Source organism: Kosakonia sp. SOY2, assembly GCF_027109175.1.
Classification (GTDB): Bacteria; Pseudomonadota; Gammaproteobacteria; order Enterobacterales; family Enterobacteriaceae; genus Kosakonia.
In genome coordinates this window covers 57,672-512,716 of record NZ_JAPVXH010000002.1, presented here as the reverse complement: position 1 = coordinate 512,716, position 455,045 = coordinate 57,672, and the positions used below count along the sequence as shown (strand labels likewise).

The window sequence follows — 455,045 nt, the reverse complement described above, 5'->3', positions numbered from 1 at the left end:
CTGACGGCGGGTAACCGTCATACCTTTCGTGTTGTTATCACTCATGCCACCCTCGCGCTGCTCACCGTTGTGGGATGCAAAAAAAAACGGCGTCCATAAGCCTGTGCAAAGCTGCACGCTTATGGACGCCGTTGTCCGCTTAACGCTAAACCGACCGCCGTTGGCCGGGTGCGCGTTGTGATTTTTTCTGTCCGGGAAGGTTAAAGCAAAGGCTGTGCCAGAATTGAAAGCGGCGGATTTCGCGGCACATTGCCGCTAACAACCCAGCGCGGCGCACTGCGGAAGGGCACTTTTCGCACTGGCAATGTGCAGCTACTCCTTAAGGGTTAGCCTGAAAAACATCGGCCACCGCCAGCATGGCGCTGGCGATTTCTATCAGCTTTTTGTTCTGGTTCATCGCCATACGCCGCAGGGTTTTGTAGGCCTCTTCCTCGCTGATTTGCCGGTGCTGCATCAACATGCTTTTCGCGCGCTCAATCTGCTTGCGCTCGTTGAGCGTTTCGCGCAGCGCCGCAAGCTCAGTGTCCAGCGCCTGCAAGCGCCGAGACTGCTGCTGCACCAGCACCAGCAGTGAACGGCCAAGCTGCGGGCGAACGCCGCCGCTCTCCAGCCAGCCGTGGGCGTCGCTAAAGACCGAGTAACTGCTCTCTTCGTTCTCGTATGCGGGCATCAGGCTTTCGATATCGGCGAGTTGCTCATTATTGGCCTGCTCGGTGGCGGCAATGCGTGCCCGGCAGTGCGCCATCAGCGTTTGCGCCAGCGCATCTTCCAGCGTTTTCATCTCGTCAATGCGCTGGGTGGCAAGGGCAAACCAGCGCAGGCAACTGTCGGCGTCGTAAAGCTCACGCCCGGTGCAGGCAATGCGCCGCAGCCGTTCAAACTGGCTGTCGGTCGCCATCTGCTGCCAGCGCAGGCGGTGTTCATCGTCGGCGAAATCGGTGAAGGTGGCGAAACAGCGCTCCTGCCGTTCAATCAGGCTGAGCAATTTCTGCTGCGTCTCTTCGCTGAATGTACCAGCGGCAAAGGCCGCCGCACCGGTCGCCCGCTCCTGGCCTGCGTACTCTTTGCCCTGCATAAAGCTGAACATGGCGATCAAATGCCTGGAGATGGCCGGTTCGGCGGCGGTGTCAGACAGCTCAAACACCAGCGACAACAGATGGCGAATGATGTCGTTAAAGAAGCTCATCGCCTGCGGTAAACGCAGCGTGCGCTGGCGGATTTGCTGGCGTAACGCAGGCAGCAAACTCAGGGCGTACACGACACTGGCGACGTGGCTGAACAGACGGCTGGCCTGCGGCAGCGCGGCAATCTGCTGCTCCAGCGTGTCGAGTTGCGCCATCAGCGGTGCTTGTGCCTGCGCCACCTCTTGTTCGCGCAGGATCAACTCATCAGCAAATTGCCCCTTGCTTGCGCAGAGGAACATATTGGAGGTTCCGCGCTCGCGTTGCAGCATGTGCACAAGCTGGCTGATCTTGCCCACCAGTTCGCCGCTTTGCAGCAGATAACGCAGGCTGTTGAGCTCACACTGGCGCGAGGCGAGCAGGAAACGGATGGTGGTCGATGAATTGGCTATCATGCGTATGCTCCAGGGAAGTCCTGCTTCCCTGATGCAAGGCGCGCGCCAGGTAGAACGGCTTTAGCCGCGCGGCAGCGTCGCCCGAACCATGGCGATGATGACCGCACAAAGTTCCTCTTTCGCCTGCGACTCGCTAATCGCCCCCTGCACCGCCGCCCAGGCGAGCCCTTCGGCGGCACCCAGCATGGCCCACAGCGGCGCATCGCGCAGCGGTTCACCGCAAAATGGCGCAAACAGAGTGCGGCACTTGCCGATGAAATCGACGGCGTATTCGCGGCGGATAGTTTCCAGCTCCGGCGTACCGGCGAGCGCCGCCAGTAAACTTGGCATTTCGCGGCCCTGAAACAGCACGCACTCAATATAAGCGATGGCGATAACCGACGCGCGCGCGGCAAGTTCCGGCGCGGTCTTTGCCAGCGCATCATCCATTTTGCGGTTCTGGCGTTGATCATATTCGCGATAGAGCGCCGCCAGCAGCCCGGAACGGCTGGTGAAATGATCGTACACCACTGGCTTTGTGACACCGGCTAGCTCCGCCAGATGGCCGAGCGTCAGCGCTTCGGTGCCCTCTTCGCGAATAATGTGCCACGCGACATCCACAAGCTGCGAATAGCGATCTTCCCGCGACAAGCGCTGACGCACACGCGTTTCCGCCATGATGTTTCTCCCTTGACAGGCTTATATACTAAAAGTAACTTACTAATGGTAGGTTACTGTTCGTATATAAGACTACGTCCGTTAACGGCGGATGGCAATCCAGGAGGTTCAGATGCATGCGTTAATCGTGATTTCGCACCCTTTAGCAAGCTCGTTAACCCACAGCGTGGCGAAAGCTGTTGCACAGGGGATAACGGATAAAAATGGGGAAAATAGCGCAGAATTTGCCGATCTGACGCAAGAAGGCTTTAACCCGGTGTTTAATGCGGCAGATTACACCGCCTTTGCCGAAGGCGCGCCACTGCCCGCCGATGTGCTTGCCGAGCAGGCGCGCATTGAGAAAGCCGATGCGCTGGTGCTGGTGTTCCCCATTTACTGGTGGACCATGCCCGGCCAGTTAAAAGGCTGGATTGACCGGGTGTTTTCCAACGGATGGGCCTATGAAGAGGGCGCAAACGGCAAGGTCTCCGGCAAACTTGGGCATTTACCTGTCCACCTTATCGCCCTGGGCGGCGCAGACATGAAAACCTTTGAAAAGCATGGCTATGCACAATCCTGGAAGACGCAGATCGCCCACGGCATTTTTGATTATTGCGGCGCGCCTGTGCTCACCAATGCCACGCTGATGCTGCCTGATTTCGGCACACCGGAAGCGTTACTACGTGAGGCGCAAAAAATTGGCGAGCGGATATTTACTCACCAGCAGTAAAACTCACACTTTACCCTTTTAAACCCGCCATCCAGGCGGGTTTAAAAGGGCACCGTTATCCACGCACTGAAGAACCAGCACTGCGTTACATTGCTTTTTATCGACCTTAAGCAAAATAGCCATGCCGGTACGCTTTATTAGCGGTTATTTCTCTTTTTATCCTGCCGAACAAAGGCGGAAATAATGCCCGACGGCGAAACTATCGCCACCGGCAATTATTTGCCGCCGCTTACTGACCGGAAAAGTAGCGGCGACGCAGGGCGCGGTCGCTACCGGCGACAAAATACCCGGAAGCGGCATCAATCCACTGCGTGGTTTCGTAAAGGTATTTTGGCGACACCGCGCCTGCAACGATGCGTTGTTGCGAGCGCGCCACCGATTCACGAAACGCATAGTGGGTGAACAGACGCATAAACTCCCCAAGATAAACATCTGCCACGGCAGCGTTGCCCTTGATCACCAGCATGTTTTCATCATTGGTGTCGGTGGACGCGGCGGAAAAATTCGCCGAACCGACAATCACAATCGGCTCCGGGCCAAGCGGGTCGATCAACAAATATTTGGTGTGAATGTACGTGACGTGCGTCTCTTCTACCGGGCTTTCGATCTCTTTCAGCCAGCGGTCAAAGGCGTTCAGCACCAGGTTCTGCCCAACGGCGATGGTAACATTTGGATGTTTGCGGATACGGTCGATTTCCGCCGCTTGTTGCTTGTACTGACTGCCGGAACCTTTTTTCTCCAGCAAGGCGAAGCGTAACACCTCGTCGGTGCGATCCCAGGCGGGGACAAACAGTTTGTTCATGCCGAAAGCGAAAGTGCCGAACAACGCGCGTTGCGCGCCCGCAGCCAGTTGAGCGTACCACTCCAGTGCGGTGAGCGAGGTGCGCGGCGAAAAGACGGTGCTCACTTCATCGCGCCACGGAACCGGCGGCGCGGCGGTGATCGTTTCGACTTTTTTCGCCGTTGGCGCGCGGGTTAAATCCTGCAACAGCAGTTGCCAGTAGGTTTCGTACTGCTCCGCCACGCGAGGATCGCGAACGATGTGCGCATTATTCGAGTGACCGAAAATGCCGTTTTCGCTGAGATTAGTGGAACCGGTCCAGACCTGCTGCGACACACCCTGGCGCCGCAAAACAAAGAACTTGTTATGCATATAGCGACCGGAGTGGATGCGCGGGTGCGTCAGCGCCTCGATGCCGCTGTGCGCCAGATGTTTTTCATTGGACTCACGCTGCGAGTCGCCGTCGTAAATCACGCTCACGGTCACGCCGCGCGCGGCAGCGCTTTTTAACGCTTCATAGATGCGGCTGTTTTTGAATTCAAAAATGGCACCGTGCAGCTCATCACCTTTATCAGCCTGGCCGATAAACCGCTCCAGCCCTTCCAGCAGGCCGCGCGACAGCCACTTCCAGGCCGCATCGCCAATCTCCGCCGGGCTGGCATTGTGAAAGCGCCGGGCATACTCCTGTGAGGCAATCGCTCCACGGTTGAAGAAAATCGCGTGCTCGCCGTTATCCACCGGCTCGGTTAGTACCGTCAGTTGCACCGCATCGCCCGGCGTTAACGCCCCGGCAGGCCCGCGCATGGCGACAATTTCGTAGCGATATTCCGCGTTGGGCGCAACGCTGTAATCAGACCATTGAAAGGTCTGGAAAGGGTGTCTGAACGAGGAGACCGGCACGCCCGGCGCGGGCGTCGGCTCGACGCTGGCGAAGGTTTTCATACCGTTTAGCCAGATAACCTCCCCGTCGCTTTTTCGCGTGCGCTGAATGGCGAAACCGAGAATATTACCGGCGAGGATATGCTGCTCGGGCATATCCCAGCCCAGCAACACCACATAGCTGCCCGCCACCGCTAACGCCGTTAACTCACCTTGCTGCCCGCTAACACGCATGGTTTACCCTCCGCCGAATCAGAGACTCACACTCCCGCGACACGCCGTATCAAATTATAAACCGGATGTATGACGTAACGGTGATGTCGCCAGCATCAGCAGCGCCTGGCGGGAAACGTGATTTTTTTCGAATAGAAATCGCCATTGCGGCGTTAACTCACTACTCACGCTACCGAAGGAACTCAAAATGAAAACGCTCGCCCCGCTGTTGCTGTCGCTATTTTTGTTGCCTGCCGCGCAGGTTTTCGCCGCCGGAGACGATAATACCAACAGTAAAACGCCAGACTGCCCGAGCGGGCAGGTTTATGACAGCACGCTCAAACAGTGTGTGGCGGAAAAAAGCAGCCGCCTCAGCGACGACGATAAAACCCATTACGCTTATCATCTGGCGAAAAAAGGGGAGTATCAGGCGGCGCTGAATCTGCTGGATACGCTGAAAAACGCCAATACCGCCGAAGCCTGGAACTACCGGGGTTACGCCACGCGCAAACTGGGTCGCACCGATGAAGGCATTGGCTATTATCAGCGTTCGCTGGCGCTCAACCCGCAGTATGCGAAAGTGCGGGAATATCTCGGTGAAGCGTGGCTGGTGAAAGGCCGCCCGGATCTGGCAAAAGAGCAACTGAAAACCATCGCCACGCTTTGCGGTGTGCAATGCGAAGAGTATCGCGATTTGCAGGCGGCGATTAATGGTCACCCTGAGTCCTGACGACCGGAGCGAGGAGCGCAAAATCACCACCAGTGACGTTCGCCAGCAACTTGCTGCACATCTGACACGCCTGTGGCGCTATGGGCTGGTTCTGTCGCGCAACCGCGAGGTTGCCGAAGAACTGGTGCAGTCGACCTGCGTTCGCGCACTCGAAAAGAGTGCGCAATTTACCCCGGGCACGCGCATAGACAGCTGGCTGTTCGCCATTCTGCACTCGATCTGGATCTCCGATCTGCGCGCGCGTCGTGTGCGGATGGGGCAAGGTTTTGTGGAGAGTGATGAACTGCTGGCGGCGGATACCCACGCCCAGGATGACGCGCGGCGGCATTATGCGAAAGTTATGCAGCACGTCAGCGCGCTGCCGGAGGCGCAGCGCAATACCGTATTTCTGGTTTATGTCGAAGGGTTTACCTATCAGGAAGCGGCAGACACGCTCGCAGTGCCTATCGGCACGATCATGAGCCGGCTGGCGAGCGCACGCGCGACGCTGGCGAAAAAAGCCACTACGCCGCCAAAACCCCAGGAGAAACGCTCGTGAAACCCAGCATGTTTACACCGCCCTATCAGGATGACGCGATTGTCGCCTGGCTCGATGGCGAGATGAGTGAAGCGGATGCGCAACAATTTGAGAGCCAGCTTGCACAAGACGAACAGCTCGCCAGCCGTACCGAGGCGCTAAAACAGGATCGTGCGGATTTCGCCGAAGCCTTCGCACCGCTGCTTCATGAAGCTCCCGAAGCGCGCATGCAGGCGCGGTTGAACGAGCTTCTGGCTTCGCCCCGCTCATCCACCGGCATCAGCCGCCGTTCGCTGATTGCCGCGTCGCTCAGTTTTCTGATCATTGGCGGCGGGCTTGGCTATTTCGCAAGGCCACTGGCGCTGGCGCGTAATGAGAGCGAGAAAATCCGCGATCTTGAGGCGCAATATATGTCGCTGTATAGCGCGGAAACGCTGCTGGATGCAGACAGCTCGCCCACGGCATTGCAACGCGGGCTGGCGCGCACAGCGCAGGATATTGGCTTAAACGTGAAGATGGCGCAACTTGCCCTGACCGGCGCAGAACTGAAGATGGTGCGCATGCTGCGTTATGACAGCACCTCAATTGCGCAAATCGCGTGGATGGATGCGGAATATGGCCCGATGGCGCTGTGTATTTCGCCTGAACGACATGCCCAAACGCGCGCCTTAACGCCTGAAAATCGCCACGATATGCACCTCGTCTGGTGGCAACAACGCGGCTATCAATTTGTGCTGATAGGCCGAAACCCACCGCCGCAATTGTCCCTACACGCGCAGGCGCTGCACGCTGCGCTGTCATAAGTCGCGCCCGCTACGGTTTACGCTGGCTGGCGGGCTTGAGCCTGGGCTTGAGCTTGGACTTGAGCCTGGGCCTGGGCCTGGGCCTGCGCATGGATTTCAATATTTATCGTTACCGTGTCGTCCACCAGCATGGCGAACTTATCCATGTTAAATGCCGAACGGGAGATCGCGGTGGTGGCATGGAGTGACAGTTGTCCCGAATCCGCCCTGCCCTGTTTTTGCAGCGTGGCGTCGAGGATCACCGGGCGGCGAATATTTTTTACCGCCAGGGAGCCAAAAACCCGGAAATGCCCGTCGCCTAAATCCACCACCCGGCTACTGCTAAAGGCGATTGTCGGGTAGTGCTCCGCATCAAAAAACAGGCTGCTTTTCAACTGGTAAGTCAGCAAGCTGTTAGAGGCGATAAGTGTCGCAACGGGGATCGTCACGTTGATGCGATCCTCCCTCTCCTGCGCCGGATTCAGCGTTACGTCGCCACTTACGCCATCAAGATGCGCCTGTGACACGCCGCCAAAGGCGTGCCAGGAGAGCGCAACCGTGGTTGCCGGCGTGGCGATACGGTAGCTGAGCGGCATCGCCTGTGCTCCCGGCGCGCTTAAAAGGCCAATCATCATGGCTGGAATGATGCGTTTCATAAATGGATTCTCCGGATTGCAGATATCCCGTAAACGCACCAGGCGGGAATTTTATTCGTTATAACGTCTTTTGCTTACAAAATTGTCAGTTAACGGTCAGGCAATTGTTAGCGGCAACGCTTTATATTATTGACGTCAGTTATAGGTAATCATCAGGGCCTGGGTCATGAAACTCCTTTTAATCGAAGATGAAGAGAAAATTTCGTCTTACATCAACACCGCGCTTCGCGAGCAAGGTTACAACGTCGATGTCTGCGCCGACGGGCGCGAAGGATTATTCCTGGCAACGGAGATGGACTACGACGCCATTATCCTGGATGTCATGCTGCCGTCGATGGACGGATATGCCGTCATCACCAGCCTGCGCAAACTGAAACAGACGCCGGTGCTGATGCTTTCCGCGCGCGGTTCACTTGATGAGCGGGTTAAAGGGCTGCGACTGGGCGCGGATGATTACCTGACCAAACCGTTTTCGCTGATTGAGCTGGTGGCGCGCATTCAGGCGCTGCTGCGCCGCCGACCGACCGATGGGCTTGATATTTCACAGTTGCAGGTCCACAACCTGCAGCTCGATCTGCTCGCGCGCAAAGTGTACCGCAACGGTACGCGCATCGACCTGACGCAAAAGGAGTTTGCCCTGCTAAGTCTGCTCGCCAGGCACCAGGGGGAAGTGCTGTCGAAAATGATGATTGCCGAGCAGGTCTGGGATATGAACTTTGAAAGCGACGCCAATATTGTCGAAGTCGCGATCAAACGTTTACGCGCCAAAATCGACTCCCCGTTTGAAGAGAAGCTGCTGCACACCGTGCGCGGCATGGGTTACATCCTTGAGTATCGCGACGAAGATCCCGGCAAAATGAGTGCGTATGTTTAAACGTTCTATTTCCCGCAAACTGGCGCTGACGTTTGCGGTGGTCACCTTATGTATTGCCCTCGCCTATGCGCTTTGCCTGCGGGAATCGCTGCGCGAATCGCTGAATAAACAGATGCATAACGAGTTGATGTTCCGCTACTCACTGGTGGAGCCGTTGATCGTTTCCAAGTTTAATCACCATGAACTCGACGAACTCAAAACCAAGCTGATGAGCCTGAGTAACTCGGAAGGCGGGCGTGTTCATTACTGGATTTTAAGCAGCGATCCGGCGCTACAAGTGGGTGGCGAGCCGCCAAAAGAGATCGATCTCAACGCCCTTACCGATGGCTTCAGCCGCATTAACCGGGAAAAAACCGACCAGTGTCCGCTGTTTATTCTGACGAAAACCATTCGCTACCGCGATGGCGTGACGCCGCTGCATTTTGTGGTTTCTATCGACTCCACGCCGTATATGGGCACGCTGAATGAATTTACCCAGGTGCTGATTTTTATCACCACCATGGGCGTGCTGTTCGTGACCTTTTTAGGCTTTGTTATCTCCCGCCAGGGGATGCAACCGGTGGAACTCCTCAGCCAGCAGGCGCGTGAACTTGCGCCAGGGATTGACGGCCAGCGGCTGGACGCCACCGCGCTACCGCAGGAGTTGCAGGGTCTGGCGGAAGCCTTTAACGGCGTGCTCGCCCGCCAGCAAATTGCATGGCGACAACTGGAAAGTTTTAACGCCGATGTGGCGCACGAGTTGAGAACGCCGCTCTCGAGCATTCTCGGCCAGACGCAGCTAGCCCTCTCGCGCAAACGCAGCCATGAGGAACTCGAAGCCTGCCTCGAATCAAACCTTGAGGAGGTAAACCGCATGACGTCGATCGTCAACGACATGCTGTTCTTGTCCCATGCGCAAACCGGCAAACATCCGGCGCAGCTTGCGGAAGTGTCGCTGCGCGAGGAGGCGTTAAAAACGGCCGAATATACCGAACCTTCATTCACCGATCGCCATTTGCAATTACTGATCGAAGGTGATGTGACGATCTGCGTCGACAGGCGCTTATTTACCCGCTCGCTCGCCAATTTGCTGGAAAACAGCGCACGCTACGCCTACGAAAATAGCCAGGTCACGGTCACGTTGAGTCGTAATGATCAGCATGCGACGGTGAGCGTTAAAAATTACGGCGATGCCATTGAAAGCCACCATCTGGAAAGATTGTTTGAGCGCTTTTACCGCGCCGATCACGCCAGAACGCAAAGCGATACCAACCACGGGCTTGGGCTGTCGATTGTCAAAGCGGTGGCGCAAATGCATGGCGGTGATGTCTTTGCCACCAGCCAGAATGGCGAAAATACCTTTGGCTTTACGCTGGCGCTAAATAAATAGCGCCAGCTATTCCCTGACAACTTTGACAGAGTGGTGTCATTCGGCCGTCAGGGTTCCGCCAATATACTGCTCATGCCCACTCATTGGTTTTTTCTTCTTCAAGGAACCACGCATGAACAACCACACTATTATTATCATTGCCCGTATCTTAATCACCCCGCTGTTTTTATATAGCGGCAGCGGGAAAATAATCAACTTCACCGATAACGTGTTAAAAACGCCGTTTGGCGATATGCTTATTGGCAGACTGATGATTATTTTTGCCATTGCCATTGAGCTGGGTGGCAGCATTGCATTTATTGTTGGTTATCGGGTAAAAGAAATATCGCTGTTATGGATCTTCTATATTTTTCTCACCAGTATTATGTTCCATCAATTCTGGGCGGCAAGTGGCCCCCAGCAAGCCGGACAAGTGATTCAATTCACCAAAAACATGAGTATTTGCGCCGGTCTGCTCTGTTTCTACCTGCTGGCGCGCGAACCACAAAAATCATAGCCAGCAAAAAGCCGCCTTGCACGGCGCCTTTTTCAATATCTGAATAATTACCCCCGGTCTTTAGCGAATGAAAGATCGGGGGTTATTGCACGCGATTATTTATACAGAATCGCATTACCATAAATATACTCATCGCCACCGGCGGAGATGATTTTATAGTATTTCGCATTATCTTTTTCAGCGGCTTGCTGAACTTGCGCTTCGAGATCCGCAACCGTATCGGCTTTGGCAATTGAAATGGTACCCATCGGCACCAGGCCACTATCGTCGGTGACCGGTTGCGCGGCATACGCGCCGAAAGAGATAGCACTAAACAGTGTTGCAGCAAGCACGGTGTTAATAATGGTTTTCATAATAAAGCTCCGCATAAAAGAGGGGGGGATAATGATGTTTCAACGTAAGCGATATTACGCAGCGCATGCTGACCAGCGGCTGACAGTTTTATAACAACTTTGTCAGACTGGCGTTATTTACAGGATTAGACATTTCTTTGAATAAAAGAAAAAATGGACCGCAATGCATAATCAAACATTCACCCACAGCGAAACGAATTAAAGAAAATAATTTGTGGTGTAGTGACGTGTAATAAAGTGTGAATGCTGTAACGCTTAAGCCTGGAGTTTTCCGACAATCCCGGTAAAGCCGATATTCATCGCTATGCTTACTGAACGACTTTTTCATTCAGTATGGCAACGGTAATGCCGCTGATAACGCATCACGACGGAGGTAACATGAAAATAGTAATGGTGCTGACATCCCACAGCGAACTGGGTAATACCGGTAAAAAAACCGGTTTCTGGCTTGAAGAGTTCGCCGCCCCTTATTACGTATTCAAAGACGCGGGCGCCGAGGTTGTGCTCGCCTCGCCCGCCGGTGGTCAGCCACCGCTCGATCCGAAAAGCGATCTGCCGGATTTTCAGACCGAACTGACCCACCGTTTTAAAGCCGACCCGGCGGCCCAGCAGGCGCTGGCTAACACCGTTAAACTCGATAGCATACGCGCCGGGGATTTTGACGCTCTCTTTTACCCCGGCGGCCACGGCCCGCTGTGGGATCTGGCCGAATCCGACACCTCGATTGCGCTGATTGAAGCATTTGAACGTGCCGGTAAACCGGTGAGTTTTGTCTGCCACGCGCCGGGCGTGTTGCGCCATGTGAAAACCGCCGCCGGCGATCCGCTGGTGAAAGGACGTAAAGTGACCGGCTTTACTAACGGCGAAGAAGCGGATGTTGAGCTGACCAACGTAGTGCCGTTTCTGGTGGAGGACGAATTGATATCGCTCGGCGCGAAGTATGACAAAGGGCCGAACTGGGCACCGTTCGTCGTCGAAGACGGGAAACTGATCACCGGGCAAAACCCGGCCAGTTCCGAAGCCGTGGCGAAAGCGTTAGTCGCCATGCTGAGATAATGCGTGTTGCCGCCATTACCCGCAGCGTAATGGCGGCGCCTCACAGCCCCTTTTTGCGCAGCTACGCAGTGCCATCCAGAAATAGTTGAACCGTACTTATCCCCGCCTGCCCCACCTCTTTAACGATAAATTGCCCAAAATGTGAAGGCCCGCAAAGCACCAGGTCAACCAGAGACAATTTTGGAGCCTTATGAAATACCCGCACCGATAACCCTCCCGTATACTTGTTTCAACCGAAGAAAAAAGTCATTTTGGTTAGGCGCACCGCCAGTACGAAGAGAGAGAAACGAGTCCGGCTGGCGGATCATCGGACAATGAGGGTCGTTTTTATGGAAAAGAAACATATTTACCTGTTTTGTTCTGCGGGCATGTCGACATCATTGCTGGTGTCGAAGATGCGCACCCAGGCGGAAAAATATGAAGTCCCGGTCATTATTGAAGCATTTCCCGAGACACTCGCAAGTGAAAAAGGCCCGCAGGCCGATGTTGTTTTATTAGGTCCACAAATCGCCTGGATGTTACCGGATATCCAGCGTCTGCTTCCCAATAAGCCTGTCGAAGTGATCGACGCCTCGCTGTACGGCAAAGTCGATGGTTTAGGTGTTCTGAAGGCCGCCGTGGCGGCAATAAAAAAAGCCGCCGCCAACTAAACGTTTTGCGTTCGCTTATCACACAGTGATCCCACACATTCACCGCGATGTTGCATTGCGGTATTTAAGGGTATTTTTCTATGAGTAATGCCATTGCTTCACTTGAAAAGATACTGGTGCCTTTTGCGGTAAAAATCGGCAAACAGCCACATGTTAACGCCATTAAAAACGGCTTTATCCGCTTAATGCCGTTGACCCTCGCCGGGGCGATGTTTGTCTTAATTAATAACGTGTTCCTGAGTTTTGGCGAAGGATCGTTCTTTTATTCGTTGGGCATTCGGCTGGATGCCTCGACCATTGAAACGCTGAACAGTTTTAAAGGCATCGGCGGCAACGTCTATAACGGCACGCTGGGCATTATGTCGCTGATGGCCCCCTTCTTTATCGGCATGGCGCTGGCGGAAGAGCGCAAAGTGGATGCGCTGGCCGCCGGGTTGTTATCGATTGCCGCGTTTATGACCGTCACACCGTATAGCGTCGGTGAATCTTACGCCGTTGGCGCCAACTGGTTAGGCGGGGCGAATATTATTTCCGGGATTATCATTGGCCTGGCCGTGGCGGAAATGTTCACCTTTATCGTGCGACGCAACTGGGTGATCACCTTGCCAGACAGTGTGCCAGCTTCGGTGGCGCGCTCGTTCTCCGCGCTGATCCCCGGTTTTATTATTCTGTCGATTATGGGGATTATCGCCTGGGCGCTGAATCACTACGGCACCAATTTCCATCAAATTATCATGGACACCATCTCCACGCCGCTGGCTTCGCTGGGCAGTGTGGTCGGCTGGGCATATGTACTGTTTGTGCCGCTGCTGTGGTTTTTCGGCATCCATGGTTCGCTGGCGCTGACCGCGCTGGACAGCGGCATCATGACACCATGGGCGCTGGAAAATATTTCTGTCTATCAACAATATGGCTCGGTTGAAGCGGCGCTGGCAGCGGGTAAAACGTTCCATGTCTGGGCGAAACCGATGCTCGACTCCTATATCTTCCTGGGCGGCAGCGGCGCAACGCTGGGGCTGATTATCGCCATCTTCCTCGCTTCACGTCGCGCAGATTACCGCCAGGTGGCGAAGCTGGGTCTGCCTTCCGGCCTGTTCCAGATTAACGAACCGATTTTGTTCGGCCTGCCGATCATCATGAACCCGGTGATGTTTATCCCCTTCATTCTGGTGCAGCCGATACTTGCCGCCATTACGCTGCTGGCCTACTACACCGGCTTTATTCCACCGATCACCAACATTGCACCGTGGACAATGCCAACCGGGCTGGGCGCATTCTTTAACACCAACGGCAGTATCGCCGCGCTGCTGCTCGCGCTGTTCAACTTAGGCATTGCAACGCTGGTTTACCTGCCGTTCGTGATGGTCGCCAACAAAGCGCAGAACGCCATTGAGCAGGAAGAGAGCGAAGAAGATATCGCTAATGCACTGAAATTCTGACCGAACCCGGCGGGCCCCCCGCCGGAAACCACGCGAGGAGCAACGATGTTCGAATTCGATACCGTCCTGGAGAGCACCACCCCGGCCGATGAGCTGGAAGAAGTGGTGATGGGCTTAATCATTAACTCAGGGCACGCGCGCAGCCTGGCCTACACCGCGCTGAAACAGGCTAAACAGGGTGATTTTGACGGCGCAAAAGCGCTGATGGAGCAATCAAGGCTGGCGCTCAACGAAGCACACCTGGTGCAGACTAAACTGATTGAGGGCGATCAGGGCGAAGGCCGGATGAAAGTGAGCCTGGTGCTGGTGCATGCGCAGGATCATCTGATGACATCAATGCTGGCGCGCGAGCTGATAACGGAACTGATTGAGCTTCACGAAAAACTGAAATAACAAGGAGTGAATAATGCAGCCTTCGATCAACACGCTGGGGATCAAAACCGTTCACGAACAGCAGTTGTTTAACGGTAAAAATTTCCATGTGTTTATCTACAACAAGACGGAGAGCGCCAGCGGGCTGCATCAGCACGACTACTACGAATTCACGCTGGTATTAACCGGCCGCTATTACCAGGAGATTAATGGTAAGCGCGTGCTGCTTGAACGCGGTGATTTCGTTTTTATCCCGCTGGGCTCGCACCACCAAAGTTTCTATGAATTTGGCGCGACGCGGATACTCAATGTGGGGATCAGTAAACGCTTTTTTGAACAGCATTATCTTGCCCTGCTGCCATTTTGTTTTGTCGCCTCGCAGGCCTACCGCGCCAGCAGCGCTTTTCTGAGCTATGTGGAAACCGTTATCGCCTCACTCAATTTCCGCGAAACCGGGCTGGACGAATTTATCGAGGCGGTGACCTTTTATGTCATTAACCGCCTGCGCCACTACCGTGAAGAGCAGGTGGTGGATGACACACCGCAGTGGTTAAAAACCACCATTGAGTCAATGCACGATAAAACGCAGTTTGGCGAAAACGCGATGGAAAATATGGTGCAGCTGGCGGCGAAATCGCAGGAGTATCTGACCCGCGCCACCCGGCGTTATTACCGCAAAACGCCGATGCAGATCATCAATGAAATCCGCATTGATTTTGCCAAGAAGCAGCTGGAAATGACCAACTATTCGGTCACCGATATCGCTTATGAGTCGGGTTACAGCAGCCCAAGCCTGTTTATTAAAACATTCAAGAAAATGACCTCATTCACCCCCAATAGCTACCGAAAAAGGTTAACGGAAATCAACCAGTAACGGCGTGCGGGCTGAACGTTTTACACCACCGTGTCTGACACGAAGGGAGAAATCATGAAGCAGAAATTAAAAGTCGTCACCATCGGCGGCGGTAGCAGCTACACCCCGGAATTACTGGAAGGGTTTATTAAGCGCTACCACGAACTGCCGGTCACCGAATTATGGCTGGTCGATGTAGAGGACGGAAAAGAGAAGCTGGATATTATTTTCGAACTTTGCCAGCGCATGATTGATAAAGCCGGCATCCCGCTAACACTGTTTAAAACGCTGGACCGCCGCGAAGCGCTGCGCGAGGCAAATTTTGTCACCACGCAACTGCGCGTCGGCCAGCTTAAAGCCCGTGAGCTGGATGAGCGTATTCCGCTAAGTCACGGTTATCTGGGCCAGGAAACCAACGGTGCGGGCGGGCTGTTTAAAGGCTTGCGCACCATTCCGGTTATCTTCGACATCATCAAAGATGTCGAGGAGATCTGCCCGGATGCGTGGGTGATTAATTTCACCAACCCGGCGGGAATGGTCACAGAAGCGGTGTATCGCCACACCGGTTTTAAAAAGTTTATCGGCGTGTGCAATATTCCGGTCGGCATGAAGATGTTTATTCATGACGTGCTGGGTCTTAGCAGCAGCGATGATGTTGCCATGGATCTGTTTGGCCTTAACCACATGGTGTTTATTAAAGATGTGCTGGTTAATGGTGAATCGCGTTTTGCGGAGCTGCTCGACGGTGTGGCCTCCGGCAGGCTGAAAGCCTCCTCGGTGAAGAATATTTTTGACCTGCCTTTTAGCGAAGGGTTGATCCGCTCACTCAACCTGCTGCCCTGCTCTTATCTGCTCTATTACTTTAAGCAAAAAGAGATGCTGGCGATTGAGATGGGCGAGTACTACAAAGGCGGCGCGCGGGCGCAGGTGGTACAGAAAGTCGAAAAACAGCTATTTGAGCTGTACAAAGATCCTGAGCTGAAGGTGAAACCGAAAGAGCTTGAGCAGCGCGGCGGCGCGTACTATTCCGATGCGGCCTGTGAAGTGATCAACGCTATCTATAACGACAAGCAAACCGAGCACTATGTGAATATTCCGCATCACGGGCATATCGACAATATCCCGGCGGACTGGGCGGTAGAGATGACCTGTACGCTGGGGCGCAACGGCGCAACACCGCACCCGCGCGTCACCCACTTTGATGAGAAAGTGTTGGGGCTTATCTACACCATTAAAGGTTTTGAAGTGGCGGCCAGCAAAGCGGCACTCAGCGGCGAGCTGAACGATGTCTTGCTGGCGCTGAGCCTTAGCCCGCTGATCCACTCCGATCGCGACGCGGAAATTCTGGCGCGTGAAATGCTGCTCGCCCACGAAAAATGGTTGCCAAACTTTGCCAGTACCCTTGCGCAACTGAAAGCTGAACATCATTAACCGGGACGGGCTATGGAATGCTTATTGATTGTTAACGCGGATGATTTCGGTCTCAGCAAAGGGCAGAACTACGGCATTATCGACAGCTTTCGCCATGGTGTTGTCACCTCAACGACCGCGCTGGTCAACGGCGATGCGGTGGAGCATGCCGCCGGGCTGAGTCAGCGCGAGCCCTTGCTCGGCGTCGGCATGCATTTTGCGCTGACGTTAGGTAAACCGCTGACGCCCATGCCCGGACTTACGCGTGACGGGCAACTGGGGAAATGGATCTGGCAGCTGGCGCAGGAGGATGCGCTACCGCTGGAAGAGATAGCCGGTGAACTGGAAGCACAGTATCAACGGTTTATTGCCCTGTTTGGCCGGGAACCGACGCATCTGGACAGCCATCACCATGTGCATATGATCCCGCAGATCCTGCCCATCGTCGCAGCGTTCGCCGCACAGCGCGGCGTGGCGCTGCGCATCGATCGCCCCGCGTTGCCGCCAGATTTCGGGCTACCCGCCACACTGCGCACGCCCCAGGGCTTTAGCAGTGCGTTTTACGGCGAAGCGATTTCCGAAGCGCTCTTTTTACAGGCTCTGGATGCATCTAACGCACGAGGAGAAAGCTCGCTGGAGATCATGTGCCACCCGGCGTTTATCGATAACACCGTGCGCCAGAGCAGTTACTGTTACCCGCGCTTAACGGAACTGGACGTGCTGACCTCGGTGTCGTTGAAATATGCAATTGCCGAGCGCGGCTACCGGCTGGGGAGCTTTCTCGATATTTAACCCACGCGTTGCGGTGCACTTTTGCGCCGCAACGTTGAGCTGTTACCACCACACTTCGGCCTGAACGCCCACCGCCAGTTGATCTTTTTTCTGGTCACCAAACTGGAAATGGCTGATGCCGTTATCCTGCGCGCGAAGATACGTCGTATAAAAACGGATCTCCGGTCGCGAAGCCAGCAGGCTGGTGTCAACTTTCAGCGCGTGGTAGAGCGTGGTTTTATAACCCTGCTCATGATAGTTCACGCCCTGCTGCTTGTTGGTCTGCGTAAACCATCCCAGCTCCACCCCGGTCTGGTTATAGCTGTCCCAAATCCACGCCGGGCGCACCACCGCACGGAAGCTGTGATAATCCGTATGCGCGCCGGTATCGTAACTGTAAATATCGTTACCCGCCGAGTAGATCAGCGCATGCGCCATTACCACATGGGAGAACGGGTACGCTTCGCCCTGCGAGATCAGGCGAAACGCTTTACCGTAGCTGTGCTCGCCATAGTAGTTGTCGCCATAACCATACGTTGGGCTGGGGCCAAATGGCTGAGCAAAGCCGCTGGCGAGCGAGTTATCCGCCGCCTGTACGGTAAACTCCTCAAAACCGCCCGCACTAAGCGCCTGGCGAACAACCATACCGGCCAGCCACGCGTCTTTAATGCTGTAGTAACTGCCGTTATCCTCACGGTTTTTATAAGTGTCGGATTTGTTTGCCACCGAATAACGGGCAAGCAGAGCCAGCGTCGCGTTATCCCACAGCGGGATATTGTTGTAGCGCACATCGAGCGTATTGGTATTCACCTGCAGCGCCTCGCTGGCGGCAGGATAGTTCACCGCATGGGCATTCAAATCCTGACGCACCAGCGCGGCATTGATCTGCCCTACGCCAAGTTGCCAGTTTTCAATGCCCACACCCGCGCCGCTCTCGGTGAGGTGGCTTTTCCAGTCCAGCATCTGGATTTCATATTTCGGTAAGTTGTGTTTACCGACCCAAAAGTCCGCTTCCGGCGCAAAAGGGAGAAACCCTTTGGTGGTCAGATAAATATCAGAAAATTGCAGTCGGCTTTCTGCATCTTTATCAAACCAGGCGTCGCCATATTGCTCACCCACATTGCCGTCGAACAGCACCACCGCATGGGCTGTTTTTCCATTCTGGTCGTAGACGCGTTGTTTGAATTGCAGATCGAACCACGAGGAATATTCATTCCCAAATCGTCCGACGGATCCAACGGCATAAGGTTGTGGCGATCCATGACTGGCAGCGCCCCAACCGGAACGAAGATAGCCGGAATAGGTAAAACCGATATCTTCTTTGACAACGTTGCTAATCTCTTTCAGCGTTGGCGCTGTTTTTTCCGCTGCGGCATTGTTTGTGATTTGTTTATTAACGACCGTCGTTACAGGTTTATTACTTTTATTTTCGGATTCAGTTTCCTGATACTGTTTTAATGCCGCTTTGGTCTGTGATAATTCAACGGCATTTTCCTGTAACTGTTTTTCCAGCTGTGCCAGGCGCTGTTCAACCGTCAGGCTTTGCGACCAGGCACTACCGCAGATGGCCGGGATAAACAGCACAAGCAATGTTTTCTTCATTGAAAATTCCCTTTGTAAATAGCAAGCAAATAAGTGAGTGGCATGCGTTACGTGAATAAATCCGCTTCTTCATAAATAAAAACCATGAAGAAGCGGGAGAACGCTTAATAAGCAAAATTCTAATTATTATCTCAAATATTCCCTGGAGATGACGCAGAGGTGCTACATCGATAACAATAGTCATGCAGAGCGAATATGGGTGTCCACTGTGAATTCCACTCTATTTGATCTATCTCGCAAAATTAATGCGAAAACAAAAGGATATTACATTGTTCTGTAAACGGCATTCCTAACAGGAAATAATATAATCCTAAAGTTTTATTTTATTATTAACCTGTCATTTAAAAGACTCAGCTAATAATAGTGATAAATGGATTACGTAACGTGAAGGATTTATAGAGGCTTTATGAAATATCAGGAAATATAAGCAGCGTACTGGAATAAAAAACAGGGATAACTGCGTTGCGGCCAATATAACCATCCTGAAAAAATCCACGTGCCACCGTGGATTTTTCGCCAACGCTTAAATCCAGTCCTCTACCGCGCCATCGAGCGGACGCAGCGGCGGCGTAATCCGTTCAATCTCCTCTTCAATATCAAATTCTGTGAGATCCTCCGCCGTGGCTAACAAAAAAGTCTGGCCTTGCGGGGAGATCCATTCAGAGATGAAATATTGCTCCTTGCGTGACAGCTCGATTTTCTGCTGCCCTTCCCGGTCGAAAAATTGCCCGTAACGCTCATCATGCTTTGATAAGTTCAGCCCCATGGCCGGGTAAACACCGCGCCACACCTCGCCATGATGCTTACCGCCCAGCACCAGGTACTCCTGCATAATCTTCTTGCTCATCCGCGCTCCTCACCATGCTGTTTCTTTTAAGCGTAGACAACTCTCCGCCCGCCCTTTGAAAAGCGCACGCGACAAGCCTGAGGCTTACAGTGAAAACAACACGGCGACAGACGTCACCAGATGTCCCAAATCACGCCTATAAACGTCATTTAAGACATGCAGGGTTTGCTTATGATGCTTCCATCGCATTCATTGCTGAACCCAAGGAGTCTTGCATGACCATCGCTACACAACCGCACAAAGGCACGGCTGTTATCACCGGCGCATCAACCGGTATTGGCGCGATTTACGCCAACCGCCTGGCCAGAATGGGCTATGACCTGATTATCGTCGCCCGTAACCAAAACCGCCTGAACCAGATGGCCAGCCACATCACGGCGGATACCGCCCGCAATGTGGAAGCCGTCGCCGCCGATTTAAACGATGCCCAACAACTGCGGGCGCTGGAAGCGAAGCTGCGTGAGGATGCCAGCATCACGCTGCTGGTGAACAACGCCGGCGTCGGGACACACACGCCGCTGTTATCCAGCGATGTCGATCAGATGGAGGCGATGATTAACCTCAACGTTACTGCCCTGACCCGCCTCACATACGCGGTCGTTCCCGGTTTTGTGGCACGCGGCGCGGGCGCCATTATCAATATCTCCTCGATTGTCGGCATCGCACCGGAACTGCTGAACGGGGTCTACGGCGGGACGAAAGCCTTTGTGCTGGCGTTTAGCCAGTCGCTGCATCATGAACTGGCGGAGAAAGGCATTCAGATCCAGGCCGTGTTACCCGGCGCAACAGCAACGCCTTTCTGGGACAACGGCGGTTTGCCGCTGGAACAGCTGGATAAATCCATTGTGATGAGTGCTTACGACCTGGTCGACGCCGCACTGGTTGGCTTCGCCCAGGGTGAGCTTGTCACCATCCCCTCACTGCACAACGACGCGGACTGGCAGGCAATGGAACAGCGCCGACAGGCCATGCTGCCCAATCTCTCCAGCAACGTACCGGCTGAGCGCTACCGCCCGGCTACCACGCACTGAACATCCATTTCAAACAGAGGGCTTTCTTTATGAAACTGACAGGCAATACGATTTTTATTACCGGCGGCACTTCAGGCATTGGCCGTGCGATGGCGGAAAAATTTCACCAGTTGGGCAATAAAGTGATCATCTCCGGGCGGCGAAAAGCGCTGCTGGATAACGTCACAGAAGCCAACCCAGGCATGGATTCCGTGGTGCTGGACGTCACGCAGGCCGCAAGCATCAAAGCGGCGGCGCATGAGGTGCTGTCGCGCTACCCGGCGCTGAACGTGGTTATCAACAATGCGGGCATTATGCCGTTCGACAACCCCGCCGGGGAACTTGATGACGCGATGGCCACCACGCTGTTAGACACCAACTTGTTAGGCCCGGTGCGGGTAAGCGCGGCGTTTATTGAGCATCTGAAAAAGCAGCCGGACGCGGTACTTATCAATAACAGTTCGATTCTGGCGTTCTTACCTCTCGTCAGTAACGCACTCTATTCAGCGACCAAAGCCGCGATCCACTCCTACACCTTGTCCCAGCGCTTCCTGTTGAAGGATTTTGGCATCAAGGTTATTGAAATTTCGCCGCCGTGGGTGGATACCGACCTGATCTATAAAAGTGGCGACACCCGTGCGATGCCGCTGCCGGACTTTATCCAGCAGACCTTCGACAAGCTGGGCACCGATACCATTGAAGCCATTGTCGATAGTGTGCTGCCCGCGCGCGCCAACCCTGGTGCGAATGAACATGAGATGGTCAACGCCTTTAACCAGGCGATGGTGGACAACCCGATCCCTGTGGCGTAATCGAATTGCGGGGCCTGGGCCCCGCAGCAGGAGTGAATGATGAATAATCGGTTATCTCTGGCGCAACGACGCGCGCTGTGGGCGCTGAGCCTGGCGTATTTTATTCAGGCCACGGGGGCGCTATCGGTAGCGGGCAGCCTGAGCGCCATCTCCCATGAATGGGGGTTAAGCGATGGTCAAAGCGCGCGTTTACTCGCTATTTTCGGCCTGACCTTTGCCATCAGCGCACCGCTGGCGCAGGTATTTCTGGGTCATATGATGCGCAAATACCAGGTGCTGGCCGGGATGCTGGTGTTCGGCCTCGGGGCGTTTATTTTCGCCATCGCCCCCGATTACACCGCGCTGGTTATCTCCCGTGTGGTGATGGGGCTGGGCGCATCGCTGATTGGCCCGGTGCTGGTGGCGCTCGGCGCGGAACTCGTCACGCAACATGAACGCGGCAGCGCTATTGCCACGATCCTGCTCGGCGTCTCCATGGCGAGTATGGTCGGCATTCCGCTGGCGGCGTGGATCGCAAATGGTTGGGGGGCAAGAACGTTATTTGCCCTTGTCGCGCTGGTGAGTGTGCTGACCGCGCTGGCCGTCTGGTTCTCGGTGCCGAACATCGTTAAAGGGGTGGACATCCGTTTACGCCAGGTGGGACAGGTATTAATGGATGGCAAATCGCTGGCGGCATTTTTGGTGGTCTTTTTCATTACCTCCGGCGTGTATGACATGTATGCCTTTATTTCGCCGATGATCCGCGATCGCTGGCAGGGCGATACCGCCAGTGTTTCGGTTGCGCTGACGGTGATTGGTGTTGCCGGGATTTTGGGGAACTTGTTTGTTGGCCGCGCCGCACGCCGTTATAGCGCCGAACGGTTACTGGTCACTGGCATCACTATGCTGGTGCTGGATATGCTGCTGCTTATGATCCTGCCCGGTAAGCTGGCGCTGCTCTATTTGTTACTGGTGCTGTGGGCGTTTTCTACCGATCTTCTGTGGCCAACCCAGCAGCGGCGGATTGTCGAGATCGCGTCGGCGGCGACACGCGGGATCTCGCTCGCCCTGACCAGCGCATTTATGTTTTGCGGCATTGGTTTTGGCTCGGCGGTCGCTTCATGGCTCTATCCGCTGTTCGGCTTTTATGGTGTGATGCTAAGCGCAGTCCTGTTTTTACTGTTGGCGCTTATCAGTTTATGGATCTCTGAACGATTACGCGTTCGGAGCCAGGCTTTGCAGGCCGCCAGCGCATGTTAAAGGGTGTCGCGATGCACAAAATTGGATTACTTATTTCCGACCATTTTCAGATGCTGGCGCTGTCCACCTTGACGGTGTTTGAGTTCGCCAACATGGTTGCCGGTGAAGCATTTTATCAGCCAACGGTCTACTCAGAATTCGGCGGCACTGTTTATTCCTCATCCGGTATTGGCGTCGAGTCCCGAGCGCTGGAAAGCGTCACGCAAATCGACACCTGGCTGGTCGCGGGTGTGCTGTCGCCCGTGGATGAACCGGCCAGCGCTGGCATTGTTCACTTTCTGCAAACCACCGCGCTACAGGCGCGCCGCATCGCGGGGATCTGCACCGGCGCATTTGTGCTGGCGCAGGCAGGTTTGCTGGAGAAAAAGCGCGCCACCACGCACTGGGCGCATGCCCGAAGCCTGGTGCTGCAACATCCTGACGTTCAGCTTGAAGACGATCGTATTTTTATTATTGATGATCGTATCTGGACGTCCGCCGGAATGACGGCCGGGCTGGATATGGCGCTCGGCATGGTGGAAAAAGATCTGGGTGCCGAGGCAGCCCGTGTCGTCGCGCACCGGCTGGTGATGAATCAACGCCGCTCCGGCGGGCAGACGCAGCACTCTGAAATGCTGGCGCTGGCACCGCGCTCGGATCGGCTGCAAAGCGCGCTGGAGTACGCCCGCAATAATCTGAAAAAAGCGCTGACGGTGGAACTGCTGGCCGATGCGGTTCACGTGAGCGCCCGCCAGCTCAGCCGCCTGTTTCGCCAGGAGACGGGCAAATCGCCAGCGAAAGCGATTGAAGGATTACGGCTGGAAGCGGCGAGGCTGATGATTGAGCAAAGCCGGCTTTCGCTGGATACAATTGCCCGTGAAGCCGGTTTTCGCGATCGTCGCCATATGCGGGAAGTTTTCGTGCGTGGTTACGGTATCCCGCCGCAGTCGCTGCGCACCGGTCGCTGAGGTTTCATACCGATTTTCATTCCTGCGGTGAAAGAGCTAATGCCAGAAATGGGTTTTTTATGCTGGCAGGCGGCGTAGACTAACCTGAACTTTCTCATGAAATCAGGAGCATAAAATGAACGATACCGTAACGGTTGTTGCAACCATTACCGCCCATGCCGGTAGCCGTGAAAAGGTGGCCGGGGCGCTTAAAACCGTTGAACGCGATGTGCAGGGCGAACCGGGTTGTCTCTCTTATCAGCTACATGTCAACCGTGAAAACGACCACCAGTTCGTGATGATTGAGCGTTGGGCATCGGCAAAAATGCTGGAGCAACACAGCCAGGCCGCGCCATTCAGGGCGTTAGTCAGCGCCATTGACGGGCTCGCCGATCTTAACGTCATGACCCTGAGCAGCGGTGCTTAATCATTGATGGTTTTCAGTGAGCAAAATCTTTAAACGGGTTGGCGATTTTTGCCAGCCCGTTTTTGCATGCACAGCCACTATGGCTGAGGCGTTTGCAGATGGGTTCGGCTTTTTCGGTATTGCGCGGGGCTCACACCATACAGCCGCTTAAACCCTTTCGAAAACGAGGACAGCGAAAGAAACCCGCATCGTTCGGCGATGGCGTCGATAGTTAAACCCGCGTGCGTAATGAGTAACTGCGAGGCCATCGCCATACGCAACTGGGAAAGCCACGCCTGCGGCGTAAGCGGATAGCTGCGGGCAAAATAGCGGGCAAATGTCGCGCGGGATAAAAAACATCGTTCGGCCATGGTTTCCAGCGTCCACGGGTGCGCAGGATCGGCGATGACGGCCAGCAACGCGGGAGCAAGCCGTTTATTGCTCATCAGCCTGAGCAGACCGGCGGGCGGCTCATGTAGTGCGAGCAACAGACGCAAGATCAGCGCCAGCAGCGTATCGGCCAGCCCTTTGGCAATCGTCGCATTCCCCGGCAACGAACCGAGACTTTCCCGCACCAGCATCATCAGCAACATTTCCAGTTCAGGACACGCCTGCCAGTGGTTTGTTTGCAAATGAATAAGGCGGCTTTCATGGGCAAACAACCAGCCGCTGTGCGGGCCAAAATCAAATTCACCGCACAGCACTTCCACCGCTGCGCCCTTCGCCGGGCTTCGGACTTCTGTCAGGATGCCGTTGTCATGCTTTAGCGCCGGAACAATCTGCCCCCACTCGACCAGGCTCTGAAGCAGATGCGGCGAACCGTGGGGAAGCAGGAGCACATCACCTGCGCACACATCCACATTTCTGCCTTCTACCACCAGCCTCGCTTCGCCGTGCAAAACCACATGCCAGGGCACCACGCCAGGCGCGAGTTGTTGATGGTCGGCTTCCCACCGCCCGGCAAAGCGGCAGTGGAGGTTTACAGCGCATAGTGGCGCCAGCATCGCAAGCAGTTGGCTGAGGCTATCCACACTTCCCTCTGAGACGATAAGACAAAAAATAGAGACGATGTATAACAGTTACCCGCAAGCTATCTCCCTATGATGAGCACATCGCCGATACGGCGGAACCCATACACTGACAGGAGATAATCATGAGCCGTTTAACATCCATTCAACCCGAAAACGCTACCGATAAAACCGCCGATCTTTTCGGTGCCATTAAGAAAGCGATGGGTAAAGTACCTAATGCCTACCAGACCATTGGCATTGCCCCGGATATGCTTGCTCAGGCGTTACAACATAATGCCGCACTGGCAAAAAGTTCGCTGAATAAAAAAGAGCTGGAAGCAATCAACTTACTGGTCAGTGAAATTTCCGGCTGTGACTACTGCCTGGCCGCGCATACGTTAACAGGAAAAATGGCGGGTTATAGCGTGGAACAAACGCAACAGCTGCGCCGTGGCGAATTCCCTGAAGATGCGCACATTGACGCGCTGCTGAAATTCGTAAAAACCGTGGTCACCACGCACGGTACGCTGCCGGCAGAAAAAGTTGAACCTCTGCGCAGCGCCGGTTTCGCGGATCGTCAGATTGTTGAGATAATCAGCGCTATCAGCGCCATTCTGTTTACCAATATGATTAACCGCGTCAACGACACGGTTGTGGATTTCCCGCAAGCCGCCGCACTGTAACGCTCCGCCAGGCCTCCCCATTTGCGGGAAGCCTGGTTTTTCCTTCCCGTTTCCAGGCCCCCATACGTCGTTATCATGCCGCCCTGGCAGAGCGATCGCGAACCACAACCACAAAAGACTCACTCATACCTTTCGCGATAATGAACATCCCTGACCAATGAGCACGATGTACGTTATACGATCATCTGCTGAGTGCAAAAACGCCCATGACTAACGCAACGGCGAGTTAAAAAACCGGGAGCTGGTCGGCGAGTTTTACTCATTTTCCAGCCAGTCAATGAAGAACTGGGTAAAGGCGGTAACCGGCAGCGGCTGCAACCGTCGCTGCGGATAGACAAATTGCAGCCCGACATTTTTTTTATCAAAGCGGCTGAACCCAATAAAACTTTCAGCAAACAGCAGGTGCAGCCTCCCCTGTTCCACATCGCGCTTTACATCCCACCATGACTTGCTGGCAATCCCCGCATCCGCCAACACCCACTGGCGGAGTAGCGCGCCATCGTCGCATACCATGGCTGGGGTAAAGCGTACTGCGCTCTGTTTACCGTCATGCTCAAAACGCCATTCGTTCATGACCATTCCGCGCAGTTCCAGCGCAAGGCATCGGTGGTTGTGCAGATCCTCAATGGCCGCTGGTGTGCCTGCCATCCGGAGATAGTTAGTGGAAGCGACCAGTACCCTGTGATTCGGGCGGATATTTCTGACGACCAGGCTGCTGTCTGGCAGGTTTCCGAAGCGAATGCTCATGTCCAGACGATTGGCGACCAGATCGGCGACATTTTCGCCCAGGTATACCGAGCTTTTCACTGCCGGATGCAGCCGGGAAAAATCAAGCAGGGCCGGGCTGAGATACTGTCGGCCAAAATCGGAGGGGGCCGAAATGCGAATATTACCGCTGAGCACCCCTTCTTTTTGTGTAAGCAGCGACTCAGCATGGTTCATTTCATCCAGTACGCGCAGTGCCGCGTGATAGAACTCCTCACCCGCACGCGTCATGGTAATAGCGCGGGTGGAGCGGTGGAATAGCCGGGTCTGATAACGCTCTTCAATCGCCTTCAGCCTTGCGGTCATGGTTGCCGGCGAAAGCCCCATCCGGCGACCGGCGGCCGAAAGCCCGCCCGCCTCCACCACGGCAACCAGCAGTGCCATATCTTCAAGCTTTCCCATTATTCAGTAATCCTGAAAAGAGAATCATATTTTAATGCCATTATCAAAATATCTGACGCCGCGTAAAGTGCTTTTAAAGATTCATTACGGGGGACAGAAAATGGGAAATCGTACACTTTTTGAGAGCTACCACCTGAAGGCGCTCAGCCTGAAAAACCGGATCGTGATGGCGCCGATGACGCGGGCGCGGGCGTTACAGCCGGGAAACGTTCCTTCCGCATTAATGGCGGCTTACTACCAGCAGCGTGCCAGCGCGGGATTGATCATTACCGAAGCCACGCAGATTTCACCTCAGGGGCAGGGGTACTCCTGGACACCTGGTCTGCACTCCGCTGAGCAGGTTGAAGGATGGCGGCTCACCACCGAAGCCGTTCACCGTGCAGGCGGGATTATCTTCTCCCAGCTCTGGCACGTTGGGCGCATGTCATATGCGGGTTTCCATAAAGACGGCAAACCGGTCGCGCCGTCTGCGCTCGCGCCCGATGCCCAGGTATGGGTGGTGGATGAGCAGGGTGAAGGACATATGGTCGACTGTCCGGTGCCGCGGGCACTTGAGCATGCCGATATTCAGCAGATCATTGCTGATTACCGGCAGGCCGCAGTAAACGCTATTAACGCCGGTTTTGATGGTGTTGAGGTGCACGGCGGTAATGGTTATCTGATCGATCAGTTTCTTCGCCGGACATCAAACAAACGTACCGATGAGTATGGCGGCAGCCTGGCTAACCGGATCCGTTTCGCACAGGAGGTGCTGGAAGCCATCAGCGACGCTATCGGCAATACGCGCACGGGCATACGCCTTTCCCCGTTCATCACCCAGCGCGGAATGAACGACCCGCAGGTGACTGACGCGATCCTCGCGCTGGCGGCATGGTGTGAAAAGAGAGGTATCGCCTATATCCACCTGGCAGAGGCTGACTGGGACGATGCCCCGCAGGTGCCTGATGATTTTCGTCAAACATTACGCGCCACCTTCAGCGGCACGCTTATCGTCGCCGGAAATTATACCCAGGACAAAGCGGACAAACTCCTTAAGGCGGGTCTGGCCGACCTGATTGCCTTTGGCCGCCCGTTCATTGCCAACCCTGACCTGCCGTACCGGCTCAGGAATCACCTTCCCTTAGCGACCGTAAACAATCCCGCCACGCTCTTTGGCGGAAGCAGCGCAGGCTATACCGATTATCCGTTCTACAAAACCGACGAGGCGTAAAGTGATGGCGAAAAAAACATTAATCATCGGCGGGGCTTCCGGTATTGGCTTTGCTGTGGCCCGCGCGCTGGCTGAACAGGGAGGAAGCCTGATCCTTGCCGGAAGGAACAGTGAAAAGCTGGCGCGAGCCAGAGAGTTGCTGAGCCAGAAAAGCGCATCTGTGGATACTGTCGTCCTTGATATCAGCAAAGAGGAGGAGGTGATCCAGCTTAGCCAGACGCTCGGAGAGGTAAATAACATTATTGTGACGGCGGGATCGCATGCACCAGGCGGGGTGCTCACGTCACTGAATCTGAACGAGGCCCGGCTGGCTTTCGACACCAAATTCTGGGGCAGCATCCATGTTGCCAGGCATCTGAGTAAAAATATCCATGCCCGGGGCACTCTGACGCTGACCAGTGGCTTTGTTTCCCGCCGCACTGTTGCGGGCGCTATCGTCAAAACCACCATGAACGCGGCTCTGGAGTCAGCCGTTAAGGTGCTGGCGAAAGAGCTTTCTCCGCTGCGCGTAAATGCGGTGAGCCCGGGGCTGACAGATACCGAGGCGCATGCAGGCATGGAGCCTGCTGCCCGCGAAAAAATGTTGCTGTCTGCCGCTGAAAATCTGCCGGCAAAAGCCTTCGGGCGGGCAGAGGACATCGCAAAAGGCTATCTGTTCGTGATGGACAATCCCTTTGTCACCGGAACCCTGCTGGATATCGAAGGCGGCGCGCTAATTAACTAAACCTCACGTTTATCTGCGGGCGGCTGAAATGCGCCCGGATCACCTGTTTCTCTGAGGCTAAATAAAGGATCTTTTTATGAATAAGTTAAGGTTTTACTCTTTCCGGCTGGCGACGCTTATGCTGCTTCCTGTGACCAGCGCTGTGTTTTCTGCACCGCTTGAGCTGGTGAAACCCCATGAATTGATTGCGGAAAGCCACTTATCATCCGCCCACGTAGCTGCACTTGAAACCGTCGCAAGGCGTTACGCAACATTCTGGGATACCGGCGATGAAGCCCTGGCCCGTGAGGCGCTGGCCGATAATTTTGTCGACAAGACACCGCCTGAAGGCCGCAAACAGGGGCCGGAAGGCGCGCTTCTGGCTTCCCGCGCCTTCCGCACCGCCGTCCCGGATCTGCGTTGCGAGGTTGAGCAGATGATCGTTGCAGGCGATCGAGTCGTATCGCACCTTCATTTCCGCGGACATTTCACGGGAACCTTCGGCAAACTGAAAGGTAAAGGCCAGCAGGTGGATTTTATCGCGACGGATATCTACCAGGTCAGGAACAATAAAATTATCGCGAACTGGCATCTTGAAGATAATCTGACCCTGATGAAACAACTGGGTGCGTTGTAAATGGCTGCCGGGGAAGGATGATGCTGTCAGGCAGTAGGGCAAGGGTTGGGATATTTCATTAAACACCAGCACTTATTTTAAGCCTGCCGGAAATGGCAGGCGAAGCCGGTTATTCCTGATGATGCCTGAATAAGCTGCGGGTGCAGAGGCGTGCCGTGAAAACGATGCCGCCTGTTAAAGCCGGGCTACTGTCACCCGTAGGTTCAACGGGCTTCACCGACTACTCACTTTTGTGCGCTTCACGGATACTGCGAGCCGGTGGCTGACCGAACATGCGCGAATATTCACGTGTAAACTGCGTCACGCTCTCATAGCCCACGCCGTGGGCAGCGGTGCTGATCGCAGCGCCTTGCGCAAGCATACGTCTGCGAGCTTCAACCAGACGCAACTGTTTTTGAAATTGCAGTGGAGTGAGCGTCGTGACGTTGCGAAAATGCGTGTGAAATACCGAGATACTCATCCCCGCAGCATCGGCCAGTGTTTTGATTCGCAACGGCTGATCGTACTTAGTCCGGATAATCTCGATAGCCCGGGCGATCCGGCGGGCATGGCTATCAATATTTCCCAGGGCGCGCATAGATTTGCCATAGCGGCCGGACAGCAGCCAGTAATGCAACTCGCGCACTAACTGGCGACCCAGCATTTTCAACGCGTGCGGTCTGTCGAGCAATTTCAGCAGGTGTAACGCAGCGTCTGCAACATCCTCTTCGATCTGGTCAACCCTTACAGGCAAATCCGGCATTACCTCCAGTTTTTCCATATCGCCAACCAGTTCGGTAATCACAGCGGCGTCAAGTTCCACGACCAGTGAATAATATGGGGCGGCAGCGCTGGCGGTGATAACCTGGCTGACTGTCGGCACATCCATAGTAACCAGCAAAGACTCCCCCGCGCCGAAATCGAACGTATGACTGCCCATCGTCACGCGCTTGCGCCCTTGCAGCACAAGTGCGACCAGCGGCTTAGTAATAGCGAACTGCAACAAGGAAGGTGCGGCTTCGCTTAAGATAAACACCCCCGGAATGGGGGTTGTTGCCACACCGTCTTTATTGAGGTGCGCGTCGGCATATTTCCGCGCTACCCGCAGGAGCGCCGCCGTCGTCTTTGCTCCGCCAGATTCGTCAGTGCCAGAGACGCATTCTTCAGGTAATCGGGTCATCGCCGTCATATTTTTAGGCTAATAAATGTTATTAGATCGTGCGCTAATCTTAGTGCAGTTCTGACTGAAGAGAAAATTCAAAATTATCAGGCAAGTTTTCGCGATTATCGGGCAACCTAAAATGCGCTGTGATGGATAGTATTTTATCTCCACATATCAGGAGATATTTTATGACAACCATTTCTCTTGTGACCGGTGCCAGTCGGGGCCTTGGTCGTAATACTGCACTGAACATTGCCCGCCATGGCGGCGATGTGATCATCACCTATCGTAATGGTAAAGAAGCTGCGGATGCCGTGGCGGCTGATATCCAGTCCCTTGGTCGTAAGGCAATGACCCTTCAACTGGACATGCGCGACGTGTCCTCCTTTCGCGATTTCGTGGCCGCCGTCAGCGCAGCATTGAAAGACACCTGGGGGCGCAATACGTTCGACCATCTGATCAATAACGCCGGGCATGGTGAAATGGCCGACTTCGTGAATACGACAGAAGAGCAGTTTGACGCGCTTTTTGATGTCCACGTGAAAGGCGTATTTTTCCTGACGCAGTCACTTCTGCCGATCCTGGCCGATGGCGGACGGATCATCAATTTCTCATCGGGTCTGACGCGGGTGTCATTCCCTGGGTTCTCGGCCTACTCGGCGGCTAAAGGCGCGGTGGAAGTGCTCACCGTTTATATGGCTAAAGAGTTGGGCAGCCGCGGCATTACCGTCAATGCCATTGCACCAGGTGCTATCGAAACGGACTTCCTGGGAGGCGCTGTACGTGACATTCCCGATTACAACAAAGCCTTTGCAGGCATGACTGCGCTGGGTCGCGTGGGACTGCCTGATGATATCGGTCCAATGATTGCCAGCCTGTTGGGTGAGGACAACCGATGGGTCACTGGACAGCGCATTGAAGTTTCCGGCGGGCAGTCGATTTAATCTCACGGGGATAGATTCCACTCCGGGTGGGATCTATCGTTTCGCCTGTCTGTCATCAGCATTTTTTAATACCTGAATCGATTATTGGCTCTCTTGCGGTGACGTTTGCGAATGCCTGGTTATCAAGCGTCACGCTATCTGAAAAACCATCCTCCAGAACCCGTAAACACCGCAAACGCCATAAGCCCCACCCACTGGCATAAAAACAGGTTACTCAGCTTTGTTAATTGCTGATAGCGGGTTTCGCTGCTGAGGTTCAGTTCAGTCTTATGAAAATATGCGCGAATAGTCGCTTCCCGCTCATAGCATGCATGATGCTTTCCAGTCGATCGCTATGCGCCGCGGATAGCGAAAAAGTTATGGCATGAACCGGACAGAGAGCTAAAAGCACAAGATCTGCCTGGGCGGGATACATACCGTACGGCTGGCGACACGTAAATCACGATTATCGCCAATATCTACGTTATCTTTGTCACCTGGTTTCATCATTTCTATCGCTTTAAACGACAGTGGCTTTGCCTCTTGTTTTCCTGCCATAAAGACTCCGTTATCATGCTCCCCACGCCTTTATGAAGCGAAATGCAGGATTTCATGAGATCCAATGAGACAAAGTGAAACTCAATGAGAACAACAAACATCACTAACTCATTAAAATTTAAGAAAATGGACATCATAAACCGATGAGTACACTAGAGAATTTCGACGCGCATACGCCAATGATGCAGCAGTATCTGAAACTGAAAGCACAGCACCCGGATATTCTGCTGTTCTACCGTATGGGCGACTTCTACGAGCTGTTTTACGACGACGCCAAACGCGCCTCGCAACTGATGGACATTTCACTGACCAAACGCGGTGCGTCTGCCGGTGAGCCGATTCCGATGGCAGGTGTGCCGCATCATGCGGTGGAAAACTATCTGGCGAAGCTGGTGAGCCTGGGTGAATCGGTGGCGATTTGCGAGCAGATCGGTGATCCCGCCACCAGCAAAGGGCCGGTAGAACGCAAAGTGGTGCGCATTGTCACACCTGGCACCATCAGCGATGAAGCGCTGTTGCAGGAGCGCCAGGACAACCTGCTCGCCGCCGTCTGGCAGGACAGCAAAGGCTTTGGCTATGCGACGCTGGATATCAGTTCCGGGCGTTTTCGCGTTAGCGAACCAGCGGATCGCGACACCATGGCCGCCGAGCTGCAACGCACCAATCCGGCGGAATTGCTCTATGCGGAAGATTTCGCGGAAACCGCGTTGATTGAAGGCCGTCGTGGTTTGCGCCGCCGCCCGCTATGGGAGTTCGAAATTGACACCGCGCGCCAGCAATTAAATATGCAGTTCGGCACGCGGGACCTGGTCGGTTTTGGCGTCGAGAACGCACCGCGCGGTCTGTGCGCCGCCGGTTGCCTGCTGCAATATGTGAAAGACACGCAGCGTACCGCCCTGCCGCATATTCGCTCCATCACCATGGAACGCCAGCAGGACACCATCATTATGGATGCGGCGACGCGCCGAAATCTGGAGATCACCCAGAACCTGGCGGGCGGTGTCGAGAACACGCTGGCCTCGGTGCTCGACTGCACCGTCACGCCGATGGGCAGCCGTATGCTCAAACGCTGGCTACATATGCCGGTGCGCGATACGAAAGTGCTGACCGAGCGCCAGCAAACCATCAGCGCGTTGCAGGAACACACCAGTGAGCTGCAACCGGTGCTGCGTCAGGTGGGCGATCTGGAACGTATTCTGGCGCGTCTGGCGCTGCGCACAGCCCGTCCACGCGATCTGGCGCGCATGCGTTACGCTTTTCAGCAATTACCGGAACTGCGCAGCCAACTGGCGGATATCGACAGCGCACCGGTACAGGCACTGCGTGCAAAAATGGGCGAATTTGTCGAGTTACGCGAACTGCTGGAGCGCGCCATCATTGAAGCGCCACCGGTGCTGGTGCGCGACGGCGGCGTGATTGCGCCGGGCTATAACGCCGAGCTGGATGAGTGGCGCGGGCTGGCAGATGGCGCGACCGATTATCTCGACCGCCTTGAGATCCGCGAACGTGAGCGGCTGGGGCTGGATACGCTGAAAGTGGGGTATAACGCGGTGCACGGCTATTTCATTCAGATCAGCCGTGGGCAGAGCCACCTGGCACCGATTCACTATGTGCGCCGTCAGACCCTGAAAAACGCTGAGCGCTACATTATTCCGGAACTGAAAGAGTACGAAGACAAAGTTCTGACCTCCAAAGGCAAAGCGCTGGCGCTGGAAAAACAGCTGTATGACGAACTGTTTGATCTGCTGATGCCGCATCTGGCGGATTTGCAGCAGAGCGCCGCCGCGCTGGCCGAGCTGGATGTGCTGGTCAACCTGGCGGAGCGTGCTTATACCCTGAATTACTGCTGCCCGACCTTCAGCGAAAAACCGGGCATTCGCATTAGCGAAGGCCGCCATCCGGTGGTGGAGCAAGTACTGAAAGAGCCGTTTATCGCCAACCCTCTGAACCTGTCACCGCAGCGCCGGATGTTGATCATTACCGGCCCGAATATGGGCGGTAAAAGTACCTATATGCGCCAGACCGCGCTGATTGCGTTGCTGGCCTATATCGGCAGCTTTGTTCCGGCGCAAAAGGTGGAGATCGGGCCAATCGATCGCATCTTTACCCGCGTCGGCGCGGCGGATGATCTGGCCAGCGGGCGTTCCACGTTTATGGTGGAGATGACCGAAACCGCTAACATCCTGCATAACGCCACGGAAAACAGCCTGGTGCTGATGGACGAAATTGGCCGCGGGACATCAACGTACGATGGCCTGTCGCTGGCGTGGGCGTGTGCGGAAAATCTGGCGAATAAGATCAAAGCGCTGACGCTGTTTGCCACCCACTATTTCGAGCTGACGCAACTGCCGGAAAAAATGGAAGGCGTGGCGAATGTGCATCTCGATGCGCTGGAGCACGGCGATACCATCGCCTTTATGCACAGCGTGCAGGATGGCGCTGCCAGTAAGAGCTACGGCCTGGCGGTCGCCGCGCTGGCGGGGGTGCCAAAAGAGGTGATCAAGCGCGCGCGCGGTAAATTGCGCGAGCTGGAAAGCCTGTCGCCGAGCGCGGCAGCCACGCAGATCGACGGCACACAAATGTCGCTGCTGGCGGCACCGGAAGAGACAAATCCGGCGGTTGAAGCGCTGGAAAACCTCGATCCGGACAGCTTAACGCCGCGCCAGGCGCTGGAGTGGATCTACCGTCTGAAAAACCTGCTGTAACCCCTCTTCCCTCTCCCGCTCGGAGAGGGATTTTCCCTTATTCGCCAGCCACGCCGACATCTTCGGTGCAGTATCAAACCTTAGCTGTGTCATGCAAAACACGCTTGTGCAACGGCGCAGCGGTTCGCGATGACCATGCATTCAGCCGCCTTTTGTCGGTAATCACTCGCCTGGATGGCCATAGGGTGTCTCGCACTTTATTAACGGTGCCGGTCCGTTTTCCGCACAGCCTCTGGATGCCACATTTTCAGGTCGTTTAAGTGTGCCTGATGAGCTAAAAAGCCGGGGCAGCACTAAGCCAGACGAGCACGCAAAAAATCCACAAACGCGCGGACTTTGGCCGGCTGATGCTGCGCATCCGCATACACGGCATAAACCCCCTGCTGCGCGAAGCGGTATTCCGGCAACAGATGAACAAGCCGGTGACTGTCCAGCGCCGTTTGCACCAGCCATAGCGGTAGCAACGCCACACCGCAACCGACCAGCGCGAATGCCATTAACGCCTGCGCGCTATCGGCGGATAACCGCGCTGGCGTGGTGATTTCCAGCGTTTCGCTGCGCCCGCTGGCATCGGTAACCTGCCAGCGCAGCGGTGTGTTTAAGCGCTCATGAATGATCCACTCCGCCTGCGCCAGCGATTGCAGCGAGGTCACAGGATGGGCGCGCAGCCATTCGGGCGTTGCCACTGGCACAATCGCGAAGCGTGAAATCAGCGCGGCGTGGTAGCGCGAATCCGCCAGCGATCCTAAGCGGATCGCCACATCAAAACGTTCTGAAATCAAATCATTATGCTGAGACGAGGCCACATGGCGGATGCGTAAACCGGGATGATCCTGACCGAACGCCGCCAGCACCGGAACCACAACCTGTGCGCCATACTCCGGCGTGCTGGTGATCCGCAGCTCACCGCATAAACCTACGTGGCTTGCCCGGACGTCATCTTGCAAGGACTCTGCGGCATTGAGCAACTCAACGCCGCGCTGATAAAACACACGCCCCGCATCGGTTAGCGTTAACCGCCGCGTTGAGCGCAGCAGCAAGGTTACGCCGAGCTCATTTTCAAGCTGGCGGATATTAAAGCTGACCACCGCTTTGGTTTGCCCAAGTGCAACGGCAGCCGCGGTGAAACTGCCGGTATCGACCACGGCAACAAAGATAGCCATACGCGATAAATTGAGCATCGGGGTTCCATCATTGTAAAAATAATTTTGACAGTATATCGCCCGGCGCGCCGTTTATCCCGCCCCATGGCCCCGTTACATTACGCCTCCACACAGGAGGGCAGAAAATGGTGTATCGCAACAGGGTCGCGGTGGTATATCTGCTGGGCTTTTTTCTCGACTTAATCAACATGTTTATTGCCAGCGTAGCGTTTCCGGCGATGGCGGTTAGCTTGCAGGCGTCGGTTTCTGCGCTGGCATGGGTCAGCAACGGCTATATCGCCGGTTTAACGCTGGCAATACCGTTTAGCGCCCGGCTAACCAGACGTTTTGGCGCTCGACGCGTCTTTATCTTTTCACTGGTTGTATTTAGCGCAGCGGCGATGGCGGCAGGTTGCGCTAACTCCGCTGGCAGCCTGATTTTCTGGCGCGTGCTGCAAGGCACAGGCGGCGGGCTGCTGATCCCGGTGGGACAAGCGTTAACCTGGCAACAATTTGAGCCTCATGAACGCGCCAAAGTCTCTTCCGCCGTGATGCTGGTCGCACTGCTGGCTCCCGCCTGTTCGCCCGCGATCGGTGGCGTGCTGGTACAGTCTTTTAGCTGGCGTTGGATTTTCTTCGCCACGCTGCCTGTTGCGCTGCTAACGCTGCTGCTCGCGAGCCTGTGGCTAAAAGACGAGCCTGTGGCAGGCGGGTCGTCGCGCCTGCTGCATTTACCCTTACTGCGCAATTCGCTGCTGCGCTTCGCCATGCTGATTTATCTCTGTGTGCCGGGGGTGTTCATCGGTGTGAGTGTGGTGGGCATGTTTTATTTGCAACGCATCGCCGGGATGTCGCCAGCAATGACCGGCGCGTTGATGATCCCGTGGTCGCTGGCGTCTTTCGCCGCGATCTGTTTTAGCGGCCGTTATTTCAACCGCCTTGGCCCGCGACCATTAATCATCACCGGCTGTTTATTGCAGGCTGTCGGAATGCTGATGTTGACGGGCGTTACGCCAGAGACGCCTGCCAGCGTCGTTACCGCAGCATTTACCCTGATGGGTGCGGGTGGGAGTTTGTGCAGCAGCACCGCGCAAAGCAGTGCCTTTTTGACGATTCCCCATCATGAGATGCCCGATGCCAGCGCGCTATGGAATCTTAACCGGCAACTGAGCTTCTTCCTCGGGACAACCTTGCTGGCGTTGGTGTTGAGCGCGTTACAGCATCTGTTTTCCCCTTTGCTGGCCTGGCGCGGCACATTTATTACCGCTGCCGCCTTTTCCTTGTTACCGCTGGTGGCCGCCCTGCGACTGAATAACCAACAAACTCTGCACTATCTGCATCAGGAGAAACCATGAAAGCCTATATTACTGAAATTATTGACGCGCATATCGCCATCGAAAACTGGCTCAGCCGGGGTGAAGGTGAGCTGGAGGCATTGATGGCGCGCTTTGCCGAAAACTTTTCCATGGTGACGCTTTCCGGCGCATCTCTGGACTACGCGGCCCTTGCCGGTTTTTTCCAGGCGCAGCGCGGTAGTCGAGCAGGGCTGAAGATCGTGGTAGATAACATCGAACCGCTGGCGGAGTGGGAGGATGGCGCGGTAATAGGCTACCGGGAAACGCAGGGTGAGCATGTGCGCTGGTCGACAGTGGTGTTTCAATTTCAGCAAGGACGCGTGTTGTGGCGTCATTTGCATGAAACGGCGCAGGCAGCGTGACGGTGGATTGAGAACAAAGAAAAAAGGCCGCGTCATCTGCGAGCGGCCTTTTTGTCGTGAAATGGTGCTTATTCGCGGAACAGCGCTTCGATATTCAGCCCTTGCGTTTGCAGGATTTCACGCAGACGACGCAGACCTTCAACCTGAATCTGGCGAACACGTTCACGAGTGAGACCAATTTCGCGGCCCACATCTTCCAGTGTTGCAGCTTCATAACCCAGCAGACCGAAACGACGCGCCAGCACTTCACGCTGTTTGGCGTTCAGTTCGAACAGCCATTTAACGATGCTTTGTTTCATATCATCGTCTTGCGTGGTGTCTTCCGGACCGTTGTCTTTCTCATCGGCCAGGATATCCAGCAGCGCTTTTTCAGAATCACCGCCCAGCGGCGTATCAACTGAGGTAATGCGCTCGTTGAGACGCAGCATACGGCTGACATCATCAACAGGTTTATCCAGCTGTTCGGCAATCTCTTCCGCGCTCGGCTCGTGGTCCAGTTTATGGGACAACTCGCGAGCAGTACGCAGATAGACGTTCAGCTCTTTAACAATGTGGATTGGCAGACGAATCGTACGGGTTTGGTTCATGATTGCCCGTTCAATGGTCTGACGGATCCACCAGGTGGCATATGTTGAGAAACGGAACCCACGTTCAGGGTCAAATTTCTCAACGGCGCGGATCAGCCCCAGGTTACCCTCTTCAATCAGATCCAACAGCGCCAGACCACGATTGCTATAACGACGGGCAATTTTCACCACCAGACGCAGGTTACTTTCGATCATGCGACGGCGAGAGGCTACATCACCACGTAGCGCACGGCGTGCGAAATAAACTTCTTCTTCGGCCGTTAAGAGCGGGGAGTACCCAATTTCCCCAAGGTACAGCTGAGTCGCGTCCAAAACACGCTGGGTTGCACCCTGCGACAACAGCTCCTCTTCAGCCAGGTCGTTATCACTGGGTTCCTCTTCTACTAAGGCTTTCTCATCAAAAGCCTCTACTCCGTTCTCATCAAATTCCGCGTCTTCATTTAAATCATGAACTTTCAGCGTATTCTGACTCATAAGGTGGCTCCTACCCGTGATCCCTGGGCAAAGCACCTGAAGACTACTCATTTTGCCGGCTGCAGCGGCATCTGCGCACGCTGCAACGACTCAAATGGGGAGCACTTCATTCACTTTGCACCGATTTATCGCTGCGGCAAATAACGCAGCGGGTTTACGGATTTCCCCTTGTAACGAATTTCAAAATGCAAGCGTGTAGAACTGGTTCCGGTGCTACCCATGGTAGCGATTTTCTGCCCCGCCTTAACTTCTTGTTGTTCCCGGACCAGCATTGTGTCGTTATGGGCGTAGGCACTCAGGTAATCATCGTTATGTTTTATGATGATCAAATTACCGTAACCGCGCAGTGCGTTACCGGCATATACAACGCGCCCATCTGCGGTCGCGACGATAGCCTGCCCTTTACTGCCCGCAATATCGACGCCTTTGTTGCCACCTTCGGTCGCAGAGAAGTTGTCGATAACGTTGCCATCAGTCGGCCAGCGCCATGAAGCAATTGGCGAGCTGGTTGAGGTACTGCTGGCAGTCGGTTCGGTTGAGCTTACAGAAGGAGCCGTAACAGGCGCTGTGACGATAGTCGCAGGCTTATTGTTCGGCAACATTTTGTTAGCACTTTGTTCACCTGAATCTTCAGAATACGTAATTGTCGGTTTCGAAGCAACCACTACGGTTGAATTTTGTGCAGGTTTTGAGACGATTCCTTGCGCAGAAGCATCAGCCTGAGTTATGGCGTTACCACCAGTGATTGGCGTACCGGATGCATTGCCAACCTGCAATGTTTGTCCGACTTCCAGACTATACGGCGCGGCAACGTGATTACGCTGCGCGAGGTCACGGAAATCGTTCCCGGTGATCCACGCGATATAAAACAGCGTATCACCACGTTTAACAGTATAGGTGCTGCCACCGGTGTAGCTGCCTTTAGGAATATTGCCATACTGGCGGTTATAGACGATATGGCCGTTCACCGTCTGAACGGGCTGCTGTGCGACGGGCTGGATCTGCGTCGGCTGAACGGCAGGACGCTGTACCGGCTGAATCTGCGGTTGCTGCGCGGACGTGCCAAGTTTTGGCGGCGGCGTGATTAACATACCGGAACTGGAATTATTACTGCTGGCGCTCTTCATGCCGCCAACGGAACTAACCGGGGCCGGAGCATTAGTGGAATTTGAACACCCTGCCAGCCAAAGTGAAACCAGTGATAATGCCGCAACACGGCTTACGGTTAATTTTGGGCTTCCCGCGCTCATTTATCCCCCAACAATATGTAAATTACCAATGACTTAAAGATAACCGTGAACGTTTACGGCAAATGTGCTCACCATACGCTGTTATTGCCTGAAAAACCCAGGAAAACTCTGTTTCTCAGGCCAGTTCGCCTTTCACCAGCGGCACAAAGCGTACGGCTTCAACGGTATCGATAATGAATTCGCTTCCCCGCCGACGAACCCGCTTTAAATGCTGGAGTTCATCGCCCACGGGCAAAACGAGAATACCGCCGTCATCAAGCTGCGACATCAGCGCAGCCGGGATTTCCGGCGGTGCAGCGGTCACGATAATGGCGTCAAACGGCGCACGAGCCTGCCACCCCAGCCAGCCATCACCATGACGCGTAGAAACATTATGTAAATCAAGCTGCTTCAGGCGACGACGCGCCTGCCATTGCAACCCTTTGATGCGTTCAACCGAGCAAACATGATGCACCAGGCGCGCCAGAATCGCGGTCTGATACCCCGAACCGGTGCCAATTTCCAGCACCCGCGAGGCTGGCGTCAGCTCCAGCAGCTCGGTCATTCGCGCCACCATGTAAGGCTGCGAAATGGTTTGCCCTTGACCAATAGGCAACGCGACGTTATCCCACGCTTTGTGTTCAAACGCCTCGTCAATAAATTTCTCGCGCGGCACTTGTGACAACGCCTCAAGCACCTGCTCGTTTTTGATGCCCTGCGCGCGTAATTGATTGAGAAGATCTTGTACGCGTTTGCTTACCATTGCCTGTTCACCCCGGCACGATCCAACCAACCCGACACCACATCATGCGCGCTGTAAGCGGTTAAATCTACATGTAGCGGCGTCACGGAAACATAGCCTTCATCAACGGCGGCGAAATCAGTATCCGGCCCGGCATCGCATTTCTCACCGGGCGGGCCAATCCAGTACAGCGTGTTACCGCGCGGATCTTGCTGTGGAATCACCTGATCCGCCGGATGGCGGCTACCACAACGCGTAACGCGGATGCCTTTGATCTCATCCAGCGGCAGATCCGGGACGTTAATATTCAAAATACGGCCCGTTCGCAGCGGTTCGCGGCTTAACGCGCGTAAGAGGGAACAGGTGACCGCTGCGGCAGTGTCATAATGCGTATGGCCGTTAAGCGACACCGCCAGCGCCGGGAATCCCAGGTGTCTCCCCTCCATCGCAGCGGCAACCGTACCGGAGTAGATAACATCATCGCCAAGGTTCGGCCCGGCATTAATACCAGACACCACCACATCCGGGCGCGGGCGCATCAGCGCATTTACGCCCAGGTAAACGCAATCGGTCGGTGTGCCCATCTGGACGGCGATATCGCCGTTTTCAAACGTAAAAGTACGAAGCGAGGATTCAAGCGTCAGTGAATTAGACGCGCCGCTGCGGTTACGATCGGGAGCGACGACCTGAACGTCAGCAAACTCTCTAAGAGCCTTTGCCAGCGTCTGGATACCCGGCGCGTGGATCCCGTCATCGTTACTCAGCAATATTCGCATAATCACCCGATGTGTTGATAAGTTCCCTGACGACACTGGTGGCAAAGCTGCCCGCCGGAAGCCAGAACCGTAATTCGACGGTGACGTCATCCCACCAGTTCCAGCTCAATTTTTGCGGGTAGAGCAGCATCGCGCGGCGCGCTGCTTCGACTTTCTCCCGCACCAGCAGCGCCTGTAGCTGCGGCGCATCCGCAAGCGCCTGTTGTTCAAACGCCAGCGCGTCACGCTGTGTGCCCCACTCACCGCTGCCTGGCAGCGACGCGGTAATCATCAGCGTTTTCGCCTCAACGCGCGTTTGCAGTTCCGCCTGCTCTTCACGGGTTGCAACAAACCAGCTGCCGCGCCCCGCTAATTGTAGCGCATCGCCGTCAACAACTTGATTAAAGTCTGTTTTTTTCAACCGCTCGCTGACGATTTGATTAAACAACGCGCTGCGCGCCGCCGACAACCAAAAACTGCGCTTGTTACGGTCGCGCACCGGCGCATCACTCTGCGCCCAGCGAAGCGCGCCTTGCAGGTTGCTGCCGCCGATGCCAAAGCGCTGAGCGCCGAAATAATTCGGTACACCTTTCTCCGTGATGGCCTGCAAACGCGCCTCAACATCCGCACGGTTGCTAACTTCGCGCAGTACCAGCGTAAACGCATTGCCCTGCAGCGCACCAAGACGCAGCTTGCGCTTGTGACGGGCATATTCCAGCACTTTGCAGCCTTCAAGCTGGAATGCGCTGAGATCGGGCATCGCATTACCTGGTACGCGGGCACACAGCCACTGCTCAGTGACAGCGTGTTTATCTTTTTGCCCGGCAAAGCTCACTTCACGCGCGTGGATTTTAAGGAATTTGGCCAGCGCATCAGCGACAAAACGCGTGTTGCAGCCATTTTTCAGGATGCGCACCAGAATATGCTCGCCTTCGCCATCAGGCTCAAAGCCAAGATCTTCCACCACCACGAAATCTTCCGGATTGGCTTTCAGAACGCCGCTTGCCCCCGGTTTGCCGTGCAAAAATGTCAGGTTCTCAAAATCTGTCATTTTGCCGCCTTCACCAGCAACGCCACCGCTTCACAAGCGATACCTTCGCCGCGGCCGGTAAAGCCCAGTTTCTCGGTAGTGGTGGCTTTGACGTTGACATCATCCATATGGCAACCGAGATCTTCAGCGATAAACACGCGCATCTGCGGAATATGCGGCAGCATTTTCGGTGCCTGAGCGATGATGGTGACATCGACATTGCCAAGCGTATAGCCTTTCGCCTGAATGCGCCGCCAGGCTTCACGCAGCAGCTCGCGGCTGTCTGCTCCTTTGAACGCCGGATCGGTGTCCGGGAACAATTTGCCGATATCGCCAAGCGCCGCCGCGCCCAGCAGCGCGTCGGTCAACGCATGCAGCGCAACATCGCCATCAGAGTGAGCCAGCAGGCCTTTTTCGAAGGGAATGCGCACACCGCCAATGATAATCGGGCCAACGCCTCCAAAGGCGTGTACGTCAAAACCGTGTCCAATGCGCATTATGCTTTCTCCTGGAGGTCTGCATGGGTCAAGTAAAATTCTGCAAGTCGTAAATCTTCGGGTCGGGTGACTTTAATATTATCCGCGCGTCCGGCGACCAGCTCCGGGTGAAAACCACAATACTCCAGTGCTGAGGCTTCATCAGTAATGACAGCGCCTTCGTTCAGCGCGCGGGTCAGGCAGTCGTGCAGCAGCGGCAACGGGAAAAACTGCGGCGTTAGCGCATGCCATAAATCGTTGCGCTCAACGGTGTGAGCAATCGCGGTTTTACCGGGTTCGGCACGCTTCATGGTGTCACGCACCGGGGCGGCAAGAATTCCGCCCACGCCGCTGGTGTCACTCAGCGCCAGCAGGCGGTTTAAATCATCCTGATGGAGACAAGGCCGTGCGGCATCGTGCACCAGCACCCACTGCGCGCCTGAGGCGGCCTTCAGGCCCGCCAGCACAGAATCCGCACGCTCTGCGCCACCGTTTACCACGGTGATTTGCGGATGGCTGGCAAGGGGTAATTGCGCGAAACGTTCATCGCCAGGGCTGACCGCGATAATCACGCGACTAACGCGCGGATGGGCGAGCAACGCGGCGACCGCGTGCTCAAGAATGGTTTTATCACCGATGGAGAGATACTGCTTAGGACATTCCGTTTGCATGCGGCGGCCAAATCCGGCGGCCGGCACCACGGCACAGACGTCCGGGATCATTGCTGACATGTCGTGAGTCCGGGATTATTTAAGGTCTGTTCTGCGTATTTTGTGTATTTTGCGTGTTTTGCGCTGAGCCCGACGCGCGCTTTGAGGCGTCCGGCACCAGACGATAAAATGTTTCGCCCGGCTTCGTCATGGTTAATTCGTTGCGAGCGCGTTCCTCAATCGCTTCCTGGCCACCATTGAGATCGTCAATTTCGGCGAAAAGCTGATCGTTACGCGATTTTAATTTGGCGTTTGTCGCCTGCTGTGCCGCCACATCTTCGCTGACGCGGCCGTAATCATGCAGACCATTCTTGCCGAACCACAGCGAATACTGTAGCCAGACCAGCAAAGCCAGCAATAGCAGCGTTAGTTTACCCATCCTGCCCCCTGAAAAACGGCATCATCATCCCATAACTTTTCGTCAGACTCCACTCCAGCCGGGTGATGCCGCACAAGCGCCAGACTTTACCATAAATGTCTGTCGATCCGTAGCCGGACACATTGCCTTAATGAGCGTTACGGTTTGACGTAGGGATTGCGTTAACCCATCAGCCACATAAACAACACGCCGAACATGGCGATCACCGTCAACAGTGTCGCCACGCTGCTGTAAACCAGCTTGCCATCGAGGAGCGAATGCAGCGCAATGCCGACCACAACGGATACGGGCATCAGTGCGAGAAAAAAAGGCCAGGTGTAGAGAAAGAAAAACAGCGTATTGGAGCCGTAAATCATGAACGGGATGCCGAGCGCCAGCAGCCATGCGACAAAACCCACAACCGCTCCAGGGAACGACCATGTTGTGGCTTCATCGGTGGTGGTCGTCATCGACTGCGACCGTGGAATGGTGATGTTCTGACTGTTGCGCATATCTGATCCTGTTGCCTGTACGACCGGTAACGGAAATACACACCCTCGTTCAGGTGGCGCCAACATTAACGCCGGGAAACCTGAAGATGGCGTGTATCGCCAGTACCGTCTCAGGATCTGATAATATCGCCCTGCCGGAGGAGGTCTAATAATTGGCTGACCAAATTTGTTACCAATTGTTCGCCGTCCAGATGCACTTCCGGGGATTGCGGCGCTTCGTATACCGAATCAATGCCGGTGAAGTTGCGAAGTTCACCCGCACGCGCTTTCTTATACAATCCCTTAGGATCGCGCGCTTCGCAGATCTCCAGCGGCGTATCAACAAACACCTCGATAAACCGCCCTGCTCCCAGGCGCTCGCGCACCATTTGCCGCTCGGCGCGGTGCGGCGAAATAAAGGCGGTGAGCACGACCAGACCGGCTTCAACCATCAATTTAGCCACTTCGCCGACGCGGCGGATATTCTCTTTACGATCGGCGTCGCTAAAGCCTAAATCGCTGCACAGCCCGTGGCGCACATTGTCGCCATCCAGCAAATAGGTGCTGACACCCGCGCGGTGCAGCGCCTCTTCCAGCGCCCCCGCGACGGTCGATTTCCCCGAACCGGAAAGGCCGGTAAACCACAGCACAACCCCACGGTGACCGTGAAGTTGCTCACGCGCATCAGGCGTCACCGGATGCGCGTGCCAGACGACGTTTTCGTCATGCTGCGCCATTACTTGCCCCCCAGCAGATCGCGTGCACCCCAGTGCGGGAAGTGCTTACGAATAAGCTGATTCAGTTCCAGTTCGAATGCGCTGAACCCGGATGTAGTGGCCTGCTGCTGAATATGAACGTCACGCACCATTCCTGCGCCAACGGTCACGTTACTCAGGCGATCGATAAAGATAATGCCGCCGGTCACCGGGTTCTGCTGATATGCATCCAGCGTCAGCGGCTCGTCAAACGTCAGATCCACCAGCCCAATACCGTTAAGCGGCAGCGTATCCACCTGGCGCTGCGTCAGGTTATTGATGTCCACCTGGTAGTGGATGCCATCCACACGGGCGCGCGTTTTTTTGCCTGCCACTTTGATGTCATAGCTCTGGCCTGGCTGCAACGGCTGTTCCGCCATCCACACCACATCCAGCGATGCGCCCTGCACGGCAGGCAGCGTTTCCTGCGCATCCAGAATCAAGTCGCCACGGCTGATATCGATCTCATCTTTCAGCACCAGCGTAATCGCTTCACCCGCTGCGGCTTCCTGTAAATCACCGTCAAACGTCACGATGCGGGCAATAGTCGATTCGACGCCAGACGGCAGCACTTTGATGCGCTGACCAACTTTCACCACGCCAGAGGCGAGCGTGCCGGAGAAACCACGGAAATCGAGGTTCGGGCGGTTAACGTACTGCACCGGGAAGCGCATCGGTTGCGTATCCACCACGCGCTGGATTTCAACAGTTTCCAGCATTTCCAGCAGCGTCGGGCCGCTGTACCACGGCATTTTCTCGCTCTGGCTGGCAACGTTATCCCCTTCGAGCGCCGACAGCGGCACAAAGCGGATATCGAGGTTGCCCGGCAGTTGCCCGGCAAAAGTCAGGTAATCCTGACGAATGTTGTCGAACGTCTCTTCGCTGAAGTCTACCAGGTCCATTTTATTGACGGCCACGACCAGGTGTTTAATGCCGAGCAGCGTGGAGATGAAGCTGTGGCGGCGGGTTTGATCCAGCACGCCTTTGCGCGCATCGATCAGCAAAATCGCCAGATCGCAGGTCGACGCGCCGGTCGCCATATTTCGGGTGTACTGCTCATGCCCTGGCGTGTCGGCAATGATAAATTTGCGTTTTTCGGTAGAGAAATAGCGATACGCCACATCAATGGTAATGCCCTGTTCGCGCTCCGCTTGCAGGCCATCAACCAGCAGCGCAAGGTCGAGCTTTTCGCCCTGGGTGCCGTGCCGTTTGCTGTCGTTGTGCAGCGTGGAGAGCTGATCTTCGTAGATCTGGCGGGTATCGTGCAGCAGTCGGCCAATCAGCGTACTTTTGCCGTCATCAACGCTGCCGCAGGTTAAAAAGCGCAGCAGGCTTTTGTGCTGCTGGGCATGCAGATACGCTTCGACGCCGCCTTCATTGGCAATCTGTTGTGCAATCGTGGTGTTCATGGCGGCTCCTTAGAAGTATCCCTGACGTTTTTTCAGCTCCATGGAGCCGGCCTGGTCGCGGTCAATCACGCGCCCCTGACGTTCACTGGTCGTTGAAACCAGCATCTCTTCGATAATCTCCGGCAGCGTTTGCGCGTTTGATTCCACCGCGCCGGTCAGCGGCCAGCAGCCAAGCGTACGGAAACGCACCATCCGTTTTTCGATCACTTCACCCGGCTGCAGATCGATACGGTCATCGTCGATCATCATCAGCATGCCGTCGCGCTCCAGCACCGGGCGTTCCGCCGCCAGGTACAACGGAACGATGTCGATATTTTCCAGGAAGATATACTGCCAGATATCCAGCTCAGTCCAGTTAGAGAGCGGGAACACGCGAATACTTTCGCCTTTGTTGATCTGGCCGTTGTAGTTGTGCCACAGCTCCGGGCGCTGGTTTTTCGGATCCCAGCGGTGGAAGCGATCGCGGAAGGAGTAAATGCGCTCTTTGGCGCGCGATTTCTCTTCGTCACGCCGCGCGCCGCCAAATGCCGCATCAAAACCGTACTTGTTCAGCGCCTGCTTCAACCCTTCGGTTTTCATGATATCAGTGTGTTTGGCGCTGCCGTGTACGAACGGGTTAATGCCCATCGCCACCCCTTCCGGGTTTTTATGCACTAGCAACTCACAGCCATAGGCCTTTGCGGTACGGTCACGGAATTCGTACATCTCACGGAATTTCCAGCCGGTATCCACGTGCAGCAGCGGAAACGGCAGCGTACCTGGGTAGAAGGCTTTGCGTGCCAGATGCAGCATCACGCTGGAATCTTTGCCGATGGAGTACATCATCACCGGGTTGGAAAATTCGGCGGCCACTTCGCGGATAATATGGATGCTTTCCGCCTCCAGTTGTCGCAGGTGAGTGAGTCGTTTTTGATCCATAACCATTCCTTAAGCCAGATTAATCACGGAGGCGTCGAACGCCTCCGTCGCTGTCGTATGCCAGAACCAGGCGAGTTCGCGATGCAGCCCGACCACCTCGCCCACCACCAGCAGGGCAGGCATCGGTGCGGCTTTCGCCAGTTCCTCAAGTTGTTCTAATGTGCCGGTAGCAACGTGTTGATCCACGCGCGTACCGCGGGAAATCACCGCCACCGGCGTGGTTTTGTCCCGCCCGTGGGTAATCAACTGTTCGCTGATTTCGGCTGCCTTCATCGTGCCCATATAAATCGCCAGCGTCTGGCGGCTCTGCGCCAGTTGCGACCAGTCAAACGGCGCGCTGTCGGCTTTATAATGGCCGGTAACAAAAGTAACGCTCTGGGCAAAATCCCGGTGCGTCAGCGGGATGCCGGCATAGGCTGTCGCACCCGATGCTGCCGTAACGCCCGGCACCACCTGGAAGGGAATGCCCGCTACAGCCGCCGCCTGCAGCTCTTCGCCGCCGCGTCCAAAGATAAACGGATCGCCACCTTTCAGGCGCACCACCGTTTTCCCCTCGCGCGCCGCGTCCACCAACATGCGGTTGGTATCATGCTGCGCCACCGCGTGCGAACCAGCGCGTTTGCCCACGCAGATTTTCTCTGCGTCCCGCCGCACCAGTTCCAGCACCGCATCACTCACGAGGTGGTCATAAAACACGACGTCTGCCTGCTGGATAACCTGCAAACCCCGCAACGTCAGCAATCCGGCATCGCCTGGCCCGGCACCAACAAGAATGATTTCACCGCCCCCGGAACCCGGTTGCGCTAACTCTGCTTCCAGCGCTTTTTCCGCTGCCGGTTCGTCGCCCGCCGCCATCAGGCTGGCAAAACGCCCGCGAAAAGCCGTTTCCCAAAAACGACGCCGCTCATCGGTAGTACGACGAAACGCCTTGATGCGTGTCCGCCAGCGCCCGGCAACTTCCGCCATGCGCCCGAGATTACCCGGCAGCAGCGCTTCAATCTTTTCACGCAGTAACCGCGCCAGCACCGGCGCGTTACCGCCAGAAGAGATAGCCACCAGTAACGGTGAACGATCCACAATCGACGGGAAAATAAAGGAGCACAGCGGTTGGTCATCGACAACATTCACCAGCCGATGACGCGCATTGGCGGCGTCAAACACCCGGCGGTTCAGCGCCGAATCGTTGGTCGCGGCAATCACCAGGAAAACCGCGTCCAGCTGTGATTCGTCAAACTCGGTAGCCAGCCAGTGAAGAGATTGCGCATCGGCAAGTTGCTGCAACTGCGGCTCCAGCCGTTGCGCCACCACCTGCACGTGTGCGCCAGCGCGACGCAAAAAAGCAATCTTGCGCGCGGCGATTTCGCCGCCGCCAATCACTAAAACGGGGCGGTCTTTTACAGCAGCAAATAACGGCAGGTAATCCACAACGCGGTAACTCACTCAAGGCCAGCAATAGAGGGACTATAGGGGGCGGTTTAGAACGAATGAAATTACGAATTGGAATGAGTAGTTCCGCAAAGGAATAACGCTTGTGCAAAGCAAATATCAAAAAGTGCTTAACATCAACATTTTCGGAAGGTTAAGAAGAAATGAAATTGTGTAAAGCGGGTCACAGTTTCATACTAAGCGCGGTAAAAATTCTGCTGCTTAAAGGACTCCCTATGTTTTCCGCATTGCGCCTCCGTACCGCTGCCCTGGCGCTCGGCGTATGCTTTATCCTCCCGGTTTCTGCCCGGATCTCTCAACCCGGCGACTTTGCAACTGAGCAGGCTCGTCACATTGCCACCCTGTTCCCGGGACGAATGACCGGCACCCCCGCTGAAATGCTCTCTGCGGATTACGTTCAGCAACAATTTGAACAAATGGGCTACCAGAGCGATATCCGTAAATTCAAAACCCGTTACCGCTATACGGCGAAAGATAACCAGCAGAACTGGCAAAACGTTACCGGCAGCACGGTGATTGCCGCGCATGAAGGCAAACTGCCGCAGCAGATCATTATTATGGCGCACCTCGATACCTACGCACCGCGCAGCGATGCGGATGTCGACAACAACCTCGGCGGTTTAACGCTGCAGGGTATAGATGATAACGCGGCGGCTGTAGGCGTGATGCTGGAACTGGCGCAAGCGCTGAAGCAGACGCCAACGCAATACGGTATTCGTTTTGTCGCCACCAGCGGCGAAGAGGAAGGCCAGCTTGGCGCAGAGAGTTATCTTGCACGAATGAGCGAAAAAGAGCGCAAAAACACGCTGCTGGTGATCAATATGAATAACCTGATCGTCGGCGACAAGCTCTACTTTAGCAGCGGGAAAAACACCCCGGCTTCAGTGCGCAAACTGACGCGGGATCGGGCACTGGCCATTGCCCGTTCGCACGGCATTCAGGCGCTGAGCGCCCCGGTCGCAGCCACCAAAAGCAACCACAGCGCTAATGATGCGCAGGTGTTTGATCAGGCCTCTATTCCAGTGCTGTCGGTGGAAGCGACAAACTGGTCGCTGGGTCTGAAAGACGGCAACCAGCAGCGCGCCAAATCCAAAACCTTCCCGGAAGGCGTAAGCCACCATAATGCCCGGCTGGATAACCAACAGTATATCGATCAGGCATTGCCGGGACGCATTGAGCGGCGCAGCCGCGACGTGGTGCGCATCATGCTGCCGCTGGTGAGCGAACTGGCGAAAACCACCAAAAATTAACGCCAGCATGGCTGGCGTTATCTTGCAACTCCCCCGAACCCGACCGGTGTGCAAAAACTGAAACGAAAAGATTTTTGCGCACGTCCGGGTTCAGTAGAAGTGATCAACCGGCGGCTAGCGTTCGTCGCGACGCCCGCCTACCGCAGCCCACATTCTGCGCACATGTACCGTCACTTCTTCACGGTCATGATAGAGCTGCCGCGCCTGAATCTGCGCGGCAACGTTATGCTCATCCAGTTGCGCCTGAATATACGCCAGGTTGTTCGACACCTCTTCGTAACGCTTTTTCATCGGCAGCTTGAGGTTGAAAATGGTTTCCCGGCACCAGCCATTAGTCAGCCACTGCGCCATCAGCGCGGCGACTTTCGCCGGTTTCTCCACCATGTCGCACACCATCCATGAGATGTTGTTGCGGTTCGGTCGATAGCGGAAACCATCTTCACGCAGCCAGGTCACCTGGCCGGTATCCATCAGGCTTTGCGCCATCGGGCCGTTATCCACCGACGCTACCCACATGTTGCGTTTCACCAGCTGATAGGTCCAACCGCCAGGGCATGCACCGAGATCCACCGCGTACATTCCATTTGCCAGGCGCTCGTCCCACTCATCTGCCGGAATAAAAACGTGAAACGCCTCTTCCAGTTTCAACGTTGAACGGCTTGGCGCATCGGACGGAAACTTCAGGCGCGGGATGCCCATATAGAACGGCGAGTTGTTAAAAGAGTACGAATAACCGGTGTAGCAACAACCCGGCGCAATAAAGAACACGTGAACGACCGGGCGCTTCGCTGAATCACTACGCGCCAGGATACCCGCTTCACGCAGCGCGCTGCGCAGCGGAACGGTAAACTTGCGGCAGAACTTCATCAGCTCTTTACTTTCGTTGGTATCGGCCACTTCTACACGCAAATCGCCGCCTTTATCCACGACGCCCTGCAGCATGCCGACGATCGGCGTAATGCGATCTTCCTGCGGTAAGTCGCGCAGCAGCTCGCCGACGACAAACATCTGGCGGGCAAAAATCAGCGAACTGAACGGCAGCTCGCGCGCCAGTTTGTCAGCGTCGTCTTGCTGGTAGCATTCAAACACAACGTAACCCGCGTTCTCTTTCACACGCGCGAAACCGAACACCTCAAGGCGACCGGCTTTATCGGTAATTTCTGCTGCGCACTCTTTCTCAAAACCCGGGCGGCACAGCAATACCACTTTATTCATGAACAACGCCCCTACGTTTCAGACGAATTGCGCCAACTAACATTAGTGCCCAGCCGATGAGAAAACAGACGCCACCGACCGGCGTAACAAACGCCCACAGGCGTAAATGTGAGAGCGCCAGGCAATAAAGGCTGCCGCTAAACAACACGGTGCCGAACGCCAAAAAAACGCTGCTCCAGTAAAACCAGATGCTGATGCGGCGCTGCATCGCCACCGCCAGCCCAAGCACCGCGAGCGTGTGGAACGCCTGATATTCGAGCCCGGTCTGGATCCAACTCATCTCCACCACGCCCAAAGATTTACGTAACACGTGCGCGCCGAAAGCCCCCAGCGCGACAAACACAAAACCGCTTACCGCGGCAAAAATCAGCATAAAACGGCTGGTCATGTGAGTACCCTAAAAGTCATACGCGCCATACGCGCGCGAATTATTGTTCGTAACGGAAACGGAACTTTTCCTGTTCGCTGGCCGCTTTTGCCAGGATCCACTGACGAAAGGCGGCTATTTTACCCAGTTCTGCCTGGCTGTCATGACAAACCAGATAAAACGCGTTCTTACTGACCAGAACATCATTAAACGGGCAGACCAGACGACCTGCCTCAATTTCGGACTGTGCCATTACATTGTTGGCCAGTGCGATCCCCTGTCCGTGGATAGCGGCCTGCAGCACCATAGAGCTGTGGCTGAAAATAGGTCCCTGCTGAACATTAAGATTAAGACCTAACTGGCGCGTATAAGTTTGCCAGTCGCGCCGGGAAGCGTCATGCAGCAAGGTGTGATGCGCCAGATCTTCAGGCTTTTTCAATGCTTTATCGCCAGTGAGTAATAATGGCGAGCAGACGGGTAGCAAGTATTCTGCGTACAATTTTTCAACACGCAGCCCTGGCCAGTTGCCGCGACCGTAAAAAATCGCCACGTCGACATCGTCCGCCAGTTTGTCCTCTTCGCGGTCAACCGCCTGGATGCGCACGTCGATTCCCGGATAAGCTGAGTTAAAGCTAGAGAGCCTCGGCACCAACCATTGAATGGCAAAACTGGGCAATAAACTAACAGTGAGCGCGCCTTTTGCACTGCGTGCTTGTAGTTTTCGCGTGGCCTCATTGAGCTGGGAAAATATCTCTTTGATATCCTGAAAATAACTCTGGCCTTCCTCGGTAAGCAGCAGCGAACGGTTGCGTCGACGGAACAGTTTCAGGCCAAGAAAATCCTCGAGAGACTTGATTTGGTGGCTTACTGCGGCCTGCGTCACAAAAAGCTCATCGGCGGCGCGCGTAAAACTCAGATGGCGGGCAGCGGCATCAAAAACACGTAATGCATTCAGTGGTGGTAATCGCTTGGACATGGTTATCAGGCTTAGATATAAAGGCAATTTAACAAACAGGAAACAGTGTTTAACCTATTAGTTTTTTTTATCTGAGCCATTATAAATTGTCCGTTGAGCTTCTACCAGCAAATACCTATAGTGGCGGCACTTCCTGAGCCGGAACGAGAAGCTTTTTTTGGAATGTGTGTTCTGAAGGGCTTTTGGCTTACGGTTGTGATGTTGTGTTGTTGTGTTTGCAATTTGGTCTGCTATTCAGACCCCGGTAGCGACGCTACCCCTTTTTCACTTCCTGTACATTTACCCTGTCTGTCCATAGTGATTAATGTAGCACCGCAAGATTGCGGTGCTTTTTTTTACCTGAAATCAGGGTTATTTATCCAGCGCGACCATCTCTTTAACGTCGGTACGGTTGATTTGTTGCTCATTACCGTTGGCGTCTTTATAAGAGATCATGCCGGTCTGATCGTCGGTTTTCGGTTTACCTTCCGAAATAATCGTACGACCATCGTTGGTGTGTAATGCATAGTTCGGGCTGGAACAAGCGCTCAGGGCAAAAGCAAAAGCACATGCAGAAATAATTGCGGCAGCCTTTTTCATCTTCTTCTCCTTCTGGCAATTAATGCTGTGAAATACTCTTCACGGAAGAGTCTCGAACGATTAACTAACACTATTCAGCATAACCTGCTTACCGGACTCTGCCAGGACAAACAGACAATTCCGATGGTTATCAACTGCCTTGCTACGACCGAAAAATTGCGCGACGATCTGAGTAATAAGATGAGGAATCGCATGAACGCATTTAACCCAGCGCACTTTCGCGCGCAGTTTCCGGCGCTTGCCGATGCGGGCGTCTATCTCGACAGCGCCGCTACCGCCCTGAAGCCGCAAGCCGTGATTGACGCCACGCAACAGTTCTACAGCCTGAGCGCTGGCAACGTGCATCGCAGCCAGTTCGCGCAGGCGCAACAGCTTACCGCCCGGTATGAAGCGGCGCGCGAACAGGTTGCCGCCCTCCTTAACGCGCCCTCCGGGAAAAATATCGTCTGGACGCGCGGCACCACAGAAGCCATCAATATGGTCGCGCAATGCTACGCCCGCCCGCGTCTGCAAGCCGGGAATGAGATCCTCGTCAGTGAAGCGGAACACCACGCGAACCTGGTGCCGTGGCTGATGGTCGCGCAGCAGACCGGCGCAAAAGTGGTGAAATTACCGCTGGGGGCCGACCACTTACCGGATATCGCGCAGTTACCACAATTAATTACTCCACGTAGCCGGATTCTGGCGCTCGGACAGATGTCCAACGTCACCGGTGGCTGCCCGGATCTGGAACGCGCCATTACCCTGGCGCATGCGGCAGGCATGATCGTGGTGGTTGACGGCGCACAAGGCGTGGTGCATTTCCCGGCGAACGTTCAGCGTCTGGATATCGATTTTTACGCCTTCTCTGGCCACAAGCTGTATGGACCAAATGGCATCGGTGCGCTGTACGGCAAAGCGGAACTGCTCAATGAAATGACACCGTGGCTCGGCGGCGGCAAGATGATTACCGAAGTGACGTTTGATGGCTTCACCACGCAACCGGTGCCGTACAAGCTGGAAGCCGGGACGCCTAACGTCGCAGGGGTGATTGGTTTAAGCGCCGCGCTTGAGTGGCTGGACACGATGGATATCGTTCAGGCGGAGAGCTACAGCCGTGGGTTAGCCACGCTTGCTGAGGAGCAACTGGCACAGCGTCCGGGTTTCCGCTCTTTCCGCTGCCAGGATTCCAGCCTGTTGGCTTTCGATTTCGACGGCATTCACCACAGCGATATGGTGACGCTCCTTGCCGGTTACGGTATCGCGCTGCGCGCCGGGCAACACTGCGCGCAACCATTGCTGGCGGCGCTGGGGGTCAGTGGTACGCTGCGCGCTTCATTTGCCCCATACAATACGCAACACGATGTTGATGCGCTGATAGTCGCTGTTGATCGCGCACTCGACATTCTGGGGGATGCATGACCAGCCCTGCTTTTGCCGGACATCCGTTCGGCACGGTGGTAACCGAAGAGACACTGCGCCAGACATTTGGCGCACTTAATCAGTGGGAAGAGAAGTACCGCCAGTTGATCCTGCTCGGCAAGCAACTGCCTGCGGCGACGGACGAATTAAAAGCGCAGGCGCGGGAAATTCCCGGCTGTGAAAATCGTGTCTGGCTGGGTTCCACGCTCGGCCTGGACGGAAAAATGCACTTTTTTGGCGACAGTGAAGGCCGCATCGTGCGCGGGTTGCTGGCAGTCCTGCTCACCGCTGTAGAAGGCAAAACCCCGCAAACGCTGGTGGAAAACGATCCGCTGGCGCTGTTTGATGAGCTGGGCTTACGCGCCCAGCTTAGCGCGTCTCGTAGCCAGGGGCTGGCGGCGCTGGCCGCCGCCGTGCAGGAAGCAGCCCGTCAGGCGCTAGCCTGACGTTCCGCCTTCGCCATCAGTTTTTTCAGAGCATGGGAGACCGCGATAAAGCCAAACGTCGCGGTCACCATGGTCGCCGCGCCGAAACCGGCGGCGCAATCCATGCGTTTTGGCCCTTCCGCCGTGCTTTTCATCGCACACACCGAGCCATCCGCCTGCGGGTAAACCAGCGCTTCGGTGGAAAACACGCAATCCACGCCCAGCTTGCCTTTGCTGTTCTTGACTACGCCAAAATCGCTTTTTAAGCGCTCGCGCAGTTTCGCCGCCAGCGGATCCTGAATGGTTTTCGCCAGATCGCTCACCTGGATCTGGGTCGGATCGATCTGCCCACCCGCGCCACCGGTCGTTACCAGCGGGATCTTATTGCGTCGGCAGTAGGCAATGAGCGCCGCTTTTGGGCGCACGCTATCAATCGCATCAATCACATAGCTGTAATCACGGTTCATTAACTGTGCGACGTTATGGGCAGTGACAAAATCATCAACCACCGTCACCAGGCACTCCGGGTTTATCTGGCGAATACGCTCCGCCATCACCTCGGCTTTCGCCAGCCCCACATTTTCACGCAGCGCGTGGATTTGCCGGTTGGTGTTCGTCACGCAGACATCATCCATATCAATCAGCGTGATCGCACCAATACCGGTGCGCGCCAGCGCTTCTGCCGCCCACGAGCCGACACCGCCAATGCCCACCACGCAGATATGCGCGTCGGCAAACCACTGCAGCGCTTTTTCACCATACAACCGCGCGGTGCCGCCAAAGCGCTGGCGCCAGGCGTCACTGATTACTGCTGACATAAACAAACCTCAAGATGAAACGAAAGACCCTCTTCCGGAGCCGGAAGAGGGTGCGAGTGTAGCACACTCAGCCGCTGAACACGCCGCCGCCAGCGCCGGTTCCGGGGGCGGTTTTCAACACCCAGACGCGGCCATAATGGTTGTACCATCCGGCGCGATGACCCGCATCCGGGCCAATACCCTGATAAATATCGAAGTGCTGGCCTTTGATTGCGCCACCAACATCAAGCGCCACCATCAGGCGCAGCTCATATTTACCGTTGAACTTGCCGTTGTTATCAAGCTGCGGCACTTCCGCCAGCAGCGTCGTGCCCGGCGGAATAATCGTCCGGTCGGAAGCGACAGAAGCACGGCCAATCAACGGCACCGCGCTGGCACCTTTTACCGGTGCCCAGGATTGCGGTTTAAAGAAGACGAACGAGGCGTTCTCTTCCAGCAACGCGCGAACTTCCGCTTCACTGTGTTTTTCGCCCCATTCGCGAATCGCCTGCATCGACATATCTTCGCGCTTCACTTCACCACGATCGATCAGCACTTTGCCGATGCTGCGGTAAGCGTGGCCGTTTTTCCCGGCATAGCTGAAGAAGTTAAGCGGGCTGCCGTCGCCAAAATCGATATAGCCGCTGCCCTGCACATCCATAATGAAGTTGTCCATCAGCGAGTTGCTGTAGGCCAGCACATAACTGTCACTGAGCGCACCGGCGTAGATTTCCGCGCGGGATGGCAAGCGACCACGTTTAGGCGGCATACGGTAGATGGGGTACTGGAACTCGCCCTGGCGGGTATGGCGCGCCTGCACAACTGGCGTGTAGTAACCGGTGAATTGCACGTTGCCATAGTTATCCGTGCCTTCCATTTGCCAGGCGTCGAGGCCAAACTGGCGCAAATTACGCGTATCGCCGCCGGACATCAGCCACGACTGAATCGCGTTATAGACGCCGCTCTGGCTACCGTAGAGGCGCGGTGAGGCGCTGCGAATTTGATTAACCTGCTCGGAGAAATCTCCGGCGTTGATTGGCGCCCCTACGGCGTCAGGTTGATTGACCAGGGAAAAAGGCTGGGAAAATTTTCCGTCTTTATACTGTTGACCGCGATCGGTCGGTTTTGAAGAGCAGGCCGCGAGAATTGCCACCATTGCGCCTGTGAGTGCGAACTTAACCCAACGTCCTTTCATTATCTCTCATCTTCTGATTAACCCGGAGCGGGGTGAAGATAACAAACCCCACCCGCTAATGAAATGCGCTATCACTACCCGGCGCTAATTTAGTGCAAAAAATAAACGGATTGTGTTGTTTTTACACATAATCCCGCCAATTATGCGATCCAGGCAAAAAAAAGGTTGCATCAAAACGTTTGCAGAGTATAGTGCGCATCCACGGACGCGGGGTGGAGCAGCCTGGTAGCTCGTCGGGCTCATAACCCGAAGGTCGTCGGTTCAAATCCGGCCCCCGCAACCAATTAAAATGTGAAGAAAAAAGTTTACATGACGGAAGTGTAAACAAGACGGACGCGGGGTGGAGCAGCCTGGTAGCTCGTCGGGCTCATAACCCGAAGGTCGTCGGTTCAAATCCGGCCCCCGCAACCAACACAATAAACACCTTAACGGGTGTTTTTTTGTTTCTGTGGTTCGCAAAAAAAATGGCGCTGTTCAGCGCCACTCTGTTATCCCCTTCTCGCCAGCGTCGCGCCATCCGCGAAGTAGGCTTTAATCCCTGCCAGAATCGACTCCGCCACTTCCTGCTGGAATTTCGCCGTCTTCAGCTTACGCTCCTCTTCCACGTTACTGATAAACGCGGTCTCCACCAGAATTGACGGAATGTCCGGCGCTTTCAGCACCGCGAAGCCGGCCTGTTCAACCTGGTTTTTATGCAGGTTATTAATATTGCCAAGTTTATTGAGCACCGCTTTGCCAAACTTCAGGCTGTCGTTAATGGTTAACGACTGCACCATATCGAACATGGTGTGATCCAGATAGCGATCGCCGCTCTTGCTCACCCCACCGATTAAGTCGGACGCGTTCTGCGTTTCCGCCAGATATTTCGCGGCGGTACTGGTCGCCCCTTTGGTCGACAGCGCAAAGACAGAAGAACCGCTCGGCTGGCGGCTGCTGAAAGCATCAGCGTGAATCGACACAAACAGGTCTGCGCGCTGTTTCTGCGCCTTGGCAACGCGCACTTTCAACGGAATAAATACATCCTCGTTGCGCGTCATATAGGCTTTCATATTGCTCTCTTTCTCGATCAGCGCATGCAGCCGACGCGCGATTTGCAGCACCACATCTTTTTCCCGGGTGCGATATTTCCCCATCGCCCCCGGATCTTCACCGCCGTGACCAGGATCGAGCATGATCACAATTGGTCTGTCACGCCCGGCTTTCCCCGGCTTCGGGCCGCTCTCTGCGGGCGGCACCTGCTGCTCAAGATCGCCTTTGTTGTACTCTTCAAGCAGCGCCAGCAGCGGGTCCTGCACATCTTTCGCATTGGCCGGGTAGAGATCCATCACCAGACGCTCTTTAAAACCGGCCACCGGCGCCAGCGCGAACAACTGCGGCTTCACGTCCTGTTTCAGCTCAAACACCATGCGCACGGTCTGCGGATCGAACTGCCCTACCCGCGCGGATTTGATATAAGGATCGTCGCCACGGATCTGCGCGCCCATGCCTTTTAACACGGAGTTCAGATGCACACCTTCAAGATCCACCACCAGCCGGTCGGGATTACTCAACGCGAACTGCTTATATTTGACGACATGGTTCGATTCCACCGTCACGCGCGTATAGCTTGACGCTGGCCAGACACGAACCGCCACCACCTGGCTGACTGCGGCCAAACCAATTTGGCTCACGCTTAATAACCACATGGCCCCCGCGCCTTTTAAAAATCTGCGGCGGCTCAGCGCTGATTGACTTCCCGACATGCTTCTCCCGAGCAATTTTTATCTACGTAATAATATTCGTCAAAATTGACGGAAAACTTTAACGAATGATGCATAAACTGTCATCTATTAAAGGGTAAACATATGTCTGCCCGCGGGCTGCGGCGAGGAACATTTGTTATACGACAGCAAAATTTGCACTTGCACGCGGCGGCAGAAAAGAATAAAAATACACAATTTACGAATAATCATGCATTGAGGACAGGCCGTGGTAAAAGAGCGTAGAACCGAACTGGTGCAGGGATTTCGCCACTCCGTTCCCTATATTAATGCCCACCGTGGCAAGACATTTGTCATTATGCTCGGCGGTGAAGCCATTGAGCATGAAAACTTTTCCAGTATTGTCAATGACATCGGCCTGCTGCATAGCCTGGGTATCCGGCTGGTGGTGGTCTACGGCGCGCGTCCGCAGATCGACGCGAATCTCGCCGAACACAACCATGAGCCGATTTACCACAAACATACCCGCGTTACCGACGCGAAAACCCTTGAGCTGGTTAAGCAAGCCGCCGGGTTGTTGCAACTGGATATCACCGCACGTTTGTCGATGAGCCTCAACAATACGCCGCTGCAAGGCGCGCATATTAATGTCGTTAGCGGCAATTTTATTATCTCTCAGCCACTGGGCGTGGATGATGGTGTCGACTACTGCCACAGCGGCCGTATTCGTCGTATTGATGAAGAAGCGATTAACCGCCAGCTTGCCAGCGGCGCGATTGTGCTGATGGGGCCGGTGGCAGTTTCGGTCACTGGCGAAAGTTTTAATCTGACCTCGGAAGAGATTGCCACTCAGCTTGCTATCAAACTGAAAGCGGAAAAGATGATCGGCTTTTGTTCATCACAAGGTGTGATGAATGATGAAGGCGAAATCGTTTCTGAGCTGTTCCCGAATGAAGCGCAGGCGCGCGTCGAGACGCTGGAAGCACGTGGCGATTACCACTCCGGCACCGTTCGTTTCCTGCGTGGCGCGGTCAAAGCCTGCCGCAGCGGTGTGCGCCGCAGCCATTTAATCAGCTACCAGGAAGACGGCGCGCTGTTGCAGGAACTCTTCTCACGCGACGGTATCGGTACGCAAATTGTGATGGAGAGCGCCGAGCAGATCCGCCGCGCCACTATCAACGATATCGGCGGGATCCTGGAACTTATCCGCCCGCTGGAACAGCAAGGGATCCTGGTACGCCGCTCGCGCGAACAACTGGAGATGGAGATCGACAAGTTCACGATCATCGAGCGCGATAACCTGACCATCGCCTGTGCGGCGCTTTACCCCTTCCCGGAAGAGAAAATTGGGGAGATGGCCTGTGTCGCGGTTCATCCCGATTACCGCAGCTCATCGCGCGGCGAAGTGCTGCTGGAGCGCATTGCCGCTCAGGCGAAGCAAATGGGACTGAGCAAACTGTTTGTGCTGACCACCCGCAGCATTCACTGGTTCCAGGAGCGCGGTTTCACGCCAGTGGATATTGATTCCCTGCCGGAAACCAAAAAAGAGATGTACAACTACCAGCGCCGGTCAAAAGTGCTGATGGCCGATCTCACCTGAGCTTTCGCCCCCGCCTTCTGCGGGGGGCTTTTTACATACGCGAACGAAAGAGTGAATCCAGCCCGCTGCGCCGTTCAGTGCGCGTCGCGATCGCCTGCCCCAGCACGCGTTCGTCGGCATACACCGACAAGCGATTACGGGCGCGGGTTATCGCGGTATAAACCAGTTCACGCGTCACCACCGGTGCAATCTGTCCCGGAAGGATCAGCGCGGCATGATCAAACTCCGACCCCTGCGATTTATGCACCGTCATCGCCCACGCGGTGTCATGCTCCGGCAAACGGCTAGGCAATACCGGTTTGATTTCGCCGTCCGGCATCGGAAACCAGACGCGGATCCCCTGCCCTTGATCCAGCGCGATGCCGATATCGCCGTTAAACAACCCCAGCGCCGAATCGTTACGCGAAATCATCACCGGTCGCCCGTGATACCAGCGCGAATGCGCCAGCCGGGTGATCTGGTGCTGACGCACCAGCGCCAGTTCAAGCCGCTCATTCAGCCCGCTGACGCCAAACGGCCCTTCACGCAAGGCGCAGAGTAGCTGATATTCGCCAAAGGCGGCAATCACCTCTTTCGGCCCGGCGTGGCTTCGCACCAATGAGAGAAAGCGCGCGTAACCCGCCAGCGCATCGTCAATCATGCCCTGATACTCTTCCGCGCTGTTCAGGGGCTTACGCTCAATGTCCGCAAAGCCCTGGCTGAATACCGCTTGCATCGCGCGTTTATCGCCCCGGTTGACGGCGGCGGCGAGTTGGCCAATCCCGGAATCACTGCCAAAGCGGTAGCTTTTTTGCAGCAAACAGAGACTATCGCGCAAGCTGCCTGCCTCGGCGATACCTTCGGGAACCTGAGCGCCCGTCAGACGCGACAACTGCGCTGCGCGTTCAGCGCTATACCCGGCATTGACCCACGCGCAGATATCGCCCAGCACCGCGCCGGCCTCCACCGAGGCCAGTTGATCTCGATCGCCGAGGAAAATGACCCGGGCGCGCGAAGGCAGCGCATCAATCAAGCGGGACATCATGGGTAAGTCGATCATTGATGCTTCATCGACGACCAGCACATCCAGATGCAACGGGTTACCCGCATGGTGACGCATGCGCTGGCTGCCGGGCTGCGCGCCAAGCAACCGGTGCAGCGTGCTGGCTTCATCTGGCAACATCGCTTTTTGTCGGGCATCCAGTTGCAACTGGCGTAGCGCACTGCCCAGCGATTCGGTCAGGCGCGCGGCAGCTTTACCGGTTGGCGCGGCAAGGCAAATTCGGCACTTGTCGCCGTCCACCATCTGCACCAGCGCGGCAAGCAGTTTCGCCACGGTTGTGGTTTTGCCGGTTCCTGGACCACCGGAAATCACCGAAATCCGCCGGGTAAGCGCCACGGCAGCGGCCACTTTTTGCCAGTTGATTTCAGTTTCCGACGAGGAGGGAAATAGCGTCTCCAGCGTCTGCGCCATTCGCGTTTCATCGACATCCTGCAGTGGCGCTTGTGCGGCAAAAAACGCGGCAACCCGCCGCTCATGACACCACATGCGGTTCAGGTAGAGGCGAGAATCGGTGAGGATCATCGGCGTCGCGGCTTCACATTCGCTCACTGCGGGCGAACGCAGCAAGACGTTACGCCAGTCATCCGGGTTACCGGCGAGGGCGAATAACTCGCTAAACAGCGGTGAGTCGTTACCGTATGTCTCAGGCGTAAGACGCGCGAGCGGCAGGCATACGTGCCCTTCACCAGTATCATGGCTGAGCAGCGCTGCAGCCAGCATCACGGCGGGTTCCTGTTCCGTGGCGACCGTCAGCGCAAACTGCACATCCAGCGCACGCAGCAACTTCTGCTCCACCGCTTCCTGTAGCAAACTTTGCATACTCATGGCGCAACCTCCGGCGCAACGCCTGCGAACAGGTCGTCCATTTGTGTAATTAATTCAACATCAGGCCGGATAGTGAAAATCCCCTGCTGTGGGTTTTGCGCATCCACGCCACGCAGGAACAGATAAATCACGCCGCCGAAATGGCGTTCGTAGTCATACCCTGTAATGCGATGACGCAAAAAGCGGTGCAATGCCAGGCTGTAAAGCTGGTACTGCAAGTCATAACGGTGCGACTGCATCGCCGCCGCCATGGCTGCTTGCGTGTAGGCTTCTGCACTCTCGCCCAGCCAGTTAGATTTGTAATCCAGCAGGTAATAGCGCCCGTTGTGGCGAAACACCAGGTCGATAAAGCCTTTCAACATGCCGCGCACATCGCGGAAATCAAGCGGCGGGCAGCCAGCCGAGAGCGGATCATAACGCCGGATGAGTTCATCCAGCGCCTCCGCGCTCAGCGTGGCGCTAATCGGCAGATAAAACTCCATCTCCACCTGTTTTTCTTTGTTCGTCAGCTGGCTCAGCGAGATGCCCGTTTGCGCCAGCGGCACATGCAGCACGCTTTCCAGCCAGCGACTTAGCACCGGCTGCCAGTGTGCTTCGTAACCGCCCGCCAGTAGTTTCTCTGCAACCCAGGTGTCAGCTATCGGCTGCGTAAAATCCAGATCCTCAAACAAGCTGTGCAAAAATGTCCCCGGTGCCGCGCCGCGCGGAAACTGATGCGGCGTTAATACCGGCTCCTGCAACGCTTCTCGCTCTCCGGCTGCGTCAATATCCAGACGCGGCAGCAGATCCTGAGCGATGCCATGAGCCCGCTGCTGCAATCCGGAATAGCTGGTGACACGCCAGTCATCGCTGATGCGCCGCGTGATTTCACGCACGCTCAGCGTCGGTGGTTCCGTTTGCGGCAGTTGCCAGCGCCCGGCGTCCGGCAGTGAAGGAATGCAAAGGGCAATATCGTCATTGCACAGTTGCTGCAAAACGTTACGCAACGCGGCGGCATCCAGCGCTTCGCCTTTCTGCAAAAGCCGCCCTAGCGCGCTCTGGTGAAAATCACTGGCTCCGGCTTTTTCGCCACGGCGACGAAACAGCGGGGCAACCCCCAGGCTGCAATGCCAGACAGAACGCGTCAACGCCACGTACAGCAAACGCAGGTCTTCGGCCAGACGCTCTGCTTCCGCCAGTGCGACACTCTCTTCGGCATGGCTGAGATCGAGCACGGCGGCAAAGGAGTCACGATCGTGGTAAAAGCCCTGATCCTGAATGCGGAAATTGGCGATAAACGGCAGCCAGACCAGCGGATACTCCAGCCCTTTCGATTTGTGGATGGTGACAATCTGCACGAGGTGTTTATCGCTCTCCAGCCGCAATTGCTCGCTTGATGCATTAGCGTTCGGCTCGGCAATACGCTGCGCCAGCCAGCGGGTAAGTGCGTGTTCACTTTCCAGTTGCGTCCCCGCCTCCTGCAACAACTCGCTGATGTGCAGGATATCCGTCAGCCGTCGTTCACCGCCGGGGGTCGCCAGCAAGTTTTCCGCCACATGTCGCGCACTCATCAGTCTGCGCAACATCGCCATCACACCGCGTTTTTGCCACAGCTCGCGATAGCCAGAAAACTCTTCAACAATCTCATCCCACGCCAGCTCATTCTGGTTGAGCGCATCAATATCCAGCGCAGTAAGCCCCAGCAAGGAGGTCGCCAGCGCACTGCGCAGCGTACTTTCGCGCTCCGGCGCCAGCACCGCCTGCAATAGCCACAGCAACTCCTGCGCTTCCGGTGTTTCAAAAACGCTGTCGCGGTTGGAAAGATACACAGACGGAATATTCAGTAACGTCAGCGCATCGCGAATAAGTGAGGCTTCATGGCGGCTGCGCACCAGCACGGTAATATCCGAGGCTTTTACCGGCCGCGCGTTTTCCCCTTCATACAGCAGCGCTTCGCCCCGCAGCCCGGCGCTCAGCCAGTCGCGGATTTGCGCTGCGCATAACTGCGCCATAAATCCCTGATAATCCCCGACGCTTACGCCGTCGCCCTCCATCAGCCACAGCTTCATCGCTGGCTGTGTTTCCCCCTGATACGCAAAACGTAAACCTGCGTTTTTGGCGGCTGGTTTTACCGGCTGGAACGGGATCTGACGGAACATGAAAGCGTCGTCCATCCGGCTGAAGAGCTGGTTGACGCTGGCAATCATGCCAGGCGACGAGCGCCAGTTGGTATCCAGCGTATAGCGGGCACTCACTTCATCGCGCGCTTTCATATACGTGAAAATATCCGCGCCGCGAAATGCGTAAATGGCCTGCTTTGGATCGCCAATCAGCAATAAACCGCAATCCGGCTGTTTCAACCAGATGCGGCTAAAAATACGGTACTGCTGCGGGTCGGTATCCTGAAACTCATCGATCATCGCAACCGGGAAACGGGTGCGGATTGCCGCGGCCAACGCTTCGCCGCTCGGGCTTCGCAGGGCATCATCAAGGCGGCTAAGCATGTCATCAAAGCCCAGTTCGCCGCGCCGACGTTTCTCTTTTGCCACCGTTTCACGAATCTCACGCATCGCGCTGGTCAGCACCAGATCGTTAAGCGTCAATGACTGCGCCAGCAAGTTTTCAATGGCGACGAAAAGCGGGTGTTCTGGCACAACGCCGTCAGGTTTTGTGCGTTCAGTAAGAAAGGACTGAGTGAATTTTTCCAGCGCGTCCGGCAACAGGTAACTACGGGTCTCTTCCTGCGCCCAGGTGGAGATTTTCTCGATCCATTTCGCCTGGTTGCCACGGTTAAATTTACGTCGGTCAATACCGGAGTTTTCGAGCAGTGGCTCGATTTCATTGACGCAAGCGCTCCACTGACGCTTCACCTCACCAATCTGCGCAATAATTTGCTGATGGCGCGAGGCCAGCGTTTCGTCTGCTGCGGGCGGCGTTTTAATTTGTGGCGCTTCCCCTTGCAGATAACGATCGATCGCTTTCAGCAGATCCTGCGGTCCTTTCCACGAAGCATGGATAACTTCAGCAATTTCACGCGCTAGCGGGTAGCAGTGACGACGCCAGAAATCCGCACAGGCCTGGTAACGCAGCAGCGACTCATCTTCCAGCAGTTGCAGTTCAAACAGCATGCCGGATTCGAAGGCATTGAGGCTCAGCATGCGCTGGCAAAAACCGTGGATCGTAAAGATTGCCGCTTCGTCCATTTGCCGCTCTGCCAGCAGCAGCCACTGCGCCGCCTGTTGCTTATCGGCAATCTCGTCCAGCAGGCGTGCGTATAGCGGGTTATCGCTCGTTTCGCGCAGACAAGCAATGCGCAACTCATGGATGTTACTGCGAATGCGGCCGCGCAGCTCTTCTGTCGCAGCCTCGGTGAAAGTCACCACCAGCAGTTCTTCAACGCTGAGTGGGCGCGGGTAGGCGGCGCTGCCGCCTAACCCTAATAGCAGCCGCAAATAGAGCGCGGCAATGGTAAAGGTTTTACCGGTACCCGCCGAGGCTTCAATCAGGCGCTCGCCGGTGAGCGGCAAGCGCAGGGGATCAAGGGTCTCAGCGGTCGTTTCTCTCATCTTTCTCGGTCATCTTCGGTAAGGTTTGCTGCAACGCGCTGGTGCTATCCCAGACCTTCCAGCCTTGCGGGCGGGCATAATCTGCTTTACCGCTCTGGCTACCGGTGATCTGCGACAGGATCGCCATACCTTGCGGCTCTACCACCGCCTGATGGAAGAAATCGGCAAGTTTTTGCGGCGTCAGCAGTTTTATCTGAGCGACTACTTTATCACGCGAATCGAAGCGCATATTGCCACGATCAAAATCTTTGCTGAGTTTGGAAGCTTCTTCACCTAACGTTTGCGGCGCTTGCGTAAGTTGCGCGATGACGCCCTGCTGAAGCTGCGCAAACTCTTCCGGCTTCATTGCCCGTAATTTCGCTTCTGCGGTGGGGAAGAAAGCCTTGTAGCGCTCCCAGAGATAGGCTGGCTGCTTATCATTGCTTTGCAACAAGAACCCCATACCCCACTGGCGACCTACGCTCATAGGGAAGGCGAACACGGCATACCCCAGTTGTTCTTCTGTACGCAGTTGGTTATAGAACCACGGCTGCACGATTTGCCCTAACATCGCGCTGTATGCCGAACTGCTGAACTCATCAAAACCGGTAGGTACGAACACCGCCGCGAGTGCGGAGTCTGTACTGTTGCCCGCTTTTTCAAAGCTCACATTCTGCTGCTTGTCCACCACGACGTTCTGGTTTCGGCACCACACCGTACCGTTAGCGCCAAGCTGTTTTTGCACGTCATGAGCGAGATCTTTCGTCTGCTGTTCGCTCAGGTTACCCACCACCAGGAATTCCGGACGCGCATTATCTTTCAGCGCATCGCGGTAGTGCAAAATATCCTGCAAGGTAATAGACGGCAGCAGTGCGCGACGCTCTTCACGCTGGAAATAAGGCACCTGTGACAACATCTGGACCGGCATAATTGCCTGATCGAACGCTTTGCCTTTTTCGGCAGAATCCATCATCTGCGCATACCAGGATTTGGCCTGGGCAAGCTGTTCTTCCGTCGGCGTATAGCTGAAATAACCCGCCAGCAGTGCCTGGAAAAGCTGCGGCAAACGCTGGGTATAACCGTTGGCGTTGAGCATCAACCCGTTATTGGCGTTGGTGGAAAAACTGATGCCACCGACCGCCGCCTGATTGCTGAGCTGATCGAGTGCCAGCCCCGCCAGATAATCATTAAGGGCAAATATCACCTGGTTTTTTGCGCTATCCATCGCCTGCGGGTTACGCAGCACCACGCTGACATCCGCTTTGGGCTCATTGGCGAAATACTGGCTTGGCATATACACCACGCGCAGCGTCGGCTCATCGATAATCAATTCAGGGTGTTCGTACTGCTTCGCCGGTTTTATCAGCGAGAAGTCATCCGGAATGTAGGGGTTCAACTCCGGGAATTTCAGCGCAATACGACTCTGACGCGTCTGCCAGTCGGCATAGGTTTCCGGCGTAATCTTATTCACCTGGTAAGGCGCTTCAACAAAATAGGCCGTTTTATTGTGCGGTTCATCCGGGCTGATGTACCAGATACGCGCATTTTGCGGCGTCATCTCATCAAGACGCGCCTGTACCGCTTTGGCATCGAACCGATCGGCAATGTTCACCGAATCCAGCGTATGGGCGACAGGTACGCGGATCATGGTATCCGCCAGCCACTCGACGTAATCCATATCGCGGGTAATAGAGGGATAGCGGAAATCGAGATCAAGAATATGTGCCAGCTCGTCGAAATAGCGTTTATCAACGCCTTTTTCGCGCAGCAGTTGCAGATAGCTGAAAATAGCAGCCACGACTTCATCACGATTGGCCTGGCCTTTATCGGTCAACGTTGCAGAGATGGCGAGCACGCCACTGTTGCCGTTCACTACCGGATCGGAATCACCGCGAATACCTTCTACCAACCCCTGACTTTGCAGCCAGTCCGAGAGCGTGCCCGGGCTGCGGTTACCAATTAAGTAGGTTATAAGCTCGTCCGTTTTACTGCGAAAAGCGGCGGTATTGTTATCGATACGAAATTCCACACGCAGCACTTTACGCGGCACTGCCGGGACATAATGGATAATGATGCCTTTCTGCGCATCGGTCACCACGGGAACCGTGATGTCCGGCTTGTCGATATTCTTATTCGGCACACGGCCATACGTTTCGACAGCAATTTTCGCCAGATCCGCTAATGGGCGGTTACTGTAGATCACCGCTTTCATCAGGTTGGCCGAATAGTATTTATCGCGAAATGCCAGCAGCGCGGCATGAACAGGGCTGCCCGGCTTATCGCTGAGGGTTTCGAGATTACCGCCGGAGAAGCGCGCGCCGGGATGCGCCGGGTTGATGGTTTCCGCGCTGACCTGCGCCATACGCATACCGTCACGCGTGCGGGCCATTGTCAGTTCGGCGTTGACCGCGTTGCGCTCACGTTCACCATATTTTTTATCCAGCATGGGGGCGGCAATGGCATCGGCTAAGCGATCAACAGCCCCTTCCAGCGCATTGTTCTCCACTTCCAGATAATAAGCGGTGCGATAAGGCGCGGTGCTGGCATTGTGGCTGCCGCCATGCAGTTTCAGGAATTCGGCCAGGCTATCGGGCTGAGGGTATTTTTTGGAACCCATCAGTGTCATGTGCTCAAGATAGTGAGCAAGGCCGGGATGCGCATCCGGATCTTCAAGCGATCCGACCGGCACCACCAGCGCGGAGAGCGATTTTACCGCCTGCGCGTCGGACACCAGCAACACAACCATGCCGTTATCAAGGCGTATCGCCTGATATTGCCGGGTATCTTTGTCGCTCTTACGGATAGTTTCCTGAACAGGTTGCCAACCGTTGTCTGCCTGACTGAATGAAGCCCAGAGGGCAAAAAACAGGACGAAAGCTTTGAACCAGGTGCTGCGGGGCATTCACGAACCTCATCATTAACTTTTCCGGCTCGCCCAGGGAGAATGGAGAAAGCCGGGTAAACCTGTGCTGGCTGAGCCAGCACTCTTGTTATATCAGTCCGTGACCGTCGCGCATGATAATGGATGCAACCATTTCGCGCAATTTTTATACAATCAATCGGACTGGTTGTGTCGATAAAGCGGTAACAGAAAACGCTGCGCTTGTTTGGTAATTTCAGCGTAGTACTCAGGTTCAAGGGTTCGCCACAGGCGCTGATACCAGACATCATCGCCTTCACCGCGCACCACCATGTTGCCTTCGTACGCCTGCAGGAATTTACTCTGCGCTTTTTGTAACGTCTCTTCGTCCTTTAACATGGCATCATTTGCCGCGTCATAACAGACTTTTATCCATGCGCCGCCGCTTTCCGGCAATAGCAGGAGCGGTTTAACCATGCCTTCCCGATAACCTTCAATCAGCGTTGCCAGATATTCCCGCGCCTTATCAGCGGGTAGCGGGGGAAAACACCATTTACCCTCTTTGCGCACGAACAAGCGGCTGGTGCCGGTGCCACCGCTGGCACAATAGACAAGATGTTCCAGCCAAAGTTGCAGGCCTTGTGAAACGTTCAACAAGGCCGGACGCCAGCGCAATAGCCCGTCTGGCTGCACACGAGGCAGCCATCCGGTGAGATGAACGCCTGCACAATGTAAGTCAATTTCAAGGCTGTCAGAAGGCTGGCGATATTCAATAACGCGGTCAGCCAGCTCCTGCATCTCCTGACATTGGGTTTCCCAGATGATTTCGCCAAACGCCCCATAAGGCAGTACACCAGCCGCGCGGTAGCGGCGAAACAGTTTCTCTGCGTCTTGCTCTTCAACCAGCGTATTTAATATCTCCTGATTGAGCTGGTAACGGCTCAGGCCATCAAGGATAAACGGCTCTGCATCCGGGATTTCACTCTCTTCCGGGCGGAAATTAACGCGCAGGCGCATCTGGAAAAAAGCGCGCACCGGATGCGCCCAAAAACGCTGGAGCTGATCAAATGTGAGCGTTTCAAGCGGCACGTCATCCAGCGATTGAATAAACTCGGCATGCGCCTGCCCCTGCGAACTCGCGGCAGGTAGCCAGTCGCGGACATAACTTTGCCACTCATCAGCCGTATAGTTTGCCGGATCAAACGGCATACGAGTATGCAGATGCGTAATATGTGCCTTTACCCGCAGCTCGCTTTCATCGCAATTAAGCAAGGCATCGCCTGGCAAGTAGTGGCTCTGCCCAATGTAATCCACCAGTTCCTGTACCAACACCGAGGGAAAACGCTCTTTGTTATCCTGGATAGACCGGCCGATATAGCTGATATAGAGCTGCTGTTGCGCTGAGTTAAGCGCTTCGAGGAACAAGTAGCGGTCATCATCCCGACGGCTGCGGTCGCCTCGCTGCGGTTTCTGGCTCATCAGGTCAAACCCCAGCGGAGGCAGTGCGCGCGGGTAGACACCATCGTTCATGCCCAGCAAGCAGACCACTTTAAACGGAATAGAGCGCATCGGCATCAGGGTGCAGATATTCACAGGCCCCGCGAGGAAACGCTGACTGATACGTTCCTGATCGAGGCGCTGAGCCAGCTCGTCACGCAGTAGCGAAAGCGGGATCGCGTCGTGGTAATTTGCACCAATTCCCTGCGCGATAATGTCCTGCCACTGCTGTTCAATCAGGGCCAGCGCGGCTTCTGTGTCCTGGTCTGGCAGGAAAAAGTCATTAAGCATGTCGCGGCAAACCGGGAGCCACTCTTCCAGCGGTCGCGCCTCAGACAAGCCGCGACGCCAGATATTAAGCTGCATCAACAGCTCCGCCAGGTGGCCAACTAACTCCGCGATAAGCCCGCTGGATTCGTCATACGGTAAAATCGACTGCCACTCACCCTGGCGGCTTTCCATCGCATAACCGAGTAGCATTCGCGTCAGGCCAAATTGCCAGGTGTGCTGCCCGGTCGGGGGTAATTCAAGTTCGCGAACGTTGTCGTCGTCCATTCCCCAGCGAATGCCGGACTCATTGACCCATAAACGCAGGTAACGCAGCCCCTCTTCATTGATGTTGAAACGCGCCGCCAGCACCGGAACATCCAGCAGCGCCAGCACATCTTCACTCACAAAGCGGCTGTCCGGCAGGGAGAGCAAACTGATAAAGGCCTGCAGCGCCGGATGAGCCTGCCGCGCGCGGCGGTCGGAAATAGCATAGGGAAGATAACGCTCACCAGTGGCGCTCCCGAAAACCGCCTGAATATACGGGCTGTAGCTGTCGATATCGGCGACCATGACCACGATATCGCGAGGCGTCAGTTCAGGATCCTCTTCCAGCATCGTAAGCAGCCGGTCATGCAGGATCTCTACTTCTCGCTGCGGGCTGTGGCAGATATGCACCGTTACGCTGCGATCGTTGGGATCAAGCAGACGTTTTTTATCACTGCGGGAAAACTCTTCTGCCGTTACGCCCGCCACCGCACCATTTTGCAGTTCCAGGATGTCGTACTTCAGATTTTGCAGCAGCGAGCCGGGCGTAATGTCGACGAAAGCATCCAGCTCTTCATAGCGCTCCATGCCCGCCAGCAGGAAAATGTTGTCCCGTCCCAGCTTGCCCCATGAAGCCAGCAAAGGGTTACCAACATCCTGCTCGCCATCGGCATTGAACAGACCTTCGGCATGTTGCGTATCACGGAACAGCGGAAACTGCCGGTTTTCCCGGTGATGTCGACGATTACGGGTGATCAGTTTCGCCAGAAACGCCGGATCTTTAATGTCGCCCCAGTAGTAACGGCAGGGATTCGTAAACAAAAGATGGACATCAATATGCTTACCCAGCGCCTGAAGCGCTTGCAAATAGATGGGCGGCAGCGCGGAAATCCCACAAATAAAGACGCGCGAAGGCAAACCGGCGGGCCGCTGCTCAGCCGATTCAAGCTTATCGATAAAACGCTGGTAGAGGTTGGCACGGTGCCAGTGTGGCTGCCCCAGCGCCGCGGTATGTTCCACCAATGCGCGCCACAGCGGTGCTTGCCAGCGCTGCGCTTCATCCAGCCCGTCAATCTGTTCACCCGCTTCCCATCGTGTTAGCCATTCCGGGCGGTAAACCAGATATTGATCGTAGAGATCCGCTACGCGTGAAGAGAGCTGGAAGAGTTTACGCTTGTCATCGTCGTCATTCAGATAATGGCGCAGCATGGTGAACGCATCTTGTTCCAGCATGTCGGGCAATAGCGACATCAGCTTCCAGCTCATACTCTGTTTGTTAAATGCGCTCTCTTTCGGAATGCCGTCCAGTACGGTGACGAACATTTCCCAGATAAAACTCGCAGGTAGCGGGAAGGTAATATTGGCGGCAATACTAAACTTCTGCGCGAGCGTCATTTGCAGCCATTGCGCCATGCCGGTGCTCTGCACCAGCACCACTTCTGGCTCAAAGGGATCGTCGAGCCTGTTATGCTCAACAATAAACTCCATCAATGCTTCCAGCACATCCAGACGATTGGAGTGGTAGACCCTTAACATAAGCGCTCCTGACTACTGACTGTTCGGGCAAAATAATCGCGTCATTTGCCCCTGCCTGCCCGCTGGCGAACTAACGGTAACGTTGATGCTGACACATCCCCCGGTGGTTGTCTGCCCCCGCTGAACCTGCCAGCCTGGCGGTAACGATGATACTTCTGGTTGCGCCTGTTCCCAGGCGTAGCGCCATAGCTGTCGCCACTGGCTGGTGGATACAAACCCCGAGGCCAGCGCACGATGATAACCGCCAAGCGCGGTAACAACCATCACCATTAACACCATAGCCAGCAGAACTTCGGTAAGGCTAAAACCCCGTTGTTTGTTTACGGCGACCGGCATAGCGCTTCCTCTTTTAGTGGACAAAAATCACTCCAGCCATGGGGCAAAAAACGTACCTGCGCCCCCTCCACGCGCCCCAGATGCCACAGCGCTGCTTCAGCATTAGCGACAATCAGCAGCGCGGCCCCATCGGTGAAAATGCGTAAGCAGCTTCGAACATTTTGCCCGGCGCTTTGCTGGCACTGTAGCGCGGGCTGGGCAGGCCAGGTTTGATGACGCGCCCACTCCATGGCTGAAGCAATTTCCGCAGCATTACGTATCCCCTGATTTTCATTGTTCACGCGCCAGATATGGCTGCTCAATTGCAGGTTTAAGCCGTGTAACATCAGGCTCCCCAACAGCAATAACAGCAAAACCAGCGCCAGTGACGACATCCCTCGTTGCCGGTTCATAAGTTGTACCCGATCACGCTTAAATCAGCGGTAAAGGGTTGCCCGGCATTACCCGGAACACGAGCCGAGAGTGTGATCGCGAGCTGTGGTGCAAACCCCGGTCTTTGATGCTGAGCGACATGAAAACGCTCAATACTCATTTGGGCAGGATCGGTAATTTTTTCCCAGCCCCGACCACCGCAGGATGTGGCTCCGCGCATGATTTCCAGCGCACCACTTTGCAGCCGAAAGCCGGTTTGTTCCGGTTCGCTGCTTCCCGATGACTCCCAGCGTCCATTGCTGTTGGCGTCCCACTGAGCAATAACACAGTCGCCAGTGCTATTGATAACCAACGGCTGGCCGCTACAGCTGCCATTGCAATATCCCGCTCGCTGGAGATGTTTTGCGATGCCGCGCAGTTGCAGCCAGAGATCGTCTTCCACCGTCTGGATACGGGTGTGCTGCGTTACCGCCAGCTGTAGCGCCGGTAAAAAACGGGCAGACGCCAGTAACAGCACGCTGCCAATTGCCATCGCCAGCACGGTTTCCAACAGTGAAAACCCTTTTTGCCTGTCTAACATAGATTCTCCGCTGATGGCTGACACATTCTGATGCGCCCCCATGCTGAAACCACTACCCGCCACTCCCCTGCACTGCTACGTAGCCGAATACTGCCGGGCCAGGCAGTGTTGCGCAGCCCAAAGAACCCCAGCGAAGGTGTCACATCAACCAGCGTGACGTCCGGCCAGCGAGGCTGCAGTGAGAAAGCATTCTGTGCAGCGCAGTTTTGCGACGGCGAATTCACCAGGCACCAGTGTTCGCCATCCCGAATGCCATATACCAGCTGTGAACGGTTGTGCCAGTTGGCATCATCACGCAGACGCTCAAGCAAATGCCGCACCTGCAACGCGGTTTGCCACAGCCGCTGCTGCGCCTGCCAACTTTGCCAACCAGAGATTCCCGCTCCGCTCAGGATAACTATCAGCACCATTGCGACGAGGGTTTCAATCAGGGTGAAGCCATCTTCTTTTTTCATGGCGGCAGTGTGTCGTCACTACGCATTCAGGTCGAGGTGCAAACAGAGAGGTTACGAGGCAGCACGAAAGAAATGCACTATGTTGCAGTAAGTTGCAGGCGGGGTGGAAGCAGGGCCGAAGAAACGATTATCGGGTAAAAAAAACCGGTACGTTGCCGCACCGGTTATGACATGTTGATAGAAGTCAGATAGCGACAGGCGCTTTGATGGCCGGATGCGGATCGTAGCCTTCGATTTCGAAGTCTTCAAAACGGTAGTCAAAAAGCGACTCAGGCTTACGTTTGATAACCAGTTTCGGCAGCGCGCGCGGTTCACGGCTTAATTGCAGACGCGTTTGTTCCAGGTGATTGCTGTAAAGGTGGGTGTCGCCACCGGTCCAGACAAAATCGCCCGGTTGCAGATCGCACTGCTGAGCCATCATATGCACCAACAGCGCATAGCTGGCGATGTTGAACGGCAGACCAAGGAAAACGTCGCAGGAGCGTTGGTAGAGCTGGCAGGAGAGCTTGCCGTCCGCCACGTAGAACTGGAAGAACGCGTGGCAAGGGGCCAGCGCCATTTTGTCCAGCTCACCTACGTTCCATGCGGAGACAATAATGCGGCGTGAATCCGGGTCGTTTTTCAGCTGGTTAATCACTGTAGTGATCTGGTCGATATGGCGGCCGTCAGGCGTAGGCCACGCGCGCCACTGCTTGCCGTAAACCGGGCCAAGATTGCCCTCTTCGTCGGCCCATTCGTCCCAGATGGTGACTTTGTTTTCGCGCAGATAGGCAATATTGGTGTCGCCCTGCAGGAACCACAGCAGCTCATGAATAATTGAACGCAAATGGCAGCGCTTGGTGGTCACCAGCGGAAAGCCGTCCTGCAGATTAAAACGCATCTGATGGCCAAAAATAGACAGCGTGCCTGTCCCGGTGCGGTCGTTTTTCGGGGTGCCTTCATTCAGCACCTTTTGCATCAATTCTAAATACTGTTTCATGGTTCCTCAGGAAACGTGTTGCGGCGAACGATGGCGGTACGCCCAAATCATCATGATTGCGCCTGCAACGATCATCGGAATGGAGAGGATCTGCCCCATGCTGATGTATTGCACCCACTCGCCGGTAAACTGCGCGTCGGGCTGGCGGAAGAACTCAACGATGATACGGAACGCGCCGTAGCCAATCAGGAACAAGCCGGAGACCGCGCCCGTCGGGCGAGGTTTGCGAATAAACAAGTTAAGGATGATAAACAGCACAATGCCTTCCAGCGCCAGCTCGTAAAGCTGAGACATATGGCGCGGCAACATGCCGTAAGTATCAAAAAGCGATTGCCACTCCGGATGTGAAGGCAGCAACGCCATATCTTCCGCGCGTGAGCCAGGGAAGAGCATGGTATAGGGAAATGACGGATCAACACGTCCCCACAGCTCACCGTTGATAAAATTACCCAGGCGCCCTGCGCCAAGGCCAAACGGGATCAGCGGGGCAATAAAATCAGAAACCTGGAAGAAGCTGCGTTTGGTGCGTCTGGCGAAGATAATCATCACCACAATCACACCAATCAAACCACCGTGGAAAGACATGCCCCCGTCCCATACGCGGAACAGATAAAGCGGATCGTCCAGGAAAACCGGGAAGTTGTAGAACAGCACATAACCGAGACGGCCGCCGAGGAAAACACCGAGAAAGCCCGCATAAAGCAGGTTTTCAACTTCGTTTTTTGTCCAGCCACTGCCAGGACGATTCGCCCGGCGCGTTGCCAGCCACATCGCAAAAACGAAGCCCACCAGGTACATTAATCCGTACCAGTGGAGAGAAACCGGTCCAATGGAGAAAATCACCGGATCAAAGTCCGGAAAATGCAGATAGCCACTGTTCATCTGTCACCACAACTTGTTGTTATTCCGCCGAAAGTGGACAGCGGTTCACCTACGCGACCGCAATTGCTGGCCGCTCCAAAGCTGCGAATCATAGCATAAGGCACCGCGAGCGGGTGGCGGCGAAGTTGTAAAAGTTATGTATATCCCTGAGCCAGCTAAATTCCGCCGCGAATCAGACCGCCCAGCCCACGGCGTTCCATAAATGCGGCAATTTGATGACGCACTTCTGTCGCCAGTTGCGCATCCAGCGTACGTCTCGCCAGCGTTTGCGCCTCTTCACAGTCAATGCGCCGCAGCAAATATTTAATGCGCGCCACTGAGCGTCCGTTCATGGAAAGATGGCGGTATCCCAGACCAATAAGCACGGCGACGCACATCGGATCACCGGCCATTTCGCCGCACAAACGGATATCAATGCCTAAGCGTTCTGCTTCACTGGCAATCATCGCCAGCGCCCGCAGCACCGCCGGGTGCAAGCTGTCGTACATATTTGCTACACGGGTATTGTTACGATCGACGGCCAGGATGTATTGCGTCAGGTCGTTGGTACCAACCGAGATAAAATCGACGCGGTTCGCCAGGTGCGACAACATAAACACCATTGACGGCACTTCCAGCATCACCCCGATACGCGGTTTAGGAATGGCGTAACCAATCATCTCTTCGACTTCACGACCGGCGCGTTCAATCAGTCTGCGCGCTTCATCGATTTCGTCGATGCTGGTGATCATCGGCAACAGAATGCTGAGATTCCCGGTAGCCGCATTGGCACGCAGCATGGCGCGCACCTGCACCAGGAAGATTTCCGGCTGGTCGAGGGTAATCCGAATACCGCGCCAGCCAAGGCAGGGGTTCTCTTCGCTGATGGGCATATAGGGCAGTTGCTTATCCGCGCCGACATCCAGCGTACGCAGCGTCACGGGCTTGTCGTTAAACATCTGCAACATGCCCTGGTATTGCGCCACCTGTTCCTCTTCGGACGGGAAACCACTTTGCAACATAAACGGGATTTCGGTGCGATAAAGCCCAATACCGTCAATGCGGCTGCCCAGTTTCTCTTCATGTTCCGGGCTTAAACCCGCGTTCAGCATCACCTTCACCCGCTCGCCGCTTTTAAGCTGCGCGGCCAGGTTCACATCATCTTCCGCAAGGCGGCTGAGTTCATTCTCTTCACTGATAAGGCGCTGGTACTCCTGCAACAGCACCGGTTCAGGATCCACCAACAACTCGCCGCGATAACCGTCCACCACCAACATGCGACGTTGCAGCACGGCGGGCTGGATATCTGCCCCCATTACCGTCGGGATGCCAAGCGCACGCACCATAATTGCCGCATGCGAGTTTGACGCGCCATCGCGCACCACCACGCCCGCCAGCCTGTCGTGCGGCAGCTCTGCAAGTGTGGTGGCGGAGAGTTCCTCGGCAACCAGGATAAAGCGCTCCGGCCAGCTGTTTGGCCCCGAAATAGAGTCATCGAGGTGGAATAACAAACGCTGGCCCAGCGTGCGCAAATCCCCTGAACGCTCTTTCAGGTAGCCATCGCTGAGCGCAGCGAACTGTTCGGCAAAACGCTCAATAACGGTTTTGACCGCCCATTCCGCCACCACGCCTCTATCGACTTCCTCAAACAGATCACGGCGCAGGCGCGCGTCGGAAAGCAGGTGCGAATAGAGATCGAAAATTGCCGCCGTCTCTTTTTGCGCCCCGGCGGCGAAACGTTTGCTGTAACGGCGAAATTCGTTGGCGGCCTCTTCCAGAGCCGCCGTGAGCCTTTCGCGCTCAAGCGAGGTATCAAGCGTCGAAGCCGGATAAACCTGCTCCATTAACGGCAGCGTTTCGTCAACCCAACCTTCAGCGATAGCAACACCAGGTGCTGCCGGTAAGGCGCGAATTCGCGTCTGCCGATACTGACCAAACAGCGCGTTTAATTGTGACTGGGAGAGAATGGCCGCCATCTGGGTGGCGAGCGTAACCAGAAAGGACTCTTCGCTTTCATCGTACTGGCGTAGCTCACGCTGTTGTACCACCAGCACACCAAGCAACTGGCGGCGCTGAATAATAGGTACGCCAAGAAAAGCGCGAAAGCGCTCTTCTTTTACAGCGGGAATATATTTAAAACTGGGGTGTTTTTGTGCATCCGCCAGGTTGATGGGTTCCGCCAGCCTGCCTACCAGACCGACAATCCCCTGATCGAATGCGAGCGTGACAGTGCGACCACGCGGCTTTTTTAAACCGCGCGTCGCCATCAGGTAATAACAACGCCGGTCGTGATCTGCGAGATAGACCGAGCACACTTCGGTTTCCATCGCCAGACAAACGTCGGTAACCAATATTTCCAGCGCTTCATTAAGGCGTGGCGCGCTGGCGACTTTCTCAACTATTTCTCGCAGTCGGGTGAGCATAATATGGGTGGCTTAACCTCGTTTACGTCGCCAGGCAGGCGCGCTTTGCGGCTTCGGAGGCGTTTCCTGAAGCGACATCACCGCGCTTGCAAACTCTTTCATCACCCGCCGGTAGACATCGCGTTTAAACGACACTACCTGGCGAACAGGATACCAGTAGCTCACCCAACGCCAGCCATCAAATTCGGGCGTACTACTGGTCTGCATGTTGATCTCACTGTCGTTACCTATCAACTGCAAAAGAAACCATTTTTGTTTCTGGCCGATACAAACCGGCTTTGTGTCCCAACGCACCAAACGTTTCGGTAACTTGTAACGCAACCAGTTACGCGTAGAAGCAAGGATACGAACATCTTTACGACTTAAGCCTACTTCCTCGAACAGTTCCCGGTACATTGCTTGTTCCGGGGACTCGCCAGGGTTAATACCCCCCTGGGGGAACTGCCATGAGTGCTGTCCAAAGCGTCTGGCCCACATGACCTGACCTTGTCGATTACAGATTACGATTCCCACATTTGGGCGGTAGCCATCGTCATCAATCACCGGACTACCTCAAAAAAAGTCTGAATAAAGCGATTGTTTCACACTCCCGGAAAACGGTAAACCACTCTATGACAGGGATACGAACGAATAACATTTGAATAACTCACAGTAATCATCAAAGTTATAAACAGAAAGCGATGCTGACGACGGTTTTTATTCACCTTTTCTGTGGATAGAGTTGTGAAAAAGTATGGAATTACCCAGGGAAAACCCGGAACAGTCTGAATAGCCCCGATTTACATCAAAGAAATAACATACAGCAATTCATGCAGTTAAATAGCTTTTCAACCGATAACAGCCCCATAATGTGACGATCATCACCTTAAGGATCCTGGCGCTGATGAAAGATCGAACAGAGCCGAATTTATCCACAGATTATGCCAATAAGTTAGGCACATTTTGTGCAGAATTTCGATTTTCATCGCACGTCAAGGCTGTAAATCGAAACAGTAGTGGCACTTTTCCCCAGTTATCCCACTTTTCTGTGGATAACATGGTGTAAGATCCTGTTTATTGTCAGTGACCAGATTTGGAAAACCCGGCGCACAGTTGCGCAACTCATCAAAACTCTCGTTAAATTCCCTTATAAATCATCTAATTGCGCATACAGGACAGAAAAAGGTACACTGCCTGGCTACGGTGCAAAACTAGCGGTTATTTTTTAGACAAAAGGTTTTTAACATGTTCGCGTTGGCTCCTTTCACTTCACCGCCTGAATCAGAAGCGCAATTGCTGGCCCAGGCGCAGCGCCTGGCGGGCTACACGCTCGGCGAACTGGCCACGCTGGCAGGCTTGCCCGTTCCGCGCGATTTAAAGCGTGATAAAGGCTGGACGGGTGTTCTGCTGGAGCTGTGGCTCGGCGCCAGCGCAGGCAGTAAACCCGAGCAGGATTTTGCCGCGCTGGGCGTTGAGCTAAAAACCATACCGGTGGATAACCAGGGACGCCCGCTGGAGACCACGTTTGTTTGCGTGGCCCCTCTTACCGGCAACAGCGGCGTCGTGTGGGAAACCAGCCATGTGCGGCATAAGCTCAAGCGCGTCTTATGGATTCCGATTGAAGGTTCACGCGAGATCCCGGTGGCGGATCGCCGCGTCGGTTCGCCGTTGCTCTGGAGCCCGAATGCGGAAGAAGAACAGCAGTTACGGCTCGACTGGGAAGAGTTGATGGACTTGATTGTGTTAGGCCAGGTCACCCGCATTACCGCCCGTCACGGCGAAGTGCTGCAACTGCGCCCGAAGGCGGCCAACAGTAAAGCGCTAACCGAAGCCATTGGCGAACATGGCGAAACCATTCTCACGCTGCCGCGCGGTTTTTACCTGAAAAAGAACTTCACCGGCGCACTGCTGGCGCGCCATTTTTTGCTCTCACCCTATTAATTTTTTGCCTACTCCACAGCGACGCTTATAATTAGCGCTTCTTTTTTTGGCAGGACTTTATAGAGATGTTATTTGCATGGATAACCGATCCCAACGCCTGGCTCGCGCTCGGTACGCTGACGCTGCTGGAGATCGTTTTAGGGATCGACAATATTATTTTCCTCTCTCTGGTGGTCGCGAAACTGCCTACCGCGCAGCGTAATCACGCTCGTCGGCTAGGTCTGGCTGCGGCGATGATCATGCGACTGTTGCTGCTGGCGTCTATCGCCTGGGTGACAAGGCTGACACATCCGCTGTTCAGCGTGTTTGATCACAGCGTTTCCGCCCGCGATTTGATCTTGTTCCTCGGCGGTCTGTTCCTTATCTGGAAAGCGAGTAAAGAGATCCACGAATCGATCGAAGGCGAAGAGGAAGGATTGAAGACCAATGTGCATTCGTTCTTTGGCGCGATTGTGCAGATTATGCTGCTGGATATTATCTTCAGTCTCGACTCGGTGATCACCGCGGTGGGGCTGTCCGATCATCTGTTCATTATGATGGCGGCAGTGGTTATCGCCGTTGGCGTGATGATGTTTGCCGCGCGTCCGATTGGCGAGTTTGTTGACCGCCACCCGTCGGTCAAAATGCTGGCGCTGTCGTTTTTGATCCTCGTTGGCTTTACGCTGATTCTGGAAAGCGTCTCCATTCATGTACCGAAAGGTTATATCTACTTCGCCATGTTCTTCTCCATCGCGGTTGAAACGCTCAACCTGATGCGAAATAAGAAGAATCCGCTGTAAACAAAACGCTTCCTCAACCGGGGAAGCGTTTTTTATCTTTGATCTGCCTTTAACAACTTTTTTCAGATTATCCTGCTTTTTCGTCTCCAGACAGCAAGTTATTACTAAACTTGTTGTCAGACGCATGCCACCAGAGGATCAGAATGATGAAGAAATGGGCAGTGATTATTTCCGCAGTGGGGTTGGCTTTCGCCGTTTCCGGATGCAGCAGTGATTACGTGATGGCGACAAAAGACGGCAGGATGATCCTGACCGACGGTAAACCGGAAATTGACGATGATACCGGGCTGGTCAGCTACCGCGATCAGCAGGGCAATAAGATGCAGATTAACCGCGATGACGTATCCCAGATTATTGAACGCTAAGAAATTGCTATAAAGGTCAGTTACCTGCTGGCCTTTATTTGATTTTTCTCTTTCCCTTTTTCCTCCCCTCTGCCATGTTTATATTCCTTTGTCAGGTCAACTGACGTTGTACTTTTAAGGAAGCCGGCTATGCAGTATCACCGTATCCCCCACAGTTCGCTTGAAATAAGCACCCTGGGGCTGGGCACTATGACGTTTGGTGAACAAAACAGCGAAGCCGACGCCCATGCACAGCTCGATTACGCCGTCAGCCAGGGCATCAACCTGATTGACGTTGCAGAGATGTACCCTGTTCCGCCACGTCCGGAAACGCAGGGTTTGACGGAAACCTATGTCGGCAACTGGCTGGCGAAACGCGGCAACCGTGAAAAACTGGTTATCGCCTCCAAAGTCAGCGGCCCAAGCCGTAACAACGACAGCGGTATTCGCCCGAACCAGGCGCTGGATCGCAAAAACATCCGCGTGGCACTGGACGATAGCTTAAAGCGCCTGCAAACCGATTATCTCGATCTTTACCAGGTACACTGGCCGCAGCGCCCGACCAACTGCTTTGGCAAGCTGGGTTACAGCTGGGTTGATAGCGCGCCGGTCGTGACGCTACTGGAAACACTGGAGGCGCTGACCGAGTGCCAGCGCGCCGGGAAAATCCGCTATATCGGCGTTTCCAACGAAACGGCGTTTGGCGTGATGCGTTATCTGCAACTGGCCGAGAAGCATGAGCTGCCACGCATCGTGACAATTCAGAATCCGTACAGCCTGTTAAACCGCAGCTTTGAAGTAGGTCTGGCGGAAGTGAGCCAGTATGAAGGCGTCGAGCTGCTCGCATACTCCTGCCTGGCGTTTGGGACGCTAACCGGCAAATATCTCAACGGTGCGAAACCCGCTGGCGCGCGCAACACGCTGTTTAGCCGCTTTACGCGTTACAGCGGTGAGCAGGCGCAAAAAGCGGTCGCGGCGTATGTGGATATTGCGAAGCGCCACAATCTGGATCCGGCGCAAATGGCGCTGGCTTTCGTGCGGCGTCAGCCCTTCGTCGCCAGCACCCTGCTGGGCGCGACGACGATGGAGCAACTGAAAACCAACGTGGAAAGTTTGCATCTCGATCTCAGCGCAGAGGTGCTTGCTGAGATCGAGGCGGTGCATCAGGTTTACACCTACCCCGCACCGTAACGGTTAACGGCGGCGCTGCCAGATCCACAGCGCCGCAATCGCCAGCGCAAAAATCACGCCAAAGCCAACGCCGGTGCCAATTACCGGCACACCCGCTTTCACCGCCAGCGAGTACAGACCGAGCATCAGCAGCATGGCCATGTTTTCGCCGAGGTTCTGCACCGCAATCGCATTACCCGCGCCAACGGATTCTTTGCCAATGGCTTGCAACAGCGCATTCAGCGGCACCACAAAGAAACCGCCCAACATGCCGATCAACATCAGTACGGCGTAGGCTGGCAGTAATGCGTGTTGCAAGGAAAACAGCACCACCGCCACGCCAATGAGAATGCCGGCAGGCATACATCGCGCCACGGTTTCCAGCGTCACCAGCTTCGCCGCCAGCCCGGCACCGGCAACAATCCCCACGGCGACCATCGCGTTAAGATACGTTGGTGTCGCGTTATCGGTGATCCCGAGCGCCACCGGCACCCACAGCACCAACAGGAAACGCAGCGTCACGCCTGCGCCCCAGAACAGGCTAGTGCCGACCAGTGAGAAGCGCGTTTCACCGTTGCGCCACAGGCTTTTACAGGCGTTGAAGAAGCTGGATGTCATCGGTGTAAAGCGCCAGGATTGCCCCGGACGCGCAGCAGGCAACTTCGGGATCAGCAGATTGGCGATCACCGCTCCGGCATACACCAGCGCACAAACAGCAAGCGCCGCCAGCACATGCCAGTCGGCCAGCACACCGCCAGCCATCGAGCCGAGTAAAATGGCGGCAATGGTCGACGACTCCATCAGACCATTCGCTTTCACCAGCTTATCGCCGGTCGTGATTTCGCCAAGGATGCCGTACTTCGCCGGGGAATAGGCTGCCGCGCCCACACCTACCAGCAAATAGCCAACAAAGGGATTGATGCCGACGCAAATACTCGCCGCGCCAATCAGTTTCAGGCCGTTGGCAAACATCATCACCCGCCCCTTGGCGAAGCTGTCGGCGACCTGCCCGACAAAGGGCGCGAAAAGAATGTAAGCGCCCACAAACACCATCTGCAAAATCGGCTGGCTCCAGTCGGGATAAAACTCCGCTTTCAGCAGCGCCAGCGTGGCGAACAGCAGCGCGTTGTCGCCAAACGCCGAGAGAAACTGCGCGGCAATCACCGCCATCATCCCGCGCGACCACAGCGAGGAGTTAGTGCTTACTGACTCATGCATGTGTCGATTCCGCCTCTTCAATCATGCTTTTCAGGGTCACAAAATCAGGTTTGCCGCTGCCCAGCACCGGCAGTTGTTTCAGGAAGCGAATATCGCGCGGCACGGCAAGCTCCGGCACACCCTGCGCCCGCGCCTGCTGCTGCAGCTTATCGCGCGTCAGTTCGCTGTCGGTAGTGAACATCACCAGCGCCTCGCCTTTGCTGGCATCGCTCTTGACCACCGTGGCGTGCAGTTTCTCCGGCGACACCGCCAGCGCCAGTTGTTCGACAATCTCCAGCGAGATCATCTCCCCGGCGATTTTGGCAAAACGCTTCGCCCGCCCCTGAATCTGCACAAAGCCCTGCTCATCAAAACGCACGATATCGCCGGTGTCATACCAGCCCGCTTCCATGTCGCCATTGATATTTTCCGCGGCTGGCGCTTCCAGCACGCCAGGGTTTTCCACCCGCAGATAGCCGGTCATCACGTTGGGTCCTTTTAATTGCAGACGACCGCCGTCTTCAATGCCCGGTACCGCCATTAAACGCGCATCCATCCCCGGTAAGATCCGCCCGACAGTGCCGGGTTTTGCCGCCATCGGCACGTTAATGGAAACCACTGGCGCGCACTCGGTCACGCCGTAACCTTCGAGAATGCGCAGGCCGAATTTGTCCTGCCACAACTGACGGGTACTGTCCTGCAATTTTTCAGCACCGGCAACCACATAGCGCAAGCGGAAGAAATCATACGGGTTGGCGAAACGCGCATAGTTGCCAAGGAACGTCGAGGTGCCAAACAGCACGGTGCAGTTACGGTCATACACCAGTTCAGGAACAATGCGGTAGTGCAGCGGGCTCGGGTAAAGAAACACCTCCGCGCCGGTGAATAACGGAGTGAGTAACCCCACCGTTAAGCCAAACGAGTGGAACAGCGGCAGCGCCGACATAAAGCGGTCGTTGGCGGTGAAATCCGCAATGGTTTTGATCTGCTCAACGTTCGCCAGCAGGCTTTTATGGCTATGCACCACCCCCTTCGGATTGCCCTCAGAACCGGAGGTGAAGAGGATCAGCGCCGGATCTTCCGGTTTTTGCGGCAGCTGCGCTTTTAATGGCGTCAGCAGATGGCGGAAAATCCACAGCTTGTCTTCCCAGGTGACATCGCCTTTCAGATCTTCCAGGTACACCCAGCGCACCTGCGTAAGCTGCTCCGGCAGGTGCCACAGCTTGCCTTTATCCATAAACGTACGGGATGTGAAGATGGTTTTGATCTGCGCCGCCGTAATCGCACTACTCAACCCTTTGACACCGGCGGTGTAGTTCATCATCGCCGGGATGCGCGCACGCGCAATCGCGCCGAAAATCACCGCCGCGCTGATCCCGGCGTTTGGCAGCATCAGGCCGATTTTCTCGCCCGGCGCGCTGTATTTATCCAGAATACGGGCAACAAACAGCGATTTAGTCAGCAGCTTGCGGTAGCTATCCGGGGTGAAATTGATGTCTTCAACACAGTGCTTATTGGCGCCATAGCGATACTGCGCAGAAAGCAACGCTTCGAACAGGGTTTCACGCGGACGCACGGCCATGCGCGCTTCCATCATGATTTGATGCAGCATTTCGCCCGCCAGCTTGCGACGGTCACGCGCACGCGGCGCATCCGGCATCGGTAAATGCGTAGGGGGCAGGATATGCAAAGTAATACGCGGGAACAGGCGCTGCTTGACCAGCCCTTTCAGGCGGCTGAAGTAGGTTAGCTCCGCGCCATCGATACGCAGTGGAACCACCGTCGCGCCCGATTTTGCCGCCACGAACCCCGCACCGTCGTAAATTTTCATCAATGATCCGGAAACCGAAATGCGCCCTTCCGGGAAAATCACCACCGGACGCCCCTGTTCCACCAGCCGAACCAGGTGTTTAATCGACATCGGCTTGGTCGGGTCCAGCGGGACAAAATCAATAATCGAGCTTATCCAGCGCATGTACCACTGGGTGCTGATGGAGGTGTAGACCGCGAAAACCGGGCGTACTGGCAGAAACAACGCCAGCAAAATGCCATCAATAAAAGAGACATGGTTAGGGGTAATAAGCACACGTTCGCCGTGCAGCGCCTGCGTGTTGCCGGTCAGTTGTACGCGAAACAACACACGGAACAGGCCGCGGAAAAAGCCCAGTAGCATTTCAACTCCTTTTGCCAGTAAATTAAGGACGTTATCAAATTGTGGCAGATTACATGAGAAGTGCGGCGGGTTAAAACGCGGGCGAAAAAAAACCTGCGCGTCCGCGCAGGTTGGTGCAAGAAATGAGTACGAAAAGCGTACCGAATAAATCACCAATCAATACCTCTGGGACCTTGATTGTCGCGTGCGGCACCGCGCCTCACCAGCGGGAAAAAGCAAGAGAGTGAGCCGAAGTGAAACGAGGTGTGTCCATTAGCGATTACTGTTACAGACTTAAGGTAAAAAAAAAACCTGCGCATCTGCGCAGGTTGGTGTAATTCGAGTGTGCAACCCTGGGGGCCGCGTTCACCTATCAATACCTCTGGGAGCTCTACTCTGTCACGGGGGGATATCTGCCACCAGCGGACAATCGAAACAGCCCTTCGCAAAGTGTAACTAAAGGTTGTGCCTGAATTACTTTGCAATTTCCCGCGTGTAACGGTTTCACTGATTTCCTTCGCGTCAGCTCACGTTTGCAGACACCTGCCGGGTAGCTTCCTTGATTACACATCTCTTTTCCGTAACACTATGCAGCGTGTAAACGCTTACCCAAAGGAAGGTGCGTAATGGCGACTATCAAAGATGTCGCGCGGCTGGCAGGAGTTTCGGTCGCAACGGTTTCTCGCGTGATTAACGACTCGCCAAAAGCGAGCGAGTCCTCGCGCCTGGCGGTGCAAAGCGCAATGGATGCGCTCAATTATCACCCGAATGCCAATGCCCGCGCGCTGGCGCAGCAGTCCACCGAAACCGTGGGTCTGGTGGTGGGCGACGTGTCCGATCCCTTCTTCGGCGCCATGGTAAAAGCTGTTGAGCAAGTCGCCTCGGCTACCGGAAATTTCCTGCTGATTGGCAACGGCTACCATAACGAAGAAAAAGAGCGCAAAGCCATTGAGCAACTGATTCGCCACCGTTGCGCAGCGCTGGTCGTCCACGCCAAAACCCTTCCTGACGATGAACTCGCCTCGCTGATGAAACAGATGCCGGGCATGGTGTTAATCAACCGCATTTTGCCGGGGTTTGAACAACGCTGTGTGGCGCTGGATGACCGTTACGGTGCCTGGCTGGCTACGCGCCATTTGATCCAGCAAGGCCACACGAAAATTGGTTACCTCTGCTCCAACCACGCGATTTCTGATGCGGAAGATCGCTTGCAGGGCTATTACGATGCGCTGAAAGAGAACGGTTTGCCCTGCAACGACCGGCTGGTGACGTTTGCCGAGCCGGATGAGAGCGGCGGCGAACAGGCGATGACCGAGCTGCTCGGCCGCGGGCGTAACTTTACCGCCGTCGCCTGTTATAACGATTCGATGGCCGCAGGTGCTATGGGTGTGCTGAATGACAACGGCATTGAGGTGCCGCGTGAGATTTCCCTGATTGGTTTCGATGATGTGCTGGTGTCGCGCTATGTTCGCCCGCGCTTAACCACCGTGCGCTACCCGATTGTCACCATGGCAACACAGGCCGCCGAGCTGGCGCTGGCGCTGGCGGAAAACCGCCCGCTGCCGGAAATCACGCACCTGTTTAACCCAACGCTGGTGCGTCGTCATTCGGTGATTGCGCCGCAAGAGTAGCGATAGAGGTGCACGGTCTTGTCCGGATAGTCGAGACCGTCGCCAATGTAGTGCCAGCCAAAACGTTCATAAAAATCGCGACACGCCGAATAAAGATGCAGCTCCTGAAAACCCATCGCTTTCGCCTGCTCGATAACATGGCGCTGTAACTGCCCGGCCAACCCCTGCCCACGAGCGCTCTCTTTCACATACAGCGCCGCCAGCCACGGGAACAGATCCTGGCGGCTGATTAAATCGCAGCGCCACAGCCCAACGGTGCCCAGCAGTTGCTCCCCATCAACCAGAACAAACGTCAGCGGCAACTGCCCGGGCGTCTGGCTGTGCGTGATAATAGAGGCGAAGAAATCACGCGGCAGCGAGTCGCCAAACTCACGCCATAACCAGTCCACCACCTGCTCTGCAAAGTGTGGCGCGTCGTAAAGGGGAATAATTTTCATACGATCTTTCCCTGAAAAATCGGCACTGATTCAAACAGGTAGCCGTCAAAATCAGGCGCATCCTCGTCGGAAAGCTCCAGCAGGCTCTTTTTGACATTTTCCAGATGCTGCCACATCGCCTGCCAGGCTCCCATCACATCGCGGCGACGTAGCGCCGCCAGCAGGGTCTGCCGGTCGCCTAACCATTTCAGGCGATAGGGCCGGCTGGCAATATGCACGTTGAATTGTTGCCACAGCGGGCTGCTGTCCATGTGGTGCCAGATACTCTCCACCGTCGCCAGCAGCATCTGGTTTTGCGATGCGCCCGCCAGTACCAGGTGGAACATTTTGCTGTTGTCCTGCGAGGTGTCGTTCATCGCAATGGCGCGCTGCTCTTGCTCAAGAATGCGCCGAAGATTATCGATATCCGCGCGCGTCGCCATTTTGGCGGCAAAGGCAGCGATATTGCTCTCCAGCAGTTGGCGCGCCTGTAAGATCTCAAAGGGGCCAACATCGCTACTCAGAAAGCGCTCCTCTTCGTTCTCGTGCTCCTGCGGAATACGCATCACATAGACGCCGGAGCCCTGGCGAATATCTACCGTGCCTTGCAGTTCAAGCATCAACAGCGCTTCACGCACGATGGTGCGGCTAACGCCATATTTTTCGGCGATATTGCGCTCCGGCGGCAGGCGGGAACCCACGGGGTAATGCCCCTGGATTATCTGCTCGCGTAAATCTTCGCCAATCTCCTGGTACTGTTTTTTTTCCGGCGGGACGACGGCCTTCTCCACAATATCACCTGCAAGTCTGAGTTATCGCGCAGGCCGGGCGCCCCGGCCTGTCGGCGCTATCTTACCAAAGCCAGCGCCTGATCGAGAACTTTCGCGCCGTTTAAGGTGCCATAAGCCACCGAATCGATCACATCAATCGGAATGCCGTATTCGTCAGTTAACTTTTTATTTTCCGCCAGTTTAAAGCGCACCTGCGGCCCCAGCAGCACGGCGGTTATCTCGGTGGCATAACTTTGCAGCTCGTCACGCAGGGATTGCTCGGCAATGGCGTAGATCTTCAGCTCAAGACCGCGCTCGGCCGCCGCTTTTTCCATTTTGGTCACCACCAGCGATGTGGACATCCCGGCGGAGCAGCACAACACAATACGTTTCATGGTGGCTCCTTATTTCCATTCGTCATCAATAGTCAGGGTAAGCTGGCGTTCGTCGCACAGCTTGCGAAACCAGCCGGCAGACTTTTTCGGTCTGCGGTCGCGGTTGTTTTGCAGGTCAATCTCAATCAGGCCATAGCGGTTTTTAAACGCGTTCATTGGCGAGACGTTATCGGTAAACGCCCACAACATGTAACCCTGGCAGTTCGCGCCCGCTTCCCTGGCGCGCAGCGTCTGGTATAAATGCGCGGCAATAAAATCAATGCGGTAATCATCCTCAATGGTGCCCGCCGCGTTGCGAAACTGCCCTTCGTTCCCAATGCCCATGCCGCTTTCGGCAACAAACCACGGAATGTTGCCGTAGTCGTTTTTGATGCGCATCGCCATGTCATAAATGATCTCCGGCAGGATCTCCCAGCCGCGAGATTTGTTCATTTTTCTGCCCGGCAACTCAAACGGCTCGTAGTAGTACGCCGGGTGGAAAGGTGTCTCCGGGTGCCAGGCACGGGAAGGCGCTTTTACCCGGTGCGGGTAGTAAAGGTTAATGCCCAGCTCATCCACAGTGTTATCGCGGATGATCGCCAGCTCTTCCTCGCTGTAATCCCACGCGACCTGGTGTTTTTCCAGCAATGGGAACAGCTCCGGTGGATAGTGGCCTTTCACCATCGGATCAAGAAAAACACGGTTATAAAAGAGATCGTAGCGTTCGGCGGCCAGCACATCGTGCGGTGCGCGCGAGCGCGGATAGGTGACTTCCGGGTTGAGAATACAGCCCACGGTGCCCTGATAACCCTTCTCACGAAACAGTTTCACCACTTTCGCGGTGGCCAGGTTTTTGTGGTGATTCCACTGCATCCAGGTACCGGTGTTCTGCTCATAAGGCCAGCGCAGCGCGTCAAGGTAGACACGGGTTTGCACCACAATTGGCTCGTTGAAGGTGAACCAGCGGGTCACTTTTTGATGAAAGCGCTCAAACACTTTTTCGACATACAACAGGTACAGCTCAACCACTTTTTTTGACGCCCAGCCGCCGTAAGTTTCCAGCAAATAACCCGGCAGTTCGTAATGTTCCAGGCAGATCATCGGCACAATGCCGTGGCGCTGCATCTCGTCAAACAGTTCGTCGTAATAGGCGGCATAGCGTTCATCGACCACGCCGTTTTCATAATCGGTGAGAAAGCGTGACCAGTTGATCGAGGTGCGATAGTGGGTTAGCCCCGCCTGTTTCATCAGTTGCACATCTTCACGAAAGCGCTGGTAAAAGTTGGTCGCCACCGCCGGACCGTAGCCGTCGTGCCAGACGTGACGATCGTTTTTGTACCAGAGATCGGGCCAGGAATCCTGGCCCTCCCGCTTGTCTATCCAGCCTTCGGTTTGCCAGGCTGAGGCCGCCGCGCCCAGAATAAACGACGGCGGTATCGCAATTGTTTTCGTGCTCATTACATCCTCAGGCGTTGTTCGTCGCTTCGGCTTGCAGTTGCGCTTGTTCGGCGCGGCGAGAAGCAATTTTCACAAACGGCAGATAGATAATGACGGAGGTGATAATGCAGATAAGCTGCGTCACTACCGCGCCCATTGAACCGGCAGTCGACAGCCAGGCGTTGATCAACGGCGGCGTCGTCCATGGCACCATCACCACCGCTTTGCCGGCAAAACCGGTCACCGTGGCGAAATAACCGATCGAGCCGGTCACCAGCGGAGTGATGATGAACGGGATCGCGAGGATCGGGTTGAGCATGATCGGCATACCGAAAATCACCGGCTCGTTAATATTAAATACCCCCGGCCCGATAGAGAGTTTGGCGATCTCTTTCATCTCTTTGCGTTTGGTAGCGATCATCACCGCGATCAGCAGACCGATGGTTAAACCCGAGCCGCCGATACTCATATAAACATCCCAGAACGGCATGGTGATGATGTTCGGCACCTCTTTGCCCTGCTCAAAGGCGCTCATATTGACGGTGATCGCGCCCAGCAGCAGCGGTTCGCGGATAGGCTTAATCATCTGGTTGCCGTGAATACCAATAACCCAGAACAGTTGCGCCACAAACATCAGCAATAAAATGCCCGGCAGGCTTTGTACCACGCGCTCCAGCGGCTGCTGCACTACCTGGTAAACGGCGTCATACAGGTACATGCCGGTCACCTGGTGGAAAACAAAACCGAAGGTGGCAATCACGGTGGTGGTGATGATCGCCGGGATCAGAGCGGAAAACGACGCGGAGACGTTAGGCGGCACGGTGTCCGGCATTTTGATCTTCAGCCCGTCGCGGTTTTCCAGCCAGCAGTAAATTTCCACCGACAAAATAGCGATAAACATGCCGAGGAACAGGCTACGGGTATCGGAGAACTGGCGCAGCAACACGTCTTTCACCACGTGCATTTGCCCGTCTACCAGCATTTCCACGGTGGTTGGTGTGACGCAGATAAAGCAGATCACCGCCAGCAAACCAGGAAACAGCGTCTTAATGCCGTTGATACGCCCCAGTTCAATACCGATTAAGAACACCGCGCCAATGTTGAGAAAGTTGAGCGTAGCGTAGTTAATCGCGCTGGTGATCGGCTTTAGCGCGGCAAGGAATGAGAGTGACTGGAAGCTGGCGAGGCCGTTTTTCGGATCCAGCACCATGTTGGAGATCAGGACGGAGAATGCGCCGACGATGATCACCGGCATCAGGGTAATGAACGAGGCTTTGATCGCCATGATATAGCGATAGCTGTTGAACTTTGTCGCAAAACTACCCAGAGAATCGATGAGCTTTTCTTGTAGGGCCATGAGTTAACACCTCAGTAAAGGGGCTTTTTTATCGATGCAGGGATACAGCACAGTCCCATTTGGCATACCAAAAATAGCGATGCGTGGCGGAAAGTTCTGTGACGAGACTCGCAACCCGCTTACTGGTATTCCAAAACGAGACGGATGACAACATTGGCATACCACCTTGCGCTTCGCAGGGATTTCCAACACTTAGCGCAAACCGTTACCGCTGGCCTTAACCCGTGAAATGAGTGTGGTAAACTGCGTTTCATTACGCGAAACGAGAACTCGTCATGGTCACAATGCTGGATGTCTCACTGCGCGCGGGCGTTTCGAAAGCAACGGTTTCCCGCGTGTTGAATGGTACGGGTCAGGTCAAAGAGAGCACCCGCAATCAGGTTTTTAAGGCGATGGAGGAGCTGGATTATCGCCCCAACTTTCTTGCCCGCTCGCTGGCAAACCGCACCAGCAACAGCATTGGCCTGGTGGTGTCCAGTTTTGACGGTTTCTATTTCGGCCGCTTATTGCAGCAGGCGTCGCGTCAGGCGGAATTACACGGCAAACAGCTGATTGTCACCGACGGTCACGATACGCCCGAACGGGAAGAGCTGGCGGTGCAGATGCTGGCGGACAGGCGTTGCGACGCCATTATTCTTTACACCCGTTTTATGAGCGAAAAAGCGATCTTAACGCTCATTGACGCCACGCCAATGCCGCTGATTGTCATCAACCGCGAGCTGTTTCAGGCGCATGACAAATGCGTGTTCTTCGAGCAGCAGGACGCGGCGTTCCAGGCGGTAGATTACCTGATCACACAACACCACCGGGATATTGCCTGTATTACCGCGCCGATCCATACACCAACCGGTAAAGCGCGGCTGATGGGCTATCGCAAGGCGCTGGAAAAACACGGCATTCCCTGGGATCCGCACAGAGTGAAGTACGGCGACTCGACCATGACGCGCGGGTATGAGCTGTGCCAGCAGATGTTGCAGGAAGGGGTGAAATTCAGCGCCCTGTTCGCCTGTAACGACGATATGGCGCTGGGTGCCTCAAAGGCCATCTGGCAGGCGGGTTTGCGTATTCCGCAGGATATTTCGCTGTTCGGCTTTGATGACGCACCAAGCGCCCGCTGGCTGGAGCCGGGCCTGTCGACGGTCTATTTGCCGATCGACAACATGATCACCACCGCGATTGATCAGGCGATCAAACTGGTGAACAACGAACAGATCGCCGCGATCCCACCGTTTACCGGCACACTGGTCTTGCGTGAGTCGGTAGCGGCGGGACCGGGCAGCAAGGCTTAGAACTGCTCCAGACCGATCAGTTCTTCGATGGTCTGGCGGCGGCGAATCAACCGCGCGACGCCGTTATCGAACAACACTTCCGGCAGCAGCGGGCGGCTATTGTAGTTTGATGACATCGATGCGCCATACGCGCCGGTGTCATGCAGCACCAGATAATCCCCGGCTTTCACTTCCGGCAGCGCGCGGGTTTCCACTTTCCCTCCCTCCTGCTGGGTAAAGACATCCCCGGATTCGCACAGCGGGCCGGCAACCACGGTATCAATCAATGGCGCATGGCGAAGATCGCGGCCGTCGGCGGCCAGCGCCGTAATGTGGTGATAGCTGCCGTACATTGCCGGGCGCATCAGATCGTTAAAACCGGCGTCGATCAGCACAAAGTGGCGGCTGCCCATGTTTTTCACGCTACGCACTTGTGAAACCAGCACGCCAGATTCCGCCACCAGGAAGCGCCCCGGTTCGATCTCCAGTTTCACCGCATGCCCCAGATGTTTGGCGATTTGCTCACGCGCCGCATTCCACAGCCCGTAATAATGCGCGGTATCCACCGGCTCTTCCCCTTCGTGATAGGGGATCGACAAACCGCCACCCGCGGAAATAGCATGCAGATCCTGGCCGAAATCGACCACCTGGCGCACCATCGCCCCGCACACCTGCTCAAGATGACCATAATCCACGCCGGAACCGATATGCATATGAATGCCCGCCAGTTTCAACTGGTAGCGCTGCATTACCGCCAGCGCATCGGCCAGATCGCTGTACCAGATGCCATGCTTGCTGTTTTCGCCGCCGGTATTCGTTTTCTGGCTATGCCCATGACCAAAACCAGGGTTAACGCGTAACCAGACGCGATGGCCAGGCGAGACCGCGCCAAGCTGTTCCAGCATATCCACCGAACCGGCGTTTACTGCGATACCCAGTTCGCTTACCCGCGCGATGGTCGCCTCGTCCAGCACATCGGCGGTAAAAACGATATCGTCCGGGTGCGTTTGCGGATCGTAACCCGCTGCCAGCGCACGTTCGATCTCACCGAGCGAAACGGAATCGACTTTCACGCCCTGCTCGCGCATCAGACGCAGAATATGAATATTCGAGCAGGCTTTTTGCGCAAAGCGCACCACGTCGAAGGCGCGCAGTTTGGCGATTTGCGCGCGAATGATTTGCGCGTCATAAACCCATACCGGGCAGCCAAATTCAGCAGGTAAGCGCAGCAGATTAGCGGCGTTAAGGTCGGTTTCAGTCTGGTGTAATGAGCGTGGCATGGTGACTCCGGGCAACAAAATTTTTACTGATTACGCCACAGCGCGAAGAGAATAAAAAATATCGTTTTATCGCGACTCTATGCAAAAATGATATGGATAACCTGCTGAAACTGGATCTGCCGATGCCCGCTGTCAATCTGCGCCATATCGAAATCTTTCACGCTGTAATGACCACCGGCAATCTGACGGAGGCCGCTGCACTGCTGCATACCTCGCAACCGACGGTAAGCCGCGAGCTGGCGCGCTTTGAAAAAGTGCTGGGGCTGAAACTGTTCGAGCGCACGCGCGGGCGTTTACAACCCACGGTGCAAGGCTTGCGGTTATTCGAAGAGGTGCAGCGCTCCTGGTACGGGCTGGACCGGATTGTCAGCGCCGCCGAAAGCCTGCGTGAGTTCCGCCAGGGCGAGCTTTCCATCGCCTGCCTGCCGGTATTTTCACAGTCTTTTTTACCACTGCTGCTGCAACCGTTTCTGGCGCGCTATCCGGATGTCAGCCTGAATATCGTGCCGCAGGAGTCGCCATTGCTGGAGGAGTGGCTGTCGGCGCAGCGCCACGATCTGGGCTTAACCGAAACGCTCAGCACCCCGGCGGGCACCGAGCGCACGCCGCTGCTCACCTGTAATGAAGTCTGCGTCATGCCACAGGATCACCCGCTGGCGCGCAAAACCGTGTTAACACCGGCAGACTTTCAGGGCGAGAAGTACATCAGTTTGTCGCGCTCCGACAGCTACCGACAGTTGCTGGACGCGCTGTTTAATGAACATCAGGTGAAGCGGCGGATGGTACTGGAAACGCACAGCGCCGCCTCAGTGTGCGCGATGGTACGCGCCGGGGTGGGCATTTCGGTGGTGAACCCGCTGACCGCGCTGGATTACGCGGCCAGCGGTGTCGCCGTGCGCCGTTTCAGTATTGATGTGCCGTTTACGGTGAGCCTGATCCGTCCACTGCACCGCCCCGCTTCCGCGCTGGTCGAGGCGTTTACCGCCCATTTGCAGGCAGCCATGCCGCTGGTTAGCGGGCCGCTGGCTGCCATGCTGGGCGAACGTTAAGAGAGCATAAAGTCCACCGCATCGGCGGCATGCAGCGCCGCCGTATCAAACACCTTAATCGGGCAATGCGTTTCCGGCAGCAGCAGGCCGATCTCGGTGCAACCGAAAATCACCCCTTCCGCGCCTTCGCCAGCCAATTTCTTGATTAAATTAACAAAATAGTAGCGAGACTCATCGGTGAACGTTCCCAGACAGAGCTCACTAAAGATGATGTCGTTAATGCGCTCGCGATCTTCCGGGCCCGGCACGGAGGTTTCGATGGCAAACTGTTTTTCCAGGCGGCCACGGTAAAAATCCTGCTCCATGGTGTAGCGCGTACCCAACAGCGCGACATTGCGCATGCCGGCGTTTTGAATCGCCCGTCCGGTGGCGTCGGCAATATGCAGGAACGGAATATGGCAGCGCTCTTCAATTTGACCGGCGACTTTGTGCATGGTGTTGGTACACAGCACAATCGCCTGCGCGCCCGCCTGCTCCAGACCCGCCGCCGCCTGGGCTAAGATCTCACCGGCTTTGTGCCACTGCGCTGTCGCCTGGCAGGTCTCAATTTCATGGAAATCCAGGCTGTGCAGAAGCAAGCTGGCGGAGTGCAAGCCGCCGAGACGAGCTTTCACGCCCTCATTAATCAGGCGGTAATAAGGAATGGTCGATTCCCAGCTCATACCGCCCAGCAGTCCTATCGTTTTCATCGCTTGTCTCCGTCTGGTTTAGCGCTCAGTCAATCAAAGTTGTGATCGACTTTCAACTTCTCTGGCCTCGCGTTTATTTTTATAGAACGCTGAGATAAGTTATTTTGAAACAACGTTTCATCATTTACTCTGTCGTAATCACTAACGATACCTACTACAGGACACTCCGATGTTTATCTTCCATAAAGACACTCAGCTTGAAGACCTGGGCAACGGCGTCAGCCGCCGTATTCTTGCCCATAACGGCAAAATGATGGCGGTCGAAGTTATGTTCGAACAAGGCGCCATCGGCCCAATGCACAACCATCCTCATGAACAACTTACGTACGTTTTATCCGGCGAGTTCGAATTTACCATTGGTGATGAGAAACATATCGTCACCGCAGGCGATACACTTTATAAGGAACCGCACATTATGCACGGATGTGTGTGTTTAAAAGCCGGAACGCTGCTCGATACCTTTACACCGGTACGTGAAGATTTTTTAAAACGTTGATCGCGCCCTAAAATAGTTAACGCCTCCCATAATTAGGGGGGCGTTTTTATTTCCCGGCCAATAAAAATAGTTCGCCGGATAATCGTTTTAATTTCCAATGATTTCATTTCGCAATTTTTAATACCTTAGGCTGTTACTTAAATCTTTACGCTTATTGGCTTTAAACCCGCTGTTTTTCGGCAAAAATGACACCCACCTCACTTTATTGAAACATCGTTTCGACTTCGATCACATTTCACGAATTAATCGAATGACGCCAATTCAAAACGCAATAAAATATTTTAAAACGACGTTTCACAAACCAAGAACGCAAGTTCGCAGGATTTTAAAACCCGGAATATCGTGAGTAATTTCCGGTGGTTAAAGTTTCAAAACGTATTGATTCAATTGATTATTGTGATCAAGCGCACGCGCAGAGCCTGTTTTAATCCCCGGACGCCCATGCGGCGGGGGAAAAAAGTTAATCTCCGAATCCGTATTACACATTGTTCGCCAGGTAGGTATGTATGAATGAAAACAGACTACTGGGATTGGCCTGGATATCGCCCTACGTTATTGGGTTGATAGTCTTTACGGCTTTCCCATTCATCTCATCGTTCTTTCTCAGTTTTACTGAGTATGACCTGATGAGTCCGCCGGTATTTAACGGCATTGAGAATTATCGCTACATGTTTACCGAAGACACGCTCTTCTGGAAATCAATGGGCGTCACCTTTGCGTATGTATTTTTGACAATCCCGCTGAAGCTCGCCTTCGCGCTGGGGATTGCCTTTGTGCTCAACTTTAAACTTCGCGGCATCGGTTTTTTCCGCACGGCTTACTACATTCCGTCCATTCTCGGTAGCTCTGTGGCGATCGCCGTACTGTGGCGCGCACTGTTCGCTATCGATGGCCTGCTGAACAGTTTTATCGGCGTGTTTGGTCTGGATCCGATTAACTGGCTTGGCGAACCGTCGCTGGCGCTGATGTCCGTCACCTTGCTGCGCGTCTGGCAGTTCGGCTCCGCGATGGTCATCTTCCTTGCTGCGCTGCAGAACGTACCGCAATCCCAGTACGAAGCAGCGATGATCGATGGCGCCAGCAAATGGCAGATGTTTATGAAAGTCACCGTGCCGCTGATTACGCCGGTTATTTTCTTCAACTTCATCATGCAGACCACCCAGGCGTTTCAGGAATTTACCGGCCCGTATGTCATTACCGGCGGCGGCCCGACCTATTACACCTATCTGTTCTCGCTCTACATCTACGACACCGCCTTCAAGTATTTCGACATGGGCTACGGCGCGGCGCTGGCCTGGGTGCTGTTCCTGGTGGTGGCAGTCTTTGCCTCCATCGCCTTTAAGTCTTCGAAATACTGGGTGTTCTACTCTGCCGATAAGGGAGGCAAAAATGGCTGATATCCAACATCTCACGCCGGGCATGAAAGAAGCCGAACGTGAAGTGGCGCGCACGCTGCGCCGCGAGAAAATCAGCGCATGGATCCGCTATACGATCCTGCTTTTTGTCGGCCTGTTAATGCTCTACCCGCTGGCGTGGATGTTCTCGGCGTCGTTCAAACCGAACCACGAGATCTTCACCACGCTGGGGCTGTGGCCCACCCACGCCACCTGGGACGGCTTTATTAACGGCTGGAAAACCGGCACCGAATACACCTTCGGTCATTACATGCTGAATACCTTTAAGTATGTGATCCCGAAAGTGATCCTGACCATTATCTCTTCCACCATTGTGGCTTACGGCTTTGCCCGCTTTGAGATCCCATGGAAGAACTTCTGGTTCGGTACGCTTATCGCCACCATGCTGCTGCCAAGCACCGTGCTGCTGATCCCGCAATACCTGATGTTCCGTGAAATGGGCATGCTCAACAGCTACATGCCGCTGTATCTGCCAACGGCGTTTGCGACACACGGTTTCTTCGTCTTTATGTTGATTCAGTTTTTACGCGGCGTACCGCGCGACATGGAAGAAGCGGCGCAAATCGACGGCTGTAACTCCTGGCAGGTGCTGTGGTATGTGGTAGTGCCAATCCTGAAACCGGCGATTATCTCCGTGGCGCTGTTCCAGTTCATGTGGTCAATGAACGACTTCATCGGGCCGCTGATTTATGTCTACAGCGTGGATAAATACCCGATCGCACTGGCGCTGAAAATGTCCATCGACGTCACCGAAGGTGCGCCGTGGAACGAAATTCTGGCAATGGCGAGTATCTCCATTCTGCCGTCCATCATTGTCTTCTTCCTGGCACAGCGCTACTTCGTACAGGGCGTGACCAGCAGCGGAATTAAAGGTTAAGAGGGAAGTATCATGGCTGAAGTTATTTTCAACAAACTGGAAAAGGTTTACTCCAACGGCTTCAAAGCGGTACATGGTATCGACCTGAAAATTGCCGATGGCGAATTTATGGTGATTGTCGGCCCAAGCGGCTGCGCCAAATCCACCACGCTGCGTATGCTGGCAGGTCTGGAGACCATCAGCGGCGGCGAAGTGCGCATCGGCGAGAAGATCGTCAACAACCTCGCGCCAAAATCACGCGGTATCGCGATGGTGTTCCAGAACTACGCGCTCTACCCGCACATGACGGTGCGTGAAAACCTCGCGTTCGGCCTCAAGCTCAGCAAAATGCCGAAAGAGGAGATCAACAAACAGGTTGATGAAGCGGCGAAGATCCTCGAACTGGAAGAGTTGATGGACCGCCTGCCGCGCCAGCTTTCTGGTGGTCAGGCGCAGCGCGTGGCGGTTGGCCGCGCGATTGTGAAAAAGCCGGATGTGTTCCTGTTTGACGAACCGCTGTCGAACCTGGACGCCAAGCTGCGCGCCTCAATGCGTATCCGTATTTCCGACCTGCACAAGCAGTTAAAGAAATCCGGTAAACCGGCGACCACCGTTTACGTCACGCACGATCAGACTGAAGCAATGACCATGGGCGACCGTATCTGCGTGATGAAACTCGGTCATATCATGCAGGTGGATACCCCGGACAACCTCTACCACTTCCCGAAAAACATGTTCGTGGCGGGCTTTATCGGCGCGCCGGAGATGAACATCAAACCGGCGAAAATCGTGAAAAAAGCCGACCAACTGCACATCACCGTTGGTCATGAAACGCTGGCGCTGAACGCTTATCAGCAGGAGAAAGTCGCCGATTACGCCGACAAAGAGGTGTTTTTTGGTGTGCGCCCGGAGTTTGTCTCCGTTTCAGATGAGCCTTACAGCGACGATTGCGGCTCCGGTGAGCTGGTGCGCGTCGAAAACATGGGTCACGAGTTCTTTGTTTACCTGAAAGTTGGCGACTACGAACTGACCGCCCGAATCCCTTCTGATGAAGCTAAGCCAATGATTGCAAAGGGGCTTCACCGGAAGGTGTACTTTAAGTTTGATATGAATAAGTGTCATATTTTTGACGCGAAAACAGAACAGAACATTTCCTTATAACGACGAAATCATTCGCGATGCCCCGGCGCGGCAAGTCGTTGTCTCCCGGCGCTTACGCAAGTAAGTCGCCGGCAGACATCAACGCAGCCACCAAAGGGGCAGCCTGAAGAATGAAATTTAACTAAACGTTGGAGTATAACAATGAAAAAAGTGCTTACCGGCGCCATCATCTCCGCAACTCTGGGCATGTGCGCTGTACCCGCAACCGCCGCTGATAATGTTGATCTGCGTATGTCCTGGTGGGGGGGCAACGGTCGTCATCAGGTCACCTTAAAAGCGCTGGAAGAGTTTCATAAACAGCATCCGGACATTACCGTTAAATCCGAATACACCGGTTGGGACGGCCATCTCTCCCGTCTGACCACGCAAATCGCGGGCGGCACCGAGCCGGACGTGATGCAGACCAACTGGAACTGGCTGCCGATTTTCTCCAAAAATGGCGACGGTTTTTACGACCTGAACCAGGTAAAAGACATTATTGATTTAAGCCAGTTCGACGCTAAAGAGCTGCAGTCCACCACCGTTGACGGCAAGCTGAACGGCATTCCAATCTCCGTCACCGCGCGCGTGTTCTACTTCAACGACGAGCAGTGGAAAAAAGCGGGCGTCGCCTTCCCGAAAACCTGGGATGAGCTGTTAGCCGCGGGCAAAACCTTTGAAAGCAAGCTCGGCAAACAGTACTACCCGGTAGTGCTGGAGCACCAGGATACGCTGGCGCTGCTAAACTCCTACATGGTGCAGAAATACAACATTCCTGCCGTGGATGAAAAAGCGAAGAAATTCAGCTACACCAGCGAGCAGTGGGTCGAATTCTTCCAGATGTATAAAAAACTGGTCGATAGCCACGTGATGCCGGACGCTAAGTACTACGCGTCATTTGGTAAGAGCAACATGTATGAAATGAAGCCGTGGATCGAAGGTGAATGGGCCGGTACTTACATGTGGAACTCCACCATTACCAAATACTCCGACAACCTGAAGCCGCCAGCCAAACTGGTGCTGGGTGACTACCCGATGCTGCCGGGCGCGAAAGACGCGGGCCTGTTCTTCAAACCGGCGCAAATGCTGTCGATTGGTAAATCCACCAAGCATCCGAAAGAGGCGGCCCAGGTGATCAACTTCCTGCTGAACAGCAAAGAAGGCGCGGAAACGCTGGGTCTGGAGCGCGGTGTGCCGCTGAGCAAAGCCGCGGTGCAAACGCTGACAGCCAATGGCGCGATCAAAGAGGCCGATCCGGCGGTTGCGGGTCTGCGTCTGGCGCAGTCTCTGCCGACCAAACTCTCGGTATCGCCTTACTTTGACGATCCGCAGATTGTTGCCCAGTTCGGTACCGCAATTCAGTACATCGACTATGGCCAGAAATCCGTTGAAGAAACCGCAGCCGACTTCCAGCGTCAGGCTGAACGTATTCTGAAACGCGCCATGCGCTAAGGTTTTACCGCAATGACATACCCTGCCCGTTCGCGGCAGGGTATTTTTTTATCTAAGGAGCAGGTAATGGCAAAGGGGAAAATAGTCTCTCTCACCTTCCGCAGCCAGAAAGACGACAAAACCGGGCATGAAGTTATCCGGCTGACGCCGCCGCATATTATTTGTCACCGTAACTACTTCTATCAAAAATGCTTTACCCGCGACGGCGAGAAACTGATTTTCGGCGGCGCGTTTGAAGGCCACTGGAATTACTACTTGCTGGATCTCGCTAACCGCGAAGCGACACAACTCACCGAAGGCGCGGGCGATAATACCTTCGGCGGCTTTTTATGCGCCGATGACAGCGCGCTGTGGTATGTGAAAAATACCCGCGAACTGCGCCGCGTGGATTTGCAGACGCTCGAAGAGCATATCGTCTACGAAGTCGACGATGAATGGGTGGCTTACGGCACCTGGGTCGCCAACTCCGGTTGCACAAAACTGGTTGGTATCGAAATCAAGAAAAGTGACTGGCAGCCGCTTACCGACTGGCAGAAATTCCGCGATTTCTACTTCACTCATCCGGAGTGCCGCTTGATCCGCATTGATCTGCAAAGCGGTAAACGTGAGACCCTGTTGCAGGAAAAACGCTGGCTTGGCCACCCGATCTATCGCCCGTTTGACGATAACACCGTGGCGTTTTGCCACGAAGGCCCGCGCGATGTGATTGATGCACGTATGTGGCTGATTAACGAAGATGGCAGCAATGTGCGCAAAGTGCGCCAGCACAAGCCAGGAGAAAGTTTTACCCATGAATTCTGGGTGCCGGACGGCTCCGCGCTCTATTACGTAGCGCACCAGGAAAACGATCCGCGCCGGTATCTCTACAGCGCGGATCCGAACACGCTGGAAAACCAGCAGTTGATGGCGATCCCGCCCTGTTCGCACCTGATGAGTAATCAAGACGGCAGCCTGGTGGTTGGCGACGGCGCGCCGCATCACACCGGGGATATCCACCTCAACGATCCGTTTATCTGGGTATTTGATATTCATAGCGGCGAACAGAAAGCGATTTGCCAGCATAACAGTAGCTGGAAAGTGCTGGATGGCGACCGCCAGGTCACTCACCCGCACCCGTCTTTCTCGCCAGATAACCAGTGGGTACTCTACACCTCCGATGCCGAAGGCATGCCCGCGCTCTACCTGGCGCGGGTGTAATTTTGCCCTCTCCCGCCAGGGAGAGGGATGTTGTTACACGCCGATATTACGCAGTTTTTCACCCGACATCAGACGGCGCTCGATATGTTCCAGCGTGACGTTTTTGGTTTCCGGGATCAGCCAGAAAGTGACACCGACAAATGCCAGATTCAGCGCGGTATAGAGCCAGAAGGTGCCCGCCGCGCCAATCGCGTCCAGCAAGGTCAGGAAAGTCGCGCCGATAATCATGTTCGACACCCAGTTAGTGGTGGTCGAGCAGGTGATACCGAAATCGCGGCATTTCAGCGGCTGGATCTCAGAACACAAGATCCACACTACCGGCGCGGCGCTCATTGCATACCCGGCAATACAGATCATCGTCATACCAACGGAAAGCCAGGATAACCCGCTCGACGCAGTGCCGTTATCAAACTGCATCAGGCAGTAGCCAAGGATCAAGGTGCCAATTGCCATCACGCTGAAACCAATTTTCAGCGCCGGTTTGCGCCCAGCTTTATCTACGGTAAACACCGCGATAAAGGTGGCAAACATAAAGGTCAGCCCCACCACCAGCGTGGCGATCATCTGCTGTTCCGTAGTAGTAAACCCGGCCATTTTGAAGATGCGCGGCGCGTAATACATGATGATATTCATGCCGGTGAACTGCTGCATCGCCTGCAATAACATGCCGAGGAAAACGGCGCGGCGCACGTTGCGGTTAGCTTTAAACAACTGGAAACCGCCCTGTTTCAGTTTCAGGCTTTCGCGGATTTCATTAAGTTCTTCGCGCGCTTTTTCCGAGGTATCGCGCAGCATACGCAGCACCTCTTCCGCTTCAATATGCCGCCCTTTTTGCGCCAGCCAGCGCGGGCTATTAGGCAGGAACACCACCAGAATAATCAGCAACACCGCTGGCAGCGCCAGTACGCCGAGCATTGCCCGCCAGTTGCCGCTGTAGCTAAACGCGGTATCCGACAGGAACGCCAGCACAATGCCCAGCGTGACCATTAACTGGTACATGCTTATCATCTTGCCACGCACGTTTTCGCTCGCCATTTCAGAGAGGTACAGCGGCGCGGTGTAAGACGCAATGCCGACCGCAACCCCGAGCAACACGCGGGAAAGCAGCAGCACTTCCACACTGGCGGCAAACGCGGAACCGAGCGAGCCGGCGACAAACAACACCGCGCCCGCCATTAAACTGTATTTGCGCCCAAGGCGGAAAGAGAGCCAGCCGTTAAACAGCGCACCCAGCGCCGCGCCCAGCATCATGCTGCTCACCACCCACTCCTGCAAACGGCTGGATAAGGTGAAATGGTCGGTGATAAACGGCAGCGCGCCGGAAATCACCCCAATATCGAGACCAAACAACAGCCCGGCAACCGCTGCCGACACCGAGACAAACAGATTCATACGCCGGGTATCACGCAGGGCGCGCGGTAAAGCTACGGAATCATTACTGATAGAAGTCATTTTTTCCTGCCTACACAGAATAAGACGTCCTATGAAAGTAAGTCAGCGACGGGTCAAAGCGTCAGTGCTGAAAACGCGAAGATATGGATAAATGCGCTGTGGCATGGTGTTTTGTGATGGAGTTTACAATTTTGAAAATATAGTTTAAGCACTAAACTAATTTTAACTTACTTATTTTTAACGATTTTTAATCAATAGCCTGCGAATTAAGATAAAAGGATATGGATTTTTCTATTCATCAGATATGGACAATTAATACGCAGAGATAAAAAAACCTGCCCGCAGGCAGGTTTTTTATGCAGCTAATGCCAGGCGAATTAACGTGCCAGCCAGCCGCCGTCCACCGCAATGGTGTAGCCGTTGATGTAGTCAGACGCTTTTGATGCCAGGAACACAACCGGCCCCATCAGATCGCTCGGCAGCCCCCAGCGGCCCGCCGGGATGCGATCGAGGATCTCGGCGCTACGCTGCTCATCGGCACGCAGTTGCTGAGTGTTGTTGGTCGCCATATAACCCGGCGCGATAGCGTTAACGTTGATGTTGTGTTTCGCCCACTCGTTCGCCAGCAGACGCGTCACGCCCATGACGCCGCTTTTTGACGCGGTGTAAGACGGTACGCGGATGCCGCCCTGGAAAGAGAGCATCGACGCGATGTTGATGATCTTGCCGCCGTTACCCTGCGCGATGAAGTGTTTTGCCGCCGCCTGGGACATAAAGAATACGCTCTTGATGTTCAGGTTCATCACGTCGTCCCAGTCTTTCTCGCTGAAGTTGATCGCGTCTTCGCGGCGGATCAAACCGGCGTTGTTTACCAGAATGTCGATTTTGCCGAACTCAGCAACCGCACGCTCCAGCAGAGCCGGAATGCCGTCGATCTGACGCAGATCGGCAGTCAGGCTAAGAAAACGACGGCCCAGCGCGGTCACGCGCTCGATGGTTTCTGTTGGTTCAACAATATTGATACCGACGATATCGCAGCCCGCTTCCGCCAGGCCCAGCGCCATACCCTGGCCCAGACCGGTGTCGCAACCGCTGACTACCGCAACCTTACCTTGAAGAGAAAATGCATCCAGAATCATGTTTATTCCTTAATCTATCAGCGCCTGTGTTGGACAGGCATGGTTTTATGCTGCCCGCTATTAGCGCAGATCTTTTACAGCGACGTGATCCATGTCATCAAAGACCTGGTTCTCACCCACCATCCCCCAGATGAAGGTATACGCACGCGTACCAACGCCTGAATGGATTGACCAGCTGGGAGAAATGACCGCCTGCTCGTTATGCATCACAATGTGACGCGTTTCCTGCGGCTGCCCCATCATATGGAATACGCAGGCGTCTTCTTCCATATTGAAATAGAAGTACACTTCCATGCGGCGCTCATGGGTATGGCACGGCATAGTGTTCCACAGGTTGCCCGGCGCAAGCTCGGTCAGCCCCATGCTTAACTGGCAGGTTTCCAGCACGTCCGGCACAAAATATTTGTTAATGGTACGACGGTTACTGGTCAGCGGATCGCCAAGCGTCACTGGTGCGACATCGGCTGGCGTCACTTTTTTCGTTGGGAAGGTGGTGTGTGCGGGTGCGCAGTTGTAGTAAAACTTGGCCGGTTTCGCGCTATCTATGCTGGCAAAAACCACCTCTCTGGCGCCTTTTCCGACATATAACGCATCGCGATGACCAATTTCATAACACTGACCATCAACGGTGATGGTGCCCGGGCCGCCGATATTAATCACGCCCAGTTCGCGGCGCTCAAGGAAATAGCTCACGCCAAGCTGTTTACCCACTTCGCTACCGACAGAAACGGTTTTATTCACCGGTTTAATACCGCCGACAATAATGCGGTCGATATGGCTGTAAACCATGGTGTATTCGTCATCAGCGAATATTTTTTCGACTAAAAACTCATTGCGCAGGCCCTGGGTATCCAGCGTTTTCGCATGCGCACTGTGGATGCTTTGTCTGACTTCCACAATAACCTCCGAAGTAAATTTTGACCGAAACGTCACTCAACGAAACGCAGAAACAGTGTTCCGTTTCTTCATTAGGCGCATCTTATCCCGGCTAAAACATGTTTTCAATCTTGGATAAAACAACGTTTCAATTTTTCTGCGACTTATTATTAAATCTGTAAGTCCGATCACGATTGTTTGGCGTTGACAGTGCGTCATTACCGGTTAGGCTATGAGAGTAAATTTAAATAAATCATAGCAAACAATAAGTTAAGATCGTCTTTGAGTTTTGACGGCTAATCAGTAATTTTTGTGTGTAAAATCAAAGCCCGCTAGCACAAACGCTTTTTCACCTCGCATTTATCCGGCTCGCAGACGTTGTTTTCTTATAAAGTGCGTCAGCAATCACACATATTGAAACGTTGTTTTGATAAATTATTACTCTATTTTTAAACTTGTAATCATCTGTGGTCATCATTGGGGGCGCAACTTTCCCACCGGACCATCTAAAGGAGTGAAATATGGCGAAAGGCATGCGGGTAAAACTCAATTACGCAATCAGCCGCGATCCGGATACCGGCGCGGAAGTCACCCGCTTAACACCACCGGAAGTGACCTGTCACCGGAACTACTTCTATCAGAAGTGTTTTTTCAATGATGGCAGCCACCTGTTGTTTGCCGGTGAATTTGATGGCCACTGGAATTATTACCTGCTGGATATCGCGAAAGCCGAAGCCGTGCAGTTAACGGAAGGCGCAGGCGATAACACCTTTGGCGGTTTCCTCTCGCCGGATGACAGTGCCTTATATTATGTGAAAAATGATCGCACGCTGCGTGAAGTGAATTTACAGACGCTCGCCGAGCGCGAAATTTATCGCGTACCGGATGAGTGGGTCGGCTACGGCACCTGGGTGGCAAACAGCGATTGCAGCAAACTGGTTGGGATTGAGATCGCCGCCAGCGACTGGACGCCGCTCAATGACTGGAAATTGTTCCATGATTTCTTTCATAAAGGCCCGCACTGCCGTCTGCTGCGCGTGGATCTGCAAAGCGGCGAAAGCAGCGTGATCCATGAAGAGAAAAACTGGCTGGGGCACCCGATCTATCGCCCGTTCGACGATAACACCGTGGCGTTTTGCCACGAAGGCCCGCACGATCTGGTGGATGCGCGGATGTGGCTGGTCAATGAAGACGGCAGCCATGTGCGCAAAGTCAAAGATCACGCCGAAGGCGAAAGCTGTACCCACGAATTCTGGGTGCCGAACGGTTCCGCGCTGGTGTACGTCTCTTACCTGAAAGGTCAACAGGGGCGCATGATTTACAGCTTCAACCCGGATACCGGCGTGAACGACGCGGTGATGCCGATGCCTGCGTGTTCACATCTGATGAGCAACTTCGACGGCACATTACTGGTCGGCGATGGTTCCGGCACGCCGGTGGATGTGAAAGATACCAGCGGTTACACCATTGATAACGATCCGTATTTGTATGTTTTCGACGTGGCGAAAAAAGCCTATTTCCGCGTGGCGCGCCACGATACCTCCTGGGCAACGGTTGCCAACAGCCGCCAGGTAACGCATCCGCATCCGTCGTTCACACCGGACGACAGTGCGATTCTGTTTAGTTCCGATAAAGACGGTAAACCGGCGCTTTATATCGCCAAACTTCCTGAGCAACGCGTAATGTTGCAAGCGTAAACTTTGAGTTAGTGTTTCTGTAACTGGCCTTGCCCTCCTCCTGGGGGGCTTTTTTTTGTGCCGTTCTTACTTGTCATACTTTGAGCCACTGGTGTGCTGGCTGCCTTACTTTTCGCTACAGGTTCGTTACTTTCTTTGGACTTTTGGAGAGTGCTTTTTGCATTTGCTCAGGTCTGCCCTGAATCATTTGAGTCACAGGAAGGCGGCAACGCAGCGAGTTTCCGGGAGCTAACTGAAGTAAGTGATTGCGGTGAATATGGCGGGCATAAATATAAAAAACCCCGGCCAATGGCTCCGGGGTTTTTGTGAGGGTAACACAGGTAGTTCAGACAATCAGAAAGAGTAAGCTACACCGAGGCGGAAACGGGTCTGGCGTTCGTCGGTGCTTTTCACACCCACGTTGCCCACTTCCACATACGGGGACCAGTTTTTATCCAGTTTGTACGCCACCTTGGCGTTATATTCGTTGGAATAGGTTTTGTTGTTTTCACGAATAACATCTTCGGTGCTCTTCGCGTAAACATAGTTCAGCTCAATACGGTAGTCGCCCATCGCCCAGCCGACCCAAGTATCAAATTTATTGACCTTGTTATCAACGGTATTGGAATCCGGGTTACGTGTGTATTCGTAGCGATAACGACCGGCAATATAGACGCCGTTATCAAAGCTGTATTGCACATGAAGATACGGTTTATAGATGGAGTTGGTATCTTTACTTTCGATATTAAAGCCCGGTGTTAACGCAAAATTCTGCGTCGCAGCCCAGCGCCAGTTAATGGACTCTTCGTGGCCGTTACCCACGATTTCCGTTAACGGTTTGTCGGCGTCATCGCCGCCAGATTTCCATTTCGCTTCAACACCGAAACCTAAGCCATTATCGAAACGGTGAGAAACCGCTACGCGATCGGCGTTGGAACCGCTGTCGATATATTCATGACGTAAATCCACGGTGACGGCTTGTGAAGCAAAGGAAGCGCCAAGGAGTGAAGCAAGAGCCAGAGTTTTCTTAAACATGAGATTACCTCAATAATTAAAATTATGTTCCATTTTTATGGAATTTCATTTTATTTTTTTGGTAACTTTATTTTAGTGATCGCGATCGTAAATATTTGTATGGAACGGAACTATGTATAACGGCGTGATGAATATCAATATATCCCCCCAAAAACGGCGGATTAATATGATAAAGATCACACCAATTTTCTATTAACTGTTAACTTACAAATTCAAATACAAATTAAAAACATAAAATAAAACAGATACCTACAAAACAAAATCATTAATAATAAGCACGCTTATCGCTTGCAGACATAATGATCACGCAGGGTACGATATTAATAATCAGCGCTGAAGAAGTAATTTTGAATAAGTCAGGAAAATTATTAGCGGGAAAGGTGTAAGTTTTAATTAAATTGAAACGCGAGCGGTAATGGGTGCCAAAAATAATAAAACCTTCCAGCCGGAAGGTTTTATTTAACTTAAAGTCAGATTAATCGCGTTCGATTGCCAGCGCCACGCCCTGGCCACCGCCGATGCATAAGGTTGCCAGTCCTTTACGGGCCTGCCGTTTTTGCATTTCATGCACCAGCGAAACCAGAATACGACAGCCGGAAGCGCCAATCGGGTGGCCCAGCGCTATCGCCCCGCCATTGACATTCACCCGCTTCTCATCCCATTCAAGGATTTTACCGACCGACAGCGCCTGCGCCGCATAGGCTTCGTTCGCTTCAATCAGATCGACATCATCGAGCTGCCAGCCCGCGCGCTCAAGGCAGCGGCGCATGGCATAAACCGGCGCAATGCCCATTAACGCCGGGTCGACGCCGACACTGGCAAACGCGCGGATGCGCGCCAGCACCGGTAAATTCAGTTCCTGCGCTTTTGCTTCGCTCATTACCAGCACCGCCGCCGCACCGTCATTGATCGGCGAGGCGTTACCGGCGGTGACGGAGCCGCTTTGTTCAAAAGCGGGGGCGAGTTTCGCCAGCGCTTCCGCGCTGGGGTCGGTACGCGGTTGTTCATCGGTATCGATAACCTGCGTCTGGCCTGCTGCATCCAACGCACTTACCGGCACAATTTCATCGCGAAAACGCCCGGAATCGATAGCGACACGCGCTTTATGCTGCGAGCTTAACGCCCATTCATCCTGGCGTTCACGGCTGATGCCATATTCACGCGCCAGGTTTTCCGCCGTTACGCCCATATGATAATCGTTGAAGGCGTCCCACAACCCGTCATGCACCAGGCTATCAATAAGCTGACTGTTGCCGAGCTGCGCGCCGGTGCGGCTGTCGGTCAGTACATGCGGCGCACGGCTCATATTCTCCTGCCCACCGGCGATCACCACATCGGCTTCGCCGCACTGGATCGCCTGAGAGGCCAGGTGCAGGGCTTTCAGCCCGGAGCCGCAGACGTCATTAATGGTGATTGCCGAAACCGTATTCGGCAGGCCGCCTTTGATCGCCGACTGCCGCGCAGGGTTTTGCCCGGCGCCTGCTGTCAGCACCTGGCCTAAAATCACTTCGTCGATATCTTGTGGCTGCACGCCGCTACGCTCAATCAATGCGCGCACCACCTGGCTGCCCAACTCAACGGCAGAGAGGCGTGACAATGCGCCCTGAAAACAGCCGATAGGCGTGCGAACCGCGCCGACTATCACGACATCTTTCATCTCTACCCCCGCAGTTGTTCAACCCGGCAATAGTAGTGCATTGTTAACAAGTATTAACTCGATTGTTTAAAATTGGTGAGATTAGTCACAGCGAAAGTCAGAGGCGGGAAAGCAGCGGCAAGTTGCGCGGCCAGCAAGGCCGCGCAGAAGGGGAAAATCAGTTGTTAACCGGGATCACCGCGCCTTTATATTTGGTGCGGATCCAGTCCTGAATCTCTTTGGAGTGCAGCACGTTTACCAGCGCCACGATATCTTTTTTCTTCTCGTCGCCACGGTGTACGGTGATGATATTGGCATACGGGTTGTTTTCACCGCTTTCCACCGCGATCGGATCGTGAACCGGATCCAGACCGGCATCAATCGCATAGTTGGCGTTGATCACCACCGCATCGCCTTCATCATTGTTGTACATCTGCGGCAGCAGCGCTGCTTCGACGTTCGGCAGGAACTGCAGTTTTTTCGGGTTATCAACGATGTCATCAATACGCGCCGTCACTTTGTCGATACCCGGTTTAAGCTTGATGACACCCTCTTTTTCGAAAATAGAGAGAATGCGCCCCTCTTCAGACACCGCATCACGCATGATGATTTTGCCGCCCTGCGGCAGATCTTTCAGCGATTTGTATTTTTTGGAGTAAATACCAATCGGCTCAATATGGATAGCGCCTGCGCTGACAAAATCATAGGTTTTGTCGCCCGCGTGGTCTTTGATAACGCTGTTCAGGTACGGAATGTGCTGGAAGTAGTTGGCATCCAGTTCACGGCTGGCCAGCGCCGTGTTCGGCAGGATGTAGTCCTGGAATGGTTTAATTTCCAGATCAATTCCCTGTTTCGCCAGAATCGGTTTTGCCTGCTCAAGGATTTCGGCGTGCGGCACGTTTGACGCGCCAACGGTCAGCGTATCCGCCCAGGAGGAGAAGCTCAGCACGCTGAGGGTGGCTGCGGCAATCAGTGTCAGTGTTTTTTTCATGATGTTGGTTTCCAATAATTATCGTTTATCTAACAGAGAAGTAATCACGTCGCCGCAGAACTGGATGATGAAGACGATGATAAGAATGGTCACCGTCGCCACCAGCGTGACGTCGTTATGGTTCCGCTGGAATCCTTCCAGATAAGCAAGATTGCCCAACCCGCCAGCGCCGATAACGCCGGCCATGGCGCTGTAGCTCACCAGCGCAATCAGCGTCACGGTAATCCCGGACACCAGCGCTGGAGATGACTCGGGCAGTAACACCCGAAATACCAGTGTGCTCAACCGCGCGCCCATCGAACGCGTCGCCTCAATCACCCCTTTATCCACTTCGCGCAGCGCAATCTCGACCAGGCGCGCATAAAACGGCGCGGCACCAACGATTAGCGCAGGCAGCGCGGCGTTCGCGCCAAGAATGGTGCCAACGAGGGTTTTGGTAAACGGGATCAGCAGCACAATCAAAATGATGAACGGAATAGAACGGAAGACGTTCACCACAATCGAAATCACGCTGTACAACGTGCGATTCTGGAACAGGCCGCCGCGCGCGGTGAGAAACAGCGCCAGACCGAGCACGATCCCCAGTACAAAAGTCGCCGCGCCCGACAGCGCTGTCATATACAGTGTCTCTTGCGTCGCCGCCCAGAGTTGCGCCCATTTCAGGTGCGGAAAGAGAGATTCAGCCATGTGTCACGACCTCGCTTTCAATATCCGTCTTGCTCAGGTCTGCAAGGATATTGTTCAGTTGTTCCGGGGTCGCCTTCACGTTCACCCATAATTGTCCAAATACGCCGTGCGCGGTTTGCGACATCTTGCCGTGCAAAATGTTAAACGGCAGACCATAGCGCAGCGTCAGTTCGCCGACGATCGGCTGGTGTGTGCTGTGGCCGGTAAAGGTCAATTTAATAACCGTACCGTCCAGATCGCTGTTCAGCTCCGGGTTGAACGCCTCTTCTTCTTTATACTGGCTCACCTGGCGCACAAACTGTTTGGTGATCGGCTGCTGCGGATGGGTAAAGACGCTCAGCACATCGCCCTCTTCCACCACTTTGCCGTTCTCCATTACCGCCACGCGGTCGCAAATCTTGCGCACCACATGCATTTCATGGGTGATCAACACAATGGTCAGTTTGAAACGGCGGTTAATATCGAGCAGCAAATCGAGGATCTGATCGGTGGTTTGCGGATCCAGCGCCGAGGTGGCTTCATCGCACAGCAGCACATCCGGGTTATTCGCCAGCGCGCGGGCAATGCCAACACGCTGTTTCTGCCCGCCGCTAAGCTGCGACGGATAAGCCTTTTCGCGCCCTTTCAGCCCGACCAGCTCAATCAGTTCCGCCACGCGGGCATTAATCTGCGCTTTTGGCGCACCGGCAATTTGCATCGAAAACGCAATGTTTTCGCTCACCGTGCGCGACCACAATAAATTGAAGTGCTGAAAGACCATACTGATCTTCAGCCGCGCCTGGCGCAACGTTTCTCCGCGCGCGGCGGCAATGTCCTGACCATTAATCACAACGCTGCCGGAGGTGGGTTTTTCCAGACCGTTCAGCAAGCGAATCAGCGTACTTTTCCCGGCGCCGCTGTAGCCAATAATGCCGTAAATCTGCCCCTGCTCAACCGTCAGATTGACGCTGTCGACGGCGGTAATCGATGCCTTTCCCTGGTCGAAAATCTTGGAGATATTCCTGAGGACGATCATTCGTTGGTGTTTCCGTTTGGCAGTTTAGCAGTATGGATGTCCAGAAGATAATAATCAGCCGTAGTTATAATTCAAATAACCAAATAGACATTACTTATAACTAAACACGCTAACAGCGGTGGAACAGGGGTTTTGACGATAAGACTTTATTTCGCATTGCATTGCCGGAAATTGCATAACTGCGATGGAGAGAAGAGGAAAAGTGTCTGAAATCAGCGCTAAAACCCGCTTTTCTGGCAATCGATCCATCCGGACGACTGTATGGCTCGCCGTCCTGATGGCTAAACAGAGGTTTATATTTCCAATCGCTCTAAACGCCGAATAAAGGTTATTTAAACAGGCAAAATGACAGACCTATCATCCGATCATCACGAATGTTAACGGGTGAATCTACAATGTCAGTCTTCCATTCTGTAACCGAATTGATCGGTCAAACACCGCTGTTGCAGTTACATAAACTGGCGAGCGGGCCATGCGAATTATTTCTCAAACTGGAAAACCAGAACCCTGGCGGTTCGATTAAAGACCGGGTCGCGCTGTCGATGATTAACGAAGCCGAACGCCTCGGTTTGCTCGCACCCGGCGGGACGATTATTGAAGCCACCGCCGGTAACACCGGGCTGGGACTGGCGCTGATCGCTGCGCAAAAGGGTTATTCACTGGTGCTGGTAGTACCGGACAAAATGAGCCGCGAGAAGATTTTCCACCTGCGCGCACTGGGCGCGAAAGTGGTGCTCACCCGCTCAGACGTGAACAAAGGCCATCCGGCTTACTATCAGGATTACGCGCGCCGCCTGGCGCAAGAGACGCCGGGCGCGTTTTACATCGACCAGTTCAATAACGACGCTAACCCGCTGGCGCACGCGTCGACAACCGCGCCGGAACTCTTTGAACAACTGGACGGCAAAATCGATGCCATCGTCGTTGGCGTGGGCTCCGGCGGCACGCTTGGTGGACTGCAAGCCTGGTTTGCTAAACACTCGCCGCACACCGAATTTGTGCTGGCCGATCCGGCCGGCTCGATCCTCGCCGATCAGGTGGAACATGGTCGTTACAGCACGCCAGGTTCCTGGCTGGTTGAAGGCATTGGCGAAGATTTTATTCCACCGCTGGCGCACATCGACGGTGTGCGCAAAGCCTTTCGTATTACCGATCGCGAAGCCTTCGCCACCGCCAGAGAACTGCTGCAACAGGAAGGCATCCTGGCGGGATCGTCCACCGGGACGCTGCTCAGCGCCGCCCTGCGTTACTGCCAGGCGCAAACCGCGCCGAAACGCGTGGTGACGTTCGCCTGCGATAGCGGCAACAAATATCTGTCGAAGATGTTTAACGATGACTGGATGCGCCAGCAAGGGTTGCTCACGCGCCCTTCTAACGGCGATCTCACGGATTTTATCGCCCTGCGCCACGACGAAGGGGCCACCGTCACCGCTGCGCCAGAGGATAGCCTCGCCGCCGTGCTGGCGCGCATGCGTCTGTACGATATCTCGCAACTGCCGGTGCTGGAAAACGGTCAGGTGGTGGGGATTGTTGACGAATGGGATCTGATAAGACACGTGCGCGGCGACAGTGCGCGTTTCGCGTTGCCGGTAAAAGCGGCGATGACCCGCAACGTGGAAATCCTCGATAAACACGCGCCGGAAAGCGCGCTGTACGCCATTTTTGATCGCGGCCTGGTCGCGGTGATCGCCGACAACGGCCACTTTGTTGGCCTGATCACCCGCAGCGATGTGCTGACCACCTGGCGCAACCGTCTTGAACAATAAGGGAAATAAAATGAAAACACTGGCAACGCAGAGCGTCCACAGCGGCGCATTCAACGACCAACACGGCGCGGTGATGCCGCCGATTTACGCCACCTCCACTTTCGCACAGCCTGCGCCGGGCCAACACACCGGCTACGAATATTCGCGCAGCGGCAACCCGACACGCCATGCGCTGGAAACGGCGATTGCCGAACTGGAAGGCGGCACGCGCGGTTACGCGTTTGCTTCCGGCCTCGCCAGCATCTCCACGGTGCTGGAACTGCTGGATAAAGACAGCCATCTGGTGGCGATTGATGATGTGTACGGCGGCACCTATCGCCTGATTGAAAATGTGCGCCGCCGCAGCGCCGGATTACAGGTGAGCTGGGTAAAACCGGACGATCTCGCAGGTCTCGAAGCTGCCATTCGCCCCGACACACGGATGATCTGGGTGGAAACGCCAACCAACCCGTTACTGAAGCTGGCGGATCTGGCGGCGATTGCCGCCATCGCCAAACGTCATAATATTCTCAGCGTGGCGGATAACACCTTCGCATCGCCGGTTATCCATCGCCCGCTGGAGTTAGGGTTTGATATCGTGGTGCATTCGGCCACGAAATACCTGAACGGGCACTCGGATGTGGTTGCCGGCTTGGCCGTGGTCGGTGATAACCCGGCGCTGGCCGAAAAACTCGGTTATCTGCAAAATGCCGTCGGCGGGGTGCTCGATCCGTTCAGTAGTTTCCTCACCTTGCGCGGCATTCGTACGCTTTCCCTGCGCGTGGAGCGCCACAGCAGCAACGCGCTGGCGCTCGCCCGCTGGCTGGAACAACAGCCGCAGGTGGAGAAAGTGTGGTTCCCGTGGCTGGAATCGCACCCGCAGTATCAGCTGGCGCGCAAGCAGATGGCGCTGCCGGGCGGCATGATTTCAGTGGTCATCAAAGGTGATGACGCGCGGGCGACAGAGATTATCAATAAGTTAAAACTGTTTACGCTGGCGGAAAGCCTCGGCGGTGTGGAGAGCCTGGTCAGCCAGCCGTTTAGCATGACTCACGCGTCAATTCCGCTTGAACAGCGCCTGGCAAACGGCATCACACCGCAGTTGATCCGCCTGTCGGTGGGCATTGAAGATGAACAGGATCTGATTGCTGACTGGAAAAACGCGCTGGCGTAAGCACATAAATCGGGGAGCCATCAGGCTCCCTGCGATGTTAACGGGTTGTCCCACGCCGATACCACCTGGTTGCGGCCCTGTTTTTTCGCGGCATACAGCGCCGTATCGGCCCGGTGAATAAGACCGCTGGCAATCATATGCAACGGTTTATCTTCAAAATGCACTTGCCCCGTTTGCAGTGTCGCCACGCCGATACTGATGGTCAAAAAACCGGTCGGGCTGGCCGCGTGCGGTACGCTAAGCGCGTTGATATTGCCGCGCACATCTTCGGCGACATTCATCGCCTGCATCAGGTTGGTTCCCGGCAGGATAATCAGAAACTCTTCGCCACCGTAACGGCTGACGTTATCGCCGCTGCGCAAGGGTAACGAGGTGAGCGTGCGGGCAACCAGGCGCAGGCAATCGTCCCCGGCCTGATGCCCCTGGGTATCGTTGTAGTTTTTGAAATAGTCGATATCCGCCAGACAGACCGACAGCGGGAAATCCTCCTGCAAAGCGCGGGAAATCTCGCTCAGCAGACACTCATCCATATAGCGCCGGTTAAACAACCCGGTCAGGTGATCGTGTTGCGCGTACTGTTGTAACACTTTATTCGCGCTGGCGAGCTTGTGCTCTGCCTGGCGACGTTCGGTGATATCGACCCAAGTGACCGACAGCCCCACCACCATATCCATGGCGTCATGTACCGGTACCGCCTGAATATCGTAACAGCGATCGCGCCAGCCCAACTCGCGTGACGGCAACGCCTCGCCCTTATCCGCCAGCGCGAAATCCGTCAGGAAAAAGGGCCAGTAATCAGGCATCAAACGCTGAAAGTGATCCTCTGTTTCCAGCGCCTCACCCAGCAATTTCGCCATCGCCTTGTTGGACATCACCAGACGCCCGTGGCGGTCAATCATACACAGCGCCACCGGCGTGGTTTCGTAAATGGTCTCCAGTTGCAGCACCCGTTCACCGAGGTTGGAGATATTGCGATCGATACCGCGATAACCGCGCAACTCACCCTGCTCATCAAACAGCGGGATGCCGCTGGTTTCCAGCACCACAATGCTGCCATCGGCGCGTTGATTACGGTTGACCAGGCCAGAAAACGCACGCTTCTCCGCCACAATGGCACCAAACGCGCCCGCCACGCGTTCCGCTTCGCCCGGCGGCATAAAATCAAAAGGGGTTTTGCCAATCACCTGGTCAGGCGGTACGCCGAGCAATTCCGTTACGACGTCGGAAGACCACGTATAACGTCCCTGCGCGTCGACTTCCCACACCCAGTCAGAATTGTTGTGCAGCAATTCGAAGAGATGTTTGGCATCTTCTTCCCGGTGATCCAGCCGTTTTTTGTCATTATTCATGGTTTCTGTTCCGCATGGCCCGCTATGCGCGCAACAACTTGCCTGGTCAGCGTGGTGAAGGCAAGAAATATTCACCACAAAAATATATCTATCTGTTTTGCTAAGCTGCGCCTTAACCCAATGAAAGTGAATAAGATTCATACTTACTTTGGGCGTTTTTTTCTGCAACATCTCTGCTTCGAGATGTCGGTTTTGCGTCTGCTTACCCTGTTTTCAATCACCAGAAGTAATAATAGCCACACTGTACACGATTTCGTCAGACTTTTTCATGCAGCTTATTTTTTTATCTCTCGGCAACGTGGCCAGAACCTGCAATTTATTTATCGTCACCTTAATTACAATAAGAAATTATAGATCGTATCTATTTAAAGTAATTAATTTACCTTAAGGCAAATAACTCATGGATTTTTTAAATTTTCCGGTTAATATATTTTCTCTTCGTCGATTATCGCCATCGATATTTATCACGCAAGACAATAGCTATATATAAAGACGAATTAATTAATACTATCTATAAAATAAAAATAACGTTACCGCATTTACTTTGGCGGTACAGCCACAACGCTTTACTCATCACGCACGCCGCGCCGCAAGGCCTGGCGCGGATTTGTTATTAGTGCAGGGTTATAAAAACAATGAATAGCGATAACCGCAAAAATAAAACCACCAGCGTCAACCCGGCGCGCCAGGCGCACCGCCAGATGTCGTGGGGAATGTTATTCTTTTGCTTATTTCTGCTGGTATTGAAGTTTTTTAGCTGAATCGGCGAGATGGGTATTAAAACAATAAAATAATCCCCCGATAACGGGGGATATATTCCGGCTCGCACTCCTTGCGGGCCTGGGCCACTGCTGCTACCTTGCAAACTCACTTCTTTTATTATTGCGCTGCATGTCGGCTTTGTAACCACCCTGCCAACGCCGAGGCATTTAACGCCCGGGAATAGAGATATCCCTGAGCGATATCGCACTGCAAATCCCGTAGCTGATTACGCTGCTGTTCGGTCTCCACCCCTTCGGCTACCACCGTCTGGTGCAGGCTTTGGCCGATTTTCACCACCGTGGTGGCAATGGCTTTCATTTTGCTGCCTTCGCTGAGATCGCGCATAAAACTTTGATCGATTTTCAGCTCGGTCATAGGCAGGTGCGCCAGGCGTGACAGGCAGGAGAAACCGGTGCCGAAATCATCCATCGACAGGCCAACGCCGAGCTCGCGCACCGCACAAATCACTTCCATCGTTTCCGGGCGCTTATCCATCATCACCCCTTCGGTGATCTCAATGGTCAGGCTGCTGGCTGGGATCCGGTACTGGCGCAACAGATAGTTGATGTAGTGCGGCAGGCTACTGTTATAGAAGTTAATTGGTGAAAGATTTACCGACACCACCGGCACGTGAATACCGTTGCTGCGCCACTCCGCCATCTGGCGGCAAGCTTCATGGAGTGTCCAGCGGCCAATGGCTTCAATCTCACCGGTCTCCTCGGCCAGGGCGATAAATTTTCCGGGGGGAATATCGCCAAGAACCGGATCTGTCCAGCGCGCCAGCGCTTCAACCCCATAAAGCTCGCCATTCTTCAGCCATATTTGCGGTTGATAGTGCAAATGCAGCAGGTTACTGGCGATAGCGAGCTTTAACGCCGCCGCCAGTTTTAAACGTTCCTGATCGACCTGGTTCATCTCCGGGCTGAAAAACAGATAGCCGCCGGAGGCCGCCGCTTTCGCCAGATGCGAGGCGTGGTTGGCATGTTTAAGCAGGCCATCGCGCGAGGCGCCGTGATCCGGGTAGACGCTGATGCCGGTACTGACCGTCACATTCAGCGCCAGATCGGCGACATTGAACGGCATACGGAACAGGGCCTGGATCTTCTGCGCAATGCTGGTGGCACGCGTGTAATCACAATCCGGGATCACCAGCACAAAGGCGTCGCTATCGGCGTGGCTGACAAAGCCCTGACGTGAAAATTCACTCAGCAGACGCTGCGCTATCGCCACCAGCACGTTGTCCCCGGCGGCGTAACCAAGCGCATCATTCACATCTTTAAAATGGTCGAGATCGAGAAAGAAAAACGCGGCGCGCTGATGAATGTCGCCTGCGATCATCTGATCAATATAGTGATGCAGCGCGCTGCGATTGGGCAGCCCGGTTAAACGATCAAACGTGGAAAGCTTAGTGACGCGCTCCTGATCGATATGCACCACGACGCGGCAAGGCGCACGGTCACCTCTAGCGCCTTCATAACTGATGGTCGCTGCCAGCGAGGTCTCCTCGCCGGTAGAGGAGATCACCGTCAGCGCACGCTCACTTTCCATTTCGCCGGGCAGCATATCCAGCGAGCCGAATAACGGAATGGCCGAGGCCTTACAGCCCAGCACTGAAATACGTGGATAGCCCCATAATTTCTCTGCCGCGCGATTAAAGAAAAACACGGTTTCCGTACTGTCCAGCAGTACGACAGCATCGTGAACATTTTCGAGTGCGGCAAGCATATTCTCAGAGCCGAAAATATCATTTTCAGAATGCATAATCTTTTTTCTTAAAGAAGAGTTCGGCAACATCCTAATTGAAAGTAATAACAGGTTCAATATCACCCAGCCGTAATATTATGCAGCCATATCATTTATAGAGAACCTCAATAAATAAACAGTTATTTATCGTTAAAGAAACCTCAGCAGATGCCGATTAATTAAAAACGATCAAAAAACGAAGAATTGTGGAGTAATTATGGAGATTTTAATTATACGTGCTTATCAATAAAAATACTGACGTAACGCACAGCGATAATATTTACCTCTTTCCCCTCGCCATCCCGCGTACTTAGCGGCCCCGACGCGATGCACAGCAATAAATAAACGTTGCATTCATAGATGCATTTAATAAGTGTCTGGCTATTTATCGATAACGTCACTTGACCTTAACTGACCGCCACCGACAGTATATAAGGAAATTCTCATTTAAAGCGGAATACGGAAATTAATATTAAGACATACCGTCCGCTTTAGCGCGTAACCTTTGTTCGCGAATAAAAGAGAAAACAACCACCACGTGCTTATATTAGCGCATATTCAACACATCGGAGTCAGGCAAATACTATGTATGATGATTTAGGTTCTTTGGCTGAAAAACTGAAGATGTCCGGTGTTTCTTTCCAGGAAATGAGTGATGAAGATGGTGCAACAATGCAAGCAGTAACCACAACGGCAGTCACATCCGAGGTCAAAGACGATATGCAGGCCGCCGCGCTTGCAACAACGCCGGCGAGCCACAAGGAGGCTAACCAGGCCAGCGCACCGGCAGGCATCCCGGCTAACACCCTTTCCTGGCCTAAAAATAAACCGGTACCGGTCCCCGCGCCTGACGCCTTTAGCGCACCGGCTAACGGTATTCTGCAGAGCGTGGCCGCCCTTCACCGCCCGGCGGAGGTGGACGTTCGCGAGCGCAATCCAGTTCGGCTGGATATGTTATTTTCCGTTATTGGCAAATAATATCGCTCTGCCATGTGAAATCTTCACCTGGTAATAATAACGCACGATTTTTCTTGGCCTGCGGCCCGGTAAACAGTAACGATTTTAACTGGCCGGATAAATCCGTCTCGTCACGAATTTTAACTGGTAACCGGAAGACATTGTCCCGCCGGTATGCCTTTATTCTTTTCTGTGCAAGATGATAACAACATGAAAAAAATCATCGGAATTATTTTCACGCTGATACTGCTGTTATTATCGCTGCTGGTAGTGATTACTCCCATGAGCAGCGATAAACAATACCTTTTTGGCCTTAGCGTGATGGCAGTGGTATTTATTCTGGGAAGAGTAAAAAGCAAAAAAGCCGTACTGGCAATGCTTTCCCTCTCCGTATTGATGTCGACACGTTATATTTGGTGGCGCGCCACAACAACGCTGCATTTTGATTCAACGGTAGAAATGCTGCTCGGCAGTTTACTGTTTGCCGCAGAAATTTACTCGTGGACGATTTTACTGCTGGGTTATATTCAAATGGCGTGGCCATTAGAACGCCCGATTGCGCCTTTACCGGCAGATAAATCAATCTGGCCGACCGTCGATATTTATGTCCCCTCTTATAATGAAAGCCTTGAAGTTGTTCGCGATACGGTTCTGGCCGCGCAGTGTATCGAATATCCGCAAGATAAAGTGAAGGTGTATATTCTTGACGATGGAAAGCGCGACGAATTCCGTGATTTCGCCGCTGAAGCGGGCGTTGGGTATATTACCCGCCCGGATAACAGCCACGCGAAAGCCGGTAATCTCAACCACGCGATGACCATTACCCACGGCGAGCTTATCTGCGTGTTCGACTGCGACCACGTGGCAACGCGCGTATTCCTGCAAGCCACGATTGGCGAGTTTTTCCGTGACGATAAACTGGCGCTGATCCAGACGCCGCACCACTTCTATTCGCTCGATCCGTTTGAGCGCAACCTGACAGCGGCAAAGCGCGTTCCGCACGAAGGGGCGTTGTTCTACGGCCCGGTGCAGCAGGGCAATGACAACTGGAACGCCACGTTCTTCTGCGGCTCCTGCGCAGTGATCCGCCGTAGCGCGCTCAATGAAGTTGGCGGCTTTGCCGTGGAAACCGTGACCGAAGATGCGCACACCGCGCTGAAATTACAGCGTCGCGGCTGGAACACCGCGTTTCTGGATATTCCGCTGGCGGCGGGACTGGCAACCGAACGTCTGGCGCTGCACGTTAACCAGCGTATTCGCTGGGCGCGCGGCATGACGCAGATTTTCCGTATCGACAACCCGCTTTTAGGACGTGGTCTGAAGCTGACGCAGCGCATCTGCTATCTCAACGCCATGTTGCACTTCCAGTATGGCCTGCCGCGTGTGGTGTTCCTGACCTCGCCGCTGGTGTTTATGTTATTCAATCTGAACATTATTTCGTCGTCGGCAACGCTGATTTTCGCCTATGTATTGCCACATCTGGTGCTGTCGACAATGGTCAACTCGCGTATTACCGGGCGCTACCGCTACGCGTTCTGGGGCGAAATTTATGAAACGGTGATGGCGTACCACCTGATTCTGCCGACGCTACTCAGCCTGATTTCACCGCGTCTGGGCAAGTTCAACGTCACCGATAAAGGCGACCTGACCGACCGCGATTACTTCGATGCCCACACGGTACGCCCCTTGATCATCACCACCCTGTTGATGGTGGGCAGCATGATCTGGGTTGGCGTACGTTATTTTATGCATGATTACGCCGGTATCGATCCGCGCGTGATCCTGTTCAACATCGCCTGGGGCACGTTCAGTACCATTATTTTGCTGGCCTCTATTGCAGTGGCGAAAGAGACCAAGCAGATCCGCAAAACCATCCGTATTTACGCCCGCTTGCCGGTCACGGTGCTGTTCTCTGACGGTTCAAAAATGCAGACCCGCACCTTTGACATCTCGATGGGCGGCGCGCGCGTGGCGCTGGTGAAAGGCGAAGATATGAGCCACAAAACCCCGGTACAAATCGAGCTGGGGCTGGGCGGTGAAATCGCCCATGTACCGATTCGCGCCGCCGGGACTGGCGTGGGCGATCTCCGTCTTGAGTTCGACACCGTGGCGCTGAGCGAACGCCGTAAGCTGGTGCGCGTGGTGCTCTCCCGCGCCGACGCCTGGTATCGCCCGCCGCATGCGCCAGACCGCCCGCTGGTGTCGTTTATGGGAATTTTGCAGTGCGTGTATGAGCTGTTCTTCGGCCGCAAAAAAACCGTGAGTGGCTTTAATAGCCAGATGTCCGCCGTGGCGAAAAAACAGGAAGAGGTTAACAATGCGCTTTAACCCCTTCACTTTGACCGCCTTACTGGTGGGCGGCTTTAGCCCGATCTGCGCCTTTACGGCCCAGAACGACGCGCTGCCGGAATTACCGCTGCCGGTCACGCTGCAAGGCGCAAAACCGCAGCCGCAACCTGCACCCGTTGCGGGCAGCAGCAACCAGGATATTGCCAGCACGCTCAGCTTTGGCGATATGGGCGCAACCGGCGGTTTAACCCTCAGCGGCCAGCAGTTACAAAACGGCGTGTCGTTCAACCTGCCGGGCGATCTGGTGGTAACCAACGCGCATATCAATTTGAATGTGCAGGTTAACCGCAGCGATGTGAGCGGTGAAAATCTGCAACTGATGCTCAACGGCCAGCCGCTCGGCGCGATTCCGCTCGATCAGTTGCAGCAGGATAAAGGGGCCTGGAGCCTTGATGTACCCGCGTCGATGATTGCGTCCAGCAACAACCTCAGCTTCCAGCTAAAAACCGGTGACGACATTATCAATAACGTCTGGAGCTGCCAGCGCGCGCTGCCCGCCGATTACAACGTGACGTTACAGCCGGAATCGTCGTTGAATTACCAGGGATTATGGCTGAACGTGCGCAAAACCCTCGGCACATTCCCGCGCCCGTTCTTCGATGTGAAGCAGACCAAAGACCAGACGATTAGCATTGCTTATCCGGCCTCGCCGGATGCGGATGTACTCACCGCGTCGGCAATTGTCGCCTCGCAGTTTGGCGCATTGAGTAATGGCAAACCCAGCCGCTTTGAGGTGCAGTACGACACCCTGCCTGCGGGCAATGGCATCCTGATTGGCAAACCCGGCCAGACCATCGGAGGCGTTACCATTCCGCAGAGCAACGGCGCGGCATTGCAGGTTATCGACAACCCACAAAACCCGGCATACAAGCTGTTGATCGTAAGCGGTCATAACGACATGCAACTGCGCCAGGCCGCCTGGCGGCTGAACATACCGGGGCTGCCGGACAGCGACACGCTGGATGTGCCGCCCCTGAAAGTGGCGCAACGCGCGGCCTGGGATGCTCCGCGCTGGATCAATACCGAACGTCCGGTGGCCATACGCTCTTTGCTCAGCGATGAAGGCGCGCTGGTGGCGCACGGCGTCTGGCACGGCGAGAATCAGTTGCCGTTTCGCACCGCGCCGGATCTGTTCTTATGGGATGGTTCTGCCGTTCCCCTGCACCTGAACTACAGCTTTGCGCAGAAAAACTGGCTCGACGATCAGGCATCGTTCCTCAATGTCAGCCTGAACGGTGAGTTCCTCAAACGCCTGCCGGTAAGTAAAGAGGGATTGCTGGCGCCTGTGCTGGCGACATTCGGTCTGTCGCACCGCCAGCAAAGCGCGGTGGTGAACATTGACCCACGGGCGCTCCTCGGCAACAACCAGCTTGGCTTCTGGTTTGGCTTGCAGGCGCAGAAAAATGCCCCGTGTAACGCGCTGGCGGATGAGAACATTCAAAGCCGCATTGAAGGTGATTCGACGCTCGATTTCAGCCGCGCCTGGCACTTTGGCAAGCTGCCCAATCTGGCCTGGTTTAGCAGCGCCATGTTCCCGTTCACTCGCCATGCCGACCTGGCGCATACCACGGTGCTGATGCCAGCACGCCCGTCCGCCGAGGATATTGCGTTGCTGCTAAACCTGATGGCGCAAGCCGGGCGCGATACCGGCGTAAGCGTCAATTATCTGCACCTGTACACCGGCATGCCGGGGCAGGAAGAGGCACAAGCGCAGCTTGCTGACAGCGACATTCTGGCGATTGGCAGCCTGAGCAACCGTGAACTGCTCACGCCCCTGCTGCAAAGCAGTGCTTTTACGCTCAACGAAAACACGCTCGAAGTAATGACCGCCAGCGTGATCAACCGGATGCTGTCTCTGCTGAGCGGCGACCAGCCACGCACAGACATGGACGCCGCCGAATACCTGCTTGATACCAACCAGTGGCGTGGCCTGCTGAGCCTGCGCTCGCCGTGGAACGCACAACGCGTCGTGGTCATTGCCACCGGCACGGACAACCAGCAACTGGCCTTACTGCCAGCGGACATGAGCAAACCGGCATTTCTCGCCAATGCCGGCGGGGACTTCACCGCCATCACCAATGCGGGAGACGTGCGAAGCTGGCGCGTGGGCGAGCAGTTCACCAGCGGCAACCTGCCGGGCTACATGAAAATTTTGTGGTTTGCCAGCGAGCATATCTTCTGGCTGGTTGCCCTTACCTGCCTGATTGCCGCCGTCACCGGCCCGATGTTGTTTAACGCGTTACAGCGCCATGCCCACCAACGCTTGCAGGATAAGACGAAGAAATGAATACGCGTAAACCACTGACGCACGCCTTTTATCTGCTCTGCCTGCTGGGAGCTTGTCACCCGGCTGCAGCGACGGAAAGCACGGATGCGAACGCCAATGACACGGCGGTGAAAAAACTGCTGGCGCAGGCCAGTTACTGGCACAGCAAAGCCCACGACGAAATGGCTATCGACGCGCTGCAAAAAGTGCTGGCGGCGGATGACAAAAATATCGACGCCATGTATCTGCTGGCGCTCTACTCGTTGCAGCAAGGCAATGTTCAGCAGTCGGAAATCTGGCGGAAAAAAATCGCCGAACTTTCACCGCAAGATCCGCGCCTCAACGCGCTGAACAGTGCCAGCACGCTGCGCAGTATCCCGCAGGACAAGCTCACTGCGGCCCGCCAACTGGCAAGCCGTGGGCAGATTAAAGAGTCGATTGCCGCCTGGCGTGCGCTGTTTAACGGCAACCCGCCGCCGGACGATGTGGCGCTGGAGTATTACCAGACGATGGCAGGCGACAGTGCCAGCTGGTCAGAAGCGGTTGCCGCGATGCGCCAGCGCGCCAGCGTGATGCCGGATGATGTGCCGACCAGACAGGCGCTGGCGATGGCGCTCACCTACCAGGAGCCAACGCGCCGGGAAGGGATCGCACAGTTGAGCCGCCTTGCGCCGGACGATAAAAACGCCGACAAAGCGCTGCAACAAGCGCTGCTGTGGCTCGATGCCAAAGTGGGCGATCTCCCGGCCTACACCGCGTATGCGCAGCGCCACCCGGACGATAGCGCGCCGATGGATCACTACCGCAAAAGCGTGGAAGGCGATGCCACCAAAGCCGGGTTCGACGCGTTAAACAGCGGCGACTTAGGCGGCGCGAAAGATAAGTTTGCCGAAGCGCTGCAAACCCGCGCCAATAACGGCAACGCGCTGGCCGGGATGGGTTACGTCGCGCTGCGACAGAATAATTTCAGCGATGCGGAAAAATTTCTGCGCCGCGCCGCCCAGGAGGACACCACTAATCCGAACAACGTGCAGTGGGCGAAAGATGCCGATAACGCTCGCTTTTACGGTGCGCTCGGCCAGGCGCGCAGCCTGAGCCAGAAAGGCAGCTACGATCAAGCGCTGGCAAGCCTTGAAGGCAGCAACACTCAAGACGACAGTCAACAACTGGCGGCGGAGATGCTGCGCGCCGACATCCTGCGCCGCCAGGGAAAATTGCCGCAAGCGGAAGAGATTTATCGCAAGCTGCTGGCTGAACGTCCACAAAACACCGATATCCGCACCGGCCTGTGGTGGGTGTTAAAGCAGCAAAACAAGCAAAGCGAAGCGGACGCCATGCTGCGTACCCTGCCCGCCAGCCTGCGCACCCGCTTTGCCGCTGTTGGCGATAACGGCGACGGCGAACGCAAAGCCGCGCAGTCAGCACTGGAGGCGGGCAACAGCTCACGCGCGATGCAAATTTTACAGGCGGCGTCCGGTAAATATCCGCAAAACGTCTGGCTGCAACTCGACTATGCGCGCGCTTTACGCAAAGCCGGACAGAAACAGCAAGCCGCGACGGTAATGACCGCCGTTACCACGCGCAGTAATACCAGCAAAGAAGCGCTGTATGCCGCCGCGGTTTTCGCCGCCGAAGAGAACGACTGGTCACGCGCGCAAAGCCTGCTCGCCCGCGTACCGCGCAGCAGCTACAGCGCCGATATGACAGCGCTCAGCACGCGCGTGCAGACCAACCAACAACTGGATATTGCCCGTAACTATTTACGGCTCGGCAATGCCGCCGCCGCGCGCAACTCGCTGCTGGCGCTGCAACGTAACCCGCCGCAAACCCCGGTCGATGTTGGCCGTCTGGCAGAACTGTTAATGCAAAGCGGTGACAGCAGCGGCGCACTGCAATTAGTGCGGGAAAACCAGGCGCAGGGGCTGCACGGTTCGGTGATCGATTACGCCGGGCAGATCCGCGTACTCAATCAGGCCGGTCAGTTCGCCGAAGCGGAGAGCATTCTCAACGCCCCGGCGCTGCAAAACGGCACCAGCCAGCAGGAGATGAACGATATCCGTACCGGCAGCCTGATCGCCCGCGCCGACCGCCTGCGGGAAAAAGGACAAATTGGCAAAGCGTGGAATCTGCTCATGCCGGAGCTGCAACGCAACCCGACCAATACGGATTTACTGCTGGCGGTTGGGCGCATTTACCAGGCCGATCACATGGACGACAAAGCCACCGAGATCTACCAGTACGTGCTGCGCAAATCCCCGCGCGATAAACAGGCGCTGACCGGGCTGGTAAACCTGGCGCTGGCGCGTGGCGATAACGATGCGGCGCGCCAGGCGTTCTCTACGCTTGAGCCGAGCCAGGATGCCGATTACATGTTGCTGGCGGCGCGTGTCGCCGCCGCTAATGGTGAAAACCAGCGCGCCATGTCGCTGCTGCGCACTGCCCAGTGGCGTCTGCAACAGGGAGATGAGAACGACAACGACGAACTCAGCGCCGTGATGTCCCTGCCCTCGCCGACGCGCCAGGCGCAGTTAACGGCAATGAGCGGCATCAACAGCATGATGCGCGATTTGCAGGAAAAGAGCGCTACGTGGACCAGCGCGGGCGTCTCGCTGCGTAGCCGTAATGGCGAGTCCGGCCTTGGCGCGCTGGATGAAGTGCAGGCGCCGATGATCCTCTCCGGTGCCATTGGCGACGCCACGCGCCTGAGCCTGAATATCACACCGGTGTCACTCAATGCCGGGGAGATGTCTGGCGAAGCGGCGAACCGCTTTGGTTCCGGGGCGCTGGAGCATGCGGAAAAACTGGCGCAAGCGGCGGCAAGCACCTCAACCACCACCAGCTCGACGAATGCCACTTCGCAAGGCAGCCAGCAGGCAAATGGCGTTGCCGCCAGCCTCAGCATGAGCGGCGACAACTATAAGCTGGATATCGGCAGCACGCCGACCGGCGGCGAGTTCACCCGGCTGGTGGGTGGTGTGGAGTGGAACCCGAAACTGACACAAAACAGCTCGCTGAACCTGAAAGCAGAACGCCGCGCGGTGACCGACAGCCTGCTCTCTTATGTCGGCGTGAAGGATAAGAGCACCGGTGAGAGTTGGGGCGGCATCACCCGCAATGGCGTGTCGGCGCAATTCGCCTGGGATAACGAGTTAATCGGGCTTTACAGCAAATTAGGTTTCGACACCTATGTTGGCACCAACGTACCGACCAACCACGCGGTGAGCGCGCAGGCGGGCAGCTATTTGCGGCCGTGGAAAACCGCCGACAGCGAGCTGAAGGTCGGGGTTAACGTCAACTACATGAACTTTGACCGTAACCTCAGTTACTACACGCTCGGCCAGGGCGGTTATTTCAGCCCGCAGGATTTTATGGCGGTTTCGCTGCCGGTCACGCTGACGCGCCATCTTAATGACTGGGATCTGACGCTCAACGGCGCAGTGGGTTACCAGTCCTACAAACAGAGCAAGAGCGACTATTTCCCCGGCCACAGCAGCCTGCAATCGCAGTTAAACAGCTACGCCAGCGACGATGACGATGTGGATGCGGTTTACAAAGCCACCTCGAAAAACGGCATTGGCTACACGTTGGGCGTGGATGCGCGCTACCACCTCAGCGACAACCTGGCTCTGGGTGCGAACTTAGGCTATGACACCTTCGGCAGTTATAACGAAGGTAAAGCGTTGTTTTATTTCAAATATTACGTCGATCAAGATAAATAACCCGTGGGACAGATGATGTTTAGCAATCAGGACACTTATTTACAACGCAATTATCAGGCTGGCTGGCATGACCTGGTGTATCTGTTTTTTAACGAATACACCGAAGGCCGTGGCGATAAAGATCCCGACGCCCTGAGACGCATCGGCCAGATGATGGCTCAGTGGTATCCCATTGATAACGCCACCACGGTGAGCGAACTGGAAGCCAGCATTAACCGGGTGCTGGAGCTGTTCAACTGGGGTTTTGTGAAAATGGCACCGGCGCAGCGCGAGCTGATCTTGCTGCACTGCGCCTGGCCGCACGCGCCGGAGTACCGCGATGAAGCGGGCTGGCGTCGTGCCAGTGCGTATGTGCTGGAAGGGGCTTACTCCCAGTGGCTGGTATCGCAGGGGGCGGGCAACCAGGTTCCGGTACGCTGGAAAGACAACGCCACGGAAGATGTACTGATTTTCCGCTACGCCATCGGCGAATAAGTACACAAAGGCATGAAAACTCTATATCAACGATCAGGTGATCATCATGGTGAATGAAATTATGGTTTCAGGCAGGAAACTTGAAATCGAAGCCGTTAATTATATGGAGGATAATGCCTTTGTTTCGCTGGTGCTCGACACCGCCGGGCGGCTGATTCACGCCAGCCCGTTCTTTTATCAGCTCACCGGCTTTACGCCGGATGAGGTGACAGGCCAGGTGCTGTTTCAGACCGCGGACGACGACACGGAAATCTCACTGGCGGCGGCGATAAATATCGCCAAAACCACCGGCGATAATTGGCAGGGAGAAATATCCCAGCGTAAAAAGAGCGGTGAAATTGTCTGGCTCGACACCCGCTTAATGCCTAAGCGAGATGAGCGTGGTGAAATATTCGCGTTTATTTTGTTAGGCTTTGATATTACCCGGCACATGGCGATTCGCGAGAAATTACATTTTCGCGCTCACAACGATGCGTTAACCAAAACGCTGAATCGCCAAGGCTACTATATTCGCAGCCGCAAGAAAATCCGTGCCGCCAATGCGCGCGGCGCGCAGATTGTGGTGGCGATCCTCGATCTCGATAATTTTAAAAACATTAACGACGACCTGGGTCACGCCGCCGGTGACGAGGTGCTGCGCTGTTTTATCAGCCGGGTGAAACAGTGCATTTCTCGCGGCACGCTGCTTGGCAGGCTTGGCGGTGATGAATTTGCGCTGACGTACATTGAAGGTGTCGATGAACCTGCCGGGCGTGGCGTGTTGCAATTAATTGTCGAAGCCACCCGCCAGCCGATGTATTTGCAGTACCTGCAACAGACGGTGGAATTATCGGTCAGTATTGGCGTCGCCAGTTATCCCGAACATGGGCCGAATTTTTCTTCCATTTTAAAAGCCGCCGATACCGCCCTTTATAAAGTGAAGGCGCGAGGCGGTGATAATTATATTAACTACCAGGTTCCGGGCATTAATGAATCGGGTGGCATCATTAACACCGTTGTGTGTTGATATTTAAACAGCAATAAAAAAACAGGAAATAACTATGTTAAAGGCTGTAATCCCAGTGGCAGGCCTCGGCACGCGTATGCTTCCGGCAACCAAGGCTATTCCGAAAGAGATGTTACCCATCGTCGATAAGCCGCTTATCCAGTATATCGTGCAGGAGTGCTACGCCTGCGGGATCCGCGAGATCGTGCTGGTGACGCACTCGTCTAAAAACGCCATAGAAAACCACTTCGACACCTCTTTTGAGCTGGAGTCCTTGCTGGAATCGCGCGTGAAAAACCAGCTGCTGGAAGAGGTGCGCACCATCTGCCCGGCGGGGATGAACATTATGCATGTGCGCCAGGGTCACTCGAAAGGCCTTGGTCACGCGGTGCTGTGCGCCGAGCCGCTAATTGGCGATAACGATTTTGTCGTCGTGCTGCCGGACGTGCTGATCGACGATAGCCAGTGCGATATGGCGCAGGACAACCTGGCGGCGATGATCAATCGCTTTACCCTCACCGGCGCCAGCCAGTTAATGATCGAGCAGGTTAATCACGACGATGTTTCGCGCTATGGCGTGGTGGATTGCGGCGGTGAAAACCTGCCCGCCGGTGGTTTCGGCCAGGTACAGGGCATGGTGGAGAAACCGCCGGTCGAGGAAGCGCCATCCGATATGGCGGTGGTGGGTCGCTATGTGTTGTCGAAAGCGATTTGGCCGCTGCTGCATAAAACGCCGGTTGGCGCAGGCGGCGAAATTCAACTGACCGATGCGATCGCTATGCTGCTGGCGCGTGAGCCGGTTGAAGCCTATGCGCTGACCGGCAAGTCACACGACTGCGGGGACAAAATTGGCTATATGAAAGCGTTTGTGGAGTACGGCCTGCGCCACGGCGCGACCGGCCCGGCTTTCCGCCACTGGCTGCAGCATGAACTGGCGCTCAAGCCGGTGGCTGAGGTCGTAGAACGTATCGCTGAAGCGGTGTAACGCCTGGGCAGGTAACTGCCCTATCTCTACCACAGGAAATCTCATGTTAAGAACCACCTGGCTCATGCCGTGTTTGTTACTGTCGCTGGCCATGACCGCTTTTTCAGCCCACAGCCAGGACAGTAACTGGGTGCTATTTAAGCAGAATTACCTGAGCCAGGATGGCCGCATTGTTGACCATGAAAATGGCGATATCAGCCATTCGGAAGGTCAGGGATATGGCATGTTACTGGCCGTACTGAATGACGATCCCGCCACGTTTGAAAAAGTGTGGCGCTGGACGCGCAACACCTTATTACGCCCGTCACTGTGGCTGTTTGCCTGGCGTTACGATCCGAAGACGCATAACGTGACGGACGAAAATAACGCCAGCGACGGCGATACGCTGATTGCCTGGGCCTTATTGCTGGCCGGTAATAAATGGCACGATCAGAGTTACCTGGCGGCTTCGAATAATATTCAGGATGCGCTGATCAATTGCCTAATTATTGAGCAAGATTCCCGCCTGCTTTTGCTGCCGGGGCTGAGCGGTTTTACCAAAGACGACGGCTATATTGTTAACCCCTCTTATTTTATTTTTCCGGCGTGGGAGAGCTTCTGGCGGCAGCGGCATAATGAGATTTGGCTTAAGTTAAAAAAGTCGAGCCTCGAATTGCTCAATAAAGCGCGCTTCGGTAAGCCGCAACTGCCCAGCGACTGGATTTTTATTAAGAATAGTGGTGAAGTCATGCCTGCCGAAAACTGGCCGGCGCGATTTGGTTATGACGCGATTCGCGTTCCGCTGTATTTAAGCCTCAGCGATACGCAAGCGCATTCGATGGAGAATTTCCGTCATTATTGGGCTAATTATGCCCGCAGCACGACGCCTGCGTGGGTGAGTGTCTCCGGCGACGAACGGGCGAGTTACGCGATGTCCGGCGGCATGCTGGCAGTGCGTGATTTAACGATGGGCGACTATCAGCAAATAGAGACATCTGTGCTACCGGGCGAAGGTTATTATTTGTCCGTTTTGCACATGTTGTCGCTTTTTGCCGTCTCATTAAAAACGAAATAGTAGTAAAGCAACAATGCCGGCGCGGGATTGCGCAGGAGTCAGGCAGGAAGCTTCAAGCGCGAAATGAATAATAAAAACCATCAAATCTCATGTGCAAACATGAGGGGGAAAACCTGATGACTGAGTTGAAAACAATCACACGTCATTTGCACAGCATGTTGTTACAGGCGGGTTCTCAGCAGAACGGAAACTTGCGCCCCGGGGAACACAATGAACATCCGTAATCTTGAGTACCTTGTCGCGCTGGCGAAACATCGCCATTTTCAGCGCGCTGCCGAAGCGTGTAATGTCAGCCAGCCAACGCTCAGCGCCCAGTTACGCAAGCTGGAAAATGAGCTGGGCTTGCAGTTACTGGAACGTACCACGCGTAAGATCCGCTTCACACAAACCGGGTTGCGGCTGGTTGAGCAAACCCAGGTGGTGCTGCGCGAAATTGAAGCGCTGAAAAATATGGCCAGCAGCAGCCATTATCAGAACCTGATGCAGACGCTGGATGTCGGTATTATTCCGACGCTCGCACCCTATATTTTTTCTCATCTCAATACGGTGTGCCGCGAGAATTTCCCGGAAATCGAGCTGGAAATTCACGAAGCGCAAACCAACCAGTTGCTGCATATGCTGGAGTCGGACACCATTAAATGCGCGATCATGACTTCCAATAAAGACACCAGCAAATATGTCGAGCTGCCGCTGTTCGACGAACCGCTGGTGCTGGGCGTGAGCCACCAGCACCCCTATTCGCGAATGAGCGAAATCGATATGGGGCATCTCAAGAATAATAAGATTTTGATGGTGGATGACGGCAACTGCCTGCATAGCCAGGTACTGCGTTACTGCTATCAATTTGAGCTGGAGCCGGATTCGCGCTTTGTCGCCATGCATCTGGAAACCCTGCGGCGCGGTGTGGCGTTTAATCGCGGCGTCTCTTTCTTTCCGCTGCTTTCCACACAGCAGGGCGGCAACGAGAATATTCGTTATATTCGCTGCGTTAGCCCGGAGCCAAAACGTAAAGTGGTGCTGATTTTCCACCGCAGCGATCCGATGCGCAAGAAATATGAAATTCTGCGCAACGTTATTGCCCGTTATATGGAACGCTACCTTCTCGATTACAACGTTATGGCGTGAACTTAATCGTGCGGTTGTGGAATATTCTGCGTGCAGCCGTTTTCATTTTCACGACAATCACGCAAATGCGTGGTTGTCGTTTTTGCCATTAATCCCTGCATAATCTCGTCCGGCAATAACTTGCCCCGGTGATACATCTCTTCAATAGTAAGCCACAGGCTGACCAGCATAATCGTATAGTCGGCAATCGGCGCAGGCGCATTCAGTTCCGCCATAAAAGGAAAGCGTGCGAGTAGCTGTTCTCTGTTTTCCGCCGTCACCGCACCGTGATAATAGGGTGCCGCGAGCAGGCGATACGCTTCCGATTCAGCAACTGATGAGGCCCAGGATAAACGCACCGCAATGGTCTCGACAAAAGGTGGGATCGGGATATTTTGCGTCGCCTGCGGATCCGGGTGCAAAGGCAGGTCCTGACCGAATGATTGCGTTTTCATTTTTTTCCTCGATGCCTGGCGAAACTCTATTCATCGACCAGTCTGGAAAATACTTTAGGAATATTATTTAAAATAAAGAATAACAGGAAAATTAGCTATGCGGATCGTCTTAAAACGTTAAAAAAATCATATAAAGCAAAAGGTTAATTCATGATCAATTATTGACAGCATCGATCTAAATATCCATTTTTCATTTATTTCATAAATTAAACGCCGCCTTACCCAGGTTATTGTTGAATAATATTGAGCTTATTTCGCCTGTAAGATGAAAATCTATCACCTAAAAGGGAAAGGTAAGGTTCAGGATTATCTCAACAGCCTCGTCCTTTTCCACATCATCACGAGAGTGGTGCCGTGACACCTCTTTTTTTGCGCCAAATACCACGCTTTCTTTCATCTATTTGAAGGATGGAAATGCTCTGGCCTATGCTCTGATAATGACACTTTTAACCCCACTGACGCTCATGACAGGAGCCGCACCTGATGGATCCGTTTCAGCAAATATTAAAATCAACGCTCGCCCGCACCGATGACGCACCACCTGCCATCAAGCCTCAGGCATTGCTGGAAGCGGAGTTAAAACCGAGGATTGCTCACGTTGCGGTGGACGACTTCCTCTCGCTCGCTAAAGCGCGCAGAACCATTTATACCCTCGGCAAAGATTTGCCCATCGCCGAAGATGAGGTGGTTGACATCATTAAAGAGGCCATCCGCCAGGCGCCGTCGGCGTTTAACTCGCAGAGTTCGCGGGCGCTAATCCTGCTCGGTAAAGAGCACGATCGTTTCTGGGAGATGGTGCGCGAGCAGCTGCGCAAAGTGATCCCGGCGGAGAGCTTTCACGCCACCTCCGATAAACTCGACGGTTTTGCCGCCGCCGCTGGTTCCGTGCTGTTTTTTGAAGATCAGGAAGTGGTCACTCACCTGCAGCGTCAGTACATCGCTTATGCCGATAATTTCCCCGTCTGGTCAGAACAGAGCAGCGGTATCGCCCAGTACGCGGTGTGGCTGGCGCTGGCGGAAAAGAGCATTGGCGCGAATCTGCAACACTACAACCCGTTAATCGATCTTGATGTTCGCACCGCGTGGCAGATCCCGGAAAGCTGGAAGCTGCGCGCAGAAATGAATTTTGGTTCGATTGTTACAGCCGCTGATGAAAAGAGCTATATCGACGACGATAAGCGCTTTATCGTCGCGAGATAACGATATTGATAAAGATATTGCCCGCTGAGCGGGCAATTCTTTTTCTCCGCCACGTATTGGTATTGTACAAATTTTGGCTAGATGGCATGCAAACACCTGCGTATACTACACACATCTATACACAGGAGGGGGACGTCATGCCTGCTACTGCACCTAAACAGCGAAACAAGCAAAATGTCAGCGTGACCGTCGAGCGCGAGCTACTGGAACAAGCGCGCAAAGAAGGCATCAACCTTTCGCAAACACTTGCGACCGCCTTGCAAGGTGAACTGCGCAATCTGGCAGCTGAGCGCTGGAAGCGCGAAAATGCCGCCGCCATTGCCGATCTAAATGAATTTATTGCCGAACGCGGCCACTTCTCGGATGAACACAGGAAGTTTTAATCCATGCAATATTCGGTTTATCGGAACAAAAGTAACAGCCGGGATTTCCCGTTTCTGCTGGATGTACAGAGCGATATTATCGGTAGCATGAACTCGCGGGTGGTGATCCCGCTCTGCCCACTGGCGGATTACAAAGATCGCCGCCGGGTTGAGCGGTTAAATCCGGTACTGGAGATCGAAGGGAACTCGTATTTGTTACTGACCCACGATCTTGCAGGCGTCAGCCTGGCGATTTTGGGTGAAGAGGTTTGCAGTATGCGCGCGCAGCGCGAGGTGATCCGCAACGCGATGGATTTTATTTTTCACGGGATTTGAAGTGACTGAACACCATAAATGCTCAGTCACTTTATTGCTGGAAACACGAACAAATTTTACTCGTCGAAGTACCAGTAACCCTGATTCACCAGATCGGTCAGCTCTTGTGCAAAAGCCGGGTTATCCAGCGCGTTGCCCAGTTCTTTAAGGCCGATAATGGTGTAGCGGCACAGCGCATCGGCGGCCTGCGCATCGGCCGTGTCCAGATATTCGCTGTTGATAAAGACGCTGCCGTCAACGTTCAGCACACGTAAACCGCTAAGGCGCGTCAGCACCTGCCCCTCTTTTAGCGCATCGACAATTTCCTCAACGCGGTAATCGTCCGGCTCCGGTGCGACATCCAGTTCGTGGCGCGGCGTGGAAATAAAGCTACCAAACCACTGTTTGAAATGCTCCGGCTGGCTAACCAACTCGATCATCATATTGCGCACGCGCTCCAGCTCGTACGCTTCTACCCGGCCCGGGTGTTCGCGGCAGGTTAAATCCGGGTCGCTGTAGTGCTCGTTCCCGAGATCGTTTTCCAGCGCGTAGTCAGCAAAACTGCTGATCAGATCGCGGCCGTTCGGCCCACGGAAACCAATTGAATAGTTGAACGCTTCCTGGTGTGTAAAACCGTCATGCGGGAATCCTGGCGGAATATAGAGGATGTCGCCCGGCTCCAGATCTTCATCAATGATCGGCGGGAACGGATCAACATGCAGCAGCGCCGGGTGCGGGCAGAACTGACGCATCGGCAGTTTATCGCCCACGCGCCAGCGACGGCTGCCCATCCCCTGAATAATAAACACATCATACTGGTCGATATGCGGGCCAACGCCGCCACCCGGCACGGAGTAAGAAATCATCAGATCGTCAAAACGCCACTCCGGCAGCACGCGAAACGGCTTCACCAGCTCGGCAGAGGGCATATGCCAGTGGTTAACCGCCTGCGCCAGCAGCGACCAGTCTTTTTCGCCTAAATGATCAAACGATTCAAACGGGCCATTCCACGCCTGCCACTGACCATTCACATGGCTGACAATGCGGCTGTCGACTTCCGGCTCCATCGCCAGCCCGGCCAGTTCGTCTGGCGTAATCGGGTCGACAAAATCCGGGAACGCGCGTTTCAGGACAACAGGTTTCTTTTGCCAGTATTTTTCAAGAAATTCCGGCCAGTTGAGGTTGAGTTGGTAAGCCATAAATCACACCAGTGAGAAGGGAAACGGGGCTGATTATAAAGAGAGTCCCTACCCACCCGCCTTGTCATTGGTCAAGTGCTGGTGCGGCAAGCGGCGGAGAGATCTCCAGCGCGCCGAGCGCCATCAGTAACGCGTCCACTTTTGGTAATAGCTGCTTGCGGCGCGGCCACACCAGTGTGAGCGCCAGCCCGTGCGGCTGGCATTGCGGCATAATTACCTGCAACTCGCCGCGCTGCACGTGCTCATGCACCAGCCAGGTCGGCATCTGCCCAACGCCCAACCCGGCGCAAAGCGCCTGCACCTGCGCATCGACATCGCCGAGCGCCATGCGATACGGCACGCGGCGCCACTCCGGGTGCCCGTCGGCGGTGGTAAATAACCACGGCTTGGTGCTGCCATCCACCCGCTCATAAAGAATAGCCCGGTGCTGCATCAGCTCCGCCTCATGTTGTGGCGTCCCGGCGCGTTGCAGGTAATCGGGCGCGGCGCAAAACACCATCTTTTCACGACCAATTTGCCGGCACCCCAGCGATGCGGGTAGATCGACGGTTTGCCCGATGCGTACAGCAACGTCGATCCCCTCATCGAACAGATCCACAAAACGATCGGAGAAAGTCAGGCTAAGATCAATTTCCGGGTGTTGCTGACAAAACGGGATCAGCAGCGGCATCACGCCCAGCCGCCCGTAGGTGTTTGGCACGGCGAGACGCAACCGCCCGGACGGAATGGTGCGGTGTGCCGCCAGCACCGACTCGGCTTCCGCCAGCTCCTCCAGGATACGAATGCAGGTCTGGTAATACGCGTTCCCGGCATCGGTGACTTCAAGACGACGCGTGGTGCGCTCCAGCAAACGCGAACCCAGCCGCGCTTCCAGACGGGCAACGCTTTTACTCACCGCCGAGCCGGTCAGATGCAGGCGTTCCGCCGCTGCGGTAAAACTCCCCTCTTCAACGCTGGCAACGAAGGGGACGATATCTTTCAGACGTTGATCGCTCATGGCATTAGTGAATTTAAGTTACGAATGATGTGAATTAATACCAGAGATAAGAAATTAATTCTCTATTAGCCTGTGAGGTAGACAAAACCCAGAGGAATATCTCATGCAGAAAAAAGCATTAATTGTCGGCATCAGCGGCGTGATTGGCCGGGCGCTGGCGGAGAAACTGCTGGCAGACGGCTGGCAGGTTACTGGTTTATCACGCGGGCGCGGCGCGGTTCCGGCGGGCTGCACCAGCCTGACGGCGGATTTAACCGACGCGGCGGCGGTCAACGAGGCGCTGAAAAACGAGAAACCCGATGCGCTGTTCTTTAGCGTCTGGGCGCGCCAGGAGAATGAAAAAGCCAATATTCGCGTCAATGGCGCGATGGTGAAAAATGTCATTGATGCGCTGGGCGAACGCCTGGCCGGGGCGCATGTCGCGCTGGTCACCGGAATGAAACACTATCTTGGCCCGTTCGAAGCCTACGGCAAAGGCAATGTGCCGGTCACGCCTTTTCGCGAAGAGCAGGGCCGCCAGAACGTGGATAACTTCTACTATGCCCAGGAAGATGAAGTGTTCGCCGGGGCGAAAAAATACGGTTATCGCTGGAGCGTACATCGCCCGCACAGCATCATCGGGTATGCGCTCGGTAACGCCATGAACATGGGGCAGACGCTGGCGGTTTACGCCACGTTGTGCCGCGAAAAAGGGTGGCCGTTTATCTTCCCCGGCTCACCTGAGCAGTGGAACGGTGTCTCCGATGTGACCGACGCCGGTTTACTGGCAGAGCAGCTGAGCTGGGCGGCGGTGAGCGACGGTGGTGCGAACGAAGATTTTAACGCAGTGAATGGCGATGTGTTCCGCTGGAACTGGTTATGGCCGCGGCTGGCGGCTTATTTCGGCATTGAAGCGGCCGCCTTCCCGGCGAGCATGATGCCGCTGGAAGGGCGCATGCAAGAGGCGCAAGCCGCGTGGACAGAGATCGCGGACAAGTATCAACTGGCAGAACCAGACATCGGTAAACTGGCCTCCTGGTGGCATACGGATGCCGATCTTGGTCGCCCGATGGAAGCTTTCGCTGATATGAGCAAGAGCCGAAAAGCCGGGTTTACCGGTTATCGCAGCACGCTGGATTCCTTCACCGCGCTGTTTGACCGCCTGAAAGCGGAAAACATTATCCCACGCTAAAGCAGTATTTGCCCGGCAGCGCTGACATGCCGGGCAATTCCTCAATTTAGGTTCAACGCCGTCTGCGGCATTGCCCCTTGCTGCGCCTCGCTATGCACCGCATTCCCCTGCCGGTTCACATACCGTAGTTGGCGGCGATATTGTTGTGCCGCAAAGTGACATTTTGCGCGGCCAATTCCGGCAAACCGCTAACGATCGTCGCGTCACTGGCGTTGGTGGCGGTGAGATACTAAATATCGACGCCGTTGATTTTCGGCGTTGCGGCAGCGCCTTGCGCATTTTCAAGTGGCGAAACCCGCATTGCCGGAAAAATATGCTGGTAGAAAACTCGTTGGCGCGGCCTGCGCCATAAAAGAGCCAACAGCGTCGCAGCACCAGCACCAGCACCAGCACCAGCACCAGCACCAGCACCAGCACCAGCACCAGCAGAGATTGATTCATTAGTCCTCAAACTCTAAGCAAATTTATAACAGCGACTTATGCGCAAATTTACTTTCTGGCAGCCACTGCGCGAGGTCTATGGTGCCAAAGTGTTTATGTCACCGCGGCTTATTCACCATTGGGTCACGAATTAATTACTTTTGGCGCGAAATCTGGCCACTTTTGCCCGGTTGCCGCACAGCGCCATGCTGCACCAGCGGCGGCGATGCGCTTTGGTCTTATCGTAAAACCACAGTGTGCAATCCGGGTGTTCGCACTGGCGGATATAGTCAAACTGCCCGTTTGCCAGTAACGCTGCCGCCTGTTCTGCGACCGGTGCCAGTGCTTGCTGCGGCGAATCAAGCAGGTATACGCGCTGCGTTTGCAGCGCGCCTTGCTCATCGACCACGAGGCGTAAGTGGCTTTGCGCCTGCGCCAGCCAGCCGTTCAGCTCATCCAGCGACAGTTCCCGCCCGTGCTTTTTCTCTTCGACAAGCTGGCGGATCAACGCACGCAGTTTACGCGCCTCAGCCAGCAACTCTCCCGGCTTTGCCATCGCGTTAACCTGCAACCCGACATGCTGTAGCCACTGGCGCACATCGTCATCGGACTGCCAAAAGTCATGCGGCGATTTTTCCGCCATCGCCAGCGTGTTGATGAAATCCAGCGCGTGGTCTTCGGCTATGAACCACGGGCCTTCCGCACCGGGTAACGTGGCTGCTGTCATCGTTGCTCTCCCCTGTTTCTCATTCTTCCGCACATTGTAACCGATAAAATATATTTTACACAGTTACATGCTTTCGCCATACTCAACCCTGAAGTAACCCTATAAATTAATTTTTAACGGTTTCAAAAGAGGTGACGATATGGCTGCCAATACGCATTTCCCGGTTCGCTATCAGTATGCAGACGCCGATGGCGTCAAGGTGTTTTACCGTGAAGCCGGTAACCCGGAAAACCCGGTATTACTGCTGCTGCACGGTTTTCCCAGCTCTTCGCATCAGTTTCGCGAACTGATCCCGCTGCTGGCAGATAAGTTTCACCTTATCGCCCCGGATCTGCCCGGCTTCGGCTTTACCGAAGTTCCCGCTGAGCGCGATTACCGCTATAGCTTTGATGGGCTGGCAAACACGCTGATTGCCTTTGTCGATGCGCTGAATCTGCAACGTTTTGCCATGTATGTTTTTGATTACGGTGCGCCGACCGGATTGCGGCTGGCGCTGCATTATCCGCAGCGGGTGAGCGGGTTTATTTCGCAAAATGGCAATGCGTATCTGGACGGTTTAGGCGACGCATGGGCGCCGGTACAGGCTTACTGGCACGCGCCGACCGCGGAAAACCGGCAGGTCGTTCACGATGCGATCCTCAATCTGGAAGGGACAAAATGGCAGTACCTGCACGGTGTGCGCGACCCTGAAACTGTCGCCCCGGAAGGTTATCAACTGGATACATTACTGATGGAGCGCCCCGGAAATAAAGCGATCCAGCTGGATCTGTTTCTTGATTACGCCAGCAACCTGAAACGCTACCCGGAGTTTCAGGCCTTTTTCCGCACCCACCAGCCACCCGCGCTGATTATCTGGGGCGAGCACGATCCGTTTTTTATCCCGCCAGGCGCGCACGCTTATAAACGCGATAATCCAAATGCGGTGGTCGAGCTGCTTGATACCGGGCATTTCGCACTGGAAACCCATGTTGGCTACATTGCCCAACGCATTCGTGACGTGATCGGTAACGCGATTGGCTAAGAAACCGGTGCGCCCCGCGTGGTGGGCGCACCGATTTTGCTTACGCACGTGTCTGAAACATCAGTGTGTCGGAAGTAAACGAGCCATCGTCGCCAATAAGAAAATGCGCTTTCACCTCGTCGGAGGTTTGGTTTTGCAGGTAGCGGATCGCCGCGCGCAATACCTCCGGCGTGTTCATGCGTTCCACCCAGGGCTGATATTCCAGCGCCAGTCGATCAGAAACCATCTTCTCAACCTGCATGCCGCTTTGCTGCGTCATTTGCAGCCACTCGGCTGGCGAGTAGTTACGTACGTGGGACGGATCGCGAAGCACTTCAATGGTTTGCAGCCAGATATCCAGCACCGGGCAGCCAGGCGAAGCGATATCCATCAGGATAAATTTCCCGCCGGGTTTCAGCACACGTTTTACTTCGCGCAGCGCCAGTGCGACATCATGCCAGTGGTGCGCCGAGTAGCGGCTGATTACCACGTCAAATGTATTGTCGGCAAAGGGCAGCTTTTCCGCCGCGCCGTGTGCGGTGGTGATGTTGTGTAACTGACGATCGCTCGCCGCCTGGCGCACTACCGCCAGCATTTTTTCCGATAAGTCATACGCTGTTACTTCGCGCACCACGCCTGCGGCGGCAAAACTGGCATGCCCGGCACCGCAGCCTAAATCCAGCAGCGAGGCATCCGCATCAGTACTCAGCCACTCGACCAGACGCACTAAATCTGCGCCTTGCGCATGCACCTGGCTTGTCAGGTAGGCCTGGGCCTGGTCGCCAAACTGCTTTTTTGTTAACTCATGATGATTAACCGACATTCTCTTTTTCCTTCTTTAGCACGACAAAAAGTTGCTCTTTGGCGACTATACGACCGCCTTTATAGGGGTACAATATGTGTACTTATACTGGTATTAATGAGTACCCCCATGGAAAGTACCTTATTTGCCGGGCCGAAAACCCTTGGCGCTTTTTTGCGATCGCAGCGGGAAAATACCGCGCCTGCGGATATTGGCTTGCCGGCGCAAGGGCGGCGTCGCACGCGTGGATTGCGGCGGGAGGAAGTGGCGCAACTTAGCGGCATCAGCACCACCTGGTATACGTGGATTGAACAAGGGCGGGATATTGTTGTTTCGCCGCAAACCCTGTCGAATATCGCCAACGTGTTAAAAATGAGCGCCGCAGAGCGCAAGTATTTGTTTCATCTGGCGCTGCAAAACGACCCGCAGGAAGAGCACGTCATTACCGTCGAACCTGCTGTGCTGGCCACGGTGAATCAGATGGCCTGCCCCTGCTATTTGCTGGATTTGACCTGGAATATGCTGGCGTGGAATACACCCGCTGAGACACTGTTCAGCGGCTGGCTGGATAAGGATACCCAACCGAATATGATGAGTTTTATGTTTCGCCACCCGCTGGCGCAAACGCTGGTTGTCAACTGGGAAACGCGCGCCAGCCGGATTGTCGCCGAGCTACGCGCGGACGCGATGCACTACCCGCACGACAAAGGACTGAACCAGTTTGTGCAGAGTCTGAGTAACGACAGCGAACTGTTTCGCGCGTTCTGGTCGCGCCAGCAAGTGGTGGTGCGTGAGGGTGGCGAGCGCGTTTTTCATCATCCGCAACAAGGCGAGTTGCACTACCGGCAGATGACCTGGCAGCTAACCAGCAACCGTTCGATCAAAATGATTATGTTAATGGACGAGTAATTCGGGCGCGGATTCTGTATATCGCAGAAAAAAATGAAGTTTATTGCTCGACATAAAAAAACAGGCCAGAAAACTGACCTGTTTTTTTATTATTTACGGAATTCCAGTGGCGCCTGGCTGGCCTGAACAAATGCGGCGATATTATCAAATGTGGTCATTGCTGATTTGCAAAAAATACATTTGGCACCTGCCGGATTTTTCTCAGTTATATCAAAGCTGGAAATTCGGTATTGCGACCCGTGACAGCACGGGCAGCGAAAATGAATACGATTAATAATTCTAAATCCTTAGCGCGGAACCACGTTGGCCGCAGCCGGACCTTTCGGGCCGTTCTCAATAGTAAACTCAACCTCTTGATTTTCTTCAAGAGTACGGAATGCATTGCTCTGGATAGCGGAGAAATGTACGAATACATCTTTGCTGCCATCTTTCGGAGTAATGAAACCGAAGCCTTTCTCAGCGTTGAACCATTTAACGATACCGTTCATTTTAGTAGACATGCTTATTACCTTCTTTTTGTTCGCCGAATGCGGCAGTAATGGTCTGAGACATTATTTTTTATCAGAGTGTAAAGCGAAGACCCAAAAAGAAGTAGCAAGGAGGTACTTAGAGATGAGAAAGACTTTAGTGAACTGCTGGAGATAATGATTTATCAAACCGACGACGCATTAACGCATGGTTGCTTTGACAGCGCAAGCACTATTTTAAAAATATTTGTCAGTAAAACGTTATCAGCAGATTAACGTGCTGTTCTGTTTGCTTCTCAGGGATTCAATCCTGGCGAAGGGGTTTGTGTGAAGTGGATCGCACAAATGCGCTTACCATCCGGCTATTATCAATACTAGTATGGTAGTTAAGCAAAACGTTTAAGGGTGGTAATGAGCATGCAAATGACAATGCGCTGGTTTGGTCCAGTTGAAGACAAAATTCCGCTGGAGCACATCCGGCAAGTTCCCGGCGTCGAAGGTGTCGTTGGCGCGCTTTATGATGTTCCGGTTGGCGACGTGTGGCCTAAAGAGAAAATCCGCGCGCTTGCCGATCAGGTTCATCAGGCTGGTTTAAAAATGGAAGTCATTGAAAGCGTTAACATTCACGATGATATCAAAATTGGCCTGCCCAGCCGCGAGCAGCTAATTGCCAACTACCAGCAAACTATTCGCAACCTGGCGGAAGTCGGCGTCAAGGTGATTTGCTATAACTTCATGCCGGTTTTCGACTGGATGAAAACCGACATGAACTATGTTCTGCCAGACGGTTCACTCACCATGGCGTTCGAGAAAAAAGGTATCGATAAAACTCTTGATGAAGTCGTGAAAGAGGTGCTGGAGAATTCCAACGGTTTCGCCCTGCCCGGCTGGGAGCCAGAAAGGCTGGCAAAAGTGCAGGAGCTGTTTGCCAAATATAAAGATGTCGACGACGCGAAATTGCGCGAAAACCTGGTGTATTTCCTTAAACGCATTATTCCGGTGTGTGAAGAAGTCGGCATAAAAATGGCCATTCACCCGGACGATCCGCCGTATTCTATTTTTGGGCTGCCGCGTATTGTAAAAAACCGCGACGATCTCGACTGGATTTGTAATGCGGTGGATTCAGAAGCCAATGGTATTACATTATGCACAGGCTCCATTGCTGAAGATCCGGATAATAATGTCTACCAAATCCTCGCAGAATTTACCCGCCGCAAACGTATTCACTTTGCCCACGTTAGAAATATTAAACTCATTAAAGATAAAGATTTTTATGAGTCTGCGCATTTATCCCGCTACGGATCGCTGGATATGTTCCAGATAATGAAATCACTTTACGATAACGGCTTTGATGGTTATATCCGCCCCGACCACGGGCGCTTTATCTGGGGCGAAACCGGGCGTCCGGGCTACGGGCTTTACGACCGCGCCCTCGGTGTCACCTACCTGCACGGTTTGTGGGAAGCACTCGAAAAACAACATTAATAAAATGTCATTCAGGCCGGTGGCTCCACCGGCTTTCATGTAAGGCAAATCCGAAAGGTATTCTCTATGTCCCCGTTGTTAGCGCTATTTTGGGTGCTGGTTGGTATTGCGCTCCTGGTCGTTATGAATCTTAAATATAAATTTCACAATATTTTCGCCTTGCTGATTGCGGGGATATTTGTTGCGATCATGGAAGGTATTCCGCTGGATAAAATTGTCACGGTTATTCAGGACGGACTGGGAAGTATTCTCGGCCATCTTGCATTGATTATTATATTTGGCGCTATCATCGGTAAATTCATGACCGAATCTGGTGCCAGCCAGCGTATTGCGGATAGCGTTATTGAACGCTGCGGAACGCGTTTCCTTTCGGTCGGGCTGATGTTTATCGGCGTTATTTTTGGCATCGCCATGTTTTATGAAGTGGCATTTCTTATTGCAATGCCGCTGATGCTGAATATCGCTAAAAAAGCCAATATTCCGTATATGAAATTAGTGGTGCCCACCGTGGTTGGCGCGACCATGGGACACAGCCTTTTCCCGCCGCAGCCCGGCCCGGTCGCGCTCATCAGCGCATTCAACGCCGACATTGTGCAGGTCTATCTGTACGGCATTTTAGTGATTATCCCGGCGCTGTTTTGCGCGGGCATTCTGCTGCCCAAATACCTGCCGGGTATTAACGCGATTCCGTTGAATTCGCTACTGAAACCGGTCGAAGAGAAAACCGCGCAGGATCTGCCACCGTTCAGCATCAGCATTCTGATCCCGCTGATCCCGGCGGTGCTAATGATTGTCGCGTCGATTATCAAAGGGTTAATGCCCGCAGGCTCGGAGCTGGTAAAAGTCTGCACCTTCTTTGGCAGCGCGGAAATCAGCATGCTGTTAGCCACGCTGGCGGCAATCTGGTTTCTTGGCATCAAGCGTGGGATGTCAGCGGAAGGCGTCACCCACTGCGCCAGCGACGCGATTGCGAAAATCGCCAATGTGCTGTTTGTCATCAGCGCCGGCGGCATTCTGAAACAGGTGATTGTAGTTTCCGGTGTGGGGAACCATATCGTGGACATTATGAGTCACGTCCCACTGTCGCCGTTTATCGTGGCGTGGATAATCACGGCGATAATCCGCATTCTCACCGGACAGGGCGCCGTCGCGGCCATCACCTCGGCGGGTATCGTTGCGCCGATGGTCAGCGCGTTTCACCTCAATCCGGCACTGATGTGCCTGGCCGTTGCCTGCGGCAGCAACACCATCACACTGATGTACGACGGCGGTTTTCTGCTGTTTAAAGAGACGTTCGGCATTTCGATGAAAGACACCTTCAAAACCTGGGGGCTGCTGGAGTTAATAAACTCGGTGGTCGGCTTAGGTATGGTTCTGCTGCTCAGCCTGTTTATCGCGTAGCGGATGAAAACCGACGGGGACAAGGATGTGCCCGCCCCCTTCTCTTTCGAGAAAAGTGATGCTAGGTTTACAGATCTCTGCAATTCATCAGGCTCGCCAATGTAACGACATTTTCTTTGTGAACATACCTTTGCACCGTGCGCTGTATGCCGCACGCGGTTTTCTGTTTACGTGAGAATGTCGACAATGAACACATTATTGATGGTTCTGGTGCGCGCGCTGCGCCAGCACCGCTGGCTGTGCTTGTTTGGTAGTGCCTATCTTTTTTCTTCTATCGGCAATGGGTTAACGCAAACCCTGATCCTTGGTCAGTTATTACGCTGGCATGCCTCCCCGGCAACGCTCACGCTGAGCTATATGCTGGCTACGCTACCCGGTTTTTTTGGCAGTTTATTAGGGGAATACGGGTGCCGGCGTGTTTCGCCGCTGCGCTTACTGTTGCTGTGTGAGCTAATTGGCCTTGCCGGGCTGCTTTTCCCCCTCTACGGCTTGCTGGCGCACAGCATTCCCGCGCTGCTTGCAGTGCAATCACTCGAAGCATTTGCCGCCGGGTTATCCTGGCCTGCCATGAGCCTGGTTTTTAAACGGGGTTTAAGCGCAAACGAACTGCCGGCGGCGACCAGTATGGAAACCGTGATTTTCGCCTCTCAGGTGTTGTTGGGCGCAGGCGCTGGCGTGGTGCTTTTTGACCGGGTATCACCGTTGTCACTGCTGTCAATCGATGCCATCAGTTTCGTGTTGTCTACGGTGTTGCTATGCGCCACGGCACGTTACCTGCCGCAGGTAAGCCACGAGGATCGCCACGAAAAGAGGGTGATCCTGCGCTGGCATCATTTACCGGTCATTCAAAAACGCAGCTTGTTGTTGTTACCAGCGCTTGCCGCCGTTGGCGCACCGGCAATGGCGTTGCTGCCGGCGCTGATACAGCAAATGCGTCCCGCTGAAACCACTGAGCTTGCACTGCCGCTTATCTTTGCGCGCAGCCTGGGCCAACTTTGTGGCCCGCTGCTACTAAAGGCCGATAACCTCGAACGCTATGCCAGCCACAACCGGTATCTCGTCGGCTGTTTACTGGCCTTTCTGGCGGCTTACTGTGTGCTGCCGGGTTTAACATCCTTTCCTGAAATCGCGCTGCTCATCATCTTTGCGGCGCATCTGGCGTCGAATATGGTCTTTGCCGTCGGGACATTCGGCTTGTTGCACAATTTCCATGCCGATACCGTTCCCACCGCCACGGCAAAAGTATGGCGCTGGCAATCGTGCTGTGCCGCCGTGGCGACACTGATTGCCGCCTTACTGGCGGCAGAATGGGGGGCAGCGCAGGCGTTATATACAGTTTCATTCAGCACGCTGGCGCTGGTGATGATGGTGCTGCTGCGCTATCGCAGCTGATTTATGTGAGCACAGCGTCATTCTGGCTGAGCTGCCATCAGATAAGGCGTGTAGTGAGGCTGGCTATTGTATTTCGGCTGGATAAGCAGCCTGGCGAAACCTGAACGTTGTCTGCGTTTCGCTCCCTGCGTTTTACGCGGCGCAGGGAGCGGATGGGGGAGTTAATACGGGTTTTGCAGCCCTCCTGCACGGTCAGTGGACTGACGGCGTTTTTTTCTGCTCATCAAGGGAAAAGAACGCCACAACATCGGCCAGCTGCTGCGCGTACTGATCCATGCTTTGCGCGATTCCCGCCGACTGCTCGACGAGCGCTGCATTTTGCTGCGTGGCTCTATCCATCTCGTTGAGCGCAACTGCCACCTGGTTCACACCGGTGCGCTGCTCTTCGGAGGAGTGGGTAATCTCATTCATAATGGCGCTAACTTGCGATATTGAATCCACCACGTTTTCCATCGCTTTCGCTGCATCCTGAACTTGATTCGCGCCAGCGCTGACATCGTGCATTGAGCCCTGGATGAGCGAATTGATCTCATCGGCGGCTTCAGCGCTTCGTCTCGCCAGGCTACGCACTTCGCTTGCCACCACGGCAAACCCTCGCCCACGCTCCCCGGCACGTGCTGCCTCTACTGCGGCATTCAGCGCCAGAATATTCGTCTGATGCGCGATACCATTAATGACATGGTTAATCTCTGCAATATGCGCCGTGCTTTGTTCAATTTTTTTCATCCCGGCGATCACGATCGACATGGACTGTGCGCCAGCTTGCGCGATTTCATTGGCTTTTGCCGCTAACATATTCGCCTGATGAGCATGCTCGGTGTTACCGACAACGGTGGTTTTTATCTCTTCCATGCTGGCGGCGGTCTGTTGTAAAGCGCTGGCCTGCTGTTCAGTACGTGAAGCGAGATCGTGATTGCCGCTGGCCATTTCGCCGGAGATTAATTTTATCTGCGCGGCCGATGTCTTAAGCGAAGCGGTGATTTTTGTCAGCGATGCTCTCATTCCATCAAGTTCATGGTGCACCCCATTAATATCGCCACCGCTATTATCAGCGTCGTGATGCAAATCCCCTTGCGATATCCTATGAATATTCTTTTTGATTGTATTGGTAATACTCAAAAATTCATTGCGCAATATAAAGAACAAAATCACTGATGCAATTAAAAACGCAGATAATGTGGTTATGATAGTGATAACCGTAAATCTATGGGCAGAAGCTACATAATCCTGTGTACCCTGAACATCATATTTGACGATTAATCCACGAAAATTCCTGGCCAGCTTATTAAACGTATTAACATTTTCACGCGTTGGCTCTTGTTTAATCGACTCAATAGCTGAGGTGAGTTCCCGCGTCATTTTCACGCCACTTTCGGTCTTGACCGGCGCAACCTGAAGAAAACCGTTATAGGCTCTGGCAACCTCTGCCAGCGCCGCACTTCTCTGGGTCGCTGTCAGGCCTTCGAACTGCAAACGTCCACTCGTCTGAGCAAGCGCATCATATTGATAAAACCCGAGAGCTAAGCCCCTCACGCTCTCTTTGATATTGTTCAGAGCGAGCAGCGAATAGCCCGAAACAAATAAAAGCGAAGTAAAAAGAATCACGTAGGAAAATATAACGGTATATTTTAATCTTCCCTTCTTTACAGACATACCCCATCCTTGATTCATCAAGTAAATTTCAATTTGTTTCACCATGAATAAAGCACAAGGAAAAACGCATACTGCAACGATAAACGCAGTCTGCGCCCAATGGGTTATTCAGGATTATTAGCAACGCTAACATATACTCCTTCACCCATAAGGAAACAACTATTTTGCCAAAAATGAATAAATTCTGAAAATGCGAATTAATAAAGCGAAAAAATCAAAAGCTATTTACTGGATTGCATATCAAAAATACCGGCGTTGCCGGTATTTTTATTTACGCACGGATATCGTCATATTCGCGAGTGTTGTCAAACTCGTGTTTGGCAAAGGGACACAACGGGATGATTTTACGGTTTTCCGCACGCATTTTTTCCACCACTCGCGCGACCAGCTGCTTACCTACGCCTTGCCCTTTAAGGCTCGGATCCACATCCGTATGTTCAATAATGCTTAAATGCTCGCCGGTGGGAACGAAGACGATTTCAGCAACCTGCGTTCCCTGGGCGTCATTAACATAAAACTTGTTGTGGCCTTCCAGAATTTCCATGGTTTTCTCACTTAGTTGTGGCGGTACTTCAGCGCACCGCTCGGGCAGGTATCAATGACTTTCACCACCGTTGCGACATCCACTTCATCGGGAATGATCCACGGTTTGCGTTTCAGGTTAAAAAGCTTCGCGCTGCCGCGTACGCAGTTTCCCGCGTGCTGACAGACCGCAGTATTGAAATAAACGTCAATCTTTTCACCGGTATAGACGCGGTAACCCGCGTCCAGCAGTTCCTTATCCATGACATTGCCCCTGTTCTTTTTGGTGTTGGAAAAGTAAGCATAGCCGCTCTACTTTTACGCACCCTCCGGCGTTTAATCAATAACGAACGATACGAAACCCTTCTTGTTCAGTCGGTTCGACAAAGTAGCGGGTAATAAGCGCAAACTGCTCGTCGGTAGCGGCAAAATCGTGGTCGCCTGCGGCATTTCGCTGGCGTAAACGCGCCTTGCAAATCTCATCGCTAACCGGCAAGTAGTGCAACAAATGCGGCGCGCCGGATTCGTTAACGATCGACATCATCCACTGCCGACTGGCCAGCGTGTTGGCGGGAAAATCGAGAACCACATTGACGCCTGCACGCAGTAGCGCGATGGCATGCGGCTTGATGGCGGATTTTAATTTTGCCGAGTAGAAAACGTAGTCCTCAACGGTGGTCATCGCGTCCTTAAATAACAACGATAACCAGCTATCTTCGCTCAGCACCACCGTGCACGGCGCTTTTGCCAGCTCGCTGGCAAGCGTCGATTTACCCGATGCGATTTTGCCGCACAGAAGATGGAGTGTTGCAGAAGAAGCGGAACAAACATTCATAACATCACCTCGCAGGTTGCTGCCAGCAAGGCCCCGCCGTGCTGGCGGGAAAAGGACGAACGTTATCCCACCGGTCGATTGACAGTGCGAATAATGCTCGCAATAGATAAATAGGATGAATATTTAACAGGCATGCTGGCAACGTAGCAGCAAACCTGCTCCGTTGCCAACGGTTTGTATGGGTGGGGCTTATAGCCAGCCCCATCGTGGTTAGCCGATCAACAGCAGGCAGGAGAGATCATCGCCACCGTTTATCGTATCGATCGCGGCATCCATGCGTTTGTTGATGGTGCTGTTATGCATGGTTTTTTCAGAAAAACTGGCGATCGTTTTCATCACCAGTGGCTGGTCTATCTCAACATGCAGCGACTGTACGCTGAGGAACGTTTTGAGATAAAAATAGTCCATAACGATGCGATAAAACTGGCGCAATATTGTCGCCGTATTCGTGCCGGGAAAATCGCTTTCATAAAGCTTATACAGTAAGTAGTTTCGCAGCACATGCGGTTCACCCAGACAGGAATGCTTGCACAATTGCTCCCACTGCTGATCAAGAGCGGCAAACTTCTCACTCAGCGCCGACGCTTTCGTCTCTGGCGTAATTGCCAGATATTCAGCAACTTGAAGGTGCCCTTGTGATATCAGCGGATCGCGCGAAGCGTATTTCGCCACATGTTTACCCATCACGGTTAACGCATCGACTTTCATACTGGCCGCGCGAACGGTATTTTGCGCACGAAGCAGCGTTCGACCGTTCTGTAGTTCATCGATCAGCCCTGCATAAAAGTTTTCCACTTCAGCCAGATTATTCTGCAGATCAAAGTTGAGCATTTGCAGATAGAGAATAAATTGCGCCAGCGCCATCAAATTCTCTTCAATATTGTTGCTCTGCGCCTGAACCAGATTCCAGGCGAAAAGATGTATCAGATGGCCCACCTGGTCTCGCGGCTTTTGCTGCTGCAGTAATTTTACTTTTGAGCGGGCAACCAGCGTGCTTTTCTCTTGCAGCAGCATGCTTTGCGGGTCGAAAAGCACCTGGCGTACCACTTCCGGGCAGGAGAGCGTCATGCTAAAGCGTACTTCATCGGCATATTTGCGTACACCACGCGGATAGGTTGAGCATGTAGGGGATAACGCTTTTTCACCTAAATCACGGTGAACCATGCAAAGTCGGTTTTCATCAACAAACGGGCACTGCTTATCCTCATTCAATTTAATGACCGAATATTCATTTTTGCCGTTATGAACCGGGATTAAATTCTCTTTCGCAATGGCTGCAATAACAGGATTGGATGAGGACAGATAACGTTGATGCGTTTTCTTATCAATATTTATTTTCCAGCTACGGCAGCAGGAAATTAAACAATCCGGGCCAACGCATTTGAATTTATCAAAGAAAACAGGTGTCACTGTTTTATGGTGTCGCATAATACATTCTTTATAAATGAAAAGCAGAAAGTTACACGACAAAAGTGAATATCAAAAGTTGCATAAGCGCGCACAACATTCAGCATTTCACCACATGGTTCCGCGCGCTTAAAATCCTGGAGTTAGCTCCATCTGCGAAATGATATTTCCACTGCCGTTAAGATTCTGCTCAACAGAGGCAACATCGTTGCGCTCATTGCCAGACGCTTTTCCCTCTTCCCGCATTTTGCTTTTAATCAGCGACAGCAGCGATTTTAGCTCCCGGAGCGCTTCTTTCAGGGAACGGGCATCTTCCTGACGCTGGCTGGCGTTTTGTAGCGTATTGATAACGTTATCGATAGTAGATTGTACGCCCGCGATCTCTGCCGACTTTTCTTTTCCGGTCGGATTTTCTTCGTCGCTCACTTCAGCGTCAGAGGCGGCCTGCGCTTTTATGGCAGATTCATCGCTTTCACCGGTAGAAGCTTGTGCTGCGTCAGAAGCGTTAGCATCGGCACCATTGCCTGCACCAGTGTTATCACTCTGACCTAGCTGGGAAGCGAGTTGTCCAAGCTGAGATGACAGCTGTTTGAGCTGTTTCATAATGTAGCCCCCGGAGCCGCCAAACAACATGGCCAGCGCTTTCAGGCGGGCGATTTCCCGTTTCAATGCCTCAAGCTTTGCGCGCGCATTCGCTTTACTGTTCCGGGCATTTTCCTGCGTAAAGCGATTAAGCGTAGTGAGGTTTTCCTGCAAATTTTCGTAATACTCTTTCGCCTGCGGGCTGAGCGTCACGATGCTGGCAGGCGTGGGGTTAACTGCACTGGTGCGGGTGGCCTCCTGAGTACGAACCGTTCCTCCTTTGGCGGAAGAGGATACGTAAAGATCGAGAGAGCCAGTAAACGTGGGGCGAAGCATGCGCAATACTCCTGAAGTCCATTGCTCATATTAACGGCAGCAGGGAATAAAACTTTATGCGTAAAAACGTGATGACAGGCCTTCATGCTCTAACAGAGAACCTCACGCAACACCTGAAATGCCTCTTCTGATGCTATTTAAAAATCAGAATTTAACGTAAGCATATTCTCTATAAAAATCAGGATACGTGTTTGTAGAATAATCCCCCGGCAGGAGAGTGAAAAAACCAAACTCAGAGGAGAGAAATATAAATTACTGGCGATATGCGCCTCTATTTATGATTCATCAAACTGTTATGCGGGCAGCATAATTAGTGATTATTGAATGGTCAGGATGAAAACAACAGGTAAATCGAAATGCTTGCGTAAGTATCTCTGTAAATAAAATTTATTAAGGATGATTCTATGCCAACGGGTTATTTTCTACGTCTTGGCGATAAGACAACATGCGGCGGCCGTATTCTTTCAGGCTCTCCGCGCCATAGCTTTGGCGGGATGGCGACCGCAAGGAATGGTGACTCTGTATCGTGTGGTAAAGATGGAAAGATCTACTACATCGCGGGTGGCATACCCGATTACTGGATTTATGGCGTTGCAGCAGCAGGGACGTTGCATAGCCGAAGCACATGTCCCTGTAGAGCAAAATTTATTTCGTCATTTCCAAATGCCTCTTATTGGCTTGAAGAAGCAAAACCAGTTAAAGCCATTCCTGTCGCTGCCCCGCCAGTTGCAAACGCTCCTCCTCAACCTGCAAAAATTGCAGAACCTGAACAATATGCACAAGCGGCGAAGAAGAAAAATAACTTTGCGGACACCTGTGGGCCCGAAGATAACCCGCTATTGAACGGCGTTTATATCTGGACTGAAATCAAAAGAGCAGGTCACGTTTTCGTTTCGGTACATGAGAACAACACTGTCTCCCTTTACACATACGGGCGATACGGTAGAACCGATCCCGGAGGTTTTACGGGAGACGGTATTCTTAACTTCCTGCAAGATGAAGACGCAAGGGATTACTATAGGGTCGAGCTATATCGGATGGGCGCAAGAGCATTCCGTATAGGTGACGCTGACCCGACGAAAACGAGGCAATTTTTTGAAGATCTTTGGAACAAAGGCGAACCAGCGATTCAAACATCTAAGATGGAAGAAAAAATCAAGCGAAGAGGCCACACCATCGATGAGTACGACGTAACAGGAAATAATTGTACCACTCACTCTGTTGAGGGAATTAAGTTTGCCGGGTCGATGGTATTCGAACATAGCTACACATCCACCACGACTCAGATTCCTATCGAGTTAGAAGAAGATTTCACCATTCCTCTCTCATTGCAGCGTTATCTTGAGATCAAAAGTTCTGACTTCTCATCAATGACGGTCATTGAAATGACGGACGAGTTTAAAAAACTCTATTCCAATAAGGATAATTTATCGCCCTATCAAGAGTCACCAAAAGGGAAAATTCAGCATATTGCGGCGGGGTTCGCCGCTACTGGTGATTCATTATCACAATATTCCAGCGGTACTTTTGGCGGTGTATTAGGTGGATCTTATGACGTTGACGAGTAGAACTAAAACCATTCTCCGATGGGGAGGGATTTGTATTGTCTGCCTAGGTTACTTCCTTGGGTTGTTTGTCGCCTCACAAGCATTCGCTATTTTCTCTGAAAATCAGACCCTTGTTTCAAACCCTGTTCCATTAAAAGAGTATTACCAGGCGATTGATTCACTTATGCAAGCTACAAACGGCATTTATAACGCCGCCTTCTTTGGCTTTGCGATCTGTGTGCCGCTCATCTTACTTATCTTTAAAAAGGTAAGATGATGGATAAGAAGTACTGGATCAGGTGGGCGTGTATCGCGCTTATTTGCGTTGCTTATTACGTTATCGTGATTTGCTTCGAGCTTGTATTCGCAGTGAACTTTTCAGAAACAGTAATCCATGGATGGGATTTTACAACGTCTCAGTTGGCCAGGTTTGTTATGGGGCTATCGCAAAATCCCCAAGATTTGGCGTTAGCCTTTATTGTGGGTTTCGCTGTCTGCATCTCATTGTTCTTTCTCATCTTCAAGAAAATGAGATTGAGATGTCCTCAATGCTTGTTGTAGAGATGATGGTTGTGTTCAAAGAACAGTATCCAAATTCGGGTCATTTGCAACCATACCAGTAAACTCCCGGCGGCGTAGTTGAGCATGTTTTAGCAGAAGGTGCAGCCACAGGAGATTCATTATCTCCCTATTCCGGCGGTACTGTAGGCGGTGTATTAAGGGGATCTTATGACAATGAAGAATAGAGTTAAAACCATCCTCCGATGGGGTGGAATTAGCATAGTATCACTTTGCTACTTTATTACATTGATAGCATCAACATTCGCTTACAGTGCATTCAGTGAGAGTGAAAGTATGCGTTTTTCTGGCCCAATCCCATTAAAAGAATACAAAGCATCAATAGACTCGCTCATGCAAGCCACTGATGGCGTTTTTAGTGTTGCCTTCTTTGGTTTTGCGATCTGTGTCCCGCTGATCTTAATTATCTTTAAAACGGTACGATAATGAATAAGAAGTACTGGATTAGGTGGACGAGTATCGCGCTCATCTGCGTTGCGTATTACGTTATCGTGCTTTACTTCGATCTTGTATTCGCAGTGAACTTTTCAGAAACAGTAAGCCAGGGATGGGATTTTACGCCCTCTCAGTTGACCTGGTTTGTTATGGAGTTATCGAAAAATCACGTTGATTCGGCATTAGCCTCTCTTATAGGTTTCGCTGTCTGCGTTCCTCTGATCTTGCTCATCTTCAAGAAAGTGAGATGACCGCCAAAGGCTGGAGAGATCCAGCCTTTCCCTTTCTTTTTATTAAGACAATACACGCCGAATACCCGTTGGTGGTTCGTCGTTGAATGTCAGAACGTTCAAAAACAACTTTCGCATAGTAAGCTTCTGAAACTAAACACATATAAACCAATTTCGGCGGTGTTTTATGAGAAAGAAGAAGGGAATTCTGGAGCGGGCGAAGGGAATCGAACCCTCGTATAGAGCTTGGGAAGCTCTCGTTCTACCATTGAACTACGCCCGCATTGAGATGCGACAGGCATTATAACCTCTTAGCGCGTGAGAGCAAGGCGAGTTTGCGGGTAACCGCTGGAGTTTTAAGCAGTTAATCTTCTCTGGTATAGCGCCGTCATTTTGTTGCGAAAATTAGGACAACATAACCTCCCGCGTTACGCTTTCAGGCATAGCATAGCTCCCGTAGTTCCCACTCATTTTCAGAGAATCGCTATGAACGCTAAGCCGTTGGTTTTGGGATTTATTATTTTTGCGGGCTCGTTGAATACTGCACTGGCGGATAGTTGCCAATCGAACATTTTTGGCGGCCAGGATTGCCGCTATGACGATGGCACAACATCCAGCAGCCAGGCCAATATTTTCGGCGGGCAGGATACCAGGTACAGCGACGGAAGAACCACAACCAGCCGAGCCAATATCTTTGGTGGGCAAGATACAACGTCCAGTGACGGTAAATCATCCAGCAGCAGAGCGAATATCTTTGGCGGCCAGGACACCGATTACAGCGACGGTAGCCATTCCAGCAGCCGGGCCAACATTTTCGATGGCCAGGATACTAGCTACAGCAACGGTAAGTCCTCAACCAGCCGCGCAAATATCTTCGGTGGCCAGGATACGCAAAACAATTAATTCCAGACAACTATTCGAGCTAACAGGCCGGGCGACCGCCTGTTAGCTTTACTCATCAGCATTTCGGCGGGCTGCCCTGAGGCGGTAAATAACGCAGCGGATCGATAGCTGTCGCCTTATAGCGCAGCTGGAAGTGCAGGCGCACGGAATCCGCGTCACTGCTGCCCATGGTGGCGATCTTCTGCCCCGCTTTCACACTCTGCCCGTTATTGACCAGCAGCGTATCGTTGTGCGCGTAAGCGGTAATGTACTCTTCGCTGTGCTTAATCATGATCAGGTTACCGTAGCCGCGCAGCTGATTGCCGACATAGACCACCTTCCCGGCGCCAGAGGCATAAACCGGTTGGCCGCGTGTACCAGCGATATCAATGCCTTTGTTCCCGCCATCAGAGGTGGAATAGGTCATGATGACTTTTCCGGTTGTCGGCCAGCGCCAGCAGCGTTGCCCTACCGGCGGCCACGACGAGAGCGGAACCTGCGAGGAAGGCACCACTTTCGCAGTCTTAGTACCGGATTTTGTCGAGGATGAGGTGGTTTTCGACGAGCCATTCACTTTCAATCGCTGCCCCACTTCAATGGTATACGGCGGTGAAATACCGTTCATGCTGGCAAGATCTTTTACGCTGGTGCCGGTAATACGGGATATGCGGTACAGGGTATCGCCCCGCTTCACCGTATAAACGGAGCCGGAATAAGTAGAGTTACTACCGGCGCAGCTCGCCAGCAGCAAACTGATTGCCAGGCAAATGACAATACGAAACGGGCTTTTCGTCAGGCATCCTGCGCGCAAAACAGATCCTCGAATAGAATAAATGGCGACATATCATACCAGCCACTCGCCGGTTGCTAAACCCTTCAAACGGAGTTGCGCGGAATCGGGTAACCCTGCGCGATAATTTCCATTATCTCCGGCAAAAAAGGTGTGGAGGGCATCTTCACCAGCGCCGGATAAAATACCTGCGGTGAGGGAAACACATCCACCACATGGCAATGGCTGAGTTTACAGGCGTCGACTTCCGATGACGGCAGCAGCGTTGCCGCGGCAAGGCCAGACTCCAGCCACTCCAGAATCACCCCCGGCTGGGTGATGTGCATAATCACCTTCGGGTTACCACCCGCTTTACGAAACAGATCGATCAGCATCTCGTAAGTACCCGCGTCTTTTGCCCGGTGCAGCACCACCAGCGGGAACGCCGCCAGCGCCTGGTAATCAAACGGGCTCACAGGGGCTTGCGCCAGGCACTGCTTACTGATCACCGCCACCAGCCGCACCGGATCAAAAGACACATAATCGAAGCCTTCGCTGCGATAAGGCCGCTGGATCATCGCCAGATCGATCGTGCCTTCATTGAGCATGGTTTCTAAGTGGCTGGAATCGGTAACGGATATATTAATTTCAGCATCGGGGTGGCGCTTATAAAGCTCCAGTAATAACGGTTTAAAATAGCATTGAAAAAGATGGGTTAAGCCGAGTCTTAGCTGGAATTTTTCTTTATTGGCAATTGCTACAGTTTCCCGTGCCGTATCTTCAACCTGACGTAATATTTCACAGGCTTTACGATAAAGAAAATAACCGGCTTCTGTGGGTTCAATTCTGTTTCCCTGACGCGAAAATAAGGAAACCTGTAACTCTTCCTCCAGTTCCTGGATCCGTTTACTGAGCGGCGGCTGCGCCATATTCAGCACTTTCGCCGCCTGGCTTACGGAGCCCTGCTCTACCACACGGCAAAAATAACGCAATCTTTTCAAATCCATACCGCTTTTCTCCGCTATACCTGAGCGCTCAGTATCACACCTGGCGTAAAAAAGGAAAAGCACGACATTTTATGTCATTTATCAACCTGAATTTAACATTCTTATAAAGAGTACTTTTTTGATCTGGTCTGCCTCAGGAAAACGGTATTTGTTTAATCACCACAGGAAAAATAAGGTAACGGCAGTCAGTAAATTCCCATCTGAAAATGGAAAAGACCATGTCAAATAGCAAAAATAATAATGCCAGCGGCGTTTGCGATTTACGTTCTGCTCTTGAATTACTCAAAACATTGCCCGGCGAATATGTGGAAACCGACACCGAAGTGGATCCACACGCGGAACTCTCCGGGGTTTATCGTTATGTTGGCGCAGGCGGAACCTGCCAGCGCCCGACGCGGAAAAACGGCCCGGTGATGGTGTTCAACAAGGTAAAAGATTTTCAGGATATCAGCGTCGCCATCGGCCTCAACGGTTCCCGCAAACGCGTCAGCCACTTCCTCAACTGCGCGCCGGAAAAACTTGGCCACCTGCTGAAAGATTCGGTACAAAACCCGATTCCGCCAGTGCTGACCCAAGACCACGCGGTGTGCCAGGAAGTGGTGCATCTGGCGAGTGATGCGAATTTCGATCTACGCAAATTGCTACCTGCGCCAACGAACACCGAAGAAGATGCTGGCCCCTACATCACCATGGGTTTGTGTTACGCCTCTGATCCAGAAACGCGTGAATCCGATATCACCATTCACCGCCTGTGCGTGCAGAGCCGCGATGAACTGTCGATGTGGCTAACGCCGGGTCGCCATATCGACGCATTTCGCATGAAAGCGGAAGCAGCGGGGAAACCGCTGCCGATCTCCATCAGTATCGGTGTCGATCCGGCAATTGAAATTGCCGCCTGTTTTGAGCCGCCGACCACACCGCTGGGTTATGACGAACTGAGCGTTGCCGGTGCGCTACGCGGGCACGCCGTGGAAATGGTGCAGTGTAAAACCATCAACGAACGCGCCATTGCCCATGCGGAAATCGTTATTGAAGGCGAACTGCTGCCGCACGTGCGTCTGCGTGAAGATCAGAACACCGATACCGGCAAAGCGATGCCTGAGTTTCCTGGCTACACCGGCGAAGCCAAAGAAGCCCTGCCAGTTATCAAGGTGAAAGCGGTAACCCATCGCTATAACCCGATCTGGCGTACCACGGTTGGGCCGGGCGAAGAACACGTCAACATGGCGGGTATTCCGACAGAAGCCAGCATTCTTGATATGGTGGGGCGCGCCATGCCGGGTAAACTGCTTAACGTCTTCGCGCACTCAGCGGGCGGCGGCAAGCTGCTGGCAGTGATGCAATTCAAAAAATTCTCGCCTGCGGATGAAGGTCGTCAACGCCAGGCCGCGCTGCTTGCATTCTCCGCGTTCCCGGAACTGAAACACGTGATTCTGGTTGATGAAGATGTCGACATTTTCGACAGCGACGATGTGCTGTGGGCGATGCAAACCCGTTATCAGGGCGATGTCGATACCGTCACCATTCCCGGCGTACGTTGTCACCCGCTCGATCCATCGCAGGTGCCGGAATACAGCCCGAGCATTTTGCAGCAGGGCATGTCCTGCAAAACCATTTTTGACTGTACGGTGCCGTTCCATCTGAAAAGCCACTTTGAACGCTCGAAATTCAAAGCGGTGGATGTGAAACGCTTCCTGCCAGATTTCGAATAAGGGGGCCGGTGTGACCACATTGCAACGCATCATTGTTGGCATCAGCGGCGCTTCCGGTTTTCAGTATGGCGTGAAAGCACTTGAGCTTTTGCGCGGGCAGCCCCTGGAAGTCCATTTGGTTGTCTCGAAAGGGGCGGAAAAAACCTGTGCGCTGGAGACGGATTATCAGCTAGATGAGGTGATGGCGCTTGCGGATGTGGTGCATCCTGTCGGCAATCTTGGGGCTGCCATTTCCAGCGGATCGTATAAAACCATGGGCATGCTGGTTGCGCCCTGCTCCATGCGAACGCTGGGATCTATCGCCAACTGCCTGACGGATAACCTACTCACCCGCGCCGCCGACGTGGTGCTCAAAGAGCGCCGCCGTCTGGTGCTGCTGGCGCGCGAAACGCCGCTTCATCTCGGGCATATTCGCAATATGCAGGCAGTGACCGAAATGGGCGGGATTATTTTCCCGCCGGTCCCGGCGCTCTACCAGCGTCCGCAATCCACTGATGAGATCATTACCCACAGCGTCAGCCGTGCGCTGGATCTGTTTGGTATTGATGTGAAAAATCTCCCGCGCTGGGGCGAGGGAAACCTCGCTCATCACGCGTAACGTGCAGGAAACATTATGTTAATCGGTCCTTATGTGAACGGCGCCGCCGTCATTGTTGGTGGTCTGCTCGGTTCACTGGTTGGTACGCGCATTCCCGAACGTGTGAAAGTGGCGCTGCCGCTGACATTTGGTTTGTGCTCTGTTGGTCTGGGTATCAATCTCGTTATTAAAGTAAAATTTATGCCCGCCGTGGTGCTGGCGATGGTAATCGGCGCGGTGATCGGCGAAGCGTTTTTCCTCGAAAAACAGATCGGCAAAGCGGCCGGCACCACGCGTGGTTTAATCAACCGTATTTTCCCGCCGGTTCAGGGTCTTACCCATGATGAATTCACCGAGAAGTTCGTCGCCATTCTGGTGCTGTTTTGCGCCAGCGGCACGGGGATTTTCGGTGCGATGCATGAAGGCATGACCGGCGATCCCTCGATTTTGTATATCAAGACGGTGCTGGATCTGTTCACGGCGGCGATTTTTGCCACCATGCTCGGCTTCTCGGTGATGACTATCGGTATTCCGCTGATCATCGTCCAGGTGACGCTGGCTACGCTCGCGGTCTTTATCCTGCATATGATCACCCCGGATATGATGGGCGACTTCTCCTGCGCGGGTGGTTTAATCATGGTGGCGACCGGGCTGCGAATCTGTAATATCAAGCCCTTTCCGGTGGCGAACATGCTTCCCGGTCTGGTACTGGTGATGCCCTTTTCCGCTCTCTGGGCCACTCTTTTTGCCTGAGCCTCGGATATACTAGCGTTTGCCCGGTGGCGCTGTGCCTGGCAGGTCCGTGAGATCGCGTTCTTCCGGTAAGTCAGGCATAGCGCCACCCGGCGTTGTTATGTTCGGGAGTCGTTATGGTTATACAAGAGCACGTTATTTTAGTTAACGACCAGGGAGAGGTACTCGGCACAAAGGAGAAATATGCCGCGCATACCTCACATACACCGCTGCATCTGGCTTTCTCCTCCTGGCTTTTTCGCCCGACAGGCGAATGTCTGGTTACCCGCCGCGCCATGAGTAAAAAAGCCTGGCCCGGCGTCTGGACCAACTCCGTTTGCGGCCATCCGCAAATGGGTGAAACCATTGAGCAGGCGATTGTCCGCCGCTGTCGCTACGAAGTGGGAGCCGAAATCGCCGCTATCACCACTATCGCACCGGGTTTTCGCTACCGGGAAACCGATCCTTCAGGCATTGTCGAAAATGAGATCTGCCCGGTCTTTGCCGCAGAGATCGTATCGCCGCTTAAAATAAACAGTGATGAAGTGATGGAATATCAGTGGGTTAAACTGGATGCGTTGCTGCACGCGCTCAATGCTGCGCCCTGGGCTTTCAGCCCGTGGATGGCGGCGGAAGCCACAAGCGCGGAAAAGCAGTTACGACAATTTGCCGCAGAATTAGCGCAATAAAAAAGCCCCGACGCGACAAACGCCGGGGCTTTTTTTATCGCTGAGCGATTATTTCAACGGACGCATCGCCGGGAACAGGATCACATCGCGAATGGTATGGCTGTTGGTGAACAGCATCACCATACGGTCGATACCGATACCCAGACCGGCAGTCGGCGGTAAGCCGTGTTCCAGCGCGGTCACGTAGTCTTCGTCGAAGAACATTGCTTCGTCGTCGCCCGCTGCTTTCGCATCGACCTGATCCTGGAAGCGCTGCGCCTGATCTTCCGCGTCGTTCAGCTCGCTAAAGCCGTTACCGATTTCACGTCCGCCAATGAAGAACTCAAAGCGGTCGGTGATTTCCGGGTTCTGATCGTTACGACGCGCCAGCGGCGAAACTTCCGCCGGGTATTCGGTAATGAAGGTCGGCTGGATCAAGTGCGCTTCAGCCACTTCTTCGAAGATCTCCGTGACAATACGGCCCAGGCCCCAGCTCTTCTCAACCTTGATACCGATGCTGTCAGCAATTGCTTTCGCGCTGTCGAAATTATCCAGATCCGCCATGTTGGTTTCCGGACGGTATTTCTTGATCGCTTCGCGCATGGTCAGTTTTTCGAACGGCTTGCCGAAATCAAACACTTCGTCGCCGTACGGCACTTCGGTTTTGCCGAGGATGTTCTGCGCAAGCGTACGGAACAGAGATTCGGTCAGCTCGATCAGATCTTTATAATCCGCGTACGCCATATAGAGTTCCATCATGGTGAACTCAGGGTTATGGCGAACGGAGATACCTTCGTTACGGAAGTTACGGTTGATTTCGAACACGCGCTCGAAACCGCCAACCACCAGACGTTTAAGGTACAGTTCCGGCGCGATACGCAGGTACATGTCGAGATCCAGCGCGTTATGGTGGGTGACAAACGGACGCGCAGACGCACCGCCCGGGATCACCTGCATCATCGGCGTTTCCACTTCCATAAAGTCGCGGCCTACCATGAACTGGCGGATACCGGCCAGGATCTGCGAGCGCACTTTGAAAGTGTTGCGGGATTCATCATTCGAGATGAGATCCAGGTAACGCTGACGATAGCGCGCTTCCTGATCCTGCAAACCGTGGAATTTGTCCGGCAACGGACGCAGCGCTTTAGTCAGCAGGCGCAGCTCGGTGCAATGGATAGAGAGTTCACCGGTCTTGGTCTTGAACAGCTTGCCGCGCGCGCCGAGGATATCGCCGAGATCCCATTTTTTGAACTGCTCGTTGTAGACACCTTCCGCCAGATCGTCACGAGAGACATACAGCTGAATGCGGCCCCCCATGTCCTGCAAGGTTACGAAAGAGGCTTTACCCATGATGCGGCGGGTCATCATACGGCCCGCAACGGCGACTTCAATGCCCAGCGCTTCCAGCTCTTCGTTCTCTTTGGCATCGAATTCCGCATGCAGCTTGTCAGAGGTCTGATCGCGACGGAAATCGTTCGGGAACGCCACGCCCTGCTCACGCAGTTGCGCCAGCTTCTCGCGGCGAGTTTTCAGTTCATTATTAAGATCGACTGCCGCGTCAGCGCCTTGTGCTTGTTGTTCAGACATGTTGGTTCCTCATAACCCTGCTTTCAAACTTGCTTCGATAAATTGATCCAGGCTGCCGTCCAGCACCGCCTGCGTGTTGCGGGTTTCAACCCCGGTGCGCAGATCTTTAATGCGGGAATCATCCAGGACATAAGAGCGGATCTGGCTGCCCCAACCGATGTCCGACTTGGTGTCTTCCATCGCCTGTTTCTCAGCATTTTTCTTCTGCATTTCCAGTTCATAAAGCTTCGCCTTCATCTGCTTCATGGCCTGGTCTTTGTTCTTATGCTGGGAGCGGTCGTTCTGGCACTGCGTGACCAGCCCGGTTGGAATGTGGGTAATACGCACCGCGGATTCCGTACGGTTTACGTGCTGACCGCCCGCGCCGGATGCGCGATACACGTCAATGCGCAGGTCCGCCGGGTTGATTTCGATATCAATATCGTCATCCACTTCCGGGTAGACAAACGCGGAGCTAAACGAGGTGTGGCGACGTCCGCCGGAATCGAACGGGCTCTTACGCACCAGGCGATGAACGCCGGTTTCGGTACGCAACCAGCCGTAGGCGTAATCACCCATGATCTTAATGGTGACAGATTTAATGCCGGCAACTTCACCTTCGGACTCTTCAATGATCTCGGTTTTAAAGCCGCGCGCTTCCGCCCAGCGCAGGTACATGCGCATTAACATGCTCGCCCAGTCCTGCGCTTCGGTGCCGCCGGAACCCGCCTGAATATCCAGGTAGCAGTCGGCGCTGTCGTACTCGCCAGAGAACATGCGGCGGAACTCCAGCTGCGCCAGTTTCTCTTCCAGCACATCCAGTTCGGCGACCGCTTCGTTAAAGGTTTCTTCGTCTTCGGCTTCAACCGCCAGATCCAGCAGGCCGCTGACATCTTCCAGCCCCTGACGCATTTGATCCAGCGTATCAACGATAGCTTCGAGTGAGGAACGCTCTTTGCCCAGCGCCTGTGCGCGCTCAGGTTCGTTCCACACGTCCGGCTGTTCCAGCTCGGCGTTTACTTCTTCCAGACGCTCTTTCTTGGCGTCATAGTCAAAGATACCCCCTAAGAACGTCGGAGCGCTCCGTGAGGTCCTGAATACGATTTTTTACCGGGTTAATTTCAAACATGGTCTGATTTCTTTTAATGGACTAGTCAAAATGCGGTGATAAGGGCGGAAGTTTACCGGATTCCCGCCCTGTTTTATAGCGAATACTGGCGCTAAAGTGGCCAGAGATTCTCGATGATCAGCTGTACGCTACGATTGCCGCGAAACTCGTTCACATCCAGTTTATAAGCAATATTTACCTGCCGCACACCGTTGTCCGGCCAGCAGGAGGTATCGACGTTAAAAGCGATACCATCAAGCAGCGGACCGCCGCCAACCGGCTCCAGCATCACCTTGAGATGACGCTCACCCACCAACCGCTGCTGCAGGAGGCGAAACTCACCGTCAAACAGCGGTTCCGGGAACATTTGCCCCCAGGGGCCAGCTTCCCGCAGCATCTCCGCGACTTCCAGCGTCATCTCCTGCGCCGACAGCGGGCCGTCAGAGACAATCTCACCTTGTAATAACGCCGGATCCAGCCATTCGGTCACCAGCTCGCCAAAGCGCTGGCGGAACTCTTCAAAACGGTTTTCTTCCAGCGTCAAACCGGCCGCCATTGCGTGACCGCCGAATTTGAGCATCATGCCAGGAAACAGCATATCCAGACGCTCCAGCGCATCACGCATATGCAGCCCCTGAATCGAACGCCCCGAGCCTTTCAGCACCCCGTCTCCGGCTGGCGCGAAGGCGATCACCGGGCGGTGAAAGCGCTCTTTAATGCGCGAAGCGAGAATGCCGACCACTCCCTGATGCCACTCGGGATGGTACATCGCTAAGCCGCCGGGCAACGTTTCACCGCTGCGTTCAAGCTGCTCGCACAGCGTCAGCGCTTCTGCCTGCATCCCCTGCTCAATCTCTTTGCGCGTCTGGTTCAACGCGTCAAGATCGCTGGCTAACTGGCGCGCTTCGCCAAGGTTATCGCACAGTAACAGCGCAACCCCTACCGACATATCATCCAGCCTGCCTGCCGCGTTAAGGCGCGGCCCGAGCGCAAAACCGAGATCGCTTGCCGCCAGCTTTTGCGCGTCGCGGTTGGCAATTTCCAGCAGCGCCTTAATGCCCGGACGGCAGCGTCCGGCGCGAATACGGCTCAGCCCTTGCCAGGTCAGAATGCGGTTATTGGCATCCAGCGGCACCACGTCCGCCACCGTTCCCAGCGCAACCAAATCAAGCAGTTCCGCCAGATTTGGCATCGCCAGGCCGCGCGCCTCAAACCAGCCGTTGTCACGCAAAAAGGCGCGCAGCGCCAGCATCAGATAGAACGCGACGCCAACCCCGGCCAGCGACTTCGACGGAAAATCACAGTCGCGCAGATTCGGGTTAACAATGGCTTCGGCATCCGGCAGCGTGTCACCCGGCAGGTGGTGATCGGTCACTACCACCGGAATGCCGAGTTCATGCGCCCGCGCCACGCCGGCATGTGAGGAGATGCCGTTATCCACCGTCAGAATAAGCTGCGCACCGCGCGCATGCGCTTGATCAACCACTTCCGGGCTCAGCCCATACCCGTCGTCAAAACGGTTCGGCACCAGGTAACTGACGTTTTCGCAACCGAGCGCGCGCAATGCCAGCACGCTAAGGGCGGTGCTGGTTGCGCCATCCGCATCGAAATCGCCCACCACAATAATGCGCAGCCCTTCACGTAAGGCGTTATAAAGCTGCGCCACTGCATCATCGATACCGGTAAGTTGTTGCCACGGCAGCATGCCTTTAACACTGCGTTCCAGTTCACTGGCCGTGCGCACACCGCGGCTGGCGTATAAGCGACGCAGCAGCGGCGGCAAGTCTGCGGCCAGTTCTGCTGCGTCATCCACCTCACGGCGGCGAAGTTGTATCTGAGCTTTCACGCGAATTATTTACCGCCGGTCGCTTTTTGATGTTGATCGAGGAAGGCTTTCATTTCCGCCGGAGCCTGATACCCCGGAACGAGGTAGCCGTCATTCAGCACGATGGCTGGCGTGCCGTTGACGCCAAACTGCACGCCCAGCGCGTAATGGTTGGCGATGTCGATATCGCAGCTGGCGGGTTTCACCTCTTTACCTTCCATCGCATTATCGAAGGCTTTTTTAGGATCTTTTGCACACCAGATAGCCTTCATCTGGTTTTCAACTTCGCTTGGCACACCCTGACGCGGGAAGGCAAGGTAACGCACGGTGATGCCGAGCGCGTTGTAATCTGCCATTTCGCTATGCAGTTTCTGGCAGTAGCCACACGTGATATCTGTGAACACGGTGATGACATGTTTTTCCTGTGGCGCTTTGTAGACAATCATCTCTTTTTCCAGCGCGTTCAGATGCGGTAACAGCATCTTCGTGGTGACGTTCACTGGCTGCGCGCCGCTGACATCGTACATCGGGCCCTGGATGATATGTTTGCCGTCTTCGGTTACATACAGCACGCCGCTGTTGGTCAATACGGCTTTCATTCCGGCAACAGGTGCGGGCAGCACTTCACCACTTTGTACACCCAGTTTTGCCAGCGACTGTTTGATAGCCGCATCATCGGCATGCGCCGCGCCGGTAAACGCCGCCAGCAGGGTGAACATCACTAAACCTTTTTTCATAACACATCCTTAGATTGTCAGCATTCACGCCCGCGGGTGATGCTGTTGATGAAGCTTGCGCAGTCGCTCGGTAGCGACATGCGTATAAATTTGCGTGGTCGATAAATCCTGGTGGCCTAAAAGCATTTGCACCACGCGCAGATCCGCGCCGTGGTTCAGCAGATGAGTGGCAAACGCATGGCGCAAAACGTGGGGCGAGAGCTTTTCACTGTCTATGCCCGCAAGCGCCGCATAGTGCTTGATGCGGTGCCAGAAAGTCTGGCGCGTCATCTGCTGCGCGCGCTGGCTGGGAAACAGCACATCAATTGAGACACCGTTTAGCAGCCAGGGGCGACCATGCTCCAGATAGTTTTCGACCCAGTACACCGCCTCTTCGCCCAGCGGCACCAGGCGTTCTTTATTGCCTTTACCAATCACTCGCACCACGCCCTGGCGCAGGCTGATATCACTCATCGTCAGGCCAACCAGTTCAGAGACGCGAAGGCCGGTGGCATACAACACCTCAAGCATCGCTTTATCGCGTAACTCCAGCGGTTGGTCAACCACCGGCGCCTGCAAAAGCCTGCCCACCTGCGTTTCACTCAAGTCTTTCGGTAAACGTTGCGGCAATTTAGGTGATGCGAGTAAAGCGCTGGGATCGTCGCTGCGTATTTTTTCCCGATAAAGGTACTGAAAAAAACGCCGCACGGCGCTAAGCAAGCGCGCCGAGCTGGTGGCCTTATAACCACCGCTCACCCTTTCAGCTAACAGCGCTTGTAAATCATCGCTTTGCGCTTTTTCAAGACTGCTGGCGTGGTGGTGCAGCCACTCCACCACGCTTTTCAAATCGCGGCGGTAAGCGTTTAGCGTATTTTCCGCCAGGTTGTTCTCAAGCCAGAGAGCATCGAGAAACTGTTCGATACGTGCGAGATCCTGTTCCATCCAGCGTCTCCTTTACTCAAACGCTGCATTATGCCTGATTGATGTACGATTCTGGTACACTGCGTGAAAAGACACATCAAGAATCGAGAAGTTTACGTTATGAATATCGGTCTGTTTTACGGTTCCAGCACCTGCTACACCGAAATGGCGGCAGAAAAAATTCGCGATATTATCGGCCCGGAACTGGTGACGCTGCACAACCTGAAAGACGATGCTCCCGCCCTGATGGAACAGTACGATGCGCTTATTCTGGGCATTCCAACCTGGGATTTCGGCGAGCTGCAGGAAGATTGGGAAGCGATTTGGGATCAGCTTGATAACCTCAATCTCGACGGAAAAATCATTGCGTTGTACGGCATGGGCGATCAGCTCGGTTACGGCGAATGGTTCCTCGATGCACTCGGCATGCTCCACGACAAACTGGCCCCCAAAGGCGCGACATTCATCGGTTACTGGCCGACAGAAGGCTATGAATTTACCAGTAAAAAACCGGTCATTGCCGACGGGCAGCTCTTTGTCGGGCTGGCGCTGGATGAAACCAATCAGTACGATTTAAGCGATGAACGTATCCAAGGCTGGTGCGAGCAAATACTGACGGAAATGGCGGAACGGCTCGGCTGAGCCATCCCCCACCTTAATGCAGCCCCTGCGCCGGATTTTGGGTGATCATCCGGCGTAGATCGCGCCACTCCTGCGAATCCATACTGTCTGCCGCCAGCCATAAATGCTGGCGCCGCCCATCTTCCGCACGGCGTAAACGCAACATCATGCCACCGCGGATCATCCAGGGCGTACCGACAATATCCCACTCCACACCTTGCCAGCGCAGGCGGGAATCCATCAGCAATTTGATCTCGCCGTGGCAAGCGTTGATCCGCCGCTGGCTGCGCACGCAGTCAAAAACCACCAGCGACAGCAGTAAAAGCCACAGCGGCGTATAGCTCAACGGCCAGGGCATAAAAAGAATGAACGCCGCCACCAGCCCGTGCAGTAATAACGAAATCCATTGTGCGCGCCATGAGACGCGTAAATCAGATTGCCACAGGACCACGATCCCGATTCCGTGTCTGAATTAACTGCACCATTCGCTGCAACTCCGCGTCCTGGGGTTTGCCATGATTCATCAACCAGTTGAATAAATCCGGATCATCACTCTCCAGCAGACGCACAAACAGATGCTTGTCATGGTCACTGAGCGAGTCGTACTCGTGTTCGAAAAAAGGCATGATGGAGATATCGAGTTCGCGCATTCCGCGGCGACAGGCCCAATGGATACGGGCTTTATTATTAATATCCATGTTCTTCTCCCTTCATAGGCATGAAGGCCTATTGTAACGTGTTTTTAATATTCCTTTTGCGGAATATTTCGCTTCCCGGGCCAGCTTCCAGAATAAATCGCATCGTCTGCAAAATTATCACTGTGCTGCGTAGCGCCTCGCAATGCTCGCACAATGGCACAAATCGCATGCTTTATCGCTTGCATTGAACAATGGCTCTTTTACCATTAAGTACCAACACAGCGTTAAGCTAATCAGGACATTATTATGGCTTTTACTCCATTTCCTCCGCGTCAGCCGACCGCATCTGCCCGTCTGCCGCTGACGCTTATGACGCTCGATGACTGGGCGCTGGCAACCATTACCGGTGCGGATAGCGAGAAATATCTGCAAGGCCAGGTTACCGCTGACGTATCGAAGATGGCGGCGGATCAGCATCTGCTGGCGGCGCATTGCGATTCTAAAGGCAAAATGTGGAGCAATATGCGGTTGTTTCACTATCAGGAAGGGTTTGCCTGGATTTTGCGCCGCAGCGTGCGTGAATCGCAGTTGCGCGAACTGAAAAAGTACGCCGTATTTTCAAAAGTCACTATCGCCGCAGATGACGAACATGTGCTGCTGGGCGTTGCTGGTTTTCAGGCTCGCGCCGCGCTGGCTAATCTCTTCACAACCCTGCCGGACAGCGAAAAGCAGGTTGTACAAGACGGTGAAACAACCATTCTGTGGTTTGAACATCCGGGCGAACGGTTCCTGCTGGTTACCGATGTCGCAACAGCAGAACAGGTGACGGATAAACTGCGCGGTGAAGCACAGCTTAATAACAGCCAACAGTGGCTGGCGCTGAATATCGAAGCCGGGTTACCCGTAATTGACGAGCCAAACAGCGCACAGTTTATTCCGCAGGCGACCAACCTGCAGGCGCTGGGTGGCATCAGCTTCAAAAAAGGGTGCTACACCGGGCAGGAGATGGTTGCTCGCGCGAAATTCCGCGGAGCCAACAAACGTGCGCTGTGGTACCTGGCAGGCGCTGCCAACCGCACGCCGGAAGCAGGTGAAGATCTTGAGCTAAAAATGGGTGAAAACTGGCGTCGCACCGGTACGGTGCTGGCATCAACTCAGTTAGATGATGGCCGCGTGCTGGTTCAGGTTGTGATGAATAATGACATGGAACCAGACAGCGTGTTCCGCGTACGCGACGACGCCAATACGTTAAGCATTGAGCCGCTGCCCTACTCGCTGGAAGAAGAATAATCCGCGTTAACACATCCGCGCATGCTACAGCCGGGCCGGCAAAAGCCGCCCGGCGCTACCGTTTAAACTTGTCCGACGTACAAATAGATTGCCAGGAAGTGACACACACTGCCGCCCAGCACAAAGCCGTGCCAGATCGCGTGATTGTAGGGGATACGTTTACAGACGTAGAAAATGACGCCCAGCGAGTACACCAGCCCGCCGACAGCCAGCAGCGTCACGCCGCCCACTGATAACCGCGTCGCAAGCTGATAAATCACAATCAACGACAGCCAGCCCATCGTCAGGTATGTCACCAGCGACAGCACTTTGAACCGGTGCGCAATGGTGAGCTTAAACAGGATCCCGAGTAAGGCGAGGCTCCAGATAACAATCATCAACCCACGCGCCAGCGGTGAATCCAGCCCAACCAGTAAAAAAGGCGTATAGGTTCCGGCAATCAGCAGATAAATGGCGCAGTGGTCAAATTTCTTTAACCACACTTTTGCGCGCTGATGGGGGATCGCATGATACAGCGTGGAGGCCAGAAACAGCAGGATCATGCTGCCGCCATAAAGCGCGTAGCTGGTAATCGCCGTCACACTGGCGTTGCTGTCTACCGCCTGCACCAGCAGCAGTACCAGGCCGACAATACCGAACACCAGCCCGATGCCGTGGCTGATGCTGTTGGCAATTTCCTCTGCCAGTGTGTATCCCTGTGCGATTAAAGGTTTCTTAACCATGGTAACTCCGGGAAAACTCAAAAAAACGTCGCAACACTAGAGTAACTGAGAATGATTCCAGTGCACACCTGTACGCTAAAATAAATATCGTTGATGAATGTTTCATGACGCGGGCTGCCCCCATGAATGCAAAAGTCAGGGAAACGGCGCCGGAGTTATGGCAGCATGTGAGCACGCAAAAAGCCTGCCGGGTTGCATTGGGCTACGTTTACAGCAAGCAAAGGATATCGCCGTGACAATGTTTACTCACTCCGCCATCGCCAGCCTGAATACTCTGGAGATGTTGGTTTACAACTTTGTCATCAAAAATCGCGACAAAGTGATGTACATGACCATTCGTGAACTGGCCGATGCGGCGGGCGTCTCCACCACGACCGTGTTGCGCTTTTGCCGCAAGCTCAACTGCGAAGGCTACTCTGAATTTCGCGTACGTTTTAAATTATATTTAGAGCAAAATGAGCCGCCGCAAGCCAATTTTGGCGCCAGCGAAGTGATCAGCTTTTTTAAAAGCGTCAACAATGATGAGTTTGATAAATTATTAGATAACACCGTTGAGATGATATTATCTTCCGAGCGTATTATATTTGTCGGCGCAGGCACATCGGGTGCACTGGCTAAATATGGTGCAAGATTCTTCTCAAATATCGGTAAGTTCAGTAACCATATCGACGATCCTTATTTCCCGGTTACCAATGATATGGCAAAAAATGCGCTGGCAATTGTCCTTTCAGTTTCTGGCGAGACGGAAGAGATCCTCCGTTTTGCCAGCCAGTTCAGCCTGCACCACTGCAAAGTGCTGTCGATCACCAGCCACGAACACTCCCGCCTGGCAAAACTGGCGGACTTTAATATCTCCTGGCATGTGCCGCAAATGCGCATTAGCGGCGGCTACGATATCACTACGCAAATCCCTGTTATTTATATTCTCGAGTCGCTGGGACGTAAACTGGCGAAGAAAATAGCATAAAAAAACAGTATGTTTTTTCGGTGTAACAAATTACCCCAGCGGCAATTTGTTATATCGTGACATTTAATTCGCCTTTGTTAGACTCGTTATCAGCCAATATAACGGGAATAGCAACAATGAAAAAATTGACCTTACCGAAAGACTTTTTATGGGGCGGCGCGGTTGCCGCGCACCAGGTTGAAGGCGGCTGGAATAAAGGCGGCAAAGGCCCGAGCATTTGCGATGTTCTGACAGGCGGCGCGCACGGTGTTCCACGTGAAATCACGCAGGAAGTCGTCGCGGGCAAATATTACCCGAACCACGAAGCCGTTGATTTTTATGGTCACTATAAAGAAGACATCAAGCTGTTTGCCGAAATGGGCTTCAAGTGTTTTCGCACCTCCATCGCCTGGACCCGCATCTTTCCGATGGGCGATGAGCAACAGCCGAATGAAGAAGGGCTCAAGTTTTACGACGACATGTTTGATGAGCTGCTGAAATACAACATCGAGCCGGTCATCACGCTGTCCCACTTCGAAATGCCGCTGCACCTGGTCCAGCAATACGGCGGCTGGACCAACCGTAAAGTGGTCGATTTCTTTGTACGCTTCGCCGAAGTGGTTTTCGAGCGCTACAAGAATAAGGTCAAATACTGGATGACCTTTAACGAAATCAACAACCAGCGCAACTGGCGCGCGCCGCTGTTTGGCTACTGCTGTTCCGGCGTGGTCTACACCGAACATGAAAACCCGGAAGAGACCATGTATCAGGTGCTGCACCACCAGTTCGTTGCCAGCGCCATGGCGGTGAAAATCGGCCATCGTATTAACCCGGAAATGAAAATCGGCTGCATGCTGGCAATGGTGCCGCTGTATCCCTTCTCCTGTAAGCCGGACGATGTGATGTACGCGCAGGAGTCAATGCGTGAGCGTTATGTCTTTACCGACGTGCAACTGCGCGGCTACTACCCTTCTTATGTACTGAACGAATGGGAACGCCGTGGTTTTACCATCAACATGGAAGCCGGTGACGAGGCGATTCTGCGCGAAGGGTGCTGCGATTACCTCGGTTTCAGCTACTACATGACTAACGCGGTGAAAGCGGAAGGCGGTGCTGGCGATGCGCTCTCCGGTTTCCAGGGCAGTGTCCCTAACCCGCATGTTAAAGCGTCTGACTGGGGCTGGCAGATTGATCCGGTTGGCCTGCGCTATGCATTGTGCGAGCTGTACGAACGCTACCAGAAGCCCCTGTTTATCGTGGAGAACGGGTTTGGCGCGTACGACAACGTCGAAGCTGACGGCAGCATCAACGACGATTACCGCATTGATTACCTGCGGGCACACGTTAAAGAGATGGTCAAAGCGGTGACCCACGATGGCGTGGATCTGATGGGTTATACACCCTGGGGCTGTATCGACTGCGTCTCTTTTACCACCGGCCAGTACAGCAAACGCTACGGTTTTATCTACGTGAACAAGCACGATGACGGCACTGGCGATATGTCGCGTTCCCGTAAAAAGAGCTTTAACTGGTATAAAGAAGTGATTGCCAGCAACGGCGAAAATCTTTGACGTTGTTAACTCCTCTCCCTGGCGGGAGGGGAGTGCTTATCTGCCACCGGCTAAATCCAGAAAACTGCCGGTAACATACGACGCTTTGTCACTTAACAGCCAGACAATTCCCTGCGCCACCTCTTCCGGTTGCCCACCGCGCCGCATCGGGATCGCGCTGCTCACCCGGTCCACACGCCCGGGCTCGCCGCCGCTGGCATGCATCTCTGTATAGATAAAACCCGGACGCACGCCATTCACGCGGATGCCATCCGCCGCAACTTCCAGTGCCAGCCCGGTCGTTAGCGTATCGACCGCGCCTTTGGAGGCCGCATAATCCACATATTCACCGGGCGAACCGAGGCGCGCCGCAGCCGAAGAAACATTAACAATCGCGCCGCCGTGCCCACCGTGTTGGGTGGACATCCGTTTGACCGCTTCGCGACAGCAGAGGAAATAGCCCGTCACGTTGGTCGCCAGCACGCGATTAATACGCTCTGCGCTCAGTTGCTCCACCCGGCTTTGCTGAAACAGGATCCCGGCGTTATTGACCAGCGCGGTAAGCGGTTCCGGTTTTTCATCTATACACGCGAACATGGCCTGTACCTGCGCTTCATCGCTGATATCGGCCTGCACCGCGAACGCATGACCACCCTGTGCGATGATTTCCGCCACCACGCCGTCGGCAGCGGGCTTGTTGCTGTGGTAATTAACCGCAACGGTGTAGCCTTCCTGCGCCAGCAGCAACGCGGTCGCGCGACCGATTCCCCGGCTGCCACCGGTGACTAATGCAATCGCCATCTGTGTCTCCTGAAAAGTAAAAGGGCGCCGAAGCGCCCTTAAAAGATAGCTTAATCAGTGTATTACTGATATTCGCTCATCGGTACGCAGGAACAGAACAGATTACGATCGCCGTACACATCGTCCAGACGCTTCACGGTTGGCCAGTATTTGTTGGCAAAACCAGCCGGGAACACCGCCAGTTCGCGGGTGTAACCGTGGTTCCACTCAGCCACCAGCTCATTCTGCGTATGCGGAGCGTTAACCAGCGGGTTATCTTCCAGCGTCCACTCACCCTGTTTCACACGTTCGATTTCCGCGCGAATCGCCAGCATGGCATCGATAAAGCGATCCAGTTCGACTTTGCTTTCAGATTCAGTCGGTTCCACCATCAGCGTACCGGCAACCGGGAAGGACATGGTCGGCGCATGGAAACCGTAATCAATCAGGCGCTTAGCGATATCCAGTTCGCTGATGCCGGTCTCTTCTTTCAGCGGGCGAATGTCGAGAATACATTCGTGCGCGACGCGACCATCGCGACCGGTATACAGCACCGGGAAAGCCTCTTTCAGACGGCTGGCGATGTAGTTGGCATTAAGGATCGCCACCTGGCTCGCTTGTTTCAGCCCTTCCGCGCCCATCATGCGGATATACATCCAGCTGATTGGCAGAATCGACGCGCTGCCAAACGGTGCCGCAGAGACCGCGCCCTGACGGGTGAGCATCCCTTCAATCTGCACCACGCTGTGACCCGGTACAAACGGTGCCAGATGCGCTTTCACGCCAATCGGCCCCATGCCCGGACCGCCACCGCCGTGCGGAATGCAGAAGGTTTTATGCAGGTTGAGGTGTGACACATCCGCGCCGATAAAGCCCGGTGACGTGATGCCCACCTGGGCGTTCATGTTTGCGCCATCCAGGTAAACCTGGCCGCCGAACTGATGCACCACTTCGCACACTTCGCGAATTGTCTCTTCATACACACCGTGGGTGGACGGGTACGTCACCATGATGCAGGAGAGATTGTCGCCCGCCTGCTCTGCTTTCGCACGCAGATCGGCCAGATCGATGTTGCCGTTTTTATCACAAGCAACCACCACAACCTGCATCCCCGCCATCTGCGCCGATGCCGGGTTGGTGCCGTGCGCAGAGCTTGGGATCAGGCAGATATCGCGGTGACCTTCATTGCGACTTTCATGGTAGTGACGGATCGCCAGCAGGCCTGCGTATTCGCCCTGCGCGCCGGAGTTCGGCTGCATGCAGAGCGCATCATACCCTGTCAGTTTTACCAGCCAGTCGGAGAGCTGGGCGATCATCTGGTGATAACCTTCTGCCTGTTCCGGCGGACAGAACGGGTGCAGTTCGGCAAATTCCGGCCAGGTGATCGGGATCATTTCCGCCGCCGCGTTCAGTTTCATGGTGCAGGAACCCAGCGGGATCATCGCCTGGTTCAGCGCCAGATCTTTACGCTCCAGCGAATGCATGTAACGCATCATCTCGGTTTCGCTGTGATAGCGGTTAAACACCGGATGCGTCAGGAAAGCGTCTTCGCGCAGCATGCTCTGCGGGATAGAACGGCTGTCGAGCGCGACCTCTTTATCCAGCGCATCAATATCGAGGCCGTGTTTATCGCCCAGCAACACGTTAAACAGCACCTGCACATCTTCACGCGTGGTGGTTTCATCCAGCGTGATGCCAACGGCGTTGAGAATGTCGCTACGCAGGTTGATCTCCTGCGCTTCGGCGCGGGCCAGCACGGCGGCTTTGTCCGCGACATCAACACACAGGGTGTCGAAGTAGTGCGCGTGGCGCAGTTTCAGGCCGCCACGCTGCAAACCGGCAGCAAGAATATCGGTCAGGCGATGAATACGTCCGGCAATGCGTTTCAGCCCGGCCGGACCGTGGAACACCGCGTACAAGCTGGCAATGTTGGCCAGCAGCACCTGCGAAGTACAGATGTTGGAGTTGGCTTTCTCGCGGCGAATATGCTGCTCGCGCGTCTGCATCGCCATGCGCAGCGCGGTGTTACCGGCGGCATCTTTCGACACGCCGATAATGCGGCCTGGCATGGAGCGTTTGAATTCATCTTTTGCAGCAAAGAATGCCGCGTGCGGGCCACCGTAGCCCATCGGCACGCCAAAGCGCTGCGCGGAGCCGAACACAATGTCGGCACCCTGTTTGCCCGGCGCAGTCAGTTGCACCAGCGCTAGCAAATCAGCGGCGACACTAACCACAATTTTGCGGGATTTCAGCTCATTAATCAGCGCGCTGTAATCATGCACTTCGCCCGTGGTACCGACCTGCTGGAGCAGTACGCCGAACACATCCTGGTGATCAAGAACTTTGGCCGCGTCATCAACAATCACATCAAAACCGAAGGTTTCGGCGCGAGTGCGCACGACATCCAGCGTTTGCGGATGCACGTCGGCGGCGACGAAGAAGCGGTTGGCACCTTTCAGTTTGCTGACGCGCTTCGCCATGCCCATTGCTTCAGCCGCTGCGGTGGCTTCATCCAGCAGCGACGCGGAAGCGATATCCAGCCCGGTGAGATCGAGCGTAACCTGCTGGAAGTTGAGCAGCGCTTCAAGGCGACCCTGCGACACTTCTGGCTGATACGGGGTGTAAGCGGTGTACCAGCCCGGGTTTTCCAGCATGTTGCGCAGAATAACTGGCGGCAGCTGCACGGCGGTATAGCCCATGCCAATGTAAGACTTAAAGCGCTTGTTGCGGCTGGCAATCGCTTTCAGCTCGGCCAGGGCCGCGAACTCAGTGGTCGATTCCCCAACCTGCGGCGGTGTTGCAAGCTGAATGTCTTTTGGCACGATCTGGCCAATCAGTGCGTTTAACGAATCCGCGCCAACTGTGTTCAGCATCTCCTGCTGTTGCTGAGCATCCGGCCCGATGTGACGTCCAATGAAAGCGCCACGGTTTTCAAGCTGGCTTAAAGTCTGTGTCATGAGCGATGGTTCCTGAAACGTGCAGTGAATCGATGTAGAAATTACCTGAATACGCTGAACCCTTCGCGTTGCAGGAAGGCGGCGACGCAGCATATCCCCAGGCGCAGACATCAGTAAGCAACTGGGGGGAGCGAGGAAGCCAACGCGTCTGCCACGCGAAGGATAAGGCGTATTTACTCGTCTTCGAGCAGTGCGGCGTAGGCTGTTGCGTCCAGCAGGGCGGCAATTTCTGCTTCGTCGCTGGCTTTAATTTTGAAGATCCAGCCTTCGCCATACGGCTCGCTGTTGACCAGCTCTGGTGAATCCGCCAGTTGGTCGTTGACTGCCACGATCTCACCGCTGATTGGCGCGTAGATATCAGAAGCCGCTTTTACCGATTCGGCAACGGCGCAATCATCGCCCGCGCTAACGGTCGCGCCCGCTTCCGGCAGATCGACAAACACCATATCGCCCAGCAGTTCCTGTGCGTGTTCGGTGATGCCAACGGTGTAGGTGCCGTCCGCTTCTTTGCGCAGCCACTCGTGTTCTTTGCTGTATTTCAGTTCGCCTGGTACGTTGCTCATTTCATTCTCTCCAGATAAAAAGGTTACGCGACAGCTTTGCCAGCGCGTACAAAAACAGGTTTAGTGACTTTGACCGGCATTTCACGGTTGCGGATCTGTACAACGGCATTTTCGCCGATCCCCGCGGGAACACGCGCCAGTGCAATACTGTAGCCGAGCGTAGGCGAGAACGTACCGCTGGTGATCACGCCTTTTTGCACATTGCCATGCGCATCGGTGAAGTGCACCGGCAGTTCATTACGCAATACGCCTTTTTCCGTCATCACCAGGCCAACCAGCTGTTCGGTGCCTTTTTCACGCTGCAGTTCCAGCGCGTCGCGGCCAATAAAGTCTCGCTCCTGCGGCTCCCAGGCAATCGTCCAGCCCATGTTGGCGGCCAGCGGAGAGATACCTTCATCCATCTCCTGACCGTACAGGTTCATACCCGCTTCCAGACGCAGCGTGTCGCGCGCGCCCAGGCCGCAAGGTTTCACGCCCGCATTGACAAGCGCCTGCCAGAAGCCGGGCGCCTTTTCGTTAGGCAGCGCAATTTCATACCCTGCTTCACCGGTATAACCGGTGGTCGCAATGAACAGATCACCGGCTTCAACGCCAAAGAACGGTTTCATACCTTCAACGGCGCGGCGCTGCTCGTCTGTAAACAGGCTGGCGGCTTTCGCCTGCGCGTTCGGGCCTTGTACCGCGATCAACGACAAATCATCACGGACGGTGATGTCGATGGCATAAGGTTCAGCGTGTTGGGAAATCCAGGAGAGGTCTTTTTCGCGGGTGGCGGAGTTTACAACGAGGCGGAAGAAATCTTCGGTAAAGTAATAGACGATTAAGTCATCAATTACGCCGCCCGAGGCATTTAGCATACCGGAATAGAGTGCTTTACCGGGCTTCGTGAGTTTTGCGACGTCGTTTGCCAGCAAATAACGCAGAAACTCCCGGGTGCGGCTGCCTTTGAGATCGACGATGGTCATGTGCGACACATCAAACATTCCGGCATCGGTGCGCACCGCATGGTGCTCGTCAATTTGCGAGCCGTAATGCAGCGGCATCATCCAGCCATGGAAGTCCACCATGCGGGCGCCGTTTAGCGTGTGTTGTTCGTATAAAGGGGTCTGCTGAGCCATCTTTTCCTCGTCGAATAAGCTGAGCCATCACGTTTTTCGGCGGCGTGATTTGCGCCAAAACAACTGGTGCCGACACCGTTTTACGACGTCGACGCAAACGTTCTCTTTGGCCTGAACTTATCACCGAAAGCAGTGCTTAACCATAAAGAAAAATGGTCCATCACATTAGCTTATGACCCGTCACGCACAAAATGCCATCAGAGTATTATTCTGATGAATAACGTCTCACGCTTCATAAAAAATCAGCATTAACGACAAAACAGAAGAGATTGCAGCATTTCACTCTGTAAAAGAGTGGATTTTCCCGAAAAGAAAAAAACGCGACATGAGAAAATCTAATCCGAAAAATGAGGTGAAATTAGAATATTTCAAATGAGGAAGAGGCATCCCTTCCCGGGACCGGGAAGGGAAAGTGTGATGCAGTTAACGTAACCACTCAGGCAGATCGTTAAGACCCATCGCCTGGCGTAACAACCGCGTTTTTACACCGGGAAGGGTATCTGCCAGTTTCAGGCCGATATCGCGCAGCAGTTTCTTAGCCGGGTTTGCACCTGAGAAGAGTTCGCGAAAGCCCTGCATCCCGGCCAGCATCAGCGCCGCGCTGTGTTTGCGGCTGCGCTCATAGCGGCGCAAATAAAGATGTTGACCAATGTCTTTACCTTCGCGACTCAGCCGCTTCAGCTCGGTGATCAACTCAGCGACATCCATAAACCCGAGATTAACACCCTGCCCCGCCAGCGGATGAATAGTGTGCGCTGCATCGCCAACCAGCGCCAGACGATGCCCGGCAAACTGGCGCGCATAGCGGCCGGTGAGCGGATAAACCTGACGTTCGCTCTCAACGCGGCACAGCCCAAGGCGGTTATCGAACGCCACGCACAGCGCCTGGTTGAATGCTTCATCACTCGCCTGCTGCATAGCTTTCGCCTGCTCTGGCGGCAACGACCAGACAATTGAGCACAAATGCGGATCGCTAAGCGGCAAAAATGCGAGAATGCCGTCGGCGTGAAACACCTGACGCGCCACCGCCTGATGCGGCTCGTCGGTGCGAATGGTCGCCACGAGCGCATGATGATGGTAATCCCAGAACGTCAACGGAATGTCGGCCTTGTTGCGCAACCAGGAGTTCGCGCCATCTGCGCCAACCACCAGCCGTGCAGTAAGCATGGTGCCGTCTTTTAAGGTCAGAAACGCGTCGTTTTCGCCCCACGCCACCTGCTGCAACTCAGCCGGGGCCAGCAGGGTGACATCCTTGCATTGGCGGGCTTTATCCCACAGCGCCTGGTGGATCACCGCGTTTTCGATAATGTAACCAAGATGGCTGTAGCCCATGCTCTGGTCGTCAAACGCGATGCGGCCAAAACTGTCTTTGTCCCACACTTCCATGCCGTGATAGCGCCCGGCACGCTGGGCAATAATGTTTGACCAGACGCCAAGGTGCGTCAGTAACTTTTCGCTGGCAGCATTGATCGCTGACACGCGCAGCGCCGGAGGCGCATCCTCCGCCAGCGGTGTCGGTTCATTCTGCTCCAGCACCGCCACGCGCAACCCACTGCCCTGTAAACCACAGGCCAGCGCCAGCCCGACCATACCGCCGCCGACAATCGCAACATCAACACTCTGCACTCTTCGCTCCTTTTGTCTTTAACGGGCAACCCAACCGAGGGTACGCTGCGCCAGCGCATCGCGCGCCGGAGTAAATAATTCCATCGCCATCAGTCCGGCATTCCGCCCGACGACCAACGGCATCCAGTGATTGGCAAACAGATGCACCAGCCCATCGGTGACGCCGATAGTGGCTTTTTTGTCCGCATGGCGGCGATCGCGGTAGCCCGTCAACACGGGATAGTAGCCAACATCTCGCTGCGCCGCCCACGCCTCAGCCAGCGTTTCCGCCAGCGTCATCACATCGCGCATGCCGAGGTTAAAACCCTGTCCGGCGATAGGATGCAGCGTTTGCGCGGCATTACCGACCAGCACCGCGCGGTGCGAGACAGGCGAAGAGGCCGCGGTCAGCGTCAGCGGGTAAACGCTGCGTTTGCCCACGTGCAGGATGCGCCCAAGCCGCCAGCCAAAGGCTTTTTGTAACTCGTGGCAGAAACGTTCGTCAGACCAGGCGGCAATCTGCTGCTGTTTTTCCAGCGGATGACACCACACCAGCGAACAGCGACCTTGTGACATCGGCAACATTGCCAGCGGGCCATGTTCGGTAAAACGCTCAAACGCCCGCCCCTGATGCGCCACAGAGGTGGTGACGTTGGCGATGACCGCCGCCTGGTGATAAGGCGCTTGCTGCCAGTCCACACCCAGTTGCTCACCAATGCGTGAACGGGAGCCGTCTGCCGCCACCAGTAACTGACCAGTAATCGATTCACCACTTTCCAGCGTTACGCTCACCTGCCCTTCATCACGGGCAACCGCGCTGACTTTCGCCGGGCAATGCAGCGTCACGCCGGGCGCGTTTTGCAGTAGCGTGAACAGCCGCTGCCCAACGTCGTGCAGTTCGACAACGTAGCCAAGCGCATCGATGTGGTAATCCTGTGCATCCAGCGTGACAAAGCCTGCATGGCCGCGATCGCTGACATGAACCGTTGAAATTGGCGTTGCGCAGGAAGCGATGGCTTGCCAGATGCCGATACGCGCCAGCTGCTGGCACGTGCCTGCCGCTAACGCAATGGCGCGGGCGTCAAACCCCGGATGCGCGGATGCGCCGGGAACGCTGGCTTCTACCAGATGAACAGGTAATTTGCCGTGAGTAAGATGAGAAATCGCCAGCGCAAGCGTTGCGCCAGCCATGCCACCGCCAACGATAATCACACTCATGAACGTGATGCCGCCATCAGCGCTTCAATCTCATCAGCGGTTTTCACGACGCTGGCGGTCAGATTTTCGTTGCCGTCTTCAGTGATGACGATGTCATCTTCAATACGAATACCAATACCGCGATACTGCTCCGGCACATCGGCATCCGGCGCGATGTAAAGGCCTGGTTCAACCGTCAGCACCATGCCCGGTGCCAGCTCACGCGAGCGGTCTTTGCCGTAGACACCGACATCGTGCACATCCAACCCGAGCCAGTGGCTTAAGCCGTGCATAAAAAACGGGCGGTGGGCGTTTTTTTCCACCAGTTCATCGACTTCACCTTTCAGGATGCCGAGCTTCACCAGCCCGGTAATCATGATGCGCACCACTTCGCTGGTCACTTCCTGGATGGACGTGCCTGGGCGGAAAAGCGCAAGGGCTCGTTCCAGCGAGGCCAGCACGATATCGTAGATTTCACGCTGCGCCGGGCTGAATTTACCGTTTACCGGGAAGGTGCGGGTGATATCACCGGCATATCCTTTGTATTCACAACCGGCATCAATCAGCACCAGATCGCCGTCACGCATCTGGCTCTCATTTTCCGTGTAGTGCAGAATGCAGCCGTTGACGCCGGAACCCACAATGGTGTTATAGGAGGGAAAACGCGCGCCGTGGCGGTTAAACTCGTGCTGAATTTCACCTTCAAGCTGATATTCAAACATCCCCGGACGGCAAACCTGCATCGCGCGGGTATGCGCCAGCGCGGAGATCTCCCCGGCGCGACGCATCACGTCTATCTCTTCGGCAGATTTAAACAGGCGCATTTCATGCACCATCGGCCGCCAGTCGGTTAACGTTGGCGGCGCAAGCAGATTCTGACGCGAGCCTTTGCGCAACTTATCCAGCGCAGTGAACACAATGGTGTCGGCATAGTCGAATTCACCCTGCGCGTGGTACACGGCATCAAGACCGTTAAGTAATTGATAAAGATGTTCGTTGATTTCCGGGAACGCCAGTGCGCGATCGACGCCCAGCTTTTCCGGCGCGGCTTCCTGACCCAGGCGACGACCAAACCAGATCTCGGCGGTTTTGTCGCGCACGCGGTTGAACAGCACGCTGTGGTTGTGGGTGTCATCACTTTTGATCAGCACCAGCACCGCTTCCGGCTCGTTAAAACCGGTGAAATACCAGAAATCACTGTGCTGGCGGTACGGGTATTCACTGTCTGCGCTGCGGGTGGCTTCCGGTGCGGCGAAAATTAGCGCCGCGCTGCCCGGAACCATCTGCGCCAGCAATGCCTGGCGGCGACGGAGAAATTCAAGCTGTGTCATGACACCGACTCCCTACAAGGTGAATTAATGTAACGTGGGCTTACGCACTTCCGGTGCGGTAGGCTGCGGGCGAGTGAACGTGTCGTGGCACAGCAGCGCCGCGACGCGGACGTACTCGACGATCTCTTCGAGCGACATTTCCAGCTCTTCTTGATCTTCGTCTTCGTCATAACCCAACTGTGCAATATTGCGCAGATCGTCAATCGCTTCGCCGGTTTCACCCGTCACTTTATCGAGCTTCGGCTGGGTGACGCCCAGCCCCAGCAGGAAATGGTTCACCCAGCCCGCCAGCGCGTCGGCGCGGTCGAAAACGCTAACGTCGTCGCCATCCGGCAGATAGAGCTGAAACAAGAAACCGTCATCTTCCAGCGAGTCGCTGGTGGCTGAATGCATGTTGCGCAGCGCTTGCGCCAGCTCGTGACCGAATGCCAGACCGTCGTTGGTTAAATCATGCAGCAACGGCTGCCAGGAACTATCGTTGTTACCGCCGCAGAGGATCCCCGCGATAAGCCCGTGCATTTCAGCAGGAAGTAATCCCACGCCCTGTTGGTTGAGTAGCTGGGCTACATCGTTGTAACCAGGTATTTCGTTCTGTATAGACATGCGCATTCGTCGTCGTTGGGGGGAATATTCATGATATGCTACCACTTTGGCCCCTGGTGATATACCCGTGATGCTTCACGTTCCATGCGTTTGCATGCACACCGAATCATTAAGGTATAGACGCAAAAAGCTTGAAAGCGCGCGCCGGGGTAGCTTATAGTGTCGCCCCTTCGCAGCCCAGGGCTCGGATGCGAAGGCAGAGCGCAGTCAAACAGCAGGAAGGTGGCATGTCTGCACAACCCGTCGATATCCAAATTTTTGGCCGTTCACTGCGAGTGAATTGCCCGCCTGAACAGAGGGATGCTCTGAATCAGGCCGCGGAGGATCTGAATCAGCGGTTGCAAGATCTGAAGGTTCGCACTAGAGTCACAAATACTGAGCAGTTGGTGTTTATCGCCGCGTTGAACATTAGTTACGAGCTGACTCAGGAAAAAGCAAAGACCCGCGAATACGCAGCCAGCATGGAACAGCGTATTCGGATGTTACAGCAGACCATCGAACAGGCATTGCTTGATCAAGGTCGCATAACAGAAAGACCGGGACCAAAGTTTGAATAACGCTTCAGGGTCATCTGTGTTAGAGTGACCGTGAAGCCAAAAAATATCTCTGAGATGTTTGCAAGCGGGCCAGTCCCCTGAGCCGATATTTCATACCACAAGAATGTGGCGATCCATGGTTGGTGAGCATGCTCGGTCCGTCCGAGAAGCCTTAAAGCTATGACGACGCATTCACCTTGAACCAAGGGTTCAAGGGTTACAGCCAGCGGCGGCATCTCGGAGATTCCCTTCTTTTTTTACAACCATCATGACGCAACTTCCTGATTTTCCTTCGTCACGACAAGAAATCCGCAAAATTATTCGCCAGCGCCGGCGTGAACTCACTCCTGAACAACAAACGCACTTCGCCCAGCAGGCCGCGACACGCATGATGGCATATGCGCCGGTTGTGATGGCACACAGCGTAGCGTTGTTTCTCTCTTTTGATGGTGAGCTGGATACCCAACCGTTGATTGAGCAACTCTGGCGTAGCGGTAAACGGGTTTACTTGCCGGTATTGCATCCCTTTAGCCCCGGTAATTTGCTGTTTCTGCATTACCATCCGCACAGCGAGCTGGTGATTAACCGTCTGAAAATTCAGGAACCGAAGCTGGATGTGCGTGATGTGTTGCCGCTCAGCCAACTCGACGTGCTGATTACGCCGCTGGTCGCCTTTGATGAACAAGGGCAACGCCTGGGCATGGGCGGTGGTTTTTACGATCGCACGTTACAAAACTGGCGTGAGTATGGCCTACAACCGGTGGGTTATGCGCATGACTGCCAGGGTGTGGAGAAGCTGCCAGTAGAAGAGTGGGATATCCCGCTGCCTGCGGTGGTTACGCCATCCAGAATATGGCAGTGGTAACTTTCCCCTCCCTTGCGGGAGAGGAAAGCGCAACGTTTAAAACAGCAGACGGGAACGAATGGTGCCCGGAATCGCTTTCATGCTCTGCAACGCTTTCTGCGCCACATCTTCATCCGCTTCAATATCAATAACCACATACCCCATATACGGCGTGGTCTGCAGGTACTGCGCGGCAATGTTGATATTCTGGCTGGCGAAAATCTGGTTGAGCGCGGTCAGCACACCAGGGCGGTTTTCGTGGATGTGCAGTAAACGACGGCCACCGTGCAGCGGCAAAGAAACTTCCGGGAAATTCACCGCAGAAAGCGTCGAACCGTTGTCGGAGTACTTGATCAGTTTACCGGCCACTTCCAGACCGATATTTTCCTGCGCTTCCTGCGTGGAACCGCCAATGTGCGGCGTCAGCAGGACATTATCGAATTCACACAGCGGAGAGTCGAACGGATCGCTGTTGGTCGCCGGTTCAGTCGGGAACACGTCGATTGCCGCGCCCGCCAGATGTTTACGCTTCAGCGCATCGCACAGTGCCGGAATATCCACCACCGTGCCGCGTGCGGCGTTGATCAGCAGTGCGCCCGGCTTCATCAGCGCCAGCTCTTCCGGCCCAATCATATCTTTTGTAGAAGCGTTTTCCGGCACATGCAGGCTCACGACATCGCTCATATTCAGCAAGTCGGAGAGATGTTGCACCTGCGTTGCATTGCCGAGTGGCAATTTGCTTTCGATATCATAGAAATAGACGTGCATCCCCAGCGATTCCGCCAGAATACCGAGCTGCGTGCCAATATGGCCGTAACCGATAATACCGAGTTTTTTACCGCGCGCTTCATACGAACCAACTGCCAGCTTGTTCCAGATACCACGGTGCGCTTTGGCGTTCGCTTCAGGAATCCCACGCATCAGCAGCAGCAGCTCGCCAATGACTAACTCTGCCACCGAACGGGTGTTGGAGAACGGCGCGTTGAATACCGGAATACCGCGCTTCGCCGCCGCATCCAGATTCACCTGGTTGGTACCGATACAGAAACAGCCGATAGCCACCAGTTTTTCCGCCGCAGCGATGATATCTTCAGTCAGTTGAGTACGGGATCGCAGGCCGATAAAGTGGGCATCACGGATGGACTCTTTCAGTTGCTCGCTATCCAGCGCGCCTTTGTGAAACTCAATGTTGGTGTAACCCGCAGCGCGAAGGCTATCCAGAGCTTTCTGGTGCACCCCTTCGACGAGCAGAAATTTAATCTTGTCTTTCTCCAGTGATACCTTTGCCATTTACCCGACCCTGTTTTTTGTCTTGACTGTGATGTTGTGCAGATTGCAATCCGCGTTAGTCAACATATCAAAAAAAACTATCGCGGCAATATGAACGTTTGCGTCAGGTATCTGAAGAAATGTCATACAGCGGGAAATGGCAGAGAAAAATGCTAAAAAACAAGACGCAAGCGGCAGGTAACGCATGACGAGGGCGAAAACGTGACAGATATCACCAAATTTGCCCATTGCAGATTTTTTACAGGGAGGCATGCGCCTCCCTGTCAGATCATTTCACGATAGTTTTCACGCCATCAGCGGTGCCGATCAGCGCCACATCCGCGCCACGGTTAGCAAATAACCCTACAGTCACTACGCCCGGCAACGCATTGATGCTGTTTTCCAGCGCAATCGGGTCGATGATCTCAAGACCGTAAACATCCAGGATGACGTTGCCGTTATCCGTCACCACGTTCTGGCGATATTCCGGGCGACCGCCCAGCTTGACCAGCTCACGGGCAACAGCGCTACGCGCCATCGGAATCACTTCCACCGGCAGCGGGAATTTGCCAAGGATATCAACCTGCTTGGAGGCATCCGCGATGCAGATGAATTTATCCGCCACCGAGGCGATAATTTTCTCACGCGTCAGCGCCGCGCCGCCGCCCTTGATCATCTGCATCTGGCCGTTAATCTCATCCGCGCCGTCCACATAAATGCCAAGCCGGTCCACCTCGTTGAGATCGAACACGGTAATGCCAAGGCTTTTCAGTTTCTCGGTGGACGCGTCCGAGCTGGAAACCGCGCCTTCAATCTGGCCTTTCATCGTGCCCAGCGCGTCAATAAAATGTGCAGCGGTAGAGCCGGTGCCAACCCCTACAATGGTGCCAGGTTCTACATACTTCAGCGCTGCCCAGCCCACTGCTTTTTTGAGTTCATCCTGCGTCATGGTCGTTTGCCTGTGGTGTGAAATTTCAGGCGCATTATAGACCAGCGTTACCCAAAATGTCCCTGTGACCAGTGTCACATTACGCGAGGTCCAATTTCGTCTGTACCGAACAAAAAATTATGTCATAGTGCTGAGTACGATTTTTTCAGGAGAATGCCCGAGCAATGAAACGTCCGGACTACAGAACATTACAGGCGCTTGATGCGGTTATTCGTGAGCGCGGATTTGAACGTGCCGCACAAAAGCTGTGTATTACCCAGTCCGCCGTGTCGCAGCGCATTAAGCAACTGGAAAATATGTTTGGTCAGCCGCTACTGGTGCGTACCGTTCCACCTCGTCCCACCGAGCAGGGGCAAAAGTTGCTGGCGTTGCTGCGCCAGGTCGAGCTACTGGAAGAAGAGTGGCTTGGCGACGAACAAACCGGCTCCACGCCGCTACTGTTATCGCTGGCGGTCAACGCCGACAGCCTGGCGACCTGGCTGCTGCCTGCATTAGCCCCGGTACTGGCCGACTCACCAATTCGCCTGAATCTGCAGGTGGAAGACGAAACCCGCACTCAGGAGCGTTTGCGTCGCGGTGAGGTCGTTGGCGCGGTGAGTATTCAGCCACAGGCGCTTCCCAGTTGCCTGGTCGACCAACTTGGCGCGCTGGATTACCTGTTCGTCGGTTCGAAAGCGTTCGCCGAGCGCTATTTCCCGAACGGCGTCACCCGTTCCGCATTGCTCAAAGCACCGGCGGTCGCGTTTGATCATCTCGATGATATGCATCAGGCGTTTTTACAGCAGTATTTCGACTTACCGCCGGGCAGCGTGCCTTGCCATATCGTCAACTCTTCCGAAGCGTTTGTTCAACTGGCGCGCCAGGGGACGACCTGCTGCATGATCCCACATCTGCAAATCGAAAAAGAGCTGAACAGCGGTGATCTGATCGACCTGACGCCCGGTTTGCTGCAGCGCCGGATGCTGTACTGGCACCGTTTTGCGCCGGAAAGCCGGATGATGCGCAACGTCACGGACGCGCTGCTGGAATATGGGCATCGGGTGTTAAGGCAGGATTAATAAAACGCCCTCTTCCCGGCCGGGAGAGGGCGAAGAGGATTACTTCGCCGGTGCCGCAGTCTGCGGCTGGCTCTGAGTCGGTTCCAGCTGGAATACGACATCTACCTGATCAGCAAACTGAATCGACGGTTGCTCATAGGTTTCCTGTGCGGCTGCGGCTTCTGGCGCATCCGCTTTCATCATGCGTACCATCGGGCTCGGCTGATAGTTGGACACATGGTAGCGCACGCTGTAGATCGGGCCGAGTTTAGCGTTAAAGCCCGCCGCTAACTGCTGCGCCTGGTGCGTTGCATCATCGATAGCCGCTTTGCGCGCTTTATCTTTGAAAGACTCCGGTTGCGCAACGCCCAGCGATACAGAACGAATTTCGTTCAGCCCCGCTTTCAGCGCGCCATCCAGCAATGAATTAAGTTTATCCAGCTCACGCAGCGTGACTTCCACAGTACGCACTGCGCGGTAGCCTTTCAGAATACTTTTGCCGTTCTGGTAGTCATAATCAGGTTGTGTGCGTAAGTTCGCGGAATTAATGTCTTTCCGGGCAATGCCGTTTTGCTCAAGAAAGCTAAGATATTGCGCAACACGGTCATCGGCCTGTTTTTTGGCTGAGGCAGCGTCTTTCGCGGCGACATTAACCTCAATCGCCAGCGTGGCGATGTCCGGGGTCGCGTCCACGCTTGCCGTACCTGAGGTGACAATATGCGGGCCGTCCGGCAATTCGCTCGCCTGTACCGCCATCCCGCTGAAACCGACCATTGCCGCCAGGGCCATCACTTTAAATTTCACAGTTGCTCCTCCATGGTGCTTTTGTTACGCCCAGAATTGCAGGACGCCTGGCAGCAAGCTTAGCGGCTAAGCGTGAATTGTCCATCGGACTTACCTTAACTGAATAATCCCTGCATATGGTGCACGCCTTCGCGCGCCAGCTGGAAAGCGATAAACCACATCACCAGCCCCACCAGCGTGTTAATCACCCGCTGTGCTAGCACTGTGCGCAAACGTGGAGCAAGCCAGGCCGCAAGTAAAGCAAGGCTGAAAAACCACAGGAAGGAGGCGCTCACCGTGCCCAACGCAAACCAGCGTTTTGGCTCCGCATCCAGCTGGCCGCCCAAACTGCCGAGCACCACAAACGTATCGAGGTAAACGTGGGGGTTCAACCAGGTAACCGCCAGCATCGTGGCGATTATGCGCCAGCGCCCCTGGCGCATTGCTTCAGCATTCGCCAGTTCAATAGTGCTACCGAACGCCGTTTTCAGTGCACCAAAGCCGTACCACAACAGAAACGCCACGCCGCCCCACGTCACCAGTGCCAACAGCCACGGCGACTGCATCAGCAATGCGCTCCCACCGAAAATACCCGCACAAATCAGTAATACGTCGCTGAGCGTGCAAAGCGCTGCGGTCATGATATGGAACTGCCTGCGGATGCCCTGATTCATGACAAAGGCATTTTGTGGCCCAAGCGGCAGGATCAACGCAGCCCCAAGCATAAGGCCTTGAAAATAATAAGATAGCACGAGGTGATTCCATCAGAGTTGTTTCGAACACTGACTATAGCGCGGGACAATCATTAGATGAAATGGATAATACTAATCGTTAATAAGCTTTCCTAATAACGAAGAGCACAAATAAGGCCGGAACCCCGGCCTTGATGTTTACTGCTCTGTGGAATTTTTCACGCGTTTGAAATTCACGTCCATCTGTGGATACGGGAAACTGATACCGTGTTCGTCAAAACGGCGTTTGATAAGTTCCAGCACATCCCAATAAACGTTTTGCAGATCGCTGCTCTTGCTCCAGACGCGGACTACAAAATTGATCGATGAAGGTCCTAATTCATTGAGGCGTACCGTCATTTCGCGATCTTTGATAATGCGTTCGTCAGCCTGAATAATTTCAGTCAGGATGCGTTTCACCTCATCAATATCTGAATCATACGCCACGCCAATAATAAACTCGTTGCGCCGCACCGGTTCACGGGAGAAGTTAACAATATTCCCGGCGATGATTTTGCCATTCGGTATAACCACAATACGTCCATCGACAGTGCGCATGGTGGTGGAGAAAATCTGCACCTGCAATACCGTACCGGCCACACCACCCAGATCAACATACTCGCCTGAGCGGAACGGGCGGAAAGTTACCAGCAGCACGCCAGCAGCAAGGTTAGAGAGCGAGCCTTGCAACGCCAGACCGATGGCCAGACCGGCGGCGCCAAGAACCGCGATCACCGAGGCGGTTTGCACGCCAACGCGCCCCAGTGCGGCAATCAAAGTGAACGCGATAATACCGTAGCGCACCAGCGCGGAAAGGAAATCCGCCACCGTCGCGTCAATGTGGCGCGCCACCATCAGGCGGTTAACAGTATTCGAGACAATGCGCGCCACAATCATCCCGACAATGATGATAGCAATAGCCGCCACGATATTAACGGCATAGCTCAATAGCAGCGCCTGGTTGTTCACCAGCCATGAACCTGCATTATTAATGCTGTCGACAACGTCAAGATCTTCCATTCGAGCTTCCTTATGTTGTTCCAAAACGGGAAAACCACCCCTTCCAGCAAGGAGAGATCCCTAAAGGGTAAACAATAAGCCGCCATTTCGCCAAGTTGATCACATTTTGTGTTCGCAGGCATTTTGTTGAATTCACAATAAAAAAGGCCCGCAAAATGCGGGCCTTTTCAGACAGAAGCAGTGTAAATTACAGAACGTCTACCGCGTTCAGCTCTTTGAAAGCCTGCTCCAGACGAGTCACCATGCTGGTCTGCGCAGCACGCAGCCATACACGCGGATCGTAGTATTTTTTGTTCGGCTGGTCTGCGCCTTTCGGGTTACCCAACTGGCCCTGCAGATAGCCTTCGTTTTCTTTGTAGTACTTCAGAATACCTTCCCAGGTTGCCCATTGGGTGTCGGTATCGATGTTCATTTTGATAACGCCGTAGCTTACGGAGTCTTTGATTTCCTGAGCGGAAGAACCGGAACCACCGTGGAATACGAAGTTCAGGCTGTTGTGCGGCAGGTTATGTTTCTTAGAAACATATTCCTGAGAGTCGCGCAGGATAGTCGGGGTCAGTTTCACGTTACCCGGTTTGTACACGCCGTGTACGTTACCGAAGGAAGCGGCGATGGTGAAACGCGGGCTGATTTTGTTCAGCTCGGTGTATGCGTAATCAACGTCTTCCGGCTGGGTGTACAGTGCAGACGCGTCCATATGGCTGTTGTCTACGCCGTCTTCTTCACCACCGGTGCAACCCAGTTCGATTTCCAGCGTCATGCCCATTTTGGCCATACGCGCCAGGTATTTGGAGCTGATCGCGATGTTCTCTTCCAGAGACTCTTCAGACAGGTCAATCATGTGAGAAGAGAACAGCGGTTTACCGGTAGCTGCGAAGTGTTTTTCACCCGCGTCCAGCAGGCCGTCGATCCACGGCAGCAGTTTTTTCGCGCAGTGGTCGGTATGCAGGATAACCGGTACGCCGTAGTGCTCTGCCATCTGGTGTACGTGATGCGCACCAGAGATAGCACCCAGAATTGCCGCGCCCTGAGGAACGTCAGTTTTCACGCCTTTACCCGCGATGAACGCTGCGCCGCCGTTAGAGAACTGAACGATAACAGGCGCTTTAACTTTCGCTGCAGCTTCCAGAACAGCGTTAATGGAGTCAGTACCTACGCAGTTAACCGCAGGCAGAGCGAAGTTGTTTTCTTTAGCTACCTGGAACACTTTCTGAACGTCATCACCAGTGATCACGCCAGGTTTTACGAAATCAAAAATTTTAGACATGTTACGTAGTCCTGTATCTTCGGCCGTTGTACACATCATCCTTCAAGCTGACTCGGCGCTGGCTGCCTTCGCTTACATCAGAGACTTATTGCAGTCAGTTCCTGATGATTCACTCCGTTGCCGCCTTGATGCAACTTGAATGATTTTGTGTAGAGAATTAAAGCGAGCCCGAAAGCGCGCTGAAAACAGGGCAGGTTTCCCTGCCCTTGAATGTCTTACTTCTTAGCGCGCTCTTCGAGCATGGCTACTGCCGGCAGTACTTTGCCTTCCACAAATTCGAGGAACGCGCCACCGCCAGTGGAGATGTAGGAAATCTTGTCAGAGATACCAAACAGGTCAATCGCCGCCAGAGTGTCGCCGCCGCCTGCGATGGAGAACGCGTCGCTGTCTGCAATCGCGTTAGCCACAATTTCGGTACCTTTACGGAAGTTCGGGAATTCAAACACGCCAACCGGACCGTTCCACAAAATAGTTTTGGCGTTTTTCAGGATTTCAGCCAGTTTTTGTGCAGAAACGTCGCCCAGATCCAGAATTTGCTCATCATCTTTGATGTCAGAAACAGATTTCAGGGTTGCAGTTGCGGTTTCAGAGAACTCAGTCGCAACGCGAACATCTGTCGGAACCGGGATATCGCAAGTACCGAGCAGGCGTTTGGCTTCATCAACCAGGTCAGCTTCGTACAGGGATTTGCCAACATTGTGGCCTTGAGCAGCAACGAAGGTGTTAGCGATGCCGCCGCCAACAATCAGCTGGTCAGCGATTTTGGACAGAGAGTCCAGAACAGTCAGTTTAGTGGAAACTTTAGAACCACCCACGATAGCAACCATCGGACGAGCCGGTTCTTTCAGCGCTTTACCCAGCGCTTCCAGTTCGTCTGCCAGCAGCGGGCCTGCGCAAGCGACATCAGCAAATTTACCGATACCATGCGTAGACGCCTGAGCGCGGTGCGCGGTACCGAATGCGTCCATCACGAACACGTCGCACAGTGCAGCGTATTTTTTAGACAGTGCTTCGTCGTCTTTCTTCTCGCCTTTGTTAAAGCGAACGTTTTCCAGAACGACCAGCTCACCCGCAGCAACTTCTACGCCGTCCAGGTAATCTTTAACCAGGCGAACCGGGTTGGACAGTTTGTCTTTCAGATAGTTAACAACCGGCAGCAGAGAGAATTCTTCGTTGTACTCGCCTTCGGTCGGACGACCCAGGTGGGAAGTCACCATTACTTTCGCACCCTGCTTCAGCGCCAGTTCAATGGTCGGCAGAGAAGCACGAATACGCGCGTCGCTGGTCACTTTGCCATCTTTAACCGGCACATTCAGATCAGCACGGATGAAAACGCGTTTACCAGCCAGATCCAGATCGGTCATCTTAATTACAGACATGGTGAATCCTCTCAATGATTCTTAAAGTTTTGCGAGCGCTGTTGCGCCCTACCTGAAACCAATAGCCGCCATTGCTAACGTCGTGTCGAGCATTCGGTTAGCAAAGCCCCATTCGTTATCGCACCATACCAGGGTTTTAATCAGGTGCGCACCACTGACCCGTGTCTGCGTGCCATCAACAATGGCACTATGCGGATCGTGGTTAAAATCGGTTGAAACCAACGGTAATTCCGTATAGTCAACTATACCATGAAATGTTCCCTGCGCTGCTTTTTGCAGCAACGCATTGACTTCACTGGCTTTTACCGGTTTCTTCACCGTTACACTCAGATCGATAGCGGTGACATTAATTGTCGGCACACGTACCGCTATCGCTTCAAATCTGTCATTAAACTGCGGGAAAATTCTCGTGATGCCTGCCGCCAGTTTTGTATCCACCGGGATGATGGACTGACTGGCCGCGCGCGTACGCCGCAAATCGGGATGGTAGGCGTCAATCACTTGCTGGTCGTGCATCGCCGAGTGAATCGTTGTCACGGTTCCTGACTCAATGCCATACGCATCGTCGAGTAGTTTTATGACCGGAATAATACAGTTTGTCGTACAGGACGCGTTAGAAACCAGCAGATCGTCGGCTCGTAGCGTGTTTTGATTGACGCCGAAAACGATAGTTGCATCAAGGTTGTGGCTGCCAGGATGGGAAAAGAGCACTTTTTTTGCCCCCGCCGCCAGATGCGCCTCGCCATCTTCACGGTTGCCGTACACGCCTGTACAGTCGAGCACCACATCAACGCCTAACTCACGCCACGGCAGCGCGTCGATAGCACGCTCATGCAGGATGCGAATAACGTCATCGCCGACTATCAGTTGTTCACGCTCCTGGCGAACATCCCATGCGAAACGCCCATGGCTGGTGTCATATTTCAACAAATGCGCCATGCCCACGGCATCGGCCAATTCGTTGATTGCCACCACGGTGATTTCCGCCCGACGCCCGGATTCGTACAAAGCACGAACCACATTGCGCCCGATGCGACCGAAACCATTAATCGCTATGCGTACGGTCATAACTCTCCTGCAAGGCTAGCCAGCCTGAAGTGGATGACAGAGTAATCCAGCAACCACAGAAGGGGAATCCTCGCCTGCTTAAACTGCGTCTGTTTGATTATTTGTCGAACATTTAGCCGACTGAAACGCTTCAGCTAGAATAAGCGAAACATGGAATAAAAGGAATGATTGTCCAGACGGTTTCGCCAGTAATCTGACCTGCATCACATTTTCACTGGAATAATTGGCGCGCCAGAAGGGCTTTTTGCTGAGGTTAAGAATTAACAGAAAGGGGAACAAGCGCAACAACGCATCCCTGCGTGATGTGTTGATAAAGGAAGATTGATTCCGGCAAAACGCTTTACTGGGGATGATTAAAACCAGCTACGTTCCGCTGTTTTTGGTTCGGTGCGCTCTGCACGCGGCATCTCAACCGGCAGCGAGGAGAGTTGTTTAGCCCACAGATCGGCTACCCACTTCACGCCCCTGGCGGTAAAACGCGCCTGAGACCAGCTACGTTTGTTTTCCCCTACGCCGCCGTGGACGGTAAAGTAGCCCGCATCGATATGGTACTGCGGCGGCATCAGCGCACCGTCGACGCGCTGCATAATGTTGCGCTCAAGCAAAAAGCTCCGGAACAGAGACTCTTTCACCCGCAGCATTTTACAAAGCTGCCGGAAACCAAGCGACTCCTCAACCCTGACATACCGGTCAAAGAACTCCGCTTTTGGGGCAGAAACGGCAAGCAGCGCTTCCGCACGCTGACGCTTTTCGTACTGTTCGGCCCATGCGCGCGCCGCGGCTGCGGGATTAGTGAAATCGGGCAGGCTGATATTCTTTTCTTTCTCCTGCCAGCGATCGAGCATCTCTGCAGTAAAGCCTGGCGAGAGGCGCGAAACCGTCAGCAGTGAGTCCCGCTTATTGAGCAAAAACTCCTGTCGCATCTCACCTTCCCGCTCATACACATGTTCGTTCACCGGCTGGGAGAGTCGTTGCGCAGTCTCCAGGCTTTTCACCATCCGTTTCACTTCGGTGTGAGTCAGGCCTGTCAACTTCGCGATTTCGCGGCTGCTGACCGTCGCCAGAGCCTGTTGGGAATTGAAATTTTCACCAGGAATTACCATAGGTTCACTCCTTACACATACTCACCCTGGATAATCTGTAGAATTATTATACGACTTACTGTACAAATATCCAGTATATTTTTTATGCACAAATCAACGGCGTAGAGGTTGTTCTGTAAAAAGAGGGCTAAAAATGGGAAGTAAACGGCTGGAGACGCTAACGCAGCGGTATGGCTGATTGAGGGGGATAGGGGTGGATAAAACTATGTTTAGCTGGCCTGCAAATCTGTGGCCTTGATAAAACCCAGGCACAATGGGAAATGGTGGTCATGCTGGCCCGGCAGGACTTGCGCCGCCGGGCCAGAGGATGATTACAGCAGCGCTTTCGCTTTTGCTACAACATTCTCGACGGTGAAACCAAACTCCTCGAACAGCTGCTCTGCCGGGGCGGACTCACCAAAGGTGGTCATACCGACGATAGCGCCGTTCAGACCGACATATTTATACCAGAAGTCAGCAATACCGGCTTCAATCGCCACGCGAGCAGAGACCGCTTTCGGCAGTACGGACTCACGGTAAGCCGCATCCTGTTTGTCGAATGCGTCGGTGGACGGCATGGAAACCACGCGCGCTTTCACGCCTTCGGCAGAGAGTTTTTCCCATGCCGAGACAGCAAGCTCAACTTCTGAGCCGGTGGCAATCAGGATCAGTTGCGGCTGACCTGCGCAATCTTTCAGTACGTACGCACCGCGGGCGATATCTGCCAGCTGCTGCGCGGTACGCTCCTGTTGCGCCAGGTTCTGACGGGAGAGGATCAGCGCAGTTGGGCCGTCATGGCGCTCAACACCGTATTTCCACGCCACCGCAGATTCTACCTGGTCACACGGACGCCAGGTGCTGACGTTCGGAGTAACGCGCAGGGAAGCGACCTGCTCTACCGGCTGGTGAGTCGGGCCGTCTTCGCCCAGACCAATCGAGTCGTGGGTGTAAACCAGCACCTGACGCTGTTTCATCAGCGCTGCCATACGCACCGCATTACGGGCATATTCAACGAACATCAGGAAGGTGGAGGTGTACGGCAGGAAACCGCCGTGCAGAGCGATACCGTTAGCAATCGCGGTCATGCCGAATTCGCGCACGCCATAGTGAATGTAGTTACCGGCAGCGTCTTCGTTAATCGCTTTCGAACCGGACCAGAGGGTCAGGTTAGAAGGTGCCAGGTCAGCGGAACCGCCGAGGAATTCCGGCAGCAGCGGACCGAAGGCTTCGATAGCATTTTGAGAGGCTTTACGGCTGGCGATTTTCGCCGGATTGGCCTGCAGTTTTTCAACAAACGCCTGCGCTTTAGCATCGAAGTCAGACGGCAGCTCGCCCTTCATACGGCGGGTGAATTCAGCCGCTTCCTGCGGGAAGGCTTTCGCGTAAGCCGCGAACTTGTCGTTCCATGCCGCTTCTTTCGCCTTGCCAGCTTCTTTTGCATCCCACTGAGCATAGATTTCAGACGGGATTTCAAACGGTGCGTATTTCCAGCCAAGCTGCTCACGGGTCAGCGCGATTTCCGCATCGCCCAGCGGCGCACCGTGGGAGTCGTGGGTACCGGCTTTGTTCGGCGAACCGAAACCGATGATAGTTTTGCACATCAACAGGGACGGTTTATCCGTCACGCTACGAGCTTCTTCAACGGCGCGTTTGATAGCATCCGCGTTGTGGCCGTCAATGCCGCGAACCACGTGCCAGCCATAGGCTTCAAAGCGTTTCGCCGTATCATCGGTAAACCAGCCTTCCACGTGACCGTCGATGGAGATGCCGTTGTCATCATAGAACGCCACCAATTTGCCCAGCTTCAGCGTACCGGCCAGCGAGCAGGCTTCGTGGGAGATGCCTTCCATCATGCAGCCGTCGCCCATAAAGGCGTAGGTGAAGTGGTCAACAATGTCATGCCCAGGACGGTTGAACTGCGCTGCGAGAGTTTTCTCCGCAATCGCCATACCTACCGCGTTGGCAATGCCCTGGCCCAGCGGACCGGTAGTGGTTTCAACACCTGCGGTGTACCCCACTTCCGGGTGACCTGGCGTTTTTGAGTGCAGCTGACGGAAGTTCTGCAGCTCAGACATCGGCAGATCATAGCCGGTGAGGTGCAGCAGGCTGTAAATCAGCATTGAGCCGTGGCCGTTAGACAGCACAAAGCGGTCACGGTCAGCCCAGGCCGGATTTGTCGGGTTATGGTTCAGAAAATCACGCCACAGCACTTCGGCGATATCGGCCATCCCCATCGGGGCTCCCGGGTGACCGGATTTGGCTTTCTGTACCGCGTCCATGCTCAGCGCACGAATAGCATTAGCAAGCTCTTTACGTGAGGACATTTTGACTCCAGATCGGACTGTTAAGGGCTGTTCCCGTAACGACTTGACGACAGCGCGTTTTGGGCTACGCCGGAAAAAAGTGCCAACAATGTAACCCAAGCGACAAGTCATGTACATGGAGCATCCTTTTGCCGATTCAGAAATCTCTGGAAGCTGCTCGCATGTTGCGCAATCTCCTCGCCCGCCTTCTGTTCTGTTCCTTATACTTAGGCTCACCACCGGTTCGCCTGAATTGGTGTATGAACAGAATAGCTATCCAATCATTGCGGAAGAGAACAAATGAAAATTCGCCCAGCCCTGCTTGCTCTGGGAATGACCACCCTGCTTGCCGGGTGTCAGAACATGAACTCCAACGGTTTTCTCAGCTCAGGAGCGGAAGCGTTCCAGGCCTACACGTTGAGCGACGCGCAGGTAAAAGCGCTAAGCGATGACGCCTGTAAGCAGATGGACAGCAAAGCGACTATCGCCCCGGCGAGCAGCCCGTACACGCAGCGTTTGAATAAGATTGCCACCGCACTGGGTGACAACATCAATGGCCAACCGGTGAACTACAAAGTTTACGTGGCGAAAGACGTCAACGCCTTCGCCATGGCGAATGGCTGCATCCGTGTTTACAGTGCGCTGATGGACATGATGACCGATAACGAAGTTGAAGCGGTGATTGGCCACGAAATGGGCCACGTGGCGCTAGGCCATGTGAAGAAAGGCATGCAGGTTGCGCTCGGCACCAATGCGGTGCGCGCGGCGGCGGCCTCCGCAGGCGGGATTGTGGGCAGCTTGTCGCAGTCGCAGCTTGGCGCACTGGGCGAGCAACTGGTTAACTCCCAGTTCTCTCAGCGCCAGGAAGCCGAAGCGGATGACTACTCTTATGACCTGCTGCGCAAACGCGGCATCAGTCCAGCCGGGTTAGCCACCAGCTTCGAAAAACTGGCGAAGATGGAAGAAGGCCGTCAGAGTTCGATGTTTGACGATCACCCCGCCTCGGCTGAACGTGCGCAGCATATCCGCGATCGCATGGCGGCAGATGGCATTAAATAATCCAGTGGGAGGCAATCTTGCCTCCCTTTTTTTCTATGGCTGAAACCGCCTCTCGCTGAACGACGCAGAGTAACTGCCACATGCGCCGTTACCACAGGATCACTACACGTTGTTCCTTCCCGGCCTCTTTGATCTATCTGCGGCGATGCAAAGGAAGCAGATCGCGAGTAACACCGCTTTCGCGCAACGCTTCTGGCATAGAGCCCTAGATAAAAAAATCCCTTCCGCACCGTGCTGGCGAGGAAGGGATTCAGTTCGTTACCGGTCAGACGCTATAACCTGCGTTATTCGTCTTCCAGATAGGTGTAGCCGTAAAGCCCAGCTTCGAACTCTTCGAGGAACTGCTGTTGCAGCGTCTCATCAAGCCCGGTCTGTTTCACCTGATCGCGGAACTGCGTCAGCAGCGTGTTCGGATCGAGCTGCACGTACTGCAGCATATCCGCCACGGTGTCGCCTTCATCAGAAAGCTCCACTTCAACGCTACCATCCGGGAAGACAAACACGTCCACCGCTTCGGTATCGCCGAACAGGTTATGCATGTTACCGAGGATCTCCTGGTAAGCACCGACCATAAAGAAGCCCAGCATCGGCGGGTTCTCCGGATCGTATTCCGGCATCGGCATGGTGGTCGCAATCCCGTCGCCATCCACGTAGTGATCGATAGCGCCATCGGAATCACAGGTGATATCCAGCAGCACCGCACGACGTTCCGGGGCATGGTTCAACCCTTCCAGCGGCAGAACCGGGAACAGTTGATCGATCCCCCACGCATCCGGCATCGACTGGAACAGCGAGAAGTTGACGTACATTTTGTCCGCCATGCGCTCCTGCAACTCATCAATGATCGGACGATGCGCGCGGTTGCTCGGATCGAGTTGCTTCTGCACTTCGTGGCACATATTCAGATAAAGCTGCTCGGCCCACGCGCGCTCTTGCAAACTGAACGTGCCGGAGGAGTAACCGACATGGATATCGTGCAGATCCATCTGGCTGTCGTGCAGCCATTCGCGTAGCGAACGGCGGGTACCCGGTTCATGCATCTCCTGCCAGGTTTCCCACATGCTCTGCAATGCGCGCGGCGCGTCTTCAGCCGGTGGCGTCGCTGGCGTGTATTCGTTACGCTCAACGCCAATAATGTTGGAAACCAGCACGGTATGGTGCGCGGTGACGGCACGGCCAGACTCGGTGATCACCGTCGGGTGCGGCAGACCATGCTCTTCACAAGCATCGCCAATCGCCCAAATGATGTTGTTGGCGTATTCATTCAGGCCATAGTTTACTGAACAATCGGACTGGGAACGCGTACCTTCATAGTCCACGCCAAGGCCGCCGCCCACGTCAAAGCACTGAATATTGACGCCAAGCTTATGCAGCTCAACATAAAAGCGCGCCGATTCGCGCACGCCAGTGGCGATATCACGAATGTTCGCCATCTGCGAACCGAGGTGAAAATGCAGCAGTTGAATGCTGTCTAAGCGTCCGCGCTCACGCAGGATTTCCACCAGTTGCAGTACCTGGGTCGCCGCCAGACCGAATTTGGATTTTTCGCCACCGGAGGACTGCCATTTACCGGAACCCTGCGATGCCAGACGCGCACGCACGCCAAGACGCGGTACCACGTTCAGGCGCTCGGCTTCTTCCAGCACAATGGCGATTTCGGTCATTTTCTCAATCACCAGATAGACCTTATGGCCCATCTTTTCGCCAATCAGCGCGAGGCGAATGTATTCACGGTCTTTATAACCATTACACACAATCACCGAACGGGTCATGCCCGCATGCGCCAGAACCGCCATCAGTTCCGCTTTGGAGCCCGCTTCCAGCCCCAGCGGTTCGCCGGAATGGATCAGGGACTCAATCACGCGGCGATGCTGGTTCACCTTGATCGGGTAAACGAGGAAATAGTCACCGTTGTAACCGTAGGATTCACGCGCACGTTTGAAAGCGGCGTTAATCGAACGCAGACGGTGTTGCAGGATCTGCGGGAAACAGAACAGCGCGGGCAGACGTTGCCCCTGCGCTTCACGCGCTTTTACCAGCTGCGCCAGGTCGACACGGGCTTGTGGGACGTCCGGATCCGGGCAAACGCTGATATGGCCCAGCTCGTTGACGTCGTAGTAATTATTGCCCCACCAGGCAATGTTATAAGTACGAAGCATCTTGCTGGCTTCCTGGGAGCTCATCGCAACCTCCTGCATGGAACGTAGTACACCTTGTTCGCCTGCTGACGAAGGCGAAACCGAAGACATGTCGTCAGACATAACGAACCTCAATAGATGAAAGTGTATACCCTGTGCACATCACGACGCCCAAAGGCGGCCGCGCAAAAATGCATACGGATAAAATAGTTGACTACTATCGCAGTGACACATAGCGATAACAACCCATAAACAGCCTGACTTTTCAGCGCAATATGCTGAAGCACCGACTGTGCGACCGGTTTCTTATTCATATCATTGTAAAACACATATCGGGACTCGAGTATGACAGCCCGGCGAAACCACGAGAAAACCCCTGATCTAACAGGAGAGCCCTTGTTCAGTTATCACAATGCCTTACCGGCTCTGGAGTCCTGAGAAGCGCCGAAATGGGTATAACATCGGCAGGTTTGCAGATTTGAAATGCAGGTTGCGGGGAATAAACGCACGTCAGAACGACGCGACAGGTCCTGTAGAAAACAGCGCTTCATTATCTCTTATCACCTCCACGCAAGCCGTTAAGACCCGCGACAAGCCAAAGCCATTAAATTCACTGCTTAACCCGGCTGGAAGTGGCGACACAGCGTTTCTGCCGTGCGCTTTTTTAATGAGCCGCGCGCGGCGTTTTATACCGAGAACGGGGTGAAAATGCAAAATAAAAAAGCTGTGTTTGCCGCATTGCCAGGAAAATTTTCCGTCACTATTTGTGACAGGTTGTGGCGAGCATCAAAAAACGCTGGCATTAGGGTCAAGAGTTAACCTAGAATAGCCATCCAGATGTTAATCCGTCCATACGTGAAGAATGTATGCGCAGACCGATTAACACGCAGACTTCATGTGTCACCTTCTGCAGTCCGCGTCCGCCAGACGCGAAGACCTCCGGACACAGAATTCGAGCTAACCGTATTACTCCAGGGTGAAAACTTACTATGGCAAAACACCTTTTTACGTCCGAGTCCGTCTCTGAAGGGCATCCTGACAAAATCGCTGACCAAATTTCCGATGCCGTGCTGGACGCTATCCTTGAGCAGGATCCGAAAGCACGCGTTGCTTGTGAAACCTACGTCAAAACCGGCATGGTACTGGTAGGTGGTGAAATCACCACCAGCGCGTGGGTAGATATCGAAGAGATCACCCGAAACACTGTCCGTGAAATCGGCTATGTGCATTCTGACATGGGCTTTGACGCGAATTCCTGCGCCGTACTGAGCGCAATTGGTAAACAGTCTCCGGATATCAACCAGGGTGTTGACCGTGCAGACCCGCTGGAACAGGGCGCTGGCGACCAGGGCCTGATGTTTGGCTATGCGACCAATGAAACCGACGTGCTGATGCCAGCACCGATCACCTATGCTCACCGTCTGGTTCAGCGCCAGGCTGAAGTGCGTAAAAACGGCACGCTGCCGTGGCTGCGTCCGGACGCGAAAAGCCAGGTGACGTTCCAGTATGACGACGGCAAAATCGTCGGCATCGACGCGGTAGTTCTGTCTACTCAGCACGCAGAAGAGATCGATCAGAAATCCCTGCAAGAAGCGGTGATGGAAGAGATCATCAAACCGATCCTGCCGACCGAATGGCTGAACGCCTCAACCAAATTCTTCATCAACCCGACTGGCCGTTTCGTTATCGGTGGCCCAATGGGCGACTGCGGTCTGACCGGGCGTAAAATCATCGTTGATACCTACGGCGGCATGGCTCGTCACGGCGGCGGTGCATTCTCCGGTAAAGATCCATCAAAAGTTGACCGTTCTGCGGCATATGCTGCGCGTTATGTGGCGAAAAACATCGTTGCGGCTGGCCTTGCCGATCGTTGTGAAATCCAGGTTTCTTACGCTATCGGCGTGGCTGAACCGACCTCCATCATGGTGGAAACGTTCGGTACGGAGAAAATTGCCATCGAACAGCTGACGCTGCTGGTGCGCGAGTTCTTCGATCTGCGTCCGTACGGCCTGATCCAGATGCTGGATCTGCTGCATCCGATCTACAAACAAACCGCCGCATACGGTCACTTTGGGCGTGAAACTTTCCCATGGGAAAAAACCGACAAAGCGGCGCTGCTGCGTGAAGCTGCCGGTCTGGAATAATTCTCTGGCCGCGTTGCTGTTCAGGCCAGCCTTGTGCTGGCCTTTTTATTTTTGACACCGGTTCATTCCGCCGCGATTTTTTCCAGCGCCTATACTCACTTATCCCGCACCGCATTTATCTGAAAGCGATTACACCGCTGCGCTTCGCTGATTTTTCAGACTTTTCCTTTTGAAAAACGAACATAACATGACTGTTACATTCCGTTTCGGTTTAGTCTGAAACTCACCGCGCCCCCTCTCCTTTACCGCCCAACAATTCTATAATAATTAACACTTTTATTTACATTGACGGCCTTATTGCAATGTAACCGATTACACTCATGTGATGTAAATCACGTATTTTTAGTGATGAGTGGCCTACCTTTACATCGAAAAAACCAATGACATGAATGGAGGGCATAATGCCTGACAATAAAAAACAGGGGTATTCAAACAAGGCAATGACCTTCTTTGTTTGTTTCCTCGCTGCACTGGCAGGACTGCTTTTTGGCCTGGATATTGGGGTAATCGCTGGTGCGTTGCCCTTTATTACCAAAGATTTTCAGATTAGCGCACACACGCAGGAGTGGGTGGTCAGCTCAATGATGTTCGGTGCCGCCGTTGGTGCCGTCGGCAGCGGCTGGCTCTCCTGGCGCCTGGGGCGTAAAAAAAGCCTGATGATTGGCGCGATCTTGTTTGTCATCGGTTCGCTCTGTTCTGCGGCCGCACCAAACGTGGAAGTGCTGATTATTTCCCGCGTACTGCTCGGTCTGGCGGTTGGTATTGCCTCTTATACCGCGCCGCTGTATCTCTCTGAAATCGCGCCGGAAAAAATTCGCGGCAGCATGATTTCCATGTATCAGTTGATGATCACTATCGGGATTCTGGGCGCTTATCTCTCTGACACCGCGTTCAGCTATAGCGGCGCATGGCGCTGGATGCTGGGCGTTATCATCATTCCGGCGATTTTGCTGCTGATTGGCGTGTTCTTCCTGCCGGACAGTCCGCGCTGGTTTGCCGCCAAGCGCCGCTTCCATGACGCCGAACGCGTGTTGTTGCGCCTGCGCGATACCAGCGCCGAAGCGAAAAACGAGCTGGAAGAGATCCGCGAAAGCCTGCAGGTAAAACAGACCGGCTGGGCGTTGTTCAAAGAGAACAGCAACTTCCGCCGCGCGGTGTTCCTTGGCGTGTTGTTGCAGGTGATGCAGCAGTTCACCGGGATGAACGTCATCATGTATTACGCGCCGAAGATCTTTGAACTGGCGGGCTACACCAATACCACCGAGCAGATGTGGGGCACGGTGATCGTCGGTCTGACTAACGTACTGGCGACCTTTATTGCCATCGGTCTTGTCGATCGCTGGGGACGCAAACCCACGCTGGTGCTGGGCTTCCTGGTGATGGCGGCTGGTATGGGCATTTTGGGTACCATGCTGCATCTGGGTATCCATTCGCCATCGGCACAATACTTTGCTGTTGCCATGTTGCTGATGTTTATTGTTGGCTTTGCCATGAGTGCCGGTCCGTTGATTTGGGTGCTGTGTTCCGAAATTCAGCCGCTGAAAGGCCGCGACTTCGGTATCACCTGCTCCACCGCGACCAACTGGATTGCCAACATGATTGTCGGCGCAACCTTCCTGACCATGCTGAACACGCTGGGCAACGCCAACACCTTCTGGGTCTACGGCGGTCTGAACGTCTTGTTCATCGTGCTGACGCTGTGGCTGGTGCCGGAAACAAAACATGTTTCGCTGGAGCACATCGAGCGTAACCTGATGCGTGGCCGCCCGCTGCGCGAAATTGGTTCTCACAACTAACCTTAAAGGCTTCCTCTGCGGAGGAAGCCTTTGCTTTTTGCCTGTTGCACTCCAGCCCCGCCCCACCTATTCTCTGCACTTATGAAAACTCCCCGTCTTCCAATCGCTCTTCAGCAAGCCGTGATGCGCAGCCTGCGGGATAAACTCGCGCAAGCGAACCTGAAACTGGGGCGCAACTACCCGGAACCGAAACTGGTATATCAACAGCGCGGCACGGCGGCAGGCACCGCCTGGCTGGCTGATTACGAGATCCGACTTAACCCCGTATTGCTACTCGAAAACCAGCAGGCGTTTATTGAAGAGGTGGTTCCTCACGAACTGGCCCACTTGCTGGTGTGGAAGCACTTTGGTCGTGTCGCGCCGCACGGTAAAGAGTGGAAGTGGATGATGGAGAGCGTGCTCGGTGTGCCCGCTCGCCGCACACATCAGTTCGAACTGGAATCTGTGCGGCCCAATACTTTCCCATACCATTGCAAATGCCAGCAGCACCAGTTAACGGTACGACGACACAATCGCGTGCTGCGCGGCGAGGCGGTTTACCGCTGCGTACACTGCGGCGAGCCGCTGGCTGCTGGCGCGAGTAACTGAATCCATTAAGAAGTTTTCCGCGCGAACTGATTGCATCAGGCAACAGCTTCCGCTACGTTGCGAACTCGTTTTGACAGGGAGTTCGCCATGTTTCGTTTTATCTCACTCTTCTTCGCGCTGATAGCAGTTCCCGCCTTCGCAGCGGACGGCATCAACAGTTTTGCCCAGGCCAAAGCAGCGGGCGTCAAAGTTAACGCCGATGTGCCGGGAGATTTTTACTGCGGCTGTAAAATTAACTGGCAGGGTAAAAAAGGGGTTATCGACCTCGCGTCTTGCGGCTATCAGGTACGTAAAAACGAAAACCGTGCCAGCCGGGTCGAATGGGAACATGTCATGCCAGCCTGGCAGTTCGGCCATCTGCGCCAGTGCTGGCAGGATGGCGGGCGTAAAAACTGCGCCAACGATCCGGTGTACCGTAAAATCGAAAGCGATATGCACAACCTGCAACCCGCCGTCGGCGAGGTAAACGGCGATCGCGGCAACTTTATGTACGGTCAATGGAACGGCGGTGAAAGCCAGTATGGCCAGTGCGGCATGAAAATCGATTTCAAAGAAAAACTCGCCGAGCCGCCGGAACGCGCTCGCGGTGCGATTGCCCGTACCTATTTCTATATGCGTGACCAGTACCAACTTAGCCTTTCACGCCAGCAAACGCAGCTTTTCACCGCCTGGGACAAGCTTTATCCGGTAACCGACTGGGAGTGCAAACGTGACGAGCGCATCGCCAACGTGCAGGGCAACCATAACCCTTACGTGCAGCGCGCTTGCATGGCGCGAAAGAGCTAACCTACACTAGCGGCATTTGTTACAGTCCGCCCCGCCCGTTAATTCCGGCCGGGGCTGCAACCTAAGCGGATTCGAAATACCATGCGCATTCCCCGCATCCACCACCCAGAACTTATCCAGCCAGGCCATGATATCGCCCTCAGCGAAGATGCCGCTAACCATGTCGGCCGCGTGCTGCGTATGGGGCAAGGCCAGGCCATTCAGCTTTTCGACGGCTCCAATCAGGTGTTTGAGGCCGAAATTATCCGCGCCGATAAAAAAAGCGTGGTGGTGAAAATTCTTGGCAGTGAAGTGGACGATCGTGAATCGCCGCTGCATATTCACCTCGGCCAGGTGATGTCGCGTGGTGAAAAAATGGAATTCACTATCCAGAAATCGATTGAGCTTGGGGTAAGCCTCATTACGCCACTTTTTTCTGAGCGCTGCGGGGTTAAACTGGATGCTGAACGCCTGAACAAGAAGCTTCAGCAGTGGCAAAAAATTGCCATTGCCGCTTGTGAACAGTGCGGCCGCAACCGGGTGCCGGAAATACGTCCGGCCATGGATCTCGAAGCCTGGTGCGCCGAAGAGGAAACAGGCTTAAAGCTGAACCTGCATCCGCGCGCCAGCCAGAGCATTAACACGCTGCCGCTGCCCGTTGAACGCGTGCGCTTACTGATTGGCCCGGAGGGCGGGTTATCCGCCGACGAGATTGCGATGACCGCGCGTTATCAGTTCACAGATATTTTGTTAGGCCCCCGTGTGCTACGCACAGAGACTACGGCGCTTACCGCCATCACCGCGCTTCAGGTGCGCTTCGGCGACCTGGGTTGAAAGGAGAAGCAGAATGATCAAGCTCGGTATCGTGATGGATCCCATCGCGGACATCAATATCAAAAAAGACTCCAGCTTCGCCATGCTGCTGGAAGCTCAGCGCCGCGGCTACGAGCTGCACTATATGGAGATGGCAGATCTTTATCTGATTAACGGTGAAGCCCGCGCCCGTACCCGCACGTTGTCCGTCGAACACAATTACGACAAATGGTATGAATTCGGCAGCGAACAGGATCTTGCTCTCGCTGAGCTGGACACCATCCTGATGCGTAAAGATCCGCCGTTCGATACCGAATATATTTATGCGACGTACATCCTTGAACGCGCGGAAGAAAAAGGCACGCTGATCGTTAACAAACCGCAGAGCCTGCGCGACTGCAACGAAAAACTGTTCACCGCCTGGTTCCCGGAGTTAACCCCGGAAACGCTGGTTACGCGCAACAAAGCACAGTTAAAAGCCTTCTGGCAGAAGCACACCGACATCATTCTTAAGCCGCTGGACGGCATGGGCGGTACCTCAATTTTCCGCGTTAAAGAGGGCGATCCAAACCTCTCGGTTATCGCCGAAACGCTCACAGAGTTGGGCAGCCGCTACTGCATGGCGCAAAACTACCTGCCCGCCATCAAAGATGGCGACAAACGTGTGCTGGTCGTTGATGGCGAACCGGTGCCTTACTGTCTGGCGCGCATTCCGCAGGGCGGTGAAACTCGCGGTAACCTCGCCGCAGGTGGACGCGGCGAACCGCGTCCGTTAAGCGAAAGCGACTGGGCTATCGCGCGTAAAGTCGCGCCGGTGCTGAAAGCCAAAGGGTTGATCTTTGTCGGACTGGATATTATCGGCGATCGCCTGACTGAAATTAACGTCACCAGCCCAACCTGCATTCGCGAAATCGAAGCGGAATTCCCGATCTCCATTACCGGTATGTTGATGGACGCTATCGAGAAACGCCTCGGAAAATAACTGTCATAGAAAGGTGCGGGACGGATCCCGCCCCTCGCCAGCTTTGGCTAGTGACAGCACTCCGCTTTCCCCCCATACTAGGCTGTCGCTTTTTTGAACCAGGAAACAGAACCTCTGACAATGAATTTACAGCATCACTTTCTTATTGCCATGCCTGCTCTTCAGGATCCCCTCTTTCGTCGCTCCGTGGTTTACATTTGCGAGTACAACGATGAAGGTGCGATGGGGCTGATTATTAATAAGCCTCTGGAAAACCTGAAAGTGGAAGGTGTTCTGGAAAAACTCAAAATCCAGCCCACAGAACGCGATCCGGCAATCCGCCTGGATAAACCGGTGCTGCTTGGCGGCCCGCTGGCCGAAGATCGCGGTTTTATTCTGCACACGCCACCAGCGGCATTCTCGTCGAGCATTCGCGTGTCGGATAACACCGTGATCACCACCTCGCGCGATGTGCTGGAGACGCTTGGCACGGCAGAGCAACCGAGCGAAGTGCTGGTAGCGCTGGGTTATGCCTCGTGGGAGAAAGGGCAGCTCGAGGAGGAGATCCTTGATAATGCCTGGCTCACTGCGCCTGCGGATCTCAACATTCTGTTTAAAACGCCGATCGCCGATCGCTGGCGTGAAGCGGCCAAACTTATCGGTATCGATATCTCAACCATGCCTGGCGTGGCAGGGCACGCCTGATGAGCGGAACCCTGTTAGCCTTTGATTTCGGTACCAAAAGCATTGGCGTTGCCATCGGGCAGCGTATCACGGGCACCGCTCGCCCACTCAGCGCGCTGAAAGCGCAGGACGGCACACCGGACTGGAAGCTTATCGAAAAGCTGTTAAAAGAGTGGCAGCCCGAGTCTGTCATTGTGGGTTTGCCGTTGAATATGGACGGCACCGAGCAACCCCTTACCGCCCGTGCCCGTAACTTTGCCAATAAAGTTCATGGCCGTTTTGGCGTGCAGGTGACGCTGCATGATGAGCGTTTAAGCACCGTAGAAGCCCGCGCCGGGCTGTTTGAACGCGGCGGTTTTCGCGCGCTCGACAAAGGAAGTGTCGATTCCGCTTCCGCAGTCATCATCCTTGAGAGCTACTTCGAACAACATTTCTGAACCTGTCCCGACCAGCCGTTCTCCCTGTTCCTGACCCGACGAAAGCCGCGACCTGTTCGCGGCTTTCTGCCGATCGTTCTCACAGTTTCTGGCTGTGCTTTTTGCATTTCATCGCGTGTTTCTATAAAAGAAACATAGTGGCGTTAGCCAGCGTCAGGATTTTTCCGTCAGGCGTTCGACCAGCGCGTGAAGTGCCTGCAGCCGTGTGTCCACTACCGTGTCGTCAACGTGCCACATTCCGGCAAAGGCAAGTGCGGCGGAGTGCGCACCAAGCGGTTTTGCCATCGAGACTTCTCCGTCATCATGGTGCCAGACCACATGGCCGCGCTCGCGTTGCTCGGCAACATGCGGACCAAGCAGTCGCCACTGCTCTTCGCTAAAGCGCTGTTGCAGGGTTTCATCACTTTCTGCCGCCAGTAAGGCCATGCCGATGACAGACTGCCAGGCCGGAAGCATATGAAAACCAGCCAGCGCCTGGCTGACCTGGCTACCGGGCTCGGAGTGATAGATATAGATCACCTGATCCTCCCAGAGCACGCCCATTGCCACCACGATATCTTTCGGGGCATGGCTTTCCAGTAGTGGCAGCGCCTGGGAAAACAGTGCCGAACCACGAATAGCCTGCGCTGCCAGCGCATGGATACCGGGACCGGGCAGATAGCGGCGCTGTGCGTCCTGCATCGTCAGGCCAATAGAAGCCATGGTCATCAACAACCGGTTTACACGGGTTGTGTTAATGCCCATCAGGCGAGCCAGTTCGCGACAGCCAATGGCGCGATCGCTGGAAACCAGATACTGCAGGCAGCGAATGCCGTCGATCAGGCTTTGATTGGGTTGTGAAGACATTGCAGGTTCACTTTTCAGGTTGCTCGAAAAACCGATTTTACCGCCAGTAAAGAAGGAAACAAGGTTATGAAAATCTTTCCTCAAACCGATGCCAGAACATTTCCAACGCAGCAACTGCACGCAGACCTGTTAGTTGCGGGTGGCGGGCTGGCGGGGCTTTGCGCCGCGCTGGCGGCAGCGCGAGACGGCTTGCAAGTGGTGCTTGTTCAGGACAGACCGGTGCTTGGCGGAAATGCCTCCAGCGAAGTGCGTCTGTGGGCCAACGGCGCAACCTCCCATATGGGTAATAATAACCGTTGGGCACGCGAAGGCGGCATCATGGGCGAAATCATGGAAGAGAACCTCTGGCGGAACAAAGAGGGAAACCCGGTGATGTTCGACCTCGTGTTGCTGGATCTTGCCAAAAGCCAGCCGGGGCTGACATTGCTGCTCAATACCGCCGTCTTTGAGGTCGAAAAAACGGAAAATGCCCTCACTGCGGTAAAAGCCTTCAACCCGATTAACGAGACCTTTTACAGCGTAAGCGCCGCGCAGTTCTGCGATGCTACCGGCGACGGCGTGCTCGGTTTTCTGGCGGGCGCAGAATACCGTGAAGGCGCGGAAGGAGAGGAAGAACTGGGTGAAAAAATGGCGCCCGGTGACAATTTTGGCCATAAGCTGGGCCACTCCATCTATTTCTACACGAAGCAAACCGCCGGGCCGGTCAACTTTGTTCCCCCCTCTTTCGCCCTGAGAGATATCACCGCAATCCCGCGCTACAAGCGCCTGACGTCAACGCTGAACGGCTGCGATTTATGGTGGCTGGAATGGGGAGGCCGCCTCGATACCGTGCACGAAAGTGAAGAGATCAAATGGGAACTGTGGAAGATTGTCTGGGGCGTCTGGGATCATATTAAAAACTCTGGCGAATTCCCTGAAGCTGCCAGTATGACTATCGAATGGGTCGGCGCGATCCCCGGCAAACGCGAAAGCCGCCGTTTCCTTGGCGATCATTTGCTGTGCCAGCAGGACATTATTGAGCAACGCGATCACTATGACGCCGTGGGTTATGGCGGCTGGTCGATAGATTTGCACCCGGCTGATGGCGTGTACAGCACCCACGACGGCTGTCGGCAGTTTCACAGCAAAGGCACCTACACCATTCCGTTTCGCAGCCTCTACAGCCGCTCGCTCGATAACTTATTGCTTACCGGGCGGCTCATCTCCGCCTCGCATGTCGCCTTCGGCAGCGCCCGCGTAATGTGTACCTGCGGTCTGCTGGGCGAAGTTGTCGGACGCGCCGCTGCGCAGTGTAAAGCACTTAACCTGCTGCCGCGTGAGCTGGCGCAGCGGGAGCATATCAGCGCTTTGCAGCAACATTTACAGGCCACTGGCTGTTATATCCCACGCCAGTGGCTGAACGACCCGGCGCAAGGCGCCACCGTCAGCGCCAGCAGCGAATACCAACTGAGCGAGCTGGAACCCAACGGCAACTGGCAGTCGCTTTCGGAGCGCATGGCGATACTGTTACCCGTACGCGCAGGCGCGCAACTGCCCGAAATGACGCTGCGTTTACGGGCATCAACACCGCAGCCACTGGCGGTTTCGCTGCTTGGCAGTGCACGCGCCGGGAACTTCACCCCGGACTATCAATACGACGAAAACGTGCTTCAGGTCTCCGGCGAAGCAGAGCACACCCTGGCCTTCCAGTGGCAAAGCGATCGCGATCAGTACGTATTTGTCGCTTTCGAAGCGCAGGAAAATATCGAAATTGCGCTCACGAATACCCACCTGCCAGGCCTTATGACGGTCTTTAACAGCCTTAACGCCCGTGTGGCAAAACACACCCGGCAGGTCGCAGATGGCGATTATGGCGTCGACGAGTTCGATTTCTGGCTGCCACGCCGCCATCCGCAGCAGATCTTCCCCGCCCTGCGTTTCAGCCAGCCACTGAATGGCTGGTGTGCGCAGAATGTATTAAATGGCCGCTTGCGTCCGGAGCAGCAAATCAACGCATGGACACCGGCCACAGATGATGTCGCCCCGGAGATCATCTGGCGCTGGGCGGAGCCGCAAACGCTGCGGCATCTGACGCTGGTGCAGGACAACGACTTCGATAACGCGATGGAGTCGGTCCAGATGGGCCACCACTATGCTGTAACGCCGCATTGCATCACCCACTACCGTCTGTGGGCCGATGAAGAGCCCCTGGCCGAGGTAGAAAATAACCACCACTCGGTGTGCCAGCACAGGCTGGAAGTACCGCTGACGGTGCGAAGCGTCAGGCTGGAGATCCTGAAAACGGCGGGCGCGCTGCCTGCGGTTTACTCGCTAAACATCCGCTAAAGCCAGCCTTGCAACACTCGCTGTTGGTGGCTTTGTGCAAAGGTTTGCATCCCCGCCTGTTGCCCGGTTTGCATTACGCCGGGCAACTGGTGGGTTTTGCCTTCGCGGATCAGGCTCGCCACCGCCGGAGAGGTGATCAGCAACTCGAATAATGCCACTCGCCCTCCCCGCTTGTCCGCCTCAAGTTTTTGCGCCAGCACCGCCTGCAGGCTTCCCGCCAGTTGGCTGCGCACAGGATCTTTTTCTTGCGCCGGAAAGATATCGACCAACCTCTCTACCGCTTGTGCCGCACCGCGCGTATGCAGCGTCGCCAGCACCAGATGTCCGGTTTCTGCGGCGGTCAACGCCAGACGGATGGTCTCGCTGTCGCGCAACTCACCGAGCAGGATCACATCCGGATCCTCACGCAGCGCCGCGCGCAGGCCGTCGGCAAATGACATGCAATGCAAACCCACTTCCCGCTGCTGAATCAGGCAGCGGTTGCTGGTGTGAACAAACTCGATCGGATCTTCCAGCGTCAGAATATGCGCATCGTTATGCTGATTCAGATAATCCACCATGGCTGCCAGAGTGGTGGATTTGCCGCTGCCGGTCGCGCCCGTCACCAGAATCAGGCCGTTTTCCCGCCCAAGTAATTCGCTCAGGGGCGCAGGGGCGTCCAGCTCGCTGAGCAGTGGGCAGCTTTGCGGTAGCAAGCGTAACGCCAGCGAAACACCTCCGTGACGCGTAAAGGCTCCTGCCCGCAGCCTGTGCCCCGCGGCTGTCGTCAGGGCAAAATCGACCTGCCCCCGCTCTCGCCACAGACGCTGCTGAGCCGTATTGAGGTGCAAATCAATCAGCCCGGCGAGATCCGCTATTTCAAACGGCGCAGGTTCCAGACGGCCTTGCTGCCGCCAGCGCGGCACAGAGCCACTGCACAGGTGTAGATCCGAGACATTATGCTTTACACTAAGCGCCACTATTTCTTCTATATCCATATAGCCATCCTGGAATCATGAACGATATTGCGCATAACCTGGCACAGGTCCGGGACAAAATCTCAGCCGCCGCAGCGCGCTGCGGCCGTGCTTCAGAAGAAGTGACATTGCTTGCAGTGAGCAAAACCAAACCTGCGAGCGTTGTCGCAGAAGCGATCGACGCCGGGCAACGTGCTTTTGGCGAAAACTATGTTCAGGAAGGGGTGGATAAAATTAACCACTTCAGGCAACTGGGCGTTCAGGGTCTGCAATGGCACTTTATTGGCCCGCTACAGTCCAACAAAAGCCGTCTGGTGGCGGAGAACTTCGACTGGTGCCACACGGTAGACAGGTTGCGTATTGCCAGTCGTTTAAGCGAGCAGCGCCCGGCAACGTTAGCGCCGCTGAATGTGCTTATCCAAATCAACATCAGTGATGAGCAGAGCAAATCCGGTATCGCGCTCAGCGAGCTGGATGCGCTGGCCGCTCAGGTAGCCGAGCTACCCGGCGTTTGCCTGCGCGGGTTGATGGCGATACCTGCGCCGGAAACTGATTACGAACGCCAGTTTGCCGTGGCACGGCAAATGGCTGTAGCATTTGAAGCGTTGAAAACACGCTATCCGACGGTGGATACCCTGTCGTTGGGCATGTCCGACGATATGACCGCCGCCATTGCGGCGGGAAGCACGATGGTGCGCATTGGTACGGCCATTTTTGGTGCGCGCGATTACACGAAAAATTAAGGAAAACTGAGGAACGCCATGAAGACGTTGACTTTCCTGCTCTCGACAGTGATTGAACTCTACACAATGGTTCTGCTGTTACGTGTCTGGATGCAGTGGGCACGCTGTGATTTTTACAACCCGTTTTCGCAGTTCGTGGTCAAGGCCACGCAGCCGATTGTCGGGCCGCTGCGCCGCGTGCTGCCCGCGATGGGGCCGCTGGATAGCGCCTCGCTGCTGATTGCTTTTGTTCTGTCGTTTATTAAAGCGATACTGATCTTTATGGTCATCACCTTCCAGCCGATTATCTGGGCCTCCGCCCTGCTGATTTTACTCAAAACCATCGGCTTGATGATTTTCTGGGTGCTGCTGGCTATGGCCATCATGAGTTGGGTCAGTCAGGGACGCAGCCCGGTGGAGTATGTGCTCATGCAGTTGACCGAGCCGCTGCTGCGCCCAATCCGCAGTCTGCTGCCGGCCATGGGCGGCATCGATTTTTCACCGATGATTCTGGTGCTGCTGCTGTATGTTCTGAATATGGGGATTGCGGAATTGCTGCAATCTACCGGCGATATTCTGCTGCCGGGGCTGTGGATGGCACTATGAGTGCCGTTGTTACCTGTGAAGACGGGCTGGTGTTGCGGCTATATATTCAGCCTAAAGCCAGCCGTGACGCCATTATCGGGCTGCATGGCGACGAGTTAAAAGTCGCCATCACCGCCCCGCCAGTGGACGGCCAGGCCAATGCGCACCTGGTAAAATTCCTCGCTAAGCAGTTCCGCGTGGCGAAAAACCAGGTCGTGATTGAAAAAGGCGAACTGGGCCGCCACAAACAGATTAAAATCTCACATCCGCAACAGATCCCGACGGAAGTCGCGGCACTGATACATTAGGATCCGCTATGCAAAAAGTTGTCCTCGCTACCGGTAATGCCGGTAAGGTGCGCGAGCTGGCCTCGCTGCTGAATGATTTTGGCTTTGATGTTGTCGCACAAACTGAGTTGGGCGTCGAGTCCGCCGAAGAGACCGGCCTGACGTTTATTGAAAACGCGATCCTCAAAGCGCGCCACGCAGCGCAAGTTACTGGCCTGCCTGCGATTGCCGACGATTCAGGCCTGGCTGTCGATGCCCTCGGCGGTGCGCCGGGCATTTATTCCGCCCGTTATTCCGGCGTTGATGCCAGCGACCAGCAGAATCTGGAAAAACTGCTCGACGCGCTAAAAGATGTGCCGGACGCTGAGCGCAAAGCGCAATTCCATTGCGTACTGGTCTATATGCGTCATGCGGATGACCCGACCCCGCTGGTGTGCCACGGCAGTTGGCCTGGCGTGATTACGCGGCAGCCTGCCGGTAACGGCGGCTTTGGCTACGATCCGATTTTCTTTGTCCCTGCTGAGGGCAAAACCGCAGCGGAGCTCACCCGCGAAGAAAAAAGCGCGATCTCCCACCGTGGACAAGCGTTGAAACTGTTACTGGAAGCACTGCGTAATGGCTGATTTGCCGCCTCTGAGCCTTTATATACATATTCCGTGGTGCGTACAGAAATGCCCGTACTGCGATTTCAATTCCCACGCATTAAAGGGCGAAGTGCCACACGACGACTACGTTCAGCATTTGCTTAACGATCTCGATGCCGATGTCGCCTACGCGCAGGGACGTGAAATAAAGACCATTTTTATTGGTGGCGGTACGCCGAGCCTGCTCTCTGGTCCGGCAATGCAAACATTGCTGGACGGCGTACGTGCGCGTTTGCCGCTCGCACTGGATGCAGAAATAACCATGGAAGCCAACCCCGGAACCGTGGAAGCCGACCGCTTTGTCGACTACCAGCGTGCCGGCGTGAACCGCATTTCCATTGGCGTACAAAGTTTTAGCGAAACGAAGTTACAGCGCCTTGGGCGTATTCACGGCCCGCAGGAAGCCAAACGCGCCGCGCACCTGGCGAGCGGGCTGGGGCTACGCAGCTTTAACCTTGATTTAATGCACGGCCTGCCGGATCAGTCGCTGGAAGAAGCGCTGGACGACTTGCGCCAGGCGATTGCGCTCAACCCGCCGCATCTGTCGTGGTATCAGCTCACCATTGAACCTAATACGCTGTTTGGATCACGCCCTCCGGTGCTGCCAGACGACGATGCGCTCTGGGACATTTTCGAACAGGGCCACCAGATCCTTACCGCCGCCGGGTATCAACAATATGAAACCTCGGCTTACGCGAAACCTGGCTACCAGTGTCAGCACAATCTCAACTACTGGCGTTTTGGCGACTATCTGGGGATTGGTTGCGGTGCGCACGGTAAAGTGACGTTGCCGGATGGGCGTATCCTGCGCACGGCAAAAACCCGTCATCCACGCGGTTATATGCAGGGCAATTACCTGGATAAGCAGCACGATGTGGAGACGCAAGATAAACCGTTTGAATTCTTTATGAACCGTTTCCGCCTGCTTGAACCCGCACCGCGTGCAGATTTCTCACGCTATACCGGCCTGGATGAGCGCGTTATTCGCCCGCAAATTGAGGAAGCACTGAAGCTGAATTATTTGACGGAAAGTGAAGAGAGCTGGCAGATAACAGAACACGGTAAATTATTTCTTAATTCCATGCTGGAACTATTTCTTGCCGAATAATTCCGGTGCTGGCTGTTCGGTTATTGGAATAGCCAGCCAGATAATTATCAGGCAATTCCAAAGAATACCCTGTCACCACAGAACATAATCCCGCCGCTCAACGCCGTCAGGATGAAGGCACAGCGAGAAAGAGTGGCGCGGAAGGTAAAAAAACACAGCCTTCGTACAAAGAAGGCTGCTGATTGCGGTTACTTAAGTCCTGAGGTTAACGCCTTCCGGCTCTCTTCCAGCGTCACTACACGCTTACAAACATCTTTCCCGAACTGCTGGAAATCCGCTTCCTGGTTTTTCCACTCGTTCTGGATAGCGGTCTGTAAACCGCCGAGGCTGCCTAAGACGTTTTGTAATGGGTTACCGCCGCTTTTCAGCACCGCTTTCGCGCCCATTTCATTAATGCTGTCCTGCAGAATGCCGCCCATCGCCTGGTTCACCAGTTGCTGGCCGTCCGCACGCACTTGCTCAATCGCTTTATAGTGGAAGGTCAGGCCATCGCTACGATGCTCAATAATGCGATTCATCTGCTCTTTTAATTGCGCATCTAGCTTGGTCAGGCGATTACGCATGCTGCTGCTTTCACCGACCTCTTTGACGATGATTTTATCCAGCGCAATGCGGTTTTTCTCCACGCGGCTACGCGCACCATTGTCAATCCACGGCAGCGCGCTGCGCAGTTCTGCCTGGTAATCTTTTGCCTGCTCGCGCTGAGCGGCGCTAAGGGTCGGTTGTTTGCCGTTGAACATCACGTTGCCATCCGGTGTGATAACCAGATTGCCGTTCTCGCCTTTCACCTGCACGGTTTGCGGATTGATGATCACATCGTCACGCGGCGTGACGCTACATTGATAGTCGGCCTGAGCCGCGAATGCTGTAAGCGTTAGAGCCGCCGCCAGTAGCGTTTTGCGCATCATAAAAACTCCTGTAGAGACAAAACGGGCCAGCAAATGCTGGCCCCTTATGTTTTAGTTAGTCCCACCAAACGTCGAAAAGTTCGCTCACGCGTACCTCAGTCAACTGGTGTTCTTCAAGCCATTTACGCACGATGGCCTGATGCTCTTCAGTACATTTGCCAATCTCTTGCAGGCAAATCAGACCATCCCACGCCAGATAACCGCTACCGTCAAACGCCAGCTTGTTCGGCTCAATCACTTCCTGAATAAAGTCATCAACCGTTTTATCAATCTGCTCTTCGCTGGTGCCTTCCGGGAAGCGCCATGCAACAGAAAAACCCAGTTCCTGAAATTCATCGATATGCATTTTTTTACGCAAACGACGGCTGCGGTTTGTTGCCATTATTTCACCCTCTCGAACATTAAGTCCCATACGCCGTGACCAAGACGATGGCCACGCTGTTCAAATTTGGTTACCGGGCGCGACTCTGGACGCAGCACAAAGTCGTTTGTCGCCGACAGGTTTTTGTAACCGTCGATGGAAGTCATCACTTCCAGCATATGCTGCGCGTAGGCTTCCCAGTCAGTCGCCATATGAAACACGCCGCCCAGCTTGAGCTTGCTTTTCACCAGTTCAGCAAAGGGTACCTGAACGATGCGGCGTTTATTATGACGCGCTTTGTGCCACGGGTCAGGGAAAAAGAGCTGCACCATATTCAAAGAATTGTCAGGGATCATCTTGTGCAACACTTCTACAGCGTCGTGGCACATTACGCGCAGGTTTTCCACGCCCTCTTCATGTGCGGAGGAGAGGCAAGCGCCAACGCCCGGCGAATGTACTTCAATGCCGAGGAAATCCTGCTCCGGTCGCGTTTTCGCCATTTCAACCAGCGACGCGCCCATACCAAAACCGATCTCCAGCGTGACAGGAGCTGTGCGGCCAAACAGCGTGGCGAAATCCAGCGGCTGCTCAGTGAACTCAACGCCCATCACCGGCCAGTAATTATCCAGCGCGTGTTGCTGCCCTTTCGTCAGGCGGCCCTGGCGACGGACAAAGCTGCGAATGCGGCGCAACGGGCGGCCGTTTTCATCAAATTCCGGTGAAATGACGTCGTTATTCATAAAGTGATCTGCTTGTGAGAGTGTTCAGGAAACGGGCATTATCCAAAGTTCATCGCCCGATGCAAGCACCGGAAAGTTCCGGTTTACAGCTCAGCGCCTCTGTGCTGCAATCTTCGCCCCTGATTACGTGATTCTGGTGACCATGCAAGCGTCTCAATTTTCAGCCCAGGTGCTGGGCTGGTACGACAAATACGGGCGAAAAACACTGCCCTGGCAAATTGAAAAAACGCCTTACAAAGTATGGCTATCGGAAGTGATGTTGCAACAAACGCAAGTGACAACCGTAATCCCCTACTTCCAGCGCTTTATGGCGCGTTTCCCAACCGTGAGCGATCTGGCGAATGCACCACTGGATGAAGTGCTGCATTTGTGGACTGGTCTGGGTTATTACGCGCGAGCGCGCAACTTACATAAAGCCGCGCAGCAGGTGGCTAACCAGCACGGCGGGCGCTTCCCGGAGACCTTCGAAGAAGTCGCCGCGCTGCCGGGCGTTGGCCGCTCGACCGCGGGCGCTATCCTCTCTTTGTCGCTGGGTAAACACTTTCCCATTCTCGATGGCAACGTGAAGCGCGTGCTGGCGCGCTGTTACGCTGTCGGCGGCTGGCCCGGAAAGAAAGAAGTGGAAAAACGGTTGTGGGAGATCAGCACAGACGTCACACCGGCTCAGGGCGTCGAGCGCTTTAACCAGGCGATGATGGACCTGGGCGCGATGGTTTGCACCCGTTCGAAACCGAAATGCGAGCTCTGCCCGCTGCAAACGGGCTGTGAAGCTTATGCTTCCGGCACCTGGGCGCAATATCCGGGTAAAAAACCGAAACAGACGCTGCCCGAGCGCACCGGATATTTCCTGCTGATGCAGCATGAAGGCGAAGTATATCTTGAGCAGCGCCCACCGAGCGGGCTGTGGGGCGGGTTATTCTGCTTCCCGCAGTTCAGCGATGAGGCCAGTCTGCGGGCCTGGCTGGCGCAGAGGAAGATTAGCGCCGATAATCTCAGCCAACTTGTGGCGTTTCGCCATACATTTAGCCATTTCCATCTGGATATTGTGCCTATGTGGCTTGGCGTGTCCTCGTTCTCGTCTTGCATGGATGAGGACGCAGGTCTTTGGTATAACTTAGCGCAACCGCCATCCGTCGGTCTGGCGGCTCCCGTGGAACGCCTGATACAGCAATTACGTGCCGAAGTCCGTTAGGCGCGCAAGCAAAGAGGATTATGTTATGAGCAGAACTATTTTTTGTACCTTCCTGCAACGTGAAGCGGAAGGACAAGACTTCCAGCTCTATCCGGGCGATCTCGGAAAACGCATTTATAACGAGATCTCGAAAGAGGCCTGGAAGCAGTGGCAGCAGAAGCAAACCATGCTGATCAACGAGAAAAAACTCAACATGATGAACGTCGAGCACCGCAAACTGCTGGAAGAGGAGATGGTGAATTTCCTGTTTGAAGGTAAAGACGTGCATATTGAAGGCTATACGCCGCAAGAAAAAAAATAAGCCGCTGTTCACGCGCAATCACTGGTAATGCTGCGAAAGCATGGGAAGGCATTGCCAGTGCGCAGAGACACCGGCGCTAACACACCAACACAATTGCATCCCGGAATGATGAAAAAATATTTAGCGCTAGCGATTATTGCGCCGTTGCTGATTTCTTGTTCCAGTTCGAATAAAACAGGCGACGACTACAACGAAGCCTGGATTAAAGACACCAACGGTTTTGACATCCTGATGGGTCAATTTGCCCATAATATTGAGAATTTATGGGGATTTAACGAGGTTCTGATTGCAGGCCCGAAAGACTACGTTAAATACACCGACCAGTACCAAACCCGCAGCCACATCAACTTCGATGAGGGGACGATCACCGTCGAGACTATCTCCGGCACCGAACCTGCGGCACATTTGCGCCAGGCGATTATCAAAACCCTGCTGATGGGCGACGATCCGGGTTCAATCGATCTTTACTCCGATGTCGATGATATTCAGATCTCGAAAGAGCCGTTCCTCTACGGCCAGGTGGTGGATAACAACGGCGAAGCCATTCGCTGGCAATGGCGTGCAGCGCAGTTTGCGGACTATTTGCTGCAAACACGTCTGAAAAGCCGCAGCAACGGCTTACGGATGATCTACAGCGTGACCATTAACCTGGTGCCAAACCACCTGGATAAACGCGCGCATAAATACGTCGGTATGGTGCGCAAAGCGTCGCATAAATATGGCGTCGACGAATCGCTGATTCTGGCGATTATGCAAACCGAATCCTCCTTTAACCCATACGCCGTCAGCCGCTCCGATGCGCTCGGTTTAATGCAGGTTGTGCAGCACAGCGCCGGTAAAGATGTGTTCCGCGCGCAGGGAAAATCTGGTACGCCCGATCGCAGTTATCTGTTTGATCCGCAAAGCAACATCGATACCGGCACCGCCTATCTGGCGATGCTGAACAATATTTATCTCTCCGGTATTACTAACCCTACATCGCGGCGCTATGCGGTTATTACCGCTTATAACGGCGGTGCCGGCAGCGTGTTACGCGTCTTTTCCGCCGATAAAGTGCAGGCGGCAAATATCATCAACACCATGACGCCGGGAGATGTGTACCAAACCCTGACCACACGCCACCCCTCGGCGGAATCCCGCCGCTATCTCTACAAAGTTAACGCTGCGCAGAAAACTTACCGTCGCAACTAATCTGCTGCCTCTTTCGTCTGTACCAACGAAAGAGGCATAAGGTATTCATGTGAGTGATGCAAACGGTTGCGCTAAAGTGTGAGATACGTCACCATATAAAAATGCAATCAGAGGAAGTTTGCATTTTTATGTCGGGCATAACAAATTCGCCACCCCGTAGATGGTAGAATCCTGACACATAACAAACGCAATTGTGCCCATTCCAACATCTATCACTCTCCTTTGTGAGGAAATTAGCATGAATCTTAAGCTGCAGCTGAAAGTCATTATCTTTCTGCAGTTCTGCCTGTGGGGAAGCTGGCTGACTACGCTTGGCTCTTATATGTTCGTTACCCTGAAATTCCAGGGCGCGGAAATTGGCGCGGTATATAGCTCGCTGGGTATTGCATCACTGCTGATGCCAACGCTGCTCGGTATCGTTGCGGACAAGTGGCTGAGCGCAAAATGGGTGTATGCTCTGTGCCATCTGGTTGGCGCGATCACATTATTTATCGCCGCAGGCGTCACCACGCCAGGCGCAATGTTCGCTATCATCCTGCTTAACTCGCTGGCCTACATGCCAACGCTGGGCCTGGTGAACACCATTTCTTACTTCCGCCTGAAATCCGCAGGCCACGATATCGTGACCGATTTCCCACCGATTCGGATCTGGGGCACCATCGGCTTTATTCTGGCGATGTGGGCGGTGAGCTTCTCCGGTTTCGAACTGAGCCACATGCAGCTCTACATTGGCGCGGCGCTGTCGCTGGTGCTGAGCCTGTTCTCTCTGACGCTGCCGCATATGCCGGTTGCTAAAAGCAAAGAGAAACAGACCTGGGTGGAAATGCTGGGCCTGAACGCTTTCGCGCTGTTTAAAAACAAGCGCATGGCGATCTTCTTTATCTTCTCGATGCTGTTAGGCGCCGAGTTGCAGATCACCAACATGTTCGGCAACACCTTCCTGCACAGCTTTGACGCGAACCCGATGTTCGCCAACAGCTTCATCGTGACACATGCGTCGGTGATGATGTCGATTTCGCAGATTTCCGAAACCGCATTTATCCTGGCGATCCCGTTCTTTATGAGCCGTTACGGCATCAAGAACGTCATGCTGATCAGTATCATCGCCTGGGTGCTGCGTTTTGGTCTGTTTGCTTATGGCGACCCGACGCCGTTCGGTACCGTACTGCTGGTTCTGTCGATGATCGTTTACGGTTGTGCATTCGACTTCTTCAACATCTCCGGTTCGGTATTCGTGGAGAAAGAGGTGAATCCGGCTATCCGCGCCAGTGCGCAGGGTATGTTGCTGATGATGACCAACGGCTTCGGCTGTATCCTCGGCGGGATGGTGAGCGGCAAAGTGGTGGAGATTTACACCACTGCGGGCATCACCGACTGGAAAACCGTGTGGCTGATTTTCGCTGGTTACTCACTGGTGCTGGCCTTCGCCTTCGTGATGCTGTTTAAGTATAAACACGTGCGTGAGCCAGAAGGCGTGGCGCAGAAAGCCTGAAACTGATAACCATCTCCTGAAGGTGGTTAACGATGCAAAGACAAAACCCGGCCTGAGCGCCGGGTTTTTTGTGACCATTTGACCATCTCTTTTTGCGAAGGTGGTCAGCAACAGGCGTTGGCTTATTAACTTTTGCTTTAAATCGTGCAGAACAGGCTGAGGCTTTTATTAATGCTTTTAGCGCTCGTCTCCTGGGCGCGATCAATACCATCTGCTATACAGATGATTTTTTATAACCTACTTACAGCCCGGCAAGAACCCAGGCTACCGCCAGCAGATCGGCACTCCCGCCGGGGCTTAACCGACGAGCCATTAACGCCTTATCCATATCGCGCAGCGTGTCGCTATCCCAGCCAGTTACCAGCAACCTCGCCGCATAATCCTGTACGTAGTGCAGCCCTTCAATACCACCGCGAGATACCAGATTGCTGTCGCGGTTCGCGGCCATCAGGCGCAGCAGCGCATTGTGTAACCGCCGCTCCCCTTGCTCCTGATGCCAGAACGGCAACACCGCGCGGCGCACAGTGATAAACCCCTGCTCGGCTTCACCGCGTGCCCCCGTCAGCCCATACTGGCGAAACTGTTTTTCACCCGCCGTGATAGCCTGTGGGCGACCATCAAGCTCACGCGCCACTAATCCACAGCAGATTTCACTGACCTGCTGGCAAAGCGCGTCAGCGCTAACCCTGCGCCCTTGTCCCTGCAAACGCCCGGCGGCGAAACAGAGCAGACCAAGCGAAAAAATGCCGCCCTTATGGGTGTTCACGCCCCCTGTCGCCGTGAACATCGCTTGCTCGCAGGCGATACCCATCGGGCGCAGCAGCCGTAGCTGCTCGCTGGCCGATTTCTGCGCATGGGTTTTTCCTGCTTCGGCAAAGACCCTGAACCACGGCGTAATCGCCGCAATACTCTTTAAAAACAGCGCATGATCCATATCCTGGTGCGAGCCGTTATTGGCTCTGTCCACCAGCCCCGGTTTGGGGGTTAAATCCAGCTCAAGACGCAACGCCTGCGCCGCAAGCTCAGGCACATCAGCAATGGCGGATTTAGTCGCGAGCAAACCAGCCATCAATTAATTTCTCCACGCGAGCCACTACATCTTCTAACGAATGGCGACGCGAACGGGCGCAGCCGTGTGCAGGTTCATCACATACCAGACAGCGGCGAGTATTTAGATCCAGCGAATGCCGCCCCACCTGCCCTGCTTTCGGGCAAAACACATCGAAATCCCACAATCTGCCAAGCGGATGGGTCTGTTCCATCTCCACGCACTGCGCTTTGATTTCCACCGCCGGGTGCTCCACGCACCACAACGCTTCTGCGCCGGTTGGCAGCCACAATACCTGCCTGTCCAGCACGCGCCAGCGGTTTTGCCACAACAACTGGTCGCAGGCCTGGAGTGCCACGCCCATGGTATTGCGGTAACGAATACTGTCTTTTACCGCTCCGGGGGTAACCAGCGTCAGCGAAATAACGGGTTGTTGATAATGAGTGAGCCAGTCAGCCTGACGCGCCGCGCGGCTATCTTTCGCCGCCAGCAGCGCTTCGAGGCTGACGCCCGCTCTCACGGGCGTCAGTGTGGTCATAGATTGTCCTCTTTAACCTGACGAACCACATCGATCACGCTGCCGTCGCGATAGCGGATTACACCAACAATGCGGTCAGTAAAAGCGATCGGTTTCGGTTCGCCGGTCAGTGAAATCGCACGCTGATAAAGCGCTTCGATGTCGACGATTTTCAGGCCCGCCGCCAGCAAACGCTCGCGGATATCCGGACGCGCCGGGTTAACAGCAATACCATGATCGGTGACCAGCACGTCGATGCTTTCCCCTGGCGTCAGCAATGTGGTCACGCGTTTTACAACGGTAGGAATGCGGCTGCGTAGCAAAGGAGCCACGACAATGGTGAGGTTGGCAGCTGCCGCGACATCGCAGTGACCGCCGGATGCGCCACGCATCACGCCATCAGAACCGGTGATAACGTTAACGTTGAAGTCGACATCGATCTCCAGCGCGCTGAGGATCACCACATCCAGTTGATCGCAACTGGCAGCTTTACCGCCCGGGTTGGCATAGACGTTAGTGGAGATCTCGACATGATTCGGGTTACGGCGCAGCGAAGCCGCCGCTTCGCCATCGAAACACTGCGTATCCAGCAGTTTTTCAATAAGCCCTTTCTCATGCAGATCCACCAGGCTACCGGTGATGCCGCCAAGCGCGAAGCGGGCTTTCACCCCGTGGCGCTCCATTTTTTCTTCCATGAAGCGCGTCGCTGCGGTCGCTGCTGCGCCGGAGCCGGTCTGCATGGAGAAACCGTCTTTGAAATACCCCGAATGTTCAATGACATCTGCCGCGTAGCGGGCAATCATCAGCTCGCGCGGATTGCTGGTGACGCGGGCCGCACCGACGCTGATTTTCGCAGGATCGCCCACGCTTTCTACCTGCACGATCAGATCAACCTGATCCTGACCAAGGCTCGCAGGCATGTTCGGGAACGGCACCAGCTCTTCGGTCAGTAACACCACTTTTTTGGCGAACTGCGCATCCACCATCGCGTAACCCAGCGAGCCACAGCAGGATTTCCCCTGAGTGCCGTTGGCGTTACCGAACTCATCGCTGCACGGCACGCCGAGGAAAGCGACATCAATGTTCAGCTCGCCATCCTGCAACAGCTTCACGCGGCCGCCGTGTGAGTGGATCTGAACCGGTTCCGCCATCAGGCCGTGAGAGATTGCATCCGCCAGCTTGCCGCGCATCCCGGAGGTGTAAATGCGTGAGATCACACCATTCTGAATATGCTCGATCAGCGCATCGTTGCAGGTCATCAGCGAACTGGAAGCCAGCGTCAGGTTTTTAAATCCCAGACGCGCCAGCGTTGCCACGACGTTGTTGATCACACGATCGCCTTCGCGAAATGCATGGTGGAAAGAGATGGTCATGCCGTCTTTCAGACCACTGCGGGCAATCGCGTCTTCCAGCGTCGCGCACAGTTTGCGCGTGTGTTTGGTGTTGATATCCGCCAGCCACGGTGTTGCCGCATGCGCGCTTTCAAAGGGTTTTAAATCACGCAGATGGGGAAAATTAACGTGAAGAAGCTCTGTTTGATTCATTGTTCTGTCCTTAACGACGCACGCCGGACGCAGCTGCACGTTCCAGCACCATCTGCGCGTGATTAATAATCGGGGCGTCAATCATTTTGCCGTTCAGCGAAACCACGCCGAGGCCATTGCGTTCGCCCTCTTCCGCCGCTTCGATAACCACTTTCGCGTGGTCAACTTCCTGCTGGGTTGGCGCATAGGCGTTATGCAGCAGATCGATTTGGCGTGGGTTGATCAGCGATTTGCCGTTGAAACCCATTTTGCGCACCAGATCGACTTCACGCAGGAAACCGGCTTCATCATTGACGTCTGACCACACCACATCGAACGCGTCAATTCCGGCGGCACGCGCGGCGTGCAGTACAGCGCAGCGCGCGTAGAACAGCTCGGTGCCGTCGCCACGTTCGGTTTGCATATCCATCACGTAGTCAAACGCGGCCAGCGCGATACCAATTAAGCGCTGCGAACTACGTGCAATCGCAACGGCGTTAATGACGCCAACCGCCGACTCAATCGCCGCCATTACACGGGTCGATCCCACTTCACGCCCGCAAGCCAGTTCAATACGCTCCAGGTGACGTTCCAGCTCGTAGATATCTTCCGGGGTATCGGTTTTCGGCAGGCGTACCACATCAACACCGGCGCGCACTACCGCTTCCAGATCAGGCAGGCCAAACGGCGTGTTCAGTGGGTTAATACGCACCACGGTTTCCATATCCTGATACATCGGGTGTTGCAGTGCGTGGAACACCAGCAGGCGCGCGGTGTCTTTTTCACGCAGCGCTACCGCGTCTTCCAGGTCGAACATGATCGAATCAGGGCGGTAGATAAAAGCGGTGGAGAGCATGGCGGCGTTGGCGCCTGGCAGGAACAGCATGCTACGACGTAGTTTTTTCACAGCAGTTTCCCCCAGTCGATTTCGGTGCCTTCGGCGGCGCGCAGAATGGCGCTTTGCAGACGGGCTCGGATTACGCAGTCCAGTGCGCCTTTGTCTTCAATGATGATTAAGCCCTGGCGGATCTCCATCGCGCGCAGCGTGGCATCCACCACCTTGCGGATTTGATCGCCAAACTGCTTCATCACCTCGCTATGGATAACAATATCCAGCTCGCCTTCTGCGGGGGCTATTTTCACCATCAGGTCGCTGGACTCCATCGTCCCGGCCAGCGCCTCCCTTACAATTTTCATAGTTATTTTCCTGATTTTTAAGCGACTTCCGCGCTGTAATGAGACTCAAGGTGCGCAAAAGTGGTATCCGGTACAATTTCCCGAATACGGGAAAACTGGTGTGTTTTAAGTAAACGGCGTACTTCCGAAGCAGAGATGGCGGTGCCGGTCGCTTTAATGCGCGGAACTTCCACCACCTCGACTGAACCTGCCAGCAACTGATGCATAGTCTGGTTGTACTGGCGGGTGATATCGCAAAACGGCTCGCTGCCGATAAAGCGGTGGGTAACACCGAGCGCCGGGGCAATATGGTTACGGAAGATGAGCAGGTCGATTTCGCTCCACGCCTGCTGCACTTTGCCGGTCTCTTTGAGGAAATAGGCCGGAAAGGTAGCGCGGGAAATAATGTACTGAGAGCCTTCGTGAACCGTGACATTAGGCAGATGCGCCACGCCCGCCTTCACCATTTTCAGCCGTGCGGAGAAAGGAAAGAACGAGGCATCTTCCCGCACCACAAACAGGTGCAGCCAGTCGCAGGCCTGTGCAGCCTGCTCCACCAGATGCCGATGGCCAAGCGTGAAGGGATTGGCATTCATCACAATAGAGCCAATGCGCTTTCCGGCAACGCGGCGCGCCTGCAACGTGCGGCAGTAACGCTGAATGCCAGACGGCGTATTTTCCATCAATATCGCATTGTTGCCGCTCTGGGCAACCGGCCAAAAGCCGCTGTGCTGGAAACGCTCACGATTGCAAGGGCGCGTGCACAGGAACAGATGAAAATGTCCACGCGCCAGCGCCAGATGCTCAACTTCTGCCAGCAGCCGCGCACTGAGGTTTTCGCCACGCAACTGCTCTTCAACCGCTACACACTTGATGACGTTGGCGGCGAGACCTGCACAACCCACCAGCCGGTTTCCCGACCAGGCTTCAACGAAGGTGGTGATATCGCTGTCCATACCTAAACCACTGTCAGCGAGCAGCGCGCGGATAGAGGCCAGCCGTTGAGTATTGCCGTTGACTTCCGCAACGCGGAAGTCGATGGAGGGTCGTGCTTGCATTGTATTGCCTTCGTCCTTAGTGCGCTGCTGTCAGCGCATGGGCTGGCGCATCAATGATCACATTGCTGAGGTGACCGATATTTTCGATCTCCACTTCGATGCGATCGCCTGCTTTCATAAACAGCGGTGGATTGCGTTTTTTACCAACACCGCCCGGTGAGCCGGTGATGATGACGTCGCCCGGCGTCAGGCTGGTAAAGGTACTGATGTACTCGATAAGCTCGGCGACCTTGTGGATCATGCTGGCGGTGTTGTCGTCCTGCACCATGCGGCCATTCAACCACGTGCGGATCGTGAGCTGATGCGGATCGGGGATCTCATCAGCCGTGGTCATCCAAGGGCCGAACGCGCCGGTTTGCCGCCAGTTTTTCCCGGCGGTGAACCAGGTGTGCTGCCAGTCACGCGCAGAGCCATCCATATAGCAGCTGTAACCTGCGACATGGCTTAACGCCACGTCACGAGAGATGTTTTCGCCACCCTTACCGATGATCACTGCCAGCTCACCTTCGTAGTCGAATTCGCTGGAGTGGCGCGGTTTCAGCACCGGTGCGTTATGCCCGGTTTGCGAGTCGGCGAAGCGCACAAACAGCGTCGGTGCCGGGTTATGTTGATCGAACTCTTTGCGTTTTTCGGCGTAGTTCATGCCGACGCAGAGAATTTTCCCCGGGTTTTCAATAACCGGCAGGAAGTTGAGATCGTCAAAGCGCAGATCCGTCGCTTCACCACTCAGCTGTTGTGCCTCACTCAGCGCGTCGGCCGCGAGCAACGATTTCAAATCACCGTAGCGGTCTCCCAGACGCTGACCCAGATTGATAACGCCATCAGCCTTGACGATGCCGTAGCTACGGATCCCCTGATGGACAAAGCTTGCGAGTTTCATATCAGTTCCTGTAGTGCTTAATCAGACGAGGAAATTGCCAAGAACCAGCAGCGATACCGACACGTTGATCGCACCGCCAATACGGGTGGCAATCTGTGCAAACGGCATCAGGCTCATACGGTTACCGGCAGTCAGGATGGCAACATCCCCTGTACCACCCTGGCCGCTCTGGCAGCAGGAAACGATGGCGACATCAATCGGATGCATGCCAATCTTTTTACCTACGAAGAAACCAGTGGCAACCAGTGCGGAAACGGTACTCACGATCACCAGCAAGTTATCGAGAGTGAAAGCGTGAACCAGCTCTTCCCACGGCGTAATGGCAACGCCCACGGCGAAGAGGATTGGGTAAGTCACAGAGGTCTGGAAGAATTTGTACACCACCTGAGAACCTTCCAGCAGGCGCGGAGAAACACCGTGCGCCAGCTTAACCAGCACGGCGGCAAACAGCATGCCGACCGGTGCAGGCAGGCCAATCAGTTTGTGGCCGAGCATGCCGATCATGTACAGCAATACTGCCAGCAGTGCGCCCGCCGCGATGGTAGTAACATCAGTTTTACCGGAAAACGCAGGGGCAGCCGGTGCTTGCTCATCACCATTGCTGCGGTTAGGCATCAGTTGGCCTTCGCCAGTCAGATGCGGGAAGCGTTTACCCAACTGGTTCAGGCAGCCGGAAATAATGATTGCGGTCAGACCGCCCAGCATCACCATCGGCAGTACACGGCCCAGCGCGACGCCCTGATCCATGTGCAGCAGCGTGGCGTAACCAATGGAGAGCGGAATCGCACCTTCACCTACACCACCCGCCATAATTGGCAGAATGATAAAGAAGAAGATCTGGAACGGTTCCATACCCAGCGCCAGGCCTACGCCCATCCCCACCAGCATGCCAACCACTTCGCCGCAAACCATCGGGAAGAAGATACGCAGGAAACCCTGAATCAGGGTGGTGCGGTTCATGCTCATGATACTGCCGACAATGATGCAGCAGATGTAGAGATAGAGGATGTTGGTTGATTTGTAGAATTTCGTTGTGGACTCGACCACCACGTCCGGCAGCAAACCGTAATAAACCATTGCTGAAGGAATAAAGGTGGCACAAATCGCCGCTGCGCCCAGTTTGCCGACGATCGGCAGACGTTTGCCGAACTCACCGCAGGCAAAGCCGAAGAACGCCAGCGTCGCCACCATCACGACGATATCGCTCGGCAACTTGCCGCCAAGACAATCGATAGCAATTAACGCACCGGCCAGCAGGAATAATGGCAGTGGAATAATCCCAACTTTCCACGTATCCATAATGTGCCACCACTTATCCTTCAGTGATGTTTTTTGAATCGCCAGCGATTCAGAGGTAACAGAGAATGAATCGTCAGTTGTGCTCATAATTAAGCCCCTTGGTTATTTTGTGCCTGTAGAGTAAAGGGCTAAATGCGTACTTTATGTGAGGAATAGCATATTAAAACCGGAGTTTTAATGGCTCCTATGGTTTTTATGGTTTCTTTTATTTTGTGTGATTTACGCCTTAATTATTGGCGTGGTTTTTATGGTTTTTTTAAATAGAAACACAAGTTAATAACATTTCCAAAAAAGAATATTTAACAGACCATTTTTCCGCTTCAGCGCTGGCTGTGCAAGGGATCACAAGTTTCCAGTAAACTGCGTACGCGTGCGCAAAAAGATGCTACATTGGCGCTTTGCTGGCTGCTGTGCGAACCGTCATGAAAGTCTCTTTCCAAATCAAACTTTTTATTTCGCTGGTGCTTTTTTTCTCCGGTTTGTTCGTTCTGCTTGGCGTTTATTATTATAAGGATGTCGGCCGTCAGCTATATCAGGAAATGAGTGCCCGGGCAAAAATACAGGCTGAGGAAATAGCGATTATTCCGAATTTACGCCAATCGGTTGCCAATAAAGATATTCGAGCCATCGCGCAATTTATGCATAAAGTGGTGGCGCATAGCGACGCAAGCTTTATTGTTATTGGCGATGACAAAGGCCTGCATTTATTTCATTCAGTCCATTCTGATGTGGTCGGAAAAACATTAGTGGGTGACGATAATACCGAGGTGTTGCACGGGAAAAGCATCACCACTATCCGTAAAGGCGGGCTGGGTATTTCGTTACGTAGTAAAGCGCCGATTTTTGATGATGCCGGGCGCGTTATCGGGATTGTGTCAGTGGGGTATCTGACCAGTTATCTCGATACCATCACGCTCGGTAAAGTGATCAACATTTTTATTGCCGCTGTATTGCTGCTGGCAGCGCTGTTTATTTTTTCCTGGTTCTTTACCCGCAGCATTAAAAAACAGATCTTCTCCCTTGAGCCGCGGGAGATTGGCCTGCTGGTGCGCCAACAAAAAGCGATGATGGAATCGATCTACGAAGGGGTGATTGCTATTGACAGCGAACTGCACATTGAAGTGATCAATCAGGCCGCACGCAAACTTCTGGGGTTAAGCCAGCCAACGCGCGAGCTCCGCGGGCAAACTATCGATGAAGTCATTGCCCCGGTGCCGTTTTTTGACCGTTCGATGATGCTGGAAAACGATACGCATGATGAGATTTGCCGTTTTAATCAGTTAACGGTGATTGCCAGCCGGGTACGCATCATGCTGGAGAATAAATTGCAGGGTTGGGTGATCACCTTTCGCGATCGCAACGAGATAGACACGCTGAGCGCGCAACTCAGCCAGGTGAAGCGCTACGTTGATAACCTGCGCATTATGCGCCACGAGCAACTCAACCGCATGAACACGCTCTCTGGCCTGCTGCATATGGAGCGCTACGATGAAGCCGTGCGCTACATTCAGGCGCAGTCAGAGCACGCGCAGGAGTTGCTGGATTTTATCTCTTCGCGCTTTAGCTCGCCGACGCTGTGCGGTTTGCTGCTGGGGAAAGCGGCGCGCGCCCGTGAAAAAGGTGTCGAACTGGCCTTTGATCCGCTGTGTCAGATGGAGAGAGCCTGCCGGTTGTTGGGTGAAGCGGAGCTTATCTCCATCATCGGTAATCTGTTAGATAACGCGATTGAAGCAACCCAGCGCGCCACGCTGCCTCACGAACCGGTTGAAGTGCTGATTTTGCTGAACGAACGGGAGTTGATTATTGAAGTGGCGGATCGCGGTATCGGCATTGATCCGGCGATTCGCGATCATATTTTTGAACGCGGGATGACCACCAAGCGCAGTGGCGATCATGGCATTGGTCTGTACCTGATCGCCAGCTATGTCACGCAGGTGGGCGGATCGATTGAAGTCTCCGCTAACACGCCTCGCGGCACAATTTTCTCTTTGTTTATTCCTGAAACGGGTAACGTACCGTGTCCCGTGCCGACCCTGGAAGATCAGAATTATGCAACATGAACTGATAGACGTGCTGATAGTAGAAGATGAAAACACGCTTGCGCAGCTTAATGCGGAACTGGTCAGCAAACACCCGCGCCTGCGCCTGGTTGGTATTGCCTCGTCGCTTGCCGAAGCGCGCGAGTTATTGAGCAACATGCAGCCGCAGTTAGTGTTACTGGATAACTATTTGCCGGATGGCAAAGGCATTACCCTTATTAACGATCCGCAGATTATTCGCGCGAACTGCTCGGTGATTTTTATTACCGCCGCCAGCGATATGGACACCTGTAGCCAGGCAATCCGCAATGGCGCGTTCGACTATATCCTCAAACCCGTGTCGTGGAAGCGGCTGAGCCAGTCGCTGGAGCGCTTTGTGCAATTCGCCGAGCAGCAACGCGTGTGGAAAATTGTCGACCAGCAGAATGTGGACTCACTTTACCAGTTACAGGCAAAAAATTTCCGCCAGGATAACGGCAGTAAAGGCATTGAAGAGAGTACGCTGGCGCTGATTCAGAAACTGTTTGCCGACGAGATGGCGCGCTGTTTTTCCGTCGATGAAGTGGTGAGCGAAACGGGGTTGAGCAAAACCACCACCCGGCGCTATCTGGAACACTGCGTGGAAGCCGGGTTTCTGGCGGTGGAGATGCAGTACGGGAAAATTGGCCACCCGAGGCGCATGTACCGCCGGGTGGCTGCGTGAGATGGCCCCTCACCGTGCGGTTGAGGGGCTAAAGTCTACTTCAGTACATAGCCGTACAGGCGTTTGATGCCGTCGGTGTCGGTCTCGGAATAAACGCCCTGTAGCTCCGGTGAAAAGCCCGGCAGCAGATTGACGCCCTCTTCCAGCGCGAGGAAATAGCGCTGCACCGCCCCGCCCCACACTTCTCCCGGCACCACGCAGAGCACGCCCGGCGGATAGGGCAGCGCACCTTCGGCGGCGATGCGCCCTTCCGCCATACTGATGCGCACCAGCTCAACATTGCCGCGAATAAACTCACTGTTTGCATCCTGCGGGTTCATCACGACCGCTGGCAGGCTGGCTTTGCGGAACATTGCTTTTTGCAGATCTTTTACGTCAAAACTCACATACAGATCGTGCATCTCCTGGCACAGCTCACGCAGCGTATAGTCGCGATAACGCACCGGATATTTATTAAAGATGGTTGGCAGCACATCGGCCAGCGGCGTGTCATCTTCAATATGTTGTTCGAACTGGGCGAGCATCGCTACCAGCTGCGCCATCTTCTCGGCGCTTTCGGCTGGCGTCAGCAGGAACAGGATCGAGTTGAGATCGCACTTCTCCGGCACAATGCCATTTTCACGCAGGTAATGCGCCAGAATGGTGGCCGGAATACCAAACTCGGTATATTCGCCCGTTTCCACGTCGATGCCTGGCGTGGTCAACAGCAGCTTGCAGGGATCAACAAAATATTGCTCGTGCGCATAACCTTCAAAACCGTGCCATTTATCACCCGGCTCAAAGCTGAAGAAGCGCCGCTCGCGGGCGATCACTTCCGTCGGGTGATCCTGCCACGGCCGCCCGGCGATCTCCGGCGGCACAAAGGGTTTGATCATCTTACAGTTCGCGATGATCGCTTTGCGCGCTTCAATGCCCAGCGCCACACATTCTGCCCACAGCCGGCGTCCGCTCTCACCCTGATGGATCTTGGCATTCACGTCCAGCGCGGCAAACAGCGGATAAAACGGGCTGGTTGATGCATGTAGCATAAAGGCATTGTTCAGCCGCTTATGCGGGCAAAAACGTGTCTGTCCACGCAGATGGTTATCTTTTTTGTGGATCTGCGAGGTTTGTGAGAACCCGGCCTGCTGCTTATGCACCGACTGGGTGACAAAAATGCCCGGATCATTCTCGTTTAGCTCCAGCAGCAGCGGCGAGCAGTCGGCCATCATCGGGATAAATTGCTCATACCCTACCCACGCCGAATCAAACAAAATGTAATCGCACAGACTGCCGATCTTGTCGATCACCTGCCGTGCGTTGTAGATCGTGCCGTCGTAAGTCCCAAGCTGGATCACCGCCAGACGGAACGGGCGCGGCTGGTCTGCCTTTTCCGGCGCGACTTCGCGGATCAGCTCGCGCAGATAACCCTCATCAAAGCAGTGATCGTCAATGCCACCAATAAAACCAAACGGGTTACGCGCCGCTTCCAGATAGACCGGCGTTGCACCGGCCTGGATCAACGCACCATGATGGTTGGATTTATGGTTATTACGATCGAACAGCACCAGATCGCCCCGCGTTAGCAGCGCATTGGTCACCACTTTGTTGGCGGCAGAAGTGCCGTTCAATACAAAATAGGTTTTGTCGGCATTGAATACCTTTGCGGCAAACTTCTGCGCGTGTTTGGCCGAACCTTCGTGGATCAGTAAATCGCCAAGCTTGACGTCGGCGTTGCACATGTCGGCGCGAAAAACATTCTCGCCGAAGAATTCGTAAAACTGGCGGCCCGCCGGGTGCTTTTTAAAGAACTCGCCGTGTTGATGACCGGGGCAGGCAAACGTGCTGTTGTCCATTTCGACATACTGGCGCAGCGTATCGAAAAATGGCGGCAACAGATTGTCTTCATAGTCACAGGCGGCGGTTTCCAGCTCCAGCCAGTCCTGATCTTTACCGCCGATCACCGCTGTCACGCCCTGCGGCGCACTCTCCGGCTCTTGAGTGAACAAAAAAACCGGCAGGTTAAACCCCGTCCGTTTGAGTAACGCAAGAATGCCGCTGCGACTCTCCGCTAATGTCATGACGACTGCCGCCACATCCGTAAAATCGGTACTGTCCAGCGTCACCACTTCGCGGTGGGTGGAAAGCGCAGATATCAGCTCGCGGCTGACGGCAATTTTCATTGATTTCATAAGCACGAATACCCGTTTCAGGGGAGTAAAAGACCCCGGACAAAGCAGTTGCTTCGCCCAACGAACGTGTCTGACTGGAACCAGCTCCGACCGCCAGACATCAGTAAAAGCAGACAGCTTCTGATCTTACTGTTGTCCTACAGTGAGCGTGCGTTAACCTCACCGCATGGTGAGTGAAGTATGGGGGAAAATGATACGGGTGCGCGAAGGCATGCAGGTGCAAAATGCGTGACAAACAGCAGTCATGTGCGTCATCTGGCGGCTCCCGTAAGGCGGAATAAAATTCGCGCAATCATGTCACCTTTCCTAAAGAGGCGCAACCAAGCCGGGCGTGGTCGCGCATAAAAATGCTATTCTACGCGGCATATTATTCAGTTATGTGAAACACAGGAGTGACTCGTGCTTATCGGTCCTTTTATTAACGCCGCTGCGGTATTAATTGGCGGCACCCTTGGCGCGTTGCTCAGCCACCGCCTCCCCGAGCGTATCCGTTCCTCCATGCCTTCGATTTTCGGCCTTGCATCGCTGGGTATCGGTATTTTGCTGGTGATCAAATGTGTGAATTTGCCGGTGATGGTGCTCGCCACGCTTGTCGGTACGCTGATTGGCGAGCTTTGTTATGTCGAGCGCGGTATCAGCGGTGGTGTTAACGCGCTACGTAACCTGCTGCAAAAACGCAAAGATGGTGATGCCAACAGTGCTCACGAGTCGTTTATTCAGAGCCTGGTGGCAATCATTATTCTGTTCTGTGCCAGCGGCACCGGGATTTTTGGCGCCATGCGTGAAGGGATGACCGGCGATCCAAGTATTCTTATCGCCAAAGCTTTTCTCGATTTCTTTACCGCCGTGATTTTCGCTACTTCACTCGGTTTTGCTGTCGCGATGATTTCCGTGCCGATGCTGATTATCCAGCTTACCCTCGCCACCTGCGCAACGCTGATCCTGCCGCTGACCACGCCCGCAATGATGGGCGATTTCACCGCCGTAGGCGGCATTCTGCTGCTGGCGACCGGCTTGCGCATCTGCGGTATTAAGATGTTTGCCGTGGCGAATATGCTGCCCGCGCTGGTGATCGCGATGCCGATTTCTGCCCTGTGGACAGCATTTTTTGCCTGAGCGAACGTGCATTATGCGCAAAGTGGTGATAGATTGTGCAGTCCGCAACGAATTGAAGAAATTTCGTTGACGGAGCGCGGCGAATCAGGTTTAATGCGCCCCGTTGCCCGGATAGCTCAGTCGGTAGAGCAGGGGATTGAAAATCCCCGTGTCCTTGGTTCGATTCCGAGTCCGGGCACCACTCATTTAAAGAACCCGCCCAAAAGGCGGGTTTTTGCTTTTGGGAATACGGACTATCCATCGAACTGCGTTCGATTATTCGCCGCAAGCGGCTCCCCCCTTCGGGGCCAGCGCGACAAACGCGCTGTTCAACGCCTGACGGCGTTAGTCCGAGTCCGGGCACCACTAATTTAAAGAACCCGCCCAAAAGGCGGGTTTTTGCTTTTGGGGATACGGGCTCTCCATCGAACTGCGTTCGATTATTCGCTGCGAACCTCACGCTCCATTCAGAACTGATAATGCAAAGTGCGTTGAATAAAGGACGCGCCCCTGCCCTTTAAGAATGATCGTTAAAAGTTGTCGAATAACACCGAAATCTGTGCCAGGATTTTGTCGCGAAAAAGCACGCTCGCAGGGCGTTCAGTCACGCTCCTGCGAACAGTATGAAACTGAAGGAAAGGTTAAAACATGCATACATTAGGATTTATCATCGGGGCAGCACTGGTTACCTTTATTTATATGGCGCTGAAAAAAAAGCGTAATACGAAAGCGGATAACGCAACGAAAAAGCAGGATTAACCAGAAGGTTCCCGTAACACCGCATAGCCATAATCAGTAGCAATTGCTGTGTTACGGTGCGCAAATAGGTTTATAAAAAATCACTGCGAATATAAATAGCCCCACCTGAATTCCCTGCATTTTTTGAACTCCTGGTCAAACTGCTACAGCCCCAAAATCAGTGCAGCAGCCCATCAGATCCAACTCATCATCAACCCCGGGCAAAAGGTCGCTCTTGTTACACCGCACTTAAACGTTGCCAAATATGGCGCAACCTTCGGCATGGTGAGCCGGACATCATACTCCTCACCAAAAGTCGTTGCCTTAATCGTTCAGGGGGCTGGGATTTACCGCTTGTTCGCGCAGCAACTTCGTTACAAGTGCGCTGTTTTTCATCTGCCCCAGTGTATAAATCTGTGCCCGGAGATGCTGTTCCAGTTGCCGGATAAGTTGCTGACGCAGAGGAGAAGCGACGGGCAATAAATTAATCTGACGAAGCTGCTCCTCCGTCGGTTCAGTCTGCTGAAAGCTGGTCATCATGCCAAAGACGGATGACTTCAACTCACTGACCGTCATGTATTTACCCTTGTGCCCATCCAGCCCACTCAGCCGGTTACTCAGTTGCTGTAACTTCGTCATCCCCTGATGCCAGCCACTCAGATTTTCTGTCGGTATGCTGGCTGCATTCAACTGCCGAAACCACCGTTGTGCCAGTGGTTTCGCCTGTTCAGGCCAGAGCGACTGCGCCTGCTCGACCAGTTGACGGCTGTAGTCAATATTCCAGTCCGGTGGCAACTGACCTAAGCGCACGAGCTGCTGCTGCGTAGCTGTGAACATGGTTTGCGGTATGGGAGCGTGCTGACGCAGCGTATCAAGTTGCGCGGGCGTGAGTATTGCAGGAAAAGGTGCCAGCGATGCAGCAAGCTGAGTCTGTAGCGGGTCAAGTCGATGCAAGGCATGCCAGCCCCACACCGTCGCCGCACTTATTATCAGCATGATGCACATCCCGGCAGCAAAAGGTTTCCACTTTTTTACCTGTACCGGTATCGCCGTCAGTACATCCACGTTCGGCTGATGTTCGGGATGGGCAACATAAACCCAATTTACCGTGTTGGCCGGTTCGCGCTTTTCGGTAACAGGAATACCCGGCAGAGCATCACTTAATATTCCGGCGCTATTCATTACTGGTGCAGGCAGCACGATACCAGCCTGAATAGTTGCATCAGAGTCGGATGCGCCGTCACTATTTTCCAGCCGAACAGCACTGTTATGTATCATCGATCGCAACGTATCGAGCTGGCTCAGATGTTTTAACTCCAGGCGCTGTAGCACCGCGCCGAGACTCGTTAGCAGTTGTTCCGCCCGGTATAGCTGGCTGAGGTCGCTGTAGTTCAGCGGTAGCGTACGCATCCGTTGCTGCAGGCGTTGACTCAGATTACTGAGGATTTCCATGCGGGCGTGTACAGGCTGCGGCCAGAGCACTCCCCACTGATGGCTTATCAGGGCCTCCAGTATTGCCAGCCCTTCATTCAGACCGAATAATCCGGCCAGTTGAGTCCGGGCAAGCGTATACCAGGCGGCCGTTTGCAATTCCACGCCATTTTGCTCAAACAGTGAGAGACAGAGTTTTTCTACATACCGCCAGTTCACGTCCGGGCGCGCCGGATGGGTCAGTTTGCTCAACTCATCGCGCAGGATGGCATAATCCGCAAGAGTACGCGGGTCGCAACCGGTTTTGATTTTACGGGGGGAAATGTCATTCATGACCAGGTATCCATCTGATGGGTCTACAACGGTGGAAGATTATTGTTTATACAGCTTCATTTTCTGCATATTCGAAAGATTGCGGATACTGCTGTGCTGCCAGATCAGCACTATAAAACCCAGGATGCAGTAACACCTTTATAGACGGTGTCAGCCAGTTTAATTAACGAAGTAATATGCGCCTGCGGGCTGGAGGCGATGAGTCTCTTTTATAAAAGAAATTGAACGATGAGTATTATCCCAGGCGCACCATTAATATATTAATTACGCTAACAATGTCTTACCCTTTCATATTATTGCGACTTTATTGAATAAAAGATGATGATGCAGTGTCGGCACATAGATTCTGAGTAAAAATATCCACAACCCTAAATCCTTATAATTTATCTTTCTCATCAAGATACTGCTGTTGTTTAAGATGACGAAGCAAAACACGCCCCTCAGGCATAAACACTGTGCCATAGCGTACCAGGCCAATACCATTAAGTTCAGCATCAATGGCGTAGCGCAGTTCACCGGGGATTTCCTGATCGAGAAGCACAACGGTTATTTTTTTCAGGCGCGGCTCGTATTTGAGTAGCACGTCAGAAAATACCTGCAACAACTGGTGAGCGGTACCCGGCATACCCTGCAGAATTTTTGTCATATCCGGTAATCCATAATCCGGCAGATGCTTCAGCGTCCCGGCGCGACAATTGAGGATACGTTGCATATTGTCGAGTACAGACAAAATTGCCTGGTTTTGTTCATTGACCTGATGGAGATCAAGCCCGCCGGTGAAATTGCCGTAAAGCGTTTCATATAATGAAGGTGAACTATTTTCCATATCTATTATTAATTACCGATGACATTTAATAAATTGAATTTTATCTTTAGAAACCTTTTTCATTTGAGATAGTGAATTTCTTCATCCCCCGTTAAACTATCCGAAAAAGGTCTCCAGCATATATCTAACCAAAACGCCATATCGCCTTGCAAACTACCATAACAACCCAAATTCCTATCTGGAAATACATTTTCTGGTGCTGGTAGCTCTAAGCCTTTTTCACAAAGGCAGGCGATAAAGTTATTATCATTGGCGATCAATATTACAATGACCTGTGCAAATTATTTAAATTTATAGAAAATGATGATTTTACCATGATCGGCAAAGATATTTGCCTCTTCCGTTAAATTTCCGCAAAAATAATGCAATCACTTGCTCGACGACAGATAAATCCTCCGGTTTTATCATAAATTGAGTCGAATAAGTATATAGATTATCTTCCTACAGAGATAAAAATGAATGGATATAAGGATGCATTTATTGAAATGGCATTAAATTTTGCAACAGGAATTCATTCCGCAACACAATATTTTTTCCAAAAAAATCAATATATTACTTTTAATTAATGTAACCCGCCGCACTGGCTGTACAAAAGTGCCCTGCAGCTCTCAATATTCTCCTGTCAGTGGCCCCTGTAAACCCCGCTCCAGGCCAGTCTCACTTCCGGGTTGATTTACAATTGTAGCCGCTTGATGGCGCCACATTGCTAAGGCGTTGCTCTGATGCATCCTGATCAATATTGCGGTGAATCCCATCAAAAAAGAAACCAACATGCCAGGTACGTGAACAATTTCCCAGCCCGGCATCCTCTGCCTGCTGTGCCCGTTTCGCAGCTGCAATAATGCTTTCGATATCCATCAGTTGTGCTCATGCTTTACAGCTTTTCCGGGAATATCGGGACGTTTTTCATAAGGTGACCAGGCATTATCACTCCAGCCCAGCAGAACTTTATCTCCGGGTAAAAAGTGAACATGCAGATCGTTCTCCCCCCACTTTCGTTCCGGTAATGGCATCACGACACGACGCTTTTCCAGGCGCATCCCTTTGAGATACTGTTCATGGGTGATGTCCAGCGTCCAGATAACTTCGGCCGTCTTCCCGCTGATACTGCCACAGCATGTTGCCTTCCCACCTCCGTGAGCAAACGCATTGGGTCCCGCCACACCATTAACACTAAATCCCAAAATTGGCCGGTCAATTTCACTGTGAATAATTAGCGTGACCGGCCCGACTGGCGGCCCCCAGATTGACGCCCAGACAATACAGGCACCGTAAATAATAAAAGGCGCAATCAGCGCTGCCCAAATCCATTTTCCCCAACGGGCATAGCCGCGATTTACAGCGTTATCAACCTTGCCGAACAGTTTAAATAATCCCATTCTTTATATTCCATTTTTATCAAACACCCTGCGCTTTCCGGTTTTATATATATGCGTGGGTATTCAGGACTATTAATCCTTACAGCAAGTCAACACATCTGCCAGCGACCACGCTCCACTTCCGGCAGGTAACGGAAAAGTCCCTTCGATTTCACTCATAGAACTCCTGCAATATCCCGCCCCATCAAATTTATTTCTGTGCCTGGAGCTGCACCGGACCTTCGCTGGCGTTCAGCGTCAGTGAACCCGTTCGTGCGAACAGACCGACACCTTCTCCGGCCAGAATTGCCATATTCCCCATCGCACCGCTGCTGAAATATCCACACACATTCACTGCCACATTATGACCGGCAGCCAGTTGTATATATTCGCTGCTGGTGAAGGCCACGCCTTGTGGGTCATGGAAATGAATCATCCCGTTCAGCGGTTTCAGGCGATGGTCGAACAACGCTTTCTGGCTGGCAATATCGGCTTCAAGTGCCTGCGTCTGCTCTGCGGCGGTGGCCAGCCGTAAGTATCGCAGGTATGGGGTCTGGCGTATCTACAGGTATTTATAGCCGGGCATCAACTCGGTAGCGTAGCTGAATAGCAGGCTTATTAAGCCGAACAACATGGGATTGATTTAATCAAGTCACCATTGCGTCTATATACTTCGTTAAAAATTCTTTTGCCTTGTAAATTAAAAACTGATCGTCGCCACCCGTTTCTTCAGAGAAAAAGCCTTCATACAAATGAAAGCAATCTGATTGAAATTTATATCCCACAACAAACATTACAAGAACAAACACGGCACGAGAACCTAAATTAAGATAGTATGTATCCGGATTCTCAAGCCCAAGACATATGAGCTCTTTTACTTTATCACAACCCAAATATCTACACTTTTGTGGATAAAGATCATTTAACAAGTCAAATATTTGATCACTGAAATTAATGTTACTAAAGCCATCAAATTTTTCATTCGCAAGCTTATTTTTAAAACCTAAAATATGTAAATTATTCTCTCCCATAACATCTTTTAAATATCCATTAAACTTATCATATATCTGTAGAGATCTTTCTAATTCTGTGCCTGATGAATATTGCTCATTTACAGAGCTAAAACAAGAATACATTGGATCGGTGTCAAACCCATAACCAAGCACTATCGCCATGTCAATATATAATTGCAGAGGGCCACGTTGCGTTATGTTTAATTCCTTAGCTTTGTTAATTAATTTTGCAAGACTAATCTTTAATTTTTTCGCACCTAATTCATTATAAATAAAAGGGAATATCTCTTTGTAATGTTCCGACAACTCATTGGCGAAAGCATTTTTAGAATAAAAATCCAGTAAAACTAATTGATCAGTGCTTATCTTCATCCAAATTTTCACCAGTAATAATTAATTTTGTTGATGAGATGAATTCACCCACATTTGTCCTTTCTGAATCATACACATTGGTTAGAACGGAAAAAACCGCGACAACATCAACAGAGCCAGCAACAATAAAGGAAGATATTTCCGCATCTAAAATAGCCCATTTAAATGATACACTTCCATTAACTGGAATATATGTCATTTCTTTCTTTAAATCCCAATTAGCAATATTTGGTCTCAAGGGCATGCTTTTTTTTGTTCGACGATCAATGAGTTCAACACCAGGTCCAGTTTTTTCTATGAACTTCAGGGGGATATAAAATCCTTTTGAACTAATATTTTTGATAGTAACAACAACAGGGATCTCTCTTTCATTATTGTAAACACATTCCTCTTGTCTTTCACAATTTGTACTGATAATGAAGTAGTTATTTTCAATCATTTCAAACCCTTTTGAGTATAAGGCTGGAGAAAAAATACAAATAAAAAACACCAGTACTATATTATGTCGCATTCAATTTTTCTTCCTAAACCTGGCTCATTAAGTAAATCTCTTGCTTCAATAGCAATGAGCCAACCATGCCTTTTCAATATAGTAGTATTTCCGTACGCAGCCATAATTGTCGACGACGGTTCTGCCGGATTCCCGCCATTATAGGGAACCGAAAATGGCGCATCAAGCTTGCCATCAGGCTTGTAGTAAACAACCTGGTCTTTTTTCTGTACGCCTGCTTTATAACCATACTCATCTGGTAACCCAAAACAATGTCCAAACTCATGAGCATAAACCCAAGACCCTGTATCTGTAGACACGTCAAGAAACTTCCCAGTAACCCCCTCACGATTATATTGTTTATGAATTCTAAAAACATAATGTTCATTTGACGCTACAAACTCCACTTTGAATTCTATTGGGAATATTTTAACTCCACATTTAGGATCTATCGTTTTTAAAGAAAACTTATTATCCCAATTTTCTTTAATACCTTTTATTAAGGATTTTTTTGATTTCTCAATAATAGTTTCGTCTACACCTTTATCTGGCTCAATCTTCAATCGTATTTCCACACTAACTTTCTTTAAAGTTTTACAGTAAATTGTTAATTTATATTGTCTCGTACCAAAATTATATTCATACGATTTACCTTCAGCGTTTAACTGATCTGAATACCTTTTTACAGGATTCACCTTAATTTCTTTGGCATAGTCTTTACTCCAGCAAGATGTACAAGGTAAAGTCGCACTGATGGCTGGGTCCTCGCACCGTGCTACTTCTGAGGGGCTTTGAACCCTCACTTTCACTCCCATAAACAATCCTCTATTGCGAAACCAACGAAAAAATTATTTTATAAAATAATCCTCACCGTTATATTTACAGCCCCAGCTTATGATTGACATTAAAAACACATCTAATTGTTTGTCTGTTAAAACCTCTGGCAGAAAGATAAGAATCCGAGGATCATAATACCGCAGCATTGCCACCTGATTATTTGGCATAATTACTTCCAGACTATTTTTCAAATGAAAAAAGAGATCATCAAAAGATGACGAACTTAAAATCCAGGAAACAGAAGGGTATTTCAACTCTAAATTATTTAATATGGAAAAAAGATCATTATCAATACTCTCCAAAGCCAATAGCCAAGGTCCTGCAAATGCGAGACATCTATCCTCCCAACTATCAAATAAAGGCATGACACCATTGCGTTTAAATAATTCTATTGTGCAGAAACGATCATACTGAGCACCATCCACAAGAGCATATATTTTTCTTTTATCGCTTTCATTTTGTATTTCTTTCAGACGGTCTACTATTGAATGCTTCATTATTATTCTCCCTTAATTAGTATCGGCGCACCATTTTCTGCTGCTTCAAGAAGACAACTCAAACATATGCCACTTTGGCTAAACGAAGGCATCATTCCGCTCAAGGATGCTGGTGCTGTCAGATACGTCCGCTTTATCCTCCGCGTATAGGTCATATCCGTGCCGTACTCTATCTTCCCGTTGTCGATGACGAGATAGCTGCCGCCGCCGATCAGCGTCACCTTCTTCTTACCGGCGAACAGTATGTCGCTCGCTGATATCAGGCTCAGCTTTTGTTCTGCGGATAAGTGCATTGCGCCGTTCTGTGCCTGGATCTGCACCGGACCTTCGCTGGCGTTCAGCATCAGTGAACCCGTTCGAGCGAACAGACCGACACCTTCTCCGGCCAGAATTGCCGCATTCCCCATCGCTCCGCTGCTGAAATCTCCCCCCGCGTTCACTGCCACATTCTGACCTGCAGCCAGTTGCAGATGTTCGCCGCTGGTGAAGGCCACGCCTTGTGGGCCATGGAAATGAATCATCCCGTTCAGCGGTTTCAGTCGCTGGTCGAACATCGCTTTCTGGCTGGCAATATCGGCTTCAAGTGCCTGCGCCTGCTCTGCGGCAGCAGCCAGAGCTTTCAGTTGCTGTTGGCAGACGTCGATTTCTTTCAGCGCCGTTTCCATGTCCAGCACCTCCCCCACCGCCTTCTGCTGACCGTCAGCGGTGATAAACAGCCCTTTCGCCACGCGGATGACGCCGTATTCATCCGTTCTGAGTTCAAAACCGGAGCCCCGCTGTTTGCTCTGCTCATCAGAGATATGGCCCTGGTTGAGCTGTGTGCCGCCGAATGGCGTAGTGAGTGCAATATGTTCCTGCCCACGCAGGTCTTCCATTCGTAGCTCGTTGCCTGCTGCCGTGCGCAGGATGTTCTGGCTGCGGTTATCGCGGGTGACGATGTCCTGATGTTCTGAATCGTGGAAGGCGTAGGCAATATACGGGCGGTCGATATCACCGTCTTCATAGGCAATTCCAACTTCCGTGCCGTCAGTCAGCGGCGTGTGCCAGCCGTAAGTGTCGCCGGAACAGGGCTTCGCCTGGCGTATCCACAGGTAGTTGTAGCCCGGCTCCGCATCTTCACGGCTGAAGTCCATCTTCACCCGGTAGCCTGTGGCGAGCGACGGACTTGTGCTTCAAACATTTCGTGGACTAATAGGTTAGAAGCGCCACTTTCTATAGCATGAGCAGGCTGCAGCAGTTGCTGGCGCTCATATGGCGATAAAACCGGCAGGAGAGACACTGGCGTATCAACATTCTGCAACGCGCCTTCCAGTAATACAGCAAGGCGAGATTGCATAACCTGAATATCGGCAGGTGTGAAATAGTCGAGGGAATAATTAAACTCAACGCAGACCGATTTGCTCTGTTTATTATTGCTGGTGATGGCGTACTGATTAATGGTTATCGCTAAAGGATATTGCGCCCGGTGATGAGGTTTGATGGTTTGTATTGTCGCCCCTTCCAGATGAATGTTAACGTCGTAAGGTTCATAGGATAACGACATATCAAATACATTCGCCCTGTCGGTATGTTGCTGTTTTTTTATTCTCCGGTTAATTTCCGCAATCGGCAGCCGCTGGTGTTTATAGCAAATACGTAATTCATCGGCTGCTTTTTGCATTACATCATAAAAGGAATCCTTCTCCGTTAATCTAATGCGAACCGGGATAACAGAGGCATACATTCCCACCGCCGCTTTTTGTCGGGCATTTTTTCGATTATGGAGTGGGATACCAAAAACAATATCATCAACGTTTTTTACTCTTTTAAAATAACAGGCAAAAAGGGCATACATGAAATGCAATACGGACAACCCATATAAAGAAGCCGCCTGTTCAATGCGCTGAAAAAGGCTTTCCTCAAACATCCAGCTTACAGGCTCAGGCAGATATGATGCCGGAGTCCGCGCTGTCATCAAAGGCTGGAATAATTGCGGCGGCAATGCCGTATATCGCTCAAGCCAAAAAGCCTGGTCTTTGATGCACTGCTTCGCCCCCAGATAAGCCGCGTCACTGGCCACAAAATCGGCATAGGATAACGATGCGCTTTCAGATAAATGCTCCCCGCGAATAAGACGACTATAATTTTCGCTCAACTCTGCATTAAGCAGGCTCAGGCTCGTTCCATCGGCAATAATATGGTGACAGCACAGTTGCCAATACCAGCGGTTATTGCCGGCATAGATTAATGCGCTGCGCCATAACCTTTCAGCCAAATTAAATGGCTGCGTAAAGTTTAAATTCACATACTGTTCAGCTTCATTTATTGGATTATCCGTTGCCGAAAAATCCTTAAATTCCATTAAGGGCAAAGCGGAAGAGTCAAAATATTGTGCTGGCGACGTACCGGCAACCATACGCAGACGAAATGCATCATGCCGCTTAATGACGGAATCAAACGCTTTAACTATGATATCGGGAACGATATTGCCATCAATGATCATCACGCTCCCTATATTGTAATTTGTTAATTCAGGATTCAGCGTCTGAGCGAACCAAATCGCTTGCTGATCTGAACTCAATGGAAATGGCGACGCTGGAAACGCTGTACACTCTTCCGCCACCCATGCACTGTCTAAAAATCTATTATTGGGAGATATGTCCATATATTCCAACCTAATTAATGAAAGCCAAATCGTCGTAATTAATTGACAGCACACTTATTTCCGCAAAACAGGGCACCATCAAATAATATTCCTGATGAATGTTTTATCCTTAAATGAACGGCTAATTATCCACTGTCCCCCTGGATGCTTTGTCGTCAACGCCGTGAACCGTATGAGGTAAAACTGAATGTGTCTTAACGACAATCCTATCAATTAGTGTAACCGTCCACTCTTAACACCAGATATAGCCATTTTAAAAAAGTACGTAATAATACCGGGGGAAATCATTACGTAAGATTGACATCATATAAAATACACCATAAATCAGTCCCATCCGCTCACTCATGGCGTTATTCCCTTGATATTAAACGATCTGTAGCGAGTAATAACCCTTGCAGTTAACAATAATAAATACCTTTTGCGTCTTTATGGCAAGAAAATATATCACCTTGACAGCACTTCATTGATATATACAGCACCATACGCTTGATAATAAAGATGTTATTATTTTTAATTTGACAAAAAAACCGTTTCACATTTACGTTTATCACTGCAACGAAAAATTCCGAGAAGAGTTTATTTTATTATTCCGCACAATTATTCATGTAATGGATAGATAAACCACAATATAAAAGAAACCCTTGATGTTGATGAATGGTAATAGTGTGATTTCCTCAAGATGATTCTCCACCATCGCATTCCTGTTACGAAAGAAATAGGTGACGACGACACCACCTGCGGTACACTGATTGCGTTTGCTGACAACACGTTTACCGATGTACTTAATCGTTAACTTAATGATAGATAAATATGTTTACCCCACAACTACGTCATTCCACTTCTGCTTTCGTGATGCAGTCAGAAACTGGGTGCATCACGCAATTCCCTGCAATAGCTTACTGTAAGGTCACATTCGACGCGGCCTCTTACCGGGATGCCCTTTTTAGCGAATATGGCATCCCTTTTCCTTCGGTGCTTGATAAAACGGTAGTAAAACGGCGCGCGGAGTACCTTGCGGCTCGCTATGCCGCCGGACAATTATTACAAAATGCCGGCTGTGATGGTCATGTGGGTACGTCTTCAGGCCGGGAGCCCGTCTGGCCTGCGGGCTGGTGCGGCAGCCTTTCTCATACCAGTGGTCACGCTATTGCGATTATTGCGCCCCGTAACGCAGGGTTAACGCCAGGCATTGATATTGAAATGTTCGACGCAAAGACCATGAGGGAGACGGCGGAGATGTTCACCAGCCCTGAGGAACGGCGATTACTTGCCGCCTGTGGCTTAGCGTATGAAACGGCGTTGCTGATACTGTTTTCCGCCAAAGAGAGTCTGTTTAAGGCGCTCTATCCTGAGGTGAAATGTTTTTTCGGTTTTGAAGCGGCGCGAATCTGTCGTATCGATACTTCGGTACATAGCATTACCCTTGAGCTAACGCAGCCGCTGACGCCTGAGCGCAGACAAGGATGCCAGTTTACTGGTCTGTATCTTATCGCGGAAAATCATGTGATTACGCTGATCGCGTAAGGCAGTGGGCGGGTATCAAATCAGGAAAGGCAGCAGCGATTGCCGCTGCCTTTTGTTGCGACTTACAGACCCACAATGGTGCCGGTATTGGTGAGCGTATTCGATTCGAGATCAAGGCCGTAAAAACCGCCCAGAACCGCGTCTTTACCGCTGTTGGTGACTTTATTTGCGGTCACTTTCGCGGTGCCATAACTCAGCATATTGAGATAGTTATACACGTTACCGTCTGTTTTCACGGTTAATGCATAATCGCTGACAATATTGCCTCGGTTATTAATATCGTTTACCGCATTAATCCCAATGCTTTGCCCAAGCATATTACTGTTGCTGTTGTTGATAACATGCCGTTGGGTAGTGAGGGTAAGGCTGGTTCCCGCCAGGATATCTTTGAAGTTCTCGATACCGTTCAGGGCATTAATCGCCAGCGCGTGATCAGCGGCGATGGTGTTGCGGTTATACAGCACACCTTTCAGCACGCTGAAATTCACATCGCCTTTACCGCTGATCCAGCCATAGTTGGTAGTGCTGTTATCCACGCTCAGGTTCAGGTTCTTATCCGAAGCGATAACGCCTGTCGCTGTTCCATCTTCCAGCTTACCGTTGCTGTAGTTTTGCAGCGAAGCGGCGCTGATATCAAGATTGCCTGCACTGTAGGTCATCGCATAGTTATTGTAGAAAGTACCGGCGACCTTAATCAGGGCATTGGCGCCACTCATTAGCATCGCTCGGGTATTATCAAACGTTCCTCTGGACAACAGACTCAACGGACCATTTTCGGCAATCATGCTGCTGTTGTTGTTGTAGATGTTCTGCCCGGAAAGCGACATTCCAGTTTTACCAACCATACCGCCCACATCACTCGCTACGCCGAAATACTCACTGTTGCTACGGCCAAAGTTATTGCCATCACGGTTTTCGATACTGCCGGCAGCATTGATGGTGAGTGACTTATTTGCCGCAATCAGCGCCGTGTTGTTATAGACACTTGATCGGGAATCAATGGAGATGTTCTCACCTGCGATTAACCCATTGTTATTATCCACCGAGTTAGCAACCAGCTTGATATCACCCACCAACGAGGTTACTGAACCCCGGTAGTTATCGAAATTGCCCGCCATGATAAGGTCAATATTTGTACCGCCAGCAATCTGTCCATAATCATTACGTAACCAGTTCCCGCTAATTCCGACATCGCCAGCAGAGATAATCTTACCGCTATAGTTATCAACCGTTCCTTTTGCCGTCACATTTACATCACCCGTCAGGGAGCGCAGCGTACCGCGGTTATTACCTACATTACTATTAGAGGTAATTGTCAGATCACCTCCAGCCTCAATAAGGGAATTATTGTTGGTAACGTTGTTTGCGGTAATAGAGATATCACCACCACCCAGCATATAGAGGTAGTTATACAGATTACCTTTGGTCACAACGCTAATATCGCCATCGCTAACAATATTACCGCGGTTATTAATATCGTTTACCGCGTTAATCGTTATCCCGTTACCGACCATATTGCTGTTGTTGTTATTTGTCACATGACGCTGCGAATCCAGCGTCAGGCTGCCACCTGCGGAGATATCTTTAATGTTCTCGATACCGTTCAGGGCCTTGATCGCGAGTGACTTATCAGCGGCAATGGTATTGCGGTTATAAAACGCCCCTTTCACAACATTCAGCGCCACTGCGCCTTTACCACTGATCCAGCCGTAGTTAGTGAAATTGTTGTCGACATTAAGCGTAATATCTTTATCTGAGGTGATAAAACCTGTGGCGTTATTATCGATAAGCGTACCGTTGCTGTAGTTTTCCAGGGAAACGGTATCGAGTGTGAGGTTGCCTCCACTGTAAATCGTTGCGTAGTTATTGTAGAAAGCCCCGCCAGTTTTAATGGCGGTATCAGCCCCGCTGACCATCAGCGCACGCGTGTTATCAATGTTCCCTTTCGCCTGCAGGCTCATTGCCCCATTTTCTGCAATGATGCGACTGTTATTGTTGTAAATATTCTGCCCGGAAATCTCAACGCCGCCTTTACCGATCAAGCCACCGATCTGTTGCGGCATGCCGAAATAGACGCCAAAGTCATTGCCAAAGCTATTACCATCGCGGTTATCAACATTCCCGCCTGCATGGATGGTCAGTTTTTTACTGGCTAATACCAGTGAGCGGGTGGCGTTTACTCCGGCTTTCGCGTCGATGGCGATATTTTGCCCCAACATGAAACCGCCGTGAGTATCTACCGCATTCGCACTCAGTGAGATATCACCTTCTTCCGCACTCACAACGCCAACATAGTTGCTCAGGTTACCGTTGACCGAGACCTCCACGCCTTTCTTGCCGCCGATACCACCGTAGTCATTACGATAGGAGTCGCCCTTCACAATCACTTTGCTATTGGAAAGAAGATTGCCGGAATCGTTATTGACCAGCCCCTTGCTGTTTAGCGAAACATCGCCATTTGATGCGATCTGACCACCGCTGTTATTGATGCTATTAGCATTGATCTCCACACTGGTATCGCCCGCGATGCCTAAGGAGTCGGAACTGACGGTATCCGCTGTTTTGGTGCTACTGTTGTTAACCGCGCCACCGGCAGCGATTTTGATATGGCCGCCAGCAGAGCGGATTAAACCTTTGTTGTTATCGATGTTGCCAAGGCTGGCAATATCCATGTCGCCTGATGTTTCCAGAATACCGCTATTGTTGTTAATCGCGCCGGTATCCAGCCCCAGATAGCCGCCATGTATCTGGCCGTTACTGTTATTTAACGTACCGGTTTTTAAGGTGACAATCCCCGCTTCAATGCCGACATTGTTCCCTTTACCGGCATTGGTAAAGGTATTGTTATTGGTATCGACAGCCAGCATACCGCTGGCGGCAATTTTGCCGTTGGTGTTATCAAATGCGCCGCTATTAACGTAGATATCTGCCGTAGTGGAAATCGTACCTGAACGGGCATTAACAATTGCGTTCTTATTGGTATCGAGATAAATAGCACCAGCAGAAGTAATAACGCCCGTAGTGTTATCCAACTTGCCGTTGGTATTAATCTTTGTTGAACCGATCGATTGAATCTGCGCATTACTGTTCAGTAGCTGGCCATTGGCATCAATGCTGATGCCGCCAGTACCACCGGCAATAACCCCCTGGTTACGCACACCGACGCCGCTTTCGGTACTGATAAGATTAATTTTGTTCGCGTACATACCGCCAACTTGCGCAACGTCAACGCTATAGCTGTTACGTGAACCTGACGCAGTGACAGTGCCGGTCACCTGGCCGTCTGTATTAACGTAGTTATTACCCGCAACAATATTCAGTTCGTCAGCGGTAACTTTCCCGCTAAGCACTACATTGCGTGACAGAATTTCAGTTGGACTGGCGTTATCCAGTTTACTGATAGTAACGGTGCCGCCATTTACGGAATAACCCGCGAGTTTGTCGTTCTGAATATCTGGCGTACCGGTGGTCAGCGTGAGTTTATCGGTATTGATCGTACCGCCACCATTAACCGTAATGCCATTGGGGTTGGCGATAATCAACGCGGCTTTATCTCCCGCCACTTCCATCATGCCGTTGATTATCGATGCATTTTTGGATGTGACTTCATTGAGAATAACTTTTGCCGACCCGGATGCCAGATTGCTGTTACCCTGGATGGCGCCGCCCAATACTGTATTGGATGCTGAACCGCTGTTATTAAAAATAACACCGTTTTTATCGACGTTCAGGTTGTCCCAGACATTATGTGACAGGCCATTGCTGTTAGGCTTATTAATATCCACGACCGGCACGCCATTCGCATTATATAGCGTGCCATTTTTCATATTTAAACCAGCGGAATACGCAGCAGCAGGTAATGCCAATATCATTGCTACCGTCAACGGGGCCAACTGAGTTCTCACAAGGCGTTGAACTTTCTTTTCCGGATTAATCACGCTTTTGCTTCCCTTTAATTAACTTTCAGAACCAATTTGAAATAAAACGTTCTCGACCTTGCTTCATGAACCAGGATTGTATTTTATTTATTCGAACAAATTCACCGGTAAACAACACTATGGATACCAGTTCGGAATAAAAGTGGAAACCTGGCACCTCGCAAGAAATCTGAATTTCTATAAAGCCTGTGAAAGCAAAAGCATCAGGATTGAATAGAACAGTACCCGCAAGCAGGGGAATAAAACAAGGCCGCGTGAGAAAATAACAGGGGTTGAGAACCAGAACAATACACGACACTTCAAAATCAGAGGATTCAGCTAGCGTGTCGGGTGATAAATAAACATTCAACGCGCATCATTTAGAATATTTTTAAAAGCATTAAGAGAATGGAAATATCGATACAGAACTGTCTTTTAAGCCAATATAAGAAACGTCAATATTATTAACCTCCTTAATACAACTCTTCATCGATTAACTTAATAAAATAAACAACGTTACGTAAGAAAATAGCTGCGGGCTAATAAAAAAAACCCGGTAGCGTACCGGGTTTATTTTTAAGAGATAGTGAGATTAGAACAGCGGTTTACCAGAAGCGTCCTGTACATTGGCTTTCCATGCAGCGCGAACCTGAGCGGTAACGGAATCCGGCAGAGGCGCGTAATCCAGATCGCTGGCGATGGTGTTGCCATTTTTGTAAGACCAGTCGAAGAATTTCAGCACTTCGGCGCCTTTCGCTGCATCATCCTGTTTTTTATACACCAGGATAAAGGTAGTGGACGAAATCGGCCATGCATCTTTGCCTTTCTGGAAAGTGAGATCCTGAGCGAACGATTTGCTCCAGTCTGCCCCTTTGGCACTGTTGCTGAAACTCTGCTGCGACGGCTCAACCACTTTGCCATCGGCGTCAAACAGCTTTGTCCAGGTCAGGTTGTTCTGCTTAGCGTAGGCGTATTCAACATAGCCAATGGAGCCCGGCAGACGCTGCACAAACGCGGCAACACCATCGTTACCTTTGCCGCCTAAGCCAACCGGCCAGTTCACCGTTGAGCCTTTACCCACTTTGCTTGCCCAGTCAGCATTCACTTTTGATAAATAGCTGGTGAAAACAAAAGAGGTGCCGGAACCATCTGCGCGGCGCACCACGTTAATATTCGTATCCGGCAGTTTGACTTTCGGGTTCAGTTTGGTGATTTCCGGGTCGTTCCACTTTTTAACGTTGCCCAGATAGATATCGCCCAGCGTTTTACCGTCCAGCGTCAGTTCGCCGGATTTTACGCCAGGGATATTAACCGCCAGCACCACGCCGCCAATGACGGTCGGGAACTGAAACAGGCCGTTTTTCGCCAGATCATCATCACTCATCGGGGCATCGGAAGCGCCGAAATCCACGGTTTTCGCAATAATCTGTTTGATGCCACCGGAAGAACCGATCCCCTGGTAGTTCACCTGAGATCCTGTCTGTTTCTGGTATTCAGCTGCCCATTTTGCATACACAGGCGCCGGGAAAGTACCACCAGCACCCGTCACATTCGTTGCCGCGAAAACAGTAGTCGTAGAAAGTGCAAGAGCAGCAGCCATCAGGCGAACTGACGCATTAAGCATTGCCATAGTCTCTCCGAATCGAAATAGTGATTAAATTTTTGAATAATATTAAGAGCCACGGCAGCATAGAGCGAATTTATGACAATTTTGTGTCAACGGTGAAAAATAAAAAAAGGCGGCACAACAAGCAAAAAAAGACCTCCGGATCGCAATCGGGAGGTCTAAGCAAACCTTATAAAGGTGAATTAACCTAACGGTTAAAATTTGCAACTCTGCGCGCTCTGAAGGAACGCACTGAGTTACAGTAGCCACGGCTATTAAACACGAAAACCGCAGCCCTCATATGACAGATATGCAACATTATGTAAGTTATTTTTTCTACCCGCTAAATTACCCGCACCGAGAATTTTCCGCTGACTCAAAACGATATTGCTTCATCAATGAATGACTTTGAAAAATAGCCAATCCGTTTTTAAAGACATCAGCACAATATATAGCGAAAAATTAATCTTATTTCGGCATATAACTTTTACTTAATCCGGCAGTGGATATCACCTCACCGTCTACTGTTGCATCAGTCCAAAGCGTGTCGTAACGGTAACCTGTCAAATCTTCGACAACTTTACGTGCTTCAGGCGTCACACTCTGTTTATTTCCGTTAGCTTTCAGGCGGTCAAGTTCATCGACAAAAATACGGTGCGTGCGCTTATTGAGATGGAAGGTCAGCGCTTGCCACATTGCCACCAGCAGAAGCCCGGCGGTGCCGATAAACAGCAGCATCACAATGGTAGTGATTGCTTCCTGAGGCTGTTGCAGACTGCCTTTCACAAAACCGCCGCTCTGCAATAGCAACCCCACGGCAAAGGTTGCAATTGCTACCGTAGTTTTACGTGAAAACGTCATCACAGCAGCAAATAGCCCTTCGCGGCGTTGACGCGTAACCATTTCGTCAATGTCAGGAATAAACGGGAACACGTTCCAAGGCGTGAATTCCAGAACGCAGCGCCCAACCTGGTAAAACCCGGCAAGGATAACCAGCAGCACCACTTTGTTTTCCGGGGGGAATTGATACACCAGGAAGAAACCGCCCAGGCACAGCAACATCATGCTGTAGGCAAAAACATAAAGCCGGGATGGGCCATATTTAATAATGGCGAAGCCCGCGGCGAGCGTTACCGGCAGCCCGACGATGCTCATCGACAGCAAGGTTCCTGCCAGAGAAGACGAGACATGCAAACAATAGACACAGAAAAAGACAAACACCGTGTTATAAATGTCTTTCGCCGTGAAAGAGAAAAGATAAATAGCCAGATGCTTGCGGAACGCACGAATTTTCAGCGTCGAGGCATAATCCTTAAATAACTTAATCACGCCGGTGAGTGTTTGCGCCGCATTGCCAGTTTGACTTTTTTTCTCCATCTCCTGCATCATTTCTGGTGTGATTTCTCGCTCCCAGCTTACTTTCCAGGAAATAAATACACAGACCATAAACAACACAGCAAAGACCACACCGTTAATCAAATAAGCATCGGCGTTTTTTTCACCCAGCCAGCCAATTAGCACACCGGGGATAAAGGTCGCGAGAAACGTGCCGGACGCAGAAAGAAACATGCGGCAAGTGGAAAGCTTGGTGCGATCGTTAAAATCTTTGGTCATTTCCGAGGGCAATGTTTCCCACGGGATTAAGACCATGGCAGCAATAATTTCAAACGCCAGGTAAACGGCAAGATAAAACCAAAAATTCATGCCATTAAGCCATAACAAAATATAAACCAGCATCAGCGGCGCGCCGATAAGCAAAAAGAAACGGCGGCGGCCAAATTTCTTGCCTAAAAAATTCTTATAAAAATGATCGGTAAAACTGCCCATAAACAGGCTCACGATAGCATCAACAATCCTTGCAATCGCGACAATGGACGCCGCCTGAATCGGTGATAAACCGACAAAGGTGGTGTAATAAAATAGCAGCCAGGCACCAATTACCGTAAAAGCGCCACCGCCCATTATGTCTGTCATGCCATAACCAATGCTGACAGGAATCGTCACTTTTCTGTTTTTACGGGTCATATCCCCCCCCCCGCAACTGCTCAGCTTTATAAGCCTCTCAGGCTGTAAATGTTCTTTATTTATCATGGACATAAAAACTCCACAGAGAATTATTTGTGCCAGAACGGCTCCGCTAATAACGGCCGCCTGTTGCCACCGGAAAACATCGCAGCCTTCACGTTATATCCCTTGGGGAATTTATGTCTACTACCATACAAGTTGAATTGTCGAAAATGTGACCTCAGGCATAAGCCAGAAAAAATCGCCTTCGTAAATTCTAAAAAAGTGAGAAATGGGATCGAAAGAACAGTTAAAAAAATACACTTGTGAAGTGACGAAAATCCTGCGCAGCGCAAACAAAAAACCCGTCTGATATCAGGCGGGTTTTACGCTTCAGCGCACAGTTCATTCCAGTAGCTATAGCGCATCACCAGGTGAAAGCGCTCATTTTTCATCGTAAATCCATACAGAAGGATGATAATCAAGACCATAAAGCAGGCCGAACGGGATCAGCAGCGCAACATGGCGCCCCGAGTCATATTCCCCCTCTTCTGTCTGTAATGGCAGCGTCGGGGTAAGGCGATTAAGCCACTGTTGCAGCAATGTCTTCATCAGCGCGTTCTCCAGCAAAGGTTGACGAGCTCAGTTAAACGCAAAGCGCGCCATAACCAAAACGATCATTTTTGCACTGGTTTGCCGAAAAACGCATTTGGCTTGCGCCATCCCATTTCATGTAATATTTTAAGTTACATGATCGGCAGCTATCCCGGAGATAACGTGGCGCAGAATACGAACGACATTTTTAACAGCGAATTCTCGCGCCAGTACGATGCTTACAACGAGCGGCTGGGCGAAATAGCCAATAATCTGCACCTGCTTATCTCTTTGTTGCTGAAAAAAATGCCGCATCAAGCGCGAATTCTCTGTGTTGGTGTCGGCACCGGCAGCGAAATCATCCGCCTTGCGCAGCACCATCCACAATGGCGCTTTACCGGCATTGATCCCTCGCCGGATATGCTCGCAGTCTGCCAGCAAAAGCTCGACCAGGCGGGCATTGCCGACCGCTGTGCGTTGCATGAAGGTTATCTTAATGAGCTTCCCGCCAGCGGCGATTATGATGCGGTACTCTGTCTGCTGGTGACTCACTTTATTCAACATCCGCAGCGCGATGGCATCTATTCACAAATGGCGAGCCAGTTAAAACACGGTGGACGTGTGATCACGGCGGAAATCGCCGGAGACATGCACAGCCCGGCGTTTGATGAACAGCTCGAAGTGTGGACAACCATGCACGAAACCGCCAGCCAGGCACCGCGCGATATGGCGGAAATCAAAGCGCAACTGTCGCAGCGTCTGCTGCTGTTGCCCGCAGAAACCACTGAAAAACTGATTGAACAGGCTGGTTTTACCCCGCCACAGCGCTTTTTCCAGTCGCTGCTGATCCATGGCTGGACGGCGCGCAAAAGCTGAGGTGTTACGCCTTGCGCGAACAGCAGGCAATGTAGTTTAACTGGCGGCGATTTGCGCGGAAAAAGCGGAACATGCCTAGAAAACGCGTCCGGTTATCACGTGTGCGTAAGCCATTAAAAACTATGCGCAGTGCACGCGCGAAACCTTCATCACGGATCAGCCCAACGGGCGACATCAACGACATTGCCCCGTGGCGCGTATCTACCGCGGCAAAGCCATTGTCGATAAACAATGTTTTCCATGCCGCTTCTGTCAGCGGGCTGACATTCGATTTCACTACCTGCTCCAGTTGTGACTGGTTATCTGTCGTCAGCCCGCTGCGCATAAACATAATGTCGTGCGTCAATAAACGGCCGCCGGGTTTCAGCACGCGATAATATTCGCTGATGAGTTTTGCTTTCGCTTTGTCCACATACATGGTCAGCATTGCTTCGTTAATCACCACATCAAAGGTGTTATCGTCGAACGGCAGCTTATTCGCATTGGCTTCGCTAAGATGTATAGAGTTGTCGAGACCGGCAGAAATCACATTTTGCCGCGCCTGTGCGAGCGCGTTTTTATCCATGTCGATGGCGTCGACCATGCAGCCAAAACGCTGCACCAGTTCAATCGCGGTGGTGCCCATATTGCAGGCGACTTCCAGCACCCGGCTCTGCTCATTTAGCGGTACCTGGCTAAACAACCATTCGGTTGCTTCCACCCCGCCGGGGCGCAAACGCGTTTTCCCGAGGCTCGCCAAAAAGGTATGCCCTGCTTTATCACTGTCGGCCATCGGACTCTCCTCACCATAACATGTATTTTGCATGCAACTTATCACAACTGTGTGGAGATGAGAATGACTTTCATCAACAAAAAAGCCCCTGCGTTGTCGCAAGGGCAAGGCTGTGTCCGAGCCATAAAAATTAGTTAAAGACCATACCGCCATCGATCAGCAAGGATTGACCGGTCATATAGTCGGAATCCGGCCCGGCGAGGTACGAGACGCAGGCGGCAACGTCTTCTGGTTCCGAAAGACGCCCAAGCGTAATGCGTTTGGCAAACTCCTCCGTGCCATACCCCAACGGTTTACCGGCCGCTTCCGAGACCTGGCGGTCAATCTCCGCCCACATCGGTGTTTTCACGATGCCCGGGCAGTAGCCATTAACGGTAATGCCAAGCGGCGCGAGATCCCGCGCGGCGGTTTGCGTGAGCCCCCGTACGGCGAACTTGCTGGAACTGTACACGGCCAGTTCCGGGTTGCCGACATGCCCGGCTTGTGAACAGGCGTTGATAATTTTGCCGCCGTGTTTTTCCGCTTTGAAGGCTTTTACCGCTGCCTGGATACCCCAAATCACGCCTTTTATGTTGATGTTATAAACCTTATCCACCACTTCTGGCGTGATGGACTCAATCGGTGTCGAAGGCGCAACACCGGCGTTATTCACAATCACGTCAAACCCGTTCAGTTTGGTTCTGGCCTCCTCTACCGCCGCAAACACTTTGTCGCGGTCAGAGACATCCACCGTCACCGCAATCGCGCTGCCATTGCTGCTATTAATTTCGTCAGCCACCGCTTTTGCCGTTGCGGCGTTGTAATCGGCCACAGCGACGGCAAAGCCATCTTTCGCCAGACGCAACGCAATGGCTTTACCAATTCCCTGACCCGCTCCGGTCACAAATGCAACTTTTTTCATCATATCTCCTTGGTTTTCAAAGAATCTGGCTAAGATTGAGCTGGCCCATCAGCAGCGGGTTATCGCTGTAATCTACCGGGATGGCGACCACCGCCGGGCCGTCCGTATCCATTGCCGCACGCAGCGTGGGTTCCAGTTCTGCCGTGCTTTCGACCGCGAACCCTTTAGCGCCAAACGCTTCGGCATAGGCTTTAAAATCGACCGGACCAAAATTAACGCCAGAAAGGCGCTGGTATTTTTTCTCTTCCTGAATGGCCACCATGTTGTAGGCGTTATCGACCCAGATGATATGCAGCACATTCGCCCCGAGGCGCACAGCGGTTTCCAGCTCCATGCTCGATTGTAAAAAGCCACCATCGCCGGAAACCGACACCACTTTGCGGCCCGGGTTGACCAGCCAGGCGCCAATCGCCCATGGCAGCGCAACGCCCATGGTTTGCTGACCGTTGGAAATCATCACCTGACGGGCGCGGAAGCTATAGAGATAGCGCGCAATCCAGATATGGAAACTGCCCATATCGACGGTCAGTGTGACGTCGTTATTCACGATGTCCTGCATCGCCCGCACAATACGCAGCGGGTGAATAGCGAACTGGCAGAGCTGTGCGCCCTTACGGCTGAGCAGTTCCCGCTGGTTGCGGCGCTCAATCAGGATCTCTGAGGCGCGCGGCGTGAGGATCAGCGGTTTTTCGATTTTCGCGGCCAGTTTGTCGAGCGTGCTGGCAATGTCGCCAATCAGTTCGCAATCCGGCACGTAATTGCGTTCTTCATAAGCAGGAAGCACATCGATATGGACCAGTTTCGCGTCACCGGTGTTCCACATTGATGGCTCATATTCCACCGGGCTGTAACCAATACAGATAATCAGATCCGCCAGGTGCAGCAGCCGATCCCCGGCCTGGTTATTAAATAACCCCACACGTCCGGCAAAGCGGGTGAAATGTTGCTGATTAACCGCGCCTGCCGCCTGATACGTGCTGGTAACCGGAATATGGCTTTTTTCCAGCAACTGATGCAGCGCCGAAATATTCTCTTCACGGCTTGCCATCAGCCCGAGCAAAAACACCGGGTTTTGCGCCTGCGCGATAAGTTTCGCCACCTCGTCAATCGCCGCATCCGGCGCAGCACCTAACTGCGGCACACCGCTGGCGGGCAAGATAGTGCCGCTCGCCGGTTGGTCGGCAATATCTTGCGGCAGGCTGACAAACGCACTGCCCGGCCGCCCCTGCTCGGCGGCGCGAAATGCATTAGATACCACTTCGGCAATCGCGTCGGAGGAGGTTATCTCTACCGCATATTTAGTGACGGGGTTAAACATCGCCACCGTGTCCATGCTCTGGTGCACCAGCTTGGCTTTATCCGCGCGTTTCACCGCGCCGCCCAGCGCCACCACCGGGTCGCCTTCGCTGTTGGCGGTCGCCATACCGGTAATCAAATTGGAACAGCCGGGGCCGGAAGTGACCAGCGCGACGCCAGCTTTACCGGTGATACGCCCGACCGCCGCCGCCATAAATGCCGCGTTCGCTTCGTGGCGCACCGGAATAGTTTGAATGGTTGAATCAAGAAGCGAATCAAACACTTTGTCAATTTTGGCACCAGGAATGCCAAACACATGTTTCACTCCCTGCGCTTCCAGTTGTGCCACCACCATATCCGCACCGTGCGACCATTGATGTTTACGGTTTTCTTTGTTCATCATTTACTCCTTTAAATGGCTCTCAGCTCTCAACCGAACGGATGGCAGCATCCAGATTATCCGGGTGTAAATTCGCGCGAAGAAACGCCGCGTCTGCAGGCAGGTCGATCATCAAATGGTGGATTTCTCCAAATGTCAGCGTGCCGCTTTCAAGCTGGTAATCCAGCAGGTGTCCGCCGCCGTGACGATCGTCCGTAATAAAGTGCTCGTGATAGCCGGCCACATTAATGCCCTGCATATGCTGGGGTGTGCGGAACCCGACCAGCACGCCATCGCGCCCGTTAAAACGGAACACCGGTTGATCATCAAGCACATCGGTCATAGCGCGATAAGGCGGCGTCTGGCGTGGAACGGTGCGAGTGTGTGCATGGCGAAAATGGCCATCAATACGCAGCGCGCAGAAAATGTTATCGGAGGGGATCGCTTTATCGATGATGTCGTGCAGTTGCTGGCGGCTGGCTGGTTTGTCGAGCTCAACGCGATGCTGCGGTTTAAACCAGGTCATTACCGCGAACGGCGTTTTTTGCTGTGGGCTAGCCTCACGGGCACTGCCATCAGCACGCAACTGGTAAACCTCACTGTTGAACGCAATTAATTCGCCATCCAGCTCGTTAAAGGTGCCAAGACCAAAATCACCGTGATTAAGTAAATCCTCAATCGTGGTATTTCCTTCATAAACACCGCTTAATAGCGCACTCATTAGCGATGTTTGATATATCACACATTCTGGGCGAGTTTCTGAAAAGGCACGAAATGTTTCCTGTAGACTTTCCTCGCAAGAACAACCGGTTAGATGACTCATTATCCTTTACCTCGCTGAGCAGTCGTTTAGAAAAGCTGATTAATTATTGACGCGATTCAGCGATAGATTCCAATATACAAAGCATCAGGGTTTGAGATGTTTTTAATATGGAACTCCGTTATCTACGCTATTTTGTTGCCGTTGCGCAGACGCAACATTTCACCCGTGCCGCAGAAATGCTGGGCATGTCGCAACCGCCATTAAGTCAGCAAATTCGTCGTCTTGAGCAGGAAGTGGGCACGCCGCTTTTTTACCGGCAAACTCGCGGCGTTGAGCTCACCGAAGCGGGTGAAGCGTTTTATGAAGATGCCTGCCAAATCATCGCGTTGAGCGATGCGGCAATGGAAAAAGCGAAAGGAATTGCGCGGGGAATTAATGGAAAATTATACCTTGGCGTGACCAGCTCCAATGCGTTTCACACGCAGATTTTTTCCGCGCTTCGCCAGTTTCAGCAAAGCTATCCGCAAGTGGTGCTGTATCAAAAAGAGGACAATATGGCGACGCTGATGCAGGAGCTGGAAGAGGGGCTGATTGATGTCGCCTTTGTGCGCCTGCCGTGCGAAAACAGCAAAATGTTCAACCTGAAATTGATCGATGAAGAGCCGATGGTGCTGGCGTTACACCGTTCGCATCCGCTTGCCGCGAAAGCAGATATCTCGCTTAACGAATTGCAGCAAACACCGTGCATTATCTTCCCTCAGCAGGTCGCACCGGGTCTGTATGAACTGGTGTACAACGCCTGTCTGCGCGCGGGTATTGATATGGAAAATCAGCAACAAGCGTCGCAGTTCTCCTCTTCGCTGAGCATGGTGGCCGCGGGTTTCGGTTTCGCCATCGTTCCGCAATCCATGGCCTGTTTCAGCCACCCGCAAGTGACATTTCACCGGATGGCGGAACAGACATTAAAAACGGATGTGGCGCTGGCGTGGCGCAAGTTCGAGCGATCGCCTGCTGTAAAACGGTTTATTGAGAACTTTTAAAAACGCCCGCCGCAAAGCGGGCGTGAACTGTTTAGCTGCGATGGGTATTCACAACCTGGCCAATCCCCTTCCCTTCCAGCGCTTCGTTGGGGTCGGCAAAGAAATCGATATTGAAGTAGGTGTCATCGGTTAACAGTTCAATATGGTGCCAGTATTGCGGCGGGCTAATGCCAAAATGCCCGGCTTCAATCACCACTTCCACTTCCGGCGTGGTGTCATGCTCACTGGCAAAACCAAAATATTTCACGGCCCCCTGCATCACCGACAAACGACCATAGACCCCTTTTTTGGTGTTGTGATGGGTGAGCAGCGCCTGTGGAACCGTCTCTTTCGTCCAGAAAGGCGTTGAGCGGGTATGACGGAAATGAACAGGAATTTGATGCGCCATAATACCTCCTGAGACCGCTTCGATTACCAGCCGCACACGTTAGTTTCTTCGTCCGATTCATAGCCGCGAACGATATTAATCAACTCTTTCACCGCGTCTGCGGCATTAAGCGGATCTTTCAGCTCATTAAGCGAGGAAAACTCTTTATCCACTGAAACCCCGTTATTATTGTTAGTCACCGTCAGGATAATTTCACTGGAACTTTCTTTAGCGTCAGTAAGACCCGCAATCAGTTCCGCAACCGCCTGTACAGCAACATCAGGAACATATAACGACATTGGCTTGAGATAGACCTTTTCCTGTGTCTCATTGTTAGCACGGTTAGAAACTGCTAAAGAATAACCTTTGTTTTCAGTCGTCATCAGAATTACCTCAGCCTTCAATCAAAATTTTCGGGTCAACATAGAAATCGACGCTAAATATCGTATCGTCGCTTAATGCTTCAATGTTGTGCCATTTTTCCGGCGGGAAAACGCCAAATTCACCGGCATTAATCGTTAATGTCTCTACCGGTTGCGGGCTGGTTTCATCGGCGTAACCGTAATAGCGGATCGCCCCTTGCAGCACACTCAAACGCGGGTAGACGCCCTGCCGTGTTCCGGCGTCGAGATGGCGTTTCCAGATGGACGCCGGGGCGGTTTCTTTGGTCCAGAACGGCGTCGAACGGGTGTGGACATAGTTCGCGGGTATCGCAATTCGTTGCATGTTTCATCCTCTTTGTGTCTCAGCAAAGCAGGTTTGCCGGGAGGGGGAAAAGCATTTGTTGCATATGATATACCTGTTTTATAATTTGTGGACTACTTTTTTTAGGGGTTATTTCCGCTGAATTTTGTTACTCAGAAAGGGTTATTGATAAATACACCATGACGGGGGAAAAATGACAGATAATTATTTATAAGCAGGAATCAACGCGCAATGAAAAGCAAATCCAAACTCAATTCTTTTTATTATGGCTTTCCCGTTTTTTTAGTCACTACGCAAGATAAAGATGGCAACACAAATATTTCAGCGGCATCCTCCTCTATTTCTTTGGGTGAGAAACTGATTATTGGCATCAGCAAAGGCGGTAAAACCTACAATAATTTATTGGCCGGTTCAGACGCCGTGATCAATATTCCCGATCACACGCTTTGGGAAAAAGTGGAACAAATCGGCAAACTTACCGGCGGCGATAGCCTGTCGGAAAACCAAACCAAGTGGGGTGTTGAAATTTGCCACGATAAATTCACCAAAGCCGGGTTACACACAGAAGCCTCTGTCGATGTCGCGCCGCCGCGCGTTGCCGAGTGCCCAATCCAGGCGGAATGCCGCTTAGTTTCCACCAGCGATAAAGGCCGTTTTATGTTGGCTGAACTGGATATCGTGAACTTATGGGTTGAAAACGCGCTGTTAAATGAAAATGGCATTGTTAATTCAGGCAAATGGAAACCGCTGATTTTCAATTTCCGTGAATACACGACCGTTGGCGATACGCTCGGGTTTAACGTGAAATACGGCAACTGATCTTCATAAATTGCCCCCGCTCACGGGGGCATAATCCTTTACTCCAGCAGCGCGTTATCCCAGCCGCTGAACATCGCCGCCAGATTATATTGCGCGGCGTCCGCCTTGCTTAACTGGTATTTCGTACCGCCCTGCCCGGCGCCCGGACCACGGTTATCAAACTCATAAAAACGGCTGTCTTCCGGATAAAACCAGATCTTCTCCCCGGCTTTATCTTTGCCGGACATTTTATCCCAGCCGTAAATATGGTCGTCGATTTCGCAGTTGATAAACGCCGCCAGGCCAATGGCGTTCGGATCGGCATAGCGCCCGTCGCTGAATTGTGTTGTCGGATGCCACGGGCGACCCAGCGCGAAACTTTTCGCCGGAACGCCCGCTTCTTTGCTGAGCTTGCTGTTAATGATCAACAAGCCAAACTTCTCATCCGCCTGCGTCGCCGGCGCGGTGATATAGCCATACGGCGGGGCAATATCATTGCGGTTACGGGCGATAATCTCGCAGCGGTCAAACACCGCAATGCCGGGGCCAAAGATAAAGTCAACGTGCCCGCTCACTTCGCAATCGGTGAAATAACTGCGGCTTCCGCTCTTGCTGTAAAAGGTGTCCTGGTAACCTTCGAGCCGGACATGGCGGAAACGTGCTTTATCGACATTTTCCGACACCATCAGCGCCACCGCCTGCGTGTCTTTCAGCTTCTTCGCATCACCATCCGCCAGCGCGGCATTGGCCGGGAAATCAAAGCTATTGCGAATGGTCAGGTTCTCAATGGTCACGCCAGAGGCACGCACTTCCACCGTGCTGGTGCGCCCGGTGCCGAGCTTCTGTCCGTCACTGCCTAATGCACCGGCGGGCGTATTCGCTTCAATCTGCGTTTGCTCTTTGGATTGCCCCACCAGCGTGACCGGTTTTTCAATCACCAGCCGTTCGTTCCAGCGCCCCTCTTTGACCAGGATCCGCCACGGCGTACCGCTGTCAGGCGCGGCGGCCAGCGCCTGGCTGATGGTGGCGAACTCACCGGCTTGCGGCGCGGTGGAGACAATGGCGTTCCACTCGCTCGCCTGAGCGGAAACGCTGATACACGCCAGCAACAGCGCGGAATAGTGCAGTGAACAGTGCAGTGTTTTCATCGGTCTCTCCTTAGGGTTTTAGTTTGTCAGCAAGCGAGCTCAATTCAGGGGTCGTTCGGATTAGATCAGCTACCATCGATGCGACAGCTTCTGCACCTTGTTGCTGGAAATGGGTGGTATCAGGATTGCTGCGAATCCCGGAAGTTTGCGTTTTATACCAGGGGTAGCGCGGGTCGTTCACATCCACAGCCAGCCAGTAATCCATCCAGTCGCTGGCGTGAGCATTGGCGAAATCGATGGTCGCTTTTTCCAGATCAATAAGCGGCACATGGTTGCGTTGGGCGGTCTGTTTGATGGTGTCGATGTAGTTTCCGGCAAAGCGGTAACCCGGCTTTTTCACCGTGTAATGAGTGCTGACCACCACATCGTCGGCACCCTGCTGAAAAGCCGTTTTCCCGGCGCGGTTTTTTACCCGCGTGGTTGGTGTCAACAGCACCGGCGTCGCGCCCGCTGCACGCGCCAGCGTGATATAGCGCTCCAGCGAGTGCTGGAACGACAACAATGGTTCCCCCGGCGGAAACTGCGGATTGACGCTGGCATCATTGGGATAGGTGCAGAGGTTTTTCACGTCGGCCGCGCCGCGCACCGCTTTATCGCCATCGCAGTTTTGATCGTTATGACCATGGGCGATAAAAACATAGTCGCCAGGGCGCAAGTCACGCGCCATTTGCTGGTACCAGCCTTCGTTGTAGAAATCGCGGCTGGAGCGCCCGGAACGCGCACCGTTAAGCACCACAACGCCGCTGTCGGCGCGAAACACGTGCTGGAAAACTTGCCCCCAGCCCATGCGCGGTAAACGGGCGACTTCATAGGTAGCGGCGGTGGAGTCACTGACCAGCAAAATACGCGTTTTCGCGCTACTGATAGCCTGCCGGTCGCGTAGCGCACGCGGCAAATCTAACGGTTCCCACGGCCCGCTGTTCTGTAAACCGACAATCGGACGAAAGGCGCTGTCGGTCAGCACTGCCGCGCCCGCCTCGCCGCTGTTGTTGTCATAGTTGCGATTGTGGTTAATCACCGACAAAATCCGCGCCATACCGTTGCCGGTGCGAATGGGCGTCTGCACCGGATCGGCGGTTTGCGCATTCAGGCCAGATAAACGCAACGCGTCGGCCATGCCATGCCGAAAGTTAGCCAGCGGCCCGGCCAGCAAACCGGCATTCAGCTTGCTGTTATCACCGCGTTCAACCCACTGCTGCGGGCCGATATAGCCCAACTGACCGGCCACTTCGGAGACCAGCCTGTCGGTAAAGGGGGTGATATTAGCGGTATTACGACGCTCTTTTTGCAGCGTAATCCGTAGCGAGGCCATACAGCGCGCCCGCGGTTCATCGCTTCGCAAACACGACTCAGCGCCGCCCGTGCTCTGGGTGGTGGAAAGGGTTAACGGCGGTGTGAGGGCATCAACCGCCAGCGAATAGCGTCCATCGCTGCGCGTTTTGGTGGTAAGGCGCTTGCCTGAACTGTCGGTCACCGTTACCGGAGCGCCCGCCAGCGGCGCGTCGGCGAAAACCGCGCCTTCAAGTATCGTTGCCGCATTCGCCATCGCTGGCAGGCAACAAAACAGCACACTAAGTCCCAGAGGGTATTGCATGGATCATTCTCCTGAAACAGGTTCTCCCGGCAGGCTGCACCGGTGTAATCGCGCGTTTCTGTTTCTGGAAAATGTGGCCAAGAGTGAACGCCATCAGGCATTACGAGTCAACAAAGGCTTTATTTTTATGGCGATACAAAACGAAACGAAGTTTTACACATGTGAAAACATCGTTTTGAGATCGCTCTCAAGAATATGACAATTGATAAAAAAACCCGGCGTTAACCGGGCATTACATTCAGCGGGGGAATACGCGGGCGCTACCGTTAACCTGCAGATTCACTTTCATGCCAGGTCGCCAGTCCGGGCGGGTGATGGCTTGTAATGTCAGGCGTTCGCCGGTTTGCGAAAACAGCAGCGTCAATGACGAAAGGTATCCGGCAAAATCCATATCGATAATTTGTGCCTGCGGGTAGGTTTGATGCTCATCGCACGGCACCACACTTACCTGCTCCGGGCGCAACATAATGCGATGAGCGCCAGAAAGCGCCGGGTTATCCACCGCCACATCGCCAAGCAGGCAGTGCGCACGCCCTTGTGCCACATCAGCAGATAGAATCAGCGCATCACCCAAAAACAGCGCCGTCTCCTCATCAACCGGTTGCGAATAGACCGCGAACGGCGATCCCACCTGCGCAAAGCGGCCGTGGCGGATCACCACAATCTGGCTGGCGAAGGAGAGTGCTTCTTTCTGATCGTGAGTAACCAGAATGGATGCAACACCGGCTTCAGTCAGCAAATCCGCCGTGGCTTTACGCGTGGCGGCGCGCAGGCCAGTGTCCAGCGCCGAAAACGGTTCGTCGAGCAACATCAGCGCCGGTTTCTGCGCCAGCGCTCTGGCCAGTGCCACACGTTGCTGCTGACCACCGGAGATCTCATGCGGCCAGCGCGCCGCCAGCTTGCTGTCCAGCGACACCATCGCCATTAATTCATCGACACGGCGTTGCTTCTCGTGGCGCGAACCTTTAAGCCCCCAGGCAATGTTTTCGCCGACGCGAAGGTGCGGAAACAGCGCGCCTTCTTGCGGCACAAAGCCAATGTTGCGTTGGTGAGCCGGGACAAACTGGCCATCGCCAAACAAGGTTTTTCCCTGCAACTCAATACGCCCGCTGTCCGGCATTTCAAACCCGGCGATCAAACGCAACAGCGTGGTTTTCCCCGACCCGGACGGGCCGACAATCGCCGTGCGGCTACCCGCAGGAATCACCAGATTCACATCATCAAGCACGCGCGCGGCGGCAAAGCTTTTCGAAATTGTTGCCAGTTCTAACATCTTAAAGACCCGAAAGTTTTTGTGATTGCTTATACAGCAGGCCGGTCAACGGCAAAGAGATCAAAATCATCAGCAACGCATAAGGTGCCGCCGCCACGTAGTCGATCTCGCTGGTCAGCGCCCAGAACCCTGTGGCCAGCGTGCGCGTACCAAGCGGGGAAAGCAGCAGCGTGGCGGTCAGTTCCGTGCTCACACCCAGGAAGACTAATGCCGTCGCGGTGGAAGCACCCGGTGCAGCCAGCCGCAGCGTAACACTCACCAGCGCTCTGCCAGGCGAGGTGCCAAGGCTTTGCGCCACCTGCTCAAGCTCGACCGGCGCTTGCGCAATCCCGGCGCGTAAGTTGATTAATGCTCTGGGCATAAACATCAACAGCCAGGCGAGAAACAGCGTCACTTCGGTCTGGTAAATCGGGCGCGCGTAATGAATGGTCACGGTAACCAGCGCCAGCGCCACCACAATGCCGGGCAATGCGCTGGTGATGTAATTACAGCCTTCGAGAAAGCGAAATACGCGGCGCGGATGGCGCACCGAGAGCCACGCCGTCGGAATGGCGAACGCGGTGGTGATCAGCGCCCCGCAAACGGCCAGAAAAAGAGTCTGGCGCAGTGAAAGCCAGAGATCCGCGCGGTGCCAGTTATCGAACCCGCCGAGCCACAACCAGCGGCTGAGCACGGCAATCGGCGTACCGAATGACAGCGCCACCGTGCACGCCGCCAGCAATAACCCCAGCCCACAGCCCCAGCGCCCAAGTGCGCGGCGTTGTTGCTTGCGCGCTGACCCTGATCCCACCCGCGCATAGCGCGCTTTGCCGCGCGCCGCCGTCTCCAGCAGCAGCAACGCCAGGCAGCAGAGCGCCAGCACACCGGCGAGCATATTGGCGGCCGGGCCGCTGAAAGTTGACTGAAACTGATCGTAAATCGCGGTGGTGAAGGTATCGAAGCGGATCATCACAAACAGGCCATATTCCGCCAGCAAGTGCAGCGCCACCAGCAGCGCACCGCCACAAAGCGCCAGCCGGAGCTGGGGCAAGATCACGCGAAAGAAGATCCGCCACGGCGGGGTGCCAAGCGATGCCGCCACATCCTCAAGGCTGGGATCGAGGCGGCGCAACACCGCCGCGACCGGCATATAAATAAACGGAAAATAGGCCAGCACGGCGATAAACACCGCCGCGGGTAATCCATTAAACCCAGGCAAAACGCTCACCCAGGCATAGCTTTGTACAAACGCCGGGATCGCCAGTGGCGCAACCGCCAGCACGGCCCATATGCGCCGGCCGGGCAGCGACGTTCGTTCAGTGAGCCACGCCAGCGACGTGCCAAGCGCGACGCTGGCGGGTACAGCAAGTGCAATGAGCCAGAAGGTATTGACGAGCAACTCACCCACACGCGGGCGAAAAATGAGCGCCTGCACCGTCGCCCAGCCGGTATCAATACCGACACCGATGACAAAACCAACGGGCAGTAAGGCCAGTGCCGCGACAAAAAGGGCAAATACCACCAGCACCCGCGAAGGGCGATGCCGGGCGGCATGGCTGGCCGCATTGCTAGCCGCCGGGAGACTTAAACTGGACATCAGGCACTCTTTCCTGCGTGATTACAAAAGACCGGCTTCGGTCATTAACTCGCTGACTTTTTTGCTGTTAAGCGCAGAGGGTTCCACTTTCGGTGCGTCTAATTGCGCCAGCGGAACCAGTTTTTCGTTAGATGCCGCGCCTTCCCCTACTGCGTATTCAAACGCATTGTTGGTACGCAGCATTTCCTGGCCCTGCTTGCCGGTTATCCATTTGATAAACGCCTGCGCCTGTTTCTGGTGTTTGCTGGACGCTAAAACGCCGCCGCCAGAGATGCTGACGAACGCGCCCGGATCCTGATGTTTAAAGTAGTGAAGCTGGGTGTTTTTGCTGTTCTCGCCGGTTTTCGCCTGATCGACAAAGTAGTAGTAGTGATAAATCACGCCGCCGTCGATTTGTCCGGCATTGACCGCTTTCATCACCGTGCTGTTGCCTTTGTAAGGCACAAAGTTAGTTTTCATCGCTTTCAGCCAGTCCAGCGTGGCTTTTTCGCCTTTCAGGGTCAGCATCGCGCTGACAATGGCCTGAAAATCAGCGCCTGAAGGCGACGCCGCCCAGCGGCCTTTCCATTCCGGTTTGGCTAAATCCATGATCGACGCAGGTAATTGCGAGGCGGAGAGTTTCGCCGGGTTATAGACAAAAACAGTGCTGCGCGCGGCAATACCAATCCAGCGACCATGCGCCGGGCGGAACTGCGCCGGAACTTGTTTCAGCGTATCCGCATTGAGCGGCGCAAAAAGCCCGGCGTTGTCGACCAGCGTCATCGCCGGGGAGTTTTCCGTCAGAAACACATCCGCTGGCGAAACGTTGCCTTCCTGCACCAGTTGATTACCCAGCTCCGTATCGCCGCCGTTACGCAACGTGACTTTGATGCCGGTTTCTTTGGTGAATTCGTCGACCCAGGATTTGGTCAGGTTTTCGTGCTGCGCGTTATAGACCACGATACCGTCGTCGTTATCGGCGGCGAGCGCCGCGGGAGCAGCAAAAACTGAAGAGATGACCAGTGCAAGTGAACAGAGCGGCAAAAAGCGGTTCTTCATCATCATTCCTTTTAAATTATGTGTAACAGTCAGCACATACGAGCCGGGCTGGATTTTAATCGTAGCGGAAATGAAATGAGAATCAAAACTATTATCAGAAGAATGAGTTTGAAATTAAATATCATCAAAAATTAAAAAATGAATTAATCCACTAATTCACAATTGCAGGATACGCAGAAGATTAAGACAACCTTAACATCAGGTTAAATGTTTCATATATTATCAATCCAGCGAATCAGACAACCGTGGCTATCTTTTCCATGAATAACAAATTAACATCAGATTGAGTGGGTTTAATACCAAACATCGCAAAACAACCTGCACAGGTAAGACAAATTATTATGAAAAATAAAAAGATAGATACAATGGCAAAAGTGGCTATGCGCAGCAGGGGATTGTCTGTAAAAGAAAAGCGCGTGCGTTATCAGGGTAAGATATTTACCTTTAAATATGTTTCAGGCCACTATGAAATCTTTTTCGAAGGCGAAAAAGTGGACGCCATCGAAACAGATAACATCAATCAGGCGATTGCGGGTTTTAAAGAAAAACATAACAAAACGAAGCGCTAACCCCCGGTAAAATACCCTTTCACTTGCCGTAAACGCATCAAGCAATAAATACCAGCAACCTTATTATACCGGGCGGTATCGTTATCGAACCCGGTGCCCTCCCCGCCCTTTGTCTGTTCAGATTCACGTTCAAAAACCCTAAAAATATCATGGAAATCACCGGGTTATTCCAACATTTTTTTACACAAAGCGTTTACATGGTAACGATAATTCATATCATCTTGATAATCGCTATCAACAAATAGCGATATTGCTTGCGGCCGGGAGGATCAGCGCCGCCGTACTTCTGTTAAATCAGGATCACCATAACAATGAAATCTCGTTATCTTTGGGCATTAAATCCTTGTTTATTGATGATGTTTTCCGCTCACGCCTCGGCGGAAGGTCAAAAAGAAGAGACACTGGTGGTTGCCGCCAGCCGCGCAAACCACAGCGTTACGGATATGGCGCAAACCACCTGGGTCATTGAACAGGCTGAAATTGAGCAGCAGGTTCAGGGCGGAAAAGAGTTAAAAGAGGTGCTGGCGCAGCTAATTCCCGGGATGGACGTCAGCAGCCAGGGACGCACCAATTACGGCATGAATTTGCGCGGCCGTTCAATGATGGTGATGGTCGACGGCGTACGTCTGAACTCGTCCCGCAGCGATAGCCGCCAGCTCGATGCTATTGATCCGTTTAACATTGCGCGCATCGAAGCGATTTCCGGCGCGACATCGCTGTACGGCGGTGGCAGTACCGGCGGTTTAATCAATATCGTCACCAAAAAAGGCCAGCCGGAAACCGAGGTTGAGTTCCAGACCGGCACGAAAAGCGGTTTTAACAGCCATAACGATCACGACGAGAACATCGCGGCTGCGGTCAGCGGTGGTAACGATAACGCGTCGGGTCGCCTCTCGGTGGCGTACCAGCGCTATGGCGGCTGGTACGACGGCAAAGGCAATGAAGTGATCATTGATAACACGCAAACCGGTTTGCAGTACTCAGACCGCCTGGATGTAATGGGTACCGGCACGCTGAATATCGACGATCATCAGCAGTTACAGCTCACCACGCAGTATTACAAAAGCCAGTCTGACGGTAAGCACGGCCTTTTCCTTGGCGAAAACTTCTCGGCGGTGCGCGGCTCCGGCAACGCTTACAACAAAAGCAATCTTGATTCCGACCGCATCCCCGGCACCGAACGCCACTTAATTAACCTGCAATACGCCAACAGCGATTTCTGGGGCCAGGATTTACTGGCGCAGATTTACTACCGTGACGAAAGCCTGACCTATTATCCCTTCCCGACGCTTTCCGGCGGCTCGGTGACCAGCATTGGCGCATCGCAGCAAAAAACCGATTTCTACGGCGGCAAACTCACTCTCAACAGCAAACCGCTGGAAGATCTGACATTGACCTGGGGCGTGGACGCCGAACATGAAACGTTCGATGCCAACCAGCAATTTTTCAATCTCAGCAACGCCGCCGCCAGCGGTGGGATGAAACTGGATAACGCTTATAACGTCGGGCGCTATCCCGGCTACAGCATCACGAACCTCGCGCCGTTCCTGCAAAGCAGCTATGACATTGCGGCCATCACCCTGAGCGGTGGCGTGCGCTACCAGTACACGGAAAACAGAGTCGACGACTTTGTGGGCTACGCGCAGCAGCAAGCCATCGCCACCGGCAAGGCGACCTCGGCAGACGCGGTGCCAGGCGGCAAAACGGATTACAACAATCTGCTGTTCAACGCCGGCATCCTCGGTCATCTGAGCGAACGCCAGCAGGTGTGGTTTAATTTCTCGCAAGGCTTTGAAATCCCGGACCTGGCGAAATATTACGGTTCCGGCACCTACAAGCTCGAAAATGGCCACTACCGTCTGGTTAACAGCGTCAACGTGAACGATTCGAAGCTGGACGGCATTAAAGTGAATGCCTACGAGCTGGGCTGGCGCTTCACCGGCGATAGCCTGCGTACGCAGATCGCCGCGTACTACTCGCTTTCGGATAAAACCATCAACATCAACAAAAGCGACATGACCATCAATATTGAAGATGATCAGCGTCGTATTTACGGTGTGGAAGGTCAGGTCGATTACTTCTTTAGCAACAGCGAGTGGAGCACCGGTGCAAACTTTAACGCCATCAAGTCGCAAACCCGCGTCGATGGCAAGTGGCGGAAACTGACCGTGGATAGCGCCAGCCCGTCGAAAATGAGCGCGTGGGTCAACTGGGCGCCAGGCGACTGGACGTTACGCCTGCAAAGCACGCAGACCTTTGATCTTTCTGACGCCGATGGGAAACATATTGACGGGTACAACACCGTTGACCTGCTCAGCAGCTACCTTCTGCCCGTCGGTAAGTTGAGTTTTAGCGTTGAAAACCTGCTGGACGAAGATTACACCACCGCGTGGGGACAACGCGCACCGGGTTTATACAGCCCAACCTACGGCGCAGCGGGTTTATATACCTATAAAGGCCGCGGCCGTACGTTTGGCCTGAATTATTCCGTTCTGTTCTGATGAGATGTGCCGCCTGTATTTCAGGCGGCACATTGCGTTTTATTCATGCCCAATAAAACGCAAACAAGTCGATATCCTCAGCCATTATTTTGCTGAAAATATATCGTGCTATTTTTGCCTTAAGCCAAATAGATGACTGAGGCTATTCTATTTTCCGGTCAGCGAATGCGTAATATAAGATATATTGAATCAACAACCGCTAAATATAAGGCCCAGATATAGATACCGGATTACTACCGCTAACGTTAATACCCCTGAAATAAGACAGGTTTTACGGGAGATTTTTATTGCATATCCGTCGGTTCAGATTCGCCCGCCGTTATCTGCTCTTGCTGCACGACCGCTTTCGCGTCCTGTTTGTGTTGTTCAGCCACGCGTTTCTCTTTCTGTAACTGCGCGGCGGCTAACTCTTGTTGCGTTACTTTTTTACCCGAAAACGCATCAACCATTTCCGTTCTGCCGTCCGGATATTTAACAATGGTCACCAGCCGTCCGCCGAATTGCGGAATACCGGTCATCGCCAGTGAATAATCAATTTCATGATTTTCCACCTTTTTCTTTTCCTGAACCTGCTGCTCGGCTTTTATCTCGTTGCTGTGTTTGTGCTTTTCTGCGCGGCTGGAGAGCGTCACTTTGGTGCTCTCATCATGCGAAGCGCTATTTGCCGCGCCGTTATCCGTATGAGCCGCCGATTTATGGTTTGTGTTTTCTTTTGTTGTGGCAAGGTGCGGGCTTGCCTGAATCGCCTGAATCTCCTGCATCATTATCTCCGCTATCAATGACCAGATATTCCGCCAAATGACTCTGCCTGAGCCGAAAAAAAGATCCTCATAACGATTATCGACAGGCAAAAGAAACAGATTAATAACAAATAGCGCTGAAGCTGAATGATTTACATACAAAAATTAAATAAGCACGCGATATTTAATAAAACAATAATTTTACTTAAATCAGTTTGATATTAAAAAATATACGTTAAGTCAGGGCATATAATTAAAAGCAGAAGCGCCGCCCATTTTTATCACTAAATTTTAACAAACGAATGTCCATGTCAGCGCGCAACGTTTTAACACCCGCATCGGCAAAATAACGCAACCGCTTTACTGCTTAACCGCATCGGCGGCAAAGCGACTTTCCCCTGCCTGCGGCATGCTGCTACTCTTTGAAACGCGAAAAAATATAAAATATCAGGAGTGAAAAATGAGCCAACAACCGCTACATGCCGCCCCGCTCAGTTGGGGTCACGGCCCACGCACGTTCGAGGTATTTATCGAACCTACTTGCCCTTTTTCTGTACGCGCGCTTAACAAACTGGACGCGCTGCTACAACAGGTCGGCGAGGATAACGTCACGGTAAAAATCCGCCTGCAATCGCAGCCGTGGCACCTGTTTTCCGGGGTAATTGTCCGCTGCATCCTTGCGGCCTCGACGCTTGCAGATGGCAAAAACGCCGCGCACAAAGTACTGCAAGCGGTTGCCGATCATCGCGAAGAGTTTGAATTTACCGACCACTGCAGCGGCCCGAATATGCACGCCACGCCCCAGCAAATTATTGAACGCATCGAACAGTACAGCGGGGTGAAGCTGGCAGAGGCTTTTGCCCGCCCGGAACTGCAAACCGAGATCAAATGGCACAGCAAATACGCGCGCCAGAATGGCATCCATGTTTCGCCAACCTTTATGGTTAACGGGCTGGTGCAGGCCGACCTCGGTAGCGGCGACGATATCAACGTTTGGGCGCAGCGTATTCTCGCCTGAGGCGACTGCTACACTGCTTTGCAGGCGCTTAACTTCTTCAACACATCAACGAAAAGGCAGGCCAAAATGTCAGACAACTATCAGCCCCCCAAAGTCTGGACGTGGGATAAATCCGGCGGCGGCGCGTTTGCCAATATCAACCGCCCGGTTTCCGGCCCAACGCATGACAAAACATTGCCGGTCGGCAAACACCCGTTACAGCTCTATTCGCTCGGTACGCCGAACGGCCAGAAAGTGACCATCATGCTGGAAGAGTTACTGGCGAAAGGCGTCAGTGCCGCAGAGTACGACGCGTGGTTGATTCGCATCGGTGAAGGCGATCAATTCTCCAGCGGTTTTGTCGAGGTTAACCCGAACTCCAAAATCCCGGCGCTGCGCGACCACAGCACCACACCGCCGACGCGGGTGTTCGAATCCGGCGCGATCCTGCTCTATCTGGCGGAAAAATTCGGTCACTTCCTGCCAAAAGATCCGGCAAAACGCACTGAAACGCTGAACTGGCTGTTCTGGCTGCAAGGTTCCGCACCTTTCCTCGGCGGCGGTTTTGGCCACTTCTATAACTATGCGCCGGTGAAGATCGAGTACGCGATCAACCGCTTTACCATGGAAGCCAAACGCCAACTGGACGTGCTGGATAAGCAACTGGCACAGCACACATTTGTAGCCGGGGATGAGTACACCATCGCCGATATGGCCATCTGGCCGTGGTACGGCAACGTGGTGCTGGGCAATGTCTATAACGCGGCGGAATTCCTCGACGCGGGCAGCTACCAAAACGTCCAGCGCTGGGCGAAAGCGATTGCAGAGCGCCCGGCGGTGAAACGTGGGCGCATGGTTAACCGCACCTTCGGCGAGCCGAGTGAGCAACTGCACGAGCGCCACGACGCCAGCGATTTCGACACGCAAACTGAAGATAAACGCAACGCTTGATCTTGCCCACCGGGCGGCATTCCGCCCGGTTTCTCCCGCCTTTCTCCACACCTTCTGCTCTTTTTTTCACACCATATTTACATAACAGAAATAACTCGTAAGAATGCCTTTTATTTACCCGTAGCCCGCCAAATGTCTGAAAACGCGCTAAAACAGCAGATCCAGAATCTGAAGAAGCACAACGCCCGGCTGGTGCGGATCGCGCGCGATGCGCGCAATAAACTCAGCGCCGCGCTCGACGGCACCGGACTCTGTTTGTGGCAACTGGATGTGCCAAGCGGCAAGCTCATCATCTTTAACCGCCGCTGGGGAGCGATGCTTGGCTATCAGCCCAAAGCACTGAGCGCCCATTTTGATGTCTGGCGCGAACACCTGCATGAAGATGACCGGCAACGGGTGCTGGATGCGTTTTATGACCATTTGCACGGCAAAACCCCGTTTTACGAAGCGTTGCACCGCATGCAGCATAAAAATGGCACCGTGACCTGGGTGCTCGATCGCGGTCGCGTCACCGACCGGGACGCCAGCGGCGCGCCGCTGAAAGTGACCGGCACGCACATTGATATGACCAAAGAGAAGCAGTACGAAGAGCAACTGGCTCTGCTTGCAAACCACGATCCGCTGACCGGCCTCGCGAACCGCCACGCACTGTTGCAACACTTCGCTGAACTCAATCTCGCCGGGCCGCTGTGTGTGGCATTTATCGATCTCGATGATTTCAAAGCGGTAAACGATACGTTTGGTCACCGCAGCGGCGATGAGTTGCTGATCCAGCTCAGCCAGCGCCTGCGTGCTTCCTGTCCGGAGGGAACCGTCATCGGGCGGCTTGGCGGCGATGAATTTGTTCTGTTGCTGCCCTTTGCGCTCAACAGCCTGCTGATTAACAGCACAGCGCATAGCTGTTTGCGTGCCATTCTCAGCCCCTTCGAGCTGGATAATGGCGAGGCGTCGGTAGGCGCATCGATAGGCATTGATGAAGTGCAAGCCGGGGATGATTTCGTTAATGCGCTGATGCGTGCCGATCGCGCGATGTATCACATTAAGCACACCGGTAAAAACGGCGCGGCTATCGGCAAAATACTGATTTCGCTCTCGCCACGGCATGAGGAAACGCCATGAAGCACGCGCGCCAGCAAGCGATTCTGCAGCTTCTCACCAGCCAGCACAGCATCACAACCCAGGCGCTGGCGGCGCAGCTGAATGTCAGTATTGAAACCATTCGCCGCGATCTCAACGCGCTGCAAACGGCGGGGAAAATTGTGCGTCGCCACGGTCTGGCGCGTACATTGCACGCAGCATCGCATGATGGCGGGGAACCGTTTCGCACCCGGCTAAAAAGCCATTATGCGGATAAAGCCGACATCGCCCGCCACGCACTGAACTGGATAGAAGCCGGGATGACGCTGGCGCTGGACGCCAGCTCTACCTGTTTTCATCTGGCGCGGCAGTTACCGGATATCCCGTTGACGGTGCTGACTAACAGTCTGCCGGTGTGCCAGGAGATGGCGCGCCGCGAACAGATTGAACTTATCTGCTCGGGTGGCCGTCTGGCGCGCACGGAGCGCTGCTATGTGAACCCGGCTCTCGCAAGCCTTCTGAAATCGCTGGAGATTGATCTGTTTATCTTCTCCTGCGAAGGCGTGGATGCGCGCGGCGATATGTGGGATTCCACCCGCCACAATGCGGCGTTCAAAGCCCAGCTGTTACGCCGGGCACAGCAATCATTGCTGTTGATTGATAAGAGTAAATTCTATCGCGCCAGCGAAGCGAAGATCGGCAATCTGGCGCAGGTCACGCAGATGGTGACCGACGCGAACATCGACGCGCTTCAGCGCTGAGGGGCAAACGCTTCGATCTCCATGTTGCGCAACGCTTCCAGTGTTGCCAGCGCTTCGTGTTCATCAATCACGCTCATCGCGAAACCGACATGCACCAGCACCCATTGTCCCAGCAATTCACGCGGTGAATCCTCGCACACCAGCGCGATATTGACGTCGCGGCGCACGCCGCACACATCCACCTGCGCCAGTTGATGAAAATCGTCGCCAACGGCCACCACCTGCCCCGGTACGCCTATACACATCGTTGCTTTACTCCACTTCGATACTTTTGATCTGCACGCCGTCGCTGCGCTCAATATGCAGCGTCGGGCAGTGGCAGAGCGGGCATTCATCGTGCCGCTCGGCTTCCACTGTCTGGCTGCAATTCCAGCACCAGGCCTGCGCCGGTTTATGGAGGATATGCAATGTGCAACCCTGCGCCAGCGTTTCGCGGCAGGCGATATCAAAACCAAACCGCAGCGCGCTCTCTTCCACACAAGCCAGCGCGCCCACTTCCAGCCATACGCCCGTCACGCGCCGCGCGCCGTTTTGCCGCGCCTGCTGTTCAATGATCTCCACCGCGTTCTGGCACAGGGATAACTCATGCATGCGCTTTGTCCCGTAGCCCTTGCAGTAACGCGCGACGGCTTAGCGCGACATCGGTAACCGGCAACGAAAGCGCCATTTTCAGGCAGTTATCGGCAAGCGCGATGCCAGCATCCACAGACAATCCCCGATCGAGCGGCGACATCAGCGAGCAGCTCAGGTATTGCCCCAATGCGGGTAATTCGCCGACGGTAAAGGTCATTTCGCCATAGGGCAATCGCAGCCCCAGCCGCTGGCTCACCGGGCGGCGAGGCCAGCACTGCTGCGGACCGGGGTAGATTTGCAGACTCAGCATCCACGGCGTCAACACACAACCCAGCCACTGCTCTTCAAAGCGGGTGAACGGCGTGACATACGCCGGCATGGTTGCATGGATAAATGGCAGACCCTGCATCTCCTGCTCGGCTATCGCCATAAAAGCCGCCTGCACTTCGCGGTGCGGCGAAACGTCGAACCCCATTACCTCATCCTGCATGTTCGGTCTCCCGTAAAACAGGCTCCACGCCGGATTCACGCAGCGCCGCCAGCACCGTCTGTAGCGCGGTGTCCAGGCTCGCCGCCACCACCGGTGTCATGCCGATATGTGGCTCCAGCGAGGACGGAATAACGCCAATCAGCGTCAGTTTTTTCGGAAACTCGCCGGTGAAACGCAGCGCCGACAGCACATCCGATAGCCCCAACTGGTGCGGCGAAATTTTATTGCTGAACAGCGTTGGCACGTCGTCATCGCGCAGGCAAATGACTGTACCCGGCTCGCTTTTGCGGCTGACCACCGCATCGGCGATGATCAGATGTTCGCGGTTAGCCATCGCCTCAAGCAGCTCCATACCCGCCGTGCCGCCGTCCAGCACCTCGACATGCGCGGGCAGGTGGTAACGCTGCTCAAGCGCTTCCACCACCCGCACGCCTATCGCTTCATCGGTGAGCAAAATGTTGCCCACGCCTAACACTAAAATCGACATCACAGCACCTTCACCGCGACAACATCGTTGCCGTCGGCATCCACCACGTGGACCGCGCACGACATACACGGATCGAACGAGTGAACGGTGCGCACCACTTCCAGCGGTTTTTGCGGATCGGCGATTGGCGTTCCCACCAGTGACAGCTCGTATGGCCCGGCGTCGTCGTTGAAGTTGCGCGGCCCGGCGTTCCAGGTTGACGGCACTACCGCCTGGTAGTTATCGATTTTACCGTCTTTGATAACGATCCAGTGGGAGAGCATGCCGCGCGGCGCTTCAAGGAAGCCGACGCCTTTAAACTCGCCGCTGGTCGGGATTTCCGTATGGGCGATAGTTTGCACATCGCCTTTGCCGATATTGTCTATCAATGCCTGATACTGTTGCTGCAAGACCTGGTGTAACTCGCAGGCATGAACCGTGCGGCCGATAATGCGCCCCAGCGTGGAGTGCAGTTGCTCCACCGCCACCGTTTTACCGGTGAGTTTCTGGTAAATGGCGGTGATATCGTGCAATTTCTCCGTCGTTGCCGGGTGTTTCGCTGCCAGTTTGCAGAGCATATTGGCGAGCGGCCCCACTTCGACCGTTTTGCCATAAAAGGTGGGCGATTTAACCCAGGAGTATTTGCCCTCTTCCTGCCAGCCGGTGTACTGCGGCAGCGTGGTGCCCTGCCACGGCTCCTGCGGCGCCTCGTCTTTATACCAGGCGTGTTTCGCGCTCTCCTGAATGCCTTTAATCAGGAAAGGATCGGTGTGGGTGTTGATTTCACGGTAGGTCGCAAGATCGGCATTTTCAATGTAGCCACCAGCAAACAGGAAGCTGCCGTTGTTGGCGTCGGTGGGGAATTCCGGCGTGCTCAGGTAGTTCACCGCGCCTTTACCGAGCGTGAGCCATTCCGGGTAAAACGCCGCAATCACCGCCGTGTCGACTTTATAAACCTGCTCGATAAACCCTTCCAGCTTGTCGATAAACGACTTGAGATACATCAGGCGTTCAAGGTTCAGCACTTCGATACCATCAAGATTGATCGGGTTGGCAACCCCGCCCACCGCCAGGTTCTGAATGTGCGGCGATTTACCGCCGAGCAGCGCGACAATGCGGTTAGCGTCGCGCTGACACTCCAGCGCTTGCAGGTAGTGCGCGACGGCAATCAGGTTTACTTCCGGCGGCAACTTCATTGCCGGGTGGCCCCAGTAGCCGTTGGCAAAAATGCCCAGTTGGCCGCTGGCGACCAGCGCTTTGATCTTCTCCTGCACCGCTTTGAAGTCGTTTTCACTGTTAAGCGGCCAGTCGGAAAGCCCTTGTAACAGCGCGGCGGCTTTCGCCGGATCGGCATTCAGCGCGCTGGTGATATCGACCCAATCGAGCGCCGAAAGCTGATAAAAATGGACGATATGATCGTGAATCGAGTGGGCGGCCAGAATGATGTTGCGGATGTACTGGGCGTTGCGCGGCACCTTCACCTCCAGCGCGCTTTCTACCGCCCGCACCGAGGCAATGGCGTGGATCGTCGTACAAACGCCGCAAATGCGCTGCATGATGATCCATGCGTCGCGCGGGTCGCGGTTTTTGACAATCTCTTCCATCCCGCGCCACATGGTTCCTGACGACCAGGCCTTTGATACAACGCCGTTTTCAATTTCGCAATCAATGCGTAAATGACCCTCAATACGGGTAACCGGATCAATGGTGATACGTTGACTCATGCTTTACTCGCCTCATGTCGCGCAGATGTTTTTAACGGAGGAATAATCGGCAACAGACGTATCAGTAAGATGTACGCACAGACTTCAATTGCCACAAAACCAATGGAAATCAATAACTCTTCCGCTGTCGGGAAGTAGTGGTAGCCGTTGCCAGGATTAAAGGCCAACAGCGAATAAGAGAGCCGCCACAGCGCACAGCCGAGCAGCATGCTCAACGCGCCAAGGAACAAAAAGCGGGAATCACGGCGCAGACGCGGCGCGCGCAGGATCAGCAGCGGCAAGGCCAGCAGCGCCATTTCCAGCCAGAACATCAGGCTGTAAAAATCACCGGCAAAGGCGTAATGCCATTTGTCACGCCACGTGATCTCTCCCAACCGCAGCACCAGGAACAGCGCTAACAGCACGCTCAGGATGTTAATCAGTTTGCTAAACAGACGTTTTTCATCCGGCCCGTTGCCGCGCAGGCTGGCCTGCATTAATGAGCCTTCGAAAATGACAATCGAGAAACCCATAATAAACGCGGTCAGCAGCGAGAAAACCGGCAGCATTTCATAGCTCTGCCACAGCGGATAAACTTTATATCCGGCGGCAATCATCAACGAGCCCATCGACGACTGGTGCATGGTCGGCAGCAGCGCGCCAAGTGCGATAATGAAAAACATCACTTTATTGAGACGGCGCAGCGAAACCTTCCAGCCAAGCCTTTCCAGCAGCGCCGGGGCGAACTCCAGCGCCATCACGCCGATGTAAATCGTCATACAGACCGCGGTTTCAAACAGCACTGAATTGACATTGAAATGGCCGGGAATATAGAAGTAAGGCAGATTCCAGTAACGTCCGACATCGATGGTGATGGACAAGCCGCCCAGCGAATAACCGAACAGGCTGCACAGCAGCGCCGGGCGCACTAGCGGGTGGTAATCGCCCCGGTTAAAGACATACACCGCCCACGCCAGCGCCCAACCGCCACAGGCAAAGCCGGTGCCGATCAGCAAATCAAACGCGATCCAGATCCCCCACGGATAACCACCGTTCAGATCCGAGACCGATCCGAGCCCGAAGATCAAACGCTTGAGGATAAAGATCGCGCACAGCACGATCAGCGGGGCGAACAGCAGCACCGGTTTACTCAGCAGTTTGCCGCCCATCGCTTGTGGATCATGACTCATGATCGCCTCCGTCATGGTTGTCCCGCGTATTGCGGCGTACCAGTGCAGTCAGCCCAACCAGCACGGCGAGCGGCAACATCATGCCTTTGTAGACCGTATGTTGAACATGCTCAGAGCGTGCGCCGGTTGCCAGGTCGTCCAGCTCCGGCAACCCCAGCTCCTGATAAGGAACCCCGGTCAGCACCAGCACCTGCGTGCCGCCACCCTCTTTCTCGCCGTACAGATGCGGGTAGTAGCTGGGCACGTTATGCACGTAGGTGTCGTTGGTGTTCAATGTCTGGCGCGGGTAGCGGTACTCAGAGCCGGGTTTCATCGCGAGACGTTTTTTGGCTTCGGCGAGCAGTTCTTCGCGCGTGCCAAAAATTACCGCGCCCGCCGGGCACACTTCCACACACCCGGGCAACTCGCCGTTATCCAGCCGCGCCACGTCTTTCTGGTTGCAAAGCTCACACTTATGCAGCGCGCCGAAGGGGTTGTTGTAGTCATACTTCGGCACATCGAACGGACAGGCGACCATGCAGTAACGGCAGCCGGTACAGACGCTGGCGTCGTAGTGAACGATGCCGGTTTTGGCGTCCTTTTTCAGCGCCTGCACCGGGCAGACGGAAACACAGTTGGCATCCACGCAGTGCATGCACTGCTTTTTGATATAGGCATAACCGTCGCGCAGCTGGTCTTTGTTCTCGCCGCTGCCGCTGTGCCAGACCTGAATAATGTTATTGGTATAAGGCGAAAGTTTGTCGTTATTCGACCAGGTTTGCTCGCCCTGTGGGTTACGCTGCGGTGTGTTAATTTCCTGGCAACGCGTCACACAGGCCTGACAACCGACGCAGAGCGTGGAGTCGTACAACATCCCCAGCGCGCCGGGGATCGGCGGGCGGTTTTGCGCGGCGGCAAAACTCGCGGACGATCCCCCCACCAGCAGCGCCCCGCCGGACGCCACTTTGAGAAAATCACGTCTGTTCACGGCTAGTCTCCCTGTGAATCCGTGTCGTTTTTCTTCTGCTGGCGACCCAGTTCCCGCACGGTCATCACACCGACACCCGCCACCAGGCCGACGACGCCACCCAGCAAACCGACTGCGCTTGCCGACACGGTGCCGCCCTCTTTCAGGTTGACGTCTGGTTTCGCGGCGCGCGGCGTAGGGTTATCCACATGCGCAAGCTGGGAGATGCCTTTGTGAAAGCCAACCCCTTCTTCGTTACAGCCGTAGCACGGGTGACCAATGGCAACGGGCCAGACACCGCCTACATCGCAAAACTGCAACGTTGAGCAGTTGCCCCAGGTTTCCGGGCCTTTGCAACCTAAGTGGTACAAGCACCAGCCTTCGCGATGCCCCTGATCGCCGTACGCTTTCGCAAAGCGCCCGGCGTCAAAATGCGGTCGACGTTCGCAGTGCTCGTGAATTAAGCGTCCGTAGGCAAAGCGGGGACGGTTTTTGGCGTCAAGCGCCGGAGGTTTGCCGAAGGTGATGATATGCGCCACCGTGGCAAGGAAGTTTTGTGGGTTCGGCGGACAGCCGGGAATGTTGATCACCGTTTTGCCAGGTAGCACCTCTTGCAGGCTGACTGCACCGGTCGGGTTAACGCCCGCCGCCGCCACGCCGCCCCAGGCGGCACAGGAGCCAATAGCGATAATCGCCGCCGCGTTTTCTGCCGCTTTACGTATATGATCGACAATCGGTTCGCCGGCGACCATGCAGTAAACCCCGCCGTCTTTCATCGGAATCGAGCCATCGACCACCAACACGTACTGGCCTTTATACTGCTCCAGCGCCCGGTGTTTATTCTCTTCAACCTGGTGACCAAACGCGGCAGAAAGCACTTCGTGGTATTCCAGCGAAATGGTTTCCAGCACAAGGTTTTCTACGGTGGGGTGCGTCGCGCGAAGCAGTGATTCAGTACAGCCTGTGCACTCCTGCGCGCCAATCCAGATAACGGGTGGACGCTGAGGGTGACTGACGGCTTCGGCCATTTCGGCAGCGGCTTTACCGCTTAACCCCATGGTCGCCGCCAGTGCAGCACACAGTTTCATAAAATCACGACGGCTCACGCCATGAGACGCAAATTGTTGGTTCTCTCCTGCCATTTATTGTTATCCCTTAGCCTGGACTAGGATTATTCTCCACCCATTGGGCAGATGAATGCTGCGATCGCCCCGACAAATAATCACATAAAAAACAAGGGTATTATGCAAAAAGGCGGAGAGTGTTGCAGTAGTCACAGAAAAATGAGGGGCTTAGGGGCACAAAACGGCAAAAAAAATGAAAGTCACCCTCGACAAAAGTGACCTTCACAAAAGAGAACTACATTTTGAGCAAAGCTTATTTTTAGATTTCGAGACGGTAACCCGCCATAAAAAATCGGATCACAGTGCTGGAGTGACTCTCGCGAAAGAAATCCATCACCATGTCCTTATCCAGCCCGTAGCGACGCGTAAGAATGCCTGCTTCCCACGCGCTGAGTTGACGATCGCCGGTTTTTTCAAACATACGATGCGAAAACCCGAGTACAAAACCACGCTTATAGTCCGGGCAGAAATGCGTCACGTTACTGGCGCTGTCCGCCTGCGCCGCATTCAGCCCGGCCATCAAGCCTTTACCAAAATGGTTGTCCATCGTTATCACCCCCACAAACGTTATATAAAAAATTATATAACGATCTCGCGTGACGGCGATAGCGCTGATTAAAACGCGACCCACTCATCCGAAGAGGTTGATGCTTTACGCGATCCTCCGCGTGATAAATCCGGTTTTACCAGCGCGGTGGCCGCAGGTTTCTGCTGCTCGTCACTGGAAAGGCGGAACTGCTGAACGGAACGCTGCAACTCTTCGGTCTGGCGCTCCAGCGCGGCGGCGGCGGCGGAAATCTCTTCCACCAGCGCGGCGTTCTGCTGCGTTACGCTGTCCATCTGGGTAATCGCCACGCCCACCTGAGAGATGCCTTTGCTCTGTTCATCCGTCGCAGAAGCGATCTCTTTCATAATGGTGGTCACCTCTCTCACCGAACGCAGAATGCTTTCCATGGTGGTGCCGGTGTCATTGACCAGTTTCGCGCCTTTCTCCACGCGGGAAACGGAATCCGCGATCAGCGTTTCGATCTCTTTCGCTGCGCCGGCACTGCGGCTGGCGAGGTTACGCACCTCACCCGCAACCACTGCGAAACCACGACCTTGCTCACCTGCACGCGCGGCTTCCACGGCGGCGTTAAGCGCAAGAATGTTGGTCTGGAAGGCGATGCTGTTAATTACGTTGGTGATTTCGGCGATTTTCTTCGAGCTGTCGGAGATGCCATCCATCGTGCTGATCACTTCTTTTACCAGTGCGCCGCCTTTGCTGGCGGTGGTCGACGCCACTTCAGCCAGTTCGCTGGCCTGGTTGGCGTTATCCGCGTTCAGTTTTACCGTTGAGGTCAGCTCTTCCATGCTGGCAGCGGTTTGTTCCAGTGCGGCGGCCTGCTCTTCCGTGCGGGAAGAGAGATCGTTATTACCGGTAGAGATCTCGGACGCGCCACGCCAGATATTCTCGCTGCCGTGGCGGATGCTGCTCACCGCTTCGCGCAGGCTATCCTGCATTGCTAACAGCAGCGGGATCACCTGCCCCACGCAGTTGCGCCCCATATCTTCCAGCGGCTGGCTGAGATCGCCCTGCGCCATCAAACGGAAGTGCGCGCGAATACGGTTCAGCGGTTTCACCAGCATGGCGACCAGATAGCGGTCGGTGAACAGCAGGATCAGCAAGCCAATCACCATCGCAGTAATAATCGCGACGCGCGTGGTGCTGGTGCGCGCATCGACCATCACACGTGTTTCATCGAGGCTGCTACTGGCCGCTTTATTAAAACTTTCTGTCGCCGTACCAAAGCTGCGGCTCAAACCCGGCGTAACATTATTAGCCTGCTGGCGGTACGCGTCTGGCGTACCTTGCTGCGCCAGCTGCATCTGCGGAGTTACCCCTTGATCCAGCAGCGCCTGCCAGGCGGCAATCACTTGTTCAGATACTTTGGGATCCATCGGGCCCGGCGATACGGCTTTAAACTCCGTCAATTTACGCGACATGGTATCCAGCGCCTGTTGCACCGGTGCCATATCTGGCGAGCCACCCGCAGCTTTGGCTTCCATCACACGGCTAAGACGAGTAACAAATCGGAAGTACTGATCATTACCCTGGCTAAGAAGGGTCATTTGCGTCACAAGCTGGCGATCAACGTCATTGCCATCAGCGACTTTTGACAGAGAAAAAACACTATATAAGCCGACGCCAGACCACAGCACACCGAAGATCCCGAGGATCACCAGCATCACGGCTCGTATAGTAAAGTTACGAAGCATATTCATAATATTGTCCTTGCGGTAATGGTGCTTTCTCGCCTGCGGGCGAGAGTTATCTCCATTTATCGGCAAGGTGCGGAAAATATTAAATGTCTGGCTAAAAATTTTTGTATGAGAACAGCGTTGACCTTTTCTCCTTCTTCTGCCGCTTGAGTCGCCGCTAAAACGCTTATTCTGCTAACTTTACTTCAGCATGAATTTTGTTAACAGTATTGCAATACCGCTTATAAAAAAGCGCATAACCAGCTAATAATAAAAGATATTTATTTTTATAAATCTATAATCAAAAGAACCACAAATATCACAAACGCGGAAACATTCAATTATTAAAACGCCGTGCCAGAAAAGTAAAAACCACAATTATCAAATAAGTTCATCAGCGGATGACGATATTAAAAAAACGATTGAACAGAGCGATAATAGTTATTATCACCGTTTGAAAAACACCGATAAATATCACTAATCATTGGCCAGAAAAGTCAAAAAAAATAAGAGTTAAGTAACCTTTAAACACCTGTGAAGTAATGTTAAAAAAGATGTTTTTTTACGCAACACAACCCGATAGTCAGGCAGCTAACGGTGCAGGGTGAAAGGGTAAAACCCAGTCATATAGCGCTCTGTAAAGGTACGGCACCTTACGCACTTTGCCATGCCCTGCGTTAGCGGTTAGGGCAAAACCTCCACAGAGGATTATTTTTGTATACATTGATAAATATTATGAATAGCCCGCAACGATTTATGTCGCGCCGATTTTTTAGCCGCTTTCCCAGGAATTTTCGCAGAAAGAACGGGAGCCTAACGTAAATTAAAGACGCGCTTTTGCCTGCCAGTAAAAGCCAGAAAACCAAAGGCATTGCGTTAATTATCGATTCTTCTGCATTTACGACGTAAAAACCTGGTAAGTATGGCTTATGCCGTTAACTCACACAGATAAATAAACCCAATGCGACATATTCATCTTTTTTATGTTTTCCGGCATCCCTGCCAGTGCAACAGCCGCTAGGTGAGATACGTTTTGAACCAATCGAGGGTGCGTTGCCAGGCCAATTCGGCAGCGGCTTTATCGTATCGCGGCGTCGAATCGTTGTGAAACCCGTGGTTAACGCCGGGATAAACCCACGCTTCATAAACTTTTCGATGGGCCTTTAACGCCTGCTCATAAGCAGGCCAGCCGTCGTTGATGTTCTTGTCCAGCGCAGCGTAATGCAGCAATAGCGGCGCGTTGATTTTCGCAACATCCGCCGCTGGAGGCTGTCGGCCATAAAAAGGCACCGCGCACGCCAGTTCAGGGTAAGCCACCGCCGCTGCGTTTGACACGCCGCCGCCATAGCAAAAACCGGTGATCCCCACTTTGCCCGTCGCCTGCGGATGCTTTTGCATAAACTCAATGGCGGCAAAAAAATCATTCATCAGCTTTGTCGGGTCAACTTTCTGCTGCAATGCGCGACCTTCATCATCGTTACCGGGATAGCCGCCCACAGAACTTAAACCGTCCGGTGCCAGCGCTATATAGCCTGCTTTGGCGACGCGGCGAGCCACATCTTCGATATACGGGTTCAGCCCGCGATTTTCATGTACCACCACCACTGCCGGCACGTTGCCCTGCGTTTTTGTCGGTTTGACCAGGTAGCCACGCACCTCGCCATGCCCGTTTGGCGACGGATAAGTGATGTATTCAGGATGAATGTCCGGATCGGTAAATTCCACCTGCGTTGCCAGCGCGTAGTTCGGTTTCAACAGGTTGAACAGCGCCAGCGCCGTCATGCCGCCCACCGCATATTTGCCCGCCAGCTGTAAAAACTCTCGCTTATTGATCTTGCCGTGTGCGTAGTAGTCGTAATAATCGAGCAACTCCTGCGGAAAATCTTTCGCCGTTAAACGCGTCATCGGTTATCTCCCCCTTTTTATGCCTCTCTAAGCAAAGCATAGCGCTCCGCTTTTCGCTCAAAAAACATCCAGACACAACCTCACCTTTTGATGTACAGAAAACAGACGTAAGATAGAAACGTTGTTTCGAATTTTCATCGATAAGATTAAAAAGAAAGGAGACATCATGCCTGGCTTCGCCAACCCGAATCGCTACGAACAGATGCAGTACCGATATTGCGGCAAAAGCGGCCTGCAACTGCCCGCGCTTTCGCTCGGTTTGTGGCACAGTTTTGGTCACGGGCACGCCCTGGACTCACAGCGCGCCTTACTGCGAAAAGCATTTTCCCTCGGCATTACCCACTTTGATTTAGCCAATAACTACGGGCCGCCAGCCGGCAGCGCGGAAGAAAATTTTGGCCGCTTGCTGCGTGAGGATTTTGCCGCATACCGCGACGAAATCATTATCTCCACCAAAGCCGGTTACGATATGTGGCCAGGTCCGTACGGTTCCGGCGGTTCACGTAAGTACCTGCTCGCCAGCCTCGACCAGAGCCTGAAGCGAATGGGCGTTGAGTACGTTGATATCTTTTATTCGCATCGGGTTGATGAAAAAACGCCAATGGAAGAGACGGCATCTGCGCTGGCGCAGGCGGTACAGAGCGGTAAAGCGCTGTATGTCGGCATCTCTTCCTATTCCACCGAACGTACACAACAAATGGCAGCCCTGCTGCGCGAGTGGAAAATCCCGCTGCTTATCCATCAGCCCTCTTACAACCTGCTGAACCGCTGGGTGGATAAAACCGGTCTGCTGGATACGCTGGAAGATAATGGCGTGGGTTGCATCGCCTTTACCCCGCTGGCACAAGGGCTGCTGACCGGCAAATACCTGAACGGCATTCCGGAAGGGTCACGTATGCAGCGTGAAGGCAAAAAAGTGCGTGGTCTGACGGAGAAAATGCTGACAGAGAGCAACCTCAACAGCTTGCGCTTACTCAATGACATGGCGCAGCGCCGTGGACAGTCGATGGCGCAAATGGCGCTGAGCTGGCTGTTAAAAGATGCGCGAGTCACGTCGGTGCTGATTGGCGCAAGCCGTCCGGAACAGCTGGAAGAGAACGTTCAGGCGTTGAACAACCTGAGTTTTAGTCGCGAAGAGTTAGCGCAAATCGACAAGCACGTTGCTGATGGCGAGCTGAATCTGTGGCAGGCTTCTTCAGATAAGTAAAACGGTAATGCCGGGCGGCAGAACGCGGCCCGGCAATCAACTCAGTGTTGGTGGCGGGTTAATCGGTCCAGGTAGCCCATCACAAAAGCAGAAAGCACAAACGTCAGGTGGATAATCACATACCACATCAGTTTGTTATCCGGGACATTTTTGGCATCCATAAACACGCGCAGCAGATGAATCGACGAAATGGCAACAATCGACGCCGCCACTTTATTTTTCAGCGATGTGGCGTCCATTTTGCCAAGCCAGTTCAACTTCTCTTTATGCTCGGCGATATCGAGCTGCGAAACGAAATTTTCATAGCCGGAAAACATCACCATCACCAGCAAACCACCCACCAGCGTCATATCCACCAGCGACAGCAGTGTCAGGATCAAATCCGCTTCCGCCAGATTGAAGATATTGGGCAGGACGTGAAAAATCTCCTGGAAGAATTTTACCGTCAGCGCAAGCAGGGCGAGGGAGAGGCCGAAGTAAACCGGGGCGAGCAACCAGCGCGAAGCGTACATTGCGTTTTCCAGAAAGCGTTCCATGTTGCGTAAAGTCTCTTCAGATTGCTAAACCGGCGTTCAGTATATCCCAGCCAGGCAAACAATTTGCAACACTAAAGCAACACGGCGCTACACCTCTTCGGGATTGACCCAGGGACGTTGGTTCTCTGGCCATACCAGCACGACCAGCGCGGGATACGCTTCCATACTGAATTCACGAAAACACTGGCGCAGGTTGAGCACATCCAGATCCGAATGCGGTACTTTTTCACCATTTACGCAGCGCTTTTTTATATTGTCGTAATACTTATACACCGCTGAATTGAGATCGCTGCAGCGACGCTGCGCTTCAAATAACCCAGGCGTACTATTTAATTCCGCCATATTCATGCGCTTAATTGTCGCATGAAGAAAATCTATATATTCATGATTAACGCGCCAGTACCACACTGGAGTAATCGCATTCATTAACGCGGAGAAATGATCTTCCCCCTCCTCTTTTGACAACGGTTGCGGTGGTAAAGGCGGATTGTCAATTTCACTAAGGGGAGCTTTTTTATTGTACTCACGCATCAATAAAAGAACGCCGCCCGTCAGCAGCAATAAAGCAATAACAGAATAAAAAATACTGTTCATGAGCAGGCTCCTTTTTTTTGATTTTAAAAGTGCGCCATGATATTGTCAACGAACCTCACGCCTGAACACCCTCTTCCCTGTTGATATTAAAGGACATTGGAAATGCTTCCCGAGAATCTTGTCCCGGCACGATTTCACATTTCTGCCGTTGAAACCAAGCCTGGAGAAGAAGGAAAAGAGCCTAATTTAACTCAGGGTAAAAGAACACTCGCTGAACATGCTAACGATATATTAGCGAATGCCAGCCGTACCGGGCAGTCGAGAAATATGCTGCTGGAAGAACGCGACCGCCATATAAAAGAGCGGCTATTGCGTGTGGTAAAAATCGAGACCTTCGCGCGTTTACTTAATGATTTACAAGCGGAAGGCGAGATAGATGCCCAAACATTAAGCCAAATAATTGCGGATAAAACTCAGCAAATAAATGAAGCAGGTAATGAGATTTGGCTTAACCTCATTACCCGAGAAAAAGATACGCCAATGTTTTATAAGTTCGGGGATGAATAACGTGAACGAGGTCGATAATAATAACGTTTATTTAGCTTTGGAAGAGAAAAAAAGCGATGAATTTATCTTAAAGCAAAATAAAGAAGCCCTGATATTAAGTAAAAACGAGACTATTCAGCGAATCGCGCGTGAACTGGTTTCTATTCCTGCGGCGCTGGTGCGCCTGAAATGGCAGAACCGTCGCGAAATTTATCCGCTGCAGGTGAAAGAAGAGATTTATGGTGCGGTGATCGACGCCATCATCGCGCAAAAACCAGAATTACGGGACAAAATCATGGGTCGCCTGGAGGCGAACTATCAGTACATTCTGAGCCGCGAAACCGCGACGTTACGCCTGAGTCGCAAACTAAGCGATGGCGAATTCCGCACCTCGAATGTAACGACCGTGGCACTGGAAGAAGAAGCGGCGGCAAAGCGATCCGCCAACACAAAATAGCCCTTTACCTTTCCCTCGCTTGTACACCTTTGCCTCAAGATAATCCTGAATTAGTCTGCATTTTCAGCTCAGGCTTCTACCCTTAAGTACTCAACAACCGATATGGAGGGTACGTAATGGCGAATAACCAGACGAAAATGCAGGATCCCACCACGCAGTATTACACTGGCGAATACCCGAAACAGCGGCAACCAACGCCAGGCGTACAGTCGAAGATGGATCCCGTTCCCGACTGCGGCGAGAACAGCTACGTCGGTAGCGGGCGGCTAAAAGATCGCAAAGCGCTGGTGACCGGCGGCGATTCGGGCATTGGTCGCGCGGCGGCTATTGCCTATGCGCGCGAAGGCGCAGATGTCGCCATCAACTATTTGCCTGCGGAAGAGGAAGACGCGCAGCAGGTGAAGGCGCAAATCGAAGCCGCCGGGCGCAAAGCGGTGTTAATTCCCGGTGACCTGACCGATGAGTCTTTTGCCCGCTCTTTGCCGCACAAGGCAAAAGAGCAGCTTGGCGGGCTGGATATCCTGGCGCTGGTGGCAGGCAAACAGACTGCCGTGGAAGAGATTGCCAACCTGACAACGGAGCAATTTACCCAAACCTACACCGTTAACGTTTTTGCACTGTTCTGGATCACCCAGGAAGCCGTGCCGCTGCTGCCACCGGGCGGGAGCATCATCACCACCTCGTCTATTCAGGCGTATCAACCGAGCACGCATTTGCTGGATTACGCCTCAACCAAGGCGGCAATCCTCAATTACAGCCGGGGACTGGCGAAGCAGGTCGCGGAAAAAGGGATTCGGGTTAACATCGTAGCCCCGGGGCCAATCTGGACAGCGCTGCAAATCGCCGGGGGTCAGCCGCAGGAGAAACTGCCGCAGTTTGGCCAACAAACGCCAATGAAGCGTGCCGGCCAGCCTGCGGAACTGGCACCGATTTATGTCTATCTGGCGAGCCAGGAATCAAGCTACGTTACCGCCGAAGTGCATGGCGTGACGGGCGGCGAGCACCTTGGATAACAGGCATAAAAAAAGCTGGCATCCGCCAGCTTTTTTGTTGTGTTAGGCATTACTTCGCTTTCGCGACTTCCTCGCCCACCAGACCGATCTTCAGATATCCCGCCTGATGCAGCGTATCCATCACCTTCATCATTGTTTCGTAATCCACGGTTTTATCCGCGCGGAAGAAGATGGTGGTGTCTTTTTTACCTTCGGTTAGCGTATTCAGCGCGTTAACCATCGTTTCATCGGTAACCTGATCGTTACCAATAAACATGGTGTTATCTGCTTTTACCGACAGGTAAACAGGTTTTTCCGGGCGCGGTTGCGGCTGGCTGGTTGAAGCCGGCAGGTTAACTTTTACATCAACCGTGGCAAGCGGCGCGGCCACCATAAAGATAATCAGCAGCACTAACATCACGTCGATAAACGGCGTGACGTTGATTTCGTGCATTTCGCCGTTATCGTCCAGGTTTTCATTAAGACGCATTGCCATGACGAATCAACCTACTCGTAATTTTTGCGCGGTGCGAACCGGCTGAGCGTTGCTGGCGGCCAGATCCAGATCGCGGCTTTGCAGCAGCAGAACCTGCGCGGCAACATCGCCAAGGATCGCTTTATAGCTGCCGATCATACGGGCGAAAATGTTGTAAATCACCACCGCCGGGATAGCAGCAACCAGGCCGATAGCCGTTGCCAGCAGCGCTTCCGCGATGCCCGGCGCGACAACCGCGAGGTTGGTGGTTTGCGTCTGCGCAATGCCGATGAAGCTGTTCATGATGCCCCAGACGGTACCAAACAGACCAATAAACGGCGAGATCGCGCCAATCGTTGCCAGATAGCCATTCCCGCGCCCCATATGGCGACCGGTGGCGGCAACGCGACGTTCCAGACGAAAACCGGTGCGCTCTTTAATGCCTTCGTTATCTTCGCTGCCGGCGGATAACTCCAGTTCGTTCTGGGCTTCGTTGATTAACATTGTGCTCAGGCTGCGGGCGTGGAAAGCGGAAGCAATTTCACTCGCCTGATCCAGAGAGCGGGCTTCAGCCAACTGCTGCTGCTCACGCTTGAGGCGGCGCTTGTGCGAAATCATCTCAACACTTTTGCTGAAGAAAAGCGCCCACGTGACGACCGACGCCAGAATCAGGCCGATCATCACCACCTTCACAACGATGTCGGCATGCTGGTACATGCCCCACACGGATAGATCCGTCTGCATCAAATTATTACCCACAGTGTATCTCCGAGACGCAAATCACAAAATCTGTGCGCCATGATATCAAAAAGTCGTCGAATTGATAGTAGTTCTCATTAGTATTTGCAGAGTGCCTGAATTAAAAGTCATTTTCTTTGCGCTTAAGCAGTAAACAGACACCATTGAACATTTTCTGGAAAAAATTCACTCACCGGCATAACACTGCGAGGCATCCGCCAACAATCATGGTAGTCTGGACATCCAGACGTATAAAAACAGGTTGAGCGAGAATGACAGCAAAGCATCTTGATACCGCTCTGGTTAACGCAGGGCGCAGCAAAAAATACACGCAAGGGTCGGTGAATAGCGTCATCCAGCGCGCCTCTTCACTGGTATTCGACACCGTTGAAGCCAAAAAACACGCGACGCGTAACCGTGCCAACGGCGAGCTGTTTTACGGGCGTCGCGGCACGCTCACGCACTTTTCGCTGCAAGACGCGATGTGCGAACTGGAAGGCGGCGCGGGCTGCGCGCTTTTCCCCTGCGGCGCGGCGGCGGTGGCAAACACCATTCTGGCGTTTGTTGAACAAGGCGATCATGTGTTGATGACCAACACCGCTTATGAACCCAGCCAGGATTTTTGCACCAAAATTCTCACCAAACTGGGTGTCACCACCAGTTGGTTCGACCCGATGATCGGCTCCAGCATCGTGCGGCTGATTCAGCCGAACACCAAAGTGGTGTTCCTGGAATCTCCCGGCTCAATCACCATGGAAGTCCACGATGTTCCGGCGATTGTGCAGGCGGTGCGAAGCGTTGCGCCAGACGCCATCATTATGATCGACAATACCTGGGCGGCGGGCGTGCTGTTCAGGGCGCTGGAATTCGATATTGATATCTCCATTCAGGCAGCGACCAAATACCTGATTGGCCACTCCGACGGCATGATTGGTACGGCGGTGTCCAATGCCCGTTGTTGGGAACAACTGCGCGAAAACGCCTATTTGATGGGGCAAATGGTGGATGCCGACACGGCGTATATGACCAGCCGTGGCCTGCGTACGCTGGGCGTTCGTCTGCGTCAGCACCACGAAAGCAGCCTGAAAATTGCCGAATGGCTGGCGGCACATCCGCAGGTGGCGCGCGTGAATCACCCGGCGCTTCCCGGCAGTAAAGGCCACGAGTACTGGAAGCGGGATTTTAGTGGCAGCAGCGGCTTGTTTTCGTTTGTGCTCAATAAACGTCTGAACAATGAAGAGTTAGCGAACTACCTCGACCACTTCTCGCTGTTCAGCATGGCGTATTCGTGGGGCGGTTACGAGTCGTTGATACTCGCCAATCAGCCGGAGCAACTGGCGGCGATTCGCCCGGACGGCGAAGTGGATTTCACCGGCACATTAATCCGAGTGCACATTGGTTTAGAGAATGTTGACGATCTGATTGAGGATTTAGTGGCGGGCTTCCAGCGCATCGTGTAAACCTGGCTTACGGGCGTAAGTATTCAGAAAATTCTCGTTTCTTGCGCCCCCGATCAAGGTGTTTCAGGCGAACTGGAGTACAATAGCCTCCTCTACGCGGTTCCACGGGAAAGTCCATGGCTGTTATTCAAGATATTATTGCTGCGCTCTGGCATCACGACTTTGCTGCGCTGGCAAATCCACATGTTGTGGGTGTTGTTTATTTAGTAATGTTTGCCACCCTCTTTTTAGAAAACGGCCTGCTTCCTGCTTCGTTTTTACCCGGTGACAGTTTGCTGCTGCTGGCTGGTGCGCTGATTGCGCGCGGCTGCATGGATTTCGTCGCGACGTTAGCCATCCTCACTTCCGCCGCCAGTCTCGGCTGCTGGCTGAGCTATATCCAGGGCAAGTGGCTCGGGAATACGCGCGTGGTGAAAAGCTGGCTATCGCAGTTACCGGTGAAATATCACGAGCGGGCGACCTATATGTTTGACCGTCACGGTCTGCTGGCACTGCTGGCGGGGCGTTTCCTGGCCTTTATCCGCACTCTGCTGCCGACGATGGCGGGCATCTCCGGCCTCTCTAACCGCCGTTTCCAGTTATTTAACTGGCTCAGCGGGCTGCTGTGGGTCAGCGCGGTGACCTCGCTGGGCTACGCCATCAGCATGATCCCGTTTGTGAAGCGCCATGAAGATCAGGTCATGACATTCCTGATGCTGCTGCCGGTGTTCCTGCTGGTGGTCGGCCTGGTTGGCGCCGTCACGGTAGTGCTGAAGAAAAAGTACTGCAGCGCATAACGTGTTCCCCTCTTCGCCATGAAGAGGGGACGTTTTACATTCCCTGCATCATGCGAATTCTCGCCACATCTTCTCCCGGCGTCAGGCCAAAATAACGCTTAAACTCACGGCTGAATTGCGACGGGCTTTCATAGCCAACGCGCATGGCCGCCGCCCCGGCTTTCATACCATCATGCACCATTAACATGCGCGCTTTGTGCAGGCGGTAGGTTTTCAGGTATTGCAGCGGCGACGTGCTGGTCACCGATTTAAAGTTATGGTGAAACGCCGAGACGCTCATATTGGCTTCCGCCGCCAGTTGGTCAACGCTGAGGTTTTCCGTGTACTGGCTTTCAATGCGTTTGAGCACACGACTTATGAGGCTGAAATGGGTCTGGCGGCTAACTAACGCCAGCAGCGCCCCGCCGCGCGGCCCGGTTAGCACGTGGTAGAGCATTTCGCGGATAATCTGTTTGCCAAGGATACGCGCATCCAGCGGACGCTCCATCACATCCAGCAAACGCTCAGCAGCACAGAGGATCTCTTCTGAAAGCACCGCCGAGTTAATGCCGCTTGCCGCCACATCCGGGCGAAAATGTTCATCTTCGCCGATATCCATCAACAGTTCCTGCAGTTGCAGGATATCGACATTCAAACGGATCCCCGCCAGCGGCACTTCCGGCGTGGCGAAGGTTTCACACTCAAACGGTAACGGCACGGTCAGCAGTAAATATTCATTGGTGTCATAACGAAAGACCCTTTCATTGATATAACCAATTTTGTGACCAGAAAAGAGAAAAACGATGCCCGGCTGATACATCACCGGCGTACGGGTTCCCGGCTGAGTACCGTACAGCAAGCGGATATCCGGCAGCAGTGCATTGAGCCTATTTTCATTCACTTTCAATCGTTTAATCTTTTCAGTGAGCTGCAGGCAAATCTCTTCACGCTTCATTTTTCGCCACTCCGGTAGACTATTTCGACCCGTACAGTGTGCAAATTTTTGGGCTTTTTCTCCAGCCACAAGGAGAAACAGGCAAGACATCGGCAGGAATGTGCATTGAGAGCGCGCGTACCCGCGCCCACAATAATCGCCATTGGGCAAAACACCGCCGCACTTTTTTTCACCTCAATAAGAAGGGAACGAGCAATGAACAATTTTAATCTGCATACCCCGACCCGCATCCTGTTCGGCAAAGGTGCCATTGCCAATCTGCGTGAGCAAATCCCGACTGGCGCACGCGTGCTGATCACCTACGGTGGCGGCAGCGTGAAGAAAAACGGCGTGCTCGACCAGGTTTACAGCGCGCTGCAAGGGCTGGATGTGCGCGAATTCAGCGGCATCGAACCGAACCCGACCTACGAAACGCTGATGAAAGCGGTACAGGTCGTTAAAGACGAAAACATCACCTTTCTGCTGGCGGTAGGCGGTGGTTCCGTGCTGGACGGCACCAAATTTATCGCCGCAGCGGCTCACTATGCCGAGGGCGTTGATCCATGGCATATCCTGCAAACGCGGGGCGGCGAAATTAAAAGCGCCATCCCGATGGGTTCCGTGCTGACACTGCCGGCGACCGGTTCCGAGTCCAACGCAGGCGCAGTGGTATCGCGTAAAGCGACCGGCGACAAACAGGCGTTCCACTCCCCGTTCGTTCAGCCGGTCTTCGCGGTACTGGATCCGGTCTACACCTATACCCTGCCGCCGCGTCAGGTGGCGAACGGCGTGGTCGACGCCTTTGTTCATACCGTTGAGCAGTACGTCACTTATCCGGTTGATGGCAAAATTCAGGATCGCTTCGCCGAAGGTATTCTGCTGACGCTGATTGAAGAAGGCCCGAAAGCGCTGCAGGAGCCGGAAAACTACGACGTGCGTGCCAACGTGATGTGGGCGGCGACACAAGCGCTGAACGGCCTGATTGGCGCTGGCGTGCCGCAGGATTGGGCTACGCATATGCTGGGTCATGAACTGACCGCGATACATGGTCTTGACCACGCCCAGACGCTGGCGGTGGTTCTGCCTGCGCTGTGGAATGAGAAGCGCGATACCAAACGCGAAAAACTGCTGCAATACGCAGAGCGAGTCTGGAACATCAAAGAAGGTTCCGATAACGAGCGCATTGACGCGGCTATCGAAGCCACGCGCAACTTCTTCGAGCAGATGGGCGTTCCGACCCGCCTTTCCGGTTATGGTCTGGACGGCAGTTCCATTCCAGCGCTGCTGGCGAAACTGGAAGAGCACGGCATGACGAAACTGGGCGAACGCCAGGATATCACGCTGGATGTGAGCCGTCGTATTTACGAAGCGGCACGTTAAGGTCTCCTTGCCCCGCCTTCCGTTTTTGGTTTTTTCGACCACACTTAATGCACATCACCTTACCGGGCGCGTCCCGGTAAGCTTATTCAAAGGAGAAATGCATGACACATCCAACCGTGATTAAGCTTTCTGACGGCAACCTGATGCCGCAACTGGGTCTTGGCGTGTGGAAAGCGAGCAACGAGGAAGTGATAACCGCCATCCAAAAGGCGCTGGAGGTGGGATATCGCTCCATTGATACCGCCGCCGCCTATAAGAACGAAGAGGGCGTTGGCAAAGCCTTAGCCAATGCAGGGGTGCCGCGTGAGGAATTGTTTATTACCACCAAGCTGTGGAATGACGATCAAAAACATCCCGCCGAAGCGCTGAAAACCAGCCTGAAAAAGCTGCAACTGGATTACGTCGATCTGTATCTGATGCACTGGCCTGTTCCGGCTATCGATCATTACGTTGAGGCCTGGCAAGGCATGATCGAGCTGCAAAAACAGGGGCTGGTAAAAAGTATCGGCGTGTGTAATTTCGAGATCCACCATCTGCAAAAGATCATTGATGAAACCAGCGTGATCCCGGTTATCAACCAGATCGAACTGCACCCGTTAATGCAGCAGCGGCAACTGCATGCCTGGAACGCGACGCATAAAATCCAGACCGAGTCCTGGAGCCCGCTGGCGCAGGGCGGCGAAGGGGTATTTGATCAGAAAATTATTCGCGATCTGGCGGATAAATACGGCAAAACGCCTGCTCAGGTGGTGATCCGCTGGCATCTTGATAACGGCCTGGTGGTGATCCCGAAATCGGTTACACCTGCACGTATCGCCGAGAACTTTAACGTCTGGGATTTCCGCCTGGATAAAGACGAGCTGGCAGAGATCGCCAAACTGGATGCCGGTAAACGGCTGGGGCCGGACCCGGATCAGTTTGGGGGTTAAGTTTTTCTAAAAGGCCATAGCGCTGTCGTTGTGGCCTTTTTGTTTCAAGAAAATAAAAATCCCGGCATCTCGCCGGGATTTTTATATGCTTAGCGCACGCGGGAGGCTTTTTTCTTCGCTGGCGCAGCGCCAGTGTTTTTGCCGTTGCTGCGCTGATGCACAATCGGTGTGTGCCTGGTTAGTGCCGGGCGCGACTGGCGATTCTGGCGACGCGCTTCGCGCATTTCATCAAGCGTAGGCGCCGGCACCAGGCATTCACGGCGCGAACCAATCAGGTGCTTTTTACCCATCGCTTCCAGTGCCTGGCGCAGCAGCGGCCAGTTGGCCGGATCGTGATAACGCAGCAGCGCTTTATGCAGACGGCGCTGTTTATCCCCTTTCGGCACCACCACTTCTTCGCTCTTGTAATCGATCTTCGACAGCGGGTTTTTCCCGGTGTAATACATGGTCGTCGAGTTAGCCAGCGGCGACGGATAGAAGTTCTGCACCTGGTCTAAGCGGAAGCGATGACGCTTGAGCCACAGCGCCAGGTTCACCATATCTTCATCGCGCGTGCCGGGGTGCGCAGAGATAAAGTACGGGATCAGATACTGCTCTTTACCCGCCTCTTTAGAATAGGTGTCGAACAGCTGTTTAAAGCGATCGTAGCTGCCCATCCCCGGTTTCATCATCTTCGACAGCGGCCCCTCTTCGGTATGCTCCGGGGCAATCTTCAGATAACCACCAACGTGATGCGTCGCCAGCTCTTTCACATAGCGCGGATCTTCCACCGCCAGATCGTAACGCACACCGGAAGCGATGAGGATCTTCTTGATACCTTTCAGATCGCGGGCACGACGATAGAGATCGATTGTCGGCTGGTGGTTCGTGTCCATGTGCGGGCAGATATCCGGGTAAACGCAGGAGAGACGACGGCACGTCTGCTCGGCGCGCGGTGATTTGCAGCGCAGCATATACATGTTGGCGGTTGGCCCGCCAAGATCGGAGATAACGCCGGTAAAACCGGGCACCGTGTCGCGAATCGCTTCGATTTCGTTGATGATCGAATCTTCGGAACGGCTCTGGATAATGCGCCCTTCATGCTCGGTGATCGAACAGAAAGAACACCCCCCAAAGCAGCCGCGCATGATGTTAATCGAGAAGCGGATCATCTCGTAAGCCGGGATACGGCTGTTACCGTATGCCGGATGCGGCACGCGCTTATAAGGCAGCGCAAAAACGCTGTCCATCTCTTCGGTTGAGAGCGGAATCGCTGGCGGGTTGATCCAGATGTAACGGTCACCGTGCTTTTGCATCAGCGCACGGGCGCAGCCTGGGTTCGTTTCGTGGTGCAGAATGCGTGACGCATGCGCGTAGAGCACTTTATCGGCTTTCACCTTCTCAAAAGAAGGCAGCAGCACGTAGGTTTTTTCCCACGGTTTCGGCCGCGGCGGCTGAACGGTAACACGTTTTGCTTCCTGCGCTTTCGGTTCAACCGGTTTGTTATCGGCACACGGCAGATCGTCGCCGTACGGATGTGGGATCGGATCGATTTTGCCCGGCGTATCAAGGCGCGTGGAATCAACGCCGCTCCAGCCCGGCAGCGCTTCTTTGACGATGATCGCGGTGTTACGCACGTCGCGGATTTCACCGATCGGTTCACCGGCAGCGAGGCGATGCGCCACTTCCACCAGCGGGCGCTCGCCGTTGCCAAACATCAGCATGTCAGCTTTGGCATCGATCAGCACCGATCGACGCACGGTATCGGACCAGTAATCGTAATGCGCGGTACGGCGCAGGCTGGCCTCGATGCCGCCGAGGATCACCGGCACATCTTTCCACGCTTCTTTACAGCGCTGGGTATAAACCAGCGTCGCGCGATCCGGACGTTTACCGGCGACGTTATCCGGCGTGTAAGCGTCGTCATGGCGCAGCTTACGATCGGCGGTGTAGCGGTTGATCATCGAGTCCATGTTGCCAGCGGTCACGCCGAAGAACAGGTTCGGTTTACCGAGGCGCATAAAGTCGTCTTTGCTGTTCCAGTCCGGCTGGGCGATGATGCCAACGCGAAAGCCCTGCGCTTCCAGCATACGGCCGCAAATCGCCATGCCGAAACTCGGGTGGTCGACGTAAGCATCCCCCGTCACCAGAATGATGTCGCAGCTATCCCAGCCAAGTTGATCCATCTCTTCGCGCGACATTGGCAAAAACGGCGCGGGGCCGAAGCAGGCCGCCCAGTACTGGGGCCATGAGAAAAGGTCACGATCCGGTTGGATCAGGGATATTGCGCTCATCTTGCTTCCAAAGGTGGTAAAAAAATCATCAAAGGGCGGCGATTATACGCCGTAAACTTGCATGAAATGAAGGAGGATTTTGTCAAGGCCTGATAAGCGCGCAGCCACCAGGCCAGCTTAGTTATGGCGCGGGGTTCACCAGCAGTTGCCCCATCGAACCGCGATCGGCCATTTCCAGCGTCTGGCTGTGATACTGGAACGGGAAGTGCGGCCACGAAGGCTGACCAAACCACACCAGCAACTCAACCTGCCCGTCAATCCAGACCGTATCTTTCCAGCCCCGATCTTCCGGGAAAGGCATCGCACCATTCACGTTGCGCACCAGGAACATGACGCCTTCAATATGGAACGACTGCGGCATCTCCGCTCGCACCGTCCAGCGCTCCCAGGTGCCCTGCTGGGCGGTAATATCGATACGCTGCGTATCCCACAACTGGCCGTTAATGCCCGGATCGCTGCCCAGGGTAATGTCGCGGTTGCGGGTTGGCGTACCGGCCTGAATGTCGGACGGCAACAGGCGCATCGGCAGCGTGTCGGTGACCAGCGGCAGCAGGCCGGTCGGTCGCAGCGTCAATACCAGCGTGGAGATCAAAATGCTCGACGGCTCAAAGAAGCCGCGCAGGCGGTCCATAATGCTCGCCGCTTCACCGCAGGTGATCGACACTTCATCGCCATTGGTCATATCCACCAGCACTTCGCGCCGCTCACCCGGTGCCAGTGAAAGCTGTTTAACCGAAACAGGCGCGGGTAAAAAACCCTGATCGCCGGCGATCACATGCAGCGCGCGACCATCGCTCATTTGCAATTGATAACGGCGGGAGTTTGAGGCGTTTAACAGACGCAGACGCACCCAGCCGCGAGAGACTTCGACATACGGGCTTTGCGCACCGTTGACCATCAGCGTATCACCGACAAATCCACCGCTGCCCGGCTCGCTGTATTCCGGCGTGCCGAAATTATCCAGCCGTTTGTCCTGAATAATGACCGGGAAATCATCCACGCCGTAGTGCTTAGGAATCGGTAGCGATTTGCTGATCTCATCTTCGACCAGCCACATTCCGGCCAGCCCGTTATACACCTGCAGCGCGGTACGGTTCGGCGTATTGGCGTGATACCAGAGCGTCCCCGCGCTCTGGCGGATCGGCAGTACCGGCGCCCAGTCGTTATTGGCGGTCATCATACGCGCCGCGCCGCCGATAAGCGGGCCTGGCACCTGCAAACCGCTCACGGTCATTGCCACGTTTTCCGCCAGCCGGTTGCTGTAAATCAGCTTAACGTCATCCCCGTTCCAGACGCGGATCGTCGGCCCGAGATAACGCCCGTTAATGCCGGAAACTTGCGCCCGAGTGCCGGTGGCAAACGACCAGTGCGCGCGTTGTAAGGTCATAAACAGCGGCTGACCGCGCCGGGATTCCAGCAGCGGAGGAATGGGTAACGGCGGTTGCGGCCCGGCAGCATTTGCCCTCAGCGGCACCGCGCCTGCACAAAGCGCAACCCCGGATGCCTGAAGAAACTGACGCCGACTGAGTGACATATTTGCTCCGTGTAAAACTGACTCAATGCGCCGGAGGTTTTCGCTCCTCCGGTGTTGCGAAATAAAACAGATTAAACCCGGCCGGTTGCTTCGCGTTCTGCAACTTCTTTATCGAGCTCTGCAATTTTTGCCGCCATCAGTTCGCGACAGTGCGTCGCCAGCTGGCGTACCTGATCTTTACCAAATTGCGAAACATCAACCGGCGGCAGCATCTCGACAATCACCAGCCCGTTGTGCAGGCGGTTAAGGTTAACTTTGTTTGCGTTGTTGGAAACACACACCGGAATGATTGGAACACCGGCGGCAATCGCCGCATGAAACGCACCGGTTTTAAACGGCAGTAAACCGCGACCGCGGCTGCGGGTGCCTTCCGGGAACATCCAGATGGAAATATTGCGTTTCTGGATCTGTTTCACCACTTCGGCAATGGTGCCGTGCGCTTTTGCGCGGTTATCGCGATCGATGAGCAGGTTGCCAGTCAGCCAGTAAAGCTGCCCGAAGAACGGCACCCAGAGCAGGCTTTTCTTACCGACAGTGACCGTTGGCGGCAGCACAATGCTGGAGGCGGTCACCATATCGTAGTTGCTCTGGTGGTTAGCAATATAGATAGCGTTGCCAAACTTTTCCGCGCCTGCCGGCAGACGGGTTTCGACTTTCAGACCAAAGACCGGCGCAAGGCGACCGAACATATGGCCGAAGGTAGCAACGTGTTTAGGATTACGCGGACTGAATAAACAATAGAGAGAGCCGAATACGCACACCAGAATGGAGTAGATGACGACAATAATGACGCGAAAAATGAATAGCATAACAAACCTCTGAAGCCCATACCTTTGAGCATTATATACACGCCAGCGCCATCACGCTGAAACTGGCTGTGTCGCCGTCGACCCGCAACGGGCCTGGGCTATTTTTTTAAAGGCCGCAGTAGGGTGTGCGGCCTTTAAAAAAACGTATTGTTAATCGCAATGCACGAATTAACAACGCTTTTACGGGAAATTTTCTCAGAAAGATCTCCCCACCGGGAAGGTGGGGAGCCTGGCGGCGAAGATTACTCTTCGCTGTCGCCCGCACCCGGGCGGGAAGGCGCGTCAATCTCGACGCGATCAATTTTTTGCAGGCCGCGCATCAGCGTACCGCGACGTCCGCGCTCGCCCTGCACTTTTTGCAGCTCTTCCGGACGCAGTTTGATTTTACGTTTGCCCACGTGGATGGTCAGCGTGCTTTGTGGCGGCAGCAAATAGAGATGCGCAAGATTATCTGCCCCTGTCGCCGCATCAGCGGAAGGAATACCGATAATCTTGTTGCCTTTACCTTTCGACAACTGCGGCAGCTCGTTGACCGGGAACATCAACATGCGGCCCGCAGCTGTAATCGCCAGCAGCATGTCGCTGTCGTTCTCGATCTCCAGCGGCGGCATCACTTTGGCGTTTTCCGGCAGGCTGATCAGCGTCTTACCGGCACGGTTACGCGCCACTAAGTCGTTGAAGGTACAAACGAAGCCATAACCCGCATCGGACGCCATCAGCAGTTTTTGGTCCTCGTTGCTCATCATCATATGCTCAACGGTCGCCCCCGGCGGCAGCGTCAGCTTACCGGTTAACGGCTCGCCCTGGCCGCGTGCGGAAGGCAGCGTAATCGGGTCGATGGCGTAGCTGCGCCCGGTGGTATCAATAAACACTACCGGTTGGTTGCTCTTGCCTTTCACGGAAGACTTCCAGCTATCGCCCGCTTTGTAGCTCAGCCCCTGCGCGTCAATGTCGTGGCCTTTGGCGCTGCGCACCCAGCCCATTTGCGACAGCACAATGGTCACCGGTTCAGACGGCTGCATATCGTGCTCGTTCATCGCTTTCGCTTCTTCGCGCTCGTGCAGCGGTGAACGACGATCGTCGCCAAATGCGTCGGCATCGGCTTGCAGCTCTTTTTTCAGCAGGTTGTTCATCTTGCGCTCAGAGGCCAGGATCGCCTGTAATTGATCGCGCTCTTTTGCAAGATCGTCCTGCTCGCCGCGGATCTTCATCTCTTCCAGTTTGGCGAGGTGGCGCAGTTTTAACTCAAGGATCGCTTCCGCCTGCGTTTCGCTGAGACCGAAACGCGACATCAGCGCGGGTTTCGGCTCATCTTCCGTACGGATGATTTCGATCACTTCGTCGATATTGAGAAACGCCACCAGCAAACCTTCGAGGATATGCAGGCGTTTGAGCACTTTATCCAGCCGGTGATTCAGGCGGCGGCGCACGGTATCACGGCGAAACGCCAGCCACTCGGTGAGGATCTCCAGCAGGTTTTTCACCGCCGGGCGGCCATCCAGGCCGATCATGTTCAGGTTGATGCGGTAGCTTTTTTCCAGATCGGTGGTGGCGAACAGGTGGTTCATCACCTGCTCCATATCCACGCGGTTGGAGCGCGGCACAATCACCAGACGCGTCGGGTTTTCATGATCCGATTCGTCACGCAAATCATCGACCATCGGCAGCTTTTTATTGCGCATCTGGCTGGCGATCTGCTCCAGTACGCGCGCGCCGGAAACCTGGTGCGGCAGCGCAGTAATGACCACTGCGCCATCCTCTTTTTTCCACACCGCGCGCATACGCACCGAACCGCGACCGTTCTGGTAGATTTTGCGTATCTCAGCGCGGGAGGTGATGATTTCCGCTTCGGTTGGGTAGTCTGGCCCCTGCACGATATCCAGCAGCTCATCGAGCGTGGTTTTCGGCTGCTCAATCAGGGTAATCGCCGCGTTGGCTACTTCGCGCAGGTTATGCGGCGGAATATCCGTCGCCATCCCCACGGCAATACCGGTGGTACCGTTGAGCAGGATATTCGGCAGGCGCGCAGGCAGCATTTTCGGCTCCTGCATCGTGCCGTCGAAGTTCGGTACCCAGTCAACGGTGCCTTGCCCCAGTTCGCTCAGCAGCAGCTCGGCATATTTGGAGAGACGGGATTCGGTGTAACGCATCGCCGCGAAGGACTTCGGATCGTCCGGCGCCCCCCAGTTGCCCTGGCCATCGACCAGCGGGTAACGGTAGGAGAACGGCTGCGCCATCAGCACCATTGCTTCATAGCAGGCGCTGTCGCCGTGCGGATGGTATTTACCCAGCACGTCACCCACGGTACGGGCGGATTTTTTGAACTTCGCGCTGGCGTTCAGCCCCAGTTCTGACATTGCGTAAACGATGCGACGCTGAACGGGTTTCAGGCCATCACCGATAAACGGCAACGCACGATCCATGATGACGTACATGGAGTAGTTCAGGTATGCGTTTTCCGTAAATTCATGCAGCGCAAGGCGCTCTGCCATATCGCTCATTAATCGTGATTCCTCAACGTATGCGCCCGCCTGTGCGGCGGCAATATTGCCGCAGATACTACCTTATCTGCGGCGAGGAGTCATAGCGATGAGCGATTTTTTCACGCGCGTTTAGCGCTTACTGAGTGACTTTGCGGATCTCTTTGACATCTATTTCTACCGAATTCCAGTCTTTATCGACTTCGCCCTGGATCTCTACCGTATCTTGTGGCCCAACGGTCACGCCGTTCCAGCGCTTGTGGTTGATATCGATATTGATGGTGCCGGTCGAATCTTTAAACAGGTAGGTATCATCAGAGATGCGCTCGACAATATTACCGCGCAGCGTCACCCAGGCGTCGTCGCGCAGTGATTTCGCGCTTTCAACAGTGGCTTTGCTGCCGTTCGGCCCGGTAAAACCGCCGCTCTGCGAGGTTGCGCCCGGCCCGGTGAAACCGCCCGTATTCGCCGCGAAAACGGGTGCGGAACAGAGTGTGAGAACAGCGACAAGTGCAGCAATCTTTTTCATGTTTTATCTCCCTTACGATGGTTAACGTCCATTTAACCCGTCACTCCTTAACGACTTCTTAACGGGAAAAAAGATTATTTTCCGCTGTACATTGTCGACCAGCAGCGGTTTTACTGCCAATAACACGGAGTGAAAGGAGGCAAAATGCGCATTTTACTGGTGGAAGATGACACGCTCATCGGCGACGGTTTAAAAGCCGGGCTGGGCAAAAAAGGCTTCAGCGTCGACTGGTTTACCGATGGCAAACAAGGCAAGGCCGCCCTGTTTAGCGCGCCTTATGATGCAGTGATCCTCGACTTAACGCTGCCCGGCATCGACGGGCTGGATATTCTGCGCGACTGGCGCGAGCAAAAGCGCGTGGAACCAGTGTTAATCCTCACCGCACGCGATGCCATCGACCAGCGCGTTGAGGGGCTGCGGCTGGGCGCAGATGATTATCTGTGCAAACCGTTCGCGCTGGTTGAAGTGGCGGCAAGGCTCGAAGTACTTATTCGCCGCCGCCACGGGCAGACGCACAGCATGCTGCGCCATGGCAACGTCACGCTCGATCCCGGTAATCTGGTCGCCACGCTTGACGGCGAAACGCTGGCGCTAAAACCGAAAGAGTTCGCCCTGCTGGAACTGCTGCTGCGTAATGCCGGGCGCGTGCTGCCGCGTAAATTAATCGAAGAGAAGCTCTATACCTGGGACGACGAGGTCACCAGCAACGCGGTGGAAGTGCATGTACACCATTTACGCCGCAAGCTCGGTACGACGTTTATCCGCACCGTTCATGGCATCGGTTATACCCTGGGAGACGCATGAAACTGACCCGCCCGCTGAGTTTACGCCTGCGCCTGACGATGCTCTTTTTACTGCTCTCGATGGTCGCCTGGCTCAGCGCCAGTCTGGTTGCCTGGCAACAAACCCGCGATAAACTCGACAAACTGTTTGATACCCAGCAAACGCTGTTCGCCAAACGGCTGAGCGTGATGGAGTTTGAGCCGCTGAAAAACGCCGCGCCGTCGCTCGGTAAAAAGAAGATCAAACACGGCCATCTGGATGATGACGCGCTGGCTTTCGCTATCTACTCAACCGACGGCAACATGCTGCTGAACGATGGCGAAAACGGCAAAGCGATCCCCTATAACTACCGGCGGGAAGGGTTTGAGAACGGACAGCTACGTGATGACGACGACCAATGGCGTTTTCTGTGGCTTACTGCGCCGAACGGGAAATTCCGTGTGGTGGTCGGCCAGGAGTGGGATTATCGCCACGAGATGGCGCTGGAGATCATCACCTCGCAGCTCACACCGTGGCTTATCGCCCTGCCTTTGATGCTGGTGCTGTTAATCGTATTGCTGAGCCTGGAATTGCGTCCGCTGAAAAAACTGGCGCAGGCGCTGCGCTCACGGGCGCCGGATCGTGCCGATCCGCTCAGTAACGAGGGCGTTCCCAATGAAGTGCGCCCGTTAGTGGATGCGCTGAACCAACTCTTTGACCGCACGCACAGAATGATGCAGCGTGAACGCCGCTTTACGTCTGATGCCGCGCATGAGTTACGCAACCCGCTGGCGGCGCTGAAAGTGCAAACCGAGGTCGCACAGCTTTCCGATGACGATCCCGCCGCACAGCAAAAAGCCCTTGCCCAGTTGCACGTGGGTATCGATCGCGCCACGCGCCTGGTGGATCAATTGCTTACCCTTTCGCGGCTCGACTCGCTTGATGATCTCGACGATCTGCAAACGGTTTCTCTGGCGGAGCTACTGCAATCGGCGGTAATGGAGATTTACCCGACAGCACAGCAAGCAGGTATTGATATACGCCTGCATCTCAATGCCCCTGCTGTCAGCCGCCAGGCGCAACCGCTTTTGCTTAGCCTTCTGGTGCGTAACCTGCTGGATAATGCTCTTCGCTACAGCCCGCCAGGCAGCGTGGTCGATGTAACGCTGGACGCCACCGCCTTTAGCGTTCGCGATAATGGCCCCGGTATTGACGATGAAGCGCTGGCGCGCATTGGCGAGCGTTTTTATCGCCCGCCGGGACAAACGCAAACCGGCAGTGGGCTGGGGTTATCAATTGTGCAACGCATTGCCCGCCTGCATCACCTGCGCGTCACGTTTGGCAATCATCCGCAAGGCGGTTTTATCGCGCAGGTAAGCTGGTAGCGGCGTTTATTGCGGCTCAAGCAAAAGTCTTTGCACGTTTTGCCAATTTTTCCGCACCGTTGATACGGTTAAAATCGCGGTCAAACGCATTTAACCAAGGATTTCTAATGAGCAATATCTTAATTATCAACGGTGCGAAGAAATTCGCGCACTCTAACGGTCAACTCAATGACACCCTGACCGAGGTCGCGGAAAGTTTTCTGCGCGACGCCGGACATGATGTTAAAACCGTACGTACCGACGGCGATTACGACATCAAAGCGGAAGTGGAAAACTTCCTGTGGGCCGACACCATTATCTGGCAAATGCCTGGCTGGTGGATGGGCGCGCCGTGGACCGTTAAGAAATATATGGACGATGTGTTTACTGAAGGCCACGGTTCGCTGTACGCCAGCGACGGTCGCACACGTTCTGACGCTTCGAAAAAATACGGTTCCGGCGGTTTGATTCAGGGCAAAACCTATATGCTGTCGCTGACCTGGAACGCGCCAATGGAAGCATTTACGGATAAAGAGCAGTTCTTCCACGGCGTCGGGGTTGACGGGGTTTATCTGCCATTCCATAAAGCGAACCAGTTCCTTGGCATGGAAGCGCTGCCGACTTTTATCGTTAACGACGTGATTAAAATGCCGGATGTGCCGCGCTATATCGCAGAATATCGCAAGCATCTCGGTGAGATTTTTGCTTAACTGTGAAGCTGGACTTATAGGGAGTAGGTTAATCATGTTGACAGTTATTGCAGAAATCCGTACCCGTCCAGGACAGCATCACCGCCAGGCGGTACTCGATGAGTTCGCGAAGATTGTGCCGGTCGTGTTGCAGGAAGCGGGTTGCCACGGCTACGCGCCGCTGGTCGATCACGTCGCGAATGTGAGTTTCCAGGCGACCGCGCCGGACTCGATCATGATGGTGGAACAGTGGGAAAGCGTGGCGCACCTTGAAGCGCACCTGCAAACACCGCATATGAAAGCGTGGAGCGAAGCGGTAAAAGGCGACGTGCTTGAGACGCATATCCGCATCCTGGAAGCGGGTCTCTAAGCGTTTGTCCCTCTCCGTTTAAAGAGAGGGACACTGCTTTTACCAGTAGAGTTTCCAGCTCTGCGAAAAGCGCATCAGCGCTTCCACATAGAAGTAATCCCCCCAGCTACTACACTCATCAACGCCTTTATTGCTCGCCAGATGATATACGGAATGTTTCAGCAGCCCGTTGGTCGGTTCGTTTTTCCCCGCCAGATAGTGCTTATTAAGCGATGACATTATGCGCATTGCCCATTGCTGGTAGCGTTCTCTGTCCGGATCGGTAACGGGCAGATGCTTAACCAGCTCCAGTAGCCCGCAGACAGCAATCGCCGCCGATGACGAATCGCGCAGCGCATCGGTGCCGACCAGCGCCAGATCCCAGTGGCACACCGCATCTTCCGGCAAACGGTTGAGAAAGTAGTTCGCCAGCCGTTTCGACAGCGCTACCATCGTTTGATCGCCGGTGTAGATAAAGCTCAGCAGAAAACCGTAAATCCCCCACGCCTGCCCGCGCGACCAGCAGGAATCATCCGCGTAGCCCTGCTGCGTATTGCCGTAACGCGGCGCACCGGTATTGATATCCATATAGTACGTATGAAACGTGGAGGCATCTTCGCGAATCAGGTATTTCGCCGCCTGCCGCACATGGGCTTGCGCCGCATCGGCAAAGCGCCGATCCCCGGTCTGTTCAGTTGCCCAGTAGAGCAACGGCAGGTTCATATTGCAGTCGATGATCATCCGTCCGGCTTGTTCGGGATCGCGCAGATCGCCCCATGCCTGGATGATCTGCGCTTTGTGGTGGAAGCGTTCCAGCAGCGCTTCTGCCGCCAGCAGGGCGAAACCGCGCGCATCGCGATTGCCGGTCAGCCGCCAGCTTGCCACGCACGAAAGCGTATATAAGAAACCGAGATCGTGGGTGTTGGTGTCGCTGCGCCCGGCAATGCGCAGGCCGAACGAGCGCACATGGCGCTCTGCCAGCGCCTGGAACTGCTCATCACCGCTCATTTCCCATGCCAGCCAAAGCTGCCCGGTCCAGAAACTGGTAGTCCACTCAATATTGTCGGTTAACGGGTAATAACCCTGCACGCAGGTTTCGGCGGGAAAGCGTTCACCGAATTCCGTTAAATGACGGCGAATCAGTTCAAGGGTATGGCTACGCGCCGAATCAAGTTCATCTTTAAATACCTGCGCATCCACAGGTGCGCCGGGATAATCGCGTAACGTTTCCTCAACGATTTTACTTAACATATTTCGGTTCCTTTTTGGTGCGTAATTTAAAATAGCCGTTAACGCGCTAGTTATTTCCCGCGATATCCAGTGCGCGATGCTGACGCCATTTACTTTGGCAGGCCGATAACGTAAACAGCGAAATTAATGTGAAGGTCAGTGCCACGCAGCCCATAATAATATAGGTATTTTCAAAACCGATGCGGTCATACAAAATACCGGCTGGGGAAGAGACCACGACATTACCGACATATAACATTGCCTGGTAGCCTAATAAATACATGGTGGCATTAACGCGTTTATCGAAATGCTCAGCAATATATTTAAAGACTGACACCAGCAGCAGACAAATCTCAAGACCGTATAACGGTTTTAATACTGAAATAAGCAGATGCGATTCGCACAGTCCGGAAATAATCAACCGCGCACCCACCACCAGCCCGACAATCAATAATCCGCGTTTCGCGCCGATGAAATTCACAAACAGCGGGATCACCATATACATGACGAATTCCATGCCGGATTGCACCGTACCCAGATAACCAAACACGGCGTTGCCCTGATGAACATCATCAAAGAAAGTGACGAAATAGCGGGAGAACTGCTGCTCGGCGATAAACATCATCCACGCCACACCGGCGACATAGAGACAGAATGCCCAGAATTTGCGGTTACGCAGCAGAGCGTAGACATCCGCCGGGGCGATTTTCTCTTTGGTTAGCACCTCGCTGGCGTTGGCGGCGTTAACGTTGACTTTCAGGCTCAGCAGCACCGCCAGCATGATAAGCGACGCGACCGATCCCATGATGAAGTTATACGCCGGTGAGAGGTTAAACAGCAGGCCGGAGAACGAGGATGCCACCGCCCAACCGAGCGAGCCCCACATCCTGATTTGACCAAACTCCATGCCGTTTAAGCGGCTGTAGCGGTCGGTATAAGATTCACAGGCGGCGACGCCCGCATACCAGGCAAAACTTAAATAGATAGCGCCAACAATAATGCCCAGCAGGGTATTTGAAATTAATAACGGCTGGTAAACGTAGATAAAAAAGGGTGCCATTAATGCCGACATCAGCACTACAAAATAGAGCAAATATTTGCTCATGCCGATTTTATCCAGAATGTAACCGTAAATCGGTTTTAAAATAACGGAAAAGATCCCGTTAATGGCAAACACCGTACCAATAACTGTGCCGCTAAGATTGGCTTTTTGCCCTAGCCAGATAGCCAGTAAGCCGATACTTGCCGACCAGGTAAAAAAATAGAGAAAGATAAAGCTACTGATTTTGTAATATTCGGCTTTACTATTTATCGCGATCTTTTCCATACTATCCTCGACGAAAGCATGTAGGGTTCAGAGTTTATAGCCCGGCCGTAGCCGGGAATTAAAAGGCAATAACAATATTATTTTTCTGCCCCGGTTTTTTAATCACCAGCGCCTGTTCTTCGATATTCAACTGCGGTAAGACAAAATCAAAAGCCTGCTCGGTAATAGCCGCCTGAACGGCACAGGCCAGCCACTGCCTGCCCGGCGCAATATTTCCACGCAGCAGCGGAATTGACGCGCAAGGAGAAAACATAATGCTACTGTTGGGCGGTGTGACTACGCTGTCGGCTTCACGCGGCGCGGTGGGAAGTAATTCAAAGATGCCGCTGACACCATTTTCCGCGCACACCAGGCTACCGCCCTGCTCGTTGCGATGCGGCGCTTTCAGCACCGCAAATCCACCCTCCACGCTTTGTAAATGACGGGCGGAATCAATGCGATGCACGCGCAGATGCCAGTCGCCGCACGGTATAAGCCAGCTTGCGATATGCACGTCTGACCATGGCGACCAGCGCGAGAAAATCGCCTGTTCTGTCACAACGACGTCGTCACACTCGCGGCGGCCACGAAAATAGTTATCCCCGTCGCTGAGCAAAAGCATTGAGTCGCAAGCGGCGTGTTTAATTCCGTAGCGCCCGCGTTCAATGGTGAAACCAAAACGGCTTGAGTAGGCAAACTTAGTGTATTTCGCCTCGGTATTGACGTAATTGTTCAGCTCCAGTTGGCCGGCGGTGAGCATCCAGACATGCCGCGAGCGATCGCTGTGGACAATAATCTGTCCGGCAGGCGCAATCGTGCGCTGCGTGTTTAGCGCAGGCAACGGCAGTTCTGGTGCTTGCCAGAAATCGTCTGATTGCGGCAGCGCCAGAATCAGGAAAACTTTCAGCGCCCAGTATGGTGAGCCCGGCGAATTGTAGTCTTCACACATCGCAAGGTTCGGGTAGGCGAAACCGAGCGTTAAAATACCGTCGCGATCGAAAATCGGCTGCTGTAACCACCAGCGCAAATGGCGCAGGATAATCCCTTTCACCACGCCAGGAGAAAACACCGCCAGCCCGGAAAAGGCAACCGCACTCCAGAAAGCGACCATTGCGAAACGGTACGTCAGGCTGCGGCCAAAAGGCACGGATTCGCCCCCCGCCGCTGACATATAGATAAAATCTTCGGCAAAAAGCGTTGCCCGCTCGCGGAGCGTCGCCGCGCGCGCTGCATCGTCTTCCGCGTTCAGCGTGGCGTAAATCAGCCCGTAAAAATGGAATGCCATCGAGATGTAGTAATCTTTTGGTCGGCCCGGGCCATCGGAATACCAACCGTCACCCAGGTAGTAGGCATCCATCATGCGAAAACGGCGTTCGATGGCTGCGGCATCCCAGGGTAATCCGGCGCGTTTAAAACCGAGCTGCACCATGATGGCGAAAAAATTCCAGTTGCTGTCGGGCATCTGCGCGTCGGTGATTTGGTTCAGCCACTGGTGCAGATTGCGGACATCAGCTTCGCTCATCAACGTAGTGAATTTATCGCCCAACAGCGCCAGCCCCAGACCATAAGCCGCCATCTCCACCAACCGCTGATCGTAGGGTTCCGTTGCGCCCCAGTAGCCCGCGCTGTGTGGATCGACACCGCGTTTGATCGCTGCCAGATATTTGTGGCTGAACGGTTCTGCGTCGCCGCTGGCCATTAACGGAAACAGCCCCCACAACGCACGGGACAGCCCTTCCATTTCAGCAATCGCATCGCTGTAATGCGCGCTGGTGGCTCCCAGCGAGAAATGCGACGCCCCTTCAGGAAACTGTTTATCCAGCGCCGCCAGCATCTGCTTCAGCGCGCCGACCACATCGTCGCGGGATGACAATGGATTTGATGTTTTCACTTCCGCCGCCTGCATAGCGTTCTCTCCTTCATGGTGTGGCTGAAGGATAGTGAATGAACAACCGCCGGAAATGTTAGCTTTGTCACATCGGCATGCTTTGCCCGAACCCGCTGTTGAAAAAATTTAAAACCGTGGTTTATAAATGGACCCTGCGGGTTAAAAATTGAGATGGGTTGCACTATGACGACACCATTGCAGAACGAACGGCTTGAATTGATCACGTTAAACGATGCGGTGGTGTCGTTTAGCCGCCTGTTCGCCAATACCGTGCGTTATCACCACTGGCACCAGTGTCTGGAGGTGCTGTACGTTGAAGAGGGTTTTGGCGTGGTGATGGTTGATAACCGCCAGTACACCATGCGCCCTGGGCGGCTCTTTTTCTTTCCGCCTTTCACCATCCATAAAGTGATGGTGGATGAGCAAGCGCAGGCCATTTATCGGCGCACCATTATTCACGTTGATCACCATGCCGTGCTGCAAAACCTGCGCGCGTTCCCGCACAATCACCAGCGTTTGCAGCATCTCGCTTTACGCGGTGGCGCGGCGGTGGTGATGGATGTCGCGGCTATTCACCCGCATATCGACCACCTGTTTAGCAGCTACGCGAGGCTTGCCGAAAACCACAGTCTGAATGGCGAACAGGTCGCCTGTTTGTTGCTTAATCTGTTGAGTATGTTGCCGGAAGATAAGCAGAAATTGCCGGATGAACGCAACGGCATTGCCACACCGGTGATGTTCTGGCTGGAGGAGAATTACCGGCAGAAATTCAGTCTTGCGCAGCTGGCGCAGGAGTTAGGAAAATCCCGCAGCTATGTCTCGCGCCGTTTCCATTTTGAGACCGGCGAACCTATCCACCAGTATCTGAACACGTTGCGCTTGCGCAAAGCGTGCGACTTGCTACTACATAGCGCGCTGGCCATTCATCATATCGCCAGCGAAGTGGGCTTCTCAGATGTCACTTACTTTATCAGCGCGTTTAAGAAAGGCATTGGCGAAACGCCGCTGCAATACCGGAAAAATCGGGCTGACTGTCGGCGTAACGAGGGGGGTTAACGAAGCGGTAAATCAGTTCAACGACTTCTTGCCGCAACGTATTCAGCAAGCGTTAATGAAACTGTCGCAGTTGAAAACTGCATTGTCAGATGGGTTGCGCCACGGCAGCCCGAACTGCGGCCGCGCACTGGTCAATATCTATCGCTACGAGAAGAGCTACTATCCCAAACTGAACTGATGGTGAAAGTGGCTGCGTTGCAAACTTAACTGACTTACCCGACCCGCGCATTCGCGAGCCGGGCAAGCCTTCCAGACGGGATTAGGCTTCAATGTCCGCCATATCGCCTTTTTCCTGCAGCCAGTTGCGGCGATCTTCTGAACGCTTCTTCGCCAGCAACATATCCATCATCGCGTTGGTCTGCTGCTCGTCTTCGTCGTTAATCACCAGTTGCACCAGGCGACGGGTATTCGGATCCAGCGTGGTTTCGCGCAACTGCATCGGGTTCATTTCGCCCAGCCCTTTAAAGCGCTGCACGTTCGGTTTGCCCTTTTTGCGTTTTAACTGCTCCAGCACACCGGTTTTTTCTTCTTCCGTGAGCGCGTAATAAACCTCTTTGCCAAGGTCGATACGGTACAACGGCGGCAGCGCCACGTAGACGTGGCCGTTTTTTACCACGGAGCGGAAGTGCTTCACGAACAATGCGCACAGCAAAGTAGCGATGTGCAGACCATCGGAGTCCGCATCCGCGAGAATACAGATCTTGCCGTAACGCAACTGGCTCAGATCGTCGCTGTCCGGATCGATGCCGATCGCCACCGAAATGTCGTGCACCTCCTGCGAGGCCAGCACTTCATCCGAAGAGACTTCCCAGGTGTTCAGGATCTTACCTTTCAGCGGCATGATCGCCTGGTATTCACGATCGCGCGCCTGTTTCGCGGAGCCGCCCGCCGAGTCACCTTCCACGAGGAACAGTTCGGTGCGGTTCAGATCCTGCGCGGTGCAATCCGCCAGCTTGCCAGGCAACGCCGGGCCGCTGGTCAGCTTTTTACGCACCACTTTTTTGGCGGCGCGCATACGACGCTGGGCGCTGGAGATCGCCATCTCCGCCAGCAGTTCCGCCGTTTGAATATTCTGGTTCAGCCACAGGCTGAATGCGTCTTTCACCACGCCAGAAACAAACGCGGCGCACTGACGGGAAGATAATCGCTCTTTGGTCTGCCCGGCGAATTGCGGATCCTGCATCTTCACTGACAGCACATAAGCGCAGCGATCCCAGATGTCTTCCGCCGACAACTTCACGCCACGCGGCAGAATATTGCGGTATTCGCAAAACTCGCGCATCGCGTCCAGCAATCCCTGACGCAGACCGTTAACGTGCGTGCCGCCCTGCATGGTGGGGATCAGGTTGACGTAGCTTTCCGTCAGCAGCTCGCCGCCTTCCGGCAGCCACAGCAGCGCCCAATCCACCGCTTCCGTTTCCGCAGAGAAATTGCCGATAAACGGTTTCTCCGGCAGCGTCGGCAGGCCATTTACCGCTTCACACAGATAATCGTTCAGGCCATCCTGGTAGCACCAGCGCTGCTCGGCGTTGTTCACCTCATCTTTAAAGGTGATCTCGACGCCCGGGCAAAGTACGGCTTTGGCTTTCAGCAGATGCGTCAAACGGGAAACGGAAAAACGCGGGCTATCAAAGAAGGATTCGTCCGGCCAGAAATGCACGCTGGTGCCGGTATTGCGTTTACCGCAGGTGCCGATCACTTGCAGATCCTGCACTTTTTCACCGTTTTCAAACGCGATGCTATAGACCTGGCCGTCACGCTTGACGGTCACTTCCACGCGGCGGGACAAGGCGTTAACCACCGAGATGCCGACGCCGTGCAAGCCACCAGAGAACTGGTAGTTTTTATTGGAAAATTTACCGCCCGCGTGCAGACGACAGAGGATCAGCTCAACGGCCGGAACGCCCTCTTCCGGGTGGATATCCACCGGCATACCGCGCCCGTCATCGATAACTTCCAGCGACTGATCGGCGTGCAGGATCACGTCCACGCGCTTAGCGTGGCCCGCCAGCGCTTCATCGACGCTGTTATCAATAACTTCCTGGCCCAGATGGTTAGGGCGCGTGGTATCGGTGTACATCCCCGGACGGCGGCGAACCGGCTCAAGCCCGGTGAGTACCTCTATGGCATCAGCGTTGTAGGATTGCGTCATGGTTTGTTCGTAGATAGTGACCGCATCGTTTCCCTGATGGCTCAATGCAGCCCAAGGAAATCGATAATCTGTGTGAAATGATTCTCAAAGCCCACAAAAGCATGGTTTCCGCCCTCTTCCACTGTCTGACGGCAGGCATCGTAATATGCCACCGCCTGGCGGTAATCCAGCACTTCGTCCCCGGTTTGTTGTAGCAGCCAGATTAAATCCGGCGCTTCGAGCGGGTCAACTTGCATCACTTTGAGCTCGTAAATATGGCGAGACTCTAGCACATATTGCTGCCCTGTGTAGGGGTTCTCGTTATTGCCAAGATAATCTGCCAGCAATTCAAATGGTCGCACCGCGGGATTCACCACCACCGCAGGCAACATGAAACATTGCGAAAGCCAGGTGGCGTAATAGCCGCCGAGCGAAGAGCCGACGATACCGAGCTGTTTTCCGCCCTGCGCCAGCACCAGTGATTCCAGCAATTCTGCCGCCGCAGCGGGATAAGGTGGCAGTTGCGGCACAATCACGTTGATCTCCGGGTGATGCTGCGCCAGCCATTGCGAAAGCAGCGTCGCCTTGGCGGAACGCGGCGAGCTGTTAAACCCGTGCAGATAAAGGAGCGTGGACATCAGTAACCTTCTGAAGCGGTATCCGGCCTGAACTGGGTGCTTTCCAGACGGCAAACTTCTGTGTGCAACGTTCCGTCCGGGTAGAGATCCAGCCAACGCCAGCCGGGCGCGATGGTATCAAGCGTAAAGTTGGCGCAGTGCGGTTTAAACTGGACGCAGGTCGATGGCGTCGCCAGCAGACGGCGGCCGTTCCAGTCGAGATCCAGCTCCTGGTGAATGTGCCCGCACAACAGATACCGCACCTGCGGAAAACGCTGTAGCACGTTATCCAGTTCACCCGCGTTACGCAGGCTGTGTTGATCGAGCCAACTGCAGCCGGAAGGGAGTGGATGATGATGGAGCAGCAATAAGGTGTGGCGCTGCGGGCTGTCGGTGAGTTTCTTTTCCAGCCAGTCAAGCTGGAACTCGCTCAATTCACCGTGCGGTACGCCAAACACCTGGCTGTCCAGCAGCAGAATTTGCCAGTGCTCGCCGACAAAAACGCGTTTCGCTGGCGAGATCCCCGCATCCTGCAGCGTGCTGTACATGGCGGGCTGGAAATCGTGGTTACCCGGCAGCCAAACACAAGGCGCGTCAAAGCTTGCGATGCCATCAGCGAAAAGCTGATAAGCCGCAGCGGTATGGTCCTGTGCCAGGTCGCCGGTGGCGACAATAAGATCGCATTCACGCTGCTGAGAGCGGATAGCCTCCAGTACCGCCTGATAGCTTTCCCAGGTATTCACCCCTAACAACGTTTCATGCTTTTCGGCAAACAGGTGAGAATCAGTTATTTGTAATACCCTCACTCTGGGCTCACCCGCCAGAGAGAGGTTTAACAGGCTTTCCAAATGGTGTCCTTAGGTTTCACGACGCTAACAAACCGGAATCGCCATTGCTCCATGTGCTAAACAGTAACGCAGCCAATCGGCCAAAAACTGGTTAATTTGATGCTTTTCGTCGCGTTGATGCAACTTTTTATTCGGATAATCATAACGCGCTTTGAAACGAAAGATCTGCTGACTCGAACACACTTCAGCCACCATCGCATCGTGATAAAGGCGCACCGTCATTGACGGCAAGCTCCAGTAACTAATTGATGGCGCGGTCTGTTCAATTTCCACAAGCGTAGTGTAGCGGGTGGACTCGACTATCGTTAACCGGTACTGCGCGTTGGTCACCTGATAGCTCACCGTTTCGCCCGCTGCGTCATTACGCGGCAGCAAGCGGCGCAGCTGGGCGAAATTGGTTTCGCACAGGCGCATCATTTCTGGGAAGTCAGGTGTATAACGCTTCATTTTTTCCACTCGTTTCGTAAGCTCTCATGATGCAGTTGCAGCCATTGCAGGGCAATGACAGACGCTGCGTTGTCGATTTTCCCCTCTTCTACCCACTGGTAAGCCTGTTCCCGGCTCACCACATGAACACGAATATCTTCGTTTTCATCCACCAGACCATGAATACCCGAGGCCTGCGTGGCATCCACTTCGCCCACCAACACGGCGGAACGCTCACTGGTGCCGCCAGGGCTTGCCAAATAACTCAACATTCTTTTCACACGACCAACGTGCAGACCGGCCTCTTCGATGGCTTCGCGACGCACAACATCTTCATCGCTTTCGCCCTCTTCAATCATGCCGGCCACCATTTCGAGTAACCATGGGGTTTCGCTGGTATCAAACGCCGCAATGCGGATCTGTTCGATCAGCACAACTTCGTCGCGCACTGGGTCAAAGGGTAGCAAGACTGCGGCATGACCGCGTTCAAAAATTTCACGGCGGACTTCACCGCTCATTTCGCCATTGAATAAACGGTGGCGAAAGCGGTATAGATCGAGCGAAAAAAAACCGCTATAGAGTGTTTCCCGTGCAATAATTTCTACATCGTTTTTTGTGAAAGTCACTGCGGATGTTACTGGCTTACTCATGGGCGGCGTCTCTTTTGAAATAATGACAAAACAGTTGATTTCAAGCCTGTATAGCTATCGTTTCAAGTGCTATGTGATAGATTGATGCATATTTACGCCGATGGCACGTTACGCCAAGCTGAAGCGGTGCCACTATCTGGTAGAATCGGCGATTATTTTTTCTAATTTAGACCAGCGCTAATACTGCTTCACAACAAGGAATGCAAATGAAGAAATTGCTCCCCCTCCTTATCGGCCTGAGCCTGACCGGCTTCAGCGCCATGAGCCAGGCAGAAAACCTGTTACAGGTTTATCAGCAGGCGCGTTTGAGCAACCCGGATCTGCGTAAATCCGCCGCTGACCGCGATGCTGCTTTTGAAAAGATTAACGAAGCGCGTAGCCCGTTACTGCCTCAGCTTGGTTTGGGTGCAGATTATGACTATTCCAATGGCTACCGTGACAGCAAAGGTGTCAATTCGAATGTCACCAGCGCTTCCCTGCAGTTAACGCAAACCATTTTTGATATGTCAAAATGGCGTGCCCTGACGCTGCAGGAAAAAACCGCCGGTATTCAGGACGTCACCTGGCAGACCGATCAGCAAACGTTGATTTTGAATACGGCCACCGCCTATTTCAATGTATTGAGCGCCATTGATACGCTTTCCTACACCGAAGCACAGAAACAGTCTATCTACCGCCAGTTGGATCAAACCACCCAACGCTTTAACGTTGGCCTGGTCGCCATCACCGACGTGCAAAACGCCCGCTCGCAGTACGATACCGTTCTGGCGAACGAAGTGACCGCGCGCAACAACCTTGACAACATGGTGGAAGCGCTGCGTCAGGTCACCGGTAATTACTACCCGCAACTGGCCTCGCTGAACGTCGACAACTTCAAGACCGATAAACCGCAAGCCGTTAATGCGCTGCTGAAGGAAGCGGAAAACCGTAACCTGACGCTGTTGCAGGCGCGTCTGAGCCAGGATCTGGCGCGCGAGCAAATTCGCCAGGCGCAGGATGGTCATTTGCCAACGCTGAATTTAACCGCCTCGACAGGTGTTTCTAACACCTCTTACAGCGGCTCCAAAAGCGCGCAAAACCCGGATGTTGACGCTGGCCAGAATAAAGTGGGTTTGAGCTTCTCCCTGCCGCTGTATCAGGGTGGCCAGGTGAGTTCGCAGGTCAAACAGGCGCAGTACAACTTTGTTGGCGCAAGCGAGCAACTGGAAAGCGCGCACCGCAATGTGGTGCAGACCGTGCGCTCCTCCTTTAACAACGTGAATGCCTCCATCAGCAGCATCAACGCCTACAAACAGGCAGTGGTTTCTGCCCAGAGTTCTCTGGATGCGATGGAAGCGGGTTACTCCGTGGGTACGCGTACTATCGTCGATGTGCTGGACGCGACCACCACGCTGTATAACGCCAAGCAGCAGCTCTCCAGCGCACGTTACAATTACCTGATCAACCAGTTGAACATCAAAGCCGCGCTGGGTTCGTTGAACGAGCAGGATCTGCTGGCGCTGAACAGCACGCTGGGTAAACCGGTCGATACCTCGCCGGAAAGCGTCGCGCCTGAAAATGCGCAGCAGGCAGCCAGCGTTGATAACTTCAACGGCAACGCGCAACCTGCCGCCGCACGCACCAGCGTGAAACGTTAAGCAGTACTTTTCGACAACGGGGGCATCCAGCCCCCGTTTTTACGTAAGGCAACGTAAAGGCCTCCCCTCCTTGCTTTAACTTCCCCCCCGCATCCTCTATCCTGAGCGTTTACTCATGCCTTTGGAGTCCAGGAATATTACAATGAAACGGACAAAAAACATCCAACACGCGACGTTCCGCAAAAGCTGGAGCGCGCGCCATCTGACGCCTGTCGCGCTGGCGGTTACCGCCGTTTTTATGCTGGCGGGTTGTGAAAAAAGTGACGAGACAGTTTCCCTGTATCAAAACGCGGATGATTGCTCATCGGCGAACCCGGGGAAAAGCGCGGAATGTACCGCCGCATATAACAACGCGCTGAAAGAAGCCGAGCGTACCGCACCGAAATATGCCACGCGTGAAGATTGCGTTGCCGAGTTCGGTGAAGGTCAGTGCCAGGCTGCACCGGTGCAGGCTGGCGTAGCGCCGGAAAACCAGGCACAGGCGCAGTCCAGCGGCAGCTTCTGGATGCCGCTGATGGCCGGTTACATGATGGGCCGTATGATGGGTGGCGGCGCAGGCTTTGCGCAGCAGCCGCTGTTCAGCTCGCGTAACCCGGCCAGCCCGGCTTACGGTCAGTACACCGATGCTTCCGGTAAAGGCTATGGCGCAGCGCAGCCTGGCCGTACCATTAACGTGCCGAAAACGGCGATGGCACCGAAACCGGCGACCACTACCACGGTAACGCGCGGCGGCTTTGGTGAGTCTGTGGCGAAACAGAACACCATGCAGCGTAGCGCCAGCGGTACAACCACCCGTTCAATGGGCGGCTAAGCGCCATGGAAAGAATCAGTATTACCGAGCGCCCGGACTGGCGCGAAAAAGCCACCGAGTACGGCTTCAACTTTCACACCATGTACGGCGAGCCGTACTGGTGTGAAGATGCCTATTACAAGCTGACGCTTGCACAGGTTGAAAAGCTGGAAGAGGTCACCGCAGAATTGCACCAGATGTGCCTGAAGGTGGTGGAGAAAGTCGTTGCCAGTGATGAGCTGATGGCGAAGTTTCGCATTCCTAAGCACACCTGGAGTTTTGTGCGCCAGTCATGGGCCACGCATCAGCCCTCTTTGTATTCGCGCCTCGATCTCGCCTGGGATGGCGTGGGCGAACCTAAGCTGCTGGAAAACAATGCTGATACGCCGACTTCGCTGTATGAAGCAGCGTTTTTTCAGTGGATCTGGCTGGAAGATCAGCTCAACGCCGGCAACCTGCCGCAAGGCAGCGATCAGTTCAATAGCCTGCAAGAGAAGCTGATTGAGCGCTTTGCCGAACTGCGTGAGCAGCACGGTTTTCAGCTGCTGCATTTCACCTGCTGCCGCGATACGGTCGAAGATCGCGGTACGGTGCAATATTTGCAGGATTGTGCGACAGAAGCAGAGCTGGCCTCCGAATTCCTTTATATCGAAGATATTGGTCTCGGGGAAAAAGGTCAGTTCACGGATTTGCAAGACCAGGTGATTGGTAACCTGTTTAAGCTCTATCCGTGGGAATATATGCTGCGCGAAATGTTCTCGACCAAGCTGGAAGACGCAGGCGTACGCTGGCTGGAACCCGCCTGGAAAAGCATTATTTCCAACAAGGCCCTGTTGCCGATGTTGTGGGAAATGTTCCCGGATCACCCGAACTTGCTGCCGGCTTATTTTGCCGAAGACGCGCACCCGGAGATGGAAAAATACGTTGTTAAACCTATTTTTTCCCGCGAAGGCGCTAATGTATCGATCATTGAAAATGGCAAAACGGTCGAAGCCGTTGAAGGACCGTATGGCGAAGAAGGCATGATCGTGCAACAGTTCTGCCCGCTACCCAAATTCGGCGACAGCTATACGCTGATTGGCAGCTGGCTTATCAACGATCAACCCGCCGGGATCGGCATTCGCGAAGATCGCGCATTGATAACGCAGGATCTCTCCCGCTTCTATCCGCATATCTTTGTGGAATAAGAGAAAACCCGGCAACACAGGCCGGGTTTTTTATTGCCTTACAACACGCCAAACAGCTTCGGCAGGAACAGCGAGATCGCCGGAATATAGGTCACCAATAGCAATACAAGGAACAGGATCAGATAGAACGGCAACATCGCTTTTACCACCTGTTCGATCTTCTGCTTGCTGACCGCACTGGCGACAAACAGCACCGATCCGACAGGCGGGGTGATCAATCCAATTCCCAGGTTCACCAGCATGATCATGCCAAAATGTACCGGATCGATGCCCAGCGCATTGGTCACCGGCAGCAGCACCGGTGTCAGGATCAAAATCAGCGGTGCCATATCCATCAGCGTGCCAAGCAACAGCAGCATGATGTTAATGCACATCAAAATAACGTATTTGTTATCCGAGATTTGGGTAAAGGCTTCCGTAATGCGAGCGGGCAATTGCATATAGGTCATTACCGCCCCGAACGCGGCCGCAAAACCAATCAGGATCATCACGATCGTCACCGTTTTAACGGTGCGGTACATCAGCTTCGGCAGTTCCGACCATTTGTAATCGCGGTAAATAAACATGGTGACGAAAAAGGCCCACAGGCAGGCGATCGCCGCTGACTCTGTCGCAGTGAAAATCCCGGACAGGATGCCGCCCATGATGATCACCACAGTCATCAGCCCCCACAGCGTATCCACGAAGATCTTCAACGCCTGGCGAAACGGCACGCGCTCCCCTTTTGGATAGCCGCGTTTATGGGCGAATGCTACGCACATCACCATCAGTGTAAAACTGAGCAACAGCCCCGGCAGGATCCCGGCGATAAACAGCGCGGCAATAGAAACCGTACCGCCCGTCGCCAGCGAGTAGATCACCGAGTTATGGCTCGGCGGCGTTAAGATCGCCTGCACCGAGCCGCTGGCGGTGACCGCGGCGGCAAAATCACGCGGATACCCTTTTTTGTCCATTTCCGGGATCATCACCGAACCGATCGAGGCGGTATCTGCCACGGACGATCCGGAAATTGCGCCGAAAAATGTGGAAGCGACAATATTTACTAACGACAGCCCGCCGCGAATAAAGCCGACAAAGATATAGGCGAAATTTACCAACCGCCGGGCGATACCCCCTTCGGCCATGATCGCGCCCGCGAGAATAAAAAACGGGATCGCCAGCAGCGAGAACTTATTCACGCCGTTCGTCAGCTGGATCATCACCGCTTCCAGCGGAATATCGATATACCACGCGCCCAGCACCGCGCTAATGCCCACGGCGTAAGCCACCGGTACACCCACCGCCAGCATAATAGCCAGCGTAAAGAGCAGAATAAATGCATCCATAAACGTTCCTTACGGGATGTGATCGGGGATTAGCTCGACGAACCCAGCATCACCACCGGGCGGTGATATTGCGCGCCAAAAAGCATTTTTTCGATAATAAACAAGATGGTAATGGCAGAACCGACAGGCAGCGGCAAATAGCTTTCTCCTGCGGTAAAGAGCGGGAATTCGGCGACCGGTTGTTCCCATAATTCCGCGCATAACGCAGTGCTGTACCAGAGAATAAAAACGCTGATCGCCAGCAGCATCACCTCCGCAATCACAAAGCAGATTTTGCGCAGCGGTTCGCTTAAACGATCGGTAACCATACTGACTGCAATATGCGAACCCGCGCGGTAACTCACGGCGGCACCAATAAAGGTAAAGGTCACCATGCAAATAATGGCGACCGGCTCCGGCCAGGATAACGCGCTGTTCATGACGTAGCGGGCGAAAATGCCCACCGGAATAATCGCCACCATAATTAACAGCGCCAGACCTGCAATCCACATCGATATCCGGTACAGAATATCCATCAACAACGAATAGCGTTCAGCCATAGCAGTTTTCCCGGTGAAAGTTGCAAGTGGGCAGAACACAAAACGCGCCTGCCCGGCAAAAGTTATTGCACTTGTTGAATGCGGGTAATCAGCTCCTGATGCTCTTTGCCGTATTTATCACGAACCGGTTGTGTCGCTTCAAAAAACGCTTTGGTATCGATGTCATGGAACTGCACGCCGCCCGTTTTCATCGCTTCCAGCGATTTTTCGTTATAGGTTTTCCATAATTCTCGCTGCTCAGCTTGGGCCTCTTTCGCCAGTTTCAGAATTAATTCCTGATCCTCTTTTTTCAGCTTGTCCCATTTGGCTTTTGAGAACAAAAAAAGCTCGGGAATAATAAAATGCTTGCTCCAGGTATAATTTTTGACGACCGGTAAATAGTTATGCGCAACGAAAGTAGGCGGGTTATTTTCCGTGCCATCGATCACGCCGGTTTGCATTCCGCTGAACACTTCGCTGACCCCCATCGCCACCGAGTTAGCGCCCATCGCTTTCAGGGTATCGAGCGCAATTGGGCTGCCCTGCACGCGGATCTTCATACCCTTAAGATCTTCCGGCTTAGTGACTGGCGCTTTGGTGATCAGGTTACGCGTCCCGGCGTCCATCCAGCCCAGGAAAATTAGCCGTGATTTGCTGCTTTCCGACAGGCGGTTACCAATTTCCTGGCCGATCATGCCATCCAGCACTTTGTGCATATGGTCTTCATCGCGGAAAATATAGGGCAGCGTAAAGACATTTATCTCCGGTAATATCGCCGCCACTGGCGTCATAGAGACACGAATAATATCAATGGCGCCAATTTGTGCCTGTTCAATGACTTGCTTCTCATCGCCTAATACGCCGCCTGGAAAGGTCTTAATATCCAGCCGACCGTCTGTCGCCTTACTGAGCTTTTCCCCCATATGTTTTACCGCCACCACATTGGGGTAGTCGGCGGGGTGAACATCGGCAGCGCGAAAGGTTTGGGCGACAGAGGCGTGGGAGATAAACAGCAGAGCGGAACTAATACAGACTTTCAGTAAGGTTTTCGCTGAGTTCATATTTCCGTGTCTCCAGAGGGTTTATTTTTTAGGCGCAAAAGACCGACCGCGAACAGAATGTTCGTGGCATTACACCGGATTGTTTTTATGGGTATGTCTGAAAAACAGACCTTCTGAAGCGTAGTCACTCAGGTGGGTTATTGCGACGATGATGTTCACAAAAAGAGCCGAAATTCAGCACGGCGTTTCATTTTTGTAGCGAAGCTCTTTTTATTTTCAAAAAAACCGTATTTCAGGTGCTTTTTTTTGCGATCCTCCTCGAAGTTTTCCATTTTCAGGCAAAAAAAATGGCGCATAACGCGCCATTCATTTAGCCAACCTGCACCGAGAGCATACTGAGCGATCCCATCTCGAGACCATCGACCGGTATCGACACAGGTTCCCTGCCATCCCATGCGCCAAGCACATACAGCAACGGCAGGAAGTGATCCGGCGTCGGGTTAGAGAGCGAACCGCCTTCATGGTCAAGATAATTGACCAACGGATGCTGCTCGGCTGGCCCCTGCCAGGTCAGGTTCTCTTTCACATAATCATTGAACGCAATGGCCCACGGATACGGCGTATTTTCGCCATGCCAGCGCGCAGTACGCAGGTTATGTACCACATTACCACTGGCCACCAGCATAATACCTTCATCGCGAAGTGCCGCCAGTTTGCGCCCCATTTCGAAGTGCCATGCCGCCGGTTTGGTGCTGTCGATACTGAGCTGCACCATCGGAATATCCGCGTTCGGGTACATTTTAATCAACACGCCCCATGAACCGTGGTCAAAACCCCAGGCTTCTTTATCCAGCGTTACCGGCACTGGCGAGAGTAATTCCACCAGGCGTTGCGCCAGTTCCGGCGAGCCCGGAGCAGGGTAATGCGTATCGTATAACGCCTGCGGGAAACCGCCGAAATCATGGATAGTTTTCGGCGCTTCCATAGCGGTCACGCCGGTTCCGCGAGTAAACCAGTGCGCGGATACCACCACAATCGCTTTCGGGCGTGGCAGCGTCTCGCCCAGAGCGCTCCAGGCGCGGGTATAAACGTTATCTTCCAGCACATTCATTGGGCTGCCGTGGCCCAAAAACAGTGCAGGCATGCGAGGTGCTGACATGGTGATATCCTTACTGAGTGTGTCTATTTTGATAAACGTAGATTACGCTTTTTCGGCGGGTGAAGAACTCAGATAACCATGATGAAGATCATCAGTAATTTTGAATGTAAGGAATGCGTAAAGGTCGCCACTCCGTCTCGCTTTTTTTGCAACAAAATCTTAGATTAATGAGAATGATTATCATAAAGGAGTAACTTATGTCAGTACCTTTGATTCTGACCATCCTGGCAGGCGCGGCGACGTTTATTGGCGCGCTTCTTGGTGTTATCGGCCAGAAGCCCTCAAACCGCGTACTGGCGTTTTCACTCGGCTTTGCCGCCGGGATCATGCTGCTTATCTCACTGATGGAGATGCTGCCCGCCGCGCTGGCAACGGAAAATATGTCGCCCATGCTCGGCTACGGCATGTTTGTGGTCGGGTTGCTGGGCTATTTCGCACTGGATCGCCTGCTGCCGCACGCGCATCCGCAAGATTTAATGCAGGGCACACAGCAAACTTTTCCGCGCGGCATTCGCCGTACCGCCATTTTGCTGACGCTCGGTATCAGCCTGCATAATTTTCCCGAAGGGATCGCCACTTACGTTACCGCCAGTAACGACCTGGAACTCGGCTTTGGCATCGCTTTTGCGGTCGCATTACACAATATTCCTGAAGGACTGGCGGTTGCAGGGCCGGTCTATGCGGCGACCGGGTCAAAACGCAGTGCGGTTTTCTGGGCGGGTATTTCAGGTATGGCGGAAATCCTTGGTGGGGTGCTGGCGTGGCTGATTCTGGGAAGCCTGGTATCACCGGTAGTGATGGCGGCGATTATGGCTGCAGTCGCCGGGATCATGGTAGCGCTGTCGGTCGATGAGCTGATGCCGCTGGCAAAAGAGATCGATCCCAATAACAACCCAAGCTATGGCGTGCTGTGCGGCATGTCGGTGATGGGATTAAGCCTGGTGGCGTTACAGGCGATGGGGTTTGGCGGGTAAGTCAGAGTGATGACGGGCAGCGGTGTATTAATCGCCCTGCCCAACGCGCCGGTGTTTTTTCAACTCCTCCACCACGCGTAAATAACCTTTATATATCGCTTCCCGATCATGACGGCAGGCTTTGCAATTACGTTTAAGCACGTGGATATAACCAAAGACAATCACAACAACAGCCACAATCCAATACCAGGAAATGAACACATTGCCTCCGTCATATATTCGGCAAAAATTGCTTCACAAATTAATTACAAAGCCACTTAAATTGAACGAGTTAGAAAAATCTCAAATCCCTTTTAATACTCGCTTTAGCGCTTACCACTTTATAAGTAGAACAATTCATTTTCAATGCGTGATGACCAGAAGCGCGCCAAACTTTGATGCAGGACAGGCAAAAAAAATCCGCAGCTCTTGGCTGCGGATTTTTACGGAGAAGGTTAACTGTTAGCTGGCTTTGCGCTCATGTTCCTGGCGATAAGCCACCAGGTCTTCAATCGTCACTACCGCCATATTGTGCTGTTTCGCAAACGCGATGCATTCCGGGGCACGCGCCATTGAACCATCATCATTGGTTAATTCACACAGCACACCCGCCGGTTTGAAGCCTGCCAGCGTCACTAAATCGATAGTCGCTTCTGTGTGACCACCACGGGTCAGCACGCCACCCGGCTGCGCGCGCAGCGGGAACACGTGGCCTGGACGGTTCAAATCGGACGGTTTTGCGCCATCGGCAATCGCCGCACGAACAGTAGTAATACGGTCAGCCGCCGAAACGCCGGTGGTTACGCCATGCGCCGCTTCAATGGTCACAGTAAAACCGGTGCCAAATGCGCTGGTGTTGTTCTCTACCATCATTGGCAGATCGAGTTGTTTACGGCGTTCGTCGGTCAGGCACAGGCAAACAATGCCGCTACCGTGGCGAATGGTCAGTGCCATCTGCTCAACGGTCATGGTTTCGGCGGCGAAAATCATGTCGCCTTCGTTTTCGCGGTTCTCGTCATCGAGCACCATCACACCGCGGCCTTCGCGCAGCGCGGCAAGCGCGTGTTCAATACGTTGGAAAGGCGTGCCAAAAGAAGAAAGCAGCGTCTGATTCATGGTAAAAGACCTCAATAAAGTTATGGTTACCAGAATCAGGGCAGTCTTAGGAGTGTCGCAATGCGGCAAAAAAATAACGCGAGCGGGCGTCATTGCCCGACAGATTCGTTACTCTCTCCCATCCGGACTTTAACCGTCGGCCCCGGAATTACACCGGATCTGCTGACCTTCAGGCGTTAACCTGAAGCGCTCGCGGGCTTTCAGCATGCGCTGATTTACCGCCGGTGGGGAATTTCGCCCCGCCCTGAGAATAAGCGCGATAACTATAACGCCATTGATAATCTTCGGCAATGCATAAGCTTCAAACAATTCTGGTTTATCACCTGGGGTTATCACACTACAATAACCCTATGAGCCTATCCGAACAGGGACCCCAACATGATTGATCCGAAGAAAATTGAACAGATTGCGCGACAGGTTCACGAATCCATGCCGAAAGGGATCCGTGAGTTTGGGGAAGACGTTGAAAAGAAAATCCGTCAGACGCTGCAATCGCAGTTAACCCGCCTCGATCTGGTGAGCCGCGAAGAGTTTGACGTGCAGACGCAGGTTCTGCTGCGCACCCGCGAAAAACTGGCGTTGCTGGAACAGCGCCTCAGCGAGCTGGAAAGCCGCAGCAGCGGCAACGTCACCGAAGTGAAACCGGCCCCCGCCATTCCACCGGTTGATGAACAATAGTAAAAAGCCCTCATAAAGAGGGCTTTTTCTTTTCACCATTCACCAGCAGCGCCGTTATTGGCTGTCTTTCTGGATCTTTTTGATGATGTTGGTGGTTGAGCAGCCGTCTTCAAAGTTGAGCACCAGCACTTCCCCGCCGTTCGCCCACACCTCTTCGCTGCCCGCGATCTGTTCGGGTTTGTAATCACCACCTTTCACCAGCAGATCAGGCAGGATCCCGGCAATCAGACGCTGCGGCGTATCCTCTTCAAACGACACCACCCAGTCCACCGCTTCCAGCGCGCTCAGCACAATCATGCGCTGCTCCAGCGGGTTCACCGGACGGGTTTCTCCTTTCAGGCGTTTGGTGGACGCATCACTGTTAACCGCAACAATCAGGCGATCGCCCAGTTTGCGCGCATTCGCCAGATAAGAGACATGCCCGGCATGCAGAATGTCGAACACGCCGTTGGTCATCACCACTTTCTCGCCGCGCTTACGCGCCGCCGCGACAGCGACTTTCAGTTCGTCTTCCGTCATCACACCGAAGCCGGTTTCCGCACGGCCACGCACGGCATTTTCAAGCTCGATTGGTGACACGGTTGAGGTACCGAGTTTACCGACCACCACGCCTGCGGCCGCGTTGGCGAAGTAGCACGCCTCTTCCAGCGAATTCCCGGCCGCCAGCGTCGCCGCCAGCACGCCAATCACCGTATCGCCCGCACCGGTGACGTCATACACTTCCTGCGCCTGGGTCGGCATATGCAGCGGCGCTTTGCCCGGCTGCAACAGCGTCATCCCCTGCTCGGAACGGGTAACCAGCAGCGCAGAGAGCTCGTAATCGGCAATCAATTTCATGCCGCGTTCCACGATCTCATCTTCGCTTTTGCACTTCCCGGCCACCGCTTCAAACTCGGACAGGTTCGGAGTCAGCAGCGTGGCCCCGCGATAGCGTTCAAAATCCGTGCCTTTCGGATCGATAAGCACCGGCACACCGGCTTTGCGGGCCAGCGCGATCATCTGCTGAACACTTGCCAGCGCCCCTTTAGCGTAATCCGACAGCACCAGCGCGCCAATGTTGCCAAGCGCCTGGCTAATGCGTTCATGCAGCGGTTGCGGATCAACCCCTTCAAAACCCTCTTCAAAATCCAGGCGAATCAGCTGCTGGTTGCGCGACAGCACGCGCAGCTTAGTGATGGTTGGATGCGTCGGAACAGAAACGAAGTCACATTTAACATTAACATCCGCCAGCGCTTTGCTCAGCGCGCGCGCCGCATCGTCAATGCCAGTCAGACCAACCAGACGCGCCGTTGCGCCCAGCGAGGCAATGTTCATCGCCACGTTTGCCGCACCGCCCGGTCGCTCTTCAATGGTATCGACTTTCACAACCGGGACTGGCGCTTCCGGAGAGATACGGCTGGTTGGACCGTACCAGTAACGATCCAGCATCACATCACCCACCACCATTACACCGGCTTGCTTAAACTCTGGCAGCGTCACTTTCATTCCTGTCTCCTGAGAGATACAAAATTTGCGCGCGATGATATCACACTTACGCCGGGGCGCACGGTTCCACCAGCCACTTGTTCCAGCTGGTTTTGATAAGCGCACGCTCAGCGACAAAACAGGAGAGCGCCACATGTCCCGGCAACTCTTGCAGCGCCAGGTGGTGCAGCTCATCACGCAATGTGGTGTACGCCAGCGTCAATGCCTGCGCTTCCTGCTCATCCATGATGCCGTTTTGCGCCAGCCCTTCAAGGATGCGCACGTTATCCGACCAGCGCGTCAGTTTCGGCTTGTCATGGGCAAAACGCAGCACCAGATATTGGGCGATAAACTCAATGTCGGTGATACCGCCTTCATCGGCTTTCAGATCGAAGCGATCTTTGTGCTTGTTGCCAAGATGGGCACGCATTTTTTCGCGCATTTCGCGCACTTCGGTTTGCAGCGTAGTGGCGTCGCGCGGCGTCATCAGGATATCGCGGCGAATGGCATCAAACTCGGCAGTCAGTTGCGGATCGCCATACACCACGCGCGCGCGGGCCAGCGCCTGATGTTCCCACGTCCATGCTTCGTTTTTCTGATAATCAGCGAACGATTCCGCAGTGGTCACCAGCATTCCCGCAGCACCAGATGGGCGCAAACGCGCGTCGACTTCATAAAGAATGCCGGACGATGTGCGCGTGCTGAACAAGTGCATCACGCGCTGCGCAAGTCGCAGATAGAACTGGCGGCCATCTATTTCACGCTCGCCATCAGTCATCACATCCATCGGGCAGTCGTGCAGAAACACCAGATCCAGATCGGAGCTGTAACCCAGCTCCCAACCGCCCAGTTTGCCATAACCGACGACCGCGAAACCGCGCCCTTCGCGATCGTGCAGATGCGTCGGCTGGCCGTAACGCGCCACCATCTGCCCCCAGGCTTGCTGCACCACCGCATCAATAATCGCTTCCGCAAGCCAGGTTAAGTGATCGCTCACTTTCATTACTGGTAACGTACCGGCGATATCCGCCGCCGCCACGCGCAGCAACTGCGCCTGCTTAAACTGCCGCAGCGCCTCAAGCTGTTGCTCTTCATCCTCTTCCGGCACGCGCAGCAGGTATTGGCGCAGCTCATCGCGGTAGGCGTTCATCGCCGTCGGTTGATAGAGCGTGTTCGGGTCGAGCAGTTCATCGAGCAGGATCGGGTAGCGCGCCAGTTGGCTGGCAACCATCGGCGAGGCGGCGCACAGGGAAATGAGGTGTTTCAGTGCGCCAGGGAATTCACTCAGCAGCTCAAGGTATGTGGTGCGGGTAATAATCCCGGTAAGCAGCGGGGTCAGGCGCGACAGCGGCACTGGCGCATCGTCACGCGAGCATACATCGCTGAGCAGATGCGGCATTAAGTGATCGAGCACCTGCCGCCCGCGCGGGCCGATAGTGCGTTTATCCATCTCTTTGCGAAAATCGGCAATCAGCGCCACTACGCGGCGGCGATCGTCCTCTGCGAGATGCGCCAGCACAGGCGTAGAATCCTCTTCCTGCAACGCATCCTGCCACAGTTCGCGCCAGCTCTCAGAAAGTGCATCTTCCGGCGAATCAGTCTCGTCATCACCAATCAGTTCGTTAAAGATCCGGCGCACCGCCGACATATGCGCTTCCAGCGTTTCGCTCAGCGCTTCCCAGCTCTCTTTACCCATTCCCCAGGCGAGGCGCGCGCGATTCAGTTCATCGCCCGGCAGCGTCTGTGTCTGTTCGTCATTGATGCTCTGCAGCAGGTTTTCCAGCCGTCGCAGCCACAAATACGCCTCGCGCAGTCGGGTTGCGTCGCCATCCGGCAGCAGATGCAGTTGATCAATGGCCGCAAGCGTCGGCAACAGCGAACGCGATTGCAGCGCAGGCTCGCGACCGCCGCGAATCAGCTGGAAAACCTGGACGATAAATTCAATTTCGCGGATCCCGCCCGCGCCGAGTTTTATGTTGTCCTTCAGGCCACGGCGACGCACTTCGCGGGCAATCATGCCTTTCATGTTGCGCAGGGACTGGATCACGCTGAAGTCGATATAGCGGCGGAAAACAAACGGGCGCAGCATTGCACGCAACTCTCGCGCATGGTCGCCGTCGTTGTCGCCCATAATGCGCGCTTTCACCATCGCGTAGCGCTCCCAGTCGCGCCCCTGCTCCTGGTAGTAATCTTCCAGCGCGGCAAAGCTCAGCACCAGCGGGCCGCTGTCGCCAAACGGGCGCAAGCGCATATCGACGCGGTAGACAAAGCCATCCTGCGTTGGCTGGTCGAGGACTTTAATCAGCCGTTGACCAAGGCGGGTAAAAAACTGCGCATTATCCAGTTCACGGCGTCCGCCGCGCGTTGCGCCATTTTCCGGCCAGGCAAAAATCAAATCGATATCGGATGAGAAATTGAGTTCGCCGCCGCCCAGTTTGCCCATACCGAGCACCAGCATCGGCTGCGGCACGCCTTGCGGATTGCACGGCGTTCCCCACTCACGGCAGCAGGCGTCATAGAGCCAGTCGCGCGCGGCAACAATCAGGGTTTCCGCCAGCACGCTGAGCTGTTGCAGGATATCCTCTTCCGCCACCAACTGGAGCGCCTGGCTCCAGGCGATGCGCACCATGATGCGACGGCGAAACAACCGCAGCGCGCGCATCAGCGAGGCTTCATCGGTGATACCCTCCAGCGCCGCCTGCAGCCATTGCGCATAGTGTTGCCACTCGTTCGCCGGCGGTGGCGCGCTTTCAAGCTCTGCCAGCCACTCAGGATGCGCGATGATGCTGTCCTGAACAAAATCACTAAAAGTGAGCACTGACTGCGCCTGCGCGCTCAGTGGCTGCGCGGTGATCGCTTCCGGCAGACGAGAAAAAACCGTTTGCCAGTGTTGCAACAATCCTGCGTGGTGCGGCATGCGAAATATCCTTTCGTTAACGTTTTCCGCTGTGCAACCAGAACGGCTCCTGGGTAATCGCGGTATTACGGAAATGTTCGATTTCGACTCTCTGGCGCGTTTCAATGGCGTGCTGAAGCCCCTGCCAGTTTTCCAGCCACTCCACGGCGCGTGCGCGATCGTAATGCCCGGCCATCAGTAACACGCTGTCGATATCACGCGCCAGGCGCGGCAACTGGTCGCGATAGCTGTCGCCCAGCGGCTGGGCAAAGGCTTTTTTCAGCTCGGCGGCGCAGCGTGACAGATGGACATCGGCAAAGCGTTTAAAGGAGTCGGCGAATTTGGCCTGCGCTTTTTCATCAAGGAAGGTTCGCCAGCCCTGCGTCACTAACCACTCGGTGAGCACCAGTTTCGCCAGGGCTGACTGCGCGCTCCACACCGCCGTATTCGCTGAAACGGCAGACGTAATGGTCGCTTCAGACTGGGTCAGCAGATCACGTAAGTGAGCGCTCGCTTTGCGTGGGACAATACCGCCAAACAGCGCCAGCGTGTGGCGCAGCAAGGCAATGGCGCTCAGAACATCGGCTTTCGCTTTCTCATTTCCACGCACCCATAGCTCTTCATGGTATTGCCATTGCGACAACGCCAGTTCCAGCGCGGCGGCAAAAGCCTGCTCAACGCTGGCCTTGGCAGGGGTTTGCAGAATCGCTGTTGGGCGGCGTTCACGCACGGCATTGCCCTGCGCCAGGTGGTAACCGCGCGCCGCTTTGCTCAGGCTACCCTGACGCAGCCCGGAGACATTCACCAGCTGGCGCGCCAGCTTGAGGATATCCGCCGGAGAACCGCTCAGCAGTTCCAGCTCCAGTTCGCAAATCGGCTCAACAAATTCAACCGCTTTGACTTCGCCTAAATCAAGGCCAATCTCAATGCGGCTCTCGCCAACGTTAACCAGCCATTTTTCACGGTAGAAATCGGTGCTAAACAGCGGCTGCACTCGCGCCTGTAAATCTTGCGGAAGTACGCCATCAGGCCATACTTCCGCCGGGAAGCGCGCCAGATCGAGTTCCGGCTGGGTAAGCGGAATATTGTATTCAGGCCGCTGATGCAAACCGCCAATTACCCGCCCGGCGATTTTCATCGTCATCTCGTACTGACCGTCAAAACCGCGGATGCGCAGCCCCATATCGTGGCCGCGCAGCCAGTTATCCGGCGTCTCGTAATAGATGTTGAGTAACTGGCTGGACGCGATATGTTCTTCGGTCAGCGTGTGCAGATGTTGACGAAGCGTTTCCACGCTATCGCTCTTCACGATAAACTTTAATTCGATTTCCTGAGCCATGGCCTTGCACTTATGGTTATGTCACATCAGTGAAAATTTCGGCGAACTAACGCGCCCGATGTTTGTCAGTAGATAGTATTTTGCGTCAAATTGCCATGCAATGCGCAATCTGACGGGTGCAAAAGTTCGCGTAAGTGCGCAGTTTGACCTGGAAGATTCCGATTGATGCCAGCAGCCGGGTGTCGTCAGACTGTTGCCACTGTTTATCACTCACGTTTAATGAAAATAATGACTGCCTGATGCCAAAATTACGCCTGATTGGATTAACCCTTTTTGCACTTAGCGTGTCTGTTGGTACCCACGCCGAAGAAAAACGTTATGTTTCCGATGAACTGAATACCTGGGTACGTAGCGGCCCGGGCGATAATTATCGCCTTGTCGGCACGGTAAATGCCGGCGAGGAAGTCACGCTGTTGCAGGAAAACAGTGATTACGGCCAGGTGCGCGATAGCACCGGGCGTACCGCGTGGATCCCACTGAAAGAGCTGAACAGCCAGCCAAGTCTGCGCACCCGCGTGCCAGAGCTGGAAAACCAGGTGAAAACGCTGACCGATAAACTGAGCAATATCGATAATACCTGGAACCAGAAAACCGCTGAGATGCAGCAGAAAGTCGCCCAGAGCGATGGCGTGATTAGCGGTCTGAAAGATGAAAATCAAAAGCTCAAAAATGAGTTAATCGTGGCGCAGAAGAAGGTGAATGCCGCGAACCTGCAACTCGATGACAAACAGCGCACCATCATTATGCAGTGGTTTATGTATGGCGGCGGCGTGCTGGGCGCGGGCCTGATCCTCGGCCTGTTGTTACCGCATATGATCCCCACCCGTAAACGCAAAGATCGCTGGATGAACTAAGCAGATTCGCCATCTTCTCTACACTTACGTATTATCTGTCGGCAAATGTGTAGAGGAGAGTGGCGGCGTGAAGAGTTATCTGGTCGGTGGTGCAGTTCGTGATACGTTGTTGGGCCTGCCGGTCAAAGACAAAGATTGGGTTGTTGTCGGCACGACGCCGCAAGAGATGCTCGACGCGGGCTACCAGCAGGTAGGCCGCGACTTTCCTGTATTCCTCCACCCGCAAAGCCACGAAGAGTATGCGCTGGCGCGTACCGAGCGCAAATCTGGATCCGGCTATACCGGTTTCACCTGTCATGCCGCGCCAGATGTGACGCTGGAGCAGGATCTGCTGCGCCGTGATTTAACCGTGAACGCGCTGGCGCAAGATAGCCAGGGCGAGATTATCGATCCCTATGGCGGCCAGCAGGATCTGCGTAACCGCATTCTGCGCCACGTCTCCCCCGCTTTTGGTGAAGATCCGCTGCGCGTGTTACGCGTCGCGCGCTTTGCCGCCCGTTACGCGCACCTTAGCTTCCGTATCGCCGATGAAACGCTGGCTCTGATGCGCGCGATGACCGATGCGGGTGAACTTGAACACCTGACACCCGAACGGGTGTGGAAAGAGACCGAGAGCGCGCTGCAAACCCGCAATCCGCAGGTTTATTTCCAGGTGCTACGCGATTGCGGTGCGCTGAAAGTGCTGTTCCCGGAGATCGACGCGCTGTTTGGCGTACCGGCACCGGCGAAATGGCATCCGGAGATCGATACAGGTGTGCACACGTTAATGACGCTCTCGATGGCGGCGATGCTCAGCCCGCAGGTGGATGTGCGTTTCGCCACGTTGTGCCACGATTTAGGCAAAGCGCTGACGCCAAAAGCGCTCTGGCCGCGCCATCATGGGCACGGCCCGGCGGGCGTTAAACTGGTCGAGGGGTTGTGCCAGCGGCTGCGCGTACCCAACGAGATCCGCGATTTAGCCAAACTGGTGGCGGAGTTTCACGACCTGATCCATACCTTCCCCATTTTGCAGCCGAAAACCATCGTCAAATTGTTCGATTCCATCGACGCATGGCGTAAACCGCAGCGTGTCGAGCAAATCGCACTGACCAGCGAAGCGGACGTGCGTGGGCGCACCGGTTTTGAAGCCTGCGACTATTCGCAGGGGCGTTTACTGCGTGAAGCCTGGGAAGTGGCGCGCGCCGTGCCAACGAAAGCAGTCATAGAGGCAGGGTTTACGGGAGCAGAAGTGCGGGAAGAGCTGACGCGTCGACGGATTGCAGCGCTGGCGGTCTGGAAGGAACATCGCTGCCCTCAGCCGAAAGACTGAGGGCGCAAGCCTTAGAAGAAGACCAGATAAACCGCTGCTGCGACCACAAAACGGTAAATCGCAAACGGAATAAAGGAGATGTGTTTAATCAGCTCCAGGAAGGTTTTGATAGCGATCAGCGCAACGATAAATGCGGTGATAAAGCCCACGGCGAACATCGGGATATCACCCACGGTGAGAAAGCCCATGCTCTTGTAGAGATCCAGTACCGTCGCGCCCATCATCATCGGCACCGCCAGCAGGAAAGAGAACTCGGACGCCGCATAGCGGCTAACGCCCATCAACATGCCGCCGGAGATCGTCGCCCCGGAGCGGGAAAAACCCGGCCACAGCGCCAGACACTGGAAACAACCAATCATAAACGCCTGGCGATAGGTCATATCATCCACGCCCTGCGCGCGCGGGACTTTCGGCTTCAGCACTTCGGCGGCAATCAGCAAGAAACCTCCGACTACCAGCGCATAGGTCACATTGAGCGGGTTAAATAGCGATTTGATGGTATCGTGGAATACCAGCCCCAGCACCACCGCCGGGATCATGCCTAACAGGATATGAATCAGCGTCAGGCGGCCGGTGCCAGTCCCTTCATGCGGCTGCCTGCCGAAATGAATGCCAATCAGGCCAAACAAACGTCGCCAGAACATCACCACCACCGCGAGGATCGAACCTAACTGGATCACCACCTCGAACGTTTTTGCCGTATCACCTTCAAAGCCTAATAAATGCCCCACGATGATCATGTGACCGGTACTGGATACGGGCAGAAATTCTGTGAGACCTTCAACGACACCCAGAATGGCTGCTACCAGCAATGAATGCATATCGCCCATCAAATAAACCCCTAAAAAGATATAAAAAACGGCTTATCCCGTGGAGAAGCCGCGAAAGACCGAGATCTATGACCTGAATACTAGCGCTTGGTTTAACTATTATGAATTTAAATACTTTCTTTCAGATTTAGGCCACGTTCGATAACCACACCCACATTCAGCGCGCGCGCAACCGCGCCTGGTTTACTCAATTTGATACGTACCCAGGGCGAATTAAAACGAGCCAGCAGCAGCTCAGCGACTTCCTCCGCAACGCGTTCAACCAGTGCAAAACGCCCGCCTTCGACGTGGCCGATAATCACATCAGCGATATCCGCGTAGCTCAGACAATCATTCACATCGTCGCTTTTCGCCGCCACGCGGTTATCCCAGGCCATTTCGATATCGAACACCAGCTTCTGCTCAATGGTCTGTTCCCAGTCGTAAACACCAATGGTGGTGATAACCGAAAGTTGCTCTATAAATACAATGTCCATTTCACCTCGCCTGCTATTTGCCCCGTCATTGCCGCCGCCAGGCCGCATCTTTATTGGCTGCCTGTCAGATTTTGCGCAAAACCTGGATACCACTTTCCATCATTTATGCGTATTATCCATGGATGCAGAGAATAAAACGACATTTTCACAACGGAACAGCGTTATGAGTGCAATCGCGCCTGGGATGATTCTCCTTGCATACCTTTGTGGCTCTATTTCCAGCGCCATTCTGGTCTGCCGCATCGCCGGTCTGCCCGATCCGCGCGAGAGTGGCTCCGGTAATCCCGGAGCGACCAACGTATTACGCATTGGCGGCAAAGGTGCCGCGCTAACGGTACTGATTTTTGATGTCTTAAAAGGCATGCTGCCGGTGTGGGGCGCGTATGCCCTTGGCGTAACACCGTTCTGGCTCGGCCTTATCGCGATTGCCGCCTGTCTGGGTCATATCTGGCCGGTTTTCTTTAAGTTTCAAGGCGGTAAAGGCGTGGCGACGGCATTTGGCGCTATCGCACCTATCGGCTGGGATTTAACGGGCGTGATGGCGGGAACCTGGCTGTTAACGGTGCTGCTGAGCGGCTATTCATCGTTGGGGGCGATTGTCAGCGCGTTGATCGCGCCATTTTACGTCTGGTGGTTCAAACCGCAGTTCACTTTCCCGGTCGCGATGCTGTCCTGCCTGATCCTGCTACGCCATCACGACAATATTCAGCGGCTGTGGCGACATCAGGAAGGCAAAATCTGGTCGAAGCTGAAGAAGAAAAAAGAAGAGAAAGGAAAAGCGTCATAATATCGCCCGGCGCACAGTGTGCTACCGGGCCATCACGGTTTACGCCGCAGGCAACTCCGCCAGTGGCCAGCGTGGACGCACAGTCACACCCAGCCCTGCATCATTACCCGCTTTCAGACGCACCATTCCCGCATAGGCGATCATCGCGCCGTTATCGGTGCAAAACTCCGGGCGTGCATAGAACACTTCGCCATGACGCTTGTGCATCATTTCCGCCAGTTTCGCGCGCAGCGTACGGTTGGCGCTCACGCCACCGGCCATAACCAGACGCGTAAAACCGGTTTGATCCAGCGAACGCTTGCATTTGATCATCAGCGTATCGACTACGGCGTCTTCAAACGCACGCGCAATATCGGCGCGGGTTTGATCGTCAGAACCGTTGTTACGAATGGTGTTCGCCGCGAAAGTTTTCAGACCGGAGAAGCTAAAATCCAGCCCCGGACGATCGGTCATCGGACGCGGGAAAACAAAACGGCCTTCCGTGCCCTGAGCCGCCAGTTTTGAGAGCATCGGCCCGCCCGGGTAATCAAGCCCCAGCAGCTTAGCCGTTTTATCAAAAGCTTCCCCGGCGGCATCATCAATCGACTCACCAAGCAGCTCATAATGTCCGATGCCGGTTACGCTGATAAGCTGCGTATGCCCACCGGAAACCAGCAGCGCAACGAATGGAAACGCCGGTGGATTCTCTTCCAGCATTGGCGCCAGCAAGTGCCCTTCCATATGGTGAACCGGGATGGCGGGAACGTCCCAGGCGAAAGCGAGCGAACGGCCAACCGTCGCGCCAACCAGCAGCGCACCGACAAGACCAGGCCCTGCGGTGTAAGCCACTGCATCGATATCTTTCGCAGTTAATCCGGACTCTTTCAACGCGGCCTGAATCAGCGGTACGGTTTTACGCACGTGATCGCGCGAAGCCAGCTCTGGCACAACACCGCCGTAATCGGCATGAAGTTTTACCTGACTATACAGTTGGTTGGCTAACAGCCCTTGTTGATCGTCATAGATTGCGATGCCGGTTTCATCGCAGGATGTTTCAATGCCCAGTATGCGCATGACTCTGTTTACCTCTTTGCAATAGCGCGCAGTGTAGGGCGAATGCGGGTCGAAGTAAAACTTTGCTCACTCCTGCAGCGGAGTTCGTGTATACTCCTCACCCTTACAAAAGTCCCCTTTCAAAAAGGGCGGCGGTGCTTTACAAAGCAGCAGCACTTGCAGTAAAATTCCGCACCATTTTGAAATAAGCTGGCGTGAACGCCAGCGGCAAACCGAATTAATCAAAGGTGAGAGGCACATGCCGGTAATTAAAGTACGTGAAAACGAGCCGTTCGACGTAGCTCTGCGTCGCTTCAAACGTTCCTGCGAGAAAGCAGGTGTTCTGGCGGAAGTTCGTCGTCGTGAGTTCTATGAAAAACCGACTACCGAACGTAAACGCGCTAAAGCATCCGCAGTGAAACGTCACGCGAAGAAACTGGCTCGCGAAAACGCACGCCGTACTCGTCTGTACTAATCTGTCAGGGCAAGCGCCCTTTCGTTTAGACCGAGTTGTAGTTGTAAGGCCGTGCTTCCGAAAGGAATGCGCGGCTTATTTTCGTTTATAACCTGATATAACCTGCGGATTTCGGTCGCATTATGTTGGCCCGGAAAACAACGGCTATAAAAGATCAAAACGGGGCTTATGGCTGGACGAATTCCACGTGTCTTTATTAATGACCTGCTGGCGCGCACCGACATCGTCGATCTCATCGACGCGCGTGTAAAGCTGAAAAAGCAGGGCAAGAACTATCACGCGTGTTGTCCTTTCCATAACGAAAAAACGCCCTCTTTCACCGTGAACGGTGAAAAACAGTTTTACCACTGCTTTGGCTGCGGCGCGCATGGCAACGCCCTCGACTTCCTGATGAACTACGACAAGCTCGAGTTTGTCGAAAGCGTCGAAGAACTGGCGGCAATGCACAACCTTGAAGTGCCATTTGAAGCAGGCAGTGGACCCAGCCTGATAGAGCGCCATCAACGGCAAACGCTCTATCAATTAATGGATGGGCTAAACGCGTTTTATCAGCAATCGTTGACACAACCTGCCGCAGAGCCTGCACGCCAGTATCTGTCCAGACGCGGTTTGAGCAGCGAAATCATTGAGCGGTTCGCCATTGGTTACGCGCCACCCGGCTGGGACAACGTATTAAAGCGTTTTGGCGGCAACAGCGAAAACCGTAAATCATTGATTGATGCGGGCATGCTGGTCACAAACGATCAGGGACGCAGTTACGATCGTTTCCGCGAACGGGTCATGTTTCCCATTCGTGACAAACGTGGCCGGGTGATTGGTTTTGGTGGGCGCGTTCTGGGTAACGATACGCCTAAGTACCTGAACTCCCCGGAAACAGATATTTTCCATAAGGGCCGTCAGCTGTATGGCCTTTATGAAGCGCAGCAGGACAATGACGAGCCTCAGCGACTGCTAGTCGTCGAAGGCTATATGGACGTGGTGGCGCTGGCGCAATACGGCATCAACTATGCGGTGGCGTCGCTTGGAACGTCAACAACGGCGGATCATATTCAGTTACTTTTTCGCGTAACTAAAAATGTTATCTGTTGTTACGACGGTGACCGTGCTGGCCGTGATGCCGCATGGCGAGCGCTGGAAACCGCGCTGCCTTATATGAGCGATGGCCGTCAGCTGCGTTTTATGTTTTTACCGGATGGCGAAGATCCGGACACGCTGGTGCGTAAAGAGGGCAAAGAGGCGTTCGAAGCGCGGATGGAGCAGGCTCTGCCGCTCTCCACGTTTCTGTTCAACAGCCTGTTGCCGCAGGCGGATTTAACCACACCGGATGGTACAACGCAGCTTGCCGCATTAGCGCTGCCGTTAATCAACCAGGTGCCGGGCGAAACGCTACGCATCCAGCTGCGCCAGCTGTTGGGGAATAAAATTGGCATATTCGACGATGCGCAACTTGATCGATTAATGCCAAAACAGGTGGAAAGCGCAACGCCGCGCCCCGCTCCGCAGCTAAAACGCACAACCATGCGTATACTGATAGGGTTATTGATCCAGAACCCGGAACTGGCTCCGAAGGTGCCGCCGTTAGAGGGTTTGGATCACTCAAGGCTTGCCGGGCTTGGCTTATTTACAGAACTGGTCAACACTTGTTTGTCACAGCCAGGCCTGACTACTGGCCAGTTGCTTGAGCACTATCGCGGCACAAAAGAGGCCGCAACCCTTGAAAAACTGTCGATGTGGGACGATATAGCAGATAAAGACATCGCTGAAAAAACGTTCACCGACGCGCTCAATCATATGTTTGATTCGATGCTTGAACGGCGGCAAGAAGAGTTAATAGCTCGTGACCGCACACATGGTTTAAGCAGCGAAGAACGCCGGGAACTCTGGCAATTGAACCAGGAACTGGCAAAAAAGTGAATTCAACGGCTTAAGTGCCGATAACCGATCGGGAAGATCCCGACAGCCGCGATGAGGGCCAGCGGCAAAAATATAAATACACCCTCGCGTTAAATGTTGGCGGTTTATTTCGCCGACCGACACCAACCCTCATGAATTAAGTGTGGATACCGTCTTATGGAGCAAAACCCGCAGTCACAGCTGAAGCTTCTTGTCACCCGTGGTAAGGAGCAAGGCTATCTGACCTATGCCGAGGTCAATGACCATCTGCCGGAAGATATCGTCGACTCCGATCAGATCGAAGACATCATCCAAATGATCAACGACATGGGCATCCAGGTGATGGAAGAAGCACCGGACGCCGATGATCTGTTGCTGGCCGAAAACTCCAACAACACTGACGAAGATGCGGAAGAAGCCGCCGCACAAGTGCTTTCCAGCGTTGAATCTGAAATCGGGCGAACCACTGACCCGGTGCGCATGTACATGCGCGAAATGGGCACCGTTGAGCTGCTGACCCGCGAAGGCGAAATCGACATCGCTAAACGCATCGAAGACGGCATCAACCAGGTTCAGTGCTCCGTTGCCGAATACCCGGAAGCGATCACCTATCTGCTGGAGCAGTATGATCGCGTTGAAGCTGAACAGGCTCGCCTCTCAGATTTGATCACCGGCTTTGTCGATCCAAACGCTGAAGAAGACATGGCGCCAACCGCGACCCACGTCGGTTCTGAACTCTCCAGCGAAGAGATGGATGATGATGAAGACGAAGAAGATGAAGAAGACGACGACAGCGATGATGACAACAGCATCGATCCTGAACTGGCGCGTGAAAAATTCGCTGAGCTACGTACCCAGTACGAACTGACTCGCGACACTATCAAAGCCAAAGGACGCAGCCACGTTGCCGCGCAGGAAGAGATCCTGAAGCTGTCTGAAGTGTTCAAACAGTTCCGTCTGGTGCCAAAACAGTTCGATTACCTGGTCAACAGCATGCGAGTCATGATGGATCGCGTACGTACCCAGGAACGCATCATCATGAAACTGTGTGTTGAACAGTGCAAAATGCCGAAGAAAAACTTCATTACGCTGTTCACCGGCAACGAAACCAACGAAACCTGGTTTAACGCTGCGCTGGCCATGAACAAACCGTGGTCGGAAAAACTGCATGAAGTGGCAGAAGAAGTTCAACGCAGCCTGATGAAACTGCAACAGATTGAAGAAGAAACCGGCCTGACCATTGAGCAAGTAAAAGACATCAACCGTCGTATGTCTATCGGCGAAGCGAAAGCGCGTCGTGCGAAGAAAGAGATGGTGGAAGCGAACTTGCGTCTGGTTATTTCTATCGCCAAGAAATACACCAACCGCGGTCTGCAGTTCCTCGATCTGATTCAGGAAGGCAACATCGGTCTGATGAAAGCGGTTGATAAGTTCGAATACCGCCGTGGTTACAAATTCTCCACCTATGCAACCTGGTGGATCCGTCAGGCGATCACCCGTTCCATCGCGGATCAGGCGCGCACCATTCGTATTCCGGTGCATATGATTGAGACTATCAACAAGCTCAACCGTATCTCCCGCCAGATGTTGCAGGAAATGGGCCGTGAACCCACGCCGGAAGAGCTGGCTGAGCGTATGCTGATGCCGGAAGATAAGATCCGTAAGGTGCTGAAAATCGCGAAAGAGCCTATCTCCATGGAAACACCAATCGGTGATGATGAAGATTCGCATCTGGGTGATTTCATCGAGGATACCACCCTCGAGCTGCCGCTGGACTCTGCAACCACTGAAAGTCTGCGCGCCGCAACGCACGACGTTCTGGCTGGCTTGACCGCCCGTGAAGCGAAAGTTCTGCGTATGCGTTTCGGTATCGATATGAACACCGACCACACGCTGGAAGAAGTGGGTAAACAGTTTGACGTGACCCGCGAACGTATCCGTCAGATCGAAGCGAAAGCGCTGCGTAAACTGCGCCATCCGAGCCGTTCTGAAGTGCTGCGTAGCTTCCTCGACGATTAATTCGTCAGGCGATAAAAAAGCTCCCGCACGGGAGCTTTTTTTTACCCACTAGTTGCCGTTACAGGCCGCGCATCACCAGTGCCTCGTCCAGTTCACGATACGCTTCCACCAGCTTATCCAGCGTTGCACGATTAAGCCCACTGGGATTTGGCAGCACCCAGACCTGCGTCACGCCGATCGTCATATTTTGCTTACCCCAGTTCGCACCGCGTACACTAAACGCCTGCTCAAAGGCTTGCTTTCCTAACACCGCCAGCGCAGCGGGCTGATAATCCTCAATTTTCTTGACCAGTTCCCTGCCGCCGTTCCGCAGCTCATGCAACCCGACTTCCGTGGCCTGCACTGTTGGGCGCTCAACCAGCATAGTGATGCCACAGCGGGTATCCAGCAGATGCCGCTCATCTTCGGGGCGCAGTTGCTGGTCGGTAAAACCGGCCTGATGGATAACTTTCCAGAAACGATTCCCCGGATGGGCAAAATGGAAACCGGTATGAGCAGATGATTTACCCGGATTGATGCCACAAAACACCACCCGCAGTCCCGGCGCCAGAATATCGTGGATCATGCTTAACTCCCGTACAAAAGCGATAAACTCCAGTATAAGAGATTGAAAATGCGTTGTTTATAAAAACATCAGCCAGGTGATTCCTGCTGGATTGCAGGGGTAAGTTACTTTATAATTCCCCGCCACGGCCCCTTAGCTCAGTGGTTAGAGCAGGCGACTCATAATCGCTTGGTCGTTGGTTCAAACCCAACAGGGGCCACCAAATTTTATCTTTAAAATCATATAATTAAGCCACTTCGATTGAAGTGGCTTTTTTGTTTCTGGATCCTGGCGAGTCGCCAAAATGGCGGCTGATGTTAAATAAATACCAAAAACTTCCGCCAAAAAAGACTGGGGTAATCATGCCGATGGGTTCTCTCATCCGGCTATATATCTAGGGCAGGAGGTTACAGTCAGTTTCTCGCAGAACATTACCTCTGGTAAAAAAGTGGCTGCACTTTATCCTGTCAGCAAACGTATAATTCGTGTTCATCATGAATCATACACGGCAAACAACGGGGATAATTATGAAGTTGTGGAATAAACGCACTCTTTTCACTTTAGCCGTGTTGTCGTTAGCCAGAATTGCGCAGGCAAACAGCATTCAGTGCCCGCAATTCCCCTCACTGACGATGAGGCAACATGCCCTGACGGATGCCAGCTTGTTTGTCGGGCCGCCAAAAGAACAGGTCGAACTCATGCCGGATACTGATAAAGACACTGCCTGGACCCTGGCAGATTATCAGGACGAAGCAAGGCAGCATAAAACATCGCTCTACGTTGTTTGCCGGTATAAAAATACGCAGCAAACTGTCGAATTGGTGGTTCCGGCAACGGCGCAGAAATGCTCGGCCTCATATGACCAGCACAATAATCTGATCGCCCATTGCCAATAATCCCGCCACAGTAAGCGAGGAATGAAATAGTGGCGTTCGAAATGAGCTAAGCGCTGATTTCTTTGAATAATTGCCCCCACACGCCACAGCATATCGACCTGACTCGAGGCCCCGAATAACCTAATCAACAAGTTTCTCATCTCTTCGCCGAGCAGCTTCTGCACTTAAAAAAGTTAATTCTTCAGCCGCGTCTGTACCGGCGGAAATGCGCGGAATTTACCGTACCGATGCAAAAAGAAAAGCGAAGTAAAAAGCCTGTCAAATTATCAACCTGCCGATTTGATATTTACTCACCCACCTCCTAATCTTCCTTCATCAGACCAATGAGCAATGCATTGGGTCATGCTACCGCAGAGGCGAAAACCGCTGCACAGAGTGGGAGAATTTGCCGTGAGTTTCCAGCCCAGATATGCCAGCAGTGAATCTCCTGATCCGGTCGAAGCCGTTGCCCAGTTTGCCGCCCAAATCGGTCATGACGATGTTGAAACCATCCTTTTCTTTTGCTCTCCGGATTACGATCTGGAGGTGTTAGGCCGCGAATTAAAAAACACCTTCTCCTGCCCCTGCATCGGTTGTACCTCTTCCGGTCATATTGGCACTGAAGGCTTTCAGCATTCTGGGCTGCTGGGTCTCGGGCTGAGCGATGGTTTTCACGCCCGCGCGTTTATCATTCATCCTCTGCTTGAATACACCTCGGTCATTACGGATATCGCAGAAACCATTCGCCGCGATAGCGAAGAGAGACCAAACCTGCATCGTTTTGGTCTGCTGCTGGTGGATGGCCTGTCGATGGCCGAAGAGCGGCTGGTGGCAAACCTTTATCAACAGATTGGTAATGTGCCCCTCATTGGCGGCTCTGCCGGTGACGATCTGCGTTTCGAAAAAAGCTTTATATATGATGGCGATGGTCATTTTATCTCTGACGCTGCCGTTTTCGCGGTTATCGAAACCAGTTCACCGGTCGCCACGTTTAAGATCCAGCATTTTGTACCCAGCGATGTCGAGCTGGTTATCACCGAGGCGGACGCGGAAAAACGGCTCATTATGGAGATCAACGGTGAACCCGCCGCGCAGATCTATGCCGAATCCCTTGGTCTTACCGTCGATGAATTGACACCAACTGTCTTTTCCCGCAACCCGCTGGTGCTCTCTTTCGGCGATGAGCCTTACGTCCGTTCCATTCAGAAAATGAACGACGATCTCTCGCTTACCTGTTATTGCGCTATCGAAGAGGGGTTGATCGTCTCGATCGGCAAAGCGGAAGATCCGATCCAGACGTTTAGCCAGGCGTTTGAAAAAGTGCACGAGACGATCCCAAACCCTGCCGTCATCATCGGCTGCGATTGTATCCTGCGCCGTCTCCAGTTCGAAAAAGAGGGGCTGGAACAGCAGATCGGCGAAATCATGGTGCAGAACCGGGTGGTGGGGTTTTCAACCTACGGTGAGCAGTACAACGGGTTGCATGTCAACCAGACATTTACCGGTGTCGCCATTGGAGGGTAAATATCATGTCGCTCTTTTCCGAAGCCTCTACCCTGCCTCTTTCCCCTGCTGACTACGAGCGCAAACTCGCAGCCAGGGATAAAACCATTGATGTGCTGAAACGCCGCATCGCCCAGGAAGCCCGGCACAGTCACGCCACACCATTTGCCATTCTCGAACAAAATGTCGGGCTGGAGAAAGTGGTCGCGCGTAAGACAATGGAACTGGAAAACGAACGGCATGAGCTGGAAAAGGCGCTGGCCGAGCTGCGTCTGGCGCAGACCCAGCTACTTCAGGCGCAAAAAATGGAGTCTATCGGTCAGCTCGCCGCCGGTATCGCCCACGAAATCAACACCCCGACGCAGTATGTTGCCGATAATGTCGGCTTCATCAAAGGTGCCACGGACTCGCTGCTAAAACTGCTGAATGCCGCCCTCGCGCTCGCGGACGTTGCGCGCAAAAAAATGGCCGATGATCCGGTGATGGCAGAGTTCGATACGACGCTCAAACGCACAAAAATTGATTTTCTGCGTCGACAAATTCCAGGCGCGCTGGACGAGTCTCTGGAGGGGCTTGAGCATATTGCGCGGATTGTCGCCGCGATGAAGGAGTTTTCCCACCCTTCGAAGAATGTGAAAGAGCGGATAGATGTGCGCGATGTGATTAATACCACGGTCACTGTGGCCCGCAACGAGTGGAAATATGTGGCGGAGCTCGAAACTAACATCGCCGACAACTTACCGCAGCTCCCCTGCCTGCGTGACATGGTCGGCCAGGCCATTCTCAACCTGGTGGTCAATGCCGCCCACGCCATTGCGGATACCCTGCAGGAAGGAGTGAAAGAGAAAGGCCGCATCGTTATTTCAGCATTACAGAACGGCGACTATCTAGAAATCCACGTCCAGGATGATGGCAGTGGCATACCCGCAGCGATCCGCGACCGCATTTTCGATCCGTTCTTCACCACTAAAGCGGTGGGTAAAGGGACTGGACAAGGCTTAGCGATTGTCTACTCCACCGTGGTGGACAAACATAATGGGAAGATTCGCTGCGAGTCAGAAGAAGGCGTGGGTTCCACGTTTATCCTGCAATTTCCGCTCCATTGCCGCAACGAGGATGAGCCTGCATGCAAGTGATGTTCGTTGATGACGAAAGCCGGGTGCTTTCAGGCATTGAGCGCGCCATCATGTTGCAAGATATCGACTGGGAGTGCCGCTTCGCCAACAGCGGCCCTGAAGCGCTGACCATGCTGGAAGAAACACCGGCGGATGTCGTGGTCTCTGATATGCGTATGCCCTTTATGGATGGCGCAGAGTTACTGGCGCAGGTGCGCAACCGCTGGCCGGGTACGATACGTATCATTTTATCCGGCTACTCAGAACCCGGCGCCACCCAGCGTATGCTGGAAGTTGCACATCGATTTGTCTCGAAACCCTGCGACAGCGCGACGTTAATAGCGATAATTGAAAGCGCGCTTTCTCTGCGCACCATGTTCAACGATCCGGCGGTGCTCGATATGGTCGGTCGAATCAATCAGTTGCCCGCCGCACCGAAGGTGTTCACTGACGTTCAACATCTTCTCAATAACCCAGAGAGCGATACCCGGCAGATTGCCGAATTGCTGGGCAGCGACCCGGCGCTGAGCGCCAAAATCATGCAGCTTGCGAATTCCGCCTGGTTCAACAGAGGTTCGCCAATCCACGATATCGGTAGCGCTATTACACTTCTCGGCATGGATCAGGTGAAATTGCTGGTGCTGGCGTCACACTGTTTTACCGATGCGAAAAGGGATCCTTTGGTCAGCGAGTTACGCCGGGTCTCTCTTCTTGCCTCTTCACTCGCCGCCCGGATGACGGGCCATCAGGGGCTGGAATCCACCGCCGCGCTACTCGCGAATATTGGGAAGCTGATCCCCGAAATGAGCGAGATCGGTAGCGAAACAACCACATGTAATGCTATTCCCATGCATTCAGCAGTCGGCGCTTACCTGCTGGCGGTATGGGGATTACCGCTGGAGATCGTCGAAATAGTGGCGGAGCAGGCCCAGCCCTCACGTTTCGCACATGATGCATTCGGAGCGTCTGGTGTGGTGCATGTCGCTGTGGCGTTGGCCAACAACAGCCCCCCCGATCGCGATTATCTTGAAAAAGCAGGCGTGCTTGACCAGCTCCCCTTATGGCAACAGATGCTCGCTAACCTACAGGACACACTTCATGACTGATACCGCCTTGCCCAGGGTGCTGTGCGTAGATGATGAACCTAACGTGCTCGCCGCGATGGAACGAAACCTGTTTGGCGAATTTGATGTGGTGGTGGCCCCAGGCGGCGAAGCCGCTCTGGACGCTGTTCGTTGGGGAGAGCGCTTTGCGGTAATCATGTCCGACATGCGCATGCCCGGCATGGATGGCGCCACCTTTCTGGCGAAAGCGCGGGAACTCTCGCCCGATAGCGTGCGGATCCTGCTTACCGGGCAGGCCGATGTGGAGTCCTCTATCGCCGCCATCAATAAAGGCGCCATTTTCCGCTATCTCTGCAAACCGTGTCCGAAGGAAGAACTGGTCGCAGCGCTTAATGACGCTGTGCGCCAGTATCGTCTCGTCTGCGCAGAAAAAGAGCTGCTGGCAACCACCCTCACCGCCTCGGTCAAAACGCTGACGGAAGTGCTTGCCATGGTCGCACCGTGGGCGTTTCAGCGGGCGGCGTTCGCCCAATCTTGTGTTCGCCACGCACTGCCGAAGCTGGAGTGGCCAGATGAGTGGATTTACACGATTGCCGCGTCATTAAGCCAAATTGGCTGTGTTGGTATTCCCGCCGATATCGTTCAGGCTGATGCCGCTCAGCGCAAACTCTCCGAGGAGGAGAAAAAACTGCTGCTGGGGCATCCCGACGTCGCGGGAAAGCTGGTGGAAAATATTCCCCGTCTTGAACTGGTCGCCGGGATCATTCGCCACCAGGCAAAAGAGCCGGCGCCGAATGTGCCGCTTGAGGTTTTACGCGGTGCCCATCTGCTGCGCGCAGCCCTTGAGCTGGAGCGACATGCGGCGCGGGGATGGAGCCTGGAGCGGCCATGGGAAATTTTACGGGCGGCGCACCCACCGTTACCTGAATACATCATTAAATCCCTGTCAGATTTCCGCTCCAATGTGACCGGCGTGCGCTCTGCGCGTATACGCGAGCTGATGCCGGGTTGGGTGGTAGACGAAGATATCCGCACCACCAATGGCTTAATGGTGCTGACCAAAGGGCACGAATTGACCGACACGGCGATCTCGGCATTACAACGCTTGCTCGCGGCTAATGCCATTGAGGAACCCATCCGGGTTCGCGGGCTGCCAGACAGCACCGCATCGGCATGATCGGTACGCGATTGGGAGAGGAATCGCGTCGTTATGTTGCAGAGAGGTAAATCGTTGCAGGCGGGGCAAACACCCCGCCATAAAGCAATTTTTTGCTCATTTCGCGGCAAAAAGGCGCCATAAACGCAATTTTCACAGAAACACTAACGCATTGAAATATGTCCCATGTAATATGGCTCCGGGCTATTGCGAGATTTGCATCCATGGTCCAGATTTGATGCATTAACAACTCCCTTTAACACACTCAACGCGCTTTGACGAAACGCCATGAACAAACCTATAAAACGGCTTGAAATCATCAAATACGCCATTGAACTGGAGGATGACGGCATCATCCTCAGCCAGCTTCCTTTACTCAAAAATGAAGTTACGGACCCGGAGTTAGCGTTTATCGTTCACGCACTTGAAGAGAAAAATTACAGCGAGGCGATGCGCGCCATCACCGTCTGGCTGCAAAACCAGCGTTCAGTGGTCAGCTGGCAGGATCCGCAAGTGGCCGCCAGTAAGCTGGAACTGAAAGCGCTGGAAGAGCAAATGCGCGAACTCATTGATAAACGCAATGCGCGTATCCAGCTGCTGGATGAATTCAACGATCTCTACTTAACTCGCCTTGGGCCACTGATGTCGCAAATTTTGCGGCTGCGTAAAACGCTGGCCGAAGCGGCGGTGCGTCGCCAGGAAGCGGAAGCGCGCCGTCGCGAGGCGGATTATCTGCGCTGCCAGAAATACCTGTCGCAAGCCGTGGACGTTTTAGTGACCTTGACGCAACGCTGGCAGAGCATGCCACCGCACTCATTACAGGCGGCGGAAGCGCGCAAGCATCTGCAACAACAAAGCGAGCTGATTGCCTCGCTGCTCGCCGAAGCGCAGGAACTGGAGCGCGGCCTCACGCGGGAGGAAGAGCCCACGCGCCAGGCGCGCGACGAAGCGCGGCAGGAGTATGAAAGCTACCAAGAGCAGCAGCACGACGCGGAAAAACGCTTTAGCTTCGAGCAGAAGATGAGCGAAGACGAACGTCATGAGCTAAAACGCCTGTGGCGCCAGGCCAGTAAGCTCTGCCACCCGGACCTGGTGGATAACGAACTGAAAAACGACGCTCACAGCATGATGGTGCAGCTTAACCAGGCGCGCCAGCGCGGCGATCTGAGCGCCATCCGCTCGATTTTGACCCGTCTGCAAAAAGGGCTGGAGCCATTAATGGCGAGCGATCGTCTCAACGATCTGCAGCGTCTGCGCCAGCGCATTGTTGAAGTCAAACAGCATATTGCCAGCCTGATTGAAGAGCTGGCGACGCTGGAAAAAGAGGAATCCTGGCAGTTGATCTCCACGCTTGGCGACAGGGAAACCTACTTCCGCCAGCAGGAGAAAGCGCTGGCCGAGATCCGCCAGACGCTGGAGCAGCAGGTCAGCGAAGCCGAGTACGACGAAGTGGCCTGAGCGCAACGAGCCCGGTAATCGTACCGGGCTTTGTGTTTATTTCTTGTGCCAGTAGGCCTGCGCGCGCACCAGTTGTTGATCGATGTCGGCAGATTCAAAGCGATCCATCAGCGATTTCACTACCTCCCCTTCCCCGGTCAGCCAAATAAAATAGTCGTTTTCCGGCACGCTTATCGCCGCCAGTTTGTCGGCAACGGCCTGCGGGTGATGCCCCGCCACCCACTGAATATCAAAGCCGTTTATATCCGCGAAATAATCTTGATAAGCAACATCCGCAATGCTCACCACCGCTGTGACCTGCGGGCGTACAGCAAGCTGGCTGAGCGCTTCAAGGCGGCGGCGCAGCGCCGGCATACCGGATTCATCGCACACATATAACTGCCAGGCGTAATCTTCCGGCACCACCAGCGAACCGCGCGGCCCGCCAATAGTCAATTTATCGCCCACCTGCGCCTGCATCGCCCAGCGACTCGCTACGCCGCCGTCGTGAATATAGAAATCCAGCGCCAGTTCGTGGCGGCTGGCATCGTACAGCGGCGTATAGTCGCGGGAAGCCGGGCGCGGGCCATCGCCCCAGACGATACCTTCATCGGTCACGACTGGCGGTACAAAGTGCGTACCCGGCTGCGGGAAGAAGACTTTACTGTGATCGTCAAAGCCGCGGGAGGTGAAGCCATCCAGTTGCTCGCCGCCGAGCACAATGCGCTGGAAGCCCGCACCCGGACGCTCGACGCGCAAAACAGTTAACTCGCGAAAGCGCAGCTCATTGCGCACGCGCTGGGGATAGCGTTGAGAGTGGGTTGTCATAATCGGCCTTCGTGAACGTGAATACGATATATCTAAATGTTGTGCAAATGATAATGATTGTTGATTAGGCAGAAGGCAAGATCTTTTTAAGATATAGCCACACGAAAGCGCACCGGTTGCTAAATCAGGAAATAAAGTCATTAAAAATCATTCAATTAAGTAAAAAACACCGTCAGTGTTGTTTAAGTTGGTTATTTTAGATATAAATTAGATATATCAAATTAAATGAGTAAGCAGCTATGCGTCATCATCACGGCAATACCGACAGGGAGCACCACCACGGACACGGCGGCCGACGCCAGCGCTTTTTCGGTCACGGCGAATTACGTCTGGTGATCCTGCATTTGCTCAGCCAAAACGCCAGCCACGGCTATGAGCTGATCAAAGCCATTGAAGCGCTGACGCAGGGCAACTACACACCCAGCCCTGGTGTGATTTATCCCACTCTGGATGCTCTGCAAGCGCAGCAGTTAATTACCGTTAGCGATGAAGAAAACGGACGCCGAATGATCGCCATTACGCCGCAGGGCACGGAGTGGCTGGCGGAAAATGCGCCATCGCTGGCACAGATTGAAGAGCGGATTAAAGCACGCAACGTTGGCTATCAACTGCGCAAAAACCCACAGATGAAACGGGCGCTGGAGAACTTTAAAGCGGTGCTGGATTTACGGGTGAATCAGGGGGAAGTCAGCGCCACGCAGCTTAAACAGATAATTGGCATTATCGACCGCGCAGCGCTGGAGATTTCACAACTCGATTAAACTGCCTGTGGCACGTCGCGCAGGCGGAACACCTGCACCAGCTCGCGCAGATGTAACGCCTGATCGTTCAGCGCCGCTGCTGCAGCCACCGACTCTTCCACCAGGCTGGAGTTCTGCTGGGTGGTGGAGTCAATCAGGCCAATCGCACTGTTAATCTGCGAAATACCATCGGTCTGCTCGCGGCTCGCCTGACCAATTTCGCGCAGGATAACATCCATCTCTTCCACATTACTGACCATACCGTTAATCAGCGCACTGGCTTTTTCGACCAGCGCCATGCCTTCACGAGTCTGGCTGGTAGAGCTTTCAATCAGATGGCGAATATCGTTGGCAGAGGAAGCGCTCTTCTGGGCTAACTGACGAACTTCACCCGCCACAACCGCAAAACCACGACCGTGTTCACCGGCGCGCGCCGCTTCGACCGCCGCGTTCAGCGCCAGAATGTTTGTCTGGAAGGCAATTGCGTCAATCAGGTTGATAATGTCGGACATACGGTTGGACGTGTCGTTAATCACGCGCATCTTCTCGGTGACCTGCTTCATCATCTCGCCGTTGTTCTTCACGACTGTCGCCGCATCGGCAGAAAGGTGGGTCGCTTCGGAGGTATGATCGGCAGTGTTTTTCACCGTCGCGGTGATCTGCTCCATGGACGCCGCCGTCTGCTCAACGGAGCTGGCCTGCTCTTCGGTACGCGCCGCCAGATCCTGGTTACCGGCCACAATCTGCGCCGCCGCGCTGGAAATACTCTCTGAGCCGTTTTGCACCTGATGGACAATCTCAACAAGACGGTTTTTCATCTCCATCAGCGCACGCAGCAGTACGCCGGTTTCATCGCGGTGGCGAGAATCGATGGTACGCGTCAAATCGCCATCGGCAATCGCTTCAGCAAAGGCAACCGCCTCACTCAGCGGGCGCGTGATCATCCGTACGATATACCAGCCAATCAGGCTGCCCATGCCGATGCTAACAATCGCCAGCAGAATCAGCATCAGGCGGTTAGAACTGAAATCGTTCTGCACCTGGTCGCCCGCCGCACGCATTTGCCCATCCTGAATGGCGATCAGCGCCAACACCCGCTCTTTATAAGCATTCTGGATGTTAATGGTTTTGGTCATCATCTCCTGAATCGCACCCGCGCGGTCGTTATTTTTAACGGCATCGAGAATGCGGAAACGTGAGTCGAGGTATTGCTGGCGCACGGTGCGGATGTCGGCGAGGATTTTCTGCGATTTATCATCACGCAGGTTTTTTGATAAATCTTCCAGCAGAGCGGTAATGTGGGAGCTTATCTCAGCAAGCTGCTTTTGCGACTCACCGGTCCATTTGCCGTCACTATCCAGCAGCATCAGTTGCTGGGTGCTGACAAAGGTCTGGAAATTATCAATAAGCTGATTCGCTTTTACCGTGGTTGGGTAATCCTCGTGCACAATCTCTTGCATTCCGTTATTCGCGCGGTTCAGGCTGAAGAGAGACAGACAGGAACTCACTACCATTAACGCAATAAAAAAGCCGAACGCCAGAAATAATTTCGTGCCGATTTTTACATCATGTAAAAACATATATTCTCCATGGGTTTGATTATTTTATTGACGAAAGTTCCGCGCCCTCACCCTAATGGCGCGCTTAAGTCCCTGGCGCAAATTAAAAGAATGCAGCCACTAGCCGTTATCGGTAACGTTAGCGCTAACTTTATGAGTTTGATCGTTTTTTTAGTTACTTAATGAACTTTCTGATAGCAATCAACTATTAATAATGATCAATCGATCGTTATATATACGAAAATAAAGATTAGCGCAGGGCATATTAATATCGCTACATCAGATTTAACTCTGCATAAAATAAGAGGCGCGAAAATATATTAATACTTCACAATGCGAACTGTGCTTAATATAAAATTAACAAAATATATATATCGCACTTACATGAAATGGCAGAAATCAAGCGCTTACCAATAAAAAACCACCAGCGCGCGGCCAGTGGTTTTTTAAGAGCAACGTAAACTGTTAGTGCAAAACGGCGACGGCATCCTGCAGGCGGGCTGCGCGATGTTTAACCATTGCCGAAACCGCCGCGCTCTCCTCTACCAAACCAGCGTTTTTCTGCGTGATGGCATCCAGTTCCGCCACTGCGCGCGTCAGTTCAGAAAGCCCGGTAGCCTGCTCCGATGTCGACTGGCTAATCTGGCCGATCAGCGCAGTGACGTTTTGTACCTGATTAACAATATCTTCCATCGTGCGGCCTGCGGCATGCACCTGGTCATAACCAGACTGCACTTTACTGGCACTGGCATCGATCAGCTTACGAATATCATTCGCCGCGCTGGCGCTGCGACTCGCCAGGTGACGAACTTCACCCGCCACGACCGCAAACCCTTTGCCCTGCTCGCCTGCCCTGGCCGCTTCTACCGCAGCATTCAGCGCCAGGATATTGGTCTGGAAAGCGATGTCATTAATCAGCTTGGTAATAGAGCCGATACGCCCGGTGCTATCGGCAATCTCGTCCATGGTTTTCACCACCGTCTCCATCGCCTTACCGCCGTGCGTGGCGGCGCTACTGGCGGAGCTGGAGAGCTCGTCTGCCGCCGATGCTGTTTGCGAGTTGTTTTGTACCGATGCCGCCATCTGGCTCATGGTGGCAACCGTCTGCTGCACATTCACCACCGTCTGGCGCGTGCGTTCATTAAGATCTTCATTACCTTTCGCCAGCGTTTCACTGCCGCTACGCACACTGTGAACCTGGGTTGAAACGTCATTGATCAACCAACGGCACATCAGCCCCAGTTGCCCGATCGCCCGCAATGTCAGCCCCAGTTCATCGCTGCGATTCAACGGTTGCACGCTATTGCGTTCCCCGGTGGCCACACTCAGCGCCTGACGCGCCACGTTTTCCGCCGGGCGAACGATTTGCCACTCAAATGTCAGGCAGCCCAGCAGCATTGCCAGCGTGCTCACCGCCAGCGCCAGGCCGCCTGCACCGGTGAACCATAAGCCAGCAAATTGCGCAGCCCACAACAACGTCATGACGCTGCGGGCACGCCAGCGTAGCGGCATGCCCGCCAGTTTTCCCCACCAGTGCTTGCTAATGACCAGGCCTTTATAGACACGTTTGTTGCAACGCCCTTCATTTAACGCTTTGTACAGCGGTTCAACGGCGGCGATCTCCTCATCTTTCGCCTCGGTGCGAATCGACATGTAGCCGGTGACTTTGCCGTTGCGCACCATCGGCACAGCATTGGCTCGCACCCAGTAATGATCGCCATTTTTACGCCGGTTTTTGACGATGCCGCTCCACGGCTCGCCCTGTTTCAGGGTGTACCACATATCGGCAAAAGCCGCTTTTGGCATATCCGGGTGGCGAACAAGATTGTGGGGCTGGCCGAGCAACTCGCTGTGGGAGTAGCCACTGGCATGGATAAACGCGTCGTTGGCGTGGGTGATGTAACTTTGCTGGTCAGTTGTCGACATCAGCGTGGTGTCATCCTCCAGCATAAAGCGCTGTTGGCTGACATAAGGAGGAGAAGACATGATTGCGTCCTATGCAGGTTATATTGCTGTTAAAAATTACTGCGAATGTTATTTCGGCGATAATGGGTTTATCTTTAGTTGTTAAATTTGATTTAGATCGCAATTTGCAATAAAACCCTGTTTTTCGTGGGCTCGTTAACCCTATGATTTTAATAATTTCGTAGCGTTACCATCGCGATTCCCTCATGAGAATGCATCATTATCGCGCATTTATTGCACTATATTGGCGCAACTTAGCCATCTCTCCGTCCGCAATGAATGATTTTTAACCACAAAAGATACAAAATATTAACGGGACGGCATGATTAAATTTTGTGCGCCTTCATTTTCCCCTGGCATTTATCCCGATTTATGCTCCCCGCACCGAAGTGGCGTAATCCCTGCAATACTTAAATCGGTATCATGTGATACGCGAGTCCCTGGAGCCCATTTTGAACAGGTTACCTTCCAGCGCATCGGCATTAGCGTGCAGCGCTCACGCACTGAATCTCATTGAAAAGCGAACGCTCGACCATGAGGAGATGAAAGCATTAAACCGAGAGGTGGTGGATTACTTTAAAGAGCATGTCAATCCGGGGTTTTTAGAGTATCGAAAATCTGTTACCGCCGGCGGGGATTACGGAGCCGTAGAGTGGCAAGCTGGCAGTTTGAACACGCTTGTCGACACCCAGGGGCAGGAGTTTTTAGATTGCCTGGGTGGGTTTGGAATTTTCAATGTGGGGCACCGTAATCCAGTTGTGGTTTCCGCCGTACAGAATCAACTCGCAAAACAACCTCTGCATAGCCAGGAATTACTCGACCCGTTACGCGCCATGCTGGCGAAAACACTGGCGGCACTGACGCCTGGCAAACTGAAATACAGCTTCTTTAGCAACAGCGGCACAGAGTCCGTCGAAGCGGCGCTAAAACTGGCGAAAGCCTACCAGTCACCGCGCGGTAAATTCACCTTTGTCGCCACCAGCGGCGCGTTCCACGGTAAATCGCTGGGCGCGTTGTCGGCAACGGCAAAATCGACCTTCCGCAAACCGTTTATGCCGCTGCTGCCGGGCTTTCGTCATGTACCGTTTGGCGACATCGACGCGATGCGTACGCTGCTTAGCGAATGCCGGAAAACCGGTGATGATGTCGCCGCCGTGATCCTGGAGCCGATCCAGGGGGAAGGTGGCGTGATCTTACCACCAGCCGGTTATCTGCCAGCGGTACGCAAGCTGTGCGATGAGTTTGGCGCGCTGCTGATTTTTGACGAAGTGCAAACCGGCATGGGGCGTACGGGCAAAATGTTCGCCTGCGAACACGAAAACGTGCAGCCAGACATCTTGTGCCTGGCGAAAGCACTGGGCGGCGGCGTGATGCCGATTGGCGCAACTGTCGCCACCGAAGAGGTGTTCTCGGTGCTGTTTGATAACCCATTCCTGCACACCACCACCTTTGGCGGCAACCCGCTGGCTTGTGCGGCCGCGCTGGCGACCATCAATGTGCTGCTGGAAGAGAACCTGCCCGCTCAGGCGGAGCAGAAAGGCGACATGTTGCTGGACGGTTTCCGCGCGCTGGTGCGTCAATATCCGGATCTGGTGCAGGATGCGCGTGGTCGCGGGATGCTGATGGCAATTGAGTTTGTCGATAACGAAACGGGCTACAACTTTGCCAGTGAGATGTTCCGCCAGCGCGTACTGGTTGCCGGAACGCTCAATAACGCGAAAACCATTCGTATCGAACCGCCGCTGACGCTGACGATTGAACAGTGTGAGCAGGTGCTAAAAGCAGCAGCTAATGCGCTGGCGGCACTGCGTGTTTCTGAAGAACTGGCGTAAACAGACGCATAAAACCCTCTCCCGGCGGGAGAGGGTTTTTTATTGCTCACAGAAAATCCGGGATCATCAACACGCTCTGGTTTTCTGCCCTGCTGTCTTGCAATTTCACACTCTCGCAGAAATGTCTTTTGCAGGTGCGGTATGCGCTTTCAGGCGCAATCAATGCTGCCATGAAAGCGGATGTTTACTTCGGCAGTAAACCAATAAAGCTGCGTTTTTTGCGCGGCTCCGACATCAGTTCTTCCAGCTTCTCCACGCACGCCAGGTAGTGCGGTGTCTCCTTGTGCGCCTGGACGGCGGCGTCATCCTGATACGCTTCATAAATAAAAAAGCGGGTTTTCACTTTCGGATCCTGTAATACATCAAAACGCAGATTCCCCGGCTCGCGGATAGCGCCTTCGTGATTGGCACGAAAGACCTGTAAAAACTCATCTACTCTGTCCGGTTTGATATTGATTTCCACCAGCGTCACATTCATGGTTGCTCTCCTTGTTTTTCCTCCAGCCAGAACTGGTACGCCTCACGGGCGTGCATGTGCTCGTGTACCACTTTTTTCACCGCCTTGAGCATGGCGAGCGGCGCGCTGGACTGGAAAATGTTGCGCCCCATATCCACGCCCGACGCGCCCTGATCAATGGCGCGGAAGCACATCTCCAGCGCCTCCTGCTCGGGTAACTTTTTCCCGCCAGCAATCACGATCGGTACCGGGCAACTGGCGGTGACCTTTTCGAACCCCTCTTCCACAAAGTAGGTTTTCACAAACTGCGCGCCCATTTCGGCGGCGATACGGCTGGCCAGCGAAAAATAACGCGCATCGCGCGTCATCTCTTTACCTACACCGGTCACTGCCATCGTCGGCACACCGTAGCGGTTGCCCGCGTCCACCAGCTTGATGATGTTATTAATCGACTGGTGTTCATGCTCACTGCCGATGTAGATTTGCGCCGCCACCGCACAGACGTTGAGCCGCAGCGCGTCTTCCATCGCCACCGCCACGCATTCGTTAGAGAGTTCGGCGAGGATTGAGTTGCCGCCAGAGGCGCGCAGCACCACCGGTTTATTGGTGGCGGGCGGCACCACACTGCGCAAAATGCCACGCGTACACATCAGCACATCGGTTTGTGCGAACAGCGGCGCAATCGATAGATCAATACGCTCAAGCCCGGTCGTCGGTCCCTGAAAATAGCCGTGATCGAAGGCCAGCATCACCGTGCGGTTACTCTGTGGGTTAAAGATCCTTGCCAGCCGCGATTGCATGCCCCAGTCCAGCGCACCGCAGCCCTTCAGGGTGAAAGGCACATTTTGCTGCGCGGTGCCCAGGCCAAAGTCTTTGCCATCTTTGATGTCATCTACATCCGCCATCCTGCCTCCCGCAAAAAGCTGTGATAGAACAAGTGATTTTGTGACTGATGAATGTTCAAAAGCGTAGGCGCTGAACTATATTTACGACCGTACGAGGATCACAGTTTTATCTATGATGCTTGCGAGGGGGCAAAACCCATGAGTTACCTTTTAGCGTTAGATGCAGGGACTGGCAGCATTCGGGCAGTGATCTTCGACTTAAGCGGGCGGCAAATTGCCGTCGGCCAGGCCGAGTGGAAACACCTCAGCGTGGAAAACGTCCCCGGCTCAATGGAGTTCGACCTCAACACCAACTGGCAACTGGCCTGCCAGTGCATCCGCCAGGCGCTGAAAACCGCCGGTCTGAGCGGCGCGGATATCCAGTCAGTCGCCTGCTGCTCCATGCGCGAAGGCATTGTGCTGTATAACAACAATGGCGACGCCATCTGGGCGTGCGCCAACGTGGATTCCCGCGCCAGCCATGAAGTCGCCGAGTTAAAAGAGATCCATGACTGGCAGTTTGAAGCCGAAGTCTACAGCGTTTCCGGGCAGACGCTGGCGCTCAGCGCCATGCCGCGTCTGCTGTGGCTGGCGCACCATCGCCCCGACATTTACCGCGATACCGCCACCATCACCATGATCAGCGACTGGCTGGCCTCGCGCCTCTCCGGCTGGTTAGCGGTGGATCCTTCCAATGCCGGCACCACCGGTATGCTCGATCTTTTCACGCGCGACTGGCGACCCGACTTACTGGATATGGCCGGGTTACGCCCGGATCTGTTATCACCGGTGAAAGAGACCGGCAGCCTGTTGGGCGAAGTCACTCACCAGGCGGCGCAAGAGTGCGGTCTGCGCGAAGGCACGCCGGTAGTGATGGGTGGCGGTGATGTACAGCTCGGCAGCCTTGGCCTTGGCGTGGTGCGAGCCGGACAAACCGCCGTGCTCGGCGGCACGTTCTGGCAGCAAGTGGTGAACCTGCCGCAAGTGCGCACCGACCCGGAAATGAATATCCGCGTCAATCCGCATGTCATTCCAGGCATGGTGCAAGCGGAGTCGATAAGCTTTTTCACCGGCCTGACCATGCGCTGGTTCCGCGACGCGTTTTGCGCCGAAGAAAAGTTGATTGCCGAGCGGATGGGCATTGACGCCTACACCTTACTGGAAGAGATGGCAGGCCGGGTACCGGCGGGTTCATGGGGCGTGATGCCCATTTTCTCCGACGCCATGCACTTCAAGCAGTGGTATCACGCTGCACCGTCGTTTATTAACCTCTCCATCGACCCGGAAAAATGCAACAAAGCCACGCTGTTCCGCGCACTGGAAGAGAACGCTGCCATCGTTTCCGCCTGCAATCTGGCGCAGATTTCACGCTTTTCCGGCGTGCAGTTTGACAGCCTGGTCTTCGCCGGTGGCGGTGCGAAAGGCGCGCTGTGGAGCCAGATTTTAAGCGATGTCACGGGCCTGCCGGTACGTGTGCCGGAAGTGAAAGAGGCCACCGCGCTGGGCTGTGCTATCGCCGCGGGTGTGGGTGCCGGGTTGTATGACGACATGGCAGCCACCGGCGAGCGGCTGGTACGCTGGAGCCGGGAATTTACGCCGAACCCGGAACATCGCGAGCTGTACGACACCATGATGCTGAAGTGGCAGAAAATCTACGCAGAACAACTCGGCCTCGTCGACAGCGGTTTAACCACATCCCTGTGGCAGGCACCCGGCCTGACAACCGGCGCCTGACGCGCTTTTCCCTCTCCCGTTGCGGGAGAGGGATATTTGAATCCCATCACAATCATTCGCTCCGCCTTTTCCCTTTTCTGCCGCGACGGCTAAAGTAGAACTCATCCGACCACATAACAATAATTTTACACTGGAAGAGAGCATGAGCCATTACCCGTCGCTGTTCACCCCACTCGATCTGGGCTTTACCACGCTAAAAAACCGTGTGCTGATGGGTTCGATGCACACCGGGCTGGAGGAGCGCCCGGACGGCGCAGAGCGGCTGGCGGCATTCTATGCTGAACGCGCCCGTCATGGCGTCGCGCTGATAGTCACCGGCGGGGTTGCGCCCGCACTTTCCGGCGTCACCATGGAGGGCGGCGCGGTGCTGAACGATACCAGCCAGCTTCCCCATCACCGGCAAATCACTGAAGCAGTGCATCAGGAAGGCGGCAAGATCGCCCTGCAAATTCTGCACACCGGACGCTACAGCTACCAGCCGCAGCTGGTCGCGCCATCGGCGTTACAGGCGCCGATCAACCGCTTTACGCCGCATGAATTGAGCCATGATGAAATTCTCACGCTGATTGATGATTTCGCCCGCTGCGCTGCGCTGGCACAGCAGGCCGGTTACGACGGCGTTGAAGTGATGGGTTCTGAGGGCTACCTGATTAACGAATTTCTCGCCGCGCGCACCAATCACCGTGAGGACGAATGGGGCGGCGATTATACCCGGCGTATGCGCTTTGCCGTGGAAGTGGTGCGTGCCGTGCGCGAGCGTGTCGGCAGCGACTTTATTATTATCTACCGCCTGTCGATGCTGGATCTCGTCGAAGGCGGCGGCACGCTGGAAGAAACCATCGCGCTGGCGCAGGCGGTGGAAGCCGCAGGCGCGACGCTGATTAATACCGGTATTGGCTGGCACGAAGCGCGCATCCCAACCATTGCCACGCCGGTGCCGCGCGGCGCATTCAGTTGGGTGACGCGTAAGCTGAAAGGCAAAGTGAAGGTGCCGCTTATTACCACCAACCGCATTAACGATCCTGGGGTGGCCGACGAGATCCTCGCGCGTGGTGATGCCGATATGGTATCGATGGCGCGCCCGTTTCTGGCCGATGCCGGGTTTGTGTCGAAAGCGCAAAATGGTCGCGCGGATGAGATCAATACCTGCATCGGTTGTAACCAGGCCTGCCTGGATCAGATCTTCGCCGGTAAAGTCACCTCCTGCCTTGTTAACCCCCGCGCCTGCCATGAAACGCTAATGCCGGTGCTTCCGGCTGTGCAAAAGAAAAACCTGGCGGTGGTCGGCGCAGGCCCTGCCGGGCTGGCGTTCGCCATTAATGCCGCGGCACGCGGGCATGGCGTAACGCTGTTTGATGCCCAGGCGGAGATCGGCGGGCAGTTTAATGTCGCCAAACAGATCCCCGGCAAAGAAGAGTTCTACGAAACGCTGCGTTACTACCGGCGAATGATCGATCTGACCGGCGTTACGTTATGCCTGAATCAACGCGTCGATCCGGTCACCCTACTGGGGTTTGACGAGGTGATCCTTGCCAGCGGCATTGAACCGCGGATGCCGCCAATCGACGGGATCGACCATCCGAAAGTGCTGAACTACCTCGATGTGCTGCGCGATAAAGCACCGGTGGGTGAAAGTGTGGCCATTATTGGCTGCGGCGGGATCGGCTTTGATACCGCAATGTATTTAAGCCAGCCGGGCGAGCCAACCAGCCAGAACATCGCCGAATTTTGTGTGGAATGGGGAATTGATACCAGCCTGAATGAAGTGGGCGGTCTGCGCCCGGAAGGACCGCAGTTGCCGAAAAGCCCGCGCCGCATTGTGATGTTGCAGCGTAAAGCCAGCAAGCCTGGTGAAGGCCTGGGGAAAACCACCGGCTGGATCCACCGCGCCACGTTGCTGTCGCGTGGCGTGAAAATGATCCCGGCGGTCAGTTATCAAAAGATCGACGATGCCGGTTTACATCTGTTGATCGGCGGTGAACCTCAGCTATTGGCTGTTGATCATGTGGTGATCTGCGCAGGCCAGGAGCCAAAACGCGAGCTGGCGGAACCGCTGCGTGAAGCGGGTAAAACAGTGCATTTGATAGGTGGATGCGATGTGGCGCTGGAACTGGATGCCCGCCGGGCGATTGCGCAAGGGACAAAACTGGCGCTGGCAATTTAAAACAACTGGCTTAAAGCTTTCCGGCCCCCCAGCCTAGCTGAAAGTTTTCTATGAATAACAAAGTGGCCCGCAAAGCGGGCCACATTCCATTAGCGTTTCTTACGCACTTTTACCGCTTTCAGCACCACGAACTTGTTGTTAGTGGCGAGGGTTTCGCAGTTGCCAAATACGCGTTTTAGCTTGCGGAAATAGTCGAGGTGGCGGTTGCCGACAATGCGCAGTTCGCCGCCATATTTCAGGCAGAAACGCGCATCGTTGAACATCTGCCAGGCAATATGATCGGTAATCGCGCTCTGCTGATGGAACGGCGGGTTACACACGATTGCGTCAAACCTGTCCGGCTCCACGCCGGACAGCGAGTTATTGATCATAAACTCGCTGCGTTCAACGGCTTGTGGCAGGTTCGCTTCCACATTCAGCCGCGCGGAAGCCACCGCCATCGCCGACTCATCGGCGAACAGCACACGGCTGTTCGGGTTCTGCGCCAGCAGTTTTAAACCAATCACACCGTTGCCGCAGCCTAAATCAACCATCTCACCTTCCACGTTTTCCGGCAGATGTTGCAGGAAAAATCGCGCGCCAATATCCAGCCCGCTGCGGGAAAAGACATTGGCATGGTTATGGATAGTCCAGTTCGTGCCGTCCAGCTTCCAGCTGGCGAGCACAGAACTCTCCTCAAGCGCAGGCGCGTTAAACGTGCAGTTGATGAGCCGGGCTTTTTTCCATGCCAGCGTGGTGGTGGTCGGCCCGAGAATTTTTTCAAACAGCGCTAACGTCGAGTTGTGGACATCGCGCGCTTTCGCCCCGGCGATAATCCGCGTGTTCGGCGTGACAACCTCGCGTAACGCGCGCAGTTGCTGCTCGAGCAGCGCCAGCTGTTTTGGCACTTTAATCAGCACTAACGCCGGGTTTGCAGGCAGCGGGTGCAGGCTGTCTTGCAGCGTGACGGCGGTGTCGTCCAGATCGTTAATGCGCAGGTTATGCTGTGTCGCCAGCTCTGCTATATAGGAGTCGTTGACGGAAACCGGGCGATGCGACGCCAGCGCACAGGCCAGCGCGCCGAAGCTGTCATTAAAAATCAGAACCGGGCCATCGACCTCATTCACCTGTTGCAGCAGATATTCATCCGCCGCGTCCCACGCCTGTAGCGACGCCTCTTCCACGCCGACAGGGAATCTGTCTAAAGTGAATGATTGTCCGTTTAACTCAACCTGGCTCATCGCCCCTCCGCAATGCTAAAATTCGCGCGTTTTATCGCTTAATTATCCGGAGATGTAAACACATTTCGCCATGAACAAGCTGACCTATCTTCAGGGCTACCCTGAATCCCTGCTGACGCAGGTTACCGCCCTGATTGAACAGAACCGGCTGGGCGAGGTGCTGAAAAAGCGCTATCAGGAAAGCCACGACATCACCACCGATAAAGCGCTTTATCACTATACGCAAACGCTGAAAAATCAGTATCTGCGTAACGCCGCGCCGGTGAATAAGGTGATGTATGACAGCAAAATCCATGTGTTAAACAATGCACTCGGCTTACATACGGCGGTCTCCCGCGTCCAGGGCGGCAAGTTAAAAGCCAAAGCGGAAATCCGCGTCGCCACGGTGTTTCGCGACGCGCCAGAAGCCTTCTTGCGGATGATCGTGGTTCACGAACTTGCGCATCTGAAAGAGAAAGATCACAACAAAGCGTTCTACCAGCTGTGCTGCTATATGGAGCCGCAGTACCACCAGCTCGAGTTTGATACGCGATTGTGGCTAACGCATCTGACGCTGGATCGTAACGGGTGAGATTTTCGCCATCACCTTTTGTGCTTGTGCGGGGCAGTGCACTGGTTTTGTCATCTCGTCGTGCTAGAGTGATCGAAGACCCCCTTACGGAGAATTAGCGCCTGTATGATACGTTTCGCTGTCATAGGTACGAACTGGATCACCCGCCAGTTCGTCGATGCCGCCCATGAAACGGGCAAATATAAACTCACCGCCGTTTTTTCCCGCAGCCTTGAACAGGCGCAAACGTTCGCCAACGACTACCCGGTCGAACATCTGTTTACCTCGCTTGAAGATATGGCACAAAGCGATGCGATTGACGCGGTTTATATTGCCAGCCCGAATTCCCTGCATTTCCCACAGACGCAGCTTTTTCTGCGTCACAAAAAGCATGTGATCTGCGAAAAACCGCTGGCCTCCAACCTGCGTGAAGTGGAAGCGGCCATCGCCTGCGCGCGGGAAAATCAGGTGGTGCTGTTTGAAGCGTTCAAAACCGCCAGCCTGCCGAATTTTATTTTGCTGAAACAAACGCTGGCCAAAGCTGGCAAGCTCCGTAAAGCCTTTATCAACTACTGCCAGTATTCGTCGCGTTACCAGCGTTACCTGGACGGAGAAAACCCAAATACCTTTAATCCGGCGTTTTCCAACGGCTCGATTATGGACATTGGCTTCTACTGCCTGGCGTCCGCCGTGGCGCTGTGGGGCGAGCCGCACAGCGTTCAGGCCACCGCCAGTCTGCTGGAAAGCGGCGTGGATGCCCACGGCGTGGTGGTGATGGATTACGGTGATTTCAGCGTCACGCTGCAACACTCGAAAGTGAGTGATTCCGTGCTGCCGAGCGAAATTCAGGGCGAGGCCGGATCGCTGGTGATCGAGAAAATCTCCGAATGCCAGAAAGTCTCGTTCGTGCCGCGCGGCGGCAAAGCGCAGGAACTGACACAGCCGCAGCACATCAATACCATGCTGTATGAAGCGGAAACCTTTGCCCGCCTGGTGGAAGAGAACGAAGTCAACCACCCGGGGCTGGACGTAAGCCGGGTCACGGCAAAACTGCTGACCGAAATTCGCCGCCAGATCGGCGTCGTTTTCCCGGCGGATGACATCGGCGAACAGCTGCCGGCGTAAAGGTTCGTAAAGCATAGATGGCTTCACATTGACGGAATCAATATGCTGACATATTTTGTTACCTGCAAAGGGGAGTAACTTCATTGCCGGTGGATCGTCATTACGATGCGTATATGCATCCGGTCGCCGGGCGTCTTCACAGACGTAAGTGAGACCTTGCCGGAAGGCGAGGATCCATTGCACCTAAAGCAAACGGCTAACCTCTTCCGACGTTAGCCGTTTTTGTTTTTAGGTAAGGATTCACACAATGAATACTGTCGGTACACCGATGTTATGGGGCGGCTTCGCGATTGTGGTCGTGATTATGCTGGCCGTCGACCTTCTGCTTCAGGGGCGTCGCGGCGTCCATACGATGACCATGAAGCAGGCGGCCTCCTGGTCTGTGGTTTGGGTCAGCCTCTCCCTGCTGTTCAACGCCGCCTTCTGGTGGTATCTCACGCAAACCGAAGGACGCGCTGTTGCCGACACGCAGGCGCTGGCGTTCCTCACCGGTTATCTGATTGAAAAAGCGCTGGCGGTCGATAACGTCTTCGTCTGGCTGATGCTGTTTAGCTACTTCTCCGTGCCTGCCGCGTTGCAGCGCCGGGTGCTGGTTTACGGCGTGCTCGGCGCGATTGTGCTGCGCACGATTATGATTTTCGCTGGCAGCTGGCTTATCACCCAGTTCTCGTGGCTGTTGTATGTTTTTGGCGCATTCCTGCTGTTTACCGGCGTGAAAATGGCGCTGGCGAAAGAGGACGAAACCGGGATCGGCGACAAACCGCTGGTGCGCTGGCTGCGCAGCCATTTACGCATGACCGATACCATCGAAAATGAGCACTTTTTCGTGCGCAAAAATGGCCTGCTGTTCGCGACGCCATTATTGCTGGTGCTGATTCTGGTCGAATTGAGCGATGTGATTTTTGCAGTCGACAGTATCCCGGCTATTTTTGCCGTGACCACCGATCCGTTTATTGTGCTGACCTCAAACCTGTTTGCGATTCTGGGCCTGCGTGCGATGTACTTCCTGCTGGCGGGCGTGGCTGAGCGTTTCTCGATGCTCAAATATGGTTTGTCTGTCATTCTGGTGTTTATCGGCATCAAGATGCTGATTGTCGATTTCTTCCATATTCCGATCGCCGTCTCGCTTGGCGTGGTAGGCGGCATCCTCGTGCTGACCATGCTGCTCAACGCGTGGGTTAACCACCAGCACGACAAGAAAAACAGGGCGTAAGCCGTAAATGGCCGCTCTGCCAGTGCGCAGAGCGGTCATTTCATCAGCCTTGTCGCCTTTATCACAAAACGTTAACACAAAAAATCAAAAAGCCGCGCCAGGCTGGAAAAGTTATTCTTCTCCCCTTTCTTGTTGCCGCAGAGTCCATATACTGCTTTCTGCAAACAAATGTTACATCCTGACAAATGTCACCCAAAAAGACATGCGGGATGCAACTCCACAACACGAAAGGAACATGGCATGACAACGCACCGCTCCACCGGGTTACTGCAACGCTTGATTGATGGCAGCCTGGTGAAACAGATTCTTATTGGTTTAATTCTGGGTATTTTACTGGCGTGGATTTCGACGCCCGCCGCTATTGCGACCGGCATTCTGGGTACGCTGTTCGTCAGCGCGTTAAAAGCGGTGGCACCAGTACTGGTGCTGATGCTGGTGATGGCCTCCATCGCAGGTCATCAACAAGGGCAAAAGACGCGTCTGCGTCCGGTGCTGGTGCTGTATCTGTTAGGCACGTTCACTGCCGCGCTGACCGCCGTGCTGGTCAGCTTTCTCTTCCCTTCGACGCTCCAGCTTGTGCCGGGGGCCAATGATGTCACGCCGCCATCCGGCATTGTGGAAGTGCTGCGCGGTTTACTGACCAGCATGATCGCCAATCCGGTGACGGCAATCATGAACGCGAACTACATCGGCATTCTGGTGTGGGCTGTGGGGCTGGGCTTTGCACTGCGCCACAGCAATGAGAGCACCAAAAGTCTGGTGCAGGATATGGCCAGCGCCGTCACCTTTATGGTGCGCATCGTTATCCGCTTCGCGCCGATCGGCATTTTCGGCCTTGTCTCCTCGACCCTTGCGACATCCGGTTTTGGCGCGCTGTTAGGTTACGCGCAACTGCTGGTGGTGCTGGTGGGCTGCATGGCGTTTGTCGCGCTGGTGGTTAACCCGCTGCTGGTGTACTGGAAAATCCGCCGCAACCCGTTCCCGCTGGTCTTTACCTGCCTGCGTGAAAGCGGCGTCACCGCCTTTTTCACCCGCAGTTCCGCAGCGAATATTCCCGTGAACATGGCGCTGTGTGAGAAGCTGAATCTTGACCGCGATACCTATTCGGTTTCTATCCCGCTGGGTGCCACCATTAACATGGCGGGCGCGGCAATCACCATTACCGTGCTGGCACTGGCGGCAGTGCATACGCTGGGCATTACGGTTGATGTGCCAACGGCGCTGCTGCTGAGCGTGGTGGCGTCGCTCTGTGCCTGTGGCGCGTCCGGCGTGGCGGGCGGTTCCCTGCTGCTGATCCCGCTGGCCTGTAACATGTTTGGTATTTCCAACGATGTGGCGATGCAGGTGGTAGCGGTCGGCTTTATTATTGGCGTCTTGCAGGATTCCTGCGAAACGGCGCTTAACTCCTCCACCGATGTGCTGTTTACCGCAGCGGTGTGCCAGGCGGAAGATGAGCGCCTGGTGAATAACGCCCTGCGTAACTGATCTTTTTGGCTGCCTTCACCGGGCAGCCGGTTTCTCTTGCCGCGCGGTTTCGACTTTAAACGGGTCGATACCGCGTTTTTGCATGCGCCAGAAGCGAATAATGTTCAGGCCATTCATCACTAAAAAGCTGCCTTCGATCAGCGAACCGCCAATCGATCCGAGCCAGATGTTGTGGATCACCCAGCAGCCGGTTGAGCACCAAATCACGCAGCGCATCGGCAAGCCTTTAAAACGAAACAGCGCCCAGGTGCTGACGATCGTCCCGGCAACCGGTAACAACTCCATGGGATGGTGAAATTTCGCCAGCCCTAACCCGCCGGTAAGCACAATAAACAGTGCCATGACCCACAGGCTACGGGTACGCAGAGTAATCAGGGTGCGGATGGCGTTAAGCATGGCGCTGGAGCCCGCCGGGAACGCGCCCATCAGAAAGAAATGTACGCCGATAATGGCGCTATAGACTGAGAGTTGCTTTTTGAAGCGCCGTTCATCACGGTTGATAAACGTGGTAATACCAATCAGAAAAGCAATCACACCAACGCCCTGGGCAAGCCAATACGTGGTCATGGAAATTCCTTGTAGGATTTTGGGGAAAGCGACACATCACTGAAAGCCTGCGAGCAGGCCTGACCCAAAAATTTCGCGCCAGGGCAAGGCGGCAAGCTCACAAATCCCCGGGAGCTTACACAAGTAAGTGACCGGGGTGAATGAGCGCAGCCAACACAGTCATGGCGCGAAAGATAAAGGTAAATTAAAGCGTTACGCCGCTTTTGAAGATCGCCAGTTCGCGGAAATCGTTTTTCTCGTTACAGGTCTTTTTGCCGTTGGCGATATCGACGATCACATCCACGAACTCGCTCAGCAGTTGCGGCATCGCTTTGCCGTGAATCAGCTGACCGGCATCGAAGTCGATCCAGTGTTTCTTCTTCGCCGCCAGTTCGCTGTTGGTAGCAATTTTCACCGTCGGAACAAAACCGCCGTATGGCGTACCGCGACCGGTACTGAACAGCACCATATGGCAGCCTGCCCCGGCCAGCGCGCTGGTAGCAACCGCATCGTTACCCGGTGCGCTCAGCAGGTTCAGACCGTGGGTTTTCAGACGCTCACCGTAACGCAGCACGTCCACCACCTGGCTGGCGCCCGCTTTTTGCGTGCAGCCCAGTGATTTCTCTTCCAGCGTAGTGATACCGCCCGCTTTATTACCCGGCGATGGGTTTTCGTAAATCGGCTGATTATGCGCGATAAAGTACTGTTTGAAGTCGTTGACCATGGTGACGGTCTTCTCAAAGGTACTTTCGTCGCGGCAGTGGCTCATCAGAATACGTTCCGCACCGAACATCTCCGGTACTTCGGTTAACACGGTAGTGCCACCGTTGCCGATTACGTAGTCCGAGAAACGGCCCAGCATTGGATTGGCGGTGATGCCGGAAAGGCCATCAGAACCGCCGCACTCAAGGCCGAATTTCAGCTCGCTCAGTTTGCCCGGTTCACGCTTGTCGTTGCGCATCGCCTGATAAAGCTCATGCAAATGCTCAAGACCGGCTTCCACTTCGTCATCCTGGTGTTGGCAGACCATAAAGTGGACGCGTTCCGGATCGAATTCACCGAGCGTCTGACGGAAGGCGTCGACCTGGTTGTTTTCACAGCCCAGACCAATCACCAGCACCGCACCCGCGTTCGGGTGACGCACCATATTTTGCAGCATGGTGCGGGTGTTAATGTGGTCGTCACCCAGTTGGGAACAACCGTAGGTGTGGCTGAACAGGTAAACACCGTCGATATCTTCGGCGTCCTGCGTCTCTTTCAGGAAACGGCTCTGGATCTGACGGGCAATGCCGTTCACACAGCCGACCGTCGGCAGGATCCATAACTCGTTGCGGATCCCGACTTCGCCGTTAGCGCGGCGGTAGATCTGAATGTCACGATCCGCCGCCTGTGCGCCTTCCTCCTGAAAATCAGGTTGATAGCTATACTCGTCCACATCGCTCAGATTGGTACGGGCATTATGGGAATGGATGTATTCGCCCGACGCGATATCTGCTGTCGCATGACCAATTGGCAGACCATACTTGACAACATTTTCACCTTTGGCGATGGGTTGCAGGGCAAACTTATGCCCGCGAACCACCGCCTGGCGCAGCCGAACGGTTTGGTTGTCGATAACGACTTCCGCGCCTTCAGCGAGATCCGCCAGTGCTACCGCAACGTTATCCAGTGAATGGATCTTGATGTATTGCATATCAACCTCAAACGGCCTTAGTTCAGTTCAATCGCGAAGTAATCACGCGCATTGTTAAAGCAGATGTTTTTCACCATTTCGCCCAGCAGCTGAATATCCGCCGGGGCTTCGCCCGCTTCGACCCAGCGGCCAATCATCTGGCACAGGATGCGACGGAAATATTCGTGGCGGGTGTAAGAGAGGAAACTGCGGCTGTCGGTCAGCATGCCGACAAAGCGGCTCAGCAGACCCAGTTGCGCCAGCTGCGTCATCTGACGTTCCATGCCATCTTTCTGGTCGTTAAACCACCAGCCGGAACCGAACTGCATTTTGCCTGGCATACCTTCGCCCTGGAAGTTGCCGATCATGGTGCCGAGCACTTCGTTATCGCGCGGGTTCAGGCAGTACAGAATGGTTTTCGGCAGCAGGTTCTCTTCATTCTGCTTGCTCAGCAGTCTGGAGAGCTCTTCCGCCAGCGGACGGTCGTTGATGGAGTCGAAACCGACGTCTGGCCCCAGCAGTTTGAACTGACGCAGGTTGTTATTACGCAGCGCACCGATGTGGTACTGCTGCACCCAACCGCGACGGGCGTATTCCGCACCCAGCCAGACCAGCACCGCCGTTTTGAACTGTGCGACTTCTTTTTCGCCGAGCGTTTCACCCGCCAGGCGACGCGCCAGGATGCTATCCAGTTCGGCTTCGCTGGCTTCAGCGAACAGCACCACGTCCAGCGCGTGGTCAGAAACTTTACAGCCGTGCGCCGCGAAGTGATCCAAGCGTTTGCTCAGCGCCGTCTGCAGATCGGCAAAACGACGAATGTCGGTATCAGAGACTTCGCCCAGCTTCGCCATGTAATCGTTGAAAGTGGCTTGTTCAATGTTGAACGCTTTGTCCGGGCGCCAGCTCGGCAGCACTTTGATGTGGAAGGTGCCATCTTTGGCGATCGAAGCGTGGTGTTCCAGCGAGTCAATCGGATCGTCGGTGGTACCCACCATTTTCACGTTCATCTGCTGCATGATGCCGCGCGCGGAGAACTTATCCTGCGCCAGTAGTTCATTACCCCGGCTCCAGATTTCGTCGGCGGTAGACGGCGACAACACCTTACCTGTAATACCAAATGGACGACGCAGTTCCAGATGCGTCCAGTGGTATAACGGGTTACCAATGGTGTGCGGCACGGTTGCGGCCCAGGCGTCAAACTTCTCGCGATCGGAAGCGTCACCGGTACACAGGCGCTCAGGTACGCCGTTGGTACGCATGGCGCGCCATTTGTAGTGATCACCTTTTAACCAGATGTCATACAGGTTTTTAAAGCGGTAGTTGTCAGCGATCTGTTGCGGCGGCAAGTGGCAATGGTAGTCAAAAATCGGCTGGTCTTTTGCGTAGTCGTGGTACAGACGGCGAGCAAATTCGGTATCTAACAGAAAATCTTCGGTCATAAACGGGGTCATTATCGTCTTCCTCTAAACGAGTGCGTCTGATGCTTACCTTTAATGCTGACAAAGTTATCACACCAATTTCTATAGACCGAAGATATTTTCGTGAGTTGGATCAATAAAAGCAGACAAAAACTGACAATCCAGGCGCCTGAATATCCCGCTAACCCGCGCCGTTTCTGGCTTATCCCGGCAAAGTTAAAGACCACACAAAGAAAAACACTTTTGTGATGTCACTCACCTTTTCAAGTTGTATGACAAGTTATCTTTCCTGCCGTCGAACACATAAGCCGACGGAATGCATTCCCGATAAAAAGTTAATCGGATTTTTTGGGTACGGATACCGACTTAAACACGCTTACTTATGGCAAGGTTTGGGCCGTACCGGGAGTTCTCCCGGGTACGTCCTCCCCGTTTCATCCTCCGAACGCGATCGAAGGATGGCCGCGCAGGCGGTAATAACATAACGATGAGGTTTACATGCGTAAAATCAAAGGATTACGTTGGTACATGATAGCACTGGTGACGGTCGGCACCGTGCTGGGCTACCTGACACGTAACACCGTAGCGGCTGCCGCTCCAACCTTGATGGAAGAGCTGCACATTTCTACTCAGCAATACTCTTACATCATTGCGGCTTATTCCGCGGCTTATACTGTTATGCAGCCTGTTGCAGGCTACGTACTGGACGTTCTGGGCACCAAAATTGGTTATGCCTTCTTTGCGATTACCTGGGCGGTATTCTGCGGCGCGACTGCGCTGGCAGGCAGCTGGGGTGGTCTGGCACTGGCGCGTGGCGCGGTGGGTGCCGCTGAAGCAGCGATGATCCCGGCAGGTCTGAAAGCGGCGTCCGAATGGTTCCCGGCGAAAGAACGTTCTATCGCGGTGGGTTACTTCAACGTCGGTTCTTCTATTGGTGCGATGATTGCGCCGCCGCTGGTGGTGTGGGCAATTGTGATGCACAGCTGGGAAATGGCGTTCATCATCTCTGGTGTGCTGAGCTTTGCCTGGGCGATGGCCTGGCTGGTTTTCTATAAACACCCGCGCGATCAGAAAAAACTGAGCGAAGAAGAACGCGAGTACATCATTGGCGGTCAGGAAGCACAACACCAGACCAACAACGGCAAAAAAATGTCCGTCTGGCAGATTCTGGGCACCCGTCAGTTCTGGGGCATCGCGCTGCCGCGTTTCCTGGCAGAACCAGCCTGGGGTACGTTTAACGCCTGGATCCCGCTGTTCATGTTCAAGGTTTACGGTTTTAACCTGAAAGAAATCGCCATGTTCGCCTGGATGCCGATGCTGTTCGCTGACCTGGGTTGCATCGTTGGTGGTTACCTGCCGCCGCTGTTCCAGCGTGTCTTCGGTGTGAACCTGATTGTTTCCCGTAAAATGGTAGTGACCATGGGTGCGGTACTGATGATTGGCCCTGGCATGATCGGCCTGTTCACCAGCCCGTATGTGGCAATCGGCCTGCTGTGTATCGGTGGTTTTGCTCACCAGTCTCTGTCCGGTGCGCTGATTACACTCTCTTCTGACGTATTCGGTCGTAACGAAGTGGCAACCGCGAACGGTCTGACCGGTATGGCGGCGTGGACAGCAAGTACCCTGTTTGCCCTGGTAGTTGGTGCGCTGGCGGATACCATCGGCTTTAGCCCGCTGTTCGCTGTGCTGGCTCTGTTCGACCTGATGGGTGCCGTGGTTATCTGGACCGTGCTGAAAAACAAATCAGCCGAAGAGGTGGTGAAAGAGCATTCGCTCGGTGGCCCGGCAGCACAAAGTTAAACCTCAATTTTGATACTTAAAAAAGCCGCCTGGTGCGGCTTTTTTACTATCTGCGATGGTGAGAAAGCAGTAAAAGTGGTATAACAAATCTATTATTGCCCTTCTTTTTCCTGGAGCTCACATATGGAAATCTCCGAGTCACGACGTTTGTACCAGCAGCTTGCCGCGGAGCTTAAAAGCCGTATTGAGCAAGGCGTCTATCTGGTGGGAGACAAACTGCCCGCCGAGCGCTTTATCGCCGATGAGAAAAGCGTCAGCCGGACCGTGGTTCGTGAAGCCATTATCATGCTTGAAGTAGAAGGGTATGTTGAAGTTCGCAAAGGCTCCGGCATTCATGTGATCTCCAACGTGGCACGCCACACCCAGGCGCCGGATGAAAACCTTGAGTTCGCCAATTACGGCCCGTTTGAACTGCTGCAGGCTCGTCAGCTTATCGAAAGTAATATTGCTGAATTCGCCGCCACCCAGGTGACGAAACAGGACATCATGAAGCTGATGGAAATTCAGGATAACGCGCGTAAAGAGAAGTGTTTCCGCGATTCTGAGTGGGATTTGCAGTTCCATGTGCAGGTTGCGTTGGCCACACAAAACACGGCGCTGGCGGCCATCGTTGAGAAAATGTGGACACAGCGTGTTCACAACCCATACTGGAAAAAACTGCACGATCACATCGACTTACGCACCGTGGATAACTGGTGTGATGATCATGACCAGATCCTGCGCGCGCTGATTCGCAAAGACCCGCACGCGGCGAAACTGGCGATGTGGCAACATCTGGAAAACACCAAACAGATGCTGTTTAACGAAACCAGCGATGATTTCGAGTTCAACGCCGATCGCTATTTATTTGCGGAAAACCCGGTGGTGCATCTCGATACCGCCGCAACCGGCAGCAAATAAAAAAGGTCCTGTAAGGCGCACACTTACGCTGCGCCTGCCCCGATTTAAGGTAAGTAAACCGTCTAGAGTGTCAGCCTTTGTAAATAGCCTCGCCTCCCCCTGCCGCGACAAGCAAAATCATCACCGAAACTCATTTTTCTGACTGACTCATAACGTCGGCATTTGTTACAATTGGATGCATTTGTCATCATATAAGTTAGTGCTTGCTCACAACGTCTGTTACCTGAATATGCCGTATCGAGTGTGCCACGAGCGACCATAATGTATTAAAGATAATCGCCGTGCTGTTCTGGGCGTGACGTAAACCGATGTACCAGGAATACTGAATGGAACTTTTAAGCCAATTACTCCATGCCCTCTGGAGCCAGGATTTCGCGACACTCTCGCAGCCCGGTATGATCGGCATGCTTTATTTTGTTTTATTTGTCATTTTATTTCTTGAAAACGGCCTGCTTCCGGCTGCGTTTCTTCCTGGCGATAGCCTGCTGGTACTGATTGGCGTACTGATTGCAAAAGGCGCGCTTGGATACCCACAAACCATTTTATTACTGACAGTGGCAGCAAGCCTGGGGTGCTGGCTCAGTTACATCCAGGGGCGCTGGCTGGGTAATACGCGCATCGTGCAAAACTGGTTATCGCATCTTCCCGCACATTATCACCAGCGCGCGCACCATCTTTTCCACAAACATGGCCTTTCTGCCCTGTTGATTGGTCGTTTTATTGCATTTGTTCGCACCCTGTTACCAACTATTGCCGGACTTTCTGGTCTGAGTAATGCCCGCTTCCAGTTTTTCAACTGGATGAGCGGCCTGCTGTGGGTGCTGATACTGACCACGCTGGGTTATCTGCTGGGCAAGACGCCGGTGTTTCGTAAATACGAAGATGCGCTGATGTCCTGCCTGATGTTGCTTCCGGTAGTATTGCTGGTGATTGGCCTTGCCGGCTCACTGGTGGTGCTGTGGAAGAAAAAATACCGCAATCGGGGTTAAGACCATGGAATTGCAACGTCCCTTTTTACGCTGGTTACTGATGGGTGTCGCGGCGATGACCGTTTTCAGCGTGATGTTTTTCGCCTGGACGACGCTGCAAAACCGTGAATCAACGCTGGCGATTCGCCCGCTCACGCAAAATGTCAGCGTGCCGGATGGTTTCTCTGTCTGGCACCATCTGGATGCCAACGGCATTCATTTTAAAAGTATTACGCCGCAGGACGACACGCTGTTAATTAAATTTGAATCCAGTGAGCAGAGCGCGGCGGCGAAAATCGTGCTCGATCGCACCTTACCTCATGGTTACATCATTGCCGCTCAGGACGATGATAACAGCCAAACTTCCGCGTGGCTGACCCGCCTGCGCAACAGCACACATCGATTCGGTTAACCTTTCCAGGATTCTGAATCTTTTCACTCACTTTGGTGTTTGGCCGTTTACTTACTATGCTTGAGTACACGGAACCAGAGTTCGCTTTATGTCACTGGACGCTGGCGTAACCATCGTTTCGCTGGCCAACAATGGAAGGTTCTCGATTATGAAAAACCGCATCGCACTGGCGCTGGCCCTTTTTTCGCTGAGCGCATTTTCCCAGGCGGCTTCGCCCTGTCAGGAAAAGGAACATGAGATCCAGCGTGAAATCAGCTATGCCGAAAAGCATAACAATCAGAGCCGAATTAACGGCCTGAACAAGGCGCTGCGAGAAGTACGCGCCAATTGCTCTGACAGCAAGCTGCGCGCCGCCCATCAGAAAAAAATCGCTGAGATGAAAGAAGAAGTAGCCGGGCGCCGCCACGATCTGAATGAGGCAAAGCAAAAAGGCGATGCGGAGAAAATAAGCAAACGCGAGCACAAGCTGAAAGAGGCGCAGGCCGAACTGAAAGCCCTGGAAGCGCGTGACTACTGATTTAATGGAAATAACCACTCACTCACCTGGAGAGAATTATGTCGAAAGATAATGCTGACAATTTGCGCGCAGAGTTGAAATCCCTGGCGGATACGCTGGAAGAAGTGCTGAGCAATTCCAGTGATAAGTCGAAAGAAGAGCTGAGTAAATTACGCACCAAAGCGGAACAGGCGCTGCGCGACAGCCGTCACCGTTTGGGCGAAACCGGCGATGCGCTCGCCCGCCAAACCCGCGAAGCGGCGGCGCGTACCGATGAGTATGTGCGTGACAACCCGTGGGCCAGCGTAGGTATCGGCGCCGCCGTCGGTGTGGTGCTGGGCGTACTGCTGTCGCGTCGCTAAGATGACGGATTTGCGAAACGCGCAAGGGCCGGGCAAAAGCGTACTGGGGATTGGTCAACGCATTGTGACCATTCTTGTTGAAATGGTTGAGACCCGCCTGCGGCTGGCGGTTGTCGAGCTGGAAGAAGAGAAAGCGAACTTATTCCAGCTGCTGCTTATGGTAGGGCTAACCATGCTTTTCGCCGCATTTGGCCTGATGAGCCTGATGGTGCTGATTATCTGGGCCATCGATCCGCAATATCGCCTGAACGCGATGATTGCAACCACCGTCGTGTTGCTGGTGCTGGCGTTGATAGGCGGCATCTGGACATTGCGTAAAGCGCGGGCCTCGACGCTGCTGCGTCATACTCGCCAGGAGCTGGCAAACGACCGTGCCTTGCTGGAGGAGGATAAGTGAGCGGCAAAGCGGAACGTCTGAAGCGCAAAGCACGTTTGCTCAGTGAGATCCAACAACAACGTCTGGATCTCACCGCCAGCCGCCGTGAGTGGCTGGAAGCCACCGGAGCCTACGATCGCGGCTGGAATACGCTGCTCAGCTTGCGCTCCTGGGCGCTGGTGGGCAGCAGCGCGATGGCGATATGGTCCGTGCGCCACCCCAATATGCTTGTGCGCTGGGCTAAACGCGGTTTAGGCGCATGGAGCTTATGGCGGCTGGTCAAATCAACGCTCAACGCAACGCACTGATACACAATCACAGCACGGCTTACGCGGGCGATGGTTATCCATCGCCCGTTTGCTTTGGTGCTTGCTCAGTTTTTTTGAAAAAATTCGACAGTTTTCCTTGCTAACAATCTTTTCCCGTCACGATTACTATCCTCTCCATCGACAGCAAGCACGCGGCACACGCCCGTAATTGCAGACCTTTTACTGAAAGCCGCTATTGTGGTTCCCTGGAGAGAAAGATGAAAAAATTAGAAGATGTTGGTTTCCTGGTTGCTCGTATCCTGATGCCGATTCTGTTTATTACCGCAGGCTGGGGCAAAATCACCGGTTATGCAGGCACGCAGCAATATATGGAAGCGATGGGCGTGCCGGGGTTCTTCCTGCCACTGACCATTCTTCTTGAGTTTGGCGGCGGTCTGGCGATCCTGTTCGGTTTCCTGACCCGTACCACAGCGCTGTTTACCGCAGGTTTTACGCTGCTGACCGCATTCATCTTCCACAGCAACTTTGCAGAAGGCGTGAACTCGCTGATGTTCATGAAAAACCTGACCATCGCTGGCGGTTACCTGCTGCTGGGCATTACTGGTCCGGGCGCCATCAGTATCGACCGCGTCCTGAATAAAAAATGGTAAGCGCTCTATACTGAGTGAAGAGATCAAAGCGAGGAGACCACTCCTCGCTTTTGCTATTCAGAAGGAGGAGACAAAATGGGACAACTGATTGACGGCGTCTGGCACGACAACTGGTATGACACCAAATCCACCGGCGGACGTTTCCAGCGCTCGGTATCCGCATTTCGCAACTGGCTTACCGCAGATGGCGCACCAGGCCCTTCTGGCGAAGGTGGCTTTGCCGCCGAGAAAGACCGCTACCACTTATATGTTTCACTCGCCTGCCCGTGGGCGCATCGCACGCTGATCCTGCGTAAACTCAAAGGCCTTGAGCCGTTTATCTCTGTTTCCGTGGTCAACCCGTTGATGCTGGAGAACGGCTGGACATTTGACGATGACTTTCCGGCGGCAACTGGCGACACGCTGTATCAACACGAATTCCTTTATCAGCTCTACCTGCACGCCGACCCGCACTACACCGGGCGCGTCACGGTGCCTGTGCTGTGGGATAAAAAGAATCACACGATTGTCAGCAATGAATCGGCGGAAATCATCCGCATGTTCAATACCGCTTTTGACGGTCTGGGCGCAAAAGCGGGCGATTACTACCCGCCAGAATTACGCGACCAGATCGATGAACTGAATGGCTGGATCTACGACAACGTGAATAACGGTGTCTATAAAGCCGGTTTCGCCACCAGCCAGCAGGCGTATGACGAAGCGGTGGTCAATGTTTTCAATGCGCTGGAACGCCTTGAGCAGATCCTCGGACAGCATCGTTACCTGACCGGCGACCGGCTTACGGAAGCGGATATCCGCCTGTGGACAACGCTGGTGCGTTTCGATCCGGTCTATGTCACTCACTTCAAGTGCGATAAGCACCGCATCAGCGACTATCTGAATCTGCACGGCTTTCTGCGCGACATTTATCAGATGCCGGGCGTTGCGGAAACGGTCGATTTCGCCCATATCCGCAACCACTATTACCGCAGCCACAAAACCATTAACCCGACCGGAATTATCTCTATCGGGCCGTGGCAGGATCTGGATGAGCCACACGGACGCGACCTGCGTTTCTCCTGATCTTCCGGGCGCGTTTCACCGCGCCCAAATTATTTCTCGCCGGGTTTTCGCTTTGTATTTTTGCCGTCTATTCTTACAGGGATCGTTGAGAAAACAACGGATTGACCGTTGATCGAGGTGGGAAATGGACTGGTATTTTAGGGTACTGAGCAACTACGCGACATTTCACGGACGCGCGCACCGCCGCGAATTCTGGATGTTCACACTGGTCAACCTTATCCTCTTTGGCGTGCTGTATGTGGTCGACAGGATCATCGGCTGGCACCTGTTAAGCCAGATTTACGCCCTGCTGGTGCTGGTGCCAAACCTGGCGGTTCAGGTACGCCGCCTGCATGATACCAACCGGAGCTGGCGCTGGCTGTTGCTGCTGCTGTTTCCGGTGATTGGCTGGTTGATGCTGCTGGCGTTTTACAGCCAGCGCGGCACGCCGGTAGAAAACCCCTTTGGCCCCGTACCGAAAGCGTTCCCCTGAATGGCATTGCTCCACCAACGTGGAGCAATGACTTATTTACCGGCAAACAGCTTGGGAATTTCCCGCAGACACCAGGCTTTCGCTTCGCCCATACTGTCGCGGCGCCAGGCCATAATAATATCTACCTGGCTGGTATATTCCGGGCTCACGACACGTAAGCGACCTTCGGCGATATCCTGCTCCACCAGTGGATAAGGCATCGTCGCCACGCCCAGGCCGGACAGCAGCGCCTGGCGTTTATCCTCGATGGTACTCACCGTCAGCCTTGGCTGCTTATCCAAAAGCTGTACCGTCAGCACCGGACGCTCGCGGGCGGTATCGGCAACGGCCACACCGCGGTATTTGACGCGCGTCACTTCTGAGAGCGGTTCCGCTTCCTGGTGGATCGGGTGATCCGGCGCAGCAACGTAGACGTTCATCACCGAGTAGAGCTTGCGTGAGTTGATTTCCGACGAGGAGCGAAAATGCATATCCGGAGCGACGACAATATCGGCACGCCCCTGCTCCAGCCGCTCCCACGCCCCGGCCAGCACTTCAGTAATGATCGATAACTGCGTATTAGCTTTTGCCGCCAGCCGGTCGACTAGCGGAAACAGATCGACTGTCGGCACCAGCGCTTCAGTGACCAGCGTCAGATGCGTTTCCCAGCCGCGCGCCAGCGCTTCTGCGTCGGTTGTCAGTTTATCGGCGGCTTCCAGCAATACGCGACCGCGCTCCAGCAGCATTCGCCCGACATTGGTGAATTTTGTTCGGTGCCCGGAGCGGTCAAACAGCACGACATCCAGCTCTTCTTCCAGTTTTTGCATGGTATAGCTGAGCGCAGAAGGCACGCGTCCCAACTCATCCGCCGCCGCGGCAAAGCTTCCACGCCGGTCAATCGCATCCATCACGCGTAACGCTTCGAGCGTCAGCGCCCTTTCTTTGGCCATGAGTGTTCTCATTCAGGAAATTTGAACATACCGGGCAGAATATCTGGCTAACAATGCAGCGTCCATACCTTTAACATTGTTTTAAGTAAAGAGAGGTCGACAATTATGATTACTACCCGTACTGCGAAACAATGCGGACAAGCTGACTTCGGCTGGCTTCAGGCCCGCTACACTTTTTCTTTTGGACATTACTTCGACCCGAAATTACTGGGCTATGCCTCCCTGCGTGTGTTGAACCAGGAAGTGCTCGCCCCTGGCGCATCGTTCCAGCCACGCACCTACCCGAAAGTGGATATTTTAAATCTGATTCTGGAAGGCGAAGCGGAGTATCGCGACAGCGAGGGCAACCATGTCCAGGCGAAAGCCGGTGAAGCGTTGTTAATTGCCACCCAGCCCGGCATCAGCTACAGCGAACATAACCTGAGCAAAGACAAATCGTTAACGCGCATGCAGTTATGGCTGGATGCCTGCCCCGAGCGTGAAAACCCGCCGGTGCAAAAAATGACCATTGCCGATGTGGCGCAGCAACTGCTGGCTTCCCCCGATGGTAGCCAGGGAAGTTTGCAGCTCCGCCAGCAAGTGTGGCTGCATCATATCGAGCTTGCCAAAGGCGAAGAGTTGCAGATTCAACTGCATGGCCCGCGCGCCTATTTGCAATCGATTCACGGTACGGTACACGCCGTGACACATTGCGAAGCAAAAGAAGCGCTCACCTGTGGTGACGGTGCGTTTATTCGTGACGAGGCTAACATAACCCTGGTTGCGGATACGCCGTTGCGCGCTTTGCTGATAGATTTACCCGTGTGATAGTTGCGTTACGTAAGTGAGTAAATGAAATGAGCAGCACAATGAATTTTATGACAGACCCTACACAGCAAACCCCACTCCCCGCCCTGACTGGATTCGGTTATGAAGAGATGCTGACAGAACTGGAAGCAATCGTCGCAGAAGCCGTTGTCCGACTGGCGGAAGAAGAAGCCACCGCCTGACCCATAAGCCCCGGCGCATCAGACCGGGGCAAATCTCTACTGAACCCTACTGTCGTTCTTCGCGAACTTAGCACGCCCGGTTTCGCGCCTGAAACTGCCCCGGCGTGCTGCCAAAGCGCAGCTTAAATGCGGCGATAAAAGCACTGACATTATCGTACCCGCAGCGTTCTGCCGTCTCACTTACCGACACCCCGCGCAGCAGATGCGCCATCGATGCCAGGACTTTTGCCTGCTGCCGCCACTGGCTAAAACTCAGCCCGGTTTGTTCGCTGAACAAGCGGCTTAATGTTCTGACGCTCAAGCCAAAGAGGCTAGCCAGTTGCGCCTGATTTGCCGCATGGTGTGGCTCCGACAACAGCAGTTCAGCTACCCGTTTCGCCCGACGATCCTGCGGCAGGGTTAACTGCAACGGCGCGCCTGGTGCTACGCGAATCTCCTCCATTATCACCGCCAGAAGCGATGCCTGGCGAGACGGGTCGCACTGCGTTATGCGTTCCATCAACAGCATCATAAACGGATCGGCAGGCCACACTCCCGCGAAAGCGGGGGCATCATCGTGGTTGAGTTGCAGGCTATGTCCTTCTACCTCGCCCACGCTCCAGGCGCAGTGGCGCATCTGTGCAGGAAACCAGCCGACAGTCGCGGGCGTTAGCGCCCATTGCGCCTGCTCCGTTTTCACAATCATCATCCCCCGCTGAATGCAAAACAGCTGCCCGCTGGCATGCTGGTGCCACGCGGTGGTGTGCTTGTTTTGATGCGTGAGTCGCTGCTTTTGTACGATCAACATGGCTGATAAACCGTATTTGATGTCCTGATACGGCTAATATACCAACGCGGTGTAGCGATATCCTCTCCAACAGGCTCAAATGAGGATAACCATGATGGACATCACCCAACATATCACCCTGGCTTTACAACGCGTTGTTTGCCACCCTGACCATAACGAAGCGGAAATTCGCCAATTCTTCTCGCCGGATTATCAACAAGTTGTCGACGGGCAGTCGCTTGATTTCACGGGATTTGTCGCACATATGGCGAAGCTCAAACATCTGACGCACGCCATTGACGTGACGGTGGTCGCCATTGCCGGGCAAAACAATGACGTATTGACGCACCATCTTGTGGCGGTGAGTAAGAAAGATGGCTCTCAGGCGCACATTGACGTGTTTGCGCATTTCACGCTGGAGAACGGGCTAATCACCCGCTGCGAGGAGTTAACCCGGCTGGTGCGTGGCACGGCGCAAGACCGTTCACTGAGCAGCGTCAGATAACCACGTCTTGTTGCGCTCGGTCACTTCCTGCACGAAACGGCGCAGGATCTCCGCCGCGCCCGGCGCGGGCAGCACGCTGGCGACTAAGCTGTCGGCATCGGTGCCCTCTTTTTCGATATGCGCGCGATTCAAACGCAGCAGATCGGTCGCGATTTCCGGCGTCATTTCCGGGTGGAACTGCACCGAAATGGCTCGCGGCCCATAGCGAACGATCTGATGATTATCATGGGCGGAAGAGGCCAGCACCGATGCGCCTTCAGGCAGCCGCGTTACCGTTTGCCGGTGCGTCAGGTGCGCAGGGAAACTTTCAGACAGGTGGCTGAGTAGCGGATCGTTGTGCGCCGAGGCGTTCAAATAAACGGTTTTTGTCCCCGCTTCACGGCCCTGCGGATGGTATTCAACATTCCCGCCCAGGGCCCAGGACATCAGTTGATGACCATAGCAAACGCCAAAGAGCGGCATCTCAACCGCAATGGCTTCGCGGATCCATTCTGCGGTCTTCTCGCTCCACGGCAGCCTGTCGGAAACCATCGCCCATGAACCGGTAATGATCGCTGCCCGGCGCGCATCCGGGGCTGGCAGCGTTTCGCCTTCAAAAACGCGAACCACGTCCACCTCTTCAGGAGCACACCCGATAGCCCGGCAAAACCAATGCGGAATATCCCCGTGGGCGTCACGTAAAGGCTTCGGGGCATCCCCCATCTGAATAATGATCAATGATTTTTGTTCCATGACGGCAGCGACTCCCGCAATGCTAGTTTCAAAACCGTTTAAGAACATGTTAGCGCTTTTCGACAGCCTTCCGACGGGATATTTATTTATAAGGTTAGAAGTGCCGGTGCTTAACGGTACGGCGCGCGCAACAGCAAAAAGCCTGCAAACTGCCTTTATCAAAAAAGGTAAAACCCCGCCGAAGCGGGATCTTACCTGCACAGTCGACACTGACCGGTAAGCCGCGTTCCTTCATCGAAAGCAGAGTGGACAGCCATTCATCTTTGGCCGCCAGAAAGCAAAAACCCCGCCGAAGCGGATTCTTATCTGAACAGTCGAAACTGGCCGGTAAGCCGCGTTCCTTCATCGAAAACGGAGTGGACAGTCATTCAGCTTTAGCCGCCAGAAAGCAAAAATCCCACCGAAGCGGGTTCTTATCTGAACAGTCGAAACTAGCCGGTAAGCCGCGTTCTTTCATCGAAAACGAAGTGGACAGTCATTCAGCTTTAGCCGCCAGAAAGCAAAAACCCCGCCGAAGCGGGGTTTTATTAATAGTCGAAACTGACCGATAAGCCGGGTTCTGTCGTGGACAGTCATTCATCTAGGCCAGCAATCGCTCACTGGCTCAAGCAGCCTACCCGGGTTCAGTACGGGCCGTACCTTGTGAACCCCTATTTGGCCTTGCTCCGGGTGGAGTTTACCGTGCCGCGAACTGTTGCCAGTCGCGCGGTGCGCTCTTACCGCACCCTTTCACCCTTACCTGATCCCACTTGCGTGGGCCATCGGCGGTTTGCTCTCTGTTGCACTGGTCGTAGGCTTGCGCCTCCCAGGCGTTACCTGGCACCCTGCCCTATGGAGCCCGGACTTTCCTCCCCTCCGCCCGTCTCCCCCGAAGAGGACGACGACGAAGCGGCGACTGTCTGGTCAGCTTCGGCGCGCAGTATAGAGGGTTTGCTTGCGCCTGTCACCCTTCCGTCAACATTCCCACTTGCAAGGTGGCGGCAATATTGCGCGATGCGCGATAAATATTGTCAAACGCGCCACGAAACGCCTCTTCCAGCGTACCGATGCTGGTCAGCACGCTAAATACGGCGTCAATACCGTACTGGTGAACCACGCCCACGTCGCTGGTCAAACTCCCGGCGATACCGATCACCGGCTTGTGGTATTTTTTGGCGACATGCGCCACGCCCACCGGCACTTTTCCGTGGATACTCTGGCTGTCGATGCGCCCTTCGCCGGTCACTACCAGTGTGCAATCGTGAATATGCTCTTCAAGATTGAGCGCCTGCGTCACGATCTCAATGCCGCTGCGCAATTCCGCGCCGAGAAAAGCCATCAATGCCGCGCCCATCCCGCCTGCTGCGCCGGAGCCCGGCACGTTTTTCACATCAACGCGCAGCGATTTTTTAATAACATCGGCGAAATGACTCAGGTTGCGATCCAGCTCGACAATCAACGCTTCCGTCGCCCCTTTTTGCGGGCCAAAAATGCGTGATGCGCCCTGCTCGCCGATCAAAGGGTTAGTGACATCGCAGGCGACACGCAGCGTGCAGTGTTGTAAACGCGGATCGAGCCCGGAAATATCAATGCCGTTCAGGCTTATCAGGCTACCGCCGCCGTAGCCGATTTCCGTCCCGTTAGCATCGGTCAGTTTCGCGCCCAGCGCCTGCACCATACCCGCGCCGCCGTCGTTAGTCGCGCTACCGCCAATGCCGATAATAATAGTGGTCGCCCCCTGTTCCAGCGCGTGCAAAATAAGTTCCCCGGTGCCGCGCGAAGTGGTAATCAAAGGGTTACGTAATTCAGGTGGAACCAGCGCCAGCCCGCTCGCCGCCGCCATTTCAATAAACGCGGTTTTTCCGTCGCCCGACATCCCCCAGCAGGCTTCAACATGTTTCCCCAGCGGTCCAGTGACGCGCGCGGTATGCACCATGCCATTCGTGGCGGCAATCATGGCTTCAACCGTACCTTCGCCACCATCCGCAACCGGAACGGAAACATATTGAGCATCCGGGAAAATCTCCCGAAATCCTTTTTCTATCGCCTGCGCTACTTCAGTAGCTGAAAGGCTTTCTTTGTAAGAGTCTGGGGCGATTACGATTTTCATAGTTGTGAGCCTGATAGTGCCGCGCACTTCACCCTTCAGGCCAACAACGGCCTGAAGAGGTGGATAAATAAGGAGTCAAGGGCGCAGCGCCGCGCCCTTTTGATTAACGAGTCACTTCGATCTTCGCCAGTTTCTCGTAATAGCATGCCAGCGCGCTGTGGTCGGCATTGCCCAGACCGTCTGCACGCAGCGCCTGCATCATCTCCATCACTGCGGCTGTGAGCGGCAACTGCGCGCCAACGCCGTGCGAGGTATCCAGCGCGTTGGAAAGGTCTTTGATATGCAGATCAATACGGAAGCCCGGTTTGAAGTTGCGATCCATCACCATCGGCGCTTTCGCGTCCAGCACGGTGCTGCCCGCCAGCCCGCCACGAATCGCCTGGTAGACCAGATCCGGGTTAACGCCCGCTTTAGTCGCCAGCGTCAGCGCTTCAGACATCGCGGCAATATTCAGCGCCACGATCACCTGGTTCGCCAGTTTGGTCACGTTGCCCGCGCCGATATCACCGGTGTGCACCACAGAACCCGCCATCGCTTTCAGCAGATCGTAATATTTGTCGAAAATCGCTTTGTCCCCGCCCACCATCACCGACAGCGTGCCGTCGATGGCTTTCGGCTCGCCGCCGCTGACCGGCGCGTCCAGCATGTCAATGCCTTTCGCTTTCAGCGCCTCGCTGATTTCACGGCTGGCCAGCGGTGCGATGGAGCTCATGTCGATAAGCACAGTACCAGGCTTCGCGCCTTCGATGATGCCGCCTTCGCCCAGCGCCACTTCTTTTACGTGCGGGGAGTTCGGCAGCATGGTGATAATCACATCGCACTGCTCAGCAACGGCTTTCGCGCTGGTTACGGCTTCAGCGCCTGCGGCAATCACTTCAGCCACGGCATCCTGGTTACGATCCACGACCACCAGTGAGTAACCGGCTTTAATGAGGTTTTTACTCATTGGTTTACCCATGATACCCAGGCCAATGAAACCAACTTTCATCGTCATAATTGCGTCTCTCTCTTTAATGGTGGTTTGATTATTTCTTAAAGGTGTCGGCCAGCTTCTGCGTGGCTGAGCGGAACACGCCAAGGTCGCTGCCAACGGCTACCACGGTCGCGCCCCATTCGAGGTAGCGGCGTGCGTCGGCTTCAACCGGCGCCAGAATACCGCTCGGTTTGTTGTGCGCTTTGGCGCGCGCAAAAATGTGTTGAATGGTGCGCTGTACTTCCGGGTGCGCGGCATTGCCGATGTAACCCAGCGTGGCGGCCAGATCGCTCGGGCCAACAAACACGCCGTCTACGCCGTCGGTTGCCAGAATGGCATCGAGGTTATCCACCCCCGCCTGGCTTTCGATCTGCACCAGAATCGAGATGTTGGCGTTGGACTGGCGAAAATAATCCGGCACGGTGCCGAACATATTGGCGCGGTGCGAAACAGAGACACCGCGAATGCCTTCCGGCGGATAGCGGGTCGCTGCCACGGCGTTTACCGCTTCTTCTTCGGTTTCGACAAACGGGATCAGGAAGTTATAGAAACCGATATCCAGCAGGCGTTTGATAATCACCGGATCGTTGGTCGGAACCCGCACCACCGGCGCGCTAACGCTGCCCTTTAATGCCATTAATTGCGGTACAAAAGTGAGCACGTCGTTTGGGGCGTGTTCGCCGTCCAGTAGCAGCCAGTCAAAACCCGCCAGGCCCAGAACTTCAGTGCTGATATGACTACCCAGCGCAGACCAACAACCGATTTGAATCTGTTGCGCCGCCAGCGCGGCCTTGAATTTGTTGGGGAAGATATCGTTATTCATCTTTTGTACCTTAATGAGTTGTTGCTTATTTCTTCAGTTCCATACGTTTGATGTCGCCAACCACGAACAGGTAGCAGACCATCATCATCAGCGCTGAACAGCCTACGAACACCAACGCACCGTTGAAAGAATGCAACTCTTTAACCATGTATCCGATAACCAGCGGCGTCACGATAGAGGCCACATTACCGAACACGTTGAAGACGCCACCGCACAAACCCACAATCTCTTTCGGCGCGACATCGGAAATCACCGGCCAGCCCAGCGCGCCAAAACCTTTACCAAAAAACGCCAGCGCCATCAGGGCAATAACCAGTGCGGTGTTATCGGTGTAGTTACACAGAATGATGCTTGAAGCCAGTAACATCCCGACCACGATAGGGAATTTACGTGCCACGGTCAGCGAGGAACCGCGCTTAATCAGGTAATCAGAGAAAAATCCGCCGAGCACGCCACCGGCAAAACCGCACAGCGCCGGAATGGAGGCAACAAACCCGACTTTGAGGATCGACATGCCTTTTTCCTGCACCAGATAAATCGGGAACCAGGTCAGGAAGAACCAGGTAATGGTGTTAAGGAAGTACTGACCAAAAAACACGCCAAGCATCATACGGTTGCACAGCAGTTGCTTGATGTAATCCATTTTAGGACCGGCGTTTTTACTGTCGTCCGTTTTTTTGTGGTCCATATCCACGACCGCGCCATTCTGCGCGATGTACTCCAGCTCTTCGCGGGACATACGAGGGTGGTCAGTTGGGTTGTGGACAAATTTCACCCAGGCGAAGGTCAGCACAAAACCGATCGCGCCCATCACGGTAAACACATGCTCCCAGCCCCAGGCGAAAGTCAGCCAGCCCAGCAGCGGTGAGAACAGCGCCAGAGAGAAATACTGCGCAGAGTTAAAAATCGCAGAAGCTGTACCGCGCTCTTTTGCCGGGAACCAGGCCGCAACGATGCGGGCGTTCGCCGGAAATGATGGCGCTTCTGAGAAGCCGAGCATAAAACGCATGAAAAACATGGAAATCCCGGCCCAGGCGATCGGGAAAACATCAACAAAACCCTGCAGGAAAGTGAAGAGCGACCAGAAAAACAGACTCCAGGTATAAACCTTTTTCGAACCGAAGCGGTCAAGCAACCAACCGCCAGGGATTTGCATCAGCAGGTAAGCCCAACCGAATGCAGAAAAAATGTAGCCCATTGAGACAGAATCAAGTTGCAGCTCTTTCGCAACCTCTGTCCCGGCAATGGACAGCGTAGCGCGGTCTGCATAGTTAACAGCAGTAACAATAAATATAATCAGCAAAATTAAATAACGGGTTGGTAAGCCCCGTTTTGTTTCAACGGCATGTTCAACAGTCATTTTAATTTCCTTGGGCACCGCCAAATTTAAAATATAATTATTGTGATGTTTCTTATCTGATTTAATTTAAGCACCCGAACTTATATCAGATAATTGGCACGTCGATTTTATTAGCGCTCAGTATAATCAGCGTCATCATGTCACACACTGGAGGGTTGCTCAATTTTAACCTTGTACAAAAAGAATAATTTGAGCATATGCACATACGCCTGGGCGCTAATGCACAGTTCTTGCAATAGACAGCCGCACCAGACGGGAGATCACAATAATAAGTGATGCAGATCACATTTTATTATTTAAACTCCTGACATCCTTATTTCAGCAAATGAGATTTTTATTTCTGATATTAATTACAGAGTAAAGAATGGTTCCTCTTTTTATTGAGTAATGCATCGTACAGTTAGCTGGAGATTACTTAACAATGTCCGACATTGAAATTAGACAGCAACCGCCAGGGGCGTTTTATATTAAGGTACACGACACGGATAATGTCGCGATCATCGTTAATGACAATGGCTTAAAAGCGGGAACCCGTTTTCCGGATGGACTCGAGCTGATTGAGCATATTCCGCAAGGCCATAAAGTGGCGCTGGTGGATATTCCCCATCACGGTGAGATTGTGCGTTACGGCGAAGTGATTGGTTACGCTGTACGCGACATTGCACGCGGTAGCTGGATTGATGAATCCACCGTTGAACTACCAAAAGCGCCGCCGCTGAATACGCTGCCGCTGGCGACCAAAGTCCCTGAGCCGCTGCCACCGCTGGAAGGTTACACCTTTGAAGGCTACCGCAATGCGGACGGCAGCGTCGGCACTAAAAATCTGCTGGGCATCACCACCAGCGTGCATTGCGTGGCAGGCGTTGTCGATTATGTCGTGAAGATTATCGAACGCGATCTGCTGCCGAAGTACCCGAATGTGGACGGCGTCGTCGGTCTGAACCATCTCTATGGCTGCGGCGTGGCGATTAACGCACCGGCTGCGGTGATCCCCATTCGTACTATCCATAACCTCGCGCTGAACCCGAACTTTGGCGGTGAAGTGATGGTGATTGGTCTCGGTTGCGAAAAATTACAGCCGGAACGTCTGCTGCAGGGCACTGAAGATGTGCAGGCCATTCCGGTCGACAGCGCCAGCATTGTGCGTTTGCAGGATGAGCATCACGTGGGTTTCCGCTCGATGGTGGACGACATTCTGCAGGTGGCTGAACGCCACCTGGTGAAGCTGAATCAGCGCAAACGTGAAACCTGCCCGGCCTCCGAACTGGTTGTCGGCATGCAGTGCGGCGGCAGCGATGCGTTCTCCGGCGTTACCGCCAACCCGGCGGTTGGCTTTGCATCTGACCTGATTATTCGCTGCGGCGGCACGGTAATGTTCTCGGAAGTGACCGAAGTGCGCGACGCGATCCACTTACTGACCCCGCGCGCCATTAACGAAGAAGTGGGCAAACGTCTGCTGGAAGAGATGGCCTGGTACGATAACTATCTCGATATGGGCAAAACCGACCGCAGCGCCAACCCCTCTCCGGGGAACAAAAAAGGCGGCCTGGCGAACGTGGTCGAGAAAGCGCTGGGTTCAATTGCGAAATCCGGTAAGAGCGCCATTTCTGAAGTGCTCTCTCCCGGCCAACGCCCTACCAAACGCGGCCTGATTTACGCAGCAACGCCGGCGAGCGACTTCGTCTGCGGTACGCAGCAGGTCTCTTCCGGGATTACCGTACAGGTCTTTACCACCGGTCGCGGTACGCCTTACGGCCTGGTTGCGGTGCCGGTGATTAAGATGGCAACACGTACCGAGCTGGCGAACCGCTGGTATGACTTAATGGATATCAACGCCGGGACGATCGCCACGGGCGAAGAGACGATTGAAGATGTGGGCTGGAAACTGTTCCACTTCATCCTGGATGTCGCCAGCGGCCGTAAGAAAACCTTTTCGGATCAATGGGGCCTGCACAACCAACTGGCGGTGTTTAACCCGGCTCCGGTGACCTGATTTTTATAAGAAAAGTAAACCTCACTTTTTAAGCATGGCGCAGGCCATGCTTTTTTTTCGTTCGGTTTGTCGCTCAGCCGTTCTGCTGTTCCAGCGCGTATTTATACAACGCGTTTTTCTTCACGCCGTGGATTTCCGCCGCCAGCGCGGCCGCTTTTTTCAGCGGCAGCTCGGTTTGCAGTAACACCAGCGTGCGTAATGCATCGGCGGGTAACTCATCTTCCTGCGCCTTGTGCCCTTCGACGATCAGTACCATCTCGCCTTTGCGGCGGTTCTCATCCTCTTTAACCCATGCCAGCAGCTCGCCCACCGGCGCCCCCTGAATGGTTTCCCAGGTTTTGGTCAGCTCGCGCGCCAGTACCACATAGCGGGATTCCCCCCATACGGCGACCATATCTTCCAGGCTTTCCAGCAGACGGTGAGTGGATTCATAAAAAATGAGGGTACGGCTTTCGGTTTCCAGCCCTTTGAGCGTATCGCGACGCCCTTTCGATTTGGCGGGCAGGAAACCTTCGTAACAGAAACGATCCGATGGCAGCCCGGCGGCGCTTAACGCGGCGATGGCCGCACACGGCCCCGGCAACGGCACCACGCGGATACCAGCCTCGCGGCAGGTACGCACCAGATGGTAGCCCGGATCGTTAATCAGCGGCGTTCCGGCGTCGGAAACCAGCGCAATGTTCTGCCCCTCTTTTAATTTCGCCACCAGCGTTTCGGCTTTTTGCTGCTCATTATGGTCGTGCAGCGCAAACAAACGGGCATTAATGGCGAAGTGCTGGAGCAGTAAACCGGTGTGGCGGGTATCTTCAGCGGCAATTAAATCAACGGCTTGTAACACGTTAAGCGCGCGCTGCGTAATATCAGCCAAATTCCCGATAGGAGTAGGTACAATATAGAGCTGACCTTGAGAATTCTCCGCCGATTCGTGTTGTTTCATTGTTTCATCCGTATTGCCGATTTAATATTGAGCATTGCGTAAAAATTATCACTGGATACAGTATGCTACCGTCAAGATTTCTACGTTCGAAAGCCACGCGCTGCCTGCCTGTGGTGCTCGCCGCCCTGCTGTTTGCAGGCTGCGGCACGCAATCGACAGACCAGAGCGCCTCGCATATGCAGGGCGAAGCGCAGGCCGATTCTGGCTATTACCTGCAGCAGATGCAGCAAAGCACAGATGATAGCAAGACCAACTGGCAATTACTCGCCATTCGTGCACTGCTGAAAGAGGGAAAAACCCAGCAGGCCGGCGAACTGTTTGCCCAGCTGCCGCAGGATCTGAGCGATAATCAGCGCAAAGAACGCACGTTGCTCGCTGCCGAAATGAAACTGGCGCAGAAGGATTTTGCCGGTGCGAAAGCGCAACTCAACAAACTCGATCCCGCCGATCTTGAGCAGAACCAGCAAGCGCGTTACTGGCAAATTGGCATTTCCGCCTCGCAAGGCAAGCCTTCTCTGACGCTGCTGCGCGCGCTCATTGCCCAGCAGCCGCTGTTGAGTAAACCGGAAGAGAAGCAGAAAAACATCGACGCCACCTGGCAAGCGCTGGCCTCTATGACGCAAGATCAGGCCAGAGCGCTGGTGATCAACGCCGATGAAGTGACGCTGCAAGGCTGGCTCGACCTGCAACGCATGTGGTTCGACAACCGCAACGACCCCAATATGCTGAAAGCTGGCATTACCGACTGGCAAACGCGCTACCCGCAAAACCCGGCGGCGAAAATGTTGCCTGGCCAGTTGTCGAACTTGCAAAACTTTAAACCAGCAGCAACCAACAAAATCGCGCTGCTGTTGCCGTTAAATGGCCAGGCGGCAGTGTTTAGCCGCGCTATTCAGCAGGGTTTTGAAGCGGCGAAAAACGGCATTGCCCCGGTTTCCGGCCCGGCTGTTCCGCAGCAAGTTGCCCAGGCCGCGACCGCAGCCGTTGTCAGCCCGGCAGACGCGAATGTGAATGACCTGACCAACGCCCCGGCGCAGCAAAATGCAGCTGCACCGAATGTTCAACAAGCGCAAGCACCGGATAGCGCAGCACAAAGTGACGCAGCAGCAACGAATTCCGCCGCCACTGCTCAGCAAGATCCGGCAGCCACAACGCCCGCTCAGCCGACCGACGCTAATGCGACTCAGCCGGTCGCTGCACCTGCCGTGGCAGGCACACCGGCGAATCCTGGCGCTGAGCTGAAAGTGTACGATACCAGTGCGCAACCGATGGATCAGATCCTCAACCAGGTTCAGCAGGATGGCGCCAGCATCGTGGTCGGCCCGCTGCTCAAAAACAATGTTGAAGAGCTGATGCGCAGCAACACGTCGCTGAACGTGCTGGCGCTTAACCAGCCGGAGCATGTCGAAAACCGCGCCAACATTTGCTACTTCGCCCTCTCACCAGAGGATGAAGCCCACGATGCCGCACGCCATATCTTTGAGCAGGGTCGTCATGCGCCGCTGCTGCTGGTGCCACGCAGCGCATTGGGTGAACGCGTCAGCACCGCGTTTGCCGATGAGTGGAAAAAACTGGGCGGCGGCGTTGTGTTAGCGCAAAAATTCGGTTCCACCGCTGAACTGCGCATGGGGCTGAACGGTCGCTCTGGCATCGCGCTGACCGGTAGCCCGGTTGCTTCCAGCCTGCCACAGCAGCCAGGCGTGACGGTTGGCGGTCTGAATATTCCGGCGCCGCCGACGGATGCGCAAATTAGCGGTAGCGGCAGCGTTGACGCGGTGTATATCGTCGCCACGCAGGATGAAATCGCACTGATTAAACCGATGATTACTCTGCGTACCGGCAGCCAGAGCGGTGTGATGCTGTACGCCAGCTCACGCAGTGCGCAGGGCGGCGCAGGCCCGGATTTCCGGCTTGAAATGGAAGGCCTGCAATTCAACGAAATCCCGATGCTTGCCGGCGCAAATCCGTCGCTGATGCAGCAAGCGCTGAAAAGCGTGAATAACGACTACTCGCTGGCGCGTTTGTACGCGATGGGCGCGGATGCCTGGTCGCTGGCGAATAACTTCTCGCAAATGCGTCAGGTGCCGGGTTTTGAGCTGAACGGCAATACCGGCGATTTAACGGCTACACAGGACTGCGTGATCAACAGGAAGTTGTCATGGCTCAAATACCAACAGGGGCAAATCGTCCCGGCGAATTAAGCCGTAAGCAGACCGGCGACGTGTGGGAAGCGAAAGCGCGTCGCCTGCTGGAAAGCAAAGGACTGCATTTTATCGCCGCCAATGTGCGCGAGCGCGGCGGCGAAATCGATCTGATAATGCGACACGGCAAGACCACCGTGTTTATTGAAGTGCGCTACCGAAAATCGGCGCGTTTTGGCGGTGCGGCAAGCAGCGTCACCCGCGCCAAGCAAGCCAAACTGCTGCATACCGCGCGTTTATGGCTGGCCCGGCACAATGGGAGTTTTGACACTGTGGATTGCCGGTTTGATGTGGTAGCCTTCACCGAAAATGATGTTGAGTGGATAGCCAACGCCTTTAACGACCACTCATGATTGGCTCAATGATAGGGATTACCGTGCTCGAACGAATTAAAGTCTGCTTTACGGAAAGCATTCAAACCCAAATTGCGGCGGCGGAAGCGCTACCTGATGCCATTTCCCGAGCAGCCATGACGATGGTTCACTCCCTGCTGAATGGCAACAAAATCCTCTGTTGTGGCAACGGGACATCTGCCGCCAACGCACAGCATTTTGCTGCCAGCATGATCAACCGTTTTGAAACAGAACGTCCTAGTTTACCTGCCATTGCACTTAATACCGATAATGTGGTCTTAACCGCGATAGCAAATGACCGTCTGCATGATGAAATTTATGCCAAGCAGGTTCGGGCGCTCGGCCATACCGGCGATATTTTATTAGCCATCTCAACGCGTGGTAACAGTCGTGATATCGTTAAAGCCGTCGAAGCGGCGGTGACGCGCGATATGTCGATCATTGCGTTGACGGGCTACGACGGTGGCGAGCTGGCGGGTCTGCTGGGGCCGCAGGATGTCGAAATTCGTATTCCTTCCCACCGCAGCGCGCGCATCCAGGAAATGCACATGCTAACGGTAAATTGCTTATGCGATCTGATTGATAACACGCTTTTTCCTCACCAGGATGATTAAGGAGTACACATGAAGGCATTTACGCCCCTCGCAGTCCTTATTTCCGCGCTGCTGTTACAGGGTTGTGTTGGCGCAGTGGTGGTAGGTTCCGCAGCCGTGGGCACAAAAGCCGCGACGGATCCGCGAACCGTTGGCACCCAGGTGGATGACAGCACGCTGGAACTACGCGTGAATAGCGCGCTGTCGAAAGACGAACAAATTAAGAAAGAAGCGCGTGTTAACGTCACCGCCTACCAGGGGAAAGTGCTGCTGACAGGCCAGGCACCGAATACCGATCTCTCTTCGCGGGCAAAACAGATTGCCGTTGGCGTGGAAGGGACAACCGAAGTCTTTAACGAGATCCGCCAGGGTCAGCCGATTGGTCTGGGTACGGCCTCTTCCGATACCTGGATCACCACCAAAGTGCGCTCGCAGTTGCTGAGCAGCGACCAGGTGAAATCGTCAAACGTGAAAGTGACGACAGAAAACGGTGAAGTGTTCCTGATGGGGCTGGTCACCGAGCGTGAAGGCCGCGCCGCCGCAGATATCGCCAGCCGCGTAAGCGGGGTGAAACATGTGACCACCGCCTTTACCCTGCTTAAATAAACCCGCAGTCATGAAAAAGCCCGGTCAAAACCGGGCTTTTTTTCGCGCAGTAGTAGGCTTACAGCAGCGCAATAGTTCCGGTTATCATCCCGCACAGCGCCACCAGGCCGCCGGTCAGCCACAGGGCTTTCGCCGGGAAAGATTTACGCAGCATAACGAGCGATGGCAGGCTAACCGCCGGCAGCGTAATCAGCAGCGCCAGGGCAGGCGCCATGCCCATCCCCGCCAGCATCATGGTTTGCACAATGGGAATTTCTGCCGCCGTGGGGATAACAAACAGGCAACCGACAATCGCCATCGCAATCACCCACAGCAATGTGTTATCCACCGCGCCATCCGCATGCGGGAACAGCCAGACGCGCGCCGCACCGAGAACCAGCACCGCGAGGATATAGACCGGAATGGTGCTCCAGAACAGTTGCCATAACGCCTTGCCCCAGCGCGCCATAAAGCTGCCCTGCGGCTCCGGCAAGGTGATCTCCACCGGCTCTGCCTGTTGCGGGCTATCTTTCACCAGCATCTGTACCAGCGTTGCCACGCCGAGCACGGTGACCAGACCGGCAACCAGGCGGATTGCGGCGAAATGCCAGCCAAGCACAAACCCCATAAACACCAGCGTTGCCGGGTTCAGCAGCGGGTTGCCCATCCAGAACGCCAGCGCACCGCCCATCGAAACGCGCTGACGCCGCATACCCGCCGCCACCGGCGCCGCACAGCAGGAGCACATCATGCCAGGCAGAGAAAATAACGTACCAAACAGGGTGCCGCTAAAGCGTTTTTGCCCCAGCGTGCGCAGCAACCAGTCGCGCGGGATAAGCACCTGAATCAACGAACCGAGCAGCACACCGAGTACGGCTGCTTTCCAGACGGCGAGAAAATAGACCATGGCATAATCAAGCGCCGCCTGAAACGGGCTGGAGTCGGCCTGGGAAAGAATGGATTTACCGATGCTGTGTGTCTCGGCGGCGGTGAATGCTTTGCCGTAATAAGGCTGCCATTTCACGTACCAAAGACCAATGATAACAACAAGAAAGAACAGAGCGGGTTTCCACCATTGAACAGGTGTTGCCGCCTGAGGTGAAGACTGACCAGTCATAACATTCCCCGGGGATATATTTATAAGCCCGAGAATAGTACGCCGTGATAACTATTTTGCCAATGTGCTATCCGCTGCGATCACCCGTAGCTGCGCGGATTTCACTACCCGGACAGGCTGGCTCGCAGGCAAAAATGCCAGCGCCAGCATTGCGCGGGCAACGTCGTGGGCGGAAATCGACTTCCAGTTGCCCGGCAACAGGCGGAAAAGCGGTGCCAGCAACGATTCATTGACCCGTTTTTTCTCCCGATCCCCCAGCAGCATTGACGGGCGGACGATGGTCAGCGACGGCCACTGTTGCGCCATCAACGCGTTTTCCATCTCACCTTTTACGTGATTGTAGAAAAACGGCGAGCGCGCGTTTGCTCCCATTGAACTGACCACCAGCATTTGCGTGGCGCCAAGGCGCAGGCCGGTGATTGCCGTGTCCACCACCAGCGTGTAATCAGCAAGCACAAATGCCTCTTTGCTACCCGCCTCACGCCGGGTTGTACCGAGGCAACAAAAAACCGTATCGACCGGTTCCGTGACCAGTGCCAGCGCGTCACTGAGCTGAGGATCGTGCGGGTTCGCAACACCAGAGATGCCCTGCAACGGTCGGCGAGTCGGCGCCGTGATCGCGTCAATGCGCGGGTCGCTGTTCAGCAACCGCAACAGATGCCCGCCAACCAGACCGGTGGCACCGGTGATTAATACACGTTGCATCGCTTCCCCCTTTGCAGATGAATCTGTGTTGCAATGTCAGCCTGCTGAACCAGGCTTAGTGTGCTGGTGAGTTATCAGTATGCATAACTCCCTTTCTGAAGCCAAAACAACGGAGGAAGTATGAGCAAGAAAATTGCTGTCTTGATCACCGACGAGTTTGAAGATTCAGAATTCACCTCTCCGGCCCATGAATTCCGCAAGGCCGGTCATGAGGTTATTACGATTGAGAAACAGGCCGGGAAAACCATTCACGGCAAAAAGGGCGAAGCGGAAGTGGTAATTGATAAAGCCATTGATGAAGTGCGCCCGGCAGACTTTGACGCGCTGCTGCTGCCGGGGGGACACTCGCCTGACTATCTGCGCGGCGACGATCGTTTTGTCACCTTCACGCGCGATTTCATCAGCACTGGCAAGCCGGTCTTCGCCATTTGCCACGGTCCGCAGTTGCTGATCAGCGCCGATGCGATACGCGGGCGTAAGCTCACGGCGGTGAAACCGATTGTGGTGGATGTGAAAAACGCCGGGGGTGAGTTCTACGACCAGGAAGTGGTGGTCGATAAAGATCAGCTGGTTACCAGCCGTACTCCCGATGATTTGCCCGCATTTAATCGCGAAGCGCTGCGCTTATTGGGTGCCTGAGTCGCGGATCCAGTGCAGTTTTTTACCAAAACCCAGCGTGTTATCGGTGAACTTCAATTCGTGAAGACGAATTTCCCACATCGGGGCAGATAATACGCGGGCGACCGGAAAGCGACGATTGTACTTCGCACGCAACGTCGCACTCTCTTCGCTGTCGAGGCGGCGGATCTCGCCGGTGAACTGCACGCCGCGAATTAGCGCCACGGTTTTTGGCTGGCCGTTTACCGTGCCTGCTACCTGCGCTTTCAAACCCGTCATCTGTGAATGGCGGGTTTGATCCTCGCTCAGGATATAAAACGCGACCGCTTGCGGATCATAAAAATAGAACGCGTTCGCACACCATAACTCTCCCCGATTCGCCACACACCACGTGACAACATGCTGCTTCGCCAGCCAGCGATTAATGGCTGCTAGAGTCTCCATTTTTTCCCTTCCCCATGTTATTTTTCTTTTACATTAACATACTGAACATCGTCATGACGCCCTGGTTTCTTTACCTTATTCGCACCGCTGACAACATGCTCTACACCGGTATTACCACCGATGTCGCACGGCGTTTTACCCAGCATCAATCCGGGAAAGGCGCAAAAGCGTTACGGGGAAAAGGCGCGCTGGCGCTGGCTTTTTCAGCCGAGGTGGGGGAAAGGTCGCTGGCACTGCGGCTGGAGTACCGCATTAAGCAGTTAACCAAGCGCCAGAAAGAGCGCCTCGTCGCCGGGGATGGCTCGTTCGAGGCGCTGCGGGAAAGCCTGTTATCTGTGACCGTTAAAAACGATTGAAATGATCGCTGTATTCAACCAGACCATTGACGCCATTGAACGCGTCATCCGCCAGACGATGAACTAAAAACGCGTCATGGCTTGCTGGCCAGCGGCAGCGCAAGTCATACTGCGCCGCCTTCTCAAACCCGAGACGGCTATAAAACGCGGGATCACCTAAAGTGACCACCGCCGCATAACCAAACTCGTTGAGTGAATCCAGCCCTTCATACACTAACTGACGCGCAATACCCTGCCCGCGGTACTGCTCATCAACGGCCAGCGGCGCAAGCCCGACCCATTGCAGCTCTTCACCGGCGACCGAAACCGGGCTAAACGCCACGTAGCCAATGACCTGACCTTCGTCATCGGTCGCAACAAATCCCAGCGTGATCAGCCCGTCTTCGCGCAGATCGTGCACCAGCGTCGCTTCCGCTTCGCCGTCAAAACTACGGCGCAGCAGCGCGTCGATACCGGGAGCATCAATGGGAATTTCAACTCTAATCAGCATGGCTCACCTACAGAAGGTTGTGTCGTTGCAGGCGGCGCTTGCAGGCCAGCCTCAACAAATTCCGCCAGCTGCAGCAGCATCACCCGCAGGGGTTTTGGCATCTGCTCCAGCTCAATGGCGTCCATCAGGTTTTTCACGTACAGCCCAAGTTCCGTATCGCCTTCAATCACCAGACGGCGCTGGAAAAACAGCGTATCGGGATCCTGCTTACGCGCAGCAATCATCAGCAAATCGCTGGCGTCCGCGCTGAAGCTGACATCCGCATCGGCAGATTCACGCACAATCATCTGCCCATCTGCAACAGAGGTATACCACGTCAGGCCAATATCCCGAACCTGGATACTTAACCAGCGGCCTTCCAGAAACTCAAGTTCTCCGTCCGCCAGCGCCTGTTGGAATTGCCAACGCAGCACCTGCTCCAACACCTGACGTTTGATGGCAAAAGGCGTCAGCTTAACCGGCACGCTCAGTAACGACGGGCCAACGTGAACAAGACGTGAGCGCAATTTATCCAACACGAGCTTTACTCCCTGAAATGATAATGACTGCTATTTTGCCACAATCGCCAAATGGCATAGCGGCACAAATCAACAATTACGAATAAACAGCCGGGGATTATTGGCGCCATCAATACGCATTTAACTGCCTCAAATCAAAAATTGTCGCTGACAGGTTAACTAAAATCCCAGTTCATTAACAACTTAGCGACCCCACGGGGTACATCCGGGCCATAGCGCCCCTGATTGCAGGATACACTATGGAGTTGCTCTGCCCTGCCGGAAACCTTCCGGCGCTGAAGGCGGCCATCGAAAACGGTGCCGACGCTGTGTATATCGGCCTGAAAGATGATACCAACGCCCGCCATTTCGCCGGTCTTAATTTTACCGAGAAGAAGCTGCAGGAAGCGGTCAGCTTTGTTCATCAACACCGCCGCAAGCTGCATATCGCCATTAACACATTTGCGCATCCTGATGGCTATCAACGCTGGGAGCGCGCCGTTGATATGGCGGCGCAGATTGGCGCTGACGCGCTGATCCTGGCGGATTTAGCGATGCTGGAATATGCAGCCGAGCGCTATCCGCATATTGAGCGCCACGTCTCCGTCCAGGCTTCCGCGACCAACGAAGAGGCGATTCGTTTTTACCATCGCCACTTTGACGTGGCGCGCGTGGTGCTGCCGCGCGTGTTATCGATTCACCAGGTCAAGCAACTGGCGCGCGTCACGCCGGTGCCGCTGGAAGTGTTCGCTTTTGGCAGCCTGTGCATTATGGCGGAAGGTCGCTGCTATCTCTCTTCTTACCTGACTGGCGAATCGCCCAATACCGTGGGCGCCTGTTCTCCGGCGCGTTTTGTGCGCTGGCAGCAAACGCCGCAGGGGCTGGAGTCCCGTCTTAACGAAGTGCTGATTGATCGCTATCAGGATGGCGAAAACGCCGGTTATCCGACCTTATGCAAAGGCCGCTATCTGGTGGATGGCGAGCGCTATCACGCGCTGGAAGAACCCACCAGCCTCAACACGCTGGAGCTGCTGCCAGAGCTGCTGGCCGCCAATATTGCCTCGGTAAAAATCGAGGGGCGCCAGCGCAGCCCGGCCTATGTCAGCCAGGTGGCAAAAGTATGGCGTCAGGCAATCGACCGTTGTATGGCCTCGCCGCAAGATTTTGTGCCGCAATCGGCCTGGATGGAAACGCTGGGGTCGATGTCGGAAGGCACTCAAACCACCCTCGGCGCGTATCACCGCAAATGGCAGTAGGAAAACCATGAAATATTCATTAGGGCCGGTGCTTTACTACTGGCCAAAAGAGACGCTGGAAGATTTTTATCGCCAGGCCGCCACCAGCCACGCCGATGTGATTTACCTTGGCGAAGCCGTCTGCAGCAAGCGCCGCGCCACCAAAGTGGGCGACTGGCTGGATATGGCCAAACAACTGGCGGGCAGCAGCAAGCAGGTTGTGCTTTCCACGCTGGCGCTGGTGCAGGCCTCTTCCGAATTAAACGAACTAAAACGTTACGTTGATAACGGCGAGTTTTTACTCGAAGCCAGCGACCTGGGCGTGGTGAATATGTGCGCCGAGCGCAAGCTGCCATTTGTCGCCGGGCATGCGCTCAACTGCTACAACGCGGTGGCGCTGCGTTTACTGCTCAAGCAAGGCATGGTGCGCTGGTGCATGCCGGTTGAGCTTTCACGCGACTGGCTGAAAAACTTACTCGATCAGTGTGATTCCCTCGGTATTCGTCAGCAATTTGAAGTGGAAGTGCTGAGCTACGGTCATCTGCCACTGGCTTACTCCGCGCGCTGCTTTACCGCCCGCTCCGAAGACAGACCCAAAGATGAGTGCGAAACTTGCTGCATTAAATACCCGAACGGACGCAGCATCCTTTCACAAGAGAATCAGCAAGTCTTTGTGCTCAACGGTATCCAGACGATGAGCGGCTATGTTTACAACCTTGGCAATGAGCTGGTCTCAATGAATGGCATTGTGGATATGGTGCGCCTGTCGCCGATGGGTAACGAGACGTTTGCCATGCTTGACGCGTTTAAGGCTAATGAAACGGGTAATGCGCCACTGCCGCTGGCATCTAATAGCGATTGCAACGGCTACTGGCGCAGGCTGCCGGGTCTGGCTTTACAGCAGTAATAAAAGCTCACTTTGTTAACAAGAATTGTCACAAGTTAATGCAGTATGAAAGTTGCAGCTTTTCTGGCCGGGCGCGGCACATTGCGCCAGGCTGGAAGAAGACCTTCAATCTGATGACAATGCTGTAGCAAAGTGAGTGTGTATGTCTGATAAAACGATCCCTTTTTCGGTGCTTGATCTTGCGCCGATCCCGCAGAACTCCAGCGCCCGCGAGGCGTTCACTCATTCGCTGGATCTGGCGAAACTGGCCGAACAGCGCGGTTATCATCGCTACTGGCTGGCAGAACACCACAATATGACCGGTATCGCCAGCGCGGCGACTTCCGTATTGATTGGCTATCTGGCGGCGAATACGCAAACTCTGCATTTGGGTTCCGGTGGCGTGATGCTGCCAAACCATTCACCGCTGGTGATTGCCGAGCAGTTCGGCACATTGAATACGCTCTACCCCGGGCGTATCGATCTCGGGCTTGGCCGCGCGCCAGGCAGCGACCAGCGCACCATGATGGCGCTGCGCCGCCATATGAGCGGTGATATCGACAATTTCCCGCGAGATGTCGCTGAACTGGTGGACTGGTTTGATGCCCGCGATCCAAACCCGCACGTACGACCGGTCCCGGGCTACGGTGAAAAAATCCCCGTCTGGCTGCTGGGCTCAAGCCTGTATAGCGCGCAACTGGCCGCACAACTGGGCTTACCGTTTGCCTTTGCTTCGCACTTCGCGCCGGATATGTTGTTCCAGGCGTTACATCTTTATCGCACCAACTTTACGCCTTCGGCGCGGCTGGAAAAACCGTATGCGATGGTGTGCATCAATATTGTCGCAGCCGACAGCAATCGCGATGCGGAATTCCTGTTTACCTCAATGCAGCAGGCTTTTGTGAAATTGCGCCGTGGTGAAAGCGCGCAGTTGCCGCCACCGATCCCCAATATGGATCAGTTCTGGTCACCGTCGGAACAATACGGCGTACAGCAGGCGTTGAGTATGTCGCTGGTGGGTGATAAAGCGAAAGTGCGCCACGGGCTGGAGTCGATTCTGCGGGAAACGGACGCCGATGAAATTATGGTCAACGGGCAGATTTTTGATCACCAGGCGCGGCTCTACTCGTTTGAGCTGGCGATGCAGGTGAAAGAAGAACTGCTCGGCTAGCGCAAAGATTCTCCTCTCCCATAAAGGAGAGGAGAGAAATAATTACTGGTAAACAGGTAGCAAATTAAAGCTGGAAAGCAGATGCACGACCGCGTTGCCGATGCCAAACAGCAGGATTAATACGATCATCGGCTTGCCACCCCACACGCGAAATGCCGGACTGCCAAAGCGCTTACGCGACGCATTTGCCAGCAATGCCGGAACAATCGCCGCCCATATCGTTGCTGCCAGACCCGCATAACCAATTGCATACAAAAAGCCGTTCGGCCACAGTAAGCCACCCACAATCGGCGGCAAAAAGGTCAGCAGCGCGGTTTTAAAACGTCCCAGCGGGGAATCATCAAACTTGAACAAGTCCGCCAGGTAGTCAAACAGCCCCAACGTCACGCCGAGGAAGGAACTGGCGACGGCAAAGTTTGAGAAGACAACCAGCAACAGATCCAGACTGCGGCTATTCAGCACGCCGCTCAGCGCCTGCACCAGCACATCGATATTCCCGCCTTTGGCCGCGATCTCAATAAACGCCGGACGCGGAATGTTGCCCATGGTAACCAGCAACCAAATCACATATAACCCCAGCGCCAGCAGCGTGCCGTAGACCAGGCAACGAATAATGGTACGCGGATCTTTGCCGTAGTATTTCATCAGGCTCGGCACATTGCCGTGGTAGCCAAACGAGGCCAGACAGAAGGGCAGCGTCATCAACAGATAAGGCGTGTACGAAGCATCGCTCTGAGCAACGTTAAATAAGGTTGCTGGCTCGACATGGCCCAACAGGCTGCCAAAAGTGAGGAAGAAGGTGATGACCTTCGCACCCAGTACAATCGCCGTCATTCGGCTGACAGCGTGTGTCGAGAGCCAGACGATAAATGCCACCAGCAGCGCAAAGGCAAGCCCGGCCAGACGCGGCGGGACATTCAGCGACATTTCCGCAAAGGTGTGGTGCAAGATAGAGCCGCTTGCCGAAATGTAGGCGTAAGTCAGGATATAGAGCACGAAAGCAATCGAGATACCGTTAACCAGGTTCCAGCCTTTTCCCAACAAATCTTTGGTGATGGTATCGAAGCTCGCGCCGCTCCGGTAATTCAGGTTGGCTTCAAGGATCATCAGCCCGGAGTGCAACATGCAAAACCAGGTAAAAACGAGCGCCAGCAATGACCAGAAAAACCACGCGCCGGACATCACCACCGGCAGTGAAAACATGCCTGCGCCAATGATCGTGCCGCCAATAATCACTACCCCGCCGAACAGCGAAGGGGAAGCTTGTGTGGTTGTCAGTGTCGACATCTGAATGATTCTCCTGTGGTGAGCAATGCCAGTAGTTCAGGCTGCTGCATTGTACCAGTACAGGAGTACATTACGGATAAAAAAAGCCCCAATCTTTTCGATCGGGGCTGTATCTATTTCTTTACAGACTGTAACGCAAATTATGCGTCGTTACGGCGACGCGGAGCGCTGTCGTCACGATCGCGACGCGGTGCACGACGTTCGCCACCGAAACTACGACCTTCCTGACGCTCACCGCTGAAACGACGGCCTTCACCACGACCACCTTCACGGCGTTCACCACCGAAACCGCCGCGACGCTCACCGCCACCACGACGTTCGCTACGCTCACGCGGCTGTGCATCGCCCAGCAGCTGCATATTCATCGGCTTGTTCAGAATACGCGTGCGAGTGAAGTGCTGCAGAACTTCGCCCGGCATGCCTTTCGGCAGCTCAATGGTAGAGTGAGTACCAAACAGTTTGATGTTACCAATGTAACGGCTGCTGATATCACCTTCGTTCGCGATAGCACCAACGATATGGCGTACTTCAACACCATCATCGCGGCCCACTTCGATACGATACAGTTCCATTTCACCAACATCACGACGTTCGCGACGCGGACGATCTTCGCCACCACGTTCGCCACGCGGACCACGATCGTTACGATCGCCACGGCGTTCGAAACGGTCATCACGATCGCGGAACTCACGTTTAGGACGCATCGGTGCATCCGGCGGGAGGATCAGCGGACGTTCGCCCTGAGCCATTTTCAGCAGTGCAGCGGCCAGCGTTTCAATGTCCATCTCTTCTTCAGCAGAAGGCTGGATTTTTGCCAGCAGCGCGCGGTACTGATCCAGATCGCTGCTTTCCAGCTGCTGCTGAACTTTAGCGGCGAATTTTTCCAGACGGCGTTTGCCCAGCAGCTCTGCGTTCGGCAGTTCCACTTCCGGAATGGTCAGTTTCATCGTACGTTCGATGTTACGCAGCAGACGACGCTCGCGGTTCTCAACGAACAGCAGTGCACGGCCCGCACGACCCGCACGACCGGTACGACCGATACGGTGAACGTAGGATTCAGAATCCATCGGAATGTCGTAGTTAACAACCAGGCTGATGCGCTCAACGTCCAGACCACGTGCTGCAACGTCAGTTGCAATCAGGATATCCAGACGACCGTCTTTCAGGCGCTCCAGTGTCTGCTCACGCAGTGCCTGGTTCATGTCACCGTTCAGTGCGGCGCTGTTATAGCCACTGCGTTCCAGCGCTTCAGCCACTTCCAGCGTTGCGTTTTTGGTACGAACGAAGATGATCGCCGCATCAAAATCTTCCGCTTCCAGGAAGCGAACCAGCGCTTCGTTTTTACGCATGCCGTATGCAGTCCAGTAGCTCTGGCTGATGTCCGGACGAGTCGTCACGCTGGATTGAATGCGCACTTCCTGCGGCTCTTTCATAAAGCGGCGAGTAATGCGACGGATTGCTTCCGGCATGGTGGCAGAGAACAGAGCGGTCTGATGACCTTCCGGGATCTGCGCCATGATGGTTTCTACGTCTTCGATAAAGCCCATGCGCAGCATTTCGTCGGCTTCATCCAGCACCAGACCGCTCAGTTTAGAGAGATCCAGCGTGCCGCGTTTCAGGTGATCCAACAGACGACCCGGCGTACCGACGACGATCTGTGGCCCCTGGCGAAGAGCGCGTAATTGCACGTCATAACGCTGGCCGCCGTACAGGGCTACCACGCTTACACCGCGCATATGTTTAGAGAAATCGGTCATTGCTTCAGCAACCTGAACCGCCAGTTCGCGGGTCGGAGCGAGCACAAGGATCTGCGGCGCACGCAGGTCCGGATCGATGTTGTTCAGCAGCGGCAGAGAAAACGCTGCAGTTTTACCGCTACCAGTCTGGGCCATGCCCAGCACGTCACGACCGTTCAGCAGGTGCGGGATGCACTCAGCCTGGATCGGAGATGGTTTTTCGTAACCGAGATCGTTAAGGGCTTCAAGGATGGGAGCCTTCAGGCCCAGATCTGCAAAAGTGGTTTCGAATTCAGCCATGTAGTACAAGTGCCTCTATGTCATTGGCGGCCAGTCTACATAACTCATCGTGAAAAAAATTAGCAATTTTCATTGAAAAGTGTGAACCGGCTCAAAGTAGGTTAATTAACGAACAATGAAGCCCTCACCCGCGAAGGTGATGGCAATCAAAAAAGATTACGGGCTGATATGTTCGTCAGCTATTGCTGGTCCGATTCTGCCAGGTCGTCATGCTCCTGGCCCAAGAGCGCTAATTCCAACAATGCATAACGATGCTCAACAAAATTATGGACGTTGTTGGCAACCGCTAGTTTGAACAGTGCCGTGGCGCTGTCCTTATCCCCCAGACTTAGGTAGTACTTACCTAAATAGAAGTTGGTTTCACTGAGATGCTCAGCGAGCGAGGTGTTATCCGTTGCGTCCGCCTTCAGGCGATCCATTAGCGTTGCTTCGCTAATGTCGCCGAGGTAGAACTCGACAATGTTCCATCCCCACTGTTCCTTGTCCGATTTTTCGAAGCGCTGCTTCAGTGCTTCTTTAGCCTGCTTCTCATTAAGCTTCCGCTCAACGATGTAAAGCCACAGACTCCGGAAAGGATCATTAGGATCGTCTTGATAAAACGCCAGCAGATCATCTTGCGCTAACTTGTCGCGACCGCCGTAATGCAGTGCGATCCCGCGATTCAAGTGCGCGTAGTTGTAAGTTGGATCAAGCTCAAGTACAGAATCAAACGCTTCATAGGCAGCATCAAAATTGCCTGCCTGCGTTAAATAAATGCCTAAGTAATTGAATACTTCCGGCATATCGGGTCGGATTGCCAGCGCTTGCGAGAAATCATTTCGCGCTAAGGCTCTCAAACCGAGGCTATCATACAACACTCCGCGCTCATATAAAAGCTGTGCGCGTTCGTCATCGGTTAAAGCCCGACTGGCAAGAATTTGTTCCATGCGTGCCAGAATCACTTCTTGCTGCAAAGTCGGTTGCAATGGCACCGCGAGGACTTCACTTTTACGCCAGGCAGAGTTGCTGCATCCTGCCAGCGTTAAAGCTGTCGCAACGAAACACCAGCGCAAAAAAGGCTTCATTTCCCACTCCCGAAGACAACAATTGGATGAACGTCCTGTCCCCCGGCTGCAAACATGGCGTCCTGCCTGCTAATAAGCCCTCCGCGATAGCGGAGGGCAAAAACAACCTTACTCGCCCTGCTCTGCTTGCGGCGCTTCCGACGCTTCAACAGGCTGAGTCTGCTCAGTCGCTTCTTTAATGCTCAGACGAATACGGCCCTGACGGTCAACTTCCAGAACTTTAACCGGCACTTCCTGGCCCATCTGCAGATAATCGGTCACTTTCTCAACACGTTTGTCCGCGATCTGAGAAATATGAACCAGACCTTCTTTACCGCCGCCGATGGCAACAAATGCGCCAAAGTCAACGATGCGGGTCACTTTACCGCTATAGACACGGCCCACTTCGATCTCAGCCGTGATCTCTTCAATACGGCGAATAGCATGTTTCGCTTTGTCGCCGTCAGTAGCTGCGATTTTCACGGTACCATCATCTTCGATTTCGATGGTGGTGCCGGTTTCTTCGGTCAGCGCACGAATGACGGAGCCGCCTTTACCGATAACGTCTTTGATCTTATCTGGATTAATTTTGATGGTATGGATACGCGGCGCAAATTCAGAGATATCACCACGCGGCGCGTTAATCGCCTGCTCCATTACACCCAGAATATGCAGACGAGCACCTTTCGCCTGGTTCAGCGCAACCTGCATGATCTCTTTGGTGATACCTTCAATTTTGATATCCATCTGCAGCGCAGAGATACCGTCGCGGGAACCCGCTACTTTGAAGTCCATATCACCCAGGTGATCTTCGTCGCCCAGGATGTCGGACAGAACAACAAAGTTGTCGCCTTCTTTCACCAGACCCATTGCGATACCCGCAACGGCGGCTTTCACCGGTACGCCTGCGTCCATCAGCGCCAGAGATGCGCCACAAACGGAAGCCATAGAAGAAGAGCCGTTCGATTCGGTGATTTCAGAAACCACACGTACGGTGTACGGGAATTTATCAGCATCCGGCATTACTGCCAGCACGCCGCGTTTAGCCAGACGGCCGTGACCAATTTCACGACGTTTCGGCGAACCAACCATCCCGGTTTCCCCTACGGAGTACGGAGGGAAGTTGTAATGGAACAGGAAAGAGTCAGTGCGCTCGCCCATCAGCTCGTCGATGATCTGCGCGTCACGTGCGGTACCCAGAGTTGCAGTAACCAGCGCCTGAGTTTCGCCGCGGGTAAACAGTGCGGAACCATGGGTGCGAGGCAGAACACCGGTACGAACGTCCAGACCACGGATCATATCTTTTTCGCGGCCATCGATACGCGGTTCGCCTGCCAGTACGCGGCTACGAACAACGTTTTTCTCGATAGCGTGCAGGATTTCACCCAGCTCATTGGCATCCAGGGTTTCATCTTCTGCCACCAGCGTTGCGATGGTTTCGGATTTGATCACGTCAACCTGAGCATAACGCTCTTGTTTGTCAGTGATGCGATACGCATCGCTCAAACGTGATTCTGCCAGCGCAGCAACGCGCGCGTTCAGCGCTTCGTTTACCGCTTCCGGCTGCCAGTCCCAACGCGGTTTGCCTGCTTCTTTTACCAGCTCGTTGATGTTCTGGATAACAATCTGCTGCTGGTCGTGGCCAAACACCACAGCACCCAGCATCTGATCTTCACTCAGCAGTTCCGCTTCAGATTCAACCATCAGAACCGCGGCTTCAGTACCGGCTACGACCAGGTCCAGCTTACTTGCTTTCAGCTCTTCCTGAGTTGGGTTCAGAACGTACTGGTCGTTGATATAGCCAACACGCGCGGCGCCAATCGGGCCATTGAACGGAATACCAGACAGTGAAAGCGCGGCGGAAGCACCGATCATGGCTACGATATCCGGGTTAACCTGCGGGTTAACGGAAACCACAGTAGCGATAACCTGCACTTCGTTCACGAACCCTTCCGGGAACAGCGGGCGAACCGGGCGGTCAATCAGACGCGCGATCAGCGTTTCGCCTTCGCTCGGACGGCCTTCACGACGGAAGAAACCGCCAGGGATTTTACCTGCAGCGTACGTACGCTCTTGATAGTTAACGGTCAGCGGGAAGAAATCCTGACCTGGTTTTGCTTTTTTCTGGCCAACAACGGTCACGAATACTGCGGTGTCATCCATGCTTACCATAACGGCAGCAGTCGCCTGACGCGCCATCATGCCGGTTTCCAGCGTGACGGTATGTTGACCATACTGGAATTTACGAACGATCGGATTCAGCAAAGTTCTGTCCTTTCTTAATGAAAGTCAGCACACCTTTGGCATGCTGACAATTTAACCGAATCTTCATGCATCCTCGCGACTAATGACAACCCTAACCCGCCCATTGCGGATAAAGCCTCTCATTAGCCGCGCGAACCTCTGCAGTGAAGATCATACCTGGCAACAATACATTAGTTTACTGCCAATTGCTGCCGCCTGGTTGAAAAAAGGGGCCTTGTAGGCCCCTTCTTGAAACTCGCCAGACTTAGCGACGCAGACCCAGACGCTCGATCAGCGCGGTGTAGCGTGCAACGTCTTTACGTTTCAGATAGTCGAGCAGTTTACGACGCTGAGAAACCATACGCAGCAGACCACGACGGCTGTGGTGATCTTTTTTGTGCTCTGCAAAGTGACCCTGCAGGTGGTTGATCTGAGCAGTCAGCAGTGCAACCTGAACTTCGGTAGAACCGCTGTCGTTAGAACCACGACCAAACTCGGAAACGATTTTTGCTTTAGCTTCAACGCTTAGAGACATTTTAAACTCCAGTGATAAAAAAAAGAAAAGGCGCCGATCTCTAATTCAGCGGCCTCAGGATTAACGCCGGGTGATGTTAAATACATAGCCCGGCGTTAAGCGGCAATATTCTACTCGTAGTCACGGTTTCCCGCAAGGTAAGCCCGTCATTGTGCAGGATACTCGACCACCAGACGACGGGGCGCAACACGACCTTCGTCGTCCATTTCGCCCATACCAATGAATTTTGCGTCATCGCCTTCTGTGACGCGCACCAGCCCTGCTTTTGGCGCAGCGGATGCCCGAACCGGCTGACCGTTTTTGAAGTATGCCGCGACCACTGACGGAATGTTAACCGCCGGGAAATCTGACGCCGGGCTGTCCATTGGCATCAGTAACGGATCCAGCAGTTGTGCTGCCGGGATACCCTGCTGCTCGGCTTGATCCACCAGCTCGCGCAGCTTGTCGAGCGTCACCATACGTTCAACAGGATACTTACTCACCGCCAGGCGACGCAGATAGATAACATGTGCGCCGCAGCCCAGTTTCTCACCCAAATCATCAATGATGGTACGGATGTAAGTCCCTTTCGAACAGTGAATTTCCAGCTCAAGTTCATTGCCTTCGTGGCGGATAAATAACAGCTCGTAAACCGTAATTGGGCGCGCTTCACGCGGAACCTCAATGCCCTGACGCGCATACTCGTAGAGCTTCTTTCCCTGATATTTCAGGGCAGAGTACATCGACGGGACTTGCTGCGTATCACCGCGAAAACTCTCCAGCGCAGTAGCCAGTTGTTCGGCACTGAAGGTCAACGGACGCTCTTCAACGATTTGCCCATCCGCATCGGACGTATCGGTACGCTGCCCAAGGCGGGCAATAACCCGATAACGTTTGTCCGAATCCAGCAGATATTGGGAAAACTTTGTCGCTTCTCCCAGGCAAATCGGCAGCATACCGGTCGCCAGCGGATCAAGCGCTCCGGTGTGTCCGGCACGGTTGGCGTTATAAAGACGCTTTACTTTTTGCAGCACATCATTGCTGGAAGCGCCCTGCTGTTTATCCAGCAGCAGAACGCCATGCACGTCGCGACCGCGACGACGAGGACGACTCATCAGTCCTCCTTGCTGTCGTCCGGGTTCACACGACGTTCGTCATCGTGTTTCACCACACTGGTCACCAGATTGGACATGCGCATCCCTTCCACCAACGAGTTGTCGTAGAAGAACGTCAGTTCCGGCACGATACGCAAACGCATCGCTTTACCCAACAGGGAACGAATAAAGCCAGAGGCATCCTGCAACGCTTTGATACCCGCTTTCACGGATGCTTCGTCTTTATCGTTGAGGAAGGTGACAAACACTTTGGCATAAGCCAGATCGCGGGAAACTTCGACACCAGAAACGGTGGTCATCATACCCAGACGCGGATCTTTAATTTCGCGCTGCAGGATAATCGCAATCTCTTTTTGCAGTTCCTGAGCCACGCGCTGCGGGCGACCAAATTCTTTCGCCATAATAATTCTCCAGACTAAAAAGGGGCCGTAGCCCCTTTTACTATTTCTTGCCGGGAGGCGCTTCGCTTACCCGGCCAGCAATGTTCATCCACTTTTCATTTCGGCTGGCTAGCAGCCGAAAAGCGAAGCGAATTACTCAATAGTACGTTGGATCTCAATAATCTCGAACACTTCGATCATATCGCCGGTACGTACATCATTGTAGTTCTTAACGCCGATACCACATTCCATGCCGTTACGGACTTCGTTGACGTCATCTTTGAAGCGACGCAGGGATTCCAGCTCGCCTTCATAGATAACCACGTTGTCGCGCAGAACGCGGATTGGGTTGTGACGTTTAACCACACCTTCGGTAACCATACAGCCCGCGATCGCACCGAATTTCGGCGATTTGAACACATCGCGAACTTCCGCCAGACCGATGATCTGCTGTTTCAGCTCCGGAGAGAGCATACCGCTCATTGCCGCTTTCACTTCGTCGATCAGGTTATAGATGACGGAGTAGTAACGCAGATCCAGACCTTCAGCTTCGATCACGCGACGCGCAGAAGCGTCGGCACGAACGTTAAAGCCAACCAGAATCGCGTTGGATGCAGCAGCCAGCGTCGCGTCGGTTTCGGTGATACCACCTACGCCAGAACCTACGATCTTCACTTTCACTTCGTCGGTAGACAGTTTCAGCAGAGAATCGGAGATAGCTTCGACAGAACCCTGAACGTCGGCCTTCAGAACGATGTTCACTTCGTGAACTTCGCCTTCGGTCATGTTGGCAAACATGTTTTCCAGTTTGGATTTCTGCTGACGCGCCAGTTTAACTTCGCGGAATTTGCCCTGACGGTACAGTGCCACTTCACGCGCTTTCTTCTCGTCACGCACAACAGTCGCTTCATCACCCGCAGCCGGAACACCGGACAGACCGAGGATTTCCACCGGAATGGACGGACCAGCTTCGGTTACTTCGCGACCCAGTTCGTCACGCATCGCACGCACGCGGCCATATTCGAAGCCACACAGCACGATATCGCCTTTATGCAGCGTACCTTCGCGCACCAGCACGGATGCCACCGGACCACGACCTTTATCGAGGAAGGATTCGATAACCACGCCGCTCGCCATACCTTTACGTACGGCTTTCAGCTCAAGAACTTCGGCCTGCAGCAGGATCGCATCCAGCAGTTCGTCGATACCGGTACCAGCTTTCGCGGAAACGTGTACGAACTGGCTTTCGCCGCCCCACTCTTCCGGAATGATGCCGTACTGAGAGAGTTCGTTTTTAACGCGATCCGGATCGGCTTCAGGCTTATCGATCTTGTTCACGGCAACCACTACCGGCACCTGCGCCGCTTTCGCGTGCTGGATAGCTTCGATAGTTTGCGGCATCACGCCGTCATCGGCAGCAACAACCAGAACCACGATATCCGTTGCCTGAGCACCACGGGCACGCATTGCGGTAAACGCGGCGTGGCCTGGGGTATCCAGGAAGGTGATCATGCCGTTGTCGGTTTCAACGTGGTAAGCACCAATGTGCTGAGTAATGCCGCCCGCTTCGCCAGAGGCCACTTTCGTTGAACGAATGTAGTCCAGCAGAGAGGTTTTACCGTGGTCAACGTGACCCATAATGGTCACAACTGGTGCGCGCGGTTCTGCTGCAGCACCTGTGTCACGGTCGCTCATTACCGCTTCTTCCAGCTCGTTTTCACGACGCAGGATAACTTTATGGCCCATCTCTTCAGCAACCAGTTGCGCAGTTTCCTGGTCAATAACCTGGTTGATGGTCGCCATCGCGCCCAGTTTCATCATCGCTTTGATGACCTGAGAGCCTTTAACCGCCATCTTGTTAGCCAGTTCGCCAACGGTCAGGGTCTCGCCGATCACGACGTCACGGTTAACCGCTTGAGCTGGCTTCTGGAAGCCCTGCTGCAGAGCAGAACCTTTACGCTGACGGCCGCCTTTACCACCACGAACTGCCGCACGCGCTTCTTCACGATCAGCTTTGCTTTCAGCGTGTTTGTTGCCTTTCTTCGGACGCGCTGCTTTTGCTGTGCGGCTGCGACCACGACCGCCTTCAACTTCACGGTCGTTATCATCTTCCGCCTGGCGGGCATGCTGAGAAGTGGTTACATGGTAGTCACCAGTAGTCTCTTCTTCTTCGCTTGCCGGAGCTGCCCAGTTCGCTTCATTTTGTTCAGCCATACGACGAGCTTCTTCCGCTACGCGACGCGCATTTTCTTCCAGTTTACGACGAGCCTCTTCTTCCGCTTTGCGCTTAAGTTCTTGCGCTTCGGATTCACGGCGGGCTTTTTCCGCCTGGGCTGTCCTGGTCATTTCGTCAGATTGTTGGTTGCTCACTTTGCTATTTTCCGCAGCTTCGCGTTTTGCATTTTCAGCATTTTCGCGTTTAGCCTTTTCATCAGCTTCACGTTTCGCACGAGCTTCGGCATCACGTTTGGCTTTTTCCTCGGCTTCGCGCTCAGCGGCTTCCTCTGCTTCACGACGGGCCTTCTCTTCCGCTTCACGCATCGCCTCTTCTTCCGCAGCGAGACGTTCAGCCTCTTGTGGATCGCGTTTTACAAAGGTGCGTTTTTTACGGACTTCGATCTGCACCGATTTACTTTTCCCACCGGTGCCCTGAATACTTAATGTACTGCGCGTCTTGCGCTGCAGAGTCAGCTTGTCAGGCGAAGAACCGTGCTCACGGTTCAAATGCGCTAACAGCGTCTGCTTTTCTTGTGCCGTCACTGAGTCTTCAGCGGACTTGCGGATCCCTGCGTCAGCAAATTGCTGTACCAGGCGGTCCACAGAGGTTTGAATCTCAGCGGCCAGCGTTTTTACGGTTACATCTGTCATGCTGTTCCTTCCTGCTACAGTTTATTACGCTTCGTCGCCAAACCAGCAAATATTACGTGCGGCCATGATGAGCTCACCTGCTTTCTCATCGGTTAACCCTTCGATATCGCTCAGGTCATCCACACCTTGTTCAGCGAGGTCTTCCAGCGTACAAACACCACGAGCAGCCAGTTTGAAAGCCAGTGCGCGATCCAGACCTTCCAGGTTAAGCAGGTCTTCAGCCGGTTCTTTATTACCGAGGCTTTCTTCCTGCGCCAGTGCCAGAGTGGTCAGCGCGTTTTTCGCACGATCACGCAGGGCTTCGACGGTGTCTTCATCCAGACCATCGATTTCCAGCAGCTCTTTGATTGGCACATAGGCCAGTTCTTCCAGCGTAGAGAAACCTTCTTCGACCAGAACGGTGGCGAAATCTTCGTCAATGTCCAGGTAGCGGGTGAAGGTGTCAATCGCGGCATGAGCCTCAGCCTGATGCTTGGACTGCAGATCCTCAACGGTCATGACGTTGAGTTCCCAGCCGCTCAGCTGAGACGCGAGGCGCACGTTCTGACCATTACGGCCGATAGCCTGCGCCAGGTTGCCCGCCTCAACGGCGATATCCATGGTGTGTTTATCTTCATCCACCACGATAGAAGCAACGTCAGCCGGTGCCATTGCGTTGATAACGAACTGCGCCGGGTTATCGTCCCACAGCACGATATCAATACGCTCACCGCCAAGTTCCGTCGAAACCGCTTGCACACGCGCACCGCGCATACCCACGCAGGCGCCGACCGGATCGATACGCTTGTCGTTAGTCTTCACGGCGATTTTGGCGCGAGAACCCGGATCGCGGGCTGCGGCTTTAATCTCGATAACTTCTTCACCGATTTCCGGCACTTCAATGCGGAACAGTTCAACCAGCATTTCCGGTTTGGAACGGGTCACGAACAGCTGCGCACCACGCGCTTCAGGGCGCACAGCGTACAGCACACCGCGGATGCGGTCGCCCGGACGGAAGTTTTCACGCGGCAGCATATCTTCGCGCAGGATAACGGCTTCAGCGTTGTTGCCGAGATCCAGCGTGATGTTGTCGCGGTTCACTTTCTTCACCACGCCGGTGATGATTTCGCCTTCGTGCTCGCGGAACTGATCGACCACCATTGCGCGCTCAGCTTCACGTACTTTCTGTACGATGACCTGTTTTGCGGTCTGGGTGGTGATGCGGTCAAACGTGACGGATTCAATCTGATCTTCAACATAGTCGTCGAGGTTCAGGCTCTCATCTTCGTAACGCGCTGCTTCGAGGGTGATCTCACGTGTCGGCTGCGTCACTTCTTCAACGATCAGCCAGCGACGGAACGTGTCGAAATCACCGCTTTTACGATCAATGCTTACGCGAACATCGATCTCTTGTTCGTATTTTTTCTTGGTTGCTGTAGCCAGAGCACTTTCCAGCGCTTCAAAGATTTTTTCACGCGGAAGCGACTTTTCGTTAGAAACAGCTTCAACAACAGCCAAAATTTCTTTGTTCATCGGGGGCCTTTCACCTCAAATCCAGACTGTTAAAAGTGGGGGACCAGGTTCGCTTTTTGAATATTGCTCAATGCGAACACTTCATCTTTACCTTCGACCGTAACGGTGATCATCTCGCCATCGACATCTTTAATGATGCCCTGCCATTTACGACGGTTTTGAACCGCCATACGCAGAACCAGCGAGACTTCGTCGCCCTTAAAGCGCGCATAGTGCTCAGCCGTAAACAAAGGACGCTCAAGACCTGGTGAGGAAACCTCCAGGTTGTAAGCCACGGTAATCGGATCTTCAACATCCAGTACCGCACTGACCTGGTGGCTGACATCAGCGCAATCATCAACATTGATGCCATCTTCACTATCAATATAGATGCGCAGTGTAGATGTGCGCCCGCGCACAAACTCGATACCGACCAGTTCATAGCCCAGTGCTTCAACCGGCGCCGTAATCATCTCTGTTAATTTTTGCTCTAATGTGGACAAGTCCACCCCCAAGACATAAAAAAAGGGCGTATAGCCCAGTTATTTCGTACTCAGATAACAAAAAACCCCGATAAATCGGGGCTTTAAATAACTGAACCCTATAGCCGCAACTGCGGCCTGGAGAACCTTCCGTGAGTATTTTTTTCAAATCCAGCTGCGAAGGCGTTAAGTCTTCATAGTATATTTGAAAAAGAACACTTAGGGAAAGTGGTTGCGGGGGCCGGATTTGAACCGACGACCTTCGGGTTATGAGCCCGACGAGCTACCAGGCTGCTCCACCCCGCGCCTGAAACGTGGCAAATTCTACTCGCTTGAGTGCAAATTTGCAAATAATGCTGGGATTTGGTACCGAAGACGGGACGTAAAACCGGGCTGCAGTATATTGATATACATACCGTTCTGTCAACCGTGGCGCGTTAGCATCCTGTGCCCCTGACGTATGCAATTTTGTTGCGTATTATTTTTAAGCATGTAAACAGCAGTGTTCACCACTATCGCAATGAAAATTGCACTCTTCTCTTCCGGTCATCGTCAAAAGATGATTAAATGAAAACTCACTTATTTTGCATAACCATTCACTAATTGTTCTGGTCGGATGGCACAAAGAGTATGGCGTGGCTGTTAAGTCTCTCACCATCGGTCTATCAAGCAGGGATTTTTTTATGACGACGATTCTCAAGCATCTTCCCGCAGGTCAACGTATCGGCATCGCTTTCTCCGGCGGACTGGACACCAGCGCAGCGCTGCTGTGGATGCGCCAAAAAGGCGCGGTTCCTTATGCATACACTGCGAACCTGGGTCAACCGGACGAGGATGACTATGACGCCATTCCCCGTCGCGCAAAGGAGTACGGTGCGGAAAATGCTCGCCTAATCGACTGCCGTAAACAGCTGGTCGCCGAAGGCATTGCCGCCATCCAGTGCGGCGCTTTTCATAATACGACAGGTGGTCTGACTTATTTTAACACCACGCCGCTGGGCCGCGCGGTAACCGGCACGATGCTGGTTGCGGCAATGAAAGAAGATGGTGTGAATATCTGGGGCGACGGCAGCACCTATAAAGGCAACGATATTGAGCGTTTCTATCGCTACGGCCTTCTGACTAACGCCGAGTTGCAAATCTATAAGCCGTGGCTGGATACCGACTTTATTGATGAACTCGGCGGCCGTCAGGAAATGTCCGAATTCATGGTTGCTTCTGGTTTCGACTACAAAATGTCGGCAGAAAAAGCCTACTCGACTGACTCCAACATGCTGGGCGCAACGCACGAAGCGAAAGATTTAGAGTTCCTCAATTCCAGCGTGAAGATTGTTAACCCAATCATGGGGGTTAAATTCTGGGATGAGAATGTCAAAATCCCGGCGGAAGAAGTTACCGTACGTTTTGAGCGCGGTCATCCGGTTGCGCTGAACGGCAAAACCTTCACTGACGATGTTGAACTGATGCTGGAAGCCAATCGCATCGGTGGCCGTCACGGTCTGGGAATGAGCGATCAGATTGAGAACCGTATTATCGAAGCGAAAAGCCGCGGTATTTACGAAGCCCCGGGGATGGCGTTGCTGCATATCGCTTACGAACGTCTGCTGACCGGTATCCACAACGAAGACACTATTGAGCAATATCACGCCCATGGCCGCCAGCTTGGTCGCTTGCTGTACCAGGGCCGCTGGTTCGATCCGCAAGCATTGATGCTGCGTGACTCCCTGCAACGCTGGGTAGCAAGCGCCATCACGGGTGAAGTCACGCTGGAGCTGCGTCGCGGCAATGATTATTCGATTCTGAATACCGTTTCCGACAATCTGACCTACAAAGCAGAGCGTCTGACGATGGAAAAAGGCGAGTCCGTGTTCTCCCCGGATGACCGTATCGGTCAACTGACGATGCGCAATCTGGATATTACCGATACCCGTGAGAAACTGTTCAACTACGTGCAAACCGGTCTGCTTTCCACCACGGCCGGGAATGGCCTGCCTCAGGTAGAAAACCTGGAAAACAGCGAGAAAAAATAAGTCTCCCTGCATCTTCGTGCCTGCCTTGCAGGCACGATTCTCTGCTTTAAGTTATCGCTTCAGCTTAACAACATTTATCAAGCCGGTTCGCTTTCTCCCGCCAGGATGGGCGTTCCATATCCTCAATAGATATTCGGATCAAAAATCACGCTCACCGCACCGCGGTAGGTGTCCGGGCGCGTCGACAGCATGGTGTCCACGTCTTTCTGGCGCACCAGGAAATCGATACTGCCGGGTTTATCTGCGCCATAGACTTTGGCGGTGAACTCGTTTTGGTTCGCAGTTTTGCCAATGAAAAGCGGTCTGCCGCTTACCGTGGAGCCGGTCTGCATATCCACCACATTCTCCGGCATGTTGATCGTCACCTTCATCGGCACCTGTTGCCCGCTGTTATCGCTGGTAAGCGCGCACTCCTTACCTATCTGATCGGCGCAGTCCAGGAAAACGGTGAACCCACCGGAACTGGAGAGCGTAAACGCGCTTCTCCCCGTCAGTTGCGGCGTCACGCGGGAAACCATCCAGCGTTCCCAGTTAACCATCCAGCGTTCCCAGTTGGCCTCCCCTTCGTCAGCGGTACAAATTTTTCCGGCCGCACAGGGCTGCAGGGACACTGACTGGTTTTCCGGGGTGGTGGTGAGCTTCAGCTCGTGGTTTACGCTCAGGGAAAAGTGAAGGTTTAACTGATTGTCGGAAGCCTGAAAATTATCACCGAAATCAATATCGCCGCCGGGACCCACCGTCAGGGATAAGGTGCCTTCATAAAGCCCTGAGGTTAATTTCAGCGGCTCCGGTGTTTGCAGCTCATACATGATGCTGGTGTCATTAATTAAGTAAGGCTCACCCGTCAGCGGTATTTTTGCCACTTTATAACAGGCCGCATTGTCGGCTGGCCATCGCCACATAAAACGATAGTATCTGGTTGTATATGCCCCTACACCGGAAAACATGCAGGGTGAGGGGGCATTAACAAAGCTTCCACCGGACCAGGATCCCTTATAATCATCGATAGTCCATGCATTATGTGTATTTAACACTGCACCAAATCCACCGACTCTGAAACGAACAATGGTATGGGATCCATCCTCCTGGTTGGTTAATGTTATATCCCGCCATGCGCCCGGCATCCTTAAATAGACGCCCATCCTGGGGTCAGAATTGGCCGTGAAGCCTGCCGTCGCCAGCGATGCGGTTATTCCACCCATGGAGATACTGAATGTTTTCAAATTAAGACACTGCTCAGGATAATCCGTACAGTACCCACCCGCGGGCGTGGTGTTGGTGAAAGTGTTATTTTCCGGGTTTTCCAGCGATGGCGTAAATGACGCGGTAATCTCCATCGTGGCAGCCATCACCGTTGCGCTACCGGCAAGTAGCGCCATCCCCGTAAATAAGCTCAGTGCAATCTGTTTCATTTCGTTGCACCTGAACCGACCTGCTGGCATTTAAGCGCGCTGATAAACTGCACTCTCTTATTGGGATCCAACCCGGCTGGAATTTCGCAGTGCAGTTCTGGCTCGCCATTTTCTGCCGGAACCGTTAACTGGCGATTTGTGACACCGGAGTCCAGCGTCAATACCCCTTCCGCATTCACCATGGCCTGCGCGACATCGCTTTTGACGTAGCGGTTTTTAATCAGCTGGCCTTGCGCATTCTGCAGCATGCTAATCAGGGTTAAGGTCTTCACTGTTTTGATGTTCACATACTGAACGCTACCGCGATTCATCTGGATAGTCTGGCGCTCCGGGAACACCTGCACACTGTCGCCACCGGGGGCGCTAAACTGGATATCGCTTCTTTTCCAGAGCTCCGCCGGCAAAATATTGCGGCCTGGTTTCAGACGCAGTTCGCTCATATTGCCCGTTGCGAGGATACGGGTGTTTTTATCGTCAGCATCCATATCCACAATCACCGCAGACTGCATGCCACTGTTGTTGCCATTGACGGACGCGACCTTACCGCCGCCCATAACCAGCACCTGGCTTAGGTTCGCGCCTGCAATATTCGTTTTGCTCCGCATACTGTGCTGCGCGTAGAAGTTACCGTTTATCCAGGGGGTATCCACTGCGCCATTGCCATTCAACGTAGTATCCGCAGCACTCAAGGAAACACCGCCGCCTAAGTTGCGCAGCGTCCCTTTATCTTTTGGTTCCCATTGATACTGCAGGCTGGAATAACTCTGATCCTGTTCCAGGCCGGTGCTCAAAGATACCGAATGTTCTTCGGAGGGAGACAAGGCGATCGACACGCTAAAAGAGACACCCCGATCGCGGCGATCATTATCAAAGCCCGGACGGTCATAAGCGCTCATGCGGAAAGTGGTACTGCGATCAAAGAGGCGTGTTTGCGTACTCCACGAAACATCCGCCGCGGTTCCTTTACGCCAGGGGGTATCAATATATTGCGTATTGAGAATCAGCGAAGAGCCTCCCGGCAATCGGGACGACAAAGAGGCACCCCACGTTTGACCTGCCTGACGGGTACGAACGCGCCTTCCATAAACATCGCTAAGCGTAGAACGCCAGTAAAGGCTGGCGGAACCGCCCGCATATAAATTGCGGTAATAGCGGAGATCTGTGTCCTGATTCGCTTGATATTGCGAATTACCCAGCGTGTACTGCGCAAAAAAGCGATCGTCTTGCGAAAGCGTAATGTTGGTGCGCATCCGCAGACGACGCTCTTTAAGAGACATCGCGCCGGAAAGTCCAACGGTCGCCAGGGGATTGACCAGCCATTCCATACCCGCGCCAGCCGCAAAGGGATTCTTATCCTCCGCGCTCACATCGCCACTTGCCAGCGCGCGACGTTGGCCGCCCCAGAGATTCATACGCCAGCGTTTGTCAGGGTTATTCCAACCCTGCGCCTTAAAAATCTGGGCTTCCTGAGTATCAACCACCTGGCCATTTTCGATAATTTTGATCGTAATATCATAAATACCAAGCGGTAGAGGGCGGGTATCCAGCGCCTGTACGCCCGCCTGTAATTGCTGAGTACGGATCATTTGGCCATTGCGCCAGACTTCAGCAACGGACTGATTGCGCCCCGTCACATAGACAGGCCACGCACTCACACTGTCGGTGGTTGCGAGCAAGGCGTCCGATGTTCCCCACATGCCGCCAATAACAGTATCATTGCCAAACCCCGCGGTCTGGACGTTGCCGTTATCGCTGTCAGGAGTAAACACACCCAGACGCAAAAAGCTGCCTTTAAACTCTTTTTGGGTGAAAAGCTGATAGAGACTGTAATTCCTGTACTGATACTCACCGTCAGTGCCTGAAGACTGGAACGCCGCTTGTTGACTCCAGCCGCCCAGTGAAGAGGTTAAAGATGAGTTAATCCCCCAACTGCGCATTGAAGCCGTGTCGGTGATTGAGAGGCTGTTATTCATAATCAACCCGGTCGGTGCGTCATCTGGCACTGACAAATAACGGCTGACGACCTGGCTGGTTTCATAATTAGCGGTGTAAAGTTTTAACGCGGAGTTATCAAGAGAATAAACAACCTGCATGAGTCCGGACGGGCAAGACTCTGTGCATTTACCTATGGCAACACCCTTCTGAAGAAAATCAGACCAGACTGCATTTGTTGCGGGATCACTATTTGGCTGCTCATCAATAACTCGCAGGAGTTTAATATCTCCATTTTCCCGCAGAGAAATACTGGCATCGAAAATATAGTTGTCGTTCAGATATACCTGAACGACAACTTCAGAATTATAAAAATACCGCTTAAAATCTTCTGGCAGCCCTTTCATATTTGCAGCAAGTTGCATATCACCAGCCGAAACAACGAATGGAACAGCAACAAGAAGTATTAATGATATTTTCATAATATTTTTATAATGAACTTATAGGGTATAAACGGAAATAAACGTTACGGATTAACTAGCGTTTCCTCAAACATCATCGCTACCTGGCCGGTAAAATCACCCTGCACAGTAAGAGCTTTAGAGTCAGACTGGCTAATGCGCAAAGTAGTACGGCCGCCAGCTTTTGCTGTGGTATCGTCAACAACGGTTTGCGCCGTATCGCTCAGTTCAACACCGTTAAATTCAACTTTCAGAGGAATAATATCGGTACCGTTTGACAGAATAGCGTCACCATTAGAATCGGTATTCATCAATGTTGCCTGAATTCCGCCAGAAACGTTCTTATACTGGAACTGTTTTTCAAATGCTTTTAATTTGGACGTTGTAATATCATACTCAATTTCTTGAGCCTGATTAATCCATCCGCTTTCTACAGGTTCAACCTGAAAGTCATCGCTAGGAACATGAGCGAAAACATCGATATTGTAACTTTGTTGGTTTGCGGCCATCGCCGTTGTGCTGCCTAATACAGATAAAGACAGAACACCACCAAAGAGACAAGCTTTTGCAATTTTATTAGTCAACATGGAAAATCCTTTCAATTTAAAGAATACAACACTGCTTATTTGCAACTTACTTCTTAATACTAGAAACGTAGTTTCTTTTGGTTTTCCCCTTCAATAAGGGTGAAAAGAGTACTGCGCCCTTTCTGTTTATCTACTACCTTCGTTTTACCAGGCAGGATGAAAAGACGCGTAGCGCTATTACACCCTGTACCAGACGAGGTGCAATTGCGGATATTCTCCAGAACAATCGTGGCGGTGCCTTTGTTTGTTACTTTAATTCCCGCCGGTGAAGACGATTCAATTTGCGTATTAAAAACAGGCTTTGTAGGCAAAACGATCACTAATGTGCCGTAGCCAGATAAAACATTCAGACCTGCGTTCAATGCTTTTTTACGATATTCATCGACTTCTTTATTATTTAATCCGAAGCCATCATCAGTTTTTGGCAGAACCGGAACAAACCTTACTCGATAATATTTTTCAACCGAGCGATCGCCTGGCCACATAAATCTTGCGGCCTGGAATCCGCCAGGCGGGATAATCATTCTGAGCGGGGTGACAATAAGTCTGTCTTTCTGTAAAGAATTACCCGCAATCTCTTTTACCGGTGCTTCTTTAACTTTCCCGCTTTTATCAATATTTACTTCCAGTAGATCGATGCGGACAAAAGCCGTGGATGTCCCGGTATTATAAATACGTTTAGAAATAGACTGCTTATCAGGCGTCAGTGTGTCATACATGCTTCCAATCCCTATTTCAGGGAGAGCGAAGGCCGCAGACATCTTAAGTCCGAATATAAGAGCCAGAGAAACAGATGAAATCTTTCTTAATAAGGAAACGCAACACATATTCAATATCCAGACAACGCTAAAAACGAGGCAACGATAATCACGCCTCGAAATTAAAGCAACCGTACACATGCAGATTAATAAATTATTAAAAACCGAATCTTGATCAATTTTACTCCTCAGACCAGTAATTGCTATTTTTGAGGTGATATATGTCGATGATTTATAAGATTAATATATTTTTAATGTACCTCCTGACTTGTCCTTTAACCAGCCTTTGTTAAAACATGGAGGCTAGCGCCTTGCACAGCACGAGTTTCCTGCATTAATCCTTGAATTAATAAGCGTGGAAGAAAATTGCCACCAGATATACCCAGAAAGGGTTAGAAGCTTAAGGATAGAAGTTGGCGGTTTGGCGGTTTGAAGGTTTGAAGGTTTGAAGGTTTGAAGGTTTGAAGGTTTGAAGGTTTGAAGAAGGAAGAAGGAAGAAGGAAGAAGGAAGAAGGAAGAAGGAAGAAGGAAGAAGGAAGAAGGAAGAAGGAAGAAGGTTTGGCAGTGTAGTCAATAACAGGCAAAAAAAAAGACATCTTACGATGTCTTTTTTCCGGAATATTGGTACCGAGGACGGGACTTGAACCCGTAAGCCCAATCGGGCACTACCACCTCAAGGTAGCGTGTCTACCAATTCCACCACCTCGGCACGACTTACTTCTTAGTGCGGGATATCGCTGGTCGGCTGCGCCGGAGCTGCAGGCTGAGTTTGTTCACTCTTAGCCGGTGCACTCAGATTATCCCACTCGCTTCCTTTATTGGTTTTATTGCTGTTAATGTTGCCCAACACAAGGCTAATAATAAAGAACAGTGTTGCCAGCACAGCAGTCGTACGGGTCATGAAGTTACCAGAACCACTTGAACCGAACAGCGTACCGGACGCGCCAGCGCCAAAGGAGGCTCCCATGTCAGCGCCTTTACCTTGCTGCAGCATAATCAGGCCAACAAGAGCCAGCGCTACAATAAGGAAAACAACTAAAAGAGCTTCGTACATAATCAACCTGTTCCTTGCGGGGTTGCCGCAGCCAATGCTTCAAACCAATAAAAGTGGGATGTTTATTGCTTTCCCACTGAAGCGGGTGTGAATACTAACCAAAGCGAATGACCTTCGCAAGGGCAATTTAAGTGCATTTTATCAAGTGCGGAAAAAAACAGCAAAATTGCGATCCCGGGCTATTAAAAAGGCGGCAACAGCCGCCTTTTTAAGCACTTATCGCGCTATTTTACAGCCTTAACCGCGTCGGCAATGCGATTCGCCAGCGAGGTCACTTGCGCCTCGTCTTCACCTTCTACCATGACGCGAATTAACGGCTCAGTACCGGATTTACGCAACAACACACGACCGCGGCCAGCCAGCGTCGCTTCCACTTCTGCCGTCACCGTCTTAACCGTCTCGTCTTCCAGCGGATCGCCAATGCCTGCGGTAAAACGTACATTCACCAGCACCTGCGGGAACATTTTCATACCGCTGCACAAATCATGCAGAGACATGTGGTTACGCACCATTGCGGCAACCACCTGCAAACCGGCCACGATACCGTCTCCGGTCGTCGTTTTATCCAGCAAAATTACATGGCCGGAGTTTTCAGCACCGATACGCCAGCCTTTCTCCTGCATTTTTTCCAGCACATAACGGTCGCCAACTTTCGCGCGCGCAAAGGGAATGCCCAGTTGCTTAAGCGCCAGTTCAAGCCCCATATTGCTCATGAGTGTGCCAACTGCGCCACCGCGCAGCTGCCCCTGGCGCAGCCCCTCGCGGGCAATGATATACATGATTTGATCGCCATCGACCTTGTTACCCTCATGATCGACCATAATGACGCGATCACCGTCGCCATCAAAGGCAATGCCCAAATCGGCTTTCTCAACCAGAACGCGCTGCTGCAGTGCTGCCACGTCCGTCGCACCACATTTTTCGTTGATGTTGACACCATCAGGTTCACACCCAATGGCTATGACTTTCGCGCCTAATTCGCGAAAGACGCTCGGGGCAATGTGATAAGTTGCGCCATTAGCGCAATCAACGACGATTTTTAAGCCGTTAAGACTTAATTCATTGGGGAAGGTGGCCTTACAAAACTCAATATATCGCCCTGCGGCATCAACAATGCGGCTAGCTTTACCCAGCTCAGCGGAGTCGACACAAGTCAGCTCCTTTTCCATCTCGGCTTCAATCGCCTCTTCTACCGCATCCGGCAGTTTTGTACCGTCAATAGAGAAAAATTTGATGCCATTGTCATAGAAAGGGTTATGCGAAGCCGAAATTACAATTCCCGCTTCTGCGCGAAATGTGCGCGTGAGGTAAGCTACCGCCGGCGTTGGCATTGGCCCGGTAAAGGAGGCAGAAAGACCAGCCGCCGCAAGCCCGGCCTCCAGCGCTGATTCCAGCATATAACCCGAAATACGGGTATCTTTACCAATGATGATCTTACGCGATCCATGACGCGCCAGTACTTTCCCGGCAGCCCAACCCAACTTCAGCACAAAATCAGGGGTGATCGGTGCGTCGCCAACGCGGCCGCGAATACCATCGGTGCCAAAATATTTACGATTACTCATAGCGTTTGTTTTCCTTCGCTGCCAGCGTGGCTTCTACCACCCGCATAGCTTCTACTGTTTCTTTTACATCGTGAACACGAATAATGTGCGCGCCTTGCATTGCCGCGATCACTGCGCAAGCCAGACTACCGCTTAACCGCTCGGAGGGACCGACATTGAGTAGCTGGCCTACCATCGACTTACGCGACATTCCAACCAGCAGAGGTAAGCCAAAATGATGAAACTCAGCCAGGCGGGCAAGCAATGTATAATTGTGGGAAAGATTTTTACCGAAACCGAATCCCGGGTCGAGCAACAATTTCTCTTTTGCGATCCCGGCCTGCTCGCATCGTGCTATATGTTCGCTAAAAAAGCGATTCACGTCGGCAAACACATCATCATATTTCGGCGCTTCCTGCATGGTTTTTGGCTGGCCTTGCATATGCATCAGGCAAACCGGTAACCCGGTTTGCACGGCTGCTTCCAGTGCGCCAGGTTCTGTTAATGAGCGGATATCGTTAATGATATGTGCACCTACTCGCGCCGATTCACGAATCACCTCTGGTTTTGATGTATCGACAGAAATCCATACCTCAAAACGCTGTGCAATAGCTTCAACAACCGGGATTACGCGTTCAAGTTCCTCTTCTACGCTAACATCGGCCGCCCCAGGACGCGTCGATTCCCCGCCGATATCCACAATTGTCGCTCCCGCATTGATCATCAGGTTCGCGTGCTTTACCGCCTCAATCAATGTGTTATGTGCACCGCCATCAGAAAAAGAATCCGGCGTTACATTGAGGATGCCCATTACATGGGGATGTGACAAATCCAGTGTTGAGCCCTGAGCATGGAGTTTCATGACTAAAAATCCTGAGGTTGTGGCAGTTAGAAATTAAAAGAAAAACCCCGGAGCAAGCCCCGGGGTTTTCATTAAAAGCAGATCATCAGCGCAAATACTTATTTGTCGCCCAGCTGTTCTGACATGGTATTGCCCGGGTTTGGCGTACGCGGTTCATCGACCGGACGCGGCGCTCGCGGCGTACCATTATTGTCAGAGTTGTTCGTGCCAGGTTCTTCCCAACCTGCTGGCGGACGAACATCACGACGTGACATCAGGTCATCAATCTGCGGTGCATCGATGGTCTCATATTTCATCAGAGCATCTTTCATCGCATGCAGAATATCCATATTTTCATTGAGCAACTGACGTGCGCGATTGTAGTTACGTTCAATAAGCGATTTCACTTCCTGGTCGATGATTCGTGCGGTTTCATCGGACATATGTTTCGCTTTTGCAACGCTACGGCCGAGGAATACTTCGCCTTCCTCTTCCGCGTAAAGCAGCGGACCGAGTTTGTCGGAGAAGCCCCACTGGGTGACCATGTTACGTGCCAGGTTGGTCGCGACTTTAATATCGTTCGACGCACCGGTAGAAACATGTTCAACGCCATAGATGATCTCTTCTGCCAGACGGCCACCGTACAGCGTTGAAATCTGGCTTTCCAGTTTCTGACGACTGGCGCTAATCGCATCACCTTCCGGCAGGAAGAACGTCACACCCAGCGCACGGCCGCGCGGAATGATCGTCACTTTATGCACCGGATCGTGTTCCGGCACCAGACGACCAATAATCGCATGGCCTGCTTCGTGGTATGCCGTGGACTCTTTCTGCGCTTCGGTCATCACCATGGAGCGGCGTTCCGCACCCATCATGATTTTGTCTTTCGCTTTTTCAAACTCGACCATCGACACAACGCGTTTGTTGCCACGAGCGGCAAACAGCGCGGCTTCGTTGACCAGGTTCGCCAAATCGGCACCGGAGAAGCCTGGAGTCCCGCGTGCGATGATTGCCGCATCGATATCCGGCGACAGGGGCACACGGCGCATATGGACTTTCAGGATCTGCTCACGGCCGCGAACGTCCGGCAGACCGACAACAACCTGGCGGTCAAAACGCCCCGGGCGCAACAAAGCAGGGTCGAGTACGTCCGGACGGTTCGTCGCGGCGATAACGATAATACCTTCGTTACCTTCGAAACCATCCATCTCAACTAGCATCTGGTTCAGCGTCTGTTCACGTTCATCGTGACCACCACCAAGACCCGCACCACGCTGACGGCCTACAGCGTCGATTTCATCGATGAAGATAATGCATGGTGCTGCTTTCTTCGCTTGCTCGAACATGTCGCGTACGCGAGATGCGCCGACACCAACGAACATTTCTACAAAGTCAGAACCGGAAATGGTGAAGAACGGTACTTTCGCTTCACCGGCGATCGCTTTCGCCAGCAGCGTTTTACCCGTACCCGGAGGACCGACCATCAGGACGCCTTTCGGGATTTTACCGCCCAGTTTCTGGAAACGGCTCGGCTCACGCAGATATTCAACCAGTTCGCCAACTTCTTCTTTTGCTTCGTCGCAACCGGCAACGTCAGCGAAAGTCGTTTTGATCTGATCTTCCGTAAGCATACGCGCCTTGCTCTTGCCGAACGACATGGCACCTTTGCCACCGCCGCCCTGCATCTGACGCATAAAGAAAATCCAGACCCCAATCAGCAGCAGCATCGGGAACCATGAGATAAAGATGGTCGTCAGCACGCTCTGCTCTTCCGGCGGTTCACCGACAACTTTGACGTTTTTCGTCACCAGGTTGTCGAGCAGTTTCGGATCCTGGACAGGGATGTAAGTCGTGTAACGGTTACTATCTTTCTTGGTAACGTTGATCTCACGTCCGTTGATACGCGCTTCGCGAACCTGGTCCTGGTTGACCTCTTGCAGGAAGGTAGAATAGTCCACCTTACGGCTATTCGACTCGCTGGGCCCAAAGCTCTGGAATACTGACATCAGCACGACGGCAATGACCAGCCAGAGTATTAGGTTTTTCGCCATGTCACTCAAGGGATTAACCTCATATTACAACTGTGTTAAAAACAGCGTCAGGATACAACATAACCCATCTCTTTCAAACCAGAGGCCGAAATCGACGGGGTATCATTTTCGCCCGGTCGCTACAATATACACTTCACGTGAACGCGCACGTGAAGAGTCCGGTTTACGCACTTTAACCTTCGTAAACAGGGAGCGAATTTCGGTGAGATACTCATCGAAACCTTCGCCCTGGAACACTTTCACTAAAAAACTTCCGCCAGGCGCCAACACATCACGGCACATCTCCAGCGCCAGCTCCACCAGATACATGGAACGGGGTATATCAACAGCAGGCGTACCGCTCATATTCGGTGCCATATCTGACATGACAACCTGAACTTTACTGTCGCCAACGCGATCCAGTAACGCTTTCAGAACTAATTCATCACGAAAATCGCCCTGAAGGAAGTCCACACCAACGATTGGATCCATCGGTAAAAGATCACAAGCGATGATACGACCATTACCACCAATCTGCGTGACCGCATATTGCGACCATCCACCAGGGGCTGCGCCCAAGTCGACGACCGTCATACCCGGCTTAAAAAGTTTGTCACTTTGCTGTATTTCATCAAGTTTAAACCAGGCACGGGAACGCAACCCTTTTTTCTGCGCCTGTTGAACATATTTATCGCTAAAGTGTTCCTGAAGCCAGCGGCTCGAACTGGCAGAACGCTTTTTACCTGTCATTTAACTTTCCATCCGGGTTCATCGTCGACATCGAGAAATTTCGACGCGCAATTTGGCGATACAGTGGAGATGGCGGTAGAATGACCCGTTTTCAATCCCAACGTAAGCAAAATATACGATGAATCTGAGTACTAAACAAAAACAGCACCTGAAAGGTCTGGCACATCCGCTCAAGCCGGTAGTTATGCTTGGCAATAATGGTTTGACCGAAGGGGTACTGGCCGAGATTGAACAAGCGCTAGAGCACCATGAACTTATCAAGGTGAAAATTGCCTCTGAAGACAGAGAAACTAAGACCTTGATCGTGGAAGCTATCGTTCGCGAAACCGGCGCCTGCAACGTACAGGTCATCGGTAAAACGCTGGTGCTTTATCGCCCAACCGCGGAGCGTAAAATTTCGCTGCCACGCTAAGGATATCCTGAATTGAACACAAAATCTGTGTAAAACGAGGGGTTTCCGCCAGCAGACGTGCAAAATGCCACGCTCCCGGAATTCATAAAAGGCCGCAGCGCGGCCTTTTTCTTTTCTTTACAATCCGTCAACAATCGACGCGAAGGCAGCGATCAAAGATATTCCACTTTGATGATTTCGTATTCCACTTCGCCGCCCGGCGTGCGAATCACCACCACATCGTCCTGCTCTTTACCTACCAGGCCGCGGGCAATAGGCGAGTTGACTGAAATTAGGTTCTGTTTAAAGTCGGCTTCATCATCGCCAACAATGCGATAAGTCTGCTCTTCGTCATTATCGAGGTTCAATACCGTAACAGTAGAACCAAAAATGACACGACCGCTTTTCGGCATTTTAGAAATGTCGATCACCTGTGCATTAGACAGTTTTGCTTCAATATCTTTAATTCGCCCTTCGCAGAAGCCTTGCTGCTCACGCGCTGCGTGATATTCCGCATTCTCTTTCAGATCGCCATGTTCGCGGGCTTCCGCGATGGCGGCGATGATTTCAGGGCGACGAACGGATTTCAGAAATTCCAGCTCTTCGCGCAATTTTTCGGCACCACGTAAGGTCATCGGAATAGCTTGCATTGTTATACCTCTTAAACATTCCTGTAGGGAGCGGTAACCCACCCCATCTGATCTACCTCCCCCGTACACCGGCATATACCGTCGGGCAGGAGCAAAAGAAAACTGACCCGGGGACAAAGCCCCAGGTCAGCGCAATTTTTCAATTTGATACGTATTTTACCCGGAAGTTCACTATGGGTCATCGTTTACTTTCCGGGTCGTTGCGCCGTAGTATGACGGCTTGTTTACTGCTTCCTAGCGCGAGATTATGCGATTTTCCAGCTTTATCATCGGATTGACCACAAGTATAGCCCTGAACGTTCAGGCCGCGAATGTAGACGAATACATAAACCAACTGCCGGATGGTGCGAACTTGGCGCTGATGGTGCAAAAAGTCGGCGCTCAGGCACCAGAAATTGATTACCACGGTAAACAAATGGCGCTGCCAGCCAGCACGCAGAAGGTTATCACCGCGCTGGCGGCACTGTTGCAACTTGGGCCGGACTTTCGCTTTACAACCACGCTGGAAAGTAAAGGTTCTGTCGATAACGGTACGTTAAAAGGTGACTTAATTGCACGATTCGGCGGCGATCCGACGCTAAAACGTCAGGATATTCGCAATATGGTCGCGGCGCTGAAAAAGTCGGGTGTGCAGAAAATCGAAGGTAACGTGCTGGTCGATACCTCTATTTTTGCCAGTCATGATAAAGCGCCAGGCTGGCCGTGGAACGACATGACGCAGTGCTTTAGCGCACCACCTGCTGCGGCAATTGTCGATCGCAACTGCTTCTCTATTTCGCTCTACAGCGCGCAAAAACCGGGCGATTTGGCCTATATCCGCATCGCTAATTATTATCCAGTGAATATGTTCAGCCAGGTCCGCACGCTCGCGCGCGGTTCCGCAGAGGCGCAGTATTGCGAACTGGATGTCGTCCCGGGCGATTTAAATCGCTTTACGCTAACAGGATGTCTGCCGCAACGCGCCGATCCACTCCCTCTGGCTTTCGCCATTCAGGACGGAGCAAGCTACGCCGGTGCGATTCTGAAAGCGGAATTGAACGATGCCGGTATCACTTATACCGGTACATTGTTGCGCCAAACGCAGGAGAACCAGGCCGGCACTGTCATTGCCAGCAAGCAGTCGGTACCGCTTCACGATCTGCTAAAGCAGATGCTGAAAAAATCAGACAATATGATCGCTGACACGGTGTTTCGTATGATTGGTCACGCGCGCTTTGGTGTACCGGGGACGTGGCGAGCAGGATCGGATGCAGTACGACAGATCCTGCGCCAGCAGGCTGGTGTCGATCTCGGTAATACGATCATCGCTGATGGTTCCGGCCTGTCGCGACATAACCTGCTGGCACCCGCCACGATGATGCAAGTTCTGCAATACATTGCGCAGCATGACACCGAGCTCAATTTCATCTCGATGTTGCCGCTGGCAGGCTATGATGGCTCCCTGCAGTATCGCGCTGGCCTGCATGAAGCGGGTGTAGACGGCAAAGTTTCGGCCAAAACAGGCTCTTTGCAGGGCGTGTATAACCTGGCCGGGTTTATCACCACTGCAAGCGGTCAGCGGATGGCTTTCGTGCAGTATCTCTCTGGCTATGCTGTCGAACCGGCGGATCAGCGTAATCGCCGCATTCCACTGGTGCGTTTTGAAAGCCGGCTGTACAAAGATATCTACCAGAACAACTAACAAAAATGCCGGGCAGCGTGTGCTAACCCGGCATTTTGTTGGCTATATTCCCCGTGCAGCCGGGGAAATCGCAGCGATTAACGCTTGTAGATGAACTCGACGCCTTCTTCGTCGTCTTCGTCCCAGTCGTCATCCCACTCTTCGTCATCTTCTACCACTTCAGCTTCTTCAAGCTGCTGGCGATGATAATCGTCCCACATAAACTCGACTTTCTCAGGCTGTTGCTCTTCCTGCGCCTGGGTGATCGGGTTTTCGATGATAAAGGTCATCACGTCCCAGCATAGATCTTTAACGCCCTGCTGGCTGGCCGCTGAGATAAGGTAGAATTTATCTTCCCAACCCAGCGCCTCAGCGATGGCTTTTGCTTTAGCTTCTGCTTCCGCTTTATCCATCAGATCGATTTTGTTGAATACCAACCAACGCGGTTTGGCAGCCAGCTTCTCGCTGTATTTTTCCAGTTCGCCGATGATGACACGGGCATTTTCAGCCGGATCGGAACCATCGATCGGATCAATATCGATCAGATGCAGCAAGACGCGGCAGCGCTCCAGATGTTTCAGGAAACGGATCCCAAGGCCTGCGCCATCAGCAGCCCCTTCGATCAATCCCGGAATATCGGCAACCACAAAGCTCTTTTCGTTATCCATACGGACAACGCCAAGGCTCGGCACCAGTGTGGTAAACGGATAATCAGCCACTTTTGGTTTTGCAGCCGATACCGCGCGAATAAAGGTTGATTTGCCTGCGTTTGGCATACCAAGCATACCCACATCGGCCAGCAACATCAGTTCCAGCTGCAGGTCGCGCTTATCGCCCGGCGTACCCATGGTTTTCTGACGAGGCGTACGGTTAACCGAGGATTTAAACCGCGTGTTGCCCAAACCATGCCAGCCACCTTTCGCGACCATCAGGCGCTGACCATGTTTAGTCATATCGCCCATCGTTTCGCCGGTGCCCTGATCGATAACACGCGTACCGACCGGTACTTTCACCGTAATATCTTTTCCGCGTTTCCCTGTACAGTCGCGGCTCTGACCATTCTGCCCGCGTTCGGCGCGGAAAGATTTTTCAAAACGGTAGTCAATCAGGGTATTAAGGTTTTCGTCCGCTTCCAGCCAGACATCACCGCCGTCACCACCGTCGCCGCCATCTGGGCCGCCTTTCGGGATATATTTTTCGCGGCGGAAGCTCACACAACCGTTACCGCCATCACCTGCCACGACAAGGATCGTAGCTTCATCAACAAACTTCATTTTACTCTCCGTAACTCATTCGCCTGAGCGGGGCACAGTGGCGACCACTTCGCGATTACGCCAGCGTCCCAAAAGACGATGGCCAATAGCGGAAAACATCGCGCCCGCAACCACGACAAACGCACCGAGATAACCGATAAGGTTTAACATCGGTCTGGCGAAAACATCGGGCCAGGCCATTGATAATAAATCTGAAAAAAACAGCGTAAAGAGCGGCGTCAGCGTGATTAATGCGCTCACCTGTGCCGCCTGCCAGCGAGCCATCGCTTCCGCTAGCGCGCCGTAACCCACCAGTGTATTAAGGCCACAAAACACCAGGCAAGCCAGCTGCCAGCTACTTAACTGAAGCAGCACGGCGGGTTTTGCCAGCGGCAATAACGCAATTGTACACAAAGTGTACAGCAAAAAGAGGATCTGCTGGGAGGCCAGGCGCCGTAATAACACTTTTTGCGCGACGCCGTAACTCACCCAAACCGTGGCTGCTCCGACACCAAAAATCACGCCCCAGGTGTAATCTGTCAGGCGGGTAAAAATCTCCACCAGGCTGGTATTAAAAAACATCACCAGACCACAGATAAGCATCAACGCGCCGATAACCTGGGTGACGCGCATTTTCTCTTTGAGAATAACAACGCTGGCAATCATCATGCCCACAGGCGAAAGTTGACCAATCACCTGCGAAGCCGTCGGGCTAACGTATTGCAGGGAAGAGCTGAAGAGGATGAAATTCCCGAACAGCCCACCAGTGGCAATGGCCAACAAAACTAACCAGCGCGGCTTGCGAAAAAGATGCAGCGGGGGCAGTTTTTTTTTCCAGCCGAGAATCAAACCAAGGCCGATTCCCGCCATCAAAAAGCGATAAAAAACCACCGTTGGCGGTTCCATCACTTCCAGCACCTGCTTCATGGCGATGGGTAACGCGCCCCAGCACATCGCGGTTGTGAGCGCCAGCGCAATACCGATGCCTGCCTGCTGTTTCATGCCCGTATTACCTGCCAGAATTTACCGGACTTCTAATGTAAAAAGCCCCGCAACGTGTTGCGGGGCTTTCTTCCGTTACCGGGACGCGAAAAACTTATTCAGCAACGATGCTGATGAATTTACGGTTTTTCGGGCCTTTAACTTCGAACTTAACTTTACCGTCAGTCAAAGCGAACAGAGTGTGGTCACGGCCGCAACCTACGTTAGAACCAGCGTGGAATTTGGTGCCACGTTGACGAACGATGATGCTACCTGCCAGAACTGCTTCACCGCCGAAACGTTTTACGCCCAGACGTTTAGCTTCTGAATCGCGACCGTTACGAGTTGAGCCGCCAGCCTTTTTATGTGCCATTTAAATCTACTCCTCAGGTCTTAGGCGCTGATGCCAGTAATTTTCACATCAGTAAACCACTGACGGTGGCCCTGCTGCTTACGGTAGTGTTTACGACGACGAAACTTAACGATTTTAACTTTCTCGCCACGACCGTGAGCAACAACTTCAGCTTTGATTACGCCGCCATCAACGAAAGGAACGCCGATTTTGACTTCTTCACCGTTTGCGATCATCAGAACTTCAGCGAATTCAACAGATTCGCCAGTTGCGATGTCCAGCTTTTCCAGGCGAACGGTCTGACCTTCGCTTACTCGGTGTTGTTTACCACCACTTTGGAAAACCGCGTACATATAAAACTCCGCTTCCGCGCACATATTCTGATCAATTCAGAGTGCGCTATAAATATTCACAATAGGGCGCGAATATTACGCAAATTGCTAGCCTTTGACAAGAGTGATCGTCACTCCATGCAGAAAAAAAACACAACGCGTAAGGTAACGTTTATCTGGCGCATTTTTTCAGTACAATCAACAATACTATTCTAACCCGTAACCCTTTGTTATCCCATTTTGCTATGTGGTAAACAGGACTGAAAGCCCGGCTTTTGCGATGAATTTAGAAAAAATCAATGAGTTAACCGCGCACGACATGGCGGGTGTAAACGCGACGATTCTGCAACAACTCAACTCGGATGTTCAGTTAATCAACCAGTTGGGTTATTACATCGTAAGCGGCGGCGGCAAACGCATCCGTCCGATGATTGCCGTGTTGGCGGCGCGAGCCGTTGGCTATGAGGGCAATTTGCACGTCACTATTGCCGCATTAATCGAATTTATTCACACCGCGACCCTTCTCCATGACGATGTTGTGGACGAGTCCGACATGCGTCGCGGCAAAGCCACCGCTAATGCGGCCTTTGGCAACGCAGCGAGCGTACTGGTTGGTGATTTTATCTACACCCGCGCTTTCCAGATGATGACCAGCCTCGGCTCGCTGAAAGTGCTGGAAGTGATGTCAGAAGCCGTAAACGTGATTGCTGAAGGCGAAGTCCTGCAGTTGATGAACGTCAACGACCCAAATATCACTGAAGAAAACTACATGCGCGTCATTTATAGCAAGACCGCACGTCTGTTTGAAGCGGCGGCTCAGTGTTCCGGCTTGCTGGCTGGTTGCACCGAAGCGCAGGAAAAAGGGTTGCAGGATTACGGTCGCTATCTGGGAACCGCTTTTCAGCTTATCGACGATTTGCTTGATTACAGCGCGGACGGTGAAACACTCGGCAAAAACACCGGCGATGACCTGAATGAAGGCAAACCGACGTTACCGTTGTTACATGCCATGCATAACGGCACGCCAGAACAAGCACAGATGATCCGCGAAGCTATCGAGCAAGGAAACGGCCGACACCTTCTGGAACCTGTTCTGGAAGCAATGGCTGCCTGCGGTTCACTGGAATGGACGCGTCGCCGTGCGGAAGAAGAAGCGGATAAGGCCATTGCCGCTCTACAAGTTCTACCGGATTCACCGTGGCGCGACGCGTTGGTCGGTCTTGCCCACATCGCCGTTCAGCGCGATCGTTAATCTTTCCAGCTTCCCGCGCATTGACGCGGGAAAGTTCCAATAAGTTTCTTTAAATCCCCTTAAAATGAAAAATAACCAGTAATATCAAGCCTTGTCATAATCCTAAAACGCAAAATATTACATGAGCTTTTCAGAACAAACGCTCCCGTATGCGTATAGTAAGTAGCGTTGTTGGCGTAAATAATTGACACCTATTTTCTATCAGGGAGATGTTATGGAAACAAAATTAATGGACTGGCACCAGGCTGATATCATTGCCGGACTGCGTAAGAAAGGAACATCGCTGGCTGCAGAATCCCGTAAAAACGGGTTAAGCTCATCGACCCTCGCTAATGCCCTGACACGCTCCTGGCCAAAAGGGGAATTGATTATTGCTCGTGCGCTGGATACCGATCCCTGGGTTATCTGGCCGTCACGTTACCATGATCCCGTCACCCACGAATTTATTGATAAGACGAAGCTGATCAGGAAAAAAAAGGAGGAAAAATAAGCGGTCATGCAAGTAGCACCTCCCCTTGCTTGCCAGAACAGGCGATAGAAAAAAGGGAGCCGAGGCTCCCTTCTTACAGTTCAGCAGACAGGCTTATTCGCCTTTGACGCGCTCAATGTTCGCGCCAAGCGCACTGAGTTTATCTTCAATACGCTCGTAACCACGATCGATATGATAGATACGATCAACAATGGTGGTTCCTTCCGCAATACAACCCGCCAGCACAAGGCTTGCAGAAGCGCGTAAATCGGTTGCCATAACCTGCGCACCGGAGAGCTTTTCTACGCCGTGGCAAATCGCTGTATTGCTTTCGATTTCCGCGTGAGCTCCCATACGGATCAGTTCAGGAATATGCATGAAACGGTTTTCGAAGATAGTCTCGGTGATAACGCCCGTACCTTCAGCCACCAGGTTCAGCAGCGTAAATTGCGCCTGCATATCGGTCGGGAATCCCGGATGCGGAGCCGTGCGCACATTCACTGCTTTCGGACGCTTACCATGCATATCAAGGCTAATCCAGTCTTCGCCAACCTCAATATCCGCACCAGCATCGCGCAGCTTAGCCAGCACCGCATCCAGCGTATCCGGCTGAGCGTTACGGCAAACAATTTTACCGCCAGAGATCGCTGCCGCGACCAGGAAAGTCCCGGTTTCGATACGATCAGGCAGGACGCGATAAACACCACCACCCAGACGTTTCACCCCTTCGATGGTGATGCGATCGGTTCCCATACCGGTGATTTTTGCACCGAGGGTATTGAGGAAGTTTGCCGTATCAACAATTTCCGGCTCACGGGCGGCGTTTTCGATAATGGTCGTGCCTTCCGCCAGCGTCGCAGCAGACATAATGGTTACTGTCGCGCCAACGCTTACTTTATCCATCACGATATGCGCGCCTTTCAGACGCCCGTTAACGGAAGCTTTGACATAGCCCTCTTCCAGTTTGATCTCCGCGCCCAGTTGTTCCAGACCGCTAATGTGCAGATCCACCGGACGCGCGCCAATCGCGCAACCGCCAGGCAGAGAGACCTGCCCCTGACCGAAACGCGCAACCAACGGCCCCAGCGCCCAAATAGATGCGCGCATGGTTTTCACCAGCTCGTAAGGTGCGCAGAAAACATTGACGTCACCCGCATCGATCCATACGGATCCATTGCGTTCCACCTTGGTGCCCAACTGGCTGAGCAGCTTCATGGTGGTATCGATATCTTTCAGTTTCGGAACGTTACGGATTTCAACCGGTTCTTCCGCCAGCAACGCGGCAAAAAGAATCGGCAGCGCGGCGTTTTTCGCGCCTGAAATTGTCACTTCGCCCTGGAGACGCGTCGGCCCCTGTACACGAAACTTATCCATTCATCTGATCTCTGTTAAGAATTCACACGCGCAGTGGGTTTATCCCCTGCGCTCAAAAGCCGTTAAGTTTGCGATCCCGCGCCCACTCCGCCGGAGTGTAAGCCTTGATCGACAGGGCATGGATACGGTTGTCTGCGATGTATTCCATCAGCGGGCCATAAATGGTCTGTTGTTTCTTGACCCGGCTCATGCCGTCAAAAATCTCACCCACAGCGACAACCTGAAAGTGACTGCCATCGCCAGTGACGTGGGCTTCCTGGAGAGAGAGTGCGTTCATCAGCACCGTCTGAATTTCATGATTTTCCATGGGTGTAAATATCATCTAATAGTGAAAACAGTCACACATCTTAGAGGAAAGTGGCGTCGGCTTAAACAAGCAAAAAGCCCCATCAATATAAAGGACGGGGCTTTAAGTAGTAACGCATTGAAAAAATTAGTGAGGCAATACATCCTGCGGCAAATTATAGAGCGCAGCGAGGGTGGAAACATTCTCACTCACCCCGGCAAGCACAACATTGCAGCCCTGTTTTTTGCACTGCGCCACCAGATGAACCAGTAGCGCGACACCAGCGGTATCAACGCGTGACACGCCGTGTAAGTCGATGCAGGTTACCCCGTTCATCGCCTCCACGCGCGCATCCCACAGCGGGTTTAAGAGATCCTGATCCAGTTCACCAACCAGTTTCAGGCACTCTCCGTCGCGTGACCAGCTTAGACTGGCTGTCATTGCTTTTTCTCGTCCAGGGTAATTTTCTGGCGGGAAATAGATTGCAGCTCGGCGGTTAAACCGTCGATACCTTTGGTACGCAGCAGATCGCTCCATTCGTTCTGTTTGGTCGTGATCATGCTCACCCCTTCGGCAATCATGTCGTAAGCCTGCCAGTTGCCGCTCTGCGTGTTTTTACGCCACTGGAAATCCAGACGCACCGGCGGACGACCATTCGGATCGATGATAGTCACGCGGATCGGCACAATCGTCGCATCGCCCAGCGGCTGCTCCGGGGCAATCTGATAGGTTTGACCGTGGTACATCGCCAGCGCCTGGCCGTAAGCCTGTTTCAGGTATTCGCGAAAGGCAGCGAAATAGGCTTCACGCTGCGCCGGGGTCGCTTCTTTATAATAACGGCCCAGCACCAACGCACCGGCGTATTTCACCTGCACATAAGGCAGCAGTTCCTGATCGACTACATCGCGCAGGTAATCCGGGTTCGCACGGATTTTCGGCTGCTCATTTTTGAGGCGATCAAAGGTTTTCTGTGCCGCGTCTTTCATTGCGGCGTAGGGGTTAGCTTGATCGGCCGCCATCGTGGCCCCCAGCGGCGCAATCACCAGCAGGGCAACCATTAATAGACGTTTAAACATGCGTCAATTCTCCTCATTAATTCGTCTGGCCAGCAGACGGTGCGGCTTGAGTATTCCCTGCATCGTGGGCTGCCGCATCGCCTGAATTCTTATTGTCACCGCCTTTACTGTTGTAAAGGAATTGTCCGATAAGGTCCTCAAGCACAATGGCGGACTTGGTGTCCTGAATGGTGCTTCCTTCTTTAAGCATAGAAGTTCCCATTTCAGGATCGTCAAAACCAACGTTCAGCGCCAGATACTGCTCACCTAACAACCCGGAAGTGCGGATCGCCAGTGAGCTGGTATCCGGGATCTGGTTGTAACGTTCTTCAATATCCAGCGCGACACGCGGCAGATAGGTTTTGGGATCAAGAGAGATATCAGCAACGCGCCCGACCACCACACCGCCAATTCTTACCGGCGAATGTGTTTTCAGACCGCCAATGTTGTCAAAGGTGGCATAGATACGGTAAGTCGGCTCGGTACGCATGGAGGCGACATCCGCCGCTTTCAGGCAGATAAAGAGTGCCGCCAGCAGCGCCAGCAGGAGAAAAACGCCTACCCAAATTTCACTTTTTTTCGTTTGCATGAACTCAATTCCCAAACATCAGTGCGGTGAGCACAAAATCAAGACCGAGTACGGCCAGCGAGGAGTGCACAACGGTACGTGTTGTCGCCCGGCTAATCCCGGCGGAAGTCGGGATTGCATCGTAACCGTTGAACAGCGCAATCCAGGTTACGGTGATGGCAAACACCACGCTTTTAATCAGACAGTTAACCAGATCCATCCGCCATTCGACGGCGTTTTGCATCGCGGTCCAGAAAAAGCCCGTATCGATACCTTTCCAGTTAACGCCAACCAGCGAACCGCCCCAAATACCGACAGCGACAAAGATAATGGTCAACAGCGGTAGCGAGATGACTCCCGCCCAAAATCGCGGCGAAATGACGCGCCGCAGCGGATCAACCGCCATCATTTCGAGACTGGAAAGCTGCTCGGTCGCGCGCATCAAGCCAATCTCAGCCGTCAACGCAGAGCCCGCACGGCCAGCGAATAACAGCGCGGCGACAACCGGCCCCAACTCACGCAGCAGCGACAGCGCCACCAGCATGCCAAGACTGGTTTCGGCGCTGTAGGTGGTCAATACCAGGTATCCCTGCAGACCGAGCACCATGCCAATAAACACGCCGGAAACAATAATAATGAGCATCGACAGTACGCCGACATTATAGAGCTGGCGAACCAGCAGCGGCGCATGTTTGCGGAATTCGGGTTTACCCACCACCGCATTAAAAAGCATCAAACCGGCGCGCCCGAACGTTGCGATCGTTTTGATCCCGCGGTGCCCAAGCGATGCCAGTGTATTTAGCAGCATGAGCGTCTTAACTCCCTGTTTCTAATAAATCGGTCTGATAATCACCCGCAGGGTAGCGGAACGGAACCGGGCCATCGGCAATACCATCCAGGAACTGACGCACGCGCGGATCGCTGTTCTCTTGCAGCCCTTGCGCACTTCCGTGGGCGACAATTTTCCTGTCAGCCACAATATAGGCGTAATCAGCAATACTCAGCACTTCAGGAACATCGTGGGAAACAACAATACAGGTGACGCCCAGCGCGCTATTCAGCTCGGAGATCAACTTCACCAGCACGCCCATCGTAATAGGGTCCTGACCCACAAAGGGTTCATCAAACATGATCAGGTCCGGCTCCAGCGCAATCGCGCGCGCCAGCGCGGCGCGGCGCGCCATACCGCCTGAGAGTTCTGATGGCATTAAGTCCGCCGCACCGCGCAGCCCTACTGCTTCCAGCTTCATCATCACCGTGCTTCGCAGCAACGGCTCGGGCAGCAGAGTGTGCTCCCGCAAAGGATAGGCAACGTTGTCAAAAACGTTCATATCGGTAAACAACGCGCCAGACTGAAACAGCATGCTCATTCTTTTGCGCACGGTGAACAGACGCGAACGGGTCATCTCTGGCACGTTTTCGCCATCGAATAAAATCTCACCGCTGTCAGGCGGAATTTGCCCACCGATCAGACGCAAGAGCGTCGTTTTGCCGATCCCTGAAGGCCCCATAATGGCGGTGATCTTACCGCGCGGTACCGTCAGTGAAATATTGTCAAAGATTGGGCGGCTGCCGCGGGAGAAGCTGACGCCACGAACATCGACCAAATTCGCCACAGTCTGGCTCATTTCCTCTTCCTTATAAGCCTCGTCGGCCACAAGCATGACGCTTGATAACATCACGAACCCAACATTTTTACAGAATATTACCTGCTGAGGTTAGCGAAAGCTGGCATTTGTTTTACTTTTGAGCCGCATAAAGTCAAAATTAGGAATCATTACGCTACGCGGAACACCCGGTTTTACCCGGCATGGCAGCCTGCGAGCCGGCGGATTATACCTGAAGAAAGGACGTTAGATGCTTTTAGCGACGGCGCTATTGATAATTGGTTTACTCTTAGTGGTCTACAGTGCCGATCGTCTGGTGTTCGCTGCTTCGATCCTTTGCCGCACATTCGGCGTACCACCTTTAATCATCGGCATGACCGTTGTAAGCATCGGTACCTCGCTGCCCGAGATAATCACCTCCGTCGCCGCATCGCTGCATGGTCAGTTGGATCTGGCTATCGGCACCGCGATCGGCTCTAACATCACGAATATCTTGTTGATCCTCGGCGTCGCCGCGCTTTTACATCCTTTTACCGTACATTCCGATATTCTGCGCCGCGAATTACCGTTAACCTTGGTAGCCAGTCTGCTGGCGGGCGTGGTGTTGTACAATGGGCACCTCAGCCGCTTTGACGGCATTATTTTACTGTTATTAGCCGTGCTATGGCTGGTGTTCATTGTTAAAATTGCCCGCCTGGCCGAGCGCCAGGGCAACGACAGTCTCACCCGAGAGCAGTTGGCGGAGCTACCGCGAGACGGCAGCCTTTCAGTCGCGTTCCTCTGGCTGGGCGTAGCGTTAATTATCATGCCGATGGCAACACGTATGGTGGTGGATAACGCAACCGTGGTAGCGAACTACTTTGCTATAAGCGAGCTGACTATTGGCCTGACGGTTATTGCTATTGGTACTGGCCTGCCTGAACTGGCGACAGCGATTGCCGGTGCGCGCAAAGGCGAAGACGATATCGCCATTGGCAATATTATTGGTTCAAACATTTTTAACATTGCTATCGTGCTGGGTTTGCCCGCGTTGATTGCGCCGGGCGAGTTTAACCCGATGGCCTTTACGCGTGATTATGGCGTGATGTTGCTGGTCAGTGCCCTTTTTGCCCTGATTTGCTGGCGACGTAAGCAAATCAGCAGAGGCGTCGGCGCACTGTTGTTCGGCGGGTTTATCGTATGGCTGGCGCTGCTCTACTGGCTGTCGCCGCTTTTGACTGGATAATCGGATACGCATTATGTCGCAAATAGATTTGCAGCCGGGTTTTGACTTTCAACAAGCAGGTAAAGAAGTCCTGGAAATTGAACGTGAAGGCCTCGCAGAGCTGGATCAATACATCAACGCCGACTTCACGCAGGCGTGCGAAAAAATGTTCTATTGCGCCGGAAAAGTGGTGGTAATGGGAATGGGCAAATCCGGCCATATCGGTAGAAAAATGGCGGCCACATTTGCCAGCACCGGAACCCCCTCTTTCTTTGTGCATCCGGGCGAAGCGGCCCATGGTGATCTGGGAATGGTCAGCCCGCAAGATGTGGTTATTGCGCTGTCAAACTCAGGAGAGTCAAACGAGATCCTCGCCTTGATCCCGGTGCTGAAGCGATTAAAAGTTTCGCTGATTTGCATGACCAGCCGACCCGAAAGCAGCATGGCGCGCGCCGCAGATATTCATTTATGCGTGAAGGTTCCGAAAGAAGCCTGCCCATTGGGTCTGGCACCCACGTCCAGCACCACAGCAGCGCTGGTAATGGGTGATGCGCTGGCAGTCGCGTTGCTGAAAGCCCGCGGTTTTACGGCGGAAGATTTCGCCTTATCACATCCCGGCGGCGCATTGGGTCGCAAACTGTTGCTGCGCGTCAATGACATCATGCACACCGGTGACGAAATCCCCCATGTCAGCAAAAACGCCAGCCTGCGCGATGCACTGCTTGAGATCACGCGTAAAAACCTGGGCATGACGGTTATCTGCGATGATTTGATGAAAATTGAAGGCATCTTTACCGACGGCGATTTACGCCGCGTGTTCGATATGGGCGGCGATGTCCGCAGCATGGGCATTGCCGACGTGATGACGCCCGGCGGTGTTCGGGTACGTCCCAACACGCTGGCAGTGGATGCGCTGAATCTGATGCAATCCCGGCACATTACCTCCGTATTGGTGGCCGATGGCGACCAGTTGCTGGGTGTGTTACATATGCACGATTTACTGCGCGCTGGCGTAGTGTAAAGAAGGACATAAGAATGAGTAATGCTGGCGCGTCGCTTGCGACCTGTTATGGGCCGGTAAGCACGCAAGTTATGGCGAAAGCGGAAAAAATACGCCTGTTGATTCTGGATGTAGACGGCGTGTTATCCGATGGGCTCATCTATATGGGCAACAACGGAGAAGAGCTGAAAGCATTTAATGTGCGCGATGGCTACGGGATCCGTTGTGCGCTCACTTCCGACATTGAGGTTGCCATAATTACCGGGCGAAAAGCTAAACTAGTGGAAGATCGCTGCGAAACGCTAAAGATTAAGCACTTGTATCAAGGTCAGTCGGATAAACTGCTCGCTTACCGCGAGCTGCTGGCAAAGCTGTCGCTTACCCCAGAGCAGGTTGCTTATGTGGGTGATGATCTAATCGACTGGCCAGTGATGGCGGAAATTGGTCTGAGCGTTGCCGTTGCCGATGCTCATCCGCTGCTGCTTTCGCGCGTGGATTACGTTACGCGCATTAATGGCGGCCGGGGCGCAGTTCGTGAAGTCTGTGATTTGTTGTTGCTGGCGCAGGGCAAGCTGGATGAGGCCAAAGGGCAATCGATATGAGTAAAACCAGACGTTGGGTCATCATTCTGCTGGCGCTGGCCGCACTGGTCCTGATTGGGATCAACCTGACTGCTCAGGATGATGCGAATCCGGTCGCCACCAACAATGCCGATCCGACTTACAAAAGCCAACATACAGATACGGTGGTTTATAGCCCGGAAGGGGCGCTTAACTACCGGCTTATCGCGCAGAACGTGGAATACTTTTCTGCTGAAGGTGTGAGTTGGTTCGCGCAGCCCGTACTGACAACATTCGACGAGAATAAGGTTCCAACCTGGTCGATAAAGTCAGACAAAGCGAAGCTGACCGATGACAAAATGCTTTATCTTTATGGACATGTTGAAGTCAATGCGCTGACGGCGGACGCCCAGCTGCGAAAAATCACCACGGATAACGCCCAGATTAATCTGGTAACGCAGGATGTTACCTCGAATGATCAGGTCACGTTGTACGGTACAACATTTAATTCCACCGGCCTGAAAATGCGCGGCAATTTACGCAGCAAAAACGCCGAGCTGATTGAAAAGGTTAGAAGCTCCTATGAAATTCAAAACAAACAAACGCAGCCTTAATCTTGTATTGGCCACCACGCTTTTGGCCGCCGCGCTTCCGGCGCTCGCCGTGACCGGGGATACCGATCAACCTATCCATATCGACTCCGATCAGCAGTCGCTGGATATGCAGGGTAATGTCGTGACTTTCACCGGCAACGTCGTGGTAACCCAGGGGACGATTAAAATTAATGCCGACAAAGTGGTCGTTACCCGTCCGGGTGGTCAGCAAGGTAAAGAGATCATTGACGGTTACGGCAACCCGGCGACGTTTTACCAAATGCAGGACAATGGCAAACCCGTTAAGGGCCACTCCTCGCAGATGCATTACGAACTGGAAAAAGATTTCGTTGTGCTGACCGGTAACGCCTATCTGGAACAGCTGGATAGCAATATCACCGGTGACAAAATCACCTATCTGGTGAAAGAGCAGAAAATGCAGGCGTTCAGCGACAAAGGCAAACGCGTCACCACCGTTCTGGTTCCGTCGCAGTTGCAGGATAAGAGCAACAAACAAACCCCGGCTCCGGCACAAAAAAAGAGTAACTAATTCGTTATGGCAACATTAACTGCAAAGAATCTCGCCAAGGCTTATAAAGGCCGCCGCGTAGTTGAGGATGTCAGTCTGACCGTCAACTCTGGCGAAATCGTCGGGCTGCTTGGCCCTAACGGCGCAGGGAAAACCACCACCTTTTATATGGTGGTGGGCATTGTGTCGCGTGACGCGGGTAACATCATTATTGATGATGAAGATATCAGTCTGCTGCCGCTGCATGCGCGTGCGCGCCGCGGTATTGGTTACCTGCCGCAGGAAGCCTCGATTTTTCGCCGCCTGAGCGTCTACGACAACCTGATGGCCGTCCTGCAAATCCGCGATGACCTGACCTCAGAGCAACGCGAAGATCGCGCCAATGAGTTGATGGAAGAGTTTCACATCGAACATCTGCGCGACAACATGGGTCAATCGCTCTCAGGTGGTGAACGTCGCCGTGTGGAAATTGCCCGCGCGCTGGCGGCGAATCCGAAATTTATCCTGCTGGATGAACCGTTTGCCGGCGTTGACCCAATCTCGGTTATCGATATTAAACGTATTATTGAGCACCTGCGTGACAGCGGCCTGGGCGTGCTGATTACTGACCATAATGTTCGTGAAACGCTGGCTGTGTGTGAGCGTGCTTATATCGTCAGTCAGGGGCATCTCATTGCGCATGGAACACCGCAGCAAATCCTTGAAGACGAACACGTTAAGCGCGTGTATCTTGGGGAAGACTTCAGACTCTGATAGGGTAGGGTTTATTGACGTTTTTTGTCGGAGAGTGCTGCTCTGAATATGAAGCAAGGTTTGCAACTAAGGCTCAGCCAACAGCTAGCCATGACGCCACAACTGCAACAGGCCATCCGTCTGCTGCAGTTGTCCACGTTGGAACTTCAGCAGGAACTTCAGCAAGCGCTGGAGAGTAACCCATTGCTGGAACAAACTGACCTTCATGAGGAAGTCGATAGCCAGCAGGTTCAGGAAAATGACGGTCTGGATACCGTTGACGCTCTCGAACAAAAAGAGATGCCGGATGAGCTGCCGCTGGATGCCAGCTGGGATGAAATTTACACCGCAGGTACCCCTTCCGGCAGTAGCCACGACTACATCGACGACGAATTGCCTATCTATCAGGGCGAAACCACGCAGTCATTGCAGGATTATCTGATGTGGCAGGTAGGGCTGACCCCCTTCTCTGACACCGATCGTGCTATCGCAACCTCTATTGTCGATGCCGTTGACGAAACAGGCTATCTCACCGTTTCGCTGGAAGAAGTGCTGGAGAGCATGGGCAATGATGACGTGGGTCTTGATGAGGTCGAGGCGGTGCTTAAACGCATTCAGCGCTTCGATCCCGTTGGCGTTGCCGCGCGGGATCTGCGCGATTGTCTGCTGATCCAGCTCTCGCAGTTCACCAAAGAGACACCGTGGTGCGAAGAAGCCCGGCTTATCATTAGCGATCATCTGGATCTGCTCGCCAACCACGATTTCCGTACCCTGATGCGCGTGACGCGGCTGAAAGAAGAGGTGCTGAAAGAGGCGGTAAATCTGATCCAGTCTCTGGATCCGCGCCCTGGTCAGTCGATCCAGACCAGCGAGCCGGAATATGTGATTCCGGATGTTCTGGTACGTAAACATAACGGTCGCTGGACGGTGGAGCTGAACTCCGACAGCATTCCACGTCTGCAAATCAACCAGCATTATGCCTCGATGGGCGGCGGCGCACGTAACGATGCCGATAACCAGTTCATCCGCAGCAATTTGCAGGAAGCAAAGTGGTTGATCAAAAGCCTCGAGAGCCGCAACGATACGCTGTTGCGCGTTAGCCGCTGCATTGTTGAGCAGCAGCAAGCCTTCTTTGAACAAGGCGAAGAATTTATGAAACCGATGGTGCTGGCCGATATCGCCCAGGCCGTCGAGATGCACGAGTCGACGATTTCTCGTGTAACGACCCAGAAGTACCTGCACAGTCCTCGCGGCATTTTCGAGCTGAAGTATTTCTTCTCCAGCCACGTCAATACCGAAGGTGGTGGCGAAGCCTCCTCTACCGCTATTCGCGCGCTGGTGAAGAAATTGATCGCCGCAGAAAACCCTGCAAAACCGCTGAGCGACAGTAAGCTGACGACCCTGCTTTCCGATCAGGGAATTATGGTGGCGCGGCGTACCGTTGCGAAGTATCGAGAATCTTTATCCATTCCGCCGTCGAATCAGCGTAAACAGCTGGTTTGACCCAACCGATAAGGAAGACACTATGCAGCTTAACATCACAGGACAAAACGTCGAGATCACTGATGCTCTGCGTGAATTTGTGACCAATAAATTCGCCAAGCTTGAACAGTATTTCGAAAGGATTAATCAGGTCTATATTGTGTTGAAAGTGGAGAAAGTGACTCACACCTCGGATGCGACGCTCCATGTCAATGGCGGCGAGTTGCATGCCAGCGCGGAAGGGCAGGATATGTACGCTGCTATCGACGGTTTGATAGATAAACTGGCGCGGCAGCTCACGAAGCATAAAGATAAACTGAAACAGCACTAATTGTCCGAGCGTCCGTCTGGCGCGTTGCACCCTACCGTAACCCGGTAGGGTGACTGGCTCTGGCGTCGCTCAGGTGAAATTATGATGAATAACGATTCCGCTCTTCAATTGAGCAATGTCCTTAACCAGGAATGTACCCGTAGCGGCGTTCACTGCCAGAGCAAAAAACGCGCTCTGGAAATCATCAGTGAACTGGCGGCAAAACAGTTAGGCTTACCGCCACAAGTCGTCTTTGAAGCGATCCTTACGCGCGAGAAAATGGGCAGCACCGGCATTGGAAACGGTATCGCCATTCCGCACGGTAAGCTTGAAGAAGACACGCTTCGCGCCGTTGGCGTTTTTGTGCAACTCGAAACGCCCATTGCCTTCGACGCTATCGATAATCAGCCTGTCGATCTGCTGTTTGCCCTGTTGGTGCCAGCGGATCAAACCAAAACGCATCTGCATACGCTCTCGCTGGTCGCCAAAAGGCTGGCGGACAAAACTATCTGTCGGCGCCTGCGCAGCGCGCAAAGTGATGAAGAGCTGTATCAAATCATCACGCAGACGGAAGGTGAAAGCGACGATGCGTAACGGGAAGGAAACCTTTTTATCAGTTGTACTGAGGAGAAATGGTTCATGGTCCTGATGATCGTCAGTGGTCGTTCGGGTTCAGGGAAATCCGTCGCTCTGCGCGCCCTGGAAGATATGGGTTTTTATTGCGTCGACAACCTGCCGGTCGTGCTACTGCCGGAACTGGCGCAGACGCTTGCAGAGCGTCAGACTTCCGCTGCCGTCAGTATCGATGTGCGAAATATGCCGGAGTCACCGGAAGTTTTTGAACAGGCGATGAGCAATCTGCCGGATGCCTTTTCACCGCAATTATTGTTTCTCGATGCCGATCGCAACACGCTGATCCGCCGTTACAGTGATACGCGTCGTCTGCATCCGCTCTCCAGCAAAAATCTGTCGCTTGAAAGCGCGATTGACGAAGAGAGCAACTTACTGGAACCGCTGCGTTCACGAGCGGATCTGATTGTCGACACCTCGGAAATGTCGGTGCATGAGCTGGCAGAAATGTTGCGTACGCGCCTGTTAGGTAAGCGTGAACGCGAGCTGACCATGGTTTTTGAATCCTTCGGTTTCAAGCACGGTATTCCTATCGATGCGGATTACGTGTTTGACGTGCGTTTCCTGCCGAACCCGCACTGGGATCCTAAATTGCGCCCGATGACTGGTCTCGACAAACCCGTCGCGGCGTTCCTCGACAGACATACGGAAGTGCACAATTTTATCTACCAGACGCGTAGTTACCTCGAGTTGTGGCTACCGATGC

The 455,045-nt window shown here is 53.9% G+C and carries 440 protein-coding genes, 7 tRNA genes, 2 other RNA genes, 1 pseudogene and 1 riboswitch (2 of these 451 cut by a window edge); of the genes and pseudogenes, 198 read left to right on the top strand and 252 right to left on the bottom strand.

Annotated features, from left to right (window positions below):
* From O3S68_RS15360 to O3S68_RS15350, 3 genes are all read right to left on the bottom strand, one after another.
* A protein-coding gene (locus O3S68_RS15360; RefSeq protein WP_269231857.1) for a CmpA/NrtA family ABC transporter substrate-binding protein crosses the window boundary here: on the bottom strand, window positions 1–45 show its 5' end (the start). 1,215 nt of this gene lie to the left of the window's left edge; the window shows 45 of its 1,260 coding nt (coding positions 1–45); it begins with the start codon at window positions 43–45; the stop codon falls past the left edge of the window.
* A gap of 274 nt (window positions 46–319) precedes the next feature.
* Window positions 320–1,576, bottom strand: coding sequence for a nitrate regulatory protein (locus tag O3S68_RS15355; RefSeq protein ID WP_269231856.1), 1,257 nt, complete (start codon window positions 1,574–1,576; stop codon window positions 320–322).
* A gap of 60 nt (window positions 1,577–1,636) precedes the next feature.
* Window positions 1,637–2,233 carry a TetR/AcrR family transcriptional regulator gene (locus tag O3S68_RS15350; RefSeq protein ID WP_269231855.1) on the bottom strand — a complete coding sequence of 199 codons (597 nt, stop codon included), beginning with the start codon at window positions 2,231–2,233 and terminating at the stop codon, window positions 1,637–1,639.
* A 112-nt stretch (window positions 2,234–2,345) separates the two neighbouring features.
* Between O3S68_RS15350 and O3S68_RS15345 the strand changes: the two genes are divergently transcribed.
* The gene (locus O3S68_RS15345; RefSeq protein WP_269231854.1) at window positions 2,346–2,942 is read left to right on the top strand and encodes an NAD(P)H-dependent oxidoreductase; all 597 of its coding nucleotides are present in this window, start codon (window positions 2,346–2,348) and stop codon (window positions 2,940–2,942) included.
* A gap of 229 nt (window positions 2,943–3,171) precedes the next feature.
* Here O3S68_RS15345 and O3S68_RS15340 read toward each other — a convergent pair whose 3' ends face one another.
* Window positions 3,172–4,836, bottom strand: coding sequence for a phospholipase D-like domain-containing protein (locus O3S68_RS15340; protein WP_269231853.1), 1,665 nt, complete (start codon window positions 4,834–4,836; stop codon window positions 3,172–3,174).
* Window positions 4,837–5,023: 187 nt separating this feature from the next.
* Here O3S68_RS15340 and O3S68_RS15335 point away from each other — a divergent pair, with 187 nt between their 5' ends.
* From O3S68_RS15335 to O3S68_RS15325, 3 genes are read left to right on the top strand one after another with little or no spacing between them, the layout of a single operon-like run.
* Window positions 5,024–5,545, top strand: a complete 522-nt coding sequence (locus O3S68_RS15335; RefSeq protein ID WP_020454992.1) for a tetratricopeptide repeat protein — start codon at window positions 5,024–5,026, stop codon at window positions 5,543–5,545.
* Window positions 5,526–6,083, top strand: a complete 558-nt coding sequence (locus O3S68_RS15330) for a sigma-70 family RNA polymerase sigma factor (protein WP_160268861.1) — start codon at window positions 5,526–5,528, stop codon at window positions 6,081–6,083. The genes O3S68_RS15335 and O3S68_RS15330 overlap by 20 nt, the downstream gene beginning before the upstream one ends.
* Complete coding sequence (locus tag O3S68_RS15325; protein WP_269231852.1) at window positions 6,080–6,865, top strand: anti-sigma factor family protein; 786 nt, start codon at window positions 6,080–6,082, stop codon at window positions 6,863–6,865. The genes O3S68_RS15330 and O3S68_RS15325 overlap by 4 nt, the downstream gene beginning before the upstream one ends.
* A 17-nt stretch (window positions 6,866–6,882) precedes the next feature.
* Here the strand turns inward: O3S68_RS15325 and O3S68_RS15320 are convergent, their stop codons facing one another.
* Complete coding sequence (locus O3S68_RS15320) at window positions 6,883–7,500, bottom strand: YceI family protein (RefSeq protein WP_269231851.1); 618 nt, start codon at window positions 7,498–7,500, stop codon at window positions 6,883–6,885.
* Window positions 7,501–7,666: 166 nt separating this feature from the next.
* Between O3S68_RS15320 and O3S68_RS15315 the strand changes: the two genes are divergently transcribed.
* From O3S68_RS15315 to O3S68_RS15305, 3 genes are all read left to right on the top strand, one after another.
* Window positions 7,667–8,374 (top strand): heavy metal response regulator transcription factor, encoded by a 708-nt coding sequence (locus O3S68_RS15315; RefSeq protein ID WP_020454996.1) that lies wholly within the window; start codon window positions 7,667–7,669, stop codon window positions 8,372–8,374.
* Window positions 8,367–9,743: a heavy metal sensor histidine kinase gene (locus O3S68_RS15310; protein WP_020454997.1), complete on the top strand. Its 1,377-nt coding sequence runs from the start codon at window positions 8,367–8,369 to the stop codon at window positions 9,741–9,743. Before O3S68_RS15315 ends, O3S68_RS15310 begins: the two co-directional genes overlap by 8 nt.
* 112 nt (window positions 9,744–9,855) lie before the next feature.
* Complete coding sequence (locus O3S68_RS15305; protein WP_045511094.1) at window positions 9,856–10,239, top strand: DoxX family protein; 384 nt, start codon at window positions 9,856–9,858, stop codon at window positions 10,237–10,239.
* A 95-nt stretch (window positions 10,240–10,334) separates the two neighbouring features.
* On the opposite strand, the gene O3S68_RS15300 is transcribed toward O3S68_RS15305, so the two are convergent.
* Complete coding sequence (locus O3S68_RS15300) at window positions 10,335–10,592, bottom strand: YdgH/BhsA/McbA-like domain containing protein (RefSeq protein WP_097407311.1); 258 nt, start codon at window positions 10,590–10,592, stop codon at window positions 10,335–10,337.
* Between the two features lie 378 nt (window positions 10,593–10,970).
* Between O3S68_RS15300 and O3S68_RS15295 the strand changes: the two genes are divergently transcribed.
* The 7 genes from O3S68_RS15295 (at window position 10,971) to chbG (ending at window position 17,164) form a co-directional block, all read left to right on the top strand.
* Window positions 10,971–11,648: a type 1 glutamine amidotransferase domain-containing protein gene (locus O3S68_RS15295; RefSeq protein ID WP_045511097.1), complete on the top strand. Its 678-nt coding sequence runs from the start codon at window positions 10,971–10,973 to the stop codon at window positions 11,646–11,648.
* 314 nt (window positions 11,649–11,962) lie between these two features.
* Window positions 11,963–12,298, top strand: a complete 336-nt coding sequence (locus tag O3S68_RS15290) for a PTS sugar transporter subunit IIB (RefSeq protein WP_071925221.1) — start codon at window positions 11,963–11,965, stop codon at window positions 12,296–12,298.
* A gap of 80 nt (window positions 12,299–12,378) precedes the next feature.
* Entirely contained in the window at window positions 12,379–13,737 is a 1,359-nt protein-coding gene (chbC, locus tag O3S68_RS15285; RefSeq protein ID WP_020455001.1) for a PTS N,N'-diacetylchitobiose transporter subunit IIC, read from the top strand.
* 45 nt (window positions 13,738–13,782) lie between these two features.
* Complete coding sequence (chbA, locus tag O3S68_RS15280) at window positions 13,783–14,130, top strand: PTS N,N'-diacetylchitobiose transporter subunit IIA (protein ID WP_249880871.1); 348 nt, start codon at window positions 13,783–13,785, stop codon at window positions 14,128–14,130.
* A gap of 13 nt (window positions 14,131–14,143) precedes the next feature.
* Window positions 14,144–14,983, top strand: a complete 840-nt coding sequence (gene chbR / locus O3S68_RS15275; protein WP_017459239.1) for a transcriptional regulator ChbR — start codon at window positions 14,144–14,146, stop codon at window positions 14,981–14,983.
* A gap of 54 nt (window positions 14,984–15,037) precedes the next feature.
* Window positions 15,038–16,393 (top strand): 6-phospho-beta-glucosidase, encoded by a 1,356-nt coding sequence (locus tag O3S68_RS15270; protein ID WP_269231850.1) that lies wholly within the window; start codon window positions 15,038–15,040, stop codon window positions 16,391–16,393.
* 12 nt (window positions 16,394–16,405) lie between these two features.
* Complete coding sequence (chbG, locus tag O3S68_RS15265) at window positions 16,406–17,164, top strand: chitin disaccharide deacetylase (RefSeq protein WP_269231849.1); 759 nt, start codon at window positions 16,406–16,408, stop codon at window positions 17,162–17,164.
* 42 nt (window positions 17,165–17,206) lie between these two features.
* On the opposite strand, the gene O3S68_RS15260 is transcribed toward chbG, so the two are convergent.
* Complete coding sequence (locus O3S68_RS15260; RefSeq protein ID WP_269231848.1) at window positions 17,207–18,745, bottom strand: carbohydrate porin; 1,539 nt, start codon at window positions 18,743–18,745, stop codon at window positions 17,207–17,209.
* A 523-nt stretch (window positions 18,746–19,268) separates the two neighbouring features.
* Window positions 19,269–19,592 carry a hypothetical protein gene (locus tag O3S68_RS15255; protein ID WP_017459235.1) on the bottom strand — a complete coding sequence of 108 codons (324 nt, stop codon included), beginning with the start codon at window positions 19,590–19,592 and terminating at the stop codon, window positions 19,269–19,271.
* 215 nt (window positions 19,593–19,807) lie between these two features.
* Between O3S68_RS15255 and O3S68_RS15250 the strand changes: the two genes are divergently transcribed.
* From O3S68_RS15250 to O3S68_RS15230, 5 genes are all read left to right on the top strand, one after another.
* Window positions 19,808–20,623, top strand: a complete 816-nt coding sequence (locus tag O3S68_RS15250) for an SDR family NAD(P)-dependent oxidoreductase (protein ID WP_160268840.1) — start codon at window positions 19,808–19,810, stop codon at window positions 20,621–20,623.
* Between the two features lie 29 nt (window positions 20,624–20,652).
* Window positions 20,653–21,414, top strand: coding sequence for an SDR family oxidoreductase (locus O3S68_RS15245; RefSeq protein WP_160268837.1), 762 nt, complete (start codon window positions 20,653–20,655; stop codon window positions 21,412–21,414).
* A 39-nt stretch (window positions 21,415–21,453) separates the two neighbouring features.
* Window positions 21,454–22,653: an MFS transporter gene (locus O3S68_RS15240; protein ID WP_269232024.1), complete on the top strand. Its 1,200-nt coding sequence runs from the start codon at window positions 21,454–21,456 to the stop codon at window positions 22,651–22,653.
* An 11-nt stretch (window positions 22,654–22,664) separates the two neighbouring features.
* A complete protein-coding gene (locus O3S68_RS15235; protein ID WP_020455009.1) occupies window positions 22,665–23,600 on the top strand; it encodes a GlxA family transcriptional regulator in 936 nt (311 codons plus the stop codon).
* Window positions 23,601–23,715: 115 nt separating this feature from the next.
* Window positions 23,716–24,006, top strand: a complete 291-nt coding sequence (locus O3S68_RS15230; RefSeq protein ID WP_017459230.1) for a putative quinol monooxygenase — start codon at window positions 23,716–23,718, stop codon at window positions 24,004–24,006.
* A gap of 77 nt (window positions 24,007–24,083) precedes the next feature.
* On the opposite strand, the gene O3S68_RS15225 is transcribed toward O3S68_RS15230, so the two are convergent.
* Complete coding sequence (locus tag O3S68_RS15225) at window positions 24,084–25,016, bottom strand: AraC family transcriptional regulator (RefSeq protein WP_269231847.1); 933 nt, start codon at window positions 25,014–25,016, stop codon at window positions 24,084–24,086.
* 122 nt (window positions 25,017–25,138) lie between these two features.
* Between O3S68_RS15225 and O3S68_RS15220 the strand changes: the two genes are divergently transcribed.
* The gene (locus O3S68_RS15220) at window positions 25,139–25,678 is read left to right on the top strand and encodes a carboxymuconolactone decarboxylase family protein (RefSeq protein WP_269231846.1); all 540 of its coding nucleotides are present in this window, start codon (window positions 25,139–25,141) and stop codon (window positions 25,676–25,678) included.
* Between the two features lie 255 nt (window positions 25,679–25,933).
* Here O3S68_RS15220 and O3S68_RS15215 read toward each other — a convergent pair whose 3' ends face one another.
* Complete coding sequence (locus O3S68_RS15215; protein WP_269231845.1) at window positions 25,934–26,845, bottom strand: LysR family transcriptional regulator; 912 nt, start codon at window positions 26,843–26,845, stop codon at window positions 25,934–25,936.
* 100 nt (window positions 26,846–26,945) lie between these two features.
* On the opposite strand from O3S68_RS15215, the gene O3S68_RS15210 reads away from it, so the two are divergent.
* From O3S68_RS15210 to O3S68_RS15200, 3 genes are all read left to right on the top strand, one after another.
* Window positions 26,946–28,055: an alkene reductase gene (locus tag O3S68_RS15210; protein ID WP_269231844.1), complete on the top strand. Its 1,110-nt coding sequence runs from the start codon at window positions 26,946–26,948 to the stop codon at window positions 28,053–28,055.
* A 4-nt stretch (window positions 28,056–28,059) separates the two neighbouring features.
* Complete coding sequence (locus O3S68_RS15205; RefSeq protein ID WP_269231843.1) at window positions 28,060–28,779, top strand: SDR family oxidoreductase; 720 nt, start codon at window positions 28,060–28,062, stop codon at window positions 28,777–28,779.
* Between the two features lie 76 nt (window positions 28,780–28,855).
* Window positions 28,856–29,395, top strand: coding sequence for an ester cyclase (locus O3S68_RS15200; protein WP_269231842.1), 540 nt, complete (start codon window positions 28,856–28,858; stop codon window positions 29,393–29,395).
* A 220-nt stretch (window positions 29,396–29,615) separates the two neighbouring features.
* Here O3S68_RS15200 and O3S68_RS15195 read toward each other — a convergent pair whose 3' ends face one another.
* Window positions 29,616–30,554: an AraC family transcriptional regulator gene (locus O3S68_RS15195; protein WP_269231841.1), complete on the bottom strand. Its 939-nt coding sequence runs from the start codon at window positions 30,552–30,554 to the stop codon at window positions 29,616–29,618.
* Between the two features lie 170 nt (window positions 30,555–30,724).
* Between O3S68_RS15195 and O3S68_RS15190 the strand changes: the two genes are divergently transcribed.
* The gene (locus O3S68_RS15190) at window positions 30,725–31,480 is read left to right on the top strand and encodes an SDR family NAD(P)-dependent oxidoreductase (protein WP_269231840.1); all 756 of its coding nucleotides are present in this window, start codon (window positions 30,725–30,727) and stop codon (window positions 31,478–31,480) included.
* Between the two features lie 381 nt (window positions 31,481–31,861).
* Here O3S68_RS15190 and O3S68_RS15185 read toward each other — a convergent pair whose 3' ends face one another.
* Window positions 31,862–32,017, bottom strand: coding sequence for an integrase (locus O3S68_RS15185; protein ID WP_269231839.1), 156 nt, complete (start codon window positions 32,015–32,017; stop codon window positions 31,862–31,864).
* A 143-nt stretch (window positions 32,018–32,160) separates the two neighbouring features.
* On the opposite strand from O3S68_RS15185, the gene mutS reads away from it, so the two are divergent.
* Window positions 32,161–34,722, top strand: a complete 2,562-nt coding sequence (gene mutS / locus O3S68_RS15180) for a DNA mismatch repair protein MutS (protein WP_269231838.1) — start codon at window positions 32,161–32,163, stop codon at window positions 34,720–34,722.
* A 293-nt stretch (window positions 34,723–35,015) separates the two neighbouring features.
* Here the strand turns inward: mutS and O3S68_RS15175 are convergent, their stop codons facing one another.
* Window positions 35,016–35,903 carry a LysR family transcriptional regulator gene (locus O3S68_RS15175; protein ID WP_269231837.1) on the bottom strand — a complete coding sequence of 296 codons (888 nt, stop codon included), beginning with the start codon at window positions 35,901–35,903 and terminating at the stop codon, window positions 35,016–35,018.
* 107 nt (window positions 35,904–36,010) lie between these two features.
* Here O3S68_RS15175 and O3S68_RS15170 point away from each other — a divergent pair, with 107 nt between their 5' ends.
* The gene (locus O3S68_RS15170) at window positions 36,011–37,219 is read left to right on the top strand and encodes an MFS transporter (protein WP_269231836.1); all 1,209 of its coding nucleotides are present in this window, start codon (window positions 36,011–36,013) and stop codon (window positions 37,217–37,219) included.
* Entirely contained in the window at window positions 37,216–37,581 is a 366-nt protein-coding gene (locus tag O3S68_RS15165; RefSeq protein ID WP_097406187.1) for a DUF4440 domain-containing protein, read from the top strand. The genes O3S68_RS15170 and O3S68_RS15165 overlap by 4 nt, the downstream gene beginning before the upstream one ends.
* Window positions 37,582–37,649: 68 nt before the next feature.
* Here the strand turns inward: O3S68_RS15165 and rpoS are convergent, their stop codons facing one another.
* The 13 genes from rpoS to cysG all read right to left on the bottom strand — a co-directional run bounded on the left by rpoS (window position 37,650) and on the right by cysG (window position 48,940).
* Window positions 37,650–38,642 carry an RNA polymerase sigma factor RpoS gene (gene rpoS, locus O3S68_RS15160; RefSeq protein WP_002442472.1) on the bottom strand — a complete coding sequence of 331 codons (993 nt, stop codon included), beginning with the start codon at window positions 38,640–38,642 and terminating at the stop codon, window positions 37,650–37,652.
* 125 nt (window positions 38,643–38,767) lie between these two features.
* Window positions 38,768–39,841, bottom strand: coding sequence for a murein hydrolase activator NlpD (gene nlpD, locus O3S68_RS15155; protein WP_233500430.1), 1,074 nt, complete (start codon window positions 39,839–39,841; stop codon window positions 38,768–38,770).
* A gap of 166 nt (window positions 39,842–40,007) precedes the next feature.
* Window positions 40,008–40,634, bottom strand: coding sequence for a protein-L-isoaspartate(D-aspartate) O-methyltransferase (locus tag O3S68_RS15150; protein ID WP_020455026.1), 627 nt, complete (start codon window positions 40,632–40,634; stop codon window positions 40,008–40,010).
* The gene (gene surE, locus O3S68_RS15145; RefSeq protein WP_044489474.1) at window positions 40,628–41,389 is read right to left on the bottom strand and encodes a 5'/3'-nucleotidase SurE; all 762 of its coding nucleotides are present in this window, start codon (window positions 41,387–41,389) and stop codon (window positions 40,628–40,630) included. The genes O3S68_RS15150 and surE overlap by 7 nt, the downstream gene beginning before the upstream one ends.
* Complete coding sequence (truD, locus tag O3S68_RS15140; protein WP_269231835.1) at window positions 41,370–42,419, bottom strand: tRNA pseudouridine(13) synthase TruD; 1,050 nt, start codon at window positions 42,417–42,419, stop codon at window positions 41,370–41,372. The genes surE and truD overlap by 20 nt, the downstream gene beginning before the upstream one ends.
* Complete coding sequence (gene ispF, locus O3S68_RS15135) at window positions 42,416–42,895, bottom strand: 2-C-methyl-D-erythritol 2,4-cyclodiphosphate synthase (protein ID WP_017457714.1); 480 nt, start codon at window positions 42,893–42,895, stop codon at window positions 42,416–42,418. Before ispF ends, truD begins: the two co-directional genes overlap by 4 nt.
* Window positions 42,895–43,605, bottom strand: coding sequence for a 2-C-methyl-D-erythritol 4-phosphate cytidylyltransferase (ispD, locus tag O3S68_RS15130; RefSeq protein WP_269231834.1), 711 nt, complete (start codon window positions 43,603–43,605; stop codon window positions 42,895–42,897). The genes ispF and ispD overlap by 1 nt, the downstream gene beginning before the upstream one ends.
* A 19-nt stretch (window positions 43,606–43,624) precedes the next feature.
* On the bottom strand, window positions 43,625–43,963 hold the full coding sequence (ftsB, locus tag O3S68_RS15125; RefSeq protein ID WP_017457712.1) for a cell division protein FtsB: 339 nt from the start codon (window positions 43,961–43,963) through the stop codon (window positions 43,625–43,627).
* A gap of 161 nt (window positions 43,964–44,124) precedes the next feature.
* Window positions 44,125–44,454: a DUF3561 family protein gene (locus O3S68_RS15120; protein ID WP_020455030.1), complete on the bottom strand. Its 330-nt coding sequence runs from the start codon at window positions 44,452–44,454 to the stop codon at window positions 44,125–44,127.
* 110 nt (window positions 44,455–44,564) lie between these two features.
* Window positions 44,565–45,170, bottom strand: a complete 606-nt coding sequence (gene cysC, locus O3S68_RS15115) for an adenylyl-sulfate kinase (protein WP_020455031.1) — start codon at window positions 45,168–45,170, stop codon at window positions 44,565–44,567.
* The gene (gene cysN / locus O3S68_RS15110; protein WP_045514422.1) at window positions 45,170–46,597 is read right to left on the bottom strand and encodes a sulfate adenylyltransferase subunit CysN; all 1,428 of its coding nucleotides are present in this window, start codon (window positions 46,595–46,597) and stop codon (window positions 45,170–45,172) included. Before cysN ends, cysC begins: the two co-directional genes overlap by 1 nt.
* Window positions 46,598–46,606: 9 nt before the next feature.
* On the bottom strand, window positions 46,607–47,515 hold the full coding sequence (cysD, locus tag O3S68_RS15105; RefSeq protein WP_017457708.1) for a sulfate adenylyltransferase subunit CysD: 909 nt from the start codon (window positions 47,513–47,515) through the stop codon (window positions 46,607–46,609).
* 9 nt (window positions 47,516–47,524) lie between these two features.
* Window positions 47,525–48,940: a siroheme synthase CysG gene (gene cysG / locus O3S68_RS15100; protein ID WP_269232023.1), complete on the bottom strand. Its 1,416-nt coding sequence runs from the start codon at window positions 48,938–48,940 to the stop codon at window positions 47,525–47,527.
* A gap of 236 nt (window positions 48,941–49,176) precedes the next feature.
* Between cysG and O3S68_RS15095 the strand changes: the two genes are divergently transcribed.
* Window positions 49,177–50,211 carry an aminopeptidase gene (locus O3S68_RS15095; protein WP_269231833.1) on the top strand — a complete coding sequence of 345 codons (1,035 nt, stop codon included), beginning with the start codon at window positions 49,177–49,179 and terminating at the stop codon, window positions 50,209–50,211.
* 114 nt (window positions 50,212–50,325) lie between these two features.
* Here the strand turns inward: O3S68_RS15095 and rlmM are convergent, their stop codons facing one another.
* The 4 genes from rlmM to O3S68_RS15075 all read right to left on the bottom strand — a co-directional run bounded on the left by rlmM (window position 50,326) and on the right by O3S68_RS15075 (window position 53,348).
* Complete coding sequence (gene rlmM, locus O3S68_RS15090; protein ID WP_045514427.1) at window positions 50,326–51,426, bottom strand: 23S rRNA (cytidine(2498)-2'-O)-methyltransferase RlmM; 1,101 nt, start codon at window positions 51,424–51,426, stop codon at window positions 50,326–50,328.
* Window positions 51,419–51,814, bottom strand: coding sequence for a DUF423 domain-containing protein (locus O3S68_RS15085; protein WP_020455036.1), 396 nt, complete (start codon window positions 51,812–51,814; stop codon window positions 51,419–51,421). Before O3S68_RS15085 ends, rlmM begins: the two co-directional genes overlap by 8 nt.
* A 40-nt stretch (window positions 51,815–51,854) precedes the next feature.
* Window positions 51,855–52,769: a glycine cleavage system transcriptional regulator GcvA gene (gcvA, locus tag O3S68_RS15080; RefSeq protein ID WP_017457703.1), complete on the bottom strand. Its 915-nt coding sequence runs from the start codon at window positions 52,767–52,769 to the stop codon at window positions 51,855–51,857.
* A gap of 351 nt (window positions 52,770–53,120) precedes the next feature.
* On the bottom strand, window positions 53,121–53,348 hold the full coding sequence (locus O3S68_RS15075; RefSeq protein ID WP_020455037.1) for a YgdI/YgdR family lipoprotein: 228 nt from the start codon (window positions 53,346–53,348) through the stop codon (window positions 53,121–53,123).
* 192 nt (window positions 53,349–53,540) lie between these two features.
* On the opposite strand from O3S68_RS15075, the gene csdA reads away from it, so the two are divergent.
* Both csdA and csdE read left to right on the top strand, forming a co-directional pair.
* On the top strand, window positions 53,541–54,749 hold the full coding sequence (csdA, locus tag O3S68_RS15070; protein ID WP_269231832.1) for a cysteine desulfurase CsdA: 1,209 nt from the start codon (window positions 53,541–53,543) through the stop codon (window positions 54,747–54,749).
* On the top strand, window positions 54,746–55,195 hold the full coding sequence (gene csdE, locus O3S68_RS15065; RefSeq protein ID WP_160268815.1) for a cysteine desulfurase sulfur acceptor subunit CsdE: 450 nt from the start codon (window positions 54,746–54,748) through the stop codon (window positions 55,193–55,195). The genes csdA and csdE overlap by 4 nt, the downstream gene beginning before the upstream one ends.
* Here the strand turns inward: csdE and tcdA are convergent.
* Window positions 55,180–55,992 (bottom strand): tRNA cyclic N6-threonylcarbamoyladenosine(37) synthase TcdA, encoded by an 813-nt coding sequence (gene tcdA / locus O3S68_RS15060; protein WP_269231831.1) that lies wholly within the window; start codon window positions 55,990–55,992, stop codon window positions 55,180–55,182. The two genes, csdE and tcdA, sit on opposite strands and share 16 nt — an antisense overlap.
* 67 nt (window positions 55,993–56,059) lie before the next feature.
* A complete protein-coding gene (gene mltA, locus O3S68_RS15055; protein ID WP_269231830.1) occupies window positions 56,060–57,166 on the bottom strand; it encodes a murein transglycosylase A in 1,107 nt (368 codons plus the stop codon).
* 206 nt (window positions 57,167–57,372) lie between these two features.
* Between mltA and O3S68_RS15050 the strand changes: the two genes are divergently transcribed.
* Window positions 57,373–57,449, top strand: a tRNA-Met gene (locus O3S68_RS15050).
* Between the two features lie 51 nt (window positions 57,450–57,500).
* Window positions 57,501–57,577: transfer RNA gene (locus tag O3S68_RS15045), tRNA-Met, on the top strand.
* Window positions 57,578–57,654: 77 nt separating this feature from the next.
* Here the strand turns inward: O3S68_RS15045 and amiC are convergent.
* Window positions 57,655–58,908, bottom strand: coding sequence for an N-acetylmuramoyl-L-alanine amidase AmiC (gene amiC / locus O3S68_RS15040; protein ID WP_017457697.1), 1,254 nt, complete (start codon window positions 58,906–58,908; stop codon window positions 57,655–57,657).
* 226 nt (window positions 58,909–59,134) lie between these two features.
* On the opposite strand from amiC, the gene argA reads away from it, so the two are divergent.
* Complete coding sequence (gene argA, locus O3S68_RS15035) at window positions 59,135–60,466, top strand: amino-acid N-acetyltransferase (protein ID WP_020455043.1); 1,332 nt, start codon at window positions 59,135–59,137, stop codon at window positions 60,464–60,466.
* 31 nt (window positions 60,467–60,497) lie between these two features.
* On the opposite strand, the gene recD is transcribed toward argA, so the two are convergent.
* The 12 genes from recD to rppH form a co-directional block, all read right to left on the bottom strand.
* Window positions 60,498–62,333 (bottom strand): exodeoxyribonuclease V subunit alpha, encoded by a 1,836-nt coding sequence (gene recD / locus O3S68_RS15030; RefSeq protein WP_097406176.1) that lies wholly within the window; start codon window positions 62,331–62,333, stop codon window positions 60,498–60,500.
* Complete coding sequence (gene recB, locus O3S68_RS15025; protein WP_269231829.1) at window positions 62,330–65,878, bottom strand: exodeoxyribonuclease V subunit beta; 3,549 nt, start codon at window positions 65,876–65,878, stop codon at window positions 62,330–62,332. The genes recD and recB overlap by 4 nt, the downstream gene beginning before the upstream one ends.
* Window positions 65,859–68,759: a pitrilysin gene (gene ptrA / locus O3S68_RS15020; protein ID WP_269231828.1), complete on the bottom strand. Its 2,901-nt coding sequence runs from the start codon at window positions 68,757–68,759 to the stop codon at window positions 65,859–65,861. The genes recB and ptrA overlap by 20 nt, the downstream gene beginning before the upstream one ends.
* 153 nt (window positions 68,760–68,912) lie before the next feature.
* A complete protein-coding gene (gene recC, locus O3S68_RS15015) occupies window positions 68,913–72,284 on the bottom strand; it encodes an exodeoxyribonuclease V subunit gamma (RefSeq protein ID WP_269231827.1) in 3,372 nt (1,123 codons plus the stop codon).
* Window positions 72,285–72,296: 12 nt separating this feature from the next.
* On the bottom strand, window positions 72,297–72,620 hold the full coding sequence (locus O3S68_RS15010; protein WP_045512468.1) for a prepilin-type N-terminal cleavage/methylation domain-containing protein: 324 nt from the start codon (window positions 72,618–72,620) through the stop codon (window positions 72,297–72,299).
* Window positions 72,605–73,012: a DUF2509 family protein gene (locus O3S68_RS15005; RefSeq protein WP_269231826.1), complete on the bottom strand. Its 408-nt coding sequence runs from the start codon at window positions 73,010–73,012 to the stop codon at window positions 72,605–72,607. The genes O3S68_RS15010 and O3S68_RS15005 overlap by 16 nt, the downstream gene beginning before the upstream one ends.
* Window positions 73,009–73,572, bottom strand: coding sequence for a prepilin peptidase-dependent protein (locus O3S68_RS15000; RefSeq protein WP_020455050.1), 564 nt, complete (start codon window positions 73,570–73,572; stop codon window positions 73,009–73,011). The genes O3S68_RS15005 and O3S68_RS15000 overlap by 4 nt, the downstream gene beginning before the upstream one ends.
* A complete protein-coding gene (locus O3S68_RS14995) occupies window positions 73,566–74,027 on the bottom strand; it encodes a prepilin peptidase-dependent protein (RefSeq protein ID WP_020455051.1) in 462 nt (153 codons plus the stop codon). Before O3S68_RS14995 ends, O3S68_RS15000 begins: the two co-directional genes overlap by 7 nt.
* Before the next feature lie 184 nt (window positions 74,028–74,211).
* Window positions 74,212–75,006, bottom strand: coding sequence for a thymidylate synthase (gene thyA, locus O3S68_RS14990; protein ID WP_020455052.1), 795 nt, complete (start codon window positions 75,004–75,006; stop codon window positions 74,212–74,214).
* A gap of 6 nt (window positions 75,007–75,012) precedes the next feature.
* Window positions 75,013–75,888, bottom strand: coding sequence for a prolipoprotein diacylglyceryl transferase (gene lgt, locus O3S68_RS14985; RefSeq protein WP_045512476.1), 876 nt, complete (start codon window positions 75,886–75,888; stop codon window positions 75,013–75,015).
* A gap of 155 nt (window positions 75,889–76,043) precedes the next feature.
* Window positions 76,044–78,290, bottom strand: a complete 2,247-nt coding sequence (gene ptsP, locus O3S68_RS14980) for a phosphoenolpyruvate--protein phosphotransferase (RefSeq protein ID WP_020455054.1) — start codon at window positions 78,288–78,290, stop codon at window positions 76,044–76,046.
* Window positions 78,291–78,302: 12 nt separating this feature from the next.
* Window positions 78,303–78,833: an RNA pyrophosphohydrolase gene (rppH, locus tag O3S68_RS14975; protein WP_017457684.1), complete on the bottom strand. Its 531-nt coding sequence runs from the start codon at window positions 78,831–78,833 to the stop codon at window positions 78,303–78,305.
* Between the two features lie 681 nt (window positions 78,834–79,514).
* On the opposite strand from rppH, the gene mutH reads away from it, so the two are divergent.
* From mutH to O3S68_RS14955, 4 genes are all read left to right on the top strand, one after another.
* Entirely contained in the window at window positions 79,515–80,210 is a 696-nt protein-coding gene (mutH, locus tag O3S68_RS14970; RefSeq protein ID WP_020455056.1) for a DNA mismatch repair endonuclease MutH, read from the top strand.
* Between the two features lie 65 nt (window positions 80,211–80,275).
* Window positions 80,276–80,989 (top strand): TerC family protein, encoded by a 714-nt coding sequence (locus O3S68_RS14965; RefSeq protein WP_020455057.1) that lies wholly within the window; start codon window positions 80,276–80,278, stop codon window positions 80,987–80,989.
* Between the two features lie 146 nt (window positions 80,990–81,135).
* A complete protein-coding gene (ygdR, locus tag O3S68_RS14960) occupies window positions 81,136–81,354 on the top strand; it encodes a lipoprotein YgdR (RefSeq protein WP_007370351.1) in 219 nt (72 codons plus the stop codon).
* A gap of 129 nt (window positions 81,355–81,483) precedes the next feature.
* Window positions 81,484–82,524, top strand: coding sequence for an NADP(H)-dependent aldo-keto reductase (locus tag O3S68_RS14955; RefSeq protein ID WP_020455058.1), 1,041 nt, complete (start codon window positions 81,484–81,486; stop codon window positions 82,522–82,524).
* A 3-nt stretch (window positions 82,525–82,527) separates the two neighbouring features.
* On the opposite strand, the gene lplT is transcribed toward O3S68_RS14955, so the two are convergent.
* Together lplT and aas are read right to left on the bottom strand one after the other, a co-directional pair.
* On the bottom strand, window positions 82,528–83,721 hold the full coding sequence (lplT, locus tag O3S68_RS14950) for a lysophospholipid transporter LplT (RefSeq protein WP_269231825.1): 1,194 nt from the start codon (window positions 83,719–83,721) through the stop codon (window positions 82,528–82,530).
* Window positions 83,714–85,873: a bifunctional acyl-ACP--phospholipid O-acyltransferase/long-chain-fatty-acid--ACP ligase gene (gene aas / locus O3S68_RS14945; RefSeq protein WP_044489722.1), complete on the bottom strand. Its 2,160-nt coding sequence runs from the start codon at window positions 85,871–85,873 to the stop codon at window positions 83,714–83,716. The genes lplT and aas overlap by 8 nt, the downstream gene beginning before the upstream one ends.
* A gap of 605 nt (window positions 85,874–86,478) precedes the next feature.
* Between aas and galR the strand changes: the two genes are divergently transcribed.
* Window positions 86,479–87,483, top strand: coding sequence for an HTH-type transcriptional regulator GalR (gene galR / locus O3S68_RS14940; RefSeq protein WP_020455061.1), 1,005 nt, complete (start codon window positions 86,479–86,481; stop codon window positions 87,481–87,483).
* On the opposite strand, the gene O3S68_RS14935 is transcribed toward galR, so the two are convergent.
* The 5 genes from O3S68_RS14935 to O3S68_RS14915 are packed head-to-tail and all read right to left on the bottom strand — an operon-like array spanning window position 87,456 to window position 91,837.
* Window positions 87,456–87,920: a GNAT family N-acetyltransferase gene (locus tag O3S68_RS14935; RefSeq protein ID WP_269231824.1), complete on the bottom strand. Its 465-nt coding sequence runs from the start codon at window positions 87,918–87,920 to the stop codon at window positions 87,456–87,458. The genes galR and O3S68_RS14935 overlap by 28 nt on opposite strands.
* Window positions 87,917–88,690 carry a GntR family transcriptional regulator gene (locus O3S68_RS14930; RefSeq protein WP_065370137.1) on the bottom strand — a complete coding sequence of 258 codons (774 nt, stop codon included), beginning with the start codon at window positions 88,688–88,690 and terminating at the stop codon, window positions 87,917–87,919. Before O3S68_RS14930 ends, O3S68_RS14935 begins: the two co-directional genes overlap by 4 nt.
* A 56-nt stretch (window positions 88,691–88,746) precedes the next feature.
* The gene (locus tag O3S68_RS14925; RefSeq protein ID WP_020455064.1) at window positions 88,747–89,064 is read right to left on the bottom strand and encodes a PTS sugar transporter subunit IIB; all 318 of its coding nucleotides are present in this window, start codon (window positions 89,062–89,064) and stop codon (window positions 88,747–88,749) included.
* 9 nt (window positions 89,065–89,073) lie between these two features.
* A complete protein-coding gene (locus O3S68_RS14920; RefSeq protein ID WP_269231823.1) occupies window positions 89,074–90,501 on the bottom strand; it encodes a glycoside hydrolase family 1 protein in 1,428 nt (475 codons plus the stop codon).
* A 7-nt stretch (window positions 90,502–90,508) separates the two neighbouring features.
* Window positions 90,509–91,837 carry a PTS sugar transporter subunit IIC gene (locus tag O3S68_RS14915; protein WP_017457673.1) on the bottom strand — a complete coding sequence of 443 codons (1,329 nt, stop codon included), beginning with the start codon at window positions 91,835–91,837 and terminating at the stop codon, window positions 90,509–90,511.
* 284 nt (window positions 91,838–92,121) lie between these two features.
* Here O3S68_RS14915 and O3S68_RS14910 point away from each other — a divergent pair, with 284 nt between their 5' ends.
* On the top strand, window positions 92,122–93,126 hold the full coding sequence (locus O3S68_RS14910) for a LacI family DNA-binding transcriptional regulator (RefSeq protein WP_174240592.1): 1,005 nt from the start codon (window positions 92,122–92,124) through the stop codon (window positions 93,124–93,126).
* On the opposite strand, the gene lysA is transcribed toward O3S68_RS14910, so the two are convergent.
* On the bottom strand, window positions 93,123–94,385 hold the full coding sequence (gene lysA / locus O3S68_RS14905; RefSeq protein ID WP_045512496.1) for a diaminopimelate decarboxylase: 1,263 nt from the start codon (window positions 94,383–94,385) through the stop codon (window positions 93,123–93,125). The genes O3S68_RS14910 and lysA overlap by 4 nt on opposite strands.
* A 122-nt stretch (window positions 94,386–94,507) precedes the next feature.
* On the opposite strand from lysA, the gene O3S68_RS14900 reads away from it, so the two are divergent.
* On the top strand, window positions 94,508–95,434 hold the full coding sequence (locus tag O3S68_RS14900; protein WP_269232022.1) for a LysR family transcriptional regulator: 927 nt from the start codon (window positions 94,508–94,510) through the stop codon (window positions 95,432–95,434).
* Here the strand turns inward: O3S68_RS14900 and O3S68_RS14895 are convergent.
* Window positions 95,431–96,123 carry an aspartate/glutamate racemase gene (locus tag O3S68_RS14895; protein ID WP_097406165.1) on the bottom strand — a complete coding sequence of 231 codons (693 nt, stop codon included), beginning with the start codon at window positions 96,121–96,123 and terminating at the stop codon, window positions 95,431–95,433. The genes O3S68_RS14900 and O3S68_RS14895 overlap by 4 nt on opposite strands.
* A gap of 169 nt (window positions 96,124–96,292) precedes the next feature.
* Between O3S68_RS14895 and O3S68_RS14890 the strand changes: the two genes are divergently transcribed.
* The 6 genes from O3S68_RS14890 (at window position 96,293) to O3S68_RS14865 (ending at window position 102,679) form a co-directional block, all read left to right on the top strand.
* The gene (locus tag O3S68_RS14890) at window positions 96,293–96,619 is read left to right on the top strand and encodes a cupin domain-containing protein (RefSeq protein WP_020455070.1); all 327 of its coding nucleotides are present in this window, start codon (window positions 96,293–96,295) and stop codon (window positions 96,617–96,619) included.
* A 506-nt stretch (window positions 96,620–97,125) separates the two neighbouring features.
* Entirely contained in the window at window positions 97,126–98,016 is an 891-nt protein-coding gene (locus O3S68_RS14885; protein ID WP_025263850.1) for a carbohydrate ABC transporter permease, read from the top strand.
* On the top strand, window positions 98,009–98,911 hold the full coding sequence (locus tag O3S68_RS14880; RefSeq protein WP_017457666.1) for a carbohydrate ABC transporter permease: 903 nt from the start codon (window positions 98,009–98,011) through the stop codon (window positions 98,909–98,911). The genes O3S68_RS14885 and O3S68_RS14880 overlap by 8 nt, the downstream gene beginning before the upstream one ends.
* 12 nt (window positions 98,912–98,923) lie before the next feature.
* Window positions 98,924–100,051 carry an ABC transporter ATP-binding protein gene (locus O3S68_RS14875; protein ID WP_020455071.1) on the top strand — a complete coding sequence of 376 codons (1,128 nt, stop codon included), beginning with the start codon at window positions 98,924–98,926 and terminating at the stop codon, window positions 100,049–100,051.
* A gap of 141 nt (window positions 100,052–100,192) precedes the next feature.
* Window positions 100,193–101,482, top strand: a complete 1,290-nt coding sequence (locus O3S68_RS14870; RefSeq protein ID WP_020455072.1) for an ABC transporter substrate-binding protein — start codon at window positions 100,193–100,195, stop codon at window positions 101,480–101,482.
* Window positions 101,483–101,548: 66 nt separating this feature from the next.
* Entirely contained in the window at window positions 101,549–102,679 is a 1,131-nt protein-coding gene (locus O3S68_RS14865) for an oligogalacturonate lyase family protein (RefSeq protein ID WP_269231822.1), read from the top strand.
* Between the two features lie 33 nt (window positions 102,680–102,712).
* Here O3S68_RS14865 and araE read toward each other — a convergent pair whose 3' ends face one another.
* From araE to kduI, 3 genes are all read right to left on the bottom strand, one after another.
* A complete protein-coding gene (gene araE / locus O3S68_RS14860; RefSeq protein ID WP_020455074.1) occupies window positions 102,713–104,131 on the bottom strand; it encodes an arabinose-proton symporter AraE in 1,419 nt (472 codons plus the stop codon).
* A gap of 317 nt (window positions 104,132–104,448) precedes the next feature.
* Window positions 104,449–105,210: a 2-dehydro-3-deoxy-D-gluconate 5-dehydrogenase KduD gene (gene kduD / locus O3S68_RS14855; RefSeq protein ID WP_017457661.1), complete on the bottom strand. Its 762-nt coding sequence runs from the start codon at window positions 105,208–105,210 to the stop codon at window positions 104,449–104,451.
* Window positions 105,211–105,270: 60 nt separating this feature from the next.
* On the bottom strand, window positions 105,271–106,107 hold the full coding sequence (kduI, locus tag O3S68_RS14850; protein ID WP_269231821.1) for a 5-dehydro-4-deoxy-D-glucuronate isomerase: 837 nt from the start codon (window positions 106,105–106,107) through the stop codon (window positions 105,271–105,273).
* 500 nt (window positions 106,108–106,607) lie between these two features.
* Here kduI and O3S68_RS14845 point away from each other — a divergent pair, with 500 nt between their 5' ends.
* On the top strand, window positions 106,608–107,783 hold the full coding sequence (locus O3S68_RS14845; RefSeq protein WP_269231820.1) for an oligogalacturonate lyase family protein: 1,176 nt from the start codon (window positions 106,608–106,610) through the stop codon (window positions 107,781–107,783).
* Window positions 107,784–108,116: 333 nt separating this feature from the next.
* Here the strand turns inward: O3S68_RS14845 and O3S68_RS14840 are convergent, their stop codons facing one another.
* From O3S68_RS14840 to O3S68_RS14820, 5 genes are all read right to left on the bottom strand, one after another.
* On the bottom strand, window positions 108,117–108,797 hold the full coding sequence (locus O3S68_RS14840) for a porin (protein ID WP_020455077.1): 681 nt from the start codon (window positions 108,795–108,797) through the stop codon (window positions 108,117–108,119).
* A 475-nt stretch (window positions 108,798–109,272) separates the two neighbouring features.
* The gene (locus O3S68_RS14835) at window positions 109,273–110,454 is read right to left on the bottom strand and encodes an acetyl-CoA C-acetyltransferase (RefSeq protein WP_020455078.1); all 1,182 of its coding nucleotides are present in this window, start codon (window positions 110,452–110,454) and stop codon (window positions 109,273–109,275) included.
* A 157-nt stretch (window positions 110,455–110,611) separates the two neighbouring features.
* Complete coding sequence (locus O3S68_RS14830) at window positions 110,612–111,424, bottom strand: MetQ/NlpA family ABC transporter substrate-binding protein (RefSeq protein ID WP_025263848.1); 813 nt, start codon at window positions 111,422–111,424, stop codon at window positions 110,612–110,614.
* A gap of 18 nt (window positions 111,425–111,442) precedes the next feature.
* Window positions 111,443–112,111 carry a methionine ABC transporter permease gene (locus O3S68_RS14825; protein WP_020455079.1) on the bottom strand — a complete coding sequence of 223 codons (669 nt, stop codon included), beginning with the start codon at window positions 112,109–112,111 and terminating at the stop codon, window positions 111,443–111,445.
* Entirely contained in the window at window positions 112,104–113,126 is a 1,023-nt protein-coding gene (locus O3S68_RS14820) for a methionine ABC transporter ATP-binding protein (protein ID WP_045512519.1), read from the bottom strand. The genes O3S68_RS14825 and O3S68_RS14820 overlap by 8 nt, the downstream gene beginning before the upstream one ends.
* 395 nt (window positions 113,127–113,521) lie before the next feature.
* Between O3S68_RS14820 and O3S68_RS14815 the strand changes: the two genes are divergently transcribed.
* A complete protein-coding gene (locus O3S68_RS14815; protein ID WP_269231819.1) occupies window positions 113,522–114,892 on the top strand; it encodes a cystathionine beta-synthase in 1,371 nt (456 codons plus the stop codon).
* A 10-nt stretch (window positions 114,893–114,902) separates the two neighbouring features.
* On the top strand, window positions 114,903–116,045 hold the full coding sequence (locus tag O3S68_RS14810) for a trans-sulfuration enzyme family protein (RefSeq protein WP_269231818.1): 1,143 nt from the start codon (window positions 114,903–114,905) through the stop codon (window positions 116,043–116,045).
* Between the two features lie 20 nt (window positions 116,046–116,065).
* On the opposite strand, the gene O3S68_RS14805 is transcribed toward O3S68_RS14810, so the two are convergent.
* The gene (locus tag O3S68_RS14805; RefSeq protein ID WP_269231817.1) at window positions 116,066–117,394 is read right to left on the bottom strand and encodes a sensor domain-containing diguanylate cyclase; all 1,329 of its coding nucleotides are present in this window, start codon (window positions 117,392–117,394) and stop codon (window positions 116,066–116,068) included.
* 635 nt (window positions 117,395–118,029) lie between these two features.
* Here O3S68_RS14805 and O3S68_RS14800 point away from each other — a divergent pair.
* Window positions 118,030–118,155: a hypothetical protein gene (locus O3S68_RS14800; RefSeq protein WP_020455084.1), complete on the top strand. Its 126-nt coding sequence runs from the start codon at window positions 118,030–118,032 to the stop codon at window positions 118,153–118,155.
* Between the two features lie 118 nt (window positions 118,156–118,273).
* On the opposite strand, the gene O3S68_RS14795 is transcribed toward O3S68_RS14800, so the two are convergent.
* Entirely contained in the window at window positions 118,274–119,917 is a 1,644-nt protein-coding gene (locus O3S68_RS14795; RefSeq protein ID WP_045512527.1) for a sensor domain-containing protein, read from the bottom strand.
* A 567-nt stretch (window positions 119,918–120,484) separates the two neighbouring features.
* Between O3S68_RS14795 and O3S68_RS14790 the strand changes: the two genes are divergently transcribed.
* The 9 genes from O3S68_RS14790 (at window position 120,485) to oxyR (ending at window position 133,813) form a co-directional block, all read left to right on the top strand.
* On the top strand, window positions 120,485–120,877 hold the full coding sequence (locus O3S68_RS14790; protein WP_269231816.1) for a hypothetical protein: 393 nt from the start codon (window positions 120,485–120,487) through the stop codon (window positions 120,875–120,877).
* Between the two features lie 189 nt (window positions 120,878–121,066).
* Window positions 121,067–123,184, top strand: a complete 2,118-nt coding sequence (gene bcsA, locus O3S68_RS14785) for a UDP-forming cellulose synthase catalytic subunit (RefSeq protein ID WP_082071804.1) — start codon at window positions 121,067–121,069, stop codon at window positions 123,182–123,184.
* Window positions 123,174–125,492 (top strand): cellulose biosynthesis cyclic di-GMP-binding regulatory protein BcsB, encoded by a 2,319-nt coding sequence (gene bcsB, locus O3S68_RS14780; RefSeq protein ID WP_269231815.1) that lies wholly within the window; start codon window positions 123,174–123,176, stop codon window positions 125,490–125,492. Before bcsA ends, bcsB begins: the two co-directional genes overlap by 11 nt.
* On the top strand, window positions 125,489–129,190 hold the full coding sequence (locus O3S68_RS14775; RefSeq protein ID WP_269231814.1) for a cellulose biosynthesis protein BcsC: 3,702 nt from the start codon (window positions 125,489–125,491) through the stop codon (window positions 129,188–129,190). Before bcsB ends, O3S68_RS14775 begins: the two co-directional genes overlap by 4 nt.
* A 12-nt stretch (window positions 129,191–129,202) precedes the next feature.
* Window positions 129,203–129,664 (top strand): cellulose biosynthesis protein BcsD, encoded by a 462-nt coding sequence (gene bcsD, locus O3S68_RS14770; RefSeq protein WP_044489478.1) that lies wholly within the window; start codon window positions 129,203–129,205, stop codon window positions 129,662–129,664.
* A 46-nt stretch (window positions 129,665–129,710) separates the two neighbouring features.
* Window positions 129,711–130,670 (top strand): sensor domain-containing diguanylate cyclase, encoded by a 960-nt coding sequence (locus O3S68_RS14765; protein ID WP_045512536.1) that lies wholly within the window; start codon window positions 129,711–129,713, stop codon window positions 130,668–130,670.
* 34 nt (window positions 130,671–130,704) lie between these two features.
* Window positions 130,705–131,634, top strand: a complete 930-nt coding sequence (gene galU / locus O3S68_RS14760) for a UTP--glucose-1-phosphate uridylyltransferase GalU (protein WP_269231813.1) — start codon at window positions 130,705–130,707, stop codon at window positions 131,632–131,634.
* A 43-nt stretch (window positions 131,635–131,677) separates the two neighbouring features.
* On the top strand, window positions 131,678–132,688 hold the full coding sequence (locus O3S68_RS14755; protein ID WP_269231812.1) for a glycosyl hydrolase family 8: 1,011 nt from the start codon (window positions 131,678–131,680) through the stop codon (window positions 132,686–132,688).
* 210 nt (window positions 132,689–132,898) lie between these two features.
* A complete protein-coding gene (oxyR, locus tag O3S68_RS14750) occupies window positions 132,899–133,813 on the top strand; it encodes a DNA-binding transcriptional regulator OxyR (protein WP_020455094.1) in 915 nt (304 codons plus the stop codon).
* A 2-nt stretch (window positions 133,814–133,815) separates the two neighbouring features.
* Here oxyR and O3S68_RS14745 read toward each other — a convergent pair whose 3' ends face one another.
* Entirely contained in the window at window positions 133,816–134,247 is a 432-nt protein-coding gene (locus tag O3S68_RS14745) for a hypothetical protein (protein WP_160268778.1), read from the bottom strand.
* Between the two features lie 483 nt (window positions 134,248–134,730).
* Here O3S68_RS14745 and O3S68_RS14740 point away from each other — a divergent pair, with 483 nt between their 5' ends.
* The 3 genes from O3S68_RS14740 to O3S68_RS14730 all read left to right on the top strand — a co-directional run bounded on the left by O3S68_RS14740 (window position 134,731) and on the right by O3S68_RS14730 (window position 136,145).
* Entirely contained in the window at window positions 134,731–135,447 is a 717-nt protein-coding gene (locus O3S68_RS14740) for a nitroreductase family protein (protein ID WP_020455097.1), read from the top strand.
* Between the two features lie 137 nt (window positions 135,448–135,584).
* Window positions 135,585–135,830 carry a type II toxin-antitoxin system CcdA family antitoxin gene (locus tag O3S68_RS14735; protein ID WP_020455098.1) on the top strand — a complete coding sequence of 82 codons (246 nt, stop codon included), beginning with the start codon at window positions 135,585–135,587 and terminating at the stop codon, window positions 135,828–135,830.
* 3 nt (window positions 135,831–135,833) lie between these two features.
* Complete coding sequence (locus O3S68_RS14730) at window positions 135,834–136,145, top strand: CcdB family protein (RefSeq protein WP_269231811.1); 312 nt, start codon at window positions 135,834–135,836, stop codon at window positions 136,143–136,145.
* 56 nt (window positions 136,146–136,201) lie between these two features.
* Here the strand turns inward: O3S68_RS14730 and O3S68_RS14725 are convergent, their stop codons facing one another.
* Both O3S68_RS14725 and O3S68_RS14720 read right to left on the bottom strand, forming a co-directional pair.
* On the bottom strand, window positions 136,202–137,323 hold the full coding sequence (locus tag O3S68_RS14725; RefSeq protein ID WP_045512544.1) for a ribosomal protein uL16 3-hydroxylase: 1,122 nt from the start codon (window positions 137,321–137,323) through the stop codon (window positions 136,202–136,204).
* A 64-nt stretch (window positions 137,324–137,387) separates the two neighbouring features.
* Complete coding sequence (locus O3S68_RS14720) at window positions 137,388–138,320, bottom strand: LysR family transcriptional regulator (RefSeq protein WP_020455101.1); 933 nt, start codon at window positions 138,318–138,320, stop codon at window positions 137,388–137,390.
* Between the two features lie 103 nt (window positions 138,321–138,423).
* On the opposite strand from O3S68_RS14720, the gene O3S68_RS14715 reads away from it, so the two are divergent.
* On the top strand, window positions 138,424–139,491 hold the full coding sequence (locus O3S68_RS14715) for an SDR family oxidoreductase (protein WP_269231810.1): 1,068 nt from the start codon (window positions 138,424–138,426) through the stop codon (window positions 139,489–139,491).
* A gap of 90 nt (window positions 139,492–139,581) precedes the next feature.
* Here the strand turns inward: O3S68_RS14715 and O3S68_RS14710 are convergent, their stop codons facing one another.
* Window positions 139,582–139,932: a hypothetical protein gene (locus O3S68_RS14710; RefSeq protein ID WP_269231809.1), complete on the bottom strand. Its 351-nt coding sequence runs from the start codon at window positions 139,930–139,932 to the stop codon at window positions 139,582–139,584.
* A gap of 130 nt (window positions 139,933–140,062) precedes the next feature.
* Window positions 140,063–140,638, bottom strand: a complete 576-nt coding sequence (locus tag O3S68_RS14705; protein WP_097406142.1) for a CGNR zinc finger domain-containing protein — start codon at window positions 140,636–140,638, stop codon at window positions 140,063–140,065.
* 139 nt (window positions 140,639–140,777) lie between these two features.
* Here O3S68_RS14705 and O3S68_RS14700 point away from each other — a divergent pair, with 139 nt between their 5' ends.
* Window positions 140,778–141,659, top strand: a complete 882-nt coding sequence (locus tag O3S68_RS14700) for an alpha/beta fold hydrolase (RefSeq protein WP_269231808.1) — start codon at window positions 140,778–140,780, stop codon at window positions 141,657–141,659.
* Window positions 141,660–141,699: 40 nt separating this feature from the next.
* Here O3S68_RS14700 and O3S68_RS14695 read toward each other — a convergent pair whose 3' ends face one another.
* Window positions 141,700–142,461 (bottom strand): class I SAM-dependent methyltransferase, encoded by a 762-nt coding sequence (locus O3S68_RS14695; protein ID WP_269231807.1) that lies wholly within the window; start codon window positions 142,459–142,461, stop codon window positions 141,700–141,702.
* Between the two features lie 108 nt (window positions 142,462–142,569).
* Here O3S68_RS14695 and O3S68_RS14690 point away from each other — a divergent pair, with 108 nt between their 5' ends.
* Complete coding sequence (locus O3S68_RS14690) at window positions 142,570–143,349, top strand: helix-turn-helix transcriptional regulator (protein WP_269231806.1); 780 nt, start codon at window positions 142,570–142,572, stop codon at window positions 143,347–143,349.
* 89 nt (window positions 143,350–143,438) lie between these two features.
* Here the strand turns inward: O3S68_RS14690 and ymcF are convergent, their stop codons facing one another.
* Window positions 143,439–143,627, bottom strand: coding sequence for a cold shock small protein YmcF (ymcF, locus tag O3S68_RS14685; RefSeq protein ID WP_071925288.1), 189 nt, complete (start codon window positions 143,625–143,627; stop codon window positions 143,439–143,441).
* A gap of 9 nt (window positions 143,628–143,636) precedes the next feature.
* On the bottom strand, window positions 143,637–143,849 hold the full coding sequence (gene cspE, locus O3S68_RS14680) for a transcription antiterminator/RNA stability regulator CspE (protein WP_017457639.1): 213 nt from the start codon (window positions 143,847–143,849) through the stop codon (window positions 143,637–143,639).
* Window positions 143,850–144,233: 384 nt separating this feature from the next.
* Between cspE and uxuA the strand changes: the two genes are divergently transcribed.
* From uxuA to O3S68_RS14665, 3 genes are all read left to right on the top strand, one after another.
* Window positions 144,234–145,301, top strand: coding sequence for a mannonate dehydratase (gene uxuA / locus O3S68_RS14675; RefSeq protein WP_044489729.1), 1,068 nt, complete (start codon window positions 144,234–144,236; stop codon window positions 145,299–145,301).
* 66 nt (window positions 145,302–145,367) lie between these two features.
* Complete coding sequence (locus O3S68_RS14670) at window positions 145,368–146,702, top strand: gluconate:H+ symporter (RefSeq protein WP_269231805.1); 1,335 nt, start codon at window positions 145,368–145,370, stop codon at window positions 146,700–146,702.
* A gap of 186 nt (window positions 146,703–146,888) precedes the next feature.
* Entirely contained in the window at window positions 146,889–148,094 is a 1,206-nt protein-coding gene (locus O3S68_RS14665; protein WP_269231804.1) for an MFS transporter, read from the top strand.
* A gap of 192 nt (window positions 148,095–148,286) precedes the next feature.
* Here O3S68_RS14665 and O3S68_RS14660 read toward each other — a convergent pair whose 3' ends face one another.
* The 6 genes from O3S68_RS14660 to O3S68_RS14635 all read right to left on the bottom strand — a co-directional run bounded on the left by O3S68_RS14660 (window position 148,287) and on the right by O3S68_RS14635 (window position 153,429).
* Entirely contained in the window at window positions 148,287–149,747 is a 1,461-nt protein-coding gene (locus O3S68_RS14660; RefSeq protein ID WP_269231803.1) for a methyl-accepting chemotaxis protein, read from the bottom strand.
* A gap of 271 nt (window positions 149,748–150,018) precedes the next feature.
* On the bottom strand, window positions 150,019–150,291 hold the full coding sequence (locus O3S68_RS14655) for a GNAT family N-acetyltransferase (RefSeq protein ID WP_020455113.1): 273 nt from the start codon (window positions 150,289–150,291) through the stop codon (window positions 150,019–150,021).
* A gap of 11 nt (window positions 150,292–150,302) precedes the next feature.
* A complete protein-coding gene (gene yjdI, locus O3S68_RS14650; protein WP_017457634.1) occupies window positions 150,303–150,533 on the bottom strand; it encodes a 4Fe-4S mono-cluster protein YjdI in 231 nt (76 codons plus the stop codon).
* 76 nt (window positions 150,534–150,609) lie between these two features.
* Window positions 150,610–151,104: an AAA family ATPase gene (locus O3S68_RS14645; RefSeq protein ID WP_097406135.1), complete on the bottom strand. Its 495-nt coding sequence runs from the start codon at window positions 151,102–151,104 to the stop codon at window positions 150,610–150,612.
* Window positions 151,105–151,314: 210 nt separating this feature from the next.
* On the bottom strand, window positions 151,315–152,532 hold the full coding sequence (gene fliB / locus O3S68_RS14640; protein WP_269231802.1) for a flagellin lysine-N-methylase: 1,218 nt from the start codon (window positions 152,530–152,532) through the stop codon (window positions 151,315–151,317).
* A 108-nt stretch (window positions 152,533–152,640) separates the two neighbouring features.
* Window positions 152,641–153,429 carry a hypothetical protein gene (locus O3S68_RS14635; RefSeq protein WP_269231801.1) on the bottom strand — a complete coding sequence of 263 codons (789 nt, stop codon included), beginning with the start codon at window positions 153,427–153,429 and terminating at the stop codon, window positions 152,641–152,643.
* A gap of 404 nt (window positions 153,430–153,833) precedes the next feature.
* On the opposite strand from O3S68_RS14635, the gene O3S68_RS14630 reads away from it, so the two are divergent.
* The 4 genes from O3S68_RS14630 to O3S68_RS24215 all read left to right on the top strand — a co-directional run bounded on the left by O3S68_RS14630 (window position 153,834) and on the right by O3S68_RS24215 (window position 156,241).
* A complete protein-coding gene (locus O3S68_RS14630; RefSeq protein ID WP_269231800.1) occupies window positions 153,834–154,997 on the top strand; it encodes a PAAR domain-containing protein in 1,164 nt (387 codons plus the stop codon).
* Window positions 154,981–155,253: a hypothetical protein gene (locus O3S68_RS14625; RefSeq protein WP_097406131.1), complete on the top strand. Its 273-nt coding sequence runs from the start codon at window positions 154,981–154,983 to the stop codon at window positions 155,251–155,253. Before O3S68_RS14630 ends, O3S68_RS14625 begins: the two co-directional genes overlap by 17 nt.
* 452 nt (window positions 155,254–155,705) lie before the next feature.
* Window positions 155,706–155,981, top strand: a complete 276-nt coding sequence (locus O3S68_RS14620; protein ID WP_045512755.1) for a hypothetical protein — start codon at window positions 155,706–155,708, stop codon at window positions 155,979–155,981.
* A complete protein-coding gene (locus O3S68_RS24215; protein WP_331275952.1) occupies window positions 155,978–156,241 on the top strand; it encodes a hypothetical protein in 264 nt (87 codons plus the stop codon). Before O3S68_RS14620 ends, O3S68_RS24215 begins: the two co-directional genes overlap by 4 nt.
* Before the next feature lie 188 nt (window positions 156,242–156,429).
* Here the strand turns inward: O3S68_RS24215 and O3S68_RS14615 are convergent.
* A tRNA-Gly gene (locus O3S68_RS14615) sits at window positions 156,430–156,503 on the bottom strand.
* 203 nt (window positions 156,504–156,706) lie between these two features.
* On the opposite strand from O3S68_RS14615, the gene O3S68_RS14610 reads away from it, so the two are divergent.
* Entirely contained in the window at window positions 156,707–157,123 is a 417-nt protein-coding gene (locus O3S68_RS14610) for a hypothetical protein (RefSeq protein WP_020455121.1), read from the top strand.
* 55 nt (window positions 157,124–157,178) lie between these two features.
* Here the strand turns inward: O3S68_RS14610 and actS are convergent, their stop codons facing one another.
* Together actS and O3S68_RS14600 are read right to left on the bottom strand one after the other, a co-directional pair.
* Window positions 157,179–157,913 carry an amidase activator ActS gene (gene actS / locus O3S68_RS14605; protein WP_020455122.1) on the bottom strand — a complete coding sequence of 245 codons (735 nt, stop codon included), beginning with the start codon at window positions 157,911–157,913 and terminating at the stop codon, window positions 157,179–157,181.
* Between the two features lie 65 nt (window positions 157,914–157,978).
* Entirely contained in the window at window positions 157,979–158,878 is a 900-nt protein-coding gene (locus O3S68_RS14600) for a LysR family transcriptional regulator (protein WP_269231799.1), read from the bottom strand.
* 218 nt (window positions 158,879–159,096) lie between these two features.
* On the opposite strand from O3S68_RS14600, the gene O3S68_RS14595 reads away from it, so the two are divergent.
* From O3S68_RS14595 to idi, 4 genes are all read left to right on the top strand, one after another.
* A complete protein-coding gene (locus O3S68_RS14595; RefSeq protein ID WP_269231798.1) occupies window positions 159,097–160,590 on the top strand; it encodes a UbiD family decarboxylase in 1,494 nt (497 codons plus the stop codon).
* Between the two features lie 10 nt (window positions 160,591–160,600).
* Window positions 160,601–161,188, top strand: a complete 588-nt coding sequence (locus tag O3S68_RS14590) for a UbiX family flavin prenyltransferase (RefSeq protein ID WP_020455125.1) — start codon at window positions 160,601–160,603, stop codon at window positions 161,186–161,188.
* 15 nt (window positions 161,189–161,203) lie between these two features.
* Window positions 161,204–161,920: a DUF554 domain-containing protein gene (locus tag O3S68_RS14585; RefSeq protein WP_269231797.1), complete on the top strand. Its 717-nt coding sequence runs from the start codon at window positions 161,204–161,206 to the stop codon at window positions 161,918–161,920.
* Window positions 161,921–162,036: 116 nt separating this feature from the next.
* The gene (gene idi, locus O3S68_RS14580) at window positions 162,037–162,588 is read left to right on the top strand and encodes an isopentenyl-diphosphate Delta-isomerase (RefSeq protein WP_020455127.1); all 552 of its coding nucleotides are present in this window, start codon (window positions 162,037–162,039) and stop codon (window positions 162,586–162,588) included.
* Between the two features lie 48 nt (window positions 162,589–162,636).
* Here the strand turns inward: idi and lysS are convergent, their stop codons facing one another.
* The 5 genes from lysS to xerD all read right to left on the bottom strand — a co-directional run bounded on the left by lysS (window position 162,637) and on the right by xerD (window position 168,724).
* Window positions 162,637–164,154 carry a lysine--tRNA ligase gene (gene lysS, locus O3S68_RS14575; RefSeq protein WP_269231796.1) on the bottom strand — a complete coding sequence of 506 codons (1,518 nt, stop codon included), beginning with the start codon at window positions 164,152–164,154 and terminating at the stop codon, window positions 162,637–162,639.
* 9 nt (window positions 164,155–164,163) lie between these two features.
* Window positions 164,164–165,262, bottom strand: a protein-coding gene (gene prfB / locus O3S68_RS14570) for a peptide chain release factor 2 (RefSeq protein ID WP_097406127.1) whose coding sequence is annotated in 2 segments (ribosomal slippage) — window positions 164,164–165,186 and window positions 165,188–165,262 — 1,098 coding nt in all. Because the reading frame shifts where the segments join, the coding sequence is not laid out codon by codon here.
* A 91-nt stretch (window positions 165,263–165,353) separates the two neighbouring features.
* Window positions 165,354–167,087: a single-stranded-DNA-specific exonuclease RecJ gene (gene recJ / locus O3S68_RS14565; protein WP_045512778.1), complete on the bottom strand. Its 1,734-nt coding sequence runs from the start codon at window positions 167,085–167,087 to the stop codon at window positions 165,354–165,356.
* Window positions 167,088–167,092: 5 nt separating this feature from the next.
* The gene (gene dsbC, locus O3S68_RS14560) at window positions 167,093–167,803 is read right to left on the bottom strand and encodes a bifunctional protein-disulfide isomerase/oxidoreductase DsbC (protein ID WP_020455131.1); all 711 of its coding nucleotides are present in this window, start codon (window positions 167,801–167,803) and stop codon (window positions 167,093–167,095) included.
* Window positions 167,804–167,827: 24 nt separating this feature from the next.
* The gene (gene xerD, locus O3S68_RS14555; RefSeq protein WP_249879832.1) at window positions 167,828–168,724 is read right to left on the bottom strand and encodes a site-specific tyrosine recombinase XerD; all 897 of its coding nucleotides are present in this window, start codon (window positions 168,722–168,724) and stop codon (window positions 167,828–167,830) included.
* Window positions 168,725–168,823: 99 nt separating this feature from the next.
* Here xerD and fldB point away from each other — a divergent pair, with 99 nt between their 5' ends.
* Complete coding sequence (gene fldB, locus O3S68_RS14550) at window positions 168,824–169,345, top strand: flavodoxin FldB (RefSeq protein ID WP_020455133.1); 522 nt, start codon at window positions 168,824–168,826, stop codon at window positions 169,343–169,345.
* 13 nt (window positions 169,346–169,358) lie between these two features.
* On the opposite strand, the gene O3S68_RS14545 is transcribed toward fldB, so the two are convergent.
* Window positions 169,359–169,775 carry a protein YgfX gene (locus O3S68_RS14545; RefSeq protein WP_020455134.1) on the bottom strand — a complete coding sequence of 139 codons (417 nt, stop codon included), beginning with the start codon at window positions 169,773–169,775 and terminating at the stop codon, window positions 169,359–169,361.
* Complete coding sequence (gene sdhE, locus O3S68_RS14540; RefSeq protein ID WP_020455135.1) at window positions 169,756–170,022, bottom strand: FAD assembly factor SdhE; 267 nt, start codon at window positions 170,020–170,022, stop codon at window positions 169,756–169,758. The genes O3S68_RS14545 and sdhE overlap by 20 nt, the downstream gene beginning before the upstream one ends.
* A gap of 246 nt (window positions 170,023–170,268) precedes the next feature.
* Between sdhE and ygfZ the strand changes: the two genes are divergently transcribed.
* Window positions 170,269–171,252: a tRNA-modifying protein YgfZ gene (ygfZ, locus tag O3S68_RS14535; RefSeq protein ID WP_269231795.1), complete on the top strand. Its 984-nt coding sequence runs from the start codon at window positions 170,269–170,271 to the stop codon at window positions 171,250–171,252.
* A gap of 62 nt (window positions 171,253–171,314) precedes the next feature.
* Here the strand turns inward: ygfZ and trhA are convergent, their stop codons facing one another.
* Window positions 171,315–171,974 carry a PAQR family membrane homeostasis protein TrhA gene (trhA, locus tag O3S68_RS14530; protein ID WP_269231794.1) on the bottom strand — a complete coding sequence of 220 codons (660 nt, stop codon included), beginning with the start codon at window positions 171,972–171,974 and terminating at the stop codon, window positions 171,315–171,317.
* Between the two features lie 238 nt (window positions 171,975–172,212).
* Here trhA and O3S68_RS14525 point away from each other — a divergent pair, with 238 nt between their 5' ends.
* The gene (locus tag O3S68_RS14525) at window positions 172,213–172,941 is read left to right on the top strand and encodes a MurR/RpiR family transcriptional regulator (protein WP_269232021.1); all 729 of its coding nucleotides are present in this window, start codon (window positions 172,213–172,215) and stop codon (window positions 172,939–172,941) included.
* Window positions 172,942–173,057: 116 nt separating this feature from the next.
* Window positions 173,058–174,491 carry a 6-phospho-beta-glucosidase gene (locus O3S68_RS14520; protein ID WP_045512790.1) on the top strand — a complete coding sequence of 478 codons (1,434 nt, stop codon included), beginning with the start codon at window positions 173,058–173,060 and terminating at the stop codon, window positions 174,489–174,491.
* A 36-nt stretch (window positions 174,492–174,527) separates the two neighbouring features.
* Here the strand turns inward: O3S68_RS14520 and O3S68_RS14515 are convergent, their stop codons facing one another.
* From O3S68_RS14515 to O3S68_RS14480, 8 genes are all read right to left on the bottom strand, one after another.
* Entirely contained in the window at window positions 174,528–175,271 is a 744-nt protein-coding gene (locus O3S68_RS14515; protein WP_097406122.1) for an SDR family oxidoreductase, read from the bottom strand.
* A 62-nt stretch (window positions 175,272–175,333) separates the two neighbouring features.
* Entirely contained in the window at window positions 175,334–178,207 is a 2,874-nt protein-coding gene (gene gcvP / locus O3S68_RS14510; protein ID WP_269231793.1) for an aminomethyl-transferring glycine dehydrogenase, read from the bottom strand.
* 173 nt (window positions 178,208–178,380) lie between these two features.
* Window positions 178,381–178,770 carry a glycine cleavage system protein GcvH gene (gene gcvH, locus O3S68_RS14505; RefSeq protein WP_045512799.1) on the bottom strand — a complete coding sequence of 130 codons (390 nt, stop codon included), beginning with the start codon at window positions 178,768–178,770 and terminating at the stop codon, window positions 178,381–178,383.
* 23 nt (window positions 178,771–178,793) lie between these two features.
* Window positions 178,794–179,888: a glycine cleavage system aminomethyltransferase GcvT gene (gene gcvT / locus O3S68_RS14500; RefSeq protein WP_269231792.1), complete on the bottom strand. Its 1,095-nt coding sequence runs from the start codon at window positions 179,886–179,888 to the stop codon at window positions 178,794–178,796.
* 423 nt (window positions 179,889–180,311) lie between these two features.
* Window positions 180,312–181,514 (bottom strand): FAD-dependent 2-octaprenylphenol hydroxylase, encoded by a 1,203-nt coding sequence (ubiI, locus tag O3S68_RS14495; protein WP_200553381.1) that lies wholly within the window; start codon window positions 181,512–181,514, stop codon window positions 180,312–180,314.
* An 18-nt stretch (window positions 181,515–181,532) separates the two neighbouring features.
* On the bottom strand, window positions 181,533–182,711 hold the full coding sequence (gene ubiH, locus O3S68_RS14490) for a 2-octaprenyl-6-methoxyphenyl hydroxylase (protein ID WP_269231791.1): 1,179 nt from the start codon (window positions 182,709–182,711) through the stop codon (window positions 181,533–181,535).
* Window positions 182,708–184,021, bottom strand: coding sequence for a Xaa-Pro aminopeptidase (gene pepP / locus O3S68_RS14485; protein WP_269231790.1), 1,314 nt, complete (start codon window positions 184,019–184,021; stop codon window positions 182,708–182,710). The genes ubiH and pepP overlap by 4 nt, the downstream gene beginning before the upstream one ends.
* 24 nt (window positions 184,022–184,045) lie before the next feature.
* Window positions 184,046–184,624, bottom strand: coding sequence for a YecA/YgfB family protein (locus tag O3S68_RS14480; RefSeq protein WP_269231789.1), 579 nt, complete (start codon window positions 184,622–184,624; stop codon window positions 184,046–184,048).
* A gap of 227 nt (window positions 184,625–184,851) precedes the next feature.
* On the opposite strand from O3S68_RS14480, the gene zapA reads away from it, so the two are divergent.
* The 3 genes from zapA to O3S68_RS14465 all read left to right on the top strand — a co-directional run bounded on the left by zapA (window position 184,852) and on the right by O3S68_RS14465 (window position 186,025).
* Window positions 184,852–185,181 carry a cell division protein ZapA gene (zapA, locus tag O3S68_RS14475; protein WP_017457603.1) on the top strand — a complete coding sequence of 110 codons (330 nt, stop codon included), beginning with the start codon at window positions 184,852–184,854 and terminating at the stop codon, window positions 185,179–185,181.
* Window positions 185,182–185,224: 43 nt separating this feature from the next.
* Window positions 185,225–185,408: non-coding RNA, 6S RNA (gene ssrS / locus O3S68_RS14470), on the top strand.
* Between the two features lie 20 nt (window positions 185,409–185,428).
* A complete protein-coding gene (locus tag O3S68_RS14465) occupies window positions 185,429–186,025 on the top strand; it encodes a 5-formyltetrahydrofolate cyclo-ligase (RefSeq protein WP_269231788.1) in 597 nt (198 codons plus the stop codon).
* Between the two features lie 36 nt (window positions 186,026–186,061).
* On the opposite strand, the gene serA is transcribed toward O3S68_RS14465, so the two are convergent.
* Together serA and rpiA are read right to left on the bottom strand one after the other, a co-directional pair.
* A complete protein-coding gene (serA, locus tag O3S68_RS14460; protein ID WP_017457601.1) occupies window positions 186,062–187,294 on the bottom strand; it encodes a phosphoglycerate dehydrogenase in 1,233 nt (410 codons plus the stop codon).
* Window positions 187,295–187,562: 268 nt separating this feature from the next.
* Complete coding sequence (rpiA, locus tag O3S68_RS14455) at window positions 187,563–188,222, bottom strand: ribose-5-phosphate isomerase RpiA (RefSeq protein ID WP_020455150.1); 660 nt, start codon at window positions 188,220–188,222, stop codon at window positions 187,563–187,565.
* Window positions 188,223–188,386: 164 nt separating this feature from the next.
* Here rpiA and argP point away from each other — a divergent pair, with 164 nt between their 5' ends.
* Window positions 188,387–189,280 carry a DNA-binding transcriptional regulator ArgP gene (gene argP / locus O3S68_RS14450; RefSeq protein ID WP_017457598.1) on the top strand — a complete coding sequence of 298 codons (894 nt, stop codon included), beginning with the start codon at window positions 188,387–188,389 and terminating at the stop codon, window positions 189,278–189,280.
* A 39-nt stretch (window positions 189,281–189,319) separates the two neighbouring features.
* Here argP and O3S68_RS14445 read toward each other — a convergent pair whose 3' ends face one another.
* The 8 genes from O3S68_RS14445 to tkt all read right to left on the bottom strand — a co-directional run bounded on the left by O3S68_RS14445 (window position 189,320) and on the right by tkt (window position 198,913).
* Window positions 189,320–190,063 (bottom strand): oxidative stress defense protein, encoded by a 744-nt coding sequence (locus O3S68_RS14445; RefSeq protein ID WP_269231787.1) that lies wholly within the window; start codon window positions 190,061–190,063, stop codon window positions 189,320–189,322.
* A 95-nt stretch (window positions 190,064–190,158) separates the two neighbouring features.
* Window positions 190,159–190,794, bottom strand: coding sequence for an arginine exporter ArgO (gene argO / locus O3S68_RS14440; protein WP_269231786.1), 636 nt, complete (start codon window positions 190,792–190,794; stop codon window positions 190,159–190,161).
* 138 nt (window positions 190,795–190,932) lie between these two features.
* Window positions 190,933–191,793 carry a small-conductance mechanosensitive channel MscS gene (gene mscS, locus O3S68_RS14435; protein WP_020455153.1) on the bottom strand — a complete coding sequence of 287 codons (861 nt, stop codon included), beginning with the start codon at window positions 191,791–191,793 and terminating at the stop codon, window positions 190,933–190,935.
* Window positions 191,794–191,980: 187 nt separating this feature from the next.
* A complete protein-coding gene (fbaA, locus tag O3S68_RS14430) occupies window positions 191,981–193,060 on the bottom strand; it encodes a class II fructose-bisphosphate aldolase (protein ID WP_020455154.1) in 1,080 nt (359 codons plus the stop codon).
* Between the two features lie 215 nt (window positions 193,061–193,275).
* Entirely contained in the window at window positions 193,276–194,439 is a 1,164-nt protein-coding gene (gene pgk / locus O3S68_RS14425) for a phosphoglycerate kinase (RefSeq protein WP_017457593.1), read from the bottom strand.
* A gap of 48 nt (window positions 194,440–194,487) precedes the next feature.
* The gene (gene epd, locus O3S68_RS14420; RefSeq protein WP_269231785.1) at window positions 194,488–195,507 is read right to left on the bottom strand and encodes an erythrose-4-phosphate dehydrogenase; all 1,020 of its coding nucleotides are present in this window, start codon (window positions 195,505–195,507) and stop codon (window positions 194,488–194,490) included.
* A gap of 353 nt (window positions 195,508–195,860) precedes the next feature.
* Complete coding sequence (locus O3S68_RS14415; RefSeq protein ID WP_045512826.1) at window positions 195,861–196,610, bottom strand: phage antirepressor KilAC domain-containing protein; 750 nt, start codon at window positions 196,608–196,610, stop codon at window positions 195,861–195,863.
* A gap of 311 nt (window positions 196,611–196,921) precedes the next feature.
* Window positions 196,922–198,913: a transketolase gene (gene tkt, locus O3S68_RS14410; RefSeq protein WP_045512828.1), complete on the bottom strand. Its 1,992-nt coding sequence runs from the start codon at window positions 198,911–198,913 to the stop codon at window positions 196,922–196,924.
* A gap of 279 nt (window positions 198,914–199,192) precedes the next feature.
* Between tkt and O3S68_RS14405 the strand changes: the two genes are divergently transcribed.
* Window positions 199,193–199,951 carry a M48 family metallopeptidase gene (locus O3S68_RS14405; protein WP_017457589.1) on the top strand — a complete coding sequence of 253 codons (759 nt, stop codon included), beginning with the start codon at window positions 199,193–199,195 and terminating at the stop codon, window positions 199,949–199,951.
* 284 nt (window positions 199,952–200,235) lie between these two features.
* Here O3S68_RS14405 and speA read toward each other — a convergent pair whose 3' ends face one another.
* The 3 genes from speA to O3S68_RS24300 form a co-directional block, all read right to left on the bottom strand.
* Complete coding sequence (gene speA / locus O3S68_RS14400; RefSeq protein WP_071925225.1) at window positions 200,236–202,212, bottom strand: biosynthetic arginine decarboxylase; 1,977 nt, start codon at window positions 202,210–202,212, stop codon at window positions 200,236–200,238.
* Window positions 202,213–202,220: 8 nt separating this feature from the next.
* Window positions 202,221–202,403: an acid stress response protein YqgB gene (yqgB, locus tag O3S68_RS24305; RefSeq protein ID WP_442913155.1), complete on the bottom strand. Its 183-nt coding sequence runs from the start codon at window positions 202,401–202,403 to the stop codon at window positions 202,221–202,223.
* A gap of 93 nt (window positions 202,404–202,496) precedes the next feature.
* Window positions 202,497–202,640: a hypothetical protein gene (locus tag O3S68_RS24300; RefSeq protein ID WP_419177757.1), complete on the bottom strand. Its 144-nt coding sequence runs from the start codon at window positions 202,638–202,640 to the stop codon at window positions 202,497–202,499.
* Between the two features lie 438 nt (window positions 202,641–203,078).
* Here O3S68_RS24300 and metK point away from each other — a divergent pair, with 438 nt between their 5' ends.
* From metK to ruvX, 8 genes are all read left to right on the top strand, one after another.
* The gene (gene metK / locus O3S68_RS14390; protein WP_020455159.1) at window positions 203,079–204,233 is read left to right on the top strand and encodes a methionine adenosyltransferase; all 1,155 of its coding nucleotides are present in this window, start codon (window positions 203,079–203,081) and stop codon (window positions 204,231–204,233) included.
* A gap of 401 nt (window positions 204,234–204,634) precedes the next feature.
* Entirely contained in the window at window positions 204,635–206,029 is a 1,395-nt protein-coding gene (locus O3S68_RS14385) for a sugar porter family MFS transporter (RefSeq protein WP_020455160.1), read from the top strand.
* 81 nt (window positions 206,030–206,110) lie between these two features.
* Window positions 206,111–206,617 carry a SprT family zinc-dependent metalloprotease gene (locus O3S68_RS14380; protein ID WP_017457584.1) on the top strand — a complete coding sequence of 169 codons (507 nt, stop codon included), beginning with the start codon at window positions 206,111–206,113 and terminating at the stop codon, window positions 206,615–206,617.
* Between the two features lie 87 nt (window positions 206,618–206,704).
* Window positions 206,705–207,403, top strand: a complete 699-nt coding sequence (gene endA, locus O3S68_RS14375; protein ID WP_045512830.1) for a deoxyribonuclease I — start codon at window positions 206,705–206,707, stop codon at window positions 207,401–207,403.
* An 81-nt stretch (window positions 207,404–207,484) separates the two neighbouring features.
* A complete protein-coding gene (gene rsmE, locus O3S68_RS14370) occupies window positions 207,485–208,216 on the top strand; it encodes a 16S rRNA (uracil(1498)-N(3))-methyltransferase (protein ID WP_045512833.1) in 732 nt (243 codons plus the stop codon).
* A gap of 13 nt (window positions 208,217–208,229) precedes the next feature.
* The gene (gshB, locus tag O3S68_RS14365) at window positions 208,230–209,177 is read left to right on the top strand and encodes a glutathione synthase (RefSeq protein ID WP_097406108.1); all 948 of its coding nucleotides are present in this window, start codon (window positions 208,230–208,232) and stop codon (window positions 209,175–209,177) included.
* A 120-nt stretch (window positions 209,178–209,297) separates the two neighbouring features.
* On the top strand, window positions 209,298–209,861 hold the full coding sequence (locus tag O3S68_RS14360; protein WP_017457580.1) for a YqgE/AlgH family protein: 564 nt from the start codon (window positions 209,298–209,300) through the stop codon (window positions 209,859–209,861).
* Complete coding sequence (ruvX, locus tag O3S68_RS14355; protein WP_017457579.1) at window positions 209,861–210,277, top strand: Holliday junction resolvase RuvX; 417 nt, start codon at window positions 209,861–209,863, stop codon at window positions 210,275–210,277. The genes O3S68_RS14360 and ruvX overlap by 1 nt, the downstream gene beginning before the upstream one ends.
* Window positions 210,278–210,430: 153 nt before the next feature.
* Here the strand turns inward: ruvX and O3S68_RS14350 are convergent, their stop codons facing one another.
* Complete coding sequence (locus O3S68_RS14350) at window positions 210,431–211,123, bottom strand: IclR family transcriptional regulator domain-containing protein (RefSeq protein WP_044489482.1); 693 nt, start codon at window positions 211,121–211,123, stop codon at window positions 210,431–210,433.
* A 66-nt stretch (window positions 211,124–211,189) separates the two neighbouring features.
* Between O3S68_RS14350 and O3S68_RS14345 the strand changes: the two genes are divergently transcribed.
* Window positions 211,190–213,448 (top strand): FAD-dependent oxidoreductase, encoded by a 2,259-nt coding sequence (locus O3S68_RS14345; RefSeq protein ID WP_269231784.1) that lies wholly within the window; start codon window positions 211,190–211,192, stop codon window positions 213,446–213,448.
* On the opposite strand, the gene O3S68_RS14340 is transcribed toward O3S68_RS14345, so the two are convergent.
* Complete coding sequence (locus O3S68_RS14340) at window positions 213,445–214,425, bottom strand: type IV pilus twitching motility protein PilT (protein WP_269231783.1); 981 nt, start codon at window positions 214,423–214,425, stop codon at window positions 213,445–213,447. The genes O3S68_RS14345 and O3S68_RS14340 overlap by 4 nt on opposite strands.
* Before the next feature lie 17 nt (window positions 214,426–214,442).
* Here O3S68_RS14340 and O3S68_RS14335 point away from each other — a divergent pair, with 17 nt between their 5' ends.
* The 5 genes from O3S68_RS14335 to hemW are packed head-to-tail and all read left to right on the top strand — an operon-like array spanning window position 214,443 to window position 217,750.
* Window positions 214,443–215,147, top strand: a complete 705-nt coding sequence (locus tag O3S68_RS14335) for a YggS family pyridoxal phosphate-dependent enzyme (RefSeq protein ID WP_269231782.1) — start codon at window positions 214,443–214,445, stop codon at window positions 215,145–215,147.
* A gap of 18 nt (window positions 215,148–215,165) precedes the next feature.
* The gene (locus O3S68_RS14330) at window positions 215,166–215,732 is read left to right on the top strand and encodes a YggT family protein (protein ID WP_269231781.1); all 567 of its coding nucleotides are present in this window, start codon (window positions 215,166–215,168) and stop codon (window positions 215,730–215,732) included.
* Window positions 215,729–216,019, top strand: coding sequence for a DUF167 family protein YggU (yggU, locus tag O3S68_RS14325; protein WP_017457573.1), 291 nt, complete (start codon window positions 215,729–215,731; stop codon window positions 216,017–216,019). The genes O3S68_RS14330 and yggU overlap by 4 nt, the downstream gene beginning before the upstream one ends.
* An 8-nt stretch (window positions 216,020–216,027) precedes the next feature.
* A complete protein-coding gene (locus O3S68_RS14320) occupies window positions 216,028–216,621 on the top strand; it encodes an XTP/dITP diphosphatase (RefSeq protein WP_097406103.1) in 594 nt (197 codons plus the stop codon).
* The gene (gene hemW / locus O3S68_RS14315; RefSeq protein WP_269231780.1) at window positions 216,614–217,750 is read left to right on the top strand and encodes a radical SAM family heme chaperone HemW; all 1,137 of its coding nucleotides are present in this window, start codon (window positions 216,614–216,616) and stop codon (window positions 217,748–217,750) included. Before O3S68_RS14320 ends, hemW begins: the two co-directional genes overlap by 8 nt.
* 188 nt (window positions 217,751–217,938) lie before the next feature.
* On the opposite strand, the gene O3S68_RS14310 is transcribed toward hemW, so the two are convergent.
* From O3S68_RS14310 to trmB, 3 genes are read right to left on the bottom strand one after another with little or no spacing between them, the layout of a single operon-like run.
* Window positions 217,939–218,658 carry a DUF2884 domain-containing protein gene (locus tag O3S68_RS14310; RefSeq protein ID WP_020455172.1) on the bottom strand — a complete coding sequence of 240 codons (720 nt, stop codon included), beginning with the start codon at window positions 218,656–218,658 and terminating at the stop codon, window positions 217,939–217,941.
* Between the two features lie 55 nt (window positions 218,659–218,713).
* On the bottom strand, window positions 218,714–219,040 hold the full coding sequence (locus O3S68_RS14305) for a YggL family protein (protein WP_020455173.1): 327 nt from the start codon (window positions 219,038–219,040) through the stop codon (window positions 218,714–218,716).
* Window positions 219,040–219,759 carry a tRNA (guanosine(46)-N7)-methyltransferase TrmB gene (gene trmB, locus O3S68_RS14300; RefSeq protein ID WP_269231779.1) on the bottom strand — a complete coding sequence of 240 codons (720 nt, stop codon included), beginning with the start codon at window positions 219,757–219,759 and terminating at the stop codon, window positions 219,040–219,042. The genes O3S68_RS14305 and trmB overlap by 1 nt, the downstream gene beginning before the upstream one ends.
* Window positions 219,760–219,901: 142 nt before the next feature.
* On the opposite strand from trmB, the gene mutY reads away from it, so the two are divergent.
* The 4 genes from mutY (at window position 219,902) to O3S68_RS14280 (ending at window position 223,935) form a co-directional block, all read left to right on the top strand.
* Complete coding sequence (gene mutY / locus O3S68_RS14295) at window positions 219,902–220,951, top strand: A/G-specific adenine glycosylase (RefSeq protein ID WP_269231778.1); 1,050 nt, start codon at window positions 219,902–219,904, stop codon at window positions 220,949–220,951.
* A 25-nt stretch (window positions 220,952–220,976) separates the two neighbouring features.
* Complete coding sequence (locus O3S68_RS14290; RefSeq protein WP_020455176.1) at window positions 220,977–221,252, top strand: oxidative damage protection protein; 276 nt, start codon at window positions 220,977–220,979, stop codon at window positions 221,250–221,252.
* 108 nt (window positions 221,253–221,360) lie between these two features.
* Window positions 221,361–222,443 (top strand): membrane-bound lytic murein transglycosylase MltC, encoded by a 1,083-nt coding sequence (gene mltC, locus O3S68_RS14285; protein WP_045512851.1) that lies wholly within the window; start codon window positions 221,361–221,363, stop codon window positions 222,441–222,443.
* 238 nt (window positions 222,444–222,681) lie between these two features.
* Window positions 222,682–223,935, top strand: a complete 1,254-nt coding sequence (locus O3S68_RS14280; RefSeq protein WP_160268718.1) for a nucleoside permease — start codon at window positions 222,682–222,684, stop codon at window positions 223,933–223,935.
* Between the two features lie 241 nt (window positions 223,936–224,176).
* On the opposite strand, the gene citG is transcribed toward O3S68_RS14280, so the two are convergent.
* From citG to O3S68_RS14240, 8 genes are read right to left on the bottom strand one after another with little or no spacing between them, the layout of a single operon-like run.
* The gene (citG, locus tag O3S68_RS14275; RefSeq protein WP_269231777.1) at window positions 224,177–225,004 is read right to left on the bottom strand and encodes a triphosphoribosyl-dephospho-CoA synthase CitG; all 828 of its coding nucleotides are present in this window, start codon (window positions 225,002–225,004) and stop codon (window positions 224,177–224,179) included.
* The gene (gene citX, locus O3S68_RS14270) at window positions 224,982–225,521 is read right to left on the bottom strand and encodes a citrate lyase holo-[acyl-carrier protein] synthase (RefSeq protein ID WP_020455180.1); all 540 of its coding nucleotides are present in this window, start codon (window positions 225,519–225,521) and stop codon (window positions 224,982–224,984) included. Before citX ends, citG begins: the two co-directional genes overlap by 23 nt.
* Window positions 225,518–227,044 (bottom strand): citrate lyase subunit alpha, encoded by a 1,527-nt coding sequence (gene citF, locus O3S68_RS14265; protein ID WP_045512859.1) that lies wholly within the window; start codon window positions 227,042–227,044, stop codon window positions 225,518–225,520. The genes citX and citF overlap by 4 nt, the downstream gene beginning before the upstream one ends.
* A 10-nt stretch (window positions 227,045–227,054) precedes the next feature.
* On the bottom strand, window positions 227,055–227,930 hold the full coding sequence (citE, locus tag O3S68_RS14260) for a citrate (pro-3S)-lyase subunit beta (RefSeq protein ID WP_017457559.1): 876 nt from the start codon (window positions 227,928–227,930) through the stop codon (window positions 227,055–227,057).
* Complete coding sequence (gene citD / locus O3S68_RS14255) at window positions 227,927–228,220, bottom strand: citrate lyase acyl carrier protein (RefSeq protein ID WP_045512861.1); 294 nt, start codon at window positions 228,218–228,220, stop codon at window positions 227,927–227,929. The genes citE and citD overlap by 4 nt, the downstream gene beginning before the upstream one ends.
* 17 nt (window positions 228,221–228,237) lie before the next feature.
* Complete coding sequence (gene citC / locus O3S68_RS14250) at window positions 228,238–229,257, bottom strand: [citrate (pro-3S)-lyase] ligase (protein ID WP_020455184.1); 1,020 nt, start codon at window positions 229,255–229,257, stop codon at window positions 228,238–228,240.
* A gap of 16 nt (window positions 229,258–229,273) precedes the next feature.
* The gene (locus tag O3S68_RS14245; RefSeq protein ID WP_045512864.1) at window positions 229,274–230,137 is read right to left on the bottom strand and encodes a fumarylacetoacetate hydrolase family protein; all 864 of its coding nucleotides are present in this window, start codon (window positions 230,135–230,137) and stop codon (window positions 229,274–229,276) included.
* A gap of 21 nt (window positions 230,138–230,158) precedes the next feature.
* Window positions 230,159–231,523, bottom strand: coding sequence for a 2-hydroxycarboxylate transporter family protein (locus O3S68_RS14240; protein WP_086873479.1), 1,365 nt, complete (start codon window positions 231,521–231,523; stop codon window positions 230,159–230,161).
* Between the two features lie 335 nt (window positions 231,524–231,858).
* Here O3S68_RS14240 and O3S68_RS14235 point away from each other — a divergent pair, with 335 nt between their 5' ends.
* Entirely contained in the window at window positions 231,859–233,496 is a 1,638-nt protein-coding gene (locus O3S68_RS14235; RefSeq protein ID WP_269231776.1) for an ATP-binding protein, read from the top strand.
* The gene (locus O3S68_RS14230) at window positions 233,486–234,178 is read left to right on the top strand and encodes a response regulator (RefSeq protein ID WP_045512874.1); all 693 of its coding nucleotides are present in this window, start codon (window positions 233,486–233,488) and stop codon (window positions 234,176–234,178) included. The genes O3S68_RS14235 and O3S68_RS14230 overlap by 11 nt, the downstream gene beginning before the upstream one ends.
* Window positions 234,179–234,213: 35 nt before the next feature.
* Here the strand turns inward: O3S68_RS14230 and O3S68_RS14225 are convergent, their stop codons facing one another.
* Entirely contained in the window at window positions 234,214–236,349 is a 2,136-nt protein-coding gene (locus O3S68_RS14225) for an ornithine decarboxylase (RefSeq protein ID WP_020455189.1), read from the bottom strand.
* Window positions 236,350–236,748: 399 nt separating this feature from the next.
* On the opposite strand from O3S68_RS14225, the gene O3S68_RS14220 reads away from it, so the two are divergent.
* Window positions 236,749–237,465 (top strand): DUF554 domain-containing protein, encoded by a 717-nt coding sequence (locus tag O3S68_RS14220; protein WP_020455190.1) that lies wholly within the window; start codon window positions 236,749–236,751, stop codon window positions 237,463–237,465.
* Between the two features lie 105 nt (window positions 237,466–237,570).
* Window positions 237,571–237,646 (top strand) — tRNA-Phe (locus O3S68_RS14215).
* 860 nt (window positions 237,647–238,506) lie between these two features.
* Here the strand turns inward: O3S68_RS14215 and O3S68_RS14210 are convergent.
* The 12 genes and pseudogenes from O3S68_RS14210 to O3S68_RS14155 form a co-directional block, all read right to left on the bottom strand.
* A complete protein-coding gene (locus O3S68_RS14210; RefSeq protein WP_269231775.1) occupies window positions 238,507–239,946 on the bottom strand; it encodes a VasL domain-containing protein in 1,440 nt (479 codons plus the stop codon).
* Window positions 239,947–240,322: 376 nt separating this feature from the next.
* On the bottom strand, window positions 240,323–240,772 hold the full coding sequence (gene tssE, locus O3S68_RS14205) for a type VI secretion system baseplate subunit TssE (RefSeq protein WP_442913154.1): 450 nt from the start codon (window positions 240,770–240,772) through the stop codon (window positions 240,323–240,325).
* Between the two features lie 59 nt (window positions 240,773–240,831).
* Window positions 240,832–241,032 carry a hypothetical protein gene (locus O3S68_RS14200; RefSeq protein WP_269231774.1) on the bottom strand — a complete coding sequence of 67 codons (201 nt, stop codon included), beginning with the start codon at window positions 241,030–241,032 and terminating at the stop codon, window positions 240,832–240,834.
* A 397-nt stretch (window positions 241,033–241,429) separates the two neighbouring features.
* Entirely contained in the window at window positions 241,430–241,630 is a 201-nt protein-coding gene (locus O3S68_RS14195; protein ID WP_269232032.1) for a hypothetical protein, read from the bottom strand.
* Window positions 241,630–242,151 carry a DUF3304 domain-containing protein gene (locus O3S68_RS14190; protein ID WP_269231773.1) on the bottom strand — a complete coding sequence of 174 codons (522 nt, stop codon included), beginning with the start codon at window positions 242,149–242,151 and terminating at the stop codon, window positions 241,630–241,632. Before O3S68_RS14190 ends, O3S68_RS14195 begins: the two co-directional genes overlap by 1 nt.
* Window positions 242,152–242,341: 190 nt before the next feature.
* Window positions 242,342–242,566: a DUF2345 domain-containing protein gene (locus O3S68_RS14185; protein WP_331275951.1), complete on the bottom strand. Its 225-nt coding sequence runs from the start codon at window positions 242,564–242,566 to the stop codon at window positions 242,342–242,344.
* A gap of 211 nt (window positions 242,567–242,777) precedes the next feature.
* Window positions 242,778–243,515: a hypothetical protein gene (locus O3S68_RS14180; RefSeq protein ID WP_045512228.1), complete on the bottom strand. Its 738-nt coding sequence runs from the start codon at window positions 243,513–243,515 to the stop codon at window positions 242,778–242,780.
* Complete coding sequence (locus O3S68_RS14175) at window positions 243,499–243,954, bottom strand: hypothetical protein (RefSeq protein ID WP_269231772.1); 456 nt, start codon at window positions 243,952–243,954, stop codon at window positions 243,499–243,501. Before O3S68_RS14175 ends, O3S68_RS14180 begins: the two co-directional genes overlap by 17 nt.
* A gap of 56 nt (window positions 243,955–244,010) precedes the next feature.
* Window positions 244,011–244,820 carry a hypothetical protein gene (locus O3S68_RS14170; protein ID WP_269231771.1) on the bottom strand — a complete coding sequence of 270 codons (810 nt, stop codon included), beginning with the start codon at window positions 244,818–244,820 and terminating at the stop codon, window positions 244,011–244,013.
* Window positions 244,821–244,853: 33 nt separating this feature from the next.
* Window positions 244,854–245,339 (bottom strand): DUF4123 domain-containing protein, encoded by a 486-nt coding sequence (locus O3S68_RS14165; RefSeq protein WP_269231770.1) that lies wholly within the window; start codon window positions 245,337–245,339, stop codon window positions 244,854–244,856.
* A 2-nt stretch (window positions 245,340–245,341) separates the two neighbouring features.
* A pseudogene (locus O3S68_RS14160) lies at window positions 245,342–246,484 on the bottom strand (DUF2345 domain-containing protein); the annotation flags it as partial.
* On the bottom strand, window positions 246,475–247,983 hold the full coding sequence (locus O3S68_RS14155) for a condensation domain-containing protein (RefSeq protein WP_269231769.1): 1,509 nt from the start codon (window positions 247,981–247,983) through the stop codon (window positions 246,475–246,477). The pseudogene O3S68_RS14160 and the gene O3S68_RS14155, both read right to left, overlap by 10 nt.
* A gap of 810 nt (window positions 247,984–248,793) precedes the next feature.
* Here O3S68_RS14155 and O3S68_RS14150 point away from each other — a divergent pair.
* Entirely contained in the window at window positions 248,794–249,507 is a 714-nt protein-coding gene (locus O3S68_RS14150) for a 4'-phosphopantetheinyl transferase family protein (protein WP_269231768.1), read from the top strand.
* A gap of 62 nt (window positions 249,508–249,569) precedes the next feature.
* On the opposite strand, the gene O3S68_RS14145 is transcribed toward O3S68_RS14150, so the two are convergent.
* The 4 genes from O3S68_RS14145 to O3S68_RS14130 form a co-directional block, all read right to left on the bottom strand.
* Window positions 249,570–253,334: a two-partner secretion domain-containing protein gene (locus O3S68_RS14145; RefSeq protein WP_442913153.1), complete on the bottom strand. Its 3,765-nt coding sequence runs from the start codon at window positions 253,332–253,334 to the stop codon at window positions 249,570–249,572.
* Window positions 253,335–254,016: 682 nt separating this feature from the next.
* Window positions 254,017–255,048: a phosphate ABC transporter substrate-binding protein PstS gene (pstS, locus tag O3S68_RS14140; RefSeq protein WP_370447820.1), complete on the bottom strand. Its 1,032-nt coding sequence runs from the start codon at window positions 255,046–255,048 to the stop codon at window positions 254,017–254,019.
* A gap of 450 nt (window positions 255,049–255,498) precedes the next feature.
* Window positions 255,499–257,055, bottom strand: a complete 1,557-nt coding sequence (locus tag O3S68_RS14135; protein ID WP_269231766.1) for an MFS transporter — start codon at window positions 257,053–257,055, stop codon at window positions 255,499–255,501.
* A 423-nt stretch (window positions 257,056–257,478) separates the two neighbouring features.
* Complete coding sequence (locus O3S68_RS14130) at window positions 257,479–257,646, bottom strand: hypothetical protein (protein WP_020455223.1); 168 nt, start codon at window positions 257,644–257,646, stop codon at window positions 257,479–257,481.
* A gap of 165 nt (window positions 257,647–257,811) precedes the next feature.
* Here O3S68_RS14130 and O3S68_RS14125 point away from each other — a divergent pair, with 165 nt between their 5' ends.
* Window positions 257,812–258,504, top strand: coding sequence for a class I SAM-dependent methyltransferase (locus tag O3S68_RS14125; protein ID WP_269231765.1), 693 nt, complete (start codon window positions 257,812–257,814; stop codon window positions 258,502–258,504).
* A gap of 4 nt (window positions 258,505–258,508) precedes the next feature.
* Here O3S68_RS14125 and O3S68_RS14120 read toward each other — a convergent pair whose 3' ends face one another.
* The 4 genes from O3S68_RS14120 to budA all read right to left on the bottom strand — a co-directional run bounded on the left by O3S68_RS14120 (window position 258,509) and on the right by budA (window position 262,675).
* Window positions 258,509–259,276, bottom strand: a complete 768-nt coding sequence (locus tag O3S68_RS14120; RefSeq protein WP_269231764.1) for a class I SAM-dependent methyltransferase — start codon at window positions 259,274–259,276, stop codon at window positions 258,509–258,511.
* A gap of 130 nt (window positions 259,277–259,406) precedes the next feature.
* Window positions 259,407–260,177: a (S)-acetoin forming diacetyl reductase gene (locus tag O3S68_RS14115; protein ID WP_269232019.1), complete on the bottom strand. Its 771-nt coding sequence runs from the start codon at window positions 260,175–260,177 to the stop codon at window positions 259,407–259,409.
* 16 nt (window positions 260,178–260,193) lie between these two features.
* Window positions 260,194–261,873, bottom strand: coding sequence for an acetolactate synthase AlsS (gene alsS, locus O3S68_RS14110; protein WP_269232018.1), 1,680 nt, complete (start codon window positions 261,871–261,873; stop codon window positions 260,194–260,196).
* 22 nt (window positions 261,874–261,895) lie between these two features.
* Window positions 261,896–262,675, bottom strand: coding sequence for an acetolactate decarboxylase (gene budA, locus O3S68_RS14105; protein ID WP_269231763.1), 780 nt, complete (start codon window positions 262,673–262,675; stop codon window positions 261,896–261,898).
* Window positions 262,676–262,782: 107 nt separating this feature from the next.
* Between budA and O3S68_RS14100 the strand changes: the two genes are divergently transcribed.
* A complete protein-coding gene (locus O3S68_RS14100; protein ID WP_269231762.1) occupies window positions 262,783–263,655 on the top strand; it encodes a LysR family transcriptional regulator in 873 nt (290 codons plus the stop codon).
* 31 nt (window positions 263,656–263,686) lie between these two features.
* Here O3S68_RS14100 and O3S68_RS14095 read toward each other — a convergent pair whose 3' ends face one another.
* The 3 genes from O3S68_RS14095 to O3S68_RS14085 are packed head-to-tail and all read right to left on the bottom strand — an operon-like array spanning window position 263,687 to window position 264,748.
* The gene (locus O3S68_RS14095) at window positions 263,687–264,043 is read right to left on the bottom strand and encodes a DUF1971 domain-containing protein (RefSeq protein ID WP_020455230.1); all 357 of its coding nucleotides are present in this window, start codon (window positions 264,041–264,043) and stop codon (window positions 263,687–263,689) included.
* 23 nt (window positions 264,044–264,066) lie between these two features.
* The gene (locus O3S68_RS14090) at window positions 264,067–264,405 is read right to left on the bottom strand and encodes a DUF1869 domain-containing protein (RefSeq protein WP_269231761.1); all 339 of its coding nucleotides are present in this window, start codon (window positions 264,403–264,405) and stop codon (window positions 264,067–264,069) included.
* A 10-nt stretch (window positions 264,406–264,415) separates the two neighbouring features.
* On the bottom strand, window positions 264,416–264,748 hold the full coding sequence (locus O3S68_RS14085; RefSeq protein ID WP_045512182.1) for a DUF1971 domain-containing protein: 333 nt from the start codon (window positions 264,746–264,748) through the stop codon (window positions 264,416–264,418).
* A gap of 210 nt (window positions 264,749–264,958) precedes the next feature.
* Here O3S68_RS14085 and O3S68_RS14080 point away from each other — a divergent pair, with 210 nt between their 5' ends.
* Window positions 264,959–265,546, top strand: coding sequence for a flavin reductase family protein (locus O3S68_RS14080; protein ID WP_269231760.1), 588 nt, complete (start codon window positions 264,959–264,961; stop codon window positions 265,544–265,546).
* Window positions 265,547–265,584: 38 nt separating this feature from the next.
* Here the strand turns inward: O3S68_RS14080 and O3S68_RS14075 are convergent, their stop codons facing one another.
* The 5 genes from O3S68_RS14075 to O3S68_RS14055 all read right to left on the bottom strand — a co-directional run bounded on the left by O3S68_RS14075 (window position 265,585) and on the right by O3S68_RS14055 (window position 272,154).
* Window positions 265,585–266,673, bottom strand: coding sequence for a pectinesterase family protein (locus O3S68_RS14075; protein WP_269231759.1), 1,089 nt, complete (start codon window positions 266,671–266,673; stop codon window positions 265,585–265,587).
* A 10-nt stretch (window positions 266,674–266,683) separates the two neighbouring features.
* Window positions 266,684–268,267: a rhamnogalacturonan acetylesterase gene (locus O3S68_RS14070; protein WP_269231758.1), complete on the bottom strand. Its 1,584-nt coding sequence runs from the start codon at window positions 268,265–268,267 to the stop codon at window positions 266,684–266,686.
* Window positions 268,268–268,505: 238 nt separating this feature from the next.
* The gene (locus tag O3S68_RS14065) at window positions 268,506–269,540 is read right to left on the bottom strand and encodes an ABC transporter ATP-binding protein (RefSeq protein ID WP_020455237.1); all 1,035 of its coding nucleotides are present in this window, start codon (window positions 269,538–269,540) and stop codon (window positions 268,506–268,508) included.
* Window position 269,541: 1 nt separating this feature from the next.
* Window positions 269,542–271,116, bottom strand: a complete 1,575-nt coding sequence (locus O3S68_RS14060; RefSeq protein WP_269231757.1) for an ABC transporter permease — start codon at window positions 271,114–271,116, stop codon at window positions 269,542–269,544.
* A 21-nt stretch (window positions 271,117–271,137) separates the two neighbouring features.
* Entirely contained in the window at window positions 271,138–272,154 is a 1,017-nt protein-coding gene (locus O3S68_RS14055) for an iron ABC transporter substrate-binding protein (RefSeq protein WP_097406074.1), read from the bottom strand.
* A 341-nt stretch (window positions 272,155–272,495) separates the two neighbouring features.
* Between O3S68_RS14055 and O3S68_RS14050 the strand changes: the two genes are divergently transcribed.
* Window positions 272,496–272,723 carry a hypothetical protein gene (locus O3S68_RS14050; protein WP_269231756.1) on the top strand — a complete coding sequence of 76 codons (228 nt, stop codon included), beginning with the start codon at window positions 272,496–272,498 and terminating at the stop codon, window positions 272,721–272,723.
* Window positions 272,724–273,034: 311 nt separating this feature from the next.
* Window positions 273,035–275,224, top strand: coding sequence for a TonB-dependent siderophore receptor (locus tag O3S68_RS14045; protein WP_269231755.1), 2,190 nt, complete (start codon window positions 273,035–273,037; stop codon window positions 275,222–275,224).
* A gap of 284 nt (window positions 275,225–275,508) precedes the next feature.
* On the opposite strand, the gene O3S68_RS14040 is transcribed toward O3S68_RS14045, so the two are convergent.
* Window positions 275,509–275,988 carry a hypothetical protein gene (locus O3S68_RS14040; RefSeq protein WP_269231754.1) on the bottom strand — a complete coding sequence of 160 codons (480 nt, stop codon included), beginning with the start codon at window positions 275,986–275,988 and terminating at the stop codon, window positions 275,509–275,511.
* Window positions 275,989–276,424: 436 nt separating this feature from the next.
* Here O3S68_RS14040 and O3S68_RS14035 point away from each other — a divergent pair, with 436 nt between their 5' ends.
* From O3S68_RS14035 to fucR, 4 genes are all read left to right on the top strand, one after another.
* Entirely contained in the window at window positions 276,425–276,982 is a 558-nt protein-coding gene (locus O3S68_RS14035; protein ID WP_269231753.1) for a DsbA family protein, read from the top strand.
* Window positions 276,983–277,048: 66 nt separating this feature from the next.
* A complete protein-coding gene (yghU, locus tag O3S68_RS14030; protein ID WP_020455244.1) occupies window positions 277,049–277,912 on the top strand; it encodes a glutathione-dependent disulfide-bond oxidoreductase in 864 nt (287 codons plus the stop codon).
* Between the two features lie 132 nt (window positions 277,913–278,044).
* Window positions 278,045–279,031 carry a sensor domain-containing diguanylate cyclase gene (locus O3S68_RS14025; RefSeq protein WP_045512155.1) on the top strand — a complete coding sequence of 329 codons (987 nt, stop codon included), beginning with the start codon at window positions 278,045–278,047 and terminating at the stop codon, window positions 279,029–279,031.
* Window positions 279,028–279,750, top strand: coding sequence for an L-fucose operon activator (gene fucR / locus O3S68_RS14020; protein WP_045512152.1), 723 nt, complete (start codon window positions 279,028–279,030; stop codon window positions 279,748–279,750). The genes O3S68_RS14025 and fucR overlap by 4 nt, the downstream gene beginning before the upstream one ends.
* Here the strand turns inward: fucR and hybG are convergent.
* The 11 genes from hybG to yghX form a co-directional block, all read right to left on the bottom strand.
* Window positions 279,741–279,995 carry a hydrogenase maturation factor HybG gene (gene hybG / locus O3S68_RS14015; protein ID WP_017457498.1) on the bottom strand — a complete coding sequence of 85 codons (255 nt, stop codon included), beginning with the start codon at window positions 279,993–279,995 and terminating at the stop codon, window positions 279,741–279,743. The genes fucR and hybG overlap by 10 nt on opposite strands.
* Window positions 279,996–280,002: 7 nt before the next feature.
* Entirely contained in the window at window positions 280,003–280,341 is a 339-nt protein-coding gene (hypA, locus tag O3S68_RS14010) for a hydrogenase maturation nickel metallochaperone HypA (protein WP_045512150.1), read from the bottom strand.
* A complete protein-coding gene (hybE, locus tag O3S68_RS14005) occupies window positions 280,334–280,813 on the bottom strand; it encodes a hydrogenase-2 assembly chaperone (RefSeq protein WP_269231752.1) in 480 nt (159 codons plus the stop codon). Before hybE ends, hypA begins: the two co-directional genes overlap by 8 nt.
* Window positions 280,803–281,300, bottom strand: a complete 498-nt coding sequence (locus O3S68_RS14000; RefSeq protein ID WP_269231751.1) for a HyaD/HybD family hydrogenase maturation endopeptidase — start codon at window positions 281,298–281,300, stop codon at window positions 280,803–280,805. Before O3S68_RS14000 ends, hybE begins: the two co-directional genes overlap by 11 nt.
* Window positions 281,300–283,003 (bottom strand): hydrogenase 2 large subunit, encoded by a 1,704-nt coding sequence (hybC, locus tag O3S68_RS13995; protein ID WP_045512141.1) that lies wholly within the window; start codon window positions 283,001–283,003, stop codon window positions 281,300–281,302. The genes O3S68_RS14000 and hybC overlap by 1 nt, the downstream gene beginning before the upstream one ends.
* The gene (gene hybB / locus O3S68_RS13990; protein WP_020455251.1) at window positions 283,000–284,172 is read right to left on the bottom strand and encodes a Ni/Fe-hydrogenase cytochrome b subunit; all 1,173 of its coding nucleotides are present in this window, start codon (window positions 284,170–284,172) and stop codon (window positions 283,000–283,002) included. Before hybB ends, hybC begins: the two co-directional genes overlap by 4 nt.
* The gene (gene hybA / locus O3S68_RS13985; RefSeq protein ID WP_020455252.1) at window positions 284,162–285,139 is read right to left on the bottom strand and encodes a hydrogenase 2 operon protein HybA; all 978 of its coding nucleotides are present in this window, start codon (window positions 285,137–285,139) and stop codon (window positions 284,162–284,164) included. The genes hybB and hybA overlap by 11 nt, the downstream gene beginning before the upstream one ends.
* Before the next feature lie 2 nt (window positions 285,140–285,141).
* Window positions 285,142–286,260, bottom strand: coding sequence for a hydrogenase 2 small subunit (gene hybO / locus O3S68_RS13980; protein ID WP_020455253.1), 1,119 nt, complete (start codon window positions 286,258–286,260; stop codon window positions 285,142–285,144).
* Between the two features lie 241 nt (window positions 286,261–286,501).
* Window positions 286,502–286,789: a DUF2623 family protein gene (locus tag O3S68_RS13975; RefSeq protein WP_269231750.1), complete on the bottom strand. Its 288-nt coding sequence runs from the start codon at window positions 286,787–286,789 to the stop codon at window positions 286,502–286,504.
* A gap of 68 nt (window positions 286,790–286,857) precedes the next feature.
* Window positions 286,858–288,507 carry a methyl-accepting chemotaxis protein gene (locus O3S68_RS13970; protein ID WP_020455255.1) on the bottom strand — a complete coding sequence of 550 codons (1,650 nt, stop codon included), beginning with the start codon at window positions 288,505–288,507 and terminating at the stop codon, window positions 286,858–286,860.
* Window positions 288,508–289,500: 993 nt separating this feature from the next.
* Window positions 289,501–290,388, bottom strand: coding sequence for a YghX family hydrolase (yghX, locus tag O3S68_RS13965; RefSeq protein WP_269231749.1), 888 nt, complete (start codon window positions 290,386–290,388; stop codon window positions 289,501–289,503).
* Window positions 290,389–290,554: 166 nt separating this feature from the next.
* Between yghX and O3S68_RS13960 the strand changes: the two genes are divergently transcribed.
* Window positions 290,555–291,595, top strand: a complete 1,041-nt coding sequence (locus O3S68_RS13960) for an aldo/keto reductase (protein ID WP_045512128.1) — start codon at window positions 290,555–290,557, stop codon at window positions 291,593–291,595.
* A gap of 41 nt (window positions 291,596–291,636) precedes the next feature.
* On the opposite strand, the gene O3S68_RS13955 is transcribed toward O3S68_RS13960, so the two are convergent.
* Window positions 291,637–292,131 carry a TIGR00645 family protein gene (locus O3S68_RS13955; protein WP_017457486.1) on the bottom strand — a complete coding sequence of 165 codons (495 nt, stop codon included), beginning with the start codon at window positions 292,129–292,131 and terminating at the stop codon, window positions 291,637–291,639.
* Between the two features lie 87 nt (window positions 292,132–292,218).
* The gene (locus O3S68_RS13950; RefSeq protein ID WP_017457485.1) at window positions 292,219–292,725 is read right to left on the bottom strand and encodes an ESA_00282 family adhesion-associated protein; all 507 of its coding nucleotides are present in this window, start codon (window positions 292,723–292,725) and stop codon (window positions 292,219–292,221) included.
* 102 nt (window positions 292,726–292,827) lie between these two features.
* Between O3S68_RS13950 and O3S68_RS13945 the strand changes: the two genes are divergently transcribed.
* The 3 genes from O3S68_RS13945 (at window position 292,828) to O3S68_RS13935 (ending at window position 294,681) form a co-directional block, all read left to right on the top strand.
* Window positions 292,828–293,232, top strand: a complete 405-nt coding sequence (locus O3S68_RS13945) for a hypothetical protein (RefSeq protein WP_017457484.1) — start codon at window positions 292,828–292,830, stop codon at window positions 293,230–293,232.
* On the top strand, window positions 293,225–293,668 hold the full coding sequence (locus O3S68_RS13940) for a hypothetical protein (RefSeq protein ID WP_020455260.1): 444 nt from the start codon (window positions 293,225–293,227) through the stop codon (window positions 293,666–293,668). The genes O3S68_RS13945 and O3S68_RS13940 overlap by 8 nt, the downstream gene beginning before the upstream one ends.
* Before the next feature lie 116 nt (window positions 293,669–293,784).
* Complete coding sequence (locus tag O3S68_RS13935) at window positions 293,785–294,681, top strand: SDR family oxidoreductase (protein WP_020455261.1); 897 nt, start codon at window positions 293,785–293,787, stop codon at window positions 294,679–294,681.
* Between the two features lie 49 nt (window positions 294,682–294,730).
* Here O3S68_RS13935 and exbD read toward each other — a convergent pair whose 3' ends face one another.
* Window positions 294,731–295,156 (bottom strand): TonB system transport protein ExbD, encoded by a 426-nt coding sequence (gene exbD, locus O3S68_RS13930; RefSeq protein ID WP_017457481.1) that lies wholly within the window; start codon window positions 295,154–295,156, stop codon window positions 294,731–294,733.
* Window positions 295,157–295,162: 6 nt separating this feature from the next.
* Window positions 295,163–295,894: a tol-pal system-associated acyl-CoA thioesterase gene (gene exbB / locus O3S68_RS13925; RefSeq protein ID WP_044489488.1), complete on the bottom strand. Its 732-nt coding sequence runs from the start codon at window positions 295,892–295,894 to the stop codon at window positions 295,163–295,165.
* Window positions 295,895–296,145: 251 nt separating this feature from the next.
* Here exbB and metC point away from each other — a divergent pair, with 251 nt between their 5' ends.
* Window positions 296,146–297,333, top strand: a complete 1,188-nt coding sequence (gene metC, locus O3S68_RS13920; protein WP_020455264.1) for a cystathionine beta-lyase — start codon at window positions 296,146–296,148, stop codon at window positions 297,331–297,333.
* 116 nt (window positions 297,334–297,449) lie between these two features.
* On the top strand, window positions 297,450–298,109 hold the full coding sequence (locus tag O3S68_RS13915; RefSeq protein WP_269231748.1) for a DedA family protein: 660 nt from the start codon (window positions 297,450–297,452) through the stop codon (window positions 298,107–298,109).
* A gap of 34 nt (window positions 298,110–298,143) precedes the next feature.
* Here the strand turns inward: O3S68_RS13915 and O3S68_RS13910 are convergent, their stop codons facing one another.
* The gene (locus O3S68_RS13910; protein ID WP_017457477.1) at window positions 298,144–299,043 is read right to left on the bottom strand and encodes an AraC family transcriptional regulator; all 900 of its coding nucleotides are present in this window, start codon (window positions 299,041–299,043) and stop codon (window positions 298,144–298,146) included.
* A gap of 195 nt (window positions 299,044–299,238) precedes the next feature.
* Here O3S68_RS13910 and yqhD point away from each other — a divergent pair, with 195 nt between their 5' ends.
* Together yqhD and dkgA are read left to right on the top strand one after the other, a co-directional pair.
* Window positions 299,239–300,402 (top strand): alcohol dehydrogenase, encoded by a 1,164-nt coding sequence (gene yqhD, locus O3S68_RS13905; protein WP_269231747.1) that lies wholly within the window; start codon window positions 299,239–299,241, stop codon window positions 300,400–300,402.
* Between the two features lie 101 nt (window positions 300,403–300,503).
* Window positions 300,504–301,331 (top strand): 2,5-didehydrogluconate reductase DkgA, encoded by an 828-nt coding sequence (gene dkgA / locus O3S68_RS13900; RefSeq protein WP_020455267.1) that lies wholly within the window; start codon window positions 300,504–300,506, stop codon window positions 301,329–301,331.
* Window positions 301,332–301,420: 89 nt separating this feature from the next.
* Here dkgA and O3S68_RS13895 read toward each other — a convergent pair whose 3' ends face one another.
* The 5 genes from O3S68_RS13895 to O3S68_RS13875 form a co-directional block, all read right to left on the bottom strand.
* On the bottom strand, window positions 301,421–303,604 hold the full coding sequence (locus tag O3S68_RS13895; protein ID WP_269231746.1) for a YgiQ family radical SAM protein: 2,184 nt from the start codon (window positions 303,602–303,604) through the stop codon (window positions 301,421–301,423).
* Between the two features lie 121 nt (window positions 303,605–303,725).
* Window positions 303,726–305,138 (bottom strand): cell division protein FtsP, encoded by a 1,413-nt coding sequence (gene ftsP / locus O3S68_RS13890; RefSeq protein ID WP_020455269.1) that lies wholly within the window; start codon window positions 305,136–305,138, stop codon window positions 303,726–303,728.
* A 71-nt stretch (window positions 305,139–305,209) separates the two neighbouring features.
* Window positions 305,210–305,947, bottom strand: coding sequence for a 1-acylglycerol-3-phosphate O-acyltransferase (gene plsC / locus O3S68_RS13885; protein ID WP_160268662.1), 738 nt, complete (start codon window positions 305,945–305,947; stop codon window positions 305,210–305,212).
* A 242-nt stretch (window positions 305,948–306,189) separates the two neighbouring features.
* Window positions 306,190–308,448, bottom strand: a complete 2,259-nt coding sequence (parC, locus tag O3S68_RS13880) for a DNA topoisomerase IV subunit A (RefSeq protein WP_020455271.1) — start codon at window positions 308,446–308,448, stop codon at window positions 306,190–306,192.
* Between the two features lie 118 nt (window positions 308,449–308,566).
* A complete protein-coding gene (locus O3S68_RS13875; RefSeq protein ID WP_020455272.1) occupies window positions 308,567–308,956 on the bottom strand; it encodes a YgiW/YdeI family stress tolerance OB fold protein in 390 nt (129 codons plus the stop codon).
* A 144-nt stretch (window positions 308,957–309,100) separates the two neighbouring features.
* On the opposite strand from O3S68_RS13875, the gene qseB reads away from it, so the two are divergent.
* The 4 genes from qseB (at window position 309,101) to O3S68_RS13855 (ending at window position 312,141) form a co-directional block, all read left to right on the top strand.
* Window positions 309,101–309,760: a quorum sensing response regulator transcription factor QseB gene (gene qseB, locus O3S68_RS13870; RefSeq protein WP_269231745.1), complete on the top strand. Its 660-nt coding sequence runs from the start codon at window positions 309,101–309,103 to the stop codon at window positions 309,758–309,760.
* Window positions 309,757–311,103, top strand: a complete 1,347-nt coding sequence (gene qseC, locus O3S68_RS13865) for a quorum sensing histidine kinase QseC (RefSeq protein WP_269231744.1) — start codon at window positions 309,757–309,759, stop codon at window positions 311,101–311,103. Before qseB ends, qseC begins: the two co-directional genes overlap by 4 nt.
* Before the next feature lie 107 nt (window positions 311,104–311,210).
* Entirely contained in the window at window positions 311,211–311,792 is a 582-nt protein-coding gene (locus O3S68_RS13860) for an NAD(P)H-dependent oxidoreductase (RefSeq protein WP_020455275.1), read from the top strand.
* Window positions 311,793–311,826: 34 nt separating this feature from the next.
* The gene (locus tag O3S68_RS13855; protein WP_020455276.1) at window positions 311,827–312,141 is read left to right on the top strand and encodes a putative quinol monooxygenase; all 315 of its coding nucleotides are present in this window, start codon (window positions 311,827–311,829) and stop codon (window positions 312,139–312,141) included.
* A 39-nt stretch (window positions 312,142–312,180) separates the two neighbouring features.
* On the opposite strand, the gene O3S68_RS13850 is transcribed toward O3S68_RS13855, so the two are convergent.
* The 3 genes from O3S68_RS13850 to O3S68_RS13840 are packed head-to-tail and all read right to left on the bottom strand — an operon-like array spanning window position 312,181 to window position 316,562.
* Window positions 312,181–313,371, bottom strand: coding sequence for a glycoside hydrolase family 88 protein (locus tag O3S68_RS13850; protein WP_269231743.1), 1,191 nt, complete (start codon window positions 313,369–313,371; stop codon window positions 312,181–312,183).
* A gap of 46 nt (window positions 313,372–313,417) precedes the next feature.
* Window positions 313,418–314,677, bottom strand: a complete 1,260-nt coding sequence (locus O3S68_RS13845; protein ID WP_269231742.1) for an oligosaccharide MFS transporter — start codon at window positions 314,675–314,677, stop codon at window positions 313,418–313,420.
* A gap of 58 nt (window positions 314,678–314,735) precedes the next feature.
* The gene (locus tag O3S68_RS13840) at window positions 314,736–316,562 is read right to left on the bottom strand and encodes a DUF2264 domain-containing protein (protein ID WP_269231741.1); all 1,827 of its coding nucleotides are present in this window, start codon (window positions 316,560–316,562) and stop codon (window positions 314,736–314,738) included.
* 165 nt (window positions 316,563–316,727) lie between these two features.
* Between O3S68_RS13840 and O3S68_RS13835 the strand changes: the two genes are divergently transcribed.
* Both O3S68_RS13835 and O3S68_RS13830 read left to right on the top strand, forming a co-directional pair.
* Window positions 316,728–317,600 (top strand): helix-turn-helix transcriptional regulator, encoded by an 873-nt coding sequence (locus O3S68_RS13835; RefSeq protein ID WP_045512095.1) that lies wholly within the window; start codon window positions 316,728–316,730, stop codon window positions 317,598–317,600.
* On the top strand, window positions 317,536–317,778 hold the full coding sequence (locus O3S68_RS13830; protein ID WP_269232031.1) for a hypothetical protein: 243 nt from the start codon (window positions 317,536–317,538) through the stop codon (window positions 317,776–317,778). Before O3S68_RS13835 ends, O3S68_RS13830 begins: the two co-directional genes overlap by 65 nt.
* Window positions 317,779–317,859: 81 nt before the next feature.
* Here O3S68_RS13830 and parE read toward each other — a convergent pair whose 3' ends face one another.
* Genes parE through nudF form a run of 5 tightly spaced genes read right to left on the bottom strand, consistent with a single transcriptional unit; the run spans window position 317,860 to window position 322,272 of the window.
* Window positions 317,860–319,752: a DNA topoisomerase IV subunit B gene (parE, locus tag O3S68_RS13825; protein ID WP_020455282.1), complete on the bottom strand. Its 1,893-nt coding sequence runs from the start codon at window positions 319,750–319,752 to the stop codon at window positions 317,860–317,862.
* Between the two features lie 41 nt (window positions 319,753–319,793).
* Window positions 319,794–320,369: an esterase YqiA gene (gene yqiA, locus O3S68_RS13820; RefSeq protein ID WP_020455283.1), complete on the bottom strand. Its 576-nt coding sequence runs from the start codon at window positions 320,367–320,369 to the stop codon at window positions 319,794–319,796.
* Window positions 320,369–321,196, bottom strand: coding sequence for a 3',5'-cyclic-AMP phosphodiesterase (cpdA, locus tag O3S68_RS13815; protein WP_044489489.1), 828 nt, complete (start codon window positions 321,194–321,196; stop codon window positions 320,369–320,371). The genes yqiA and cpdA overlap by 1 nt, the downstream gene beginning before the upstream one ends.
* A 24-nt stretch (window positions 321,197–321,220) precedes the next feature.
* Window positions 321,221–321,643: a DUF1249 family protein gene (locus tag O3S68_RS13810; protein WP_020455285.1), complete on the bottom strand. Its 423-nt coding sequence runs from the start codon at window positions 321,641–321,643 to the stop codon at window positions 321,221–321,223.
* Window positions 321,640–322,272 carry an ADP-ribose diphosphatase gene (nudF, locus tag O3S68_RS13805; protein ID WP_020455286.1) on the bottom strand — a complete coding sequence of 211 codons (633 nt, stop codon included), beginning with the start codon at window positions 322,270–322,272 and terminating at the stop codon, window positions 321,640–321,642. Before nudF ends, O3S68_RS13810 begins: the two co-directional genes overlap by 4 nt.
* Window positions 322,273–322,478: 206 nt before the next feature.
* Between nudF and tolC the strand changes: the two genes are divergently transcribed.
* The 3 genes from tolC (at window position 322,479) to O3S68_RS13790 (ending at window position 325,886) form a co-directional block, all read left to right on the top strand.
* Window positions 322,479–323,909, top strand: coding sequence for an outer membrane channel protein TolC (gene tolC, locus O3S68_RS13800; RefSeq protein ID WP_020455287.1), 1,431 nt, complete (start codon window positions 322,479–322,481; stop codon window positions 323,907–323,909).
* A gap of 142 nt (window positions 323,910–324,051) precedes the next feature.
* Window positions 324,052–324,720, top strand: coding sequence for a DUF1190 family protein (locus tag O3S68_RS13795; RefSeq protein ID WP_020455288.1), 669 nt, complete (start codon window positions 324,052–324,054; stop codon window positions 324,718–324,720).
* Window positions 324,721–324,725: 5 nt separating this feature from the next.
* Window positions 324,726–325,886: a glutathionylspermidine synthase family protein gene (locus O3S68_RS13790; protein WP_269231740.1), complete on the top strand. Its 1,161-nt coding sequence runs from the start codon at window positions 324,726–324,728 to the stop codon at window positions 325,884–325,886.
* A 38-nt stretch (window positions 325,887–325,924) separates the two neighbouring features.
* Here the strand turns inward: O3S68_RS13790 and O3S68_RS13785 are convergent, their stop codons facing one another.
* The 4 genes from O3S68_RS13785 to ygiD form a co-directional block, all read right to left on the bottom strand.
* Window positions 325,925–327,211 carry a TRAP transporter large permease gene (locus tag O3S68_RS13785; RefSeq protein WP_097406053.1) on the bottom strand — a complete coding sequence of 429 codons (1,287 nt, stop codon included), beginning with the start codon at window positions 327,209–327,211 and terminating at the stop codon, window positions 325,925–325,927.
* 29 nt (window positions 327,212–327,240) lie between these two features.
* Window positions 327,241–327,750: a TRAP transporter small permease gene (locus O3S68_RS13780; RefSeq protein WP_269231739.1), complete on the bottom strand. Its 510-nt coding sequence runs from the start codon at window positions 327,748–327,750 to the stop codon at window positions 327,241–327,243.
* 62 nt (window positions 327,751–327,812) lie between these two features.
* On the bottom strand, window positions 327,813–328,790 hold the full coding sequence (locus O3S68_RS13775; protein WP_020455292.1) for a TRAP transporter substrate-binding protein: 978 nt from the start codon (window positions 328,788–328,790) through the stop codon (window positions 327,813–327,815).
* A gap of 310 nt (window positions 328,791–329,100) precedes the next feature.
* On the bottom strand, window positions 329,101–329,889 hold the full coding sequence (gene ygiD / locus O3S68_RS13770) for a 4,5-DOPA dioxygenase extradiol (protein ID WP_020455294.1): 789 nt from the start codon (window positions 329,887–329,889) through the stop codon (window positions 329,101–329,103).
* 197 nt (window positions 329,890–330,086) lie between these two features.
* Between ygiD and zupT the strand changes: the two genes are divergently transcribed.
* Window positions 330,087–330,863, top strand: coding sequence for a zinc transporter ZupT (gene zupT, locus O3S68_RS13765; RefSeq protein WP_020455295.1), 777 nt, complete (start codon window positions 330,087–330,089; stop codon window positions 330,861–330,863).
* Between the two features lie 27 nt (window positions 330,864–330,890).
* Here the strand turns inward: zupT and O3S68_RS13760 are convergent, their stop codons facing one another.
* Both O3S68_RS13760 and ribB read right to left on the bottom strand, forming a co-directional pair.
* Window positions 330,891–331,040, bottom strand: coding sequence for a hypothetical protein (locus tag O3S68_RS13760; RefSeq protein WP_158539535.1), 150 nt, complete (start codon window positions 331,038–331,040; stop codon window positions 330,891–330,893).
* A 264-nt stretch (window positions 331,041–331,304) separates the two neighbouring features.
* Window positions 331,305–331,958, bottom strand: coding sequence for a 3,4-dihydroxy-2-butanone-4-phosphate synthase (gene ribB / locus O3S68_RS13755; protein ID WP_020455297.1), 654 nt, complete (start codon window positions 331,956–331,958; stop codon window positions 331,305–331,307).
* A 106-nt stretch (window positions 331,959–332,064) separates the two neighbouring features.
* Window positions 332,065–332,214, bottom strand: a riboswitch (FMN riboswitch).
* 122 nt (window positions 332,215–332,336) lie between these two features.
* Here ribB and ubiK point away from each other — a divergent pair.
* Window positions 332,337–332,636: a ubiquinone biosynthesis accessory factor UbiK gene (ubiK, locus tag O3S68_RS13750; RefSeq protein WP_020455298.1), complete on the top strand. Its 300-nt coding sequence runs from the start codon at window positions 332,337–332,339 to the stop codon at window positions 332,634–332,636.
* Between the two features lie 54 nt (window positions 332,637–332,690).
* Here ubiK and hldE read toward each other — a convergent pair whose 3' ends face one another.
* Genes hldE through O3S68_RS13735 form a run of 3 tightly spaced genes read right to left on the bottom strand, consistent with a single transcriptional unit; the run spans window position 332,691 to window position 338,335 of the window.
* A complete protein-coding gene (gene hldE / locus O3S68_RS13745) occupies window positions 332,691–334,121 on the bottom strand; it encodes a bifunctional D-glycero-beta-D-manno-heptose-7-phosphate kinase/D-glycero-beta-D-manno-heptose 1-phosphate adenylyltransferase HldE (RefSeq protein WP_020455299.1) in 1,431 nt (476 codons plus the stop codon).
* A 46-nt stretch (window positions 334,122–334,167) separates the two neighbouring features.
* A complete protein-coding gene (gene glnE, locus O3S68_RS13740; RefSeq protein WP_269231738.1) occupies window positions 334,168–337,017 on the bottom strand; it encodes a bifunctional [glutamate--ammonia ligase]-adenylyl-L-tyrosine phosphorylase/[glutamate--ammonia-ligase] adenylyltransferase in 2,850 nt (949 codons plus the stop codon).
* A 16-nt stretch (window positions 337,018–337,033) separates the two neighbouring features.
* Window positions 337,034–338,335: a CYTH domain-containing protein gene (locus O3S68_RS13735; protein WP_269231737.1), complete on the bottom strand. Its 1,302-nt coding sequence runs from the start codon at window positions 338,333–338,335 to the stop codon at window positions 337,034–337,036.
* A 239-nt stretch (window positions 338,336–338,574) separates the two neighbouring features.
* On the opposite strand from O3S68_RS13735, the gene O3S68_RS13730 reads away from it, so the two are divergent.
* Together O3S68_RS13730 and O3S68_RS13725 are read left to right on the top strand one after the other, a co-directional pair.
* Window positions 338,575–339,189: a TIGR04211 family SH3 domain-containing protein gene (locus O3S68_RS13730; protein WP_020455302.1), complete on the top strand. Its 615-nt coding sequence runs from the start codon at window positions 338,575–338,577 to the stop codon at window positions 339,187–339,189.
* 67 nt (window positions 339,190–339,256) lie between these two features.
* On the top strand, window positions 339,257–340,498 hold the full coding sequence (locus tag O3S68_RS13725; protein ID WP_269231736.1) for a multifunctional CCA addition/repair protein: 1,242 nt from the start codon (window positions 339,257–339,259) through the stop codon (window positions 340,496–340,498).
* 11 nt (window positions 340,499–340,509) lie between these two features.
* Here the strand turns inward: O3S68_RS13725 and bacA are convergent, their stop codons facing one another.
* Both bacA and folB read right to left on the bottom strand, forming a co-directional pair.
* On the bottom strand, window positions 340,510–341,328 hold the full coding sequence (gene bacA, locus O3S68_RS13720) for an undecaprenyl-diphosphate phosphatase (protein WP_020455304.1): 819 nt from the start codon (window positions 341,326–341,328) through the stop codon (window positions 340,510–340,512).
* A gap of 107 nt (window positions 341,329–341,435) precedes the next feature.
* Entirely contained in the window at window positions 341,436–341,804 is a 369-nt protein-coding gene (gene folB / locus O3S68_RS13715; RefSeq protein WP_020455305.1) for a bifunctional dihydroneopterin aldolase/7,8-dihydroneopterin epimerase, read from the bottom strand.
* A gap of 163 nt (window positions 341,805–341,967) precedes the next feature.
* Here folB and plsY point away from each other — a divergent pair, with 163 nt between their 5' ends.
* Window positions 341,968–342,591, top strand: a complete 624-nt coding sequence (gene plsY, locus O3S68_RS13710; RefSeq protein WP_020455306.1) for a glycerol-3-phosphate 1-O-acyltransferase PlsY — start codon at window positions 341,968–341,970, stop codon at window positions 342,589–342,591.
* A 39-nt stretch (window positions 342,592–342,630) separates the two neighbouring features.
* Here the strand turns inward: plsY and tsaD are convergent, their stop codons facing one another.
* Window positions 342,631–343,644: a tRNA (adenosine(37)-N6)-threonylcarbamoyltransferase complex transferase subunit TsaD gene (gene tsaD / locus O3S68_RS13705; RefSeq protein ID WP_269231735.1), complete on the bottom strand. Its 1,014-nt coding sequence runs from the start codon at window positions 343,642–343,644 to the stop codon at window positions 342,631–342,633.
* A 238-nt stretch (window positions 343,645–343,882) separates the two neighbouring features.
* Between tsaD and rpsU the strand changes: the two genes are divergently transcribed.
* From rpsU to rpoD, 3 genes are all read left to right on the top strand, one after another.
* The gene (rpsU, locus tag O3S68_RS13700) at window positions 343,883–344,098 is read left to right on the top strand and encodes a 30S ribosomal protein S21 (RefSeq protein ID WP_001144069.1); all 216 of its coding nucleotides are present in this window, start codon (window positions 343,883–343,885) and stop codon (window positions 344,096–344,098) included.
* Window positions 344,099–344,266: 168 nt separating this feature from the next.
* Window positions 344,267–346,012, top strand: coding sequence for a DNA primase (dnaG, locus tag O3S68_RS13695; RefSeq protein ID WP_020455308.1), 1,746 nt, complete (start codon window positions 344,267–344,269; stop codon window positions 346,010–346,012).
* Between the two features lie 156 nt (window positions 346,013–346,168).
* A complete protein-coding gene (gene rpoD, locus O3S68_RS13690) occupies window positions 346,169–348,010 on the top strand; it encodes an RNA polymerase sigma factor RpoD (RefSeq protein ID WP_020455309.1) in 1,842 nt (613 codons plus the stop codon).
* A gap of 58 nt (window positions 348,011–348,068) precedes the next feature.
* Here rpoD and mug read toward each other — a convergent pair whose 3' ends face one another.
* Window positions 348,069–348,575, bottom strand: coding sequence for a G/U mismatch-specific DNA glycosylase (mug, locus tag O3S68_RS13685; protein ID WP_097406046.1), 507 nt, complete (start codon window positions 348,573–348,575; stop codon window positions 348,069–348,071).
* A gap of 126 nt (window positions 348,576–348,701) precedes the next feature.
* On the opposite strand from mug, the gene O3S68_RS13680 reads away from it, so the two are divergent.
* From O3S68_RS13680 to O3S68_RS13650, 7 genes are all read left to right on the top strand, one after another.
* Window positions 348,702–348,777: transfer RNA gene (locus O3S68_RS13680), tRNA-Ile, on the top strand.
* Window positions 348,778–349,081: 304 nt separating this feature from the next.
* Window positions 349,082–349,450: an STY0301 family protein gene (locus O3S68_RS13675; RefSeq protein ID WP_097406009.1), complete on the top strand. Its 369-nt coding sequence runs from the start codon at window positions 349,082–349,084 to the stop codon at window positions 349,448–349,450.
* A 390-nt stretch (window positions 349,451–349,840) separates the two neighbouring features.
* Complete coding sequence (locus tag O3S68_RS13670; protein WP_020455355.1) at window positions 349,841–350,953, top strand: FIST N-terminal domain-containing protein; 1,113 nt, start codon at window positions 349,841–349,843, stop codon at window positions 350,951–350,953.
* 5 nt (window positions 350,954–350,958) lie between these two features.
* Window positions 350,959–352,068, top strand: a complete 1,110-nt coding sequence (locus tag O3S68_RS13665) for a sensor histidine kinase (RefSeq protein ID WP_269231734.1) — start codon at window positions 350,959–350,961, stop codon at window positions 352,066–352,068.
* On the top strand, window positions 352,059–353,153 hold the full coding sequence (locus tag O3S68_RS13660; RefSeq protein ID WP_269231733.1) for an HDOD domain-containing protein: 1,095 nt from the start codon (window positions 352,059–352,061) through the stop codon (window positions 353,151–353,153). The genes O3S68_RS13665 and O3S68_RS13660 overlap by 10 nt, the downstream gene beginning before the upstream one ends.
* On the top strand, window positions 353,146–354,288 hold the full coding sequence (locus O3S68_RS13655; RefSeq protein WP_017457425.1) for a response regulator: 1,143 nt from the start codon (window positions 353,146–353,148) through the stop codon (window positions 354,286–354,288). The genes O3S68_RS13660 and O3S68_RS13655 overlap by 8 nt, the downstream gene beginning before the upstream one ends.
* Window positions 354,289–354,555: 267 nt before the next feature.
* Window positions 354,556–355,725: a DNA repair ATPase gene (locus O3S68_RS13650; protein ID WP_020455359.1), complete on the top strand. Its 1,170-nt coding sequence runs from the start codon at window positions 354,556–354,558 to the stop codon at window positions 355,723–355,725.
* 36 nt (window positions 355,726–355,761) lie between these two features.
* Here the strand turns inward: O3S68_RS13650 and O3S68_RS13645 are convergent, their stop codons facing one another.
* Window positions 355,762–356,535, bottom strand: coding sequence for a siderophore-interacting protein (locus O3S68_RS13645; protein ID WP_269232017.1), 774 nt, complete (start codon window positions 356,533–356,535; stop codon window positions 355,762–355,764).
* 236 nt (window positions 356,536–356,771) lie between these two features.
* Here O3S68_RS13645 and O3S68_RS13640 point away from each other — a divergent pair, with 236 nt between their 5' ends.
* The gene (locus O3S68_RS13640; protein WP_269231732.1) at window positions 356,772–357,293 is read left to right on the top strand and encodes a PadR family transcriptional regulator; all 522 of its coding nucleotides are present in this window, start codon (window positions 356,772–356,774) and stop codon (window positions 357,291–357,293) included.
* Here the strand turns inward: O3S68_RS13640 and O3S68_RS13635 are convergent.
* Window positions 357,290–358,852: a methyl-accepting chemotaxis protein gene (locus O3S68_RS13635; RefSeq protein ID WP_097406003.1), complete on the bottom strand. Its 1,563-nt coding sequence runs from the start codon at window positions 358,850–358,852 to the stop codon at window positions 357,290–357,292. The genes O3S68_RS13640 and O3S68_RS13635 overlap by 4 nt on opposite strands.
* 444 nt (window positions 358,853–359,296) lie before the next feature.
* Window positions 359,297–360,817 (bottom strand): methyl-accepting chemotaxis protein, encoded by a 1,521-nt coding sequence (locus O3S68_RS13630; protein ID WP_045513151.1) that lies wholly within the window; start codon window positions 360,815–360,817, stop codon window positions 359,297–359,299.
* Window positions 360,818–361,248: 431 nt separating this feature from the next.
* Between O3S68_RS13630 and ygjG the strand changes: the two genes are divergently transcribed.
* Entirely contained in the window at window positions 361,249–362,628 is a 1,380-nt protein-coding gene (gene ygjG, locus O3S68_RS13625) for a putrescine aminotransferase (RefSeq protein ID WP_174240561.1), read from the top strand.
* 184 nt (window positions 362,629–362,812) lie between these two features.
* Here the strand turns inward: ygjG and lsrG are convergent, their stop codons facing one another.
* Both lsrG and lsrF read right to left on the bottom strand, forming a co-directional pair.
* Window positions 362,813–363,106 (bottom strand): (4S)-4-hydroxy-5-phosphonooxypentane-2,3-dione isomerase, encoded by a 294-nt coding sequence (gene lsrG / locus O3S68_RS13620; RefSeq protein WP_020455365.1) that lies wholly within the window; start codon window positions 363,104–363,106, stop codon window positions 362,813–362,815.
* Entirely contained in the window at window positions 363,103–363,990 is an 888-nt protein-coding gene (gene lsrF, locus O3S68_RS13615) for a 3-hydroxy-5-phosphonooxypentane-2,4-dione thiolase (protein WP_020455366.1), read from the bottom strand. Before lsrF ends, lsrG begins: the two co-directional genes overlap by 4 nt.
* A gap of 138 nt (window positions 363,991–364,128) precedes the next feature.
* Between lsrF and lsrK the strand changes: the two genes are divergently transcribed.
* Window positions 364,129–365,703 (top strand): autoinducer-2 kinase, encoded by a 1,575-nt coding sequence (lsrK, locus tag O3S68_RS13610; protein WP_020455367.1) that lies wholly within the window; start codon window positions 364,129–364,131, stop codon window positions 365,701–365,703.
* 142 nt (window positions 365,704–365,845) lie between these two features.
* Window positions 365,846–367,867: an NADPH-dependent 2,4-dienoyl-CoA reductase gene (locus tag O3S68_RS13605; protein ID WP_269231731.1), complete on the top strand. Its 2,022-nt coding sequence runs from the start codon at window positions 365,846–365,848 to the stop codon at window positions 367,865–367,867.
* A gap of 89 nt (window positions 367,868–367,956) precedes the next feature.
* On the opposite strand, the gene rlmG is transcribed toward O3S68_RS13605, so the two are convergent.
* Window positions 367,957–369,087, bottom strand: coding sequence for a 23S rRNA (guanine(1835)-N(2))-methyltransferase RlmG (gene rlmG, locus O3S68_RS13600; RefSeq protein ID WP_269231730.1), 1,131 nt, complete (start codon window positions 369,085–369,087; stop codon window positions 367,957–367,959).
* Between the two features lie 70 nt (window positions 369,088–369,157).
* On the opposite strand from rlmG, the gene O3S68_RS13595 reads away from it, so the two are divergent.
* The 4 genes from O3S68_RS13595 to sstT all read left to right on the top strand — a co-directional run bounded on the left by O3S68_RS13595 (window position 369,158) and on the right by sstT (window position 373,460).
* Window positions 369,158–369,658, top strand: coding sequence for a M48 metallopeptidase family protein (locus tag O3S68_RS13595; protein ID WP_269231729.1), 501 nt, complete (start codon window positions 369,158–369,160; stop codon window positions 369,656–369,658).
* Window positions 369,659–369,763: 105 nt separating this feature from the next.
* A complete protein-coding gene (locus O3S68_RS13590; RefSeq protein WP_020455371.1) occupies window positions 369,764–370,762 on the top strand; it encodes a Gfo/Idh/MocA family protein in 999 nt (332 codons plus the stop codon).
* Window positions 370,763–371,009: 247 nt separating this feature from the next.
* Entirely contained in the window at window positions 371,010–371,975 is a 966-nt protein-coding gene (locus tag O3S68_RS13585) for a TerC family protein (RefSeq protein WP_269231728.1), read from the top strand.
* 240 nt (window positions 371,976–372,215) lie between these two features.
* Window positions 372,216–373,460 carry a serine/threonine transporter SstT gene (gene sstT, locus O3S68_RS13580; protein ID WP_269231727.1) on the top strand — a complete coding sequence of 415 codons (1,245 nt, stop codon included), beginning with the start codon at window positions 372,216–372,218 and terminating at the stop codon, window positions 373,458–373,460.
* Window positions 373,461–373,475: 15 nt separating this feature from the next.
* Here the strand turns inward: sstT and O3S68_RS13575 are convergent, their stop codons facing one another.
* From O3S68_RS13575 to uxaC, 3 genes are all read right to left on the bottom strand, one after another.
* Complete coding sequence (locus O3S68_RS13575) at window positions 373,476–374,027, bottom strand: YgjV family protein (RefSeq protein WP_097405994.1); 552 nt, start codon at window positions 374,025–374,027, stop codon at window positions 373,476–373,478.
* A 184-nt stretch (window positions 374,028–374,211) separates the two neighbouring features.
* Window positions 374,212–375,699, bottom strand: coding sequence for a UxaA family hydrolase (locus O3S68_RS13570; protein ID WP_020455375.1), 1,488 nt, complete (start codon window positions 375,697–375,699; stop codon window positions 374,212–374,214).
* Between the two features lie 17 nt (window positions 375,700–375,716).
* On the bottom strand, window positions 375,717–377,129 hold the full coding sequence (gene uxaC, locus O3S68_RS13565) for a glucuronate isomerase (protein WP_269231726.1): 1,413 nt from the start codon (window positions 377,127–377,129) through the stop codon (window positions 375,717–375,719).
* Between the two features lie 465 nt (window positions 377,130–377,594).
* Between uxaC and O3S68_RS13560 the strand changes: the two genes are divergently transcribed.
* From O3S68_RS13560 to O3S68_RS13510, 11 genes are all read left to right on the top strand, one after another.
* Window positions 377,595–378,896, top strand: a complete 1,302-nt coding sequence (locus tag O3S68_RS13560; protein WP_020455377.1) for an MFS transporter — start codon at window positions 377,595–377,597, stop codon at window positions 378,894–378,896.
* Between the two features lie 123 nt (window positions 378,897–379,019).
* On the top strand, window positions 379,020–379,796 hold the full coding sequence (gene exuR, locus O3S68_RS13555; protein WP_020455378.1) for a transcriptional regulator ExuR: 777 nt from the start codon (window positions 379,020–379,022) through the stop codon (window positions 379,794–379,796).
* 326 nt (window positions 379,797–380,122) lie between these two features.
* Complete coding sequence (yqjA, locus tag O3S68_RS13550; protein ID WP_017457404.1) at window positions 380,123–380,785, top strand: DedA family general envelope maintenance protein YqjA; 663 nt, start codon at window positions 380,123–380,125, stop codon at window positions 380,783–380,785.
* A gap of 4 nt (window positions 380,786–380,789) precedes the next feature.
* Window positions 380,790–381,176 (top strand): EnvZ/OmpR regulon moderator MzrA, encoded by a 387-nt coding sequence (mzrA, locus tag O3S68_RS13545; protein ID WP_020455379.1) that lies wholly within the window; start codon window positions 380,790–380,792, stop codon window positions 381,174–381,176.
* 148 nt (window positions 381,177–381,324) lie between these two features.
* Entirely contained in the window at window positions 381,325–381,693 is a 369-nt protein-coding gene (locus tag O3S68_RS13540; RefSeq protein WP_044489740.1) for a DUF1090 domain-containing protein, read from the top strand.
* A 38-nt stretch (window positions 381,694–381,731) separates the two neighbouring features.
* A complete protein-coding gene (locus O3S68_RS13535) occupies window positions 381,732–382,034 on the top strand; it encodes a DUF883 family protein (protein ID WP_020455381.1) in 303 nt (100 codons plus the stop codon).
* Between the two features lies 1 nt (window position 382,035).
* Complete coding sequence (locus tag O3S68_RS13530) at window positions 382,036–382,431, top strand: phage holin family protein (RefSeq protein WP_017457400.1); 396 nt, start codon at window positions 382,036–382,038, stop codon at window positions 382,429–382,431.
* Window positions 382,428–382,718, top strand: a complete 291-nt coding sequence (locus tag O3S68_RS13525) for a YqjK-like family protein (RefSeq protein WP_017457399.1) — start codon at window positions 382,428–382,430, stop codon at window positions 382,716–382,718. Before O3S68_RS13530 ends, O3S68_RS13525 begins: the two co-directional genes overlap by 4 nt.
* A gap of 218 nt (window positions 382,719–382,936) precedes the next feature.
* On the top strand, window positions 382,937–383,329 hold the full coding sequence (locus O3S68_RS13520) for a DoxX family protein (protein ID WP_020455382.1): 393 nt from the start codon (window positions 382,937–382,939) through the stop codon (window positions 383,327–383,329).
* Between the two features lie 75 nt (window positions 383,330–383,404).
* On the top strand, window positions 383,405–384,391 hold the full coding sequence (locus O3S68_RS13515; RefSeq protein WP_045513181.1) for a glutathione S-transferase family protein: 987 nt from the start codon (window positions 383,405–383,407) through the stop codon (window positions 384,389–384,391).
* A gap of 124 nt (window positions 384,392–384,515) precedes the next feature.
* Complete coding sequence (locus O3S68_RS13510; protein ID WP_045513183.1) at window positions 384,516–384,863, top strand: DUF805 domain-containing protein; 348 nt, start codon at window positions 384,516–384,518, stop codon at window positions 384,861–384,863.
* 32 nt (window positions 384,864–384,895) lie between these two features.
* On the opposite strand, the gene O3S68_RS13505 is transcribed toward O3S68_RS13510, so the two are convergent.
* Complete coding sequence (locus O3S68_RS13505; RefSeq protein ID WP_269231725.1) at window positions 384,896–385,792, bottom strand: LysR family transcriptional regulator; 897 nt, start codon at window positions 385,790–385,792, stop codon at window positions 384,896–384,898.
* A gap of 105 nt (window positions 385,793–385,897) precedes the next feature.
* On the opposite strand from O3S68_RS13505, the gene O3S68_RS13500 reads away from it, so the two are divergent.
* Window positions 385,898–386,599 carry a pirin family protein gene (locus O3S68_RS13500; protein ID WP_020455386.1) on the top strand — a complete coding sequence of 234 codons (702 nt, stop codon included), beginning with the start codon at window positions 385,898–385,900 and terminating at the stop codon, window positions 386,597–386,599.
* Window positions 386,600–386,649: 50 nt separating this feature from the next.
* Window positions 386,650–386,781 (top strand): hypothetical protein, encoded by a 132-nt coding sequence (locus O3S68_RS24210; protein ID WP_373963081.1) that lies wholly within the window; start codon window positions 386,650–386,652, stop codon window positions 386,779–386,781.
* Window positions 386,782–386,848: 67 nt separating this feature from the next.
* On the opposite strand, the gene O3S68_RS13490 is transcribed toward O3S68_RS24210, so the two are convergent.
* On the bottom strand, window positions 386,849–387,568 hold the full coding sequence (locus O3S68_RS13490) for an AraC family transcriptional regulator (RefSeq protein ID WP_269231723.1): 720 nt from the start codon (window positions 387,566–387,568) through the stop codon (window positions 386,849–386,851).
* A 91-nt stretch (window positions 387,569–387,659) separates the two neighbouring features.
* On the opposite strand from O3S68_RS13490, the gene O3S68_RS13485 reads away from it, so the two are divergent.
* Window positions 387,660–388,052, top strand: a complete 393-nt coding sequence (locus O3S68_RS13485; protein WP_269231722.1) for a nuclear transport factor 2 family protein — start codon at window positions 387,660–387,662, stop codon at window positions 388,050–388,052.
* Here O3S68_RS13485 and O3S68_RS13480 read toward each other — a convergent pair.
* Window positions 388,032–388,784 (bottom strand): glutamine amidotransferase, encoded by a 753-nt coding sequence (locus O3S68_RS13480; RefSeq protein ID WP_269231721.1) that lies wholly within the window; start codon window positions 388,782–388,784, stop codon window positions 388,032–388,034. The two genes, O3S68_RS13485 and O3S68_RS13480, sit on opposite strands and share 21 nt — an antisense overlap.
* Between O3S68_RS13480 and O3S68_RS13475 the strand changes: the two genes are divergently transcribed.
* Window positions 388,783–389,004 carry a hypothetical protein gene (locus O3S68_RS13475; protein ID WP_269231720.1) on the top strand — a complete coding sequence of 74 codons (222 nt, stop codon included), beginning with the start codon at window positions 388,783–388,785 and terminating at the stop codon, window positions 389,002–389,004. The two genes, O3S68_RS13480 and O3S68_RS13475, sit on opposite strands and share 2 nt — an antisense overlap.
* 312 nt (window positions 389,005–389,316) lie before the next feature.
* On the opposite strand, the gene rnpB is transcribed toward O3S68_RS13475, so the two are convergent.
* The 5 genes from rnpB to O3S68_RS13450 form a co-directional block, all read right to left on the bottom strand.
* Window positions 389,317–389,695, bottom strand: an RNA gene (gene rnpB, locus O3S68_RS13470) — RNase P RNA component class A.
* Between the two features lie 32 nt (window positions 389,696–389,727).
* On the bottom strand, window positions 389,728–390,873 hold the full coding sequence (gene garK, locus O3S68_RS13465) for a glycerate 2-kinase (RefSeq protein WP_269231719.1): 1,146 nt from the start codon (window positions 390,871–390,873) through the stop codon (window positions 389,728–389,730).
* Window positions 390,874–390,976: 103 nt separating this feature from the next.
* Window positions 390,977–391,867: a 2-hydroxy-3-oxopropionate reductase gene (garR, locus tag O3S68_RS13460; protein ID WP_020455393.1), complete on the bottom strand. Its 891-nt coding sequence runs from the start codon at window positions 391,865–391,867 to the stop codon at window positions 390,977–390,979.
* 31 nt (window positions 391,868–391,898) lie between these two features.
* Window positions 391,899–392,669, bottom strand: a complete 771-nt coding sequence (garL, locus tag O3S68_RS13455; RefSeq protein WP_097405988.1) for a 2-dehydro-3-deoxyglucarate aldolase — start codon at window positions 392,667–392,669, stop codon at window positions 391,899–391,901.
* 25 nt (window positions 392,670–392,694) lie between these two features.
* Window positions 392,695–394,029, bottom strand: coding sequence for an MFS transporter (locus O3S68_RS13450; RefSeq protein WP_020455395.1), 1,335 nt, complete (start codon window positions 394,027–394,029; stop codon window positions 392,695–392,697).
* A gap of 421 nt (window positions 394,030–394,450) precedes the next feature.
* Between O3S68_RS13450 and garD the strand changes: the two genes are divergently transcribed.
* A complete protein-coding gene (garD, locus tag O3S68_RS13445; protein ID WP_020455396.1) occupies window positions 394,451–396,022 on the top strand; it encodes a galactarate dehydratase in 1,572 nt (523 codons plus the stop codon).
* Window positions 396,023–396,095: 73 nt separating this feature from the next.
* On the opposite strand, the gene rsmI is transcribed toward garD, so the two are convergent.
* Window positions 396,096–396,959, bottom strand: a complete 864-nt coding sequence (rsmI, locus tag O3S68_RS13440; protein ID WP_269231718.1) for a 16S rRNA (cytidine(1402)-2'-O)-methyltransferase — start codon at window positions 396,957–396,959, stop codon at window positions 396,096–396,098.
* Window positions 396,960–397,021: 62 nt separating this feature from the next.
* On the opposite strand from rsmI, the gene O3S68_RS13435 reads away from it, so the two are divergent.
* From O3S68_RS13435 to dolP, 4 genes are read left to right on the top strand one after another with little or no spacing between them, the layout of a single operon-like run.
* The gene (locus O3S68_RS13435; RefSeq protein ID WP_269231717.1) at window positions 397,022–399,160 is read left to right on the top strand and encodes a penicillin-binding protein activator; all 2,139 of its coding nucleotides are present in this window, start codon (window positions 397,022–397,024) and stop codon (window positions 399,158–399,160) included.
* On the top strand, window positions 399,118–399,513 hold the full coding sequence (locus O3S68_RS13430; RefSeq protein WP_020455399.1) for a YraN family protein: 396 nt from the start codon (window positions 399,118–399,120) through the stop codon (window positions 399,511–399,513). Before O3S68_RS13435 ends, O3S68_RS13430 begins: the two co-directional genes overlap by 43 nt.
* A 23-nt stretch (window positions 399,514–399,536) precedes the next feature.
* A complete protein-coding gene (diaA, locus tag O3S68_RS13425) occupies window positions 399,537–400,127 on the top strand; it encodes a DnaA initiator-associating protein DiaA (protein WP_040016590.1) in 591 nt (196 codons plus the stop codon).
* Window positions 400,128–400,136: 9 nt separating this feature from the next.
* Complete coding sequence (gene dolP, locus O3S68_RS13420) at window positions 400,137–400,712, top strand: division/outer membrane stress-associated lipid-binding lipoprotein (RefSeq protein ID WP_017457372.1); 576 nt, start codon at window positions 400,137–400,139, stop codon at window positions 400,710–400,712.
* 58 nt (window positions 400,713–400,770) lie between these two features.
* Here the strand turns inward: dolP and O3S68_RS13415 are convergent, their stop codons facing one another.
* Together O3S68_RS13415 and O3S68_RS13410 are read right to left on the bottom strand one after the other, a co-directional pair.
* Window positions 400,771–401,808, bottom strand: a complete 1,038-nt coding sequence (locus O3S68_RS13415; protein WP_020455400.1) for a permease — start codon at window positions 401,806–401,808, stop codon at window positions 400,771–400,773.
* 51 nt (window positions 401,809–401,859) lie between these two features.
* Entirely contained in the window at window positions 401,860–402,513 is a 654-nt protein-coding gene (locus O3S68_RS13410; RefSeq protein ID WP_269231716.1) for an NAD(P)H-binding protein, read from the bottom strand.
* Between the two features lie 120 nt (window positions 402,514–402,633).
* On the opposite strand from O3S68_RS13410, the gene O3S68_RS13405 reads away from it, so the two are divergent.
* On the top strand, window positions 402,634–403,152 hold the full coding sequence (locus O3S68_RS13405; RefSeq protein ID WP_020455402.1) for a type 1 glutamine amidotransferase: 519 nt from the start codon (window positions 402,634–402,636) through the stop codon (window positions 403,150–403,152).
* Here O3S68_RS13405 and O3S68_RS13400 read toward each other — a convergent pair.
* Window positions 403,138–403,575: a YhbP family protein gene (locus O3S68_RS13400; protein ID WP_020455403.1), complete on the bottom strand. Its 438-nt coding sequence runs from the start codon at window positions 403,573–403,575 to the stop codon at window positions 403,138–403,140. The genes O3S68_RS13405 and O3S68_RS13400 overlap by 15 nt on opposite strands.
* A gap of 14 nt (window positions 403,576–403,589) precedes the next feature.
* On the opposite strand from O3S68_RS13400, the gene O3S68_RS13395 reads away from it, so the two are divergent.
* Window positions 403,590–403,931 (top strand): GIY-YIG nuclease family protein, encoded by a 342-nt coding sequence (locus tag O3S68_RS13395; RefSeq protein WP_373963074.1) that lies wholly within the window; start codon window positions 403,590–403,592, stop codon window positions 403,929–403,931.
* Here O3S68_RS13395 and O3S68_RS13390 read toward each other — a convergent pair.
* Window positions 403,918–404,421 carry a GNAT family N-acetyltransferase gene (locus tag O3S68_RS13390; protein WP_269231715.1) on the bottom strand — a complete coding sequence of 168 codons (504 nt, stop codon included), beginning with the start codon at window positions 404,419–404,421 and terminating at the stop codon, window positions 403,918–403,920. The genes O3S68_RS13395 and O3S68_RS13390 overlap by 14 nt on opposite strands.
* Window positions 404,415–404,939 (bottom strand): ubiquinone anaerobic biosynthesis accessory factor UbiT, encoded by a 525-nt coding sequence (gene ubiT / locus O3S68_RS13385; protein ID WP_020455406.1) that lies wholly within the window; start codon window positions 404,937–404,939, stop codon window positions 404,415–404,417. Before ubiT ends, O3S68_RS13390 begins: the two co-directional genes overlap by 7 nt.
* A gap of 239 nt (window positions 404,940–405,178) precedes the next feature.
* Here ubiT and ubiU point away from each other — a divergent pair, with 239 nt between their 5' ends.
* From ubiU to O3S68_RS13370, 3 genes are all read left to right on the top strand, one after another.
* The gene (gene ubiU, locus O3S68_RS13380) at window positions 405,179–406,174 is read left to right on the top strand and encodes a ubiquinone anaerobic biosynthesis protein UbiU (RefSeq protein WP_020455407.1); all 996 of its coding nucleotides are present in this window, start codon (window positions 405,179–405,181) and stop codon (window positions 406,172–406,174) included.
* A gap of 7 nt (window positions 406,175–406,181) precedes the next feature.
* Window positions 406,182–407,060, top strand: coding sequence for a U32 family peptidase (locus O3S68_RS13375; RefSeq protein WP_269231714.1), 879 nt, complete (start codon window positions 406,182–406,184; stop codon window positions 407,058–407,060).
* A gap of 142 nt (window positions 407,061–407,202) precedes the next feature.
* Window positions 407,203–408,210 carry a luciferase-like monooxygenase gene (locus O3S68_RS13370; RefSeq protein ID WP_160268557.1) on the top strand — a complete coding sequence of 336 codons (1,008 nt, stop codon included), beginning with the start codon at window positions 407,203–407,205 and terminating at the stop codon, window positions 408,208–408,210.
* A gap of 42 nt (window positions 408,211–408,252) precedes the next feature.
* Here O3S68_RS13370 and mtr read toward each other — a convergent pair whose 3' ends face one another.
* The 12 genes from mtr to O3S68_RS13315 form a co-directional block, all read right to left on the bottom strand.
* Entirely contained in the window at window positions 408,253–409,497 is a 1,245-nt protein-coding gene (mtr, locus tag O3S68_RS13365) for a tryptophan permease (RefSeq protein ID WP_269231713.1), read from the bottom strand.
* A gap of 140 nt (window positions 409,498–409,637) precedes the next feature.
* Window positions 409,638–411,533 carry a DEAD/DEAH family ATP-dependent RNA helicase gene (locus O3S68_RS13360; RefSeq protein WP_045513214.1) on the bottom strand — a complete coding sequence of 632 codons (1,896 nt, stop codon included), beginning with the start codon at window positions 411,531–411,533 and terminating at the stop codon, window positions 409,638–409,640.
* Window positions 411,526–411,606 (bottom strand): protein YrbN, encoded by an 81-nt coding sequence (gene yrbN, locus O3S68_RS24295; RefSeq protein WP_097400725.1) that lies wholly within the window; start codon window positions 411,604–411,606, stop codon window positions 411,526–411,528. The genes O3S68_RS13360 and yrbN overlap by 8 nt, the downstream gene beginning before the upstream one ends.
* 106 nt (window positions 411,607–411,712) lie before the next feature.
* Window positions 411,713–412,597 carry a lipoprotein NlpI gene (gene nlpI / locus O3S68_RS13355; RefSeq protein ID WP_020455412.1) on the bottom strand — a complete coding sequence of 295 codons (885 nt, stop codon included), beginning with the start codon at window positions 412,595–412,597 and terminating at the stop codon, window positions 411,713–411,715.
* Between the two features lie 108 nt (window positions 412,598–412,705).
* Window positions 412,706–414,841 carry a polyribonucleotide nucleotidyltransferase gene (gene pnp, locus O3S68_RS13350; protein ID WP_020455413.1) on the bottom strand — a complete coding sequence of 712 codons (2,136 nt, stop codon included), beginning with the start codon at window positions 414,839–414,841 and terminating at the stop codon, window positions 412,706–412,708.
* Window positions 414,842–415,085: 244 nt separating this feature from the next.
* Window positions 415,086–415,355, bottom strand: coding sequence for a 30S ribosomal protein S15 (rpsO, locus tag O3S68_RS13345; RefSeq protein ID WP_017457357.1), 270 nt, complete (start codon window positions 415,353–415,355; stop codon window positions 415,086–415,088).
* Between the two features lie 146 nt (window positions 415,356–415,501).
* Window positions 415,502–416,449, bottom strand: a complete 948-nt coding sequence (gene truB, locus O3S68_RS13340; RefSeq protein ID WP_020455414.1) for a tRNA pseudouridine(55) synthase TruB — start codon at window positions 416,447–416,449, stop codon at window positions 415,502–415,504.
* Entirely contained in the window at window positions 416,449–416,850 is a 402-nt protein-coding gene (gene rbfA / locus O3S68_RS13335; RefSeq protein WP_017457355.1) for a 30S ribosome-binding factor RbfA, read from the bottom strand. The genes truB and rbfA overlap by 1 nt, the downstream gene beginning before the upstream one ends.
* 132 nt (window positions 416,851–416,982) lie before the next feature.
* A complete protein-coding gene (infB, locus tag O3S68_RS13330; RefSeq protein WP_020455415.1) occupies window positions 416,983–419,697 on the bottom strand; it encodes a translation initiation factor IF-2 in 2,715 nt (904 codons plus the stop codon).
* Window positions 419,698–419,721: 24 nt separating this feature from the next.
* Window positions 419,722–421,209, bottom strand: a complete 1,488-nt coding sequence (gene nusA / locus O3S68_RS13325) for a transcription termination factor NusA (protein ID WP_017457353.1) — start codon at window positions 421,207–421,209, stop codon at window positions 419,722–419,724.
* 29 nt (window positions 421,210–421,238) lie between these two features.
* Window positions 421,239–421,691: a ribosome maturation factor RimP gene (gene rimP / locus O3S68_RS13320; RefSeq protein WP_017457352.1), complete on the bottom strand. Its 453-nt coding sequence runs from the start codon at window positions 421,689–421,691 to the stop codon at window positions 421,239–421,241.
* A gap of 208 nt (window positions 421,692–421,899) precedes the next feature.
* Window positions 421,900–421,976, bottom strand: a tRNA-Met gene (locus O3S68_RS13315).
* 377 nt (window positions 421,977–422,353) lie between these two features.
* On the opposite strand from O3S68_RS13315, the gene argG reads away from it, so the two are divergent.
* Window positions 422,354–423,700, top strand: coding sequence for an argininosuccinate synthase (gene argG, locus O3S68_RS13310; RefSeq protein WP_020455416.1), 1,347 nt, complete (start codon window positions 422,354–422,356; stop codon window positions 423,698–423,700).
* A gap of 122 nt (window positions 423,701–423,822) precedes the next feature.
* Here the strand turns inward: argG and O3S68_RS13305 are convergent, their stop codons facing one another.
* The 10 genes from O3S68_RS13305 to rlmE form a co-directional block, all read right to left on the bottom strand.
* Window positions 423,823–425,112, bottom strand: coding sequence for a hypothetical protein (locus tag O3S68_RS13305; RefSeq protein WP_269231712.1), 1,290 nt, complete (start codon window positions 425,110–425,112; stop codon window positions 423,823–423,825).
* On the bottom strand, window positions 425,109–427,205 hold the full coding sequence (locus O3S68_RS13300; protein WP_233500425.1) for a TcfC E-set like domain-containing protein: 2,097 nt from the start codon (window positions 427,203–427,205) through the stop codon (window positions 425,109–425,111). Before O3S68_RS13300 ends, O3S68_RS13305 begins: the two co-directional genes overlap by 4 nt.
* A 365-nt stretch (window positions 427,206–427,570) precedes the next feature.
* Window positions 427,571–428,092 carry a CS1 type fimbrial major subunit gene (locus O3S68_RS13295; RefSeq protein WP_269231711.1) on the bottom strand — a complete coding sequence of 174 codons (522 nt, stop codon included), beginning with the start codon at window positions 428,090–428,092 and terminating at the stop codon, window positions 427,571–427,573.
* A gap of 59 nt (window positions 428,093–428,151) precedes the next feature.
* Window positions 428,152–428,811, bottom strand: coding sequence for a hypothetical protein (locus O3S68_RS13290; protein WP_020455427.1), 660 nt, complete (start codon window positions 428,809–428,811; stop codon window positions 428,152–428,154).
* Window positions 428,812–429,472: 661 nt separating this feature from the next.
* Window positions 429,473–429,559: transfer RNA gene (locus tag O3S68_RS13285), tRNA-Leu, on the bottom strand.
* Between the two features lie 12 nt (window positions 429,560–429,571).
* The gene (gene secG / locus O3S68_RS13280) at window positions 429,572–429,904 is read right to left on the bottom strand and encodes a preprotein translocase subunit SecG (protein ID WP_020455428.1); all 333 of its coding nucleotides are present in this window, start codon (window positions 429,902–429,904) and stop codon (window positions 429,572–429,574) included.
* A 224-nt stretch (window positions 429,905–430,128) separates the two neighbouring features.
* Window positions 430,129–431,469, bottom strand: a complete 1,341-nt coding sequence (glmM, locus tag O3S68_RS13275; RefSeq protein ID WP_017457346.1) for a phosphoglucosamine mutase — start codon at window positions 431,467–431,469, stop codon at window positions 430,129–430,131.
* Window positions 431,462–432,310 carry a dihydropteroate synthase gene (folP, locus tag O3S68_RS13270; RefSeq protein WP_071925233.1) on the bottom strand — a complete coding sequence of 283 codons (849 nt, stop codon included), beginning with the start codon at window positions 432,308–432,310 and terminating at the stop codon, window positions 431,462–431,464. The genes glmM and folP overlap by 8 nt, the downstream gene beginning before the upstream one ends.
* A 98-nt stretch (window positions 432,311–432,408) precedes the next feature.
* Window positions 432,409–434,340 carry an ATP-dependent zinc metalloprotease FtsH gene (gene ftsH, locus O3S68_RS13265; protein WP_017457344.1) on the bottom strand — a complete coding sequence of 644 codons (1,932 nt, stop codon included), beginning with the start codon at window positions 434,338–434,340 and terminating at the stop codon, window positions 432,409–432,411.
* Window positions 434,341–434,442: 102 nt separating this feature from the next.
* Window positions 434,443–435,069: a 23S rRNA (uridine(2552)-2'-O)-methyltransferase RlmE gene (gene rlmE, locus O3S68_RS13260; RefSeq protein WP_020455430.1), complete on the bottom strand. Its 627-nt coding sequence runs from the start codon at window positions 435,067–435,069 to the stop codon at window positions 434,443–434,445.
* A gap of 118 nt (window positions 435,070–435,187) precedes the next feature.
* On the opposite strand from rlmE, the gene yhbY reads away from it, so the two are divergent.
* Window positions 435,188–435,481 (top strand): ribosome assembly RNA-binding protein YhbY, encoded by a 294-nt coding sequence (gene yhbY, locus O3S68_RS13255; protein ID WP_007369919.1) that lies wholly within the window; start codon window positions 435,188–435,190, stop codon window positions 435,479–435,481.
* A 152-nt stretch (window positions 435,482–435,633) separates the two neighbouring features.
* Here yhbY and greA read toward each other — a convergent pair whose 3' ends face one another.
* Window positions 435,634–436,110, bottom strand: coding sequence for a transcription elongation factor GreA (gene greA, locus O3S68_RS13250; protein WP_017457342.1), 477 nt, complete (start codon window positions 436,108–436,110; stop codon window positions 435,634–435,636).
* Window positions 436,111–436,357: 247 nt separating this feature from the next.
* On the opposite strand from greA, the gene dacB reads away from it, so the two are divergent.
* The gene (gene dacB / locus O3S68_RS13245) at window positions 436,358–437,791 is read left to right on the top strand and encodes a serine-type D-Ala-D-Ala carboxypeptidase (protein ID WP_269231710.1); all 1,434 of its coding nucleotides are present in this window, start codon (window positions 436,358–436,360) and stop codon (window positions 437,789–437,791) included.
* A 77-nt stretch (window positions 437,792–437,868) separates the two neighbouring features.
* Here the strand turns inward: dacB and cgtA are convergent, their stop codons facing one another.
* The 4 genes from cgtA to rplU all read right to left on the bottom strand — a co-directional run bounded on the left by cgtA (window position 437,869) and on the right by rplU (window position 440,709).
* Window positions 437,869–439,044 carry an Obg family GTPase CgtA gene (gene cgtA, locus O3S68_RS13240; protein ID WP_017457340.1) on the bottom strand — a complete coding sequence of 392 codons (1,176 nt, stop codon included), beginning with the start codon at window positions 439,042–439,044 and terminating at the stop codon, window positions 437,869–437,871.
* A gap of 15 nt (window positions 439,045–439,059) precedes the next feature.
* Window positions 439,060–440,025 carry a DMT family transporter gene (locus O3S68_RS13235; RefSeq protein ID WP_269231709.1) on the bottom strand — a complete coding sequence of 322 codons (966 nt, stop codon included), beginning with the start codon at window positions 440,023–440,025 and terminating at the stop codon, window positions 439,060–439,062.
* A 94-nt stretch (window positions 440,026–440,119) separates the two neighbouring features.
* A complete protein-coding gene (gene rpmA, locus O3S68_RS13230; protein ID WP_017457338.1) occupies window positions 440,120–440,377 on the bottom strand; it encodes a 50S ribosomal protein L27 in 258 nt (85 codons plus the stop codon).
* Window positions 440,378–440,397: 20 nt separating this feature from the next.
* Window positions 440,398–440,709 (bottom strand): 50S ribosomal protein L21, encoded by a 312-nt coding sequence (gene rplU, locus O3S68_RS13225; protein WP_003025032.1) that lies wholly within the window; start codon window positions 440,707–440,709, stop codon window positions 440,398–440,400.
* Window positions 440,710–440,968: 259 nt separating this feature from the next.
* Between rplU and ispB the strand changes: the two genes are divergently transcribed.
* Entirely contained in the window at window positions 440,969–441,940 is a 972-nt protein-coding gene (ispB, locus tag O3S68_RS13220; RefSeq protein WP_020455433.1) for an octaprenyl diphosphate synthase, read from the top strand.
* A 214-nt stretch (window positions 441,941–442,154) separates the two neighbouring features.
* Window positions 442,155–442,430 carry a DNA-binding transcriptional regulator SfsB gene (gene sfsB, locus O3S68_RS13215; RefSeq protein WP_020455434.1) on the top strand — a complete coding sequence of 92 codons (276 nt, stop codon included), beginning with the start codon at window positions 442,155–442,157 and terminating at the stop codon, window positions 442,428–442,430.
* Window positions 442,431–442,523: 93 nt separating this feature from the next.
* On the opposite strand, the gene murA is transcribed toward sfsB, so the two are convergent.
* From murA to mlaF, 7 genes are all read right to left on the bottom strand, one after another.
* Entirely contained in the window at window positions 442,524–443,783 is a 1,260-nt protein-coding gene (gene murA / locus O3S68_RS13210; RefSeq protein ID WP_020455435.1) for a UDP-N-acetylglucosamine 1-carboxyvinyltransferase, read from the bottom strand.
* 52 nt (window positions 443,784–443,835) lie between these two features.
* Window positions 443,836–444,090, bottom strand: a complete 255-nt coding sequence (gene ibaG, locus O3S68_RS13205; protein WP_017457333.1) for a BolA family iron metabolism protein IbaG — start codon at window positions 444,088–444,090, stop codon at window positions 443,836–443,838.
* Between the two features lie 126 nt (window positions 444,091–444,216).
* Window positions 444,217–444,510, bottom strand: a complete 294-nt coding sequence (gene mlaB / locus O3S68_RS13200; RefSeq protein WP_269231708.1) for a lipid asymmetry maintenance protein MlaB — start codon at window positions 444,508–444,510, stop codon at window positions 444,217–444,219.
* Window positions 444,507–445,145: a phospholipid-binding protein MlaC gene (mlaC, locus tag O3S68_RS13195; RefSeq protein ID WP_269231707.1), complete on the bottom strand. Its 639-nt coding sequence runs from the start codon at window positions 445,143–445,145 to the stop codon at window positions 444,507–444,509. Before mlaC ends, mlaB begins: the two co-directional genes overlap by 4 nt.
* Window positions 445,146–445,161: 16 nt before the next feature.
* Window positions 445,162–445,713 carry an outer membrane lipid asymmetry maintenance protein MlaD gene (gene mlaD / locus O3S68_RS13190; RefSeq protein ID WP_020455438.1) on the bottom strand — a complete coding sequence of 184 codons (552 nt, stop codon included), beginning with the start codon at window positions 445,711–445,713 and terminating at the stop codon, window positions 445,162–445,164.
* A gap of 4 nt (window positions 445,714–445,717) precedes the next feature.
* Window positions 445,718–446,500 carry a lipid asymmetry maintenance ABC transporter permease subunit MlaE gene (gene mlaE / locus O3S68_RS13185; protein WP_020455439.1) on the bottom strand — a complete coding sequence of 261 codons (783 nt, stop codon included), beginning with the start codon at window positions 446,498–446,500 and terminating at the stop codon, window positions 445,718–445,720.
* Window positions 446,501–446,507: 7 nt separating this feature from the next.
* Complete coding sequence (gene mlaF, locus O3S68_RS13180; RefSeq protein WP_017457328.1) at window positions 446,508–447,320, bottom strand: phospholipid ABC transporter ATP-binding protein MlaF; 813 nt, start codon at window positions 447,318–447,320, stop codon at window positions 446,508–446,510.
* 229 nt (window positions 447,321–447,549) lie between these two features.
* Between mlaF and O3S68_RS13175 the strand changes: the two genes are divergently transcribed.
* The 10 genes from O3S68_RS13175 to rapZ form a co-directional block, all read left to right on the top strand.
* Complete coding sequence (locus O3S68_RS13175) at window positions 447,550–448,524, top strand: calcium/sodium antiporter (RefSeq protein WP_269231706.1); 975 nt, start codon at window positions 447,550–447,552, stop codon at window positions 448,522–448,524.
* Between the two features lie 13 nt (window positions 448,525–448,537).
* Window positions 448,538–449,524, top strand: coding sequence for an arabinose-5-phosphate isomerase KdsD (kdsD, locus tag O3S68_RS13170; RefSeq protein WP_045512674.1), 987 nt, complete (start codon window positions 448,538–448,540; stop codon window positions 449,522–449,524).
* Window positions 449,525–449,538: 14 nt separating this feature from the next.
* On the top strand, window positions 449,539–450,105 hold the full coding sequence (gene kdsC / locus O3S68_RS13165) for a 3-deoxy-manno-octulosonate-8-phosphatase KdsC (protein WP_020455442.1): 567 nt from the start codon (window positions 449,539–449,541) through the stop codon (window positions 450,103–450,105).
* Entirely contained in the window at window positions 450,102–450,677 is a 576-nt protein-coding gene (gene lptC / locus O3S68_RS13160) for an LPS export ABC transporter periplasmic protein LptC (protein ID WP_020455443.1), read from the top strand. Before kdsC ends, lptC begins: the two co-directional genes overlap by 4 nt.
* A complete protein-coding gene (gene lptA / locus O3S68_RS13155) occupies window positions 450,646–451,206 on the top strand; it encodes a lipopolysaccharide ABC transporter substrate-binding protein LptA (protein WP_017457323.1) in 561 nt (186 codons plus the stop codon). Before lptC ends, lptA begins: the two co-directional genes overlap by 32 nt.
* A 6-nt stretch (window positions 451,207–451,212) precedes the next feature.
* The gene (lptB, locus tag O3S68_RS13150) at window positions 451,213–451,938 is read left to right on the top strand and encodes an LPS export ABC transporter ATP-binding protein (protein ID WP_017457322.1); all 726 of its coding nucleotides are present in this window, start codon (window positions 451,213–451,215) and stop codon (window positions 451,936–451,938) included.
* Between the two features lie 48 nt (window positions 451,939–451,986).
* Window positions 451,987–453,420, top strand: coding sequence for an RNA polymerase factor sigma-54 (gene rpoN, locus O3S68_RS13145; protein WP_044489499.1), 1,434 nt, complete (start codon window positions 451,987–451,989; stop codon window positions 453,418–453,420).
* A 22-nt stretch (window positions 453,421–453,442) separates the two neighbouring features.
* Window positions 453,443–453,730, top strand: coding sequence for a ribosome hibernation promoting factor (gene hpf / locus O3S68_RS13140; RefSeq protein WP_020455445.1), 288 nt, complete (start codon window positions 453,443–453,445; stop codon window positions 453,728–453,730).
* A gap of 81 nt (window positions 453,731–453,811) precedes the next feature.
* Window positions 453,812–454,303: a PTS IIA-like nitrogen regulatory protein PtsN gene (ptsN, locus tag O3S68_RS13135; protein ID WP_017457319.1), complete on the top strand. Its 492-nt coding sequence runs from the start codon at window positions 453,812–453,814 to the stop codon at window positions 454,301–454,303.
* Window positions 454,304–454,348: 45 nt separating this feature from the next.
* Window positions 454,349–455,045: the 5' portion of an RNase adapter RapZ gene (rapZ, locus tag O3S68_RS13130; protein WP_020455446.1), read on the top strand. The gene runs 158 nt beyond the window's last position; 697 of the gene's 855 nt are visible here — the first part of the coding sequence; the start codon lies at window positions 454,349–454,351; the stop codon falls past the right edge of the window.

Excerpts from the sequence above, each read along its gene's own strand:
- ispB (WP_020455433.1), top strand. The coding sequence starts at position 440,969 with ATGAATTTAGAAAAAATCAATGAGTTAACCGCGCACGACATGGCGGGT.
- truB (WP_020455414.1), bottom strand. The coding sequence starts at position 416,449 with ATGAGTCGTCCTCGTCGTCGCGGTCGCGACGTGCATGGCGTTCTGCTG.
- O3S68_RS14190 (WP_269231773.1), bottom strand. The coding sequence starts at position 242,151 with ATGGGATTATTTAAACTGTTCGGCAAGGTTGATAACGCTGTAAATCGC.
- yqiA (WP_020455283.1), bottom strand. The coding sequence starts at position 320,369 with ATGTCCACGCTCCTTTATCTGCACGGGTTTAACAGCTCGCCGCGTTCC.
- O3S68_RS15305 (WP_045511094.1), top strand. The coding sequence starts at position 9,856 with ATGAACAACCACACTATTATTATCATTGCCCGTATCTTAATCACCCCG.
- O3S68_RS14965 (WP_020455057.1), top strand. The coding sequence starts at position 80,276 with ATGTTATTTGCATGGATAACCGATCCCAACGCCTGGCTCGCGCTCGGT.
- tolC (WP_020455287.1), top strand. The coding sequence starts at position 322,479 with ATGAAGAAATTGCTCCCCCTCCTTATCGGCCTGAGCCTGACCGGCTTC.
- budA (WP_269231763.1), bottom strand. The coding sequence starts at position 262,675 with ATGAGTCATCTAACCGGTTGTTCTTGCGAGGAAAGTCTACAGGAAACA.
- O3S68_RS13375 (WP_269231714.1), top strand. The coding sequence starts at position 406,182 with ATGAAATATTCATTAGGGCCGGTGCTTTACTACTGGCCAAAAGAGACG.
- bcsD (WP_044489478.1), top strand. The coding sequence starts at position 129,203 with ATGATGTTTAGCAATCAGGACACTTATTTACAACGCAATTATCAGGCT.
- ispF (WP_017457714.1), bottom strand. The coding sequence starts at position 42,895 with ATGCGCATTGGACACGGTTTTGACGTACACGCCTTTGGAGGCGTTGGC.
- chbR (WP_017459239.1), top strand. The coding sequence starts at position 14,144 with ATGCAGCCTTCGATCAACACGCTGGGGATCAAAACCGTTCACGAACAG.
- O3S68_RS14845 (WP_269231820.1), top strand. The coding sequence starts at position 106,608 with ATGGCGAAAGGCATGCGGGTAAAACTCAATTACGCAATCAGCCGCGAT.
- mscS (WP_020455153.1), bottom strand. The coding sequence starts at position 191,793 with ATGGAAGATCTTGACGTTGTCGACAGCATTAATAATGCAGGTTCATGG.
- O3S68_RS13390 (WP_269231715.1), bottom strand. The coding sequence starts at position 404,421 with ATGCTGATTAGAGTTGAAATTCCCATTGATGCTCCCGGTATCGACGCG.
- bacA (WP_020455304.1), bottom strand. The coding sequence starts at position 341,328 with ATGGGCGATATGCATTCATTGCTGGTAGCAGCCATTCTGGGTGTCGTT.
- mtr (WP_269231713.1), bottom strand. The coding sequence starts at position 409,497 with ATGTCGACACTGACAACCACACAAGCTTCCCCTTCGCTGTTCGGCGGG.
- O3S68_RS13590 (WP_020455371.1), top strand. The coding sequence starts at position 369,764 with ATGATACGTTTCGCTGTCATAGGTACGAACTGGATCACCCGCCAGTTC.
- O3S68_RS15150 (WP_020455026.1), bottom strand. The coding sequence starts at position 40,634 with ATGGTAAGCAAACGCGTACAAGATCTTCTCAATCAATTACGCGCGCAG.
- O3S68_RS15310 (WP_020454997.1), top strand. The coding sequence starts at position 8,367 with ATGTTTAAACGTTCTATTTCCCGCAAACTGGCGCTGACGTTTGCGGTG.
- O3S68_RS14915 (WP_017457673.1), bottom strand. The coding sequence starts at position 91,837 with ATGGCCCTACAAGAAAAGCTCATCGATTCTCTGGGTAGTTTTGCGACA.
- O3S68_RS14765 (WP_045512536.1), top strand. The coding sequence starts at position 129,711 with ATGGTGAATGAAATTATGGTTTCAGGCAGGAAACTTGAAATCGAAGCC.
- O3S68_RS14795 (WP_045512527.1), bottom strand. The coding sequence starts at position 119,917 with ATGCATTCTGAAAATGATATTTTCGGCTCTGAGAATATGCTTGCCGCA.
- sstT (WP_269231727.1), top strand. The coding sequence starts at position 372,216 with ATGACAACGCACCGCTCCACCGGGTTACTGCAACGCTTGATTGATGGC.
- O3S68_RS15350 (WP_269231855.1), bottom strand. The coding sequence starts at position 2,233 with ATGGCGGAAACGCGTGTGCGTCAGCGCTTGTCGCGGGAAGATCGCTAT.
- ygdR (WP_007370351.1), top strand. The coding sequence starts at position 81,136 with ATGAAGAAATGGGCAGTGATTATTTCCGCAGTGGGGTTGGCTTTCGCC.
- lplT (WP_269231825.1), bottom strand. The coding sequence starts at position 83,721 with ATGCATGAGTCAGTAAGCACTAACTCCTCGCTGTGGTCGCGCGGGATG.
- O3S68_RS14415 (WP_045512826.1), bottom strand. The coding sequence starts at position 196,610 with ATGGTAATTCCTGGTGAAAATTTCAATTCCCAACAGGCTCTGGCGACG.
- dnaG (WP_020455308.1), top strand. The coding sequence starts at position 344,267 with ATGGCTGGACGAATTCCACGTGTCTTTATTAATGACCTGCTGGCGCGC.
- O3S68_RS13235 (WP_269231709.1), bottom strand. The coding sequence starts at position 440,025 with ATGAAACAGCAGGCAGGCATCGGTATTGCGCTGGCGCTCACAACCGCG.
- O3S68_RS14065 (WP_020455237.1), bottom strand. The coding sequence starts at position 269,540 with ATGTTAGAACTGGCAACAATTTCGAAAAGCTTTGCCGCCGCGCGCGTG.
- mltA (WP_269231830.1), bottom strand. The coding sequence starts at position 57,166 with ATGAAAGGACGTTGGGTTAAGTTCGCACTCACAGGCGCAATGGTGGCA.
- O3S68_RS13540 (WP_044489740.1), top strand. The coding sequence starts at position 381,325 with ATGAAAAACCGCATCGCACTGGCGCTGGCCCTTTTTTCGCTGAGCGCA.
- O3S68_RS14330 (WP_269231781.1), top strand. The coding sequence starts at position 215,166 with ATGAAGACGTTGACTTTCCTGCTCTCGACAGTGATTGAACTCTACACA.
- O3S68_RS14360 (WP_017457580.1), top strand. The coding sequence starts at position 209,298 with ATGAATTTACAGCATCACTTTCTTATTGCCATGCCTGCTCTTCAGGAT.
- tssE (WP_442913154.1), bottom strand. The coding sequence starts at position 240,772 with ATGGAAAATAGTTCACCTTCATTATATGAAACGCTTTACGGCAATTTC.
- O3S68_RS15250 (WP_160268840.1), top strand. The coding sequence starts at position 19,808 with ATGACCATCGCTACACAACCGCACAAAGGCACGGCTGTTATCACCGGC.
- rsmI (WP_269231718.1), bottom strand. The coding sequence starts at position 396,959 with ATGAAACAACACGAATCGGCGGAGAATTCTCAAGGTCAGCTCTATATT.
- O3S68_RS14185 (WP_331275951.1), bottom strand. The coding sequence starts at position 242,566 with ATGATTCATTTCCATGACCCACAAGGCGTGGCCTTCACCAGCAGCGAA.
- O3S68_RS14690 (WP_269231806.1), top strand. The coding sequence starts at position 142,570 with ATGGAAAGTACCTTATTTGCCGGGCCGAAAACCCTTGGCGCTTTTTTG.
- yrbN (WP_097400725.1), bottom strand. The coding sequence starts at position 411,606 with ATGAAAATTGCTAATTTTTTTCACGATGAGTTATGTAGACTGGCCGCC.
- O3S68_RS14655 (WP_020455113.1), bottom strand. The coding sequence starts at position 150,291 with ATGGAAATTCTGGAAGGCCACAACAAGTTTTATGTTAATGACGCCCAG.
- O3S68_RS15260 (WP_269231848.1), bottom strand. The coding sequence starts at position 18,745 with ATGAAGAAAACATTGCTTGTGCTGTTTATCCCGGCCATCTGCGGTAGT.
- nusA (WP_017457353.1), bottom strand. The coding sequence starts at position 421,209 with ATGAACAAAGAAATTTTGGCTGTTGTTGAAGCTGTTTCTAACGAAAAG.
- galU (WP_269231813.1), top strand. The coding sequence starts at position 130,705 with ATGTTAAAGGCTGTAATCCCAGTGGCAGGCCTCGGCACGCGTATGCTT.
- O3S68_RS14665 (WP_269231804.1), top strand. The coding sequence starts at position 146,889 with ATGAACACATTATTGATGGTTCTGGTGCGCGCGCTGCGCCAGCACCGC.
- O3S68_RS13605 (WP_269231731.1), top strand. The coding sequence starts at position 365,846 with ATGAGCCATTACCCGTCGCTGTTCACCCCACTCGATCTGGGCTTTACC.
- qseB (WP_269231745.1), top strand. The coding sequence starts at position 309,101 with ATGCGCATTTTACTGGTGGAAGATGACACGCTCATCGGCGACGGTTTA.
- O3S68_RS15290 (WP_071925221.1), top strand. The coding sequence starts at position 11,963 with ATGAGGGTCGTTTTTATGGAAAAGAAACATATTTACCTGTTTTGTTCT.
- O3S68_RS13840 (WP_269231741.1), bottom strand. The coding sequence starts at position 316,562 with ATGCAGGCGGCGGAAGTGAAAACATCAAATCCATTGTCATCCCGCGAC.
- O3S68_RS15340 (WP_269231853.1), bottom strand. The coding sequence starts at position 4,836 with ATGCGTGTTAGCGGGCAGCAAGGTGAGTTAACGGCGTTAGCGGTGGCG.
- folP (WP_071925233.1), bottom strand. The coding sequence starts at position 432,310 with ATGAAACTCCATGCTCAGGGCTCAACACTGGATTTGTCACATCCCCAT.
- plsC (WP_160268662.1), bottom strand. The coding sequence starts at position 305,947 with ATGCTATTCATTTTTCGCGTCATTATTGTCGTCATCTACTCCATTCTG.
- O3S68_RS14095 (WP_020455230.1), bottom strand. The coding sequence starts at position 264,043 with ATGGCGCATCAAATTCCTGTTCATTTCCGTCATACCCGCTCAACGCCT.
- idi (WP_020455127.1), top strand. The coding sequence starts at position 162,037 with ATGGTTATACAAGAGCACGTTATTTTAGTTAACGACCAGGGAGAGGTA.
- rsmE (WP_045512833.1), top strand. The coding sequence starts at position 207,485 with ATGCGCATTCCCCGCATCCACCACCCAGAACTTATCCAGCCAGGCCAT.
- O3S68_RS15215 (WP_269231845.1), bottom strand. The coding sequence starts at position 26,845 with ATGGGAAAGCTTGAAGATATGGCACTGCTGGTTGCCGTGGTGGAGGCG.
- O3S68_RS14040 (WP_269231754.1), bottom strand. The coding sequence starts at position 275,988 with ATGATGCAGGAGATTCAGGCGATTCAGGCAAGCCCGCACCTTGCCACA.
- gcvH (WP_045512799.1), bottom strand. The coding sequence starts at position 178,770 with ATGAGCAACGTACCAGGCGAACTGAAATACAGCAAAGAACACGAGTGG.
- O3S68_RS14240 (WP_086873479.1), bottom strand. The coding sequence starts at position 231,523 with ATGAGCACAACTGACGATTCATTCTCTGTTACCTCTGAATCGCTGGCG.
- O3S68_RS13955 (WP_017457486.1), bottom strand. The coding sequence starts at position 292,131 with ATGGAACGCTTTCTGGAAAACGCAATGTACGCTTCGCGCTGGTTGCTC.
- O3S68_RS13665 (WP_269231734.1), top strand. The coding sequence starts at position 350,959 with ATGTCGCTCTTTTCCGAAGCCTCTACCCTGCCTCTTTCCCCTGCTGAC.
- recC (WP_269231827.1), bottom strand. The coding sequence starts at position 72,284 with ATGTTAAGGGTCTACCACTCCAATCGTCTGGATGTGCTGGAAGCATTG.
- araE (WP_020455074.1), bottom strand. The coding sequence starts at position 104,131 with ATGACTTCTATCAGTAATGATTCCGTAGCTTTACCGCGCGCCCTGCGT.
- O3S68_RS14775 (WP_269231814.1), top strand. The coding sequence starts at position 125,489 with ATGAATACGCGTAAACCACTGACGCACGCCTTTTATCTGCTCTGCCTG.
- O3S68_RS13945 (WP_017457484.1), top strand. The coding sequence starts at position 292,828 with ATGCTTCCCGAGAATCTTGTCCCGGCACGATTTCACATTTCTGCCGTT.
- mutH (WP_020455056.1), top strand. The coding sequence starts at position 79,515 with ATGTTCGCGTTGGCTCCTTTCACTTCACCGCCTGAATCAGAAGCGCAA.
- O3S68_RS14800 (WP_020455084.1), top strand. The coding sequence starts at position 118,030 with ATGAATAGCGATAACCGCAAAAATAAAACCACCAGCGTCAACCCGGCG.
- O3S68_RS14875 (WP_020455071.1), top strand. The coding sequence starts at position 98,924 with ATGGCTGAAGTTATTTTCAACAAACTGGAAAAGGTTTACTCCAACGGC.
- rpsU (WP_001144069.1), top strand. The coding sequence starts at position 343,883 with ATGCCGGTAATTAAAGTACGTGAAAACGAGCCGTTCGACGTAGCTCTG.
- exuR (WP_020455378.1), top strand. The coding sequence starts at position 379,020 with ATGGAAATCTCCGAGTCACGACGTTTGTACCAGCAGCTTGCCGCGGAG.
- pstS (WP_370447820.1), bottom strand. The coding sequence starts at position 255,048 with ATGCTTAATGCGTCAGTTCGCCTGATGGCTGCTGCTCTTGCACTTTCT.
- amiC (WP_017457697.1), bottom strand. The coding sequence starts at position 58,908 with ATGTCGGGAAGTCAATCAGCGCTGAGCCGCCGCAGATTTTTAAAAGGC.
- O3S68_RS13650 (WP_020455359.1), top strand. The coding sequence starts at position 354,556 with ATGAACAAACCTATAAAACGGCTTGAAATCATCAAATACGCCATTGAA.
- O3S68_RS13640 (WP_269231732.1), top strand. The coding sequence starts at position 356,772 with ATGCGTCATCATCACGGCAATACCGACAGGGAGCACCACCACGGACAC.
- O3S68_RS15095 (WP_269231833.1), top strand. The coding sequence starts at position 49,177 with ATGTTTTCCGCATTGCGCCTCCGTACCGCTGCCCTGGCGCTCGGCGTA.
- O3S68_RS24210 (WP_373963081.1), top strand. The coding sequence starts at position 386,650 with ATGACAGACCCTACACAGCAAACCCCACTCCCCGCCCTGACTGGATTC.
- O3S68_RS14245 (WP_045512864.1), bottom strand. The coding sequence starts at position 230,137 with ATGAAACTCGCAAGCTTTGTCCATCAGGGGATCCGTAGCTACGGCATC.
- exbD (WP_017457481.1), bottom strand. The coding sequence starts at position 295,156 with ATGGCAATGCGTCTTAATGAAAACCTGGACGATAACGGCGAAATGCAC.
- rbfA (WP_017457355.1), bottom strand. The coding sequence starts at position 416,850 with ATGGCGAAAGAATTTGGTCGCCCGCAGCGCGTGGCTCAGGAACTGCAA.
- lysA (WP_045512496.1), bottom strand. The coding sequence starts at position 94,385 with ATGCCACGCTCATTACACCAGACTGAAACCGACCTTAACGCCGCTAAT.
- O3S68_RS13960 (WP_045512128.1), top strand. The coding sequence starts at position 290,555 with ATGCCTGGCTTCGCCAACCCGAATCGCTACGAACAGATGCAGTACCGA.
- gcvA (WP_017457703.1), bottom strand. The coding sequence starts at position 52,769 with ATGTCCAAGCGATTACCACCACTGAATGCATTACGTGTTTTTGATGCC.
- chbC (WP_020455001.1), top strand. The coding sequence starts at position 12,379 with ATGAGTAATGCCATTGCTTCACTTGAAAAGATACTGGTGCCTTTTGCG.
- uxuA (WP_044489729.1), top strand. The coding sequence starts at position 144,234 with ATGCAAATGACAATGCGCTGGTTTGGTCCAGTTGAAGACAAAATTCCG.
- O3S68_RS15235 (WP_020455009.1), top strand. The coding sequence starts at position 22,665 with ATGCACAAAATTGGATTACTTATTTCCGACCATTTTCAGATGCTGGCG.
- O3S68_RS14000 (WP_269231751.1), bottom strand. The coding sequence starts at position 281,300 with ATGTCGATTTTAGTGTTAGGCGTGGGCAACATTTTGCTCACCGATGAA.
- O3S68_RS14710 (WP_269231809.1), bottom strand. The coding sequence starts at position 139,932 with ATGAATCAATCTCTGCTGGTGCTGGTGCTGGTGCTGGTGCTGGTGCTG.
- O3S68_RS14885 (WP_025263850.1), top strand. The coding sequence starts at position 97,126 with ATGAATGAAAACAGACTACTGGGATTGGCCTGGATATCGCCCTACGTT.
- O3S68_RS14625 (WP_097406131.1), top strand. The coding sequence starts at position 154,981 with ATGACGTTGACGAGTAGAACTAAAACCATTCTCCGATGGGGAGGGATT.
- O3S68_RS13450 (WP_020455395.1), bottom strand. The coding sequence starts at position 394,029 with ATGACTGTTGAACATGCCGTTGAAACAAAACGGGGCTTACCAACCCGT.
- O3S68_RS14155 (WP_269231769.1), bottom strand. The coding sequence starts at position 247,983 with ATGGACATATCTCCCAATAATAGATTTTTAGACAGTGCATGGGTGGCG.
- O3S68_RS15210 (WP_269231844.1), top strand. The coding sequence starts at position 26,946 with ATGGGAAATCGTACACTTTTTGAGAGCTACCACCTGAAGGCGCTCAGC.
- O3S68_RS15190 (WP_269231840.1), top strand. The coding sequence starts at position 30,725 with ATGACAACCATTTCTCTTGTGACCGGTGCCAGTCGGGGCCTTGGTCGT.
- nudF (WP_020455286.1), bottom strand. The coding sequence starts at position 322,272 with ATGAGTAAGCCAGTAACATCCGCAGTGACTTTCACAAAAAACGATGTA.
- O3S68_RS14235 (WP_269231776.1), top strand. The coding sequence starts at position 231,859 with ATGAAAGTCTCTTTCCAAATCAAACTTTTTATTTCGCTGGTGCTTTTT.
- garD (WP_020455396.1), top strand. The coding sequence starts at position 394,451 with ATGTCCGACATTGAAATTAGACAGCAACCGCCAGGGGCGTTTTATATT.
- kdsD (WP_045512674.1), top strand. The coding sequence starts at position 448,538 with ATGTCGCAAATAGATTTGCAGCCGGGTTTTGACTTTCAACAAGCAGGT.
- O3S68_RS13510 (WP_045513183.1), top strand. The coding sequence starts at position 384,516 with ATGGACTGGTATTTTAGGGTACTGAGCAACTACGCGACATTTCACGGA.
- serA (WP_017457601.1), bottom strand. The coding sequence starts at position 187,294 with ATGGCAAAGGTATCACTGGAGAAAGACAAGATTAAATTTCTGCTCGTC.
- O3S68_RS14725 (WP_045512544.1), bottom strand. The coding sequence starts at position 137,323 with ATGGCTTACCAACTCAACCTCAACTGGCCGGAATTTCTTGAAAAATAC.
- O3S68_RS14830 (WP_025263848.1), bottom strand. The coding sequence starts at position 111,424 with ATGAAAAAAACACTGACACTGATTGCCGCAGCCACCCTCAGCGTGCTG.
- O3S68_RS15175 (WP_269231837.1), bottom strand. The coding sequence starts at position 35,903 with ATGCTCAATTTATCGCGTATGGCTATCTTTGTTGCCGTGGTCGATACC.
- O3S68_RS13490 (WP_269231723.1), bottom strand. The coding sequence starts at position 387,568 with ATGTTGATCGTACAAAAGCAGCGACTCACGCATCAAAACAAGCACACC.
- O3S68_RS14385 (WP_020455160.1), top strand. The coding sequence starts at position 204,635 with ATGCCTGACAATAAAAAACAGGGGTATTCAAACAAGGCAATGACCTTC.
- O3S68_RS15185 (WP_269231839.1), bottom strand. The coding sequence starts at position 32,017 with ATGGCAGGAAAACAAGAGGCAAAGCCACTGTCGTTTAAAGCGATAGAA.
- O3S68_RS14745 (WP_160268778.1), bottom strand. The coding sequence starts at position 134,247 with ATGAAAACGCAATCATTCGGTCAGGACCTGCCTTTGCACCCGGATCCG.
- O3S68_RS13935 (WP_020455261.1), top strand. The coding sequence starts at position 293,785 with ATGGCGAATAACCAGACGAAAATGCAGGATCCCACCACGCAGTATTAC.
- O3S68_RS13405 (WP_020455402.1), top strand. The coding sequence starts at position 402,634 with ATGAGCAAGAAAATTGCTGTCTTGATCACCGACGAGTTTGAAGATTCA.
- lptB (WP_017457322.1), top strand. The coding sequence starts at position 451,213 with ATGGCAACATTAACTGCAAAGAATCTCGCCAAGGCTTATAAAGGCCGC.
- yghX (WP_269231749.1), bottom strand. The coding sequence starts at position 290,388 with ATGACGCGTTTAACGGCGAAAGATTTTCCGCAGGAGTTGCTCGATTAT.
- rpoD (WP_020455309.1), top strand. The coding sequence starts at position 346,169 with ATGGAGCAAAACCCGCAGTCACAGCTGAAGCTTCTTGTCACCCGTGGT.
- mutY (WP_269231778.1), top strand. The coding sequence starts at position 219,902 with ATGCAAGCGTCTCAATTTTCAGCCCAGGTGCTGGGCTGGTACGACAAA.
- O3S68_RS13810 (WP_020455285.1), bottom strand. The coding sequence starts at position 321,643 with ATGAAGCGTTATACACCTGACTTCCCAGAAATGATGCGCCTGTGCGAA.
- O3S68_RS14890 (WP_020455070.1), top strand. The coding sequence starts at position 96,293 with ATGTTTATCTTCCATAAAGACACTCAGCTTGAAGACCTGGGCAACGGC.
- parC (WP_020455271.1), bottom strand. The coding sequence starts at position 308,448 with ATGAGCGATATGGCAGAGCGCCTTGCGCTGCATGAATTTACGGAAAAC.
- gcvT (WP_269231792.1), bottom strand. The coding sequence starts at position 179,888 with ATGGCTCAGCAGACCCCTTTATACGAACAACACACGCTAAACGGCGCC.
- zupT (WP_020455295.1), top strand. The coding sequence starts at position 330,087 with ATGTCAGTACCTTTGATTCTGACCATCCTGGCAGGCGCGGCGACGTTT.
- O3S68_RS13595 (WP_269231729.1), top strand. The coding sequence starts at position 369,158 with ATGAACAAGCTGACCTATCTTCAGGGCTACCCTGAATCCCTGCTGACG.
- ribB (WP_020455297.1), bottom strand. The coding sequence starts at position 331,958 with ATGAATCAGACGCTGCTTTCTTCTTTTGGCACGCCTTTCCAACGTATT.
- O3S68_RS14290 (WP_020455176.1), top strand. The coding sequence starts at position 220,977 with ATGAGCAGAACTATTTTTTGTACCTTCCTGCAACGTGAAGCGGAAGGA.
- O3S68_RS13975 (WP_269231750.1), bottom strand. The coding sequence starts at position 286,789 with ATGGACAACCATTTTGGTAAAGGCTTGATGGCCGGGCTGAATGCGGCG.
- O3S68_RS14595 (WP_269231798.1), top strand. The coding sequence starts at position 159,097 with ATGTCAAATAGCAAAAATAATAATGCCAGCGGCGTTTGCGATTTACGT.
- dsbC (WP_020455131.1), bottom strand. The coding sequence starts at position 167,803 with ATGAAAAAAGGTTTAGTGATGTTCACCCTGCTGGCGGCGTTTACCGGC.
- O3S68_RS15005 (WP_269231826.1), bottom strand. The coding sequence starts at position 73,012 with ATGAACCGGCAACGAGGGATGTCGTCACTGGCGCTGGTTTTGCTGTTA.
- fliB (WP_269231802.1), bottom strand. The coding sequence starts at position 152,532 with ATGCGACACCATAAAACAGTGACACCTGTTTTCTTTGATAAATTCAAA.
- rpmA (WP_017457338.1), bottom strand. The coding sequence starts at position 440,377 with ATGGCACATAAAAAGGCTGGCGGCTCAACTCGTAACGGTCGCGATTCA.
- O3S68_RS14340 (WP_269231783.1), bottom strand. The coding sequence starts at position 214,425 with ATGGATATAGAAGAAATAGTGGCGCTTAGTGTAAAGCATAATGTCTCG.
- O3S68_RS13940 (WP_020455260.1), top strand. The coding sequence starts at position 293,225 with ATGAATAACGTGAACGAGGTCGATAATAATAACGTTTATTTAGCTTTG.
- O3S68_RS13775 (WP_020455292.1), bottom strand. The coding sequence starts at position 328,790 with ATGAACTCAGCGAAAACCTTACTGAAAGTCTGTATTAGTTCCGCTCTG.
- mlaC (WP_269231707.1), bottom strand. The coding sequence starts at position 445,145 with ATGTTTAAACGTCTATTAATGGTTGCCCTGCTGGTGATTGCGCCGCTG.
- mltC (WP_045512851.1), top strand. The coding sequence starts at position 221,361 with ATGAAAAAATATTTAGCGCTAGCGATTATTGCGCCGTTGCTGATTTCT.
- metC (WP_020455264.1), top strand. The coding sequence starts at position 296,146 with ATGACAGCAAAGCATCTTGATACCGCTCTGGTTAACGCAGGGCGCAGC.
- O3S68_RS14920 (WP_269231823.1), bottom strand. The coding sequence starts at position 90,501 with ATGAGCACGAAAACAATTGCGATACCGCCGTCGTTTATTCTGGGCGCG.
- dacB (WP_269231710.1), top strand. The coding sequence starts at position 436,358 with ATGCGATTTTCCAGCTTTATCATCGGATTGACCACAAGTATAGCCCTG.
- O3S68_RS14720 (WP_020455101.1), bottom strand. The coding sequence starts at position 138,320 with ATGAGCGATCAACGTCTGAAAGATATCGTCCCCTTCGTTGCCAGCGTT.
- O3S68_RS13520 (WP_020455382.1), top strand. The coding sequence starts at position 382,937 with ATGAAAAAATTAGAAGATGTTGGTTTCCTGGTTGCTCGTATCCTGATG.
- tkt (WP_045512828.1), bottom strand. The coding sequence starts at position 198,913 with ATGTCCTCACGTAAAGAGCTTGCTAATGCTATTCGTGCGCTGAGCATG.
- O3S68_RS14135 (WP_269231766.1), bottom strand. The coding sequence starts at position 257,055 with ATGACCCGTAAAAACAGAAAAGTGACGATTCCTGTCAGCATTGGTTAT.
- zapA (WP_017457603.1), top strand. The coding sequence starts at position 184,852 with ATGTCTGCACAACCCGTCGATATCCAAATTTTTGGCCGTTCACTGCGA.
- trhA (WP_269231794.1), bottom strand. The coding sequence starts at position 171,974 with ATGGTTAAGAAACCTTTAATCGCACAGGGATACACACTGGCAGAGGAA.
- O3S68_RS14100 (WP_269231762.1), top strand. The coding sequence starts at position 262,783 with ATGGAACTCCGTTATCTACGCTATTTTGTTGCCGTTGCGCAGACGCAA.
- mlaE (WP_020455439.1), bottom strand. The coding sequence starts at position 446,500 with ATGCTGCTAAATACACTGGCATCGCTTGGGCACCGCGGGATCAAAACG.
- fucR (WP_045512152.1), top strand. The coding sequence starts at position 279,028 with ATGAAGCACGCGCGCCAGCAAGCGATTCTGCAGCTTCTCACCAGCCAG.
- garL (WP_097405988.1), bottom strand. The coding sequence starts at position 392,669 with ATGAATAACGATATCTTCCCCAACAAATTCAAGGCCGCGCTGGCGGCG.
- O3S68_RS13635 (WP_097406003.1), bottom strand. The coding sequence starts at position 358,852 with ATGTTTTTACATGATGTAAAAATCGGCACGAAATTATTTCTGGCGTTC.
- cspE (WP_017457639.1), bottom strand. The coding sequence starts at position 143,849 with ATGTCTACTAAAATGAACGGTATCGTTAAATGGTTCAACGCTGAGAAA.
- rlmG (WP_269231730.1), bottom strand. The coding sequence starts at position 369,087 with ATGAGCCAGGTTGAGTTAAACGGACAATCATTCACTTTAGACAGATTC.
- O3S68_RS13895 (WP_269231746.1), bottom strand. The coding sequence starts at position 303,604 with ATGAGCGCAATATCCCTGATCCAACCGGATCGTGACCTTTTCTCATGG.
- rpiA (WP_020455150.1), bottom strand. The coding sequence starts at position 188,222 with ATGACGCAGGATGAACTCAAAAAAGCAGTGGGCTGGGCAGCGCTGAAG.
- O3S68_RS14195 (WP_269232032.1), bottom strand. The coding sequence starts at position 241,630 with ATGGATATCGAAAGCATTATTGCAGCTGCGAAACGGGCACAGCAGGCA.
- lsrG (WP_020455365.1), bottom strand. The coding sequence starts at position 363,106 with ATGAATGTGACGCTGGTGGAAATCAATATCAAACCGGACAGAGTAGAT.
- hybG (WP_017457498.1), bottom strand. The coding sequence starts at position 279,995 with ATGTGTATAGGCGTACCGGGGCAGGTGGTGGCCGTTGGCGACGATTTT.
- O3S68_RS13790 (WP_269231740.1), top strand. The coding sequence starts at position 324,726 with ATGGAAAGAATCAGTATTACCGAGCGCCCGGACTGGCGCGAAAAAGCC.
- nlpI (WP_020455412.1), bottom strand. The coding sequence starts at position 412,597 with ATGAAGCCTTTTTTGCGCTGGTGTTTCGTTGCGACAGCTTTAACGCTG.
- O3S68_RS14910 (WP_174240592.1), top strand. The coding sequence starts at position 92,122 with ATGCTGGATGTCTCACTGCGCGCGGGCGTTTCGAAAGCAACGGTTTCC.
- rlmE (WP_020455430.1), bottom strand. The coding sequence starts at position 435,069 with ATGACAGGTAAAAAGCGTTCTGCCAGTTCGAGCCGCTGGCTTCAGGAA.
- O3S68_RS14310 (WP_020455172.1), bottom strand. The coding sequence starts at position 218,658 with ATGATGCGCAAAACGCTACTGGCGGCGGCTCTAACGCTTACAGCATTC.
- citD (WP_045512861.1), bottom strand. The coding sequence starts at position 228,220 with ATGAAAATTGTAAGGGAGGCGCTGGCCGGGACGATGGAGTCCAGCGAC.
- O3S68_RS13360 (WP_045513214.1), bottom strand. The coding sequence starts at position 411,533 with ATGGCTGAATTCGAAACCACTTTTGCAGATCTGGGCCTGAAGGCTCCC.
- O3S68_RS15255 (WP_017459235.1), bottom strand. The coding sequence starts at position 19,592 with ATGAGCAAGAAGATTATGCAGGAGTACCTGGTGCTGGGCGGTAAGCAT.
- bcsA (WP_082071804.1), top strand. The coding sequence starts at position 121,067 with ATGAAAAAAATCATCGGAATTATTTTCACGCTGATACTGCTGTTATTA.
- mug (WP_097406046.1), bottom strand. The coding sequence starts at position 348,575 with ATGATCCACGATATTCTGGCGCCGGGACTGCGGGTGGTGTTTTGTGGC.
- O3S68_RS14180 (WP_045512228.1), bottom strand. The coding sequence starts at position 243,515 with ATGAAGATAAGCACTGATCAATTAGTTTTACTGGATTTTTATTCTAAA.
- O3S68_RS14790 (WP_269231816.1), top strand. The coding sequence starts at position 120,485 with ATGTATGATGATTTAGGTTCTTTGGCTGAAAAACTGAAGATGTCCGGT.
- O3S68_RS15085 (WP_020455036.1), bottom strand. The coding sequence starts at position 51,814 with ATGACCAGCCGTTTTATGCTGATTTTTGCCGCGGTAAGCGGTTTTGTG.
- O3S68_RS13585 (WP_269231728.1), top strand. The coding sequence starts at position 371,010 with ATGAATACTGTCGGTACACCGATGTTATGGGGCGGCTTCGCGATTGTG.
- O3S68_RS13630 (WP_045513151.1), bottom strand. The coding sequence starts at position 360,817 with ATGTCTTCTCCTCCTTATGTCAGCCAACAGCGCTTTATGCTGGAGGAT.
- ygiD (WP_020455294.1), bottom strand. The coding sequence starts at position 329,889 with ATGTCAGCACCTCGCATGCCTGCACTGTTTTTGGGCCACGGCAGCCCA.
- O3S68_RS14585 (WP_269231797.1), top strand. The coding sequence starts at position 161,204 with ATGTTAATCGGTCCTTATGTGAACGGCGCCGCCGTCATTGTTGGTGGT.
- lgt (WP_045512476.1), bottom strand. The coding sequence starts at position 75,888 with ATGAACAGTGGCTATCTGCATTTTCCGGACTTTGATCCGGTGATTTTC.
- ibaG (WP_017457333.1), bottom strand. The coding sequence starts at position 444,090 with ATGGAAAATCATGAAATTCAGACGGTGCTGATGAACGCACTCTCTCTC.
- O3S68_RS14070 (WP_269231758.1), bottom strand. The coding sequence starts at position 268,267 with ATGCAATACCCTCTGGGACTTAGTGTGCTGTTTTGTTGCCTGCCAGCG.
- rpsO (WP_017457357.1), bottom strand. The coding sequence starts at position 415,355 with ATGTCTCTAAGCGTTGAAGCTAAAGCAAAAATCGTTTCCGAGTTTGGT.
- gcvP (WP_269231793.1), bottom strand. The coding sequence starts at position 178,207 with ATGACACAGACTTTAAGCCAGCTTGAAAACCGTGGCGCTTTCATTGGA.
- hybC (WP_045512141.1), bottom strand. The coding sequence starts at position 283,003 with ATGAGTCAACGTATCACCATTGATCCGGTTACCCGTATTGAGGGTCAT.
- dkgA (WP_020455267.1), top strand. The coding sequence starts at position 300,504 with ATGACACATCCAACCGTGATTAAGCTTTCTGACGGCAACCTGATGCCG.
- O3S68_RS15345 (WP_269231854.1), top strand. The coding sequence starts at position 2,346 with ATGCATGCGTTAATCGTGATTTCGCACCCTTTAGCAAGCTCGTTAACC.
- secG (WP_020455428.1), bottom strand. The coding sequence starts at position 429,904 with ATGTACGAAGCTCTTTTAGTTGTTTTCCTTATTGTAGCGCTGGCTCTT.
- O3S68_RS15010 (WP_045512468.1), bottom strand. The coding sequence starts at position 72,620 with ATGCCGGTCGCCGTAAACAAACAACGGGGTTTTAGCCTTACCGAAGTT.
- citX (WP_020455180.1), bottom strand. The coding sequence starts at position 225,521 with ATGACCACACTGACGCCCGTGAGAGCGGGCGTCAGCCTCGAAGCGCTG.
- O3S68_RS15120 (WP_020455030.1), bottom strand. The coding sequence starts at position 44,454 with ATGCGCAACAGTCAGAACATCACCATTCCACGGTCGCAGTCGATGACG.
- O3S68_RS14825 (WP_020455079.1), bottom strand. The coding sequence starts at position 112,111 with ATGGCTGAATCTCTCTTTCCGCACCTGAAATGGGCGCAACTCTGGGCG.
- O3S68_RS14025 (WP_045512155.1), top strand. The coding sequence starts at position 278,045 with ATGTCTGAAAACGCGCTAAAACAGCAGATCCAGAATCTGAAGAAGCAC.
- O3S68_RS13910 (WP_017457477.1), bottom strand. The coding sequence starts at position 299,043 with ATGAAGCGTGAAGAGATTTGCCTGCAGCTCACTGAAAAGATTAAACGA.
- O3S68_RS13300 (WP_233500425.1), bottom strand. The coding sequence starts at position 427,205 with ATGCAGGTTGTTTATTCTCTTGATAACTCCGCGTTAAAACTTTACACC.
- O3S68_RS14145 (WP_442913153.1), bottom strand. The coding sequence starts at position 253,334 with ATGAAAAATGGCACGCTATATAATGCGAATGGCGTGCCGGTCGTGGAT.
- recD (WP_097406176.1), bottom strand. The coding sequence starts at position 62,333 with ATGAGTATGCAAAGTTTGCTACAGGAAGCGGTGGAGCAGAAGTTGCTG.
- csdA (WP_269231832.1), top strand. The coding sequence starts at position 53,541 with ATGAACGCATTTAACCCAGCGCACTTTCGCGCGCAGTTTCCGGCGCTT.
- O3S68_RS13370 (WP_160268557.1), top strand. The coding sequence starts at position 407,203 with ATGTCTGATAAAACGATCCCTTTTTCGGTGCTTGATCTTGCGCCGATC.
- bcsB (WP_269231815.1), top strand. The coding sequence starts at position 123,174 with ATGCGCTTTAACCCCTTCACTTTGACCGCCTTACTGGTGGGCGGCTTT.
- kduD (WP_017457661.1), bottom strand. The coding sequence starts at position 105,210 with ATGATTCTGGATGCATTTTCTCTTCAAGGTAAGGTTGCGGTAGTCAGC.
- rpoN (WP_044489499.1), top strand. The coding sequence starts at position 451,987 with ATGAAGCAAGGTTTGCAACTAAGGCTCAGCCAACAGCTAGCCATGACG.
- O3S68_RS14895 (WP_097406165.1), bottom strand. The coding sequence starts at position 96,123 with ATGAAAACGATAGGACTGCTGGGCGGTATGAGCTGGGAATCGACCATT.
- O3S68_RS14525 (WP_269232021.1), top strand. The coding sequence starts at position 172,213 with ATGTTTACTCACTCCGCCATCGCCAGCCTGAATACTCTGGAGATGTTG.
- O3S68_RS14735 (WP_020455098.1), top strand. The coding sequence starts at position 135,585 with ATGCCTGCTACTGCACCTAAACAGCGAAACAAGCAAAATGTCAGCGTG.
- yqgB (WP_442913155.1), bottom strand. The coding sequence starts at position 202,403 with ATGAATAAGAAACCGGTCGCACAGTCGGTGCTTCAGCATATTGCGCTG.
- O3S68_RS14630 (WP_269231800.1), top strand. The coding sequence starts at position 153,834 with ATGCCAACGGGTTATTTTCTACGTCTTGGCGATAAGACAACATGCGGC.
- yqhD (WP_269231747.1), top strand. The coding sequence starts at position 299,239 with ATGAACAATTTTAATCTGCATACCCCGACCCGCATCCTGTTCGGCAAA.
- O3S68_RS14670 (WP_269231805.1), top strand. The coding sequence starts at position 145,368 with ATGTCCCCGTTGTTAGCGCTATTTTGGGTGCTGGTTGGTATTGCGCTC.
- tsaD (WP_269231735.1), bottom strand. The coding sequence starts at position 343,644 with ATGCGCATACTGGGCATTGAAACATCCTGCGATGAAACCGGCATCGCA.
- kdsC (WP_020455442.1), top strand. The coding sequence starts at position 449,539 with ATGAGTAATGCTGGCGCGTCGCTTGCGACCTGTTATGGGCCGGTAAGC.
- O3S68_RS13860 (WP_020455275.1), top strand. The coding sequence starts at position 311,211 with ATGAGCAATATCTTAATTATCAACGGTGCGAAGAAATTCGCGCACTCT.
- surE (WP_044489474.1), bottom strand. The coding sequence starts at position 41,389 with ATGCGAATATTGCTGAGTAACGATGACGGGATCCACGCGCCGGGTATC.
- O3S68_RS14225 (WP_020455189.1), bottom strand. The coding sequence starts at position 236,349 with ATGAAATCAATGAAAATTGCCGTCAGCCGCGAGCTGATATCTGCGCTT.
- ispD (WP_269231834.1), bottom strand. The coding sequence starts at position 43,605 with ATGTCAGCAATGATCCCGGACGTCTGTGCCGTGGTGCCGGCCGCCGGA.
- O3S68_RS15000 (WP_020455050.1), bottom strand. The coding sequence starts at position 73,572 with ATGTTAGACAGGCAAAAAGGGTTTTCACTGTTGGAAACCGTGCTGGCG.
- O3S68_RS13505 (WP_269231725.1), bottom strand. The coding sequence starts at position 385,792 with ATGGCCAAAGAAAGGGCGCTGACGCTCGAAGCGTTACGCGTGATGGAT.
- O3S68_RS14955 (WP_020455058.1), top strand. The coding sequence starts at position 81,484 with ATGCAGTATCACCGTATCCCCCACAGTTCGCTTGAAATAAGCACCCTG.
- fldB (WP_020455133.1), top strand. The coding sequence starts at position 168,824 with ATGAATATCGGTCTGTTTTACGGTTCCAGCACCTGCTACACCGAAATG.
- pepP (WP_269231790.1), bottom strand. The coding sequence starts at position 184,021 with ATGACACAGCTTGAATTTCTCCGTCGCCGCCAGGCATTGCTGGCGCAG.
- O3S68_RS14880 (WP_017457666.1), top strand. The coding sequence starts at position 98,009 with ATGGCTGATATCCAACATCTCACGCCGGGCATGAAAGAAGCCGAACGT.
- yghU (WP_020455244.1), top strand. The coding sequence starts at position 277,049 with ATGTCAGACAACTATCAGCCCCCCAAAGTCTGGACGTGGGATAAATCC.
- O3S68_RS13430 (WP_020455399.1), top strand. The coding sequence starts at position 399,118 with ATGGCTCAAATACCAACAGGGGCAAATCGTCCCGGCGAATTAAGCCGT.
- ftsH (WP_017457344.1), bottom strand. The coding sequence starts at position 434,340 with ATGGCGAAAAACCTAATACTCTGGCTGGTCATTGCCGTCGTGCTGATG.
- O3S68_RS13400 (WP_020455403.1), bottom strand. The coding sequence starts at position 403,575 with ATGGAGACTCTAGCAGCCATTAATCGCTGGCTGGCGAAGCAGCATGTT.
- mutS (WP_269231838.1), top strand. The coding sequence starts at position 32,161 with ATGAGTACACTAGAGAATTTCGACGCGCATACGCCAATGATGCAGCAG.
- parE (WP_020455282.1), bottom strand. The coding sequence starts at position 319,752 with ATGACGCAATCCTACAACGCTGATGCCATAGAGGTACTCACCGGGCTT.
- O3S68_RS13575 (WP_097405994.1), bottom strand. The coding sequence starts at position 374,027 with ATGACCACGTATTGGCTTGCCCAGGGCGTTGGTGTGATTGCTTTTCTG.
- O3S68_RS15315 (WP_020454996.1), top strand. The coding sequence starts at position 7,667 with ATGAAACTCCTTTTAATCGAAGATGAAGAGAAAATTTCGTCTTACATC.
- O3S68_RS14050 (WP_269231756.1), top strand. The coding sequence starts at position 272,496 with ATGAAAAATAAAAAGATAGATACAATGGCAAAAGTGGCTATGCGCAGC.
- O3S68_RS14730 (WP_269231811.1), top strand. The coding sequence starts at position 135,834 with ATGCAATATTCGGTTTATCGGAACAAAAGTAACAGCCGGGATTTCCCG.
- plsY (WP_020455306.1), top strand. The coding sequence starts at position 341,968 with ATGAGTGCAATCGCGCCTGGGATGATTCTCCTTGCATACCTTTGTGGC.
- O3S68_RS15205 (WP_269231843.1), top strand. The coding sequence starts at position 28,060 with ATGGCGAAAAAAACATTAATCATCGGCGGGGCTTCCGGTATTGGCTTT.
- O3S68_RS13485 (WP_269231722.1), top strand. The coding sequence starts at position 387,660 with ATGATGGACATCACCCAACATATCACCCTGGCTTTACAACGCGTTGTT.
- hybO (WP_020455253.1), bottom strand. The coding sequence starts at position 286,260 with ATGGCAGGAGAGAACCAACAATTTGCGTCTCATGGCGTGAGCCGTCGT.
- chbG (WP_269231849.1), top strand. The coding sequence starts at position 16,406 with ATGGAATGCTTATTGATTGTTAACGCGGATGATTTCGGTCTCAGCAAA.
- O3S68_RS14045 (WP_269231755.1), top strand. The coding sequence starts at position 273,035 with ATGAAATCTCGTTATCTTTGGGCATTAAATCCTTGTTTATTGATGATG.
- O3S68_RS15330 (WP_160268861.1), top strand. The coding sequence starts at position 5,526 with ATGGTCACCCTGAGTCCTGACGACCGGAGCGAGGAGCGCAAAATCACC.
- O3S68_RS13730 (WP_020455302.1), top strand. The coding sequence starts at position 338,575 with ATGCCAAAATTACGCCTGATTGGATTAACCCTTTTTGCACTTAGCGTG.
- O3S68_RS13435 (WP_269231717.1), top strand. The coding sequence starts at position 397,022 with ATGCTACCGTCAAGATTTCTACGTTCGAAAGCCACGCGCTGCCTGCCT.
- O3S68_RS15220 (WP_269231846.1), top strand. The coding sequence starts at position 25,139 with ATGAGCCGTTTAACATCCATTCAACCCGAAAACGCTACCGATAAAACC.
- O3S68_RS13570 (WP_020455375.1), bottom strand. The coding sequence starts at position 375,699 with ATGCAATACATCAAGATCCATTCACTGGATAACGTTGCGGTAGCACTG.
- rpoS (WP_002442472.1), bottom strand. The coding sequence starts at position 38,642 with ATGAGTCAGAATACGCTGAAAGTTCATGATTTAAATGAAGACGCGGAA.
- O3S68_RS15295 (WP_045511097.1), top strand. The coding sequence starts at position 10,971 with ATGAAAATAGTAATGGTGCTGACATCCCACAGCGAACTGGGTAATACC.
- O3S68_RS14305 (WP_020455173.1), bottom strand. The coding sequence starts at position 219,040 with ATGGCAACAAACCGCAGCCGTCGTTTGCGTAAAAAAATGCATATCGAT.
- infB (WP_020455415.1), bottom strand. The coding sequence starts at position 419,697 with ATGACAGATGTAACCGTAAAAACGCTGGCCGCTGAGATTCAAACCTCT.
- yggU (WP_017457573.1), top strand. The coding sequence starts at position 215,729 with ATGAGTGCCGTTGTTACCTGTGAAGACGGGCTGGTGTTGCGGCTATAT.
- O3S68_RS14515 (WP_097406122.1), bottom strand. The coding sequence starts at position 175,271 with ATGGCGATTGCATTAGTCACCGGTGGCAGCCGGGGAATCGGTCGCGCG.
- cgtA (WP_017457340.1), bottom strand. The coding sequence starts at position 439,044 with ATGAAGTTTGTTGATGAAGCTACGATCCTTGTCGTGGCAGGTGATGGC.
- ptrA (WP_269231828.1), bottom strand. The coding sequence starts at position 68,759 with ATGCCCCGCAGCACCTGGTTCAAAGCTTTCGTCCTGTTTTTTGCCCTC.
- O3S68_RS14865 (WP_269231822.1), top strand. The coding sequence starts at position 101,549 with ATGGCAAAGGGGAAAATAGTCTCTCTCACCTTCCGCAGCCAGAAAGAC.
- O3S68_RS15300 (WP_097407311.1), bottom strand. The coding sequence starts at position 10,592 with ATGAAAACCATTATTAACACCGTGCTTGCTGCAACACTGTTTAGTGCT.
- cysN (WP_045514422.1), bottom strand. The coding sequence starts at position 46,597 with ATGAACACCACGATTGCACAACAGATTGCCAATGAAGGCGGCGTCGAA.
- O3S68_RS14870 (WP_020455072.1), top strand. The coding sequence starts at position 100,193 with ATGAAAAAAGTGCTTACCGGCGCCATCATCTCCGCAACTCTGGGCATG.
- ubiH (WP_269231791.1), bottom strand. The coding sequence starts at position 182,711 with ATGAGTGTGATTATCGTTGGCGGTGGCATGGCTGGCGCAACGCTTGCG.
- ubiU (WP_020455407.1), top strand. The coding sequence starts at position 405,179 with ATGGAGTTGCTCTGCCCTGCCGGAAACCTTCCGGCGCTGAAGGCGGCC.
- O3S68_RS14080 (WP_269231760.1), top strand. The coding sequence starts at position 264,959 with ATGAAAAGCAAATCCAAACTCAATTCTTTTTATTATGGCTTTCCCGTT.
- O3S68_RS14995 (WP_020455051.1), bottom strand. The coding sequence starts at position 74,027 with ATGAAAAAAGAAGATGGCTTCACCCTGATTGAAACCCTCGTCGCAATG.
- O3S68_RS14705 (WP_097406142.1), bottom strand. The coding sequence starts at position 140,638 with ATGACAGCAGCCACGTTACCCGGTGCGGAAGGCCCGTGGTTCATAGCC.
- yjdI (WP_017457634.1), bottom strand. The coding sequence starts at position 150,533 with ATGGATAAGGAACTGCTGGACGCGGGTTACCGCGTCTATACCGGTGAA.
- O3S68_RS13535 (WP_020455381.1), top strand. The coding sequence starts at position 381,732 with ATGTCGAAAGATAATGCTGACAATTTGCGCGCAGAGTTGAAATCCCTG.
- ptsN (WP_017457319.1), top strand. The coding sequence starts at position 453,812 with ATGATGAATAACGATTCCGCTCTTCAATTGAGCAATGTCCTTAACCAG.
- tcdA (WP_269231831.1), bottom strand. The coding sequence starts at position 55,992 with ATGTCAGCAGTAATCAGTGACGCCTGGCGCCAGCGCTTTGGCGGCACC.
- ubiK (WP_020455298.1), top strand. The coding sequence starts at position 332,337 with ATGATTGATCCGAAGAAAATTGAACAGATTGCGCGACAGGTTCACGAA.
- O3S68_RS15165 (WP_097406187.1), top strand. The coding sequence starts at position 37,216 with ATGAAAGCCTATATTACTGAAATTATTGACGCGCATATCGCCATCGAA.
- citC (WP_020455184.1), bottom strand. The coding sequence starts at position 229,257 with ATGCAAGCACGACCCTCCATCGACTTCCGCGTTGCGGAAGTCAACGGC.
- O3S68_RS14115 (WP_269232019.1), bottom strand. The coding sequence starts at position 260,177 with ATGAAAAAAGTTGCATTTGTGACCGGAGCGGGTCAGGGAATTGGTAAA.
- O3S68_RS13875 (WP_020455272.1), bottom strand. The coding sequence starts at position 308,956 with ATGAAAAAGATTGCTGCACTTGTCGCTGTTCTCACACTCTGTTCCGCA.
- O3S68_RS14175 (WP_269231772.1), bottom strand. The coding sequence starts at position 243,954 with ATGATTGAAAATAACTACTTCATTATCAGTACAAATTGTGAAAGACAA.
- greA (WP_017457342.1), bottom strand. The coding sequence starts at position 436,110 with ATGCAAGCTATTCCGATGACCTTACGTGGTGCCGAAAAATTGCGCGAA.
- O3S68_RS13500 (WP_020455386.1), top strand. The coding sequence starts at position 385,898 with ATGATTACTACCCGTACTGCGAAACAATGCGGACAAGCTGACTTCGGC.
- O3S68_RS14520 (WP_045512790.1), top strand. The coding sequence starts at position 173,058 with ATGAAAAAATTGACCTTACCGAAAGACTTTTTATGGGGCGGCGCGGTT.
- O3S68_RS14405 (WP_017457589.1), top strand. The coding sequence starts at position 199,193 with ATGAAAATTCGCCCAGCCCTGCTTGCTCTGGGAATGACCACCCTGCTT.
- O3S68_RS14120 (WP_269231764.1), bottom strand. The coding sequence starts at position 259,276 with ATGGCCGACAGTGATAAAGCAGGGCATACCTTTTTGGCGAGCCTCGGG.
- O3S68_RS13835 (WP_045512095.1), top strand. The coding sequence starts at position 316,728 with ATGACGACACCATTGCAGAACGAACGGCTTGAATTGATCACGTTAAAC.
- O3S68_RS13675 (WP_097406009.1), top strand. The coding sequence starts at position 349,082 with ATGAAGTTGTGGAATAAACGCACTCTTTTCACTTTAGCCGTGTTGTCG.
- argP (WP_017457598.1), top strand. The coding sequence starts at position 188,387 with ATGAAACGTCCGGACTACAGAACATTACAGGCGCTTGATGCGGTTATT.
- O3S68_RS14465 (WP_269231788.1), top strand. The coding sequence starts at position 185,429 with ATGACGCAACTTCCTGATTTTCCTTCGTCACGACAAGAAATCCGCAAA.
- O3S68_RS14350 (WP_044489482.1), bottom strand. The coding sequence starts at position 211,123 with ATGTCTTCACAACCCAATCAAAGCCTGATCGACGGCATTCGCTGCCTG.
- garR (WP_020455393.1), bottom strand. The coding sequence starts at position 391,867 with ATGACGATGAAAGTTGGTTTCATTGGCCTGGGTATCATGGGTAAACCA.
- yqjA (WP_017457404.1), top strand. The coding sequence starts at position 380,123 with ATGGAACTTTTAAGCCAATTACTCCATGCCCTCTGGAGCCAGGATTTC.
- O3S68_RS15240 (WP_269232024.1), top strand. The coding sequence starts at position 21,454 with ATGAATAATCGGTTATCTCTGGCGCAACGACGCGCGCTGTGGGCGCTG.
- O3S68_RS13475 (WP_269231720.1), top strand. The coding sequence starts at position 388,783 with ATGACGGCAGCGACTCCCGCAATGCTAGTTTCAAAACCGTTTAAGAAC.
- O3S68_RS13950 (WP_017457485.1), bottom strand. The coding sequence starts at position 292,725 with ATGAACAGTATTTTTTATTCTGTTATTGCTTTATTGCTGCTGACGGGC.
- O3S68_RS14130 (WP_020455223.1), bottom strand. The coding sequence starts at position 257,646 with ATGAAGACATTGCTGCAACAGTGGCTTAATCGCCTTACCCCGACGCTG.
- O3S68_RS14230 (WP_045512874.1), top strand. The coding sequence starts at position 233,486 with ATGCAACATGAACTGATAGACGTGCTGATAGTAGAAGATGAAAACACG.
- O3S68_RS14480 (WP_269231789.1), bottom strand. The coding sequence starts at position 184,624 with ATGTCTATACAGAACGAAATACCTGGTTACAACGATGTAGCCCAGCTA.
- O3S68_RS14055 (WP_097406074.1), bottom strand. The coding sequence starts at position 272,154 with ATGAAGAACCGCTTTTTGCCGCTCTGTTCACTTGCACTGGTCATCTCT.
- O3S68_RS13530 (WP_017457400.1), top strand. The coding sequence starts at position 382,036 with ATGACGGATTTGCGAAACGCGCAAGGGCCGGGCAAAAGCGTACTGGGG.
- alsS (WP_269232018.1), bottom strand. The coding sequence starts at position 261,873 with ATGAACAAAGAAAACCGTAAACATCAATGGTCGCACGGTGCGGATATG.
- O3S68_RS15075 (WP_020455037.1), bottom strand. The coding sequence starts at position 53,348 with ATGAAAAAGGCTGCCGCAATTATTTCTGCATGTGCTTTTGCTTTTGCC.
- hybE (WP_269231752.1), bottom strand. The coding sequence starts at position 280,813 with ATGCAGGATGAGGTAATGGGGTTCGACGTTTCGCCGCACCGCGAAGTG.
- O3S68_RS14815 (WP_269231819.1), top strand. The coding sequence starts at position 113,522 with ATGTCAGTCTTCCATTCTGTAACCGAATTGATCGGTCAAACACCGCTG.
- O3S68_RS14810 (WP_269231818.1), top strand. The coding sequence starts at position 114,903 with ATGAAAACACTGGCAACGCAGAGCGTCCACAGCGGCGCATTCAACGAC.
- O3S68_RS13480 (WP_269231721.1), bottom strand. The coding sequence starts at position 388,784 with ATGGAACAAAAATCATTGATCATTATTCAGATGGGGGATGCCCCGAAG.
- pgk (WP_017457593.1), bottom strand. The coding sequence starts at position 194,439 with ATGTCTGTAATTAAGATGACCGATCTGGATCTGGCTGGTAAACGCGTT.
- mzrA (WP_020455379.1), top strand. The coding sequence starts at position 380,790 with ATGGAATTGCAACGTCCCTTTTTACGCTGGTTACTGATGGGTGTCGCG.
- sfsB (WP_020455434.1), top strand. The coding sequence starts at position 442,155 with ATGGAAACAAAATTAATGGACTGGCACCAGGCTGATATCATTGCCGGA.
- gshB (WP_097406108.1), top strand. The coding sequence starts at position 208,230 with ATGATCAAGCTCGGTATCGTGATGGATCCCATCGCGGACATCAATATC.
- epd (WP_269231785.1), bottom strand. The coding sequence starts at position 195,507 with ATGACCGTACGCATAGCGATTAATGGTTTCGGTCGCATCGGGCGCAAT.
- O3S68_RS14715 (WP_269231810.1), top strand. The coding sequence starts at position 138,424 with ATGCAGAAAAAAGCATTAATTGTCGGCATCAGCGGCGTGATTGGCCGG.
- O3S68_RS13780 (WP_269231739.1), bottom strand. The coding sequence starts at position 327,750 with ATGGCTGAACGCTATTCGTTGTTGATGGATATTCTGTACCGGATATCG.
- O3S68_RS14620 (WP_045512755.1), top strand. The coding sequence starts at position 155,706 with ATGACAATGAAGAATAGAGTTAAAACCATCCTCCGATGGGGTGGAATT.
- O3S68_RS14090 (WP_269231761.1), bottom strand. The coding sequence starts at position 264,405 with ATGACGACTGAAAACAAAGGTTATTCTTTAGCAGTTTCTAACCGTGCT.
- cysC (WP_020455031.1), bottom strand. The coding sequence starts at position 45,170 with ATGGCGCAGCATGACGAAAACGTCGTCTGGCACGCGCATCCGGTGACG.
- O3S68_RS14210 (WP_269231775.1), bottom strand. The coding sequence starts at position 239,946 with ATGAATGACATTTCCCCCCGTAAAATCAAAACCGGTTGCGACCCGCGT.
- O3S68_RS14610 (WP_020455121.1), top strand. The coding sequence starts at position 156,707 with ATGAACGCTAAGCCGTTGGTTTTGGGATTTATTATTTTTGCGGGCTCG.
- recB (WP_269231829.1), bottom strand. The coding sequence starts at position 65,878 with ATGAGAGAAACGACCGCTGAGACCCTTGATCCCCTGCGCTTGCCGCTC.
- lsrK (WP_020455367.1), top strand. The coding sequence starts at position 364,129 with ATGAGTTACCTTTTAGCGTTAGATGCAGGGACTGGCAGCATTCGGGCA.
- O3S68_RS14150 (WP_269231768.1), top strand. The coding sequence starts at position 248,794 with ATGTTTACCCCACAACTACGTCATTCCACTTCTGCTTTCGTGATGCAG.
- mlaD (WP_020455438.1), bottom strand. The coding sequence starts at position 445,713 with ATGCAAACGAAAAAAAGTGAAATTTGGGTAGGCGTTTTTCTCCTGCTG.
- O3S68_RS14380 (WP_017457584.1), top strand. The coding sequence starts at position 206,111 with ATGAAAACTCCCCGTCTTCCAATCGCTCTTCAGCAAGCCGTGATGCGC.
- O3S68_RS15245 (WP_160268837.1), top strand. The coding sequence starts at position 20,653 with ATGAAACTGACAGGCAATACGATTTTTATTACCGGCGGCACTTCAGGC.
- O3S68_RS13290 (WP_020455427.1), bottom strand. The coding sequence starts at position 428,811 with ATGTATGACACACTGACGCCTGATAAGCAGTCTATTTCTAAACGTATT.
- rlmM (WP_045514427.1), bottom strand. The coding sequence starts at position 51,426 with ATGAATAAAGTGGTATTGCTGTGCCGCCCGGGTTTTGAGAAAGAGTGC.
- O3S68_RS15320 (WP_269231851.1), bottom strand. The coding sequence starts at position 7,500 with ATGAAACGCATCATTCCAGCCATGATGATTGGCCTTTTAAGCGCGCCG.
- rplU (WP_003025032.1), bottom strand. The coding sequence starts at position 440,709 with ATGTACGCGGTTTTCCAAAGTGGTGGTAAACAACACCGAGTAAGCGAA.
- O3S68_RS15270 (WP_269231850.1), top strand. The coding sequence starts at position 15,038 with ATGAAGCAGAAATTAAAAGTCGTCACCATCGGCGGCGGTAGCAGCTAC.
- mlaB (WP_269231708.1), bottom strand. The coding sequence starts at position 444,510 with ATGACAGCCAGTCTAAGCTGGTCACGCGACGGAGAGTGCCTGAAACTG.
- ptsP (WP_020455054.1), bottom strand. The coding sequence starts at position 78,290 with ATGCTCACCCGACTGCGAGAAATAGTTGAGAAAGTCGCCAGCGCGCCA.
- citF (WP_045512859.1), bottom strand. The coding sequence starts at position 227,044 with ATGAATCAAACAGAGCTTCTTCACGTTAATTTTCCCCATCTGCGTGAT.
- O3S68_RS13850 (WP_269231743.1), bottom strand. The coding sequence starts at position 313,371 with ATGTTAAGTAAAATCGTTGAGGAAACGTTACGCGATTATCCCGGCGCA.
- O3S68_RS13855 (WP_020455276.1), top strand. The coding sequence starts at position 311,827 with ATGTTGACAGTTATTGCAGAAATCCGTACCCGTCCAGGACAGCATCAC.
- csdE (WP_160268815.1), top strand. The coding sequence starts at position 54,746 with ATGACCAGCCCTGCTTTTGCCGGACATCCGTTCGGCACGGTGGTAACC.
- O3S68_RS14900 (WP_269232022.1), top strand. The coding sequence starts at position 94,508 with ATGCCCGCTGTCAATCTGCGCCATATCGAAATCTTTCACGCTGTAATG.
- ygfZ (WP_269231795.1), top strand. The coding sequence starts at position 170,269 with ATGGCTTTTACTCCATTTCCTCCGCGTCAGCCGACCGCATCTGCCCGT.
- O3S68_RS13785 (WP_097406053.1), bottom strand. The coding sequence starts at position 327,211 with ATGGATGCATTTATTCTGCTCTTTACGCTGGCTATTATGCTGGCGGTG.
- glnE (WP_269231738.1), bottom strand. The coding sequence starts at position 337,017 with ATGCCGCACCACGCAGGATTGTTGCAACACTGGCAAACGGTTTTTTCT.
- O3S68_RS13655 (WP_017457425.1), top strand. The coding sequence starts at position 353,146 with ATGACTGATACCGCCTTGCCCAGGGTGCTGTGCGTAGATGATGAACCT.
- sdhE (WP_020455135.1), bottom strand. The coding sequence starts at position 170,022 with ATGGATATTAATAATAAAGCCCGTATCCATTGGGCCTGTCGCCGCGGA.
- O3S68_RS14085 (WP_045512182.1), bottom strand. The coding sequence starts at position 264,748 with ATGCAACGAATTGCGATACCCGCGAACTATGTCCACACCCGTTCGACG.
- O3S68_RS14320 (WP_097406103.1), top strand. The coding sequence starts at position 216,028 with ATGCAAAAAGTTGTCCTCGCTACCGGTAATGCCGGTAAGGTGCGCGAG.
- O3S68_RS13395 (WP_373963074.1), top strand. The coding sequence starts at position 403,590 with ATGTTATTTTTCTTTTACATTAACATACTGAACATCGTCATGACGCCC.
- lysS (WP_269231796.1), bottom strand. The coding sequence starts at position 164,154 with ATGTCTGAACAACAAGCACAAGGCGCTGACGCGGCAGTCGATCTTAAT.
- cysD (WP_017457708.1), bottom strand. The coding sequence starts at position 47,515 with ATGGATCAAAAACGACTCACTCACCTGCGACAACTGGAGGCGGAAAGC.
- qseC (WP_269231744.1), top strand. The coding sequence starts at position 309,757 with ATGAAACTGACCCGCCCGCTGAGTTTACGCCTGCGCCTGACGATGCTC.
- O3S68_RS13295 (WP_269231711.1), bottom strand. The coding sequence starts at position 428,092 with ATGTTGACTAATAAAATTGCAAAAGCTTGTCTCTTTGGTGGTGTTCTG.
- O3S68_RS14740 (WP_020455097.1), top strand. The coding sequence starts at position 134,731 with ATGGATCCGTTTCAGCAAATATTAAAATCAACGCTCGCCCGCACCGAT.
- O3S68_RS14170 (WP_269231771.1), bottom strand. The coding sequence starts at position 244,820 with ATGGGAGTGAAAGTGAGGGTTCAAAGCCCCTCAGAAGTAGCACGGTGC.
- O3S68_RS14820 (WP_045512519.1), bottom strand. The coding sequence starts at position 113,126 with ATGATCGTCCTCAGGAATATCTCCAAGATTTTCGACCAGGGAAAGGCA.
- O3S68_RS14835 (WP_020455078.1), bottom strand. The coding sequence starts at position 110,454 with ATGAAAGATGTCGTGATAGTCGGCGCGGTTCGCACGCCTATCGGCTGT.
- galR (WP_020455061.1), top strand. The coding sequence starts at position 86,479 with ATGGCGACTATCAAAGATGTCGCGCGGCTGGCAGGAGTTTCGGTCGCA.
- O3S68_RS13845 (WP_269231742.1), bottom strand. The coding sequence starts at position 314,677 with ATGGAAAAGATCGCGATAAATAGTAAAGCCGAATATTACAAAATCAGT.
- hldE (WP_020455299.1), bottom strand. The coding sequence starts at position 334,121 with ATGAAAGTGACGCTGCCAGAGTTTAAGCAAGCCGGTGTAATGGTGGTG.
- trmB (WP_269231779.1), bottom strand. The coding sequence starts at position 219,759 with ATGAATAACGACGTCATTTCACCGGAATTTGATGAAAACGGCCGCCCG.
- thyA (WP_020455052.1), bottom strand. The coding sequence starts at position 75,006 with ATGAAACAGTATTTAGAATTGATGCAAAAGGTGCTGAATGAAGGCACC.
- O3S68_RS15195 (WP_269231841.1), bottom strand. The coding sequence starts at position 30,554 with ATGACCCGATTACCTGAAGAATGCGTCTCTGGCACTGACGAATCTGGC.
- uxaC (WP_269231726.1), bottom strand. The coding sequence starts at position 377,129 with ATGACCCCGTTTATGACCGAAGATTTTCTGTTAGATACCGAATTTGCT.
- O3S68_RS14935 (WP_269231824.1), bottom strand. The coding sequence starts at position 87,920 with ATGAAAATTATTCCCCTTTACGACGCGCCACACTTTGCAGAGCAGGTG.
- O3S68_RS13735 (WP_269231737.1), bottom strand. The coding sequence starts at position 338,335 with ATGGCTCAGGAAATCGAATTAAAGTTTATCGTGAAGAGCGATAGCGTG.
- O3S68_RS13175 (WP_269231706.1), top strand. The coding sequence starts at position 447,550 with ATGCTTTTAGCGACGGCGCTATTGATAATTGGTTTACTCTTAGTGGTC.
- hpf (WP_020455445.1), top strand. The coding sequence starts at position 453,443 with ATGCAGCTTAACATCACAGGACAAAACGTCGAGATCACTGATGCTCTG.
- O3S68_RS14035 (WP_269231753.1), top strand. The coding sequence starts at position 276,425 with ATGAGCCAACAACCGCTACATGCCGCCCCGCTCAGTTGGGGTCACGGC.
- lsrF (WP_020455366.1), bottom strand. The coding sequence starts at position 363,990 with ATGGCGGATGTAGATGACATCAAAGATGGCAAAGACTTTGGCCTGGGC.
- speA (WP_071925225.1), bottom strand. The coding sequence starts at position 202,212 with ATGTCTGACGACATGTCTTCGGTTTCGCCTTCGTCAGCAGGCGAACAA.
- O3S68_RS13305 (WP_269231712.1), bottom strand. The coding sequence starts at position 425,112 with ATGAAACAGATTGCACTGAGCTTATTTACGGGGATGGCGCTACTTGCC.
- dolP (WP_017457372.1), top strand. The coding sequence starts at position 400,137 with ATGAAGGCATTTACGCCCCTCGCAGTCCTTATTTCCGCGCTGCTGTTA.
- ftsB (WP_017457712.1), bottom strand. The coding sequence starts at position 43,963 with ATGGGTAAACTAACGCTGCTATTGCTGGCTTTGCTGGTCTGGCTACAG.
- argG (WP_020455416.1), top strand. The coding sequence starts at position 422,354 with ATGACGACGATTCTCAAGCATCTTCCCGCAGGTCAACGTATCGGCATC.
- folB (WP_020455305.1), bottom strand. The coding sequence starts at position 341,804 with ATGGACATTGTATTTATAGAGCAACTTTCGGTTATCACCACCATTGGT.
- hypA (WP_045512150.1), bottom strand. The coding sequence starts at position 280,341 with ATGCATGAGTTATCCCTGTGCCAGAACGCGGTGGAGATCATTGAACAG.
- O3S68_RS14165 (WP_269231770.1), bottom strand. The coding sequence starts at position 245,339 with ATGAAGCATTCAATAGTAGACCGTCTGAAAGAAATACAAAATGAAAGC.
- mlaF (WP_017457328.1), bottom strand. The coding sequence starts at position 447,320 with ATGAGCCAGACTGTGGCGAATTTGGTCGATGTTCGTGGCGTCAGCTTC.
- chbA (WP_249880871.1), top strand. The coding sequence starts at position 13,783 with ATGTTCGAATTCGATACCGTCCTGGAGAGCACCACCCCGGCCGATGAG.
- O3S68_RS13415 (WP_020455400.1), bottom strand. The coding sequence starts at position 401,808 with ATGACTGGTCAGTCTTCACCTCAGGCGGCAACACCTGTTCAATGGTGG.
- hybB (WP_020455251.1), bottom strand. The coding sequence starts at position 284,172 with ATGAGTCATGATCCACAAGCGATGGGCGGCAAACTGCTGAGTAAACCG.
- ftsP (WP_020455269.1), bottom strand. The coding sequence starts at position 305,138 with ATGTCACTCAGTCGGCGTCAGTTTCTTCAGGCATCCGGGGTTGCGCTT.
- O3S68_RS13515 (WP_045513181.1), top strand. The coding sequence starts at position 383,405 with ATGGGACAACTGATTGACGGCGTCTGGCACGACAACTGGTATGACACC.
- O3S68_RS13660 (WP_269231733.1), top strand. The coding sequence starts at position 352,059 with ATGCAAGTGATGTTCGTTGATGACGAAAGCCGGGTGCTTTCAGGCATT.
- oxyR (WP_020455094.1), top strand. The coding sequence starts at position 132,899 with ATGAACATCCGTAATCTTGAGTACCTTGTCGCGCTGGCGAAACATCGC.
- fbaA (WP_020455154.1), bottom strand. The coding sequence starts at position 193,060 with ATGTCTAAAATTTTTGATTTCGTAAAACCTGGCGTGATCACTGGTGAT.
- O3S68_RS14345 (WP_269231784.1), top strand. The coding sequence starts at position 211,190 with ATGAAAATCTTTCCTCAAACCGATGCCAGAACATTTCCAACGCAGCAA.
- O3S68_RS14755 (WP_269231812.1), top strand. The coding sequence starts at position 131,678 with ATGTTAAGAACCACCTGGCTCATGCCGTGTTTGTTACTGTCGCTGGCC.
- glmM (WP_017457346.1), bottom strand. The coding sequence starts at position 431,469 with ATGAGTAATCGTAAATATTTTGGCACCGATGGTATTCGCGGCCGCGTT.
- metK (WP_020455159.1), top strand. The coding sequence starts at position 203,079 with ATGGCAAAACACCTTTTTACGTCCGAGTCCGTCTCTGAAGGGCATCCT.
- O3S68_RS14335 (WP_269231782.1), top strand. The coding sequence starts at position 214,443 with ATGAACGATATTGCGCATAACCTGGCACAGGTCCGGGACAAAATCTCA.
- O3S68_RS13560 (WP_020455377.1), top strand. The coding sequence starts at position 377,595 with ATGCGTAAAATCAAAGGATTACGTTGGTACATGATAGCACTGGTGACG.
- aas (WP_044489722.1), bottom strand. The coding sequence starts at position 85,873 with ATGCTACTGGGCTTTTTCCGCGGCCTGTTCCGTGTGTTGTTTCGCGTA.
- O3S68_RS15170 (WP_269231836.1), top strand. The coding sequence starts at position 36,011 with ATGGTGTATCGCAACAGGGTCGCGGTGGTATATCTGCTGGGCTTTTTT.
- O3S68_RS14060 (WP_269231757.1), bottom strand. The coding sequence starts at position 271,116 with ATGTCCAGTTTAAGTCTCCCGGCGGCTAGCAATGCGGCCAGCCATGCC.
- O3S68_RS14925 (WP_020455064.1), bottom strand. The coding sequence starts at position 89,064 with ATGAAACGTATTGTGTTGTGCTGCTCCGCCGGGATGTCCACATCGCTG.
- O3S68_RS14280 (WP_160268718.1), top strand. The coding sequence starts at position 222,682 with ATGAATCTTAAGCTGCAGCTGAAAGTCATTATCTTTCTGCAGTTCTGC.
- O3S68_RS13410 (WP_269231716.1), bottom strand. The coding sequence starts at position 402,513 with ATGCAACGTGTATTAATCACCGGTGCCACCGGTCTGGTTGGCGGGCAT.
- lptC (WP_020455443.1), top strand. The coding sequence starts at position 450,102 with ATGAGTAAAACCAGACGTTGGGTCATCATTCTGCTGGCGCTGGCCGCA.
- O3S68_RS14660 (WP_269231803.1), bottom strand. The coding sequence starts at position 149,747 with ATGTCTGTAAAGAAGGGAAGATTAAAATATACCGTTATATTTTCCTAC.
- truD (WP_269231835.1), bottom strand. The coding sequence starts at position 42,419 with ATGACAGATTTTGAGAACCTGACATTTTTGCACGGCAAACCGGGGGCA.
- yhbY (WP_007369919.1), top strand. The coding sequence starts at position 435,188 with ATGAATCTGAGTACTAAACAAAAACAGCACCTGAAAGGTCTGGCACAT.
- O3S68_RS15335 (WP_020454992.1), top strand. The coding sequence starts at position 5,024 with ATGAAAACGCTCGCCCCGCTGTTGCTGTCGCTATTTTTGTTGCCTGCC.
- ruvX (WP_017457579.1), top strand. The coding sequence starts at position 209,861 with ATGAGCGGAACCCTGTTAGCCTTTGATTTCGGTACCAAAAGCATTGGC.
- O3S68_RS14695 (WP_269231807.1), bottom strand. The coding sequence starts at position 142,461 with ATGTCGGTTAATCATCATGAGTTAACAAAAAAGCAGTTTGGCGACCAG.
- O3S68_RS15230 (WP_017459230.1), top strand. The coding sequence starts at position 23,716 with ATGAACGATACCGTAACGGTTGTTGCAACCATTACCGCCCATGCCGGT.
- O3S68_RS24300 (WP_419177757.1), bottom strand. The coding sequence starts at position 202,640 with ATGAAGCGCTGTTTTCTACAGGACCTGTCGCGTCGTTCTGACGTGCGT.
- O3S68_RS15200 (WP_269231842.1), top strand. The coding sequence starts at position 28,856 with ATGAATAAGTTAAGGTTTTACTCTTTCCGGCTGGCGACGCTTATGCTG.
- hemW (WP_269231780.1), top strand. The coding sequence starts at position 216,614 with ATGGCTGATTTGCCGCCTCTGAGCCTTTATATACATATTCCGTGGTGC.
- O3S68_RS14805 (WP_269231817.1), bottom strand. The coding sequence starts at position 117,394 with ATGAATAATGACAAAAAACGGCTGGATCACCGGGAAGAAGATGCCAAA.
- garK (WP_269231719.1), bottom strand. The coding sequence starts at position 390,873 with ATGAAAATCGTAATCGCCCCAGACTCTTACAAAGAAAGCCTTTCAGCT.
- citG (WP_269231777.1), bottom strand. The coding sequence starts at position 225,004 with ATGGCTGGTTTGCTCGCGACTAAATCCGCCATTGCTGATGTGCCTGAG.
- O3S68_RS13795 (WP_020455288.1), top strand. The coding sequence starts at position 324,052 with ATGAAACGGACAAAAAACATCCAACACGCGACGTTCCGCAAAAGCTGG.
- O3S68_RS14840 (WP_020455077.1), bottom strand. The coding sequence starts at position 108,797 with ATGTTTAAGAAAACTCTGGCTCTTGCTTCACTCCTTGGCGCTTCCTTT.
- lptA (WP_017457323.1), top strand. The coding sequence starts at position 450,646 with ATGAAATTCAAAACAAACAAACGCAGCCTTAATCTTGTATTGGCCACC.
- O3S68_RS14075 (WP_269231759.1), bottom strand. The coding sequence starts at position 266,673 with ATGAAAACACTGCACTGTTCACTGCACTATTCCGCGCTGTTGCTGGCG.
- xerD (WP_249879832.1), bottom strand. The coding sequence starts at position 168,724 with ATGGAACAGGATCTCGCACGTATCGAACAGTTTCTCGATGCTCTCTGG.
- O3S68_RS13915 (WP_269231748.1), top strand. The coding sequence starts at position 297,450 with ATGGCTGTTATTCAAGATATTATTGCTGCGCTCTGGCATCACGACTTT.
- O3S68_RS14600 (WP_269231799.1), bottom strand. The coding sequence starts at position 158,878 with ATGGATTTGAAAAGATTGCGTTATTTTTGCCGTGTGGTAGAGCAGGGC.
- O3S68_RS14700 (WP_269231808.1), top strand. The coding sequence starts at position 140,778 with ATGGCTGCCAATACGCATTTCCCGGTTCGCTATCAGTATGCAGACGCC.
- endA (WP_045512830.1), top strand. The coding sequence starts at position 206,705 with ATGTTTCGTTTTATCTCACTCTTCTTCGCGCTGATAGCAGTTCCCGCC.
- O3S68_RS15355 (WP_269231856.1), bottom strand. The coding sequence starts at position 1,576 with ATGATAGCCAATTCATCGACCACCATCCGTTTCCTGCTCGCCTCGCGC.
- O3S68_RS13970 (WP_020455255.1), bottom strand. The coding sequence starts at position 288,507 with ATGAATATGCTTCGTAACTTTACTATACGAGCCGTGATGCTGGTGATC.
- O3S68_RS14645 (WP_097406135.1), bottom strand. The coding sequence starts at position 151,104 with ATGAATGTTTGTTCCGCTTCTTCTGCAACACTCCATCTTCTGTGCGGC.
- O3S68_RS14635 (WP_269231801.1), bottom strand. The coding sequence starts at position 153,429 with ATGCTTCGCCCCACGTTTACTGGCTCTCTCGATCTTTACGTATCCTCT.
- murA (WP_020455435.1), bottom strand. The coding sequence starts at position 443,783 with ATGGATAAGTTTCGTGTACAGGGGCCGACGCGTCTCCAGGGCGAAGTG.